This is a genomic window from Rhodococcus sp. PSBB066 (genome assembly GCF_017068255.1).
GTDB classification, from domain to species: Bacteria; Actinomycetota; Actinomycetes; order Mycobacteriales; family Mycobacteriaceae; genus Rhodococcus; species Rhodococcus aetherivorans.
The window spans coordinates 5,433,839-5,887,630 of sequence record NZ_CP070859.1 but is presented as its reverse complement, the minus strand read 5'-3'; the positions used below and the strand labels follow the sequence as shown (position 1 = coordinate 5,887,630).

Annotated in this window: 436 protein-coding genes, 7 tRNA genes, 3 pseudogenes and 1 riboswitch (2 of these 447 only partly in view); of the genes and pseudogenes, 262 read left to right on the top strand and 184 right to left on the bottom strand. The window is 70.6% G+C overall.

Going from position 1 to position 453,792, the window contains the following annotated elements; genetic code table 11:
* The 9 genes from JYA75_RS26880 to JYA75_RS26840 form a co-directional block, all read left to right on the top strand.
* Positions 1-744, top strand: the 3' portion of a protein-coding gene (locus JYA75_RS26880) for a hypothetical protein (RefSeq protein ID WP_065922984.1). The gene continues 570 nt to the left of window position 1, outside the view; 744 of the gene's 1,314 nt are visible here — the last part of the coding sequence; the start codon falls outside the window, past its left edge; the stop codon is at positions 742-744.
* The gene (locus JYA75_RS26875) at positions 741-2,354 is read left to right on the top strand and encodes a multicopper oxidase family protein (protein ID WP_203329538.1); all 1,614 of its coding nucleotides are present in this window, start codon (positions 741-743) and stop codon (positions 2,352-2,354) included. Before JYA75_RS26880 ends, JYA75_RS26875 begins: the two co-directional genes overlap by 4 nt.
* Positions 2,355-2,365: 11 nt before the next feature.
* A complete protein-coding gene (locus JYA75_RS26870) occupies positions 2,366-2,710 on the top strand; it encodes a plastocyanin/azurin family copper-binding protein (RefSeq protein WP_043801555.1) in 345 nt (114 codons plus the stop codon).
* Entirely contained in the window at positions 2,707-3,033 is a 327-nt protein-coding gene (locus JYA75_RS26865) for a cupredoxin domain-containing protein (protein ID WP_006940361.1), read from the top strand. The genes JYA75_RS26870 and JYA75_RS26865 overlap by 4 nt, the downstream gene beginning before the upstream one ends.
* Positions 3,034-3,079: 46 nt before the next feature.
* Positions 3,080-3,916 (top strand): hypothetical protein, encoded by an 837-nt coding sequence (locus JYA75_RS26860; protein WP_006940359.1) that lies wholly within the window; start codon positions 3,080-3,082, stop codon positions 3,914-3,916.
* A 69-nt stretch (positions 3,917-3,985) separates the two neighbouring features.
* Positions 3,986-4,480 carry a glutathione peroxidase gene (locus JYA75_RS26855; RefSeq protein WP_006940357.1) on the top strand — a complete coding sequence of 165 codons (495 nt, stop codon included), beginning with the start codon at positions 3,986-3,988 and terminating at the stop codon, positions 4,478-4,480.
* Positions 4,481-4,485: 5 nt separating this feature from the next.
* On the top strand, positions 4,486-5,139 hold the full coding sequence (bluB, locus tag JYA75_RS26850; protein ID WP_050034634.1) for a 5,6-dimethylbenzimidazole synthase: 654 nt from the start codon (positions 4,486-4,488) through the stop codon (positions 5,137-5,139).
* Between the two features lie 30 nt (positions 5,140-5,169).
* Positions 5,170-5,874 (top strand): DUF2334 domain-containing protein, encoded by a 705-nt coding sequence (locus tag JYA75_RS26845; RefSeq protein WP_029541421.1) that lies wholly within the window; start codon positions 5,170-5,172, stop codon positions 5,872-5,874.
* A 48-nt stretch (positions 5,875-5,922) separates the two neighbouring features.
* Positions 5,923-7,566, top strand: coding sequence for an FAD-binding dehydrogenase (locus tag JYA75_RS26840; RefSeq protein ID WP_203329537.1), 1,644 nt, complete (start codon positions 5,923-5,925; stop codon positions 7,564-7,566).
* A gap of 54 nt (positions 7,567-7,620) precedes the next feature.
* Here the strand turns inward: JYA75_RS26840 and JYA75_RS26835 are convergent, their stop codons facing one another.
* Both JYA75_RS26835 and JYA75_RS26830 read right to left on the bottom strand, forming a co-directional pair.
* On the bottom strand, positions 7,621-8,265 hold the full coding sequence (locus JYA75_RS26835) for an MBL fold metallo-hydrolase (protein WP_203329536.1): 645 nt from the start codon (positions 8,263-8,265) through the stop codon (positions 7,621-7,623).
* A gap of 128 nt (positions 8,266-8,393) precedes the next feature.
* Positions 8,394-8,936 carry a flavodoxin domain-containing protein gene (locus JYA75_RS26830; RefSeq protein WP_029541426.1) on the bottom strand — a complete coding sequence of 181 codons (543 nt, stop codon included), beginning with the start codon at positions 8,934-8,936 and terminating at the stop codon, positions 8,394-8,396.
* Positions 8,937-9,095: 159 nt separating this feature from the next.
* Between JYA75_RS26830 and JYA75_RS26825 the strand changes: the two genes are divergently transcribed.
* Together JYA75_RS26825 and JYA75_RS26820 are read left to right on the top strand one after the other, a co-directional pair.
* On the top strand, positions 9,096-10,574 hold the full coding sequence (locus tag JYA75_RS26825) for a carboxylesterase family protein (RefSeq protein WP_065922983.1): 1,479 nt from the start codon (positions 9,096-9,098) through the stop codon (positions 10,572-10,574).
* Between the two features lie 231 nt (positions 10,575-10,805).
* Complete coding sequence (locus JYA75_RS26820; protein WP_231771966.1) at positions 10,806-11,300, top strand: hypothetical protein; 495 nt, start codon at positions 10,806-10,808, stop codon at positions 11,298-11,300.
* Positions 11,301-11,310: 10 nt separating this feature from the next.
* Here the strand turns inward: JYA75_RS26820 and JYA75_RS26815 are convergent, their stop codons facing one another.
* The 3 genes from JYA75_RS26815 to JYA75_RS26805 form a co-directional block, all read right to left on the bottom strand.
* Positions 11,311-12,027, bottom strand: a complete 717-nt coding sequence (locus JYA75_RS26815; RefSeq protein ID WP_006940340.1) for a hypothetical protein — start codon at positions 12,025-12,027, stop codon at positions 11,311-11,313.
* Positions 12,028-12,108: 81 nt separating this feature from the next.
* Positions 12,109-14,349 carry a heavy metal translocating P-type ATPase gene (locus JYA75_RS26810; protein WP_203329535.1) on the bottom strand — a complete coding sequence of 747 codons (2,241 nt, stop codon included), beginning with the start codon at positions 14,347-14,349 and terminating at the stop codon, positions 12,109-12,111.
* A 27-nt stretch (positions 14,350-14,376) separates the two neighbouring features.
* On the bottom strand, positions 14,377-14,694 hold the full coding sequence (locus JYA75_RS26805) for a heavy-metal-associated domain-containing protein (protein WP_006940337.1): 318 nt from the start codon (positions 14,692-14,694) through the stop codon (positions 14,377-14,379).
* Positions 14,695-14,896: 202 nt separating this feature from the next.
* Here JYA75_RS26805 and JYA75_RS26800 point away from each other — a divergent pair, with 202 nt between their 5' ends.
* The 3 genes from JYA75_RS26800 (at position 14,897) to purQ (ending at position 18,312) form a co-directional block, all read left to right on the top strand.
* Positions 14,897-17,278 carry a PAS domain-containing hybrid sensor histidine kinase/response regulator gene (locus JYA75_RS26800; RefSeq protein WP_203329534.1) on the top strand — a complete coding sequence of 794 codons (2,382 nt, stop codon included), beginning with the start codon at positions 14,897-14,899 and terminating at the stop codon, positions 17,276-17,278.
* Between the two features lie 114 nt (positions 17,279-17,392).
* Positions 17,393-17,638, top strand: a complete 246-nt coding sequence (gene purS, locus JYA75_RS26795; protein WP_006940332.1) for a phosphoribosylformylglycinamidine synthase subunit PurS — start codon at positions 17,393-17,395, stop codon at positions 17,636-17,638.
* Complete coding sequence (purQ, locus tag JYA75_RS26790; protein ID WP_006940330.1) at positions 17,635-18,312, top strand: phosphoribosylformylglycinamidine synthase subunit PurQ; 678 nt, start codon at positions 17,635-17,637, stop codon at positions 18,310-18,312. The genes purS and purQ overlap by 4 nt, the downstream gene beginning before the upstream one ends.
* Here purQ and JYA75_RS26785 read toward each other — a convergent pair.
* Both JYA75_RS26785 and JYA75_RS26780 read right to left on the bottom strand, forming a co-directional pair.
* Complete coding sequence (locus tag JYA75_RS26785) at positions 18,279-19,400, bottom strand: ATP-binding protein (protein ID WP_006940328.1); 1,122 nt, start codon at positions 19,398-19,400, stop codon at positions 18,279-18,281. The genes purQ and JYA75_RS26785 overlap by 34 nt on opposite strands.
* The gene (locus JYA75_RS26780) at positions 19,397-20,092 is read right to left on the bottom strand and encodes a response regulator transcription factor (RefSeq protein WP_006940326.1); all 696 of its coding nucleotides are present in this window, start codon (positions 20,090-20,092) and stop codon (positions 19,397-19,399) included. The genes JYA75_RS26785 and JYA75_RS26780 overlap by 4 nt, the downstream gene beginning before the upstream one ends.
* Positions 20,093-20,185: 93 nt before the next feature.
* On the opposite strand from JYA75_RS26780, the gene JYA75_RS26775 reads away from it, so the two are divergent.
* Complete coding sequence (locus tag JYA75_RS26775) at positions 20,186-20,545, top strand: MmcQ/YjbR family DNA-binding protein (RefSeq protein ID WP_006940324.1); 360 nt, start codon at positions 20,186-20,188, stop codon at positions 20,543-20,545.
* A gap of 182 nt (positions 20,546-20,727) precedes the next feature.
* Here the strand turns inward: JYA75_RS26775 and JYA75_RS26770 are convergent, their stop codons facing one another.
* The gene (locus JYA75_RS26770; RefSeq protein WP_029541442.1) at positions 20,728-20,967 is read right to left on the bottom strand and encodes a hypothetical protein; all 240 of its coding nucleotides are present in this window, start codon (positions 20,965-20,967) and stop codon (positions 20,728-20,730) included.
* Between the two features lie 134 nt (positions 20,968-21,101).
* On the opposite strand from JYA75_RS26770, the gene JYA75_RS26765 reads away from it, so the two are divergent.
* The 12 genes from JYA75_RS26765 to purM all read left to right on the top strand — a co-directional run bounded on the left by JYA75_RS26765 (position 21,102) and on the right by purM (position 35,312).
* Complete coding sequence (locus JYA75_RS26765; protein ID WP_203329533.1) at positions 21,102-21,722, top strand: DUF305 domain-containing protein; 621 nt, start codon at positions 21,102-21,104, stop codon at positions 21,720-21,722.
* A 105-nt stretch (positions 21,723-21,827) separates the two neighbouring features.
* Positions 21,828-23,897, top strand: a complete 2,070-nt coding sequence (locus JYA75_RS26760) for a copper-translocating P-type ATPase (protein WP_029541448.1) — start codon at positions 21,828-21,830, stop codon at positions 23,895-23,897.
* 325 nt (positions 23,898-24,222) lie between these two features.
* Positions 24,223-24,588, top strand: a complete 366-nt coding sequence (locus JYA75_RS26755; RefSeq protein ID WP_065922979.1) for a hypothetical protein — start codon at positions 24,223-24,225, stop codon at positions 24,586-24,588.
* 60 nt (positions 24,589-24,648) lie between these two features.
* The gene (locus tag JYA75_RS26750) at positions 24,649-24,999 is read left to right on the top strand and encodes a VOC family protein (RefSeq protein ID WP_029541452.1); all 351 of its coding nucleotides are present in this window, start codon (positions 24,649-24,651) and stop codon (positions 24,997-24,999) included.
* 173 nt (positions 25,000-25,172) lie between these two features.
* Complete coding sequence (locus tag JYA75_RS26745) at positions 25,173-26,471, top strand: M18 family aminopeptidase (RefSeq protein ID WP_065922978.1); 1,299 nt, start codon at positions 25,173-25,175, stop codon at positions 26,469-26,471.
* A gap of 69 nt (positions 26,472-26,540) precedes the next feature.
* Positions 26,541-27,152, top strand: a complete 612-nt coding sequence (locus JYA75_RS26740; RefSeq protein ID WP_029541454.1) for a Uma2 family endonuclease — start codon at positions 26,541-26,543, stop codon at positions 27,150-27,152.
* A gap of 65 nt (positions 27,153-27,217) precedes the next feature.
* Complete coding sequence (purL, locus tag JYA75_RS26735; RefSeq protein WP_050034640.1) at positions 27,218-29,500, top strand: phosphoribosylformylglycinamidine synthase subunit PurL; 2,283 nt, start codon at positions 27,218-27,220, stop codon at positions 29,498-29,500.
* A 3-nt stretch (positions 29,501-29,503) separates the two neighbouring features.
* Complete coding sequence (locus tag JYA75_RS26730; protein ID WP_065922977.1) at positions 29,504-31,279, top strand: alpha/beta hydrolase; 1,776 nt, start codon at positions 29,504-29,506, stop codon at positions 31,277-31,279.
* Complete coding sequence (locus JYA75_RS26725) at positions 31,276-31,962, top strand: CPBP family glutamic-type intramembrane protease (RefSeq protein WP_043801589.1); 687 nt, start codon at positions 31,276-31,278, stop codon at positions 31,960-31,962. The genes JYA75_RS26730 and JYA75_RS26725 overlap by 4 nt, the downstream gene beginning before the upstream one ends.
* An 11-nt stretch (positions 31,963-31,973) precedes the next feature.
* Positions 31,974-32,360, top strand: coding sequence for a sterol carrier family protein (locus tag JYA75_RS26720; protein WP_065922976.1), 387 nt, complete (start codon positions 31,974-31,976; stop codon positions 32,358-32,360).
* Between the two features lie 116 nt (positions 32,361-32,476).
* Positions 32,477-34,063 (top strand): amidophosphoribosyltransferase, encoded by a 1,587-nt coding sequence (gene purF, locus JYA75_RS26715; RefSeq protein ID WP_006930220.1) that lies wholly within the window; start codon positions 32,477-32,479, stop codon positions 34,061-34,063.
* 175 nt (positions 34,064-34,238) lie between these two features.
* Complete coding sequence (gene purM / locus JYA75_RS26710; RefSeq protein ID WP_006930215.1) at positions 34,239-35,312, top strand: phosphoribosylformylglycinamidine cyclo-ligase; 1,074 nt, start codon at positions 34,239-34,241, stop codon at positions 35,310-35,312.
* 252 nt (positions 35,313-35,564) lie between these two features.
* On the opposite strand, the gene JYA75_RS26705 is transcribed toward purM, so the two are convergent.
* From JYA75_RS26705 to JYA75_RS26690, 4 genes are all read right to left on the bottom strand, one after another.
* Entirely contained in the window at positions 35,565-35,774 is a 210-nt protein-coding gene (locus tag JYA75_RS26705) for a DUF3073 domain-containing protein (protein WP_006930206.1), read from the bottom strand.
* Positions 35,775-35,956: 182 nt separating this feature from the next.
* Positions 35,957-36,931: an asparaginase gene (locus tag JYA75_RS26700; protein ID WP_043801593.1), complete on the bottom strand. Its 975-nt coding sequence runs from the start codon at positions 36,929-36,931 to the stop codon at positions 35,957-35,959.
* Positions 36,928-37,602, bottom strand: coding sequence for an MOSC domain-containing protein (locus tag JYA75_RS26695; protein WP_006930202.1), 675 nt, complete (start codon positions 37,600-37,602; stop codon positions 36,928-36,930). The genes JYA75_RS26700 and JYA75_RS26695 overlap by 4 nt, the downstream gene beginning before the upstream one ends.
* Positions 37,599-38,729, bottom strand: a complete 1,131-nt coding sequence (locus JYA75_RS26690; RefSeq protein WP_043801598.1) for a folate-binding protein YgfZ — start codon at positions 38,727-38,729, stop codon at positions 37,599-37,601. The genes JYA75_RS26695 and JYA75_RS26690 overlap by 4 nt, the downstream gene beginning before the upstream one ends.
* 54 nt (positions 38,730-38,783) lie before the next feature.
* Here JYA75_RS26690 and JYA75_RS26685 point away from each other — a divergent pair, with 54 nt between their 5' ends.
* The 5 genes from JYA75_RS26685 (at position 38,784) to cydC (ending at position 45,783) form a co-directional block, all read left to right on the top strand.
* A complete protein-coding gene (locus tag JYA75_RS26685; protein ID WP_029541472.1) occupies positions 38,784-39,629 on the top strand; it encodes an aminodeoxychorismate lyase in 846 nt (281 codons plus the stop codon).
* Between the two features lie 212 nt (positions 39,630-39,841).
* Positions 39,842-41,338 (top strand): cytochrome ubiquinol oxidase subunit I, encoded by a 1,497-nt coding sequence (locus JYA75_RS26680; protein WP_161995140.1) that lies wholly within the window; start codon positions 39,842-39,844, stop codon positions 41,336-41,338.
* Between the two features lie 10 nt (positions 41,339-41,348).
* Positions 41,349-42,386 (top strand): cytochrome d ubiquinol oxidase subunit II, encoded by a 1,038-nt coding sequence (cydB, locus tag JYA75_RS26675; RefSeq protein WP_006930194.1) that lies wholly within the window; start codon positions 41,349-41,351, stop codon positions 42,384-42,386.
* Positions 42,383-44,122: a thiol reductant ABC exporter subunit CydD gene (gene cydD / locus JYA75_RS26670; protein ID WP_203329532.1), complete on the top strand. Its 1,740-nt coding sequence runs from the start codon at positions 42,383-42,385 to the stop codon at positions 44,120-44,122. Before cydB ends, cydD begins: the two co-directional genes overlap by 4 nt.
* Positions 44,122-45,783 carry a thiol reductant ABC exporter subunit CydC gene (cydC, locus tag JYA75_RS26665; RefSeq protein ID WP_203329531.1) on the top strand — a complete coding sequence of 554 codons (1,662 nt, stop codon included), beginning with the start codon at positions 44,122-44,124 and terminating at the stop codon, positions 45,781-45,783. The genes cydD and cydC overlap by 1 nt, the downstream gene beginning before the upstream one ends.
* Positions 45,784-46,139: 356 nt before the next feature.
* Here the strand turns inward: cydC and JYA75_RS26660 are convergent, their stop codons facing one another.
* A complete protein-coding gene (locus tag JYA75_RS26660; RefSeq protein WP_029541483.1) occupies positions 46,140-46,811 on the bottom strand; it encodes an FABP family protein in 672 nt (223 codons plus the stop codon).
* 229 nt (positions 46,812-47,040) lie between these two features.
* Between JYA75_RS26660 and JYA75_RS26655 the strand changes: the two genes are divergently transcribed.
* Positions 47,041-48,276, top strand: a complete 1,236-nt coding sequence (locus JYA75_RS26655; RefSeq protein WP_185713822.1) for a cutinase family protein — start codon at positions 47,041-47,043, stop codon at positions 48,274-48,276.
* Between the two features lie 53 nt (positions 48,277-48,329).
* Here the strand turns inward: JYA75_RS26655 and JYA75_RS26650 are convergent, their stop codons facing one another.
* From JYA75_RS26650 to JYA75_RS26630, 5 genes are all read right to left on the bottom strand, one after another.
* Positions 48,330-48,635, bottom strand: a complete 306-nt coding sequence (locus JYA75_RS26650; protein ID WP_029541490.1) for a DUF1416 domain-containing protein — start codon at positions 48,633-48,635, stop codon at positions 48,330-48,332.
* A gap of 2 nt (positions 48,636-48,637) precedes the next feature.
* Positions 48,638-49,474, bottom strand: a complete 837-nt coding sequence (locus JYA75_RS26645; RefSeq protein ID WP_006936411.1) for a sulfurtransferase — start codon at positions 49,472-49,474, stop codon at positions 48,638-48,640.
* A gap of 60 nt (positions 49,475-49,534) precedes the next feature.
* On the bottom strand, positions 49,535-50,002 hold the full coding sequence (locus tag JYA75_RS26640; RefSeq protein WP_029541494.1) for a DUF4395 domain-containing protein: 468 nt from the start codon (positions 50,000-50,002) through the stop codon (positions 49,535-49,537).
* A 218-nt stretch (positions 50,003-50,220) separates the two neighbouring features.
* Positions 50,221-50,694 carry a thioredoxin family protein gene (locus JYA75_RS26635; protein WP_185713820.1) on the bottom strand — a complete coding sequence of 158 codons (474 nt, stop codon included), beginning with the start codon at positions 50,692-50,694 and terminating at the stop codon, positions 50,221-50,223.
* Positions 50,691-51,470 (bottom strand): LmeA family phospholipid-binding protein, encoded by a 780-nt coding sequence (locus JYA75_RS26630; protein ID WP_006936408.1) that lies wholly within the window; start codon positions 51,468-51,470, stop codon positions 50,691-50,693. The genes JYA75_RS26635 and JYA75_RS26630 overlap by 4 nt, the downstream gene beginning before the upstream one ends.
* A gap of 127 nt (positions 51,471-51,597) precedes the next feature.
* Here JYA75_RS26630 and JYA75_RS26625 point away from each other — a divergent pair, with 127 nt between their 5' ends.
* From JYA75_RS26625 to pstB, 6 genes are all read left to right on the top strand, one after another.
* Positions 51,598-52,326, top strand: a complete 729-nt coding sequence (locus JYA75_RS26625) for a response regulator transcription factor (protein WP_006936407.1) — start codon at positions 51,598-51,600, stop codon at positions 52,324-52,326.
* A 10-nt stretch (positions 52,327-52,336) separates the two neighbouring features.
* Positions 52,337-53,233 carry a mycothiol synthase gene (mshD, locus tag JYA75_RS26620; RefSeq protein ID WP_185713819.1) on the top strand — a complete coding sequence of 299 codons (897 nt, stop codon included), beginning with the start codon at positions 52,337-52,339 and terminating at the stop codon, positions 53,231-53,233.
* A gap of 238 nt (positions 53,234-53,471) precedes the next feature.
* A complete protein-coding gene (gene pstS / locus JYA75_RS26615) occupies positions 53,472-54,590 on the top strand; it encodes a phosphate ABC transporter substrate-binding protein PstS (RefSeq protein ID WP_029541508.1) in 1,119 nt (372 codons plus the stop codon).
* 58 nt (positions 54,591-54,648) lie between these two features.
* Positions 54,649-55,704: a phosphate ABC transporter permease subunit PstC gene (pstC, locus tag JYA75_RS26610; protein WP_006936404.1), complete on the top strand. Its 1,056-nt coding sequence runs from the start codon at positions 54,649-54,651 to the stop codon at positions 55,702-55,704.
* Positions 55,705-55,708: 4 nt separating this feature from the next.
* Positions 55,709-56,617 (top strand): phosphate ABC transporter permease PstA, encoded by a 909-nt coding sequence (gene pstA, locus JYA75_RS26605; RefSeq protein ID WP_072634423.1) that lies wholly within the window; start codon positions 55,709-55,711, stop codon positions 56,615-56,617.
* Between the two features lie 52 nt (positions 56,618-56,669).
* Complete coding sequence (gene pstB, locus JYA75_RS26600) at positions 56,670-57,446, top strand: phosphate ABC transporter ATP-binding protein PstB (protein ID WP_006936402.1); 777 nt, start codon at positions 56,670-56,672, stop codon at positions 57,444-57,446.
* 77 nt (positions 57,447-57,523) lie between these two features.
* Here pstB and phoU read toward each other — a convergent pair whose 3' ends face one another.
* The 6 genes from phoU to JYA75_RS26570 form a co-directional block, all read right to left on the bottom strand.
* Positions 57,524-58,231, bottom strand: coding sequence for a phosphate signaling complex protein PhoU (gene phoU / locus JYA75_RS26595; RefSeq protein ID WP_010593878.1), 708 nt, complete (start codon positions 58,229-58,231; stop codon positions 57,524-57,526).
* Between the two features lie 83 nt (positions 58,232-58,314).
* A complete protein-coding gene (locus JYA75_RS26590; RefSeq protein ID WP_185713818.1) occupies positions 58,315-60,315 on the bottom strand; it encodes an LCP family protein in 2,001 nt (666 codons plus the stop codon).
* 147 nt (positions 60,316-60,462) lie between these two features.
* Positions 60,463-61,605, bottom strand: a complete 1,143-nt coding sequence (gene dusB, locus JYA75_RS26585; protein ID WP_044475953.1) for a tRNA dihydrouridine synthase DusB — start codon at positions 61,603-61,605, stop codon at positions 60,463-60,465.
* Between the two features lie 121 nt (positions 61,606-61,726).
* Positions 61,727-62,683, bottom strand: a complete 957-nt coding sequence (locus JYA75_RS26580; RefSeq protein ID WP_006936396.1) for an acyl-ACP desaturase — start codon at positions 62,681-62,683, stop codon at positions 61,727-61,729.
* A 216-nt stretch (positions 62,684-62,899) separates the two neighbouring features.
* Positions 62,900-63,475, bottom strand: coding sequence for a DUF937 domain-containing protein (locus JYA75_RS26575; protein WP_203329530.1), 576 nt, complete (start codon positions 63,473-63,475; stop codon positions 62,900-62,902).
* 58 nt (positions 63,476-63,533) lie between these two features.
* Positions 63,534-63,977 (bottom strand): hypothetical protein, encoded by a 444-nt coding sequence (locus JYA75_RS26570; protein WP_185713817.1) that lies wholly within the window; start codon positions 63,975-63,977, stop codon positions 63,534-63,536.
* 163 nt (positions 63,978-64,140) lie between these two features.
* Here JYA75_RS26570 and JYA75_RS26565 point away from each other — a divergent pair, with 163 nt between their 5' ends.
* Complete coding sequence (locus tag JYA75_RS26565; protein ID WP_029541522.1) at positions 64,141-64,728, top strand: hypothetical protein; 588 nt, start codon at positions 64,141-64,143, stop codon at positions 64,726-64,728.
* Positions 64,729-64,788: 60 nt separating this feature from the next.
* Here the strand turns inward: JYA75_RS26565 and JYA75_RS26560 are convergent.
* Positions 64,789-64,864: transfer RNA gene (locus JYA75_RS26560), tRNA-Lys, on the bottom strand.
* A gap of 230 nt (positions 64,865-65,094) precedes the next feature.
* Between JYA75_RS26560 and JYA75_RS26555 the strand changes: the two genes are divergently transcribed.
* The 5 genes from JYA75_RS26555 to JYA75_RS26535 all read left to right on the top strand — a co-directional run bounded on the left by JYA75_RS26555 (position 65,095) and on the right by JYA75_RS26535 (position 66,308).
* The gene (locus tag JYA75_RS26555; RefSeq protein ID WP_006936388.1) at positions 65,095-65,748 is read left to right on the top strand and encodes a TetR/AcrR family transcriptional regulator; all 654 of its coding nucleotides are present in this window, start codon (positions 65,095-65,097) and stop codon (positions 65,746-65,748) included.
* Positions 65,749-65,846: 98 nt separating this feature from the next.
* Positions 65,847-65,919, top strand: a tRNA-Glu gene (locus tag JYA75_RS26550).
* A 57-nt stretch (positions 65,920-65,976) separates the two neighbouring features.
* A tRNA-Asp gene (locus JYA75_RS26545) sits at positions 65,977-66,050 on the top strand.
* A 37-nt stretch (positions 66,051-66,087) separates the two neighbouring features.
* Positions 66,088-66,164: transfer RNA gene (locus JYA75_RS26540), tRNA-Phe, on the top strand.
* A 70-nt stretch (positions 66,165-66,234) separates the two neighbouring features.
* Positions 66,235-66,308: transfer RNA gene (locus tag JYA75_RS26535), tRNA-Asp, on the top strand.
* A 56-nt stretch (positions 66,309-66,364) separates the two neighbouring features.
* Here the strand turns inward: JYA75_RS26535 and JYA75_RS26530 are convergent.
* A complete protein-coding gene (locus JYA75_RS26530) occupies positions 66,365-68,050 on the bottom strand; it encodes an AMP-binding protein (RefSeq protein ID WP_203329529.1) in 1,686 nt (561 codons plus the stop codon).
* Complete coding sequence (locus JYA75_RS26525; protein ID WP_203329528.1) at positions 68,047-69,015, bottom strand: cyclase family protein; 969 nt, start codon at positions 69,013-69,015, stop codon at positions 68,047-68,049. Before JYA75_RS26525 ends, JYA75_RS26530 begins: the two co-directional genes overlap by 4 nt.
* Positions 69,016-69,360: 345 nt before the next feature.
* Between JYA75_RS26525 and JYA75_RS26520 the strand changes: the two genes are divergently transcribed.
* Genes JYA75_RS26520 through JYA75_RS26510 form a run of 3 tightly spaced genes read left to right on the top strand, consistent with a single transcriptional unit; the run spans position 69,361 to position 72,417 of the window.
* Positions 69,361-70,599, top strand: coding sequence for a glycosyltransferase family 4 protein (locus JYA75_RS26520; protein WP_006936381.1), 1,239 nt, complete (start codon positions 69,361-69,363; stop codon positions 70,597-70,599).
* On the top strand, positions 70,599-71,330 hold the full coding sequence (locus tag JYA75_RS26515; protein WP_168579221.1) for a methyltransferase domain-containing protein: 732 nt from the start codon (positions 70,599-70,601) through the stop codon (positions 71,328-71,330). The genes JYA75_RS26520 and JYA75_RS26515 overlap by 1 nt, the downstream gene beginning before the upstream one ends.
* Positions 71,317-72,417 carry a prenyltransferase gene (locus JYA75_RS26510; RefSeq protein WP_037200535.1) on the top strand — a complete coding sequence of 367 codons (1,101 nt, stop codon included), beginning with the start codon at positions 71,317-71,319 and terminating at the stop codon, positions 72,415-72,417. Before JYA75_RS26515 ends, JYA75_RS26510 begins: the two co-directional genes overlap by 14 nt.
* Positions 72,418-72,421: 4 nt before the next feature.
* On the opposite strand, the gene JYA75_RS26505 is transcribed toward JYA75_RS26510, so the two are convergent.
* The 7 genes from JYA75_RS26505 to JYA75_RS26475 form a co-directional block, all read right to left on the bottom strand.
* On the bottom strand, positions 72,422-73,081 hold the full coding sequence (locus JYA75_RS26505) for a class I SAM-dependent methyltransferase (protein WP_168579222.1): 660 nt from the start codon (positions 73,079-73,081) through the stop codon (positions 72,422-72,424).
* A gap of 114 nt (positions 73,082-73,195) precedes the next feature.
* Positions 73,196-73,966, bottom strand: coding sequence for an SDR family oxidoreductase (locus JYA75_RS26500; RefSeq protein ID WP_161995846.1), 771 nt, complete (start codon positions 73,964-73,966; stop codon positions 73,196-73,198).
* Between the two features lie 47 nt (positions 73,967-74,013).
* Positions 74,014-74,379, bottom strand: coding sequence for a carboxymuconolactone decarboxylase family protein (locus JYA75_RS26495; RefSeq protein WP_006936371.1), 366 nt, complete (start codon positions 74,377-74,379; stop codon positions 74,014-74,016).
* Positions 74,376-75,251 carry an NAD(P)-dependent oxidoreductase gene (locus JYA75_RS26490; RefSeq protein ID WP_029541571.1) on the bottom strand — a complete coding sequence of 292 codons (876 nt, stop codon included), beginning with the start codon at positions 75,249-75,251 and terminating at the stop codon, positions 74,376-74,378. The genes JYA75_RS26495 and JYA75_RS26490 overlap by 4 nt, the downstream gene beginning before the upstream one ends.
* On the bottom strand, positions 75,248-76,009 hold the full coding sequence (locus tag JYA75_RS26485; protein ID WP_029541573.1) for an SDR family oxidoreductase: 762 nt from the start codon (positions 76,007-76,009) through the stop codon (positions 75,248-75,250). The genes JYA75_RS26490 and JYA75_RS26485 overlap by 4 nt, the downstream gene beginning before the upstream one ends.
* Positions 76,010-76,014: 5 nt before the next feature.
* A complete protein-coding gene (locus tag JYA75_RS26480; RefSeq protein ID WP_168579224.1) occupies positions 76,015-77,496 on the bottom strand; it encodes an aldehyde dehydrogenase in 1,482 nt (493 codons plus the stop codon).
* A 398-nt stretch (positions 77,497-77,894) separates the two neighbouring features.
* A complete protein-coding gene (locus JYA75_RS26475) occupies positions 77,895-78,491 on the bottom strand; it encodes a TetR/AcrR family transcriptional regulator (RefSeq protein ID WP_029541579.1) in 597 nt (198 codons plus the stop codon).
* Between the two features lie 72 nt (positions 78,492-78,563).
* On the opposite strand from JYA75_RS26475, the gene JYA75_RS26470 reads away from it, so the two are divergent.
* From JYA75_RS26470 to JYA75_RS26415, 13 genes are all read left to right on the top strand, one after another.
* Positions 78,564-79,748 (top strand): Rieske 2Fe-2S domain-containing protein, encoded by a 1,185-nt coding sequence (locus JYA75_RS26470; protein ID WP_168579225.1) that lies wholly within the window; start codon positions 78,564-78,566, stop codon positions 79,746-79,748.
* Entirely contained in the window at positions 79,745-80,512 is a 768-nt protein-coding gene (locus tag JYA75_RS26465; RefSeq protein WP_050034657.1) for an enoyl-CoA hydratase/isomerase family protein, read from the top strand. The genes JYA75_RS26470 and JYA75_RS26465 overlap by 4 nt, the downstream gene beginning before the upstream one ends.
* 10 nt (positions 80,513-80,522) lie before the next feature.
* Positions 80,523-81,185, top strand: coding sequence for a PaaI family thioesterase (locus JYA75_RS26460; RefSeq protein ID WP_043799783.1), 663 nt, complete (start codon positions 80,523-80,525; stop codon positions 81,183-81,185).
* Positions 81,182-82,411, top strand: coding sequence for a CoA transferase (locus JYA75_RS26455; protein ID WP_168579226.1), 1,230 nt, complete (start codon positions 81,182-81,184; stop codon positions 82,409-82,411). Before JYA75_RS26460 ends, JYA75_RS26455 begins: the two co-directional genes overlap by 4 nt.
* 278 nt (positions 82,412-82,689) lie before the next feature.
* A complete protein-coding gene (locus JYA75_RS26450) occupies positions 82,690-84,255 on the top strand; it encodes an AMP-binding protein (protein WP_203329527.1) in 1,566 nt (521 codons plus the stop codon).
* A gap of 34 nt (positions 84,256-84,289) precedes the next feature.
* Positions 84,290-85,669, top strand: a complete 1,380-nt coding sequence (locus tag JYA75_RS26445; protein WP_029541596.1) for an MFS transporter — start codon at positions 84,290-84,292, stop codon at positions 85,667-85,669.
* Between the two features lie 188 nt (positions 85,670-85,857).
* Complete coding sequence (locus tag JYA75_RS26440; protein WP_239010503.1) at positions 85,858-87,816, top strand: molybdopterin-dependent oxidoreductase; 1,959 nt, start codon at positions 85,858-85,860, stop codon at positions 87,814-87,816.
* Positions 87,813-87,980, top strand: coding sequence for a hypothetical protein (locus JYA75_RS28985; RefSeq protein ID WP_239010502.1), 168 nt, complete (start codon positions 87,813-87,815; stop codon positions 87,978-87,980). The genes JYA75_RS26440 and JYA75_RS28985 overlap by 4 nt, the downstream gene beginning before the upstream one ends.
* Positions 87,970-90,207 carry a molybdopterin-dependent oxidoreductase gene (locus JYA75_RS26435; protein ID WP_043799793.1) on the top strand — a complete coding sequence of 746 codons (2,238 nt, stop codon included), beginning with the start codon at positions 87,970-87,972 and terminating at the stop codon, positions 90,205-90,207. Before JYA75_RS28985 ends, JYA75_RS26435 begins: the two co-directional genes overlap by 11 nt.
* Positions 90,204-91,436 carry a 3-hydroxyacyl-CoA dehydrogenase family protein gene (locus JYA75_RS26430; protein WP_050034660.1) on the top strand — a complete coding sequence of 411 codons (1,233 nt, stop codon included), beginning with the start codon at positions 90,204-90,206 and terminating at the stop codon, positions 91,434-91,436. The genes JYA75_RS26435 and JYA75_RS26430 overlap by 4 nt, the downstream gene beginning before the upstream one ends.
* Entirely contained in the window at positions 91,433-93,067 is a 1,635-nt protein-coding gene (locus tag JYA75_RS26425) for an FAD-dependent oxidoreductase (protein ID WP_043799798.1), read from the top strand. Before JYA75_RS26430 ends, JYA75_RS26425 begins: the two co-directional genes overlap by 4 nt.
* Positions 93,068-93,155: 88 nt before the next feature.
* On the top strand, positions 93,156-94,679 hold the full coding sequence (locus JYA75_RS26420) for an AMP-binding protein (protein WP_185713816.1): 1,524 nt from the start codon (positions 93,156-93,158) through the stop codon (positions 94,677-94,679).
* 4 nt (positions 94,680-94,683) lie between these two features.
* Positions 94,684-95,427: an SDR family NAD(P)-dependent oxidoreductase gene (locus JYA75_RS26415; RefSeq protein WP_006936333.1), complete on the top strand. Its 744-nt coding sequence runs from the start codon at positions 94,684-94,686 to the stop codon at positions 95,425-95,427.
* 128 nt (positions 95,428-95,555) lie between these two features.
* Here the strand turns inward: JYA75_RS26415 and JYA75_RS26410 are convergent, their stop codons facing one another.
* From JYA75_RS26410 to JYA75_RS26400, 3 genes are all read right to left on the bottom strand, one after another.
* A complete protein-coding gene (locus JYA75_RS26410; protein WP_029541610.1) occupies positions 95,556-96,917 on the bottom strand; it encodes an MFS transporter in 1,362 nt (453 codons plus the stop codon).
* Between the two features lie 84 nt (positions 96,918-97,001).
* Positions 97,002-99,143, bottom strand: a complete 2,142-nt coding sequence (locus tag JYA75_RS26405) for a molybdopterin-dependent oxidoreductase (protein WP_102799947.1) — start codon at positions 99,141-99,143, stop codon at positions 97,002-97,004.
* A complete protein-coding gene (locus tag JYA75_RS26400) occupies positions 99,140-100,018 on the bottom strand; it encodes a glucose 1-dehydrogenase (RefSeq protein WP_050034663.1) in 879 nt (292 codons plus the stop codon). Before JYA75_RS26400 ends, JYA75_RS26405 begins: the two co-directional genes overlap by 4 nt.
* Before the next feature lie 96 nt (positions 100,019-100,114).
* On the opposite strand from JYA75_RS26400, the gene JYA75_RS26395 reads away from it, so the two are divergent.
* The 8 genes from JYA75_RS26395 to JYA75_RS26360 all read left to right on the top strand — a co-directional run bounded on the left by JYA75_RS26395 (position 100,115) and on the right by JYA75_RS26360 (position 109,492).
* Positions 100,115-100,930, top strand: coding sequence for an enoyl-CoA hydratase-related protein (locus JYA75_RS26395; protein WP_006936325.1), 816 nt, complete (start codon positions 100,115-100,117; stop codon positions 100,928-100,930).
* A 48-nt stretch (positions 100,931-100,978) separates the two neighbouring features.
* The gene (locus tag JYA75_RS26390; protein ID WP_050034664.1) at positions 100,979-102,016 is read left to right on the top strand and encodes an LLM class F420-dependent oxidoreductase; all 1,038 of its coding nucleotides are present in this window, start codon (positions 100,979-100,981) and stop codon (positions 102,014-102,016) included.
* Positions 102,013-103,500, top strand: coding sequence for an acetyl-CoA acetyltransferase (locus tag JYA75_RS26385; RefSeq protein ID WP_006936321.1), 1,488 nt, complete (start codon positions 102,013-102,015; stop codon positions 103,498-103,500). Before JYA75_RS26390 ends, JYA75_RS26385 begins: the two co-directional genes overlap by 4 nt.
* A gap of 77 nt (positions 103,501-103,577) precedes the next feature.
* A complete protein-coding gene (locus JYA75_RS26380; protein ID WP_029541620.1) occupies positions 103,578-103,895 on the top strand; it encodes a hypothetical protein in 318 nt (105 codons plus the stop codon).
* Positions 103,892-104,347, top strand: a complete 456-nt coding sequence (locus JYA75_RS26375) for a zinc ribbon domain-containing protein (RefSeq protein WP_006936317.1) — start codon at positions 103,892-103,894, stop codon at positions 104,345-104,347. The genes JYA75_RS26380 and JYA75_RS26375 overlap by 4 nt, the downstream gene beginning before the upstream one ends.
* The gene (locus JYA75_RS26370) at positions 104,344-105,537 is read left to right on the top strand and encodes a hypothetical protein (RefSeq protein WP_006936315.1); all 1,194 of its coding nucleotides are present in this window, start codon (positions 104,344-104,346) and stop codon (positions 105,535-105,537) included. Before JYA75_RS26375 ends, JYA75_RS26370 begins: the two co-directional genes overlap by 4 nt.
* 23 nt (positions 105,538-105,560) lie before the next feature.
* Positions 105,561-107,021, top strand: a complete 1,461-nt coding sequence (locus JYA75_RS26365; RefSeq protein ID WP_185713815.1) for an aldehyde dehydrogenase — start codon at positions 105,561-105,563, stop codon at positions 107,019-107,021.
* A gap of 44 nt (positions 107,022-107,065) precedes the next feature.
* Positions 107,066-109,492: a CoA transferase gene (locus JYA75_RS26360; RefSeq protein ID WP_185713814.1), complete on the top strand. Its 2,427-nt coding sequence runs from the start codon at positions 107,066-107,068 to the stop codon at positions 109,490-109,492.
* Between the two features lie 82 nt (positions 109,493-109,574).
* On the opposite strand, the gene JYA75_RS26355 is transcribed toward JYA75_RS26360, so the two are convergent.
* Entirely contained in the window at positions 109,575-110,813 is a 1,239-nt protein-coding gene (locus JYA75_RS26355; RefSeq protein ID WP_203329526.1) for a cytochrome P450, read from the bottom strand.
* Positions 110,814-111,231: 418 nt separating this feature from the next.
* On the opposite strand from JYA75_RS26355, the gene JYA75_RS26350 reads away from it, so the two are divergent.
* From JYA75_RS26350 to JYA75_RS26280, 17 genes are all read left to right on the top strand, one after another.
* Positions 111,232-111,708, top strand: a complete 477-nt coding sequence (locus JYA75_RS26350; RefSeq protein WP_006936304.1) for a cupin domain-containing protein — start codon at positions 111,232-111,234, stop codon at positions 111,706-111,708.
* A 1-nt stretch (position 111,709) separates the two neighbouring features.
* Positions 111,710-112,933, top strand: coding sequence for an LLM class flavin-dependent oxidoreductase (locus JYA75_RS26345; RefSeq protein WP_006936303.1), 1,224 nt, complete (start codon positions 111,710-111,712; stop codon positions 112,931-112,933).
* Positions 112,934-112,984: 51 nt separating this feature from the next.
* Positions 112,985-113,797 (top strand): mycofactocin-coupled SDR family oxidoreductase, encoded by an 813-nt coding sequence (locus JYA75_RS26340; protein WP_006936302.1) that lies wholly within the window; start codon positions 112,985-112,987, stop codon positions 113,795-113,797.
* Positions 113,798-113,872: 75 nt separating this feature from the next.
* Complete coding sequence (locus tag JYA75_RS26335; RefSeq protein WP_029541633.1) at positions 113,873-114,355, top strand: OB-fold domain-containing protein; 483 nt, start codon at positions 113,873-113,875, stop codon at positions 114,353-114,355.
* Positions 114,352-115,527 carry a transporter gene (locus JYA75_RS26330; RefSeq protein ID WP_072634448.1) on the top strand — a complete coding sequence of 392 codons (1,176 nt, stop codon included), beginning with the start codon at positions 114,352-114,354 and terminating at the stop codon, positions 115,525-115,527. The genes JYA75_RS26335 and JYA75_RS26330 overlap by 4 nt, the downstream gene beginning before the upstream one ends.
* Positions 115,528-115,545: 18 nt before the next feature.
* Positions 115,546-116,040 carry a lipocalin-like domain-containing protein gene (locus JYA75_RS26325; protein WP_072634449.1) on the top strand — a complete coding sequence of 165 codons (495 nt, stop codon included), beginning with the start codon at positions 115,546-115,548 and terminating at the stop codon, positions 116,038-116,040.
* A 70-nt stretch (positions 116,041-116,110) separates the two neighbouring features.
* Positions 116,111-116,647 (top strand): flavin reductase family protein, encoded by a 537-nt coding sequence (locus JYA75_RS26320; protein WP_161996746.1) that lies wholly within the window; start codon positions 116,111-116,113, stop codon positions 116,645-116,647.
* The gene (locus JYA75_RS26315) at positions 116,647-117,309 is read left to right on the top strand and encodes a TetR/AcrR family transcriptional regulator (protein ID WP_043799821.1); all 663 of its coding nucleotides are present in this window, start codon (positions 116,647-116,649) and stop codon (positions 117,307-117,309) included. Before JYA75_RS26320 ends, JYA75_RS26315 begins: the two co-directional genes overlap by 1 nt.
* A gap of 93 nt (positions 117,310-117,402) precedes the next feature.
* On the top strand, positions 117,403-118,818 hold the full coding sequence (locus JYA75_RS26310) for an aldehyde dehydrogenase family protein (RefSeq protein ID WP_185713813.1): 1,416 nt from the start codon (positions 117,403-117,405) through the stop codon (positions 118,816-118,818).
* A gap of 47 nt (positions 118,819-118,865) precedes the next feature.
* The gene (locus JYA75_RS26305; protein ID WP_185713812.1) at positions 118,866-120,056 is read left to right on the top strand and encodes an SRPBCC family protein; all 1,191 of its coding nucleotides are present in this window, start codon (positions 118,866-118,868) and stop codon (positions 120,054-120,056) included.
* Positions 120,057-120,299: 243 nt separating this feature from the next.
* The gene (locus JYA75_RS28980; protein ID WP_239010501.1) at positions 120,300-121,118 is read left to right on the top strand and encodes an MFS transporter; all 819 of its coding nucleotides are present in this window, start codon (positions 120,300-120,302) and stop codon (positions 121,116-121,118) included.
* Entirely contained in the window at positions 121,115-121,648 is a 534-nt protein-coding gene (locus JYA75_RS28975; protein WP_338109671.1) for an MFS transporter, read from the top strand. Before JYA75_RS28980 ends, JYA75_RS28975 begins: the two co-directional genes overlap by 4 nt.
* 280 nt (positions 121,649-121,928) lie before the next feature.
* Positions 121,929-122,075 carry a DUF1059 domain-containing protein gene (locus JYA75_RS28970; protein ID WP_239010608.1) on the top strand — a complete coding sequence of 49 codons (147 nt, stop codon included), beginning with the start codon at positions 121,929-121,931 and terminating at the stop codon, positions 122,073-122,075.
* Positions 122,076-122,345: 270 nt separating this feature from the next.
* Positions 122,346-123,227 carry an SDR family NAD(P)-dependent oxidoreductase gene (locus JYA75_RS26295; RefSeq protein WP_029541648.1) on the top strand — a complete coding sequence of 294 codons (882 nt, stop codon included), beginning with the start codon at positions 122,346-122,348 and terminating at the stop codon, positions 123,225-123,227.
* 2 nt (positions 123,228-123,229) lie between these two features.
* Positions 123,230-123,463: a ferredoxin gene (locus JYA75_RS26290; RefSeq protein WP_006936280.1), complete on the top strand. Its 234-nt coding sequence runs from the start codon at positions 123,230-123,232 to the stop codon at positions 123,461-123,463.
* 40 nt (positions 123,464-123,503) lie between these two features.
* On the top strand, positions 123,504-124,727 hold the full coding sequence (locus JYA75_RS26285; protein WP_006936278.1) for a cytochrome P450: 1,224 nt from the start codon (positions 123,504-123,506) through the stop codon (positions 124,725-124,727).
* 20 nt (positions 124,728-124,747) lie between these two features.
* A complete protein-coding gene (locus JYA75_RS26280) occupies positions 124,748-126,007 on the top strand; it encodes a cytochrome P450 (protein WP_050034670.1) in 1,260 nt (419 codons plus the stop codon).
* A 52-nt stretch (positions 126,008-126,059) separates the two neighbouring features.
* Here the strand turns inward: JYA75_RS26280 and JYA75_RS26275 are convergent, their stop codons facing one another.
* Both JYA75_RS26275 and JYA75_RS26270 read right to left on the bottom strand, forming a co-directional pair.
* The gene (locus JYA75_RS26275) at positions 126,060-127,211 is read right to left on the bottom strand and encodes an acyl-CoA dehydrogenase family protein (RefSeq protein ID WP_029541658.1); all 1,152 of its coding nucleotides are present in this window, start codon (positions 127,209-127,211) and stop codon (positions 126,060-126,062) included.
* A 52-nt stretch (positions 127,212-127,263) separates the two neighbouring features.
* Positions 127,264-128,433, bottom strand: a complete 1,170-nt coding sequence (locus JYA75_RS26270; protein WP_006936272.1) for an aromatic-ring-hydroxylating dioxygenase subunit alpha — start codon at positions 128,431-128,433, stop codon at positions 127,264-127,266.
* Between the two features lie 164 nt (positions 128,434-128,597).
* Here JYA75_RS26270 and JYA75_RS26265 point away from each other — a divergent pair, with 164 nt between their 5' ends.
* The 3 genes from JYA75_RS26265 to JYA75_RS26255 all read left to right on the top strand — a co-directional run bounded on the left by JYA75_RS26265 (position 128,598) and on the right by JYA75_RS26255 (position 132,099).
* Entirely contained in the window at positions 128,598-129,632 is a 1,035-nt protein-coding gene (locus JYA75_RS26265) for a GNAT family N-acetyltransferase (RefSeq protein ID WP_185713809.1), read from the top strand.
* Positions 129,633-129,758: 126 nt separating this feature from the next.
* Positions 129,759-130,583 (top strand): mycofactocin-coupled SDR family oxidoreductase, encoded by an 825-nt coding sequence (locus JYA75_RS26260; protein WP_203329525.1) that lies wholly within the window; start codon positions 129,759-129,761, stop codon positions 130,581-130,583.
* A 19-nt stretch (positions 130,584-130,602) separates the two neighbouring features.
* Positions 130,603-132,099, top strand: a complete 1,497-nt coding sequence (locus tag JYA75_RS26255; protein ID WP_185713807.1) for an aldehyde dehydrogenase — start codon at positions 130,603-130,605, stop codon at positions 132,097-132,099.
* Between the two features lie 113 nt (positions 132,100-132,212).
* Here the strand turns inward: JYA75_RS26255 and JYA75_RS26250 are convergent, their stop codons facing one another.
* The 3 genes from JYA75_RS26250 to JYA75_RS26240 all read right to left on the bottom strand — a co-directional run bounded on the left by JYA75_RS26250 (position 132,213) and on the right by JYA75_RS26240 (position 134,640).
* Positions 132,213-132,875 (bottom strand): TetR family transcriptional regulator, encoded by a 663-nt coding sequence (locus tag JYA75_RS26250; protein WP_029541668.1) that lies wholly within the window; start codon positions 132,873-132,875, stop codon positions 132,213-132,215.
* A gap of 86 nt (positions 132,876-132,961) precedes the next feature.
* Positions 132,962-133,825, bottom strand: a complete 864-nt coding sequence (locus JYA75_RS26245; RefSeq protein ID WP_050034672.1) for an alpha/beta hydrolase — start codon at positions 133,823-133,825, stop codon at positions 132,962-132,964.
* A gap of 23 nt (positions 133,826-133,848) precedes the next feature.
* Positions 133,849-134,640, bottom strand: a complete 792-nt coding sequence (locus JYA75_RS26240; protein WP_203329524.1) for an SDR family NAD(P)-dependent oxidoreductase — start codon at positions 134,638-134,640, stop codon at positions 133,849-133,851.
* A 112-nt stretch (positions 134,641-134,752) separates the two neighbouring features.
* On the opposite strand from JYA75_RS26240, the gene JYA75_RS26235 reads away from it, so the two are divergent.
* The 5 genes from JYA75_RS26235 to JYA75_RS26215 all read left to right on the top strand — a co-directional run bounded on the left by JYA75_RS26235 (position 134,753) and on the right by JYA75_RS26215 (position 140,447).
* Entirely contained in the window at positions 134,753-135,715 is a 963-nt protein-coding gene (locus tag JYA75_RS26235; RefSeq protein ID WP_185713806.1) for a PDR/VanB family oxidoreductase, read from the top strand.
* A 71-nt stretch (positions 135,716-135,786) separates the two neighbouring features.
* Positions 135,787-137,163: an MFS transporter gene (locus JYA75_RS26230; RefSeq protein WP_239010500.1), complete on the top strand. Its 1,377-nt coding sequence runs from the start codon at positions 135,787-135,789 to the stop codon at positions 137,161-137,163.
* 124 nt (positions 137,164-137,287) lie between these two features.
* A complete protein-coding gene (locus tag JYA75_RS26225) occupies positions 137,288-138,805 on the top strand; it encodes an AMP-binding protein (protein WP_029541679.1) in 1,518 nt (505 codons plus the stop codon).
* Between the two features lie 28 nt (positions 138,806-138,833).
* Positions 138,834-139,676, top strand: coding sequence for an enoyl-CoA hydratase-related protein (locus JYA75_RS26220; RefSeq protein ID WP_029541682.1), 843 nt, complete (start codon positions 138,834-138,836; stop codon positions 139,674-139,676).
* A gap of 114 nt (positions 139,677-139,790) precedes the next feature.
* The gene (locus JYA75_RS26215; protein ID WP_006936256.1) at positions 139,791-140,447 is read left to right on the top strand and encodes a TetR/AcrR family transcriptional regulator; all 657 of its coding nucleotides are present in this window, start codon (positions 139,791-139,793) and stop codon (positions 140,445-140,447) included.
* A gap of 50 nt (positions 140,448-140,497) precedes the next feature.
* Here the strand turns inward: JYA75_RS26215 and JYA75_RS26210 are convergent, their stop codons facing one another.
* A complete protein-coding gene (locus tag JYA75_RS26210; RefSeq protein ID WP_050034675.1) occupies positions 140,498-141,091 on the bottom strand; it encodes a TetR-like C-terminal domain-containing protein in 594 nt (197 codons plus the stop codon).
* Positions 141,092-141,177: 86 nt separating this feature from the next.
* Between JYA75_RS26210 and JYA75_RS26205 the strand changes: the two genes are divergently transcribed.
* The 9 genes from JYA75_RS26205 to JYA75_RS26165 all read left to right on the top strand — a co-directional run bounded on the left by JYA75_RS26205 (position 141,178) and on the right by JYA75_RS26165 (position 149,371).
* Positions 141,178-142,401, top strand: coding sequence for a cytochrome P450 (locus JYA75_RS26205; RefSeq protein WP_185713805.1), 1,224 nt, complete (start codon positions 141,178-141,180; stop codon positions 142,399-142,401).
* Positions 142,402-142,474: 73 nt separating this feature from the next.
* Positions 142,475-143,035, top strand: coding sequence for a TetR/AcrR family transcriptional regulator (locus JYA75_RS26200; RefSeq protein ID WP_006936248.1), 561 nt, complete (start codon positions 142,475-142,477; stop codon positions 143,033-143,035).
* 3 nt (positions 143,036-143,038) lie between these two features.
* Positions 143,039-144,250 (top strand): cytochrome P450, encoded by a 1,212-nt coding sequence (locus tag JYA75_RS26195; protein ID WP_006936246.1) that lies wholly within the window; start codon positions 143,039-143,041, stop codon positions 144,248-144,250.
* Positions 144,243-145,043 (top strand): SDR family oxidoreductase, encoded by an 801-nt coding sequence (locus JYA75_RS26190; RefSeq protein ID WP_185713804.1) that lies wholly within the window; start codon positions 144,243-144,245, stop codon positions 145,041-145,043. The genes JYA75_RS26195 and JYA75_RS26190 overlap by 8 nt, the downstream gene beginning before the upstream one ends.
* Positions 145,040-146,398 (top strand): cytochrome P450, encoded by a 1,359-nt coding sequence (locus tag JYA75_RS26185; RefSeq protein ID WP_203329523.1) that lies wholly within the window; start codon positions 145,040-145,042, stop codon positions 146,396-146,398. Before JYA75_RS26190 ends, JYA75_RS26185 begins: the two co-directional genes overlap by 4 nt.
* 11 nt (positions 146,399-146,409) lie before the next feature.
* On the top strand, positions 146,410-146,604 hold the full coding sequence (locus JYA75_RS26180) for a ferredoxin (protein ID WP_006936239.1): 195 nt from the start codon (positions 146,410-146,412) through the stop codon (positions 146,602-146,604).
* Between the two features lie 17 nt (positions 146,605-146,621).
* Entirely contained in the window at positions 146,622-147,173 is a 552-nt protein-coding gene (locus tag JYA75_RS26175) for a nuclear transport factor 2 family protein (protein ID WP_050034678.1), read from the top strand.
* Complete coding sequence (locus JYA75_RS26170; protein ID WP_029541692.1) at positions 147,167-148,426, top strand: hypothetical protein; 1,260 nt, start codon at positions 147,167-147,169, stop codon at positions 148,424-148,426. Before JYA75_RS26175 ends, JYA75_RS26170 begins: the two co-directional genes overlap by 7 nt.
* A 144-nt stretch (positions 148,427-148,570) precedes the next feature.
* Positions 148,571-149,371: a hypothetical protein gene (locus JYA75_RS26165; protein WP_235431169.1), complete on the top strand. Its 801-nt coding sequence runs from the start codon at positions 148,571-148,573 to the stop codon at positions 149,369-149,371.
* 41 nt (positions 149,372-149,412) lie between these two features.
* On the opposite strand, the gene JYA75_RS26160 is transcribed toward JYA75_RS26165, so the two are convergent.
* Together JYA75_RS26160 and JYA75_RS26155 are read right to left on the bottom strand one after the other, a co-directional pair.
* A complete protein-coding gene (locus JYA75_RS26160) occupies positions 149,413-150,882 on the bottom strand; it encodes an FAD-dependent oxidoreductase (RefSeq protein ID WP_006936231.1) in 1,470 nt (489 codons plus the stop codon).
* Positions 150,883-150,910: 28 nt separating this feature from the next.
* The gene (locus tag JYA75_RS26155; protein ID WP_203329522.1) at positions 150,911-151,762 is read right to left on the bottom strand and encodes an LLM class F420-dependent oxidoreductase; all 852 of its coding nucleotides are present in this window, start codon (positions 151,760-151,762) and stop codon (positions 150,911-150,913) included.
* Between the two features lie 160 nt (positions 151,763-151,922).
* Between JYA75_RS26155 and JYA75_RS26150 the strand changes: the two genes are divergently transcribed.
* Positions 151,923-152,570 carry a TetR family transcriptional regulator gene (locus JYA75_RS26150; protein ID WP_006936229.1) on the top strand — a complete coding sequence of 216 codons (648 nt, stop codon included), beginning with the start codon at positions 151,923-151,925 and terminating at the stop codon, positions 152,568-152,570.
* A 48-nt stretch (positions 152,571-152,618) separates the two neighbouring features.
* Here JYA75_RS26150 and JYA75_RS26145 read toward each other — a convergent pair whose 3' ends face one another.
* The 6 genes from JYA75_RS26145 to JYA75_RS26120 all read right to left on the bottom strand — a co-directional run bounded on the left by JYA75_RS26145 (position 152,619) and on the right by JYA75_RS26120 (position 160,351).
* Positions 152,619-153,443 carry a hypothetical protein gene (locus tag JYA75_RS26145; protein ID WP_006946975.1) on the bottom strand — a complete coding sequence of 275 codons (825 nt, stop codon included), beginning with the start codon at positions 153,441-153,443 and terminating at the stop codon, positions 152,619-152,621.
* Between the two features lie 212 nt (positions 153,444-153,655).
* Positions 153,656-153,793 (bottom strand): methionine/alanine import family NSS transporter small subunit, encoded by a 138-nt coding sequence (locus tag JYA75_RS26140; RefSeq protein ID WP_072634473.1) that lies wholly within the window; start codon positions 153,791-153,793, stop codon positions 153,656-153,658.
* The gene (locus tag JYA75_RS26135) at positions 153,790-155,313 is read right to left on the bottom strand and encodes a sodium-dependent transporter (RefSeq protein ID WP_152103895.1); all 1,524 of its coding nucleotides are present in this window, start codon (positions 155,311-155,313) and stop codon (positions 153,790-153,792) included. The genes JYA75_RS26140 and JYA75_RS26135 overlap by 4 nt, the downstream gene beginning before the upstream one ends.
* A 117-nt stretch (positions 155,314-155,430) precedes the next feature.
* Positions 155,431-156,582: a YbhN family protein gene (locus JYA75_RS26130; RefSeq protein ID WP_203329521.1), complete on the bottom strand. Its 1,152-nt coding sequence runs from the start codon at positions 156,580-156,582 to the stop codon at positions 155,431-155,433.
* Positions 156,579-158,012: an HAD-IB family hydrolase gene (locus JYA75_RS26125; RefSeq protein ID WP_006946961.1), complete on the bottom strand. Its 1,434-nt coding sequence runs from the start codon at positions 158,010-158,012 to the stop codon at positions 156,579-156,581. The genes JYA75_RS26130 and JYA75_RS26125 overlap by 4 nt, the downstream gene beginning before the upstream one ends.
* On the bottom strand, positions 158,009-160,351 hold the full coding sequence (locus tag JYA75_RS26120) for a glycerol-3-phosphate 1-O-acyltransferase (RefSeq protein WP_185713802.1): 2,343 nt from the start codon (positions 160,349-160,351) through the stop codon (positions 158,009-158,011). The genes JYA75_RS26125 and JYA75_RS26120 overlap by 4 nt, the downstream gene beginning before the upstream one ends.
* A gap of 170 nt (positions 160,352-160,521) precedes the next feature.
* Between JYA75_RS26120 and JYA75_RS26115 the strand changes: the two genes are divergently transcribed.
* Positions 160,522-162,003 carry an AAA family ATPase gene (locus JYA75_RS26115; RefSeq protein WP_029541706.1) on the top strand — a complete coding sequence of 494 codons (1,482 nt, stop codon included), beginning with the start codon at positions 160,522-160,524 and terminating at the stop codon, positions 162,001-162,003.
* Between the two features lie 52 nt (positions 162,004-162,055).
* Entirely contained in the window at positions 162,056-162,781 is a 726-nt protein-coding gene (locus tag JYA75_RS26110) for a VIT family protein (RefSeq protein WP_006946958.1), read from the top strand.
* A 38-nt stretch (positions 162,782-162,819) separates the two neighbouring features.
* On the opposite strand, the gene JYA75_RS26105 is transcribed toward JYA75_RS26110, so the two are convergent.
* From JYA75_RS26105 to JYA75_RS26095, 3 genes are all read right to left on the bottom strand, one after another.
* Positions 162,820-163,713 carry a universal stress protein gene (locus JYA75_RS26105; protein WP_044476559.1) on the bottom strand — a complete coding sequence of 298 codons (894 nt, stop codon included), beginning with the start codon at positions 163,711-163,713 and terminating at the stop codon, positions 162,820-162,822.
* A 51-nt stretch (positions 163,714-163,764) separates the two neighbouring features.
* Positions 163,765-164,757, bottom strand: a complete 993-nt coding sequence (locus JYA75_RS26100) for a zinc-binding alcohol dehydrogenase family protein (RefSeq protein WP_037200556.1) — start codon at positions 164,755-164,757, stop codon at positions 163,765-163,767.
* Between the two features lie 102 nt (positions 164,758-164,859).
* On the bottom strand, positions 164,860-166,386 hold the full coding sequence (locus tag JYA75_RS26095; RefSeq protein ID WP_006946955.1) for a CYTH and CHAD domain-containing protein: 1,527 nt from the start codon (positions 166,384-166,386) through the stop codon (positions 164,860-164,862).
* 221 nt (positions 166,387-166,607) lie between these two features.
* Here JYA75_RS26095 and JYA75_RS26090 point away from each other — a divergent pair, with 221 nt between their 5' ends.
* Both JYA75_RS26090 and JYA75_RS26085 read left to right on the top strand, forming a co-directional pair.
* Entirely contained in the window at positions 166,608-167,141 is a 534-nt protein-coding gene (locus tag JYA75_RS26090; RefSeq protein ID WP_006946953.1) for a flavodoxin domain-containing protein, read from the top strand.
* On the top strand, positions 167,131-168,138 hold the full coding sequence (locus JYA75_RS26085; RefSeq protein WP_044476558.1) for a nitroreductase family protein: 1,008 nt from the start codon (positions 167,131-167,133) through the stop codon (positions 168,136-168,138). The genes JYA75_RS26090 and JYA75_RS26085 overlap by 11 nt, the downstream gene beginning before the upstream one ends.
* A gap of 24 nt (positions 168,139-168,162) precedes the next feature.
* On the opposite strand, the gene JYA75_RS26080 is transcribed toward JYA75_RS26085, so the two are convergent.
* Positions 168,163-168,669 carry an SRPBCC domain-containing protein gene (locus tag JYA75_RS26080; RefSeq protein WP_006946948.1) on the bottom strand — a complete coding sequence of 169 codons (507 nt, stop codon included), beginning with the start codon at positions 168,667-168,669 and terminating at the stop codon, positions 168,163-168,165.
* Positions 168,670-168,698: 29 nt separating this feature from the next.
* Positions 168,699-169,619 carry a pseudouridine synthase gene (locus tag JYA75_RS26075; protein WP_203329520.1) on the bottom strand — a complete coding sequence of 307 codons (921 nt, stop codon included), beginning with the start codon at positions 169,617-169,619 and terminating at the stop codon, positions 168,699-168,701.
* A 100-nt stretch (positions 169,620-169,719) separates the two neighbouring features.
* Here JYA75_RS26075 and JYA75_RS26070 point away from each other — a divergent pair, with 100 nt between their 5' ends.
* A complete protein-coding gene (locus tag JYA75_RS26070) occupies positions 169,720-170,580 on the top strand; it encodes a universal stress protein (protein WP_006946942.1) in 861 nt (286 codons plus the stop codon).
* Here the strand turns inward: JYA75_RS26070 and JYA75_RS26065 are convergent.
* Together JYA75_RS26065 and JYA75_RS26060 are read right to left on the bottom strand one after the other, a co-directional pair.
* On the bottom strand, positions 170,577-171,755 hold the full coding sequence (locus JYA75_RS26065; RefSeq protein WP_006946940.1) for a site-2 protease family protein: 1,179 nt from the start codon (positions 171,753-171,755) through the stop codon (positions 170,577-170,579). The two genes, JYA75_RS26070 and JYA75_RS26065, sit on opposite strands and share 4 nt — an antisense overlap.
* 2 nt (positions 171,756-171,757) lie before the next feature.
* Entirely contained in the window at positions 171,758-172,657 is a 900-nt protein-coding gene (locus JYA75_RS26060) for a universal stress protein (protein WP_006946938.1), read from the bottom strand.
* Positions 172,658-172,798: 141 nt separating this feature from the next.
* Between JYA75_RS26060 and JYA75_RS26055 the strand changes: the two genes are divergently transcribed.
* Together JYA75_RS26055 and JYA75_RS26050 are read left to right on the top strand one after the other, a co-directional pair.
* Positions 172,799-173,788, top strand: coding sequence for an alpha/beta hydrolase family protein (locus tag JYA75_RS26055; RefSeq protein WP_006946930.1), 990 nt, complete (start codon positions 172,799-172,801; stop codon positions 173,786-173,788).
* Entirely contained in the window at positions 173,781-174,659 is an 879-nt protein-coding gene (locus JYA75_RS26050; RefSeq protein ID WP_006946928.1) for an oxidoreductase, read from the top strand. Before JYA75_RS26055 ends, JYA75_RS26050 begins: the two co-directional genes overlap by 8 nt.
* On the opposite strand, the gene JYA75_RS26045 is transcribed toward JYA75_RS26050, so the two are convergent.
* The 3 genes from JYA75_RS26045 to JYA75_RS26035 all read right to left on the bottom strand — a co-directional run bounded on the left by JYA75_RS26045 (position 174,634) and on the right by JYA75_RS26035 (position 177,825).
* Positions 174,634-175,380 carry an aspartate/glutamate racemase family protein gene (locus JYA75_RS26045; protein ID WP_029541727.1) on the bottom strand — a complete coding sequence of 249 codons (747 nt, stop codon included), beginning with the start codon at positions 175,378-175,380 and terminating at the stop codon, positions 174,634-174,636. The genes JYA75_RS26050 and JYA75_RS26045 overlap by 26 nt on opposite strands.
* Positions 175,381-175,385: 5 nt before the next feature.
* Complete coding sequence (locus JYA75_RS26040; RefSeq protein ID WP_006946924.1) at positions 175,386-176,957, bottom strand: NCS1 family nucleobase:cation symporter-1; 1,572 nt, start codon at positions 176,955-176,957, stop codon at positions 175,386-175,388.
* Positions 176,958-177,084: 127 nt separating this feature from the next.
* The gene (locus JYA75_RS26035) at positions 177,085-177,825 is read right to left on the bottom strand and encodes a GntR family transcriptional regulator (protein ID WP_006946919.1); all 741 of its coding nucleotides are present in this window, start codon (positions 177,823-177,825) and stop codon (positions 177,085-177,087) included.
* A 167-nt stretch (positions 177,826-177,992) separates the two neighbouring features.
* Between JYA75_RS26035 and JYA75_RS26030 the strand changes: the two genes are divergently transcribed.
* A complete protein-coding gene (locus JYA75_RS26030) occupies positions 177,993-178,862 on the top strand; it encodes an oxidoreductase (protein WP_006946917.1) in 870 nt (289 codons plus the stop codon).
* Positions 178,863-178,926: 64 nt separating this feature from the next.
* Here JYA75_RS26030 and JYA75_RS26025 read toward each other — a convergent pair whose 3' ends face one another.
* The 4 genes from JYA75_RS26025 to gvpJ form a co-directional block, all read right to left on the bottom strand.
* On the bottom strand, positions 178,927-179,997 hold the full coding sequence (locus JYA75_RS26025) for a potassium channel family protein (RefSeq protein ID WP_006946916.1): 1,071 nt from the start codon (positions 179,995-179,997) through the stop codon (positions 178,927-178,929).
* A gap of 96 nt (positions 179,998-180,093) precedes the next feature.
* Positions 180,094-180,732 (bottom strand): TrkA family potassium uptake protein, encoded by a 639-nt coding sequence (locus JYA75_RS26020; protein WP_044476564.1) that lies wholly within the window; start codon positions 180,730-180,732, stop codon positions 180,094-180,096.
* Positions 180,733-180,751: 19 nt separating this feature from the next.
* The gene (locus JYA75_RS26015; protein ID WP_044476563.1) at positions 180,752-182,083 is read right to left on the bottom strand and encodes a potassium transporter TrkG; all 1,332 of its coding nucleotides are present in this window, start codon (positions 182,081-182,083) and stop codon (positions 180,752-180,754) included.
* A 159-nt stretch (positions 182,084-182,242) separates the two neighbouring features.
* Positions 182,243-182,662: a gas vesicle protein GvpJ gene (gvpJ, locus tag JYA75_RS26010; RefSeq protein ID WP_006946912.1), complete on the bottom strand. Its 420-nt coding sequence runs from the start codon at positions 182,660-182,662 to the stop codon at positions 182,243-182,245.
* Positions 182,663-183,057: 395 nt separating this feature from the next.
* Between gvpJ and JYA75_RS26005 the strand changes: the two genes are divergently transcribed.
* Positions 183,058-184,443, top strand: coding sequence for a wax ester/triacylglycerol synthase family O-acyltransferase (locus JYA75_RS26005; RefSeq protein WP_185713801.1), 1,386 nt, complete (start codon positions 183,058-183,060; stop codon positions 184,441-184,443).
* Here the strand turns inward: JYA75_RS26005 and JYA75_RS26000 are convergent.
* From JYA75_RS26000 to JYA75_RS25990, 3 genes are all read right to left on the bottom strand, one after another.
* On the bottom strand, positions 184,403-186,718 hold the full coding sequence (locus JYA75_RS26000; RefSeq protein ID WP_006946907.1) for a DEAD/DEAH box helicase: 2,316 nt from the start codon (positions 186,716-186,718) through the stop codon (positions 184,403-184,405). The two genes, JYA75_RS26005 and JYA75_RS26000, sit on opposite strands and share 41 nt — an antisense overlap.
* A 122-nt stretch (positions 186,719-186,840) precedes the next feature.
* Positions 186,841-187,263: an organic hydroperoxide resistance protein gene (locus JYA75_RS25995; protein WP_050034692.1), complete on the bottom strand. Its 423-nt coding sequence runs from the start codon at positions 187,261-187,263 to the stop codon at positions 186,841-186,843.
* Entirely contained in the window at positions 187,260-187,751 is a 492-nt protein-coding gene (locus tag JYA75_RS25990; RefSeq protein ID WP_029541744.1) for a MarR family transcriptional regulator, read from the bottom strand. Before JYA75_RS25990 ends, JYA75_RS25995 begins: the two co-directional genes overlap by 4 nt.
* Positions 187,752-187,900: 149 nt before the next feature.
* Between JYA75_RS25990 and JYA75_RS25985 the strand changes: the two genes are divergently transcribed.
* The 6 genes from JYA75_RS25985 (at position 187,901) to JYA75_RS25960 (ending at position 197,105) form a co-directional block, all read left to right on the top strand.
* Complete coding sequence (locus JYA75_RS25985; protein ID WP_185713800.1) at positions 187,901-190,327, top strand: ATP-dependent Clp protease ATP-binding subunit; 2,427 nt, start codon at positions 187,901-187,903, stop codon at positions 190,325-190,327.
* Positions 190,328-190,653: 326 nt separating this feature from the next.
* Positions 190,654-191,649, top strand: coding sequence for an MCE family protein (locus tag JYA75_RS25980; RefSeq protein WP_006946898.1), 996 nt, complete (start codon positions 190,654-190,656; stop codon positions 191,647-191,649).
* A gap of 365 nt (positions 191,650-192,014) precedes the next feature.
* Positions 192,015-193,154: a 3-oxoacyl-[acyl-carrier-protein] synthase III C-terminal domain-containing protein gene (locus JYA75_RS25975; RefSeq protein ID WP_239010498.1), complete on the top strand. Its 1,140-nt coding sequence runs from the start codon at positions 192,015-192,017 to the stop codon at positions 193,152-193,154.
* Positions 193,155-193,164: 10 nt separating this feature from the next.
* Positions 193,165-193,680 (top strand): isoprenylcysteine carboxylmethyltransferase family protein, encoded by a 516-nt coding sequence (locus JYA75_RS25970; protein WP_006946895.1) that lies wholly within the window; start codon positions 193,165-193,167, stop codon positions 193,678-193,680.
* Positions 193,673-194,689: an NAD(P)/FAD-dependent oxidoreductase gene (locus JYA75_RS25965; protein WP_168579256.1), complete on the top strand. Its 1,017-nt coding sequence runs from the start codon at positions 193,673-193,675 to the stop codon at positions 194,687-194,689. Before JYA75_RS25970 ends, JYA75_RS25965 begins: the two co-directional genes overlap by 8 nt.
* Before the next feature lie 37 nt (positions 194,690-194,726).
* Complete coding sequence (locus JYA75_RS25960) at positions 194,727-197,105, top strand: MMPL family transporter (protein WP_203329519.1); 2,379 nt, start codon at positions 194,727-194,729, stop codon at positions 197,103-197,105.
* On the opposite strand, the gene JYA75_RS25955 is transcribed toward JYA75_RS25960, so the two are convergent.
* Positions 197,071-198,468, bottom strand: a complete 1,398-nt coding sequence (locus JYA75_RS25955; protein ID WP_029541761.1) for a hypothetical protein — start codon at positions 198,466-198,468, stop codon at positions 197,071-197,073. The two genes, JYA75_RS25960 and JYA75_RS25955, sit on opposite strands and share 35 nt — an antisense overlap.
* On the bottom strand, positions 198,465-200,303 hold the full coding sequence (gene treS, locus JYA75_RS25950; protein WP_006946891.1) for a maltose alpha-D-glucosyltransferase: 1,839 nt from the start codon (positions 200,301-200,303) through the stop codon (positions 198,465-198,467). The genes JYA75_RS25955 and treS overlap by 4 nt, the downstream gene beginning before the upstream one ends.
* A gap of 305 nt (positions 200,304-200,608) precedes the next feature.
* Between treS and JYA75_RS25945 the strand changes: the two genes are divergently transcribed.
* A complete protein-coding gene (locus JYA75_RS25945; protein WP_029541763.1) occupies positions 200,609-201,691 on the top strand; it encodes a 3-deoxy-7-phosphoheptulonate synthase in 1,083 nt (360 codons plus the stop codon).
* Between the two features lie 112 nt (positions 201,692-201,803).
* Positions 201,804-202,685 carry a glycosyltransferase family 2 protein gene (locus tag JYA75_RS25940; RefSeq protein WP_029541766.1) on the top strand — a complete coding sequence of 294 codons (882 nt, stop codon included), beginning with the start codon at positions 201,804-201,806 and terminating at the stop codon, positions 202,683-202,685.
* A 75-nt stretch (positions 202,686-202,760) separates the two neighbouring features.
* Here JYA75_RS25940 and thpD read toward each other — a convergent pair whose 3' ends face one another.
* Positions 202,761-203,648 (bottom strand): ectoine hydroxylase, encoded by an 888-nt coding sequence (gene thpD / locus JYA75_RS25935; protein WP_043799864.1) that lies wholly within the window; start codon positions 203,646-203,648, stop codon positions 202,761-202,763.
* Positions 203,649-203,816: 168 nt separating this feature from the next.
* Here thpD and JYA75_RS25930 point away from each other — a divergent pair, with 168 nt between their 5' ends.
* Both JYA75_RS25930 and JYA75_RS25925 read left to right on the top strand, forming a co-directional pair.
* Positions 203,817-204,860: a zinc-binding dehydrogenase gene (locus tag JYA75_RS25930; RefSeq protein WP_006931096.1), complete on the top strand. Its 1,044-nt coding sequence runs from the start codon at positions 203,817-203,819 to the stop codon at positions 204,858-204,860.
* Positions 204,861-204,890: 30 nt separating this feature from the next.
* A complete protein-coding gene (locus JYA75_RS25925; protein WP_029541773.1) occupies positions 204,891-205,316 on the top strand; it encodes a VOC family protein in 426 nt (141 codons plus the stop codon).
* A 10-nt stretch (positions 205,317-205,326) separates the two neighbouring features.
* Here JYA75_RS25925 and JYA75_RS25920 read toward each other — a convergent pair whose 3' ends face one another.
* Positions 205,327-206,325 (bottom strand): AraC family transcriptional regulator, encoded by a 999-nt coding sequence (locus JYA75_RS25920; RefSeq protein WP_006931106.1) that lies wholly within the window; start codon positions 206,323-206,325, stop codon positions 205,327-205,329.
* Positions 206,326-206,327: 2 nt separating this feature from the next.
* A complete protein-coding gene (locus JYA75_RS25915) occupies positions 206,328-207,521 on the bottom strand; it encodes a pyridoxal phosphate-dependent aminotransferase (RefSeq protein WP_203329518.1) in 1,194 nt (397 codons plus the stop codon).
* 117 nt (positions 207,522-207,638) lie between these two features.
* Here JYA75_RS25915 and JYA75_RS25910 point away from each other — a divergent pair, with 117 nt between their 5' ends.
* Positions 207,639-208,241: a carboxymuconolactone decarboxylase family protein gene (locus tag JYA75_RS25910; RefSeq protein WP_006931110.1), complete on the top strand. Its 603-nt coding sequence runs from the start codon at positions 207,639-207,641 to the stop codon at positions 208,239-208,241.
* Here JYA75_RS25910 and JYA75_RS25905 read toward each other — a convergent pair.
* Positions 208,223-208,636: a VOC family protein gene (locus JYA75_RS25905; RefSeq protein ID WP_006931112.1), complete on the bottom strand. Its 414-nt coding sequence runs from the start codon at positions 208,634-208,636 to the stop codon at positions 208,223-208,225. The two genes, JYA75_RS25910 and JYA75_RS25905, sit on opposite strands and share 19 nt — an antisense overlap.
* Positions 208,637-208,749: 113 nt before the next feature.
* Here JYA75_RS25905 and JYA75_RS25900 point away from each other — a divergent pair, with 113 nt between their 5' ends.
* Positions 208,750-211,095 (top strand): galactose oxidase-like domain-containing protein, encoded by a 2,346-nt coding sequence (locus JYA75_RS25900; RefSeq protein WP_185713797.1) that lies wholly within the window; start codon positions 208,750-208,752, stop codon positions 211,093-211,095.
* Between the two features lie 41 nt (positions 211,096-211,136).
* On the opposite strand, the gene JYA75_RS25895 is transcribed toward JYA75_RS25900, so the two are convergent.
* Positions 211,137-212,066 (bottom strand): sigma-70 family RNA polymerase sigma factor, encoded by a 930-nt coding sequence (locus tag JYA75_RS25895; RefSeq protein ID WP_065922946.1) that lies wholly within the window; start codon positions 212,064-212,066, stop codon positions 211,137-211,139.
* A 358-nt stretch (positions 212,067-212,424) separates the two neighbouring features.
* Between JYA75_RS25895 and JYA75_RS25890 the strand changes: the two genes are divergently transcribed.
* The 6 genes and pseudogenes from JYA75_RS25890 (at position 212,425) to JYA75_RS25865 (ending at position 218,195) form a co-directional block, all read left to right on the top strand.
* Entirely contained in the window at positions 212,425-213,513 is a 1,089-nt protein-coding gene (locus tag JYA75_RS25890) for an ABC transporter substrate-binding protein (protein ID WP_006931123.1), read from the top strand.
* Entirely contained in the window at positions 213,510-214,334 is an 825-nt protein-coding gene (locus tag JYA75_RS25885; RefSeq protein WP_006931125.1) for an ABC transporter ATP-binding protein, read from the top strand. Before JYA75_RS25890 ends, JYA75_RS25885 begins: the two co-directional genes overlap by 4 nt.
* Positions 214,327-215,199: an ABC transporter permease gene (locus tag JYA75_RS25880; protein ID WP_006931126.1), complete on the top strand. Its 873-nt coding sequence runs from the start codon at positions 214,327-214,329 to the stop codon at positions 215,197-215,199. Before JYA75_RS25885 ends, JYA75_RS25880 begins: the two co-directional genes overlap by 8 nt.
* Positions 215,200-215,232: 33 nt before the next feature.
* Positions 215,233-216,585, top strand: coding sequence for an LLM class flavin-dependent oxidoreductase (locus tag JYA75_RS25875; protein WP_168579260.1), 1,353 nt, complete (start codon positions 215,233-215,235; stop codon positions 216,583-216,585).
* 148 nt (positions 216,586-216,733) lie between these two features.
* Positions 216,734-217,201: pseudogene (locus JYA75_RS25870) on the top strand (MFS transporter); the annotation flags it as partial.
* 7 nt (positions 217,202-217,208) lie between these two features.
* Positions 217,209-218,195 (top strand): LLM class F420-dependent oxidoreductase, encoded by a 987-nt coding sequence (locus tag JYA75_RS25865; protein ID WP_006931130.1) that lies wholly within the window; start codon positions 217,209-217,211, stop codon positions 218,193-218,195.
* A 25-nt stretch (positions 218,196-218,220) separates the two neighbouring features.
* Here the strand turns inward: JYA75_RS25865 and JYA75_RS25860 are convergent, their stop codons facing one another.
* The 3 genes from JYA75_RS25860 to JYA75_RS25850 form a co-directional block, all read right to left on the bottom strand.
* Positions 218,221-218,784, bottom strand: a complete 564-nt coding sequence (locus tag JYA75_RS25860) for a GNAT family N-acetyltransferase (RefSeq protein ID WP_006931131.1) — start codon at positions 218,782-218,784, stop codon at positions 218,221-218,223.
* A 2-nt stretch (positions 218,785-218,786) separates the two neighbouring features.
* Complete coding sequence (locus tag JYA75_RS25855) at positions 218,787-219,455, bottom strand: DUF3239 domain-containing protein (RefSeq protein ID WP_006931132.1); 669 nt, start codon at positions 219,453-219,455, stop codon at positions 218,787-218,789.
* Between the two features lie 137 nt (positions 219,456-219,592).
* Positions 219,593-219,877 carry a hypothetical protein gene (locus tag JYA75_RS25850; RefSeq protein WP_206530884.1) on the bottom strand — a complete coding sequence of 95 codons (285 nt, stop codon included), beginning with the start codon at positions 219,875-219,877 and terminating at the stop codon, positions 219,593-219,595.
* Positions 219,878-220,884: 1,007 nt separating this feature from the next.
* On the opposite strand from JYA75_RS25850, the gene JYA75_RS25845 reads away from it, so the two are divergent.
* From JYA75_RS25845 to JYA75_RS25835, 3 genes are all read left to right on the top strand, one after another.
* Positions 220,885-222,285 (top strand): citrate:proton symporter, encoded by a 1,401-nt coding sequence (locus JYA75_RS25845; RefSeq protein ID WP_065922944.1) that lies wholly within the window; start codon positions 220,885-220,887, stop codon positions 222,283-222,285.
* A 67-nt stretch (positions 222,286-222,352) separates the two neighbouring features.
* Complete coding sequence (locus JYA75_RS25840) at positions 222,353-224,026, top strand: sensor histidine kinase (protein WP_006936181.1); 1,674 nt, start codon at positions 222,353-222,355, stop codon at positions 224,024-224,026.
* Positions 224,008-224,676 (top strand): response regulator, encoded by a 669-nt coding sequence (locus JYA75_RS25835; protein ID WP_029541800.1) that lies wholly within the window; start codon positions 224,008-224,010, stop codon positions 224,674-224,676. Before JYA75_RS25840 ends, JYA75_RS25835 begins: the two co-directional genes overlap by 19 nt.
* A gap of 12 nt (positions 224,677-224,688) precedes the next feature.
* On the opposite strand, the gene JYA75_RS25830 is transcribed toward JYA75_RS25835, so the two are convergent.
* Both JYA75_RS25830 and JYA75_RS25825 read right to left on the bottom strand, forming a co-directional pair.
* A complete protein-coding gene (locus tag JYA75_RS25830; protein WP_006936177.1) occupies positions 224,689-226,347 on the bottom strand; it encodes a DNA repair helicase XPB in 1,659 nt (552 codons plus the stop codon).
* Between the two features lie 76 nt (positions 226,348-226,423).
* On the bottom strand, positions 226,424-228,712 hold the full coding sequence (locus JYA75_RS25825) for a helicase-associated domain-containing protein (protein ID WP_185713793.1): 2,289 nt from the start codon (positions 228,710-228,712) through the stop codon (positions 226,424-226,426).
* A gap of 59 nt (positions 228,713-228,771) precedes the next feature.
* Between JYA75_RS25825 and JYA75_RS25820 the strand changes: the two genes are divergently transcribed.
* Entirely contained in the window at positions 228,772-228,960 is a 189-nt protein-coding gene (locus JYA75_RS25820) for a hypothetical protein (protein ID WP_006936172.1), read from the top strand.
* A 64-nt stretch (positions 228,961-229,024) separates the two neighbouring features.
* Here the strand turns inward: JYA75_RS25820 and JYA75_RS25815 are convergent, their stop codons facing one another.
* The 3 genes from JYA75_RS25815 to JYA75_RS25805 form a co-directional block, all read right to left on the bottom strand.
* Positions 229,025-229,609 (bottom strand): resuscitation-promoting factor Rpf1 domain-containing protein, encoded by a 585-nt coding sequence (locus JYA75_RS25815; protein WP_006936171.1) that lies wholly within the window; start codon positions 229,607-229,609, stop codon positions 229,025-229,027.
* Positions 229,610-229,618: 9 nt separating this feature from the next.
* Positions 229,619-229,844, bottom strand: a riboswitch (cyclic di-AMP (ydaO/yuaA leader).
* A gap of 211 nt (positions 229,845-230,055) precedes the next feature.
* The gene (locus JYA75_RS25810) at positions 230,056-230,448 is read right to left on the bottom strand and encodes a YccF domain-containing protein (RefSeq protein ID WP_006936165.1); all 393 of its coding nucleotides are present in this window, start codon (positions 230,446-230,448) and stop codon (positions 230,056-230,058) included.
* A complete protein-coding gene (locus JYA75_RS25805) occupies positions 230,445-230,687 on the bottom strand; it encodes a hypothetical protein (protein WP_006936164.1) in 243 nt (80 codons plus the stop codon). The genes JYA75_RS25810 and JYA75_RS25805 overlap by 4 nt, the downstream gene beginning before the upstream one ends.
* 167 nt (positions 230,688-230,854) lie before the next feature.
* Between JYA75_RS25805 and JYA75_RS25800 the strand changes: the two genes are divergently transcribed.
* Entirely contained in the window at positions 230,855-231,265 is a 411-nt protein-coding gene (locus JYA75_RS25800; protein ID WP_029541805.1) for a cold-shock protein, read from the top strand.
* 82 nt (positions 231,266-231,347) lie between these two features.
* On the opposite strand, the gene JYA75_RS25795 is transcribed toward JYA75_RS25800, so the two are convergent.
* The 3 genes from JYA75_RS25795 to JYA75_RS25785 all read right to left on the bottom strand — a co-directional run bounded on the left by JYA75_RS25795 (position 231,348) and on the right by JYA75_RS25785 (position 234,377).
* The gene (locus tag JYA75_RS25795) at positions 231,348-231,815 is read right to left on the bottom strand and encodes a DUF2771 family protein (protein ID WP_006936161.1); all 468 of its coding nucleotides are present in this window, start codon (positions 231,813-231,815) and stop codon (positions 231,348-231,350) included.
* Entirely contained in the window at positions 231,815-233,515 is a 1,701-nt protein-coding gene (locus JYA75_RS25790; RefSeq protein WP_006936158.1) for an MFS transporter, read from the bottom strand. The genes JYA75_RS25795 and JYA75_RS25790 overlap by 1 nt, the downstream gene beginning before the upstream one ends.
* 61 nt (positions 233,516-233,576) lie before the next feature.
* Positions 233,577-234,377 carry a glutaminyl-peptide cyclotransferase gene (locus JYA75_RS25785; RefSeq protein WP_102800642.1) on the bottom strand — a complete coding sequence of 267 codons (801 nt, stop codon included), beginning with the start codon at positions 234,375-234,377 and terminating at the stop codon, positions 233,577-233,579.
* A 43-nt stretch (positions 234,378-234,420) separates the two neighbouring features.
* On the opposite strand from JYA75_RS25785, the gene JYA75_RS25780 reads away from it, so the two are divergent.
* The 3 genes from JYA75_RS25780 to JYA75_RS25770 are packed head-to-tail and all read left to right on the top strand — an operon-like array spanning position 234,421 to position 238,738.
* Positions 234,421-235,431 (top strand): DUF3027 domain-containing protein, encoded by a 1,011-nt coding sequence (locus tag JYA75_RS25780; RefSeq protein ID WP_185713792.1) that lies wholly within the window; start codon positions 234,421-234,423, stop codon positions 235,429-235,431.
* Between the two features lie 2 nt (positions 235,432-235,433).
* Positions 235,434-238,202 (top strand): hypothetical protein, encoded by a 2,769-nt coding sequence (locus tag JYA75_RS25775; RefSeq protein ID WP_050034708.1) that lies wholly within the window; start codon positions 235,434-235,436, stop codon positions 238,200-238,202.
* On the top strand, positions 238,199-238,738 hold the full coding sequence (locus JYA75_RS25770) for a phosphatase PAP2 family protein (RefSeq protein ID WP_006936149.1): 540 nt from the start codon (positions 238,199-238,201) through the stop codon (positions 238,736-238,738). Before JYA75_RS25775 ends, JYA75_RS25770 begins: the two co-directional genes overlap by 4 nt.
* Before the next feature lie 37 nt (positions 238,739-238,775).
* Here the strand turns inward: JYA75_RS25770 and JYA75_RS25765 are convergent, their stop codons facing one another.
* Positions 238,776-239,024: a DUF2530 domain-containing protein gene (locus JYA75_RS25765; RefSeq protein ID WP_006936145.1), complete on the bottom strand. Its 249-nt coding sequence runs from the start codon at positions 239,022-239,024 to the stop codon at positions 238,776-238,778.
* A 75-nt stretch (positions 239,025-239,099) separates the two neighbouring features.
* Here JYA75_RS25765 and JYA75_RS25760 point away from each other — a divergent pair, with 75 nt between their 5' ends.
* From JYA75_RS25760 to JYA75_RS25745, 4 genes are all read left to right on the top strand, one after another.
* A complete protein-coding gene (locus JYA75_RS25760) occupies positions 239,100-240,584 on the top strand; it encodes an NCS2 family permease (RefSeq protein WP_006936143.1) in 1,485 nt (494 codons plus the stop codon).
* Between the two features lie 43 nt (positions 240,585-240,627).
* Positions 240,628-241,059: a MarR family transcriptional regulator gene (locus JYA75_RS25755; RefSeq protein ID WP_029541818.1), complete on the top strand. Its 432-nt coding sequence runs from the start codon at positions 240,628-240,630 to the stop codon at positions 241,057-241,059.
* 105 nt (positions 241,060-241,164) lie between these two features.
* Positions 241,165-241,971, top strand: coding sequence for an RNA methyltransferase (locus JYA75_RS25750; protein ID WP_168579269.1), 807 nt, complete (start codon positions 241,165-241,167; stop codon positions 241,969-241,971).
* The gene (locus tag JYA75_RS25745) at positions 241,968-242,249 is read left to right on the top strand and encodes a DUF2537 domain-containing protein (RefSeq protein WP_203329517.1); all 282 of its coding nucleotides are present in this window, start codon (positions 241,968-241,970) and stop codon (positions 242,247-242,249) included. The genes JYA75_RS25750 and JYA75_RS25745 overlap by 4 nt, the downstream gene beginning before the upstream one ends.
* A gap of 41 nt (positions 242,250-242,290) precedes the next feature.
* On the opposite strand, the gene JYA75_RS25740 is transcribed toward JYA75_RS25745, so the two are convergent.
* The 4 genes from JYA75_RS25740 to JYA75_RS25725 all read right to left on the bottom strand — a co-directional run bounded on the left by JYA75_RS25740 (position 242,291) and on the right by JYA75_RS25725 (position 246,552).
* Positions 242,291-243,025, bottom strand: a complete 735-nt coding sequence (locus JYA75_RS25740) for a hypothetical protein (RefSeq protein WP_239010497.1) — start codon at positions 243,023-243,025, stop codon at positions 242,291-242,293.
* Positions 243,026-243,055: 30 nt separating this feature from the next.
* Entirely contained in the window at positions 243,056-243,943 is an 888-nt protein-coding gene (sepH, locus tag JYA75_RS25735) for a septation protein SepH (protein WP_006936128.1), read from the bottom strand.
* A 245-nt stretch (positions 243,944-244,188) separates the two neighbouring features.
* Positions 244,189-245,310 carry a phosphoserine transaminase gene (gene serC / locus JYA75_RS25730; RefSeq protein ID WP_006936126.1) on the bottom strand — a complete coding sequence of 374 codons (1,122 nt, stop codon included), beginning with the start codon at positions 245,308-245,310 and terminating at the stop codon, positions 244,189-244,191.
* A 114-nt stretch (positions 245,311-245,424) separates the two neighbouring features.
* A complete protein-coding gene (locus JYA75_RS25725; RefSeq protein WP_006936122.1) occupies positions 245,425-246,552 on the bottom strand; it encodes a citrate synthase 2 in 1,128 nt (375 codons plus the stop codon).
* Between the two features lie 245 nt (positions 246,553-246,797).
* Here JYA75_RS25725 and pdxH point away from each other — a divergent pair, with 245 nt between their 5' ends.
* A complete protein-coding gene (gene pdxH, locus JYA75_RS25720) occupies positions 246,798-247,451 on the top strand; it encodes a pyridoxamine 5'-phosphate oxidase (protein ID WP_029541828.1) in 654 nt (217 codons plus the stop codon).
* Complete coding sequence (locus JYA75_RS25715) at positions 247,448-248,716, top strand: MFS transporter (protein ID WP_006936119.1); 1,269 nt, start codon at positions 247,448-247,450, stop codon at positions 248,714-248,716. Before pdxH ends, JYA75_RS25715 begins: the two co-directional genes overlap by 4 nt.
* Positions 248,717-248,720: 4 nt before the next feature.
* Here JYA75_RS25715 and JYA75_RS25710 read toward each other — a convergent pair whose 3' ends face one another.
* Genes JYA75_RS25710 through JYA75_RS25700 form a run of 3 tightly spaced genes read right to left on the bottom strand, consistent with a single transcriptional unit; the run spans position 248,721 to position 251,432 of the window.
* Positions 248,721-249,638, bottom strand: coding sequence for an MBL fold metallo-hydrolase (locus JYA75_RS25710; protein ID WP_050034710.1), 918 nt, complete (start codon positions 249,636-249,638; stop codon positions 248,721-248,723).
* A 22-nt stretch (positions 249,639-249,660) separates the two neighbouring features.
* Positions 249,661-250,560, bottom strand: a complete 900-nt coding sequence (locus tag JYA75_RS25705; RefSeq protein ID WP_006936115.1) for a serine hydrolase — start codon at positions 250,558-250,560, stop codon at positions 249,661-249,663.
* Positions 250,557-251,432 (bottom strand): LysR family transcriptional regulator, encoded by an 876-nt coding sequence (locus JYA75_RS25700; protein ID WP_185713790.1) that lies wholly within the window; start codon positions 251,430-251,432, stop codon positions 250,557-250,559. The genes JYA75_RS25705 and JYA75_RS25700 overlap by 4 nt, the downstream gene beginning before the upstream one ends.
* 165 nt (positions 251,433-251,597) lie before the next feature.
* On the opposite strand from JYA75_RS25700, the gene bla reads away from it, so the two are divergent.
* The 5 genes and pseudogenes from bla (at position 251,598) to JYA75_RS28960 (ending at position 255,838) form a co-directional block, all read left to right on the top strand.
* Complete coding sequence (gene bla / locus JYA75_RS25695; protein WP_185713789.1) at positions 251,598-252,551, top strand: class A beta-lactamase; 954 nt, start codon at positions 251,598-251,600, stop codon at positions 252,549-252,551.
* Between the two features lie 24 nt (positions 252,552-252,575).
* Complete coding sequence (locus tag JYA75_RS25690) at positions 252,576-253,514, top strand: aldose 1-epimerase family protein (protein WP_185713788.1); 939 nt, start codon at positions 252,576-252,578, stop codon at positions 253,512-253,514.
* Between the two features lie 273 nt (positions 253,515-253,787).
* Complete coding sequence (locus JYA75_RS25685) at positions 253,788-255,086, top strand: citrate synthase (protein WP_037200579.1); 1,299 nt, start codon at positions 253,788-253,790, stop codon at positions 255,084-255,086.
* Between the two features lie 26 nt (positions 255,087-255,112).
* A pseudogene (locus JYA75_RS28965) lies at positions 255,113-255,463 on the top strand (FKBP-type peptidyl-prolyl cis-trans isomerase); the annotation flags it as partial.
* Between the two features lie 3 nt (positions 255,464-255,466).
* Positions 255,467-255,838, top strand: a complete 372-nt coding sequence (locus JYA75_RS28960) for an FKBP-type peptidyl-prolyl cis-trans isomerase (RefSeq protein WP_231772932.1) — start codon at positions 255,467-255,469, stop codon at positions 255,836-255,838.
* A gap of 77 nt (positions 255,839-255,915) precedes the next feature.
* Here the strand turns inward: JYA75_RS28960 and JYA75_RS25675 are convergent, their stop codons facing one another.
* The 4 genes from JYA75_RS25675 to JYA75_RS25660 form a co-directional block, all read right to left on the bottom strand.
* Positions 255,916-256,203, bottom strand: a complete 288-nt coding sequence (locus tag JYA75_RS25675; RefSeq protein WP_065922932.1) for a hypothetical protein — start codon at positions 256,201-256,203, stop codon at positions 255,916-255,918.
* 88 nt (positions 256,204-256,291) lie between these two features.
* Positions 256,292-257,620 (bottom strand): HAMP domain-containing sensor histidine kinase, encoded by a 1,329-nt coding sequence (locus JYA75_RS25670; RefSeq protein WP_029541838.1) that lies wholly within the window; start codon positions 257,618-257,620, stop codon positions 256,292-256,294.
* Entirely contained in the window at positions 257,617-258,312 is a 696-nt protein-coding gene (locus JYA75_RS25665) for a response regulator transcription factor (protein ID WP_006936087.1), read from the bottom strand. Before JYA75_RS25665 ends, JYA75_RS25670 begins: the two co-directional genes overlap by 4 nt.
* Complete coding sequence (locus tag JYA75_RS25660; RefSeq protein ID WP_006936086.1) at positions 258,309-258,944, bottom strand: TetR/AcrR family transcriptional regulator; 636 nt, start codon at positions 258,942-258,944, stop codon at positions 258,309-258,311. The genes JYA75_RS25665 and JYA75_RS25660 overlap by 4 nt, the downstream gene beginning before the upstream one ends.
* Positions 258,945-259,067: 123 nt before the next feature.
* Here JYA75_RS25660 and JYA75_RS25655 point away from each other — a divergent pair, with 123 nt between their 5' ends.
* Entirely contained in the window at positions 259,068-260,867 is a 1,800-nt protein-coding gene (locus JYA75_RS25655) for an acyl-CoA dehydrogenase (protein WP_065922930.1), read from the top strand.
* A gap of 32 nt (positions 260,868-260,899) precedes the next feature.
* On the opposite strand, the gene JYA75_RS25650 is transcribed toward JYA75_RS25655, so the two are convergent.
* On the bottom strand, positions 260,900-261,487 hold the full coding sequence (locus JYA75_RS25650; RefSeq protein ID WP_161996940.1) for a dihydrofolate reductase family protein: 588 nt from the start codon (positions 261,485-261,487) through the stop codon (positions 260,900-260,902).
* Between the two features lie 82 nt (positions 261,488-261,569).
* Between JYA75_RS25650 and JYA75_RS25645 the strand changes: the two genes are divergently transcribed.
* The gene (locus JYA75_RS25645; protein WP_185713787.1) at positions 261,570-262,184 is read left to right on the top strand and encodes a TetR/AcrR family transcriptional regulator; all 615 of its coding nucleotides are present in this window, start codon (positions 261,570-261,572) and stop codon (positions 262,182-262,184) included.
* Here JYA75_RS25645 and JYA75_RS25640 read toward each other — a convergent pair.
* Positions 262,153-262,641: a CinA family protein gene (locus tag JYA75_RS25640; RefSeq protein ID WP_006936080.1), complete on the bottom strand. Its 489-nt coding sequence runs from the start codon at positions 262,639-262,641 to the stop codon at positions 262,153-262,155. The two genes, JYA75_RS25645 and JYA75_RS25640, sit on opposite strands and share 32 nt — an antisense overlap.
* A gap of 80 nt (positions 262,642-262,721) precedes the next feature.
* On the opposite strand from JYA75_RS25640, the gene JYA75_RS25635 reads away from it, so the two are divergent.
* Positions 262,722-263,777, top strand: coding sequence for a YbdK family carboxylate-amine ligase (locus JYA75_RS25635; RefSeq protein ID WP_185713786.1), 1,056 nt, complete (start codon positions 262,722-262,724; stop codon positions 263,775-263,777).
* Here the strand turns inward: JYA75_RS25635 and JYA75_RS25630 are convergent.
* Positions 263,749-264,504, bottom strand: a complete 756-nt coding sequence (locus JYA75_RS25630) for a pyrimidine reductase family protein (protein ID WP_185713785.1) — start codon at positions 264,502-264,504, stop codon at positions 263,749-263,751. The two genes, JYA75_RS25635 and JYA75_RS25630, sit on opposite strands and share 29 nt — an antisense overlap.
* Before the next feature lie 37 nt (positions 264,505-264,541).
* Positions 264,542-265,036: a flavin reductase family protein gene (locus JYA75_RS25625; RefSeq protein ID WP_185713784.1), complete on the bottom strand. Its 495-nt coding sequence runs from the start codon at positions 265,034-265,036 to the stop codon at positions 264,542-264,544.
* A gap of 83 nt (positions 265,037-265,119) precedes the next feature.
* Here JYA75_RS25625 and JYA75_RS25620 point away from each other — a divergent pair, with 83 nt between their 5' ends.
* The gene (locus tag JYA75_RS25620; RefSeq protein ID WP_006936072.1) at positions 265,120-266,673 is read left to right on the top strand and encodes a YhjD/YihY/BrkB family envelope integrity protein; all 1,554 of its coding nucleotides are present in this window, start codon (positions 265,120-265,122) and stop codon (positions 266,671-266,673) included.
* Positions 266,670-266,975: a DUF3618 domain-containing protein gene (locus JYA75_RS25615; RefSeq protein WP_006936071.1), complete on the top strand. Its 306-nt coding sequence runs from the start codon at positions 266,670-266,672 to the stop codon at positions 266,973-266,975. The genes JYA75_RS25620 and JYA75_RS25615 overlap by 4 nt, the downstream gene beginning before the upstream one ends.
* 91 nt (positions 266,976-267,066) lie before the next feature.
* On the opposite strand, the gene JYA75_RS25610 is transcribed toward JYA75_RS25615, so the two are convergent.
* The 8 genes from JYA75_RS25610 to JYA75_RS25575 form a co-directional block, all read right to left on the bottom strand.
* Positions 267,067-268,959 carry a propionyl-CoA synthetase gene (locus tag JYA75_RS25610; RefSeq protein WP_168579277.1) on the bottom strand — a complete coding sequence of 631 codons (1,893 nt, stop codon included), beginning with the start codon at positions 268,957-268,959 and terminating at the stop codon, positions 267,067-267,069.
* Positions 268,960-269,086: 127 nt separating this feature from the next.
* Complete coding sequence (locus JYA75_RS25605) at positions 269,087-270,589, bottom strand: carboxyl transferase domain-containing protein (protein ID WP_203329516.1); 1,503 nt, start codon at positions 270,587-270,589, stop codon at positions 269,087-269,089.
* Positions 270,590-270,650: 61 nt separating this feature from the next.
* Positions 270,651-271,841, bottom strand: coding sequence for an ABC transporter permease (locus JYA75_RS25600; protein WP_006936068.1), 1,191 nt, complete (start codon positions 271,839-271,841; stop codon positions 270,651-270,653).
* Complete coding sequence (locus JYA75_RS25595) at positions 271,838-272,728, bottom strand: ATP-binding cassette domain-containing protein (protein ID WP_029541864.1); 891 nt, start codon at positions 272,726-272,728, stop codon at positions 271,838-271,840. The genes JYA75_RS25600 and JYA75_RS25595 overlap by 4 nt, the downstream gene beginning before the upstream one ends.
* Positions 272,729-272,760: 32 nt before the next feature.
* The gene (locus tag JYA75_RS25590; protein ID WP_065923525.1) at positions 272,761-273,297 is read right to left on the bottom strand and encodes a hypothetical protein; all 537 of its coding nucleotides are present in this window, start codon (positions 273,295-273,297) and stop codon (positions 272,761-272,763) included.
* Positions 273,298-273,302: 5 nt separating this feature from the next.
* Complete coding sequence (locus JYA75_RS25585; RefSeq protein ID WP_029541869.1) at positions 273,303-273,593, bottom strand: helix-turn-helix transcriptional regulator; 291 nt, start codon at positions 273,591-273,593, stop codon at positions 273,303-273,305.
* A gap of 101 nt (positions 273,594-273,694) precedes the next feature.
* Positions 273,695-274,069, bottom strand: coding sequence for an RNA-binding S4 domain-containing protein (locus JYA75_RS25580; protein ID WP_006936062.1), 375 nt, complete (start codon positions 274,067-274,069; stop codon positions 273,695-273,697).
* The gene (locus tag JYA75_RS25575) at positions 274,066-275,703 is read right to left on the bottom strand and encodes an ABC-F family ATP-binding cassette domain-containing protein (protein WP_065922927.1); all 1,638 of its coding nucleotides are present in this window, start codon (positions 275,701-275,703) and stop codon (positions 274,066-274,068) included. Before JYA75_RS25575 ends, JYA75_RS25580 begins: the two co-directional genes overlap by 4 nt.
* A gap of 86 nt (positions 275,704-275,789) precedes the next feature.
* Between JYA75_RS25575 and JYA75_RS25570 the strand changes: the two genes are divergently transcribed.
* Together JYA75_RS25570 and JYA75_RS25565 are read left to right on the top strand one after the other, a co-directional pair.
* On the top strand, positions 275,790-276,614 hold the full coding sequence (locus JYA75_RS25570) for an aldo/keto reductase (protein WP_203329515.1): 825 nt from the start codon (positions 275,790-275,792) through the stop codon (positions 276,612-276,614).
* A 148-nt stretch (positions 276,615-276,762) separates the two neighbouring features.
* Positions 276,763-277,269 (top strand): pyridoxamine 5'-phosphate oxidase family protein, encoded by a 507-nt coding sequence (locus tag JYA75_RS25565; protein ID WP_006936055.1) that lies wholly within the window; start codon positions 276,763-276,765, stop codon positions 277,267-277,269.
* 109 nt (positions 277,270-277,378) lie between these two features.
* On the opposite strand, the gene JYA75_RS25560 is transcribed toward JYA75_RS25565, so the two are convergent.
* Both JYA75_RS25560 and JYA75_RS25555 read right to left on the bottom strand, forming a co-directional pair.
* The gene (locus JYA75_RS25560) at positions 277,379-278,440 is read right to left on the bottom strand and encodes a trypsin-like peptidase domain-containing protein (protein WP_029541879.1); all 1,062 of its coding nucleotides are present in this window, start codon (positions 278,438-278,440) and stop codon (positions 277,379-277,381) included.
* A complete protein-coding gene (locus JYA75_RS25555) occupies positions 278,437-279,537 on the bottom strand; it encodes an NAD(P)-binding domain-containing protein (RefSeq protein WP_185713783.1) in 1,101 nt (366 codons plus the stop codon). The genes JYA75_RS25560 and JYA75_RS25555 overlap by 4 nt, the downstream gene beginning before the upstream one ends.
* A 229-nt stretch (positions 279,538-279,766) precedes the next feature.
* On the opposite strand from JYA75_RS25555, the gene JYA75_RS25550 reads away from it, so the two are divergent.
* The 5 genes and pseudogenes from JYA75_RS25550 (at position 279,767) to JYA75_RS25530 (ending at position 283,694) form a co-directional block, all read left to right on the top strand.
* Complete coding sequence (locus tag JYA75_RS25550; RefSeq protein WP_029541883.1) at positions 279,767-280,654, top strand: SPFH domain-containing protein; 888 nt, start codon at positions 279,767-279,769, stop codon at positions 280,652-280,654.
* Positions 280,655-280,669: 15 nt separating this feature from the next.
* Positions 280,670-280,870, top strand: a complete 201-nt coding sequence (locus JYA75_RS25545; RefSeq protein ID WP_050034723.1) for a hypothetical protein — start codon at positions 280,670-280,672, stop codon at positions 280,868-280,870.
* 70 nt (positions 280,871-280,940) lie between these two features.
* Positions 280,941-281,672 (top strand): enoyl-CoA hydratase, encoded by a 732-nt coding sequence (locus tag JYA75_RS25540; protein WP_029541887.1) that lies wholly within the window; start codon positions 280,941-280,943, stop codon positions 281,670-281,672.
* Positions 281,673-281,701: 29 nt separating this feature from the next.
* Positions 281,702-282,818, top strand: a pseudogene (locus JYA75_RS25535) (MBL fold metallo-hydrolase).
* 111 nt (positions 282,819-282,929) lie between these two features.
* Positions 282,930-283,694, top strand: a complete 765-nt coding sequence (locus JYA75_RS25530) for a hypothetical protein (protein ID WP_006941093.1) — start codon at positions 282,930-282,932, stop codon at positions 283,692-283,694.
* A gap of 6 nt (positions 283,695-283,700) precedes the next feature.
* On the opposite strand, the gene JYA75_RS25525 is transcribed toward JYA75_RS25530, so the two are convergent.
* Together JYA75_RS25525 and JYA75_RS25520 are read right to left on the bottom strand one after the other, a co-directional pair.
* A complete protein-coding gene (locus tag JYA75_RS25525) occupies positions 283,701-284,045 on the bottom strand; it encodes a hypothetical protein (RefSeq protein WP_006941091.1) in 345 nt (114 codons plus the stop codon).
* Positions 284,046-284,133: 88 nt separating this feature from the next.
* Positions 284,134-285,021 carry a LysR family transcriptional regulator gene (locus JYA75_RS25520; protein ID WP_043797769.1) on the bottom strand — a complete coding sequence of 296 codons (888 nt, stop codon included), beginning with the start codon at positions 285,019-285,021 and terminating at the stop codon, positions 284,134-284,136.
* Between the two features lie 100 nt (positions 285,022-285,121).
* On the opposite strand from JYA75_RS25520, the gene JYA75_RS25515 reads away from it, so the two are divergent.
* From JYA75_RS25515 to JYA75_RS25490, 6 genes are all read left to right on the top strand, one after another.
* Positions 285,122-285,487: a nuclear transport factor 2 family protein gene (locus JYA75_RS25515; protein ID WP_006941088.1), complete on the top strand. Its 366-nt coding sequence runs from the start codon at positions 285,122-285,124 to the stop codon at positions 285,485-285,487.
* Positions 285,488-285,550: 63 nt separating this feature from the next.
* Positions 285,551-288,028: an HAD-IC family P-type ATPase gene (locus JYA75_RS25510; protein ID WP_065922925.1), complete on the top strand. Its 2,478-nt coding sequence runs from the start codon at positions 285,551-285,553 to the stop codon at positions 288,026-288,028.
* 210 nt (positions 288,029-288,238) lie between these two features.
* Positions 288,239-288,523: an antitoxin gene (locus JYA75_RS25505; RefSeq protein ID WP_185713782.1), complete on the top strand. Its 285-nt coding sequence runs from the start codon at positions 288,239-288,241 to the stop codon at positions 288,521-288,523.
* Between the two features lie 106 nt (positions 288,524-288,629).
* Positions 288,630-288,875 (top strand): antitoxin, encoded by a 246-nt coding sequence (locus JYA75_RS25500; RefSeq protein ID WP_161996925.1) that lies wholly within the window; start codon positions 288,630-288,632, stop codon positions 288,873-288,875.
* Between the two features lie 86 nt (positions 288,876-288,961).
* On the top strand, positions 288,962-289,150 hold the full coding sequence (locus JYA75_RS25495; protein ID WP_006941081.1) for an Rv0909 family putative TA system antitoxin: 189 nt from the start codon (positions 288,962-288,964) through the stop codon (positions 289,148-289,150).
* A gap of 252 nt (positions 289,151-289,402) precedes the next feature.
* Entirely contained in the window at positions 289,403-290,071 is a 669-nt protein-coding gene (locus JYA75_RS25490) for a ScbR family autoregulator-binding transcription factor (RefSeq protein WP_185713781.1), read from the top strand.
* Here JYA75_RS25490 and JYA75_RS25485 read toward each other — a convergent pair.
* The 8 genes from JYA75_RS25485 to JYA75_RS25450 form a co-directional block, all read right to left on the bottom strand.
* Entirely contained in the window at positions 290,064-290,726 is a 663-nt protein-coding gene (locus tag JYA75_RS25485; protein WP_029541912.1) for a TetR/AcrR family transcriptional regulator, read from the bottom strand. The two genes, JYA75_RS25490 and JYA75_RS25485, sit on opposite strands and share 8 nt — an antisense overlap.
* A 110-nt stretch (positions 290,727-290,836) precedes the next feature.
* Positions 290,837-291,589: an enoyl-CoA hydratase/isomerase family protein gene (locus JYA75_RS25480; protein WP_185713780.1), complete on the bottom strand. Its 753-nt coding sequence runs from the start codon at positions 291,587-291,589 to the stop codon at positions 290,837-290,839.
* Positions 291,590-291,591: 2 nt separating this feature from the next.
* A complete protein-coding gene (locus JYA75_RS25475) occupies positions 291,592-292,254 on the bottom strand; it encodes a TetR/AcrR family transcriptional regulator (protein ID WP_050034726.1) in 663 nt (220 codons plus the stop codon).
* A gap of 31 nt (positions 292,255-292,285) precedes the next feature.
* Positions 292,286-293,434, bottom strand: coding sequence for an acyl-CoA dehydrogenase family protein (locus JYA75_RS25470; RefSeq protein WP_006941064.1), 1,149 nt, complete (start codon positions 293,432-293,434; stop codon positions 292,286-292,288).
* A gap of 13 nt (positions 293,435-293,447) precedes the next feature.
* Complete coding sequence (locus JYA75_RS25465; RefSeq protein WP_043797761.1) at positions 293,448-294,638, bottom strand: acyl-CoA dehydrogenase family protein; 1,191 nt, start codon at positions 294,636-294,638, stop codon at positions 293,448-293,450.
* Complete coding sequence (locus JYA75_RS25460) at positions 294,635-296,305, bottom strand: AMP-binding protein (RefSeq protein WP_006941062.1); 1,671 nt, start codon at positions 296,303-296,305, stop codon at positions 294,635-294,637. Before JYA75_RS25460 ends, JYA75_RS25465 begins: the two co-directional genes overlap by 4 nt.
* A 29-nt stretch (positions 296,306-296,334) precedes the next feature.
* On the bottom strand, positions 296,335-297,066 hold the full coding sequence (locus tag JYA75_RS25455) for an SDR family oxidoreductase (RefSeq protein WP_006941061.1): 732 nt from the start codon (positions 297,064-297,066) through the stop codon (positions 296,335-296,337).
* 36 nt (positions 297,067-297,102) lie between these two features.
* A complete protein-coding gene (locus JYA75_RS25450; RefSeq protein WP_006941059.1) occupies positions 297,103-297,897 on the bottom strand; it encodes an enoyl-CoA hydratase-related protein in 795 nt (264 codons plus the stop codon).
* Between the two features lie 147 nt (positions 297,898-298,044).
* Between JYA75_RS25450 and JYA75_RS25445 the strand changes: the two genes are divergently transcribed.
* A complete protein-coding gene (locus JYA75_RS25445; RefSeq protein ID WP_043797757.1) occupies positions 298,045-299,223 on the top strand; it encodes a thiolase family protein in 1,179 nt (392 codons plus the stop codon).
* A 99-nt stretch (positions 299,224-299,322) separates the two neighbouring features.
* The gene (locus JYA75_RS25440; protein ID WP_029541920.1) at positions 299,323-300,171 is read left to right on the top strand and encodes a 3-hydroxyacyl-CoA dehydrogenase family protein; all 849 of its coding nucleotides are present in this window, start codon (positions 299,323-299,325) and stop codon (positions 300,169-300,171) included.
* A 77-nt stretch (positions 300,172-300,248) separates the two neighbouring features.
* Here JYA75_RS25440 and JYA75_RS25435 read toward each other — a convergent pair whose 3' ends face one another.
* Complete coding sequence (locus JYA75_RS25435; protein WP_044476512.1) at positions 300,249-301,613, bottom strand: aromatic acid/H+ symport family MFS transporter; 1,365 nt, start codon at positions 301,611-301,613, stop codon at positions 300,249-300,251.
* Between the two features lie 338 nt (positions 301,614-301,951).
* Complete coding sequence (locus JYA75_RS25430) at positions 301,952-303,103, bottom strand: acyl-CoA dehydrogenase family protein (RefSeq protein WP_050034730.1); 1,152 nt, start codon at positions 303,101-303,103, stop codon at positions 301,952-301,954.
* 232 nt (positions 303,104-303,335) lie between these two features.
* On the opposite strand from JYA75_RS25430, the gene JYA75_RS25425 reads away from it, so the two are divergent.
* The 14 genes from JYA75_RS25425 to JYA75_RS25360 all read left to right on the top strand — a co-directional run bounded on the left by JYA75_RS25425 (position 303,336) and on the right by JYA75_RS25360 (position 318,839).
* Complete coding sequence (locus JYA75_RS25425; RefSeq protein ID WP_050034731.1) at positions 303,336-304,973, top strand: Na+/H+ antiporter; 1,638 nt, start codon at positions 303,336-303,338, stop codon at positions 304,971-304,973.
* A 68-nt stretch (positions 304,974-305,041) separates the two neighbouring features.
* On the top strand, positions 305,042-307,369 hold the full coding sequence (locus JYA75_RS25420; RefSeq protein ID WP_203329514.1) for a carbon starvation CstA family protein: 2,328 nt from the start codon (positions 305,042-305,044) through the stop codon (positions 307,367-307,369).
* Complete coding sequence (locus tag JYA75_RS25415) at positions 307,362-307,565, top strand: YbdD/YjiX family protein (RefSeq protein WP_044476511.1); 204 nt, start codon at positions 307,362-307,364, stop codon at positions 307,563-307,565. The genes JYA75_RS25420 and JYA75_RS25415 overlap by 8 nt, the downstream gene beginning before the upstream one ends.
* A 100-nt stretch (positions 307,566-307,665) precedes the next feature.
* Positions 307,666-308,055 carry an MmcQ/YjbR family DNA-binding protein gene (locus JYA75_RS25410; protein ID WP_139310981.1) on the top strand — a complete coding sequence of 130 codons (390 nt, stop codon included), beginning with the start codon at positions 307,666-307,668 and terminating at the stop codon, positions 308,053-308,055.
* A complete protein-coding gene (locus JYA75_RS25405; protein ID WP_203329513.1) occupies positions 308,052-309,269 on the top strand; it encodes a histidine kinase in 1,218 nt (405 codons plus the stop codon). The genes JYA75_RS25410 and JYA75_RS25405 overlap by 4 nt, the downstream gene beginning before the upstream one ends.
* A gap of 88 nt (positions 309,270-309,357) precedes the next feature.
* On the top strand, positions 309,358-310,146 hold the full coding sequence (locus JYA75_RS25400) for a LytTR family DNA-binding domain-containing protein (protein WP_006946359.1): 789 nt from the start codon (positions 309,358-309,360) through the stop codon (positions 310,144-310,146).
* Between the two features lie 182 nt (positions 310,147-310,328).
* Positions 310,329-310,634, top strand: coding sequence for a hypothetical protein (locus JYA75_RS25395; RefSeq protein ID WP_202917667.1), 306 nt, complete (start codon positions 310,329-310,331; stop codon positions 310,632-310,634).
* Positions 310,635-310,641: 7 nt separating this feature from the next.
* Positions 310,642-312,453, top strand: coding sequence for a cation acetate symporter (locus JYA75_RS25390; RefSeq protein WP_203329512.1), 1,812 nt, complete (start codon positions 310,642-310,644; stop codon positions 312,451-312,453).
* A 160-nt stretch (positions 312,454-312,613) separates the two neighbouring features.
* Positions 312,614-312,976 (top strand): DUF485 domain-containing protein, encoded by a 363-nt coding sequence (locus tag JYA75_RS25385; protein ID WP_006930250.1) that lies wholly within the window; start codon positions 312,614-312,616, stop codon positions 312,974-312,976.
* Positions 312,973-314,607 carry a cation acetate symporter gene (locus tag JYA75_RS25380; protein ID WP_006930252.1) on the top strand — a complete coding sequence of 545 codons (1,635 nt, stop codon included), beginning with the start codon at positions 312,973-312,975 and terminating at the stop codon, positions 314,605-314,607. Before JYA75_RS25385 ends, JYA75_RS25380 begins: the two co-directional genes overlap by 4 nt.
* A gap of 71 nt (positions 314,608-314,678) precedes the next feature.
* Complete coding sequence (locus JYA75_RS25375) at positions 314,679-315,110, top strand: SRPBCC family protein (RefSeq protein WP_006930253.1); 432 nt, start codon at positions 314,679-314,681, stop codon at positions 315,108-315,110.
* Positions 315,111-315,278: 168 nt separating this feature from the next.
* Complete coding sequence (locus tag JYA75_RS25370; protein WP_065922923.1) at positions 315,279-317,540, top strand: ATP-dependent DNA ligase; 2,262 nt, start codon at positions 315,279-315,281, stop codon at positions 317,538-317,540.
* A 134-nt stretch (positions 317,541-317,674) separates the two neighbouring features.
* Positions 317,675-318,442, top strand: a complete 768-nt coding sequence (gene mddA, locus JYA75_RS25365; RefSeq protein WP_006930258.1) for a methanethiol S-methyltransferase — start codon at positions 317,675-317,677, stop codon at positions 318,440-318,442.
* A gap of 67 nt (positions 318,443-318,509) precedes the next feature.
* The gene (locus JYA75_RS25360) at positions 318,510-318,839 is read left to right on the top strand and encodes a YnfA family protein (RefSeq protein ID WP_029541928.1); all 330 of its coding nucleotides are present in this window, start codon (positions 318,510-318,512) and stop codon (positions 318,837-318,839) included.
* A gap of 12 nt (positions 318,840-318,851) precedes the next feature.
* Here JYA75_RS25360 and JYA75_RS25355 read toward each other — a convergent pair whose 3' ends face one another.
* From JYA75_RS25355 to JYA75_RS25345, 3 genes are all read right to left on the bottom strand, one after another.
* A complete protein-coding gene (locus tag JYA75_RS25355; protein ID WP_043797747.1) occupies positions 318,852-319,310 on the bottom strand; it encodes a hypothetical protein in 459 nt (152 codons plus the stop codon).
* 149 nt (positions 319,311-319,459) lie between these two features.
* The gene (locus tag JYA75_RS25350) at positions 319,460-320,206 is read right to left on the bottom strand and encodes an amidohydrolase family protein (protein WP_037201466.1); all 747 of its coding nucleotides are present in this window, start codon (positions 320,204-320,206) and stop codon (positions 319,460-319,462) included.
* 17 nt (positions 320,207-320,223) lie between these two features.
* Positions 320,224-321,519: a lactate 2-monooxygenase gene (locus tag JYA75_RS25345; protein ID WP_006930265.1), complete on the bottom strand. Its 1,296-nt coding sequence runs from the start codon at positions 321,517-321,519 to the stop codon at positions 320,224-320,226.
* Positions 321,520-321,718: 199 nt separating this feature from the next.
* Between JYA75_RS25345 and JYA75_RS25340 the strand changes: the two genes are divergently transcribed.
* From JYA75_RS25340 to JYA75_RS25325, 4 genes are all read left to right on the top strand, one after another.
* Positions 321,719-322,033 carry a rhodanese-like domain-containing protein gene (locus tag JYA75_RS25340; RefSeq protein ID WP_006930266.1) on the top strand — a complete coding sequence of 105 codons (315 nt, stop codon included), beginning with the start codon at positions 321,719-321,721 and terminating at the stop codon, positions 322,031-322,033.
* Positions 322,030-322,389 carry a rhodanese-like domain-containing protein gene (locus JYA75_RS25335; protein WP_006930269.1) on the top strand — a complete coding sequence of 120 codons (360 nt, stop codon included), beginning with the start codon at positions 322,030-322,032 and terminating at the stop codon, positions 322,387-322,389. The genes JYA75_RS25340 and JYA75_RS25335 overlap by 4 nt, the downstream gene beginning before the upstream one ends.
* Positions 322,390-322,504: 115 nt before the next feature.
* Complete coding sequence (locus tag JYA75_RS25330) at positions 322,505-322,789, top strand: metal-sensitive transcriptional regulator (protein WP_037201469.1); 285 nt, start codon at positions 322,505-322,507, stop codon at positions 322,787-322,789.
* 25 nt (positions 322,790-322,814) lie between these two features.
* Positions 322,815-323,213 carry a DUF302 domain-containing protein gene (locus JYA75_RS25325; RefSeq protein WP_029541934.1) on the top strand — a complete coding sequence of 133 codons (399 nt, stop codon included), beginning with the start codon at positions 322,815-322,817 and terminating at the stop codon, positions 323,211-323,213.
* 87 nt (positions 323,214-323,300) lie between these two features.
* On the opposite strand, the gene rpe is transcribed toward JYA75_RS25325, so the two are convergent.
* Positions 323,301-324,032 carry a ribulose-phosphate 3-epimerase gene (gene rpe, locus JYA75_RS25320; RefSeq protein WP_029541935.1) on the bottom strand — a complete coding sequence of 244 codons (732 nt, stop codon included), beginning with the start codon at positions 324,030-324,032 and terminating at the stop codon, positions 323,301-323,303.
* 98 nt (positions 324,033-324,130) lie between these two features.
* On the opposite strand from rpe, the gene JYA75_RS25315 reads away from it, so the two are divergent.
* The 3 genes from JYA75_RS25315 (at position 324,131) to JYA75_RS25305 (ending at position 326,276) form a co-directional block, all read left to right on the top strand.
* Positions 324,131-324,874, top strand: coding sequence for a Clp protease N-terminal domain-containing protein (locus tag JYA75_RS25315; protein ID WP_029541936.1), 744 nt, complete (start codon positions 324,131-324,133; stop codon positions 324,872-324,874).
* A gap of 423 nt (positions 324,875-325,297) precedes the next feature.
* Entirely contained in the window at positions 325,298-325,753 is a 456-nt protein-coding gene (locus JYA75_RS28955) for a hypothetical protein (protein WP_231385869.1), read from the top strand.
* A gap of 16 nt (positions 325,754-325,769) precedes the next feature.
* The gene (locus JYA75_RS25305; protein ID WP_239010495.1) at positions 325,770-326,276 is read left to right on the top strand and encodes a nitroreductase family deazaflavin-dependent oxidoreductase; all 507 of its coding nucleotides are present in this window, start codon (positions 325,770-325,772) and stop codon (positions 326,274-326,276) included.
* Between the two features lie 100 nt (positions 326,277-326,376).
* Here JYA75_RS25305 and JYA75_RS25300 read toward each other — a convergent pair.
* A tRNA-Arg gene (locus JYA75_RS25300) sits at positions 326,377-326,449 on the bottom strand.
* A 476-nt stretch (positions 326,450-326,925) separates the two neighbouring features.
* On the opposite strand from JYA75_RS25300, the gene JYA75_RS25295 reads away from it, so the two are divergent.
* The 3 genes from JYA75_RS25295 to JYA75_RS25285 all read left to right on the top strand — a co-directional run bounded on the left by JYA75_RS25295 (position 326,926) and on the right by JYA75_RS25285 (position 330,445).
* The gene (locus tag JYA75_RS25295; protein WP_203329511.1) at positions 326,926-327,699 is read left to right on the top strand and encodes a neutral zinc metallopeptidase; all 774 of its coding nucleotides are present in this window, start codon (positions 326,926-326,928) and stop codon (positions 327,697-327,699) included.
* Between the two features lie 324 nt (positions 327,700-328,023).
* Positions 328,024-328,848 carry a M23 family metallopeptidase gene (locus tag JYA75_RS25290; protein WP_029541940.1) on the top strand — a complete coding sequence of 275 codons (825 nt, stop codon included), beginning with the start codon at positions 328,024-328,026 and terminating at the stop codon, positions 328,846-328,848.
* 76 nt (positions 328,849-328,924) lie between these two features.
* Positions 328,925-330,445 carry a glutamate-cysteine ligase family protein gene (locus JYA75_RS25285; RefSeq protein WP_006933285.1) on the top strand — a complete coding sequence of 507 codons (1,521 nt, stop codon included), beginning with the start codon at positions 328,925-328,927 and terminating at the stop codon, positions 330,443-330,445.
* Here the strand turns inward: JYA75_RS25285 and JYA75_RS25280 are convergent, their stop codons facing one another.
* The 4 genes from JYA75_RS25280 to JYA75_RS25265 all read right to left on the bottom strand — a co-directional run bounded on the left by JYA75_RS25280 (position 330,446) and on the right by JYA75_RS25265 (position 335,038).
* Positions 330,446-332,731 carry a M28 family peptidase gene (locus JYA75_RS25280; RefSeq protein ID WP_185713774.1) on the bottom strand — a complete coding sequence of 762 codons (2,286 nt, stop codon included), beginning with the start codon at positions 332,729-332,731 and terminating at the stop codon, positions 330,446-330,448.
* Between the two features lie 75 nt (positions 332,732-332,806).
* Positions 332,807-334,030: a globin domain-containing protein gene (locus JYA75_RS25275; protein WP_006933281.1), complete on the bottom strand. Its 1,224-nt coding sequence runs from the start codon at positions 334,028-334,030 to the stop codon at positions 332,807-332,809.
* 55 nt (positions 334,031-334,085) lie between these two features.
* Positions 334,086-334,526, bottom strand: coding sequence for an Rrf2 family transcriptional regulator (locus JYA75_RS25270; RefSeq protein WP_006933279.1), 441 nt, complete (start codon positions 334,524-334,526; stop codon positions 334,086-334,088).
* A 65-nt stretch (positions 334,527-334,591) separates the two neighbouring features.
* Complete coding sequence (locus JYA75_RS25265; protein ID WP_006933276.1) at positions 334,592-335,038, bottom strand: CBS domain-containing protein; 447 nt, start codon at positions 335,036-335,038, stop codon at positions 334,592-334,594.
* 147 nt (positions 335,039-335,185) lie between these two features.
* Here JYA75_RS25265 and JYA75_RS25260 point away from each other — a divergent pair, with 147 nt between their 5' ends.
* From JYA75_RS25260 to JYA75_RS25250, 3 genes are all read left to right on the top strand, one after another.
* On the top strand, positions 335,186-336,136 hold the full coding sequence (locus JYA75_RS25260) for a universal stress protein (protein ID WP_029541943.1): 951 nt from the start codon (positions 335,186-335,188) through the stop codon (positions 336,134-336,136).
* Positions 336,137-336,228: 92 nt separating this feature from the next.
* Positions 336,229-337,269, top strand: coding sequence for an LLM class F420-dependent oxidoreductase (locus JYA75_RS25255; RefSeq protein ID WP_029541944.1), 1,041 nt, complete (start codon positions 336,229-336,231; stop codon positions 337,267-337,269).
* Between the two features lie 56 nt (positions 337,270-337,325).
* A complete protein-coding gene (locus tag JYA75_RS25250) occupies positions 337,326-338,228 on the top strand; it encodes a universal stress protein (protein WP_006933272.1) in 903 nt (300 codons plus the stop codon).
* A 180-nt stretch (positions 338,229-338,408) separates the two neighbouring features.
* Here JYA75_RS25250 and JYA75_RS25245 read toward each other — a convergent pair whose 3' ends face one another.
* From JYA75_RS25245 to JYA75_RS25235, 3 genes are all read right to left on the bottom strand, one after another.
* Entirely contained in the window at positions 338,409-338,684 is a 276-nt protein-coding gene (locus JYA75_RS25245) for a hypothetical protein (RefSeq protein WP_006933270.1), read from the bottom strand.
* Positions 338,681-339,634: an acyl-ACP desaturase gene (locus tag JYA75_RS25240; protein ID WP_043797719.1), complete on the bottom strand. Its 954-nt coding sequence runs from the start codon at positions 339,632-339,634 to the stop codon at positions 338,681-338,683. The genes JYA75_RS25245 and JYA75_RS25240 overlap by 4 nt, the downstream gene beginning before the upstream one ends.
* A 70-nt stretch (positions 339,635-339,704) precedes the next feature.
* Complete coding sequence (locus JYA75_RS25235; RefSeq protein WP_050036289.1) at positions 339,705-340,625, bottom strand: nitroreductase family protein; 921 nt, start codon at positions 340,623-340,625, stop codon at positions 339,705-339,707.
* Between the two features lie 193 nt (positions 340,626-340,818).
* Between JYA75_RS25235 and JYA75_RS25230 the strand changes: the two genes are divergently transcribed.
* Positions 340,819-341,457, top strand: a complete 639-nt coding sequence (locus JYA75_RS25230) for a response regulator transcription factor (protein ID WP_029541947.1) — start codon at positions 340,819-340,821, stop codon at positions 341,455-341,457.
* 13 nt (positions 341,458-341,470) lie between these two features.
* Here the strand turns inward: JYA75_RS25230 and JYA75_RS25225 are convergent, their stop codons facing one another.
* Positions 341,471-343,153 carry a GAF domain-containing protein gene (locus JYA75_RS25225; RefSeq protein WP_050034739.1) on the bottom strand — a complete coding sequence of 561 codons (1,683 nt, stop codon included), beginning with the start codon at positions 343,151-343,153 and terminating at the stop codon, positions 341,471-341,473.
* A 151-nt stretch (positions 343,154-343,304) separates the two neighbouring features.
* On the opposite strand from JYA75_RS25225, the gene JYA75_RS25220 reads away from it, so the two are divergent.
* Positions 343,305-344,651 (top strand): nicotinate phosphoribosyltransferase, encoded by a 1,347-nt coding sequence (locus tag JYA75_RS25220; protein ID WP_203330224.1) that lies wholly within the window; start codon positions 343,305-343,307, stop codon positions 344,649-344,651.
* 181 nt (positions 344,652-344,832) lie between these two features.
* The gene (locus JYA75_RS25215; RefSeq protein ID WP_050034741.1) at positions 344,833-345,579 is read left to right on the top strand and encodes a 2OG-Fe dioxygenase family protein; all 747 of its coding nucleotides are present in this window, start codon (positions 344,833-344,835) and stop codon (positions 345,577-345,579) included.
* Here JYA75_RS25215 and JYA75_RS25210 read toward each other — a convergent pair.
* The 4 genes from JYA75_RS25210 to JYA75_RS25195 all read right to left on the bottom strand — a co-directional run bounded on the left by JYA75_RS25210 (position 345,560) and on the right by JYA75_RS25195 (position 349,993).
* Positions 345,560-347,092 carry an MFS transporter gene (locus tag JYA75_RS25210; RefSeq protein WP_029541955.1) on the bottom strand — a complete coding sequence of 511 codons (1,533 nt, stop codon included), beginning with the start codon at positions 347,090-347,092 and terminating at the stop codon, positions 345,560-345,562. The genes JYA75_RS25215 and JYA75_RS25210 overlap by 20 nt on opposite strands.
* A gap of 269 nt (positions 347,093-347,361) precedes the next feature.
* The gene (locus JYA75_RS25205; protein ID WP_050034742.1) at positions 347,362-348,015 is read right to left on the bottom strand and encodes an alpha/beta family hydrolase; all 654 of its coding nucleotides are present in this window, start codon (positions 348,013-348,015) and stop codon (positions 347,362-347,364) included.
* Positions 348,012-349,067, bottom strand: coding sequence for a tellurite resistance/C4-dicarboxylate transporter family protein (locus tag JYA75_RS25200; protein WP_050034743.1), 1,056 nt, complete (start codon positions 349,065-349,067; stop codon positions 348,012-348,014). The genes JYA75_RS25205 and JYA75_RS25200 overlap by 4 nt, the downstream gene beginning before the upstream one ends.
* Positions 349,068-349,126: 59 nt before the next feature.
* On the bottom strand, positions 349,127-349,993 hold the full coding sequence (locus JYA75_RS25195; protein ID WP_203329510.1) for a DNA-formamidopyrimidine glycosylase family protein: 867 nt from the start codon (positions 349,991-349,993) through the stop codon (positions 349,127-349,129).
* 85 nt (positions 349,994-350,078) lie between these two features.
* On the opposite strand from JYA75_RS25195, the gene JYA75_RS25190 reads away from it, so the two are divergent.
* Genes JYA75_RS25190 through JYA75_RS25180 form a run of 3 tightly spaced genes read left to right on the top strand, consistent with a single transcriptional unit; the run spans position 350,079 to position 351,753 of the window.
* Positions 350,079-350,873, top strand: a complete 795-nt coding sequence (locus tag JYA75_RS25190; protein ID WP_006933254.1) for a thymidylate synthase — start codon at positions 350,079-350,081, stop codon at positions 350,871-350,873.
* Entirely contained in the window at positions 350,870-351,367 is a 498-nt protein-coding gene (locus tag JYA75_RS25185; protein ID WP_029541961.1) for a dihydrofolate reductase, read from the top strand. The genes JYA75_RS25190 and JYA75_RS25185 overlap by 4 nt, the downstream gene beginning before the upstream one ends.
* Positions 351,368-351,426: 59 nt before the next feature.
* Complete coding sequence (locus JYA75_RS25180; protein ID WP_006933250.1) at positions 351,427-351,753, top strand: cupin domain-containing protein; 327 nt, start codon at positions 351,427-351,429, stop codon at positions 351,751-351,753.
* Here JYA75_RS25180 and JYA75_RS25175 read toward each other — a convergent pair.
* Together JYA75_RS25175 and JYA75_RS25170 are read right to left on the bottom strand one after the other, a co-directional pair.
* Complete coding sequence (locus JYA75_RS25175; RefSeq protein ID WP_203329509.1) at positions 351,746-353,284, bottom strand: carboxylesterase/lipase family protein; 1,539 nt, start codon at positions 353,282-353,284, stop codon at positions 351,746-351,748. The genes JYA75_RS25180 and JYA75_RS25175 overlap by 8 nt on opposite strands.
* 39 nt (positions 353,285-353,323) lie before the next feature.
* Positions 353,324-354,565, bottom strand: a complete 1,242-nt coding sequence (locus JYA75_RS25170; RefSeq protein WP_072634555.1) for a hypothetical protein — start codon at positions 354,563-354,565, stop codon at positions 353,324-353,326.
* Positions 354,566-354,623: 58 nt separating this feature from the next.
* Here JYA75_RS25170 and JYA75_RS25165 point away from each other — a divergent pair, with 58 nt between their 5' ends.
* The 3 genes from JYA75_RS25165 to JYA75_RS25155 all read left to right on the top strand — a co-directional run bounded on the left by JYA75_RS25165 (position 354,624) and on the right by JYA75_RS25155 (position 357,815).
* Positions 354,624-355,229, top strand: coding sequence for a TetR/AcrR family transcriptional regulator (locus tag JYA75_RS25165; RefSeq protein ID WP_029541968.1), 606 nt, complete (start codon positions 354,624-354,626; stop codon positions 355,227-355,229).
* Between the two features lie 44 nt (positions 355,230-355,273).
* Entirely contained in the window at positions 355,274-356,896 is a 1,623-nt protein-coding gene (locus JYA75_RS25160; protein WP_044475732.1) for an acyl-CoA dehydrogenase family protein, read from the top strand.
* Positions 356,897-356,990: 94 nt separating this feature from the next.
* Positions 356,991-357,815: an FAD:protein FMN transferase gene (locus JYA75_RS25155; RefSeq protein ID WP_203329508.1), complete on the top strand. Its 825-nt coding sequence runs from the start codon at positions 356,991-356,993 to the stop codon at positions 357,813-357,815.
* Positions 357,816-357,902: 87 nt separating this feature from the next.
* Here the strand turns inward: JYA75_RS25155 and pgi are convergent, their stop codons facing one another.
* Positions 357,903-359,537: a glucose-6-phosphate isomerase gene (gene pgi, locus JYA75_RS25150; RefSeq protein WP_203329507.1), complete on the bottom strand. Its 1,635-nt coding sequence runs from the start codon at positions 359,535-359,537 to the stop codon at positions 357,903-357,905.
* Between the two features lie 79 nt (positions 359,538-359,616).
* On the opposite strand from pgi, the gene JYA75_RS25145 reads away from it, so the two are divergent.
* Positions 359,617-361,068 carry an NAD-dependent succinate-semialdehyde dehydrogenase gene (locus JYA75_RS25145; RefSeq protein ID WP_029541981.1) on the top strand — a complete coding sequence of 484 codons (1,452 nt, stop codon included), beginning with the start codon at positions 359,617-359,619 and terminating at the stop codon, positions 361,066-361,068.
* Positions 361,069-361,347: 279 nt separating this feature from the next.
* On the opposite strand, the gene JYA75_RS25140 is transcribed toward JYA75_RS25145, so the two are convergent.
* Entirely contained in the window at positions 361,348-361,656 is a 309-nt protein-coding gene (locus JYA75_RS25140) for a chorismate mutase (protein ID WP_029541984.1), read from the bottom strand.
* A gap of 349 nt (positions 361,657-362,005) precedes the next feature.
* Here JYA75_RS25140 and pcrA point away from each other — a divergent pair, with 349 nt between their 5' ends.
* Positions 362,006-364,390, top strand: a complete 2,385-nt coding sequence (pcrA, locus tag JYA75_RS25135; RefSeq protein WP_170914053.1) for a DNA helicase PcrA — start codon at positions 362,006-362,008, stop codon at positions 364,388-364,390.
* 77 nt (positions 364,391-364,467) lie between these two features.
* Here pcrA and JYA75_RS25130 read toward each other — a convergent pair whose 3' ends face one another.
* Positions 364,468-365,511: a M23 family metallopeptidase gene (locus tag JYA75_RS25130; RefSeq protein ID WP_065922906.1), complete on the bottom strand. Its 1,044-nt coding sequence runs from the start codon at positions 365,509-365,511 to the stop codon at positions 364,468-364,470.
* 226 nt (positions 365,512-365,737) lie between these two features.
* On the opposite strand from JYA75_RS25130, the gene JYA75_RS25125 reads away from it, so the two are divergent.
* From JYA75_RS25125 to sucD, 3 genes are all read left to right on the top strand, one after another.
* On the top strand, positions 365,738-367,453 hold the full coding sequence (locus tag JYA75_RS25125) for a hypothetical protein (protein ID WP_203329506.1): 1,716 nt from the start codon (positions 365,738-365,740) through the stop codon (positions 367,451-367,453).
* Between the two features lie 144 nt (positions 367,454-367,597).
* Positions 367,598-368,767 (top strand): ADP-forming succinate--CoA ligase subunit beta, encoded by a 1,170-nt coding sequence (sucC, locus tag JYA75_RS25120; RefSeq protein WP_006945023.1) that lies wholly within the window; start codon positions 367,598-367,600, stop codon positions 368,765-368,767.
* Positions 368,768-368,782: 15 nt separating this feature from the next.
* Positions 368,783-369,685, top strand: a complete 903-nt coding sequence (sucD, locus tag JYA75_RS25115) for a succinate--CoA ligase subunit alpha (protein WP_003937757.1) — start codon at positions 368,783-368,785, stop codon at positions 369,683-369,685.
* Positions 369,686-369,755: 70 nt separating this feature from the next.
* Here the strand turns inward: sucD and JYA75_RS25110 are convergent, their stop codons facing one another.
* On the bottom strand, positions 369,756-370,379 hold the full coding sequence (locus tag JYA75_RS25110) for a YigZ family protein (RefSeq protein ID WP_029541994.1): 624 nt from the start codon (positions 370,377-370,379) through the stop codon (positions 369,756-369,758).
* Between the two features lie 107 nt (positions 370,380-370,486).
* Here JYA75_RS25110 and JYA75_RS25105 point away from each other — a divergent pair, with 107 nt between their 5' ends.
* The 4 genes from JYA75_RS25105 (at position 370,487) to purH (ending at position 375,671) form a co-directional block, all read left to right on the top strand.
* Positions 370,487-371,716 carry a DUF5336 domain-containing protein gene (locus tag JYA75_RS25105; protein ID WP_185713770.1) on the top strand — a complete coding sequence of 410 codons (1,230 nt, stop codon included), beginning with the start codon at positions 370,487-370,489 and terminating at the stop codon, positions 371,714-371,716.
* Positions 371,717-371,782: 66 nt separating this feature from the next.
* On the top strand, positions 371,783-373,417 hold the full coding sequence (locus JYA75_RS25100; RefSeq protein WP_203329505.1) for a DUF6350 family protein: 1,635 nt from the start codon (positions 371,783-371,785) through the stop codon (positions 373,415-373,417).
* 54 nt (positions 373,418-373,471) lie between these two features.
* A complete protein-coding gene (gene purN, locus JYA75_RS25095) occupies positions 373,472-374,119 on the top strand; it encodes a phosphoribosylglycinamide formyltransferase (protein ID WP_072634590.1) in 648 nt (215 codons plus the stop codon).
* Positions 374,106-375,671: a bifunctional phosphoribosylaminoimidazolecarboxamide formyltransferase/IMP cyclohydrolase gene (gene purH, locus JYA75_RS25090; RefSeq protein ID WP_029542004.1), complete on the top strand. Its 1,566-nt coding sequence runs from the start codon at positions 374,106-374,108 to the stop codon at positions 375,669-375,671. Before purN ends, purH begins: the two co-directional genes overlap by 14 nt.
* Before the next feature lie 49 nt (positions 375,672-375,720).
* Here the strand turns inward: purH and JYA75_RS25085 are convergent, their stop codons facing one another.
* The 3 genes from JYA75_RS25085 to JYA75_RS25075 all read right to left on the bottom strand — a co-directional run bounded on the left by JYA75_RS25085 (position 375,721) and on the right by JYA75_RS25075 (position 377,825).
* Entirely contained in the window at positions 375,721-375,957 is a 237-nt protein-coding gene (locus JYA75_RS25085) for a hypothetical protein (RefSeq protein WP_006945013.1), read from the bottom strand.
* Positions 375,958-376,269: 312 nt separating this feature from the next.
* The gene (locus JYA75_RS25080) at positions 376,270-377,229 is read right to left on the bottom strand and encodes an alpha/beta fold hydrolase (protein ID WP_006945011.1); all 960 of its coding nucleotides are present in this window, start codon (positions 377,227-377,229) and stop codon (positions 376,270-376,272) included.
* Positions 377,230-377,252: 23 nt separating this feature from the next.
* A complete protein-coding gene (locus JYA75_RS25075) occupies positions 377,253-377,825 on the bottom strand; it encodes a DUF4126 domain-containing protein (RefSeq protein ID WP_029542006.1) in 573 nt (190 codons plus the stop codon).
* Between the two features lie 136 nt (positions 377,826-377,961).
* On the opposite strand from JYA75_RS25075, the gene JYA75_RS25070 reads away from it, so the two are divergent.
* Together JYA75_RS25070 and JYA75_RS25065 are read left to right on the top strand one after the other, a co-directional pair.
* Positions 377,962-379,347: a sigma 54-interacting transcriptional regulator gene (locus JYA75_RS25070; protein WP_029542008.1), complete on the top strand. Its 1,386-nt coding sequence runs from the start codon at positions 377,962-377,964 to the stop codon at positions 379,345-379,347.
* Complete coding sequence (locus JYA75_RS25065) at positions 379,347-381,284, top strand: VWA domain-containing protein (protein WP_006945008.1); 1,938 nt, start codon at positions 379,347-379,349, stop codon at positions 381,282-381,284. The genes JYA75_RS25070 and JYA75_RS25065 overlap by 1 nt, the downstream gene beginning before the upstream one ends.
* A 106-nt stretch (positions 381,285-381,390) precedes the next feature.
* Here the strand turns inward: JYA75_RS25065 and JYA75_RS25060 are convergent, their stop codons facing one another.
* The 3 genes from JYA75_RS25060 to JYA75_RS25050 are packed head-to-tail and all read right to left on the bottom strand — an operon-like array spanning position 381,391 to position 383,903.
* Positions 381,391-382,557, bottom strand: coding sequence for an MFS transporter (locus JYA75_RS25060; protein ID WP_029542013.1), 1,167 nt, complete (start codon positions 382,555-382,557; stop codon positions 381,391-381,393).
* Positions 382,558-382,560: 3 nt separating this feature from the next.
* Positions 382,561-382,953 carry a hypothetical protein gene (locus JYA75_RS25055; protein ID WP_203329504.1) on the bottom strand — a complete coding sequence of 131 codons (393 nt, stop codon included), beginning with the start codon at positions 382,951-382,953 and terminating at the stop codon, positions 382,561-382,563.
* Positions 382,954-382,976: 23 nt separating this feature from the next.
* Positions 382,977-383,903 carry an AEC family transporter gene (locus JYA75_RS25050; protein WP_006945002.1) on the bottom strand — a complete coding sequence of 309 codons (927 nt, stop codon included), beginning with the start codon at positions 383,901-383,903 and terminating at the stop codon, positions 382,977-382,979.
* On the opposite strand from JYA75_RS25050, the gene JYA75_RS25045 reads away from it, so the two are divergent.
* The gene (locus JYA75_RS25045; RefSeq protein ID WP_203330233.1) at positions 383,872-384,231 is read left to right on the top strand and encodes a hypothetical protein; all 360 of its coding nucleotides are present in this window, start codon (positions 383,872-383,874) and stop codon (positions 384,229-384,231) included. The genes JYA75_RS25050 and JYA75_RS25045 overlap by 32 nt on opposite strands.
* Positions 384,232-384,283: 52 nt before the next feature.
* Here JYA75_RS25045 and JYA75_RS25040 read toward each other — a convergent pair whose 3' ends face one another.
* Complete coding sequence (locus JYA75_RS25040; protein ID WP_203329503.1) at positions 384,284-385,000, bottom strand: GntR family transcriptional regulator; 717 nt, start codon at positions 384,998-385,000, stop codon at positions 384,284-384,286.
* Positions 385,001-385,097: 97 nt separating this feature from the next.
* Here JYA75_RS25040 and JYA75_RS25035 point away from each other — a divergent pair, with 97 nt between their 5' ends.
* The 6 genes from JYA75_RS25035 to JYA75_RS25010 are packed head-to-tail and all read left to right on the top strand — an operon-like array spanning position 385,098 to position 391,428.
* Complete coding sequence (locus JYA75_RS25035) at positions 385,098-386,228, top strand: TIGR03364 family FAD-dependent oxidoreductase (RefSeq protein ID WP_203329502.1); 1,131 nt, start codon at positions 385,098-385,100, stop codon at positions 386,226-386,228.
* Between the two features lie 32 nt (positions 386,229-386,260).
* Positions 386,261-386,938, top strand: a complete 678-nt coding sequence (locus tag JYA75_RS25030; protein WP_203329501.1) for a phosphonatase-like hydrolase — start codon at positions 386,261-386,263, stop codon at positions 386,936-386,938.
* 30 nt (positions 386,939-386,968) lie between these two features.
* Complete coding sequence (locus JYA75_RS25025; RefSeq protein WP_203329500.1) at positions 386,969-387,931, top strand: phosphate/phosphite/phosphonate ABC transporter substrate-binding protein; 963 nt, start codon at positions 386,969-386,971, stop codon at positions 387,929-387,931.
* 1 nt (position 387,932) lies between these two features.
* The gene (gene phnC / locus JYA75_RS25020; protein WP_203329499.1) at positions 387,933-388,841 is read left to right on the top strand and encodes a phosphonate ABC transporter ATP-binding protein; all 909 of its coding nucleotides are present in this window, start codon (positions 387,933-387,935) and stop codon (positions 388,839-388,841) included.
* Positions 388,838-390,439 carry a phosphonate ABC transporter, permease protein PhnE gene (gene phnE, locus JYA75_RS25015; protein ID WP_203329498.1) on the top strand — a complete coding sequence of 534 codons (1,602 nt, stop codon included), beginning with the start codon at positions 388,838-388,840 and terminating at the stop codon, positions 390,437-390,439. The genes phnC and phnE overlap by 4 nt, the downstream gene beginning before the upstream one ends.
* Entirely contained in the window at positions 390,415-391,428 is a 1,014-nt protein-coding gene (locus JYA75_RS25010) for a zinc-binding dehydrogenase (RefSeq protein ID WP_203329497.1), read from the top strand. Before phnE ends, JYA75_RS25010 begins: the two co-directional genes overlap by 25 nt.
* Positions 391,429-391,457: 29 nt before the next feature.
* Here JYA75_RS25010 and JYA75_RS25005 read toward each other — a convergent pair whose 3' ends face one another.
* From JYA75_RS25005 to rpmB, 5 genes are all read right to left on the bottom strand, one after another.
* Complete coding sequence (locus JYA75_RS25005) at positions 391,458-392,351, bottom strand: DUF559 domain-containing protein (RefSeq protein ID WP_203329496.1); 894 nt, start codon at positions 392,349-392,351, stop codon at positions 391,458-391,460.
* 193 nt (positions 392,352-392,544) lie between these two features.
* Complete coding sequence (gene rpsR, locus JYA75_RS25000) at positions 392,545-392,805, bottom strand: 30S ribosomal protein S18 (RefSeq protein ID WP_006944985.1); 261 nt, start codon at positions 392,803-392,805, stop codon at positions 392,545-392,547.
* A 10-nt stretch (positions 392,806-392,815) separates the two neighbouring features.
* The gene (gene rpsN / locus JYA75_RS24995; RefSeq protein ID WP_006944984.1) at positions 392,816-393,121 is read right to left on the bottom strand and encodes a 30S ribosomal protein S14; all 306 of its coding nucleotides are present in this window, start codon (positions 393,119-393,121) and stop codon (positions 392,816-392,818) included.
* A gap of 3 nt (positions 393,122-393,124) precedes the next feature.
* Complete coding sequence (rpmG, locus tag JYA75_RS24990) at positions 393,125-393,289, bottom strand: 50S ribosomal protein L33 (RefSeq protein WP_003937781.1); 165 nt, start codon at positions 393,287-393,289, stop codon at positions 393,125-393,127.
* Entirely contained in the window at positions 393,289-393,525 is a 237-nt protein-coding gene (gene rpmB, locus JYA75_RS24985) for a 50S ribosomal protein L28 (protein WP_006944981.1), read from the bottom strand. Before rpmB ends, rpmG begins: the two co-directional genes overlap by 1 nt.
* A gap of 117 nt (positions 393,526-393,642) precedes the next feature.
* Between rpmB and JYA75_RS24980 the strand changes: the two genes are divergently transcribed.
* The 10 genes from JYA75_RS24980 to JYA75_RS24940 all read left to right on the top strand — a co-directional run bounded on the left by JYA75_RS24980 (position 393,643) and on the right by JYA75_RS24940 (position 401,738).
* A complete protein-coding gene (locus JYA75_RS24980) occupies positions 393,643-394,857 on the top strand; it encodes a GTP-binding protein (RefSeq protein ID WP_203329495.1) in 1,215 nt (404 codons plus the stop codon).
* Positions 394,854-395,108, top strand: coding sequence for a type B 50S ribosomal protein L31 (locus JYA75_RS24975; RefSeq protein ID WP_006944978.1), 255 nt, complete (start codon positions 394,854-394,856; stop codon positions 395,106-395,108). The genes JYA75_RS24980 and JYA75_RS24975 overlap by 4 nt, the downstream gene beginning before the upstream one ends.
* Positions 395,109-395,138: 30 nt before the next feature.
* Entirely contained in the window at positions 395,139-395,312 is a 174-nt protein-coding gene (rpmF, locus tag JYA75_RS24970; protein WP_006944977.1) for a 50S ribosomal protein L32, read from the top strand.
* 101 nt (positions 395,313-395,413) lie between these two features.
* Positions 395,414-396,103, top strand: coding sequence for a response regulator transcription factor (locus JYA75_RS24965; RefSeq protein ID WP_006944976.1), 690 nt, complete (start codon positions 395,414-395,416; stop codon positions 396,101-396,103).
* A gap of 38 nt (positions 396,104-396,141) precedes the next feature.
* A complete protein-coding gene (locus tag JYA75_RS24960; RefSeq protein ID WP_202916546.1) occupies positions 396,142-397,530 on the top strand; it encodes a HAMP domain-containing sensor histidine kinase in 1,389 nt (462 codons plus the stop codon).
* A 107-nt stretch (positions 397,531-397,637) separates the two neighbouring features.
* Positions 397,638-398,906: a trypsin-like peptidase domain-containing protein gene (locus tag JYA75_RS24955; protein WP_203329494.1), complete on the top strand. Its 1,269-nt coding sequence runs from the start codon at positions 397,638-397,640 to the stop codon at positions 398,904-398,906.
* A gap of 71 nt (positions 398,907-398,977) precedes the next feature.
* On the top strand, positions 398,978-399,475 hold the full coding sequence (locus JYA75_RS24950; RefSeq protein ID WP_029542037.1) for a MogA/MoaB family molybdenum cofactor biosynthesis protein: 498 nt from the start codon (positions 398,978-398,980) through the stop codon (positions 399,473-399,475).
* A 2-nt stretch (positions 399,476-399,477) separates the two neighbouring features.
* Positions 399,478-399,696 (top strand): hypothetical protein, encoded by a 219-nt coding sequence (locus JYA75_RS28950; RefSeq protein ID WP_102800659.1) that lies wholly within the window; start codon positions 399,478-399,480, stop codon positions 399,694-399,696.
* A 563-nt stretch (positions 399,697-400,259) separates the two neighbouring features.
* A complete protein-coding gene (locus tag JYA75_RS24945; protein ID WP_203329493.1) occupies positions 400,260-401,045 on the top strand; it encodes an MspA family porin in 786 nt (261 codons plus the stop codon).
* A gap of 51 nt (positions 401,046-401,096) precedes the next feature.
* Entirely contained in the window at positions 401,097-401,738 is a 642-nt protein-coding gene (locus tag JYA75_RS24940; RefSeq protein ID WP_203329492.1) for an MspA family porin, read from the top strand.
* Positions 401,739-401,828: 90 nt separating this feature from the next.
* Here JYA75_RS24940 and mscL (JYA75_RS24935) read toward each other — a convergent pair whose 3' ends face one another.
* The 4 genes from mscL (JYA75_RS24935) to JYA75_RS24920 form a co-directional block, all read right to left on the bottom strand.
* Positions 401,829-402,260, bottom strand: a complete 432-nt coding sequence (gene mscL / locus JYA75_RS24935; RefSeq protein ID WP_203329491.1) for a large conductance mechanosensitive channel protein MscL — start codon at positions 402,258-402,260, stop codon at positions 401,829-401,831.
* 98 nt (positions 402,261-402,358) lie between these two features.
* Positions 402,359-403,057: an RcpC/CpaB family pilus assembly protein gene (locus JYA75_RS24930; RefSeq protein ID WP_203329490.1), complete on the bottom strand. Its 699-nt coding sequence runs from the start codon at positions 403,055-403,057 to the stop codon at positions 402,359-402,361.
* Between the two features lie 98 nt (positions 403,058-403,155).
* Positions 403,156-403,455 carry an FmdB family zinc ribbon protein gene (locus tag JYA75_RS24925; protein ID WP_006944967.1) on the bottom strand — a complete coding sequence of 100 codons (300 nt, stop codon included), beginning with the start codon at positions 403,453-403,455 and terminating at the stop codon, positions 403,156-403,158.
* Between the two features lie 69 nt (positions 403,456-403,524).
* The gene (locus JYA75_RS24920) at positions 403,525-404,130 is read right to left on the bottom strand and encodes a 5-formyltetrahydrofolate cyclo-ligase (protein WP_185713760.1); all 606 of its coding nucleotides are present in this window, start codon (positions 404,128-404,130) and stop codon (positions 403,525-403,527) included.
* Between the two features lie 62 nt (positions 404,131-404,192).
* Between JYA75_RS24920 and JYA75_RS24915 the strand changes: the two genes are divergently transcribed.
* From JYA75_RS24915 to glpR, 4 genes are all read left to right on the top strand, one after another.
* Entirely contained in the window at positions 404,193-405,104 is a 912-nt protein-coding gene (locus JYA75_RS24915) for a UTP--glucose-1-phosphate uridylyltransferase (RefSeq protein ID WP_006944965.1), read from the top strand.
* A gap of 32 nt (positions 405,105-405,136) precedes the next feature.
* Positions 405,137-406,396, top strand: coding sequence for a gephyrin-like molybdotransferase Glp (glp, locus tag JYA75_RS24910; RefSeq protein ID WP_006944964.1), 1,260 nt, complete (start codon positions 405,137-405,139; stop codon positions 406,394-406,396).
* Entirely contained in the window at positions 406,396-407,031 is a 636-nt protein-coding gene (locus tag JYA75_RS24905) for a GNAT family protein (RefSeq protein WP_006944963.1), read from the top strand. The genes glp and JYA75_RS24905 overlap by 1 nt, the downstream gene beginning before the upstream one ends.
* A gap of 225 nt (positions 407,032-407,256) precedes the next feature.
* On the top strand, positions 407,257-408,111 hold the full coding sequence (glpR, locus tag JYA75_RS24900) for a gephyrin-like molybdotransferase receptor GlpR (RefSeq protein ID WP_006944962.1): 855 nt from the start codon (positions 407,257-407,259) through the stop codon (positions 408,109-408,111).
* 84 nt (positions 408,112-408,195) lie between these two features.
* Here glpR and JYA75_RS24895 read toward each other — a convergent pair whose 3' ends face one another.
* Entirely contained in the window at positions 408,196-408,987 is a 792-nt protein-coding gene (locus JYA75_RS24895) for a methyltransferase domain-containing protein (RefSeq protein WP_006944958.1), read from the bottom strand.
* The gene (locus JYA75_RS29155) at positions 408,984-410,633 is read right to left on the bottom strand and encodes a helix-turn-helix transcriptional regulator (RefSeq protein ID WP_275408342.1); all 1,650 of its coding nucleotides are present in this window, start codon (positions 410,631-410,633) and stop codon (positions 408,984-408,986) included. Before JYA75_RS29155 ends, JYA75_RS24895 begins: the two co-directional genes overlap by 4 nt.
* A 99-nt stretch (positions 410,634-410,732) precedes the next feature.
* On the opposite strand from JYA75_RS29155, the gene JYA75_RS24885 reads away from it, so the two are divergent.
* From JYA75_RS24885 to JYA75_RS24875, 3 genes are all read left to right on the top strand, one after another.
* Positions 410,733-410,808, top strand: a tRNA-Ala gene (locus tag JYA75_RS24885).
* Positions 410,809-410,918: 110 nt separating this feature from the next.
* On the top strand, positions 410,919-411,062 hold the full coding sequence (locus tag JYA75_RS24880; RefSeq protein ID WP_006944955.1) for a hypothetical protein: 144 nt from the start codon (positions 410,919-410,921) through the stop codon (positions 411,060-411,062).
* Positions 411,063-411,240: 178 nt separating this feature from the next.
* Positions 411,241-412,101, top strand: coding sequence for an SDR family oxidoreductase (locus JYA75_RS24875; protein ID WP_006944952.1), 861 nt, complete (start codon positions 411,241-411,243; stop codon positions 412,099-412,101).
* Between the two features lie 3 nt (positions 412,102-412,104).
* On the opposite strand, the gene JYA75_RS24870 is transcribed toward JYA75_RS24875, so the two are convergent.
* Positions 412,105-412,767 carry an ABC transporter ATP-binding protein gene (locus JYA75_RS24870; RefSeq protein WP_006944950.1) on the bottom strand — a complete coding sequence of 221 codons (663 nt, stop codon included), beginning with the start codon at positions 412,765-412,767 and terminating at the stop codon, positions 412,105-412,107.
* Between the two features lie 95 nt (positions 412,768-412,862).
* The gene (locus JYA75_RS24865) at positions 412,863-413,933 is read right to left on the bottom strand and encodes an ABC transporter permease (RefSeq protein WP_050036292.1); all 1,071 of its coding nucleotides are present in this window, start codon (positions 413,931-413,933) and stop codon (positions 412,863-412,865) included.
* Between the two features lie 112 nt (positions 413,934-414,045).
* On the opposite strand from JYA75_RS24865, the gene JYA75_RS24860 reads away from it, so the two are divergent.
* Both JYA75_RS24860 and JYA75_RS24855 read left to right on the top strand, forming a co-directional pair.
* Complete coding sequence (locus JYA75_RS24860; protein WP_050034767.1) at positions 414,046-415,227, top strand: sensor histidine kinase; 1,182 nt, start codon at positions 414,046-414,048, stop codon at positions 415,225-415,227.
* Positions 415,224-415,841, top strand: coding sequence for a response regulator transcription factor (locus JYA75_RS24855; RefSeq protein WP_203329489.1), 618 nt, complete (start codon positions 415,224-415,226; stop codon positions 415,839-415,841). Before JYA75_RS24860 ends, JYA75_RS24855 begins: the two co-directional genes overlap by 4 nt.
* Before the next feature lie 4 nt (positions 415,842-415,845).
* On the opposite strand, the gene JYA75_RS24850 is transcribed toward JYA75_RS24855, so the two are convergent.
* Positions 415,846-416,313, bottom strand: coding sequence for an FABP family protein (locus JYA75_RS24850; protein WP_006944943.1), 468 nt, complete (start codon positions 416,311-416,313; stop codon positions 415,846-415,848).
* 116 nt (positions 416,314-416,429) lie between these two features.
* On the opposite strand from JYA75_RS24850, the gene arcA reads away from it, so the two are divergent.
* Positions 416,430-417,635: an arginine deiminase gene (gene arcA / locus JYA75_RS24845; RefSeq protein WP_006944942.1), complete on the top strand. Its 1,206-nt coding sequence runs from the start codon at positions 416,430-416,432 to the stop codon at positions 417,633-417,635.
* A gap of 34 nt (positions 417,636-417,669) precedes the next feature.
* Here arcA and arsC read toward each other — a convergent pair whose 3' ends face one another.
* A complete protein-coding gene (gene arsC / locus JYA75_RS24840; RefSeq protein WP_006944940.1) occupies positions 417,670-418,017 on the bottom strand; it encodes an arsenate reductase (glutaredoxin) in 348 nt (115 codons plus the stop codon).
* Positions 418,018-418,111: 94 nt separating this feature from the next.
* On the opposite strand from arsC, the gene mscL (JYA75_RS24835) reads away from it, so the two are divergent.
* The 4 genes from mscL (JYA75_RS24835) to JYA75_RS24820 all read left to right on the top strand — a co-directional run bounded on the left by mscL (JYA75_RS24835) (position 418,112) and on the right by JYA75_RS24820 (position 421,253).
* Positions 418,112-418,537 carry a large conductance mechanosensitive channel protein MscL gene (gene mscL, locus JYA75_RS24835; protein ID WP_203329488.1) on the top strand — a complete coding sequence of 142 codons (426 nt, stop codon included), beginning with the start codon at positions 418,112-418,114 and terminating at the stop codon, positions 418,535-418,537.
* An 82-nt stretch (positions 418,538-418,619) separates the two neighbouring features.
* On the top strand, positions 418,620-418,982 hold the full coding sequence (locus JYA75_RS24830) for a GntR family transcriptional regulator (protein WP_006944937.1): 363 nt from the start codon (positions 418,620-418,622) through the stop codon (positions 418,980-418,982).
* A 65-nt stretch (positions 418,983-419,047) separates the two neighbouring features.
* Entirely contained in the window at positions 419,048-420,700 is a 1,653-nt protein-coding gene (locus JYA75_RS24825; RefSeq protein ID WP_203329487.1) for a BCCT family transporter, read from the top strand.
* Positions 420,693-421,253 carry a methyltransferase domain-containing protein gene (locus JYA75_RS24820; protein ID WP_239010494.1) on the top strand — a complete coding sequence of 187 codons (561 nt, stop codon included), beginning with the start codon at positions 420,693-420,695 and terminating at the stop codon, positions 421,251-421,253. The genes JYA75_RS24825 and JYA75_RS24820 overlap by 8 nt, the downstream gene beginning before the upstream one ends.
* On the opposite strand, the gene JYA75_RS24815 is transcribed toward JYA75_RS24820, so the two are convergent.
* Complete coding sequence (locus tag JYA75_RS24815) at positions 421,204-422,712, bottom strand: phospholipid carrier-dependent glycosyltransferase (RefSeq protein WP_170914054.1); 1,509 nt, start codon at positions 422,710-422,712, stop codon at positions 421,204-421,206. The genes JYA75_RS24820 and JYA75_RS24815 overlap by 50 nt on opposite strands.
* Before the next feature lie 71 nt (positions 422,713-422,783).
* Between JYA75_RS24815 and rsmI the strand changes: the two genes are divergently transcribed.
* The 3 genes from rsmI (at position 422,784) to JYA75_RS24800 (ending at position 429,439) form a co-directional block, all read left to right on the top strand.
* Entirely contained in the window at positions 422,784-423,644 is an 861-nt protein-coding gene (rsmI, locus tag JYA75_RS24810; protein ID WP_006944930.1) for a 16S rRNA (cytidine(1402)-2'-O)-methyltransferase, read from the top strand.
* Positions 423,645-423,677: 33 nt separating this feature from the next.
* Positions 423,678-425,072 (top strand): sodium:alanine symporter family protein, encoded by a 1,395-nt coding sequence (locus tag JYA75_RS24805; protein WP_006944928.1) that lies wholly within the window; start codon positions 423,678-423,680, stop codon positions 425,070-425,072.
* A gap of 386 nt (positions 425,073-425,458) precedes the next feature.
* Positions 425,459-429,439, top strand: a complete 3,981-nt coding sequence (locus JYA75_RS24800; RefSeq protein WP_203329486.1) for an AAA family ATPase — start codon at positions 425,459-425,461, stop codon at positions 429,437-429,439.
* Here the strand turns inward: JYA75_RS24800 and JYA75_RS24795 are convergent.
* The 5 genes from JYA75_RS24795 to metG all read right to left on the bottom strand — a co-directional run bounded on the left by JYA75_RS24795 (position 429,378) and on the right by metG (position 435,626).
* Complete coding sequence (locus JYA75_RS24795; RefSeq protein ID WP_203329485.1) at positions 429,378-430,682, bottom strand: aminodeoxychorismate synthase component I; 1,305 nt, start codon at positions 430,680-430,682, stop codon at positions 429,378-429,380. The two genes, JYA75_RS24800 and JYA75_RS24795, sit on opposite strands and share 62 nt — an antisense overlap.
* Positions 430,683-430,732: 50 nt before the next feature.
* A complete protein-coding gene (locus tag JYA75_RS24790; protein WP_203329484.1) occupies positions 430,733-431,608 on the bottom strand; it encodes an RNA polymerase sigma-70 factor in 876 nt (291 codons plus the stop codon).
* A complete protein-coding gene (locus JYA75_RS24785) occupies positions 431,605-432,750 on the bottom strand; it encodes an FAD-dependent oxidoreductase (RefSeq protein WP_239010493.1) in 1,146 nt (381 codons plus the stop codon). Before JYA75_RS24785 ends, JYA75_RS24790 begins: the two co-directional genes overlap by 4 nt.
* Positions 432,751-432,857: 107 nt before the next feature.
* Complete coding sequence (locus JYA75_RS24780) at positions 432,858-434,036, bottom strand: DUF2786 domain-containing protein (RefSeq protein WP_185713756.1); 1,179 nt, start codon at positions 434,034-434,036, stop codon at positions 432,858-432,860.
* 42 nt (positions 434,037-434,078) lie between these two features.
* The gene (gene metG, locus JYA75_RS24775; RefSeq protein WP_050034773.1) at positions 434,079-435,626 is read right to left on the bottom strand and encodes a methionine--tRNA ligase; all 1,548 of its coding nucleotides are present in this window, start codon (positions 435,624-435,626) and stop codon (positions 434,079-434,081) included.
* A 36-nt stretch (positions 435,627-435,662) separates the two neighbouring features.
* Between metG and JYA75_RS24770 the strand changes: the two genes are divergently transcribed.
* Positions 435,663-436,493 (top strand): TatD family hydrolase, encoded by an 831-nt coding sequence (locus JYA75_RS24770; protein WP_006944914.1) that lies wholly within the window; start codon positions 435,663-435,665, stop codon positions 436,491-436,493.
* A 43-nt stretch (positions 436,494-436,536) separates the two neighbouring features.
* A complete protein-coding gene (locus tag JYA75_RS24765) occupies positions 436,537-437,604 on the top strand; it encodes a maleylacetate reductase (RefSeq protein ID WP_050034774.1) in 1,068 nt (355 codons plus the stop codon).
* Between the two features lie 53 nt (positions 437,605-437,657).
* On the opposite strand, the gene JYA75_RS24760 is transcribed toward JYA75_RS24765, so the two are convergent.
* Entirely contained in the window at positions 437,658-438,638 is a 981-nt protein-coding gene (locus JYA75_RS24760; RefSeq protein WP_203329483.1) for a pirin family protein, read from the bottom strand.
* Positions 438,639-439,148 carry a VOC family protein gene (locus tag JYA75_RS24755; RefSeq protein WP_006944908.1) on the bottom strand — a complete coding sequence of 170 codons (510 nt, stop codon included), beginning with the start codon at positions 439,146-439,148 and terminating at the stop codon, positions 438,639-438,641.
* Between the two features lie 208 nt (positions 439,149-439,356).
* On the opposite strand from JYA75_RS24755, the gene JYA75_RS24750 reads away from it, so the two are divergent.
* Positions 439,357-439,782 (top strand): DoxX family protein, encoded by a 426-nt coding sequence (locus JYA75_RS24750; protein ID WP_006944906.1) that lies wholly within the window; start codon positions 439,357-439,359, stop codon positions 439,780-439,782.
* 40 nt (positions 439,783-439,822) lie between these two features.
* On the opposite strand, the gene JYA75_RS24745 is transcribed toward JYA75_RS24750, so the two are convergent.
* Together JYA75_RS24745 and JYA75_RS24740 are read right to left on the bottom strand one after the other, a co-directional pair.
* On the bottom strand, positions 439,823-440,593 hold the full coding sequence (locus JYA75_RS24745; protein WP_006944900.1) for an amino acid ABC transporter ATP-binding protein: 771 nt from the start codon (positions 440,591-440,593) through the stop codon (positions 439,823-439,825).
* Positions 440,590-441,990, bottom strand: a complete 1,401-nt coding sequence (locus JYA75_RS24740) for an amino acid ABC transporter substrate-binding protein/permease (RefSeq protein WP_231386008.1) — start codon at positions 441,988-441,990, stop codon at positions 440,590-440,592. Before JYA75_RS24740 ends, JYA75_RS24745 begins: the two co-directional genes overlap by 4 nt.
* Positions 441,991-442,276: 286 nt before the next feature.
* On the opposite strand from JYA75_RS24740, the gene JYA75_RS24735 reads away from it, so the two are divergent.
* The 5 genes from JYA75_RS24735 (at position 442,277) to JYA75_RS24715 (ending at position 446,674) form a co-directional block, all read left to right on the top strand.
* Complete coding sequence (locus JYA75_RS24735; protein WP_029542085.1) at positions 442,277-443,404, top strand: resuscitation-promoting factor; 1,128 nt, start codon at positions 442,277-442,279, stop codon at positions 443,402-443,404.
* A 12-nt stretch (positions 443,405-443,416) separates the two neighbouring features.
* A complete protein-coding gene (locus JYA75_RS24730; protein ID WP_065922883.1) occupies positions 443,417-444,544 on the top strand; it encodes a resuscitation-promoting factor in 1,128 nt (375 codons plus the stop codon).
* 87 nt (positions 444,545-444,631) lie between these two features.
* On the top strand, positions 444,632-445,522 hold the full coding sequence (gene rsmA / locus JYA75_RS24725) for a 16S rRNA (adenine(1518)-N(6)/adenine(1519)-N(6))-dimethyltransferase RsmA (RefSeq protein WP_037201475.1): 891 nt from the start codon (positions 444,632-444,634) through the stop codon (positions 445,520-445,522).
* Between the two features lie 296 nt (positions 445,523-445,818).
* Positions 445,819-446,025, top strand: a complete 207-nt coding sequence (locus JYA75_RS24720; protein ID WP_003937832.1) for a cold-shock protein — start codon at positions 445,819-445,821, stop codon at positions 446,023-446,025.
* A gap of 442 nt (positions 446,026-446,467) precedes the next feature.
* Positions 446,468-446,674 carry a cold-shock protein gene (locus JYA75_RS24715; RefSeq protein WP_003937833.1) on the top strand — a complete coding sequence of 69 codons (207 nt, stop codon included), beginning with the start codon at positions 446,468-446,470 and terminating at the stop codon, positions 446,672-446,674.
* An 81-nt stretch (positions 446,675-446,755) separates the two neighbouring features.
* Here JYA75_RS24715 and JYA75_RS24710 read toward each other — a convergent pair whose 3' ends face one another.
* Entirely contained in the window at positions 446,756-447,745 is a 990-nt protein-coding gene (locus tag JYA75_RS24710; RefSeq protein ID WP_065922882.1) for a YafY family protein, read from the bottom strand.
* A 75-nt stretch (positions 447,746-447,820) separates the two neighbouring features.
* Here JYA75_RS24710 and JYA75_RS24705 point away from each other — a divergent pair, with 75 nt between their 5' ends.
* Both JYA75_RS24705 and JYA75_RS24700 read left to right on the top strand, forming a co-directional pair.
* Positions 447,821-448,747 (top strand): 4-(cytidine 5'-diphospho)-2-C-methyl-D-erythritol kinase, encoded by a 927-nt coding sequence (locus tag JYA75_RS24705; protein ID WP_006938943.1) that lies wholly within the window; start codon positions 447,821-447,823, stop codon positions 448,745-448,747.
* Positions 448,748-448,770: 23 nt separating this feature from the next.
* A complete protein-coding gene (locus tag JYA75_RS24700) occupies positions 448,771-450,570 on the top strand; it encodes an ABC-F family ATP-binding cassette domain-containing protein (RefSeq protein ID WP_043800361.1) in 1,800 nt (599 codons plus the stop codon).
* A gap of 7 nt (positions 450,571-450,577) precedes the next feature.
* On the opposite strand, the gene JYA75_RS24695 is transcribed toward JYA75_RS24700, so the two are convergent.
* Positions 450,578-451,759 carry an NAD(P)/FAD-dependent oxidoreductase gene (locus tag JYA75_RS24695; protein WP_239010492.1) on the bottom strand — a complete coding sequence of 394 codons (1,182 nt, stop codon included), beginning with the start codon at positions 451,757-451,759 and terminating at the stop codon, positions 450,578-450,580.
* A gap of 52 nt (positions 451,760-451,811) precedes the next feature.
* On the opposite strand from JYA75_RS24695, the gene JYA75_RS24690 reads away from it, so the two are divergent.
* Positions 451,812-452,372, top strand: coding sequence for a PadR family transcriptional regulator (locus JYA75_RS24690; RefSeq protein ID WP_029542097.1), 561 nt, complete (start codon positions 451,812-451,814; stop codon positions 452,370-452,372).
* A 27-nt stretch (positions 452,373-452,399) separates the two neighbouring features.
* Here JYA75_RS24690 and JYA75_RS24685 read toward each other — a convergent pair whose 3' ends face one another.
* Both JYA75_RS24685 and JYA75_RS24680 read right to left on the bottom strand, forming a co-directional pair.
* A complete protein-coding gene (locus tag JYA75_RS24685) occupies positions 452,400-453,557 on the bottom strand; it encodes an acyl-CoA dehydrogenase family protein (protein WP_203329482.1) in 1,158 nt (385 codons plus the stop codon).
* Positions 453,554-453,792, bottom strand: partial view of an enoyl-CoA hydratase-related protein gene (locus JYA75_RS24680; protein WP_050034779.1) — the final stretch only. The gene runs 556 nt beyond the window's last position; 239 of the gene's 795 nt are visible here — the last part of the coding sequence; the start codon falls outside the window, past its right edge — the gene reads right to left on this strand; it ends in the stop codon at positions 453,554-453,556. The genes JYA75_RS24685 and JYA75_RS24680 overlap by 4 nt, the downstream gene beginning before the upstream one ends.

Genomic DNA, 453,792 nt, shown 5'->3' with positions numbered 1-453,792 from the left:
TACTTCGTCACGTGGGACGACGGGCTCTACGGCGTCCGCGTCGTGGACCTCGAGACGAAGCAGCAGAGCGGGGCCGTGCAGATCGTCGGCTGCGGACCGTTCACCTGGACCGTGGACCACGAGATCTACAGCGTGTGCGAGGAGACCGGCGAGCTGATCCGGATCTCCGTCGGCGACGACGGCGTGCCGGCCGAGACCGCCCGGGCGAAGGTGCTGCCGGAGGACTTCGTCAGCGCCCGGAAGGTCGGGTGGGCCGCCGAGGCGCGCAAGGCCCTGCTGGTCGGGGAGAACGGCGACGTGTACGTCTTCGACTTCTCGAACGGCCTGCCGCAGGGCGCGGTGACGCCGATCGGCAACGCCGGTCAGCCCGACGGGCGGTTCGCGAGCGACGTCATCGACAACACCGGCACCCGGATCGCGATCGCCTACACCGACTCACCGATCCATCCCAGTTCCGCGCGCGGCGGCGACCTGGCCCGCATCGTGCTGTCCGACGCCGCGAACCTCGCCCCGATCCGGTCGCTGAGCCTGCAGGACCTGGGGCTGACCGACATCGCGAGCATGGCGTTCTCCGTCGACGGCGCGACGTTCTACGTCCTCGGTGGCAATCCGGAGGGTCAGGGCGAGGCGGCACAGCGCATCGTCGGGTTCGACGCCGCGACCGGGCAACAGGTCTCCTCGGCGGAGATCAGCGGCAACGTCGAGGATTTCACCGACCTGCTCACCCCCGAGGTGATCGGATGAGACAACCCGACAACGGGTTGGGCCGGCGCCGATTCCTCGCCCTGGGCTCCCTCGGAGCCGGGGCGCTGGGAATGAGCGCGCTCGGGTTCGGTGCCGCCGGCTGCGCTACCGCATCGTCCGGTACGCAGCCGGCGGCCGCCGGCTCGGACACACGATCGGCGGCGTCCGATCTCGACTACATTTCCCCGGCCGATCCGGAGATCGCCGCCGCCGAGGCCGCCCGCGGGTGGAACGGCACCGTGGCGTCGTTCGCGCTCGCCGCCGGATTCTCCACCGTCGACCTGGGCGGACGCCTGGTCGACACCTGGACCTACGGCGGGCACGCCGTCGCCCCGGAACTGCGGGTACGCAAGGGCGACCGGCTCGACGCCGTGGTGCGCAACGACCTGGACGCCGACACCACGCTCCACTGGCACGGCATCCGGATCCGCAACGACATGGACGGCGCAGCGCCCGTCACCCAGGCGGCGATCGCACCGGGCACGACGTTCGACTACAGCTTCGTCGTCCCGGACCCCGGCACCCACTGGTACCACTCGCACAGCGGCCTGCAGGCCGACCGCGGCCTGTTCGGGGCCCTGATCGTGGAGGACCCCGACGACCGCACCGGCGCCGACGCCGACGCCGTCCTGGTCCTCGACGACTGGGTCGACGGCCTGGGCACCACGCCCGACGCCGTGCTCACGGCGCTCAACCCCGCGATCTCCGGCGGTCACGGCGGCCACGGCGGTGGTGCGGCACCCGGCGCACACCCGGCCGGCGACACGGACGTCGCCCGGCGGCTGGTGAGCGCCGGGCACGGCGATTCCGCGCCCCTCGGCGGGATGACCCAGCACATCGCGTATCCGTTGCACCTGATCAACGGTCGTCCCCCGAATGATCCCGCCCCGGTCGTCGCCGCGGCGGGACAGCGGTTGCGGCTGCGGATCGTCAACGCGGCGGCGGAGACCCCGTACCGGTTCGCGGTGGCCGGGCACGAACTCACGATCGTCGCGGCGGACGGCTTCGACGTGCAGCCCACCGTCGCCGATACGATCGTCGTCGGAATGGCGCAACGCTACGACGTCCTCGTCACCGTGAAGTCGGGCGTGTGGCCGATCGTCGCGAAGGTCGAAGGGCGGCAAGGGTATGCCTCGACGGTGCTGCGCACCCCGGATGCGGTGCCGATGACCGACGCCGACGTGGGCGATGCGATCCCCGAACTCGGCGGCCGGCTCGTCGCGGAGAGCGCGTTGCGGCCTGCCGACACCGTGCGGCTCGACCCGCGCGAACCCGACCGGGACTACCGGATCGAGCTGATCCAGGCAGGGGACCGCTACGTGTGGGGCATGGCCGGCGCCGACGCCGGCCGCCTCGTCATGAAACAGGGTGAACGCGTACGGATCACGATGAAGAACTCGTCCACCATGTGGCACCCCATGCACACGCACGGACACACCTTCGCGATCGGCGCGTACGGCGGGTTGCGCCGCGACACGGTCAACGTGCTGCCCGGCACCGAACTTGCGATCGAATTCGATGCCGACAATCCGGGCGAATGGATGTTCCACTGCCACAACGCCTACCACTTCGAAGCCGGCATGACCGCGAACCTGCGGTACATCCGATGAGAGGAATCGCCATGAGAAGGTCCGTCACCCTGCTCGCCGGCCTGCTGACCGCGGCGAGCCTGTCCGCGTGCGGCAGCGCCGGAGGTTCGGCCGAACCGGCCGTCGTCGTGGAGGTGAGGAACATGGCCTACAACCCGGAGTCGGTGACGATCGAGAAGGGGCAGACCGTCGAATGGCGATTCGACGACGGCGGACTGCCGCACGACGTCGTGGGCGAGGGCCCCCTCGAGGGGGAGCTGAAGAGTGAACTCCTCACCGAGGGAACGTATTCCTACACCTTCGACGAAGCCGGCACGTTCACCTATCACTGCACGCCGCACCCGATGATGGTCGGCACCGTGATCGTCCGGGAATGACCCGGCGGCCGGGGTGGGCTGCGGCCCTGCTGCTTCCGCTCGTCACGGCCTGCGGCCCGTCCGAGCGGCCCCCGGACGCGGTGGTGGTCGTCAGCAACGTCCACTTCGCTCCGCCCGACGTGACCGTGCCGGCCGGCGGCACCGTCGAATGGCGGTTCGAGGACGGCGGGGTGCTGCACCAGGTCACGTCGGAGGGGCGGTTCGACAGCGGGATCACCGGGGGAGGCACGTACTCCCACACCTTCGACGAACCGGGAACCTACGAGTACACCTGCTCGGTCCACCGGTACATGACCGGCACCGTCACCGTCACCGAATCCTGAACCAGTCGTCCGAATCCGGAGAACACCGACCCCCTTGGAGGAAGTCATGACAGCAGTACTCACGCACGAGCCGCTGACGACGGACGTGCCGGACATCCGTCCCACCCTGCAGAAGGCCGTGCCGTCGCGCACCCGGGCGGCGCTGATCGCCGCCGCCGGCGTCGCCGGTGCCGGGGCGGCGGCGCTCCTCACGCCGTCGGGACCCGCCGCGACGACCGCCGCGGTCGTGGGTGCCGGCGCCGTCACCGCCCTGGCCGCGAACTGGTCGACGTGCGGCATGTCGGTCGCCGGCGTCGTCGCGGCTCCGAAGCAGCCCGACCGCGCGGGCTCGTCGACGCCGGTGCGCCGGCTGGGCTGGCACGCGCTCGGGTCGGTCGCGACCGGCGCCCCCACCGGTGCGCTCGTCGGCGCGCTCGGTGCGCTCGTCGCCGGATCCGTCCCGGTGACGTGGGCGCTCGTCGCGTGGGGCGTCGTCGCGTTCGCCTACGGTCTGCACGAGCTGGGTCTGGTGACGCTGCCGACGCCGATGCGCCGCCGGCAGCTGCCGCGGCACCTGCGCCGGTCGATGGCCCCGTGGAAGGTCTCGCTGCTCTTCGGCGCCATGATCGGACCCGGCTTCGTGATCTTCATCCGGTCGAGCGCGTACTACCTGCTGGTGCTCGGCGTCGCCGTGGTCGGCTCCCCGGCGCTCGGCGCCGCCCTGTTCACGCTCGTCTCGCTCGGCCGGTGCCTGCCGAGCCTGCTGGCGATCCTGCACACCCGCGGCGGCGGGTCGATGCCGGGCTTCCTGTCGGCGATGTGCGTGGTCGACCGCCGCGTGCAGACGCTGACCGGCGCCGTGCTCGTCGCCCTCGGCGCGTTCGCGGTCGTCGCCGCACTCTGACGTGCCGGTTCGCGGCGGGTTCCGGGCGCACTACCGCACCCGGGACCGCCGCGACTAACGTCGGGCGGCATGACGACTTCTCTGCAGAACATCGGCATCAACACCCTCGGCGGGGTGCCCACCTCCCTCGCCGAGTTCGACGGCCGCGCGGTCCTCGTGGTCAACGTCGCCTCCAAGTGCGGCCTGACCCCGCAGTACACGGCGCTCGAGAAGCTCGCCGTCGAGTACGCGGACCGGGGCCTGACCGTGGTCGGTGTGCCGTGCAACCAGTTCATGGGCCAGGAGCCGGGCACCGCCGAGGAGATCCGGACCTTCTGCTCCACCAACTACGGCGTCACGTTCCCGCTGATGGAGAAGATCGACGTCAACGGCGAGAGCCGGCACCCCCTCTACACCGAGCTCACCCAGCACCCCGACGCGAACGGGGAGGCCGGCGACGTGCAGTGGAACTTCGAGAAGTTCCTCGTCGCGCCGGACGGGAACGTCGTCGCCCGGTTCCGGCCGCGCACCGAGCCCGACGCCCCCGAGGTGATCGCGGCCATCGAAGCCGCGCTGCCCCGCTGACCGCGATGACCGACACCATCGATGCGCGGGCGGCCCTGTACGACGTGATCCGTGCGCGCCGCGACGTCCGCGCGGAGTTCACCGGCGAGCGCGTCGACGAGCAGGTCCTGTGGCGGGTGCTGGGTGCGGCGCACGCCGCGCCCAGCGTCGGCAACACCCAGCCGTGGGACTTCGTGGTGGTCCGCGACCCGCAGCGGCTCGCCGAGTTCGCCGACCACGTCGCCGGATGCCGTCGCGCGTTCGCGGACTCGCTGCCGGAGGAGCGGCGGCGCACCTTCGACCCCATCAAGGTCGAGGGCATCGCCGAGTCCGGCACCGGGATCGTGGTCACCTACGACCCGTCGCGGGGCGGGCAGCACATCCTCGGCCGGCACACGATCGACGACGTGGGCGTGTTCTCGGCGGTGCTGTCGATCCAGAACCTGTGGCTCGCGGCGACCGTCGAAGGACTCGGTGTCGGCTGGGTCTCGTTCTACGACGAGGCGTTCCTCGCCGACTTCGTCGGGGCGCGGACCCCGGTGCGGCCGATCGCGTGGCTGTGCGTCGGCCCCGTGACGCGGTTGCAGGAGGTGCCGGACCTCGAACGGTTCGGGTGGCGGACCGGCCGGCCCCTCGCCGACGCCGTGCATGCCGAAACCCTTCAGGTCCGCGACGCCTGACGTTCACCCGGCCCTGGCACCGTGGAGCCCATGAGCGGCCAGCTGATCGTGTCGGTGTCGGGCATCAGGGACGAAACCCGCCCGGCGGTGGACGACTTCGCCCGGGAGATGGACGCCCGCGGCGTGCCGCTGTCGCTGCTCGTCGCGCCGCGACTGAAGGATCACTACCGGCTGGCGCGCGACCCGCACACCCAGGAGTGGCTGCTCGAGCGTCGCGAGGGCGGCGACGCCATCGTGCTCCACGGCTACGATCAGGCCGCGACCAAGCGGCGGCGCGCCGAGTTCGCGGTCCTGCCCGAACACGAGGCGCGGCTGCGGTTGCTCGCCGCCGACCGGGTGCTCGAGGAGACGGGGCTGCGGACCCGGCTGTTCGCGCCGCCGCGCTGGCTCGCCTCGCCCGGGGCCGTCGCGGCGCTGCCCGCCACCGGTTTCCGGCTCCTGGCCGGCGCCGCCGGAATCCACGACCTCGACCGCGATACCGTCACCCATGCACGGGTGTTCGGCATCGGCGAGGGCGCCAAGGCCGAACCGTGGTGGTGCCGGGCGATGGTCATCGGCGCCGCCCGGGTCGCACGGCGCGGCGGGCTGCTGCGGCTGTCGATCTCCGGCAAGCAACTCGACCGGCCGGGGCCGCGGCAGGCGATGCTCGACGCGATCGACCTCGCCCTGCACCTCGAGGCGCAGCCCTCCGTCTACCGCTGGCCGCCGCGCCTGCGCACACTCGGCGCGGCCTGAGCCCGAAGATCCGCCCACACGAACCTACCCTGCAGTAGGTTGGCGGGCATGGACGCAGACGTGATCGTGGTGGGCGCCGGCCTGGCCGGGCTCGTCGCCACGGCCGAACTCATCGACGCCGGGCGCACCGTGGTGCTCGTCGACCAGGAGAACTCGCACAACCTCGGGGGACAAGCCTTCTGGTCGTTCGGCGGGCTGTTCTTCGTGGATTCCCCCGAGCAGCGCCGGCTCGGCATCCGCGACTCGTACGACCTGGCCCTGCAGGACTGGATGGGCAGCGCCGCCTTCGACCGGGAGGACGAGGACTATTGGCCGCGCCGCTGGGCGCAGGCCTACGTCGAGTTCGCGGCCGGAGAAAAGCACGCGTGGCTGAAGGAACGCGGGCTGAAGCTGTTCCCCATGGTCGGCTGGGCCGAACGCGGCGGCTACGACGCCGGCGGTCACGGCAACTCCGTGCCGCGCTTCCACATCACGTGGGGCACCGGACCGGCCCTCGTCGAGATCTTCGCCCGCAGGGTGCTCGACGGCGTCGAGCGCGGCCGGGTGATCCTGCGGAACCGGCACCGCGTCGACGACCTCGTCGTCACCGGCAACGCCGTCACCGAGGTGCGCGGAACCGTGCTCGAGCCGTCGTCGGCGGCGCGGGGCGTGGCGTCGTCGCGCGTGGCGACCGGCGAGTTCGAACTCTCGGCCGGCGCGGTGATCGTCACGTCGGGCGGCATCGGCGGCAACTACGACCTGGTGAAGAAGAACTGGCCGAAGCGGCTGGGAGACCCGCCGAAGCACATGCTCACCGGCGTGCCGGCGCACGTCGACGGGCGGATGCTCGAGATCACCGAACGCGCCGGCGGGCGCGTCGTCAACCGCGACCGGATGTGGCACTACACCGAGGGCATCACCAACTACGACCCCGTCTGGCCCAACCACGGCATCCGCATCCTGCCCGGCCCGTCGTCGCTGTGGCTCGACGCCACCGGCAAGCGACTGCCGGTGCCGCTGTTCCCGGGCTTCGACACCCTCGGCACCCTCGAGCACATCGTGCGCAGCGGCCACGACCACACCTGGTTCGTGCTCGACCAGAAGATCATCGAGAAGGAGTTCGCGCTCTCCGGCCAGGAACAGAACCCGGACCTGACCGGACGCGACATCCGCAAGGTGCTGCAGCGGGTCAAGCCCGGCGCACCCGGACCGGTGGAGGCGTTCAAGCGCCGCGGCGTCGACTTCGTCGTCCGCGACACCCTCGCCGAACTGGTGGCAGGAATGAACGAGATCACCCCGGATGCGCCGCTGGATTACGCGACGGTCAAGCAGGTCGTCGAGTCCTGCGATCGCGAGATCGCGAACAAGTACACCAAGGATCTGCAGGTCGCGGCGATGCGCGCGGCCCGCGCCTACCTGCCGGACCGGATCACCCGCATCGCCGCCCCCCACCGGCTGCTCGATCCCAAGGCCGGACCGCTGATCGCGGTCAAGCTGCACCTGCTGACGCGCAAGACGTTGGGCGGGCTCGAAACCGACCTGTCGGGCCGGGTGCTGAAGGCCGACGGCTCGGTGTTCGAGGGCCTGTTCGCCGCCGGTGAGGTCGCCGGATTCGGCGGCGGCGGGGTACACGGCTACCGCTCGCTCGAGGGCACGTTCCTCGGCGGCTGCATCTTCTCCGGCCGCGCCGCCGGGAGGGCCGCAGGCCGCTGACGCGGCCGGTGCGTCCTTTGGGCGGCTACTGCAGCCCAAAGGACGCACCGGCGGTTACGCCTCGACCGAATCCTCGGCGGGCAGCACCCGGAACTCGGTGCCCTCCGGCGCCATCTCGGAGTAACGGCCGTAGAAGATGCCGGTGGCCTGCTCCGCGACGATGCCCTGGTGGATCGGCACGGCCACCCGCGGATTGACCGCGCGCAGATAGTCCACCGACTCCCAGATCTTCAGCCACGGTGCCGCGGCGGGCAGCGCGAGCACGTCGACCTCTTCGTTCGGGATGTACAGCGAATCGCCCGGATGCAGCAGCCGCGCCGGGTTCTCGGCGTCGCCGAGCAGATAGGCGGTGTTGTCGATGACCGGCAGTTCCGGGTGGATGACGGCGTGCCGGCCTCCGGTGCCGCGCACGCGCACGTCGCCGACGGTGAATGCGTCGCCCGGGAGCACGGCCTTCCAGCCGCCGCCCAGCTGAGCGGCGGTCTGCGGGTCCGCGTACAGGGCGGCCCCCGGGTTGGCCTCCACCAGCGCCGGCAGTCGCGCCGGGTCGGCGTGGTCCGGGTGCTGATGGGTGACCAGGATCGCGTCGAGCCCCGTGATGCCCTCGAAGCCGTGCGAGAAATTCCCCGGGTCGAACAGGATCGTCGCGCCCAGGTGCTCCACGAGCAGGCAGGAATGTCTGAAGTGGGTCAGTCGCATGCACCCGAGGATGGACCGTCGCGTGCGGCGGCGCGCCGAGCGATCTCGCGTCCGGGTTGCGCCGAGCGAATGTATCGTTCCGTCGGCCTACGGAGATGAGCGATACATTCGCTCGGCCCGCGGGCGGGTCAGCGCAGCTCCTCGGACCCGCTCGCTGCCTGCTGGGCGAGCGAGCGGCCCCACTGCTCGGCCCGATCCTCCTCGCCGGGCTCGAGCTTCGACTGCTTGTCGACGAGGAAGCTCTCCGGATCGGCGACGAGTTCGAACCCGTGCTTGCGCAGCTTCTTGGCGATGCCCTTGCCGGCGCGCCCGGTCAGGACGGCCGCCATGTCGATGCGCGTGTCGAACGATGCGGCCTTCCCGCCGCCGGCGGGCAGCGAATCGAGCCACTCGCGGACGCCCTCGCTCTCGGCGTCCGGCTCGAGCGTCAGCCCGCTGTCGGGTTTCTCGGCCTGCTCGACCGCGCCGTGGCGCGTCGACTCCCGGCTCATGCCGTGCGCATGCGTCGGGCCGCCGACGACCACCAGGTCGTATTCGGACAGGTTCTCCTCATGCGCCTGCGTCACGGGGACCGTGCGCACCGCGTCCGCCGGTCCCAGCCCGCGCGCGACGGCTTCCGCCACGTGACGGGTGTTCCCGAACATCGATTCGTACACCACCAGTGCTCGCATGCCGCGCCTCCTCGGCTGGGCGGAAAGTCGACGACCGTCCAACTCAGCATAGGAGCCGTCGGACCGAGCGAATGTGACTTTCCGTCGGCCTACGGAGATCAGCGATACATTCGCTCGGGTGGGTGGCGTTGTGAGGAGCTGCGAGGAGAGGATCGGGGCATGACGGATACGGTGCAGACGACCGGGGGAACGGTTCGGGGCACGCCGACCGACGGAGTGTGGGCCTTTCTGGGCATTCCGTACGCGGCCGCCCCGGTGGGGGCGGTGCGGTTCGCGGCCCCGGGCCCGGCGCCGCGTTGGGACGGTGTCCGCGACGCCACCGCGCCCGGCCCCACCTGCCCTCAGGCGCCGTACGCCGCTCCGGCGGCCGCATTGCTCGGCAACGTCATCGCACCCGGCGACGAGTGCCTGAATCTGTCCGTGTGGACACCCGATCCGGGCGCCTCCGGGTTGCCGGTGATGGTGTGGATCCACGGTGGCGCGTTCACCCGCGGCTCGAACCGGATCGACAGTTACGACGGACGCGCCTTCGCGCGCGACGGTGTGGTGCTGGTCGGCATCAACTACCGGCTCGGCGTCACCGGGTTCCTGTCGCTCGACGGCGCGCCGGACAATCGTGGCCTGCTGGATCAGCTCGCCGCGCTGCGCTGGGTGCAGGACAACATCCGGGCCTTCGGCGGCAACCCGGACAACGTGACGGTGTTCGGCGAGTCGGCGGGCGGGATGAGCGTGGCCACGTTGCTGGCCTCGCCCGCCGCGAGCGGACTGTTCCACCGCGCCGTCGTGCAGAGCGGCAACGCCACGGCCGCCTCGGACCTCGAGGACGCGCGCCGGGTGGGGGCTGTCCTCGCCGACCGCCTGGGTGTGCCGGCCACGGCCGAGGCGTTCGGGGCCCTCGCCCCGGACGTCCTGCAGGCGGCCCAGGACGCTCTCGGGCTCGACCTCGCCCAGAATCCGGACCCGGCCCGGTGGGGCGGGTCGGTGGTGCAGCGCGGCTTGGGCGTGATGAGCATGTTCCCGACGATCGACGGGGAGATTCTGCCGTCGTTGCCGATCGACGCGATCGCCGCCGGAGCGGGCACGGGTGTGCCGGTGCTGGCCGGCACGACCACGGACGAGTTCCGCTTCTTCCTGGTGCCGACCGGTATCGCCGCGGCGATCACCGACGACAACCTGCCGTTCGTCCTGCAGCGGTACGGGATCGATCCCGCGCTCGCCGACCTGTACGCGGCCCACCGGCCGGGCGCGACTCCCGGCGACGTGCTCGCCGCCGTCCTCACCGATTACGCCTTCCGGTCGGGCACGGTCACCCTGGCCGACGCGGTCGCCCGCCGCGGTGGCACGGCGTGGTTGTACGAGTTCGCCTGGCCGAGCCCGGTGCAGGATCTGCGGGCGTGCCATGCCCTCGAGATCGCGTTCGTCTTCGACCGCCTCGACGTCTCCCACCGGCTCACCGGCGATCGGCCCCCGCAGGCCCTCGCCGACGAGATGCACCGCGCCTGGGTGCAGTTCGCGACCACGGGAGGTCCGGGATGGGCGCCGATCGGTGCCTCGCGGCCGGTCCGGGTGTTCGGCGGTGAGGGTGATCCGGTGGTGGCCGATCCGCGCGCCGACGAGCTGGCGTGCTGGATCGGGTGACGTCGCAGCGGAATCCGTGACGGCAGCGCCCGCGGCGGGTAGGGCGGCCGCACGGTATCCCGGTGCCCGGAGGCGTCGCCCTCCGGGCCTTCGTCGAGTGCACCGGGCTGTGATGATGCATCGTTTCACCGAGCCGACTCCGATCGGTGCCCGGGTCGGTAACGACGGGAACACTGCTGCGCCCTCGGGTCCGCTCGCTCGGGTGCCGGCCGGTCGGCGAGGGTGGCGGGCGTGAGGATCTGGATGCTCGTCGACCTCGAACCCGGCTACGAACGGCTGCACGTCGGGGACACGATCGAGGGCACGACCGAGTGGTGCCTGCCGCACATGCTGCCGCCGGAACTGATCAGCCGGAACCTGCCCGCTCACGTCGAGCGGGTCCCGGCGAGCACGCCGGGTGGGTTCGACCGGGTCGCGCACCTCGGCGACGGGGTGTCGGCGCTGCTCCCGCCCGGATATCCGGAGGACGGGCGGGACACGGTCTCCGGCTGCCTGCTCTACGACCGCTACCTCGGTGTGTTCCACCGCACGGTGCCGACCGCGCGGGGCCGGATCGTGCGCCGGGGCTGGATCACCCAGCTCGCGAATCGCACGCCGACCCGGTATCCGGGCTGGTATTCGGTGCACCCGTCCGGGCCGCCGACGCTGTGGGAGGGCGGTGGCCGCATCCCGGCGGAGCGGACCGTCACGTGGGACTGTGTCCTCCTCGACACGCAGGGGTGCTGAGCGGCCGGTGCTACGGCTCCGGGCCGGCGACGATCTGCTCGACCCGATCGTGGAAGATCCGCCAGCGCCGCTCGTTCTCGTGCGTGAGCACCGCGCTCTGCGCCGCGAGATCGGCGGCGTGGTCGATCATTTCCGCGGCCGAGAAGACGTAACGTGGCGCGATGCGGTCCCCGGCGAGGTCCGCGCGCAGGGCGGCTGCGGTGAAGTCGATGCGTCCCAGGATCGCGACCGCCCGGTCGAGGTTGCGGGCGACGAGTTGGGCCGTCGTCGCGCACTGCCAGTCGTTGGTGACGATGCGGTGCCGTTCGGCGAGCAGGTCCGCCAGGCCCGGGTAGGCCAGCAGCGCCTCGAGCACGTCCCAGGCGGTCGCCATGGCGTCGGCGAGCCACTGCCCGGTCGTCCGGTTCGCCTCGGCGAGCGCCCCGAGGTCGGCCTTCAGTCTGGTGATCTCGGCGGGTTCGTCGCCGCTCTCCATGAACAGGATGCCGAGCGTCTCGGTGGCCCGATCGTCGTTGAGGTCGGGCGCGCCGGCGAACGGGCTCGGCGACGTCCGTTCGAGTGGTGCGACGACCGACCACCGCTCGGCGAGCGCCTTCAGGGCACGTGAGCTGCGGTGCAGCCGGATCACGTCGTGGAACGGCGATTCGGAATAGAACTTCTCGTGCTCGCGGTGGAACCGGGCGAGGTTACGCACCGTGAGCAGCAGCTGGTCCCGCTCCGCCTCCATGGCACGAGCGTGACACAGCACGACGACGCGCTGCCGGCGAATCGGAGACCTTCCGCCGGCAGCGCGTCGTGGGTGCGGGCCTCAGCGGGGGCTGAACCGCCGCAGCCGCAGGCTGTTGCTGACCACGAACACCGAGCTGAACGCCATCGCCGCGCCGGCGATCAGCGGGTTGAGCAACCCGAGCGCCGCGAGCGGCAGGGCCGCGACGTTGTAGGCGAACGCCCAGAACAGGTTGCCCTTGATGGTGCGCAGGGTCGCGCGGGCGAGCCGGATCGCGTCGGGAGCGGCCCGCAGGTCGCCGCGCACGAGCGTCAGGTCGGAGGCCTCGATCGCGACGTCGGTGCCGGTGCCCATCGCCAGTCCGAGGTCTGCCTGGGCGAGGGCGGCCGCGTCGTTGACGCCGTCGCCGATCATGGCGACGACCCGGCCCTCTTCCTGCAGCCTCTTGACCACGTCGACCTTGTCGGCGGGCAGGACCTCGGCGATGACCTCGTCGATGCCGACCTGCTTCGCGACGGTCTCGGCGGCGCTGCGGTTGTCGCCGGTGAGCAGCACCGGCCGCAGGCCGAGTTCGCGCAGATCGGCGATCGCCGACGCGGAGGTGTCCTTGATGGTGTCGGAGACGACGACGATCGCCCGGATGCGCCCGTCCCAGGCGATCCACACCGGTGTGCGGCCCTCGGCCTCGGCGGCCCCGGCGCTCCGTCGCAGCGATTCGGGCGCGGTCAGCGACCACTCGTCGCGCAGCCAGGACAGCCGGCCCGCGAGCACGGCGTGTCCGTCGACGACACCGGAAACCCCTCGTCCACCGTGGTTTTCGAAGCTTTCCACCGGTGAGAGAGCCCCGGTGGCCGCGGCCCGGTCGGCGACGGCGCGCCCGATGGGGTGCTCGGAGGCGTGCTCGAGCGACCCCGCCAGGTGCAGCGCCTCGTCCTCGGAGCCGCCGTCCGCCGCGTGCACCGCGGCCACGGCCATGCGGCCGGTGGTGACGGTGCCCGTCTTGTCGAGCACGACGGTGTCGACGCGGCGGGTGGATTCGAGGATCTGCGGTCCCTTGATCAGGATGCCGAGCTGGGCGCCGCGGCCGGTGCCGACGAGCAGTGCGGTCGGGGTCGCGAGGCCCAGCGCGCAGGGGCAGGCGATGATCAGTACTGCGACGGCAGCGGTGAACGCCGCGGTCACCGAGTTGCCCGTGAGGAGCCAGCCGGCGAGGGTGAGCAGCGACAGCCCGATGACGATCGGGACGAACACCGCCGACACCCGGTCGGCGAGCCGCTGCACCTCGGCCTTGCCGTTCTGCGCCTCCGTCACCAGCCGCGCCATCTGAGCGAGCTGGGTGTCGGCGCCGACGCGGGTCGCGCGGACCACGAGCCGGCCGCCGGCGTTGACGGTCGCGCCGACGACGGGGTCCGCGGGCCCGACCTCGACGGGCACGGGTTCGCCGGTGAGCATCGACGCGTCGACGGCGGAGGTGCCGGAGACGACGACGCCGTCGGTGGCGATCTTCTCGCCGGGACGCACGACGAACCGGTCGCCGACGGTGAGCCGGCCGATCGGGATCCGGGTTTCGGTGTCACCGTCGCCCAGCACGGCGACGTCCTTGGCGCCCATGTCGAGCAGTGCCCGCAGGGCCGCGCCCGACTGCCGCTTGGCGCGGGCCTCGAAATAGCGCCCCGCGAGAATGAAGGTGGTGACGGCGGCGGCGACCTCGAGATAGATGTGCGGCTCGGAGCTTCCGGTGGGGAGCAGGTCGAACGTCATCCGCATCCCGGTCATGCCGGCGTGGGTGAAGAACAACGCCCACAGCGACCAGAGGTACGCGGCCGTGACGCCGACGGAGATGAGGGTGTCCATCGTGGCGGCGCCGTGGCGGGCGTTGGTCCAGGCGGCGCGGTGGAACGGCAGTGCCCCCCACACCACGACGGGGGAGGCGAGGGTCAGGGTCAGCCACTGCCAGTTGTCGAACTGCAGCGCCGGGATCATCGACAGCAGTACCACCGGCACGGTGAGGACCGCGGAGACGGTCAGGCGCTGACGCCAGGCGGCGGCCTCGTCCGGTTCGGGGGCGGCCTCGGTGGCCTCCTCGGCCCGGGGCGGGGCGGGGAGCGCGGCGGTGTAGCCGGTCGCCTCGACCGTCGCGACGAGGTCGTCGTGGGCGACCCCGTGCGCATAGGTGACCTTCGCCTTCTCCGTCGCGTAGTTGACGGTGGCGGTCACGCCGTCCATCCGGTTGAGCTTCTTCTCGATGCGCGCCGCGCAGGAGGCGCAGGTCATGCCGCCGATCGAGAGTTCTACCTCGTGCACCATCTCACCCGTGGTCATGGGCGGGTCCCTTCTCGGGTCGGCGGGTCACTGCGGGGCGAGGCGGTAGTCGCCGGCCTCGTCGAGCGCGGTGGCGACGGCCTCGTCGTCGATTCCGTCGACGCTGGTCACCGTGACGGTGGAGACGCCGCCCGCGACCAGTTCGACGTGTACGTCCTCGACGCCGGGCAGGGCGCGCAGTTCCTCGGTGACGGCGCCGGCGCAGTGGCCGCAGGTCATGCCGACGACGGGGAAGGCCTGGGTGTTCATTCGGGGGTCCTCACTGCTCGGTCCGGTCGGTTCGGTGGGGTGGCTGCCGCAGCGGCAGCCGCTGGCCGTGTCGGTCAGGGGCAGGAGCCGGGTCATCGCGATTCTCCTCTGCGTGGGTGCACCCCATTTATACCCCCTAGGGGTATTGAACCGCCAGGGCGGGACGTGCTCTTCATCGAATCTTCAGGAATGCCGCGTGCCGTCGGGGCGGGACAAGGCCCGGAAAGCGGCGGGCCGGCCCGCTTTATCCTGAGAACCTCCGACAGGACCGACGGCAAGGATGTGAGGCGACACCGAGGTGAACGACGAGACTTCGGCCCGCGCCCTGTTCCCGGAATCGGATCCCACCGCGACCGCCCACCGCGCCGCCGACTGGGCGTCGACCGCGCTGGGGCCGATCGACACCTGGCCTCCCGAACTGACGGCGGCCGTGCGGACCGTCGTTCCGTCGCGGGTGCCCATGCTGCTGTGCTGGGGCCCCGAACTGGTGCAGATCTTCAACGACGCCTTCCGGCCCCTCCTCGGCGAGAAGTTTCCGGCGGCGGTCGCCCAGCGGGCCTCCGAGTGCTGGGGCGAGATCTGGGACTTCGTCGGCGCCCTCTTCGCCCAGGCGCAACGCGGGGAGCCGACCCTGTCGGAGCGGATGCAGTTGTTCATGCACCGATTCGGCTACACGGAAGAGACGTACTGGACGTTCTCCTACAGCCCCGTCCGGGCCGCCGACGGCACCGTCGCGGGCATCTTCGTCGCCACCACGGACGTCACCGAGCAGGTGCTCGCCGAGCGCCGGGCCGCCGTCCTGCGGGAACTCGGCCAGCTCTCGATGACGGAGACCGATACCGCCGACGATGCCTGCCGGGCTGCGCTCGGCCTGCTCGCCGGCCACGAGGACGATCTGCCGTTCGGCAGTGCCCACCTGTGCCGCGACGAGGTGACGGTGACGGTCGCCGAGTTCGGCACCGCTCCCGGCGCCGCGTCGGACCTGCCGGAGGTGATCGCCCGGGTCGCCGAGTCCGGCAAGGCCGAGACCATCGCGGACCTCGGCCGCGACGGCGACACCGCGGTGGTCCTGCCGCTCCCGGTCTCCGCTGGTGGCCCGGCCGGCTCCCTCGTGCTCGGCATCAGCCGGTTCCGCGAGCTGAACGAGCAGTACCGGGTGTTCCTCGATATGGTCGCGGTCCGCGTGTCCACGGCCCTGTCCGATGCGCAGGCCTACGAGGCCGAACGCCGGCGTGCGGCCGAACTCGCCGAGCTCGACGCCGCCAAGAGCCGGTTCTTCGAGAACGTCAGCCACGAGTTCCGCACCCCGCTGACGCTGCTCCTCGGGCCGCTGCAGACCCTGCTCGACGAGCACGCCGCCGCGCTGCCACCCGCCCAGGTCGACGCCGTCGCGGCGGCGCGGCGGGCCGCCCTGCGCCTGCAGCGGCTCGTCGACATGCTGCTCGACGTTGCGCGTGGGGACGCCTGCCGGCTCGACGCCCACACCGAGCCCACCGACATCGTCGCGGTGACGCGCGAGGCCGCCGAACTGTTCCGCGACGCCGCGGACCGCGCGGGGCTCGCGCTCCTCGTCGACGTCGACAATGTGCCGACCCGGTACGTGGCGACCGACCGGGCGATGTGGACGCACATCGTGCTGAACCTGCTGTCCAACGCGATGAAGTTCACGCCGGAGGGATCGGTCGCCGTGTCCCTGCGGGGTGACGGGGCGAACCTGGTGCTGCGTGTCGCCGACACCGGCACAGGCATCGCGGAGGCCGAGCGGGGCAAGATCTTCGACCGCTTCTACCAGATCGGCGACCGGTCCGGCCGCAGCCGCGAGGGCTCGGGCATCGGGCTGTCTCTTGTCGCGCAATTCGTTGCCGCCCTGGGTGGTTCGGTGTCCGTCGACGCCGTCGCCCCGCACGGCTCGGTGTTCACGGTGACGGTGCCCGCGGTGCCGAGCGCGCAGCCGGCACCACGCGCCGCGGACGACGTCGTGGCGTCCGCCGGCGCGGCGTATCTGGGGGAGGCCGAGGCGTGGCGGCCCGTCGCGACCCCCGGCGCCGGACCGCGCGAGGGGCAACCGCGCCTGCTCCTCGTCGAGGACAACGCGGACATGCGTGACCATCTCGTCGACCTGCTCGCCGCGCAGGGTTGGCACGTCGACGTCACCGCCGACGCCGAGTCCGCGCTCGAGCGGATCCGGACGGAGGTTCCCGACCTGCTCCTCAGCGACGTCATGCTGCCCGGACGTAGCGGGTTGTCGCTGCTGCAGGACGTGCGGGGCGACGAACGGCTGGTGCGGCTGCCGGTGATCCTGCTCACGGCCCGGGCCGGATCGGAGTCCGCCGTCGAGGGGCTGCGGGCCGGTGCCGACGACTACGTCGTCAAGCCGTTCCATCCCAGCGAGCTGATCGCCCGGGTCCGCGTGCACCTGGAGATGTCGCGGCTGCGGGAGGCGTTGCTCGCCGCCGGCGAGCGCGAGGCCGCCTCGCTCCGGACCGCCTTGGACACACGGAGTGTCACGAGCCGGGCCGTGGGCCTGCTCATGGCAGCGCACCGGGTCGACGCGGACACCGCGTTCGCGCAGCTGTCGGCGATGTCGCAGGCGACGAACGTCAAGGTCCGCACCCTCGCGGCCGAGATCGTCGAGAACTTCACGGCGTCGCTCGCCGAGCCGGGGCCGCCACAGCCGTGACGGGGCCGCCGGCGTCGGGCCCTGCCGATTCCGGACCGGCTCGGGTCGGCCGGTAAACTGCGGGCTGTCCGGTGTCCGTCCCCGGGCGCCAGCACTACTACCGAGGAGCAGCACGTGGCTCGTGTCGTCGTCGAAGTCATGCCCAAGGCCGAGATTCTCGATCCTCAGGGCCAGGCCATTGTCGGGGCGCTGTCGCGACTGGGCTTCGCGGGCGTGTCCGACGTCCGTCAGGGAAAGCGCTTCGAGCTCGAGGTCGACGGCAGCGTCGACGACGCCGAGGTCGAGAAGATCGCCGAGGCTCTGCTCGCCAACACGGTCATCGAGGACTGGACCGTGCGGCGGATCGACGGTGACGCATGAGTGCCCGCGTCGGAGTCATCACCTTCCCGGGCACGCTCGACGACATCGATGCGGCCCGCGCCGTCGAACTCGCCGGCGGTGAGGCCGTCAGCCTCTGGCACGGCGACGCCGACCTGAGGGGAGTCGACGCGGTCATCGTGCCGGGTGGCTTCTCCTACGGCGACTACCTGCGCTGCGGCGCCATCGCGCGGTTCGCCCCGGTCATGGGCAAGGTCGTCGAGGCCGCTCGGGGCGGGATGCCGGTGCTCGGCATCTGCAACGGCTTCCAGGTGCTGTGCGAGGCGGGTCTGCTGCCGGGGGCCCTCACCCGCAACGAGGGCCTGCACTTCATCTGCCGCGACCAGTGGCTGAAGGTGGAGTCGAACACCACCGCGTGGACCACCCGCTACGAGGCCGGGGCCGAGATCCTGGTGCCCCTCAAGTCGGGTGAGGGCCGGTTCCAGGCCTCGGAGAAGGTGCTGGACGAACTCGAGGGTGAGGGCCGCGTGGTGTTCCGCTACGCCGGCGACAACCCGAACGGCTCCCAGCGCGGCATCGCGGGCATCTCGTCGGCGAACGGCCGCGTCGTCGGCCTGATGCCGCACCCCGAGCACGCCACCGAAGCGCTCACCGGTCCCAGCGACGACGGGCTCGGCATGTTCTACAGCGTTCTCGACGCGGTCGTCTCCGCCTGATTCCCGTTCGTGGGCAGGGTCAGGTCGAAGCGGGCACCGCGCCCCGGCCCGTCGCTCGCGGCCGTGAGATTGCCGCCGTGGGCGCGGGCGAGACTGCGCGCGATGGTCAGGCCCAGGCCGCTGCCGCCGGGGCTGCGGGCCGGATCGATCCGGTGGAACCGCTCGAACACCGCGTCGAGCTGATCCGCGGGGATGCCGTCGCCCGTGTCGCGGACCCGCACCCGCACGGCCGCCCGGTCCGCGCGCTCGCACGTGACGACCACCCGGCCCCCGGCCGGCGTGTGACGCAGGGCGTTCTCGAGCAGGTTCGCCAGGATCTGCGCCACTCGCTGCGAATCGAACCGGACCGGCGGCAGCGCCTCGGGCAGCTCCGTCCCGAGCCCGACCTGCTTGTCGGCGAACCGCGGTGCCGCGGCCGAGACCGATGCCGTCACCGCCGCGGCGAGGTCGCCCTCCTCGGGGTGCAGGGCGAGCGCGTGCTCGTCCGCCGCGGAGAGGTCGGACAGGTCCGACACGAGACGCCGCAGCCGGTCGAGCTGGTGGTGCATCACCTGCCACGAGGTGGCGTCGGCGGGCAGTACGTCGTCCTCGATGCCCTCGAGGTAGGCCTCGAGCGTGGCCACGGGTGTGCGCAGTTCGTGGGCGAGATCGTCGAGCAGCCGGCGTCGTGAGAGCTCCGTGCTGTGCAGGCGGCCCGCCATGTCGGCGAAGGCGTTCTCGAGCCGGGCGAAGTCCGCGTCGCCGGACCGGGTGATCGGCACGTCGTAGCGGCCGCGGGCGACGTGGCCCGCGGCCTCCACCAGCCGGCCCACCGGCGCGGTGATGCGGCGCACCAGGACCACGGACGTGATCGCCGCGGCACCGAGCGCGACGGCTGCCCCGGCGGCGAGCGCGACCGCCCCGGCCTGCGCGAACGCCTCCTCGGTGTGAAGGCGGACCTGCGTGTCCTCCACGCCCGCGTGGGCGAGGTGGTAGTGGAACAGCGGGGCGGCCACCAGCGTCGCGACGACGGTGAGCGTCGCGGCCCCGACGAACAGCACGAGCAGTTGCGCGATCAGCAGCCGCCCGCGCAGTCCCAGCCGGTTCACCGCGCGGCCTCCATCGCATACCCGACCCCGCGCACGGTCCGGACGAAGCGCGGGGCGGCGGCATCGTCGCCGAGCTTGCGGCGCAGGGCGCGGATGTGGACGTCGACGATGTGCTCGTCGCCGAACCAGTTCGGCCCCCACACCTCGTCGATGATCTGCCGGCGTGAGAGCGCCGCCGAAGGTCGATCCGAAAGTGCCAGCAGCACATCGAATTCCGTGCGTGTCAGCTCCACCGGCGCGTCGTCGACCGAGACGGTGCGCGACACCGGATCGACGACGAGCCCGCCGATCCGGCGCGGTGCCTCCGCCGCGGTGCCACTGCGGGGCCGGCGCAGCATGGCACGCACCCGGGCGACGAGCTCCCGTGGCCCGAAAGGCTTCACGACGTAGTCGTCGGCGCCCACCGACAGGCCGATCACCTTGTCCACCTCGTCGCCACGGGCGGTGAGCATGAGCACGTACGCGTCCGAGAAGGTCCGCAGCTGCCGGCACACCTCGATGCCGTCGAATCCCGGCAGCATCAGGTCGAGCACCACGAGCACCGGGTCCGTCTGCCGAGCCAGCGCGACGGCCGTCGGTCCGTCGTAGGCGAGCGCGACCTCGAAGCCCTCCCGTTCGAGATAGCTGGCCACCACCTTCGCCAGGGCGGCTTCGTCGTCGACTACGAGGATGCGGGGGCCGGGGGTGTGCACGCGGCCAGGGTACCCAGCACTCGCGGCCGTCCGTTCCCTGTCGCGGGTCGGGTGTACAACTGGGTGGCCCTGTCCGCCGACCGAGGAGATCCCATGCCCAGCGCGGACAGTGTGCGCGCGATGATGCTGGCGCTGCCCGAGGCACGTGAAGTGGTGGTGGACAGCTGGGGTGACCAACCCACGTACCGGGTGCGGAACAAGATGTTCGGCCTCCTGGGTTACGGTGCGGCCACGGTCTGCCTCAAAGCCACCGTGGACACCCAGGCGGCCCTGCTCCACGAGGATCCGGACGTGTTCCGCGCGGCCCCGTTCTTCGGGCGCTACGGCTGGATCGACGTGGTTTTCGCCGCGGTCGACACGGTCGAGTTGGCGGAACTGATCGAGGATGCGTGGCGGCTGACCGCGCCGAAGCGGGTCGTCGCGGCGTTCGATGCCCGCCGGGAACATCGCTGACGAGCGAGTGCCGCAGGGTGCCGACCATGCCTCGGGTGACCATGCCGCGGGGGACGAGGGCCGGGCGCCCCCGGCTGCCCGCCACTCGGGTTGCGGCAGAGAATTGTTCGGCGACCCGTCGACGACGGATCGGATCGCGGTGACCCCGTGAACGTGCTGCATCGCGTATCGAGCAGGCGGATCTATCGACGCGTCCGTCGTCGGGGCCGCGCGTCCAGTTCGTCGCGCAGAGTCCGGTAGGTTGCGACGTCGATCTCGCCGGAGGCGAGCCGCCGGTCCAGGATCCGGCGGGCGTCGTCGCCGGGATCCGGTGGCGCCGCCGCCCGGACCACCGCCCACACCACCACCCCGGCGAGCAACAGCCAGAACACACCCATTGCGAGGGCGGCGGCCCAGCCTGCGCCGCCGTACCAACCCATCATCGCGCACCTCCTACGACGAGTGTGCGCGCCGCCGCGTGTGGGCGGGCGTTGCGGCCGATGAAGTTTCGATGAAGGACCGGCCGGGGCGGGGCTGCGGCCCCGGACTCGGCCGATACGGCGGGTACCGTCGAATCATGTTGTGGAACAAGAGAGTAGTAGCGGCAGCGGCGGCGGTTCCGCTCGCCCTGGTGATCGTGGCGTGTGGCAGCGACGAGCCGCAGCAGCAGTCGGGGACGGCGACTCCGGGCACGTCCCAGACCTCGGTGCCGGCCGGGCAGGCGCAGTTCGTCGACGCGGACGTCGAGTTCCTGCAGGAGATGTATCCCCATCACGCGCAGGCCGTGCAGATGGCCCAGGCCGTGCCCGAACGCAGCGAGGATCCGCAGCTCATCGACCTCGCCGCCCGCATCGAGGCCGCGCAGGAACCCGAGATGGAGCAGATGGTGTCGCTGCTCGACAGCTGGGGGCAGGAGGCGCCGGACGAGGACGGGATGGGTCACGGCGGCATGGGCATGCCCGGCGGGATGCCGGGAATGATGTCCGACGACGAGTGGGACTCCATGATGGGGGCCCGCGGCATGGACTTCGACCGCATGTGGCTGACCATGATGATCGTCCACCACGAGGGCGCGATCGAGATGTCGCAGACCGAGCTGGCCGAGGGCGTGAACCCGGAGGCGCGGCAACTCGCCGAGTCGATCATCGCGACGCAGCAGGCGGAGATCGACGAGATGCGCGCCATGCTCGAGCGGTAGTCGGTGCCGTGACCGGATCGTGACCGTCCCACCCCTTCCATTTATACCCCCAGGGGGTATCAATGGAGGGGTCCACGGAAACGGAAACGGATCGAGGCGGGAGCCATGACAGAGCTCGCACACCACGGACACGCTGCCCACACCGCGCCGCCCGGAGCGCGCGACGCCCACCGCGCCCGGGACCGGCACGCCGGGCACGGGCCGCACGGTGAGATCTTCCGTCGCAGATTCTGGGTGAGCCTGGTCCTCGCGGTTCCGATCGTGGCGTTCAGCGCCATGTTCGCCGACCTGCTCGGCTACGCGCTGCCCGACGCCGCGTGGGCCGGATGGGTCTCGCCCGTCCTCGGCACGGTCGTGTTCGCCTACGGCGGCAGCCCCTTCCTCGTCGGCGGGTGGAACGAGCTGCGGGACCGCCGGCCCGGAATGATGCTGCTCATCGCCATGGCCATCAGCGTCGCGTTCGCGGCGTCCTGGGTGACCACGCTCGGGCTGGGCGGGTTCGACCTCGATTTCTGGTGGGAACTGGCGCTGCTGATCGTGATCATGCTGCTCGGGCACTGGCTCGAGATGCGGGCGCTGGGCTCGGCGTCGCGCGCGCTCGACGCCCTGGCCGCGATGCTGCCCGACACCGCCGAGAAGGTGACCGCGGACGGCGTCGTGCAGGTCGCCCTCGCCGACCTGGCCGTCGGCGACGTCGCGCTGGTGCGCGCCGGTGCGCGCGTCCCGGCCGACGGCACGGTCGTCGACGGGCGCGCCGACGTGGACGAGTCGATGATCACCGGCGAGTCCCGCGCCGTGCCCCGCGCCGTGGGCGACACCGTCGTCGCCGGCACGGTCGCCACCGACAGTGCACTGCGCGTCCGCATCTCCGCGGTGGGGGAGGACACCGCGCTCGCCGGCATCCAGCGCATGGTCGCCGACGCGCAGGCCTCGTCCTCGCGAGCCCAGGCGCTCGCGGACCGGGCCGCCGCCTTCCTCTTCTACTTCGCCACCGTCGCCGGCGTCCTCACCTTCGCCGTGTGGACGCTGCTCGGCAACGTCGACGAGGCCGTCGTCCGTACCGTCACGGTCCTGGTCATCGCGTGCCCGCACGCGCTGGGCCTGGCCATCCCACTCGTCATCGCCATCTCGACCGAGCGCGCCGCCCGCGCCGGCGTGCTCGTCAAGGACCGGCTGTCGCTGGAGCGGATGCGCGGCGTGGACGTCGTCCTGTTCGACAAGACCGGGACCCTGACCCAGGGGCGGCACGTCGTCACCGACGTCGTCGCCACCGCCGGCACCACCGAGGACGACCTGTTGACCCTGGCCGCCGCGGTCGAATCCGACAGCGAGCACCCCGTCGCCCGCGCCGTCGTCGCCGCCGCGGGAGGGCGAGTCATGTTGCCGACGAAGGATTTCCGCTCCCTGCCCGGCCGCGGGGTGCGGGCCGTGGTGGACGGGGCGACCGTGTTCGTCGGCGGTCCGGCCGTGCTCGCGGACCTGCGGGCGCACGTGCCCGCCGACGTCGCGGCCGCGACCGACCGCTGGGTCGCCCGCGGGGCGTCGGTGCTGCACGTCGTGCGCGACGGCACGGTGCTGGGAGCCGTCGCCCTCGAGGACGCGGTGCGCGAGGAGTCGCGGCAGGCGATCGACGCCCTGCACGCGCGCGGGGTGAAGGTCGCCATGATCACCGGGGACGCGCGGCAGGTGGCCGACGCCGTCGCCGCCGACCTCGGTATCGACGAGGTGTTCGCGAACGTGCTGCCCGAACACAAGGACGCGAAGGTCGCCGAGCTGCAGGCCCGCGGGCACCGCGTCGCGATGGTCGGTGACGGGGTCAACGACGCGCCGGCGCTGGCGCGGGCCGACGTCGGCATCGCGATCGGCGCGGGCACCGACGTCGCCGTCGAGTCGGCCGGCGTGGTCCTGGCCGCAGACGATCCGCGCGCCGTGCTGTCGGTGATCGCACTGTCGCGGGCGAGCTACCGCAAGATGTGGCAGAACCTGGCCTGGGCCACCGGGTACAACGTCGTCGCGGTGCCCCTCGCGGCCGGTGCGTTGGCCTTCGCCGGGGTGGTCCTGCCGCCTGCGGTGGCTGCCGTGCTCATGTCGGTCTCCACGATCGTCGTGGCACTGAACGCGCAGTTGCTGCGCCGGCTGGAGCTGGATCCGGCGAAGGTCGCAGCCCGGAGCTGAGACGACCGTCGCCCGACGCGACGAAAGGGGCCCCGCCGCCGTCCCGATCGGCGGCGGGGCCCCTTCTCCTGCGGTCCGGAGCGCGGCCCCCAACCGGCTCCGGCGGGCACCGCCGAATCCCCCGATCGGCCGTGCCGGGCACCACTATGCCGCACGTCGTCGCCGTTGTCTCGAGTAGCATTACGCATCTTTGCCGGGGCCGTTCGGCCGTCCCCTTCCCGGGCCGGGAAGCGCGTGAGCGCGACGGCTCACCGTGAATTCCGCCTTTCACCGGCGCGGGCGCGTCCCGGCGTGTCACGCTCGAACGATGAAGACCAAGACTGCTGTGGTGGCGGCGGTCGCCGCCCTCTTCCTGCTCACCGCCTGCGGATCCGACGACGAGACGTCCGCGCCCGAGAGCACGACCCGCCCGGCCGGCAGCGTCGCCTCCAGCGTCGTCCAACGTGCCGTCGACGCAGCGAAGTTGGGGACCTTCGTCGCAACCTTCCGGACGGGCTACCCGAACCTGGCCGACGGTCGGGACGACGCCTCCATCGAGGCGATCGTCACCGAAACCTGTCCCCTGATCGACGACGGGGCGAGCGACGAGGAGATCAACAGCCAAGTCGCGGAGCTGTCCGCCAACGGGGCGGTCACCCCCACCGATCAGCAGGTGGACCGCATCACCCAGCTCGTCCGCGCCGCCTGCTGACGGCGAACTCGGTGCCGTGGCGGCACACTCGTGTCGGTCCCGTCCGCTACCGTCCCGGCCATGGCACTGAACATCGGCATGATCACCTTCGACAGCGCCGACCCCGGCCCGCTTGCCACGTGGTGGGCCGAGCAGATCGGCGGCCGGATCGAGCAGGACAACGACGGCTGGTTCTACATCGTCGGAATGCCCGGCACCGCACAGAAACTCGGTTTCCAGAAGGTTCCGGATCCGACCCCGGGCAAGAACCGGGTCCACCTCGACCTGGTGGCGCCCGATCTCGACGCCGAGGTGCGCCGGCTCGTCGAGGCGGGCGCGGGTGAGGTGCACCGCCAGGACATGGGCGGGTTCCGGTGGGTGACGCTCACCGACCCGGACGGCAACCAGTTCTGCGTGGCGGGAGGGCACTGAGCGACGGCGGCAGCGCGGCCCCGGGGGCGGGATTCGATCCCGCCCCGTCGGCGCGGTCGCCGGCGACGCGGTGCGCTCGCGGAGACACTCCCGGTCGTGCATCACGGACGTGCCGGGGTGCGGGGTGGCGCGGCCGGGGTGTGTCGAGGCGGGTGCGGTGCGAGGATGCAGCCATGCCTACGACCACGCCCGCCGACGCACAGGGCCTGTGCAACTTCGTCGATCTGTCGCCGTCGCCGTTCCACGTGTGCGCGACCGTCGCGGCCACCCTCACCGACGCCGGCTTCACGCAGCTCACCGAGACCCAGGTGTGGCCGAGCGAGCCCGGCCGCTACTACCTGCTGCGGGGCGGCTCGTTGATCGCGTGGAGCACCGAAGGCGCCGACGGCGACCCCGCCCGCCCGTTCCGGATCGTCGGCGGCCACACCGACAGCCCCAACCTGCGGGTCAAGCAGCACCCCGACCTCGCCTCGGCAGGCTGGCAACTGGTCGGTCTCGAACCGTACGGGGGAGCATGGCTGAACTCGTGGCTGGACCGCGATCTCGGCGTCTCCGGCCGGCTCACGGTACGGGCCGGCAACGGTGCCGAGGACGTGCTCGTGCGCGTCGACCGGCCGATCCTGCGTGTCCCCCAGCTCGCCATCCACCTCTCGGAGGACCGCAAGGGCGTGCAACTGGATCCGCAGCGCCACGTCAACGCCGTGTGGGGGGTGGGCACCGCGCCGCGGTCCTTCCTCGCCTTCCTCGCCGAGGCGGTCGAGGTCGAGGCCGACGCGATCCTGGGCTGGGAGCTGATGACCCACGACCTGGCCCCGTCCACCCTGGTCGGGGCGGACGCGGACCTCGTCAGCGCGCCACGGTTGGACAACCAGGGCACCTGCTACGCCGGGACCGCGGCGCTGCTCGCCGCCGTCGGCCACGTCGCCGAGCACGGCGGCCCGGTGCCGCTGCTCGCCCTGTTCGACCACGAGGAGGTCGGCAGCATGTCCGACCGCGGCGCGTTCTCGGACCTGCTGAACACCGTGCTCGAACGGGTCGTGCTGGCCCGCGGCGGGAGCCGCGAGGACTTTCTGCGGACCATGGCCGGCTCGGTGGTGGCCTCCGGCGACATGGCTCACGCCACCCACCCGAACTACCCGGACCGCCACGAGCCCGCCCACCGCATCGCGGTGAACGGCGGCCCCGTGCTCAAGGTCAACCAGAACCTGCGCTACGCCACAGACGCCGCCGGCGCCGCCGCGTTCGCGCTCGCCTGCGATCAGGCCGGGGTGCCGCTGCAGCGCTACGTGCATCGCGCCGACCTGCCGTGCGGCTCGACGATCGGCCCCATCACCGCCTCCCGGACCGGGCTGACGACCGTCGACGTCGGGGCTCCGCAGCTCGCGATGCACTCGGCGCGCGAGCTCATGGGAGCGAAGGACGTCACCGCGTACGCCCGCGCTCTCCGGGCGTTTCTCACTCCGGCGAACTGACCGGCACGGCCCGGCATCCGGTGCCAGACTGAGGGGACAATTCGCCCGACCGCGAACGGTGGTGATCCTGTGACCGGCCCGTCGTTCCCCGACCATCTGCTCACGCTCGCCGAATGGACGGAACTGCCCGAATACGAGCAGTTCCACGTCGAGGTCTGCGAAGGGGTGCTGTCGGCGTCGCCGCGGCCCGGATACCTGCACCAGCACGTCGCGTTCGGGCTCGTCGCTCAGCTCGCCGATCAGCTGCCGAAGGAACTGGCCGTGCTCGGCGACGTGGAGGTGCTGCTCACCGAGTCCCCGCTGACGGTGCGCTGCCCGGACGGCATCGTCGTCGACCGGGCGCTGGTCGACGCCGACCCCGACCGCGCGACGGCCGCCGACGTGCGGTTGGTGGTGGAGGTCATGGCCGAGGGCAGCGTCCGCACCGATCGCGTCACGAAGTTCTCCGAGTACGCCGAGGCGCGCATCCCCGCCTACTGGATGATCGACCTCGTCGAACCCGCGACGCTGGGGGTGTTCGTGCTCGACGACGGGTGGTACCGCTACGAGGGGGAGTACACGGGCAAGGTGCTGCTTCCGGCCGCGGGTCACCGGGTGAGCGTGGATCTCGACGCGTTGACGGCGGTGCGGCCGCCGCGGGGCGTCGCACCGGTGGACGGCGCCGGGCGTGCACCCGGATAGACTGGCCGCGGCAGCGCGCGCCCGGCCTGCCGTTTCGATCCCAGAGTGAAGGGACCCGACGCCCAGTGTCACCGCAGGTGGATACCGTCACCCACGCCGCCGAAACCCCCGATGTCGCCCAGCCCTCCCGCGAGCTGGGGCTGAAGGACGACGAGTACGCCCGCATCCGCGAGATCCTGGGCCGTCGTCCCACGGACGCCGAGCTGGCCATGTACTCGGTGATGTGGTCCGAGCACTGCTCCTACAAGTCCTCCAAGGTGCACCTGCGGTACTTCGGGGAGACCACCACCGACGAGATGCGGGCGTCGATGCTCGCGGGTATCGGTGAGAACGCCGGCGTCGTCGACATCGGCGACGGCTGGGCGGTCACCTTCAAGGTCGAATCCCACAACCATCCGTCCTACGTCGAGCCGTACCAGGGCGCCGCGACCGGTGTCGGCGGCATCGTCCGCGACATCATGGCGATGGGCGCCCGCCCGATCGCGGTCATGGACCAGCTGCGCTTCGGCGCCGCCGACGCGCCCGACACCCGTCGCGTCGTCGACGGCGTGGTCCGCGGCATCGGCGGCTACGGCAACTCCCTCGGCCTGCCCAACGTCGGCGGCGAGACCGTCTTCGACGCCTCCTACGCCGGCAACCCGCTCGTCAACGCGCTGTGCGCCGGCGCGATGCGCAAGGAGGACCTGCACCTGGCGTTCGCGTCGGGCACGGGCAACAAGGTCATCCTGTTCGGTGCGCGCACCGGTCTGGACGGCATCGGCGGCGTGTCCGTCCTGGCGTCGGAGACCTTCGAGGGCGACGAATCTTCTTCCGGCCGGAAGAAGCTGCCGGCCGTGCAGGTGGGGGACCCGTTCACCGAGAAGGTGCTCATCGAGTGCTGCCTCGACCTCTACCGCGAGAAGCTCGTCGTCGGCATCCAGGACCTCGGCGGCGCCGGCCTCGCCTGCGCGACCTCCGAGCTGGCCGCCGCCGGCGACGGCGGCATGCACGTCGCACTGGAGCGGGTCCCGATGCGCGCGAAGGGAATGACGCCCGCCGAGGTGCTCTCGAGCGAGTCCCAGGAGCGCATGTGCGCCGTCGTGACCCCGGAGAACGTCGACGCCTTCATGGCCGTGTGCAAGAAGTGGGACGTGCTCGCCACCGTGATCGGCGAGGTCACCGACGGCGACCGGCTCGTCATCACCTGGCACGGTGAGACCGTCGTCGACGTGCCGCCGCGCACCGTCGCGCACGAGGGCCCGGTGTACCACCGTCCGGTGCAGCGCCCGGAGTCCCAGGACGCGCTCGTCGCGGACACCACCGCCGGACTGCAGCGCCCGCAGACTCCCGAGGAGCTGAAGGCGACCCTGCTGAAGATGATCGGCTCGCCGCAGCTGTGCAGCCGCAGGTGGATCACCGAGCAGTACGACCGCTACGTCCGCGGCAACACGGTGCTCGCCGAGAACGCCGACGCGGGCGTGGTCCGCGTGGACGAGAAGACCGGCCGCGGCATCGCGCTGGCCACCGACGCGTCGGGCCGCTACACCCAGCTGGACCCGTACGCCGGCGCGCAGCTCGCCCTCGCGGAGGCCTACCGCAACGTCGCCGTCACCGGTGCCACCCCCAAGGCCGTGTCCAACTGCCTCAACTTCGGCTCGCCCGAGGATCCGGGCGTGATGTGGCAGTTCCAGCAGGCCGTGCGTGGTCTCGCCGACGGATGCGCGCAGCTCGGCATCCCCGTCACCGGCGGCAACGTCAGCTTCTACAACCAGACCGGGGCCACCCCGATCCTGCCGACCCCGGTCGTCGCCGTGCTCGGCGTGATCGACGACGTGCACCGGCGCATCCCCACCGGCCTCGGCCTCGAGCCGGGCGAGACCCTGATCCTGCTGGGGGAGACCCGCGACGAGTTCGACGGCTCGATCTGGGCGCAGGTCGAGCACGACCACCTCGGCGGCGTGCCGCCGAAGGTCGACCTCGAGCGGGAGCGGCTGCTCGCCGAGATCCTCACCGCCGGTTCGCGCGACGGCCTGATCTCCGCCGCCCACGACCTGTCCGAGGGCGGCCTCGCACAGGCGGTCGTGGAGGCCGCGCTGGCCGGCGAGACCGGCTGCCGGATCCTGCTGCCGGAGGACGCGGATCCGTTCGTGACCCTGTTCTCCGAGTCCGCCGGCCGGGTGCTGGTGGCGGTGCCGCGCACCGAGGAGACCCGCTTCACCGGCATGTGCACGGCGCGCAACATGCCGTGGGTGCGGATCGGGGTCGTCGACGAGGGCTCCGACTCCGTCGAGGTGCAGGGCCGGTTCTCGGTCTCGATGGCCGAACTGCGAGAGGTCTACGAGGGCACACTGCCGGCATTGTTCGGGTGAGCGATGGTCGGATCCCAGGTCGATCGGCTGGCGTTGATCGAGGCCCGGCAGGGCCGGATCATCGACGCGGTCACCGAATTCGGTGACCGTCATCCCCACACCGCTCAGGCGTGGGGACTGCTGAGCCTGGATTTCACCGGCATCGCCTTCGCGGCCCTGTTCTTCTGCTGGTCGCTGACCCCGTCGCTGCTGCCCCGCGACTGGTTGTTCCAGGGCATCATCGGCGGCATCAACGTCGCCATCGGCTACGGCGTGGGGTGTGCCGTCGGCTGGGCCGGGTACCGGCTGCTGCTGGCGAACCGACCGTGGTGGCCGCCGCCGCTGCCCGTGCTGCGGGCGATCAAGGTCGCGGTCCCCGTCGCGGCCGTGCTCGCGTCGCTGGTGGCCCTGGTGTTCGCCTCGCGGCAGCAGCGTCAGCTCGCCGCGCTGATGAATGCCGAGGGCACCACCACCAGCGGGTATCTGCGGACCCTGGTGCTTGCCGCCGCCGTCGCGATCACCCTGATCGCGACCTGGCGGGGGCTGCGCGAACTCGCGGGAATCGTCGCGTGGCAACTCGTGCGGCGCCTGCGCATGCCGCCGGGTGCGGCTCGCTCGCTCGGTGCGCTGCTGGTGGTGCTGGTGGTCTTCATGCTGATCGACGGTGTGCTGGCCCGGGGTGCGTACGCGGGACTCAACGTGGTGTTCGGTCTCCAGAACAGCGAGACCCGCCCCGGGATCACCCAGCCGCTCGTGCCCGAGAAGTCCGGGAGCCCGGAGTCGTTCGCGGCGTGGGACACGCTCGGTTACCAGGGCCGCGACTTCGTCGGCCGGGGACTGAGCGCCGCGGAGCTGACCGCGATCAACGGCGCCCCGGCGAGGGAACCGATCCGGGTCTACGCCGGGCTCGAGACCGCCGACACCCCCGAGGCGCGTGCCGACCTGGTGATCGACGAGCTCGAACGCACCGACGCGTTCGACCGCGAGGTGCTCGTCGTCATCCCGACCACCGGCACCGGATGGGTCAATCCGACCGCGGCGATGATGATGGAACTGGTCCACAACGGCGACGTCGCCCTCGTCGCGTGGCAGTACTCGTACATGCCGAGCTGGATCTCGTTCCTCGCCGACCGCGAGAAGGCCGCCGCCGCCGGCGACATGCTGATCGACCGGGTGCACAACCGGTGGCTCGCCCAGGCCGCTGAGCATCGCCCGAAGCTGTACCTGTACGGGGAGAGCCTCGGAACCCAGTCGGGGGAGGGCGCTTTCGACACGCTCGCCGAGATCCGCGACACCGTCGACGGTGTCCTGTGGGTCGGTCCGCCCAACTCGAACCGCCTGTGGCGTCAGCTCGTCACCCGGCGCGACCCGGGCACCACCGAGGTCGAGCCGGTGTACGCGGACGGTCTGGTGGTGCGCTTCGCCGACAACCGCGCGTCGATCGGCGAACCCGACACTCAATGGTTGTTCCCCCGGATCCTGTACCTGCAGCACGCCTCCGATCCGGTGGTGTGGTGGTCCCCGGACCTGATCTTCAGCCGGCCGGACTGGCTGTCCGAACCGCCCGGACCCGATCGGCTGCCGCAGATGCGGTGGTTCCCGTTCGTGACGTTCTGGCAGGTCTCGGCGGATCTGACCAACGCCGCGGGGGTACCCGACGGTCACGGCCACAACTACGGCACCACGGTGCTCGACGGGTGGCTCGCGATCGCCCGGCCCGAAGGCTGGGCGGAGACCGACACCGAGCGGGTGCGGTTCGCGCTGAGCGTCATCGACGACCTGCAGGGACCGGAGAAGTGAGCCGGCCGGGACGGGCTCGCCGCCGGCCGTGGCTCGGTCCGGTCGTCGCCGCGGCGGTCGTCGGCTGGGGTGCGGTGCTGCCGGCCACGCGCCTCGGGCCGCGGGGGCGGGCCGTGCTGTCCGCAGCGGTCGGCGCCGCGGCGGTGGGTGCGGCGCGGGCCTCGGGCCTGGAACGGGCGACGCTGGGACTGGACCCGGTGCACCTGGTGTCCGGCGCCCGCTGGGGTGCGGCCGCCGCGACCGTCCCGCTCGCCGCCTACGGGGTGATGCTGGCCGTCCCGTCGCTGCGTGCCCGGCTCGTCGACGAGGCCCGTGCCGAACGTGAGGACTTCTACGAATGGGTGGGCCTGCACATTCCCTTCGGCACCGTCGCCGCCGAGGAACTCCTGTTCCGCAGCGTGCTCGCGGCGCTGCTCGGTCCGGGTGGGGCGGGGTCCGGCCTGCACGCGGCGGCCTTCGGGCTGTGGCACGTGCGGCCCGCGAGGGACGCCGGTCACCACGTGCTCGGAACCGTGCTGGTCACCGGACTCTCGGCGGTGGTCTTCGACGGGCTGCGCCGGCGCAGCGGCAGCGTCCTCGCGCCGGCACTGCTGCACCTGGCCCTCAACGCCGGCGGCGCGGTGGCCGTCCGCCTGGCCGGCCTGCCGCCCGAGGAGGACGCCGCCGCGCCGCGGCGGCGTTAGGCTGGCTCGCCGTGGCACCGCGCAGACCCGTCGACCCCGCCGAACTCCGCGCCGCCCTGCTCCGGGTCGGTCCGTGGCTGCGGGCGGAGACCGACGACGCGCCCGCCCGCACCGACCTCGCGACGGCCGTGCGCCTGAGCGCCCGTGCCCTCGAACAGGTGGCGCCCGGATCCGGCGTCGAGGTCCGGGTGCCGCCGTTCGTGGCGGTGCAGTGCATCGAGGGACCCCGCCACACCCGGGGCACCCCGCCCAACGTGGTCGAGACCGACCCGCGGACGTGGCTGCGGCTGGCCACCGGTCTCGTCGGCTTCGCCGACGCGGCCGCCGAGGGATCGCTGGACGCGTCCGGCAGCCGGGCGGGGGAAATCGCGCACTGGATGCCGCTGCTGCGGTTGTGAGTGGGGGGCTACGGGACGCCGGATGGGGCCCCGGCGGCCCGTCGGGGCGGGGCACCGTCGCGCGACCCGTAGAATGGTGTTGCCTCTCTTCTGTCCAGCCCCCAGGGAGCACCCCGGTGACCAGTGCCGATCTGTCGGTCCACACACGTAATCTCCTCGCAGCCGAGGAACCTGAGAACGAACCTCGCGAGGAGTGCGGAGTCTTCGGAGTGTGGGCTCCGGGCGAGGATGTGTCCAAGCTCACGTACTACGGCCTCTATGCGCTGCAGCACCGCGGCCAGGAGGCGGCCGGCATCGCCGTCGCCGACGGCTCGCAGGTTCTCGTCTTCAAGGATCTCGGGCTGGTGAGCCAGGTCTTCGACGAGCAGACGCTCGCCGCCATGTCCGGTCACATCGCGATCGGGCACTGCCGCTACTCGACCACCGGGTCGACCACCTGGGAGAACGCCCAGCCGATCTTCCGCACCACCGCGGCCGGCACCGGCGTCGCGCTCGGCCACAACGGCAACCTGGTCAACACCGCCGAACTCGCCCAGCGCGCCCGCGAGCTGGGCCTCGGCGAGGACCGGCGGGCGGTCACGGCGACCACCGACTCGGACATCGTCGGCGCGCTGCTCGCGCACGCCGCCGCCGACAGCACCGTCGAGCAGGCGGCCCTCGAGCTGCTGCCGACCCTGCGTGGTGCCTTCTGCCTCACCTTCATGGACGAGCACACGCTCTACGCCGCCCGCGATCCGTGGGGAATCCGGCCGTTGTGCCTGGGTCGCCTGGACCGTGGCTGGGTGGTGGCCAGCGAGACCGCCGCGCTCGACATCGTCGGTGCGTCCTTCGTGCGCGACATCGAGCCCGGCGAGCTGCTCGCCATCGACGCCGACGGCGTCCGCTCGACCCGCTTCGCGAACCCCGAGCCCAAGGGCTGCGTGTTCGAGTACGTCTACCTCGCGCGTCCGGACTCGACGATCGCGGGCCGCTCGGTGCACGCGACCCGCGTCGAGATCGGCCGGCGCCTGGCCAAGGAACACCCGGTCGACGCGGACTTGGTCATCCCGGTCCCCGAGTCGGGCACCCCGGCCGCCGTCGGCTACGCCCAGGGCTCCGGCATCCCCTACGGTCAGGGCCTGATGAAGAACGCCTACGTGGGCCGCACCTTCATCCAGCCGAGCCAGACCATCCGGCAGCTCGGCATCCGGCTCAAGCTCAATCCGCTGCGCGAGGTGATCCGCGGAAAGCGGCTCGTCGTCGTCGACGACTCGATCGTGCGTGGCAACACTCAGCGCGCCCTGATCCGCATGCTCCGCGAGGCCGGTGCGCTCGAGATCCACGTGCGGATCGCGTCGCCGCCGGTGAAGTGGCCCTGCTTCTACGGCATCGACTTCGCGTCCCCGGCCGAGCTGATCGCCAACGGCGGCGGCACCCGCGACGCCTCCGAGCTGACCGGGCACGACTTCGACGAGATGGTGGAGATGGTGCGCCGTTCGATCGGTGCGGACTCCCTCGGGTACATCTCGATCGACGGGATGATCGGCGCCACCGAGCAGCCCGCATCGCGCCTGTGCGCCGCGTGCTTCGACGGGCACTACCCGATCGCGCTGCCGAAGGAGCACGCCGTCGGAAAGAACGTGCTCGAAGGCATGCTCGGCGGGGCCGCGGGCACCGCGCCGGTGCTCGACAACGACAACGCGGACGCGTTGAGCCGCCCCTAGACCCACCCGCCGCCGCGATGGCGGCGGCCACGGTTTCGCGTCGTCGCGCGTCGGCGGTCCGACCCGGTCAGGTACCTTGAGGTGCGCGATCGGCGGGCTTCGGCGTGCGTGCGCGCGCCCGGCAGCGATGCCGACACACCTGTTCACCACAACTCGAGGCTGGAGCCGACAACCCATGACCGAGGACACAACCCCCGGAGCTTCCTACGCAGCGGCGGGCGTGGACATCGAGGCCGGCGATCGAGCCGTCGAACTGTTCGCACCGCACGCGAAGAAGGCGACCCGCCCGGAGGTGCTCGGCGGCCTCGGCGGATTCGCGGGTCTGTTCGCGCTCAAGGGTGACTACAAGGAACCGCTGCTCGCGGCGTCCACCGACGGCGTCGGCACCAAGCTCGCCGTCGCGCAGGCCCTCGACAAGCACGACACGGTCGGTCTCGACCTCGTCGCGATGGTCGTCGACGACCTCGTGGTCTGCGGCGCCGAACCGCTCTTCCTGCAGGACTACATCGCGGTCGGTCGCGTGGTGCCCGAGCGGGTGGCCGAGATCGTCGGCGGCATCGCGGCCGGCTGCGTCCAGGCCGGTTGCGCGCTGCTCGGCGGCGAGACCGCCGAGCACCCCGGCGTGATGGCCGACGGGGACTACGACCTGTCCGCCACCGGTGTCGGCGTCGTCGAGGCCGACAGGCTGCTCGGACCCGACCGGGTGCGCCCGGGCGACGTGGTCATCGCCATGGGCTCGTCGGGCCTGCACTCCAACGGATACTCGCTGGCGCGCAAGGTCCTTCTCGACATCGGCAAGATGAGCCTGACGGCACACGTCGACGAGTTCAGCCGCACCCTCGGCGAGGAACTGCTCGAGCCGACCCGGATCTACGCGAAGGACTGCCTCGCGCTGGCCGCCGAGACCGAGGTCCGTACCTTCTGCCACGTCACCGGCGGGGGACTCGCGGGGAACCTGGCCCGCGTGATGCCGAAGGGACTCGTCGCCGAACTCGACCGCACCACGTGGAGCCCGGCTCCGGTGTTCGGGCTCATCGCCCAGCGCGGCCGCGTCGAGCGGGCCGAGATGGAGAAGACCTTCAACATGGGCGTCGGCATGGTCGCGATCGTCGCGCCCGAGGACGTCGACCGGGCCCTCGCGGTGCTCACCGCGCGGCACATCGACTGCTGGACCCTGGGCACCGTGCGCAAGTCGCAGGACCAGGACGACGTGCGGGCCGTGCTGGTGGGCGACCACCCGCGGTTCTGACCCGGCGCCGGCCCGAGTCCGGCATCCGGGAACGCCCCACCCCGGAACCTCTCCATACCCGAAACACGCAGCGCCCGGGCCGTTCAGGACGGCCCGGGCGCTGCGCGTCGTGGTGATGAAGAAGTTTTCGGGATCGCCTCACCGCCCGACCGGGTCCGCAGAGCTGTGCGGGATCCGGGCGGAGGGGAGGGGTGCCCAGCGGGAGGGGGGAGTCGGTGGTCCGACTCCCCCCTCCCGTGCGTGAGGCTCGGGTCAGCGACGCCAGTCGTCGTCGTAGTCGTCGTCCCAGGCGGAACGACCGTCCGGGCCGGAACGCTGGTCCGCGAAGACCTCGTCCCGGTGCGAGTTGGGTGTACCGCCAGACAATTCCCGCTGGAGGCTCTCGAAGTCGGTGGCCGGTGAGCTGTACTTGAGCTCCCGTGCAACCTTGGTCTGCTTTGCCTTAGCCCGGCCGCGGCCCATGGCTAACCCCCTCGCGCCTTGACGGGGCGGCCTGGGGAATTTGGCGGCCCCGGTTAATTGAGTATTTTCCTGGCCACCACTCTAGCGTGCAAAAGTCGGTTCCGCCTCCACACACCTGGTTGCGGCAGTGTCCGATTGGTCTCACCCACAGGCGACCTGGGCAAATGCGGTGCCGGTGGCGCTCAGAGCACCCCGGGGATCGCCCGCACCGTGCCGACCCGGATGCCGCCGCCGAGCACCGGCTGCGAGGCGAGCTCCGCGTGGTCCTCGGACCATGTCACGCCGAGGTGGTGCAGCAGGGCGGCCGTGAGGGGGAGCCGGGCCCGCTCGTGGCCGTCGTCGATCTTGAGGGCGAACGCGGTGCCGTCCGGCAGGGCGCCCGCGTGCACGCCGTCCGCGCCGGCCTTGCACAGCAGCCCCGGCACCGCGGGCATCAGCCGGGCGTCGTCCTTGCCGCTGCCCGAGACGAGGCGCGGATGACGCCGGATCGCGTCGGCGACGGCCCGTTCCGGCGTCCCGGGCGCGGCCGTCGCCAGCCGCGAATAGGCGCGGGCGAGGTTGAACAGCGGTAGCGGCACGATCGGCAGTCCGCACCCGTCGATTCCGAGATCGGTGTCCTCCACGTCCCCGGCGAGCTCGAGGATCGTCTCGAGCACGGCCTGCTGCAGCGGATGGGCGGAGTCGAGGTAGCCCGGCTCGTCCTGCTCGGCGCGGACGGGCCAGCCGTTCGCGGCGCACGTCGCGAGCATCGCCGCGTGCTTGCCGGAGCAGTTCATGTACACCGTCCGCCGTGGGCGGCCGGCCGCGACGATCGTCGCGCGGGCCGGTTCGTTGCCCGGCAGGTCCGGCGGGCACTGCAGGTCGTCCTCGGTGAACCCGTGCCCGGCGAGCAGCGCGTGCACGAGCCGGACGTGATCCTCCTCGCCCTCGTGGGAGGCCGTCGCGATGGCCAGTTCCTCCGTCGAGCTGGGCACGAATCCGTGGCGCAGCAGGGCCACCGCCTGCAGCGGCTTGTTCGACGAACGCGGGTAGACGGGCGTGTGGATCTCTCCGAGGGCGATCCGCACCTCACCGTCCGGCCCGACCACGACGAGCGAGCCGCGGTGCACGCATTCGCGGAATCCGGACCGCACCACTTCCACGAGTTCGACGCTCAATACTCCACCTGCACCTCTCGTCCGGCGACTCGTCTGCGAGCCTTGTCGGCGACACTAGGGGACAAGTCGGCCTGCCGTTCGAGCATCACCGCGATCCGCGCCGGGTCCCGGCCGGTGAACAGCTCCCGCACGGTCACCCCGTGCTCGGGCACGTGCACGACGGTGATCCCGTCGCCCGCCTCGACCGGGCCCTCGACGATCACCTTCAGGTACGCGCCGGTGTCGCCGCGGGCCGCGAACCGCTTCACCCAGCCCGGTTCCTGCGCCCACACCCCGAACGTGCCGCACGGGGTGCGCGGTCCGGTGACCTCGAGGAGCAGGCCGGCGGAGCCGATCCGCCAGCGCTCGCCGATCACGGCATCCGACGTGGCGATCCCGCTCACGCGCAGGTTCTCGCCGAACCAACCCGCGGGCAGTTCGCGGCCGAGCTCGTCGGCCCAGCGGCGCACCTCGTCCTCGGCGTACGCGTAGACGGCCTTGTGGCGGCCGCCGTGGTGGGCGGTGTCGCACTGCCGGTCGCCGTGCAGGCCGAGCTGCCGGACCGGCACGGGCCCGGGCACGGGCCGCTTGTCGATGGCGGTGTACGGAACGCGGCGGGTGCCGCTGTGGCGGACGGCGTGCACCACGCAGACCGCCTCGACCCGGCCGGTCGGGACGTACGGGTGGCTCACCGCCCGCGGAGCCGTTCCACGGCGAGCCGGCCGGCCTGCACGGCGGCGTCGTCGGGCACCGAGTCCGGATCGATCGCCGCGGCGCAGGGTCCGGCGACGAGCGCCGTACCGACGGGAACGTTCCGCTTGACGAGGGCCAGCGCGACGGGACCGAGCTCGAAGTGGTCGACGACGGTGCCCACCCGGCCGACGGCGCGACCGTCGGCGGTCACCGGGTCGCCGGGTTCGGGCCGGCCCTCGGCGGAACCGTCGAGGTGCAGCAGGACGAGGTGCCGGGGCGGCTTGCCGAGGTTGTGCACCCGCGCGACGGTCTCCTGCCCCCGGTAGCAGCCCTTGTCGAGATGGACGGCGCCGCGCTCGGCCGGGCCGCCGATCCAGCGGGCCTCGTGCGGGATGGTGCGCTCGTCGGTGTCGAGGCCGATGCGCGGGCGCAGCGAGACGACCCGCAGCGCCTCGAACGCCCAGGTGCCCGCCGGGCGGGCACCGGCGTCGACGAGGGCGGTGAACACGTCGGCGAGCCGTTCCCGGGGTACGAGAAGGTCCCAGGCGTCGTCGGTGGGCCAGGGCATGCGCCGGACGAGCCCGCCCCCGGGCAGCGCGGCCGCGGCGTAGACGTCGGCGGGCAGGGCGTCGATGCCCAGCGCGGCCAGGACGGCGGCATCGCCGGCGTGCGGACCGAGCAGGGTGAGCACGGCCAGTTCGTTGCCGTCCCGCGGCTCGGCCTTGGACCAGAACACCATCTTGGTGAGGAACGCGAGCAGGTCCGGTCCACGCTGCGGCTCGGTGTCGATCCAGGTGACGCCGTCGAGATCGGTCTGCACGAAGTGGTGCTCGACGCGGCCCTGCGCATCGAGGCTGAGGTTCTCCGCCGAGGTGCCGTCGCGCAGCTGCGCGACGTGCTGGCTCGAGATGGTGTGCAGCCAGCTCAGGCGCTCCTCGCCGGGAACGGCGACGACGAACCGGGTCGAGCGGTCGACGACGGCCACGCCGGTGAGGGCGGCGCGCTGTTCACCGAACGGGTCGCCGTAGTGCCACGGCAGTCCCGCGTCGGGGGTGCCGGCCGGCGCAGGGACGGCGCCGGGGCGGGCAAGGAGTGGGCTGTCGGTCACGGAGGGAGTGTCGGCCACGACACCAGTCTAGGAGCGCGGGTCTGTACCGGGAGGAATGGATAGGGTGTGCGCATGGCTGAGCGGGTGCTGGTGACGCTGGACGGCGAGGTTCGGGACGCGGATGTGCCGCTGCTGCACGCGGACGACATCGGGGTGCTGCGCGGCGACGGGGTGTTCGAGACGCTCCTCGTGCGTGGCGGGCGGGCACGCACCGTCGAACAGCACCTGAGCCGGCTCGTGTCGTCCGCCGCGGCGGCGGGACTGCCGGCCCCCGAGCGCGACGACTGGCGGCTGGCGATCGAGGTCGCGATCGAGCAGTGGGACGCGGAGCGGGAGGGGGCGTTGCGCCTGGTGTACACCCGCGGCCGGGAGGGCGGGAGTGAACCGACCGCGTTCCTGTTGCTGACGCCGGTGGCCGAACGGGTGTACAAGGCCCGCAAGGACGGGGTGTCCGTGGTGACGCTCGAGCGCGGATACTCGGTGGATCTCGCGTCGAAGGCGCCGTGGCAGCTGCTCGGGGCCAAGACCCTGTCCTACGCGACGAACATGGCGGCGCTGCGGCACGCCGAGTCGCTCGGCGCCGACGATGTGATCTACATCAGCAGCGAGGGGTACGTGTTGGAGGGGCCACGTTCGTCGGTCCTCATTGCGCGCGGCCGCACGCTCATCACTCCGCCGCCGGAGCAGGGGATCCTGCCCGGCACCACGCAGCAGGCGCTGTTCGACGTCGCGGGCGACCACAATTTCGTGGTGCGGTACGAGCCGGTCCGTCCTGCGGATCTTGTTGTGGCGGAAGGTGTTTGGCTCGTCTCGAGCGTCGCTCTGGCGGCGCGGGTGCACACCCTCGACGGGCACGCCCTGTCCCGCCGTGCCCTGGTCGGTGAGGTAGAGGCGTTGGTGGACGCCGCGGTCGAGTGAGCGCCGCCGCGGCCCGGCCGGGGGCGTGCCGCTCGCGCGATCGGAAGCATGTGTCGGTCGACACCGTCGACGCTTCTGTCCACTTCTACTACTGTTAGTAGTAACAAGGTCTCCGGCGCGTGCGGCGGATGGTCCCTTGTGCACAGAGTCCGAGGCCCCGAGCCCGCGCCCCGGATTCGGAACCTGTCCCTGGGCGTCACCTCGGAGTAGCCATGGATGTGTTGGACCTGTCCCGGTGGCAGTTCGGCATCACCACCGTCTATCACTTCATCCTCGTCCCGCTGACCATCGGTCTCGCCCCGCTCATCGCGATCATGCAGACCATGTGGGTGGTCACGAAGAAGGACCACTGGTACCGCCTGACGAAGTTCTTCGGCAAGCTCTTCCTCATCAACTTCGCTCTCGGCGTGGCCACCGGCATCGTCCAGGAGTTCCAGTTCGGCATGAACTGGAGCGAATACTCCCGCTTCGTCGGGGACGTCTTCGGCGCCCCGCTGGCGCTCGAGGGCCTGGTGGCGTTCTTCCTCGAGTCGACCTTCCTGGGCCTGTGGATCTTCGGATGGGGCCGGCTGCCGAAACTGCTCCACCTGGCGACGATCTGGCTGGTCGCGATCGGCGTGAACGCCTCCGCGTACTTCATCATCTCTGCCAACTCGTTCATGCAGCACCCCGTCGGTGCGACGTACAACCCCGAGACCGGGCGTGCGGAGCTGACGAGCATCTGGGAACTGCTGACCAACAACACCGCGCTCGCGGCGTTCCCCCACACCGTCGCCGGGGCGTTCCTCACCGCCGGCACCTTCGTCGCGGGCATCGCCGGCTGGTGGATGGTGCGCAACATGCGGCGCGCCGCGCAGGCCGAGCCGGTCGAGGCCGACCGGCTCGAGGGTGAGGCCCGCGGGATGTTCCGCCCCGCCGCCCGCCTCGGCATGCTGGTCATGATCGTCTCCGGTGTCGCGCTCTTCGTCAGTGGCGACATCCAGGCGAAGCTCATGTTCGAACAGCAGCCGATGAAGATGGCGTCGGCGGAGTCGTTGTGCCACACCGAGACGGACCCCAAGTTCTCGGTCCTGACGATCGGCACGCACAACAACTGCGACGGTGTCATCCACGTCCTCGAGGTGCCGTTCGTGCTGCCGTACCTCGCGCAGGGCGAGTTCACCGGCGTCACCCTGCAGGGCGTCGAAGACCTGCAGGACCAGTACGAGGAGCAGTTCGGCCCCGGCAACTACCGGCCCAACCTGTTCGTCACCTACTGGTCGTTCCGCGCCATGATCGGCCTGGCCGCCGGCTCGGCCGCGCTGGCCCTGGCCGGGCTGTGGGTCACCCGCCGCGGCCGCGTCCCCGACCAGAAGTGGTTCGGCTGGTTGAGCATCCTCGCCATCCCCACGCCGTTCCTGGCCAACAGCGCCGGCTGGATCTTCACGGAGATGGGACGCCAGCCGTGGGTCGTGCACCCCAACCCGACGGGCGTGGACATGATCCGGCTCACCGTCGACCAGGGCGTGTCGAACAGCTCGTCCGGCGCCGTGATCGCCTCGCTGGTGGCCTTCACCGTCGTCTACGGCGCGCTCGGCGTCGTGTGGTTCTGGCTGATCCGCCGCTACACCATCGAGGGCCCGTTGCCGCACGACGCCCACCCGCCGGGTGAGCACGACGACGAACCCGACGACACCGGCCGGCCCAAGCAGCTGTCCTTCGCGTACTAGGAGATCGGTCATGGGACTTCAAGAGGTCTGGTTCGTCCTGATCGCGGTGCTGTTCACCGGGTACTTCGTGCTCGAGGGTTTCGACTTCGGTGTCGGCATGCTGATGCCGGTGCTCGGCCGGGGCCGCACCGAGACGGCCGACACCCGCCGCCGGGTGTTGCTCAACACCATCGGACCGGTGTGGGACGGCAACGAGGTGTGGCTGCTCACCGCGGGCGGCGCGATGTTCGCCGCGTTCCCCGAGTGGTACGCGACCCTGTTCTCCGGGTTCTACCTGCCGCTGCTGCTGATCCTGCTCGGCCTCATCGTCCGGGTCGTGGCGATCGAGTACCGCGGCAAGATCGACGACCCCACCTGGCGGCGGCGCTGCGACTGGGGCATCGTCTTCGGCTCCTGGGTGCCGGCCGTGCTGTGGGGCGTGGCGTTCGCGAACATCGTCCGCGGCGTCGCCATCGACGAGAACAAGCAGTACATCGGTGGCTTCTTCGACCTGCTGAACCCGTACGCGCTGCTCGGCGGCGCGACCACCGCACTGGTGTTCGCGCTGCACGGCGCGGTCTTCATCGCCCTGAAGTCCGCCGACGAGGTGCGCGAGGACGCCGTGAAACTCGCCGCCCGGCTCGCCGTTCCGGCGGTCGTCGTGGCCGGTGTCTTCGTGGTGTGGACGCAACTCGCCTACGGCAAGACCTGGACGTGGCTCGTCGTCGGCGCCGCGGCGGCCGCGCTGCTCGCCGTCGTCGCCCTCACCCGCGCGGAGCGCGAGGGCTGGGCGTTCGTGTTCACCACCGTCGCGATCGTCGGCACCGTCGTCCTGTTGTTCGGCTCGCTGTTCCCGAACGTCATGCCGTCCACGCTCGGCGACACCCTGTCGCTGACGATCGAGAACGCGTCGTCGAGCCCGTACACGCTGAAGGTCATGACGTGGGCCGCGGTGATCGTCACCCCGGTGGTCCTGATCTACCAGGGGTGGACGTACTGGGTGTTCCGCCAGCGCATCTCCACCAAGCACATCCCGAAGTCCATCGGCCTGTCGCTCGGGACGAAATGACCGCGCCCGCCGACGCCCCGGTGCGTCCGTTCGGCTCCGCCCCCGGAGCGTCGGACGCGCCGCGGCGTCGCGGGCCGATCGACCCACGGTTGTGGCGTTACTCCGCCACCGCCCGCGGCTATCTGGCGCTCGCCGTCGTCACGGCCTCGATCAACGTCGCGATGATCGTCGTGTCCGCACTCGCGATCGGTGCGGTCCTCGCCGGGGTGCTCACCACCGGCTCCACCGACCTCGGCGCATGGCGGACCGAACTGCTGACGCTGGCCGCGGCCGTCACCGTCCGGACCCTCGTCACGTGGGTGCAGTCCCGGTTCGCGCACCGCTCGGCGAGCCGGGTCGTCGCCGAACTCGAGCACGAGGTGCTCGCGGCGGCGACCCGGTTGCCGCCGCGCGAACTCGAACCACGCCGCGACGAGATCGCCACCGTCCTCACCCGCGGGCTCGGCGGGCTCTCCGAGTACCTCACCGGGTACGTGCCGGCCCTGCTGCTCGCCGTCACGCTCACCCCGATCACCGTGGTGGTCATCGCCTTCCAGGACCTCACCTCGGCGATCATCGTCGTCGTGACGCTGCCGCTCATCCCGGCGTTCATGATCCTCATCGGGCTGCTGACCAAGGGCAAGGCCGACCGCACGCTGCGCACCATGACGACGCTGTCGGCCCAGCTGCTCGACCTGATCGCCGGTCTGCCCACGCTGCGCGCGCTCGGCCGCGAGCAGGGGCCGGCGCAGAAGGTGCGCGAACTCGGCGACGACCACCGCCGCACGACCATGTCGGCGCTGCGCGTGGCCTTCCTGTCCGGCACCGTGCTCGAATGGCTCGCCACCCTGTCCGTCGCGCTGATCGCGGTGAGCATCGGCCTGCGCCTCGTCTACGGCGACATGGCCCTCGAGGCGGGCATCGTCGCGCTGATCCTCGCCCCCGAGGCGTATCTGCCGCTGCGCACGGTGGGCGCGAAGTTCCACGCTGCCGAGGACGGCAAGGCCGCCGCCGAGCGCGCCTTCACGATCCTCGACCGTGCCCCCGCGACCACCGAGGTGTCGGAGAGCGCCGAATTCGATGCCACCGCAGCCGAACTGACGTTGACCGGCCTCAGCGTCGCGAGCCGCGACGGCTACGCCCCGTTCCGGCTCGACGCCGTGTGCCGGCCGGGCGCCGTGACCGTGCTGACCGGAGCGAACGGCTCGGGCAAGTCGACGGCGCTGCTCGCCGTCCTCGGCCTCGCCGCGCCGGTGGAGGGCCGCGTCGAGGTCGGTGGCCGTCCCGTGGTGGCCGACGACGCGTGGTGGGGGCAGGTGGCGTGGCTGCCCCAGCGGCCCGTGCTGCTCCCCGGTACGCTGGCCGACAACCTGCGCCTCACCGGCGTGGACCTCACCACCGCCGGGATCGACGACATCTGTGCGGCAACGGGATTCGACGAGGTGCTCGAGGAGCTCCCGGACGGCTGGGACACCGTCGTCGGCGCCGGCGGCAGCGGGCTGTCGCTCGGGCAGCGGCAACGGCTCGCCCTCGTCCGCACCCTCGCCGCGGACCGGCCCGTGCTGCTGCTGGACGAGCCGACCGCCCACCTCGACGACGCGACGGAAACCACGGTCCTGGCGACGGTGCGGGACCTGGCCCGTCGCGGACGCACCGTGGTGATCGTCGCGCACCGCCCGAGCATCCTGGCGATCGCCGACACCGTCGTCCGGGTCTGCTCCCACAGCGACGCGACCTCCGGCACGGGGGAGCGGTGATGAACGATCTGCGTCGCGCGATGGCGCTGCTCGAACTGCGCCCCGGCCGGGTCGCCGCCGCCGTCGCCGCCGGCGTCGCCACCCTGGGCAGCGCCCTGGCGCTGGCGGGCCTGTCGGCCTGGCTGATCATCCGTGCGTGGCAGATGCCGCCGGTGCTGGACCTGACGGTCGCCGTCGTCGCGGTGCGGGCCCTGGGCATCTCCCGCGGCCTGTTCCGCTATCTCGAGCGGCTCGCCGGCCACGACACCGCGCTGCGCGGCACCACCGCCGCTCGCACCCGGCTCTACCGGCGCCTCGCCGACGGCGACCCGGTCGCCTCCGCCGGCCTGCGCCGCGGGGACCTGCTCGCCCGCACCGGCGCCGACGTCGACGCCCTCGGGGACGTGGTGGTCCGGGCGCTGGTGCCCATCGCCGTCGCCGCGGTCCTCGCCCTCGCCGCCGTCGGCTGGCTCGCCCTGATCTCCCCGGCCGCGGCGGCGGTCCTCGCCGTCGCGCTGCTCGTCACCGGCGTCGCGGCCCCGTGGCTGTCCGCCCGCGCCGCGGCCCGCGCCGAGGCCGACAGCGCCGCCGCCCGCGTCCGGTTCTCCCGCGACGCGGTCACCGCGCTCGACCACGCCGCCGAGCTGCGGGTCGCGGGCCTGCTCCCGCAGGCCGTCGGCCGGGCGCACCGCGCGGGCGTGGACGCGGTGCGGGCCACCGACCGCGCGGCCGTCCCCGCCGCGTACGCGGAGGCCGCCACCCCCCTCGCGGTCGGGGCGAGCGTCCTGGGGTCGCTGCTCGTCGGCATCGCGGTCTTCGCCGAGGGCGGGATGAGCCGGATGTCCCTCGGGATCCTCGTGTTGCTGCCCCTGTCCGCGTTCGAAGCCGGCGCGGCGCTGCCCGGCGCGGCCGTCACCCTCACCCGCGCCCGGATCGCGGCGCGCCGCGTCGTCGACCTGCTCGACCGCGCCGACCGGCCGGTGCCGCACGGCACCCGGCCCGTCGCGGAACCGTGCCACCTGCGTGCCGTCGATCTGCGCAGCGGCTGGCCCGGCGGACGGGACGCCGGGCCCCTCACGCTCGACCTGCCACCCGGCGCGCGCGTCGCCCTCGTCGGGAGCAGCGGCAGCGGCAAGACCAGCACACTGATGACCCTCGCGGGGTTGCTCGAGCCCGTCGCCGGGACGGTCACCCTCGGCGGCGTGCCGCTCGCCGAGCTCGAACCGGCTGCCCTGCGGCAGAAGGCCGGATTCTTCGCCGAGGACGCCCACCTGTTCGAGACGTCCGTGCTGGAGAACCTGCGGGTGGCCCGCGGAGACCTCACCGAGGCCGAGGCGCTGGACGTGCTCGGCGACGTCGGGCTGGGGGAGTGGGTGGCCGGGCTTCCCGACGGACTGCACAGCACCCTGGCCGGCGGTGCGCGGGCTGTCTCCGGGGGCCAGCGGCGCCGGTTGCTGCTCGCGCGGGCCCTCGTGTCCCCCGCACGGGTGCTGCTGCTCGACGAGCCGACCGAGCATCTCGACGCCGTCGACGGTGCGCAGTTGCAGCGGCTGCTGCTGGACCGGGACGCCGGATTCGTCGCGCCCGAGCGCACCGTCGTCGTCGTCACGCACCAACTGCCCGGCGACACCGCGGCCGACCTCGTCGTTCGCCTGGGGAAAAACTCGTTGCCCGCGGTCTGAGCGGGGCGTACTTTCGGGCGTACACGAGAAAGGAGGTGGTCTGAATTGAAGTATCGGACACGTGAGGTGGCTGCGCGCTAGCCGCTGTCATCGACGACGGGATTGTCGACCGCTGCAGCGGCCGGCGAATACCACGCAGTCACCCGGCCCCCGAGCCTCCCGGTCCGTCCGACCGGGAATCGCCGAGACGATCCGTCCCGGCGTAGCGCTCGGGGGCCGTTCGCGTCCGTCGCTCGGGGGCCGTTCGCGTCCGTGGGCGGAGGCCGTGCGCGGGCCGCGCGACCACGTCCCTCGGCTCGGGGACCGGCGGAACGGGCCGCGTGCCCGGAGGGCGGTTCCGAAGGAGTGCCGGGCGGTCAGCCGATGTAGCGTGCCAGCCGCGCGGACATGTGCGGCTGCAGTTCCCCGTCCGCGGTGACGCGTTCCTCGACGTAGGCGAGATCGCCGCCCTCGACGATGCCGTACAGGCGCTTGGCGCCGCCGACCACCTCGCCGGACTGGCTTCGGATCACCACGTCGGTCGCCAGCTCCCAGGACGACTGGGTCAGGGCGGTGCCGTAGTACAGCTCGACGACGCCGGAGCTGTGATTGAGGAGCAGCTCGAGGGTTTCCGGATCCTCGCTGCCGGGCGCGCCGGTGCCGGAGACCCGCCAGAATCCGCTCTCCCGCCGGTCCGGGCCGCGGTAACCGCCCTCCTCGTCGAGGCGCCACGAACGGGCCTCCCACACGAGGTAGTTGCCGCCGTCGTGGGTGACCACGATCTGCTGGCCGAAGCGGTAGTCGCCGGTGCGGGGATCGTTGCCCTCGCCCTCGCCGCGCCACACGCCCACCATGGGCAGCAGCGCCAACAGCTCCGGATGCATGTCCGGGCCGAGGCGCAGGTTTGCGGTGTCGTCGGGGACGGGCAGGCCGCTCAGGATCGGGACGTTCTTGTCGGCAGTCGCCTTGGCCCGTTCGAGGGCGTCCGCGACCGCCTTGTCGCCGCTCCCGCGGACGACCTCCCGTTCCTCACCGGACTCGGCACTCACGGCTGATCGGTCACCAGACGGTAGAGGACGTACACCGCGAACCACGTGATGAGCACGGCCGCCAGGACAAGGAGAGCTTCGAAGAAGATGACCACGGCCATATCCTAGACGGCGCCCGGAGAGCGCGAAAACCGACGTCCCCACCGGGCGCGCAGTGCGGCGCGCGGGATAGTACCGTGCAGTGGGCCGTGTGGGCCCTTTCGTCCGGAAAGTCCGACTCGGAGGTCGTGTGCGCCCCATCCGTCTGCTGCTGCCGGCTGTTGCGGCGCTCGCGACCCTGTCCCTGACCGTGCCCGTCGCGGTCGCCGCCCCCGGGACGGGGTCGAGCAGCGGTTCGTCCGGGCCCGCCGTCCACCCCGACAACTACGCCCTGGAGTGCCCCGACCTGCTGATCGTCGCGGTCTCCGGCGCCACCGACTCCGAGGCCGGCCGCGATCCCGTGGTCGAGGAGTCGCGACAGCTGTGGTCGAACTGGGTGGGCAACGTGACGGTCCCGGCCGGCGAGGCCACCGCGGACCGTCCGGGCTCGATCGGCTGGATGTACGTGCCGTACCCGGCCACCTACGGCCTGGGCCTGTTCGAGGACGTGCCGACCTATCAGGACTCGGTGGCGGCGGGCGTCGCGTCGACCAACCGCATCCTCGACGAACGCAAGAGCGCCTGCGGGGAGCGCACCCGGTTCGCGCTCGTCGGCTACAGCGTCGGCGCCGAGGTGATCGAACGGGTGAGCCGCGAACTCGGGCACCGGCCCGCCGACGCCCATGTCGCACCGGACGACATCGCCGGGGTCGTCCTCGTCGGTGACCCGTACCGGCCGGCGGGGGTCGACTCGATGGGCGAGCCCGGTCCGCCCGGTGGCGGGTTCATGTCCTCGGAACCCGCCGACTACGGGGCGCTGGCCGACCGGGTCGTGTACTCGTGCCGGCGTTACGACGTCGCGTGCGACGCACCCGAGGACATCGCGGTGCTCGAACTGGTCCTCGGCGTGCTCGGACAGATGCGGTTCACGCTGCTGAACCCGTTGCAGACCGTCGGCGACCTGGGCGGTGCGCTGGCGGTGACGGCGGCCCGCGCGGCCGCCCACATCGTCACCCGCGACGACTGGTGGGAGTCCGACGAATCCCTCCTCGACGTGCTGCGCAAGGTCGTCGACACGACGTACCCGGTGGACCCGAGCGCCGATGTGAGCCCCGAACGGATGCGGGAGATTCTCGACTGGGCCTTGGGACCGGGCCGGCCGGTCGTGGTGGAGAAGCTGCGCGCCGAGGGAGCCGGCTTCGCCGACGACAACAGCGGCATCGTCGACCTGTTCCTCGAGCCGTACCTCCTGCTGGGCTTCATCCAGCACATCGGCTACTGGAACACGAACCCGCACGATCCCTGGTACTCGGACAGTGAGCGGATCGTCGACTGGATCGTCGCGCTCGCCGACGCCGAACGGACGGACCGGCAGCCGCAGAACTGACCACGGACGACGGCGGGCCCGTTCCCGGAGGAACGGGCCCGCCGAACGGTCTGCTACTTCGCGACCGTGACCTCGACGTGGTGGACGCCGGGGGCGGCCGGGCTCACGGCGACGTCACCGTTGCCACGGCCGGACAACGCGCGGACCTTCCAGTCGCCGGGCGCGGCGAAGAAGCGGAAGTCACCGGTGCCGGAGGCGACGACCTCGGCGGTGAACTCACCGGTGCCGTCGAGCAGGCGCACGAAGGCACCGCCGACCGGCTGGCCGTCGGCGTCGACGACACGGCCGGTCAGGACCGTCTCCTTCTCGACGTCCACGCCCGCGGGCAGGGTCTGGGACTGAACGGGTGCACCACACATGGTCAGCGAACCTCCAACTCGATCGGGGCTCCGACGAGCGAGCCGTATTCGACCCAGCTGCCGTCGTAGTTCTTGACGTTCTTCTTGCCGAGGATCTCCTGCAGCACGAACCAGGTGTGGCTCGAGCGCTCACCGATCCGGCAGTAGGCGATGGTCTCGCGGCTGTCGTCGAAGCCCTTCGCCCGGTAGAGGGCCTCGAGGTCGTCGTCCGACTTGAAGGTGCCGTCCTCGTTGGCGGTGGTGCTCCACGGAATGTTGATCGCACCCGGGACGTGGCCGCGCTGCTGGGCCTGCTCCTGCGGCAGGTGGGCCGGGGCGAGGATCCGGCCGGAGAACTCGTCGGGGGAGCGGACGTCGATGATGTTCTTGGTGCCGATCGCGTCGATCACCTCGTCGCGGAAGGCGCGGATCGAGTAGTCCGGCTCCTGCGCCTTGTACTCGGTGGCCGGGCGGGTGACCTCGTCCTTGGACAGCGGGCGTCCGTCGAGCTCCCACTTCTTGCGGCCACCGTCGATGAGCTTGACGTCCCGGTGCCCGTAGAACTTGAAGTACCAGTACGCGTAGGCGGCGAACCAGTTGTTGTTGCCGCCGTAGAGCACGACGGTGTCGTCGTCGGCGACGCCCTTCGCGGACAACAGGGCGGAGAACTGCTCCCGGTTCAGGAAGTCGCGACGGACGCCGTCCTGCAGGTCCTTACGCCAGTCGAGCTTGATCGCGCCCTCGATGTGCCCGCCGTCGTAGGCTGCGGTGTCCTCGTCGACCTCGATGAACACGGTCTTCGGTGCGTGAAGGTTCTGCTCTGCCCAGTCTGCTGAGACCAGGACGTCGGAGCGAGCCATGGGGTTTCCTTTCGGTGTTGACACTCTCGGTCGAGTGGAACGGTGCGGAGGGAACGGTGGTCAGGCGGCGACGGCCCGGAACCTGGCCACGAGCGGGTAGATCGCGCAACCGAGGCACACCCCGAACGCGGCGTTGAGCAGCGCGGCGAACAGCGCGAACCCGGTGGCGACGAGACCTGCGAGGTCGGCGCCGAGGAGGAATCCGAAGGTGCCCACGGCGGCGAACACGAACCCGACGAGCTGCGCGAACCGCAGCGGGGCGACCGGTTCCTTCTCGGTGGGCGCGCCCAGCCGGGGCGCGACGAGCCGCGCGAAGAGCAGGCCGTAGGGGCTGCGGCGCGGGCCGAGGGCTGCACCGGCCGCGAACACCGCGGTCTGGACGGCGAGCAGTACGCCGGCCACCGTCGTCGAGACCGTCGCGACGGCCAGGACGACGACGAGGACGGCGGTGGTGATCCACGCCGCGAACCGGGGGCCGCGGACGTCTACCTGCTGACCCTGGCGGGCGGCGGGGGCGGTGGTGGACATGAGGGGTGCTCCTGCTGGGAGGGGACGCATGGGGGCGAACCGTCGCGGTGGCAACCGCGGGGATCACACCGGTGACGGCAGCGGATGCCGCGGAGACGGTCGGGCGTCTCGGCCGGGGTGATCAGCAGCAGGTACAGCAGAAGCCGCCGAGGCGGCACAGATCGACTGTGCGGCGTCGGGTGAGCATGAGCTCTCGGCAGGTCGACACGGCAGGCAGCTTAGCCGACGTCTCGACGGATCGGGGCACAGGGGGTGCGCAGCGGCACCAGCGCGGCCCGCAGGTCCGCCGCGGCCGGCACCCCCGAAACCCGGTACCTTTCGGTGCCGGCGGCGTCGAACAGGAACGTCGTCGGCAGCGACAGCACGCCGAGTTCCCTTGCCAACTGCGGGTTCTCGTCGATGTCCAGTTCGAGGTCGCGGGGTGCCGGCAGCCCGTCGCCGGTGGCCGCGAGGTCGGCGACCACCTGAGCGACGACCCGGCGCACCGCGGCGCACGGTCCGCACCAGTCGGCGGAGAAGTGCAGCACCACCGGCGCACTGCCGGTGCCCACGCCCACCGCGGCCAGCAGGGGGCCGGGCCCCGGCGCGGGGGCGGCCGCGACGGCGCGGACCTTGCCCGCGCGGGCCCGCAGGACGGTCCCGGTGATCAGGGCGGCAGCCACCACCACCAGCAGTACGACGACGGCGGTCACAGGCGCTGAACCTCCTCGAGGTCGATCGTGGTCTGGTGCGCCTCGCCCTCGATCACGATCGTCGAGCCGCGGGCCTCGACCGCGGTCGGGCGCACCCCGAACGGCAGGTTCTGGGGTTCGATCGTGGTGGTGAACAGGCCCAGCACCGCCGGCTTCAGCGGATCCGGCACGGTGAAGTCCGCCTGTCCCTCCGGGCCGAAGTACAGGTCCGACGCGACGATGCGCACCGTGTCGCCCTCGAGCAGCAGGTCCGCCTGGACGCTGACCTCCGCGGAGACCGGGCCGACCGGAACCGTGCCGGTGAGGACGACCCCGCCCGCGGTGGTGCGTCCGGAGCCGCCGGACCCGCCGGTGCCGTCGGACTTGTCGGCCGGGGGAGCGGACACCTGCAGGTCGGGAATGCCGTAGAGCTGACCGAGCTCGGTCGCGTCGATCATCACGCGCCCGTACAGCAGGTCCACCGGCACCGAGCGGATCGAACCGTCGAGCAGCTCGCCCGCGGCCGCATGGGCACCGATCAGGTTGGCCTCGATCGTGATGTCGCCGAGCGTCCCGCTGGGCACGCCCTGCGCCCGGATCTCCACGTTCTCGTAGCGGCCCGCCCGGGCCTGGGTCAGGAACGGGAATCCGTGGATGGTCACCGCCGGGTCCGCCGTCAGCGCCCCACCCTCCCGCAGCGCCCGCGAGACCCGGTACTCGGACCACGCCGCGGCGCCGAAATCGATCAGGAGCGCGACTCCGACGAGCGTCACGAGAGCGAGGATGAGTTTGCGCACCGCACCATTGTGACGGACGGCTCGCGCCGCTTCCCGAGTGCGGTTGCCCGGTGAACGCCGTCGTGGCGTTAATCTGTAGCGCGTCGTTTACACGAGTTTCGCGCAGCCCGCGAAGAATGGAGGCACGGTGGAGCTGTTGCTGCTGACCTCCGACCCCAACCCGGACGCGGTCCTGCCCTCGCTGTCGTTGCTCGCGCACTCGGTGCGCCCGGCACCGACCGAGGTGTCCTCGCTCCTCGAGGCCGGTTCCGCGGACATCGCCATTGTCGACGCCCGCACGGACCTGGCCGCGGCCCGCGGCCTGTGCCGGCTGCTCGGCAGCACCGGGTCGGCAATACCGGTCGTCGCCGTGCTCACCGAGGGCGGCCTGGTGGCGGTGAACCCGGAGTGGGGGCTGGACGACATCCTGCTGACCACCACCGGCCCCGCCGAGCTGGACGCGCGGCTGCGATTGCTGGTCGGCCGGTCCGGCGGTGCGGCGGGCCCCGAGAACACCGGCAAGATCACCCTCGGGGAGCTCTCGATCGACGAGGGCACCTACACCGCTCGCCTGCGTGGCCGCCCCCTCGACCTGACGTACAAGGAGTTCGAGCTCCTCAAGTACCTCGCGCAGCACGCCGGCCGGGTGTTCACCCGCGCGCAACTGCTGCAGGAGGTCTGGGGTTACGACTTCTTCGGCGGCACCCGCACCGTCGATGTGCACGTGCGGCGCCTGCGCGCCAAGCTCGGCCCCGAGTACGAGTCCCTGATCGGCACGGTCCGCAATGTCGGCTACAAGGCGGTGCGGCCCACCACCAAGACCGGGAAGGGCGGCTCCACCACCATCGAGTTCGAGGACGCCGAACTAGCGGACTAGGCTCGCCGTCGTGGAATTCGTCAGCCGACTGTCCGCCGAGCAGGCCGCCGAGGTGCGGGCGCTCGTCGCCCGCGCCCACGCCGCCGACGGAACGGCCCCCGTGTCCGAGCAGGTGCTGCACTCCCTCACCGGCGACGGCGACGTCCGGCACCTGGTGGCCGTCGATGCCGCCGCGATCGTCGGCTACGCCAATCTGGTCCCCGGTCACGGGGAGCACCCGGCGATGGCCGAGGTGGTCGTCGATCCGCCGCACCGCCGCCGCGGCGTGGGGTCGCGGCTCGTCGCCGCGGCCCTCGACGCCGGTGGTGCCGGCACCCGGGTGTGGGCACACGGCGACCTCGAGTCCGCGCGGGCGCTCGCGGCGCGGCTCGGCCTGACCCCGGTCCGGGAACTCCTGCAGCTGCGGCGCCCCCTCGGGGAGCCCGAGCTGCCGGCCCTGCAGGTCCCCGACGGGCTGATCCTGCGGACCTACCGCGGACCCGAGGACGACGCGGAACTGCTGCGGGTCAATGCCGCCGCCTTCGCGTGGCACCCCGAGCAGGGCCGCTGGACCGAGCGCGACGTCGCGCAGCGCCGCAGCGAGTCCTGGTTCGACCCGGCCGGGGTGTTCCTCGCCTTCGACGAGCAGGACCCGGACCGGCTCCTCGGCTTCCACTGGACGAAGGTGCACGCCGCCACGGCGGACCAGCCGGCGATCGGGGAGGTGTACGTGGTGGGCATCGATCCCGGGGCGCAGGGGCGCGGTCTCGGCCGGCTGCTCACGCTCGCCGGGTTGCGGTATCTGCGGGAACGCAGGCTCGGCGCGGTGCTGCTGTACGTCGAAGGCGACAACGACGCCGCGCTGCGCACCTACGGCCGGCTCGGATTCGAGCGATTCCACGTGGACCTCGCATACGCGAGAGCGTGAGCGGAGCACGTACCGAACGAGTCCGGCCCGTGAATGTCGTGTGACGTCGACCATACGGACTGCAGGTGTACTTTTCGCGTTCACGTCGCGTTCACCTTCGGGCGCCCAACCGTCAACCCGTCCTCATTAACTTTCCATTACGGGCCGCAGCATGCCGGTCCGGCGCCGGGATCACCCCGCGCCTGATGCCGCCGCCCGTGTCGCGGGCGTGCCGGTCGCGAATTCCGGAGGAGTACGAGTGAACCTCAAGCGCAATGGCGCCCTGCTCGGTGTGGTGGCTGCAGGTGCCCTCACCCTGGCCGCATGCGGCAGCGACAACAATGCCGCCTCGACGGACGTGGACGCGTCCGCATCGGCCGCGACGTGTGAGGGCAAGGAGACGCTGTCCGCCGCCGGGTCGTCCGCGCAGAAGAACGCGATGGACCAGTTCGTGTCCACCTACATCGCGGTCTGCCAGGAGAAGGGCAAGAACGTCAACGTCGCCTACAACCCGTCGGGTTCCGGTGACGGCCGCACCCAGTTCATCGCGAAGCAGATCGACTTCGCCGGCTCCGACTCCGCCATCAAGAGCGAGCAGGCCGCCCAGGCCGCCGAGCGCTGCGCCGGCAACCCCGCCTGGAACCTGCCGCTGGTCTTCGGTCCGGTCGCCGTCGCGTACAACGTCGAGGGCGTCGACAACCTCGTGCTCAACGGCGAGACCGTCGCCAAGATCTTCAACGGCACCATCAAGCAGTGGAACGACCCGGCCATCGCGGCTCTCAACGAGGGTGTGAGCCTTCCGGATTCGGCCATCACCCCGATCGTCCGCTCGGATTCGTCGGGCACCACCGACAACTTCCAGAAGTACCTCGAGGCCGCCTCGAACGGTGCCTGGACCACCGGCGCCGGCTCCGACTTCACCGGCGGTGTCGGTGAAGGCGCCAAGGGATCGGCCGGTGTCGCCCAGGCCGTCGCCAGCGCCCCCGGCGCGATCACCTACGTCGAGAAGTCCTTCGCCGACCAGAACAACCTGAACGTCGCACAGATCGACAACGGATCCGGCGCGGTGGAGCTGACCGACGAGACCGCGTCGAAGGCCATCGAGGCGGCGACCTTCGCTCCGACCGGTGAGGGCGACCTGACGCTCGACCTGACCTCGATCTTCGGTACGAAGCAGGAGGGGGCTTACCCGATCATGCTCGCGACCTACGAGATCGTGTGCTCCGCCGGTTACGATGCCGACACCTCCGCGGCCGTGAAGTCGTTCCTCGTCAGCGCCGCCAACGAGGGCCAGGAAGGCCTCGCCGAGCAGGGCTACGTGCCGCTGCCCGAGTCCTTCAAGGCGAAGCTCACCGAGTCGATCAACGCCATCGCCTAGCCGATGAGCGCCGCGGACCGTACCGTCAATCCCCAGCAGAGAGAGATCGCGAGCGCAGATGAGTGACGCGCCCACCAAATCCGCACCTCGCACTCCCGGGTCCGGCAGCGATGCCGGGCCCGGGGCGGGCGGTCCGCACGGCAACACCCCGGAGGCCACGATTACCACTCCAGCGCGCGGCGACAGCAAGCCGCTGACCAGGCCGGGCGACCGGATCTTCCGTTCACTGGCCTCCGGGTCCGCCGTTCTCATCTCGGTGATCATCGCGGCCATCGGCGTGTTCCTCGTCTGGCGTGCGGTGCCGGCGCTGCAGCGCAACACCGTCAACTTCCTCACCAGCCGCGAGTGGGTCACCCAGGACATCGCCGCGATGGCGTTCGGCGTCCTCGACCTGTTCCAGGTGACCGTGCTGGTGTCGTTCTTCGCGCTGGTGCTCGCGATGCCGGTCGCACTCGGCATCGCGATCTTCCTCACCTCGTACTGCCCCGAGCGCATCAAGAAGCCCCTGGCGTACGTCATCGACCTGCTCGCCGCCGTGCCGTCCATCGTCTACGGCCTGTGGGGCCTGCTGGTCCTGGCCCCCGCGATCCGGCCGCTGGCGACGTGGCTCAACGAAAGTCTCGGCTGGTTCCCGCTGTTCGCGTCCGGATCGGGTTCCATCCTCGGCGGCGGCACCATCTTCACCGCGGGCATCGTGCTCGCCGTGATGATCCTGCCGACCATCGCCGCGGTGAGCCGGGAGGTGTTCGTGCAGACGCCGACGTCCCATATCGAGGCGGCGCTCGCTCTCGGTGCGACCCGCTGGGAGGTCGTTAAGACCACGGTGATCCCGTTCGGCAAGTCGGGCTACATCAGCGGCTCGATGCTCGGTCTCGGCCGCGCACTCGGCGAGACCATGGCGCTGTACCTGATCCTGCGCACCACGTCGCAGCCGTTCTCGTGGTCGCTGTTCGACGGCGGTGCCACCATCGCCTCGAAGATCGCCCTCGGTTACGCCGAGTTCAACAACGACATCCAGGCCGGCGCCTACATCGCCGCGGGTCTGGTGCTCTTCGTGCTGACCTTCGTGGTCAACGCCGCGGCGCGTGCGGTCGTCGCAGGAAAGAAGGACTGAAGCCATGACGACCACTCTCCTCGAGACGCCGGTCAAGGGCCCCACCTTCCGGGGCGTCGGCACCCGTCGGCGCGTCTCGGATCTCTCCGCCACCGTCCTGGTCACCGTGTCGGTGCTGATCGCTCTCGTGCCGCTGGCATGGGTGCTGATCACCGTGATCGTCAAGGGTCTTCCCGCCCTGACCAGCGCCACCTGGTTCACGAATTCCTTGAGCGGTCTGTCCGCGTCCGCGATGGGCGGTGGCATCTACCACGCCCTCGTCGGGACCCTGCTGCAGGGCCTGGTGTGCGCGGTGATCTCCATCCCGATCGGCATCTTCGTGGCGATCTTCCTCGTGGAGTACGGCGCCGGCACGCGACTGGGCAGGATCACCACCTTCATGGTGGACATCCTCAGTGGTGTCCCCTCCATCGTTGCCGCGCTCTTCATCTACGCACTGTGGATCGCCACCTTCGGCTTCCCGAAGTCCGCCTTCGCGGTGTCCCTGGCGCTGGTCCTGCTCATGGTTCCCGTGGTGGTGCGCAGCACCGAGGAGATGCTCCGGATCGTGCCGCAGGATCTGCGCGAGGCCTCCTACGCCCTCGGTGTGCCCAAGTGGAAGACCATCGCGCGCATCGTGATTCCGACCGCGCTGCCCGGCATCATCACCGGCGTCATGCTGGCCCTGGCCCGCGTCATGGGCGAGACCGCTCCGCTGCTGATCCTGGTCGGCTACGCGCCGTTCATCAACTTCAACCTTTTCGGCGGCGAGATGGGCAGCCTGCCCGGTGTCATGGTGGCGGAGATGAACAACCCGACCGACGCGGGCACGATGCGGATCTGGGGCGCTGCCCTGACCCTCATCCTCGTCATCGCCATCCTCAACATCGTTGCCAAGGTGGTCGGCCACTTCTCCCAGGTGCGCACCAAGTAGGTCACCTCATGTACACACCCTTCGATTTCGATACACCAGTAGGGAGCCGGTAATGGCCAAGCGTCTGGACCTCAAGGACGTCAACATCTTCTACGGCAAGTTCCACGCCGTCTCCGACGTGACGCTGTCCGTGCCGCCGCGGAACGTCACCGCGTTCATCGGACCGTCGGGCTGCGGCAAGTCGACCGTGCTGCGCTCGCTCAACCGCATGCACGAGGTGACCCCCGGTGCCCGCGTCGAGGGCTCCGTGCTGCTCGACGGCGAGGACATCTACGACTCGTCCGTCGACCCGGTCGGCGTCCGCAAGACGATCGGCATGGTGTTCCAGCGCCCCAATCCGTTCCCCACCATGTCGATCCGCGACAACGTCGTCGCCGGCCTGAAGTTGCAGGGCGTGCGCGAGAAGAACAGGCTCGACGAGATCGCCGAGCGGTCGCTGCGCGGCGCGAACCTGTGGAACGAGGTCAAGGACCGCCTCGACAAGCCCGGCGGCGGCCTGTCGGGTGGCCAGCAGCAGCGCCTGTGCATCGCCCGCGCCATCGCGGTGCAGCCGGAGGTGCTCCTGATGGACGAGCCGTGCTCCGCTCTCGACCCGATCTCCACCCTCGCCATCGAGGACCTGATCGCCGAGCTGAAGCAGGACTACACCATCGTGATCGTCACGCACAACATGCAGCAGGCCGCGCGCGTGAGCGATCAGACCGCGTTCTTCAACCTCGAGGCCACCGGCAAGCCGGGCCGGCTCGTCGAGATCGACGACACCGAGAAGATCTTCTCCAACCCCACCCAGAAGGCCACGGAGGACTACATCTCCGGCCGCTTCGGCTGAGCCGGCTGCGACTTCGGCACCGCGGACGCGGAAAGGCCCCGCCCGGAACTCCGGGCGGGGCCTTGTGCCGAGTCGGGTTACTGATCCTGCGGGTACACCGTGAGCTTGTCGACGCGCTCACGCATCGCCCGGAAATCCTCGTCGGTGGGGAGCTTGCCGGTGACCAGGAAGATCACGCGACGACCCACCTCGACGGCGTGGTCGGCGAACCGTTCGTAGAACCGGCCCAGCAGCGTCACATCCACAGCCGCGGCCACGCCGTGCTTCCACTCCCGGTCCATGAGCACGGTGAACAGGTGACGATGGAGATCGTCCATCGCCTCGTCCTCCTGGTGGAGCCGGGCCGCCCGCTCGGGGTCGCGCGTCTCGAGGATCTCCCTGGTCGCTGCGCCGAGCGAGACTGCGATGCGGCCCATCTCGGCGAAGTAGCCGTTGACCTCTTCGGGCAGAACATGATTGGGGTGCCGGCGTCGCGTCGCCTTGGCGACGTGCAGTGCCAGCGCACCCATCCGGTCGATGTCGGCGACGATCTGGATGCCACTGACCACGGAACGCAGATCACCGGCGACCGGCGCCTGGAGGGCGAGGAGCGAGAAGGCCTTCTCCTCGCACTGGGTACTCAGGTCGGTGATCTTGTCGTGCTCGCCGATGACGGTCTCGGCGAGCGCCAGATCCGCCTGGAGCAGCGCCTGGGTGGCCCGCTCCATCGCAAGGCCGGCAAGGCCCGCCATCTCTCCGAGGAGATCGGCGAGCTCGGTCATCTGTTCGTGGTATACGACGCGCATAATGGCACAGACTACGGCGCAGACAAAGCCGAGTCACGAGCAGCGGGTGAACGCCGGGTGAATGGACGGGCTCGAGGTGCTGCTCAGGCGCAGGAATCGTCGCCCGCGTTGGTGATCGACAGGTCGACCGGCAGCTCGTTCTCCTCGGCGGCCTGGATCGGCACCGTCGGCAGGACCGAACCCACCTCGGTCGGAGCCGCGATGCTGCCGACGAACCCGGTGCCGAGGACGAGTTCCACGATGCCGCCGAGGTCCTGGGACTCCTGCAGCACGGCCCCCGGAACTGCGGAGGCCAGCGTCAACGCCTCGGCCTCCTGCCCGGGCGAGAAGCGGACGACGGTCTCCTTGCTCGTCCCGGAGTAGTTGCCGACGCTGTAGATCGGGAAACCGTAGGCGCCGAGTTCTTCCGCGGTCCGGGCCGCGAGGCCGGATTCGCCGGAGGCGTTGGACACCTGCGCCGACACCGTCGAGGGGTCCACCGCGGTCTGTGCAGGCAGCGGGGCTGCCGGCGGCGCGGACGATTCCGGCTCGGGAACATCGCGCTTCTCGCCGGGGAGCGGTTCGTCGTCGATGATCGCGTTGAAGATCGCCTTGATGTCGTCGAGGCGCGGAATCTCGTTGCCCCACTCATTGGTTCCGGCCGTCGGCACGGTGAGGAAGGTGACGGCGCCGGCTTCGACCCGCTGCAGCGAGCGGCCGAGCCGGACGAGGGACTCGGTGTCGACGTTCTCGACGAACGTGGCGCGGGTGAACGCGTTGATGAACCCGTTCAGTTTGCCGGGGTCGAACAGGACCTTGTTCGACATGGCCGAGCGCAGCAGTGACGACAGGAACTTCTGCTGCCGGGTGATACGCCCGTAGTCGCCGTTGCCCTCCGACTCGACCTTGCGGGCCCGCACGTAGTCCAGGGCCCGGCGGCCGTCGAGGGTGTGGGTGCCCGCCGTCTCGATGATGGTGCCGAGTTCCCCGTCGACCAGGGGGGTGGGTGTGCACACCTCGACGCCGCCGACCTCGTTGACCATGCTCTCGAAGCCGGCGAAGTCGATTCCGACGAAATGCCCGATCTTCAGGCCGGACAGCTTCTGGATCACCTTCACCAGGCACTTGGGTCCGCCCAGCGCGTAGGTGGCATTGAGCTTGTCGCCCTCGGCGGCGGGGAACGTCTCCGACGTGTACTCGCCGGTGGTGCTGTCCCAGCCGCGGCACACGGGCCGCGTCACGTCCAGGTCGCGCGGAAAGGAGACGGCGACGACGCGACTGCGGTCGGCGGGGATGTTGACGAGGATGACGGTGTCGGCGCGTGCGCCCTCGGCGTCGGCGACGGTGCCGGCGCCGACCGCGCCGCTCGCCCCGGCGCGGGTGTCGGTGCCGATGATCAGGTAGGTCTCGTCGCCGGTCTGCCCGCCGGGGTCGACGATGTCGGTGGATTCGGTGTCCAGCGCCGCGATCTGGGCGAATCCGGCCTCGGTGGAACGCACGTAGCCCCACACCAGGCCGCTGCCGACGAGGGTCAGCACGGACAGCAGCGCCAGGACGGTGCGGCCCACGGTCGCGAGGCGCCGGCGTTTGCGGCGCTTGTTCAGAGCCAGCCTGCTCAGGCCGTCGCCCCCGACGGCCTGGGGCAGCGCGGGCGGCTGGTCGGGGTCGTCGCTCCGCCGTCCGGCACGGTCGTCGCGCGGGGGTGGGGGCGGCGGGCCGGTCGGCGGCGCCGCGGCCACGGGCGGGATCTTCTCGGTAGGGTCGTCGTCGACGGCCGGCGTCCGCCGCGGCCGGCCCGGCTGCGGGCCCGGCACGGCCGGTTCGGGTTCGGGGTGCCGCCCGGGCGGGCTGTCGCGCCCGACCTTGTTCATCAGCGCGGCGACGGTGACCTGATCGGGATTCTCGTCGGGGGCGGCCGAGCGGCGGGGGCGGCCGGTATCGGCGCCCCGGCCCGACGGCGCGGGTCCGGCGTCGGCGGGCGGCGCAAGACCCTCCGGACGTCGTCGCACCCGGCCGGAATGTGAGCTGCGATACCCGGAGTCGGCGATAGGACGTTCCCACGGAGCGCGACTGTCGGGCAGGCCCGACTCGTGCTCCTCACCCACCGATTCCCTCGCCTCTCCGCGGATGTTCCGCTCTCGTACGCATCCGCCACCACGGCGATTCCGTCATGATACTGGCGGCCTCGGTCCGGATCGAGCGTCCGCCGAGCACCGGTCCGGTTCGTCCGGCCCGCACAGCGGACCCTGCGGTCAGCCGCCCGAGTGCATGACGTCGGCGCCCGCCGGCACCATGCAGTCCTCCGGGTCGTCGAGCCAGCCGTCCGGCAGTGCGACGGTACCGGGGGAGCCCTGGCGCCCGCGCGGGCCCTCCGCGTCCTTCGGGAAGGGCACGGTCGGATCGAGCCGGCCGAGCAGGTCGTCCAGCTCGGCGAGACCGGACACGCGCGCCAGGGCGTTGCGCACATCGGATCCGGCCGGGAAGCCGCGCAGGTACCAGGCGATGTGCTTGCGAATCTCACGCATGCCGCGGTCCTCGCCGTGGTGGTCGGCGAGGAGTTCGGCGTGCCGGCGCATGATGGCCGCCACCTCGCCCAGGTTCGGCGGGGTGGGCATGGGGGTGCCGTTCAGTGCGGCGCTGAGTTCGGCGAACAGCCAGGGCCGGCCGAGGCATCCGCGTCCGACGACGACGCCGTCGCAGCCGGTCTGCTCCATCATCTTCTGGGCGTCCTCGGCGGCGAAGATGTCGCCGTTGCCCAGCACCGGCACGTCGGTGACGTGCTCCTTGAGGCGGGCGATCTCGTTCCAGTCGGCCTCACCCGAGTAACGCTGCGCGGCCGTGCGGGCGTGTAGCGCGACGGCGGCGGCGCCCTCGGCCGCCGCGATCCGGCCCGCGTCGAGGTGGGTGTGATGATCGGCGTCGATGCCGATGCGGAACTTCACGGTCACCGGGATGTCGGTGCCCTCGGTGGCGCGGACGGCGGCCGCGACGATGTTGCCGAACAGCCGCCGCTTGTACGGCAGCGCCGAGCCGCCGCCCTTGCGGGTGACCTTCGGCACGGGGCAGCCGAAGTTCATGTCGATGTGGTCGGCGAGGTTCTCGTCGACGATCATCTTCGCGGCCTGGTACGTGACGTCCGGGTCGACGGTGTACAGCTGCAACGACCGCGGCGTCTCGGTGGGACCGAACGTCGTCATGTGCATCGTGACGGGGTGGCGTTCCACGAGTGCCCGGGCGGTGACCATCTCGCACACGTACAGCCCCGACGTGCTCCCCGACCGCTCGAGTTCGAGTTCGCGGCACAGGGTGCGAAAGGCGACATTGGTGATTCCCGCCATCGGCGCGAGTACGACCGGGCTGTTCAACTCGAGCGAGCCGATGCGAAGGGGTGACATGAAAGAACCTCGAAGACGGCGTGAAGAAGAAGTGCGTGCAACTGTGCCCGGCACCGAATCCGGTACCGGGCACAGGATAGCTGTTCGGGGCCGCTGCTCCCGAATCACGGAACGGCCTGGATCAGGACGCGGCCTCGTTGCGCTCGCGGCGGGCGGCCTCGCGGGCGAGGGACCGATCGCGCATCTCCTCGAACTTCACCGCCTGCTTCTCGAGATCCTCGAGGAAGGTGCCGAGCTCGTCGAGGATGCGGGCGCCCTCGGCACCGAAGTCCTCACGCTCGAAGATGCGCCACTTGCGGAGCACCGGCATGACCACCTCGTCGAGGTGCTGACGCAGGTCGTAGATGCCGTGCTTGGCCATCAGCACGCCGTTGCGGCGGAAGTTGGGCATACCGGCGCCGGGCATCTGGAAGTTCTTCAACACGTCTGTGATCGCCGCGAGGGTCTGGTCCGGGGCGACGTCGAGGGCCGCTTCGCAGATGTTGCGGTAGAAGATCATGTGCAGGTTCTCGTCGGCGGCGATGCGCTGGAGCATCTTGTCGGCGATCGAGTCGTGGCACGCCCGGCCGGTGTTGCGGTGCGAGACGCGGGTGGCCAGCTCCTGGAAGGTGACGTACGACACCGAGTGCAGCATCCCGACCTCGTTGGGCGAGGCGAACCCGTTGGTCATGTGCTCCATGCGGGCGTTCTCGAGGGCGACGGGGTCGACACCGCGGGTGACGACGAGGTAGTCGCGCATCACGATGCCGTGGCGGTTCTCCTCGGCGGTCCAGCGGCCCACCCAGGTGCCCCAGGCGCCGTCGCGCGAGAAGCTCTCGGCGATCTCGCGGTGGTAGGACGGCAGGTTGTCCTCGGTGAGGAGATTGGTGATCATCGCGGCCTTGGCGACCTCGTCGAGCTTCGACTGCTCGGGCTCCCAGTCCACGCCACCCATGGCGGCGAAGTTGCGCCCCTCGTCCCAGGGCACGTAGTCGTGGGGGTGCCAGTCCTTGGCCATCGAAAGGTGGCGGTTGACGTTCGCCTCGGCGACGGGCTCCAGCTCGCGCAGAAGCTCCAGCTGAGTCAGAACTCGCGTCATTCCGTTTACCTCTCCATAACTGTGCGTGTCACGTACGAATTACAGCCTACGGCACCGTAGGTTCGGCACCCGTTTGTCTGTTACCTGTTCCAAGTTCGGCCGACCGGGGCCTACCCGCCGATGGGATCACTCACAGACGGCGACGTCGTTATCATACCGGGGCGCGAACGGCGTCCCGGGGCGACGCGCGGGGGCAATCCATATCCCGCCGTGACCTCAGCGCTTGCCGGCGCCGAGGAGTCCGCCGAGCAGCTCGCCCAGGCCACCCCCGTTGCCGCCGAGAACGCTGTCGAGCACTCCGCCGAGACCGCCGCCGCTTCCGGTGCCGTTCGTCGCGCTGCGCAGGAGCCCGCCCAGCAGCTCGCCCAGGCCGCCCTGGCCGCCGGAACTTCTGCCGACCTGCTCGGCCAGGTACGTCAGCACGATCGGGGCGAGGATGGGCAGCAGCCGTGCGACGAGGTCGTTGCCGCCCGCGCCGTCGGCTCGGCCCAGCGTCTGCACGACCCGGTCCTTGTGGTCGCCGAACACGTTCGCCACGATCCGGTCGCCGTCCGCGGTGTCCACGTCGGTCACGTCCACTCCACCGTCGAGCAGGGCCGGGTTCCGGTGCTGGTCGAGCGCGGACAGCAGGGACGAGGCGCCGTCCGGATGCCGTGTGTTCGCCTCGAGGCCGCCGACCAGCGTGGGCAGGGCGGCCCGCACCGCCGTCGCCGCCGTCTGCTCGTCCACGTCGAGCCGGCGGGCGATCTGGTCGACCGGAATCCGCGAGAGGAGATCGTCGAGGGAAGGCATGGGAACCGAGGGTAGCCACCGTGGTCGCCCGCTCCGGGATCCCGCGTCGGCGTTTCGGCTACGGGGACGCCCGCCGCCCCGCGATCACCGCGCACAGCAGGGCGACCCCCAACCCGCTGAGCAGTAGCACGAACCCCGTCTGGTTGGTCAGCGCGGTAGCGTGGTTGACCTGCACGTAGTCGCCGAACCGCTGATAGACCCGCACCGCGAAGGCGCCGGTCGCGACGAGGCCGATCACCACCCCGGCCCAGCCGGCCACCGCCGAGTCGAACAGGGCGGCCAGGAGCAGCAGCACGGCGGCGAGCACGAGCGGCGCCGCCAGTGTCTGATGGACGGGCAGGTCGGCTGCGCCGAGGGCGGAGACGTCGCCGGCCGCGATCCCGTCGCGCAACTCGGTCAGCGGGACGTCGGTCGGCCGGGTCCCGGCCAGCACCGGGAGAAACGAGCCGATCCCCAGGGCGACGGCGGACAGGAACAGACCCAGGTCCACGAAGCTGCGCACGCCACTCCCATCGATCGTCGGATCGGTTTTGTGAGCGACCACACCCTAACCGCAACTCGGGTGCGGCAGCAGCGCGGAACCGACGATTCGGGCGCCGTGTCGGGCTTGCGGGTACGTAATCTGAGGGGAGCGGCACACCCGGACCCGGAAGGGGAACAACGCAATGGTGGGCAACGAGACGGTGCAGCGGTCGGGGCTTCCGCCGTGGGCCAAGAAGGCCCTGTGGAGCGTCGGGGCCCTGCTCGCGCTGGTGGTCGCGTACTTCGTGCTGGCGGCATTCGTCCCCCGGTGGTGGGCGCAGCGTATCGCCGGGCTGGCCGATGCCGGCTTCGCCCGCGGGATAGCCTGGGGCCTGCTGTTCGGCCTCGTGTGCACGTTCGTGCCGTTGGCCCTGTTCGCCGCCGCATGGCGGATCAGGACGTGGCGCCGGCACCGCGTCCTGCAGGTGGTGTTCGCCGCCGCCGCCGTGGTGGTGGCGATCCCCAACCTGATGACGTTGAGCATCGTGCTGGGCAACGGGAACGCGGCCCATGCGGGGGAGCGGATCCTCGACGTCGACGCCCCCGGCTTCCGGGGCGCGACGCTTGTCGGTGCCGTCGTCGGCGTGATCGTGTTCCTGGTGTTCGCGGCCCTGAGTTACACGTACCGCAAACGCGGTCGCGACCTCGAGCGGGAGCGTGACGAGCGGGGCCGGCAGGAGCCGGAGCTACGAAGCGACCGGCCGGGCAAGGTGGCCGGCGCTCCGGAGTAACGGGCGACGACGAGCCGCCTCGTGCCGGGGCGCTCCCGTCCTTCCGGACGGACGAGGGTGTGGTGCCCCCACCAGGGCTCGAACCTGGGACCTGCGGATTAAAAGTCCGTAGCTCTACCAACTGAGCTATAGGGGCGTGGGCGCACAGTCTAGCTGCACCGCGCCGGACAACAGTATCGGACGCGCGGGCCGTTCGAAGGCTCGGGTGCGCACCCCCTGCGGCGCACCCGAGCCGCGCAAAAGCATACCACTTGGTGTGTTCTCTGCGAAGGCCGGAAAACGCCTGGTTGCGGGCGTGGGGGCCGGACGGCGGCTACAGTGGCGTCCGGGGGGACTGCCGGTCACGTACGGAGGCACGAACCCCCCATGTCACGTCAGCAAGAGCGGGCGCGGCGCACACGCGCGGCGATCGTCGAATCCGCGGCGATCGAATTCGCCCGGCGCGGATACGGCGCCGCCTCGGTCAACGCGATCCTCGAGCACTCCGGGGCCACCAAGGGTGCGATGTACTTCCACTTCGATTCGAAGGAAGCGCTCGCCCGGGCGGTGCTCGCGGAGGGCCTCGAGCGCTACCGGGTGATCGCCGACCGGTGGCTGGACGCGCCGGGGCTCGATCCGTTCGAGCGGCTGTACGGCCTCGTCGGAGATCTCGCCGATGCCCTGCACGGCGACGTCATCATCCAGGCGGAGTTCAAGCTCGTGACCGAGCCCGAGTTCGACGCGGAGGCCAAACTGCGCGGCAGCTCGGTGTGGGGGAAGGCCGGTCACCGGCTCGCCGTCGAGGCGCAGGAAGCGGGGCTGTTCCGTGCCGGGGTCGACCTCGAACGGTTCCTGGGTGTGCTCAGTGCGTGCCTGGCCGGGCAGCGCTACTTCCACGACCTCACCGCGGAGGACGTCGACGTCCGGGCCCGGTTCGCGGAATGCCTGGACGTCTGCCTCGAGGCGACGGCTGCGCCGCAGTGGCTCGAGCGGCGGCGTGGTGCGCCGGAGTTGCGCCTCGAAGGCGAACAACCGGCGTGACCTGCTGATTTGTGAATCCGGAAACCCGTGTCCTAAGCTATCCAAGCTCCCAACGGAACGCGAACCCGTTGAGGGTGCGGGTCGGAGTAATCCGGCGGGCCCCCTTCGTCTAGCGGCCTAGGACGCCGCCCTTTCAAGGCGGTAGCGCGGGTTCGAATCCCGTAGGGGGTACGCTTGCGGAAGCAGTATCACCGCATGCAGTACGGTTTGACCACAAGTGAAGAGCATGGCCCTGTGGCGCAGTTGGTTAGCGCGCCGCCCTGTCACGGCGGAGGTCGCGGGTTCGAGTCCCGTCAGGGTCGCAGAGTTGGCAATTGGCATTCGGTTCGGGTGCCGTCCGGCCAGGTAGCTCAGTTGGTACGAGCGTCCGCCTGAAAAGCGGAAGGTCGCCGGTTCGATCCCGGCCCTGGCCACCACACAATTTCATACGGTAGACCCACCGCTCGGCGGTGGGTTTTCTGTGGAAACCCCTTCGGGGGTGCACACGGCCCTGTGGCGCAGTTGGTTAGCGCGCCGCCCTGTCACGGCGGAGGTCGCGGGTTCGAGTCCCGTCAGGGTCGCTTCACGGCGAAGGCCCGGTCCCGAAACGGACCGGGCCTTCGCCGTCCCGACCGGTTCAGCCGCGGGCCCGGAGTTCCCGGCGAAGAAGCTTGCCGGACACGGTCTTCGGGATCTCGTCGATGATTTCCACCAGCCGCGGGTACTTGTACGCCGCCATTCTCTCCCTGGCGAAGGCGATCAGTTCCTCCGCGGTGACCGAATGCCCCGGACGGAGGCTGACGAATGCCTTGACCGTCTCGCCGCGGTAGCTGTCCACCACCCCCACCACCGCGGCCTCGCGCACCGCTTCGTGCTCGTAGAGCACGTCCTCGACCTCTCTCGGCCAGACCTTGTACCCACCGGCGTTGATCTGGTCCTTCTTGCGGTCGACGATGTAGAACCAGCCGTCGGCGTCCATGTACCCGACGTCCCCGGTGTGGAGGGCACCCCCGGGCAGTGCGGTCGCGGTCTCCTCGGGCTTGTTCCAGTAGCCGGCGACCACCTGCGGGCCCGACGTGACGAGCTCGCCCACCGCACCGACGGGAAGGTCGTTGCCGTCCTCGTCGACGATCCGCACGACGGTGTCGAAGGTCGGGACTCCGACCGACAGGGCGCCGGACGCCTCGTCCACCGGAGCCCGGGTGCCGAAGGGAACCGCATGCGAGGGGGAGGTGGTTTCGGTGAGGCCGTAGATGTTGTGGATGTACGTCCCGGAGAATCTCTCGAACGCCGCGACGGTGCTCGGTGGTATCGGCGCTCCGCCGGAGAAGATCTTGGTCAGCGTCTTCAGCGACTCCCCGCGGGCGCCGGGGGCGTTCATCAGCGCGATGAACACGGTGATCGAGCCGACCGTGAACGTCGCCCGCTCCACCGCCACCGTTTCGAGGGTCACGCCGGGGTCGAGCCGGTACATCAACACCAGCGGCGCACCTGTCAGCAGGGCGACAGCGATGTGCCCGACGAGCCCGGTGATGTGGAACAGCGGGGCGATTCCCAGCACGACGTCGTCCGCGCCGAGTCCCACCCATTCCCGGTAGGTGCGGGCGTTGAACACCACGTTGCGGTGAGTGGTCATCGCGCCCTTCGGTGGCCCGGTCGTACCGGACGTGTAGGTGAGGAACGCGATGTCGTCCGGGCCGAGAGTGTGCACGGGGACGGGCCGTCCCCGGAACTCGGCCAGGAGGGTCTGCAGGTCGAGGGTGTCGGGCAGTTCGAGGCGTTCGATGCCGGAGAAGATCCGCTCGTCTCCGCGGGTCTGGTATTCGAGTTCGGACGTGGTGATCACGATCCGGACGGCGGTGCCGGCGACGACGTGCTGTGCGACGTCCCGGTACAGCTCCTGGAGTGCGACGAGCACGGTAGCCCCCGAGTCCAGGAGGATTTCGCCGAGCTCGCGTTCCTTGTTCATGGGGTTGACGGAGACCGGGATGCCGCCGGCCTTCCAGACACCGAGCTGCGCCACGACGAACTGCGGGACGTTCTGCAGGAACAGCGCCGCCCGCTCACCCGGGCGGAAGCCGTGGGCCGTCAGTGCGGCCGCGAACGCGTCGGACTGCTCGTCGAGTTCGCGGCGGGTCAGGCGCCCGTCGAAGTAGCGGATGATGTCCGCGTCCGGATCGTGAGCGACGGTGGCGCGGAACATCTCCAGCGCGTCGGTGTACTCCGGCTCGATGTGGATCGGCAGGCCGGGCGCGTAGCGCGCGAGCCAAGGCTTGCTGTCGTAGACGCCCATGCGTGCGTCGCGGGGTCCGGCTGCGCTCATCGGATGACGACCGGATTGACCGGGGCGCCCGTGCCGCCCACGACCTTCAGTGGTGCCGCGGTGTACAGGAAGGTCCAGCGGTTGTCGGCGGCGCACGCGTCGGCGAGGTCCTCGAGCCAGGCGATCTCGGTGAGGGCGACACCGAGATTGCGCATGAGCGCGCAGTGCAGGGGAAGCGCCACGCCACTGGCCGGGTCGGTGGTCACCTCGTTGGCGATGGTGTCCGTGACCAGGTTGGGGATCTCCCGGCTCCGGAACCATTCGACCAGTTCGCGGCTGTAGGTCAGGCCGGGTTCGCAGAAGTCGGTGTAGAACTCGGTGGTGTCGTCGAGGCTGTACCAGTACTTCAGCCAGCCGGTCCGGATCACGAGGATGTCGTGCGGTTCGATGGTCACGCCCTGGGCGGCGGCGGCCGCCTCGAGGTCGTTGTGGTCGAAGGTCTCGCCGGCGCCGAGCCAGTCCTTGCCCCGGTGGCGCGCCATATCGATCAGGATCCCCCGGCCCACGACGCCCTTCTCGGCGATCGGCAGCACCGAGGCCTTGTCCATGCTGCCGACGGTGCTGCGCGCGTCGTATCCGTTCCAGAGTTTGCCGTCGTACCAGACGTGGCCGAGGGCGTCGTATTGGGTGGAGCCCTGCAGGAAGAGGGTGGCTGTGTCGTCGGCGTAGTGCAGTCCGCCGGGGAACTGCGGAGCGTCCTCGCCGTCCCACGACGATTCGTCGAGGGTGTTGCGGCGATCGATGCCGCTGCGGCTGGGCCACAGGGGATCGCCGGGGGCCTCCTTGCGGCCCATGTGGATCTGCAGGGTGAACACGTCGCCGGACTTGACCTCGCCGATTCCGCCGAGAACCTCCTTGGTGCCGAGGAAGTTCAGAGCTCCGAGCTCATCGTCGGCGCCCCAGCGTCCCCAGTTGCTGGGGGCGTCGTCGCCGAGCAGTTCGCGCATGGACGGGGCGTCGGACATACCGTCTCCTTTTCGGGTCGAGGTGCACTCGTCGCTCACCGAGCGTTCGTACGGTAAGCGTGCGCTTATGGTGTAGGTCACATCGCCGGGTGTCAACCCGCGGAGGACGAGGGCGCGCCGCCCGCTCGCAATGCGCACCGCAGGCCCGGTCCGGTGTCGTCCCGGCGGGTCTTCGACGGCGGAACGGCTCGCCACCCTGTACGTTCAGTTTGCACTGGACCTGGTGCGGTTCCGGCGCTGATCCGCAGGGCTGCGCCGGGTTGCACGTCGGACGAGAACATGTTCTAGAGTGAGTTCGATCTTCTGGACGGACCCGCTCCGGCGACACGACGAACGAGGTGATCTGTGCGAATAGCTCTGCTGTCGTACCGCAGCAAGCCGCACTGCGGTGGTCAGGGCGTGTACGTTCGACACCTCAGCCGCGAGCTCGCGGCGCTCGGCCACGACGTCGAGGTGTTCTCCGGCCAGCCGTACCCCGAGCTGGACGACGGGGTGACCCTGGTGAAGGTGCCCAGTCTCGACCTCTACCGCGAGGACGATCCGTTCCGCTTTCCGCACCCGCGCGAGATTCGCGACGCGATCGACCTCCTGGAGCTGGGCACGATGTGGACGGCGGGTTTTCCGGAGCCGCTGACCTTCAGCCTGCGCGCCGCCAGGCTGCTGCGGGCCCGGGCCGCCGAGTTCGACGTCGTGCACGACAATCAGTGCCTCGGCTACGGCCTGCTCCGCATCGCGGACGCGGGCCTGCCACTGGTCGCGACGATCCACCACCCGATCACCCGCGACCGGGAACTGGACCTCGCGAGCGCGCCGACGTTGCGCCGCAAGCTCACCCTGCGCCGTTGGTACGGGTTCCTGCGCATGCAGGCCCGGGTGGCGCGGCGCATCCCCACCCTGCTCACCGTCTCGAAGTCCTCCGAGGACGACATCCGTACCGCCTTCGAGATCCCCGAGGGGCGGCTGCGCACGATCCCGCTGGGCGTCGACACCGAGGTCTTCGCCCCGCCGACGGCCGAGCGCGTGCCCGGCCGCATCGTGTGCGTGGCCAGCGCGGACGCGCCGCTCAAGGGCGTCGCCAACCTGCTCGAGGCGGTGGCGAAGCTGCGCACCGAACGGCGGGTCGAGCTGGTGCTCGTCACCCGGCTCGCGCCCGGCGGGGTCACCGAGAAGCTGATCGAGCAGCTGGCCATCGGCGACGCGGTGCGCACCGTCTCCGGGATCGACGACCGCGAGCTGGCCGAGCTGCTCGGTTCGGCGCAGGTGGCTGTGGTCCCGTCGCTCTACGAGGGGTTCTCGCTGCCCGCGGTCGAGGCCATGGCCTGCGCCACCCCCTTGGTCGCGAGCCGCGCCGGCGCGATCCCCGAGGTGGTCGGCGACGCGGGCATCCTCGTGCCTCCGGGGGACAGCGAACAGCTGGCCGCGGCGCTGGCGCGGGTTCTCGACGATCCCGCCGAGCAGATCCGTCTCGGGTCGGTGGCACGGGCACGCGTGCTCGAGCGATTCAGCTGGGCGGCCGTGGCCGCCCGGACCGTCCGGGCCTACCAGGACACCGTGGCGGCGCAGGCAGGAAGGACGAACACCTGATGCTGACAGTCGATTTCGACCGGCTCGGGGTCAAGCCCGGCGACCGTGCCATCGACATCGGGGCGGGCGCGGGCCGGCACTCGTTCGAGCTCTACCGTCGGGGCGCCGACGTGGTGGCGTTCGACCGCAGCGCGGAGGACATGAAGGCCGTCGGCGACATGTTCGCGGCGATGGAACTCGAGGGCCAGGTCCCCGAGGGTGCCCTCGCCCGGGCCGAGGTGGGCGATGCCCTCGCCCTGCCCTACGACGACGAGACCTTCGACGTCGTGCTGATCTCCGAGGTGCTCGAGCACGTGCCCGAGGACGACCGTGCCATCGCCGAATTCGTGCGTGTGCTCAAGCCGGGCGGCGTCGCGGCCGTCACCGTGCCGCGGTGGCTGCCGGAGAAGATCTGCTGGGCGCTGTCCGACGCGTATCACGAGGTCGAGGGCGGGCACGTGCGGATCTACAAGGCCGACGAGCTCGCGGCCGGGCTGACCTCGGCAGGCCTGACGGTGCGCGGCCGGGAGCACGCGCACGCCCTGCACTCGCCGTACTGGTGGCTCAAATGCGCTGTGGGCGTCGACAACGACGACAACCCCCTGACGAAGGCGTATCACCGGCTCCTCGTGTGGGACCTGATGCAGGGGCCGTGGCTGACGCGCACCGCCGAGTCGTTGCTGAACCCGGTGCTCGGCAAGAGCGTCGTGTTCTACCTCGAGAAGCCGACGGTTCCCGTTGCCGGCCGCTGACTTCCGCCCCGGCGGGGCACGGCCGGCGGTTCCGGCCGTGCCGGGAGTGCTGTCCGAGGAACAGTGCCTGCACACCGCCCGCGCGATCGCCGACATGCAGGAGTCCTCCGGAGCGATCCCGTGGTTCCCCGGTGGTCACACGGATCCGTGGGACCACATCGAGTCCGCGATGGCTCTCACCGCCGCGGGGTTGCTCGAAGAGGCGGAGGCGGCCTTCGACTGGTCCCGTCGCACCCAGCGGCCGGACGGCTCGTGGCCCATGCAGTTCCGCGAGGATGCCGTCGAAAACCACGACGCCGACTCGAACTTCACCGCATACATCGCGGTGGGAGTGTGGCACCACTACCTCGTCACAGGCGACGTCGACCACGTGGAACGGCTGTGGCCGACGGTGCGGACGGCCCTCGACCATGTGCTCGAGTTGCAGGCGCCCGGCGGTGAGATCTACTGGGCACGAGGAGAACACGGCGCGGCCGACGAGGCCCTGCTGACGGGGTGCTCGAGCATCCACCACAGCCTGCAGTGCGGCCTGCGCCTCTCGGAGGTGGTCGGCGATCCCCACCCGGACTGGGAGGTCGCGTGGTATCGGCTCGGGCACGTGCTGCGCCGGCACCCGGAGGCGTTCGCGCCCAAACCGGAGTACTCGATGGACTGGTACTACCCGATCCTCGGCGGCGCGGTGCGCGGTGCGCCGGCCCGGCAACGGATCCGGGAACGCTGGGACGATTTCGTGGTCGGAGGTCTCGGAATCCGCTGCGTCGACCATCGGCCGTGGGTGACGGGGGCCGAGACCTGCGAACTCGTGCTCGCACTGGACGCGATCGGTGAGGCCACGACGGCCCGGGAACTGCTCGCGGCCATGCAGCATCTGCGCGATCCGGACGGGTCGTACTGGACCGGAATGGTTTTCACGGACGGTAAGCGCTGGCCCGTGGAGAAGAGCTCCTGGACCAGTGCCGCCGTGATCCTCGCCGCCGACGCGCTCTCACGCAGCACCGCGGGCAACGGTGTGTTCCGCGATGCCGCCGCACCCTCCGGATGGGTCGCGACCGAGAACTGCCACGAGGACTGCCGGGTGACGGTCTGAGCCGTCAGCCCGGCAGCACTCCGACGGTGCCACCGGTGCGTTCGAGCACCCGCAGCGACCCGGTCATCGACACCTCGGCGAACTCGCCGCTGCCGAGCGCGCGCAGGTAGACCTCGTACGGGGGTCGTCCGCCGTCCTTCGGGTCGGGGAACACGTCGTGGATGATCAGGGCCCCGCCGACACGCACCCAGGGAGCCCAGCCCGCGTAGTCCGCCTGCGCCGCCTCGCTGCTGTGACCGCCGTCGACGAACACGAACGCCGCCGGGGTCCGCCAGAACGCCGCGACCTGGCCCGACCGCCCCAGCACCGCCACGACGTGGGATTCGAGGTCCGCGTCGGCGAGGGTGTGGCGGAACCGGCCCACCGTGTCGAGCCGGCCGGTGTGCGCGTCGACGAGGGCCGGATCGTGGTACTCCCACCCGGGCTGGTGCTCCTCGGACCCGTGATGATGGTCGATCGTGACGATCGTGCCGCCGGTGGCCTTCGCGGCGGCACCGAGATAGACGGTCGAGCGCCCGCAGTAGGTGCCGATCTCGACACCGACACCGTCACCGAGATAGCGCACCGCGGCGTCGTGCAGGGCCGTGCCCTCGTCGATCGGCATGAAACCCGGTGTTGCCTCGGCGAGTTCGATCATCTCCCGGGGCAGGGTGGTACGGGTCATGACGGCGGTCTCCGTTCACTGCGGTCCGGTGGCGGGTGCTGAAGCGGCGTGTACTGACGAGCACATTACCCATCGCCGGTTCCGGTGCGGTACCCCGCGCACGGTGGGCGCCGGTCACGCGCCGTAACCGCCGTCGACGTCGAGTGTCTGCCCGGACACGAAATCCGCGCGGTCCGAGGCGAGGAACGCGACCGCCTCGGCGATGTCCTCGGCGTCGCCGAAGCGGCGCAGCGGAATGTTGTTCCGCGCGACCGACAGTGCGTGCTCGTCGAGATCGCCGGACCCGATCAGCCGGGCGGCCGTGCCGTCGGTGAGCATGCCCGGCCCCACCGCGTTCACGCGCACACCGAACCGTCCCTCCTCGGCCGCCAGGCCCCGCACGAGGGCCTCGATCGCACCCTTGGGCCCGGCCGACAGACCGTCCCGGACGGGGAACCGGCGGGTCGCGGCGGTGGTCACGGCGACGATGCTGCCCCGCGACTCCCGTAGCCGGGGCAGGGCGGGACGGACGAGGTTGAAGAACGCGCCCGCGTCGCCCACGAGCTGGTCGCGGAACTGCGCGGGCGTGACCCGGCTCAGGTGCAGCATCGGTACGTGCGGCCCCGCCGCGTAGACGAGAGTGTGCAGCGCACCGAAGGATTCGATCACCGCGTCCACGCCGCCGGCGGCCGCGGCACTGTCGCCCAGGTCCACCTGCAGCGACAGCACCTTCGCGCCGAGCGCGGACAGTTCGGTCGTCAGGGCTGCGGCGGCCGCCCCGCTGCGGCGGAACATGAACGCGACGTCGCTGCCGCGCTCGGCCAGCACCCGGCACACCGCTCGGCCGATCCCGCCGGTGCCGCCGGCCACGAGGGCCGCGCCCGGCCGGTCCGCGAAGTCCTGCACTCGTCACTCCCTGTGTTCTCGTGCCGCACGGTGAGCCGGTGGCAGGCTCACTTCGCCGCCTTGCGGCGCTCGGCGAGCACGCCGCCGATCATCGAGTCGAGCTTGGTGCCGAGCGGCCACCCCACGTAGTGGCACAGGAACAGGGCGATCTCCTTCAGCTGCTGTTCGTCGAGTTCCTCGTTGTGGAGGGCGGCGCCGACCTGGATCTCGGCCACGTCGATCAGTCCCTGTGCGGTGAGCGCACCGAGCAGCAGCAGCCGCCGGTCGCGGATACTGAGCCCGGGCCGGGACCAGATGTCGGCGAACAGGTGGTCCGCGGTGACGGCGAAGTGGTCGCCGGGCCCGTCCTGCATCTCCCAGCCGTACACCTTCGACATCATGTCCAGGCCGCGGCGGCGGCGATCGTCGGTCATATGCGTTCCTCCTGTCGGTTCCGGCTCTCGACGTCTCCGGTGCCGACGCCGAGTCCGGGTCCCAGACCGGTCAGTGCCCGCGTGGCCAGGGGCAGGTCGACGCCGAGACGGGCGCCGAGGCCGAGGGCCAGCGACAGGTCCTTCTCGCCCAGGGCGCGGACGTGGTCGAGGATCGGGAACCAGAAGTCGTCCGGCGGGATCGGTGCGGTGGTGTCCCGGAGCATGATCGCCCCGGCGCCACCGGTGATCGCGTCGGTGTGGCGGACCACCTTCCCGAGCGCGGTGATGTCCAGCCCGGCCGCCTCGGCGAGGCGCTGCGCCTCCGCGGCCGCGGTGAACGACACGAAGTGCAGTAGATTCCGGGCCAGCTTCATCCGGGTGCCCGCGCCGACCGGACCGGCGTGCACGACGAGGTCGGCGAACCGCGAGAACGGCTCGCGTACCGCGTCGAACGCCGCGTCGGAGGCGCCGACCATCACCGCGAGCCGGCCCTGCTCGGCGCCGGGGGCCCCGCCGCTGACGGGCGCGTCGACCAGTTCGACGCCGCGGTCGGCGCATTCGGCGGCGAGCTCGACGGCGGTGGTGTCGGCGATGGTCGAGTGGACCGCGATCACCGTGCCGGGCCGGGCCGTGTCGAGCAGCCCGGCGACGACGGTGCGGACCTGCGCGTCGTCGACCACGGTGACGCAGACGACGTCGCAGTCGCGCGCCAGGTCGGCGGGGTCGCCGGCGACCCGGGCGCCGGCCGCGGTGAACGGCTCGACGGCCTCGGGCCGGGCGTCGAGGACGGTGAGCCCACCCGGCCGGTCCAGCAGCCGCTTCGCCATCGGCGCGCCCATGTTGCCGAGGCCGATGTAGCCGAGCCTGGTCACGAGCGGATCACCTGGCCGCCGTCGACGTTGAAGATCTGCCCGGTGATCCAGTTCGCCTCGTCGGAGAGCAGGAACAGGCACATTCCCACCAGGTCCCCGGGCGTACCGATCCGCTTCAGCGGCAGTGTGGAGACCATGTCCGCCACCATGTTTCCCGGCGTGACGGTGCGGGTGGCCTCGGTGTCGATCGGACCCGGGGCGATCGCGTTGATGCGGATGTTCGAGCCGCCGAGTTCGACGGCCAGCTGCTGGGTCAGGCCGTTGACACCGACCTTGGCCAGGCCGTAGAAGCCGGAGTACACCCACGCGGCGGTCGAGGACTGGTTGACGACGGAACCGCCGCGGTCCGTCATGTGCGGCCACGCCGCGCGGGTGATGTTGAGCGCGCCGTCCATGTTCACGCTCATGAACTTCTTGTAGTAGTCCCACGGGACGGTGAGCAGCAGGTCGAGCTTCATGCCCCCGTAGATGGCGGCGTTGTTGACGACGTGGTCGATGCTGCCGAACGTCTCGACCGTGAAGGCGGCGAGCTCGGTGGCCGAGTCGGGATCGGAGACGTCGACGGTCTTGAAGACGGCGATGCCGCCGTCGGCGACGATCTGCTCGGCGACCTGCTCGCCGCGTTCGGTGTCGATGTCCGCGACGACGACGGAGGCGCCCTCGGCGGCAAGGGCTCTGGCGTACGCCTCGCCGATTCCCTGCGCCGACCCGGTGACGATCGCGGTGCGGTCGGCGAAACGCGTTGTGCTGCGAGTCATGTTCGTCAGCCTCTCTGCTTCGCCGCCGGTTCGGCGACGAGCTTGGTCTCCAGGTATTCCTCGAATCCGGCCACACCCATCTCGCGGCCGATTCCGGACTGCTTGTAGCCGCCGAAGGGAGCGTCGGCGGCGTACCAGATGCCTCCGTTGACGCCCAGGGTGCCGGTGCGGACCCCCTCGACGACCCGGCGGACCCGGTCCTCGTCGGTGCCCCAGACGGCCCCGGACAGGCCGTAGGGGGAGTCGTTGGCGATGCGGATCGCCTCGTCGTCGCCGTCGTAGGGGAGGATCACGAGGACCGGCCCGAAGATCTCCTCCCGGGCGACGCGAGCGGTGTTGTCGACCCCGGCGATCAGCGTCGGTTCGAGGAAGAAGCCACGCCGGTGCTCGGCGGGGCGGCCGCCGCCGACGACGATCGTCCCGCCCTCCTCGACGGCGAGCCGCAGGTAGCCCTCGACCCGTGCGCGCTGGTGCTCGGAGATCAGCGGACCGCACACCGTGCCGGGCTCGTTCGGGTCGCCGGGCCGGATGCCGCGCAGGGCGTCGGCGGTGACGCGGACCGCCTCGTCGTAGCGGTTCCGGGGGACGAGCAGACGGGTCGTGATGGCGCAGCCCTGCCCGGCGTGGGTACACACGGTGAAGGCGGCCATCGAGCATGCGGCTCCGAGGTCGGCGTCGTCGAGCACGATGAACGCCGACTTTCCGCCGAGTTCGAGGAACACCTTCTTCAGGGTCTCCGAGGCGGCGCGCATCACCGACCGGCCGGTGGCGGTCGAGCCGGTGAACGACACGAGGTCCACCCGCGGGTCGGTGGCGAGCAGGGCGCCGACGGCATGGTCGCTCGAGGTCACGATGTTCACGACGCCCGGCGGGATGTCGGTTTCCTCGGCGAGGATCCGGCCCACGACCGCGGCGCACCACGGGGTGTCGGGCGCGGGCTTGAGCACCACCGTATTGCCGGCGGCGAGCGCGGGACCCAGCTTGGCGAAGTTGATCTGGTGCGGGAAGTTCCACGGTGTGATCGCCCCGACGACACCGACCGCCTCGCGGAGCACGTAGCGGTGGATGGCGATGCCCATCGGCGCGGCATTGCCGAGATCCTGTTGCCACGGGTAGTTCTCGGCCAGGTCGGCGAAGTACCCGAGATCGTCGACGGGGCCTTCGAGATGGGCGGCGGAGGTGAGGAACCGGGGTGCGCCGACCTCGGCGATGGTGACCGCCCGCAGTTCCTCGATGTGGCCGCGCAGCGCATCGCGGAGCTGACGCAGGCAGCGGGCGCGGAAGGCGTGCTCGCGGGACCAGCCGGTGGTGTCGAAGGCGCGACGGGCCGCCTCGATCGCGGCGTCCATGTCGGCGGCGGTGCCGTCGGCGGCGGTGCCGAGCACCTCCGCGGTGGCCGGGTTCACGACCTCGAACGTGCCGCCGGAGCCGGGAACCAGCTTGCCGTCGACGAGCAGAGCCGAGCTGTCGCCGGGAATCAGGGACATCGGACGTTTCCGTTCTGGAGATTGGAAAGTGTCAGGTGTAGTAGGAGATTCGGATGCGCACATGGCGGGGACCGGTCGGTACGCGATGCTGACGCCTTCGCTGCGTGCCTCGGGTGCCCCTTGTCTGGACAGTTGTCTGGACTATAGTTCGGACAAGTGCGTGACGCAATGCCCCGCGTCGCCCGGCGAAGCGGCACGCGTGCGGAGGGGCCGGACGATGGGACTGGGCACGAGTCGGCGCACGGCACGACGGTCGGTCCCCGGCGTGGGTACGCCGCGGCCCCGAGCCTCGGCGGCTCCTCCGGGGCCGGCTCCCCACGGGGTCGAGTGATCGGCCCGGAGCGGGCGGGGAACGCCCGATCGCGCGGCGTCGATGGGGAGTGGTGGTCCCGCGGGGTCTACGGGCGGGCGAGTAGCGACGGCACGACGAACGCGTACAGCTTCGCCCGCAACCGGTCGAGCGAGCCCGCACTGGCGCCGAGCGCACTGATGTAGTTCATCTCGATCTCCGACAGCCATTCGTAGAGCAGGTCCAGATCGACATCGGCGCGAAGCTCTCCGGACTCCCGGGCCTCGAGCAGAATCGGCTCCCACAGTTCGCGGGTGAGTTGGACGGCACGGCCCGAGGTCGCGAGCAGGGTTGTGGCGAGTGTTGCCTCGGCGGGGGAAACGAGGAGATGGATCATCGGGTCGCGGAGGCCTCGGCGGATATTGGCGCACAAGCCCTCGACGATCCGTTCGCCGAATGTCGGGTAATTCCGGATGCGCACTCGCCACGGCTCCATGTTCATCCGTGCGCGGCGGACGATCGACGCCACAATGAGCGATTCGCGGTCCGAGAAGTAGCGGTAGACGGTCGCCCGGGACATGTTTGCAGCTCGCGCGACGTCGGCCATCGTGGTCTTCGTGATACCGAACTGTTCGAAGCATGATTCGGCGGCGACAAGGATCGCTGCGCCGACGTCCGTGGTCTCGGTGTCCGTCTTGTGTGCCACGCATGCACCATACCGCCGGGTAATCTGGATAAGACACTAGACGCCACATGTCTCATGTGCCACGCTGGAGTCATGCAGCGTGAAGACAAGATCGACCTCACTCGGCGCCTGATCGCGCACGTCGACAACAACAGCACCGACTACGCGGACGAGATGCTTCGTGTTCCGTTCTCCGTGTTCAACGACCCCGAACTGGCGAGCCTCGAACGTGACGCCGTGCGCCGATTTCCGCACATCGTGGCGCACATCGACGAGCTGAAGAAGACCGGCGACTTCGTCACCACCGAGCTCATCGGCGCGCCGCTGCTGGTGATCAGGCAGTCCGACGGCAGCGTCAAGGCGTTCTCCAACGTGTGCCGGCACCGAGGTTCCAAGGTCGAATTCGAGGAATCGGGATGCAAGCGCCTCTTCAGTTGCCCCTACCACAACTGGGCGTACGGCCGCGACGGTGCGCTGCGGGGAATGCCTCACGCCGAAGGGTTCGACGGCCTGGATCGATCGCAGTACGGGCTGGTCGAGTTCCCGTGCGAGGTGCGGCACGGGCTCGTCTGGGTCGTGCCGACGGTCGGTGCCGAACTGGACATCGCGAGGGTGCTCGGTGAGAAGCACGACGCCGAGGTCGCCGACACCGGTATTGCCACGTCGTTCCAGGTCCGCAAGGAGACCTGGAAGCTCGACATGAACTGGAAGATCGCGGTCGACGGCGTGCAGGACTCCTACCATCTGTGCCAGCTGCACACCAAGACCGTGTGCAACTTCCTCGAGGGCAACATCACGGCCTTCGATCTCGTCGACAGGTCGTGGCGAATCGTTGTGGCGCGCAAGGCGATCACGGAGGTTCGCGATGCGGATCCGGATTCCTTCGATGTCCGCGACTACTCGCTCGCGAACTACACGATCTATCCCGGCACGATGCTGGTCACCGAGCCGAATCACTTCGAGGTCTGGACCATCGTCCCCGACGTCGACGATCCCAACGTCTCGTACTGCACCATCCGGTTGCTGTCTCCGGCCGAACCCACGACTCCCCGGGAGAAGCGGGTACTCGAGAAGAACTGGGAACTCCTGATGGAGACTCTCCACGCGGAGGACTGGTTCGTCACGAAGACGATCACCGGCAACGTCGCGCACGGCCAGGTGGACGAACTCGTCTACGGACGGAACGAACTGCCTGGGCAGGTCTTCCACAAGATGATCTCGGGCGATGCCGCTGCGATCGCGGAGGAGCGGCGGAAGAAGGCCGGCGTGACGACATGACCTCGCGTGAGTTGCTCGAATCGTCTCCCGCACCGGGTGTACTGCAACTGACGTTGAATCGTCCGGAGGTACACAACGCGATCTCGCTGTCGCTGCAACGGGCACTCGACGAGACGCTGACCCGTGCAGCGTGCGACGACGCCGTCCGGGTCGTGGTGGTCGCCGGGTCCGGTGAGCGCGCCTTCTCGGCAGGGTACGACCTGCAGGAACTCGCGGCACTGTCGTCGGACGCGAACCTGGAGGCGATGCTCGAGCGCGAGGAACTGCTCTGGCGGTATCTCGAATTCGCCAAGCCCACGATCGCGGCAGTTCAGGGCGTGTCGTACGGCGCCGGGACACTGCTCGCTGTCTGCTCCGACCTACGGGTCGGCGGATCGTCGACACAATTCACCGTGACTGCGGCGAAGTACGGTGGTGCGAACCTGACCTGGGTGCTCGACACCTTGATCGGGGCCGGACAGACGCGAGATCTGCTCATGACCTCGCGTGCCGTCGCCGGCGACGAGGCATATCGGATGGGCCTGCTCACCCGATACGCAGGTGACGGTGACGTTCTCGGGACCGCGCTGGAGGCCGCGGCGCAGATCGCAGCGCAACCACCCGAGGCGGTCCGGGAGATCAAATCGCTTCTGCTCGCCGGGCATGGTAAGGATCTGCGCAGCCGCTACGACCGCGAGAACGCGGTCGCACGCACCACGCTGCGCCCTCGCCCCATCGGCGACATGTTCACGGAATTCTTCGGTGCCCGTGCGGGAACCGACTGAAAGGGGCATCATGGACGTCTCGCTACGCCCGAACGCACCGATCGATATCTGGAATCCGGACTGGAACGATCCGTTCGATCCGACCGTCGAGGCCGGCGACGAGTTCGCCGAGCTGGTCGCCGCAGTCCGTGCGGTACAGGAGGCTTTCACGCGGTCGCGTCCCGACCCTGCCGCCGCGGCGGGTATCGCCGGGACACTGCGTTCTGTTGCACAGCGATTGGAAGAACTCGAGGTAGGCGAGGACGATCAGATCGCGGGACATCGCTGGGATCTGGCCGGTCGGGGACAGGCCCTGGCGCCGCCGCTGCACATCGACGCGGTGACGGAAACGACCGCTCGTGGGCGGGTCACGGTCGGGCGCTTCCATGCCGGTCGTTACGCGATGAACGGTGGTGTCACACCGCTGATCTTCGACGAGATCATGGCCCGGCTGGCCAATGATTCCGGACGTCCCTGGGCGCGTACGGCTTATCTGAACGTGAACTTCCGGGCGCCTGCCCCACTCGACGTCGAACTCCGTGTGGAGGCGGAGTACCTGCGACAGGACGGACGCAAGCGGTTCATGCGCGGAACCATGTACCACGGCGATGTGCTCGTCGCCGATGCGGACGGACTCTGGGTGGAACTGAAACCCGAACAGACGCTCAATATTTCCGAAGGAGGAGACGTATGAGTGGTTACTCGTTGCTCGAGGGCATGCGCATCCTCGAGGTCGCACAACTGGCGCCCGCATCGGTCGGTGGGCACCTTGCCGACCTGGGTGCCGAAGTCATCAAGATCGAATCAGGGCCGCTCGGCGATCCGGTGCGCATCGGCGGCAGCCGCGCGATCGGCGACCAGGACGGTCCGTCGTTCATGCATCTGAGGTGGAACCGGGGTAAGAAGAGCGTTGCACTCGACCTGCGGTCCCCCGAAGGCGCGCAGGCTTTCCTCGATCTCGCCCGGACGTGTGACGCGGTCGTCGAGGGCATGCGCAGCGGTTACCTCGACTGGCTCGGTGTCGGCTACGACCAGCTGCGAGAGGTCAATCCGAAGATCGTCTTCTGCACGGTCTCGGGTATGGGATCCGATGGGCCCTACAGCCGGCTCGGGACCGGGGGCCCTGTGTTCGATGCGTACGCGGGGCTGCGCGACGTGCGCACACCGGAGGAACCACCGACCGACGGGATCGCGGGGTCCACGACTGCGCCGATCGCGATGTACGCGCTGGGTGCCTACGGCGCGATGGGCCTGCTCGCAGCGGTACATCGTGCCGGTCGCACCGGTCGCGGCTGCAAGCTCGAGGTGGCGGGCATCGACGTGGCCGCGTCGTGGATGCCGGACCTGGTCGATGCCGAACTCAACAAGGATCGATCCATCCATCGCCCCACGTGGCTGCCGGACGGACGGCTGCCCGATTGGCCGCGACTCGAGGCGTACCGCACGAAGGACGACGAGGCCGTGCTGTTCGGCTCGCACGTCGACAAGTTCTGGCGCAACTTCTGCATGGCCGTCGACCGGCCGGATCTGCTCGAGATCGATCTGGCGGGTACCGATCCGGAAGCGCCGGCGCGCGCCGACCGTGTATACCGCGAGCTTCGCGAGATCTTCCTGCAGCGCACCCGCGACGAGTGGGTCGCGCTGTTCCTCGCGCACGACATCGCGGGTGGACCGGTGAACAGCGTCCGGGACATGATCGCCGATCCACACTTCGCCGGTCGCGCGAACACGTACCGCGTCGAGTACGAGGGAGTGGGTGAGCTCGAATTCGTGGTGAGCCCGGTCCGGGTGCAGGATGAGAAGTTCGCGCCGTCGCTACCGCCGGAGCTCGGGGCGGACACGGAGGATGTCCTCCGAAAAGTGTTAACACGCAGTGTATCCGACCATTCCGACGCGATGGGACCGATCTCGCGCGGGTAGGGGCGGCAAGGTCGGAATCCCCGCAATCGGGTGTGCGGATTCGATGCCGCATTCTGTTGTGCCAACTATCTATAGATGTTAGATTAACTGCGACCTCGGTGACGGCGATCACACACCGCCTCGGTGGGTGATCCGGCCCGACGGTCGCGCAGCAACTCCAGACGCGCCGCCCGACGGAGGCGCGTCCGAATCGGGTGGACGGGCCCGGCGCGGGCCGCACCCCCACCGCCGTGAGCGAGAGCGGGGCACGCCGCCACGGCGAGCATGAGGAGACGACAATGAATCTGACCGATCTGGTTCGATACTGGGGCAAGACTCGTCCCGCCCAGCAGGCGATCGTGTTCGGCAACACCTCCCAGACGTGGTCCGAGGTGGACGCAGTCACCGACGCGCTGGCCCGTGGCCTCGCCGCCCGGGGCGTTCGTAAGGGTGACCGCGTCGGGGTGATGATGCTCAATCGACCGGAACTGGCGCACGTCATCCTCGCGACACTCAAGCTCGGTGCGATCAGCGTCCCGCTCAACTTCCGACTGCTCGGCAAGGAACTGGCTCCGATGCTCGTGGATTCGGCGCCGCGGGTCGTGATCGTGGAGAACGAGCTGGCTCCGTTGCTCGAGGAGGCAGCGGCCGAAACCGAGTTCGAGATCTTCGGGATCGGGGGAAGCGACCACCGTGCATACGAGACGCTGCTCGACCCCGGAAACGTGCCGGACGTTCACATCGAGGCGTCCGATCCGGCATTCATCTGCTACACCTCGGGCACCACGGGTATACAGAAGGGTGCGCTCGTCACACATCGCAGCGCACTCGCGCCCGGTATCGCGCAGGTGCTCAGCCACGGCATCTCCCGCCGCGACCGCGTGATGTGCTCGGCGCCCCTCGTCTACACCGGCTCGGTCCTGTCGATCTTCATGCAGCTCGTGGTGCTGCCGGGATCGACGATGGTGCTGCTGCGCGAGTTCGATCCGGCGATCGCCCTGGACACGTTCGAGCGTGAGCAGGTCACCGCGACCACAACGGTGCCGGTGATCTGGGAGCGCATGGCCCAGCTCCCGGACTTCGGAACCCGCAAGCTCGCGAAGTTCACGTTCGCCGGCGCCGGTGGCGCACCCGTGAGCCTGGACCTGCTCGACTTCTACAACAGCCGCGGCGTGCCGCTCACCCAGGCGTACGGACTGACCGAGGCGTCGGGAATGGTCTCGACGCTGTACTACGAGGACGCTCGTACCCGGCCGGGCTTCGCCGGCCTGGCCCTGGCCGGCACCCAGGTGCGCATCGGCAGCATCGCCGGTGGCTTCGCCGCACCGAACGAGGTCGGCGAGATTCTGGTGCGCGGCGAGCACGTCATGCGGGAGTACTGGAACAAGCCCGAGGCGACGGCGGACACGCTTGTCGACGGCTGGTTGCGCACCGGCGATCTGGGCCTGCAGGACGAAGGCGGCTTCCTCAAGGTCATCGACCGCCGCAAGGACATGCTCATCTCCGGTGGACTCAACGTATACCCGGCCGAGATCGAGAAGGCGCTGCACGGCATCGACGGCTTGGTCGACCTCGCGGTGATCGGAGTCAAGGACGACCGATGGGGTGAGGTCCCGATGGTGGTGTTCCACAGTCAACGGCCGGCGGACGACATCGTCACCGACATCGCGTGCGTCGCGAGCGGGAACCTGGCCAGATTCAAGCGCCCCGCGGTGGCGCTCGCGCTCGACGAACCGCTGCCGCGCACCTTCTCGGGCAAGCTTGCGAAGGCTGTTCTCCGAGAGCGCTTTCAGACGCCGCCGGCCCATGCGATCCCGGTACCCCGAGAGGCGCAGTCGGCGGATGCCGCGACGTCCCGGTCCTGAGGTTCATTTCCCCTTCTCCGAGAGGACACGCACCGTGAGCAGTACCCGCGATGTGGACATCACCAAGATCATCGACGACTCGCCCCTGTCATCCCTGCAGAAGCGTGTCCTCGCCCTGTGCCTCGGTCTCGCGATCCTCGATGGCATCGACGCACAACTCATCGGGTTCGTCATTCCTGCCATGTCGGCGGACTGGGGACTGTCGCCCGCGTCCTTCGGCTTCGCGCTCGCGCTGAGTACCGGCGCGATGGTCGTGGGCAGCCTGCTCTTCGGGCCGCTGGCCGACCGCTACGGCCGCCGCAGGATCATCATGGTGTGCACTGTCATCTTCGCGGTGTTCACGCTCGCCACCGCGCTGGTGACCTCCATGACGGCGCTGATCGTGCTGCGCGTGATCGCGGGTCTCGGCCTCGGCGGTGTGACACCGAATCTCATCGCGATGGTGAGCGAATACAGTCCTGCCCGGATGAGGGCGACGATGGTGACCGTGACGGTCGCGGGCATGTCGCTGGGTGGCTTCGTCGGTGGTTTCGCGGCCGCGTTCCTCATCCCGAAGTTCGGGTGGCAGGCGCTGTTCGTCGTCGGTGGCGTGTTACCGCTGATCTTGATGGCTGTGGCGATGCGGTGGCTGCCGGAATCCGTGAAGTTCCTCGTTGCCCGAGGCCGCAACGAGGAGGCCGCGCACATCGTCGACGAGATCGCGCCCCACGCACGCGTCACCGCCACGGCCAGGTTCGTGCAGGACACGTCGACCGTGACGAAGTCGCCGGTGAGCGTCCTGTTCCAGGGCGGCCGCGCGGTCGACACGGTCCTGTTGTGGGGCGTGTTCGTCATCAACTTCCTGGTCATCTATTTTCTGCTCAGCTGGATGCCGACGCTGTTCGGCGAAGGCGGTCGGAGTGCATCGACCGCGTTGCTCGCCGCGTCGCTGTTCAACCTCGGCGGGATGACGGGTGCGCTGACATTCGGCCGGATCACCGACCGGATCGGCAACGGCTTCGTCGTGGTGATGGCGGGCTACACGCTCGGAGCCGTGTTCACTGCGCTGGTCGCGATGCTTCTCGGCAGCGGATGGTTGCTGCTGCTGGCGGTCTTCTTCGTCGGATTCGGCATGTCCGGTAGCTCGGCCGGCATCATCGCGATCGCAGCCACGGTGTATCCGGTTGCGGTCCGCGCGACGGGTGTCGGCTGGGCAATGGGCATCGGGCGAATCGGCTCGATCGCGGGTCCGGCGGTCGGCGCGCTTCTGATCGCGGCGGGGTTGGGTGCGCAGAGCATCTTCCTCCTCACGATCGTGCCGACGCTGCTCGCTGTCGTGACTCTCGGGGTCATGTCCATCCGGAATCGCCGAGCGCAGAGCAACCGCCGTTCCGAGACCGCTACGACACCCCACACCATGGCTGCAGCCGAATAGCCCTACGCGGTTGACGGTTGTTCACCGCATGGAGTTCTGCTGGTGAATAACCGTTTGCCGTTCGTGGCCGCCGCAACAGGCTCATGTTGTGCCATTTACCTACAGATGTTAGATTGCGATGACGTCGGTGACGATCATCACATCCTGCAGAGCCCATCGCCTCTGCCGAACAGCGGACGGAGCGGACAGTGCCGGTGAAGTTGTCCTATTGCCGCCTGTGCCCCGCCTCGTGCGGGGTGCGGGTGGAGGTCGACGGCGATCGGATCCTCGGCATCGTCGGCGACGGACTGCACCCGTTGTCGGGCGGCTACTCGTGTCCGAAAGGACGTCGTGGTGGCGACTTCCATCAGGGGCCGGATCGGCTCACCACCTCGATGCGCCGCACCCCCGGCGGCAACTTCGAGCCCATCCCGGTGGAGGTGGCGATCGCGGAGATTGCCGAGCGCCTCGAAGCGATCACGGGGGAGCACGGTCCGGACGCACTGGCATTGTTCATGGGAACCCAGCAGAACTTCGCGGCGCTGACCGGCCCGATGGCGCGGGCGTGGTTCCGCACCACCGGATCCCGGAAACTGTTCTCGACCATGACGATCGATCAGTCCGCCAAGTGGATCGTGCAGTCGCGGATGGGGGAGTATCTCGGCGGGCGCCAGCGCTTCGACACCGCGGACGTGTGGCTGCTGGCCGGCACGAACCCGATGGTGTCGCTCAACGGCGGTGACGGGGACGGCGCGATCACTCAGAACCCGTCCGTGACGATCCGCAGGGCGCGCGAGCGAGGGCTGAAGCTCATCGTCGTCGATCCTCGGCGCACCGAAACTGCGGTTCGTGCGGACCTGCACCTGCAGCTCCGCCCCGGCACCGATGCCGCACTGTTCGCGGGACTGCTGCACGTGATCCTGTCCGAGGGTTGTCACGATCACGGGTTCTGCGAGCGCTTCGCAGACGGCCTCGAGGAGCTCGGCGCGGCGGTCGCACCGGCGACACCGGCGCACACCGAAGCGGTGACGGGCGTGCCGGCCGCCGATGTCATCCGCGCGGCCCGGATGTTCGCGGCGGGGCGGCGGGGCATGGCGACAACGGGCACCGGGGTGTGCATGGGCCCGCATTCCAATGTCGCCGAACACCTGGCCGCGTGCCTGAACGTCGTCTGCGGTCGGTACCTCCGCGAAGGCGAGGTGACACCCAACCGCAACGTTCTCGCACGGACGACCCCGTTGAAGGCAGAGGTTCGTCCGCCGTACCGGACCTGGGAATCCGGGTTCCGCAGCCGCATCGGCGGGATCGGCACGATGAACGGCGAGCTGCCGTCGGGCATTCTTGCCGACGAGATCCTCGAGCCGGGCGCCGACCGGGTGCGGGCACTGGTGGTCTCGGGCGGGAACCCGGCGCGGGCCCTGCCGGATCGGGAGAAGGTCGAACGTGCACTGAGCGAGCTGGAGCTCTTGGTGTGCGTCGACACGCGAATGTCCGACACCGCCCGGCTGGCCGACTATGTGATCGCGCCGACGATGGCGTACGAGCGACCCGACCACACCTTGCTGATGGAGTTCTTCTTCGCCCGGCCCTTCGCGCAATACACACCACGACTCGTGGCTCCGCCCGCAGGCGTGATCGAGGACTGGGAGTTCTTCTTCCGCCTTGCCTCTGCGGCCGGGCACACGGTGAAGTTCGCCGGGCGGGTGCTCGATCCGGACGCGCCGCCCACCTCGGACGAAATGCTCGCGATGTTCGCAGAACGCGGGCGCGTATCCATGGACGAAGTGATGTCGGCACGACGCGGCACGCTCGCGCCTCCGGAGGAGAAGGTGGTCGGTCCGCCCGCAGAAGGAGCGTCCGAACATCGCCTCGCCCTGTGCCCGGACGATGTGAGCGCAGAAATCGCTGCTGCACTGGGTGAGTCGACGCCACAACGCGGGCTCACCATGCGGCTGACGGTGCGCCGCATGCGGGAGCTGATGAATTCGGTGGGCCGGGATGTCAGCGGGCTCGCACGCTTCGGCTACAACCCCGCACACGTGAATCCGCAGGACCTGCGGCAGCTCGGCATCGAACACGGCGACATCGTGCGCATCCGCTCGGCCCACGGCCGCATCCGGGCTGTCGCACACACCGACCCACCGTCCGACAGGGCACGGTCTCGATGACCCACTGCTGGGGTGCGTCCGACGCCGACGCGGACCCCCGCGGAGTCGGCAGCAATGTCAACGACCTGACCGGCTACGACCGAGTCCAGAACATCAACGCGATGCCGGTGATGACTGCGGTGCCGGTGGCCGTCGAATCGGAGGTCCCCGCCGGTGCTCACTGACACTTCCGCCACGACGGTCGGCGCACGCATCTGTCCGCTGTGCGAAGCGACGTGCGGTCTGCTCTTCGAACTCGGCGGACGCACGGTGACGTCGGTGAGGCCGAACCCCGACGACGTGTTCACCGCAGGGCACAGTTGCGCGAAGGGGCTGGGCCTCGGGCAACTGGAGAACGACCCCGACGTCATCCGCACTCCGTTGATCCGCGACGGGGACGATTTCCGTGAGGCAACGTGGGACGAGGCGTTTGCCGAGATCGGTCGGCGACTGCCTCCGATCATCGCGGCGGACCCCAACAGTTGCGCTGTCTACTCGGGCAACCCGGCCGCGCACCACCTGGACCCGTCGTTCTACACGTTGCCGCTGATCTCGGCGATCGGCACCCGCAATGTCTACTCGCCCGCCAGCATCGACACTCTTCCGAAGAACTACGCGAACGCATTGCTCTACGGAACCGGGCTCGGAATGGCGGTCCCCGATATCGACCGCACGTCGTATCTGCTGATCCTGGGGTCGAATCCGCTCGTGTCGAACGGCAGCACCGTCACCGCGCCGGGAATCGGGAGGCGTTTGGAAGCGCTGCGAGAGCGCGGTGGCACCCTGGTGGTGGTCGACCCGGCGCGCACCCGGACGGCGGAGGTCGCCGACCTCCATCTCGCCATCCGGCCCGGTACCGATGCGTTTCTCCTGCTCGCACTCGTCTCGGTGATCGCGACCGAGGGGCTTGCTGCGCCCGGGCGCCTGACCGGGTACGTCGACGGATTGGACGACGTCCTTCGGCTCACAGAACAGTTCACCCCGGACGCGGTCGCGGAGATCTGCGGTATCGACGCCGACGTGATCCGCCGGATCGCACGGGATTTCGCCGCTGCCGACTCGGCCGTTGCCCATTCCCGGATGGGTTCGTGCACACAGGAGTTCGGTTCGGTCGCCAACTGGATGGTCGAGATCCTCAACATCGTGACCGGCAACCTCGATCGGCCGGGGGGCGCGATGTTCCCCGTGCCACCGGCAGGCGGTCCGACCACCTGGCCCGCCAACCCGAAGGCTCCGCTCGTGTTCGACCGATGGCGGTCGCGGGTCCGGAACATGCCGGAGGCGATGGGAGAGATCCCCGCGGTCTGTTTCGCCGAGGAAGTCCTGACCCCGGGCCCGGGACAGGTGCGGAGCCTGATCACGATCTCCGGCAACCTGGCACGGTCGTTTCCGAACAGCCACGCTGTCGAGGCCGCCCTGGCCGATCTCGAATTCATGGTGTGCATCGACGGGTACCTCAACGAGACGACCCGCTATGCCGATGTCATCCTGCCACCTCCACCGCTGACGACGCGGGGCCACCACGACCTCGCGCTCACCCACTTCCAGGTGCGCAATGTGGCCCGGTACACGGCCCCGTTGCTCGAGCCGAGTCCGGGCCAGGTCCCCGAGTGGCAGATTTTGCTGCGCCTCGCGGCAATCGTCCGTGGCGAACCGGAGCGGCCGGTCACCGAGCTCGACGACGAGGTCGCCACCACAGCGATCCGTCGCGCAGCGAAGCTCGCGGGCTGCGAACTCGACGACGTCGTACGGGCGACCGCGGGCCGCACCGGCCCGCAGCGGCTGCTGGACCTGCGGTTGCGCAGCGGCCCGTACGGCGACCGGTTCGGTGCCGTTCCCGGCGGACTGACCCTCGAACTGCTCGAACGCAATCCCAACGGCATCGACTACGGGCCGTTGCAACCGCGAATCCCCGAGGTGCTGCGGACCCCGAATGGACGGATCAACCTCGTCCCCGATGCGTTGATCGCCGACCTGCCGCGCCTGCGTGACACGCTGGCACAACCCGTGCCGGAGCTGGTCCTCGTCAACCGGCGACAGCGTCGCGGTATGAACTCCTGGCTGCACAATGCGCTGCCACAGCCCGACACAGGTCAGTGTGCGCTGTTCATGAATCCGTTCGACGCTGCCGCACGCAACCTCGTGGACGGCGACACGGTGCGTATCGCATCGAAGACCAGCGCTGTCGTCGCCGAACTGCGCATCACCGACGCGATGCGTCAGGGCGTGGTGAGCCTGCCGCACGGGTGGGGTCACGACGGCCGTGGTCTCCGCACCACTCGCTCGGCCGCTGCACCCGGTGCGAACGTCAATGCCCTGGTCGACGACACCGTGGTCGAGCCGCTGACAGGCGCCCCGATCTTCAACGGTTTCCCCGTCGACGTCACCCGCGTGGAAAGGCCGCAGTCATGACCGGGGAGTCGGGTGCTCTGACCGGCACCACGATCGGTGTCGTCGGCGCCGGGATGATGGGATCGGCCCTCGCGTACACGTGCGCACGGGCCGGCGCCGACGTCGTGCTCGTTGCGCGGACCCTCGAGGGTGCGCGCCGCGGAAGGGCGTACGCCGACCGGCGCGAAATGCGTGCACTGCAGGCCGGGACGACGGATACGGCGGTCTCACAGGCGTTGCTCGCCCGCATCACGCCTACCGAACGGGTTTCGGACCTCGCGCCGGCCTCGTTGGTGGTCGAGGCCGTGGCGGAGAACGTCGCCGCCAAACAACAGGTCCTGCAGTCGGTCGAGGCCGTCACCGACCCGGGCACCTTCCTCGCGTCGACGACGTCGACCCTGCCGATCACAACGCTCGCATCCACGCTGGCACGTCCGGAGAACTTCGTCGGGATGCACTTCTTCTCGCCCGTCGACCGGATGGCGTTGGTGGAGACGATCACCGGTACGCGCACGTCGGAGACCACTCTCGCGGCATCCTTGACGTACTCACGGAAGCTCGGGAAGACGCCCATCGTGGTGCGCGACAGCCGGGGGTTCTTCACCAGCCGGGTGATGCAGCCCTATCTGGACGAGGCGATGGTCGCGGTCGGGGAAGGAATCGATCCGGTCCTCGTCGAGCGTGCGGCGCTCGAAGCGGGATACCCGGTGCCGCCATTGCAATTGCTCGACGAGATCACGTTGACCCTCAACCGCGCGGTGCAGCGAGAGAACCGAGCCGCTGTCGGGACCGCCGGCGGCGCGTGGCGGGCGACTGGTGCGGACCGTGTCCGCGACCGGATGATCGACGAGCACGGTCGAGTCGGTCGATCGGTGGGACGCGGATTCTACGAGTACGACACCGACGGCACGCGAATCGGGTTGTGGCCCGGCCTTCGCGACGTGTTCGGGACGACCCGGAGTATCCCGGTCGACGACATGCGCGACCGGTTGCTCTTCGTCGAGGTGATCGAAGCGCTGCGTTGTCTCGACGAAGGTGTGATCGGTTCCGAGGCCGACGCAGACACCGGATCCGTTCTCGGCATCGGATTCCCCGCGCACACCGGTGGGGTCGTGTCGTTCAGGCGGTCCTATACCGGTGGTGCGGAGGGATTCACGGCTCGCGCCCGCGAACTTGCCGACCGCTACGGCCACCGCTTCCTCCCGCCGGAACAGAGTTCGGAAGCACACGATCAACCGGAGTATCCATGACATACGTAGTCACCCAAGCCTGCTGCAACGACGCGACGTGTGTCGCGGTGTGTCCGGTGAACTGCATTCACCCGACTCCCGACGAAGCGCAGTACGCGCGCACCGAGATGCTCTACATCGATCCGGACACCTGCATCGATTGCGGGGCGTGCGCCGACGTGTGTCCGGTGGAGGCGATCGCGCCCGACAGCGATCTCACAGCCGAGACCGAGATCTACAAGGATCTCAATGCCGCATACTTCCTGGGGAACCCGACCGTGTCCGGCCCGACGGAGGTGCCGAAGGAGCCCGTCGTCGTCGCCGAGCGGCCCGGTCCGCTGCGGGTGGCGATCGTGGGTTCCGGTCCGTCCGCCTTCTACGCTGCCGAGGAATTGCTGAAACGGCGTGACATCGACGTGGAGGTCTCCATGTTCGAGCGGCTCCCCGTCGTCGGTGGGCTCGTCCGCTTCGGTGTGGCACCGGATCATCAGACGACGAAGGCCGTCGAGCGGGTCTTCGCCCGTACCGCCGGCCGCAACGGCTTCCGCGCATTTCTCGGTGTGGAGGTCGGACGTGACCTCAGCGTCGACGAACTGCTCGACCACCACCATGCGGTGATCCACGCAGGCGGCGCTTCCGACGACCGGAAGCTCGGTATCCCGGGCGAAGACCTGCCGGGCAGCTTTGCCGCACGTGAATTCGTGGCCTGGTACAACGGGCATCCGGACTACGCCGACCGTACGTTCGATCTGTCGGGGCGTCGCGCCGTGGTGATCGGCAACGGCAATGTCGCGTTGGATGTAGCGCGGGTCCTGGCACGCGATCCCGAGCGGCTCGTGCCCGGCGACATCGCGGAGCATGCTCTGGATGTACTGCGCCGCAGCGCGATCGAGGAGGTGGTGGTGCTCGGGCGCCGCGGCCCCGAGCACGGGGCGTTCACGACACCGGAACTGCTGGCGCTGGGCTCGTTGCCCGAGCTGGACGTGACCGTCCACGGCGGTTACGACGCGCCGGAGGGCGCCTCGATCAAGCTGCAGACGATCGCCGAGTACGCGCACCGGCGTCCGCAACCGGGCAGGCGGAGGATCACGCTACGCTTCCAGGCCGCGCCGGTCGAGATTCTCGGCGGCACTCGCGTCGAGGGTCTGCGGATCGCACCGTACGGCCAGGCGGGGCCCGGCGAGGACCTCGACGCGTCTCTGGTGTTGCGGTCTGTGGGGTATCGCGGCCGTCCGGTGTCGGGTCTGCCGTTCGACGCGGTCCGCGGAACGATACCCAACGTCGCAGGTCGCGTCGTCGATCCGGCCGGCAACCGTCCGATATCCGGTGTCTACGTAGCAGGCTGGATCAAGCGGGGGCCGACCGGCGTGATCGGGACCAATCGATATTGCGCAGCCGAGACCGTCGAAGCGATCGTTGCTGACCACGAACGCGCCCTCCTGTCGCGGCCGAGCCGCACGGGCGACGATCTGGCGGCGATCGTCGAGACGCGCTGTCCGGACGCGTTCGGCTTCGACGGCTGGCGGCGCATCGACCGGTACGAACGTACCGAGGGGCGTCGTCAAGGCCGCGCCCGTCGGAAACTGGTCGAGGTCGATGCGATGCGCGCCGTCGCCCATGGTGCGGACGCCCATTCGTACTTGCCTCAATAAACAACAACCTTTAGATTTAACAGGCGGGTGTGATCTGCGCCTCACCGAGGTGGGCCCGCATCGACGACACACATTCATGGAGGGCTACATGAGCGGCACCGTTGTAGACGCTTTGACCTACTGGTCTCGGTCGAAGCCGGATCTGCCCGCGATCGATTTCGACGGCGATGTCGTCAGCTACGCAGAGCTGTCGAGCTGGGCAGACGGTGTTGCGCACGACCTCGCCTCCCGTGGCGTCGCGCCGGGTGATCGAGTGGGCTTCCTCGGTGCCAACAGCCTGGAATGGGCCGTGGCCTCGCTCGGCGCCATGAAGGTCGGCGCCATCGCCGTGGGTTTCAACCAGCGCATGCTCACCGGCGAGCTCACCACCCTCGTCGACGACTGTGAACCCTCCGTGGTCTACTGCGAAGAGGCACTGCTGCCGCGACTCGAAGAGGTCCAGCAGGCACGCAACACCTTCTCGGTCGCCGTGTTCGAGAAGGATGTGCGCCCGCTGCGCGGCCGCGAACACGCGAAGTACCGCTCGCCGGTCGTCGATCTCGACACTCCCACTGCCATCGTGTTCACCAGCGGCACCACCGGGAAGCCGAAGGGTGTGATCTTCACGCACGCCACGATTGCCGGTGAGATGCACGAGTGGTCGCTGATGGAACCGATTCAGCCGAACGGTCTGCGCCCGGTACTGGTGCTTCCGCTGTTCACCGCCGCCGGCATCGTCTGGGGCATCTCGCGTGTCGTGCTGCACGGCGGAACCTTGTTCCTGCAGCCGGGATTCGACCCGTCGTCGGCGCTGCGCATCCTCTCCGAGGACAAGGCCAACACCCTGACCGGGCCCCCGATTCTCTTCGAACAGATCGCGAAGGTGCCCGGATTTGCCGACACGGATCTGAGCCACATGATCACCGCACACGTCGGCGGTGCCCGCGTGCCTGTCGACCTGCTGCACAAGTGGCAGGCCCAAGGGGTGTCCCTGAGGCAGATCTACGGTCAGACCGAGATCGGCGGATCGGCCACCGCAATGCCGCGGGACGAAGCCGCGGAACACCCCGACAAGTGCGGGTGGGGCGGCATCTTCACGAAGATCCGGGTGGTCGACCCCGAAGGAAACGACCTCCCGCCCAACGAAACCGGTCAGATCCTGCTGCGCGGACCGGGCATGATGCCGGGATACTGGCGCAACGAGGAGGCCACCCGTGCGACTCTGATCGACGGCTGGCTCCAGACCGGCGACCTCGGCAAGCTCGACGAGAACGGCTACCTCACGTACGTCGACCGCCTCAAGGACATGATCATCTCCGGTGGCCTGAACATCTCGCCCGCCGAGATCGAGACCGTCATCAACCAGATCCCAGGGGTCGAGGAGGTCGCGGTGATCAGCGTCCCCGACGCCAAGTTCGGCGAGACCCCGGCAGCGCTGGTCAGGACGAGCGCGCAGATGAAGGAATCCGAGGTCGTCGCCTTCTGCAACGAGCGCCTCGCCGACTACAAGGTGCCGCGCTACGTCGTCTTCATGGACGAGCCGCTGCCCCGGATGCCCAGCGGGAAGATCGCGAAGCGCCAGTTGCGCGACGCCTTCGCGGATGTGCCCGACAACTACGAGAAGGTCCGGTAATCCAGTGGTGAACCCGCAGAAAGTTGCTGTCGTTACCGGCGGGGGGCGCGGCATCGGCGCGGCCATCTCGCAGCGGCTCGCCGCCGATGGATTCGCCGTCGCGGTCAACTATTCACGTAGTGCGCGCGATGCCGAGGACGTAGTCGCGAAGATCGTCGCGGACGGCGGACAGGCCGTGGCAATCCGGGCCGACATCTCGAAAGCCGCCGACGCGGAACGGCTCATCGCCGACACGACGGCCCGACTGGGTGCTCCCACCGTGCTCGTCAACAATGCGGGCATGAACAAGGCCGGTGCGGCCCGTAAGCAGTCCCCCGACGAGTTCGACGAAGTCATCGCGGTCAATCTCAACGGCGCGTTCTACTGTACACACTTCGCATTGCCCGCAATGTACGACGCAGGTTGGGGCCGTGTGGTGTTCGTGAACAGCCCGTCGGGCGGGCGCCGGCCGTCGCCCGGCATGAGTGCCTATTCCGCAGCCAAGGCCGGTCTCGTAGCCATGACCAAGACGATGGCGGTGGAGGTGGCCCGTCGCGGCATCACGGTCAACTCTGTGATGCCCGGCTTCGTCGCCACGGACATCGTGTCGTCGGGAGGCGAAGCCGGCGTGGAGGCCCTGACCAGGCACTGGCCGTCGATTCCGCCCGAGTCGATCGCCTCGACGGTGTCGTTCCTGGTGAGCGACAACGCCGCCGACGTCTCCGGTGAGGAGATCGGTGTGTGGCGGGGTGGTCCGGTCGGCGTCTGAGATGCGACCACGATGCGACCCGTGCCGATTCGATCGGCACGGGTCGCATCGTTGTTGCGTGCCCCCTGCACCCGTGCGCGTTTCTGGTAGCTCTCGCTACCAGAAACGCGCACGGTGTTGGGTAGGTGTTACACCGACACCGGGGCTCGGTCGTCGTCCTGCTTCAGGACGGACGACGACCGGGTACGGGACAGGACGGTTGCTGCGAAACCGAGCAGCGAGACGACGCAGACCAGGAGGCTGAGCCACACCGTCGTGTCGTCGAACGCCAAGGCGACTGCGATGACCGGGACGATTGCCGCGCCGAGCGCGTTGCCGGCCTCACGACCGAGACCGAGGCCACTGTAGGCGTGCTGCGTGTGGAACAACTCGATGACGTACGCGCCCATCGGACCGAAGATGGCGGCGACTCCGACCCCGTTGCCCAGTGCCATGACCACCCAGTACAGCAACGGAGGAGTTGCTGCCCCCGACAGGAGTGAAATGCCCACCCACGCGAATACGGCGCTGTAGAGGAAGCCGAACATGATCACAGGCTGTCGTCCGACACGATCCGACAGTGCTCCGAAGAGCGGGATCAGAACGGTATTCGTGAGTTGCGCAGCGATCAGACCGACCAGTACTTCGGTTCTACCGAAACCGAGCTGGTTGGTGCCGAAGGTGCCCATGAACACGATGTAGAAGTAGCCGATACCGGTCTGTCCGATGGTCATCACAAGGACGGTCAGAAGGGCGCGCGGCTGCTGTCGGATCACATCGAGAATGGGACTCTTCGACAGGGCGTCGGATTCCTTGATCTCGCGGAACGCGGGCGTCTCGGGCAGGGCACGACGGAGCCACAGGCCGTAGGCGAGGATCACGACGCTGAGCAGGAACGGAATGCGCCAGCCCCACGCGAGGAAGGCCTCTTGGGACATCAGGGCGGACACCAGGAGGAGCGACAAGGTTCCGAGCACGCCACCGAGTGCCGCGCCCATGCCGGGGAGGGAGCCGAGCAACCCACGCTTCTTCTCGGGTGCGAACTCGACGGCGACGAGGGCGGCACCGCCGTACTCACCGCTGGCCCCGATACCCTGGAGAATGCGCAGGAAGACCAGCAGAGCCGGTGCAGCCCATCCGATCTGCGCGTAACTGGGCAGAAGCCCGACGAGGAGGGTTGCCCCTCCCATCAGCAGCATCGTGAAGACCAGGATCTTCTTGCGTCCGATGCGGTCACCGAGGCTGCCGAGAATCACGCCACCTACCGGGCGGACGAGGAAGCCGACCGCGAACGTGGCGACCGCCTGTAGTGTTCCCAGGAACGGGCTCGAGCCGGTGAAGAACACGCTGGCGAAGACAATCGACGCCGCCGAGGCGTAGAGGCTGAAGTCGTAGTACTCGAGCAGGGTTCCTACGAAGGCGGCACGGCTTGCGCGTCGTGAGTCCGCGCGGGAGGGCCCGGAGGTCGTGTTCGGGGGAGGGCCTGCAGCCGCGGTCGTACGTTCGGTCATGCGAAACCTCGATGTGAGTGATGGGCGATCTGCCCGAATGATGCAGTGACGGAAACCACATTAAGCTATAGGCATTAGATTTGTCTATCGGGGTCCGTTGTGCCCGCGCCGTGTGACATCGACGTTGATGCCGGTGAGGTGCGACTGATTGCTGAGGACGTCGTATCCGTCTTTCCCGATGGGGGAGAGTCTGTTCACGTTCGCACCGGGCTGGCGCCGCGCCACCTCGAGGCTGCGAGCGGAGCTCTGACCCCATCCGTGTGTCATCGCGACTACGCCCGGCTTGAGGGCCTCGTCGTATGCCAGTACCGCGTCGACCGACCCGTAACGGTTGTGGACGGTGACGTCGTCACCGGCGACCAGTCCGCGCCGCTCCGCGTCGGCCGGGTTCATCCACAGGGGATTATTCTGGTGCACTCCTTGTTTCAGTACCGGAAGGTTGTGCAGCCAGCTGTTCACCATGTACAGGGTGCGGCGTGTGATGAGCTTGAGCTGGTCGGCACTCTCGGTGGACAACTCCTCGAGAATGTCCTCGGCGGTGCGGTATGCGCGCCGGAAAACTGCCGGGCAGCAGTCGATCAGGCCGTCGTCGTGCTGCACTGCGATGGTGAACACGTGCGACGGGTCCGCCTCGGGCAACACCGCGGTCTGGCAAGGCATTTCCTTCAGCCGCTCGATACTCAGGCCCGAGTCGCGCATGGCGGCATCCGCGTTGGCGAGGGGGTCGGGATCGGGACTGTCGAGCAGCGTCTCCACGCCCATCTCCTGCTGGATTCGTGACAGGATCCACCAGTCGTCGCGCCGGTCGCCCCTCGGCGGTACCACCGCGGGGGTGTACTGCACGTAGGGCTCCATCGCGACGCCCATCGTGTTCAGGAAGTTGAGGTCCTCGTGTTCGAGCCAATCCGTGGCGGGGAGAACGTAATCCGCCATCTCGCCGGTGACCGTGCGGTACAGGTCGATCGTCACGATCAGTTCCAGGTCTTTCAGGGCGCGGCGCAGGCGCTCTTCTCCGCCTACCGACAACAGCGGGTTACCGGAGATGACGATCAACGCTCTGATCGGATCATCCCGAGTCTCGATGTACTCCGACAGCATTGCTGCGGGCAGATCCCCACTGACAGTGCGGACCTCGCCCACGCTGTTATGGAAGAACGGATTCTCGCGCTTGCGCTTCGAATTCTGCACGACGTCGGTCATGCCGCGGGAGTAGATGTTGCCGCCTCGGCGGCCGAGGTTGCCGGTGAAGAGACTGATCATGTTGAGCATCCAGTACGCCAGCGTGCCCTGGCGTCCCTGGTTCACGCCGGTCGCCATGTAGATGCTGGCGGTGGGGGCGGTGCAGAAGTCCTCGGCGACCTTCCTGATGACGTCGGCCTCGATGCCGGTCGCCGCCGTTACTCGCTCGACGGGATACGCCCGGAGGAAATCGAGCAGCCCGTCGATGTTGCGTGCATGCTTCTCCACCGCGGTGCGGTCGTACCCGATCCGGAACACGATCTCGTGCAGGATCGCCGCGAGGAAGTAGAAGTCGGAATCGGGTTTGATCAGCAGCACGTCACCGGTGTCCGGTCCCGACGACTCGATCCGCCGCGGGTTGACGAACAGGACGGTCCCTCCGCGCTGCTTGACCGCCTTGATCTTGGCCATCGGGTTCGAGATGTGCATGAGGGTCATGTGCGAGACGAGGGGGTTGCTGCCGAGACACAGGAAATAGTCGGTGTGCAGCAGATCCGGGATCGGATGCGCCATCGACGCCCCGTAGATCGCCTCGCTTGCAGCGTATTTTGCAGAGGTATCCTGGGTGCCGGCGCTGAAACGCATCCTGGTGTCGAAACCACGCGCGAGTGCCGCCGCGTTGGCGTAGTAGGTGCCGTTGAACGCCGACGGGTTGCCTTGGTAGACGGCGAGCGCGTTGCGCCCGTACCGCCGGCGGATGTCCCCGAGCTTGTCGGCGATCTCGCGTACCGCATCGTCCCAGTCGATCGGTACGAAGTCGCCGACCTCCTCGTGGCGAGGATTCGTGCGCTTGAGCGGGCGGTCGAGGCGGTTCGGATCGTCGTGGACCTGGAGGAAGTGCACACCCTTGTGGCAGGCGAATCCCTGGTGGATCGGGTGATCCTTGTCCGGCTGCAGTGAGACTACCTGGTCGTCCCGGACGTCTGCGACGAGACCGCACCCCGGTTCGCAGATGCGGCAGAACGTGTGGACCCGGCGCGTCGTCACCTGGTCAACCGCCCACGGCGGCTGCGCAAGTCGATGCCGCCCACGGCGGCTGCGCGAGTCGATGCCGCCTGCGCCTCGTCCCGATAGTTGGACGGCCACTTCTTGCCCAGGGTCAGTCCCCCGTCGACTCCGAGGGCCTGGCCCGTGACGAACTCGGAGTCGTCCGAGGCGAGGAACGCCGCGGCGTGCGCAAGGTCCTCGGGTTCGCCGGCTCGCGGGATGGGCTGGAACGTCGTCAGGCTGCCCCGTACGGCGTCGACGCTGCGGTCGAGTGCTTCGTCCTCGAGTCCCGCACCGTGGCCGACGATGCGGGTGGCGACTCCTCCGGGGATCAGTGCATTGACGCGGATCCGGAATTCGGCCAGCTCCACGGCCGCGGTCCGGGTCAGTTGGAGCACGGCGGCCTTCGCGGCGCTGTAGGGATGCGGTCCGAATCCGGTGCGCACGCCCGCGACGCTCGAGACGTTGACGATGCTGCCGGAGCCCTGGTCGCGCATCACGCGCGCGGCATGCTTGGTTCCGAGGAACACGCTGCGTGCGAGCACGGCGAACCCGTCTTCCCATTCCTCGAGGGAGGTGTCCTCGAGGAATGTCCAGGCACCGACGCGGCCCGCGTTGTTGACCATGCAGTCGAGCCGTCCGAACCGGTCGACCGCCAGCGCGACGGCGGCCTCGACCTCGGATTCGGTGCGTACATCGGTGTGCAGGTAGGCACCGCGGGGACCGAGGGCGGCAGCAACGGTCTCCCCGCGAGCGTCGTCGATATCCGCGACGATCACACGCGCCCCGCGCTCGACGAACACGTGAGCAGTGGCTGCGCCGATTCCGCTCGCGGCTCCCGTCACCACGGCAACCTTGCCGTCGAGGTTCGTCATGGTGGACTCCTTCGGTTGTGCTCGCCGGTTCCTCGAGCTTTAATCTAAAGCCATTAGTCTTCTTCTGTCGAATCCTTCGTCCCTGGGGAGAGCCATATGTCCGATGCGACACCGATCCTGACCGAGCGGCCGCGGCCGGGCATTCTCCTGATTCGCCTCAATCGCCCGGACGAGCTCAATGCCATGAACGTCGACCTCATCGACGCGCTGCACGAGGTGCTCGCCGAGGTGCGGGACGATTCGACCACCCGCGCGATTGTGCTCACCGGTGAAGGACGTGCCTTCTGCGCAGGTCTGGATCTGCGCGGATACGGAATCCCGCAGGGTGCGACCGAGGGGGAGGGTCGCGCGCAACTCGGACTGCGGGTGCAGAAGCACATCGCGGGTCTCGTCGATGCATTCCGCGGTGCGCGGCCACCGATCATCGCGGCCGTCAACGGGGCCGCGGCGGGCGGCGGAATGTCGCTCGCCCTCATGTCCGACATACGCATCGTGTCCGAATCCGCGGTGTTCCATGCCGCGTTCATTCGCCGCGGCCTGTCCAACTGCGACATCGGAATGAGCTGGCTCCTGCCCCGCATGATCGGCTTCTCCCGGGCTGCGCAGATCATGCTCACCGGCAGGTCCATCGACGCCGCCGAAGCCGAACGGATCGGGCTCGTCTCGTCCGTCGAACCCGCCGACAAGCTGCTCGACGTCGCGCTGGACACCGCCGGGGCCATCGCGCAGAACAGCCCGTTCGGCGTCTGGATGACCAAGGAAGTGATGTGGTCGAACCTGGAGGCGCCCAGCATGCGCGCTGCAATCGACCTCGAGAACCGTACGCAGATCCTCAGCTCGTTGACGCGCGATCACAAGGAAGCCGTCGTCTCGTTCCTCGAGAAGCGGCCGCCGGCGTTCCAGAATCACTGACCGGCACCGATTGATCCGACGACACACCGAAGAGGCAGTGAAAGCAGCATGAGAGTTGGAATCGCCGCAGGGTATTGGGGTTCGGGCCCGCCGCGCAATGTCGAACGGATGCTCGCCGAGGCCGAAGCGCTCGGGGTCGACAGCTTCTGGACCGCCGAGACCTACGGGTCCGACGCGCTGACACCTCTCGCGTGGTGGGGTGCGCAGACGTCGAGGATCAAGCTGGGGACGTCGGTGTGCCAGATGTCGGCGCGCACACCGACGGCGCTGGCGATGGCCGCGCAGACCCTCGATCACCTCAGCGGTGGTCGCGTGATCATCGGCATCGGCGCGTCCGGGCCGCAGGTCGTCGAGGGCTGGTACGGGCAGCCCTACCCGCGACCTCTCGAACGCACCCGCGAGTACATCGAGATCATGCGGCAGGTGTGGGCGCGTGAGGAGCCGGTGACCTACTCGGGACGGCACTACCAGCTGCCGCTCCAGGGCGGCTCCGGACTGGGGAAGCCGCTCAAGTCGATCGTCCACCCCCTGCGTGACGACGTCCCCGTCTACATGGGCGCCGAGGGCCCGAAGAACGTGGCGCTCGCCGCCGAGATCGCCGACGGCTGGACGCCGCTGTGGTTCTCGCCCAAGAGCGACGAGTTCTACCGCACGGCACTCGCCGAAGGCTTTTCGCGTGAGGGAGCGCGCCGCACCGCCGATGACTTCGAGGTTGCGAACGTGTGCTGGCTCCTCGAGAACGACGACGTGGAGAAGGCCGCCGCCCGGCTCAAGCCGACGGTCGCGCTCTACGCCGGCGGTATGGGGGCCAAGGGTGCCAACTTCCACAACGACGTGTTCGCCCGCATGGGGTGGGGCGAGGTGTGCGCCGAGATCCAGGAGCTGTACCTGAGCGGGCGGCCCGAGCTCGCCGCACAGGCCGTGCCCACCGAGATGGTCGAGGACGTCGCCCTGGTCGGTCCCGCGGACAAGATCATCGAAGAGATCGAAACCAAGTGGAAGTCCACGTGCCTGACCACCCTCATCCTCGGTGGGTGGCCGAAGCCGGAGAACCGCGAGCGCATTCTGGAGGCAGTGCAGTCGTGACCCTCGATCCGAGAACCCCGATCCTGGTCGGCACCGGCCAGGTCGACGAACGCGGCGGCGGCGTGGAGCCCGTCGATCTCATGGTGCGCGCGGCGCGCGAGGCCGCTGCCGATGCCGGGTCCGCGCGCCTGCTCGAACTGGTCGACTCCGTCCGCGTGGTCGGGCTCCTGTCCTGGCGTTACCGCGACCCGGGCGCACTCGTCGGCGAGCGCATCGGCGCGACCGTACGGCACACCGGTTACTCCGGAAACGGTGGGAGCACGCCGCAGGTGCTGGTCAACGGTGCCGCCGAGGACATCGCCGCTGGCCGCGCCGACGTCGTGCTCATCGGTGGCGCCGAATCCTGGCGGACCCGCATGAAGCTGCGGGCGCAGAAGCAGCGACCCGAGTGGAGCGTGCAGGACGAGTCGGTGCCCGCCGCCGAGATCATGGTCACCGATGTGCCGATGGCGGACGAGAGCGAACGCCGGATCGGTCTGGACCGGCCCTCGTACGTCTATCCGCTGTTCGAGCAGGCGCTGCGGGTCTCGGCGGGACGCTCCCTCGAGGAGCACCGCGAGTTCATCGGGGGCCTGTGGTCGCGGTTCAGCAAGATCGCGGCAACGAACCCGAATGCGTGGGTGCAACGGGAGTACACCGCGGCGGAGATCGCGACACCGTCGCCCGAGAACCGGATGATCTCCACGCCCTACACCAAGCTGCTGAACTCGAACAACATGGTCGATCAGGGCGCGGTGCTGCTGATGTGCTCGGTCGAGACGGCCGCCCGGCTCGGTATCCCGCGGGAGAACTGGGTCTTTCCGCAGTCCGGCACCGAATCGCACGATACGTATGCGATCGCCGAACGGGGTGCCCTCGACGGGTCACCGGCGATTCGCATTGCGGGGGCGCGGGCTCTCGAGCTCGCGGGTATCGGGCTGGACGATGTCGCGCACGTCGATGTGTACTCGTGTTTTCCGTCGGCGGTACAGGTTGCGGCGAACGAGCTGGGGTTGGCGCTGGATGATCCGGGTCGGCCGCTGACCGTGACCGGTGGTCTGACGTTCGGGGGTGGCCCGTGGAACAACTACGTGAGCCATTCGATCGCGACCATGGCGAAACGGGTGCGTGAGTCCCCGGGTTCGTACGGTCTGGTGACCGCCAACAGCGGCTATCTCACGAAGCACGCCATGGGCGTGTACCGGACGGAACCTCCCGCCGGAGGATTCCGGCGGCTGGACGTGCAGGCCGAGGTGGCGGGGCAGCCCACGACCGCCGCGCTCATGTCCTACGCGGGCACGGCGTCGGCGGAGTCGTGGACCGTGGTGTACGGCCGCGACGGTTCGCCGGAGCGTGGTTTCCTCGCGGCACGCACTGCCGCAGGGGAGCGAACCCTCGCGGCGACCACGGACGCCGAGGATCTCGCGCGCCTCACGGAGGGCGATGTTGCAGGTCAGCACGTTTCGATCACGGAGGACGGGCAGTTCCACTTCGCGCGACGTTGACGGCATTTATCTAACGACATAAGGTTATTGCACTGACGGACACGACAGGCTCGTGTCACGAATCGAGGAGTTCACAGATGTCTGTCGAAGACTTTCGTGCACTGTACGAACAGCATGTCGGCTACGTTGTCGCCGGAAACATGAAGGCCGCTCTCGCCGACATGGTGCGAGAGAACATTCCGCAGGTCTTCGACGGAATCGACACCCCCCGCGAGGCCACGAAAGGCTTCGAGATCAAGGACGTGCGCGCCGAGGGCGACCGGATGGTGGGCGAGACCGTCTACGACATGGGCGACCGTTCGATCGGGCTGCGCTCCATCTGGGAGCTCCACGACGGACGCTGGCTCGCGGCGAAGCTCGAGAACTTCCCCGCCGGAACGGAGGCGAACGCATGACCGCAACAGAACTCGCGACCGAACCCTGGGGACCCGCGCCGGACGGACTCGATCAGCCGTACTGGGACGGTCTCCTTGCCGGTGAGCTGCGCCTTCAGCGCTGCAGCGATTGCCGCACGTGGATCTGGGGGCCGCAGGCCATTTGCGGTCACTGCCACAGCTTCGACCTCGGATGGGAAACCGTCGAGCCGGCCGGCACCGTCTACAGCTGGAATCGCAGCTGGTACCCGTACATGGACGAATATGCCGAGCGGTTGCCGTACGTGACGGTGCTCGTCGAACTGCCGCACGCCGGTGGCCGACGGGTGCTGGGCATTCTCGCAGACGACATCGACGCGAACCCCGAGATCGGCGACCGGGTCGTCGGAGTCTTCGAGCGGACCGAGGGCGCCGCCTGGCCGTTGCTGCGTTGGCGCCGGGCCGATTCGATCGTAGAGGGAGAAATGCGATGAGCGCCAACATCATGCGCGGCGCGACGGCCGTCGTCGGCGTCGCCGAACAGCATTACAAGCGCGGCGAAGCCCCGCACAGCGAGAAGCGCATGACTCTCGAGGTCATCCTCCGGGCGTGTGCCGACGCGGGCATCAACCCCCGCGAGATCGACGGCTTCGTCTCCTACGCGGGCGGCGCCAACGACGGCGCCATCATCGGCGGCGCACTGCTGATCGACGAACTGCGTTGGTCGAACATGATGTGGGGTGGGGGCGGCGGCAGCGTCGCAGCGGCCATCACGAATGCGGCCACTGCGATCGCCACCGGTCAAGCCGAGTGTGTTGTGGTCTATCGCGCGATGACGCAGGCGGATACGGGTCGGCTCGGATACGCGAAGTACCACTACGGCAGTCACTTCCTCGCGCACGGCATCGGCTCGCCCGCGCAGATCTGCGCGATGCGCACCCAGCGGATGCTCGAGCACGGCGGGGTGCCGCGGTCGGCCATGCGATCCCTGGTCCTCGCGTCGTACCAGCACGCGCAGAGCAACCCGACGGCGCAGGGTTACGGACGCCCACTCGACGAGGAGACCTACGAGGATTCGCGGTTGATCGCAGAGCCGTTCCACCTGTTCGACTGCTCCCGTGAAAGCGACGGTGCGGTCGCGCTGGTGCTCGTCTCGGCCGAGCGGGCGAAGACCTTGCGTCCCGACCCGGCGTATCTACTGGCAGGCGCGCAAGGTGCACCGGGCGGATACTCGGAACTGATCGACAACGATCTCGGCGAGCAGTACATGACCGCCGGATTCGGCCCGGCCAACAACGGAAAACCCGGTGTCGCCGAAAGGCTTTGGTCTGCAGCCGGTCTCGGACCGGATGATGTCGACGTGGTCCAGGTCTACGAGAACTTCAGTGGTCCTGCTGTCGCGGCACTGATCGATCACGGCCTCTGTCCGCCGGGGGAAGCTGCCGGCACCTTCATGACCGTCGAGAACCTCACCGCGCCGAACGGCAAACTGCCCATCAACACCAGCGGCGGCAACCTCGCCGATTCGTTCATCAACGGTCTGAACCTCGCGGTCGAAGCGGTCCGGCAGATCCGCGGCACCTCGACCAACCCGGTGGAGGGCGCGAAGACCTCCCTGTTCATCGGCGGCCCGATGGCGCCGTTGGTGAGCTCGGTGCTGTTCGGCCACGAAGACACCCTCTGACCGCCACGTCCGAAAGGCACGACATGAACGACCGTGACACCAATAGTCTGGACCGGAGCGAGCTGTTCATCGGCGGACGGTGGGTAGCGCCGAAGTCCGGTGGCGGCGTGGACGTCATCGAGGCGGCCACCGAGAAGGTGCTGGGTACCTCCGCTCTCGCGTCCGACGCCGACATCGATGCGGCCGTCGCGGCCGCGCGTACCGCCCTGACGGGTCCGTGGAGCAGGCTGTCCAACGTCGAACGGGCCGACCTGCTCGACACGTTCGCGGCCGCCCTCAAGTCACGTGGTCGCGACACGTCCCGGCTGGTGAGCCGCGAGAACGGCATGCCGATCGCGCTGTCGGGCGGTGTGAACGGTTTCGGCCCCGCGGCGATGCTCTCGTACTACGCAGGTCTGATCCGCGAAGCGTCCAACGAGGACGTGCGGCCGAGTGCATTCGGCGGTCGCACCGTCGTGCGCCGCGAGCCCGTGGGCGTGGTCGCGGCAATCACGCCGTGGAACTACCCGCAGCCGCTCGCTGCGATGAAGCTCGCTCCCGCGCTCGCGGCGGGATGCACGGTGGTGCTCAAGCCCGCCCCCGAGACCGCACTCGATGCGTTCGCCTTCGCCGACGCCGCGCTCGAGGCGGGCCTGCCCGACGGTGTGGTCAACGTCGTCCCCGCCGACCGCGACGCCGGTGCCTACCTGGTTTCGCACCCGGGCGTCGACAAGGTGGCGTTCACCGGGTCCACCGCGGCAGGTCGCGCGATCGGGGCGGTCTGCGGTCGGCTGCTGCGGCCGGTCACGCTCGAGCTCGGCGGCAAGTCCGCGGCGATCGTCACCGAGCACGCCGATCTCGACGTCTTCGCGAAGAACCTGCTCGAGGTGTCGCTGGTCAACAACGGCCAGACCTGCCACGCGAGCACCCGGATCCTCGCCCCGCGCTCGCGGTACGACGAGGTCGTGGACGCGGTCACCGAGACCGTGCGGGCACTGACCGTCGGTGATCCGCTCGACAAGGCCACCAAAGTGGGTCCGCTGGTCTCGGCCGCGCAGCGCGACCGCGTCCTCGGCTACATCGCTTCGGGCCGCGCCGACGGCTACCGCATCACCACCGGCGGCGGCGTCCCTGCCGACCAACCGCTGGGGTGGTTCGTCGAGCCGACCGTGTTCGCCGACGTCGACAACTCCGCGCGCATCGCGCAGGAGGAGATCTTCGGTCCGGTGCTGACCATCACCGCGTACGACGGTGAGAACGAGGCAGTTGCCATCGCCAACGACTCGGAGTACGGACTCGGCGGCACGGTCTGGACCACAGACGAACAGCACGGCCTCGACCTCGCGGCGCGGATTCACAGCGGCACAGTCGGAGTGAACTATTACGCCCTCGATCTGGACGCGCCGTTCGGCGGCGTCAAGTCGTCGGGGCTGGGCCGCGAGCTCGGCCCGGAGGGACTGGCACCGTACTTCACCGCGAAGTCGGTGTACTTCGGAACTCGCTGACCAGAGCCAGGTCTCGCGGCGAGCACACACTATTGGAGCACAAGATGGCACTACCTCTGCATGGTGTCCGGGTACTGGAACTGACGGACGGATTCGGCGACACCGCGGGCCGGTTCCTCGCCGACCTCGGGGCCGAGGTCGTCCGAGTCGAACTGCCCGGAGGCTCGCCTTCGCGCTCGGCGCACCCGGTCCGGAACGGCGTGAGCGTTCCGTTCGCGCTGCGCAACGCGAACAAGCTCGGCGTCACGCTCGATCTCGAGGAGGACGAAGGCCGGGACCGGTTGCGCGCCCTCGCGCGGCGCTCGGACATTCTGCTGGAGTCGTTCCCCCCGGGCTTCCTCGCTGCGCGCGGCGTGGGTACTGCGGACCTGTGCCGGGCCAATCCCGCGCTCGTGGCCGTGTCGATCACCGGTTTCGGTCAGGACGGTCCGTATCGCGACTGGGCGGCGACAGAGCCGGTCCTGTATGCGCTCAGCGGTGTATTGTCGCGTTCCGGTGAGCCGGGGGAGCAGCCTCTGCTGCCGCCCGACGGGCTGATCGACGAGTCGGTAGGCGTGCACACGGCGTGGTCGGCGCTACTCGCCTACTTCGACCGGTTGCACACCGGACGTGGCCAGACCGTCGACATCTCGGCGTTCGAGGTCGTCGTGCACGGCTTCGATCCCGGATTCGGTGTGCAGGGCTCCGCTGCCGCCGGCCGTTCCGAGGACTTCCCGCGGGGCCGGCCCGACGCCGCCAACTTCTACCCGGTCTATCGCTGCGGCGACGGGCAGGTGCGCATCTGCCTGCTCGCGAAGCGGCAGTGGCGGGCGATGTTCGAATGGCTCGGTGAGCCGGAGGAATTCGCGGATCCGACATACGACACCATTCCCGCGCGATTCGCTGCGTCCGCTCGCCTCAATCCGCTCATCGAACAGCTGTTCAGCACCTATACCCGCGACGAACTCGTCGTCGAAGGTGCGGCCCGGGGCATCCCGATCGGTGGTCTCAACACCGTGTCGGAGGTCTTGACGACCGAGCATTTCGATGCGGCCGGTACGTTCGTCGATACCGAGATCTCACCCGGCGTCACCGCGCGAGTCCCGTCCGGGTACGCGAAGGTCGACGGGCAGCGAGCCGGAGTGCGCATGCGTGCGCCAGAACTCGGTGAGCACAACGACACGGTGTTCGGGTCCGACATCGACGGGGCTCACGATCCGATTCCCGCACTGCAGCGCGAACCGGGTGGGCGGCCGTTCGAGGGTCTTCGGGTCCTCGATATGGGTGTCGTGGTGTTCGGTGCTGAACTCGGGCGCCAGTTCGCGGACAACGGCGCCGACGTCATCAAGATCGAGAACTCGAACTTCCCGGACGGATTGCGCCAGTCGAAGCGGGGTGCGGCCCTCGCCGCGTCCGTGGCGTGGGGCCACCGTAACCGCCGCAGCCTCGGACTGAACCTGCGCAGTCCCGAAGGCATCCGCATCTTCAAGCGGCTGGCCGCCGAAGCGGACATCGTGCTCGCCAACTTCAAGCCCGGCACTCTCGCCTCGATGGGGCTCTCGTACGACGAGCTCGCCGCGATCAATCCGCGCATCATCGTGTCCGAGAGCAGCGCCTTCGGCAGTGTCGGCCCGTGGAACAAGCGGCTCGGCTACGGACCGCTGGTACGGGCAGCCTGTGGTGTCTCGGCGCTCTGGCGGTACTCGGACACCACTGATGCACTGTGCGACGGCTCGACTGTCTACCCCGATCACATCGCCGGACAGGTCACCGCAACCACGATTCTCGCCACGCTGATCCACCGGCTGCGGACCGGGCGTGGCGCCGCGATCGAGGTCGCTCAGGCCGACACCGCGATCGTGCAACTGGGTAGCCAGCTCGTCGCGGAACATCTCGACCCTGGGTCGATCGGCGCCCCGGGAAATTCCGATCCGTACTCGGCGCCCTCCGGGGTGTACCCGTGTGGAGGTGACGACGAGTGGTGTGTCGTCACCGTCCGCGACGACACGGACTGGGCGAGGCTGTGCGGTGTAGTCGGCCGGCCCGACCTCGCCGACGACCCTCGTTTCGCCACCGCCGAGCTCAGGATCGACCACCGCGCCGAGGCCGACGAGGTGTTGACGGAGTGGCTGCTGCGGCACACGCCGACCGAGGCGATGGAGACTCTGCAGGCGGCTGGAATACCGGCCGGGGCCATGATCCGGTTGCCGGAGCTGCTCACCAACCCTCAGCTGATCGCGCGCGGTGCGTACACCGAGCTCGAACACGAGCTGCTTCCGGCGCCGCTCCCGACCGCGAAGCAGGTGGCGCACTTCGCGACGTTGCCGGACTGGCCGCTGCGGCAGGCGCCCCTGGCCGGTCAGCAGACACGTGAGATCTGCGAGAGAGTGCTCGGGCTGAGCACAGTCGAGATCGATTCGCTCGTGCGCGACGGCGTGCTGCAACCGCCCGCCGACGATCCGGCGCTGTCGCCGGTTCCCTCCACTGTGTGACACAGCCGAGAAGGTCCCCCGGAGCTTCCTCCGGGGACCTTCTACTGTTCGGGCCGACTTCCTGCGACCGGGTCGAGCGGGATCAGCGCGTCGACGGCGTGAACGTGATCGGCAGCTTCTCGCATCCACGGACCTGGGACGAATGGAAGACCGCGGGATTGTCCGGAACGAGCGCGTAGTCGGGAATCCGCTTGTGAATCTCCTCCATGGCGAGCCTCAGCTCGAGCCGCGCGAGATGGGAGCCGAGGCAGCGATGCGGGCCGGCGCCGAACCCGATGTGGCGGTTGGGGTGCCGTTCGATCTGCAGCTCGTCAGGGTTGTCGAACTCGTCGTCGTCCCGGTTGGCGGAGGTCATCAACACCAAGAGTTGGTCGCCGGCCTTGATCGAGACACCACCGATCTCGGTGTCTCGGGTCGCACGCCGGCCGCCGCTCGTGGCAGTCTCGATCCGCAGGATCTCTTCCACCGCCGACGGAATCAGCGTCGGGTCGACAAGGAGCGCCTCGCGCTGCTCGAGATTACGAGACAGGTGGATGAGTCCCCAGGCGAGAGCGCCTTGGACGGTGTGGAGTCCCGCGACGAGAAGCAGGAAGAACATCCGGCACAGTTCCTCGTCGGTGAGCTGCCTGGGTGTTCCTTCGATGTCGAGTGGGGTGTTGATGATCTGCGCCGTGAGGCTCCCGGAGTTGTCGTCGCCGGAGCGGACCCGGGCGACCACCTGCCCGAAGTACTCGTAGATCTCGCCGGCGGCCTTCGCGCGGGCCTCGGCCGATTCCTCCTCGCTCGCGCCGGGGATGCCCTGGAGCGTGATGTCGGTCCACTCCGTGAATTGCGGTGCGTCACTCAGTGGCCACCCCATGAGCGCAAGGAAGATCCGCGTCGGCAGTTCGTGTGCGAACTCGGAGATGAACTCGCACTCGCCCTTTTCTGCGAAGTCGTCGATCAGCGCGGTGATGATGCCCCGGATCTCGGGCTCGAGCGCCTTCATTTGCTTGGGACTGAACAGCGGCTGAAGTGCCTGCCGATAGTAGCTGTGTTCGGGCGGGTCGAGTTCGAGTGGAAGGAATTTGCCCTGCGCGGCATTGAGCAGGTTGTTCGGGAAGCTCGAGAACGTCTCCGGATCCTGGAGCACCTGGAGTGCCTCGCTGTATCGGGTGACGACCCAGTGTCCGCCGTGATGTGGGGAGTAGAGGACCGGCCCTTGCTTGCGTAACGCAGCGACACGCTCCTGGAACACATCGGCCGGCACGGCCAGGGACGGGTCGTACACATCGAAGTCGGTGATCAGATGTGCGGGAATTTCGATCTGTGTCGTGATCATCGGCGATCCTTCGCGAGGGGAGTGATCCGGAGAGCGCCTCGGCGGGGAGGGGTCCTCCGGGGAGTCAGGTGATGTGGCGCTGTGACGAGCGCGGGCTGACGTGGGGAGGGGCGATTGCCTTGGGACGACGGTAGATCAGTCGTTTCCGACCGGTCAACAGCGTATGTGCTCATGTCTGCGTTTCGCAGGGGAATTGCTGTCGCGCAGTCGGTGCCCGCTTGACCGATTAACCGATAGCATTTAGATTGATCGGTGTGATGCGCAGCACTCGCGTGCTGCGGGTGGGGCGCGTATCACACGTAGCACGCGGTGCTTCCCTGTTCGTGTCCGTGAACTGAAATCTGTTGTGGGACAGAACGTACTGTCTGCAATCCCGGCGCCGTTCGTCGTCACAGAATTGTCTCCCGGAGGGGCAAACATGGGCTTTCGTCGCGTAATCGCAGTCGAACGCAAGGGCGCGGCCGTGCTCGTCGCCGACGAGCAGATCGAGAGGCTGGACGCCGCCGGAATCGACCCCATCTGGCGAACCGACTCCGATCCCGAGGTCCCCAATTCCGGTGAAGTACCGGACGCCGTCGGATTTCCGGATCCGGGCGGAGTGTGGGTGATCGGCTGGGTGCTCGAGCCTGGTCGCATCGGCGACAGCGACAACGGAATCGTCGTCATGGACGACGAGGATCCGGGGTTTCATCGGACGGATTCCGTGGACGTGCACGTCCTTCTCGAGGGTTCGCTCGTGCTCGAACTCGACGACGGTGTGGAGATCGAACTGAATCCCGGCGACACGGTGGTGATCAACGGGAACAGGCACCGATGGCACAACCGAGGAGAACGGACCGCTCGGGCCATCGTCACCATCTGCGGCGCGTCACGCAATGACCGACAGGAGAACTGAAATGGAATCGGCAACCGAGAACACCGGGTCGAACGTGAACTATGCGCCGGCTGCGAGGAAGGCTCCGCTCCGGTGCGGAGTGTTCCTTCCGCCGTACCACAATCCCCGCCGTAACCCCACGATGGCGATCGAACAGGATCTCCGCCATGTCGAGGATCTCGATCGGCTCGGTTTCCACCAGGTGTGGTTCGGCGAGCATCACAGCGGTGGATACGAGGTCGGTCCGTCACCGGAACTGATGATCGCGGCAGCTGCACAGCGCACCGAGCGCATCGAGCTGTGCAGCGGTGTCATCTCTCTCCCGTACCACCATCCGTTGATGGTGGCCGACCGAATCACGTTCTTGGATCACATGACTAGAGGACGCATCAGGATCGGTGTCGGGCCGGGCGCGCTCGTGGCCGACTCGCAGATGATGGGCATGGACTACAACCTTCTGCGGCCGCGGATGGAGGAATCCCTCGACGCCATCCTGGAACTGCTCGAGACACCGGGGCCGGTCGACCGGAAGACCGAATGGTTCTCCCTCGAGGATGCCCGAGTGCAGCTGGGCCCCTATTCGTACCCCGGCGTGCCGATCACCGTCGCGGCGGCGATGTCCCCGTCCGGACCCAAGCTGGCCGGCAAGTACGGACTCGGTCTGCTGTCCATCGGTGGCACCAGTGACAAGTCGTTCGAATTGCTCGAGCAGACGTGGGGTATCACGACCCACGAGGCGAACGAGCACGGTCGGACGGTCGACCGCGGTGACTGGGCGATCGTCGGCAACATCCACATCGCCGACACCTTCGAGCAGGCCGTCGAGGACACCCGGTACGGGCTGCGCGACTTCATGGATTACCGCCACGTCGTCACCCCGATGAAAATGATCGAACCCGGCGAAGAAGTCGCGCACGAGGAACTGGTTCGGCGCGTCAACGAGTCCGGATACGGCTGCATCGGCGATGCGAACGACGCCATCGACTACATCCAGAAGATCATCGACCGCACCGGCGGCTTCGGCACCTTCCTCGCGACAGCACACGACTGGGCCGACACCGAGGCCACCTCACGCATGTACCGCATCCTCATGCGCGACGTCATGCCGCGCTTCACGGGCGCCTGCGAACCGCTGCTGAACTCCTATCACTGGACCCAAGCGCGCAAGGACGGCTTCAGTGAGCGATTCGCGACCGGCATCAGCCAAGCGACGCAGGACTACGAGCGTGTGAAGAGCGCGCGGTAGTCGATCCGGCAAGACCCCGCTCAACACCGTTATCCGACAGCAGGAGAATCGATGACCTCACTCGACGGAAAAGTAGCAATCATCACCGGCGGAGCTCGCGGCCAGGGTCGCGCCCACGCGCTCACGCTTGCCGCTGCCGGCGCCAGGATCGTGGTGTGTGACGTCGCCGCACCGATCAAGAATGTGCAGTATGCACTCGCGACACCAGGGGACCTCGAGGAGACGATCCAGCTGGTCAAGGAAGCCGGGGGTGAGATTGCCGGCATGCAGGCGGATGTGCGAAGCAGTGCGGACATGAAGGCTGTCGCAGATCTTGCGGTATCGCAATTCGGAAGGATCGACATCCTGCTGGCGAACGCCGGAATCCACGATCACTGCGAGTCGACGATCGAGATCGAAGACGACGCGTGGCAGACGATGCTCGACGTCAACCTCACCGGAGCGTGGAAGGCGTGCAAGGCTGTCGTACCGGTGATGATCGAGGGTGGTCGAGGCGGATCGATCGTGATCACCTCGTCGGTCGACGGACTCGGCGCTTCTCCCTCGTGGGGGCACTACGGCGCCGCGAAGCACGGACTCCAAGGCTTGAAGGACACACTCGCGTTCGAGCTCGCCGATCACAACATCCGCGTCAACACGGTCAACCCCACAGGGGTCAATTCGCCCATGGCGGAGGGACTGTCGAAGGTGTTGCCACACGTGGTGCGGAAGTGGAAGCACAACGACCGCACGAATCTGCTCGACGTGATGATGCTCGAACCACAGGATATCTCCGACGCCGTGCTGTGGCTCGTGTCCGACGGCGCGAAGTACGTGACCGGGATCGACCTGCCGATCGACGCGGGCTACCTGACCAAGCACTGACCGACCGGACTTTCTGCGACACCCGCCCGTAGGGCGAAGGAGCGATATGCCGATTCACGAAAGCGGTGCGATCCGATGACACCGGGTCCCGGGGTGGCCCGCGAGTTCCCGGCCACCGTCCTGGCCGGTCCGTACGCGGACGGCCTGGACCTGCCGTATTGGGAAGGTCTGCGGGCGGGTGAGCTGCGGCTGCAGAGATGCGGCCGGTGTGGACTGTGGATCTGGGGACCACGCTGGATGTGCGGACAGTGCCGGGCGTTCGACCCGGCATGGGTCGCCGTGGAACCGGTCGGACGGGTCTTCTCGTGGTCGCGGACCTGGCACCCCTTCATCCCGGAGCTGGCCGGCGAACTGCCGTACGTCACGGTTCTCGTCGAGCTCCCGCACGCCGGGGGGCGACGAGTGCTCGGTCTGCTGGCGGAGAACGACGATGCGGACATCGCCATCGGTGACTCGGCTGCGGGAATCATCCAGCAACCTGCCGACTCGCCCTGGCCGGTGCTCCGCTGGCGCCTCGCGAGCACTGCGAACGGGACCGAACGGGGAGACGAGCGATGACCGGCTCATTTCTCCGCGGTGCCGCAGCCGTCGTGGGCGTCAGCGAATTCCACTACAAACGAGGCGAATCGCCCGACAGCGAACTTCGGATGACGTTGCGCGCCATCGTCGAGGCTGCTGCCGAGGCCGGGGTGCCGCCCCGCGAGATCGACGGCTTCGTCTCGTACGGCGGCGGTGACAACGACGGGACCGTCGTGGGTGCGTCACTGATGTCGCACCGGATCCGCTGGTCCACCATGATCTGGGGTGGTGGCGGTGGTGGTGCCGCCGCGGCGATCACCAACGCGGCGGTCGCTATCGCAGCGGGCCAAGCACAGTGCGTGGTCGTGTACCGCGCCATGGCACAGCGGGATTCCGGCCGCCTCGGATATGCCAAGCACCATTTCGACGGTCACATGCTCCCGCACGGAGTCGGATCCCCCGCCCAGGCCTGCGCACTGCGCACCCAGCGGATGCTCGAGCACGACGGGGTCCCGGAATCCGCGATGAGGTCCCTGGTTCTCGCCGACTACGTACATGCGCAGCAGAATCCGGGTGCCGCGGCGTTCGGGCGTCCTCTCGACGAGTCGACCTACGAAGCCTCGCGGATGATAGTCGAGCCGTACCGGCTCTACGATTGTTCTCGTGAGAACGACGGAGCCGTTGCTCTCATCCTGGTCGCTGCCGAGCGCGCCGAGAAGCTCCATCCGAATCCGGCCTACGTGCTGGCCGGCAGTCAGGGCGCGGTAGGGGGCTACGCCGTCGACACGGAGAACGATCTCGACTACACCTCGGCGGGATTCTCCGGGGCGGCGGGGGTCGCGGAGAGTCTGTGGGCAGATGCCGACCTCGGTCCCGACCAGGTCGATGTCGTCCAGGTCTACGAGAACTTCAGTGGTTCCGGGGTGGCCGCGCTGATCGATCACGGGCTGTGCCCACCCGGCGCCGAAGCCGGCAAGGTCATGACCCTCGAGAATCTGACGGCTCCGCACGGACTGCTCCCAGTGAATACCAGCGGGGGCAATCTCGCAGATTCGTTCGTCAACGGGATGGGGCTGGCAGTCGAGGCCGTGCGCCAGGTGCGCGGAAGCTCGGCAAACCAGGTGCCCGGCGCGAAGGTGTCCCTGTTCATCGGCGGGCCCATGGCCGCACTCTCGAGTTCGGTCCTTCTCTGCACGCGCGACGTGTTGTGAGCTGAAAGGAAGCAGGACATGAGCACCGACACCGACACCGACATCGATGGCGTCTCGATCGCCCAGCGGATCGTCGGGGCCTGGGAACTCGTCGAGTACTCGACAACCTCCGATACGGGAAAGGTCGACTACCCGCTGGGTCCCGAGGCTCGCGGACTGATCATCTACTCGGCGGACGGGTACATGTCGGCACAGATCATGCGTTCCGGCCGAACCCTCTACCGGACCCGCAACGTGCACAGCGGCGAGATGGGCGAACGAAGCGAGGCCGCCGGGGGGTACCTCGCCTATTCGGGTCCCTACCGTGTCGACGAGGACAACTCCGCTGTCTGGCACGAGATGGCGGTATCGCTGTATCCGAACTGGATCGGCGACGACCAGAAGCGGTACGTGCGCTTCGAGGGTGACGTGATGACCCTGTCGTCGGATCCGCTCGTGTTCCGCACCACCACGCTGTCTCCGGCACTGGTCTGGCGACGGATCACTCCCCGCGCGGTACGGACGGCGCCATGAGCCCGATGCAGCTCGTTCCTGCAGGCGAGATCCGGGTGCACATCGCACCGGCCAGATGAGAGGACGACACGTGTCGACGCGAGTGGACAGCAGCACCGGCCCGGCAACGGACACTCGGGCGCTCCGCGACGTCTTGGGACATTTCTGCTCCGGTGTGACGGTGGTGACGGCGATGGTGGGCGACGAACCGGCCGGATTCACCTGTCAGTCGTTCTCGGCGCTGTCGCTGGATCCGCCCCAGGTCCTGCTGTGCCCGAGCCGGCGTTCGACGAGCTGGCCGGCGATTCGTACCGTCGAGACGTTCTGTGTCAACGTACTTTCCTCGGGCCAACACGCTCTCAGTGACCGCTTTGCGAAATCGGGGGGCCGGAAATTCGACGGAGTGCGGTGGCGCCCGGCCGAGGGCGGCGCGCCGATCATCGGCGGGGTGGCAGCGTGGTTCGAGGTGGCGCTGGCTGCGGAGCACGACGGTGGCGATCACCTCATCGCGGTTGCCGACCTCCTCGGCTTCGGGTCCGATCCGACCACGCAGCCACTGGTTTTCCATCGGAGTCGATACGGCGGGGTTGTGGAACTGAGTCTCGGGTCGATCGAAAGGGGGACGTGATGGGACGACCGGCAAAGCCTCTGATCAGCCGGAGTTCGACGATCGCGGCAAGCATCGAGATCATCGACACCGAAGGTATGGCTGCGTTCAGCCTGCCGCGCGTGGCCAAACACCTGAACGTGAAAACCTCCTCGCTGTATCACCACTTCGCCGATCGCCGTGAGCTCATGACAGAGGTGGCGAAGGAGCTCATGACCGGGGCCACGGTGCCCGAGTATTCGTCGGATACCGACTGGGTGGAATGGTTCGTCGAACTCAGCCTCAACTACCGCGACGCGATTCTCCGCCATCCCAATGCCGCTCTCGTGCTGGTGCAGTTTCTTCCGCGCGACGTCCTCACGAGAACGTACGAAATGTGTGCCCGAATCCTCGAGGACGGGGGCGTACCGGCGCGCCTGCACGTGGTGATCCTGGACGGACTGGAGAAACTGGCACTCGCCACCACTCTGAGCGATCTCATGCGCGACCCGGTCGGCAGCACGGAGGTCTTCCCGAATGTCGACGAGCGGAGACACCCGACGCTCACCCGCGCGCTGGCAGCCAACCGATGGTCGTCGCGCGAGCTCTTCGTGGTAGCGATCCGAGGATTCCTCGCCGGTGTGATGGGTGTGGCCACCGCACCGGTGAGCGACGAAGGTCTGCGGGACCTCGTCGGATCGTAAGCGGTAAGCCGTTGCTTCTTATGCCTTCTCGGTGATCGAGCAGCTCGGTGTACCGGTGAATTCTGTCAACTCGATGATACGGAGTAAGCCATCGTGACCCTTGATCTGTACGTGGACGGCACGTGGAGTGCCTCCACGAGCGCGGAGCGTATCGACGTCGTCAACCCGACCACCGAGGAACGCATAGGGGATGTCCCCGCCGGGGCTGCCGCAGATGTCGATGTGGCGGTGGCTGCTGCGCGGCGGGCCTTGGAGCAGTGGTCACAGACCGCGCCGCACACGCGGGCGGAGTTCGTCTCGCGTCTGGCCGACGAACTGGAGCGGCGACAGGAGGAGATCACCGATATCGTCGTCGCCGAGGTCGGCACCCCACGCAGGGTGGCGCGTTGGGCCCAGGTCGGACTGGGTATCGTCGACCTGCGTGAGGCCGTGACCGCGGCGAAGAACTTCCCGTGGGAAGAACAGCTCCGCAACTCCCTGATCGTGCGTGAGCCTGTCGGGGTGATCGGGTGTATCACGCCCTGGAACTACCCGTTGCACCAGATCACCGCCAAGATCGGGGCTGCGCTCGTGACCGGGTGCACGGTGGTCGTCAAGGCCAGCGAGGTTGCCCCGTTCACCGCCCACGCCCTGGCGGAAGCGGTCGACGCTGCCGGAGTTCCGGCCGGCGTATTCAATCTGGTTCACGGGCACGGTCCGATCGTCGGCGAGGCCATCGCCATTCATCCGGACATCGATATGGTCAGCTTCACGGGATCGAACTCGGTCGGCAAGCGAGTCCTCGAGCTGGCCGCCGGGACAGTGAAGCGGGTGTCGGTCGAACTGGGTGGAAAGAGCGCCGCTGTGCTGCTCGACGACCTCAGCGACGAGGAGTTCGGTAAGGCCGTGCCGCACACCGTGCGTGCCTGCTACATGAACGGCGGACAGTCCTGCAATGCGCAGACTCGTTTGGTCGTACCGCGCTCCCGCCTGGCCGAGGCGGAGAAGCTCGCCGCGAAGGCGGCCGCGGCATATGCGCCCGGCGATCCCGCCGACGGCGACACGAAGCTCGGACCCATGGTTACCGCATCTCAGCGTGAGCGGGTCCTCGACTACATCCGTGCCGGCGTCAAGGAGGGCGCAAAGCTCGTCGCCGGGTCGGTCGACGCACCGGCCCGTACCGGATTCTTCGTCGAACCGACCGTGTTCTCGGAGGTGGACCCGGACAGCACGATCGCTCAGGAGGAGATCTTCGGTCCGGTGCTGTCGATCATCGCGTACGACACACCCGAGCAAGCGATCGAGATCGCGAACGGCACGATCTTCGGTATCGCCGGCGCTGTGTGGTCCGGCGACCCCGAGCGCGCGAAGTCGGTTGCGCGCAGGATGCGTGCGACGCAGATCGAGGTCAACGGTGGAAAATTCAACGGCGCTGCGCCTTTCGGCGGATTCAAGCAATCCGGCCATGGGCGCGAGGGCGGGGCATTCGGCCTCGAGGAGTTTGTCGAAATCAAGAGTCTGCAGCTCTAGCGACGTTCTTGCGGGGACCGCCGCGGTCCCGCGAAGGAGTGAGCACGATGGTCTACACCGATCTTCCGTACGACGAGGCGACGAAAGCGGGTTTTGCCCGGGCGTTGTTCGATCACCTCGACCACGACACCACCGATATGGCGCCGGAGATCCTCGAGGTCGATCCGCGCGTCTACACGGATCCGGAACTGGCGGCCCGCGAGCGCAGAGAGCTGTTCGGATATGTGCCGATCATCGCGGCGCACAGCACCGAATTGCCCGGCAACCACGACTTTGCGACGGTCCAGTTGCCGAACAACGAGATTGTTCTCGTTCGGCAGGCGGACGGTGGGGTTCGTGGGTTCGTGAACACCTGCCGGCATCGAGGCGCCCGGCTCGTTCCCGAGGAGAGGGGTTCGAAGCGCATCTTTTCGTGCCGCTACCACGGGTGGGCGTATGGGAGCGATGGCAGTCTGCGGTCGATCGCGGACGAGCCGACGTTCGGGAGGGTCGATCGTCGCTGCATGAGCCTGCTGGAGGTTCCGGTCGAGGAGCGACATGGTTTCGTCTGGGTCGTCGACTCCGCCGCGGGTGATCGAACGATCGACATCGCGGAGTGGCTCGGCCGGGAGTTCGACGAGTCCCTCGCCGCCATGGAGATGGACAAGTACCACTGCCATATCGCCCAGAACTTCGATGTGGACATCAACTGGAAGGTCTTGATGGATGCCTTCCTCGACGGCTACCACATCACCTCGACCCACGCCGGAACTGTTGCGCCGTACTTCTACAACAACGCGCAATCCTGGGAACCCATGGGCAGGCACGGACGAATGATCACGGCACGCAAGAGCATCGACACGGTGCGAGGTGTCGCGCCCGCGGACGCCCCGATCGACCGGCACATCACCGTTGCGCACTTTCTGATGCCCAATATGTCGGTGCTGCGTCAACCGGATCATCTGGAGGTGCTCAACTTCGTCCCTGCTCCGGGCACGCCCGTCGGGACTCGGATGCAGATGCGTCTTCTCACTCGGGAACCTGCCGTGACGGACGAGCAGAAGGCGCGGTGGGACAAGAACTGGAACATTCTGATTGCGGTACTTCGAGAGGAGGACCTCGTCGTCAACGAGGGTCTGCAGAAGGCCGTTACGAACACGGACATCGGACCGATCTACTTCGGGCGAAACGAGATTGCCAATCAGCATTTTCATCAGTGGATGGCGCGTGCGTTCGAGGATTCGAGGAAGTGGGGCTGAGCTCCGAAGTGCTCATTCCGGGCTTGTCGCCAGTACCGATAGACATTAGATTATTGCCCGTGTGATGCAGGGCATACCGCGGTGGTAAAGAGCGTCTCCCGCAGCCCCGCAGCCCCGCACCTCGACGGTCGCGATGGGCTTGCAATCGAACGATTCTGCCCCGTTGTCGACACACGTCGACAACCGCCACTCGCGCGTTCGTCGGCATCGAACCCAGATACCCCACAACCCGAAGGAACCAACATGTCGCAGATCTCCGGCCCGGGGAAGGAAAGGGCCGTCTCGGGTGCCCGATCCGTGGTCCTCACCTGCTTGGCCATCACCATCCTCGATGGTGTCGACCTCATCATGTTCGGCGCGGTGCTTCCGACGTTGCTGGAAATCGAACAGTGGGGGATCACCACCGCCTCGGCAGGGTTGATCGGCAGCTTGTCGCTGTTCGGAATGATGGCCGGCGCAATGCTGGCCGGCTACCTCACAGACCTCGTCGGCCGGCGACCGATCGTGCTCGCCTGCATTGTGAGCTTCAGTCTGTTCACCGGGTTATGTGCCATTGCGCCGAATCTCGAGACCTTCGGCCTCTTCCGGTTGCTTGCCGGCCTCGGCTTCGGCGGAGCCCTCCCCACCCTGATTGCGCTCACCCAGGAATACGTCAAGGTAGACCGACGGCAGTTCTACAACGGCGTCATCCAAACCGGTTTTCCCATCGGCGGGTGCGTGGTCGCCATCGCCGCCATCTTCATGATCCCTGCCTTCGGCTGGGAATCGATGTTCGCAGTGGGTGGCCTCCTTGGGGTCGTGTTGTTCGTCATCGCATACCGAAGCCTGCCCGAATCGATCGCTTTCCTCGTGAGCAAGGGCCGGCACGATGAGGCCCGCGCGTTGACGCAGCGTTACTCGGTTGATCACGGTGCCGAATCCGGCCTGGCCCTGGAGGAGTCGAGAACCGCGAATGCCGGTTCCAAGTCGGGTCTCAAGCTCCTGTTCGCACCCGGATACAGGATCGCGACGATCATGTTTCCGCTCATCCCTTCTTCGGCCTTCTCGTCTCGTACGGCATGAACACCTGGATTCCTCAGATGCTGAGGGCCTCCGGCTACGATCTCGGGTCCGCGTTGACGTTCCTGCTCGCCTTCAACATCGGTAGCGGGTTCGGCATGGTGGTCATCACCGGTCTGGCGGATCGATTGGGATCGCGTCCGGTGATCTCGGTGAGCTTTGTCGGGGGAGCGATCGCAGTGTCCGCCCTGACCCTGCAGCCGGCACAGGCACTCGTGTTCGGGTTGGTTCTGCTGATCGGCTTCTGTGCGTCCTCCACGACGGGTGTTTACGGATTCGTCGGGGTCTTCTACCCGGCCGCCGCGCGTGGCACAGCGCTCGGACTGGCGGTGGGGCTGGGCCGGTTGGGTGGTGTCTGCGGGCCCATTCTCACCGGAATGATCATGAGCTCTGCGCTCGGAGCGGACTGGGCCTACTACGCCTTCGCGTTCGCTGGAGTGGCTGCCGCAGTGCTGGTGTCGTTGGTTCCCCGAAGGACCAATGCCATGCATCGGACGGACGCGCCTGTCGAAAAGGCCGCGGAGCCTGCCTGATCGATTCCGAAACGTGAGGGGGCTGGGGGACGGAGGCGCGCACGTAGCCTTCGTCTGCGACCCGAACTTCGCGACGTTCCTGCTGTGTCGCACTGGGCGGCTCTATCGACAGCAGGCGACCGGCATCAGGGCTCCGGCGGTTGTGTAACCTACGTACGTTAGATATTGTGGTGTGATGTCGCCCACATCCGGCCGGCGCTCCCGAGTCTCTCGGTCGACGAGGGCGGACAGGGGTGTCACCGACCGTACCGATGGCGCAGAAGGGCCGACCGCTATGAGAATGAAGACGAGATTGACCTGCCCGTGTGGAACCGTGGTCACGGGCACGGATGAAGGCGACCTCGTTGCGAAGGCCCGGTCGCACCTGAGCGAGTCACATCCCGGAATGGAGTACTCGCGCGATGAGATTCTCTTCATCGCGTACTAGCAGTGTCGCGTACTAGCAGTGTCGCGTACCGGCAGTGTTTCGCGAATGGTCAAGCGGCTGTTCATCAGCGACCTCCATGCGGTGAGGAGTCGATTCCCGCGCAAGGGTCCTCGACACGTCGATCCGGCTCGGCTGATTTACAAAGAACGATTGACGTATCACTTCTCATGTATGTAAGCTGAATCACATGACGGTGCGAACCCTGTAGGGAAGTCGCCGTCCTCCAGCATCTTCCATCCCTCTGTTACATGTTCGAGCTGAGGAGCTTTGATGAAACTCGAAGGTAAGGTCGCGCTGATCACCGGTGCCGGGTCCGGGTTGGGACGCGAGGCGTCGCAGTTGTTCGCGTCGGAGGGCGCGAAGATCGCGGTGGTCGATATCGATCCGGAGCGTGCGAAGGGCACGGTCGAGTTGGTCGAGCAGCAGGGTGGTTCGGCGATCGCGGTCACCGCCGATGTACGCGTCGAGCAGCAGGTGGTCGATGCGGTGGCGGCGACGGTGGCGGCGTTCGGCAAGCTCGACATCGCGTGGGCCAATGCCGGGATCGTCTCGCGCGGTGGTGTGCCGTCCGTTGCGGGCGGTGAGCAGGTCGAGTTCCAGGATCTGACGGACGCGGACTGGCAGGACGTCATCGGGGTGAACCTGTCCGGCGTGTTCTACACCGCGAAGGCGGCGGTGCCGGCGTTGCGGGCCAATGGTGGCGGTGTCATCCTGGCGACCTCGTCGGCGGCGTCGTTCGTGGCGTACCACAGCATCGCAGCGTATTCGGCGACGAAGGCCGGTGTGAACGGGATGGTTCGCGGTCTGAGCCTGGATCTGGGCAAGTACGGGATCCGGGTGAATGCGATCGCCCCGACGCACGGGATGTCGCCGAACTTCCTGGCGCCGGCCGGTGCTCCGGTGGTGGGGCAGTCGTACGAGGAGGTCGCCGGTCCGTGGGACCCGAGTGTCTCGCCGATTCCGCTCAAGCTCAATCGTCCGCCGTCGCTGAAGGACAATGCGCGGGCTGCGTTGTTCCTCGTGTCGGACGAGTCGGCATACATCTCCGGTGTCACCCTGCCGACCACCGACGGCGGCACCTTGTCTCGTGTGGCGATGATGTTCCCCGAAGACGGGAACAACCCGCCGCCGATGGTCACCGGCGAGGAATGACGATGACTGCCCACGACACGGAAGCGCAGTCAGGCACGCGCCGACTCGTCGTGGATCGGTCGGCGTGCGCCGGGCACGGCCTCTGTTACGGCCGCGCCCCCGAAATCATCGACTGCGACGATGCCGGATACCCGGTGCTCGTGCAGGAAACGCTCAGGACCGAGGAGCACATCGTGGCGGCCGAGGAGGCCGTCGCGATGTGCCCCGAACGAGCCCTGAGCCTCGAAACACTCTGACTTCTCGAGCAACACAGACCCTTCGAACGGGGCGATCAGCATGACCATCACCGACGAAATGTCGACACCTGTCGTCGACTTCGACATCTACGACCCGTCGCTCACGGACCCGGTGGACACCGTGCAGGAGAAGGTCGCCGAACTCGCGGCCAAAGGCCCTGTCGTCTACTCGACCGCGCACGGCGGCCACTGGATCGTCACCCGGTACAAGGAGCTCCACGAGGTCCTCCGCGACCCGGAAACCTTCTCGAGTTACCCGAACAACCTGGTCAATGCCGGGGACGGCAAGTTTCTGCCGCTCGAGCTCGACCCGCCGGAGCACACCGGATATCGGGTGGCCCTGCAGCCGCTGTTCTCCCCGAACCGGATGAAGGCGCTGTCCGAGCAGATCCGGGGCGTGGTCAACGAACTGATCGACAGTTTCGCGGGCAAGGGTGAGGCGGAGTTCATCGCCGACTTCGCGCACGAGCTGCCCACCCGCGTCTTCCTCGCGTTGATGGACTGGCCACTCGAGGACGCCCCGATACTCACCGAGGCCACCGACACCGCCCTGATGGGCAAGCCCGGCGCCAGCGAGGACGAGTCGGCGAAGGCACGCGCCGAGGCAGCCCAGCAGATGTTCGCCTACTTCCAGAAGATCGTCGACGAGCGTCGCGCGAACCCCGGTGAGGATGTCACCTCCGCACTCATCCGCACCGAGGTCGACCTCGAGGACGGCAAGCGACTGCTCACCGACGAAGAGCTGACCCGCATGTTCTTCCTCCTGCTCATCGCAGGTCTGCACACCGTTCAGGGATCGCTGGCCTGGGCCGTGATCCACCTGGTGAACAATCCTCGTCAGCGCGCCGCGCTCATCGAGGACGACTCGCTGATCCCGAACGCCGTCGAGGAGGTCCTGCGGATCGAGGCTGCAGTGAGTATGGGCCGCCGTGCGACCCGCGACGTCGAACTCGGCGGGGCGAAGATCAAGGCCGGCGACCAGTTGCTGCTGGTGCTCTGTTCGGCCAACCGCGACGGAAGCGAATTCGAGGATCCCGACGAGTTCGTGATCGACCGGTCACCGAACCGGCACCTGACATTCGGTGCCGGTCCGCACCGGTGCCTGGGCTCACATCTGGCCCGCATCGAACTGTCGATCGCGCTCGAGGAATTGCACCGCCGGATTCCGGACTACGAACTCGTCGAATCCGATCCGCCGATCCTGCACGCAACGCAGGTGCGGGGCTGCTTGCGGCTTCCGATCAGGTTCACACCGACGACCTGAGCGTCGGATCGGTAGGTTCCATGGATTCAGAAGGGTGCAACGCGTTGACTGCCAGTAACGTATCCGAGGATCTGCTCGTCGACTTCGACGTGTACGACCCAGCTCTCGCCGCTCCGGTCGATGTCTTCCAGGAAAAGGCCGCCGAACTCCGTGCCCGCGGACCGATCGTCTACTCCCCGCACCACGGTGGGCACTGGATCGTCACGCGGTACGCGGACATCTTCCGCATCCTGCGCGATGCCGAGACGTTTTCCAGCTATCCGAACAACCTGGTCGATGCCGGCCAGGGCAAGTTCATCCCGGTCGAGATCGATCCGCCCGAGCACACGCAGTATCGTCAGGCGCTCCAGCCACTGTTCGGTCCGGCGCGGATGAAAGAGCTCGAGCCGAGGATCCGCGAGATCATCAACCAACTGATCGACGGCTTCGCGGACTCCGGCCGGTGCGAATTCGTGGCCGAGTTCGCGCATGCGCTGCCGACTCGTGTCTTCCTCAGTCTCATGGGCTGGCCTCTCGACGATGCCGAACAGTTCACGGAGTGGACGGATATTGCGCTCCAGGGGATTCCGGGAGCCGGCGAGGAGGAATCCGCCCGTGCCCGGGCAGAAGCGGCAACGAACGTGTTCGAGTACTTCGGTGCATTCGTGGATCGGGTGCGTTCCGGGCAGGAGGACTCGGAGAGCGTCACCGCACAGATCATCGATACCCCGATCCGGATGGACGGAGTCGAGCGGCACCTCACTGACGAGGAACTGCGCCGCATGTTCTTCCTGCTGCTCATTGCCGGACTGCACACGGTGCAGGGTTCACTCGGTTGGGCCATGGTGCACCTTGCGAACAACCCGGTGCAACGGCAGGCGCTCATCGACGACAGCAGCCTGGTGCCGGACGCAGTCGAGGAGATCCTCCGCATCGAAGCCGCCGTCAGCATGGGCCGCCGTGCGACCCGCGATGTCGAGATCGCCGGCGTCAACATCAAGGCCGACGATCAATTGTTGCTCCTGCTGTGTGCGGCCAACCGCGACGAAGCCGAGTTCGACAATCCGGACGCGTTCGTGATCGATCGTGGCCCGAACAGGCATCTGTCGTTCGGCGCAGGGCCGCATCGGTGCCTCGGGTCTCACCTCGCCCGCCTCGAGCTCACCTTGGCGATGGAGGAGATACATCGGAGAATCCCCGACTACGCGCTGGTCGACAGTGATCCGCCGTTGATGCACGGCACGTCGGTGCGTGGTTGCGTGCGGCTACCGCTCACATTCACACCGGAATCGCGAAGCTGACACGAGGAAGGGGACCCGATTCGATCGGGTCCCCTTCCTCGTGTGCCGGGGTTCAGGCCTTCAGCAGATCACGGTGGATGATTTCCTTCATGATCTCGTTGGTGCCACCATAGATCCGCTGGATGCGGGCGTCGATGAAGGCCTTCGCGACCGGGTATTCCATCATGTAGCCGTAGCCGCCGTGGAACTGCACACCGGCGTCGATCACACGGCCCTGCAACTCGGTGGCCCACAGCTTCGCCTTGGACGCGTCGACCGCGGTGAGCGTGCCCTTGTTGTGTTCCCGGACGCAGCGATCGAGGTAACTGCGTGAGACCTCCACCGCCGTCTGCAGTTCCGCGAGAGTGAAGCCCATTCCCTGGAACTCGCCGATGCGCTTGCCGAACGCGGTGCGTTCCTTGACGTAGTCGAGTGTCCAGCTCATGACGGCCTCGGCGGACACCTGCGCGGCGATGCCGATACCGAGCCGCTCCAGCGGAAGGCTCTGCATGAGGTAGCCGAAGCCCTGCCCCAGCTCGCCGAGCACGTTCTCCTTGGGAACGCGGACATCCTCGAAGAACAACTCGGCCGTGTCCTGGGCGTGCAGACCGACCTTGTCGAGCTTGCGGCCGCGGGAGAACCCGGGCGTTCCGTCTTCGACCACGAAGAGGCTGAACCCTCGCGAACCGGCTGCGGGGTCGGTCTTGGCGAAGACGATGACGAGGTCGGCCAGGATGCCGCTCGTGATGAACGTCTTGGACCCGTTGAGGACCCAATGGTCGCCGTCGCGCACTGCGGTGGTGGTAATGCCCCGCAGGTCGCTGCCGGCGGCCGGTTCGCTCATCGCGATCGCGCCGATCGTCTCGCCCGTGACGAATCCGGGCAACCACCGCTGCTTCTGCTCATCGGTAGCATGGCGGAGCAGGTAGTTGAGGACGATGTCGTCGTTGGTCGAGAAGCCGGACTGCAGCGCGGACGCGCCCACCCGCGCAATCTCGGACTGGATCACGACGCGAAAGCGGTAATCGAGCTCGCCGGGCCCGCCGTACTGCTCAGGGACGCTCAGGCCCAGCAGTCCTTGCTTACCCGCGGCGAGCCAGGTTTCCCGGTCGATGAGCCGGTCGGCGTCCCACTTCTCGAGATTTGGGACGACGTGCTTGTCGACGAAGCTCCGCACGGAGTCGCGAAACAGTTCGTGGTCGTGTTCGAAGAGATCGCTCTCCATGTAATCCTCCTGATGCGGGGCGCCCGCAGGCGCCCCGCTGTGGTGTTCGGTGTCAGTTCTCGCCGACGAGTTTCTGGATCTCGCGGCGGAAGACCTGGTTGGCAACCTCGTTGCGGCCCAGGAGCATGTTGCCGGCGTTCGCGCTGTCCATGGCGACCTGCGAACCACGCAGGATCGGGAAGTCCTCGTTGTGGAGGACCGCGATCAGGATCTCGACGTTCTTGTCCCAGATCCGATTCCAGCGCTCCTCGGTCATGCCGCTGTCTTCGAGCGTCGGTGCGATCAGACGGATCTCCATGTGGCAGCGCTGCGGATCGCTCCGGTGGGGGCGGAAGGTGAGCAGCTGGAAATGGTCGGGCTGCTTGAGCAGGGTGCTGTTGGGACCCACCAGGTGGCTTTCCGTCACGTGCTCGGCGAGGCTGCGATCGCCGGGGTCTTCCTCGATCCACCGGTCGATGGTCTTGCGGAGATTGAGGAACCGGCAGTGATGTCCGAAGTCCTCGAAGGCCATGACGTTGGTGTGGATGTGCTTGGCGGCGGTGTTCGGGTGCGCGTACTGGATGTGGTAGCCGTCGAGGAACGCGTCCTGCATCAGCTTCCAGTTGACGGGCTCGTCGAAGCGCTGAACTCGGGTAGTCACCATTTTGTCCATGCCGTATGACCCCATGATCGAGTCCATCTCGGGGCCGAGCCAGTCTGCGACATCGATGGTGGCGTCGGCGTCGTCGACAACCCAGACGAATCCGTGACGTTCCTCGGTCGGGAGTTGCACGAGGTTCCGTTCGGAACGGTCGGCGTCGCCGAACGTGTTGTCGCGGGTGATGGTGCGCAGCGCGCCGTCGGTGTCGTAGGACCAGCGATGGTACGGGCAGGAGAACAGGCGGCAACGGCCCTTCTCCTCCTTCTCGACCATCGCGCCGCGGTGACGACATTGGTTCACGAGGGTTTTGACGCTGCCGTCGCGCTGACGGACGACGATGACATTGTTCCGCGGCAACTGGAGGGTGACGAAATCGCCCGCGCGGGGGATCTCGGAGCCGTGGATGATGATCGACGGAACCCGGCCGAAGACACGCTCGCGTTCGAGCTTGGCGATCTCCGGATCGGTGAACTCGACGGGTTCGAACCACGTGACGTGCTCGAATTCGTCGGTGGTGTCGTTGCGCAGATGGTCGAGAGCGCGGCGAATGCGTTCCTCGCGGGGAATTCCGACCTCTGTCATGGCTGCCCTCCAGGCGGTGGTTCGGATCGATGACGCTAAATCTAACTTAAGTAGTTTTAAGTGTAAACCCCGGACCGGTTGCGGGTGGCGCTTCGGCCGTTGCGGCCCTATACCGATCGGCATTAGATTTATGAGAACTGACCCGCAGATGAGGAGCGAACAGGATGATCTCGTATCAGTGGTGTTCGGAACTGGATTCCGGCGATCGGGACGAGGTGCTGGCTCTTGTCGCCGCGGCCGCCGAGTACGACGAGGAAGCCGGGTTCTCGCGGATCCACCCCGGTGATGTGACCTCGACGAGTCGCGACGGCGTCCGCGTCTCCCATCTGCCGATCAAGGCGCGCAAGGACCTGAGCGCGCGCGACGACGCGCCGCTGGTGATTGTGGCGTACCTGCACCTGCAGGTGGACGGCGAGGGGCTGGGTACCGTGCAATTCGTCGTCCATCCGGACTACCGGTCGCGCGGTGTGGCCACGATGCTGGTCGAGGAGATCGGCCTGGGCACGACAGCGGACGGCGGCTGGGAGCGCACCGGTGCGGTGGCTCTGCGCTGCTGGGCGTACAGCACGCACCCAGCGTCCGAACGTCTCGCGCGACGGTTCGGCATCCCGGCGGTGGGCAGGCTGTGGACGTTGTTCCGCCACCTGTCCGGCCCGTTCGCGATCCCGCTCGACGAGGTCGCGCCGCCCGAGGGCATCACGACGGGCGACGCGCGCCCGCTCGGTGATCCGGCGGTGTCGCGGGCGATCGACGAGGTGCTGGACGCGGCGTCGCTCGTACCCGCGCAACGCGAGCGCCTCGCCGACGAGATCCGCCTCGGTTCCGGCAATGTGCTGGTCGCAACCGACTCTTCGGGAGCGAAGGTGGGGTTCGTGTGGTCCGATCCGGCGCTGTCCACCCACCTCGAGTTGGATGCGGCGTCGGTCCGGGCGCTCGTGCTCACGGAGACCGCCCGCGGGGCGGGCCTCGGGATGACGCTCCTCACGATGGCACTCGGGGCGCTGCGCGACGCGGGGGCCCAGATCGCCCTGATTCGTATCGACCCGGACGACGCGGGGGCGGTGCGCATGTGCCGGTTGATGGCATTCGAGCAGGAGGGGGAACATTCCTGCTACCAGGTCGGCGAGTGGGCCGAGGCGCCCAGCTTCCGAGTCCGCCCGGGTGAGACGAGCGACGAATCTTGTCCGACGTTGACCTAAAGGGTTTAGGCAACTACCGTCTGTGGTGCGCCTCACACTGATGTGTGGGTCCCCAACTTCACTACGTTCCCACGCACGGGCGCTTGCCCGCCCGGAGCTGGGGCGTGCAATCGGAGGAGAACACTCATGGGTCGACTCGAAGGCAAGGTCGCTTTCATCACCGGTGCGGCGCGAGGCCGGGGGCGCTCGCACGCCGTCCGGCTCGCCGAAGAGGGGGCATCCGTCATCGCGATGGACATCTGCGACCAGATCCCCACGGTCTTCTATCCGATGGCGACCAGCGACGACCTTGCCGAGACCGAGCGGCTGGTCAAGGAGGCCGGAGGCTCGATCGTCGCGTCCATTGGAGACGTCCGCAACATCGAGGATGTCCAGCGGGCCTACGACGCGGGCATCGCACAGTTCGGCAAGGTCGACATCGTGCTGCCGAACGCCGGCATCATGCCGGTGATCGGTCCCGGTGAACAGCGCCAGGCATGGCACGACGCAATCGACACCATGCTCACCGGGGTATGGCACGTGCTCGAGGTGACGGTGCCGCACCTCGTCGAACGGGGGGAGGGCGGGTCGATCATCATCACGAGTTCTGCGGCCGGCCTGACGAGCATCGGGCTGAACACCCTCCCCGGTCAGGTCGGGTACAGCGCCGCCAAGCACGGTGTTGTCGGTCTCATGCGAATCTATGCGAAACAGCTTGCCCCGCACAGCATTCGGGTGAACACTGTGCACCCGACCGGCGTGAACACGCCTATGGTGGCAAACGCGGAGTACGGCGAGTTCGTCAACTCCCATCCCGAGGTTGCCGCCGACGAGTCGTACAAGAACCCGATGCCGGTCGAATTGATCGAGGCCGTCGACATCAGCAACGCGATCGTCTACCTCGCCTCCGACGAGGCTCGTTACGTCACCGGTGTCACGTTCCCGGTCGACGCCGGCTACACCATCCGCTGAAGCGAAGGAGCTTTCACATATGACCACCACCGAAGCCTCGACGGGTACCAGCCCGTCGATCGCCGACCGCGAACAGGTTTTCATCGGCGGCCGCTGGGTCGATTCGACCGGCGGCGAATGGGTCGACGTCGTCGACTCGTTCACCGAGGAGAAGGTCGCGCGGGTGCGCACCGCCACGGTCGAAGACGTCGCCAAAGCGGTTGCCGCAGCGCGTGAATCGTTCGACAAGGGCGAGTGGTCGTCTCGCAGCATGGCAGAGCGCGCCGATGTCGTCGACGCCATCGCCGACCGCCTCGAACGGCGGGTGGACGAGCTCACCCCGATCGGGGTCATCGAGGTCGGCGTGCCCGTGAGCGTCAGCCGGCCGACCCAGGAGATGGTCGGCGGGTTGTTCCGTGCGGTGGCCGCGGTGGCCCGCACGTTCGAGACCACCGAGGAGCGTCCGCGCGCAGCGGGCGGTGTCTCGCGCATCGTGAAGGAACCGACGGGCGTCGTTGCCGCGATCATCCCGTGGAACGGCCCGGTCGGCACGATCGCGTTCAAACTCGCCCCGGCGCTGGCCGCGGGCTGCTCGGTCGTGCTCAAGACCGCACCGGAGGCACCGCTCTCGCCGTCGGTGTTCGCGGACATCATCGCCGAGCTGGTCGCCGAAGGTCGCATTCCCGAGGGGGTCGTCAGCGTGCTGTGCGCCGACCGCGAGGTGTCGGAGACGCTCGTGACCAACCCCGACGTCGACCACGTCACCTTCACCGGCAGCACCGCGGCGGGCCGGCGCATCATGTCGCTGGCCGGCGAGCGCATCGCGCGTGTCTCGCTCGAACTCGGCGGCAAGTCCGCGGCGATCATCCTCGACGACGCCGACATCAACCATGTGGTGCAGACGCTCCCCATGGGGGGCTGCATGCAGTCCGGTCAGGCGTGCATCGCCCTCTCGCGCGTGCTCGTCTCCCGCAAGCGTCACGACGAGGTGCTCGAGGTCCTGAAGGCCGCGTACGGCGCGTTGCCGATCGGCAACCCGTGGGAGCCGACCAATTTCCTCGGCCCACTCGCGTCGAAGCGACAGCAGGATCGCGTCCTGGGATACATCGACATCGCGAAGGAGGACGGCGCGAAGGTCGTGCTCGGCGGCGGTCGACCGGAGGGATTCGACAAGGGCTTCTTCGTCGCACCGACACTGCTCGACAACGTCGACCCCGACTCCCGGATCGCGCAGGAAGAGGTCTTCGGTCCGGTCATCTCGGTGATCACCTACGAAGACGAAGAGGACGCCATCGCGATCGCCAACAACTCGATGTACGGGCTGTCGGGTGCGGTGTACACGGAGGACATCGACCACGGGTTCGAGGTTGCGCGGCGCATCCGCACCGGCACCATCAGCGTGAACACCGCGACGATGGACTTCACCCTGCCGTTCGGCGGCTATAAGCAGTCCGGCGTGGGCCGTGAGGGCGGCCTCGAAGGTCTCGAGGAGTTCTTCGAGATCAAGACCGTCCACATGCCCGCTCCGGCCCGGTAGGACCGACGACGACGCCCCGCGATTCGATCCGCGGGGCGTCGTCGTTGCGTCGTGGGTGGTCGTACGACTGCCGATCAGGTCAGTGGGCCGACACGCTCGGTGGGCCGACACGCTCAGTGGGCCGACACGCTCAGTTGGCTCTTGTCCGCGATCTCTACCTGAGCGTTGCGCACCACGCCGTGGAGGAAGCTGCGGATCATTTCCTCGAACAACTGCCGGGAGGTCATCTCGTTCTCGGCGAGAGCCCGCGCCAGCAGCGGCTGCGACTCCGGGTCGACGTTCGGGAAGATCGTGTTCTTCGTACTCGGCTTGCGCATCGCCTCGGTGAGCACTGCGCCCAGCGTCAAACGCTCCATGCCGTCGAGAATCTGGACGTGCAGGCGGGCCGGCACGCCGGACTCCTCCAGGAATCGGGCAGTGTCCTCGTAGGTGCCGATCAGCAGATCACGCGGAAGATACTGGAGCAGGATCGGCGCGGCATTGCGGTGCTTGAGGATCGACTGACGCAGATTCATGCTCAGCGTCACGAAGTACTCGGGCCAGTCCGGGCCGGGCCTGCGGCGTGGCAGGGTGCCGGCGCCGGCAATCTGTCGCGCGACAGCCTGGAGGATCTCCGACTTGTCGGCGAAGTGGTGGTAGAGGGAGGGCGCCCGTACCCCGAGGTGCTTCGCCAGCCGCGGCAGGCTGAAGGCATCGAGTCCCTCGGAGTCGATGATCTCGATGGAAGCCGCCACCGCGGACGCGCGACTGATGAGAGGCTTCGACGGTCGGGCCATCATCTACTTTCAGCTCGTGCGGTCCACCGGGCGGGTCTGCCCGGCGGGTGACCTATAGATGCTATCTGTTCCGGTCCGGCCGGTGGTTACGCCGTGAGGACGGCCTCGTCGAGGAACTCGACCAGGCCGCGGCTCAACACGTCGTTGTCGTCGCCGCCCACCATGTGCCCGGCACCGCCCACGTCGATGTACCGCGCCCCGGGGATCAGTTCCAGGAGTTCGCGCGCACCTTCGATGCTGACGACGTCGGACTGGGCACCACGAATCAGGAGGGTCGGAACCGCGACGGCGCGCGCCGCGGCCCGGGCCCGCTCCTCGCGCTCCGCGGCAGCATCCGGAAGGTTCGTCCGATGCGACAGCATCCGCGGATCCCAGTGCCAGTACCAGCGACCGTCTCGCTCGCGCATGTTCTTACGCAACCCCTCCACCCGCGGCGGACGGCTCCGGTGCGGGTTGTACGCGATCACGGCGTCGAGCGCGTCGTGCAGGCTGTCGAAGCCCGCCAGTCCCGCGCGCATGAATCCGGTGATCTTGGCCAACCCCTCGGGTTCGGCCTTCGGGGTGATATCCACCAGCACCAGCGCGCGGGAGAGCCCCGGATTGTCTCCTTCGGCGACGAGTGAGGCCATACCGCCCATCGACGCTCCCACGAGCACCGGTGGCTCACCGAGTTCGTCGACGATCGTGCAGATGTCGCGCGCGTGTGCGTCGGAGCTGTAGTCGCCGTCGTCGGCCCATCCGCTGTGGCCGTGCCCGCGCGCGTCGATCGCGTATGAGCGCCATCCTTGTTCCGAGAGGCGGATTCCGGTGCGCTGCCACGAGTGCCTCGTCTGCCCGCCGCCGTGCAACAGCAGGACGGTCCCCTTCCGCTCGGACGGGGGCTCCCAGACATCGGCGACCAGGGAAACGCCGTCGCCCCGAAGTGTGGTCACGGTGCTGGAGATCGTCATCGTTTCGCCCTTCGTCGTCGGAGTCAGTGTCCGGAAGTCCCACCGTCGACGGCGAGCGTCGACCCGGTGATGTAGCCGGAAGCACGGCTGGCGAGGAACACGACGGCGGCGTCGATCTCGCGCTGCGTGGCGGTGCGACCGAGCGAGCAGCCGCGCAGGAACTCCTCGAGGGTATCCGACGACATCTCGGCGATCAGGTCGGTCTCGACGAAACCCGGCGCGATCGCGTTCACGCGGATCCCTTTTCGCTGCGACCACTGATGGGACAGATCGCGGGTGAGGCCGACGAGACCGGCCTTGCTCGCGGCGTAGGCGGCCTGGGGGAGCACCGACTTGACCAGCCCGAGCATGCTCGCGATGTTGACGATGCTCGAGCCCGGCTTCATCACGCGTCCGCATGCTTGCGCTGCCCAATACGCGCCGAGCAGATTCACGTCCAGCACGGAACGGAAATCCTCGGGTCGCTCGCGCGTCGCGGGTGCGGAATGGGTGACGCCGGCGTTGTTGATCAGGATGTCGAGCCGACCGAACTCGGCGACCGTGGCCCGGGCGAGGGCGTCGCACTGCTCGGGGTCGGTGACGTCGGTGGGGACGATGAGGCAGCGTCGGCCGGTGGCCTCGATCGTGGGGCCGACGGCGTCGAGCTTCTCGCGACGGCGTGCGGCGATCACCACGTCCGCCCCGGCCTCCGCGAGGGCGCGGGCGAACCCTGCTCCGAGGCCGCTGCCGGCGGCCGTGACGACGGCGACGGACCCGTCGAGCCTGAAGAGGTCGAGGATCGAGCCGGTGTCGTGTGCGGTATCTGTCGAGGTCATGTGGCTGCTCCCGGTGCTGCGTGTCATGAGGTTCGTCTGCGGGCCTTGCGTCCCTTAAAACTAATTACTTAAGATTAGAGCGTAGGTGATGTCCAGGGGAACGGAAACGCTGATGGCCGGAAGCACCGATGTGGAGCAGGGCAAGATGCAGGTGATCGGCAAGGACGCACTTGCAGACGGCGTCGTGGCGGTGCGGTTCGCCGATCCCGACGGGGGGACCGTCCCCGCATGGGAACCCGGATCGCACATCGACGTCATCATCGACGAGTCGACGGTCCGGCAGTACTCGCTGTGCGGCGACCCGGCCGACGACACCTGCCTGACTGTGGCGGTCCTCCGTGAGGAGAACGGACGCGGCGGATCGCGGTGGATCCACGACTCGCTGCAGGTCGGCGACCTCGTCAGCATCGCCGGCCCCCGCAACAACTTCAGCCTCGAGCCCGCGCAGTCGTATCTCTTCGTCGCGGGCGGAATCGGCATCACGCCGATACTTCCGATGGTGCGGGCGGCCGACGCGGCCGGCGCCGACTGGAGGCTCCTGTACGGCGGACGTACCCGCGCGAGCATGGCTTTCGCGGACGACCTCGTCGCCCGGTATCCCGGCCGAGTCGAGCTCCGGCCTCAGGACGAATGCGGGCTCCTCGACCTGGCGGCAGCGCTCGACGCCCTCGGGGACGGCACCGGTGTCTACTGCTGCGGGCCGGAACCACTGCTGCACGCCATCGAGAACGAGTGCCGCAACCGCTCGGGTGTCACCTTGCACGTCGAACGGTTCGCCGCGAAGGAGCGGCCGGCCGACGCCGTCGACGGGGCATTCGAGGTGGAACTCCGGCAATCGGGCAAGACGATCACTGTCGACTCGGGCGAAACACTGCTCGACGCAGTGCTCCGCTCGGGCGTCGATTCGCCGTTCTCGTGCCGCGAGGGAACCTGCGGTACATGCGAAGCCACTGTGCTGGAAGGAATTCCGGATCATCGCGACTCCGTCCTCACCGAGGACGAGCAGGCGGAGAACGACTGCATGATGATCTGCGTATCCCGCAGCTGCACCCCCAAGCTCACTCTGGATCTGTAGATCGGCCCATGGTGACCCTCCGTCTCGCCACTGCGCGAACGCGTGTGCGCACACCTGCCGTCTCGCCCGGTGTGCTGATCCCGGCGCTCTGCTTCGTCGTGATGATCACCTCGGTCATGCAGACCGCCGTCGTGCCGCTGATGCCCGATATCGCGGCGCAGCTCGGGGTGGGTACGAATGCGGTGGGATGGATCGTCACCGGGAATCTTCTGACGGCCACAGTCTGTACGCCGCTGCTGGGCAGGCTCGCCGACCGACGTGGACCACGAAAAGTGCTGCTGGGCATCCTGGGAGTGGTGCTCGTCGGTTCGTTGCTGTGTGTCGCGTGGGACTCGTTGCCGGTACTCATCGCCGGGCGAGCGCTGCAGGGGACGTCGTTCGCGCTGTTTCCGATCGGCGTCGCTGTGCTGCGCAGCGCTCTCGGGCCGTATCGGCTCACGGCGGCGCTCGGCATCATGTCGGGAACGATGAGCGTCGGCGGCGGTGCGGGAATGATCGCCGCCGGACTGCTGTACAGCGACGGCGACGACTATCGTCGCGTGTTCTGGCTGCTGGTGGCGCTCGCGGTGATTGCAGCTGCACTTGCGTGGGCGGTCGTTCCCGGTTCGCCCGGTTCCGGGACCGGATCCGGATCCGATCTCTGGGGTGCGGTCGGGCTCGCGGTCGGCCTGTCCGCACTGCTTCTGGCGCTCGCGCAGGGCGGGACGTGGGGCTGGGTGTCCGTGCCGACGATCGGTTGTGTCGTCGCGGGTGTGCTCGTGCTTGCCGCCTGGTACCGGCACGAGCGGCGATCCGATGCGCCGCTGGTGGCCCCAGCCCTCCTGACCGCACGTGCGGTGGCGCCCGCCCACCTTGCCGCGTTCCTCGTGGGAATCGCGATGTTCGTACAGTTCCTGGCCACAGCCGTGTTCGTGCAGGCCGCCCCGGAGGAAGCGGGGTACGGGTTCGGTGCTTCGGTGCTCGAGACGAGCCTGCTGTACCTGCTGCCCGGGCAGGTTGTCGGCATCTCCGCGGCTGCGGTGAGCGGGTTCCTGGTGCGGAGGTTCCGCGCCGAGCGGGTGCTGATGGTGGCGTGCGCTATCGGCGTGTGTGGGTTCGCATTTGTCGGGTTCGCCCACGACCGCCCGTGGCAGGTGATCGTTGCGGTGGCGGTCCTCAATGTTTTCGTCAGCGTTGCCTACGGCGCCCTGCCGGCAATGCTCGTCGAGCATGTGTCGCTGCACGACACCGGTGTTGCGAACGGCATCAACGCCATCGCACGGACATTCGGCAGTTCGCTGGCGAGCGCGCTGGTGGGGATGCTCCTCGCGACGATCACGATCGCGGGTGCCGACATTCCCTCCGAGCGTGCGTTTGTGGCCGCATTCGTGATCGGCGGTGTGGCCGCGCTTGCCGCCGGGTTCGTCGCCGGTGCGAGCCGCCCTTTGCAATTTACAAAATTTGATTGACGTCTCATGAGTGAGCCTATAGCCTGAGGTGTACGCGATATGAGGACCCGCGCTCCTCTCGCGCTGAAAATTCTTGTACACAAAACGGATTCGTATTCTCTCGGTCAAGGAAGGCAAGGGACACATGGCTGCCACCGTCGGCTCGGCCCTGTATTGGTGGGCGAAGACCAAGGGGGAACAGAACGCGATCATCGTTGCCGGTGAGGCTCTGACCTACCGTGAACTCCAGGACTGGTCCAGCCGCGTCGCTCGTGAGATCGTCGACCGGGGCATCAAGCCGGGTGAGCGTGTCGGAGTGCTCGGCCCGAATTCGGTGACGTGGCCCGTGGTGGCACTCGGCGTACTCAAGGCCGGTGCGGTGCTCGTCCCGCTGAATCCCCGGTTCAAGCCGGCGGAACTCCGCAAGGTCGTCGATGACGCGGGTGCCGTCCTGGTCATCGCGCCGGAACAGTTCTCCGCAACGGTCGCCCAGGCGCGTGACCTCGGCGATCCCTTCGACACGTTCGGGTTCACCGACATCGCGGCGCTGCGGGAAGGGGAGCGCGACGACTTCCGCGTCGACCTCGCGCCCGACGACCCCACAGCACTTCTGTTCACCAGTGGCTCCACGGGGTTGTCGAAGGGCGTCATCTGCACCAATCGGACTCTGCTCAACATCGTGTTCGAGGCCACCCTCACCGAGGAAGGCTTCCGTCCGGGTTCCACGTCGCTGCTGGTGTTGCCGCTCGTGTTCACCCCGGGCCTCGTGTGGGGGCTGGTCATGTCCACGGTGCTCGGTGGCACGCTCATCATCGAGAAGGAACTCGATCCCGGTCGTGCCGCGGCACTGCTCGGTGAGCACAAGGTGCAGGCTCTGTTCGGGGTTCCGCTGATCTTCGAAGCGATCTCGCGGTCGCCCGAATTCGAGAAGGCCGACCTGTCGTCGCTGCGCACCGCGATCGTCGGCGGCGCGGCAGTCGCACCGGCCCTGTTGAAGCGGTGGGCCGACAAGGGCGTCGCGCTGCGTCAGATCTACGGCATGACCGAAGCCGGCGGGGTCGCGACTGCGACTCTCGTCTCCGAAGCCTTCGACCACCCCGACACCTGCGGGTCCGGCTCGATCTTCACCGAGACGAAGGTGGTCCGCACCGACGGCACCGACGCAGAGCCCGGCGAAGAGGGGGAGATCCTGCTGCGGGGACCCGGCGTGACCCCCGGCTACTGGAACGATCCGGAGTCGACGGCGTCCGCGTTGCGCGACGGCTGGCTGCACAGCGGGGACCTGGGCACCCTCGACGAGGGCGGGCGCGTCAAGTTCGTCGACCGCCTCAAGGACCTCATCATCACCGGCGGCATCAACGTCTCGCCCGTCGAGATCGAGCGTGTCATCAGTGGGATCCCGGGTGTCGAGGAGGTCGCGGTCATTGCCGCGTCCGACGAGCGTTTCGGCGAGACGCCCGCGGCGATCGTCACTGTGAAGGACGGGGTCGACGCGGCAACGATCGTGGAATACTGCGACCGTTTGGTCGCCGACTACAAGGTTCCGCGCTACGTCGTGATCCGGGACGAGCCGCTGCCCCGGCTCCCCAGTGGCAAGCTGTCGAAGACGGCGATCCGGTCCGAGTACCGGGACGTCTCCGAACGATTCGACAAGGTGCGCTGACGCACCCGTCGCGCAGAAAGGAGCCCTCGTGGCTCGGACCGGAACCGACGACGCGGTGATCCTCGAGCGGCACGGAGAGATCGCCGTCGTGCGCTTGAACCGTCCCGATCGGCTCAACGCGTTCACCAATGCGATGTGCTACCGGCTCATCGAGATCTTCGACGAGACCGACACCGACGACGAAGTACGCGCGGTTGTGCTCACCGGAACCGGCCGCGCGTTCTGCGCGGGCGCCGATCTCGCCGCAGGCGGCGACACGTTCGTCCTCGGCGACGATCCGGAGACCGGTGGAGCCCCCGCCGACACGGGTGGTCAGGTGACGCTGCGGATCTACCGTTCCCTGAAGCCGGTGATCGCGGCGATCAACGGGCCTGCAGCAGGCGTCGGCGTCACGATGACGCTTCCGGCCGACATCCGCATCGCCTCGGATACGGCCAAGTTCGGTTTCGTGTTCACTCGCCGCGGCTTGGTGCCGGAGGCATGCTCGACGTGGTTCCTCCCGCGGGCGGTCGGAATCTCCACCGCCGTCGAATGGACGGTCGGCGGCAAGATGGTGCCGGTCACCGAAGCTCTCGACCGGGGTCTGGTACGTGAGGTCGTGCCCGCCGATCAGGTACTGGATCGCGCACTCGAGGTCGCCCGGGAACTGGTTTCGGGCACGTCGCCGGTATCGGCGGCACTGACCCGTCAGCTGATGTGGCGGATGCTCGGCGCGTCGGAACCCGAGGTTGCGCACCGCGCCGAGTCGATCGGCATCTATGTCCGGGGCTCCTCCGACGACGTGCGCGAAGGTGTCGACGCCTTCCTCGAAAAACGTGATCCGAAGTTTCCTGATCGCGTCTCGGATGGACTGCCGGATCTGTTCGAGTGACACTGGTGCCGCGTCGGACGCTCCGTGCCACAGTCGCGGGCCCGATGCTTGACAATGGTCATTACTTGTATCATTGCCCGTAGGAGTCGGTGAGGACGAGTTCGGGGGTGCGACATGGCGCGACGGCGGGCGAACGTCCTCAGTGAGAACGCAGAGGTGGCGCGAGGGCAGATACTGAAGGCTGCCGAGTCGATGTTCCAGCGGTACGGGCTCTCGAAGACCACGATGGACGACATCGCCAAGGAGGCCGGCGTTTCGCGGCCGACCGTCTACCGCTACTTCGGTGACCGTGACACGCTGATCACGGCCTTGATCGAGTTGCGGTCGCGCCGGCTGTTCGACAAGGCTCGTGCGTTCCTGAGGGAACGGACGACGTTCGCGGAGCAGATCGTCGACGGCCTGATCTTTCTCGTCGACCGTGGTCGCCACGATCCGATCGTCCGCTTGATCGTCAGTCCCGAACACATGGACATGGCGACGGCTCTGATCGGCAGCACCGGACTGGCGGTCCGGCTGACCCAGGAGATGTGGGCGCCGCTGCTCGACGAGGCCCGCGAACGAGGTGAGATCCGCGAAGGCCTCACCGACGAGGAGATCTGCCAGTGGATCGCGCTGGTGCAGCTCATCCTGGTCGGGCGGATGGATTTCGGCTCCGAGGGGGACCCGGAAAACAGACGGATGCTCACCAACTTCCTGCTTCCGGGAATCGTGACGGAGGAGGCGGCGGAACAGCTGCGGTCCGGTGGGGCAGCTGCTACTCCGACCCACTGAAGATCGCGGGTACGGAGTGGTAGACCCCGGACGCCGAACCGGGTAATGGCTCAGCGCGGCAGCGGAGTCACCCCCGCCGCCGCGAAGGCTCCCGCGACCACGTTCTCGTAGATGCGGTCGAGGTCGAGTTCGTCGCCGAGGAAGCCGCTGCGCACGATCGTGGCGAACCCGTGCATCGCGGTGAACAGGCTCACCGCGGCCTCGAGCGTGTCCTCCTCCGGCACCCCGCAGGAGGCGAGCATCGAGCGGAGCGCCCTGTTCGCGTCGAGGGCCGCCGCGATCAGGGCGCTGCGCTCGATCGGTTCCGTCGTCAGCGTCTGGTAGCGGTGCGGATGCTCGGCGGCCCACGCACGATGCGCATCGATCAGGGTGCGCAGGCCCTCCGGCCCGCTGCGCCCCATCGCCACCTCGCGCAGCCGCTCACCGAGGTCGGCCATCGTCCGCACCTGGATCTCGCCGCGGACGTCGTCGAGACCACGGACGTGGTTGTAGAGCGAGGCGGTGACGATGCCGAGGCGGCCGGCGAGGGTGCTCATTGTCAGCTGCTCCCAGCCCGACTCGTCCACCGCCTCCAGTGCCGCCTCGATCACCTTCTCGCGGCTGAGGTTTCGACGGCGCATCGGCCTCTTCTTCTCGGTTTCCATCCGCCCATCCTACGGGTCTTCCATTTCAAACGAATATGTGTAGCTTATAAACGACGATCATTCGTAAACAAGTGCGAGGTGGTCCCGTGACGGCATCACGTATCGACCTGAAGAACCCCGATCTCTACACCGAGGGGGTACCCCACGACTTCTTCGCCGAGCTGCGGCACGGCTGCCCGGTCTACCGGCAGGACGAGGAGGACGGACCCGGCTACTGGGCGGTGACGCGCCATGCGGACGTCACCGCGGTCTCCCGCGACAGCGCGACGTTCTCGTCGGCGCTCGGCACGACCCAGATCGACGAGTTCGACGACGAGACCCGCCTCAAGCAGGCGGCGATGCTCGTCAACCTCGATCCGCCCGCGCACACCCGGCTGCGCCAGCTCGTCAGCCGCGGCTTCACGCCCCGGATGGTCCGGACGCTCGAAGGGCACATCCGGGACATCTGCAACCGCATCGTCGACGATCTGATCGAGCGGGGCCGCAACGGCGCGGTCGTCGACTTCGTGCCGGTGGCCGCCGCCCCGCTTCCGCTCGAGGTGATCGCCGCCCTGCTCGGCGCACCCACGGAGGACGTCGGCAGGCTCTACGACTGGTCCAACCGGATGATCGGGTTCGACGACCCGGAGTACGGCAACACCCAGGCCGACGGGGAACTCGCCGCCGCGGAGATCTTCTTGTACGCCAACGAGATCGCCGCGGCGCGCAGGGTGGAGCCACGCGACGACATCGTCTCCCGGCTCGTCCAACCGGACGAGAACGGTGACACGCTGACCGAGATGGAGTTCGACATGTTCTTCGTGCTGCTGGTGGTGGCCGGGAACGAGACGACGCGCAACGCCACCGCCGGCGGCATGCAGGCCTTCATCGACCATCCGGATCAGTGGCGCCGCCTGCAGGCCGAGCCGGAACTCGCCGCCGGCGCGGTCGAGGAGATCCTCCGCTGGGTCACCCCGGTGATCGGGTTCCGCCGCACGCCGACGTGTCCGGCGACGATCGGTGACCAGCCCGTCGAGGCGGGGGACAAGGTGGTGGTCTACTACCCGAGCGCGAACCGGGACGAGGACGTCTTCGAGGACCCGCACGTCTTCGACATCGGCCGGACCCACAACCCGCACGTGGCGTTCGGGGGCACCGGGGTGCACTTCTGCCTGGGCGCCCACCTGGCGCGCCTGGAACTGCGCATCCTGTTCGAGACCCTGGCGCGCCGGATCGAGCGCATCGAGCCCGCAGGGCCGGTCCGGCGGCTGCGCTCGAACTTCATCAACGGCATCAAATCCATGCCCGTACGGGTGTATCCGAAGGTCTGAAGCGAATTCGGGTGGGTGGGACCATTGCCTCGGACAGGCGACCGTAGTAATGTCCAGACACGTGTCCAGAAATGTGAATCTCGAATCCACCCGCCGCCGTCTCACCGAGAAGCAGGCCGACACCGTGGACCGTCTGACGCGCGCTGCCGTCGAGGTCCTGCGGGAAGAGGGGTTCGCAGGACTGACCGTACGCAACGTCGCCGCTCGGGCCGGTGTCGCACCGGCCACCGCCTACACCTACTTCTCGTCCAAGGAGCACCTCGTCGCCGAGGTGTTCTGGCGCCGGCTCGCCGCCTCGCCCGAACCCGAGGCGGCCACGACCGACCGGGTCGACCGCGTGGTCGCGGTGCTGCGCAACGTCGCGCTGATGATGGCCGACGAGCCCGAACTCGCCGGCGCGGTCACCAGCGCGCTGCTCGGCCGTGACCCCGACGTCGAACACCTGCGCGCCCGCATCGGCCTCGACATCCGGGACCGGCTCGCCACGGCCCTCGGCCCCGACGCCGATCCCGACGAGATCGAAGCGTTGGAAATGCTCTACGCCGGCGCCCTAGTCCGGGCGGGCATGGGGTACGAGACCTACGAGAAGATCGCCGATCGGCTGGAGACCTCCGCCAAACTTCTATTGGAGTAGCGCATGACCCAGGCTTCGCTCGAACCGCTCCTGTTCGATCCCTACGACTACGGCTTCCACGAGGACCCGTATCCGATCTACCGGCGCCTGCGCGAGGAGGCGCCGCTCTACCGCAACGACGACCTCGGCTTCTGGGCCCTGTCCCGGCACGCCGACGTCGTCGCGGGCTTCCGCGACCACACCCGGCTCTCCAGCGCGAACGGGGTGTCCCTCGACCCGGCGGCCTACGGCCCCCACGCCCACAAGGTCATGTCGTTCCTCGCGATGGACGACCCCCGCCACATGCGCATGCGCCGGCTCGTCTCCAAGGGCTTCACCCCGCGCCGGGTCGCCGACCTGCGCGGCCGCATCCTCGAGCTGACTCTCCACTACCTCGACACCGCCTTGGACAAGGACGAATTCGACTGGATCGCGGACTTTGCGGGCAAGCTCCCGATGGACGTCATCTCCGAACTGATGGGCGTGCCCGAGGCCGACCGCGCCGAACTGCGCCGGCTGGCGGATCTGGTGGTCCACCGGGAGCGGGGCGTACTCGACGTGCCCGTCGCGGCGATGGAGGCGTCGCTGAACCTCGTCGGCTACTACGCGGACATGCTGGCGCAGCGCCGCGCCCACCGGAGCGAGGACCTCACCTCGGCCCTGCTCGACGCCGAGGTCGACGGAGACCGCCTCGAGGACGACGAGATCATCGGCTTCATGTTCCTGATGGTCGTCGCGGGCAACGAGACCACCACCAAACTGCTCGGCAACGCACTGTACTGGGGCGCGAAGAACAAGACCGAGGTGGCCCGCGTCCTCGGCAACCCGGACGCAGCCCCGGGCTGGGTGGAGGAGACGCTGCGCTACGACACCTCCAGCCAGATCGTCGCGCGCACTGCCGCCACCGACATCGACGTGCACGACAGCACCATCCGCGCGGGCGACAAGGTGCTGCTGCTCATCGGTTCGGCCAACCGCGACGCCGAGGTGTTCGAGGATCCCGACACCTTCCGCATCGGCCGCGACAGCGCGTCCAAGATCGCCAGTTTCGGTGGCGGCGTGCACTTCTGCCTCGGTGCCCACCTTGCGCGCCTCGAGGCGAACATCGCGCTCGAACAGTTCGCCGCGCGCGTCGCCGACTACGACGTCGACTTCGACCGCTGTGAACGCGTCCACTCCACCAACGTCCGAGGCCTCGCGGCCCTGCCCGTAGAGGTGACCCGGCGACATGCCTAGATTCGAACCCAATCCGCCGCGCCGGCCCGCGATCGTCAGCGGCGCCTCCTCCGGCATCGGTACGGCCACCGCCTTCGCGCTCGCCGCCCTCGGTCACCCGGTCGCCCTCGGTGCGCGGCGCGTCGAACAGTGCGAGGCCCTCGCGGAGAAGATCCGCGGCGAGGGCGGCGAGGCCTTCGCGCACTTCCTCGACGTGGCGTCCACCGAATCGGTCGACGAGTTCGTCGACGCCGCCGAGAAGGCCCTGGGTCCCACCGAGATCGTCCTGTCCGGCGCCGGTGACATGGATTTCCGGCTCGTGCACGAGATGGATCCGGACCGGTTCGAGTTCCAGGTGAACGTCCATCTCGTCGGCACGCAGCGTCTTGCCCATCGCGTGCTGCCGGGGATGATCGAACGGCGCCGCGGCGACTTCGTCGTCATCGGTTCGGACTGCGCCGACGTCGCGCGGCCCCGCATGGGCGCCTACGTCGCCGCCAAGACGGGCCTCGAGGCGCTCGTGCGTCAGATGCGGATGGAACTCGAGGGCACGGGGGTTCGCGCGTCGGTGGTGCGTCCCGGCCCGACACAGACCGGGATGGGACTCGATGCCCCCGCGGAGATCATCGAGCCGCTGATCGCCGACTGGACCAGATGGGGCTTCGCCCGGCACTCCTACTTCCTCCGCGCCTCCGAGATCGCGAACGCCGTCGTCGCCGTCGTCTCGGCCCCGCGCGGAACCCACCTGGTGCTGACCGAAGTGCAGCCGGAAGCGCCTCTGCAGAAGGATTCTCGGGGAAAGGACCCTGAATGACCACGATCACCACCCCCACGCGCGTCTCGGGGGGCGAGCACGAACACGGCCACCTCGAGGAACTGCGCACCGACCCGATCGGCCTGATGCAGCGAGTCCGCGAGGAGTGCGGCGACGTCGGCGCCTTCCAGCTCGCCGACCGCAACGTCGTGCTGCTCTCCGGGGCTCGGGCCAACGAGTTCTTCTTCCGCTCCGCCGATGAGGACCTCGACCAGCAGGCCGCGTACCTGTTCATGAAGCCGGTCTTCGGGGAGGGCGTGGTCTTCGATGCCAGCCCCGAGCGCCGCAAGGAGATGCTGCACAACTCCGCGTTGCGCGGCGAGCAGATGAAGGGCCATGCCGCCACGATCGAACGCGAGGTCCGTGACATCGTCGCCGGGTGGGGTGACGAGGGTGAGATCGACCTGTTGGAGTTCTTCGCGGAGCTGACCATCTACACGTCCTCGGCCTGCCTGATCGGCAAGAAGTTCCGCGACCAGCTCGACAGCCGGTTCGCGAGCCTCTACCACGACCTGGAGAAGGGCACCGACGCCCTCGCCTTCGTCGACCCCTACGCGCCCATCGAGAGCTTCCGTCGCCGCGACGAGGCCCGCCGCGGGCTGGTCGCCCTCGTCGAGGAGATCATGGTCGACCGCATCGCGAACCCGCCCCAGGGCAAGGAGGATCGCGACATGCTCGACGTCCTCGTCTCCATCAAGGACGAGAACGGCAAGGAGCGGTTCAGCGCGGACGAGATCACCGGCATCTTCATCTCGATGATGTTCGCCGGCCACCACACCACGTCGGGGACGGCGGCATGGGCGTTGATCGAGTTGCTGCGCAATCCGGAGTACCTGCGCGGGGTCACCGACGAACTCGACGTCCTCTACGCCGACGGTGAGGGCGTGAGTTTCCATGCGCTGCGGCAGATCCCGATGCTCGAGTCGGTACTCAAGGAGACGCTGCGGTTGCACCCGCCGCTGATCCTGCTGCTGCGCGTCGCGCGCGGCGAGTTCGAGGTCGAGGGGTACCGGATCGGCGAGGGCGACCTCGTCGGCGCTACCCCGGCGATCTCCAACCGCATCCCGGAGGACTTCCCCGAGCCCGATGCCTTCGATCCGGGCCGTTACCTCGATCCGCGGCAGGAGGACATCGTCAACCGCTGGACCTGGATCCCGTTCGGGGCCGGCCGGCACCGGTGCGTGGGAGCGGCGTTCGCTCTCATGCAGCTCAAGGCGATCTTCTCGGTCCTGCTGCGCGACTACGAATTCGAGATGGCTCAGCCGGCCGACACCTACCGCAACGACCATTCCAAGATGGTGGTGCAGCTCGCGCAGCCGTGCGCCGTGCGCTATCGCCGTCGCACCCGGATGTAAGGACTCGCGCCGTGAAAGTGGAAGCAGACCTCGATCTGTGCCAGGGCCACGCGATGTGCTCGCTGGAGGCACCGGACGTCTTCGACGTTCCCAAGCACGGCAAGGTCCGGATCCTGATGGACGACATACCCGAAAAACTTTGCGGCGACGTCCGATCCGCCGTACGGTACTGCCCCACCCGAGCCCTCCGCATCGTCGAGGACTGATCCAGAGGAGACAAGTCATGGCACCCTTCGACCGAGCAGAACTCGACGAGATGATCGAGCGCTGGATCGAGGCCAACAAGAAGGCCGAGGCAGCCGGTGACTGGAAGCCCTTGGCCGACATGTACACCGAGGACGCGACCTACGGCTGGAACTACGGTCCCACGGACGACTTCATGGCCGTCGGGCGCGAGGAGATCCGCGAGCTCGCGCTCGGCCAGGAGATGGCCGGCCTGGAGGGCTGGCAGTATCCCTATCAGCGGTTCGTCGTGGACGAGCGGACCGGCGACGTCATCGGCTTCTGGAAACAGGTCGCCGACGCCACCCGCGACGACGGGTCGCACTACGAGGTGCACGGCTTCGGCGGCAGCTGGTTCCGCTACGGCGGGAACTTCCGATGGTCCTGGCAGCGTGACTTCTTCGACTTCGGGAACGTCTCCCACCTCTTCCTGGAGATGATCACGGGCAACGCCCTGTCCGACGGCATGAACAAGCGGATCGAACGGTCGACCTCGACGAAACGTCTTCCCGGCTGGTATCCGGCCGGACAGGCGCCGGTTCCGCTGTGGTGAGCCCGGTGAACGTCCGCGACTCCTTCGCGGCGCTCTCCCGGGCCGACCTCGCCGTCCTCGTCCCCGAACTGCTCCTGTGCGGTCAGCTCATCGACCGCTCCGGGATGGCGCACCTGATCTCGGCGTTCGGACGGGAGGGAATGACCGAGGTCGCCGTCGAGGAGTGGCAGGCGTCGAGCCCGTGGTACACCCGGCGCATGCAGCGGGCCCTGCGGTACGAGGGCGACGGTGTCGAGACGATCTTCAAGGGGCTGCAACTCGACATCGGCGCGCCCCCGCAGTTCATGGACTTCCGGTTCCGCGTCGACGACCACGACCACGGTGAGTTCCGGCTCGACCACTGCGGCGCGCTCATGGACGTCGAACCGATGGGCGACGCGTACGTGAAGGCCATGTGCCACGACATCGAGGACCCCACGTTCGACGCGACCGCCCTTGCCACCAACCCGCACGCCCGGGTGCGGCCGATCCACCGGCCGCCGCGCCGGCCGGCCGGCCGCCATCCGCACTGCGCGTGGACGGTGACGATCGACCCGTCGCACGTTCCGCCGCAGGCCGCGCCCCACACCGAGGCGATCGGGCGTACCGCGGCCGTCGCAGTGGAACTCAGCGCGATCGACCCGGCGGACGAGGGACTCGGCGACTATTCCGGGCCCCTGCTCTCCGACCTGCGGTTCGCGGACTTCTCGCACTCGGCCCTGGTGCGGATCGCGGAGGAGGTGTGCCTGCAGCAGCATCTGCTCACACTGGGTTTTCTCATCGGCGTGCGCAAACGCACGGACGAGGACGCCGCGCTGGCCCTCACCCGCAAGCAGTTGACCGGCATCGCCGGGCTGGCGTCCGAGCGGATACGCGACGCCCTCGGCCTGCCGCGCGACTTCGAGGGACTGGCGACGGTGCTGTCGGTCCACCCCGTGTTCGCGCCGAGGCAGTACGTCCAGCGCGACATCCGGTGGGAGCCGGACAGGCTGCGCCTGCGCCTCGGGCGAGCCGGGGGTGCCGACGCGGACGGGTCGTGGCCGACTCTGGTCGACGGGCACCACCTCGAGCCGCTGCAGGCGCTGGTGCGCGGCGTCGACCCGCACTTCACCGCGCACGTGGTGTCCGAGGACGCACACGCGCTCACCGTCGAGGTGATCCGCCACGCCGAACCCGCGAAGGAATGCGGCGAGGTGGCGATCACCCGCTTCAGCACCGGTGCGAACTTCACGTTCGCCGACCGCGGAATCCCCCTGCCGCTCACCGTCGTCTGAGCGTCCCGTCCATTCCCACCCCACCCCCACGCGCCCCCACGCGAGCGAATGTATCGTTCTGTCGGCCTGAAGAGGTGAGCGATACATTCGCTCGGGTGGCTGCGTGCAGTCAGGGTGGGCGGCAGTTCCCTTCTCTACCAAGGGATGACGCTGCAGCCCGACGGTGAGCGTTTCGCGCAGAGTGTGTCGTCGCGCATCGACTACGACCTGCTCGCCACCGAACACTTTCCCCGCGTGGCGCGGACGCTGCGCCTGCAGACCATCCCCGACGATCTGCTGAACCACGAGCGCTACCGCTCGTCGAGGCAATTCCTCGACCGGGTCGCCGAGGAGGGCTTCGGGCCACTCCGTGTGCCGATGCCCATCGACTGGGAGTTCGCCCGGCGGGAGCTGGCCGGCGAACTGGCGCCGTCGTACACCAACGGCGACCTGATCTACGGCGTGAACAACGGCGGCAAGTTCTCCGTCGACGTGACGTACCTGGCGGAGGCCGAGGCGACGGGTTACGTCCGCATCGAGACGCTGCACCGGGTCAACGACATCGAGCGCGGACGGGACGGCACGTGGATCGCGCATACGGACCGGATCTCCACGGACGGTGTGGTACTCGAACGCAAGCGCATCGTCGCCGACGCGCTGTTTCTCGGTGCCGGATCGCCGGGTACCACAAGGCTTCTCGTCAAGGCGCTCGCGAAGGATCTGATCCCGGATCTGCCCGACGCCGTGGGAACGGGATGGGGCAACAACGGAGACCGCGTGTTCTCGGTGACGACCACGCTGCTCGGTCCGGGTGCATGGCAGGGCGGTCCCGCGTGCGTCGGCTTCAAGGACCTCGGGAATCCGGCCGGTCCGCTCATGATCGTCACCGGCCCGGTGCCGTTCCCGGCCGACCTGCTTCTGAGCACCCCGAACCGGCCGAATGTCACATGGGTTCGATTCGATTGAACCCATGTGACATTCGGCCACACAACGGGATTCGGGAACGCTCAGTTCTCGGCGGCGGCGGCGACGCCGGCGCGACGGCCGAAGAAGCTGCTGTCCCCGAGCGACGTGCCGCTCGCGTAGCCCCCCGCACACACGCCGGAGGTGCACCGGCCCGCGGCGAACAGGCCCGGGATCGGTTCGCCCGAGACGTGCAGGACCTCCGAGTTCACGGTGGTGCGCAGGCCGCCGAGGGTGAAGCCCGCGGTGCAGTTGCGCAGGTCCAGGGCCGCGACGGGGGTGCCGATCGGCGTGACCCACTCCGGCTTCTTCCCGAGGACGGGATCGGTGCCGGCCGCGGCGTGCCGGTTGTACACCTCGACGGTGGCCTGCAGCGTGCCCTCCGGCAGGCCCATGTCGGATTCGAGTTCGGCGACGGTCTCCGCCGCCCACTTCGGCGGGAACCGGAAGTACGGGGTGGAACTCGTCGTCGTGCAACCTTCCTCGTATGCCGCCTCGTCGATGATCAGGTACGCCTGGTTGTCGTTCTCGAGGAGGGTGAGCTGCCCGATGCGTCCCGGGTAGGTGTCCTCGGGAACGTACCGCTGGCCGCGGCCGTTGACGAGGATGCCGCGCGCCATCAGCTGCGGGTCGGCGAAGAACGCCACCTCGGTGGCGTTCATGTGCGCGAGGTCGGCGCCGAGGGCCTGGGCCATCCGGATGGAGCAGCCGTCGTGCTCCTCGATCGCGGCGCCCGGGCGGCCGATCAGCTGCGGGGCGAACGAGGTGACCATGGCCTCGTTGTAGGCGAAGCTGCCGGTGGTGAGCACGACGCCGCGCCGCGCCCGCACGAAGACCTCGTTCCCGTACTTCTTGGCGGCGATCCCGACGACCCGGTCCGTGTCGTCGACGATCAGCCGCTGCGCCCGGATGTCGAAGACGGATGTCACGCCGAGGGATTCTGCCGTCTCGGCGAGCGGCTTCATCAGCATGTACCCGCCGCCCTGCTCACCGGTGCGCTTGTTGCTCATCTGCGGCACATGGCCGCGCGGGGCGGGTGTGGCGATCTCGTTGAACGGCGCGGAGTTCTCGCCCCCCGAGTACATCAGACCGTCGTCACCGGGGATCTCCCATCCGGGTTCGCCCCAGAACGCCGGTTTGAAGACCACTCCGTTGTCGGTGAGCCAGTGGTAGTGCTCGACGCTGCCGTCGCAGTATTCCGAGATCTTGGCCTCGTCGGCGCCGGGGCCGAGAGCGGCGAGCATGAATCTCTTCATGTTCTCCGGGGTGTCCTCGAACCCGAGCTCGCGCTGCAGCGGGGTGCCGCCGCCGAGGTAGACGATTCCCCCGGACAGGGAGGCGGCACCGCCCCAGCCGCCGGTGCGTTCGAGGATCAGCACGTCGGTGCCGGCCCGCGCGGCCTCGATGGCGGCCGAGACGCCGGCGATTCCGTAGCCGGCGACGACGACGTCGGCTTCGTGGTCCCAGGCGGTGACCTCTGCGGCACGGAGCGGGCGGAAGGGAGCTGTGGTCATGGAGGTGTTTCCTTCTCGGTCGTGACCGTCAGCGGGTCGGTTCCAGCGTGGCGGCGAGCTTGTCCAGGTAGGCGAGGATCTCGTCCTCCGAGCGGTCGGGCAGGCCGAACATCACTTCGGTCACGCCGAGGTCGCGCCACTGCTGGAGCTTGGCGGGGTCGGGCCGGCCGGCGAGGACGACGATCTCCGGGGCGCCGGCGCGGCCGGCCTCGGCCCAGGTGGCGCACAGCCGCTCGACGTTGTCGTCGATGTCGCGTTCGATCGGGGTGGTGATCCAGCCGTCGGCGGAGCGGGCGATCCACGCGAAGGTGCGCTCGGTGCCGCCCGCGCCGATCAGCACCGGTGGGCGGGGCTGCTGGATCGGCTTGGGCCAGGCCCAGCTCGGGCCGAACGAGACGAACTGCCCGTCGTAGGAGGCTTCCTCCTCGTTCCACAGCGCCTGCATCGCCTCGAGGTATTCGCGCAGGGCGGTACGCCGCTTGCCGGGAGGTACGCCGTGGTCGGCGAGTTCCTCGGCGTTCCAGCCGAAGCCCGCGCCGAGGACGACGCGCCCGCCGGAGAGGTGGTCGAGGGTCGCGACGGTCTTGGCCAGCGTGATGGGGTCGTGCTCGAGGGGCAGGGCGACCGAGGTGCCCAGCCTGATGGTCGAGGTGACGGCCGCGGCGAGTCCGAGGGCGACCCACGGGTCGAGCGTGCGGCGGTACCGGTCGTCGGGCAGCGTCGCGTTGCCGGTGGCGGGGTGTGCGGATTCGCGGCGCACGGGGATGTGGGTGTGTTCGGGGACGTAGAACGCGTCGAAGCCGCGTTCCTCGGCCGCTCGGGCGGCCGTCTCGGGCCGGATACCGCGATCGCTGGTGAACAGGGTGATGCCGTGACGCACGGAAGCTGCCTCCCTACTTGTCGGGTCCCCGCAACTGTAACGCGTTCTAGTGATTGGTGGAACCCGTTCCAGACACCTGTCCATTTTTTCGGTCAGGTCCCGGCGCCGGCCCGGGGAAGGCGCACTACGCTGGCGGGCAGGCGTACGAAAGGTGAGGACGATGGCGGAGCCGAGTGCAGCATCCCGAACGAAGGCGCGGTCCGCTTCGCTTCTCGGCGCGGACCTGAAGCCGGCCCAGCGCGCCCGCTACCTGAGGATCATCGAGGCCGCGAAGGAACTGGCCTCCGAGGGCGGATACGACGCGGTCCAGATGCGTGCCGTCGCCGAACGGTCGGGCGTGGCGCTGGGCACCGTGTACCGCTACTTTCCGTCCAAGAACCACCTGCTGGTGGTGGCGATGGTGCTGCTGTTCGAAGATCTGAGCAACAGGTTCGGCGACACCGACATCCCCGGCGACTCGGCTCACGAACGGATCATGTCGGTGCTGCACGGCTACATCGGCCGGCTCGAGAGCGACCACAACCTCTACGACGCGCTCGTGCGTGCGGCGATGTTCGCGGACGCCTCGTCGTCGGCCGAGCTCGACCGGCTCGGAGCGATCATCACCGGGATGTACGCCCGGGCGGCCGGGGTCGAGGTGGTCAGCGAGCAGCTCCTCAACGCGGTGCACGTGATCGCGGACGTGTGGATGTCGAACCTGGTGAGCTGGGCCGCCGGTCGGGCCACGGCGGATCAGGTGATGGCGCACATGGACAGCGTGGTGCGGCTCGTGTTCGACCGGCTGGAGAAGCTGCAGGCGATCGGCTGACGCGGCCGTCGCGTCCGGGGCGCGCATGCGCGCCCCGGACACGACGGATCAGGCGGGAACCTCCACGATGCCCACGGTCGGGAGGAAGAAGCACGACGTCTCGCCGTTCTGCACCGTGCCGAACACGGCGGCCAGGACGGTTCCCGAGCCGGTCGCGACCGGTGCCGCGCGGACTCCGCCGAGCGGGACCGCGCCGGCGAAGAAGTTCTGCACCGCGGCGGCGACGAGGGGCTTGGCGAACTCGGGCAGGCCGCCGGGAACGGCGAGGGCTGCGGCCTCGGCGATGGTGCCCATGGGCACGAATCCGCCCTGGAAGGTGTTGACGTTGAACCAGGCGACCTGCATGCCGGTGGTGTTCCCGCTGTCCTTCTCGACGCCCATGGGCACGAAGGCGAACAGGGTTTCGCCGGGATCGACGGCATTGACGGGACCGACCATCGGGATGTTCAGGTTGGGCCAGGGGCCGGGAGCCGCGCCGGCGACGGCGGGGGCGATACCGAGCGGCAGGCTGCCGCCCTCGGTGCAGAAGGGCGCACCGGTGGGGTAGAGGAACGGTTCGATGCCGAGGCCGCGCAGGAACTCCACGGCGTCCTCGTAGGCGGAGAGCGGGGAGTTCTCGGCGACGTCGGTGGCACCGCCGCGGGCGGAGCCGATGGCCTCGGCGGCGGCGAGCGCGAGCGCATCGGCGCCCGGCTGGGCCCGGAGCGTCTCGAGGGCGCCGAGGAGCGGGTCGGGCGCCGGCGCAGCGGCGACTGCGGGGTCCGCGGGGGGTTCGGCGGCCGCGACGGTCGGCAGCGCCAGAGCAGCGGCCACGGTGAGGGAGGCTGCGGCGGTGAGCCGGCGCAGCCTGCGCCGGGTGGTCCTGGTGGTCATGCTTCGCTCCTGTACGTGGTCGGAACCGGAACACCCCCCGCCCCGGAGTCGTGCGACGGCTCCGGGGCGGAGACCCATGGGTCTGGTGTTACTCGTGTGACTCATGGTGTTGGTGGGATCTAGCAGACCACAGGAAGAACAGACCGGCCAGTCCGGCGCGGCGTGGCGTTATTCAAACGAAACGAGTTGTGGCCGGTTCGAGACCGGACATTTCAGTCGTGGTGGGGTTCAACCGGCGTCTGCCCCGAAGTCTCGTCCGGATTCCGGCGCAGATGCAGCAGGCTGACGGTGAGACCGCCCCACACCAGCCCCAGCGCGACGAGCATCATCCCGATCGCAGATCCACTCACAGTCTCTCTCCCGCTTCCGTCGATTCGGTATGCGCCAGCTCGGCGTCGGTCAGGCCCCACGGTGCGAAGGACAATGCCACCGCGATCACGATCACCAGCGCCTGCACGCCCCACCCGAACGTCATGACGAGTGCATCCGGCAGGTCGTTGTAGCCCTCCCGGCTCCGATCCACGATCTCGCTGATCAGCATGTAGCCGAGCACGATGGGGGTGAGGACGCCGGCGAAGACCCGCCAGAGCAGGCCTACCCGGAACGACGACACCGAGTTGAGATGGTCCTGCAGTTCGGGCAGCCGGCGCAGCCCCCACGCGAGCACCACGAGCGTCGCGAAGGCGACCCCGACGATGCCGAACTGGTTGGCGAAGCGGTCGACCACGTCGAGGGTGTTCAGGCCGGTGGTGGTCGGGAACAGCAGCAGCGAGGTGACGCTTGCGACGCCACCGACGATCAGGACCGCCGGCACGCGGGTGAGGCCGGTCTTGTCCTCGACGGCCGACACGCACACCTGGATGATGCTGATCAGCGACGTGAAACCCGCGAAGACGAGCGAGCCGAAGAACAGCAGGCCGAACAGGGAACCGCCCGGCATCTCCGAGACGATCGTCGGGAACGCGATGAACGCCAGCCCGATACCGCCGCTGACCACCTCGTCGACGGCGACGCCCTGCGCCTGTGCCATGAAGCCGAGCGCCGAGAACACGCCGATTCCGGCGAGGATCTCGAAGCTCGAGTTCGAGAAGCCGACGACGAGACCGGAGCCCGTGAGGTTGGTCCGGTGCTTGAGGTACGACGAGTAGGTGACCATGATGCCGAACGCGACGGACAGCGAGAAGAAGATCTGCGCGTAGGCGGAGATCCACACCCCGGTGTCGGTCAGCGCCGACCAGTCCGGCCGGAAGAACGCGTCGAGACCGGTGGCGGCGCCGTCGAGGGTCAGCGCCCGCACCACCATGCCGGCGAACAGCACCAGCAGCAACGGCACGAAGAACCGGTTCGCCGCGCCGATGCCGCGCTGCACGCCCAGACCCAGGATGACGAGCACCACGAGCCAGATCCCGAGCAGCGGCCACGCCACGCCCGGGACGAAGTCGAGGCCGAACGTGGCGTCCGCGTTCATCTGCAGGAAGTCCTGCAGGAAGAAGGTCTCCGCGTCGTCGCCCCATGCCTGCGTGGCCGAGAAGAACGTGTAGCGCAGCGCCCACGCGATGATCACCGCGTAGTACACGCCGATGACGAAGCAGATGCCCACCTGCCACCAGCCGAGGCTCTCGGTCGCGCGCTTGAGGCGGTGGAACGCCAGCGGCGGCGACCCGCGGAACTTGTGACCGATCGCGTAGTCGACGAACAGCAACGGGATGCCCGCGGTCAGCAGGGCCACCAGATACGGCACGATGAACGCACCGCCGCCGTTCTCGTACGCGATGTACGGGAAACGCCAGATGTTGCCCAGCCCGACCGCCGAGCCGATGGCGGCGAGAATGAACACCGACCGGCCGGACCAGACCTCTCTCTTGCGCACCGCTGCGTCCTCTGTCACTGACGTACCTTTCCTCGGTTACAGACTGTCGACGCTAGCGCCCCCGCGGCTGCCTCGCGGCTGATCCGGGAGGGCGGACGCGGTGTGTCGGAGCGGAGCTCAGTCCCGCCACAGTTTGTCGAGTTCCGGACCCGGTTCCTCGTCCGGCGGGGCGCCGCGGTAGCGCAGGGCGAAGATCACCCAGCCGATCGACGCGATCATCAGGAAGCTCACGAGCCGGTATACGACGACGGCGGCCAGGGCCTGCGCGCCGGTCATCCCGCTGGCCGTCAGGGCGGGCACGAGCACGGCGTCCATCACCCCGAGCCCGGCCGGCAGGAGGGGGATTGCGCGGCTGGCGGCGGTACCGGCGGCGTACGCGACGGCGATACCGGCCAGGCTGGGCTTGCCGCCGATCGCGTACGCGGCGAAGGCGAGGCACGCACCGTCGCACAGCCAGTTGAACAACGACCAGCCGAACGCGCGCGCGGCGTGGGTGCGGTCGAGCTGGACCGCCTGGAGCTGCGCCACGATCCGCTTCCAGGCGCGGGCGCCGGCCCGCGCGGGCTTCTTGCGCAGGCGGTTCACGCCGCGCAGCGCGATGATGCCGATCGACTCGAACGCATCCGGCCGGCTTGCCGCGTACTGCACGAGCACCACGAACGCCGCGAATCCGCCGAGGGAAAAGATGAGCGAGAACGGGTTGGTGGTGGCACCGACGAGCAGCGCGCCGACCAGACCGAGCAGCGCCAGGCCCGCGGCCTGCAGCAGACCGGCCATCACCAGCTGCCAGGTGGAGACGACGGGGCTGGCCCCCCACTTGCGCATCTGCCGGTAGGTGAAGGTGGTGGCCACCACGGGTCCGCCGGGCAGGGTCACGCTCATCGAGTTCGCCGCGTACGCCACCGACAGGGACTGGCGCTGCGTCACGGTGACCCCGGCCGCGGACAGCAGGGTGCGCTGTACCCGGGCAAAGCTCGACATCTCGGTCAGCGCGGCCAGGATCGCCGCGCCCACCCACCACCAGCGCAGGTCGCCGAGGCTGCCGACGCTGGTCTTCAGTTCCGGCCAGACGAGAACGACCTCCACGGTGAGGACGACGACGAGCACGAGGCCGAGCAGCCACTTGAGGCGCCGGCGCCGGGTCGGCGACATTCCGCCGTTGCCGTTGCCGTTGCCGTTGCCGTTGCCGTTGCCGTTGTCTCTTCCGTGGCTCGGGGTGTGGTCGTGTTCGCCCACGGACGCGCCCCCGTTCTCACCCGCATCGGTCATGTGGTCGTGGGCCAGTTCGCCAGCGTCTTCCGGTACAGGTCCTCGACCTCCGCGACCCGTGTGCCGAGCTCCTCGAGGGTCCAGTCGCTCACGTCGATGGGATCGAGGACCACCACGTCGACGGTTCCCGGCCGCAGCACCGTGGAGTGCTTCCACAGCACCTCCCCGGCGTTGCGGATCACCACCGGCACGATCGGCACGCCCGCCTGCATCGCGATGTGGAACGCGCCCTTCTTGAACCGGCCGATCTCCGGGGTCAGGGAGCGGGTGCCCTCCGGCGCGATGATCACCGAGGTGCCCTCGCGCAGCGTGTCGACCACAGGACCGAGTGCGGCCTTCGCCTGCTCGGTGTTGGCCCGGTCCACGAACGCCGCACCGACGAAGCGGAGCACCAGCCCGAACAGCGGGTCGCTGGCCATCTCCTTCTTCGTGACCCCCGTGAAGCTGTGCCGCAGCACCCGCGCCATGATCACCGGATCGAGCTGGCTCTGATGGTTGAAGATGAATACCGCGGGGCGATGTGACCAGGCGTTGGCCTCGTTCCGAATGTTCACGTCGATGCCGGCGAGCGCGAGGGGCACCTCGCCGGTGAGGGTGGCGATCGAGTCGAGCGCCACCTTCTTGTTGCGGTTGAGCAGGCCGAGGCCGACGCCCGTCCACACCGAGCCGAACAGTCCGCCGTACGCCGCGAGGGTGCGGATCACCTCCTTGGTGCCCGGCGTTCCGCGCGGCCTGAATCGCAGGATCGGCCAGCCTTGCTCGGCGGCGGTGCGCTCGAGGTTCCGGTCCGGATTGGTCGGCGTCGGATTGCCCATCGTGGCGAGGAAGTCGGCGTCCTCGCCCCCGTTGGAATACGTGTAGCTCTGCTCGCGATCGATGTTGTTCGCCTCCGCGAACGCCACCACGGCCTGCGCTTTACCGCTGCGCCACAACGACTTCCCGTCCACACGGCCCGTGAGCACCCCGTCGCGCACCTCGAGGGGGCTGAACAGGACGTGCTCGACGCCGAGCGCATCCGCCGTCGCCTGGATCTGGTAGCGCGACGCCGAGGACGCGATCACCACCGTGTGCCCCGCCGCCTGATGCGCCCGGATGAGCTGCCACGCCTCGGGATAGATGTGGCCGGCGATCGTGGAGGCGAACAGCCGGCGCCCGATCTCGTACAGCTCCTCCTCGGTGTGCCCGCCCCACGCCTTGAACGCCACCGCGACGAACCGCTCGAAGTCCGCCTCGGTGTCGTGGCCGCGCAGGCCGTTGAGCATGGTTGCGGCGAGTTCGGCGGCGCCGACCTTCCCGGCGAGCAACCGGTCGCGGAAGAAGTGCAGACCGGAGAAGCCGTGGACGATGGTGCCGTCGAAGTCGAAGAATGCCGCGATCTCCGGACCCTTCGGCCCGGTACGCACGCGCTCGAGCGCTTCCTCGAGGATCACCGCTCCGCCTTTCTGTTGGATACGTCGAGAGACTCGGCGAGCCGGACCCGCTCACCCACCGCCAGCAGCTGTGCCGCGAACTCCTCCCGCTTCTGCCGAATCTCCTCGCCCCCACGTTCCAGCAGCCCGCGGTTGGCGGCAAGCTGTAACGCCGTCGTGAACAGTTCCGACGAGACCGATTCGGGTCCGAACAGCCGGCCCTGCAGCAGCATCTGCCGGCCGACCGCGACGCACTCGTCCAGGAACGCCTTGCGGTCGACCTGCAGGGACGGGTCGCGCCGCGCGAGCCGCTCGGCGACGACGAGCTGCGCGTCGAAGAAGGACCGCAGAGCTCGGTGCACCATGAAGAACCCGGTTTCGAGGAGCGCGGCCAGCGCGAGTTCCACGTCCGGCAAGGCGTTGCGCCAGGACGGCATCAGCAGGGCGATCTCGTCGCGCATGTCGGCCTCGAACCGGTCCCGGTCGGGGAAGAAGAACTCGAACTTGAGCAGGTCGCGCGCCGCCTTGGCCTCCTCCCACGCCGCCCGCACCGGGTCGAGGCCCGGATTGGCGTGCGCGTGGAGGATGGCCAGCTCCATCAGGGCACGGTTGACGAACCAGTGCACGCCGCTGTTGCGATAGAACGCCGCGACCAGGTGCTGCCCGGGCTGGATCGCGTAGACCGGCTCGTCCCCGCCGGCGTAGGTGGTGACCACACCGGCATCGCTCAGCGAGGCGAGGACGTTCGCGAGGCCGCCCTCGATGTCGAGGACGCCGAGTTCGCCCTGGGGTATCCCGCGGGCGTCGATGTACCGGCGCACCGGCGCGATCACCGCCCGCACCTCGTCCAGGGTCAGCGCCCGGTCCCGGACGCCGAGCAGAGCGAGGGTGACCAGGCAGTTCACCGTGACCGGGGTGTGGCAGTTGATGCCCACGGCCACCTCGAACGCGACCTTCTGCAGCGCCTTGCGGCTGCGCTCGCTCCCGGGCTCGGCCGGCTCCCCGGACAGCTCGGGATCCCCGCTCGTGGCGAGCTGCGAACGCATCGACAGCGGTTCGCCGAACCGCACGTACACGTTGCCCGCACGGCGCCGCTGATTGCGCGCGTACCGGGCCAGCCAGGCCAGGCCCTCGGGCTTCTTCTGGGCGCCCGTCTGTTCGGCCGCGACGGCCGCGACCTCGGCGAGCCCCTCGTAGGTGATGGACACCGGCACGAGCATCGCGTCCTCGACCCGGCCGCTCCGGATGGCGTTGGCCACATAGTTGAGCAGGCCGTAGCGGGGCGCGCGGAGTTTGCCGGTGCGGGTGCGGCCACCCTCGAAATACCATTCGAGGTTGAACCGCTTGGTCAGCAGATACGCGAAGTACTCCTCGAGCGCCGCCTTGTAGACGGCGTCGTCGCCGAAGCTACGGCGGATGAAGACGGTGCCGGTGCGCCGGGCGATCGGGCCGATCGGCCAGAACGTCAGGTTGGCGCCACCCATGAGGTGATTCCGCGGAAAATCGTTCCGGGCCAGCACGTCGCCGAGCACGAACGCGTCCGCGTAGGACCGGTGCGACGGCAGGAACACCAGCGGATACCGCCGGTTGACGTCGCGCAGGCTCCGCAGCCCGGACTCGTCGGCGTGCACGGTCCACGCCGCGGAGTGCAGCGGGCGCATCATCTCGGTGAACAGGTCGGTCACCAGCCGGGACTGGACGGCGACGAGTTCCCCGAGGGCGGACGTCGCTCGTACCCGGACCTCCTCGGGCGCGATGTTGTGCTCGGTGCTGATCGCGTCGAGCCGCCGCCGGAACGACGCCGAATCCATGATCTGCTCCGCCACCAGCCTCGGTACCTTGTACCGGTCGCCGATGACGGCACGCTCGGCCCGGTCGAGGCCCACCACCGCGCGGTGCGTCACGAACCGGGCGAACGACTCGGGTGCCGGGTCGCCGTCCTCGGCCAGGTGCCGGGCCCGCAGCTCGCTCAGCCGCGCCGGCTCGGCGAGAACGATCCGATACCGGTCGGGGGACCGCCCGACCAGCCACTTCTGCAGGAGCCGGTTCGGACTGCGCGGGTTGGTCAGCGCCACGACATCGGAGAACCGGACCCGGCGCTCGCCGTCCCGGGCCTCCGGCAGCCACACCACCCCGACGGGGAGCACGAGGGGATCGTCGTCCCGGTTCACGAGATCGCGCGCGAGCCGGCGCGGGTCGAGTTCCATCTCCTCGACCGGTCCGTCGGCGCGGTACTCCTTCGGCACCCGGTCCGACCGCAGCCAGCTCGCGATCAGCTTGCGCTCGATCGGTGTCGTCGTCTCGGCGACGACCACCGTCGGTTGTCTCCCGGATTCCGAGCCTCGCCCGTTCGTGCTCATGTCACCCCATTCCCGGATAGCCCGAGTGAAACGTACCGCGTCTCCGGCACCGGCTCCGGTGCAACCACACGAGAGACCTTCGGCACTTCTGCCGGCGCGCGATCCGGTCCACCCTGAGGCAAGGTGGGCAGCGTACCGACGTTCGACAAGCCTCATCGGGGAGGAACTCCGTGACCGGCACCGACCGATCCGAACCCGCATACGCGGCGATCCGCGAGACCCACACCTCGGTGGTGTTCTTCGTCGGGGGCCGCGTGCACAAGCTCAAGAAGCCACTCGATCTCGGGTTCCTCGACAACCGGACCCGGCAGGCGCGGGAGCGGGCCTGCCACCGTGAGGTCGAACTCAACCGGCGTCTCGCCCCGGACGTCTACCTCGGCGTCGCCGACGTGCACGGGCCCGACGGGCAGGTGTGCGAGCACCTCGTCGAGATGCGCCGGCTGCCCGACGACCGGCGGCTCGCCGCGCTGGTGCAGCGGGGCGAGCCCGTCGCCGGGGTCGTCACCGCCGTCGCGCGGCAGGTCGCGGCCCTGCACGCCGCGTCGCCGCGCGATCCGGCCATCGACCGGTGTGCCACGGCGCAGTTCCTCGACGGATTGTGGCGCGAGAGCCTCGACCACCTCGACCGCCTGCCCGTCGGGGCCGAGGCCGGCGACGCGCTCACCGCGATCCGGGACATGGCCGGCCGCTATCTCGCGGGCCGCGGACGGGTGCTCGACGAGCGGATCGCCGCCGGGCGGGCCGTCGACGGCCACGGTGATCTGCTCGCCGACGACATCTTCTGCCTCGACGACGGCCCCCGGATCATCGACTGCCTCGAGTTCGACGACCGGCTGCGCTACGGCGACGCCGCACTCGACATCGCCTTCCTCGCGATGGATCTCGAACGGCTCGGCGGCGAGGCGGCGGCGCGGCAGCTGCTGCCCGCCTATGCCGAGTTCTCCGCCGACGCGTTCCCGCCGTCGCTGATGCACCATTACATCGCGTACCGGGCCGTGGTCCGGGCCAAGGTCGCCGCGCTGCGGCACGAACAGGGTGACGAGCACTCGCGCGCCGGCGCGCTCGCGTTCCTGGACCAGACGCGGCGCAACCTCGACCGGGGCCGGGTCCGCCTCGTCGTCGTCGGAGGTCTGTCCGCCACCGGCAAGACCACCGTGGCCCATCTCGCCGGGCAGCACCTGGGTGCGACCGTGCTGCGCAGCGACGTGGTCCGCAAGGAACTGGCCGGTCTCGCCCCGACCGCCGATGCGACCGCCGCCGTCGGTGCCGGGCTCTACAGTGCCGCCCACACCGACGAGACCTACGGGGAGGTGCTGCGCCGCGCCGCCGTCGCGCTCACCCACGGCGAGTCGGTCGTGCTGGACGCGACGTGGCTCACCGAGGCTCGTCGCGCGGCGGCGCGTGCGGTTGCGGCCGCCGCGACCGCCGACCTCGTCGAGATCGAGTGCCGGGCGGACCCGGCGGTGCTGGTCCGCCGCATCGTGGCCCGGCGCGAGCGGGGCGACGACGCGTCCGACGCCACGCCCGCCGTCCTGGACGAGCAGCTGCACGTGCGCGACGAGTGGCCCACGGCTCGCGTCGTGGACACGAGCGACGGCGCCCTCCCCGATGCCGCGTGGCTGGAGCGGGAACTCGGTCCGGGACCGTGGTGAGGACAGGCTCGCATTGCTACCGCGGCGCGCGGAATCGCCCTAGCCTGGCGGCATGTCGACCGATCCTTCCCTCAATCACGCCGACGTCGAGCCGCACTCCGGAGGCATCTCGGCGAAACTGAACTGGCTGCGCGCCGGCGTGATGGGCGCGAACGACGGAATCGTCTCCACGGCCGGCCTCGTCGTCGGTGTGGCCGCCGCCACCACCGACGAATCGACGATCCTCACAGCGGGTTTCGCCGGGCTCGCGGCCGGCGCGGTGTCGATGGCCCTGGGGGAGTACGTGTCGGTCAGCACGCAGCGTGACACCGAGCGGGCGCTGCTGCACAAGGAACGTCGCGAGCTCGAGGAGATGCCGGACGCCGAACTCGAGGAGCTGACCGCGCTGCTCGAGGGCAAGGGGATGTCGAGGGCGACGGCGCGCTCCGCGGCGAAGGAGATGACCAAGCGCGACGCGCTGGCCGCGCACGCCGAGGTCGAACTCGGCATCGATCCCGAGGCGCTGGCCAATCCGTGGGCCGCGGCGTTGTCGTCGGCGGTCTCGTTCACCGTCGGCGCCCTCGTGCCGCTGCTCGTGATCGTGCTGCCCCCGGCGAGCCTGCGGATCCCCGTCACGTTCGTGTCGGTGCTCGTGGCGCTGGCCCTGACGGGTTCGGTCAGCGCGTGGCTCGGCGGCGCGCGCCGCGGCCGGGCGACGTCCCGCGTGGTGATCGGCGGTGCGCTCGCGATGATCGTGACGTACGCGGTGGGTATGGCGTTCGGGACCGTGACGGCCTGAGCCGGTGCCGCCCGGCGACGGGCGGCACCGGCCGGTCGTCATTTCTTGCGGCTGATCATGATCGGGCAGGGCGCGTTGTGCAGCAGGTTCTGGCTCACCGACCCGAGCAGTGCGCCGGTGAACTGGCTGCGGCCGTGGCTGCCCACCACGACGAGCTGTGCGTCCTCGAGCTGGCGCAGGATCACCTTCGCGATGGGGCCCCGGTCCACGACGCGGCGGACTTCCACGTCGGGGAACTTCTCGTGCCAGCCGGCGAGAGTCTCGGACAGGACCGCGGATTCGGACTCACCCACCGCCTCCCAGTCCACCAGCGTCGCGACCGTGCCGACGCCGAGGGCGGCGTCCCCGATCCAGGAGTGCACCGCGACCAGCGGCACACCGAACAGCGAGGCGTACTCGAAGGCGTGCCCGACCGCGGCCGTCGACAGCTCGCTGCCGTCGACGCCGACGACGATGGGCCGGGTGTCCGGCAGCGGTCGTGCTGTGTCGCCGCGCCACACCACCACCGGGCACGGGGCGTGGTTGGCCACGCGCAGCACGGTCGAGCCGAGCAGGAAGTTCTCCACGGCGTTGGCACCGGTGGCGCCCATCACCACGAGGCGGGCGTCCTCGGCGGCCTCGAGCAGCGAGTTGGCGGCGGGGCCCGGACCGATGAAGCTCTGCACCTCGAGATCCGGATGGTCGGAGCGGACCACGTCGGTGACGTTCGACAGGATCGCTTCGCCGTCCTCCCGGAGCTGGTCGACCATCTGCGCCTGGATGAGCACCGCGGCCTCGCTGTAGAAGATGCCCTCGCTGGGCAGCGAGTGCACCAGGTGCAGGGGCGCTCCGAGACGAGCGGCGAGGGCGGCCGCCCACCGGGCCGCACTCGTGGCGACGGCGGAACCGTCCACGCCCGCTACGACGGCATTCCGGTTGGCAAGTGTGCTCATTCGATCTCCTTCTCGGTGCATTCTCCGCGCTCGGGGCGCATGTCGAGTGTTTCACGGAACCAGGACCGCCGCGCCGCCGAAACGCCCCGCGGACAGGTCCTCGAGCGCGCGGTCGGCACGGTCGAGCCCGTACGCGGTGGTGGTGACGCGCAGGCGGTGTTCGTTCGCGAAGCCGAGGAACTCGTGGGCGTCGGAGCGGGTGTTGGCCGTGACGCTGCGCACCTGGCGTTCGCGGAACAGGTGCTGCTGGTAGTTCAGCGGGGGCACGTCGCTGAGGTGGATGCCGGCGACGGCGAGCGTGCCGCCGGCGTCCAGTGCGGCGAGGGCGGTGGGCACCAGTTCCCCGGCGGGGGCGAACAGGATCGCCGAGTTCAGCGGCTCGGGCGGCTCGTCGTAGGCGCCCTGCGCGGAGGCCGCGCCGAGTTCGAGGGCGAGCCGCCGGGCGGTCTCGCCGCGGGTCATGACGTGCACGCGGGCACCCCGGGCGAGGGCGACCTGCGCGGCGAGGTGGGCGCTGCCGCCGAAGCCGTACAGGCCGAGCACGCCGCCGTCCGGAACCTCGGCGCGCAGCAGCGCCCGATAGCCGATGATGCCGGCGCACAGCAGGGGGGCGAGTTCCGCGTCGGCGTACCCGGACGGCAGTGGCAGTGCGAAAGCGGAAGGGACGGTGGCATATTCGGCGTAACCGCCGTCCGCGTCCCAGCCCGTGTAGGTGGAGTTCGGGCACAGGTTCTCGTCCCCGCGCAGGCAGTACCGGCACCGGCCGCACGTGCTGCGCAGCCACGGGATGCCCACCCGGTCGCCTACCCGGTGCTCGCCGAGGTCGCCACCGACCACCTCGCCGACGACCTCGTGGCCGGGGACGACGTGCGGCCGGTGCACCGGCAGGTCGCCCTCGCTCACGTGCAGGTCGGTACGGCACACCCCGCACGCGAGGACACGCACCAGCAGTTCCCCGGGCGCCGGTTCGGGAATCGGTTCCCGGACCGGCCGCAGCGGATGCTCCGCCGCGGGGCGTGGGATGTCGACACGCCATGCTCGCATCTCTCCAGGGGTGCTCATGCGCGCCTCCTTCCGTCGTCCGGGCTCAGCATGCCCTTTCTCGGCGGTGGTCGGCCAGGGGACAAGGACCCGGTCGGCAGTGGTTCACTTCCACAGCGGTTTCGCCGCCCGCCGCGCTCGCTTCCACGCGCGTTCGAGCTGCGCGACCTGCGCTTCACCGATCTCGAGTTCGCGCTGGTAGGCGATCCCGAGGCCGAAGCTCGACTCGGCGGTGTGGTCCTGCTCGGAGACCATGTCGAGCAGGTGCTCGCGGGCGACCACCGAGTCCTGGAATTCGCCGAGCAGATCCTGGAAGTCGTCGAAGTGATCGAGGGCGCGCTGGGCGCGCTTGCGATGCAGCGGCCGCAGCACCTCGATGGCGTAGCGCATCCGCTTGGCGCCCTTGCGGGCCCGATGGACGAGTTCGTCCCGCTCGGCGTGCGTGGCTGCCTCCCCGGCGCTGCGGACCCGGCGCGAGACCTTCTTCGCGAGGCGGGCGAGGGCGCGGTCGAGGTCCTTCGGGCGAACCTGTCGTCGCTGCTCGCCGGGACCGGATCCGACTGCCCCCCTCGCCAGCCCGTCGATCAGTGCGTCGAGCGAACCCAGCAGGGCCGCGTAGCGGTCCGAGTCGAGGGTGCCGACGGCCTCGAGCCGGGCCGCGTCCGACCGGGCGGAGAAGTACTCGTCGATGCGGGCGCGGATGGCCTCGCGCTGCGCTTCCACGGGCACCTCCGCGACGCGGTCCACGATGCGCTCCCACTGCACCTCGAGGTCGCGCGAGGGGCTGAGTTTCCTTCCCGTCCAACGTAGTTCGTCGACCAGGCTGTCGTCGATCGCGAAGGTTCCCGCATACGTCTGCAGGGCACTGCGGATCCGGCGCAGGGCCTTGCGCATGCTGTGGACGGCGTCCGGGGCGTCCCGGCGCACGCCGATCTCGGCGAGCTCGAGGGTGCGCAACTCGCCGCGCAGGTAGTCGCGCAGGTGCCCGGCCGGGCCGGGCACCGGCTCCTCGGTGGGCAGCAGATCGGCGAGCGCCCGATGCAGCTTGGAGGGATTCGGGGCCCGCTCGATTCCGGCGGCGGTCAGCCGATCCTCGACGGCATCGAGCAGATCGGTTCCGGCCGAGGCGAGCTCGACCTCGATCTCGCGCCACCGCTGCGGCTCGCTGCCCTCCCCTCGGGTCGCGACGACGTCGTCGACGACGATCTCGGCGAGGGCCCGCCCCTCGTCGTCGATCAGGCGGTGGCGCCACCGCTGCGTGTTCAGCACCGCCGCGAGCGCGACGGGACGCGCACGGCGCACCCCGTGCAGGAGGGCGAGCAGTTCGGCCGGTGGCCGGGCGGTGTCGTCGCCGAGGGGGAAGCGCACCTCGGTCCGGGTGTCCGTGCCGGCCGGGAGCTTCACGTGCCAGCCGGCGTCGTGACCCCCCTCGCGGCGGCGCAGGGTGATCCCGGCGCGCAGCAGTCGCAGATCGTCGGTGTCGTAGTACCGCGCCGACAGCTGCTGAAGGTCGGGTTCGGGGTGTGCGGCGACGCCGGGCAGGCCCGACAGGTCCGGCAGCTGCTGCGCGTGCCCGACCGCGTACTTGCGTTCCGATTCCTGAACCGCGTCGATCCTGGGCGGCGTGGTCATGCGATCCGACTCCTGTTCCGGCGGTTGCCCTGCGTGTCCTCGTCGCGCTCGTCGGCGGCGTTCGTCAGACCACTCTGCCACCCCGGCACCGACCTGTGCCCGTCGCACGTGATCGCCGCATCGGCCCGGCTGCGGCCGGCCCGGGAGCGGGGCCCTTCGACTCTGTCCGACCGCGTGCCCGTCGGGCGATCATCGAATAACCTGGGCCGGGGAGGACGCAGATGAGGATTCTGGTGACGGCGGCGAGCAGGCACGGCTCCACCACGGAGATCGCCACGGCGCTCGCGGCCGCCCTGCGCGACAAGGGAGCGCACGTCGACGTCGTCGCGCCCGAGCAGGTCGACGCCGTGGACGGCTACGACGCGGTGGTCCTCGGCAGCGCCGTCTACCTCGGGCACTGGTTGCATCCCGCCAAGACCTTCGTCGATCGGCACGCCGGCGCGCTGCGGGAGCGCGCCGTGTTCCTGTTCTCCTCGGGCCCGATCGGCGACCAGGACCGCCCCGTGAACAGGCCGTACGACGCCTCCCTGGCGACGGAGCGCACGGGCGCGCGCGAGCACCGGATGTTCGCGGGGAAACTGGATCCGGAGGTGCTCGGCGCCGGCGAACGCGTGGTTGCCCGCATGACCGGAGGACGCACCGGAGACTTCCGGGACTGGGACGCGATCGGGACCTGGGCCGCGCAGATCGTCGAGTCCGTGGAGCGGCATGCGGTCGAGTCGAGCGGCTGGGGGAGAGACAACGATGGTTACTGAGATCCGGCCGGACACCGCGGCGATCCGGGATGCGGTCGAGTCGGCGTGCCGGGCGCCGTCCCTGCACAACAGCCAGCCGTGGCGTTGGGAGTGGACGGGCGAACGGCTCGAACTGTATGCCGTCGCCGAGCGCATGCTCGGCCACACCGATCCGAGCGGCCGGCAGCTGGTTCTCGGCTGCGGGGCGGCGCTGCACCACGCCCGCGTCGCGCTGTCCGCCGCGTCGTGGATCCCCACCGTGACCCGGCTTCCGGATCCGTCGCGACCGGACCTGCTGGCCGTTCTCGACTTCGACCGGCCCCACACGGTCGACGCCCGTGACGCCGCCCTCGCCCTCGCGATCGGCGCCCGGCACACCGACCGGCGGCCGTTCGCGGCGCCCACGACCCTGCGCGAGAGCCTGGTGGATCTGGAGAACGCCGCCCGCCGGGAGGGGGCGTCGCTGTCGATCCTCGACGCCGAGGCCCGCTCGGACCTCGCGCGGGCGTCGGAACTGAGCGCGGCGATCCGCGAGGGCGACGAGGCCTACCGGCAGGAGCTGGCCTGGTGGACCGGTCGCGCGGAGCCCGGCGACACGGGCGTGCCGGCGTCCGCGCTGCTCGACGACGAGGCCGCCGGGGACATCGATGTGGGACGGCGGTTCCCCACGGGCGCAGGAACTCTGGACACTGCGCAGCCGAAGGCGGACGCGTCGGCGCTGGCGGTGCTCAGCACCCGGGCCGACGAGCGGATCGACTGGCTGCGGGCGGGGGAGGCGATGTCCGCGGTACTGCTCGAGGCCACCGCGGCGCATCTGGCGACGTGCCCGCTCACCCACGTGACGGAGATCGAGGCCAGCCGCGGCATCGTGCGCACGGCGACGGCGCGGACCGGGGAGGTCGCGGGATTTCCCCAGGTGGTGATCCGGTTGGGGGCCCGCAGCGCGCGGGGACTGCCCACCACGTCGCGACGTCCGGTCGACGAGGTCTTCGTCGACCGGAGCGGACGGGACGGATAGCCGCCGGCAACCGGCCGAGTGGGATCAGTCGGACGGGTTGCGGTACTTGTCGGCGAGTTCCCGGGCGCGTTCCCACGGCGACCAGTTCACGTCCCGGCCCTCCAGCTGGGCCTCGAGCACCTCGAACCCGGCGTGCCAGTCGGCGCCGTGCGCGTAGGCCGAGTCCTCGTCCTCGACGGTGTGCGTGAGCGTCAGCCAGCAGCCCCCGGACCCGTCCGGCACCAGTTCCCAGTGCAGGACCTCGGCGTCCCACATGTACTCGAGGATGCGCCCGGGATGCACGGAGATGACGGTCCCCGTGGCGGTGTGGTCGGCGGGCAGCCCGAGGCGCTCGGCCTGCTGCTCGGTGGCATGGAAGACGAGCTGGGCACCGGGGGTGAGGTCCAGTTCTACGCGGGCCGGGAACCAGGCGCGTAGGTACTCGGGGTCGGTGATGACCCGCCATACGCGGTCCGGGGGATGGGCGAAGGCGTGCTGGAAGCGCAGGGCGACGCGGCCGTCGTAGGTGCGCGAGACGGTGCCGTTATCCATGGGGTCCTCCAAGACGTGAGCCCGTGCGATCAACGGGGTCCTGGTGTGCTGTGCCTCCATGCTGCCAGGTTTCGGGCGCTGGCGAAGCGGGTCCGTCGACCTGTATACGGATCGTCGAACTCCACCGCGCGGGCCAGCAACTGCAGTGGTCGTGAATAGTCTTGGGGCGCAACGTCATATACATCGGGATACAGGTTGTCCCCGAGGATCGGCAGGCCGAGCGAATTCATGTGCACGCGCAACTGGTGCGTCTTGCCGGTGCGGGGCAGCAACCGGTAACGGCCCAGCCCGGCGTCCGTTTCGAGCAGTTCGACGCGGCTGAGGGCGTTGATCTCACCCCGCACCTCCCGCGCCTGCAACGCGCCGCGCTCCTTGACGATGCGGCTGCGCACCTCGCGCGGAAACCGCATCCCGGGCACGTGCCGGGCCACGGCCTCGTACTCCTTGTCGACCCGGCGGGCATCGAAGAGCGACTGGTAGGCCCGGCGCGCACCGGCGTGGACGGTGAAGACCAGCACGCCCGCCGTGAGCCGATCGAGCCGATGGGCCGGGCTCAGCTCCGGCAGGTCGAGTTCCCGGCGCAGCCGCACCAGCGCCGTCTCGGCCACCCACGACCCACGCGGTGTCGTCGCCAGGAAGTGCGGCTTGTCCACCACCAGCAGATGCTCGTCGCGATGCAGGACAGCGATCTCGAACGGCACCCGCTCCTCGACCGGCGGATCGCGGTACAAGTACACGAATCGGCCTGCCGCGTACGGGGTGTTCCCGGTGATCGCCGCGCCGGCACCGTCGACGACCTCACCGGCCGCGACCTTCTCCTGCACGCGCGCCGCGTCGGCGGGGAAGCGCGCCAGCAGAAACTCCGCCACCGTCGCCCAGGAGCCGCCGTCGGGCAGGCGCAGGCGGGTCGGATTCAGGCCGTCGCGGACGGGCAGCGGGGCACGGCGCACACCCGCACGGTAACTGTTTCCGCCAACCGACCGCGCGGCGACCGCAGGATGGCGACACTGGTGGCGGAAGAACCGGACGGAACGGGACAAGGAGCGGGCGATGAATGATGCGCCGATCGTGGTCGGGGTCGACGGATCGGCGCCGGCGCGCGCCGCGCTGCGGTGGGCGGCCGGCGAGGCCGTCTCCACGGGGGCGCCGCTGCTGCTCGTCTCCAGCGCGAACGCCGGCGGGATCGGCGCCTCGTCGCCGTTCGTCGACGAACTGCGATTCACCGCGCGACGGAACCTGGCGTCCGCCGCGGAGACCGTGGAACGCGAGCACCCCGAGCTGTCCGTACGCACCGAACAGTCGAGCCTGGTGGCCGCACAGGCGCTGCTCGGGTATTCCGGTCGGGCACGGATGCTCGTCCTCGGCCGGCGCGGTCTCGGCGAGTTCACCGGCGGACTGGTCGGATCGGTGACCTCCGCGGTGGTCGCGCACGCGCACTGTCCCGTCGCGGTGATCCCCGGGCCCGACGAGAGCGGACGGGGCGCGGACGGCCCCGTCGTGGTCGGTGTCGACGGCTCGCCGGCGAGCCTGCACGCCCTCGACGTCGCGTTCGAGGCCGCAGACCGCTACAAGGCGCCGCTGGTGGCGGTGCACGCATGGTCCGACCGAGACCTCGTCGACGTCGTCGCCGGCACGCCCGGAGCCACCTGGGAGGACGTCGACCAGCAGGAGAGCGTCGTGCTCGCCGAGTCCCTCGCCGGCCGCACGCAGGACTATCCGAACGTCGACATGGAACGGGTCGTCGTGCGGGACCGCCCGGTGCGCCACCTGCTCGAGCGGGCGGAGAACGCCCGGCTGCTCGTCGTCGGCAGCCGCGGCCGCGGCGGTTTCGAGGGCATGCTGCTCGGCTCGACGAGCCGGGCGCTGCTGCACACGACGCCGTGTCCGCTGCTCGTGGTCCGGCGCGACTAGGGAGACCCGGGTCGGGTCTGCTCGTCCGGCGGCGGTGTGCGGCGGATGGGCAGGCCCAGCGCGCTGCGATCGCAAGCCCGCACCAGGTCCGTCGCCGTGACGATGCCGACCAGTCGTTCGCCCGACACGACGGCCACGAGGTCGAGCCCCGGCCGCAGCAGCACCCGGCTCGCGACCTCGGCGAGCGACGCGTCGGCGGGCACCCGCGCCGCCGCGGGCAGCGGCCGGGCCCGGTCCGCGACGGCGACGACCGTGCGCTCGCCCTCCGGGACGGGCGTCAGGTCGGACAGCGACACCACGCCGGTGGGCCGGTGGCCGTCGTCGACGACGGGGAAGACCCGGTGGTGCGAGCCGCGGGCCGCGACGGCGAGGAGCTGCGCCACGCTCCAGCGCGCGGGGGCGGCCACCGGCGACGGCGTCATGACGTCGCCGACCCGGGTGTCGCCGAGCTGATGCCGCAGCGACGCGTTCGCGAGCTCGGCGTTGGCCGCGGTCCGCAGGAACCAGCCGAGGAGCATCAGCCACAGCCCGCCCGCGCTGCCGAGGGCGAGCGTCTCGGCGGCGCCGAGCAGGATCAGCGCCAGCCCGACCGCGCGGCCGGAGCGCGCGGCGCCGCTCGCGGCCGCGAGGCGGTCGCCGGTGCGGCGCCACAGCACCGCCCGCACGACCCGTCCGCCGTCCAGCGGCGCACCCGGCAACAGGTTGAACACGGCCAGCACCAGGTTGGTCGCGCCGAGCCAGCCGATCGTCGCGGTCACCAGCTCCGGGACGGGCGGGCCGAGGAACGAGGCCGCCGCCAGCGCGACGACGCCGATCCCGACGCTCGTGAGCGGTCCGGCCAGCGCGATACGCAGATCGGCTTTCGGGTTCGGGGGTTCGTCGCGCAGCTCGGAGACGCCGCCGAGCAGCCACAGCGTGATCCCGTCCACCCCGACTCCGTAGCGGCCCGCCACCACCGAGTGCGCAAGTTCGTGGGCGAGCAGCGACACCAGCAGGCCCACCGCCGCGGCGACGCCCGCGATCCAGAACTGTGCGGGGCTCGGACCGCTGATCCGGGCGGGCAGGATCGCCCCGGCAAGCAGCCACGACAGCAGCCCGAGCGTCGCGAGCAGCGACCAGTGGGCCCGGATCTCTATCCCCGCGACCCGGCCGAGCCGGATCGATCCGCGCAGCATCGTCACACCCCCGGACGGCAGATCATGGTCGGGCACGGCGCGTGGTGCAGCAGCGCCTGACTCGTCGAGCCCAGGAGCAGGCCGCCGAGCAGTCCCCGGCCGTGGCTGCCGACGACGCTCAACTGAGCGTGCGTCGCCAGCCGCAGCAGCAGGTGCCGGGCGCCGATCTGCTCGACGATCTCGGTGACCGGCACGTCCGGGTACCGCTCGCGCTGCCCGGCGATGCACTCGGACAGCAACGCCGTCTCCTCGGCCTCGACGACTGCCCAGTCGATCAGTTCGAGCGCCGAGGTGCGGCCCGCCACCTCCCCGGCACCCCACGCGTGCGCGGCGAGGACGCCGACCCCGAGCGCCGCGGCCATGTCGAACGCGGCGGTGACCACCGGGCCCGCGTCCTCGCTGCCGTCGATGCCGACCAGCACCGGCCGGCGGTCCGTGCCCGGTTCGGGGACCGGATCACCCCGCCAGACCACGACCGGGCAGGTGGACCGGTTGGCGACCCGCAGCGCGGTGGAGCCGGTGAGCAGCGAACCGAGCGCACCCGTGCCGGTGGCTCCGAGCACGAGCATCCGGCTGCGGTCGCCGTGTTCGAGCAGCGCCAGGTCGGGTGGGCCGTCATGGACGGTTGTGACCACCTCGAGATCCGGGTGCCGCCGGTGCAGCGCCGCCGCGGTGTCGTCGAGCAGTTCACGGCCGATTTCGGCGAGGCGCTGGGTGTATTCGGTCCGCGCGCGCAGCGCGGCGTCACTGAAATAATTCCGGGGGCCCGGCAGCGAATGGACGAGCTGCAGGTTCGTGCCGAGCCGCGCGGCGACGGCTGCGGACCAGGTCGCGGCCTGTTTCGCGGCGTCGGAGCCGTCGATTCCGACGGTGACCGGCCGCCTGCCGAGGTCGCTGCTCATTGCGCCTGCCTTTCGGTTCGGCTTTGCTCGATAACGATTATGTGCAAGCCTCGTACAGGCCGACGTGGACCTCTACCGTGTTGTTGCGTAACTGTCGGGGCCACAGTTGTTGTTGCTACAGATGTGCTGATGGAGCCGGGTGTGACTCATACTTCCAGAACCAAGGCCGGACGCCGGGGGGTTCGGGCGCTCGTCCGATTCCTGATCGCGGCGCTCGTGCTGCCGCTCGCAGTGGCCTTCGCCGGCGCGGGCACCGCCTCGGCGGACCCCTACTCCCGCCTGCGGGAGCACTGGGTGCCGGCGCCGGGCGGGGTCGGCCAGATCAAGGTCCGCATCTGGCTGGCGAACAACGGCAGCAACAAGGCCATGTACCTGCTCGACGGCCTGCGCGCCACCAACGACGTGAGCGGCTGGGAGCACGAGACGAACGCCGCGTGGCTGTCGGATCACGGCGTCAACGTGGTGATGCCGGTCGGCGGCCAGTCGAGCTTCTACACGGACTGGTACGCGCCGAGCAACCTCAACGGCCAGCGCTACACCTACAAGTGGGAGTCCTTCCTCACCCAGAACCTGCCGGACTTCCTGGCCGGTACGTACGGCATCGACCGTTCCAGCAACGCGATCGTGGGCCTGTCGATGGGAGGCAACGCGGCGCTGATCCTCGCGGCCTACCACCGCGACCAGTTCCGCTTCGCCGGTTCCATGTCCGGTTACCTGAACCTGTCCGCGCCCGGTATGCGGGAGGCGATCCGCCTCGCGATGATCGACTCCGGCGGCTACAACGCCGACTCGATGTGGGGCCCGCCGTGGAACTCGGCGTGGCTGCGCAACGACCCGTTCGTCGCCGCGCCCAGCATGCGGGGGCTGCCGATGTGGATCTCCGCGGGCAGCGGCCTGCCCGGCCAGCACGACCGGCCGAACTCCGCGATCGGGGTGTTCAACACGGGTAACGCGATGGGACTCGAGGCGCTCGCCCTGGCGCAGAACCGCGCGTTCCAGGTGCGGTTGGCGACCCTGGGCATCAACTCCGCCCACTTCGACTTCCCGGCCGCCGGCACCCACACGTGGGGTTACTGGCAGGACCAGCTGTGGGCGATGCTGCCCATGATGAAGTCCTCCATCGGTGCCTGAACGGTTCTCCCCGCCGGCACCCGGCACCCTGCGGGGCCGCACCTTCGTGGTGACCGGCGCGAACAGCGGCCTCGGTGCGGCCACCGCCCGGGCGCTCGGTGCCGCCGGTGCCGACGTGGTGCTCGCGTGCCGGAACGTGGCCAGGGGCGAGGCGGTCGCGCGGGATATCGGCCCGCACGCGCAGGTGCGCCGGCTCGATCTCGCCGACCTGGCGTCGGTGCGGGAGTTCGCGTCGGGCATCGAGACCGTCGACGTGCTCGTCAACAACGCCGGCGTGATGGGTGTGCCGCTGAGCCGCACGGTGGACGGCTTCGAGATGCAGATGGGCACCAACCACCTCGGGCACTTCGCGCTGACCGGGCTGCTGCTCGATCGGCTCACCGACCGCGTGGTCACCGTCTCGAGCATGAGTCACCGGTTCGGGCGCATCCATCTCGACGACCTGAACTGGGAGCGCCGCCGGCACTACAGCCGCTCGCTGGCCTACGCGGAATCCAAGCTGGCGAACCTGATGTTCAGCCTCGAGCTCGGGCGCCGGCTGGCGGCCGCCGGATCGCCGCTGCGGGCGGTGGCCGCGCATCCGGGCTACGCGGCCACCGACGTCGGCACGCACACCGGAACGTGGTTCGACCAGTTGTTCCGCCTCGGGAAGAGAGTGCTCGAGCGCACCCCGGCCCAGGGCGCCGAATCCGTGGTGGTGGCCGCCGCCGATCCCGAGGTGACCGGCGGCTACATCGGGCCGGACCGCTTCTTCGAGCTGTACGGCCCGCCGACCGTGGCCGCCTACAGCCGCCGCGCCGGAGATCCGGACACCGCCCGGCAACTGTGGGAGCTGTCGGAGAAGCTCACGGGCGTGCGGTTCGAGCTCTAGCGAACGGCGCCAGCAGGCCCGCGTACGGCTTCGCCGGCGGGACGGCGAACTCGCCCCGTTTGCCGGTGCGCAGACCCAGCGTGACCAGGGACTGGACGAACAACGTCGCCGCGGCCACCCCGTCCACGACCGGGGCGCCGAGCTCCTCGGAGATGTGTGCGCACAGGTCGGCCATGCCGGCACACCCGAGCACGACGGCGTCGGAGCCGTCCGAGTCGAGCGCCTCGAAACAGGCCTCCGTGACGATCTTGCGGGCGTCGGGATCGGTCTCGAGGTCCAGCACCGGCAGCTCGCACGCGTGCACGCCGAGGCAGGACCGGCGCAGGCCGTACCGTTCGGCCAGATCCCACGTCCGGCCGGTGGTCCGGCCCAGCGTCGTGACGACGGAGAAGCCACGACCCAGGAGCGCGGCCGCGTGCATGGCGGCCTCCGCGATGCCGACGACGGGCCCGGCGGCGATCTCCCGCGCTGCGTCGAGCCCCGGGTCGCCGAAACAGGCGATGACGTATCCGTCGACGCCGGCCTCCTCGCCCGCGGCGATCTCGGCGAGCACACCCGGTACGGCGAGCGCCTCGTCGTAGTGGCTCTCGATCGAGGCGGGACCCATCGTGGGGCTGACCGCCTCGACATCGGTGCCCGGGCCGGCGACGGTCCGGGCACACGCCTCGATGGTGGCGGTCATCGACCGGGTGGTGTTCGGGTTGACGACCTTGATGCGCATTCCGATCAGCCCACGCTCACCGGTTCGGCGGAACCGTCGCCGACGCGGACCGCGAGGGCGGTGCGGGTGGCGAGGACGTAGTAGACGGCCAGGCCGAGGCCGCACCCGATGAACCAGCTGTACTGCGCGGCGGTGTGCATGCCGGGCGCGGACTTGACCAGCACCGGGATCACCGCGACGGCGGCGCCGACGACGGTGGCGATCACCGCGGCGGGGTTGTAGCCCTTGCGGTACCAGTACGCGCCGCGCTCGGACATGGTGAACAGATCGTCGACGATCACCTTCTGCCTCCGCACCAGGTAGTAGTCCGCGATCAGGATGCCGAACAGCGGACCGATGAACGCGCCGAGCGTCTCGAGGGTGTAGTGGATGACATCGGGGTTGTTGTACAGGTTCCACGGGGTGATCAGCACCGAGCCGACGGCGGCGATCATTCCGCCGGCGCGCCAGCTGATCCGCTGGGGGCTGACGTTGGAGAAGTCGAAGGCGGGGGAGATGAAGTTGGCGACGATGTTGATGCCGATGGTGGCGACGGTGAACGTCAGGGCACCGAGCACGATCGCGAAGGTCGAGTCGATGCGGGCGACCGTTTCGACGGGATCGGTGATCAGCTCGCCGTACACGGGCAGGGTCAGCGACGCGGTGATCACCACGAGCAGCGAGAACACCAGGAAGTTGACCGGCAGGCCGAGGAGGTTGCCCTTCTTCACCGCGGCGAAGGACTTTCCGTAGCGGGAGAAATCGCCGAAGTTCAGCATCGGTCCGGAGAAGTAGGACACCACCAGCGCAATCGCGCCCAGCATCACCGGAATCGCATCCAGGCCCGTGTAGGTCACCGAGCCGAGATTCAGATCGATTGCGCTCCAACCGGCCTGGGAGATCAGGTAGCCGCACAGCAGGAACATCACGACATAGACTGCGGGACCGCAGAAGTCGATGAACCTACGGATCGACTCCATGCCGCGCCAGAATACGCAGGCCTGCACGACCCACAGGGTCAGGAAGCTGCCCCAGCCCAGGGCGGAGAGTCCGGCGAAGCCGTAGTCCTCCACCACCGCGTACGGGGCCAGCGACGGGAACAGCTTGATCAGCACCACATCGAGCGCCGCCGAGGCGAGGAACGTCTGGATTCCGTACCAGGCCACCGCGATCAGGCCGCGGATGATCGCGGGTATGTTCGCGCCGAGCACCCCGAAGACGCTGCGGCAGATCACCGGATAGGGCACGCCGGTCACCTGACTGGGCTTGGCGACGAGGTTGCAGAAGAAGTAGACGATCGTGATGCCGGCGAGCAGGGCCACCAGCACCTGCCAGCTGGCCAGGCCGAGGGCGAAGAGGCTGCCGGCGGTGACGTAGCCCCCGACGCTGTGCACGTCGGACATCCAGAACGCGAAGATGTTGTACGAGCCCCAGCTCTGCTTCTTCAGCGGGGCGAGGTCCTCGTTGGTGAGCCGCGGGTCGTAGTCCGGCTCGACCAGCCCGCCGCCGACGGGGTGGCCCGCCGCTTCGACGAGGTCGTCGGCGCCGAGCACGGCGCCGCGCGGCAGATCACGGCGGGGAGAGATCAATTCGGTCATGGGTACTCCTGGACGTCGACGACCGGCGGGGCGCCGATCGGTTCGGCACGGCGCAGGTCCGCGAGGAAGGCAGTGGACCCGGAATCTCAGCGACGGTGGTGAATTCCGATGAGGAGAACGGTAACGATCAGGTGTTGCCGGTGGGTTTCCCGATCGGTATATCTTCCGGGGTCAGCAACCCGGCGTCGGCGGGCAGCGTCGCGATCACGGAATCGAGCCGATGGTTGTGGGCGTCGGCGGCGGCGAGGAGCCCCGGCGTGTCCCGGGCCAGGAACGCGGTCAGCATCCGCTCGTGCTCGGCATGCAGAACCGTCCGCTGCGCCGCGGACACGTGCACCATAGATTGCACGGGTTCGGTGATGTTCCAAGCCGATTCGAGCATGTGCAGCAGCCGGTGCATGCGCGACGGGCCGGCCAGCGCCAGGTGGAACTCGCGGCTCTCGCGGTGGTAGGTGTGCGGATCGTCGTCGGCGACGGCGCGTTCGAGGCGTGCGTGGACCCATGCGGCGTGGGCGTGATCGGCTTCGGTGGCCAGCGCCACCGCCGCCGTCAGTGCTGCCGTCTCGAGGGTTTCCCGCACGAGATACATCTCGCGGAGTTCGGCGGCGGTCAGCCGGGCGACGGTGTATCCGTGGTTCCGCCGGTGGTCGACGAGTCCCTCGCCGATGAGGGTTTTCAGCGATTCCCGGATCGGGATGCGGCTGACGCCGAACAGTTCCGCCACCTCGGGTACCGGGATGGGGGTTCCCGGCGGGACGGCGCCGGAGAGGATGACGCGGCGCAGTTCGTCGAGGATGGCCTGCTGGGGACGGCCGGGGGTCCCGGATTCGAGCCGGTCGAGCAGTATCGACCTGCGACGTGGCGGCACGGGACCCCTCCTACTGCTCCCTTCGGAATTCCGGCGCGACGGGCGACGGAAGCGAGGCGACCCTATCGCCGGCCTGTTTCGGGAACGTGTCGGCGACGTGTCGGCGCCGGGCGGGTGGCCGAGCGGGTTCCTTTCCCGGATGTCCCGTTCCCCGTAGGGTGGCCGACATGACGGCTTGGACCACACGCGACATCCCGAAGCAGGACGGCCGCACCTTCGTGGTGACGGGCGCCAACAGCGGCCTGGGCGAGGTGGCGGCCCGCGCACTCGGGGCCGCGGGGGCGCGGGTGGTGCTGGCGTGCCGGAACGTGGCCAAGGGCGAGGCCGTGGCCCGGGAGATCGGGCCCAACGCGCGGGTGCGGCGCCTCGATCTGGCCGACCTGGCATCGGTGCGTGAATTCGCCGGGGGCGTCGACGAGGTCGACGTGCTGGTCAACAACGCCGGCGTGATGGCAGTACCGCTGCGCCGCACCGTCGACGGATTCGAGATGCAGATCGGAACCAATCACCTCGGCCACTTCGCCCTCACCGCCCTGCTGGGCGAGCGCGTCACCGACCGCGTGGTGACGATGTCGAGCGGCATGCACCGGATCGGCCGCATCGATCTCGACGACCTGAACTGGGAGCACCGTCGCTACGACCGGTGGCTGGCGTACGGGCAGTCGAAGCTGGCCAACCTGCTGTTCACCCACGAGCTGCAGCGCCGGCTCACCGAGCAGCAGTCCCCGGTCGTGGCGGTGGCCGCGCACCCGGGATACTCCTCGACGAACCTGCAGTCACACACCGAGTCGATCCAGGACGTGTTCCTGGGCGTGGCGAACCGGCTGGTGGGGCAGTCCCCGCAGACCGGAGCGCTGCCGCTGCTGTACGCGGCCACCGCGCCCGGCGTCGAGCCCGGCGGGTACTACGGTCCCGGTGGCCTGTTCGAGCTGCGGGGCGCCCCCGAGCGTGTCGAATCCAATTCGCGCTCGCACGACGAGGCTGTCGCCCGCGGACTCTGGGAGCTGTCGGCGCGGCTGTGCGCCCCGGCCGGATAGCGGAACCCGGGACGGCAACCGCACGGTCGGTCCGAGACGCCCCGGCCGGTCCGGGACGTTCCGATCAGTCCGAGACGCGCCGGAGGTAGAGCAGCCGGTCGCCGGCCTCCACCGCCTCGACCTCCGGGGACCCGACACGCAGCAGGCGGCCGTTGCGTTCGACGCCCAGGACGATGTCGGGGAGGTGCCGCGGTGAGCCGCCGACCTCGCCGGGTTCGACCTCGCGTTCGGCGATCGCGAAGCCTTCCTCCGGGGTGAGCAGGTCCTCGATCATTTCCACGACGTTCGGGGTGATGGTGGCGGCTCCGAGCAACCGGCCCGCCGTCTCGGAGGAGATCACCACCGTGTCGGCGCCCGACTGGCGGAGCAGATGGGTGTTCTCCGATTCGCGGATGGCCACGACGATCTTGGCGGCGGGGGCGAGTTCACGGGCGGTGAGGGTGACGAGCACCGCGGTGTCGTCGCGGTTGGCGGCGACGACGATCGAGTCGCAGTGCGGCACCCCGGCCAGGCGCAGCACGTCGGACTTGGTCGCCGAGCCCTGGACGGTGACCAAGCCCTGGCCGCTGGCGGCGTCGAGCACCACGGGGTCGGTGTCGACGACGACGATGTCCGAGGGCGCGGCGCCGTCGCCGAGCATCGCCTCGACCGCGGTGCGGCCCTTGGTGCCGTAGCCGGCGACGACGGTGTGGTTGCGCACGCGGTGTCGCCAGCGTTGGATGCGGAAGGTTTGGCGGGAGCTCTCGGTCAGGGCGGAGAGGGTGGTGCCGACCAGGATGATGAGGAAGAAGATCCGCAGCGGGGTGATGACCAGGACGTTGACGAGGCGGGCCTGCGGTGTGATGGGGGTGATGTCGCCGTAGCCGGTGGTCGAGAGCGACACCGTCGCGTAGTAGAGGCAGTCCAGCAACGACAGTTCGTTGTCCTGGGCGTCGGAGTAGCCGTCGCGGTCGAGGTAGACGACGAGCACCACCAGGGCCAGGGCGATCAGGGCGTACCCGATCCGGCGCACGATCGCCCGGCCCGGGCTGGTCTGTAGCTGCGGCACCCGCAGGATGCCCACCAGCGCGAAGTCGGGTCGCTCGGTCAGGGCGTCGGAACGGCTGAACCGGGTCCTCAGCGTGCTACCGGGCACGACCGGTGCCGTTCGGTGCCGCGGCCGGGTGGGGGTCCGGTCGCTCCTGGTGCGCTGTCGGTGACATCGTCTGCAGCCTACGTCGTTCCGGTGCTGTCAGGTGAGTTCGCTGAATCGTTCGGTGTTCCGGACCCGCCCGGAGACGATGATGGTGTCCCCGGGGGCGAGGACGGTGTCGGCGGTGGCGTAGGTGAAGTCCTCGCCGGGACGTTTGATCGCCACGACGGTCACGCCGAAGTCGGAGCGGACGGCGGTGTCGCCGAGGCGCCGGCCGATCGCGAACGCCGGCGGGGTCGTCTTGACCATCGCGAAGCCGTCGTCGAACTCGATGTAGTCGATCATCCGGCCGCGCACCAGGTGGGCGACCCGCTTGCCCATGTCGTGCTCCGGCCGGACGACGTGGTGCACCCCGATCTGGGTGAGGATCTTCGCGTGCGCGTTGCTGATCGCCTTGGCCCAGATGTTGTGCACGCCCAGGTTGATCAGGGCGGAGGCGGTGAGCAGGCTGGCCTCGAGATCGGAACCGATTCCCACGACGGCGCGGCCGTACTCGTGCACCGACAGTTGCCGCAGCGATTCCTCGTCGGTGGTGTCGGCGACCACGGCGTGGGTCAGGCGGTGGGCGACCTTCTGCACCACGGTGTCGCTGGAGTCGATGCCGAGGACCTCGGTGCCCTGGCTCATCAGCTCGAGCGCGAGCGACTTGCCGAACCGCCCGAGCCCGAGTACGACCACCACGTCGGAGGCGGATTTCCTAGCCAATGAAGGGCCTTTCTTCCGGGAGTTCGTAGCGCCGGCCGCGATCGCGGGCGGCGAGAGCGCTCACGAGGGTGATCGATCCGATGCGGCCCAGATACATCAGGAGCACCAGGATCAGCTGCCCCCAGACGGGCAGCTGCGCCGTGATCCCGGTGGACAGGCCGACGGTGGCGAACGCGGAGGTGACCTCGAACAACAGGACGTTGAGGTCGAACGAGGTCCCCGCCAACAGGGCGATGGTCGGCACCATCACCAGGGCGACACCGATCAGGGCCACCGACAACGCCTGACGCTGGACCCGGGTGTCGATGCGCCGGTCGAAGACGCTCACCGAGCGCTCGCCGCGGGCCTCGGCGAGGATGACGAACAGCAGAAGGACGAAGGTGGTGACCTTGATTCCGCCGGCGGTGCCGCCGCTGCCGCCGCCGATGAACATGAGCACGTCCGTCACCAGGAGGGTGGCCGGGTCCATCTGGGCGTAGTCGACGCTGTTGAAGCCGGCGGTGCGGGGCATCACGCCCTGGAACGCGGCGACGAGCAGCTTCTGGCCGAAGTGGTAGTGCTGCAGGGTGCGGGTCCACTCGAGCACCAGCACCAGCATCGGTCCCACCACCAACAGCACCGCGGTGACGGTCACGGTCAGGCGGGTGTGCAGGCTCCAGCGGTGGCTGCGGCCGCGCAGGTGCCGGGTCACTTCGAACAGGACCGGGAACCCGATGCCGCCCAGGATCACCGCGAGCATCAGCGGCACGCAGATCCACGGATCGTCGGCGAAGCCGATGATGTTGTCGCTGTAGAGCGCGAAGCCGGCGTTGTTGAACGCCGAGACGGAATGGAACACTCCCAGCCACACCGCACGCAGGGGCGGCTCCTCGTAGCCGAGCGCAAACCGCAGGGCGAGCGCCACCGCGGTGACCGACTCGATGAACACGCTCATCCGCACGACGCCGACGACGACCGAGCGGACGTCGCCGAGCCCCGACGCACGCACCTCGGCCGCGGTATTCAATCGGGCCTTGAGGCCGATCCGGTTCGCGAGCAGCAGGCCGACGAGCGAGGCCATGGTCATGATCCCGAACCCGCCGGCCTGGATCAGGGCCAGGATGATGCCCTGGCCGAAGCCGGACCAGTGCGTGGGCGTGTCGACGACGACCAGGCCCGTCAGGCACATCGCCGAGGTAGCGGTGAACAGGGCGTCGACGAGGGAAGTCGCGGTACCGGGCAGGCTCGCCGCGGGCGTGAGGAGCAGGAGCGTGCCGACGGCGATCGCGGCGGCGAAGCTCAGCGCCACGACCCGGACAGGAGTGAGCGTCGCCCGCGCCGCCATGCGCCGCAGCAGGGACGGCGCGAACGCACCGGTGCGTGTCCTCACCCGGAGGAGACTAGACCCGCTCCGGGCCGCCGGGGAACCGGACGGCGGTGGCCGGAGTTCGGACCCATGCCATGACGGCGGCGGGTGCGGGCCGCCGATCGGCGGAGGTGAACGTCACCGGTCTCTGCTGCGGGATCGGCGTGGCGCCGGCTCCCGTTCGTCCTCGTTGCCGGCGAGCAGGCCACGGACCCGTTCGCCGGCGGAGTCCAGTGCGCCCTTCGTCTTGTGCTCGGCGGCCTTCTCGACGACGTTCCCGGCCACGCCGCCGACGACGTCCGTCAGGCCCTTCGGCTCGGTCGTGGAGATCTCGAGCCTGTTGACTGCCTCGGCGAAACGCAGGTAGGTGTCGACGCTCGCCACCACGACTCGTGCGTCGATCGTGATGATCTCGATGCCCACGAGCGAGACGCGCACGAATGCGTCGATGACGAGTCCCTTGTCGAGGATGGTGTCGATGACGTCGGCGAGGCCGGACGAGTTCGGCCGTGCCATCGTGCCGCCGCCCCCACCTCCGCCTGCGGATTGGATGGTCATGGTCCGCGCTCCTGTCGCTCCAACGGTCCGCGAGCCGCCGCGCCGCGCGGGAGACCTCTCGTGGGGCGGTGCCCGTGTAAGGGCTATAGCCACGCGCTCCCGAGTCGAAACACGCCCGCGCGGAGAAATACGGGCGGGACCAGCTCCAAAGACATACCGTGCGACCGGTTTGTTGCTATCGTCGCTTCGGGCCGCGATCCCGGCAGGGAGGTCACTCCGCCTGGCATGCGAGCGGGGAGTCCCGGCCCCCTACGTCTCCGCGTCGTCCGGGACTGGACGAGGGGTAGTCCCCGCGGCGCGGAGACGTCACACCATTTCCGCGCGTCGCGGGCACGTCCCTGCGGAGATGGCCGGGTTACCGCACGCGCGGGCTGTTTCGGCGCCACGATGGGGGAATGCAGGTGATGAGCCTTCCCGAGGCGCTGTTCGTGCTGCTCGAAACCTCGTCGCGTCCACTGCACCTCGGGGCTCTCGCGTTGTTCGAGCCCCCGCCGGATGCCGGGGACGACCATGCCCGTCGCATGTACGAGACCCTGCTCGCCCACGACGAGGTGGCGGATCCGCTGCGCCGGCGTCCGGTGCGGACGCTGCGCGGGGCCGGCTACCCGTGGTGGTCGCGTCCCGAGGACGTCGACCTGCGGTTTCACGTACGTCACACCGCCGTGCCCGGATCCGGTTCGATGGCCGACCTGCTGGCCCTCGTCTCCCGGATCCACGGCTCCCCGCTCGACCCGCTCCACCCGATGTGGGAGGTGTACGTCATCGAGGGACTCGAGGACGGGCGCACCGCGATGTACGCGAAGATCCACCTGTCCCTCGCCGACGGCCCGGCCGGCCTGCGCCTGCTGCACCGGAGCATGTCCACCGACCCCGGCGCCCGCGACTGCCCCGCGCCGTGGAGCCCGGAGGTGGTGGCCCCCCGGGCTCGGCTGTCGCCCCTTCCCACCTCGTGGCTGCGCGCCGGGCTCCGGGTCGGCGCGGAGGTGTTCGCGATGACCCCGGAGATCGGCAGGCTGGTCACGGAGGGCGTGCGCCGGCACCAGGTGGCGCTGCCGTGGCAGACGCCGCCCACGATGTTCAACGTCGCGGTGGGCCGGGGCCGGACCCTCGCGGCGCGCTCCTGGCCGATCGAGCGGCTCCACTCGGTTGCGACGTCGGCGGACACCACGATCGACGCGGTCGTGCTGACGATGTGCGCCGGCGGCCTGCGCGCGTATCTGTCCGAGCGGTACGCGCTCCCGGAGGCACCGCTGACCGCGATGCTCCCGGTGCCGATGAACCTCGGTGGCGCCGCGGTCGGTCCCGGCGGCCGCGAACCCGGCGTCGGAGCGATGGTGATCGGCCTGGCCACCGACGAACCCGATCCCGCGGTGCGGCTCGCCCGGATCGCCGACTCGCTCGTCCACACCGACCGGGTGGTCACCGCGCTGAGCGGAACCCAGTTCCTGATGCTCAGCGCGTTGTCGCTGAGCCCGCTCGCGCTCGAGCCGGTGCGGCGGTTCGTCGACGAGATCCCGCCGCCGTTCAACGTGCTGATCTCCTACCTGCCGGGACCTTCCCGCACCCGGTACTGGAACGGTGCGCGGCTGACCGGCATCTACCCCGTGCCGGCCGTGCTGAACGGGCAGGCACTGAGCATCACCCTCACCGGGAACGACGGCCGGCTCGATCTCGGGGTGGTCGGCGACCGCCACGCGGTGCCCGCCCTCGACCGGCTGGTCGAGCTCCTCGAGGGCGCGCTCACCGAACTGGAGAGCGCTGTGGGTACCCGGCCGCGGTGAAGCCGGCCGGCTCCACCGGGCACTCGCCCCTGCCGATCTGCCCGAGCAGGTCGAGGGTGCGCAGGTAGCGCCGGACGAGATCGCCCGCCGACAGATCCGACTCCGCCGCCTCGCGCAGGGCCGCGGACACGCCGTCGCCACGGGCCCACCGGTGGATCGCGCGCATCGCCACCGGATCCGGTTCGGGGCCCGCGGGCAGGCCGTGCCGGCGCTCCGCGTCGGACAGTTCCCGCCACAGCCGGACCGTCGCGCGGTACGCGGCGTCGACACCGGCCGTGGGGGCTCCGCCGCCGGGCGCCGGCCGTCGCGATTCGCCGAGCACACTCGACACGACGGCGGCCAGCTCGGCCGGATCGAGGCCCGCCCACACGCCGGTTCTCAGGCACTCGGCAACGAGAAGGTCGCTGCCGCAATAAATCCGGCCCAGCATCCGGCCGTGGTCGGTGGCCACCGCCTCGCCGGTGTACGGGTCGGACAGGATGTACCCGCGTTCGTCGAGCAGCCCGAGGACACGGTCGAACGTCTCCACGAGCCGGCCGGTGGCGGCGGCGACCTGCCCGCGCAGCACCTCGGTGTCGGCGGCCAGCGCGCGACGGCGCTCGGCGACGGTGATCAGGCGTTCCCGATCGGCGTGCCGGTGCCCGGGGTGCGAACGCACGGCCCGCGCGAGAGCGGTCACCGCGTCGGCGGTGCCGCTGGTGCGCGCCGCGGCCAGCCGCTCGCGCAACTGCTGGTACTCGGCGAAACCCTCGGCGTCCCCGAGTTCGTCGTCGAGCCGGTGGAGCGTCGCCGCGTTCGTCGTCGCCGCGGTGGCCAGCGCGGCCACCGAATGCTCCGCCTGGAACTGGGCGAAGGACCGGCCGAGCAGGTCCCGGGCTCCGGCGACGCCGAGCCGGTCGACGAGGTTGACAGCGGTGTTGTAGCCCACCCGCAGGGAGCTGTTCAGCGGGTAGGTGCGGGTGGAGGCGAGCCCCGCGACGGTGGCCGGCTGCACCTCCGGACTCCACAGCACGACCGCGTGGCCCTCCCGATCGATGCCGCGACGGCCGGCCCGTCCCGTCAACTGGGTGTACTCGCCGGCGGTGAGGCGGACCGGCCCGGCGGTGGTGTGCTTGACGAGGCGTTCGAGCACGACTGTCCGTGCGGGCATGTTGACGCCCACGGCGAGAGTCTCCGTGGCGAAGACGATCCGGACGAGGCCGAGGCCGAACAGCTCCTCCACGGCGTGCCGGAATACCGGCACCATGCCCGCGTGATGGGCGGCGAAGCCGCGTTCGAGTCCGTCGAGCCAGTCGGCGAATCCGAGCGCGTCGAGGTCGGCGGGGGAGAGGCCGGCGGTGTGCCGGTCGACGATGCGGCGGATGCGGGTGACGTCGGCGGCCTCGGTGAGCCGCAGCGACGAGCGCAGGCATTCGGCGACGGCCTCGTCGCAGCCGCTGCGGCTGAAGCGGAACCAGATCGCCGGCAGCAGCGACTCGGCCTCGAGCCGCGCGACGAGCTCGGGCCGGTCGACGCCGGCCGGGCCGGGCGTGGCCGTGCGGCGGCGCCGGCGACGCGACGGGACGGCGGGGGCGGCGTCGACGAGCTGGCGATGCGCGACGTACCGCACGAGGTTCTCGTCGATCGCACCGGTGGTGGGGGAGAACAGGTCGAACAGCCGACCACCGGCGAGCACGTGCTGGTGCAGCGGAACCGGCCGCGTCTCTTCGACGACGACGGTGGTCGCGCCGCGGACCCGGCCCAGCCAGGCACCGAACTCCTCGGCGTTGCTGACCGTCGCGGACAGGCTCACCAGGCGCACGGTGCCGGGTAGATAGAGGATGGCCTCCTCCCACACCGCGCCGCGCTCGCGGTCGGCGAGGTAGTGGACCTCGTCCATCACGACGTGGGTGAGCCCGTCGAGGAGGGGCGAGCGGCCGTGCAGCATGCTGCGCAGCACCTCGGTCGTCATGACGACCACGGGTGCGTGCGGGTCGACCGAGACGTCTCCGGTGAGCAGGCCGACCCGCTCGTCCCCGAGTTGCGCGGCGAGGTCGGCGTGCTTCTGGTTGCTCAGGGCCTTGATGGGCGTCGTGTAGAAGCACTTGCCGCCGGCGGCGAGCGCCAGGTGCACCGCGAACTCGCCGACGATCGTCTTGCCGGCGCCGGTGGGGGCACAGACGAGCACGTCCCGGCCCTCGTCGAGAGCGCGACAGGCGCGGACCTGGAAGTCGTCGAGCGTGAAGCCGAGTCCCGCGGTGAACTGCGCGAGCCGCGGCCCGTCCTGCCTGCACACGCAATCCACGCTACGCGTGCCTGGGGACGGACCGCGGCGAGCCGCGCGAGAGTGACCGCGGCGAGCCGCGCAGGTGTGACCGCGGCGAGCCGCGCAGGTGTGACCGCGGCGAGCCGCGCGGGTCAGTCCTCGGTGACCTCGAGGTCGACCTCGATGTTGCCGCGGGTGGCGTTCGAGTACGGGCACACCTGGTGGGCCTTCTCGGTCAGTTCGAGGGCCTGGGCGCGCGGCACGTGGGGCAGCGACACCTCGAGCGTGACCTTCAGGCCGAAGCCGCCGCCGTCGGTGCGGCCGATGCCGACGCGTGCTCCGACCGCCGAGTCGGCGACGTCGGCCTTGTCCTGCCGGGCGACGAGCTGCAGCGCCGAGTGGAAGCAGGCGGCGTATCCCGCGGCGAAGAGCTGCTCGGGATTGGTGCCCTCGCCGGTGCCGCCCATTTCGGTGGGGATGGCGAGGCCCAGGTCGAGCTTGCCGTCGGAGGTCCGGGCGCGGCCGTTGCGACCCTCTCCGGTGGCGAGTGCTTCGGCGGTGTAGAGCACGTTCATGGCTTCTCCTGTGGGGTGGCGGGATGGGGATCGGGTGTTTCGGGGCGGTGCAGCGCCTCGGTCATGCGGTGGAGCGTGTCGCGAAGGGCGGCCAGCTCGTCGGCCGCGAGGCCGCTCGCGCGGGCCATGCGCGCGGGGATGTCCTCGGCGCGGGCGCGCAGCTCGCGCCCGGCCTCGGTGAGGTGGATCTGCACGCGGCGCTCGTCGCTGCTCTGCCGCCGGCGTTCGAGCAGTCCGGCGCTCTCGAGCCGCTTGAGGAGCGGGGAGAGGGTGCCGGTGTCGAGGTCGAGGGCGTCGCACAGGTCGCGGACGCCGCGGCCGCCGTGGTCCCCGCGGCTTTCCTGTTCCCACAGGGCCAGGAGTACGAGGTACTGCGGGTAGGTGACGCCGAGCCGGTCGAGCATGCCGCGGTAGGCGGCGGTGGTGGCCCGGGAGGCGGAGTAGAGCGCGAAGCAGACCTGCCGGTCGAGCGCGAGATCGTCGGACACGAGAAATAAAGTAGCGCACCGCTATGTTGTGCACAACTGAAATTCGGGCCCCTGGGGTATGGCGCACATCACATCATCTGTGGAATTGACAGGGGACTCGACACGTTAGTTGAGTGAGAAAGACTCAAGTCCGAGAGAGAGGCTTCGGAATGCCGGCATTCTTCGGGCCTGGTGGCCCTGGGCGTATCGACATCACCCGCTACCTGAGCCGTGGCACCCAGGAACTCATGGCCGCTGCGGCCCGATTCGCCGCCGAACGCGGCGACACGGACCTCGACGCGCTCCACGTCCTGCACGTGATGGCGGAGCAGGACCCGGTCCGGTCGGTCATGACCCGCGCCGGGGCCGATCCCGCCGAGGTCCTGGCCGCGGTGGAGCAACGGCTCCCGCAGGAACAGACCCGCACCGCGGTCACCGCTCCCGCCCTCACCGGCGCGATCAAGACGGTGCTGCTCGAGGCGCACCAGCTCACGCGCGCCCTCGGCGCGACCTACATCGAACCCCAGCACCTGTTCGTGGCCCTCGCCGCCGACCAGGAACACGGGGTCGGAGGGCTGCTCGTCTCGGCCGGGATCACCGCTCAGTCGCTCCAGGCCGCCCTGCAGCCCGCCGCGCCCGCCGAGGCGGCGCAGGAGCAGTCCGCCACCCCCACCCTGGACAAGTACGGCGTAGACCTGACCGAGCGTGCCCGCGGCGGCGGCATCGACCCCGTCATCGGCCGTGCCGACGAGATCGAGCAGACCGTCGAGATCCTCTCCCGCCGCACCAAGAACAACCCGGTTCTGGTCGGTGAGGCCGGTGTCGGCAAGACCGCGATCGTCGAGGGTCTGGCCCAGCGCGTCGTCGACGGCGACGTCCCGGACAGCCTGCGCGGCAAACGGATCGTGCAGCTCGACCTGACCGGTATGGTCGCCGGCACCCGGTACCGCGGCGACTTCGAGGAGCGGCTGACCAAGGTGCTCGACGAGATCGCCGCGCACTCGGACGAGCTGATCGTCTTCGTCGACGAGATCCACACCGTCGTCGGCGCGGGCGGCGGCAACGAAGGCGCGATGGATGCCGGCAACATTCTCAAGCCCAAGCTCGCCCGCGGGGAACTGCACATCGTCGGCGCCACCACGCTCGACGAGTACCGCAAGCACATCGAGAAGGATCCGGCGCTCGAGCGCCGCTTCCAGCCGGTCACCGTCGGCGAACCCGGCCACGACGACGCGGTCGCGATCCTGCGCGGCCTGCGGGACCGCTACGCCGAACACCACGGTGTGCGGTATACCGACGACGCGCTCGACGCCGCGGTGGACCTGTCGGTGCGGTACCTGCCGGACCGGCACCTGCCGGACAAGGCGATCGACCTGATCGACCAGGCCGGTGCCCGGCTGCGGCTGCGCTCACCGCGCGTCGATGAGACGGCGTTGCGCGAGCAGCTGGCCCGGCTCGAGGCCGACAAGGACCGGGCCGTCGCGGCGGAACGCTACGAGCAGGCCTCGCGACTGCGCGACCAGATCACCGAGGTGCAGGCCCGTCTCGATGCCGGCGCCCCCGCCGGTGCCGAGGTGCCCGAGGTGACCGCGGAACTGATCGCCGAGGTCGTCTCCCGCGCCACCGGCATCCCGGCGACGCGGATGACCCAGGCGGAGAAGGAGCGGCTGCGCGGCCTCGAGGACGAACTGCACCGGCGCGTCGTCGGGCAGGACGAGGCCGTCCGGGCCGTGGCCCGGGCCGTGCGTCGCAGCCGCGCCGGCATGAGCGATCCGCATCGGCCGGTCGGCAGCTTCCTGTTCCTGGGTCCCACCGGCGTCGGCAAGACCGAGCTGGCGAAGGCGCTGGCGGAGGTGCTGTTCGGCGACGAGCGCAAGATGCTGCGGGTGGACATGAGCGAGTTCGGCGAGCGGCACACGGTCAGCCGTCTCGTGGGGGCGCCCCCGGGCTACGTCGGCTACGGCGAGGCGGGTCAGCTCACCGAGCAGGTGCGGCGCAACCCGTACTCGGTCGTGCTGCTCGACGAGATCGAGAAGGCGCACCCGGACGTGTTCAACACCCTGCTGCAGGTGCTCGACGACGGCCGGCTCACCGACGGCCAGGGCCGCACGGTCGACTTCACCAACACCGTGGTGATCATGACCAGCAACCTCGGCTCGGACATCATCTCGAGCCGCGGCGGGGCGCTGGGCTTCAGCACCGGGGACGCCGAGGCGGCCGAGAAGCCGCTGCGGGACCGGGTGATGGGCCGTCTGCGCGAGTCGATGCGGCCGGAGTTCCTCAATCGCATCGACGAGATCGTGATCTTCCGCAAGCTCGACACCGAGCAGCTGCACCGGATCACCGACCTGCTGTTGGACGACAGCCGCAAGCGACTGCACGCCAAGGGAATCGAGATCGAGTTCACCGAGGCCGCCGTCGACTGGATTGCCGAGCACGGCCACCAGCCGGAGTTCGGGGCGCGGCCGTTGCGCCGGTCCATCCAGCGCGCCGTGGACGACCGCATCGCCGACCTGCTGCTCGACGACGTGCTCGTCGAGGGTGGGCAGGTCCGAGTCGACGTCGCCGACGACGAACTGGACCTGATGGTGCGCTGACGCTGCCACCGACGCGCAAGGACGCGGGGCGGTGACCGGAACCGGTCACCGCCCCGCGCTCTGCGCAACGGGTCCACCGTCCGCGGCTCGTCGTCGAGCCCGGCTCCGACCGGGCGTCGGCGACGCGGCCCTGTTTCGCCGGCCCCTGCGGCATTTGTCCGTTGTCCGGGCGCGCAACTTGTCACCCGCAGTGACAGTGATCACACTGACTGGGCAGCGGTCTGCGATCCCGTGCGGGCCCAGGGTCGCAACGAAGGAGCCGCCCAGGTGGATGTGCAGCAGGGGGAGACGCGGATCGCGGTCGACGAGGAGGAGTTGCAGACGCCATGGCCGAACCTCGCAGCCCGGCCGCGGTGGGGGCCCTCGCCATCCTCGTGATGCTGCTGGCGACGCTGGCGGTCTTCTCCTTCGATTCGCTACCGCTCCTGGGAGCCGGCGCCCTCTACCGTGCCGAGTTCACCGAAGCAGCGGGCCTGAGACCCGGCAACGAAGTCCGGATCGCCGGTGTCAAGGTCGGCAAGGTCATGTCGGTCGAACTCGAAGGCGACCACGTCGAGGTGACGTTCGGAGCCAAGGACGCGTGGATCGGTGACAACACCTCCGCCTCCATACAGATCAAGACGATCCTGGGGCAGAAGTACCTGGCCCTCGACCCCCGTGGCTCCGAGGTCCTGAATCCGCGGGAGGTGATCCCACGCGACCGCACCACGTCTCCCTACGACGTGCTCGAGGCCTTCTCGGCGGCGGCACAGACCATCGGGGAGATCGACTCCACCCAACTCGCCCAGAGCCTGACGGTGTTGTCCCAGGCATTCGACAACACCTCCGACGACATCCGCGCCTCCCTCGACGGCGTCACCCGACTCTCACAGACCATCGCGAGCCGCGACCGAGAATTGCGCAGACTGCTCGACGCGACCGAGCACACCACAGGGGTGCTGGCCGACCGCAATGCCGAATTCACTCAACTGATCACCGACGCCGGACTGCTCATCGGGGAACTGAACAGCCGGCAGCAGGCGATCTCCCAGCTGCTCACCGGAACCCAGCGCCTGTCCCGGCAACTGACCGGACTCGTGCGCGACAACGAAGCCACCATCGGACCGGCACTCGAACAACTCCGCGGCGTCGTGCAGATCCTCGACGCCCGCAACGACGACCTGAACCGGGCGCTGGAGCTGTACTACCCCTTCATCCGCATGTACACGAACATCATCGGCAACGGGCGCTGGTTCGAGGGAGTCATCGTGAATCTCACCCCGCCCGGGTTGCCGGATATTTCGGCGCCGCGCAGTCCCATTCGCACGATGGAAGGCAATTGACCGGCAGACGTCGCATGAGGCCGCAGCGCAGACAGGTCACGCCGCTTCGCCCGCACCGCCACCGGCCCACCTCCGCTCGCCGACACGGGACTTGCACATCCGAGCAGTTGCACCGGCATCCCCAACCGAGAGATGATCGTTCGGTCCGGCGCCCACGTCCCATAGCGGCCGCACGCTCCGAAGACGTGGCCCCGGCGGCGGGACGCCGTTCCGGGTTCCGAACCGGACGTCCCCGCGCTCCCGGCTCTCACCCCAGGGTCACACTTCTCACCCCTAGGGTGGCTATCGAGGCTCCCGATCCCGGACAAGTGTCGAGCTGGGTAAGTGGCGCGGCGCCACAAGCCGCGCGATGCGAGGAGTCACTCATGAGCATCGTCAACCTGCAGGCAGACCCCCGGGCCGGTCCGGGGCAGCGCTCCACACCGAAACCCCTCGTCGAGGGGACGACGCTGGCGGGGGTGTGCGGCGTCGTACCACCGCACCGTTACGCTCAGGCCGAGCTCACCAAGATGTTCGCCGACTACTGCCTCGGCGAGGACGGCGACATCAGGTTGCTGCAGCGGCTGCACGCCAATGCCGAGGTCCGGACGCGACACCTGGTGCGCCCGCTCGAGCGCTATCCGGAGCTGCACGACTTCGACGATTGCAACAACACGTTCATCGAAGGTGCGATCGAGTTGGGTGCGGCCGCCGTGACCGGCGCGCTCGCCCAGTCCGGGATTCGACCCGACGAGGTGGACTTGATCATGTCCACCACGGTCACCGGTGTCGCCGCCCCGTCGATGGAGGCCCGGATCGCGTATCGGGTCGGGCTGCGACCCGACGTCAAACGGGTGCCGATCTTCGGGCTCGGGTGCGTTGCCGGTGCGGCGGGAACAGCGCGTCTGTACGACTATCTGCTCGGGCACCCCGACGACGTGGCCGTCCTGCTGTCCGTGGAACTGTGTTCGCTGACGGTGCAGCGCAACGATCACTCCATCGCCAATCTCGTGGCGACCGGGCTGTTCGGCGACGGTGCGGCAGCGGTGGCCGCCGTCGGCGCCCGGCGCGCCGAACGGACCCGGGCGCGCGGGCCCCGGGTGATCGCGTCGCGCAGCCACCTGTACCCGGACACCGAGCGGACCATGGGGTGGGATGTGGGGTCGAGCGGCCTGAAGATCGTCCTCGATGCCCAGGTGCCCGCCGTGATCGAAAAGTACCTCGGTGCGGACGTCCGCTCGTTCCTGGCCGAACACGGATTGCGGACGGACGACATCACCGCATGGGTCTGCCATCCGGGAGGGCCGAGGGTGATCCGCGCGGTCGAGTCCGAGCTCGGTCTGTCGTCGCAGGCGTTGGAGATGACCCGCCGGTCGCTGGCCGCGGTGGGGAACCTGTCCTCGTCGTCGGTCCTGCACGTGCTGCGGGACACGCTCGAACAGCGCCCCCCGGAACCGGGAACTCCGGGGCTCATGATGGCCATGGGGCCGGGGTTCTGCTCCGAACTCGTCCTCCTCGAGTGGTAGCGCGGACGCCATGTTCTATCTCCTGCTCGTCGCCGCGGTCGCCACGGAGCGGCTTGCCGAGCTGGTGGTGTCCCGGCGGAACCTGGCGTGGAGCATGGAGCGCGGGGGCCGGGAGAGCGGCCGCGGACACTATCCGGTGATGGCGTCACTGCACGCGGGGCTGCTGGCCGGATGCCTGATCGAGACGTTCGGCGTCGGCCGCCGGTACGTGCCGGCTCTCGGCCGGCCGATGCTGGCACTCGTCCTGGCGTCGCAGTGCCTGAGATGGTGGTGCATCCTCACCCTCGGACACCGCTGGAACACCCGCATCGTGATCGTGCCCGGATTGCCCCTGATCCGCCGTGGGCCGTACCGCCGGCTCCGGCACCCCAACTACGTGGCCGTCGTCGTCGAGGGTGCGGCACTGCCGCTCGTCCACTCCGCGTGGGTGACCGCGGTGACCTTCACTGCGCTCGATGCCGTGGTACTTCGGGTGCGGATCCGCGCCGAGAACGCCGCCCTGCGCGAACTGGTGCGCGATGCATGACCTGATCGTCGTCGGCGCCGGCCCCGCGGGGCTGGCCACGGCCCTGTATTCCGCCCGGGCCGGCCTCGATACGGTCGTGATCGAGTCGAGGCCGTCGCCGATCGACAAGGCCTGCGGGGAGGGTCTGATGCCGGGCGCGGTCGCCTGCCTGCGCGAACTCGGTGTGCCGGTCGACGGACATCCCCTCCGGGGGATCCGGTACACGGACGGGCACTGCCGGGCCGAGGCCGGCTTCCGCGACGGCCACGGCTTGGGGGTGCGCCGCACCGATCTGCAGGCAGCATTGCAGTCCGAGGTCGTGACACGAGGTGTTCCGGTGCTGCAGCGCCGGGTCTCCGAGATCACGCAGGATGCCCGGTGCGTGACGGCCGCAGGCGCCACGGCGCGGTACCTCGTCGCGGCCGACGGGCTGCACTCCGCCATCCGACGGCAGCTGGGCCTGGACCGCCCACCGTCCGGTCACCACAGGTGGGGGCTACGCCGGCACTTCGAGGTGGCCCCATGGACCGACTTCGTGGAAGTGCATTGGGCCCGCGACCGCGAGGCCTACGTCACCCCGGTCGGTCCCCGCCTCGTCGGCGTGGCGCTGCTCTCCGCTACCCGCGGGTCGTTCGCCCGGCAGCTGGCCGAATTCCCCGCCCTTGCCCAGCGGCTCCCCGACACCGCGGCGACCGCCGTCCGGGGGGCGGGACCGATGCGTCAGGACGCCAGGGCCCGCGTCGCGGGCCGTGTGCTGCTCGTCGGTGACGCGGCCGGATACGTGGACGCGATCACCGGCGAAGGCATCGACGTCGCTCTGAAATGCGCACGCGCCCTTGTGCAGTGCCTCGAATGCGGGCAACCGGCACGCTACGAACGGGCATGGTCGCGGGCGTCGCGGCGCTCACGCCTGCTGACCTCCTCCCTGCTGTGGGCGCGTCGGCAACCCCGCCTCGGCCCTGTCATCGTGCCGCTGGCTGCGCGGTCACCACGCCTGTTCGCTGCCGCCGTCCATCAGGTCGCACGATGACGATGTCGACGTCCCCGACCCGGCCTCCGCCACGGCCATGACCCGCTGGGCCGCATTTCTTCTCGCACGCCGGTGGCTCGTGCTGATCGTGACCGTCACCGCGCTGGTGCTCGGCGGCGCATGGGGGCTGGGGGTCTTCCCCCATCTGAGGTTCGAGGGCTTCCTCGACGACGGGAGCGAAGCCGCGCACGTCACGCACCAGGTGGAGGAGCACCTCGGCCGCCGGGAGCCGGACATCGTCGCCATCTACACCGCCCCACCCGGGCAGAGCATCGACGACATCGGACCCGAGGTGGCCGGGCACCTCGCCGCTCTCGATCGCACCCGGGTCGAGCGCGTCGACACCTACTGGACGGTGCCCGTGGTCGAGAAACCGTACTTGCGCTCCGCCGATGGCACCCGAGCGCTCGCGACGGTGACCCTGCAGCATTCCGGGTCGGGTGATCGGCCGCCGTACCACGATCTGCTGTCCGTGCTGCAGGTTCCCGGAGTCGACACCCAGCTGACCGGCAAGACCGTGGTCGACGATTCGTTCAACACACAACTGAAGACCGACCTCGTCGTCGCCGAGTCGGTGTCGCTTCCGCTGACCCTGATTCTGCTGGTGATGATCTTCGGCGGACTGACCGCCGCGGCGGTGCCGGTTCTCGTCGCCGCGCTGTCGGTGCTCAGCGCGCTCGGGACGCTTCGGCTGCTGACCATGTTCACCGAGGTCAATGCCTTTGCCCTCAACGTCACCTCTCTTCTGTGTCTCGGTCTGGCCATCGATTACGGACTGTTCATCGTCAGCCGGTTCCGGGAAGAACTCCGCTCCGGCGCCTCGCCGAACGACGCGGTTCGGCGGACCGTTCTCACCGCGGGCCGCACCGTGTGCTTTTCCGCGCTGCTGCTCGTATGTGCCTTCGCCGGAATGCTCGTCTTTCCCCAGGAGGTGATCCGGTCGCTGGGTTTGGGCGCCATCTCGGCCGCCCTCAGCGCGGCCCTGCTGTCCTTGACCGCCGTGCCCGCGGCCCTGGCCGTTCTGGGTGCCCGGATCAACAGTCTGACCTGGCGCCGCGGGGCGGTCGAGCGCGGCGAGGTGCGAGCCCACCGATTCTGGGGAGCCGTCGCCGACCGGGTGATGCGCCATCCGCTGCGCGTCGCAGTCCCGATCACCCTCGTGCTGGTGGTGTTCGCGGCCCCGGTCCTTCTGACGCGGTTCGGCTCGATCAGCTACACCTCGCTGCCGCCCGGCAATCCGGTTCGCGCGGCCACCGAACAGCTGGTCCAGGAATTTCGGTCACCTGGTGGCGACATCACCGTCCTGGTGCACGGAACAGCCGGCTCGCCCCCGCCCCTGCATGCGAGCCTCGGGTTCGTGGCACAGGCCGATGCCGTCGACGGGGTCACCGGGGCGCAGCCCATCGCCACGACCTCGGATTTCACCGTCATCTCCGCGGCGGTGACCGACCGATCGGACGTCGAGCGCGCGAACGCGGCCGTCGCAGCACTGCGCGAGCTGGCGCCGCCGGCAGGAACCCGGATCGAGGTCGGCGGACCGTTCGCCCTCGAGGCCGACAACAATCACGCGATCACCGAGGCGCTGCCCACCATGATCGCCGTCATGGTGGGCGCGACACTGCTGCTGCTGTTCCTGGCCTTCGGCACGGTGGTGCTGCCGGTCAAGGCGGTCGCCATGGCGGGACTGAGCCTCGGGGCGACCTTCGGGCTGCTGACCTGGATCTTCCAGGAAGGACACGGCGCCGGTCTCATCGGCGTGGCTCCGGAGCCCGTCCAGCCCACCCTGGTCGTGTTGATCCTCGCCGTCGTGTTCGGCCTGTCGACCGATTACGAGATCTTCCTGATGTCGCGGATGGTCGAAGCGCATGCTGCGGGGGCGTCGACCGAGACGGCGGTGCACACCGGTACCGCCCTCACCGGTCGTGTCGTCACCTGCGCCGCGCTGATACTCGGTACGGTCACCGCGGCCTTCGCGCTCTCCCCGATGACGATCATGCGGTTCATCGGACTGGGAATGATCTTCGCCCTCGTCATCGACGCCACGCTGGTCCGCATGCTGCTGGTTCCCTCACTGATCAAGCTGATGGGCGACGCGAACTGGTGGGCGCCGGCACCCCTGGCACGCCTGCACCGACGCATCGTGCACGGATGGTCCGAGGGCCCGGGCCCGCGCCACCGGGCCACCGCGAGAGGCCGGTCGACACCCGCCGCGGGCCGGCACCGGTCCTCCGTGGACCTGCGCCGACCACGCCGGAAAGGGTCCTCCCCGGACCGGGGGGCGGCCGCGATCGACCCGGTCCACCGGCCGCATCGGGGCGGACTCGACGACCCGGCACCCTCGGGTGAGGATCCCCTGGCGGATACCACCGACGGCCACAGCCCTACGTCGCCTGCACCAGCCGACGGATCGCGTTGAGCGGCAGCCGGATCCACTGTGGCCGGTGGCGGGCCTCGTAGACCACCTCGTAAACGGCCTTGTCCAGTTCGTACGCGCGCAGCAGCGCGGCCGACTCGCGCGGATCCGCGCCGGACGCGCCCGCATAGCCGTCGCAGAACGCGGCGGAGTTGCGCTGCGCCCATTCCTGCGCCCGGAACTCGCGTTGCGCGGCGGCAGCCTCCGACGTCGCATCGTGCAGGGAGTGGTGGGCCGCGTAGTCGAACGAGCGGAGCATCCCCGCCACGTCGCGCAGGGCGCTGTCCGGTTCCCGCCGTTCGTCGAGGGACTTGGCGGGCTCGCCCTCGAAATCGATGAGCAGCCAGTGTTCCGGGGTGCGCAGCACCTGCCCGAGGTGCAGGTCCCCGTGGACCCGCTGCACCGTGGTCGTGCCGGTGGCCGCCGCCTCCGCCAACCGCTCCCGCACCGCCGGGGCGAATTCCGCCAGTTCCGGTACGACGGCACCGGCCGCGTCCAGGCGGCGCAGCATGCCGTCGACGATCTCGCCGACGGGTCGCTGCGACGTCCCGAGGGACTGCGCCAGCAGCGCGTGCACCTCGGCCACGGCCGCGCCCATCCGCTGCGATTCGCCGGCGAAGTCCGTGCCCACCTCGTCCGCCCGCAGGTCGGCCTCGAGCAGCAGGTCCCGCACGCTGCCCAGAGCCATCGACCAGCCGTCGGCGGAGTTGGCCGCGAAGTCCTGCACCATCGCCAGCGTCGTGCGCACGCCGCCGATCTCGGCGTCGATCCACGCGCGCACGGGGGCGACCGACCGGCAGCCCGCCTCGCCGAGCGCGAGGTGCAGTTCCACGTCGGGGTTGACGCCCGGAGTGATCCGGCGGAAGAGCTTGAGCAGCAACTGCTCGCCCAGCACGACGGAGGTGTTGGACTGCTCGGCGCTGAGCGCCCGCCCGCGCAGTCCCTCCTCGATGACCGTGCCGGGCACGGTGTGCAGCTCGACCGGGCCATACACCTGCCCGGTAGCGATCGAGTGCGCGTACAGGTCGATGATCTCCTGGTCGCGCAGGCCGTCGTAGGCGTGGGGGCGGTCGTCGCCGCTCCCGTCGGGCCGCGGCAGCGCCCAGGGTGCCAGCTCGTCGGGCAGGTGCGGGCGATACCCGAGCGGCACCTGGTAGATCTGCTCGGCGCCGGATTCGAACTCGACGGTCACCAGCAGGTGGTCCGCTCCGAACGCGGGGGTGTCGGTGAGCGGTTCCCGCAGCATGATCCGGACGGCGGCGACGGTTCTGCCCTTGGCGGCGAACCAACGCTGGTGGGGAAGCCACTCGGCCAGCAGGGCCTCGAGCTCCGCATCGGAGTAGTGCTGCACGTTCGGATCCCTCATGGCTGCACCGCCGCCTCGGCTTCGCTGCTCACCGGATGTTCGCCGACGCCTTCCCTCGTCGGATCGGGCTGCAGCGCGAACCAATAGAAACCGTGACCGGGCAGGGTGATCATGTACCCCTCCTCCGTGATCGGTGGGAACGGGACGGAACCGGTGAGCTCCACCGGAATCCACCCTGCGAACCGGGACAGGTCCAGGATGACGGCCTGGGGATACCGGGATAGGTTGTTCACACACAGGATGACGTCGCTGTAGTTGCGGTCCGGGCCGAGCGGCATCTCCCGCAGGTACGACAGGACGGCCGGGTTGGCGCTGCCCAATTCGGTGAAGGCGGCCTTGCCGAACGCCGGATGCTGCTTGCGGACCTGGATCATCCGGCGCGTCCAGTGCAGCAGCGTGTTCGTCGAGTTCATCTGCCGCTCGACGTTCACGGACTGGTAGCCGTAGGTCGGATCCATGATCGTCGGCAGGTACAGCCGCGCGGGGTCCGCCCGCGAGAAGCCCGCGTTGCGGTCGGGTGTCCACTGCATCGGCGTGCGCACGGCGTCGCGGTCGCCGAGCCAGATGTTGTCGCCCATCCCGATCTCGTCGCCGTAGTAGAGCACCGGCGAGCCGGGCAGGCTCAACAGCAGAGCCGTGAACAGCTCGAGCTGGTTGCGGTCGTTCTCGAGCAGCGGGGCCAGCCGGCGCCGGATGCCGATGTTCGCCCGCATCCGCGGGTCGGTGACGTACTCGGCATACATGTAGTCACGTTCTTCGTCCGTGACCATCTCGAGGGTCAGCTCGTCGTGGTTGCGCAGGAAGATGCCCCACTGCGCACTGCTCGGAATCGGCGGTGTCTGGGCGAGGATCTCGGAGATGGGGAACCGGTTCTGGCGCCGCACCGCCATGAAGATGCGCGGCATGAGCGGGAAGTGGAACGCCATGTGGCACTCGTCGCCGACCTCCGGCTCGCCGAAGTACTCCACCACGTCGCTGGGCCACTGGTTCGCCTCCGCCAGCAGCACCCGGCCCGGATACTCCGCGTCGATCACCGCGCGGCACTTCTTCAGGAACGCGTGTGTCTCGGGCAGGTTCTCGCAGTTGGTGCCCTCGCGCTCGAACAGGTAGGGCACCGCGTCCAGCCGGAACCCGTCGATCCCCAGGTCGAGCCAGAAGCGCAGGACGTCGATCATCGCGTCCTGCACCTCGGGATTGTCGTAGTTCAGGTCCGGCTGGTGCGAGAAGAACCGGTGCCAGTAGTACTGCTTGCGCACCGGATCCCACGTCCAGTTGGAGGATTCGGTGTCGACGAAGATGATGCGCGCATCCGGGTAGCGCTCGTCGGTGTCGGACCACACGTAGAAGTCGCCGTACGGGCCGTCCGGGTCCGTACGCGACTCCTGGAACCACGCGTGCGTGTCGGACGTGTGGTTCATGACCAGGTCGGTGATCACGCGGATACCGCGCTTGTGCGCCTCGTCGAGGAACGTGACGAAGTCGTCGACGGTGCCGAACTCCGGGAGCACCGCCCGGAAGTCCCGGATGTCGTACCCGCCGTCGCGCAGCGGGGAGTCGTAGAACGGTGGCAGCCAGATACAGTCGGCGCCCAGCCAGGCGATGTAGTCGAGCTTCTCGGTCAGCCCGCGCAGATCACCCGTCCCGTCGTGGTTCGAGTCGTTGAAGGCGCGCACCAGGACCTCGTAGAACACCGCGGTCTTGAACCAGTCGGGATCCACCGCGAGGTTTCTGGCATGGGAGAAGTCCTCGGACTGGGCCTCGACGAGATGGCCGTCGGCTGTGTGTTCCGGTTCGTTCGACCGGTCCCTGGACTCGTGTGAACCTTCGAGCGGCATAACACCTCGGCGATCGTCTCGGCGGTACGGGCAGTGTTCTCGGTTCGTTCCGATCGTAGGGGGGTCGGCGCCGTCGCGCTGGCAATGCGGACTCGCCCCGGGCCCCCGATGTGCACCCCCGCGGGGGCTCGGGTAGGGTGTCCGTCATGCAGCGTGCATATTTCTGGTTTAGCAGGCCGGCCCGGGGTGGGTCGGTCGGCGTAACCGCGCGCTGACTTCTTCCACCTACGAGCCGGACACGGACCGGCTCGCTGGGATCTTTCAGGTTCAGCCAGGGTCGGCCCGGGAACAGGAACCGAACCCCGATGACCACCAGCACCTCCATCTCCACCGCGAATCTCGACGAACAGCGGACCGTGCGGATCAGCCCGCTCGTCGCCCCGGCCGTCGTCCGCGGCGAGCACGCCCCCGACGAGGTGGCCGCCGCCACTGTGCGCTCGGGCCGCGCCGACACCGTGGCGATCCTCGACGGCACCGACGACCGGCTGCTCGTCGTGGTCGGGCCGTGCTCGGTGCACGACCCCGCCGCCGCGATGGACTACGCGCGCCGCCTCGCCGCCAAGGCCGACGATCTGCGCGACGACCTGCACGTGGTGATGCGGGTGTACTTCGAGAAGCCGCGCACCACCCTCGGGTGGAAGGGCCTGCTCAACGACCCGCACCTCGACGGCACCTACGACATCAACACCGGTCTGCGCATCGGCCGCAAGCTGCTGCTCGACGTGTCCGGCCTCGGACTGCCGGTCGGGTGCGAGTTCCTCGACCCGATCCTGCCGCAGTACTACGCGGATCTGGTCACCTACGGCGCGATCGGGGCCCGCACCGCGGCCAGCCAGGTGCACCGGCAACTGTGCAGCGCACTGTCCATGCCGGTCGGCATCAAGAACTCCACCGAGGGTGACGTGCAGGTGGCCGTCGACGGCACCCGCGCCGCCGCCGCGAGCCACGTGTTCCCCGGCACCGATCTCGACGGGCAGGCCGCGCTCATCGAGACCGTCGGCAACCCCGACTGCCACGTCATCCTGCGCGGCGGTTCCGCCGGCCCCAACTACGACGCCGGGACGGTCGCCGACACCATGGCCCGCCTGCGCAAGGCCGGTCTGCCCGAGCGCGTCGTGATCGACGCGAGCCACGGCAACAGCAGCAAGAACCACGAGAAGCAGGTCGACGTCGTCACCGACATCGCCGAGCGGCTCGTCGCGGGCGAGAAGGGCATCGTCGGTGTGATGCTGGAGAGCTTCCTCGCGGCGGGCCGTCAGGACCTGACCCTGGGCCGGTCCGACGAGCTCGAGTACGGCAAGTCGATCACCGACGCGTGCCTCGACTGGGCCACCACGGCCGACCAGCTCGACCGGCTGGCCGACGCGGTGCGCCGCCGGCGCGCCTGAGGCCCGCGGCGCCCCTGACGCCGGTGCCGGGAACCGTTTCGGGGGATGTCCCGGAACGGTTCCCGCCCGCGGCGCCCCGCGGCGCGCGGCCGGTCGCGGTAGCGTCGGAGGCATGCATCAGCACACGCTGTCGGTGGTCGTGCCGGCGTACAACGAGGAACGCTACATCGGTCCGTGTCTGGCGGCGCTGTTGGAGCAGGAAGCGGACATCCGCGAAATCGTGGTAGTGGACAACAATTCGACGGACAGGACGGGCGAGATCGTCGACGCGATCGCCGAGCGGTCTCCGATCGTCCGCCGGATCGTCGAGCCCCGCCCCGGCGTCGCATTCGCCCGCAATGCCGGATTCGACTCGGCGACAGGAGATCTCCTCGGCCGGATCGACGCCGACACGCGGGTGCGGCCCGGATGGGCCCGCGCGATCCTCGACTTCTTCGCGCGTGCAGACACCGAGAGCGTCGGTGCCGTCAGCGGACTCAGCAACTCCTACGACTCGCCGTACCGGGAGCTCAAGCGCCGGTATATCGAGCAGCGCGTGCGCAAGGGCTTCTTCGGCGGTGAGCGCCGCATCGACAACCTGCACGGTGCCAACATGGCCGTGCGCCGGTCGGCCTGGCAGCGCGTCCGCGACGCGGTCAGCACGGATGCCGGGATCCACGAAGACCTCGACCTGGCCCTGTGCCTGCGCGAGGCCGACATCGAGATCGCCCAGCTCTCCGAGCTGTTCGTCGACATCTCCCCACGGCGTGCGCTGACGCCGCCGCGGGAGTACACCAAGTACATCCGCTCCGGAACCGCCACGTTCGAACTGCATGGCCGGATGAATCCGGTGCTTCGCCGAATCCTGCGGGCGCACTGGGCGTTCCACGTGCTCGTGTATCTGGCCTACCGGCCCTACGATCCGGAGCTGGGCCGGTTCACGCTCACCCGGCTGCTGCGCACACCGCGTGCCCGCACGCTGCCGATCGACGTGGCGGACACCGCCCGCGTGTGAGCGCCGCGATGCGGGGTGCGCCCGGCCCGCGCCGGTCGCACCCCGCGTCCGTTCGTGTCAGCACGTCCGTTCGGGTCAGTGCAGGGGAGTGAAGTCCCGGCTGCCGAGGTAGTCCGGCCGCCGGCGCGGCGCCGAGAACGGCTCGACGAGCGCGTTCTCGACACTGTTGAACACCACGAACAGATTCGACCGGGGGAACGGGGTGATGTTGCCGTTCGAGCCGTGCATGCAGTTCGCGTCGAACACCGTGGCCGAACCGGCCGAGCCGGTGAACGTGGCGATGCCGTGCTCGGCGGCCATCGAGGTCAGCGTGTCCTCGTCGGGCGAACCGGTGGGGGGCACGTGCGTGACGAGGGACTGCCGGTAGTAGTCGTCGGGGGTGGTACCGGCGCACGAGACGAAGGTCCGGTGCGAACCGGGCATGATCATCAAACCGCCGTTGTAACCGTAGTTCTCGGTCAGCGCGACGGAGATGCTCAGCGCCCGCGGACGCGGCATCCCGTCCTCGGCGTGCCAGGTCTCGAAATCGGAGTGCCAGTAGAACGGTCCGCCGCGGAATCCCGGCTTGACGTTCAGCCTCGATTGGTGGATGTAGACCGCCGAGCCGAGGAGTTGGCGGGCGATTCCGGCGATCTCCGGTCGCCGGACGATCTCGGCGACCGTGCCGGAGAGGCGGTGCACGTCGAACACGGAGCGCACGTCCCCGCTTCCCGCCTCCCGCACGACCCGCTCGTCGTCGGCCAGATCCCGGCCCAGACGTGCCGTCTCGTCGAGCAGATTTCCGACGTCGTGCGCCGGCAGGAGCGCGTCGACGGTGTGGAACCCGCGCCGGTCGTACTCGGCGACGGCCGGGGCGTCCAGCGGCCCCGTTGCCGATCCCCACACCACCGGATCCGGCCGGGACACGCTCACGCAGTTCGTGCGGTTCCGGGTCGGGTAGTCGTCGATGACGGCCGTCTGCATTGTTGCGAATCACCCTCTCGAAGTCGATGACGGTTCCTTCCGACGCTCTCACCCACCGTGGGCGGATGCAACCCGTCGCGGAGATCCGCGGCACAAACATGCGCAACGCCGCATGCGCCGGGAGTAGGGTCGCCCCTGGCTGCCGCCGCACAACAGGATGAGGGGATCATGACCGAGACGATGCGCGCCGCGCGTTTTCATGCGGACACCAGAACCAATGTGCTGGAAGATGTTCCGATTCCGTCGCCGGGCCCCGGCGAGGTGCTCGTCAAGGTCGCCTTCTGCGGCATCTGCCACTCGGACCTGAGCCTGCTCGACGGCACCTTCCCGGCCCTGCTGCCGGTGGTCACCCAGGGCCACGAAGCCGCCGGGATCATCGCGGCCGTCGGGGACGGCGTGACCGGGTGGGAGGTCGGGGACCGCGTCGTGCCCTCGGCCGGACGACCGTGCATGCAGTGCCGCAAGTGCCGGCGCGGCGACCTGACCAACTGCCTGAACATCCAGTTGATGGCCTTCGCGTACGACGGCGCCTGGGCCGAGTACACCGTCGCACAGGCGGGCGGTCTCACCCTCGTGCCCGACAACGTCCCGCTCGAGCAGGCGGCGATCCTCGCCGACGCGGTGTCCACGCCGTTCGGCGCCGTCGTGCGCACCGGGCAGGTGCAGGTGGGCGAGGCCGTCGGCGTGTGGGGGGTCGGCGGAGTGGGCACCCACATCGTGCAGCTCGCCCGGCTGATCGGTGCCGTGCCGGTCCTCGCGTTCGACATCAACCCCGCGGTGCGGGAGCGGGCCCTCGAACTCGGCGCCGACTATGCGTTCGACTCCCGCGACCCGGACCTGGTGCAGAGGGTCGCCGAGGCGACCGGCGGGAAGATGCTCGACGTGGCCTTCGACTCGGCGGGCGTGAAGGCCACCTTCGACCAGGCCCTGCAGTGCGTGATGACGGGTGGCCGCGTCGTGGTCGTCGGGCTGAGCGGGCAGGAGGCCTCCCTGGGCCCCACCGCCACGTTCGGACTGTCGCGCAAGCACGTGATGGGCCACCTCGGCTACAAGAATGTCGACATCGAAACGCTCGCCGCGCTCGTCTCCCGCGGCCGCCTGGACATCTCCCGCTCGATCAGCGAGATCGTGCCGCTGGAGAACATCGCCGAGGGCATCGAGAAGCTGCACAACCACATCGGGGATCCGATCCGGATCCTCGTTCAGCCCTGACCTGTCGGAGTCTCGTCGTACCGTCGCCGCATGGGTTACGAATTCCAGGTGACGGTCGATTCCGACAGCCCGCACACGCTGGCGAAATGGTGGGCGGCCGCGCTGGGCTGGCGGGTGGAGCCGAGCAACGAGGACTTCATCCGCGGCCTGGTCGCGGCCGGCCACGCCCGCGAGGACGACACCGAGATCTTCGAGGGCGTCCTGGTCTGGAAGGCGGGCGCCGCGATCTCCGATCCCGAGGTGCCCGCGCGTCCGCGCGTGCTCTTCCAGCGGGTGCCCGAGGGCAAGACGGTGAAGAACCGGCTGCACTTCGACATCCGGGCCGGGGAGGAACGTGAGGCGCTCGCCGGGCGGCTCGTCGAGGCGGGCGCGACCGTCCTGCACCGGGGCCGGCAGGGGCCGAGCGAGTGGATCACCATGACCGACCCGGAGGGCAACGAGTTCTGCGTCGGGTGAACCGGCGGACCTACCGATACGCGCGCGGGGTCTTGCCCGTCCATCGCTTGAAGGCACGCCGGAACGCGCTCGGCTCGGAGAAGCCGAGGCGGGCCGACAGCGCGTCCACCGGTTCGCCGCGGCGCAGACCGGCGATCGCCGTGTCGCGCAGCACCTCCTCGCGCAACTGCCCGAGCGAGGTGCCCTCCTGCCGGAGCAGGCGCCGCAGATGCGGTGCGCTCACCGACAGCATCTCCGCGACTTCCTCGGCGGTCGCCGTGCGTCCCTCGATGCCCGACTCGAAGATCCGCCGCACCTGCGACGCGGCGGTGGAGTCGTAGTCGCGTTCCGACATCATCAGATTCGGCGATTCGCGCAGATAGTCCTCGAGCGTCTCCTCGGTCTGGACGATGGGCGACCGCAGTGCCGCGTTGTCGATTTCGAGCGCTGCCCCGTCGGCGTCGAAGGTGACCGGCACCCCGAAGATCGCGTCGTAGTTCTTCGCGAGCACCGGATCGGGCTCGCCGTAGGGAACCGTGACCGACGCCAGCCGTACTCGTCCGCCGACGAGCCAGGCCGCGAAGCGGTGCAGCAGGATGAGCAGGAAATCGATGATGACGCGGGTCTTGTCGTCGCACGGCTCCGGCAGCACCACCTCGAGCCGGGTCGTCTGCGGGCCCGGCGTCAGCCGCAGTCTCGGCAGCGTCGGCAGCACGCGGTTGACCTCGATCATCCGTTCGAGGGCCTGGGCGAGGTCCCGGCAGTGGATCAGCGTCAGGCACATCACGCGGAAGGTGCCGCGGGGCACCGGCCCCGGCCCGAGGCCGAACAACTCGTCACCGGTGAGCTCCCAGGTCTTCTGCGTGAACCGGGTGACCTGTTCGGGGGTGAGGCGCGCGTGCGGGTGCGCGAGCACCGCGCGACTGATCCGGGCCGCGTCCAGGGCCGGGGCCAGATCCACGCCGTTCGCCGCGGCGAGAACCACCGAGCGGCGCACGAAGTCGGAGGGAATGGTGGCGGGGGCGGTCATGTTCAGCCGTGCTCCCGCAGGCTGCGCAGCCGCCGGACGCCCTCGAGGAGGACGTCGTCGCGCTTGCAGAACGCGAAGCGCACCAGATGGTTCCACTGCTGGGGGTCGTCGACGAAGGCGCTGACCGGGACCGCGGCCACCCCGATGCGTTCGGGCAGGGTCCGGCAGAAGGCGACACCGTCCGTCGCGCCGAACGGGGTGATGTCCGCGCACACGAAATACGTGCCGGCCGAGTCCAACACACCGAATCCGGCGTCGGCGAGGGCGCCGGAGAGCAGGTCGCGCCTGCGCTGCAGATCGTCGCGCTGGGCGGCGATCCACGGCTGCTCGTGGGTCAGCGCGTACGCGACGGCGGGCTGGAACGGCGCCCCGGCGACGAACGACATGAACTGTTTCGCCGCGCGCACCCCGTCGATCAGTTCGCGGGGGCCGAGCGCCCATCCGATCTTCCAGCCGGTGACGTTGAACGTCTTCGCGGCGCTGGACACGGTGACGGTGCGTTCGGCCATGCCGGGCAGCGACGCGAGCGGGCGGTGCCGGCGGCCGTCGAACACCAGGTGCTCGTACACCTCGTCGGACAGCACCAGCAGGTCCCGCTCGCAGGCCAGTGCCGCGACCGCGGCGAGCGCCGCGTCGTCGTAGACCGTGCCCGTCGGGTTGTGCGGGGTGTTGACCACGAGCATGCGGGTGCGCTCGGTGACCGCGGCGCGCAGCGCGTCCACGTCCAGGACGAACCCGGACCCCGCGCGGGCGAGCGGCACCGTGCGGCGGCTCGCCCCCGCCAGCGCCACGGACGCGGCGTAGGAGTCGTAGTAGGGCTCGGTGAGCAGCACCTCGTCGCTGGGTTCGACGAGACCGAGGATGGCGGCGCTGATCGCCTCGGTGGCGCCGACGGTGACGAGGACCTCGGTGTCGGGGTCGTGCTCGAGCCCGTACCGGGCGGCGCGGTCCGCCGCGATCGCCCGGCGCAACTCGGGTGTGCCCGGCCCGGGCGGGTACTGGTTGACGCCGTCGGCGATGGCCTGGCGCGCGACGTCCAGCATCGCGCGGGGGCCGTCCGTGTCGGGAAAACCCTGGCCGAGGTTCACGGCGTCGTGCGTAACGGCCAGGGCGGTCATCTCGGCGAAGATCGTGGACGCGAACGGGCGCAGCCTGCGGACGGTGCGGACCCGATGTGAGGACGCGATTTCTGCCATTTCTGCAGCTTAGCCGCGCCCTTCCCGGCCTCCGGCAGCGGTCGTGTCACATCCGGCGGGGCTGTCTCGTCCAAAGGATGAACGGTCCCGCTCGGGACCCGAGGAACGGAGAAGGTCATGGCGCGCATTCCCGCGGTGACACCGGCCGAGGCCGGCGTCACGACGAAGATCGCCTACCGGGTGGCCCGGCGCCGCTTCGGGGAGGTGCCCGAGCCGTTCGCCGTCTACGCCCACCATCCGGCGTTGATGCGGGCGAGCGCCGTGCACGAGATGCTCGTCGAGCGCGCCTCGACGGTGCTGCCGGCGCACGTCCGCGAGCTCGCGGTGTACCGGGTGGCCTGGAGCGTCGGGTGCTCCTGGTGCGTCGACTTCGGCGCGATGCTGCAGCGGCTCGACGGACTCGACGTGGACCGCCTCGAGCACATCGCCGACTACGCGACCTCCGACGCCTACAGCGACGACGAGCGTGCGGCGATCGCGTACGCCGACGCGATGACGGGAGCCGGCGGTGCGGCCGTCGCGGTGACGGACGAGCAGGTCGCCGACCTCGAGCGTCGCTTCGGGCGGGCCGGGGTGGTGGAACTGACGTACCAGATCGCGCTCGAGAACATGCGGGCCCGGATGAACTCGGCCCTGGGCATCCACGAGCAGGGTTTCAGCACCGACGCGTGCCGGGTGCCGTGGCTGCAGGACGACGCGGCTCAGGGCAGCACGAGCTGACCGATGGGACCCGGATTCCAGGCGATCTCCCACCGGAATCCGTCGGGGTCCGCGAAATACCCTGTGTAGCCGCCCCACTCACGTTCGACCGCGTCGGAGACCGGATCGGCTCCGGCGCGGCGGGCGGTGTCCAGCACCCGGTCGACGTCCGCTCGGTCGGCGACGTTGTGGGCGAGCGTCACGGGCGGGACGCCGCCCCGCTGCACGGGGCCGACCTCGGCCGCGAACTGCCGTTCGTCCCACAGGGACAGGACGAGGTGCGGGCCGACCTGGATCATCACCACCTCGCCGGGGACGTCGACGACCGGGGTCCAGCCGAGTCCGTCGACGTAGAAGCGCCGGGTGCGCTCGAGGTCGGCGACGGCGAGAGTGACGAAGCTCAGTCGTTGCTCCATGGCCGAAGCCTAGGCGTGTCCGTCCCGGACACGCGAGTGCGGATGGGCGACACTGTTCGTGGTGTCTCGTTCGCGGACCCGACCGCGGCCGGACCCGGATACTGGGAGGCGCCATGGCCGGTGGTTTCGTGCCTGTTCCGGACTGGTTCAGCTGGGAGAATCACGACTGCGGCGTCGCCGTCGCCGACATCGACGGTGACGGCGCACCGGACGTCGTCGCTCTCATGATCGACAACCCGCGAGAGCAGAACACCGGCTGGTACCGGGTCGGACACGGGCTGGCCGCCGACGGAACGGTGCGCAACTGGGAGTCCTGGATCCCCGTTCCCGATTGGTGGGGCTGGGAGAACCAGGGCGCCGGTATCGCCGTCGCGGACCTCGGCGGTACCGGCACGCTCGACCTCGTCGTCTTCGTCGTCGACAACCCGCCCGGTCAGAACTCCGGATACTTCCGCATCGGCCGCGACCTGGCCGCCGACGGAACGGTCACGGGAGGGTGGACGCCGTGGATCGCGGTCCCGGACTGGTACGGGTGGGAGAACCAGGGCGCCGACATCGCGATCGCCGACCTCGACGGCCTGCCCACCCTCGTGGTCTTCGTCGTCGACAACCCGCCCGGCCAGAACAGCGGACAGTTCCGGCTGGGCCGGGGGTTGACTCCCGAGGGAACGCTGACCGCCGGCTGGACGCCCTGGGTGCCCGTACCGGACTGGTACGGCTGGGAGAACCAGGGTGCGGGCATCGCCGTCACCGACCTCGACGGCGACGGCCGGCCCGAACTGATCGTGCTCGCCGTCGACAATCCGCCGGGGGAGAACGGTGGTCACTACACGATCGGCTGGGGTCTGGACGGATCCGGTCACGCCCTCGACGGCTGGAGCGTGTGGTCCACCATCCCGGCGTGGGGCTTCTGGGAGAACCAGGGTGCGGCAGCCGCAGTGCTGGATCGCGGCGACGGTTCCCGGCCCGAACTGGTCGTGCTCGCGACGGACAACCCACCGCAGCGCAACACCGGATACCTCCGCGTGGTCGAACTCGTCACGGACGTCGACGAGGCGCCCGACATGGGTCTCTGGCGGCTGCTCGACTTCGGCACCGAGATCAATCCCGTGCACGCGGCGCTGCTGCACACCGGGGACGTGCTCTTCTTCGCAGGCTCCGGGAACGATCCCGACCACCATGCAGCCCATCGATTCCGCACCAGAGTCTGGCACTATCCCGCTCCCGAACTCGACGCTCCGGCCACACCGATCGACCTGTTCTGCGTCGGGCAGGCGTTTCTTCCCGACGGGCGCCTTCTCGCGGCCGGGGGCACCGAACGGTACGACCCGTTCTACGGTCTGAAGGACGCGCTCGTCTTCGATCCGGTCACGGGGGAGTGGTCGGCCACCGCCGACATGACGTACGGGCGGTGGTACCCGACGCTGCTCACCCTCGGCGACGGGAACGTGGTCGCGGTGTCCGGACTCGGCGCCGACAACCATCTTTCGGTCGTCCCCGAGCGGTACACCGCGGCGACCGCGACGTGGTCGGAACTGCCGTCGCCGGGCCCGATCCCGATGTATGCGCACCTGTTCCTGCTCGCGGACGGCCGGATCTTCTATTCCGGAGGTCAATACGGCGGGAACAACGGCATGCGGCCGTCCGTGTGGGATCCCGATACGGGTCACGTCACCGCCGTGGCCGGCCTGGCCGTGCCCGGTTCCCGCAATCAGGCGGCGAGCGTGCTGCTGCCGCCGGCCCAGCAGCAGAGGGTCATGATCCTCGGCGGCGGAGGATTCGACCTGCACAGTCCCGCACCTGCACTCGCCGACACGCGGATCGTCGACCTCACCGACCCGGAGCCCGCCTATCGGCCCGGTCCCCCGATGGCCCATGCCCGCATGCATCTGAGCGCGGTGCTGCTCCCGGACCGCACGGTGCTCGCCACGGGCGGTTCGGCGGTGGAGGAGACGGCGCACGGCGCACCGCCCCATGCGGAGATCTACCGGCCCGCCACCGGCGTGTGGACGCACACCGCGCCCTCTCGGGTGCCCCGGCTCTACCACTCGGTCGCCTTGCTGACCCCCGACGGGAAAGTGGTCACCGCCGGCTCGAATCCGGCCCGCAAGACGGAGGACCTGCGCATCGAGATCTACTGGCCCCCGTATCTGTTCCACGGCGACCGGCCGACCCTCGAGCTGGCCGCCGCCGAGGGCGGATACGGGGGAGCCGTTGCCGCGACCGTGCACCCGCGCGGCGCCGTACAGACCGTCGGCCTCGTCCGTCCGGGCGCCTGCACCCACTCGTGCGACAGCGAGCAACGCCTGGTCGACGTCGCGTTCACCGCCGGGGCGGGTGGATCGGTCACGCTGCATCTGCCCACCGACCCCGACCTCGCGCCGCCGGGGTGGTACCTCGTGTTCGCGGTCGACGAGCACGAGGTGCCGTCGATCGGCCGATGGCTGCACCTGGGGTGAAACCGATCGCACCGTATGGTCGGCGGATTCGGCCCGGTTCGCTACGCTCGGTGGTCGTCCCCGCGGGCGAGCAGGACGCCGCGGAGCTTGTCGGGATTGGCCATGTCGTAGGCCGCCCAGACCCGCCCGTTGCGGACCGTGCAGCCGACGACCCGGCCGGCGAAGGCCCGGTGGGTCTCGTCGCCGGGGCCGCCCCCGCTGACGAACCCGAGTTCGCCGTTGACGAGCGCCGGTGTGCCGGCCAGGAACGCCTCGGCGCCGTAGCGCTGCATCAGGCCCAGGAAGAACCGGGCGAACCGCTCCGCGCCGACGACGACGTTGACGGCCGTGCGGGTCACCCCGTTGGCGTCTCCGATCACCCGGGCATCGGGATCGAGCGCCGCGACCACCGCCGCGAGGTCCCCGGAGGCGAGGGCGGTCATCAGCCGCTGCACCGCCTCGACGTGCTCGGCGGCCGGCACGGGGGGCGGCGCGGCCGCGACGGCCCGCCTACCGCGGGAGGCGAGCTGGCGCGCGGACGCCGGCGTGACGTCGAGAATGCCGGCGATCTCGTCGAACGGCACGGCGAACCCGTCGTGCAGGACGAAGGCGACGCGCTGGGCGGGGGTGAGCGTGTCCAGCACGACCATCGCCGCCATCCTGCTGTCCTCCTGCCGCACCACGGCTTCCAGTGGATCCGGGGCCGGCGATCCGCCGAGCGGGGTGACGATCGGCTCGGGCAGCCACTGGCCGACATAGTTCTCCCGGCGCGCCGTCGCCGACCGCAGCCGGTCGAGGCACAGGCGTCCGACGACGGTGGTCAGCCACGCCCGCAGATCGTCGATCCGGTCGGTGTCGGCGCCGTCGAGGCGCAGCCACGCGTCCTGGACCGCGTCCTCGGCGTCGGCGACGCTGCCCGTCAGCCGGTAGGCGACGGAGAGCAGGTGCGGCCGATGCTGCTCGAAGGCGTCGGCGAGCACGGCGGTGCGCATGGGGCGATCGTACCGACCGACGGCGCGATCGCGACCGGTACGGCACCGGACCGAACATGTCAAGGGATCCGCACACGGATGCGCCGAAGCGTTGACCCGTCGCGGCGGCCCGGGACAGACTTCCGGAGTCCGATCGCCGCAGAAGGAGTCCACCGTGTACGAGTGTCCGGACTGTTGTCGCTGACCCTCCCGGTGTAGCCCGGCGTGCCGGCCCGTCCGGCCGGCCGCCGTCGCGCGATCTTCCGTTGCCGCACCGCGAATCCCGGTGTCGCGTACGCCTTCACTGTCGCCGCGCGCCGCATTTCTCCGTGCCCGCCGTGCCGGGCCTCTTCGTCGAACGTAAGGGACAACTCTCGCGATGTCGTATTCCACGCTGCGCAGCCGACTGGTCCGGTCGGCTGCGGTCGCAGCCACCCTCGTCACCCTCGCCGCGGGGGTCGCGGCCTGCTCCTCGGGGTCGGAGACCACCACCACCGAGGACGGTCGCACCGTCCTGCGCTACCAGGGCTCGGCCGGCCAGGTCACCTATCCCGAACTCGCGGAGAACCTCGGTTACTACGAGAACGTCGCGCTGGACTGGGTGGGCGACACCACCAGCGGTCCGCAGGACATCCAGTCCGCGGCCACCGGCCAGACCGAGTTCGGCGGCGCATTCAACGGCGCCGTCATCAAGCTCGCCGCCGCCAACTCGCCGATCACGTCGGTCATCAGCTACTACGGCTCCGACGAGGAGTCGTTCAACGGCTACTTCGTGCTCGAGGACAGCCCGATCCGCACCGCCCGGGATCTGATCGGCAAGAAGGTGGGGATGAACACGCTCGGTGCCCACCACGAGTTCCTCGTCCGCGAATGGCTCGCCCAGCAGGGACTGACCCCGGACGAGATCAAGCAGGTCGAACTGATCGTGGTGCCCCCGGTGAACACCGAGCAGGCGCTGCGGGAAGGGCAGATCGACGTCGGCACCCTCGGCAGCGTGTTCCGCGAGACCGCGGTCTCGCGCGGCGGGATCCGTCCGCTGTTCACCGACGAGTCCCTGTTCGGGGCGTTCAGCTACGGCACGTACGTCTTCCGAGACGACTTCATCGCCGAGAACCGGGACGCGGTGGCGGATTTCGTGCAGGGCACGGCGCGGGCCATTCGCTGGGCGCAGACCACCCCACGCGACGAGGTCATCGCCGAGTACAAGGAGATCATCAACGGCCGCGGCCGCAACGAGAACACCAACCTCGTCGAGTTCTACAAGAGCCCCGGCGTCGCCGGCCCGGGCGGGACGATCACCGAACAGGAGATCCAGACCTGGCTCGACTGGCTCGCCCGGAACGGCGAACTGCCCGAGGGCACGTTCACCCCGGCCGACATCTACACCAACGAATTCAACCCCTACGCCAACGGCACCTACGAACCGTCGAGCGGTCCGAACGGTGAACCCGTCGAGGAGGCGAAATGACCACCACCCCGAAGCTCCGTCTCGAGCACGTGACCAAGCAGTTCCCGGTCCGCGGTACGGACACCGCGTTCACTGCCCTCGACGATGTCAGCCTCGACCTGGCCGACGGTGAGTTCCTCGTCCTCGTCGGCCCCAGCGGCTGCGGCAAGTCCACGCTGCTCGACCTTCTCGGCGGGCTGAGCAGCCCGACGTCGGGACGGATCCTGCTCGACGGACAGCCGATCTCCGGGCCGGGCCTGGATCGGGGCATCGTCTTCCAGCAGTACGCGCTCCTGCCGTGGCGCACCGCGCGGCACAACATCGAATTCGGCCTCGAGGCGAAGGGCCTGCCCCGGCGTCAGCGCCGCGCGCTGGCCGAGCACTACCTCGAGCTGGTGGGGCTGCGCGGGTTCGGCGATCGCTATCCGCACGAGCTGTCCGGCGGCATGAAACAGCGCGTCGCGATCGCCCGGAGCCTGGCGTTCGACCCCGAGGTGCTCCTCATGGACGAGCCGTTCGCCGCCCTCGACGCGCAGACCCGGGAGTCGTTGCAGGACGAGCTGTTGCGGATCCGACACGAGACCGGCAAGACCATCCTGTTCATCACCCACGGCATCGACGAGGCGATCTACCTCGGACAGCGCGTCGCCGTGCTCACGTCCCGGCCCGGGCGGATCAAGACCGTCGTGGACATCGACATCGATCGCACCGTCGACGACGTCCGGTCCGGCGAGGCGTTCCGACACTATCGACACCGGATCTGGTCATTGCTGCACTCGGAGGTCGAGCGCGCGCAGCACCACGAGTTCGGTGCCGCAACCCAGGAGGTGCAGCATGTCTAGTCCGAGCGCCACGCTGATCGACCCCGTCGAGCTCGACGGGGCCCTCGCGGAGCAGCGACCCGCGCCGGCCGTGCCCGCCCCGGGCGCCGGGACCGGACGCCGGGTCGGTGCCGTCGTATGGCGCGGTGTGAAGCCGGCCCTCGCGATCCTCGCCTTCCTCGCGGTCTGGGAGACCGCGCCCCGGCTCGGGCTCGTCGACGAGGTGTTCCTGCCGCCCTTCACCGTGGTCGCGGAGGCCTTCACCCAGCTGATCGGTAGTGGCCAGCTCGCCGAACACCTCGGCGCCAGCCTGTCCCGGGCCGTCACCGGATTCGTGATCGCAGTGCTCGTCGCGATCCCGCTCGGGGTGGCGATCGGCTGGTACCGGCCGGTGGCCGAGTTCCTCAATCCGATCCTCGAGCTGTTCCGCAACACCGCCGCGCTCGCACTGCTGCCCGTGTTCATCCTGATCCTGGGCATCGGCGAGACCTCGAAGGTGGCGCTGGTGATCTACGCGAGCACCTTCCCGATCCTGCTCAACACCATCTCCGGCGTGCGCACCGTGGATCCGCTGCTGGTCAAATCGGCCCGTTCCCTCGGTCTGCCTTCCTACCGCCTGTTCCAGAAGGTCATCCTGCCGGCTGCCGTGCCGACGATCTTCACCGGCATCCGGATGGCTGCGGCTTCGTCGATCCTCGTGCTCATTGCGGCCGAGATGGTCGGCGCCAAAGCAGGTCTCGGCTATCTCATCACCGCCTCGCAGCTCAACTTCCAGATCCCGAACATGTATGCCGGCATCGTCGCCATCTCCCTCGTCGGTCTGACCTTCAACGGGATCCTCGTCGCAGTCGAGCGCCGACTGTCCCGCTGGCGCGCAGACCAGTAGTCCCTCCGTTCCCACGTACTCGGATAGGTTGTCATGTCCCAGTCTCCGAAGCAGTTCCACCTCAACGCCTTCCTGATGGGGGTCGGCCACCACGAGGCCGCCTGGCGGCACCCGCGCACCGACGAGCGCCGCGTCCTCGACGTCGCACACTTCCAGGAGCTCGCGCAGATCGCCGAACGCGGCAAGCTCGACTCGGTGTTCTTCGCCGACGGCCTCGCGACCGGTCCCCGCGTGGAACACAACATCCAGGCGGTCTTCGAGCCGATCACCCTGCTGTCCGCGATGGCCGTCGTCACCGAGCGGGTGGGCCTGATCGCCACCGCGTCGACCGGCTACAACGAGCCGTTCAACCTCGCCCGCAAGCTCGCCTCGCTCGACCACATCAGCCACGGCCGCGCCGGCTGGAACATCGTGACCTCGGGTGGCGCCGACGAAGCGGCCAACTTCGGCTACGACGAGACACCGGACCACGCCGGCCGTTACGACCGCGCCGCCGAGTTCGTCGACGTCGCCGTCGCCCTGTGGGACAGCTGGGACGACGATGCCGTCGAGCTGGACGTCGACAGCGGCCGCTTCGCCGACCCGGCCAAGGTACACACCATCGACCACGCCGGCGCGCGGTTCACGGTGCGCGGCCCACTGAACTCCCCGCGCTCACCTCAGGGCCGTCCCGTGCTGGTACAGGCCGGATCCTCGGAGAGCGGAAAGGATTTCGCCGCCCTGTACGCCGAGGCGGTCTTCACCGCGCAGCGCACCCTGGCCGAGGGGCAGGCGTTCTACCGCGACCTGAAGGCCCGCGTGGCCGAGGCGGGGCGGGATCCGCACTCCCTGAAGGTGCTCCCCGGGATCGTGCCGTTCATCGGCGACACCGAGGCCGAGGCCAAGGCGCTCGAGCAGGAGTTCACCGACCTGATCTCACCGGCGTACTCGTTGCGCCAGCTCTCCGGGATGGTGGGAGTTGATCTCACCGAGCATGCCCTGGACGCGCCCCTGCCTCCGCTGCCGCCGATCGACCGGATCCAGGGCAACAAGAGCCGCTACGAACTGGTGAAGAACCTCGCCGAGAGCGAGGGCCTGACCGTGCGCCAGCTCATCGGGAAGCTCGGCGGCGGCCGCGGGCACCGCACCTTCGCCGGCACCCCCGAACAGATCGCCGACGAACTGCAGCTGTGGTTCGACAGCGAGGCCGCCGACGGCTTCAACGTCATGCCGCCGTATCTGCCCGGCGGACTCGAGGACTTCACCACCCGCGTGGTGCCGATCCTGCAGGAGCGCGGGCTGTTCCGCACCGAGTACACGGCGACGACGTTGCGCGGCCACTACGGGCTCGACCGCCCGGCCGGTCGCCTCGCGGCCACCGCATACGCGGGTGCCGCGACGGCGTGAGTCCGCCCCTCGAACCGACGTCGCTCGTCCGGTCGGTGTTCGTCCCGTCCGCGATCTTCGGGATCGGGCAGGGTGCCGGGGCCCCGGTGGTTGCGCTTCTCGCGCGCGACCTCGGGGCCCCGGTGTCCGTGGCCGGGTTGATCGTGGCGTCGACCTGCTCTGTTCGTATCCGGTGGGACAGATGATGGACCGCTTCGGCCGCCGCGTCGTGGCGGTGCCGTCGCTGCTCGTGATCGGTGTGGCGTTTCTGGCGCTCCCGATCGCGGACGATCTCGTCTCCCTCGTGGCGGTGGCCGTGCTCCTCGGAATCGGCAACGGCCTGGGCAACGGCGTCAGCATGACGCTCGGGGCCGACACCGCCCCGCCGCGGACGCGTGCGGAGTTTCTCGCGGCCTGGCGACTGATGCACGACAGCGGTATGTTCGCCGGCCCGTTCGCGGTCGGGGCCGTCGCCGCGCTGTCGCTGGCGGCCGGCGCACTGACCGTCGGAGGACTCGCGATGCTCGGTGCCGCCGTCATGTACCGGTACATTCCGCGATACTCGGCTTGGCCGCGTCGCACGCTGCAACCGGCGTCGGCGTCCGAGAAGGCAGCACACACCACGACACCGAGTTAGGACCCACATGCGTTTCGGATTCTTCGTCCCCCAGGGCTGGCGGCTCGACCTCGTCGGCATCGATCCCGCCGAGCAGTGGCGGGTGATGCGCGACCTGGCGCAGCGCGCCGACGCCGGCCCGTGGGAATCGATCTGGGTGTACGACCACTTCCACACCGTGCCTCTGCCCACCGAGGAGGCCACCCACGAGGCCTGGTCGCTGGTGTCGGCATTCGCCGCGGTCACCGAGAACGTGCGCATCGGACAGATGTGCACCGCCATGAGCTACCGCAACCCCGCCTACCTGGCGAAGGTCGCCGCGACCGCGGACATCATCTCCGGCGGCCGCATCGAGATGGGCATCGGCGGCGGATGGTACGAGCACGAGTGGCGCGCGTACGGATACGGCTTCCCGCCCGCCGCCGAGCGGCTGCGCCGGCTCGACGAGGGCGTGCAGATCTTCCGGCAGGCCTGGACCACCGGCACCGCGACCCTGCACGGCAGGCACTACCAGGTGGACGGCGCCGTCGTGCGCCCCCTGCCGCTGCAGGACGGCGGCATCCCGCTGTGGATCGCCGGCGGCGGGGAGAAGGTGACCCTGAAGATCGCGGCCAAGTACGCGCAGTACACCAACTTCGACGGCACCCCGGAGGGCTTCGCCCACAAGTCGGAGATCCTGCGCGGGCACTGCGCCGACGTGGGCACCGACTTCGACGCCATCGTCCGCTCGGCGAACTACAACGTCGCGATCGGCCGGACCGAGGCCGAGGTGCAGGAGCGCCTCGATGCGCTGCGCGCGCGGCTCGAACCGTACGTCGGGCCGGAGAAGGCCGACAGCGCGCTCGACGCGTTCCGGGGGCTGCCCGCCGTCGGCACTCCCGAGCAGATCGTGGAGAACTTCACCGCGCTGAAGAAGCAGGGCATGACCTACGCGATCCTCTATTTCCCCGAGGCCGCGTACGACACCTCGGGCATCGAGTTGTTCGAGAGGGAAGTCCTGCCCGAACTGCGCTGACCGGGGTCGCCGGCGGCCGTGCCGATCACATCGGCCACCCGTCGGCCGGCACGCGTGGGTCGTCGGGCAGCAGACCCGCGACCCACGCGTCGTGCCGCACCCCGCGCTGCAGCACGCCGCGCCGTTGCACCCCCTCGAAGCGGAAGCCGACGCGCCGCGCCACCGCCGCCGACGCGAGATTGGCGGCCAGCGCCCGCCATTCGATACGGCCCAGTTTCAGACCGTCCGCGCGGAAGGCGAAGTCGCACAACACGTTCACCGCGGCCGTCGCGAGCCCGCGGGTGCGTGCGGCCGGAGCGATCCAGTACCCGATCTCCGCGGCCGACGGGTCGCGCGCGATCAGCCCGATCGTGCCCAGCAGCGGGCCGTCGGCGGTGGTCCGCACCGCCCACACCGGACTGTGTCCCTCCCAGCCGGCGGGCACCACGTCGCCGACGAACCGTTGCGCGTCGGCGCGGGTGTAGGGGTCGGGGACCGTCGTCCACCGGACGATCGACCGGTCCCGGCAGGCGGCCGTGATCGCGTCGACGTCGTCCGGGCCCGGCACCGTGAGAACGACGGTGCTTCCGGCGAGGACGACGGGTCGCATGGTCAGCGGAGGTCGGGGGGCAGGTCCTTCGGGTCCAGCACGAGCCGGCGCTCGTCGCTGGCCGCGACCTCGTCCGAGAGGGACAGCTTGCCTTCGACCACCTTCCACTCGGTCTCGTCGATGGCGGCCGCGGCCTCCCGCAGCACCGAGGCGTCGCGGGTGCCCCACGCGATCGGCATCGGGCTGACCATCTGCCACGCGCCGCTCGTGTTGCGGGTGGTGCGGTCCGACAGCACCGCGACGCACGGCACGCGCTCGCCGACCTGCACCCGGTGCCCCGGTACGGCCGTGACGTCCCGGGCGACCAGCGCATAGCGGTGGACGCCGGTCTCCGGCTTGGCGATGTCGACGAGCGCGAGCAGCGTCATCCCGCGCGGCCGGAGCTCGGAGACCACGGCCGGCACCAGGGGACTGTCCCGGTACAGGTGCTGGATCGTGCCCACCTTGCGCGGCGCCCATACCGCAACCCACGCAGCGGTGAGTGCGGCGACGATCACCACCGCCGCGACGACGAAGGACCACGCCTGGCCGATCAGGAGCAGCCACACCGCGGCCGCCGCGAACAGCACCGCCAGCACGATCCCCGAGACCCGCAGCCGCCGCACCTCGGCGACGGTCTGATTGACGGCCTTGGCGTGGGGCAGGTCCACGGGGAAGTCGAAACGGCGCACGCCGTCAGCTTATGCGACCGGCTGGTCGGCGGTGGAGCCCTGTAGGGGTGGCCGCAGCGGTGGTGAGGGGGGCGTTGCTGTGGAGCCCTCTCGCGCGATGGCGCAGGATCCACCCCTTCGACACGAGGACCTTCGGATCACTGCGTAGCGGCCCGTACCGCCGCGATCACCCCGGCGACGAGCAGGGCCAGCAGGGCGACCACGAGCAGGACCGGAGCCAGCAGCGCCACCAGGACGACGGCGAGAGCAAGGAGGATCTTGGCCTTGATGCTCAGTCCGGACAGCAGGCCCTTGAACGCTGCCCACACGACGTTCTTGCCGGTCAGGAAGGCCCGGATCCCCTCCAGGACGGCACTTTTGATCGGGTGGCCCTCGGTGACGGAGTCGGTGAGCTGATCCGTCCACCCGGGGATCTTGCGCATCACCGCGGCTCCTTGCCTCCGCGCCGCGCGCGCAAGTCGGCGAACGCGGATCTTCAGCCACTCGACGAGGGCCGCGAAGGGTCCGGGCTTGCGGCTCGGAAGAGGCTCGCCGCGACCGGTGGGTCCGGGGCGTTGCGAGGTCGAGGCCGGCCGGCGGGGCGTGCGCTCCGGCGACGAGGGCCGGGATGCCGACGAGGGCCGGGATGTCGTGGAGGTGCGGGACTGCTCGCGGGGCCGCTGCCGTGCCTCCCCCGCGGCGGCGGTCCGCGTCCGCGGACGGGCCGGGCGCGTGGCGGCTTCCTGCCCCGGGCGGCGGGGGGTCTCCGACGTCGATCGGCGGGGGGCCGTTGCCCGTTCGGTGCGCGGCTTCGACGCCGTCCGCCGCGGTGCCGCCGTGGTGGTCGATTTCGTGGCGGCCTCCTGCCCCGGGCGGCGCCGGGGGGCATCCGACGTCGATCGGCGGGGTGTCTCCGGCGCCGATCGGCGGGGGGCCGTTGCCCGTTCGGTGCGCGGCTTCGACGCCGTCCGCCGCGGTGCCGCCGTGGTCGATTCCGTGGTGGCCTTCGTGGCGGCCGACTTCGCGGCGGTCGGTTTCGTGGCGGACGAGCGTCTGCGGGGCGCTCGTTCCCGGCCGGCGGTGGCCGACGCCGTCGGCCTTTTCGCCGTCCCGGACGACGGGGCCGCACGACGCGGCCGCTCGGTCGTCCTGGTCGAGCTGCCCCGGTCCGCGGCCTTGGTAGCCGTTCGGCCCGGGCTGCCGGATGCGGTCCGGCCACCCTTGTCGCCCCGTGCGCCCATGCGGAAGGCGTACCCCTCATGCGGTCCCGGTAAACCCGCCGACCGGGGCGAATGCACTCGAGCAGAATGCGCACAACGGCGCTATCGCACGCAACGGTGACCACCCGCAGTGGCCTGCCCCACACTTCCGTGTAGCAGAGATCACACCGGGCGACGACCCGGATTCTCGAACCTCCTCCGCACCGTCCACCGACGAAAGCGAGCAGATCGTGCTTGTCTTCCTCGGCTTCCTCATGGTCGCCGTCTTCATGTATCTGATCCTGTCCAAGAGGGCCACTCCCGTCGTCGGGCTGATCCTCGTTCCGGTCGCCTTCGGCCTGTTCGCCGGTGCGGGCGCCGATCTCGGCGACATGATCGTCGACGGGGTCACCGACCTCGCCCCGACGGCCGCGCTGCTGTTCTTCGCGATCATCTTCTTCGGGATCATGATCGACGTGGGGCTGTTCGACCCCCTGGTGCGGCTCGTCCTGCGGCTCGTCCGGGACGACCCGGCGCGGCTCGTCGTGGGGACGGCAGTGCTGGCGATGGTCGTCTCCCTCGACGGCGACGGCTCGACCACCTTCATCATCACCACGTCCGCGATGCTGCCGCTGTACCTGAAGCTGCGGGTGAGCCCGGTGGTGCTGACGGTTGTCGCGGGCCTGTCGAACGCGACGATGAACATCATCCCGTGGGGCGGCCCGACGGTCCGCGCCGCCAGCGCGCTCGGCCTGTCCCCGTCGGATGTGTTCGTCCCGATGATCCCGTCGCTGCTCGTCGGCCTGGTCGTCGTGCTCGGGTTCGCGCTGCACCTCGGTGTCATGGAGCGCCGGCGCCTCGGCAAGCTGGTGTGGACCGCTGAGCCGGTCCTGGCCGGCGCCGGCCGCGGCGGCTCCACGGGAGCGGGTCGTTCGGGTTCGCGTGGCGCCGGCAGCGGATCCGGCCCGGACGCGCCCGGCGACGACGAGACCGGCGGTTTCGTCGCAGGTCTCGACCCGACCCGCGCGACCCTGCGACCGAGGCTGCTGCCGTTCAACGCGCTGCTCACCGTCGCCCTGCTCGTCGTCCTCGGGCTCGACATCCTGCCCATCCCCGTCCTGTTCATGATCGCCGCAGGTCTGGCGCTGGCCGTGAACTTCCCGCGCGTGTCGGAGCAGTCCGAGGCGATCGTCCGGCACTCGTCGAGCATCGTGTCGGTCGTGGCCATGGTGTTCGCGGCCGCCGTCCTGACCGGTGTGTTCCAGGGCACCGGCATGGTCGAGGAGATGGCGCAGTGGCTGACCGGCGCGATCCCGGACGCGCTCGGCCCCTACCTGGCGGTGATCACGGGCGTGCTCAGCATCCCGTTCACCTTCTTCATGACCAACGACGCGTTCTACTTCGGCGTGCTGCCGGTCCTGGCCGAGACGGCCGCCCAGTACGGGATCGAACCGGTCGAGATGGCCCGCGCCTCGATCACCGGCCAGCCCGTGCACATGCAGAGCCCGCTGGTGCCCGCGATCCTGCTGCTCGTCACCCTCGCCGGCGTCCAGCTCGCCGACCACCACCGCAAGGTGCTGTGGCGTGCGACGCTCGTGTCGCTCACCATGCTGGCCGTCGGCATCCTCCTGGGCCAGATCCCGCTCGGCTGAGCTCCGCACCGACGTACCGTCGCGAGAAACGGATCAACGTGTCGGACCCCGAACTGCCGGAGGCGTCGTGAGGCTGCGCACCCAGGTGCTGCTGTTGCAGTCCGCCGTGGTGGCGGTGGCGCTCGGCCTCGGGTTCGCGGCGTTCGTCACCACCACCGAGGACCGCGTCACCGACGAATACGGACAACGCGCCCTCGCCGTCGCCCGGACCGTCGCAGCCGATGCCACGGTCCGGGCCGAGGTGGCCCGGCTCGCGGCCGCCGACGACGGAGTCGTCGCACCCGGCAACCCGGAGCTCGCGACCGGCACGGTCCAGCAGGCCGCCGAGGCGGTGCGCGCGGCCACCGGCGCGTTGTTCGTGGTGGTCACCGACGAGCAGGGACTGCGGCTGGCTCACCCCGACGCGCGGCTGCTCGGTCTGCGGGTCAGCACCGACCCGGACGAGGCCCTGGCCGGACGGGAGGTGGTGCGCAGCGAGCGCGGCACCCTCGGCGACTCCGTCCGGGCCAAGGTGCCCGTCGTCGCCCCCGGCTCGGAGCGGGTCGTCGGCGAGGTCAGCGTCGGCATCGCCACCGACCGCGTCCGGTCGGAGCTGCGCGAGGACGTCGCGCAGGCGGCGCTCGTCGCGGCCGGCGCCCTGGCGTGCGGCGCCGCGGGATCGGCGCTGCTGGCCCGCCGGTGGAAGCGGCTGACCCTCGGCCTCGAGCCCGAGCAGCTCGCCGAGCTGGTCCGGGAGCAGGAGGTCGTGCTGCACGGCATCGGGGAAGGGGTGATCGGCGCCGACACCGAGGGGGTGGTCACCGTCGTCAACGCCGAGGCCCGGCGGCTGCTCGACCTGCGCGGCGGAGTGGGGGACCGGCTCGAGGACGTCGGGCTCACCCCGCGCCTGCTCGACGTCGCGCGCCGCCCCCGCGACGAGCCGGTGGCCGCCGCCGCGGGCGACCGGATCGTGCTGGCCGTCGCGCGCCGGGTCCTGCGCGACGGCCGCGACCTGGGCACCGTGATGTCGGTGCGCGACCGCACCGACGTCGAGAAGCTCACCCGCGAACTCGACGCCGTGCAGTCGCTGACCACCGCCCTGCGGGCCCAGCGGCACGAGACCGCGAACCGCCTGCACCTGCTCTACGGCCTGCTGCAGCAAGGCCGCAGCGCTCAGGCCACCGAGTACCTCGAGCAGCTCCTCGGATCCGGGCCCACCGGCCGGCCCCTCGACGGGCTCGACGCCGTCGCCGACCCGTACCTGCACGCCTTCCTCACCGCCAAGGCCGCCCACGCGCGGGAGAGCGGGGTGACGCTGGTCCTCGGCGAGAACACCTGGGTGCGCGGCACCGTCCGCTGCCCCGTGGACGTCACGACCGTGCTGGGCAACCTGCTCGACAACGCGATCGAGGCGGCCCGCGAGCACGGGCACGACCCCGCCGAGGTGGAGGTCGAACTCGTCGAGGCCGGCCGCGACCTGCACCTGGCCGTCGCGGACACCGGTGCCGGCATCGCCGCCGGCCGCGCCGGGGAGGTCTTCGGGGAGGGTGTCACCACCCACGCCGACGGTGCCGTCCCGGGCGGTCGCGGAATGGGCCTGGCGCTGGCGCGGCAGGTGGCCCGGCAGCACGGCGGCGACGTGATCCTCGCCGATCCCGGCGGGCGGCGCACCCCGGACAATCCCACCGGGGGCGCGGTGTTCGTCGCCACGCTGATCGACGTACTCGACGAAGGAGACACCGCGTGGGCGGATCCGATCTGACGGTGCTCGTCGTCGACGACGACTTCCGCGTCGCGGAACTGCACGCGAGCGTGGTCGCCGCGGTGGCCGGGTTCCGCGTGGCGGCGGTCGCCGGTACCGTCGCGGCCGCGCGCGCCGCGGTCCGCGAGGCCCCGGTCGACCTCGCGCTCGTGGACGTGTACCTGCCCGACGGCTCCGGCATCGACCTGATCCGTGAACTCGACTGCGACGCATTCGTACTCGGCGCAGCCGCCGAGGGCACGACGGTGCGGGCCGCGCTGGCCGCCGGCGCCTCGGGGTATCTGGTCAAGCCGTTTCCCAACACCGAACTCGCGCGGCGGTTGTCGGCGTACGCGCAGTACCGGCGTCTCGTCGCCGGCGCCGAACTCACCCAGGCCGAGATCGACTCGGCGCTCGCCGCGCTGCGCCCGGCGCCGTCGGGCGCCGGCGACAGGGCGCCCCGATCGGTGACCAAAGAACTTGTCCTGCAAGCTCTCTCGTCCTCGAACACGCCCATGTCGGCGGGGGAGGTGGCGGCCACGATCGGGGTGTCCCGCGCGACCGCCCAGCGTTATCTCGCCGCGCTCGTCACCAAGGGGCAGCTGCGGATGCAGCTCCGGTACGGCAGCACGGGACGACCGGAACAGGAGTACCGCCTCCCGCCCGGCTGAACCGGCCGGCGGTCAGCCGATGGTGGGGCCGAGCAGATCGTCCGCGTCGGTGATCCGGTACGCGTAACCCTGTTCGGCGAGGAACCGCTGCCGGTGCGCGGCGTACTCGGCGTCGAGGGTGTCGCGCGCGACGACCGAGTAGAAGTGCGCCTGCCCGCCGTCGTGCTTGGGGCGCAGCAACCGGCCGAGGCGCTGCGCCTCCTCCTGGCGCGAGCCGAACGTGCCCGACACCTGCACCGCCACCGACGCCTCGGGCAGGTCGATCGAGAAGTTCGCGACCTTCGATACGACGAGCACCTTCAGCTCACCGGCGCGGAAGCGGTCGAACAGCTCCTCGCGCTCCTTGTTCCGGGTCGAGCCCTTGATCACCGGGGCGTCCAGCGCCTCGCCGAGCTCGTCGAGCTGATCGAGGTACGCCCCGATGATCAGGGTGGGGGAGTCGCGGTGCCGGTCCAGGATCGACTTCACCACCGCGATCTTCGTGTGCGCGGTCGAGCACAGCTTGTACCGCTCCTCGGGCTCGGCCACCGCGTACGTCATCCGTTCCGCGTCGGTCAGGGTCACCCGCACCTCGACGCACTCCGCGGGCGCGATCCAGCCCTGCGCCTCGATGTCCTTCCACGGTGCGTCGTAGCGCTTGGGGCCGATGAGCGAGAATACGTCGCCCTCGCGGCCGTCCTCGCGCACGAGGGTCGCGGTGAGGCCGAGCCGGCGCCGGGACTGCAGGTCGGCCGTCATCCGGAACACCGGGGCGGGCAGCAGATGCACCTCGTCGTAGATCATCAGCCCCCAGTCGCGGGAGTCGAACAGCTCGAGGTTGCGGTACTCGCCCTTCGACTTGCGGGTGATGACCTGGTAGGTGGCGATGGTGACCGGGCGGATCTCCTTCTTCTCCCCGGAGTACTCGCCGATCTCGTCCTCGGTGAGCGACGTGCGGGCGATCAGCTCGCGCTTCCACTGCCGGCCCGCGACGGTGTTGGTCACCAGGATCAGGGTGGTGGCGCCCGCCTTGGCCATCGCGGCCGCACCCACCATCGTCTTCCCCGCCCCGCACGGCAGCACCACCACGCCGGAGCCGCCGGCCCAGAACGAGTCCGCGGCCATCTCCTGGTAGTCCCGCAGGTGCCAGGGGTTGGTCTCGAAGTCGAGGTTGATCGCGTGTGCCTCACCGTCGACGTAGCCGGCGAGGTCCTCGGCCGGCCAGCCGACCTTGAGCAACATCTGCTTGAGCCGGCCGCGCTCGCTCGGATGCACGATCACGGTGTCGTCGTCGAGCCGGGCGCCGAGCATCGGCGCGATCTTCTTGTTGCGCATCACCTCCTCGAGCACCGCCCGGTCGAGGCTGACCAGGGTCAGGCCGTGCGCGGGGTTCTTCACCAGCTGCAGCCGGCCGTAGCGGGCCATGGTGTCGACGATGTCGACGAGCAGCGGCTGCGGGACCGCGAACCGGGAGTGGGTGACCAGGGCGTCGACGACCTGCTCGGCGTCGTGTCCCGCGGCGCGGGCGTTCCACAACGCCAGCGGGGTGACCCGGTAGGTGTGCACGTGCTCGGGGGCGCGTTCGAGCTCGGCGAACGGCGCGATGGCCTGCCGGGCCTCGTTCGCGAGGGCGTGGTCGACCTCGAGGAGCAGGGTCTTGTCGGACTGGACGATCAACGGTCCGTCGGCCACGGACGCCTCCTAGCACGGGAACAGGCAGAACCTCCCCATTCTCCAGGTGCGGCGGCAGGCCCGCCACCGGCCGCCGTCACTCCACGAGCGCGACCGTGGTGATGCGGTGCAGCACGAAGCTGCGGACCGTGCCCGCGGCGGGGTCGAACGCCTCGAGCTGCCCCCCGCCGACGGCGACGGGATCGACGATGCGGTGGGTGGCGACGCCCTGCGCGTCGACGTAGCCGATCCGGACGCTGCGCTTGCCGTGCGCGGCGAGCTGCAGCAGCGCCATCGTCGCGGCACCGCCCGTGCGGGTGCCGTCGCCGCGGACGGTGGTGCCGCGCGGGGCGGCCGCGGCCCGGTCCCCGGCGCGCAGCGTGCGGATCAGGGTGTCGAGTTGCTCCCCGGTGGGCGGCGTCGGTCCGATGTAGCGGGGCCGTGCCCGCGGCACCGACACCCGGGCGCCTCGTGGCCGCAGGTCCAGCACCGCGCCGGTGGCGTCCTCGCCCGCGGGCGCGAAGCCCGCACCGCGCAGCTCGGCGAGCACCTCCGCCAGCGGCGCCTGCGACACCGCGACCGTCGGCGCGACGGCCCGCAGGGCGAGGTGGCCGGCGACGGGGTGACCGAGCACCTCGGCCAGCAGCGCCGGGTCGTCGGAGCGGACGAACGAGGCGGCGAGCCCGGCGCGGAGCCGGCCGTGGCGGCGGGCGACGTCGTCGATCAGGTAGGTCAGCGCCTGGGGAACGGGAGTGCGCGAATGCGTGGCGAACAGGGCGTGCAGCTCGGCGGCGCCGGTGCCCGCGTCCAGAGCGCGGCGCACGCCGGTCTCGCTCACCCGGTACACCGTGGCCGCGCCCGCCGACTCGACGTCGGCGACGAGGGCGATGCGGTCCGCGAGTTCGGGCACCAGGGGGCCGGGCGCCACCACCGTCAGGTCGGCCTGGACCAGCACGTAGTCGACCGGTTCCGGCAGAACCGCGGCCATCTCCGCCTCGGGGTCGCCGCCGTGCAGCAGCGCCTTGCCGGGCGAGGCGAGAGCCCCGTGCGCGACGACGGCCAGCGCCGTCGCCTCCCGCAGCGTCTCGGCCACCGTGTCGGCGCCGAGCCGGGCCGCCCACCGCGGCCGCCGCCAGGCCAGCACGGCTCGCGCCGCATCCGCGCCGGGCGCCGACCCGGGCACCTCGGCGAGCAGCTCGAGCAGCAGGCGCCGCTCGCGCGGTGCGGCGGTGGACTGGCACTCGTCGGACAGTGCGGCGATCGGCTTGTCCGTCGCGTCGCGGCGCCCGACGAGCCACGGACGTCGCGGCGCGTCGAGCCACGCGCCCGCGAGCACGGCCCAGCGCTGCGCGGGCGGCGCGTTCGACCAGCCGTCGGCGGCGGTGGTCGGCGCCCAGTAGTCGTCGATGTCCGTCGGGGGCGGCGGCTGGGGCACACCCCGCGAGATCAGGCCGGCCGCGGCGAGCACCTCGACGAGCAGCGCGGCGAGTTGCTCGTCGACGTCGACGGTCTTGGCGAGGCGGCGCAGTTCGCGCACTCCGAGTCCCCCGGACTTGAGCGCGGGGGCGGGCAGCGCGGCGAGCGCGTCGATCAGGTTCTCGCAGTGCCGCAGCAGTTCGAGGGCGGCGCCCGCAGCGGTGGCGTTGACCTCGGCGACGACGTGCGTCGCGGGCAGCGGCCGGGGCGGGGTGAGGGCGGCGGGGTCGAAGGGGGCCTCGCCGCGCAGCGCCTGACCGACCCGGTGCGGCAGCTCGACGGTCTCGTCGTCGAGCCGGATCAGCAGCCCGGCGGTGAGCAGGCGCTGCACGGGCCGGTCGGCGGGTGTGCCCGCCGCGGCGTCGCGGGTACGCCCGACGGGCGAGGTGCGCGCGAGGGTGTCGAGCAGGCTGCGCTGCGCCGGATCGAGGTCGGCGAGCAGGGCGCCGACCTCGGCCGGGGCCGGCAGCTGCTCGGGGTCGGGACTGCGGCCGATTCGCCACGGCACCGCCTCGGCCGCGGCCTTGACCAGCCGCAGCCCGTCGGCGGGACCCCACACGAGCGACAGGCGGCGCAGGCGGTCGAGGGACCGGTCGACGTTCTTGGCGGTGACGCGGCCGGACACGGAGTCGAGCAGCGCCCGGCGGGTCACCGGCTCCCGGTCGGCGCCCAGCCGGGTCAGCGCGTCGACCACACCGAAGTCGAGGACGGTGAGTTCGTCGGCGGCGCGGAACACCGAGGCACGTTGCTGCGCGCGGCCGGCCAGGACGGCCATCGTCGCGGGTGGCGGGACCACCAGGTCGGGGCGCGCGCGCAGCAGCTCGGCGAGGTCGGCGTCGCGGCGGTCGCTCAGCCAGCGCGCGAGCGACTCCGGCCCGGTCTCCGGCGCGGCGGGGTCGGTGGCGGTCATCGAGACCAGATTAGAGACCTGAAGTAGCTGTCCGTGAACCTGCCTGCCAAAATGAGCGCATGGCTGACAATTCGAAGAAGCAGTATGTCGATCCGGGGTGGCCCAAGGTGGCGGACGGGGACCACGCCGTCACCGAGTTGTCCTCGACTCGTTCCGGCCCGTTGTCCCCGTACGGCGAGGAGATGGAGTTCCCGTTGCCGGTCGACTCCCTGCCGTACACCCACCCCCGCACCGTCATCAACCGCTGATCGAAGCACGAAAGAGCCCCGCACCGGAACGGTGCGGGGCTCTTTCGTGCGTCTGTGCCGGGTATCAGTTCGGCAGGGCGGCGTTGACCGCGTCGACGAGGTTCTGGTCGACGGCGATGCCGGCCTGGCGCAGGGCGTCGAGGCCCTGTTCGAAGCCGGCCCGCAGGCCCTGGGCCTCCGCGGGCAGAGCGGGAAGCTCGGGCACCTCGGGGGCGGCCTCGACGACCGGGGTGTTCTGGACGGTGCCGGCGCTCGTGGACGGGGCGCTGCGCTGCGTCGGAGCGCTGCTCAGGCCGAGGCTCGAGGAGCAGGACGGCCACGCGCCCCAGCCCTGGCCGGCGAGCACGCGCTCGGCGACGGTGATCTGCTGCTCGCGGGTGGCCTGGTTGGCGGTCGCCGCGTACTCGCCGCCGCCGTAGGCGTTCCACGTGCTGGGGGAGAACTGCAGGCCACCCTGGTAGCCGTTGCCGGTGTTGATGCCCCAGTTGCCGCCGGACTCGCACTGCGCGAGGCGGTCCCAGTCGGAGTCGGGAGCGGCGTTGGCGGTGCCGCTGAAGGCGACGCCCGTGACGCCGAGAACCGCGCTGGTCAGCGCGAACTTGGCGACGGTGCGGCCGGTGTTGGTGGGTTTGCGATGGCGTCCGCTCATGTCGGTTCCGGTTCCTCTCCGTACGCGCCTACGAGGTCAGCTGTCGGGTTCGGGCTGAAGAGGTAGCCCGGCCTCCTCGCCGGTGGGCGATTCGGCTTCACCCCAAGGACCGTCGCCGTGGGCGGCGATCCGGGTGCCTCCTGGGAATCGGTGTTCCCTGGGAGACCGTTGGGTCCCCCGCTTCCTGCTCCCGTGGATCGTTCGTCGGGACACCCGGAATCCGCGGAGCAGGATTTGGCGCGACGGACCCGGGGTGGCCGAACCAACCGGCCGGAGACGACGGTAACGGCTCGAGGCGGGGATTGTCACCAATTGATAACGCCGAGCGCGGCGAGGGCGGCGCGTGAGTGGCGCGTGTGGCGGGATGAAGTCGCAGGTAGGGACCAAAGTCCATCGCCGGTGCCGGTTCGCGACCTCGCCGTTATGCCCGTGTTATGTGAGGAACGTCACATGTAACTCGGGCGGTTGTCCACCGGGACGATGTCCTTCCCGAGCGGCAGCAGCGAGATCGGCACCATCTTCAGGTTCGCGAGCGCCAGGGGGATGCCGATGATCGTGATCGCCATCGCGATCGCCGTCACGACGTGACCGAGGGCCAGCCAGATGCCGGCGACGACGACCCAGATCACGTTGCCGATCAGCGACCCGGCCCCCGCCGTGGGCTTGTCCACCACCGTCTTGCCGAACGGCCACAGCGCGTACATGCCGATGCGGAACGAGGCGATGCCGAACGGGATGGTGATGATCAGCACGAAGCAGATCAGGCCTGCCAGGAAGTACCCCAGCGCCAGCCACAGGCCGCCGAAGACCAGCCAGATGATGTTGAGCAGAATCCTCACGTGCGATCCCTTCCGCGGGAGCGCCGGCCGGAGCGCAGCGCGAAGGTCAATGCCAGCACGAAGCCGAGCGGCCAGGCGAGAGTCAGCAGATACAGCACCAGGCCCGGCCGGCCGTCGGTGACGGCGGGGGTCAGGAAGATCGCCACCACGGCGACGATCCCGACCAGGAAACATGCCAGCGCGGCCTTGAGCAGGCCGTTGCCCGGTGCGGAAGAACTGGAGGTGCCCACGGGTTCCACCGTAGTGCTTCCCCACCCGCCCGCGCCGCCGCCGGACTTTCGAAGGTGGACTCCGCCGCGGGTACACTGACGCATGTCTGCGCGTCCCGCACTCGAAGCGGGGCGCGTTGTTTTGCATATCCACTCGTGCCCACCGGGGCACGGCTGTCGAGGAGCGGGTGAACGCAGTGCCTACCGGCAAGGTGAAGTGGTACGACATGGAGAAGGGCTTCGGCTTCCTGTCCCAGGAGGAGGGCGAGGACGTCTATGTGCGTGCCTCCGCGCTCCCGGCCGGGGTCGAGGGCCTCAAGCCGGGTCAGCGGGTGGAGTTCGGCATGGCCGCGGGCCGTCGCGGACCGCAGGCGCTCAGCCTGAAACTGCTCGATCCGCTGCCGTCGGTGCGCCAAGGAGGGCGGCGTGAGGCGGCCCCCCAGAAGCGGCACACGCCCGACGAGCTGCACGGCATGGTCGAGGACATGATCAAGCTGCTCGAGGCCACCGTGCAGCCGGAGCTGCGCAAGGGCCGCCATCCCGAGCGCAAGACCGCCCAGCGGATCTCCGAGGTGATGCGGGCCGTCGCCCGCGAGCTCGACTCCTGACGCCCGGCGTCGGGCCGACCCGACGCGAGAGGGGCCTTCCGGGACAGCACCCGGAAGGCCCCTCTCGCATGCCGGACGGGGGTCAGAACGTCTGGATCGCCCACACCGGCGCCTGCTCCCCGGTGGCGGGAAGCTGCAGCACCACATTCAGCAACTGCGCGCCGGGGTCGGACGGCACCGTCACGGCCCGGGCCTGACCGGGCGTGTAGTCGCGGAACCCCTCGAAGATCTCGCCGGTGCGGGGATCACCGTAGGTGACGTTCAGCCGCCAGTCCGAGTCGGTGATCTCCGACGGCAACGACAGCTGCAGCGGCCGGCCCGCCGGCACCTCGAGCATCACGGCCTCGAGGCCGGCGCACGTGCCGTCGGCGCTGCACAGGCCGGGCTCGACCGTGACCGTACGGCCCTGCGCGTACGCCGTCACCGTGGGCACGCTCGGCGGTGCGGAACGGACGAGGGAGACCACGACCGCGGTGAGCCCGCCGATCGCGACCAGCGCCACGATCACCAGGATCGCGATCGTCTTCTTCGTCCGGGGCTGCAGTCTCATCACGTTCCGTTTCTCGTCGTACGTCCGCCTGGCCGCGGGATGCGACCGGTGGTCTCCTGGGTGGCGTGTTCCGGGCGTTTGCCACCGAAGCCCGGAACGACGGTGCCTCCACGGTAGGTGAGGATCGTCTGCGTCAGACCGAGGGCCAGCACGACGGTGACCACGGTGAACCCGAGCCAGTACTCGGTCGGCAGCAGGACCCCCAGGGCCCCGCCGAACACCCAGCTCAGCTGCAGCACCGTCTCCGAGCGACCGAACCCGGACGCGATGGACTCCTCCGGCAGGTCCTGCTGCAGTGACGCGTCCAGCGACACCTTCGCCAGCGCGCTCGCGCAGGATCCCACCAGCGCCACGAGGGCCGCCGTGATCAGGTTGCCGGTCGCGGCGGCCAGCGCCGCCATCACCGTCACGGCCGCGGTGCACCGCACCACGATCAGCGCGGGACGGCCCAGCGTGAGCCGCGCGCCGGTCGCGTTGCCGGTGAAGTTGCCGATGGCGGCGGCCGCGCCGACCAGACCCAGCATCCCCGCCTGGACCAGGGGCTCGTGCTCGGTCTTCGACTTGGCGACGAACGCGATGAACAAGGTCAGGAAGCCGGTCAGCACCCGGATCGTGCCGTTGCCCCACAAACCGGTGAGCACGGCCCGCCCCAGCGGCTGCCGGCGGCTCTTCGCGCCGCCGGCGGCGCGCGCGGGCGTCGCAATCACTTCGGTGCGGGTCCCGGTGACCTCGGTGCGGGCCTCGGCGCCGTGATACGACAGCGTGGCCGGCACCTCGCCCTCGGTGACCTCGACCCACGACGGGATCCGCATGCTCAGGTACGCGCCGAACGCCGTGATGACGGCGCACAGCCACAGTGCGCCGGACGATCCGAACAGCCAGGCCGCGGCGGCGGCGACGGCCCCGGCGCCCATCGTGCCGCCCACCAGGCCGAACACCGTGAGCCGGGAGTTCACCCGGACCAGATCGATCTCGGGCGGCAGCACCCGCGGCGTCACCGCCGATTTGAGCACCGCGAACGATTTGGACAGCACCATCATCGCCAGCGCGGCGGGATACAGCCCCCAGCTGTCGAAGTTGAACACCAGCACCACGGCGAGCACGGTGCGCGCGGCGAACGACGTGGCCAGCGCCAGCCGGCGACCGTGCTGCAACCGGTCGAGCAACGGACCGATCAGCGGGGCGATCACCGCGAACGGGGCGATCGTGATGAGCAGATACAGGGCGACCTTGGTCTTGTCCTCGCCCGTGGCCGCCGAGAAGAACAGGGTGTTGGCCAGGGCCACGGCGACCGCCGCGTCGCTCGCGAAGTTCGCCATCGTCGCGTAGGTCAGGGCCGTCAGGCCCGAGCGGTCCGCACCGTCCGCGGTGGCGGCCCGGCGGAACGTCGCGATGCCCTTGCTCGTGAGCTCACGGCTGCGCAGCGCCGCGACGCGGGTGACCGTCAGTTTCCGCGGCATCCGTGGGGCCCGCGGGGCGCCGGCGCGCTCCTCGCGGGAGAAGTCGTCGCCCCGGTACCTGCGGGCGTCCTCGACCGGGTGCAGCGGCGGCAGGGGGGTACGTCGCGCAGACGTGCGCCGCGGCGGCGGATAGTTGCCGTTGCCGGGGTGCGGGGCCCGGGCCGACCGGCGGGGACGACCGCCGACGTCGGCGCCTCGGCCCGCGTCGTCGTGTGCGCGTTCCTCGTCCGAATCGGTCACGGCACAATTCTGTCGCACCGGGCGGATCGGTGTTCGGTGGCGTGCCCCACCTGCGGCGCGATCACGGCACGAACCGCACCTCGAACACCGACGGCCAGTACTTGCCGGTGACGAGGAAGCGATCGGTACCGGGCAGGTGCGCGATTCCGTTGAGCACGTCGATGCGCTCGCGCTGCCCGTCGGTGAGCCGCTCGCGCAGCGCCCCGGCGTCCACCACGGCGGTCACCCGGCCCTCGTCCGGGTCGATGCGCAGGATCTCGTCGGTCTTCCACACGTTGGCGTATACGGCACCGTCGTCGGTGCATTCGAGTTCGTTGAGGCGGGTGACGGCGCGGCCCTCGCGCAGGACCGTCACCCGGCCCGTCTCCGCGAAGGTCCCGGGGTGCCGGAACGTCAGCTCCGCGGTGCCGTCGCTCATCACCAGCCGGTCGTCCTGGGCGCACAACCCCCAGCCCTCCCCGTCGTAGCCGGCGCGGCCGCGTTCGGCCAGGGTGTCCCGGTCGCGGGCGACCGCGACCCCGTCACGCCACGTCAGCTGCCACACCGTGGTGCCGGCGACGGTGATGCCCTCGCCGAACATGCCGTCCGGCACCGGCACCCGGACCCGTTCGGCGCCGGTGGCCAGCGACCGCGCCGCGATCCACGACCGGCCGGACAGGCCGGTGCCCTCGAGCAACTCGTCGCCGGACACCTCGAGGCCCTGCGTGAACGCGGCGGGATCGTGCGGATGCACGGCCACGAGCTCGGCCCGCAGGCGCTCAGGCGGCGGACCCGGATCCGCCGGGGCGGAGTCGCACGCGGCTGCCGCGACGCAGGCGGCGACCGCGGCCGCGACGGAGAGCGGACGGCGGCGCATGCCCACATGATGGCAGCCGAGGGTCGCGGTGGCGGTTCCGTGCGGCAGAATGGGGTCCGTGAGTGGTGTGCCTTCCTCAGTTGCGTCCGGCTCCGCGTCCGCCTCTACCGAACAGCTCGTGCAGCCTCTGCTGGCCGACGCCGTCGACGTCGCGCGGGCCGCGCTGCTGGACGCGGGAGAGACCGGCGTCGGCGCGTACCTCGGCGTCGCGGCCGAGGACGACTGCGCTGCCACCCACCGGTTCGCCGCGGAACTGCCCGGGTACCGGGGCTGGCAGTGGGCCGTCGTCGTCGCCGCCGCACCCGGCTCGGACCGGGTGACGGTGAGCGAGCTGGCGCTGCTGCCCGGACCGGACGCGCTCGTCGCGCCGCGGTGGGTGCCGTGGAACGAGCGGATCCGGCCCGGCGACCTCGGTCCCGGCGACCTGCTCGCGCCCCCGGCGGGGGATCCGCGCCTCGTGCCCGGCTACGTCGCCACCGGCGACCCCGAGATCGACGAGACGGCCCTCGAGATCGGCCTCGGCCGCACGCAGGTCATGAGCCTCGAGGGCCGCCTCGAGGCAGCCCAGCGCTGGTACGACGGCGACTACGGCCCCGACTCGGACATGGCCAAGGCCGCGCCCTCGACGTGTCGGCTGTGCGGGTTCTACCTTCCCCTCGCGGGTTCCCTGCGGGCAGCGTTCGGGGTGTGCGGCAACGAGTTCGCCGCCGACGGCCACGTGGTGCACTCGGCGTACGGGTGCGGCGCCCACTCGGACACCACCCTGCCGACCGGCGCGGGCTCCCCGGTCCACGAGGCGTACGACGACTCCGCTGTGGAGGTCGTCGCCCTGCCGCCGGCCGAGGCGGGTGCGGAGGCGCACGCCCAGGCCGGCGCCGACGCGGACGGTCGCGACGCCGCCCCGGCGGACGCGGAAGGCACGGTCCCGGAGGCCTCGGAGGAGACCGGGTCCGGGAGCGCCGGGGACACGGAGAGCGCCGAGAACACCGAGAGCACCGAGAGCACCGAGGACACGACTGCCGAGCCGGCCGCGGTCGCGCCGCCGGAACAGACCGACTGAGGATGCCGCGCCCCGACCCCGCCGACCCCTTCGGGACCGCGGCGCTGCGCGAGGGCACCCTGCTGGCCTGGGCGTCGTCCCCGACGCGGCTGCGGGAGGATGCCGCCACCGAGGCCGATCTCGTCCGGGCCGGCTACCGGGACCGGGTGCTCACCGAACTCGCGCAGAACGCCGCCGACGCGGCCGCGCGCGCGGGCGTGCCGGGCGCGCTGTGCCTGTGGCGCGACGGCGACGACCTGCACGTCGCGAACACCGGCGCGCCGCTCGACGAAGCCGGCGTGCAGGCGCTGACGGCGCTGCGGGCGTCGAGCAAGACCGGCGGGGTCGGCCGGTTCGGGGTCGGCTTCACCGCCGCGGCCGCGGTGAGCGAGGACATCGAGATCCGTTCGCGGTCCGGCTCGATCCGCTTCTCCGCCGCGCACACCCGGGACGCGCTGGCCGACCGCGGCGTGCCCGCCCCGGAGTCCGGCATCCCGGTGCTGCGTCTCGCGTGGCCCGCGTCCATGCCGCCGGCGCCCGGCTGGGACACCGAGGTGGTGCTGCGGCTGCGTCCCGGGATCGACGCGGAGACGCTGCTCGACGGGTTCGCCGCGGAGGCCGTCGACCTGCTCCTCGAGCTGCCCGCACTGGCCGCCGTCACGGTGGGCGGCCGCGAGCTCACCCGCACCTGCACCGAAGCCGAGTCCGGACTGCGCGTCGTCGCCGTCGGCGAGCGGACCTGGTGGGAGTACGCCGGGCCCCACGCCCGCTGGCTCGTTCCCGTCGTGGACGGGGTGGCGGTGCCGGTGCCGCAGGACGTGCTGCGGGCTCCCACCCGCTCCGACGAGGAACTCTCGTTGCCCGCGCTGGTGATCGCCGACGTGCCGATGCAGCCCGACCGGCGCCGCCTGCTCCCCGGCGCCCCGGTGGCCGGCCTCGCGCGCGGCTACGCCGGCTTCGTCGCGGCGCTGCCGCCGCGGCAGCGGCCGTCGATGGTTCCGGTTCCCGGCTTCGCGCGCAGCGAGGTCGACGCGCTGCTGCGTGAGGCCGTGCTGCAGGAGTTGCGCGCGCATCCGTGGCTGCCCCCGGCCGGCGGTGGCGACGATCTGGTCCCGGACCGGGCCACCGCGCTGACCGGTCTCACCGACGAGCTCGCCGCCGTCCTCGCCGACGTCGTGCCCGGCCTGATCCGGCCCGATCTGTGCGGGCCGCGGTACGCTGCGGCGCTCGGCGCCGTCGACGTGCACCGCCTCGGGCCGGCACGGATCGCCGAGCTGCTCGCCGGGGTCGAGCGCGAGCCTGCGTGGTGGTACCGGCTGTACGAGGCGCTCACCCCGCTGGTCGTCGACTCGGTGGTGGCCGAGGAACTCGCCGCGATCCCGGTGCCGCTGTCGGACGGCCGCACCGTCACCGGGCCGCGGACCGCCGTGCTGGGCACGGACGTCGGGCATCTGCGCATGCCGTGGGTGCGCCTCGTGCACCCCGACGCCGCGCATCCCCTGCTGACCCGGCTCGGCGCCGGCACGGTCACGGCGGTGGATCTGCTCGCGGACCCGGCGCTGCTCGCGGCGGTCGAGGACGTCGACGTCGACGACCACGAGGCGACGGCCGAGCTCGCCGAGGTCGTGCTCCGGCTGGCGGCGCAGGTACCGGCCGAAGCGGTGCCCCGGGAGCTGGGGGCGCTGCTCCTGCCCGATGCCGACGGCGAACTCGTGCCCGCCGACGAGCTGTTGCTGCCGGGGGCGCCCCTCGCGGATGTGCTGGTCGAGGACGCGCCCTTCGCCATCCTCGATCCGCAGGTGGCGGAGCAGTACGACGCCGAGGCGCTGCGGGCCGTCGGCGTCGGATGGGGTTTCACGGTGCTGCGTGCCGAGCTGCCCACCGGTCCCGATCACGACCTGCCCGACGAGGAGCAGTGGTGGGGAACCCTCGACGAGGACCCCGAGTCGCTCGTGGCGGTGCGCGACCTCGACCTCGTCGACGACGCCCGCTGGGATCGGGCCCTGTCGCTCCTCGTCGCCGAACCCGGCACGGCTGCGGCCCTCGGCGACCGGCGCGGCTACACCGCCTGGTGGCTGCGCACCTACGCGTCGCTGGGCGGCCGGACCCTCGGGCACCTGCGCGCCCCCGACGACGAGGCATTCGCCGGTCTGCTCGACCCCTGCCCGCACCCGGACGCGGACCGTCTGCGGCCGTGCCTGGCCGCGACGGGCGTCGAGAGCACGGAGACGGCCGCGCTGCTTCTCGACCGCCTCGCCGATCCCGACCGCACCCCCGCCCCGGCCGTCACCGCCCGCGCCCACGCCGCCCTGGCCGCGGCGAGTGCCGCCGGCATGCTCGACCTCGACGCCCTGCACCTGCCCGACGCCGTCCGCAGCCTCGCCGGGTCGATCGTCGACGCGGCGGACGCGCTGGTGCTGGACCGGCCGTGGCTCGCCGCCGTGGTGCCCGCCGACCGGCTCGTGCTCGGCGCCCTGCCGACCGCAGCGGTCCTCGCCGACCTCCTCGACGTCGCCCTCGCCTCGGCCGAGGTGTCCGGGCGCGTGTCCGGCCCGGGCCGCGCGACCGGATGGCGGAACGAGCCCGCCGCGGTGCTCGCGGCGGCCGTCGCGCAGCGGCCGTTGCCGCGCGGACCCCTCGTCGTGCACGAGCGGCTGACCGTGCGCTGCTCCGGCGCGGTCACCGGCGAGCGCGACGTCTCGTGGTGGGTCGACGAGAGCGGTACGACGCACTGCACCGGCCCGGGACTGGCCGCCGCCGTCGCGGCGCTCTCGCCGCCGGAGCCACGATGAGCATCGACACGACGACCCTCGACGGCGTGGTGGAGCTCCGCGAACCCGCGCTGACCGCCGTCGTCACCGCCGTCACCCACACCGGCGGTACCGTCGCCGTCGCCGTGGTCACGACGGCGCTGACGATGCTCATGCTGCGCGCGGGCCGTCGCGACGATGCGCTGCTCCTGTCCGCGACGATCCTGACGGGCTGGCCGCTGATGAGCCTGCTCAAGCTGCAGTTCGGGCGGGAGCGCCCGCCGCAGCCCGCGCGCCTCGTCGAGCTGACCACCCACTCGTTCCCGTCCGGCCACGCCATGATGACCGCGATGCTGGCGACGGTGCTCGCCGTCGTGATCGCCCGGCAGTCGCCGCCCGGCAGCCGCCGGGCGCTCGTGGCGTACTGCGCCCTGGGCGCCTACACGCTCGCGGTCGGGCTCTCGCGGGTCTATCTCGCGGCCCACTGGCTGACCGACGTCGTCGCCGGGTGGCTGCTGGGGTCGTTGTGGGCGCTGCTGTGGGTGGGGTTGATCACGCGGGTGCGGGCCCGGCTGTGACCGCGGCCGTGGGGCCGGGCGGCGTGGGACCCGCTCGTCAGTCCAGTCCGACCTGCGCGCCGCGCCGACCCAGCCGGGCGGCCCGGCGCTGCACGAGGTAGACGGCGAATCCCAAGAGCCCCACGATGATTCCCGCTACGCACACGGGCAGGGCGGCCGGCCACCGGTCGCCCGTGGCAAGTACGACGATCGTCGCCACCGTCCACAGTGCCGTGCCGATCGCCAGCGCGGGACGGGGATCGGCGAGGCGCCGTGTCCGCTCGGCAACCGTTTGCGCGTCGTTCACGATTTCAGGCTAGTCCAGCCCGATTGCAATAATCTCCCGTTGCGACGCAGCCCCCATCCCAGAGCGGAAGTCGATATGGCCCAATCCTCAGAGCGGAAGTCCGGCACGGCGGTCGGCACCTCGTTCCTCGACACCTACTTCAAGATCACCGAACGGGGATCGACGGTCTCGCGGGAGGTGCGCGGCGGCGTCGTCACGTTCGTCGCGATGGCCTACATCGTGGTGCTCAATCCGCTGATCCTGGGCAGCTTCTCCCCGGACGACGCCTCGGCCAAGGTCGACGTGCTCGGCAACATTCTGCCCATCAACCAGGTCGCCGCCGTCACCGCGCTGGTGGCCGGACTGATGAGCATCGTCTTCGGCGTCGTCGCCAACTATCCGTTCGCCATCGCGGCCGGCCTGGGTATCAACACCCTGCTGGCGGTCACCATCGCACCCCAGGTCACCTGGCCCGAAGCGATGGGCCTCGTGGTGATCGACGGCATCATCATCGTGGTCCTCGCCCTCACCGGCTTCCGCACCGCCGTGTTCAACGCGATCCCGCCCGAGCTGAAGGCGGCCATCGCGGCCGGCATCGGCGCGTTCATCGCCCTGATCGGCATGGTCGACGCCGGATTCGTGCGCCGCCTGCCGGACGCGGCCGGCACCACCGTCCCCGTCGGGCTGGGCATCGACGGCTCGATCGCGTCGTGGCCGACCGCCGTGTTCGTGTTCGGTGTGCTGCTCATGGGTGTGCTCATCGTGCGCCGGGTGCCCGGCGGGCTGCTGATCGGCATCGTCGTGACCACGGTGGTCGCCGCGATCGTCGAGGCGGTCGCCGGGGTCGGGCCGTCGCAGGGCACCAACCCGAAGGGCTGGAATCTGAGCACGCCGGAGGTGCCGGACACGGTGGCCGGCGTGCCGGATCTGAGCCTGGTGGGCAACGTCGACCTCTTCGGCGCGTTCACCCGGATCGGCGTGATCGCCGCGACGCTGCTCGTGTTCACCCTCGTCCTCGCCAACTTCTTCGACGCGATGGGCACGATGACCGGTCTCGGTAAGGAGGCCGGTCTCGCCGACAAGGACGGCAACCTGCCCGGTATCGGCCGTGCCCTCGTCGTCGAAGGCACCGGGGCCATCGCCGGCGGCGTGGGATCCGCATCGTCGAACACGGTGTTCGTCGAGTCCGCCTCCGGCATCGCCGAGGGTGCGCGCACCGGCCTGGCGAACGTGGTGACCGGCGTGCTGTTCCTCGCCGCGATGTTCCTCACCCCGCTCTACGAGATGGTGCCCGTCGAGGCCGCCGCCCCGGCCCTCGTGGTGGTGGGTGCCCTGATGATCGGGCAGGTCCGCGACATCGACTTCACGCAGTTCGCCGTCGCGTTGCCGGCGTTCCTCACGATCGTCGTCATGCCGTTCACGTACTCGATCGCCAACGGGATCGGCGTCGGCTTCATCACGTGGGTGGTCCTGCACGCGGCGGCCGGGAAGGCGCGGGCGGTGCACCCGCTGCTGTGGGTGGTGGCGGGCTTGTTCGTCGCCTACTTCGCGGTGGACCCGATCACCGAACTGCTCACCTGACACACGGCGCGATGTGTCCGGTCGGTCCCGTATTGTGCACGCCATGACATCGGAACATCGCACGCTCGCCGGCGACCTCTCGTTGGCAGTTGTGCGCCTGACGCGCCATTTGCGGGGGCGGCGCTCCGATTCCCGGGTTTCCCTGACTCAGCTGTCGGCAATGACCACGCTGAGGCAGGAGGGAGCGATGACCCCCGGCGCGCTGGCCGCGCGCGAGAAGGTTCAGCCGCCGTCCATGACGCGGGTGATCGCATCGCTCGACGAGCTCGGGCTCGTCGAGCGGACTCCGCATCCCACGGACGGCCGGCAGGTCATCGTCTCGCTCTCGGATGCGGGCCTGGCACTGCTGGTCGACGAGCAGCAGGCCCGCGAGGCGTGGCTGACCGAACGGCTGGCCACGCTGGACGAGGACCACCTCGCCACCTTGCAGGACGCCGTGGGCATCATCAACAAGCTGGTCAGCGAGGCGGAGTGAGCCGGTCCGGGCCCGTAGGGCCGAGTCTGCGCCCGGACGGCACGGGGTAGCACGGAGCGAGAACCCGCCGACGAGACTCCGGTGCGACCTGGGAGAATCGACGCCGTGGTTCACGTCATCGACATCGAGGATCCCGCCGACCCCCGGCTGGGCGACTTCCGAGACCTCAACTCGTCGGATCGCCGGCCGGACCTGCCCGCGGGCAAGGGCCTGGTGATCGCGGAGGGCGTGCTCGTCGTGCAGCGGATGCTCGATTCGCGGTTCGCGCCGGGCGGCCTGCTCGGGGTGGATCGCCGTCTCGGTGAACTCGCCGATGACCTGCGCGACGTCGACGTGCCGTTCTACCGCACCTCGGCCGAGGTGATGGCCGAGGTCGTCGGCTTCCATCTCAACCGCGGGGTGCTCGCCGCGGCGCACCGGCCGCCGGCGCTCGACCTCGACGACGTCCTCGAGAAGGCCACCACCGTCGCGGTGCTCGAGGGCGTGAACGACCACGAGAACCTCGGCTCGATGTTCCGCAACGCCGCCGGCCTGGGCGTCGATGCCGTCCTGTTCGGCAAGGGCTGCGCCGACCCGCTGTACCGGCGGGCGGTGCGGGTGTCGATGGGGCACGTGCTGCGGGTTCCGTTCGCGCACGTCGAGCGGTGGCCGTACGACCTGGACCGGTTGCGGGCGCGGGACTTCCAGCTCATCTCGCTCACGCCGAATCCCGAGGCCGTGCCGCTGGCCGAGGCCATGACGGGGGAGAAGGTCGCCCTGCTCCTCGGCGCCGAGGGCCCGGGGCTGACCGAGCACGCGATGCGCGCGACGGACGTGCGGGCACGCATTCCGATGGCGCCGGGCACCGACTCGCTCAACGTCGCCACGGCCGCGGCGATGGCGTTCTACGAGCGGGTACGGCTCCCGCGGTGACCGCACCCCTGCGCGCCCGGTCGACGCCGTGGTCGACGGGGCTGACGCTGACGGGCTTCGCCCTCGTCGTCACCGTCGTCACGATCGTCGCGTTCGGGCTCGAGCTCGGGCGTGTGCACCCCCTGCTCGCGGTGATCGTCAACCTCGTCGCCGCGGCCGGGATCGCCCCGACCCTGTGGTGGTGGCGGCGGGTGCCGCTGTGGCGGTGGATCGTCGCAGGTGTCGCGGCCGGAGTTCCGGTCGGCTGGATCGTGCTGCTCGGCGTGACGACGTTCTGAGCGGCTCCGCAGCCGCGCGCGACAGCGGACGGACCCGCCGGCTATTCGGCGTGCGGGTGACCGGACAGCGCGCGACCGCGTGCGGAGGTTCGTCGCGGCCACCACCACCGTCGCGCGGGCGGGCGGGCCGGCTCGTCGCGTGCGGTGGGCGGTCGCTCGCCCTCGCGGTACAACTCGAAGCCCCACACCTCGATCTCGTGGGGGTCGAGCTCGCCGCCGGCGCGGCCCGTGTAGCGGAACCCGAGCCACGCGGAGTTGGCGGCCTCGGCGAACCGGCGGGGGTGGAACGGCAGCGCCTGCGGATCGGGCAGCACGTCCAGCGGCCAGCGGATGGGGAACTCCCCACCCCAGAACGGCCGCTCCCACACGAACGGCAGGCCGTCGTCCTCGGCGATGTCGACGGGCGTGGCGTCGAACGCCCGTCGCAGCATGCCGCGCCGCCAGGCCCCGACGGCGCCGCGGGCCCCGGTGGGGTCCGACACGACGAGGTAGGTGTTCTCGGAAGCGACGGTGCGCCTCCAGCTTTCGGGTAGCTGCGACGGACGCGTGGCCGCGAGGTCCGGGCTGCACACCACCGTCACCCCGGGGAAGCTGCCCACGTAGACCCGGCCGGGGTCACCGGCCGCGGCCTGCGCGAGCGGCACCCGGTCCAGCGGCTCGGACGACATCCCGGGGTGCAGCCGCCCGACGAGTGCGTGGGCCGTCTTCCGGTCGGCCCGCGCGGCGCGCAGCACCGCACCGGGGTCGGGGGCGTCGACGTACCAGATGGTCGACACGGCCGCCGCCACCATCGGTGGGCCCGAACCTCAGACGCGCCCGTTGCTGCGCACGCCGAGCAGCACGTCGTCCCACGAGGGGAGGGCGGGCTTGCCCCGCTTGTCCTTGCCCGGGCTCTGCTGCGGCGCCAGCTTCGGCCGGTCCTCCTCCGCGTCGGGCTCGGGCAGGCTCGACGCCATGGGCCGGACCTCCTCGACCTCCGCGTCGATCACCGCGGGTGGCGGATCGAGGGTGATCGCCTCGGCGACGACGTCCTCCCGGTCGGGCCCGTCGTTGTCTCCGCTGTCGTCGACGTCGCGCGCCGTGTACACCGGCGTGAGGCAGCGCAGCGGCCGCCCGCAGTCCGGGTCGATCAGCTCGGTGGCGGTGTCGTCGAGCGGGAGGATCGTGCCGCCGTGCGCATCGGGCTGGTAGCGCCAGTGCGCGGTGTTGGTGGACCGGCCGGCGGCCCACTGCAGCTGAGCCACCCAGTGGCCCTCGTCGTCGCGCCACGCGTCCCACGTGGCGGCGTCGATGCTGTGCCCTCGCGCCCGGAACGCCTGGGCGACGATCTCGGCGAGGGTGTGCACGGCCGGGCCGTCCGGGCGCACCGGATGTCCCTGCTGGGCCATCTCGGCCGCGCGGGAGCGTTCGAGCAGCACCGGGTAGGCGAACCGCTCCACCTTCGCGAGCGGGATCCCGGCCTCCTCGGCGACCTGCTCGACGGACGCGCCGGAGCGGATGCGGGCCTGGATCTCGCGGGGGCGCAGCTGGCTGGTGGTCTCGATCTGGATCTGCCCGAGGCGGGCGAGGTCACCGCGGGAGGCGGCGCGGAGCGTGTCGTCGATCGGGATGCGGAATCTGTCGCCGTTTTCGGGATCGGCAAGCACGACGTGCGTTCCGTCGGGCTCGAGGCCGACCACTCGAAGCTCTCGCACCATGACCTCCTCGCGGGGAATCGCGATTGACCCGCCCGACTGTAACGGACTCGTGACCCCTGCGGAGCAGGACACGCCGACACGCCGGGGGACCCTGTGGCACGAATCCGTCGACGTGGCGCTATTGTCCAAGGTTTCCCCGAAAGTCTCTACTACTCGTCGAGAGTTTGGGAGGTGTGCGAGACGGCGAGCGGGGCCGGACCCGACCCGGATCCGACCCCGCCCCGAACGGTTGCGCTACCGCCCTACATCTGCGAGACCACCCAGTCGACGCACTTGGTCAGCTGGGTGACGTCCTCGGGGTCGATGGCCGGGAACATGCCGATGCGCAGCTGGTTGCGGCCCAGCTTGCGGTACGGCTCGGTGTCGACGATCCCGTTGGCGCGCAGGATCTTTGCGACCTTCGCGGCATCCACCGAGTCGGCGAAGTCGACGGTGCCGACCACCTGCGAGCGCAGCGCCGGATCGGCGACGAACGGGGTGGCGTACTCGGAGGCCTCGGCCCACTCGTACAGCCGCGACGACGAGTCCTTGGTGCGGGCGGTGGTCCACTCCAGGCCGCCGTTGCCGTTCATCCATTCGATCTGGTCGGCCAGCAGCAGCAGCGTGCCCACCGCCGGGGTGTTGTACGTCTGATCCTTGGCGCTGTTGTCGACGGCGATGGGCAGCGACAGGAACTCGGGGGTGAAGCGGCCCGAGGCCTTGATCTCGTCCACCCGCTCGAGCGCGGCCGGGCTCATCAGCGCGATCCACAGGCCGCCGTCGGCGGCGAAGCACTTCTGCGGCGCGAAGTAGTAGACGTCGAAGTCCTCCGCGGCGACGGGCAGACCGCCGGCACCGGACGTCGCGTCGATGGCGATGAGGGCGTTCCCGGAGCCGGCCGGGCGGGTGACGGGCACCGCGACACCGGTCGAGGTCTCGTTGTGGGCCCAGCCGATGAGGTCGGCCGAGCCGTCGGCGACGATCTCCGGTGCGGTGCCCGGCGCGCTGTCCACGACGATCGGGTCACCGATCAACGGGTTCTTCTTGGCGACCGTGGCGAACTTCGACGAGAACTCGCCGTAGGTGAAGTGCTGCGACTTCTCGCGGATCAGGCCGAACGCGGCCGCGTCCCAGAACGCGGTGGTGCCGCCGTTGCCCAGCACCACCTCGTAACCGTCGGGCAGGGAGAACAGCTCGCGCAGACCCGAGCGGATGCGGGCGACGACGTCCTTGACGGGCTTCTGCCGGTGGCTGGTACCGAACACCGAGGCACCGACCTCGACCAGGGACTGCAGCTGCTCGGGGCGAACCTTGGAGGGGCCGCAGCCGAAGCGGCCGTCTGCGGGCTTGAGGTCGGCGGGAATGATCGGTGTAGCGTCAGCCATCGGTATGCGTGTCCTAAACGTCGAGGAACGAGTGCACCGGTAGTCTAGACGGCCCCCGTCGGGCGGCCGGACGGACGGGCGCCCGGCGCAGGGGCCGTCCGCCCGGCTCGCGGGTCAGTTGTGGGTGATGGAGTCCCAGCCCTCGACGCTCTCGGGGCTGCGCGGGTCCGGGCCGGTGTAGATCGCGGCCGGGCGCACCAGCTTGCCCAGGCGCTTCTGCTCGAGGATGTGCGCGCACCAGCCGGCGGTGCGGCCGCAGGTGAACATCGCCGGCATCATTGCGGCCGGGACCTCGGCGAAGTCGAGGATCACCGCGGCCCAGAACTCGACGTTGGTCTCGATGGCGCGATCGGGGCGACGCTCGCGCAGCTCGGCGAGGGCGGCCTGTTCGAGCGCCGCGGCGACCTCGTAGCGCGGGGCGTTCAGCCGCTTGGCGGTGTCGCGCAGCACCCGCGCCCGCGGGTCCTCGGCGCGGTAGACGCGGTGGCCGAAGCCCATCAGCTTGTCCTTGCGGTCGAGGATGCCCTTGACCAGCGCGCGGGCATCGCCGGTGCGCTCGGTCTCCTCGATCATCGGCAGCACGCGGGCGGGGGCGCCGCCGTGCAGCGGGCCGGACATCGCGCCGACCGCACCGGACAGCGCGGCGGCGACGTCGGCGCCGGTGGAGGCGATGACGCGGGCGGTGAAGGTGGAGGCGTTCATGCCGTGCTCGGCCGCCGAGACCCAGTACGCGTCGATCGCGGCGACGTGCGCCGGGTCGGGCTCACCCTTCCACCGCACCATGAACCGCTCGGTGACGGTCGCGGCCTCGTCGATGCGCTTCTGCGGCACGGCGGGCTGGTAGATGCCGCGCGCGGACTGCGCGACGTAGGACAGTGCCATCACGGCGGCGCGGGCGAGATTCTCGCGGGCGGTGGCGTCGTCGATGTCGAGGAGCGGCTCGAAGCCCCAGATCGGGGCGAGCATCGCCAGGCCGGCCTGGACGTCGACGCGGACGTCGCCGGTGTGGATCGGCAGCGGGAACGGCTCGGCCGGGGGCAGGCCCTGGCCGAACTTCCCGTCGACCAGCAGCGCCCACACGTCCCCGAACGTCACCCCGCGCGTGACGAGGTCCTCGATGTCGACGCCGCGGTAGCGCAGCGAACCGCCGTCCTTGTCGGGTTCGGCGATATCACTGGTGAAGGCGACCACGCCTTCGAGGCCGGCGACGAAATCCTCGGGTACAGACGCGCGCGATGCCATGACGGTTGGGCTCTCCTCGTTCGGTGCAACCCGGTCCGGGCAGCACTGCCGGTGAAGCGGGACTCGGCGGATGTGATCGGCGCCCCACTCCGTTCGTCGGTGCGACTGTAGTCCCCCGGACTGGACGCTCAGCGATGGGATACCCAGGAGTAGCGTCGAGCATCGTGTCCACCGATCCACAGCCCGGCGCCGAGAGCGCCGAGGGACTGCCTCCGGGTGCGGCCGAGCACGCCGACCTGGCCTCGATGCGTGTCGACTACACCCCCGCCGGCCCGCAGGGCGCCTCTGCCGCCGACGAGGATCTCGAGCCCGAGTGGCTCGCCGACGGGTGGCTGCCGCTGCTGCGCCGCTGGCTCGTCGACGCCGCCGCGGCCGGGCTGCCCGAGCCGAACGCGATGGTGCTCGGCACCGTCGACGAGCACGGGCGGCCCGTCACCCGCACCGTGCTGTGCAAGGGCGTCGACGCGGACGGGGTCACCTTCTTCACCAACTACGACTCCGACAAGGGCCGGCAGCTCGCCGCGACGCCCTACGCGTCGGCCACGTTCACCTGGATCCCGATCTTCCGCCAGGTCACCGTGCGCGGACCCGTCGAGCGGGTCGGCGAGCACGAGACCACCGAGTACTGGCACTCCCGGCCCCGCGGCTCCCGACTCGGCGCGTGGGCGTCGCAGCAGTCCCGGCCGATCGAGTCGCGGGCCGCGCTCGAGCACGCCCTCATCGAGGTCGCGGAGCGCTACGGCATGGACGCCGAGATCCCGGTGCCGCCGCACTGGGGTGGGCTGCGGATCCGTCCCGAGTCGGCCGAGTTCTGGCAGGGCCGCCCCAACCGCCTGCACAACCGGGTCCGGACCCGGCTGGTCGACGGGCGGTGGATCACCGAGCGTCTGCAGCCGTGAGGCGACTGCTCGCCGACACCACACCGCTCGAGAATCGCGACTACCGCCGGTTGTGGACCGCCGGCATCGTCACGGTCATCGGTGCCCAGCTCAGCGTGGTCGCCGTGCCGCAACAGATCTACGAGATCACCCGCAACTCCGCGTACGTGGGCCTGACCGGCGTGTTCGCCCTCGTGCCGCTCGTGGTGTTCGGGCTGTGGGGCGGGGCCCTGGCCGACGTGATGGACCGGCGCCGGTTGCTCACGCTCACCACCGTGGGCATGGGGGTGACGTCGCTGCTGCTGTGGGCGCAGGCCGCCGCGGGCCTCGGGAACGTGTGGCTGGTGCTGGTGCTGCTGTCGCTGCAGCAGGCCTGCTTCGCGGTCAACCAGCCGACGCGCGGCGCCGTGATCCCGCGACTCATCCCGAAGGGCCAACTGGCGGCGGCCAATTCGTTGAACATGACGGTGATGCAGTTCGGCGCCATCGCCGGGCCGCTGCTCGCGGGCGCCCTGATCCCCGTGCTCGGCCTGCCCACCCTGTACCTGATCGACACCGTCGCGCTGCTCGCGACGCTGTGGGCGGTGCTCGCGCTGCCGCCGATCCCGCCGACCGGGCAGGCCCGGCGGGCGGGCCTGCGCGAGGTGCTCGACGGGTTCCGCTACCTGTCCACACAGAAGATCCTGCTCGCCTCGTTCGTCGTCGACATCGTCGCGATGGTGTTCGGCATGCCGCGGGCACTGTTCCCGCAGATCGCCCACGATTCGTTCGGGGATCCCGCGCAGGGCGGGCTCGCGCTCGGCCTGCTGTTCGCGGCGATGTCGGTCGGCGCGGTGCTCGGCGGCGTGTTCTCGGGGTGGTTGCCGCGGGTGCGCCGGCAGGGCCTGGCGGTGATCGTGTGCATCGTCGCCTGGGGCCTGGCGATGATCGGCTTCGGCGTCGCGGTGGGCGCGGCCGAACCGGGCGGCACCGCGGTGTGGCTGTGGATCGCGCTGGCGTTCCTGGCGTTCGGCGGCGCGGTCGACATGGTCTCGGCGGCGTTCCGCTCGACGATGCTGCAGTCCGTCGCCACCGACGAGATGCGCGGCCGGCTGCAGGGCGTGTTCATCGTCGTCGTCGCCGGCGGACCCCGCATCGGCGACGTCCTGCACGGCGGCGCGGCCGCGCTGGTGGGCACCGCGATCGCCGCGGCGGGCGGGGGAGTGCTCGTCGTGGTCGGTGTGCTGGTGTGCGTGCTCGCCTTCCCCGCGTTCGTGCGGTACCGGGTCGACCGCACGATCCGCTGATCGGTTACCTCCAGGGATCCTCGCGCCGCCACACCTGCGGCAGGTGCAGGCGTACGCCGTCGCGTTCGGCGAGCCCGCCGAGGACCCGCATGGTGACGTCGAGATCGTCGCCGGCGTAGGGCAGCGCGCGCAGCGGCCGGTCGAGCGGGCGGAAGAAGTCGTCCCAGTGCACGAGCACCGCCCGCCGCGCGCCGACCGTGCCGACGGTCTCCGCCCAGTAGGTGCGGATGTACTCCTCGCTCTGCACGCCGAGTTGACCGACGCCGAGATAGACGACGTCGGCGCGCCGGCCGGCCAGCGCCCGGGGCCGGAATCCAGCACTGCCCTGGATCAGCAGGGTACGGCCGTCGGCGTGCGCGACGAACGTCGACCACGCCTCGCCGCACCGATACGCCGCAGCCCGTGCGGGCGGGACCACGGGCGCGTCGATCGTGCCCGGGTACCGGTCGGGCGGACAGTGCTCCGACGCGACGAGCGTGACGGTGAACCCGCCGAACCGCAGCGGCTCACCGGGGGTGGCGACGACGATCCGCTCCGGTGGAAGGCCGTGCCCGCGCCCGACGTTCGCGGTGGACTCGCCGCCGACGAGCACCGCACCCGTCCGCTCGGCGACGACCGCGGAATCGAGCACGTGATCGAAGTGGCTGTGGACGGGCAGCACGGCCGCGAGCCGGGTCGCGCCGGCGCGGGCCAGGCACGCGTCGATCCGGGCCGGGTCGGGTGCGAGCCGGCCCAGCGCGACGGCGCCGAGGCCCGGCCGGGTGAAGAAGCCGTCGGTGAGCAGCGCGTCGGTGCCGTCGTCGACGAGCAGGGTGGAAACGCCGAGGAACGTCACGGCCGGGCGGGACGCCGCCGTCGCTGCGGGGACGTCGAACCGGTCGGCGTAGGCGGCGAGGTCCGGGCGGCCGAGGCGCAGTCGCATCCGGTCATCGTAGGCGCGGGAATCACTCGTGCGGCGCCGGACGACGCAGCTCGGTGACCGCGATGCGGGCGGCCTCGGCGATCGCGGCGTCGACGACCGGCAGTACCGGGTCCACGCGCGCGGCCCGGGTGAAGACCGCCACCGCGACGGGCTGTTCGTGCGGGAACTCGACGACGGCGACCTCGTTGCGGATCACGCCGACGGTGCCGGTCTTGCCCGCCACCGACACGCCGCGGTGTGGGAACGCGGACGCGATGCGGTGCGGCCAGATCTGCCGGCGCATGACGGCGCGGACGAACTCGGTCTGCTCCGCGGACAGCACCCGCCCCGCCCACACCTCCCGCAGGAACCGGGTCATCTCCTCGGGCGTGGTCGCGCTCGTGTACGCCGGGTCGTACGCGGACACCGTCCACGCCTCGTCGTTGTCCGCGAGCGCCGCGAACGCCTCGGCGGTGGTGTGGGTGTCGGTGTCGCACACCAGACTCCGGTGCAGGTCGGCGGTGCCGCCGACGATCTTCGTCTGTGTCAGTCCCAGGTGGTCGAGCAGGCCGTCGAGCGGGCCCATACCGATCTCGCCGAGCAGCACGTCGGCGGCGGCGTTGTCGGACACCGTCATCATCGATGTCGCCAGGTCGCGCCGGCTCATGGTCACCGGGTCGTGCAGCACGGCGATGCCCGTCGGGCCGGGGGTGCACTCGGCGGGTGTCACGGTCAGCGGCGCGGTGGGATCGACCAGCCCGGCGTCGACGCATCGGCAGAACGCGACGAACAGCGGCAGCTTGTACACCGACGCGGTGACCACCCGCTCGCGACCGCCCACCGTCACCTCGTCGGCCGAGTCGTCGCACCGGCGGGCGTGCACCCAGCCGGTGCAGCCGGCGTCGGCGAACACGTCGCGGATCCTGTCCTCGGCGCTCCTCATCTCAGCCGCTCCCGGTACAGGACCCGGTCCAGCGCGTCCGCGTGCGCGTCGGCCCCCGGGCGACGGACGACTCGGACCCGTAGCGCGACCGCCTCCGGCGCCATCCGCAGCCACGCCACCCCGGGCGTCGCGGTGGGGGGCGTGGTGGTGAGCCCGAAGCTCGCGCCGGCGGCGACGGCGGCGAGCAGCGCGCGATCGTCGCGGGCGGTCGTGATCGTCGCGTCCAGGCCGCGCTCGCGCAGCAGGTCGCGGACGGCGTCGAACGCGGGCAGGTTGGCGGCACGGGGCGGGGCGGCGAACGTCAGCCCGGCAAGCATCGGGAAGGTGGGGCGCTCGGCGCCGGCGCTGCGATGATCCGACGGCACGACCACCCAGCGCGGCAGCCTGACGACGGGTCCCGGCTCGACACCGTCGACGAGGGCCGGATGCTCGATCACCGCGACGTCGCACAGGCCCGACCGCACGTCCGCGACGAGGTCGACGGTCGTGCCGACGGTGGTGGATACGGCGCCGTCCGCACCGACCGCCCCGCGCAGCGCCGTCACACACGCGGTCACCAGCCGGTCCGGGAGGGCCGCGGCCGCGCCCCAGTGCACGGTGCCGCGCGTGTGCGCGATCCGCTCCGACTCGGCGAGGAAGCGCTCGGCGTCGTCGACGAGCAGACGGGCGCGCGGCAGGAGTTGCACGCCGGCGGGGGTGAGCATCGCACCGTGGCGGGCGCGGTGGATCAGCTCGACGCCGAGGTGCTGCTCGAGCCGCCGCAGTCCCTGGGACAGCGGCGGCTGGGTCATGTCGAGTGCGGCCGCCGCCCTGCCGAAATGCCGCTCGTCCGCCACGGAGACGAAGAAGCGGAGATGGCGGATCAGGTCCATGGCGTCATTGAACCAGCGGGATCCGGGCCGGCAGTCGCGACGGCGAACCGGCCCCCGTCTCGCCGTCGAATCCGGCCCGGCCACCTGCGGCGATAGCGCAGCCGACTCGATGGTGGCGGCGTTCGGTATTGGCGTCCGCCACGGCCGCGATGCTGTTGTGCGGCGGTGACTCCACTTCGACGCGACCATTCCTCTCCGCTGACCCGCCGCCGGTTCCTCGTCTCCGCGCTGGCGGCCTCGGCGCTCTCCGCCGCCGCGGCGTGCGGGGCGCGCACCGAGGCGACGGTGCCGCCGCCGGGGCCGGAGGCCGGCGCTCGGTTCGCCCGGCTCGACGCGGTGCTCGCCGACCTCGAGGAGCGTCGCCGGGTCCGGCTCGGCGTGCTCGCCCACGATCCGGGGCGCGGGCTGACGTACGCCCGCCGGGCCGACGACCGGTTCGCGATGTGCTCGACGTTCAAGGTGTACGCGGCCGCCGCGATCCTGCGGCTCGAATCGCAGGGCAGTCTGCGGCTCGACGACACGGTTCCGGTCGATCCTGCGGACATCGTCGAGAACTCGCCCGTCACCTCCGAGGCGCAGGGCAGGACTCTGACGCTGGCGCAACTGTGCGACGCCGCCCTGACCCGCAGCGACAACACCGCCGGCAACCTCCTGCTGCGGCGGCTGGGCGGGCCCACCGCCGTGACCGCCTTCGCCCGGTCGCTCGGCGACACCGCCACGACCCTCGACCGCTGGGAGCCCGAGCTCAACAGCGCCGAGCCCGGCGACGTGCGCGACACCTCCACCGCGTCCGGTCTCGCGCGCGGCTACCGGGAGCTGCTGCTCGGGTCCGGCCTGCCCGCGGCGGGACAGCAGACCCTGACGGGCTGGATGCGGGCGAGTGTCACCTCCGGGCAGCGCATCCGGGCGGGGCTGCCGGCCGGCTGGACCGCGGCCGACAAATCCGGGGCCGGCCGGTACGGCACCGTGAACGACGCCGGGGTGCTGTGGTCCCCGGACGGTTCGCCGCTCGTGCTCGTGCTCCTCAGCGACTCGGTCACCGGGTTGCCGGACGCCGCGCACGACAACGCCGCGATCGCCGAGGCCACAGCCGTGATCGTCGAATCCCTGACCCGCTGAGTCCGTCCGCGGGACACTGGGCCCATGTCCGATCCGAAGAACTACCGGATCCGAGGGGGCGGGTACCGCGCGGAGGTCTCCAGCTCGGGGGCGGCCCTGCGGGTGCTCGAGCACGAATCGGCGACCGGGCCGTACCGGCTGACGGAGAGCTGGCCGGAGAACGAGCGGCCCCCGCTGCGCTCCGGCACGGTGCTCGCCCCGTGGCCGAACCGCATCCGGGACGGGCACTTCTACTTCGACGGCATCGAGCATCAGCTCGCGCTCACCGAACCCGAACGCGGCAACGCGGTGCACGGGTTCGCCTGGCATCGAGACTGGGTTCTGGTTTCCCACAACGATTCTCGCATCGAGCAGGCGCTGGATGTGGGGCTGCACAAGGGGTGGCCGTACCAGCTGCGGCTCACCGCGATCCACGAGGTGGGCGACGACGGGCTCACCGTCACGCACACCGCCACCAACGTGGGCGGCTACCACTCGCCGTTCGGGCTCGGGGTGCATCCCTACGTGCGTGCGGGCGACGCCCCGCTCGACGAGTGCACGCTGCGCCTGGCCGCCGGCACCCGGCTGCCGCTCGACCCCGGGCGCGGACTGCCGAACGCGTACTCCCAGCCGGTCGAGGGCACCGAGTTCGACTTCACCGCGCCGCGGCCGCTGCGCGGGGTCGAGCTCGAGGCCCCCTACAGCGCGCTGGACGTGGACGTGGACGGCCGGGCCCGGCACGACCTGCGGGGCCCGGACGGCAGGGGCGTGCAACTGTGGGCCGGGCGCGAGTTCGCCTGGCTGCAGGTGTTCACCGCCGGTGCCGTCCCCGAGCTCGAATATCCGGGGCGGGGGCGGGCCCTGGCGCTCGAGCCGATGACGTGTCCGCCGGACGCCTTCAATCTCGGCATCGATCTCGTCGTGCTGCAGCCCGGGGAGACGTGGACGGGCCGGTGGGGCCTGACCGCCCTGCCGGCCGCCTGACCGGTTCCCGCACCGCCGGTGCACCGGCGGTGCGGACACGCCGACGGGCGCTCACCGCGACGGCGCAGGGAACGTGATATGCAATATCGACGCAGGTGAGCGCCGTTGCGGGGGGCACGACCGACGGTTTCGGTGCCGTCGTGGCACACCGCCGATCCGGCGCGATCCGGGACCTTCGACGGACCCTCCCTGGGCACATGGCCTGCGCAAGGGCTAGGTTCTACGTGAATGTTCGGAAGAATCGCGTTGATCTGAGCTTGAGAGGGATCCTTCGTGCCCGCTGAGAATGACACCCGACCCACCCTCAGCTACCCCGGTGGCGAGCACACAATGTCTATCGCCAAGGCGACGGAAGGCAACGACGGCATCGAGCTGGGCAAGCTCCTTGCGGAGACCGGGTACACCACCCTTGACCCCGGTTTCGTCAACACCGCCTCCACCACGTCGGCCATCACCTTCATCGACGGGGAGAAGGGCATCCTGCGGTACCGCGGATACCCCATCGAGCAGCTGGCGGAAAAGTCCACGTTCATCGAGGTCAGCTACCTGCTGATCTACGGTGAGCTGCCCACCGCGGAGCAGCTCGAGGTCTTCACCGACAAGATCCGCCGGCACACGCTGCTGCACGAGGATCTCAAGCGCTTCTTCGACGGCTTCCCGCGCAACGCGCACCCGATGCCCGTCGTCTCCAGCGCCGTCAACGCCCTGTCGGCGTACTACCAGGACGCGCTCGATCCCGACGACCCGGAGCAGGTGGAGCTGTCCACCATCCGGCTGATGGCCAAGCTGCCGACCATCGCGGCCTACGCCTACAAGAAGTCCGTCGGTCAGCCGTTCCTGTACCCGGACAACTCGCTGAACCTGGTCGAGAACTTCCTGCGCATGACCTTCGGCTTCCCGGCGGAGCCGTACCAGGTCGATCCCGAGATCGCCCAGGCCCTCGACATGCTGCTGATCCTGCATGCCGACCACGAGCAGAACTGCTCGACCTCCACGGTGCGGCTCGTCGGTTCCTCCGACGCCAACCTGTTCACCTCGATCTCCGGCGGCATCAACGCGCTGTGGGGCCCGCTGCACGGTGGCGCCAACCAGGCCGTGCTCGAGATGCTCAACGAGATCAAGACCAGCGGGGGCGACGTCAAGGAGTTCGTCCGCAAGGTCAAGAACAAGGAAGACGGCGTCAAGCTCATGGGCTTCGGACACCGCGTCTACCGCAACTACGATCCGCGGGCGGCGATCGTGAAGAAGACCGCCGACAGCCTGCTCGCCAAGCTGGGCGGCGACGACGACCTGCTGCAGATCGCGCAGGCCCTCGAGGATGCCGCGCTCACCGACGACTACTTCATCGAGCGCAAGCTGTACCCGAACGTCGACTTCTACACCGGTCTGATCTACCGGGCGATGGGCTTCCCGACCCGCATGTTCACGGTGCTGTTCGCACTCGGCCGCCTGCCGGGCTGGATCGCGCACTGGCGCGAGATGCACTCCGACCCGACGCTGAAGATCGGCCGCCCGCGGCAGATCTACACCGGTTACACCGAGCGCGACTACAACAGCATCGACGCACGCTGACCCGTCCCCTACCGGAAGACCGATACATGAGCAGCAAGCCCGAGATCGAGTTCCAGGAGGGTCCCGCCCCGACCGGCCTGGTGGTCAAGGACCTCACCGTCGGCGAGGGCGCCGAGGCGACGCCCGGAGCCAAGGTCGAGGTCCACTACGTCGGCGTCGAGTTCGACTCCGGCGAGGAGTTCGATTCGTCGTGGAGCCGCGGCGAATCCATCACCTTCCCGCTCAGCGGCCTGATCGCCGGCTGGCAGGAGGGCATCCCCGGCATGCGCGTCGGTGGCCGCCGGCAGCTGACGATCCCGCCGGAGATGGCGTACGGCCCGGCCGGCTCGGGTCACCGTCTCGCCGGCAAGACCCTGGTCTTCGTCATCGATCTGCTCGGGGTGGAGGCCAAGCCCGAGGTGCCGGAGATCGAGCCGGCGACCGGCCCGGCTCCCGCCGAGCTCGTGATCGAGGACATCACCGTCGGGGACGGGCCCGAGGCGCAGCCCGGGTCGGTCGTCGACGTGCACTACCACGGCGTCGAGTACGACACGAACGAGGTGTTCGACTCCTCGTTCGCCCGCGGCGAGTCCGTCAAGTTCCCGCTCGGCCGGCTCATCCCCGGCTGGCAGGAGGGCATCCCCGGCATGAAGATCGGCGGTCGCCGCAAGCTGACGGTGCCCCCGCAGCTCGCCTACGGCCCGGCCGGGTCCGGGCACCCGCTCGGCGGCAAGACCCTGGTCTTCGTCATCGACCTCCTCGGCACCGAGTAGGTCCCGCCCACGGCCGGAGCCCCGCATCGCCTGTCGCGATGCGGGGCTCCGTCGCATGCGGGGGATTCCCGCGGGAGTCAGTGCCGGACGAAGGGGGTGGGGGCGATGTCGCCGCTGTCGAGGAAGTGCCACTGGTCGTCGCTGCGGCAGATCCGCCCGTCGAACCGGGAGCCGTGGTTGCGGAACTCGGTGCGCTGGAAGTTGCCGTTCCTGTCGAAATGCGTGATGGCGCAACCGCGGTCGTGACGGTCGCGGCGGTCGTGGTCGTCGCGGTGGTCCGAGGACGCGGCTGCGGTCCCGGCACCGCCGAGGACCGGCAGGACGATCAGCGCGGCGGTGACGATCAGCTTGCGGCTCTTCGACATTCGGATCTCCTGGGATCGGTGGAGGGGCTGCCTACGATCCTGCGCCCGCCCCGTCCCGCGTCGTAGTGACCCGAGGGGTGGAAAACGTTCACCCCGCCGATCCGGCGAGCCGCACCGTCAGCCGGGCCCCGCCGAGCGGGCTCGCCTCCAGCCGCGCCGCGCCGCCGTGCAGCGCCGCCTGCTGCGCCACCAGCGCCAGCCCCAGCCCGGAGCCGCCCCTGGCGGCGCCGCTGCCCCGGCGGAACCGCTCGAACACCACGCCGCGCTCGTCGGCGGGCACCCCGCGGCCGTCGTCGTCGACGGTGAGCACGGTGTCGGTGCCGTCGGCGGTGACCGCCAGCCGGATCCGGCGGGCGTGGCCGTGCCGCACCGAGTTGGCCACGGCGTTGTCGACGACGAGCCGCAGTCCGCTCGGCAGCGCCCGGATCTCGCGTCCCGTCTCGCCGACCACCTCGATCTGCACGCCGGGATGCCGGCTCATCGCATCGGCGGCCGCGGCGTCACAGATCTCCACCGGGTCGGTGGGCACGAAGTCCCGGGAGGTGGACAGGTCGCCGCGGGCGAGCCGCTCGAGGTCGGCGAGAGTGGACTCGACGCGGCTCTGCGTCCGGGTGAGGTCGGCGAGGATCTGGGTGCGCTCCTCGACGCTCAGGACGTCGCCGGTCGCGTCCAGGGTGGAGAGCACCTCGAGGTCGGTGCGCATGGCGGTCAGCGGGGTCCGCAGCTCGTGGGCGGCGGCAGCCGCGAAGTCCCGCGCCGTGGCGAGGGCGGCGTCGGTGGCGGCCTGGGCGCGGGCGACGTCGCTGAGCATGTCGCCGGCCGCGGCGGCGAGCTCGTCGGCCTCGCGGATGCCGGAGCGCCGCGGCGCGAGCGTCGGTTCGCGGGCCACGATCCGGCGCGTGAGGTCCACCAGGGGACGCACGGCCCGCCCGCCGAACACCCAGCCGAGGGCCGTGGCGACCGCGACGGCGATCGCACCGGCGACGGCGAGCTGCCGGTGCTGCTCGGTCGTGATGTCCTGCGCCTCGGCGTAGGGCACGGCGACGGACAGGAGCGAGGGCACCCGGTCGGTCGGCGCGGTGTACGTCCGGTAGGCGGTGCCGCCGAGGTCGACGGTGTGGGCGCCGGGGGAGAGGACCGGCAGTTCGGTCGGGGTGCTGCTGAGCAACCGCCCGGACTCGGTGCGGATGGTGACGGCGAAGGCGCCGGCGTCGCCCAGGGCGGGCAGGAACAGACCGGCGGTGCCGGCGTTGGCGACCAGCACCTGTGTCGCCGTCTCGAGGCGGCGGTCGAGCTGCGCGAGGTTGTTCCGGGTGATCGCCAGCGCGACGAGCACGCCCAGGACCGCGACGACGAGCGTGGTGCCGAGCGCCGTGGCCGCGGCGACCCGTGCACGCAGCGAGAAACGGTGTGTCACGCCTGATCCCGCAACACGAAGCCCACCCCGCGCACGGTGTGCACCAGCCGTGGCCGCCCGCCGGCCTCGAGCTTGCGGCGCAGGTAGCCGACGAACACGTCGACGACGTTGGTGTCTGCGTCGAAGTCGTAGCCCCACACCAGGGTCAGCAGGCGGTCGCGGCTCAGGACGATGCCCGCGTTGCGGGCGAGCACCTCGAGCAGTTCGAACTCGCGCTTGGTCAGCTCCACGTCGCTGCCGTCGATGCGCACCCGGCGGCCCGCGGTGTCGAGTTCGAGCCCGCCGACCCGGACGACGGAGCCGGCGCCGGGAGCGCCCGGCACGCTGCGCCGCAGCATCGCCCGGATCCGCGCGACGAGCTCGGCGAGCACGAACGGCTTCGTCAGGTAGTCGTCGGCGCCGCACTCGAGCCCGGCGATGCGGTCGTCGACGGTGCTGCGCGCGCTGAGCACGCAGATCGGGATGTCGTGACCGCCGGCGCGCAGGGCGGTGACCACGCCGGTGCCGTCGAGGACCGGCATGTTCATGTCGAGCACCATCGCATCGGGGCGGTGCCGGGCGACGACGTCGAGCGCCTGGGTGCCGCTCGCGGCGGTGAGCACGTCGAACCCCGACAGGCGCAGCCCGCGCTGCAGGGAGGCGAGGACGTCCTCGTCGTCGTCGACGACGAGGACGGTGGCTGGCTCGGTCACCCCTGCATTGTGCCCGCGCCGAGCATGCCGAGGACGAGCTCGACGTAGTTGCCCGCGAGCGTGTCGACGTCGATACGGCCCGGCTGGTACCAGCGAGCGACGTCGATGCCGAGGGACAGGATCGCGAGGGCGGTGGTCGGCACGTCGCGGACGGTGAACACCCCGGCCGCGATGCCGTTCTCGATCTCGGCGCGGATCACGGCGTCGGTGTCGCGGCGGATCGCGGCGATCGTCCGGTAGTGCTCCGGGGTGAGGGCGTGCAGTTCGTACTGCGCCACCCGGCAGACGGTGTGGTGCACGGCGTGGGTGCGCACGAAGCCGTCCACGATCGCGCGCATCCGGTCGGCCGGCTCGGTGGCGGAGGCGGCCGCGGCGACGACGGCGTCGAGGACGTGCTGGTGCCCGATGCGGCTGGCCTCGAACAGCACCTCCTCCTTGGACTTGAAGTGCACGTACAGTGCGGCCGGGCTCAGGCCTGCGCCGACGGAGATGTCACGGGTGGTGGTGGCGTGGTAGCCGCGACGGGCGAAGGACTCCACGGCCGAGCCGATGAGACGACGCGCGACGTCGGATTCGACCTCGGTGAAGATGCCGGTGAGGTCGTCCCGGTCGGTGATGGGCGTGTCGATCATGCTGGGGTCTCTCCGTCGCCGTGCTGGTCCGTTGACATCATGCACCGTCGTTGCTGTACTAAGTGAGCGCTTAGTGAATCTATGGCCGCTGAGTGAATCCGTGGCACTGTGAAAGGAACCTCCATGCCCGCTCCCGTCCTGTCCCGGCGTGACCTCGACTTCCTGCTCTACGAGTGGCTGAACGTCGAGTCCCTCACCGCGCGGACGCGGTTCGCCGAGCACTCACGGGAGACGTTCGACGCCGTCCTCGACCTCAGTGCGGACATGGCCACCAAGCACTTCGCGCCGCACAACAAGAAGGCGGATGCCCAGGAGCCGCGGATCGGCGACGACGGCAAGGTCGAGATCATCCCCGAGGTCAAGGCGGCGCTGGAGCTGTTCGCCAAGGCCGGGCTCATCGGGTCCTCGTTCGACGAGGAACTCGGCGGCATGCAGCTGCCGGTCACCGTGCTGCGTGCGGCGATGGCCTGGTTCCAGGCCGCGAACGCCGGCACCTCGTCCTACCCGTTCCTCACCGTCGGCAACGCGAACCTCATCGCCACCCACGGCAGCGAGGAGCAGATCGCCACCTACGTGCCGTCCCTGCTCGAGGGCCGGTTCTTCGGCACCATGTGCCTGTCCGAGCCGCAGGCCGGATCGTCGCTGGCGGACATCACCACCAAGGCCGTGCCGCAGGACGACGGCAGCTACCGGCTCACCGGCACCAAGATGTGGATCTCCGGCGGCGACCACGAGCTGTCCGAGAACATCGTCCATCTCGTGCTGGCGAAGATTCCCGGTGGTCCGGCGGGGGTCAAGGGCATCTCGCTGTTCATCGTCCCGAAGATCCTCGTCGGCGGGGACGGGCAGCTCGGCGAGCGCAACGACGTCGCCCTCGTCGGTCTCAACCACAAGATGGGCAACCGCGGCACCACCAACACGCTGCTGAACTTCGGCGACGGCACCTTCACCCCCGGCGGTCGCGCCGGCGCCGTCGGCTACCTGCTCGGCGAGCCGCACAAGGGCCTGGCGTACATGTTCCACATGATGAACGAGGCCCGCATCGGCGTCGGGTTCCTCGCCACGTCGCTCGGCTACGCCGGCTACCTGCAGTCCCTCGAGTACGCCCGCACCCGCACCCAGGGCCGCCCCCTCGGGGACAAGGACCCGTCGTCGCCGCCCGTGCCGCTGATCGAGCATGCCGACGTGCGCCGGATGCTGCTCGCGCAGAAGGCCTACGTCGAGGGCGCGCTGGCGCTGGGGCTGTACTGCTCGACGCTCGTCGACGAGCAGCAGACCGCCGAGGACGAGGAGGCCCGCACCCGCGCCGGGCTGCTGCTCGACATGCTCACCCCCGTCGCGAAGTCCTGGCCGTCGCAGTGGTGCCTCGAGGCGAACAGCCTGGCGATCCAGGTGCACGGGGGCTACGGCTACACCCGCGAATTCGACGTCGAGCAGTTCTACCGGGACAACCGCCTCAACCCCATTCACGAGGGTACGCACGGCATCCAGGGGCTGGACCTGCTCGGGCGCAAGGTGGTCATGCAGGGCGGGGCGGGGCTGGCGCTGCTCGGCGAGACGATCGGGCGGACCGTCGCGCGGGCCGTCGACGCCGGGGGCGACGCGGCCCGCTACGCCGGGCAGCTGCAGGCGGCGGTGACGCGTGTCGCGGCGACCACCGCCCGGCTGTGGTCGACCGGCGATCCCGAGGTGGCGCTGGCGAATTCGTCGGTCTACCTCGAGGCCGTCGGGCATGTGATCGTCTCGTGGATGTGGCTCGAACAGCTCCTCGCGGCCGGGACCCGGGAGGGCGGCTTCTACGACGGCAAGCGTGCCGCCGCCCGGTACTTCTTCGCGTTCGAACTGCCGAAGACGGGTCCGCAGTTCGACCTGCTCGACAGCCTGGACCGGACCACGCTCGACACCGATCCCGCCTGGCTCTAGGCGGCTGCGCCGCCGGTGTGTCCTTTGGGCGGTCAGGGCCGCCCAAAGGACACACCGGACGCGAAGCGGCACACCGTGACGCCGCTGTCGAAGGTCTTCGTCTCGAGCCGGGTGAAGCGGTGCGGCTCGAACCCGCGGCGGAACAACGGGATTCCGTCGCCGACGACGATCGGGTTCACCTTCAGCACCAGTTCGTCGATCTCGGGCAACAGCGCCCCGGCGAGCGAGCCCCCGCCGCACAGCCAGATTCCCAGTCCCTCCTGGCGTTTGAGGTCGCGCACGTACTCGAGCGGATCGGTGGCCACGAGCGTGACCGTCTCGTCCGGCGCCTGGGTCATCGTCGTGGTGAACACGTACTGCCGCAGGTGCGGGTACGCGCTCGTCAGCCCGGCGTCGCGGGCGGGCTCCCACGTGCGCCGGCCCATCACGACGGCGTCGAAGTGCTTCGGTGGTCCCTCGATTCCGAGGGGTCCGCGGGCGTGGACCGGAAACGTCTCCGGAAACTCCCGCAGGAGGTATCCCATGTGGTCGCCCTCGACCGGGAAGAAGTCGAACCCGCCGGCCGGGTCGGCGACGAAGCCGTCGAGCGTGGTCGCGACGTAATAGGTCAGTTTTCGCACGAAGGGCTCCTCGGATCGTCGACTACAACACCTGTGGTGGTCAAACTACAACAGGTGTTGTGGTCGATGCTAGAGTTTTTTCATGGCAGCGAATCCCGAGCGCCGAGCACAGCTCGCGGATGCCGGCCTGCGCGTGCTCGGCGCGGACGGCGCCCGCAGGCTGACCCACCGCGCCGTCGACCGGGAGGCAGGAGTGCCCCTCGGCACCTGCGCGAACTACTTTCCGACGCGGGACGAGCTGCTCGGCGCCCTCGGTGCGCGCATCTTCGAGCGGCTCGCCCCCGATCCGGACCGGCTCGAGGCGCTCGCCGGCCGGACCCCGAGCGTCGACCTCTACATCGACTACATGCGATACCTCGTCGAGCGCACCACCGCCCAGCCGGACCTGACCGTCGCCCTGATGGAACTGCGCCTCGAGTCCCGCAGAAGCCCGGGACTCGCCGAGGTGCTCGGCGCGACGCTCTCCCGCAACTACCGGCTCGACGTCGAATTCAACGACGCCGCACAGTTGCCCGCCACCGTGCTCGAGGTCGCCCTGCTGCACTACGCGATCGACGGGCTGCTGCTGGACCTGCTCACCACCTCCATCGGTGCCGACGCCACACCCGACGAACTCGTCACCGAACTCGTCACCCGGCTGCTCGGCCGGGCGGGCACCGGCCCGCTCAGCTCGCCGCGCGGTCCGCGAGCAGAGTGAGCGCGTGAAAGACCGTCTCGGCCAGCACGTCCTCGGGCTCGCCCGGGAAGAACTTCTCCTCGGCGTGCGTCGGCCCGCGCCCGGCCACGGCGAACCACACCGTGCCCGGCTCCTGCCCGTCCTGGCTGTCCGGGCCGCCCGCCCCGGTCACCGCCACCGCGAGGTCGGCGCCGAGCAGTTCGACCGTCGACTCGGCCATGGCGCGCGCCGCCGCCTCGCAGACCACCGGGCCCTCCGGCACCCGCAGCAGCGAGTGCTTCACGGCCCGGGAATAGGCGACGATGCCGCCCCGGAACCACCCTGCGCTGCCCGGCGCGGCGCCCAGCCGGGCGGCCAGGGCGCCGGAGGTGAGCGACTCCGCGCACGCGACGGTCAGATCGCGGTCGGCGGCGAGCTCGCCGATCCGCTCGGCCGTCGCGCTGGACCGTGCGGATCCTTCGGGAACGTCGTCGGGCATGGGGAACTCCTTCCGCCGGATGCTGTCCGGACTCTACCGGCCGGCGTGTCGCCGCCGGCGGCAACGGGTAGCCCGCAACCATGAACCCCGAAACCTCCGGCGCGGCGCCGGGCGACGGCGTCACCATGGGTGTGGAGGAGGAATTCCTCCTCGTCGACCCGGCGACGGGTCACCCCGCGCCGGGGTTCGACGCGGTGTGCGGCCGGCTTCCGGGGGTACCCGGGGTGACGTTCGTCGGCGAACTGCACCCGACCCAGATCGAGGCCGTGGGCGGGGTGTGCCGGACCCTCGCGGAGCTGCGGACCCGGCTGACCTCGTCCCGCTCCGCCCTCGACGCCGCAGCCCGCCGATGCGGGCTGCGGGTCGCCGCCGTCGGGGTCCCCGAGTCCGACGCCGGACCCGGCACCCTCGTCGCGGCGGGTCGGCGGGCCGCCATTGCCGAGCGGTACCGCGCGCTGGTCGACGACTACCACGCCTGCGGCTGCCACGTGCACGTCGGCGTCGCCGACCGCGACACCGCGGCCGCCGTGGTGAATCATCTGACCCCGTGGCTGCCCACGCTCGTCGCGCTCGGCGCCAACTCCCCGCGGCACGGCGGCCGCGACACGGGCTACGCGAGCTGGCGCATCGTGCAGCAGAGCCGGTTTCCCGGCTTCGGTCTGCCCCCGTACCTGCGTTCGGCGCAGCACGCCGCCGCTCTCGTCGCCCGCCTGGTCGACGCCGGGGTGCTGCTCGACTCCCGGATGACGTTCTGGCTCGCCCGGCCGTCGGTCCACGTGCCGACGGTGGAGATCCGCGCGGCCGACACCGCCCCAACGGTCGACGGCACGGTCCTGCAGGCGGCCCTGGGCCGGGGCCTGGTCGGCGCCGCTCTCGACGATCTGCGCCGTGGCGTCGAGGTGCGGCCGGTCGAGCCGGACCTCGGTGCGGCGGCGGTGTGGAGCGCCGCCCGGTACGGTCTCGACGGCCCGGCGGTGGACGTGCACACCGGCACCCGGATCCCGGCCCGGGACATGCTCGCCCGCCTGCTGGACCGCGTCGCGCCGACGCTGCGGGCGCACGGCGATCTCGGCGTGGTGCAGAAGCTCCTGGCGGGGCCCCGCCCCGTCACCGCTCCCCGCGTATCCACCGGGTGAGGACCGTGCCGTCGTCGTCGGCGAGGACGTGGGCGGGCCGCATCGACGTCACCGCCGTCTGCGGGGCGGTGGCGATGCGTCCCTCCGGACCTGCGGCGAGCAGCGGCGCCAGCGTGAGGCACAGGTCGTCGACCACGCCGTCGGCGATCAGCTGACCGAACAGCCGCGGCCCGCCCTCGCACAGCGCGCGGGTCCAGCCCGCCGCGGCCAGCGCGTCGCGCACCGCGTGCCCGTCGATCGAATGCTCGGCGATCACCCGCACGTCCGCGCCGGCGGCGGCGAGAGAGCGACGACGGGTCCCGGGCGCGGTCTCGCACGTGAGGACGACCGGCGCGACGGTGGTGTCGGTGAACAACCGGCACCCGGGGTCCAGGTGGCATGTGGCGGTGACGACCGCGACGGGCGGCACCTCGCTCAGGCCCGCCTCGAGGCGCCGCTCGCGCAGCGCCGCGCTGGTGCGGGCACCGCCGTAGTTCTCGCCGCGTGCCGTGCCCGCGCCCACGACGATCACGTCGGCCAGGCCCCGCAGCAGCCCGAACACCTTCTTGTCCGACGGTGTGCCGAGCCCACCCGAGCGTCCGTCCACGGCGACGGCCCCGTCGAGAGAGGAGACGAAGTTGACCCGGATCCACGGCGACCGCAGATCGGCCGGATACGCGTAGAGGGCCCGCAGTTCGTCGTCGTCGAGCGGGCGGGCCGGGCAGGTCGGATCGTCGAGGCGCCGCATCGCTCGATCACACCACGCGTCGCGGCGCCGTGGGGAATCAGGGCGCGTGCCCGGCGTCGAGGTCACGGACGTCGCCGTGCCGGATCACGTCGTTCAGTTCGCCGTGGCACTCCCCGCCGTCCGGGTCGAGCAGGAATCCGACGTGGTCGCCCAGCGCGGCCCGGCCGACGACGCGTCCGCTGAACCACGCCGGGACGCCGTCGAGGACGGGCAGGCCGTGCGGCCCGTCGTGCCACGCGCATCGCGAGAACTTGTCCACCTCGTCGCCCGTCTCGCCGCCGAACAGGCGCGCCAGGGGGAGCTGGTCCCGTCCCAGTACGTGGACGGCGAGATGCTCGGCGGCGGTGGCCACCCGGAAGGTGCGGTTCGAGGTGGACAGCCCCACCAGGAACCGGGGTGGGTCGATGCTGGCCTGGGTGGCGAACCCCACCAGGCACCCGGTGCGCTCCTCGAGGACCCGGGTGGTGACGACGAACACCGGTTGATCCAGGCGGCCGACGATCGAATGGAACACCGTGTGTGCACTCGTCATGCCTTCATTCCTACGCCGCTCGGCCTCCTGTTCCGGCCGGTCGCGGCGTTTGGTCCCCACCGTGTACGGGTAATCGCGGCAACATGACGGCCAAACACGGCGACCCCGACGTGGCGGAGGACTTCCCGCGACCGGACGATTCTCGCAAACCCGACTCGCCGACCGACCTGACGAAACCGTCGTGGAAGTTCGTGCTGCGCAAGACCGCTCGCGAGTTCAGTCATGATCAGTGCACCGACCTCGCCGCCGCGCTGACGTACTACGCCGTGCTGTCCCTGTTTCCGGCGCTGCTCGTCGTCGTGTCCCTGCTCGGCGTGTTCGGCCAGGGCCAGAGCACCGTGGACGCGGTGATGCAGATCGTCGAGGATCTCGGCCCGGCCACCGCCGTGGACACGCTCCGCGGCCCGGTCGAACAACTCGTGCAGGCGCCGGCGGCCGGGTTCGCGCTCGTCGTCGGTATCGCCGGTGCGCTGTGGTCGGCGTCGGGTTACGTCGGCGCGTTCGGCCGCGCCATGAACCGCATCTACGAGGTCGACGAGGGACGCCCCATCTGGAAGCTGCGGCCGTGGATGCTGCTCATCACCGCCCTCGCGCTGATCGCGATGGGCGCGACGGCCCTCATGCTCGTCGTGAGCGGTCCCGTGGCCCGGGCGATGGGGGACGTGATCGGGCTCGGCGAGACTGCGGTGACGGTCTGGAACATCGCGAAGTGGCCCGTGATCCTGATCCTGGTGATCATGATCGTCGCGGTGCTGTACTACGCGACGCCGAACGTGACGCAGCCGAAGTTCCGCTGGATCAGTGCGGGTGCCGCCATCGCGATCCTCGCGTGGATCGTGGCGTCGGTCGCGTTCGCGTTCTACGTCTCCAACTTCGGCAGTTACAACGAGACCTACGGCTCCCTCGCCGGCGCGATCGTGTTTCTCCTGTGGTTGTGGATCACCAACCTCGCGCTGCTGTTCGGCGCGGAGTTCGACGCCGAGCTCGAGCGTGGACGTCAGCTGCAGGCCGGCATCGAGGCGGAGGAGACGCTGCAGCTGCCGCCGCGGGACACCCGCAACATCGAGAAGAACGAGGAGAAGCGGCAAGAGGACATCGACCGCGGCCGTGAACTCCGCCTTGCGCACACCGCGTCGGCCCGCGAGGGCGCCGACGACGATGCGGAGGGCGACAGATCGGACCGAGACGTCGCACCACACCGAAAGGACTCGACGATGACCGCGTCCCCCGGCGGCACGCACAGTGCCACGGACCCCAGCGAACTGTCCACCGCGCAACTGATCGAGCGGCTCACCACCCAGGTGCCGACCCTGGTGCGCACCGAGGTCACCCACGCCCTCGACGAGGTGAAGGCCAAGGGCACCCGGATGGGCGTCGGCGTCGGCATCGCCGGTGCCGGGCTGATGCTGATCTACCTCGGCGTCGGCGCCCTCATCGCGACCGCGATCCTGGGGCTCGCCACCGTGCTCTCCCCGTGGCTGGCCGCGCTGATCGTCTCGTTGATCGTCCTGGCTGTCGGCGGCACCCTGGCCGCCGTCGGCAGGTCGCGGGCCAAGAACTCGGCCCCACCGGTACCCAGCGAGACGGCGGAAAGTATCCGCAAGGACGTGAACACCGTGAAGGAGCATGTGCGATGACCGGTCCCGACCCCGCACGCAACACCGAGGCCGCCGACGCGGTGCCCAGCGTCGAGCAGCAACGCGCCGAGCTCGCCGAGACGGTGGAGGCCCTCGCCCACAAGGTCGACGTCCCGGCCCGCGCGAAGTCGGCCGCCCAGGAGAAGGTGCACGAAGTCCAGGTGAAAGCGCAGGAACGTCCCCAGATCGTCGCGGCCGTCGTCGGCGGCATCGTCGCGGCGCTCGTCGTGGGCCGGGTGGCGCGCCGGCGCGGCAAGCGCAACGGCAAGCGCAAGGTGGTGCGCCGCCGCCGCAAGCACTGAGCGGGAGGTCTCCTTGTCGAGAGGGAGGTTGTTGCGGCATCGCCCGAAAGGGCTCCGCAACAACCTCCCTCTCGACGTTGCGAGCGGCGAGCTATCCGCGCAGTTGCTGCTCGAGCGCCTCGAGCACCGACGGGTCCTCGATCGTCGACGGCACGGTGTACTGCTCGTGGTCGGCGATCTGCCGCATCGTCTTGCGGAGGATCTTGCCGGAGCGGGTCTTCGGCAGCGCCTGCACCACGGTCACGTCACGGAATGTGGCGACCGCGCCGATCTGCTCGCGCACCATCGCCACGAGTTCCTGCCGCAGCGTCTCCGGGTCGATCTCGACGCCGGACTTGAGCACCACGTACCCGGACGGCCGCTGGCCCTTGAGCTCGTCGCGGATGCCGACGACCGCGCACTCGGCGACGGCCGGGTGCGACGCCACCACGGCCTCCATGCTTCCGGTCGAAAGCCGATGGCCGGCAACGTTGATGACGTCGTCGGACCGGCCGAGGACGAACACGTAGCCGTCCTCGTCGACGTAGCCGGAATCGCCGGTGAGGTAGTAGCCCGGGAATGTCTCCAGGTACGACCGCCGGTAGCGGTCCTCGTCCTGCCACAGCCCGGTCAGGGTGCCCGGGGGCAGCGGCAGAGCGATCACGATGTTGCCCTCGGTGCCGGCTTCGACGGGCTTGCCCTCGGCATCGACGATGTCGACGCGGTAGCCCGGTACCGGCACGGTGGGCGAGCCCGCCTTGATCGGCATGGGGTCCAGGCCGCGCAGGTTCGCGGCGATCGCCCAGCCGGTCTCGGTCTGCCACCAGTGGTCGACGACGGGCCGGTCGAGTACCTTCGTCGCCCACTCGTAGGTGTCCGGGTCGAGCCGCTCGCCCGCGGCGAAGAGCGTACGGAGGGAGGAGATGTCGTAGTTCTCCAGCTCCTTCGCCTCGGGGTCGGCCTTGCGGACGGCGCGGATCGCGGTGGGCGCGGTGAACAACGCGACGACGCTGTTCTCGTTGATGATCCGCCAGAACGCGCCGGCATCCGGTGTGCCCACCGGCTTGCCCTCGTACATGACGGTGGTCGCGCCGATCAGCAGCGGGCCGTAGACGATGTAGGAGTGGCCGACGACCCAGCCCACGTCGGACGCGGTCCACCACACGTCGCCGGGGGAGATGTCGTAGATGTTGCGCATCGACCAGGTCAGCGCCACCGCGTGCCCGCCGTTGTCGCGCACCACGCCCTTCGGCTTCCCCGTGGTGCCGGAGGTGTAGAGGATGTACAGCGGGTCGGTGGCCGCGACGGTGACCGGCCCGGCCGGGTCCGCGTCGGCGGTGAGCTCGTCCCAGTCGAACCACGTGGCGACGGAGGCCTTGTAGTCGGCGGCCGAGCCCGGGATCATCTCCCGGTTCTTGACGATCACGGTGTGCGGCGGGGTCTGCGACAGTGACAGTGCCTGCTCGACCATGGGCAGGTACTCGACGGTGCGGCCCGGCTCGAGGCCGCCGGAGGCGGTGACGAGCAGCACCGGCCGGGCGTCGTCGATGCGGGTGGCGAGTTCCTTGGCGGCGAAACCGCCGAACACCACCGAGTGCACGGCGCCGATGCGGGCACACGCGAGCATCGCGATCGCGGCCTCCGGGATCATCGGCATGTAGATCACGACGCGGTCGCCGGCGACGACGCCCTGATCGCGCAGCACCCCGGCGAAGGCCGCGACCTCGTCCAGCAGCTCGGCGTAGGTGTAGGTGCGCTTGGCGGGGACCATCGCCGAATCCCAGATCAGGGCGGGCCGGTCGCCGTGCCCGGCCTGCACGTGCCGGTCGAGGGCGTTGAAGCTGGTGTTGAGCGTGCCGTCGGGGAACCAGCGGAACGACGGGGCCTGCGAGCCGTCGAGGGCGCGCGTCGGCGCGTTCACCCAGTCCACGGCGCGGGCCGCCTCGAGCCAGAACCCCTCGGGGTCCTCCACGCTCTGCCGGAAGGCCTCCGCGTACGAGCTCATCGATTCGCATCCTCTCTGACCACAGACTGTGACGCTGACCACCCTATTCGAGAGCCCCCGGGGTGAGGCACTGCCCGTTCGGCCGGTGCGCCGGGCGGCGCCTCGGCGTCGGTGAGCGGGCACGCGACTACCGGGGCAGCCCCAGCTTCCGATAGCGCTCGAGCCGCCGCCGGTATCGCAGCGTCGGGTCCTGGCTGACGAGCACGCCGAGTTCGCGGGCGACGGCGGCACCGACACGCTTGGCGAACTCGGTGGGCTCCTCCGCGGCATCGGGGAACTCGGGGATCACACCGTCGACGACACCGTCGCGCAGCAGGTCGCGGGAGCGGATGCCCTGAGCCGCCGCCATCTGCGGGGCGTGGGTGGTGTCGCGGTGCACGATCGCGCTGGCGCCCTCGGGCGGCAGCGGGGCGAGCCAGCCGTTCTGCGCGCACAGCACCCGGTCGGCGGGCAGCAGCGCCAGCGCGCCACCGCCGGTGCCCTGCCCGAGGAGCACCGACACCGTGGGCGTCGGCAGGGTCACCAGGTCGGCCAGGCAGCGGGCGATCTCCGGCGCGAGTCCGCGTTCCTCGGCCTCCTTGGACAGCGAGGCGCCGAGCGTGTCGATCACCAGCACGAGGGGAAGGCGGAGTTCGTCGGCCAGCCGCATCGCGCGCCGCGCCTCGCGCAGCGCGCCCGGACCCATCGTCCGCGCTGCGGACTGCCCGCTGCGGTCCTGGCCGAACAGCACGCACGACGCGCCGCGGAACCGGGCGAGCGAGACCAGCACGGTGCGGTCGGACTCGCCCTGCCCGGTGCCGGACAGCGGGACCTGCGCGGCCGCGGCATGCCGCAGCAACTGCCGGATGCCGGGACGCTCCGTCCGGCGGGAGAGCATTACCGACTGCCACGCCGGCACGTCGGGCACGTCGTCGGCGGAGGTGACCGCGGGACCTGCGGACGCATCGATGACCGTCGGCTCGGTGAGCACGCGGAGCATCCGGTGCACGAGCTGGCGGACCCCGGCGAGCGGCACCACCCCGTCGATCACGCCCTTCTGGGACAGGTTCTCGGCGGTCTGTACGCCCTCCGGGAAGGCCTCGTGGTAGAGCGCCTGGTAGACGCGGGGGCCGAGAAAGCCGACGAGCGCGCCGGGTTCGGCGGCGGTGACGTGCCCGAGCGAACCCCACGACGCGAACACCCCGCCGGTGGTGGGGTTGCGCAGGTACACCAGATAGCCGAGGTGCGCGGCCTTGTGAGCGGTGACGGCCGCCGCGATCTTGACCATCTGCACGAACGCGAGGGTGCCCTCCTGCATCCGGGTGCCGCCGGACGTGGGGGAGGCCAGCAGCGGCAGCTGCTCGCGGGTGGCGCGTTCCACGGCGAGGACGATGCGCTCGGCCGCGGCCACCCCGATCGACCCGGCGAGAAAAGCGAACTCGCAGGCGATCACCGCGACGTGCCGGCCGTGCACGGTTCCGACGCCGGTGATCACGGACTCGTCGACGCCGGACTTCGCCGCCGCGGCCTCGAGCTCGGCGCGGTACTGCTCGTCGGGGTGCACGTCGACGGGGGCGGTGTCCCAGGAGTGGAAGCTGCCCGCATCGAGCACGCTGTCGATGAACTCCTGCGCCGAGATCCTGAGGGCCATGGCACGACCCTAGCCGTGCGTCCTTCGGGCGCCTCCAGGCTCCCGAAGGACGCACCGGCGCCTACCGGCCGATCGCCTCCTTCCAGGTGACCACGCGGCCGATGCGCAGGATGGACCGGCGGTAGATCCGCGCCCCGACCACGCTCAGGGCGCCGGTCACGAGCAGCATCAGCACGATCGTGCCGACGATCTGCAGCGGGGTCGCCACGCCGGAGGCGATGCGCAGCGGCATCAGGATCGCCGAGAACGGCGGGATCCAGCTCAGCACGGTGCTCCACGTCGACTCGGGGTCGTCCACGGACGAGAAGGCCGCGAAGAACATCGCGACGATGAGCACCATCAGCGGGGACGCGGTGGCGTTCACGTCCTCCTGGCGCGACACCATCGAGCCGGCCGCGGCGTAGAGGACCGCGAAGAACGCGAACCCGAGGACGAACCAGCCCAGTGTGCCGGCGAGCGTGCCCAGGGCCGCGCCGGTGACGGTGAGTGTGCCGGTGGCGAGACCGGCCCCCACCCCGGCCACCCCGTATGCGGTGAGCTGCAGCAGACCCACCGCACCGATGCCGAGGATCTTGCCCCACAGCAACTGCAGCGGGCGCAGCGTCGACAGCAGCAGCTCCACCACGCGCGACGACTTCTCCTCGACCACGCCCATCGCCACGTACATCCCGAACATCATGATCTGCATGTAGAGCAACACGACCGCCGCGATCGCCAGGGTGGTGCGCTGCGCCTGCTCCGGGTCCGGCGGGTCGAGGGCCTCGACGGTCACGGTCGCGCGGGCGGTGTCCGCCGCCAGCGCGGACGGGTCGACGCCGCGCGCGGTGAGGGCCTCGACCTGCGCCTGCTGCGCGACGGCCGTGTCGATCGTCGCGCGCAGGGCCGGATCGATCTCCGATTCGGCGACGGCGGTGACGGAACCCGCCGGGCCCGGGACCAGCGCGACGTCGAGCTCGCCGTCGCGTACCCGGTCGCGGCCGGTGCCGGCGTCCGGGATCTCCGTGACGTCGACCGGGCTGCCCGTGGCTTCTCCGACGGCGGTGACGGCGGCGCCGAGGGCCGGGTCGCCGACGACGCCGACGGTGGCGGGTTCGTCGTCGCCGGAGAACAGCGACACGGCGACGATGCCGCCGACGATTGCGAGCAGGATGATCGCGTTGCTGATCAGGAAGCTCTTCTTGCGGATCTGGGTGAGGAACTCACGGCGGGCCACCAGCGCGACGGCGCGGGCGGGACTCAACGGGGCGCTCACGCGGCGACCACCTCTCGGAACAGGTCGGTCAATGTCGGCCGACGAACGGAGAACTCGTGCACCGGGCCGGTGGCGAGCGCGGCCCGGAGGATCTGCTGGTCGTCGGCGCCGTTGCCGAGGACGAGGACGGTGCGCCCGCCGCCGTGCGCGACGGTGGTGACGCCGGGCAGCCCGGCGGCCCAGCCCTCGGGGGCCTGTGGGGCGTGCACCTCGAGCCGGGCCTCACCGTGGCCGCGCAGTTCGTCGACGGTGCCGACGGCGCGCATCGTTCCCTTGGAAATGATCCCGACACGGTGGCAGAGCCGTTGCACGAGATCGAGCTGGTGGCTCGAGAAGATCACCGGGACACCGGTTTCGGCCTTCTCCATCAGCACGTCGCTCATGACGTCGACGGCGACGGGGTCCAGGCCCGAGAACGGCTCGTCGAGGACCAGCACCCTCGGGTCGTGCACCAGGGCGGCCGCGAGCTGGACCCGCTGCTGGTTACCGAGGGAGAGCGCGTCGACGGCGTCGTCCACCCGCTCGGCGATGCCCAGCCGGCTCGTCCAGCGCGTCACGGCGGCATCGGCCTCGGAACGGGAGAGTCCGTGCAGCCGAGCGAGGTACGACAGTTGCGCGCCGACCTGCATCTTGGGGTACAGCCCCCGTTCCTCCGGCATGTACCCGATGGTGCGGCGCACCTGGAGGTCGACGGGCCGGCCGTCGAGCCGGACCTCACCGGAGTCGGCGGCGAGCACCCCGAGGACGATCCGCATGGTGGTGGTCTTCCCGGCGCCGTTGCTGCCGACGAAGCCGAACAGCTCACCGGGCCGCACGTCGAAGGTGACGTCGTCGAGCGCGACGACGTCACCGTATCGTTTCGAGACACCGTTGATCGTGAGCGTCACGTTTCCTCCGTCTTCTCGGGTTGTTCTCTGCGTCAGTCGGTTTCGTCGTGATCGGGGTTGTTCCAGGCGAGGATCATCGCGGGCAGGCAACCGCCGATCAGCGTCGCGGTCAGCGTCATGAGCCCGCCCGCATAGGCCATCCTGGGATGCATGCCGTCGGTCAGCACGCTGCCGACGACGAGGTAGAGCACCGGAATCATCACCAGGGACTGGGTCACGGTCAGGGCGATCGAGCGAGCGCTGTTGCGTTCCTGGATCTCCCGCTCGTCGAGGGCCGCGCGCGGTGCGTCGCCCTGCCGGCCCGAGACGATCTGCAGCGAGATCCAGAGGGGGAAGAACGCCAGGCACGCCGGCAGCCACAGCAGTGGTCCCCGTTCGAAGAAGTGGCACAGCACGCCCACGGTGAACATGAGAACGAACGTCGCGGCGAGAGCTACGACCAGGATTCGGCGGCGTCGACGAGTGCGCCAGCGCGGCAACATGTTCCGGAACTTTTCTTCGTTCCTCAGGAAGCGCCGGGTGCGGAAGGCCTCGTACCGTTCGAGGAGGGTGGCGTCGTGCACGGGCATCTCGGTCACTGTGCGTCACGTCCTTCGGTTGCGGTGCGGATCCGGTACACCTCGGTGGACAGCGGCCCGAACTCGGTGCGGGAGAACACGGCCTCGACCGGGAGGCCGAAGACGTCGCAGATGCGGAAGGCGAGGTCGAGGCTCGGGTAGTGGTCGCCACGCTCGAGGGCGCCGACGGTCTGGGGATTGACCTCGACGAGCTGCGCGAGCTGCGCGCGGCTCATCCCGCGTTCCGCGCGCAGGACGCGGATGCGGTTGTGAATCGGCAGGGTTTCCCCCCGACGTACCGGACTCATACAACGAAGTATTGTAAAAACCCAACGAACGGTCAAGCGGTGTCGACGCGTCCGCGCGGCAGGCAGCACCCCGGCGCGCCGCCGAAAGACCCGCGGGAGTCCTACTCGAGCAGCCCGCGGAGCCGGTCGAGCTCGCGCCGGTCCCGCTTGGTGGGCCGGCCCGTGCCGCGGTCGCGGCGGGGAATCGAGGCGAGGATCTCCTTCGGTGGGGGAGGGGGACTGTGGTCCTCGTACGCCTGGGCGGCGACCGGCGCCCCCACCCGCTTGGCCAGCAGCTGCGTCACCCGCACGATCCGTTCCGCCCCGGCCACGCGCACCCGCACCTCGTCGCCGACCTTCACGGGCTGCGACGGCTTCGCGGGGGCGTCGTTGACCCGCACGTGCCCGCCGCGGCACGCGGCCGCGGCGGCGGACCGCGTCTTGAACAGGCGCACCGCCCAGGTCCAGCTGTCCACCCGGACGCTGCCCGCCGTCATGCCGGCTCCTCCGTCAGCCGCCCCCCGTCGAGGTGCCACCGGCGGGTCGAACGGGTGTTGGCGAGCATCCGGCGATCGTGGGTGACCAGCAGCAGCGTGCCCTCGAAGCTGTCGACGGCCTGCTCGAGCTGCTCGATCGCGGGCAGGTCCAGGTGGTTCGTCGGTTCGTCGAGCACCAGCAGGTTCACCCCGCGGGCCTGCAGCAGGGCCAGTCCGGCCCGGGTGCGTTCGCCCGGTGACAGCGACGACGCGGACCGCAGCACGTGGTGGCCCCTGAGCCCGAACTTGGCGAGCAGCGTCCGCACCTCCGCGTCCGGCCAATCCGGCACCTGCGCGGCGAAGGCGTCCACGAGCGGCTCGTCGCCCTCGAACAGCGCACGTGCCTGGTCGATCTCGCCGATCCTCACGCCCGACCCGAGGGCCGCGGTGCCGGTGTCGGGCCGGATCCGGCCCAGCAGCAGGCGCAGCAGCGTCGTCTTCCCGGCGCCGTTCGGGCCGGTGACGACGATCCGGTCGCCCCACTGCACCTGCGTCGTGACGGGGCCGAGCACGAAGTCGCCGCGGTCGACGCGTGCGCCGTTCAGGGTGGCCACCACCGCACCGCTGCGCGGCGCCGCCGCGATCGACATGCGCAGCTCCCACTCCTTGCGCGGCTCCTCGACGACGTCGAGCCGCTCGATGCGGCGCTGCGTCTGCCGCGCCTTCGCCGCCTGCTTCTCGGTGGCCTCGGCGCGGAACTTCTTGCCGAGCTTGTCGTTGTCCTTGGACTTGCGGCGGGCGTTGCGGACCCCGTGCTCGAGCCAGTTGCGCTGCATCCGGGCGCGATCCTCGAGCTCCTGCTTGGTGTCCGCGTACTCCTCGTAGGTCTCGCGGGCGTGCCGCCGAGCCACCTCGCGTTCGACGAGGTAGGCCTCGTAACCGCCGTCGTACACCGCGATCTGTTGCTGCGTCAGATCCAGTTCGACGATCCCGGTGACCGTGCGGGCCAGGAACTCGCGGTCGTGGCTGATCACCATCAGCGCGGTGCGGGTCTCGGCGACGAATCGCTCGAGCTGATCGAGGCCGGCCAGATCGAGGTCGTTCGTGGGTTCGTCGAGCAGCAGCACGTCGTACCGGGACAGCAGCAGGGCCGCCAGCCCGGCCCGCGCCGCCTGTCCCCCGGAGAGCCCCGTCATGGGCGCGTCCAGCCCGACCTCGAGGCCCAGGTCGGCGACGACCTTCTCGGCGCGTTCGGCGAGATCCGCGCCGCCGAGCGCGAGCCACCGTTCCAGGGCGGGGGTGTAGTCGTCGACATCGGTGGTCCCCAGCGCCTCGGCCGCGGCGTTCATCGCGTGCTCGGCGTCGGTGACACCGGTCCGTCGGCCGAGGAAGCCGAGGATCGTCTCGCCCGGGACGCGCTCGGGTTCCTGGGCGAGATACCCGACGGTGGCGTCGGGCGGGCTGAGGACGACCGTGCCGGTGACGTCGGCGGTGCCGACCCCGGCGAGCGTCGTGAGCAGGGTGGACTTGCCTGCGCCGTTGGCGCCGACCAGGCCGATCACGTCGCCGGGCGCGACGGTCAGGCTCAGGTCGGTGAACAGGGTGCGTTCGCCCCGGGAGGCGGACAGGCCGCTGATGCGCAGTGTTGCAGTCACCTCTCGATTATCCCCACGCGCGTCGCGGGGTTTCCGGATGGTGGGATGCGGGGAACACCGGGCGGCCGGAACGGGTTGGGCCGATCATGACCGTTCCCACGATCACCCTCAACGACGGCAACACGATTCCGCAGCTCGGCTTCGGCCTGTGGCAGGTCGAGGACGAGCAGAGCTACGACGCGGTGACCGAGGCGCTGCGGGTGGGCTACCGCAGCATCGACACCGCGGCCCTCTACGGCAACGAGGCCGGCACCGGCCGCGCGCTGCGCGACTCGGGCGTCCCCCGCGACGAGCTGTTCGTCACCACCAAGCTGTGGAACAGCGACCAGGGCTACGACTCGGCGCTGCGCGCCTTCGACACGAGCCTGGGCAGGCTCGGCCTCGACTACGTCGACCTGTACCTGATCCACTGGCCGGCGCCGGCCCAGGACCGCTACATCGCTACCTTCCGCGCCTTCCAGAAGATCAAGGCGGAGGGCCGCGCCCGCTCGATCGGCGTCTCCAACTTCCGGATCGAGGATCTCGACCGGCTGATCGACGCCGTCGGCGAGGTCCCGGCCGTCAACCAGATCGAGCTGCATCCGCGGTTCAACCAGGCCGAGCTGCGGGCGTATCACACCGGCAAGGGCATCGCCACCGAGGCCTGGAGCCCCCTCGGCCAGGGCACCGTGCTCGAGGACCCGACGCTGACGTCGATCGCGCAGGCGCACGGCCGCACCGTCGCGCAGGTGATCCTGCGCTGGCACATCCAGCTCGGCACCATCGTCATCCCGAAGTCCGTCACGCCCGAGCGCATCGCGAGCAACTTCGACGTCTTCGGTTTCGAGCTGACCGCGGACGACCTCGACCGCATCCGCGGGCTGCACGACGACGGCGGCCGCATCGGCGGCGATCCCGCCACGTTCTCCTGATCCGCGGGGCCGGGGCGGTGGCCGAATGTGACACGCGTTCGATCTGATCGACGCAGTGTGACATTCGGCCCGCGCGGGCGATGAGTTCTCCCGGTCCGACCGGTCCGTATCGATACGGGCTCCGGCCGGAGCCGGGAGAGGAGTCGTCGTGAGCACACCTGTCACCACCACCGTCGATGCCCGCTTCGGGGACGAGGGGGAGCCGCCCCTGCCGTGGACCGACACGGAGGAGCTTCTCGAGTCCGCGCAGCTGTACTGGCTCAGCACGGTCCGGCGCGACGGCGTACCGCATGTGACACCGCTGATCGGACTGTGGCACGCGGGCGGATTTGTCTTCTGCACGGGCCCGGGCGAGCAGAAGACGCACAACCTCCGGCACAACGATGCGGTGGCTGTCACCACGGGCGTCGCGACGTGGGCGGCCGGCACGGACGTCGTGGTCGAGGGGCGGGCCCGGCGCGTCACCGACGGCGACGCGCTGCGCGACGTCGCCGAGGCGTACTACGTCAAGTACGGCCAGCAGTGGCGGTTCGAGGTCCACGGCGACGCCGTCGGGCCGGTGGACGACCCGGGCTGGGTCTTCCGCGTCGAGCCGAGCAAGGTGCTCGTCTTCGCCAAGGGGCCGTTCGGGCAGACCACGCACCGGTTCGCCTGACCGCCCGTGCCGACGGCCCGTTCCCGGCCGGATGTCACATTGCTTCGATCCGATCGAACGCATGTCACATTCGGCCACACAGCCGCGCGAGCATCGCGCCGGTCGCCTGTCAGCGGGGCGGGCCGGCGTCCAGCGTGAGCGTGGCGGTGCGTCGCTGCCCGGCGGCGTCGAGCCAGCCGATCTCCACGCTGTCGCCCGGCCGTCGCGCCATCAGCATTTCCTCGAGGTCCGCCGTGGACGAGACCGGGCGCCGGTCGAACGCGACGATGACGTCGCCGATCTCGAGGTCGGTGCCGGCGGCCGGGGTGCCGTAGCCGACCCACAGCACTTCGGCGCCGGTCTCCTGGCCGCCGGTCCGGCCGGTGGTGACGCTCACGCCGAGCAGCGGGGTCGGGCCGACGTGCACCGTCCCGGCGCTCGTGCCGGTACGGACCTGGTCCACCACGTCGAGGGCGATCCCGATGGGCACCGCGTACGCCTCGGGTGGGTCGGGGACGACGGCCGGATCCGGTTCCAGGGCCCCGGCGGTGTTCACCCCCACGACGGTGCCGAACGCGTCGACGAGCGGACCCCCGGAGTCCCCGGGCCGGATCGCCGCGTCGACCTGCAGCATTCCGCTGAGCCGGCGCAGGGATCCGTCCATCGAATCGCGCACCGACACCGTCTTGTCGACGGCGACGACCGTGCCGGGCGCAGGCACGACGACCCCGCCGCCGTCCGCGTTGCCGAAGGCGGTCACCGGCGCTCCCGGTTGCGGAAGGGGGCTCTCGGTGACGGCCGCGACCGGCAGGCCGGCGGCGGAGCCGAGTTGCAGTACGGCGATGTCGAGGGTGGTGTCGTAGCCGAGCACCGCGACGTCGTAACTCGCACCCGTGTGGGGGCTGACCGCGCTGATGTCGGTGGCGCCGGTGACGACGTGGTGGTTCGTGAGCACCGTGCCGTCGGCGGTGAGGACGATGCCGGTGCCCGAGATGCCGCGCCAGCCGCGGTTGGCGGAGAGGGTGACGACGGCCGGCGTGATCCGTGCCGCCACCTCCTCGGTGGTAGGCACGACGGGCGGGGCGGGTGCCGGGGGTGGCGGCGGCAGCACGACGATCTCGACCGTCGCCGGCGCGGTGAGCACCAGTCCGGCGGACACCATCGCCAGGACGGCGCCGATGCGGCGGATCACGGCCCCGGCGCGGTGGCCGCGAGATGGTCGACGAGTTCGCGGGCGGCGGCGCGACCGGCGCGGTTCGCGCCGATGGTCGACGCCGACGGCCCGTACCCGACGAGGTGGACCCGCGGGTCCGCGGAGACCTGCGTCGCCAGCTTCCCCGTCATGGTGATGCCGCCGCCGGGATTGCGCAGGCCGAGGGGCGCGAGATGGTCGAGGGAACTGCGGAAACCGGTGCACCACAGGATGACATCGACATCGAGCGTGGTGCCGTCGGGCCACCGGACGCCGGTCTCGGTGATCTCGTCGAACATCGGGAGGCGGTCGAGTGCGCCGCGTTCGCGGGCCGCACGGATAGCGGGCGTGACCGGCAGTCCGGTCACCGACACCACCGACCCGGGCGGCAGGCCCCGCCGTACCCGGTCCTCGACCAGCGCGACGGCGGCCCGGCCGAGTTCCGGGGTGAAATCCTCGTTGCGCCAGGCGGGTTCGCGGCGGGTCACCCAGGTGGTTTCGGTGACGCGGGAGATCTCGTCGAGCAGCTGCACCGCCGAGATGCCGCCGCCGACGACGAGGACGTGGCGGCCGGTGAACTCGTCGGCGCTGCGGTAGTCCCGGGTGTGCAGCTGGCGTCCGCGGAAGCGGGTGGCGCCCGGGTACCAGGGCACGAAGGGGTGTTCCCACGTGCCGGTGGCGTTGACCAGTCCGCGGGCGGAATACACGCCGCGGTCGGTCTCCACGCGCAGTCGCTCGCCGCGGGCGCACACCACGTCGACCTGGACGGGGCGGTGCACCGGCAGGTGGAAGCGGGCCTCGTAGGCGCGGTAGTACTCGGGAACCGCGGCGGCCGCCGGCACCTGCCCGGCGGTGGTGTCGACCGCTTCGGAGAACGGCCACCCCGGCAGGTCGTGTACTCCGTTGACGGTGCTCAGCGTCAACGACGGCCACCGCTCCTGCCAGGCGCCGCCGGGGCCGAACGACCGGTCCAGCACGACGAACCCGGACTCCGGTTCGACGCCGAACCGCTGCAGGAAGTAGGCGGTGGACAGCCCGGCCTGTCCCGCGCCGATCACCACGACGTCGACGGGGGTCGCCGGTGCGTCCGTCGTCATCACCGCCCTCCCTTCCGTGGGTCCGCACCCATGATGCACCGGCGTCCCCGTCGCCGCCGTGCCGTCGGCACGATCGGGGCCGTGCCGTCGGCACGATCGGGGCCGTGCCGTCGGCACGATCGGGGCCGGCGCGACCACCGGCGGAGGGACTCACGGGCTTTCCCACACGACCAAAAATGTGATATCACTTTAATATCGCATTGCAATGACCGGGAAGGGAGTCACCGCCATGTCCGCCACGCCCTCCGTAACCATCGAGCGGCCCGGACGATCCGCGAGCGGCTGGTCCGTCCTCGCGATCGCGCTCGCCGTGGACGTCGTGGCAGCGGCGCTCGCCGTGTTCGGCGCGGTGAACCACAACGTCGCGCTCGTCGTGGCCGGCGCGGTGCTGTTCGTCCCCGCCACCGTGGCGCTCGCCGGCCTGGTCCTCGTCGAACCCAACGAGGCCCGCGTGCTGCAGTTGCTCGGCAGCTCGTACTCGGGCACCCTCCGGCAGGACGGGCTGCGCTGGATGAACCCGCTCAACACCCGGCGCAAGATCTCCACCCGCATCCGCAACCACGAGACCGGGATCGCCAAGGTCAACGACGCCGACGGCAACCCCATCGAGATCTCCGCCGTCATCGTGTGGCAGGTCGAGGACACCGCCCGGGCCGTGTTCGACGTCGACGACTTCGAGGAGTTCGTCGCCGTGCAGACCGAGGCGGCCGTCCGCCACATCGCCGGCAGCTACCCGTACGACGCGGGCCCGGAGACGTTGTCGCTGCGGCAGAACGCCGACGAGATCACCTCGAGGCTCTCCGCGGAAGTCGACGAGCGGGTCGGATCCGCCGGCGTGCGCGTTGTCGAATCCCGGATCAACCGGCTCGCGTACGCGCCCGAGATCGCGCAGGCCATGCTGCGCCGCCAGCAGGCGGGTGCCGTCATCGCCGCGCGCGAGCAGATCGTCAGGGGCGCGGTCGGCATGGTCGGAACCGCCCTCGAACAGCTCGAGAAGGAGCACACCATCGAGCTCGACGAGGAGCGCAGGGCCGCGATGGTGAGCAATCTGCTCGTGGTCCTGTGTGGTGACCAGAGCGCGCAACCGGTGCTCAACACCGGATCGCTCTACGCCTGAGGGCTCGTCGACGCCATGGCGGAACGCAAGAAGCTCCTGCTCCGGCTCGACCCGGCGGTCCACGACGCGCTCGCGCGGTGGGCCGCCGACGAGTTGCGCAGCACCAACGCGCAGATCGAGTTCCTGCTCCGGCGCGCGCTGAGCGAGGCGGGACGCATGCCGCGCGACGCCGGGCGCATCCGCAAGCCCGGCCGGCCGCGCGCGGACGAGGGCTGACGCGGAGCGACGTCGCGCCCGTGCGCGGCGGGTGCGATGATGCGTGCCGGCGACGAAAGGTGAAGCACACATGATGGGGATCAGCCGCGACGGCGACGTGGTCACGCTCGAACTGCGGCGCGAGGAGCGCCGCAACGCGCTCAACACCGAGCTGTGCGTCCAGGTCCGGGAGGGACTCGAGGAGGCGCTCGACGGGGGTGCGCGTGCGGTCGTGATCACCGGCCGGGGCTCGAGCTTCTGCGCCGGCGCCGACCTGTCGGGGGACGTCTACGCGGAGGGATTCCTCGACAGCCTGGGCGAGATGCTGCGTGCCATCCAGGAGGCGCCCGTGCCGGTGATCGCCGCGATCAACGGCCCCGCCATCGGCGCGGGCACCCAGCTCGCTCTCGCCGCGGACCTGCGGGTCGTCGCGCCGGGTGCTCGCTTTGCGATTCCCGCGGCGCGCCTTGGTATCTCGGTGGACCGGTGGACGGTACGACGGCTGGCCTCCCTGCTCGGCGGCGGCCCCTCGCGGGCCGTGCTGCTCGCCGCCGAGCCGGTCGACGCCCACGAGGCCGTGGACCGCGGCCTGGCCAACCGGATCGGCGACCTCGTCGCCGCGCAGTCCTGGGCACACGAGATCGCCAAGCTCGCACCGCTGTCGCTGCACGCGATGAAGCTGTTCCTCAACGACGACGGCACCCGCGACGAGCCGTCGCCCGAGCAGACGGCCGCGCTGGCCGCGGCGTGGCTCAGCGAGGACGTCCAGGAGGCCCGGCTCGCCCGCGCGGAACGCCGGGAGCCGGTCTTCCGCGGCCGCTGAGCGCGCCCGCGCCCCTCTACAGTGGTGGGGTGAGCGTCAAGCAGACCGCCTCGTCCGCCCTCGCCGGCGCCGGCTTGCTGTGGGTGGCGCGCGCCGCCCGCGGCGTCCCCGGCTCGATCGGCGCGACTCCGGCGGACATCCGCCCGTACGCCGCCGGCTCACCCCGGTATCGGAACGGCCGGTTCCACAACTCGGAGCCGAGCAGCACGGTGCTGCCCGAGGCCGGCGGCAGCCTCGTCAAGGACATGCTCACCCGACGGTCTTCCGGCACGCCGCGCGACGCGGTGCCGCTCGCGCCGCAGCTCGCGCCGGTGCAGGCCGCGGAACTGGCGGTCACCTGGTACGGGCACTCGAGCGTCCTCCTCGAGATCGACGGCCACCGGATCCTCGCCGACCCGGTGTGGAGCGAGCGGGTCTCGCCGTCGCCGGCCGTGGGTCCGGCCCGGTTGCACCCGTCGCCGGTCGAACTGGCGGAACTGCCGCCGATCGACGCCGTCGTGATTTCCCACGACCACTACGACCACCTGGACCGCGAGACCGTGGAGGCGCTCGCGGCCACGCAGCGCGAGGCCCGGTTCCTGGTGCCGCTCGGCGTGGGCGCGCACCTGCGCCGGTGGCGGATCCCGGCCGACCGGATCGTCGAGCTGGACTGGGACCAGCACACCGAGGTGGGCGCGCTCACCGTCACGTGCACCGAGGCGCGGCACTTCTCCGGACGCGGCCTGATCCGCAACATCACACTGTGGTCGTCGTGGGTGATCGCGGGGCCGACGCGAACCGCGTTCTTCGGCGGCGACAGCGGCTACACGCCCCGCTTCGCCGGCATCGGGGACCGCTACGGCCCGTTCGATCTGACGTTGCTGCCGGTGGGGGGCGTACGACCCGCGGTGGCCCGACGTGCACATGAACCCGGAGGAGGCGGTGCGCACCCACCTCGATCTCGGGGGCGGCGACCACCCCGGCCTGCTCGTCCCCGTGCACTGGGGCACCTTCAACCTGGCCTTCCACGCGTGGTCGGAGCCGATCGCGCGGCTCCTGCCGGCCGCTCGGGAGGAGGGGGTGCCCACGGCCGTGCCGATGCCGGGGCAGCGGGTCGACGCACTGCGGCCGGGCTCGCAGGATCCGTGGTGGGTTCCGCTCGGCTGACCCCGGGCCGGTAGGGGTTTCCAGGCCGGTAGGGGTTTCCGGGCCGCCGCAGCGGGTATCCCGCCGTCCGTCGGGGAGCGTCGGAGGGAGGGCGGGGCCATCGTCGAATCGTTGCTCTTCGGGATCATCGCCTCGAGCGCGCTGGTGCTCGGTGCCCTGGTGGGCGGATGGGTGGAGATCCCCAAACGCGTTCTCGCGGCGATGCTGGCGTTCGCCGCCGGCGCGCTCATCACCGCCCTGTCGTTCGAGTTGTTCGAGGATTCGTACGAGAAGGGCGGCATCTGGCGCGCGGCGATCGGACTCGTCGTCGGCGCGCTCGTGTTCACCGTGCTCAGCGCGTGGCTGGACCGGGTGGCCGAGGGCCGGCGGGAGAAGGACCACGGCAGCGAGAAACTCGACGTCGACGCGGCCGCCGAGGAAACCGCGCCGTCGTCGTCCTCGGTGAGCGGGGCGGCCGGGCTGGCGCTGCTGGCGGCGGTCACGCTCGATGGGGTGCCCGAGAACGTGGCGCTCGGTGTGTCCCTGGGGGAGGGCACCGGCGGCCTCGCCCTGCTGGTCGCGATCTTCGTGTCCAACTTCCCGGAGTCGCTCGTCGGCAGCGCCTCCATGCGCGCTCAGGGCCGGTCCCGGGGGTACATCCTCGGGATGTGGGTCGCGTGCGCCACGCTGCTGACCGTCGCCGTCGTCGTCGGGGCCGGGCCGCTCGCGGTGACCCCGCCGGAGACGATCTCCCTGCCGTTGGCGTTCGCGGCGGGCGCGGTGCTGGCGTCGCTGGCCGACACGCTCATGCCGGAGGCCTACGAGAAGGGCGGTCCCACGGTCGCGCTGAGCACCGCCGCGGGATTCGTGCTGTCGTTCGTCCTCGCGACGCTGTGAGCGGTGTCAGCGCGTCGTAGCGGCACGCTTGCGTTCGACGAGCGCCCGCGTGACGAGGAAGGCGATCGCCACACTCGCGACGGTACGCACCAGGCGGTTGACGTCCACCGCCGGCTGCCACGACAGCTTGCCGCCGCTGATGACGTACGCGCCCACCGGGCGAGCCCCGACGCCGAAGCCGCCGCCCTCGCCGTTCTCCCCGTCGGGCGAGTACCCCCCGCCTCCGCCGGCACCGCCGGAGACCACGGCCGCGGTGATGACCGTCAGGCCGTCCTTCTCGACCGGCTCCGAGTACACGCGCTTGACCGTGACCGTGTCGCGTGCCTTGGCCATCAGGTCCTCGAGATTCATGTCCGCCCCCTGTCGTCGTGGATTCGACTCCGGCCGGTTCGCCGGCCCGTGCCCATTCTCGGCCGCGGGCCGCCGCCGGGGAAGTGTCCTAGGTCCCTGCGACGGCGAAGGCGCGACGGCTGTGCCGGACGAGTTCGCGCAGGGCCGGAGCGTCCGTATCGGACCAGATCAGCGACAGCACCGCGGGCCCGGTGGCGTCGTCCAGGGTGAGCCCGCACAACCGGCCCTCGAAGTGCGCGGTCATCGAGCGGCTGAGGATCGCCACGCCCAGCCCGCGGAGGGCGAGGTCGGCGACGGTGTCCGGGGAACTGGCCTGCAGGGCGATGTCGGGGCGCAGGCCGGCGGCGGCACACGCCCGGTCGAACACGGTCCGGATCCCGGTGCCCTCGGGCATGGACACGACGGGGTGCGCGCACACGTCCGCGAGCGTGAGGCGGGCGCGGCCGGTCAGCGGGTGACCGGGCGGCACGGCCGCGACGATCGGTTCGCTGACGAGGGTGAGCGCCTCGAGGCCCGGGGGCGGGCTGCCGGCGGAGCCGACGAGGGCGAGGTCCACGGTGGCGCAGCGGACCCGCTCGACGAGCCGGTCGGAGGCGTCCTCGACGAGGGTGATCTCGACCCCCGGGTGCGCGCGGTGGAACGCGGCGAGCGCGTCGAACAGCCCGGTGACGGTGCAGGCGGTGACCATGCCGACCACCAGCCGTCCGCGGATCAGTGCCGTCACCTCCTCGACCGCCTGCCGGGCGGCCGCGGCGGACGCCAGCGCGGCCCGGGCGTGCGGCAGGGCCGCCTCCCCGGCCGTGGTCAGGGTGGCGGTGCGGGTGGAGCGGTCGAACAGGGCGGCGCCGAGGTCGTGCTCGAGCCGGCGGACCTGGGCGCTGATCCCGGACTGGCTGATGTGGACGCGGTGGGCCGCCCGGGTGAAGTTCGCCTCCTCGGCCACCGCGACGAAGTACTCGAGCTGCCGCAGTTCCATAACCCCGGATTCTAGTTCCGATCAGAACAATCTGTTGGACTTCTGACTCTGCGGGTCGGAGGCTGGAGGTGTCCCGCTTCCGTTCCTGGAGAGGATGACCGTGTCCGACGCAGAGAAGGCTTGGCAGCCAGAGGATCTCACCCGCCTGTTCGTCGAGCGCTCCAACGCCGGCGACGCGGCGGGTGTCGCCGCACTGTACGAGGAGGACGCCGTGATGGCCTACCCGCCGGGCGGTCGCACGGTGGGCCGCGAGGCCATCCGCCGCTTGTGGGAGCAGGTGCTGGAACACGCGCCCCACTTCGAACCCGAGCCGCCGCTGCCGACACTGATCAGCGGCGACCTCGCGCTGACCGCCACCCCGCCGAAGGACGGCGCCGGCGCCCGGGCCCAGGTGGCCCGCCGCCAGCCTGACGGCAGCTGGCTGCGCGTGCTCGACCAGCCCGAGTTCGTCCGCCCGGACAGCTGAGCCCGGCGCGAGGCGCGTCACGGCACGGCGGCGGAGCGCAGCGGGTGGCTTAGCCTGATTCCCATGGCAGCAGAGGAGCCCACCGCCGTCGCCGACCAGGCGGCCGCGCCCCCGACCGACGCGCGGCACATCGAGCTGGGCCTGACCACCGAGCAGGTCGCCGAACGCGTGGCCCGGGGCGCCACCAACGACGTGCCGGACCGGGCGTCGCGGTCGGTCGGCGAGATCGTCCGCGCCAACGTCTTCACCCGCATCAACGCGATCCTGGCCGTCCTGCTGGCCATCGTCCTGGCCACCGGCTCGATCATCGACGGCATGTTCGGCCTGCTGATCATCCTCAACAGCGCCGTCGGAATCGTGCAGGAGATCCGCGCCAAGTGGACCCTCGACAGGCTCGCGATCGTCAGCCAGGCCAAGCCTCTCGTGCGCCGGGACGGGGCGGTGGCCGAGCTCCCGCCGCGCGAGGTGGTGCTCGACGACATCATCGAACTCGGCCCCGGCGACCAGGCGGTGGTGGACGGGTTCGTCGTCGAGGCCGAGGGGCTCGAACTCGACGAGTCGCTGCTCACCGGCGAGGCCGATCCTGTGCACAAGGAGCTCGGCGCACACGTCCTCTCGGGCAGCTTCGTCGCGGCGGGCAGCGGCGCCTACCGGGCCACGAAGGTCGGCCGTGACGCGTACGCAGCCCGGCTCGCCGAGGAAGCCAGCAAGTTCACGCTCGTGCACTCGGAACTGCGCGCCGGCATCGACAAGATCCTGAAATTCATCACCTACCTGATGATCCCGGCGGGCCTGCTCATCATCTACAACCAGCTGTTCTCGAGCGGCGAGGCGCTCGGCCCGGCACTCAGCGGCATGGTCGCCGCGCTCGTTCCGATGGTCCCCGAGGGCCTGGTGCTGATGACGTCGATCGCGTTCGCGGTGGGCGTGATCCGTCTCGGTCGCCGGCAGTGCCTCGTGCAGGAACTGCCGGCCATCGAGGGCCTCGCCCGCGTCGACGTGGTCTGCGCCGACAAGACCGGCACGCTCACCGAGAACGGCATGCGCCTGGCGGACGTCGTGTGCGTCGACGGCAGCGACGAGACGGCCGCCCGTGCCGCGCTCGCGGCGATGGCCGCGGACGACCCGCGTCCCAACGCCAGCGTCCTCGCCGTCCGCGAGGCGATGCCGGACGACCCCGGCTGGGGAGAGGCCACCGCCGTCGCCCCGTTCTCGTCGGCGAAGAAGTGGAGCGGCCAGTCGTACGGCGACCACGGCGACTGGGTGCTCGGCGCACCGGACGTGCTGCTCGATCCCGGCTCGGAGGCGGCCCGGCGCGCCGAGGCGCTCGGGGCGCAGGGGCTGCGGGTGCTGCTGCTCGGCCGGTGCGACCGTCCCGTCGACGACCCGCACGCCCCCGGCACGGTCACCGCGCAGGCCCTCGTCGTGCTCGAGCAGCGGGTCCGGCCCGACGCCAAGCCGACCCTCGAGTACTTCGCGAGCCAGCAGGTCGAGGTCAAGGTCATCTCCGGCGACAACGCCGTGTCGGTCGGCGCGGTCGCGACGTCGCTCGGCCTGCCGCACGCCGATCACCCCGTCGATGCCCGCACCCTGCCGGAGGACCGCGACCGGCTCGCCGACACCCTCGACTCGGCCACCACCTTCGGTCGCGTGCGGCCCGACCAGAAACGGGCGATGGTCGGAGCCCTCCAGTCGCGCGGGCACACCGTCGCCATGACCGGCGACGGGGTCAACGACGTGCTGGCGCTCAAGGACGCCGACATCGGGGTCGCGATGGGCTCCGGCAGCCCGGCTACCCGTGCGGTCGCGCAGATCGTGTTGCTGGACAACAAGTTCGCCACCCTGCCCTACGTCGTCGCCGAGGGCCGGCGGGTGATCGGCAACATCGAGCGGGTCTCGAACCTGTTCCTCACCAAGACCGTGTACTCCGTACTGCTGGCGTTCCTCGTGGGGCTCTCGGGCGCGTTGTCCCAGGTGTTCGGCTACGAGCCGATGCCGTATCCGTTCCTGCCGCGGCACGTGACGATCGCGGCGTGGTTCACCATCGGAGTCCCCGCGTTCATCCTGTCGCTCGCCCCCAACAACGAGCGGGCCCGCTCCGGCTTCGTGTCGCGGGTGATGCGCCTGGCGATCCCGTCGGGGGTGATCATCGGGATCAGCACGTACGTCTGCTACATCCTGGTGTACGCCGGGCCCGAGCAGACCGAGGCGCAGAAGATGCAGGCCGGCACCGCGGCGCTGATCACCTTGATCATGATCGCGCTGTGGGTGCTCGCCGTGGTGGCGCGGCCGTACGTGATGTGGAAACTGGTGCTGCTGGCCGGTTCGGTGCTCGGGTACCTGGTCCTGTTCGCCTTCCCCTTCGCCCGCGAGTTCTTCGCCCTCGACATCTCCAACGTCGGCGCAATGGTCACGGCGTTCACGTGCGGGGCGATCGGCGTGGTCCTCGTGGAGGTCTCGTGGTGGGTGACCGGGCGAGTCCACGGTGAGCACCGCCGGCTGTTCGCCGCCAGTGAGGACCTGTTGCCGGGCGTGCACTGACGGGGACGAGGGCACTGCGCCGGCCCGGCCAGGGACGAGGGCACTGCCCCGGCCCGGCCGGGGACGAGGACACTGCCCCGGCACTGACGGGGACGAGGGCACTGCCCCGGCCCGGCCGGGGACGGGGACACTGCGCCGCCGCGGCAGGTTTGGGAACCGGCCCGCGGTGGCACGCTGAGGCATCGATCCCTCGAACGGAAGGAGCGGCAGATGGGTTTGAAGGATTCGATCAAGGGCCTGGTCGACAAGGGCAGGGCGTACGCGGAGAAGAACCCCGACAAGGCCGGCGGGTTCGTCGACAAGGCAGGCGACGCCGCCGATGCCCGGACGGGCGGCAAGTACGCCCAGCACGTGGACAAGGTGCAGGACGCCGCGAAGAAGCACCTCGGTACCGCGGACCATCCCGTTCCCGGTGCGACTCCGGGTCCCGCGGGACGGCCCGGCCCGGAGTCCGATCCCGGTCCGCAGGCGCAGCCGGGCCCGCGCAGCTCGTAGCAGTGCAGGTCTTCGGCGGGAGGTCCCGACAGGGATCTCCCGCTCTGCGTCCACCGGTGGCACGCTGGTGACGGTCCGACCATTGCACAGAGAAGGGATGGACCCGATGCGATTCATGGATTCGCTCAAGGGCCTGGTCGACAAGGGCAAGGACTATGCCCGGAAGAACCCGGACACGGTGAACAACGCCATCGACAAGGCCGGCGATCTCGCCCGGACGAAGGGGCCCCGAAAGTACTCCCGGCACGTCGGCAAGGCGCAGGAAGCGGTGAAGAAGACTCTCGGCACCGAAGGTCGCGGACCGGGTCCGGCTGCCGGACCCGGCCCGGCTCCCGGACCCGACGTCCGATAGCGCGGCGTCGGACCCGGCCCCACGTCCGGTCGCGACCTGCTGTGGCAGGCTTGGCCCGCTCGATCATTCGGACGAAAGGACGCGACGTGGGTTTCATGGATTCGGTCAAGGGGCTGGTCGACAAGGGCAAGGAGTTCGCGGCGCAGAACCCCGACAAGGTCGACGAGGCGATCGAGAAGGCCGGTGATCTCGCGGACCGCAAGACCGGCGGAAAGTACGCCGAGCAGGTCGACAAGGCGCAGGACGCGGCGAAGAAGGCCCTCGGCGCCGGATAGGCCGGGGCCGCCGATCGGCCCGTGCTGCCGAGGGGGAGCGGGGCGGGCACGCCGGTGCCGTCCACCCTTCGTTGAACGGTCGATCGGTCTTGTTAAGGTGGCTGGTGCCTTCCGCCGGGATCGACGCAGATCCCGGCGGGCCGCCCAGGGGGAGTCGGCGGTGTGTCGGTCGGGGGTTGTCGAGGGGATGTACGTCGGATGCCTCGGGCCGAGGTGTCTCGTCGGAATCCGCCTCGCGAGAAAGGTGAGTGAGTGGCCAAGCAAGTCCGCGCCGCAGTGACCCGGCAGCAGATCGTGCGCGCCGCCGCCGCGATGTTCGACGAACGAGGGTTCCACGGCGCCAGCTTCGCCGACATTCTCCGCGACACGGGACTGTCCAAGGGGGCGGTGTACTTCCATTTCGCGTCGAAGATCGACCTTGCCGGCGCCATCGTCGCCGAGCAGCACCGCCGCTCGATCGCGCTCGTCGATGCGATCGCCGGCACCGAGGCGTCGACCCTCGAACAGATCGTGATGCTGTGCCACGGCATCGGCCGGCAGATGATCGAGGACCCCGTCGTGCGCGCCGGGATCCGGCTCACCCTCGAACTCGGCAGTCTCGACAAGCCCGCCGGGCCGTACCTGGACTGGATCACGGCCTGCGAGGCGTTCGGCCGTCGTGCCGTCGAGGAAGGCGACCTGGATGCCCACCTCGATCCGTCGATGCTGGCGCACTTCGTGATCTCCGCGTTCACGGGCGTGCAGCTCCTGTCCGACGTCCTCGCCGGGCGCGTCGACCTCGAGGAGCGGATCGACCAGATGTGGACGCTGCTGCTGCCCGGCATCATGCCGACCTCCCGCCACGACGCGATCGAGACGGTGCGCGGGGCGCGCTGGTCGCTACCTCTCGGCGGCGACCTGCTTCCCGTGTCGGCTACGTGAGCAACTGCGCGTAGTCGTCGCGGCGCTCGGCCGGGAGGAGCGTGTTCAGCACGAAGCGGGTCTGGAGCCGGATGTACTCGTCGAGCGTGTAGATGGCCCCGAAGTGCCAGTGCTTGAGCGCCCAGCCGTGCGCCAGCAGCATGATGTCGAAGACCATCAGGTCGACATCGACCGGGTTCATCACGCCCGCATCGATCCCCGCGTCGAGCGCGGCGCGCAGCGGCGCCGAGGACTCCACCTCGAGTTCCTTGATCCGGGCGCGTCCGGCGTCGTCGAGGGTGCGGCTCTCCCGGTAGGTGAGCACCGTGGCGTGGAGGTTCTCGTCCACGATCTCGATGTAGCGGCGCATCCCGGCGGCGAGCCGCTCGACGGGGTCGTCGCCGACGGCGTCCATGGCCGGTTCGAGCTGGTCGCGGAAGGCGTCGAGGATCGCGAGGATGGTCGCGAGGAGGACGTCCTCCTTGCCACCGAAGTACTTGTAGATCAGCCCCACGCTCACCCCGGCCTCGTCGGCCAGCGCCTGCATGGACATCTGGTGGAACCCGGTCCGCTGCATGACCGTCACCGCGGCGTCGAGCACCTGTTTGCGGCGGGAGCTGGTGCGCACGGCTCGCACGGCCTCGTCCACGGGTAGCGCGTCGTGGTCGGTGGTCATGGTGGTGCTCCTCGTCGCCGCTGGGTCGGATCCACAGTACCGAGTGATCCGGGCGGGTCGTCCGGCGCAGCCCCGGGCGGCGGACATCCCGCGACGGCCCGCACGCCGGGCTACCGGGCGCGCGCGACGAATCCTTCCAGCAAGCGGACGGTGTCCGGCGTCTCGATCAACCGGCTGATCTCGTCGAGCTCTCGGGCGAACCCCTCATCGCCCCGAGCTGCGACGATGCAGCGTTTGGCGGACGCGTAGGCGGCCGGCGGCAGCTGCGCGAGTCGATCGGCCAAGGCTCGGGCCTCGGTCTCGACGTCGGCGTCGGTGGCCCACTGCACGATTCCGAGCCGTTCGGCCGCACGGCCGGTGACCAGTTCGGCGCCGAGAACGAGCCGGTGCGCCACCGACGGACCGGCCAGCCGGGTGAGCCGTTGCGTGCCCCCCGCACCGGGGAGGAGCCCGATTCCCACCTCGGGAAGCCCGAGCTTCACCGAGGCGCCCGCGACGCGGAAGTCGCACGCGAGGGCCAACTCGAGGCCGCCTCCCGTGGCGGCACCGGCGAGGGCGGCCACCGAGGGCTTCGGCAGCGCCTCGATGCGGGCGAACACGTCCTGGAGCCGTGCGGTGAAGCGGCGCAGGCGTGCACCCCGATCGGGCTTCGTGCTCCAGGACTCCATCATCGCGATGTCCGCGCCTCCGCAGAAGATCCGCCGGGCACTGCGGATCAGGACGGCCCGTACGGCGGGGTCCTCGCCCAGCGTCGTGACCGCCTCGGCCAGGGCCTCCGCCTGCGCCTCGTCGAAGGCGTTGGCGGGGGGACGGTCGAGGGTGATGATCCCGACGCGGTCTTCGCGTGTGGTGACGACGCTCACGGTTACTCCAGCAGGTGTCGGTAGCGGGTTCGGTGTTCTTGTGGCAGAACGGTGTTGAGCACGAACCGGGTCTGCAGCCGGATGTAGTCGTCGAGGCTGTAGAGCCGGCCGAAATGCCAGTGCTTGAGCGCCCAGCCGTGGGCGAGCAGCACCAGGTCGAAGACCATCAGGTCGACGTCGACCGGGTTCATGATGCCGGCGTCGATGCCGTCGGTCAGCACCGCACGCAGCGGGGCGGAGGTGGCGATCTCGAGCCGCTTGAGCATCTCCCGCCCGGCCGGGTCGAGCGTGCGGCTCTCGCGGTAGGTCAGGGCCACGGCGTCGAGGTTCTCGTCGACGATCTCGACGAACCGGCCGATCCCCGCGGCCAGGCGCTCCACGGGGTCCGTGCCGGCCGCCGCCATCGCGGGCTCGAGCTGATCCCGGAACGCGTCCAGGATGGCGGTGATGGTGGCGAGGAGGATCTCCTCCTTGTTGCCGAAGTACTTGTAGAGCAGGCCCACGCTGACGTTCGCCTCGTCGGCCAGCGCCTGCATGGACATCTGATGGAACCCTGTGCGCTGCATCACCTTCGCGGCAGCGATCAGGATCTGCCTGCGCCGGGAGTTCGCACGGACCGCGCGCACGGCCTCGTCGATCGGCAGCTCGCTCGGATCGGCCGACATGGGCGTCCTCCTCGTCGCTCGGGACGGCCGCTCAGATCCCGAGATCCTTGGCGACGATCGTCTTCATGATCTCGGTGGTGCCACCGTAGATGGTCTGGATGCGGGCGTCGACGAACGCGCGTGCCACCGCGTACTCGCGCATGTACCCGTAGCCGCCGTGCAACTGCAGGCACCGGTCCGCGACCCGCACCTGCAGTTCGGTGGCCCACCACTTCAGCCGCGCCGCGCGGGCGGCGGTGAGCTCGCCGGCAACGTGCTCGGCGATGCAGTCGTCGAGGAACGTGCGGGCCAGATCCAGCTCGGTGGCCAGTTCGGCCAGCACGAACTGGGTGTTCTGGAAGCTCGAGACCGGCTTGCCGAAGGCCTTGCGCTCCCTGACGTAGGTGAGGGTCTCGGCGAACACGCCCTCCGCCGCGGCGACCGCGCCGATCGCGAGCGACAACCGTTCCTGCGGCAGGTTGTGCACGAGCTGGTAGAAGCCCTGTCCCTCCTCGCCGAGCCGGTTCGCGACCGGGACCCGCATGTCCGTGAAGGCCAGCTCGCTGGTGTCCTGCGCGTGCAGGCCGATCTTCTCCAGATTGCGCCCGCGGGAGAAGCCGGCGGTGTCGGCCTCGACGACGAGCAGGGTCAGGCCCTTGTGCGGGTCGTCGGAGGTGCGGGTGGCGACGACGAACAGGTCGCCGTTCTGCCCGTTGGAGATGAACGTCTTGGCGCCGTTGACCACGTAGTGGTCGCCGTCGCGCACCGCCGAGGTGCGGATGCCGGTCAGGTCGCTGCCGGTGCCGGGTTCGGTCATCGCGATGCCGAGGACGGTCTCGCCGGTGACGGCGCCGGGCAGCCAGCGCGCCTTCTGCTCGTCGGTGGTCATGTCGGTCAGGTACGGCAGCACGACGTCGTTCTGCAGCGAGAACGCGATCCCGGCGGCCGCGTTGCCCGCCCGGTTGACCTCCTCGATCAGGATGGCGTTGTAGCGGAAGTCGTCGACGCCGGGACCGCCGTACTCCTCCGGGACCGGGAAGCCGAGCAGGCCCAGCTTGCCGGCCTCGGTGAACAGGGACCGGTCGAGGCAGCTCGCCCGTTCCCAGTCCTCGTGCACCGGGGTGATCTTGTCCCGGACGAAGTCACGGACGACCTCGCGGAACTGCAGGTGCTCGGAGTCGTGGATCAATCGTGCGTTCATGGTGGGATTCCTGTCAGCGGAAGGCGTTTTCGCCGGTGAAGGCCTGGCCGAGCACCAGCTGGTGCATCTCGGGGGTGCCCTCGTAGGTGAGCACGGACTCGAGGTTGACCATGTGCCGGATGACGGGGTACTCGAGGGAGATGCCGTTGCCGCCGAGAATGGTTCGCGCGGTGCGGCAGATCTCGATGGCCTCGCGGGTGTTGTTGAGCTTGCCGAAGCTCACCTGCTCGGGCCGCAGCCCGACGCTGTCCTTGAGCCGGCCGAGGTGCAGCGACAGCAACTGGCCCTTGTGCAGTTCGACGGCCATGTCGGCGAGCTTGGCCTGGGTGAGCTGGAATCCGCCGATGGGGCGGCCGAACTGGGTGCGCTGCATCGAGTAGTCGCGGGCGGCCTCCCACGCCGAGCGCGCGGCGCCCATCGCGCCCCAGATGATGCCGTACCGCGCCTCGGACAGGCTCTGCAGCGGCGCCTTGACGCCCTTGGCCTCGGGCAGCAGCGCGTCGGCGGGCAGGCGCACGTTGTCCAGGACGAGTTCGCCGGTGACCGAGGCGCGCAGCGACAGCTTGTGCTTGATGGTGTGGGCGCTGAAACCGGGTGTGTCGGTGGGCACGACGAAGCCACGGACGCCCTCGTCGGTGTTCGCCCAGACCACGGCGACGTCGGCGATGGAGCCGTTGGTGATCCACATCTTGCGACCGTCGAGAACCCAGTCGGATCCGTCCCGGCGGGCGCGGGTCTTCATCGCCCCCGGGTCGGAGCCGACGTCGGGTTCGGTCAGGCCGAAGCAGCCGATGATCTCGCCCGCCGCCATGCCCGGCAGCCAGCGCTGCTTCTGCTCCTCGGAACCGTTGTTCCAGATCGAGAACATCGCGAGCGAGCCCTGCACCGAGACCAGGGAGCGGATGCCGGAGTCGGCGGCTTCCAACTCGAGGCAGGCGAGGCCGTAGTGCACGGCGGACGAGCCACCGCACCCGTAGCCCTCGAGGTGCATACCGAGGAGGCCGAGCTTGCCGAATTCGCGGGCGAGGTCGCGCACGCCGGGCAGGTCGCCGGCCTCGAACCACTCCGCGATGTGCGGAGTGACGTGCTCGGCGCAGAACTTGCGAACGGTGTCGCGGACGGCGAGCTCGTCGTCGGAGTAGAGCGAGTCGATGGCGAGCGGGTCGAGGGCGTCGAACTTGGGGAGGGTGGTGGCGGTGCTCATCGGGTCATCCTCGAGTCGGAGGGAGCGGAGAAGAGGCCGGCGGCGAACTCGGCCGCGGCGGCTTCGGTGGCCTTGTAATGCAGCTTCTTGCCGGTGGGGGAGACGGGCAGGGTCTCGACGAACCGGTAGGCGCGCGGCCGCTTGAACGACGAGAGCATCGGGTGGGAGCGGCAGTGGGCGTCGAGGTGATCGACCGTCAGCGAGGGATCCTCGGCGACGATGTAGGCGACGACGATGCGTCCCCACTTCTCGTCCGGGACGCCGACGACGAGCGAGTCCTGCACCTGCGCATGGGCGTTGAGTGCCTCTTCCACCTGCACCGGGTGGACGTTCTCGCCGCCGGAGATGAGCATGTCGTCCTTGCGTCCGACGATGGTGACGAACTCGTCGGCGTCCCAGGTGGCGAGGTCGCCGATGTGCAGCCAACCCTGGTGGAACTTGGCCCTCTCCTGGTCGGGGGTGTCGAAGTAGGCGTTGGCGCACTTGGGGGAGCGGACGATGACCTCACCGACGTCGTGGCCGTCGTGGGCGACGACGTCGTCGGGGTCGGCGAGCCGGTCGGGGTAGACGTGGACGACGCGGACCTCGTCGTCGGTGCAGGCGCGGCCGGCGCTGCCGGCGCGGTCGGGCAGGTCGGCCGGCCGCAGGAAGGTGTTCCAGAAGGCCTCGGTGGTGCCGTAGCCGTTGAAGATCCGGGGGTTGAGCACCTTCTGGTAGCGCAGCGCCGCCTCCTTCTCGAGCGGCGCGCCCATCGTGACGATGCCGCGCAGGCTGGACAGGTCGCGCGGGCGCGCCTCCTGGGCGGCGGCGAGCATGGCGAGATTGGTCGGTGCGCCGATGAGGAAGGTCAGTCCGTACGCGGCGACGAGGTCGAGGACCCGGTCGGCGTCGAACGACCGCAGCGGCACCACTTCACCGCCGACGTAGAACGTCGGGTTGGGCCCGCCCGCGTGCAGGCCGCCGCGGTGGAACCACGGGGTCATGTTGAGCGTCTTGTCGTCGGGGCCGAGCGGGAAGTGCATGATCACGTCGTGGGCGCTGAAGATCTCGATCATGCTGTTGAGCGGCACGCCCTTCGGCATGCCCGTCGTGCCGGAGGTGTAGAGACGGGTGGTCTCGTCCCACACCGTGCGATGCAGCGGCGGTAGCGCGATGCGGTCGGCGGCCAGGTGCCGGTACCGCATCACCGTGACGCCGGTGACTTCGACGGTGTCGCCGTCGCCGACGGCCACGATCACCCTCGGAGTGTGCGCTGCGAGCCGCAACGCCTCCTGCACCATGTCGGTGAGTTCGGTGTCGTAGACGAATACCGCAGGGGTGCACTTGTCGAGGACGAACGCCGTCTCGCCGGCCGCCAGGCGGAAGTTCACCGGCGAGCCGACCGCCCCGACGGCCTGCGTGGCGAGGTAGAGCTCGGCGAATTCGACGCCGTTGAACAGCTGGTAGGCGACGACGTCCCCGGTCTGCACCCCCGCGTCCGCCAGGCCCGTCGCGATCCGGTCGACGCGCTCCCCGAGCTGCGCGTAGGTCCACTGCCGCCCGGTGCCGGGGTCGCTCAGGGCGACCTGGTGTGCGTAACGCTTGGTGTTGCGCCGGAATCCGTTGAGGTACGTGAAGTCGTTCTCGAAGTACTCCCGGTAGGCCCGGGCGTTGTACGACGCGGTCATGGTGTCCGTCCTCCCTCGCGTGTCCGCGGTCAGCCGGCCATCGTGAGGCCGCCGCTGACGCTGATCACCTGACCGGTGACGAACGACGCGGCCTCCGACGCGAAGAACAGCACGGGGGCGGCGACTTCGTCGGGCCGGGCGAGCCGGCGGAACGGGATGGCCTTGATCAGTGCGGCCTTGAGCTTCTCGTCCTGCGCCTGGAACAGCGGGGTGTCGGTGGGGCCGGGGCACACGCAGTTGACGTTGATGCCGTGCCGCGCCATCTCGCGGGCGAGGGACTTGGTCAGCGCGATGACGCCGCCCTTCGCCCCGGCGTAGATCGACTCGCCGGAGCTGCCGACGCGGCCGGCGTCGGAGGCGAGGTTGATCACGCGGCCGCCGTTGCCGGCTTCGATGATGCCGGGCAGGAAGGCGCTGCACACGTGCACCGGGCCGAGGTAGTTGATCGCCACGACCTTCTGCGCGAATTCGGGTGTGGCGTTGAGGAACTGATCGGTGCGGTCCCAGCCGGCGGCGTTGACGAGCACGTTCGGCACGCCGACCTCGGCGTGGGTGCGCTCGCGCAGCTCGTCGACCTGGGCCCGGTCGGCGATGTCCACCGGCAGGGCGGTGATCAGCTCGGGGTACTCCTTGGCGGTGGCCTCGGCGGCGGCGAGGTCGAGGTCGGCGGCGACCACGCGGTCGCCCTGTGCGGCGAAGGCCAGTGCGATGGCCTTGCCGATGCCGGAGCCGGCGCCGGTGACCAGTGCGATGTTGCTCATGAGGGGTCCTCTCGGGGAATCCGAAATGGGGAGGGATCAGGCCTTGACGAACTTGGCGAAGTCGGCGGGCCGCTTCTCGGCGAACGCGTTGGCGCCCTCGAGGCCCTCGTCGGACTTGCCGAACAGGTCGAGCGCCGACATCGCGAGGTTGCTCAGGCCGGCCTGGTGGTCGGTGTCCGCGTTGAACGACTGCTTGAGGAACTTGATGGCGGTGGGGCTCTTCTCGGCGATCTCGGCGGCGATCGCCTTGGCCTCGTCGAGCAGCTTGTCCTGCGGCACGACCCAGTTGACCAGGCCCCAGCGCTCGGCGGTGGCGGCGTCGTACTGGCGGCACAGGTACCAGATCTCGCGGGCGCGCTTCTCGCCGACCACGCGGGCGAGGAAGGCCGAGCCGAAACCGGCGTCGAACGATCCGACCTTCGGGCCGGCCTGGCCGAACTTGGCGTTCTCCGAGGCGATCGTGAGGTCGCACAGCACGTGCAGCACGTGTCCGCCGCCGACGGCGACTCCGTTGACCGCGGCGATGACCGGCTTCGGGATGTCGCGAATCAGCTTGTGCAGGTAGCCGATCTCGAACATGCCGCTCTCGGTGGGGCCGTAGTCGCCGGTCTCGGCGCGCTGCTTGACGTCGCCGCCGGTGCAGAACGCCTTCTCGCCGGCGCCGGTGAGGATGATCGCCGAGACCCGGCTGTCGGCCCACGCGGCGCGGAACGCCTTGATGAGCTCCTCGACGGTCTTGCCGCGGAACGCGTTGTAGCGGTGCGGGCGGTCGATCGTGATGATCGCCGCGGGGCCGTCGATCTCGTAGGTGATGTCCTCGAACACGGTCATGATGACTCCTCGTCAGCGCAGGTCGGGTCAGGAATTGAAGTTCTGTTCATGAGTGATGAATTGTGCTTCACTAACTATGAACGTACATTCACCACCGGAGGGTGTCAAGGGTCACACGGCCCCCGGTTTCGGAAGGGAGATCTACGGATGATCGACGTCTACGTCGTCGACGGAGTCCGCACACCGCAGGGCCGCTACGGCGGCGCGCTCGCCCCGGTGCGGCCCGACGACCTGGCCGCACTCGTCGTCGGCGAGGCCGTCGCGCGCAGCGGCGTCCCGGCCGACGCGATCGACGAGGTGATCCTCGGCGCCACCAACCAGGCCGGCGAGGACAACCGCAACGTCGCCCGCATGGCGGTGCTGCTCGCCGGCCTGCCGCAGACCGTCCCCGGGTACACCGTCAACCGCCTGTGCGCGAGCGGGCTCACCGCTGTCGCCTCCGGGGCCCAGGCCATCCGGTCCGGGGAGGCCGACATCGTCGTCGCCGGCGGGGTCGAGTCGATGACCCGGGCGCCGTGGGTGATGAGCAAGCCCGGCACACCCTGGGCCAAGCCCGGCGCCGTCTTCGACACCGCCATCGGCTGGCGGTTCACCAACCCGCGCTTCGACGACACGACCACCCTGTCGATGGGCGAGACGGCCGAGGAGGTCGCGGCCCTGCACGGCATCACCCGGGAGGCGAGCGACGCGTTCGCGGTCCGCAGCCACCGGCGCGCCCTCGCCGCCATCGACGCCGGCCGGTTCGAGAAGGAGATCGTCCCGGTGCCGGTGCGCGACGGCGTCGTCGACGTGGACGAGGGCCCGCGGCGCGGGACCGACGAGGAGAAACTCGCCCGCCTGAAGCCGGTGTTCCGGGCCGGCGGCATCGTCACCGCCGGCTCGTCGTCGTCGCTGTCCGACGGCGCGTCCGCGCTGGTGCTCGCCGGCGCCGACGCGGTGCGCCGGCACGGGCTGACGCCGCGCGCCCGGATCGTCGGCAGCGCCTCGGCGGCGCTCGCCCCGCACATCATGGGCCTCGGCCCGGTCCCCGCCACCCGCAAGCTGCTCGACCGCACCGGCTGGACCCTCGACGGCATCGGCGCGATCGAGCTCAACGAGGCCTTCGCCGCCCAGTCGCTCGGCGTCATCCGCGAACTCGGCCTGGACGAGGACCTCGTCAACGCGGACGGCGGCGCCATCGCGCTCGGTCACCCGCTCGGCTCGTCCGGGGCGCGCATCCTCGTCACCCTGCTCGGCCGCATGGAACGCGAGGGCGCGGCGCGGGGCCTGGCCACCCTGTGCGTCGGTGTCGGCCAGGGCGTGTCGCTGGCGGTGGAGGCGCTGTGAGCGACCACATCATCTCGACGATCCCGCCCGGGCGGTGCGGTACGGGGCCGTGGACAGGTAGAAACGCATGACCCGATTCCTGGAGAAGAGGACCAGCAGATGACAGGACTTCCCGACCGTGTTGCCGTGATCGGCGGAGGCCGCATGGGCGTCGGCATCGCCCATGCCTTCGCCGCGCTCGGCGCGACCGTGACCGTGTCCGAGACCGGCGACCTGGATGCCGCGCGAAAGCGGCTGACGGACAGCCTCTCCCGCGCGGCCGAGCGCGGCAAGCTCGTCGATCCGCTCGACGTGGTGGCCGGCCGGGTCGCGTTCGTCGCGTCGGTGGCCGAGCTGCCCGGCGACACCCGGCTGCTCGTCGAGGCGGTGCCCGAGGAGCCCGGCCTGAAGAGGCGCGTGCTCGCCGACGCCGAGCGCGTCGTGCCCGACGACGCGGTGATCGCCACCAACACCAGCTCGCTGTCGCCGACGGAGCTGGGCGCCGCCCTGAGGAACCCGTCCCGGTTCCTGGGCATGCACTTCTTCAACCCGGTGCCCGCGTCGGAGCTGGTGGAGATCGTGCGCGCCGAGACGACCTCCGACGCGCTGGTGCGCGACGTCGCGGGTTGGGTAGAGCTGCTCGGCAAGACGCCCGTGGTGGTGCGCGATTCGCCGGGCTTCGCCACCAGCCGCCTCGGCGTGCTGCTCGGCCTGGAGGCGATCCGGATGCTCGAGGAGGGCGTGGCCGACGCCGAGTCGATCGACCGGGCAATGGAATTGGGGTACAAGCATCCGATGGGCCCGCTGCGCTCGACGGATCTCGTGGGCCTGGACATCCGGCTGGCCGTCGCGGAGTACCTGCACGGCACCCTGGGGGAGCGGTTCGCGCCGCCGCAGTTGCTGCGCGACAAGGTGGCCCGCGGCGAGCTCGGCCGCAAGTCCGGCCGCGGCTTCTACGACTGGAGCTGAGCGGGCAAGGATCCGACGTCCACGCACGAACGGGGGCGGGTCCGTAACCACGGACCCGCCCCCCGTTCCGGGTGCGGTCAGTCGACGGTCACCATGGCGGGCTCGGCCGCCCGGTGCGTCCCGCTCGGGCTTGTCGCGACGCTCTCGTGGCGGGTGGGCACCAGCACGGTGAGGCCCGCGCCGAGCAGCGCAATGCCCGCGAAGATGTAGAAGGCGATGTTGCTGCTCAGTCCGGCGCCGAGGATCAGCCCACCGACGAGCGGCCCGAAGATCCCGCCGAGACGGCCGAATCCGGCGCACCACGCGACGCCGGCGGCGCGTGCCGTGGTCGAGTAGTAGTTGGCGACGAAGCCGTAGATGAGGATCTGGGTGCCGATCCCGCCGATACCGGCCGCCGCGACCGCGCCGAGCAGCACCGCCAGCGGCAGGTCGAGGGTGAGCACGATGAGCGACAGCACCGCGAGCAGGAACGTCCCGACGATGACCCGCTGCGGGCCGGTGCGATCCGCCGTCCGGGAGGCGAGCACAACGCCGGCGATCGCGCCGCCGTTGAGCACCAACAGGAATGCCAGCGAGTTCTTCGCGTCGAATCCGGCGTTCTCCATGATCTTCGGCAACCAGGTGTTGAGCCCGTACGTGAGCATGATGCCGCCGAAGCTCATCAGGCCGAGCAGTGCGGTGCCGAGCGCGTACCGGCGGGTGGCCAGCGCGGCGAATCCGACCTTCTGGGCGCCCGCCCGCTCGACGACGAGTTCTTCGGCTGTCGGAGAAGGGATGCCGGTGCGTGCGGTGATCGCGTGGGCCTCGTCGATCCGGCCACGGGCGACGAGCCAGCGGGGCGACTCGGGAAGCCTCAGCAGCACGAGCGGCAGCAGGATCACGAGGGGCAGCGCTCCGATCCAGAACAGGCCGCGCCAGCCGATGGCGTCACGCAGCAGCAGGGCGAGCAGCGACGCCATGACACCGCCGAGGGGGACGCCGCAGTAGACGATCGCGTTGTACATGTTCTTCTTGCTGGGCGGCGCGAACTCGGCGACCACCGCGCCGGTGGTGGCGATGAGTCCACCCACGCCGATGCCGGTGAGCAGTCGCATGGCGCCGAACATCGTCACGGAGTGGGTCATCGCCGCGGCAGCCATGCCCACCGAGAACCACGTGATGCTGATCAGTGTCAGCTTTCGGCGGCCGACCCGGTCGCCGAAGGCGCCGGCGAGCAGGGCGCCGATCAGGACCCCGACCAGGGCGTACGAGCCGAGCACCCCGGCCTGTTCGGCAGAGACGGCACCGAGCTGGGTCGGATCCTTCATGAGGATCGGGAGGATGGTTCCGTACACGACCAGGTCGTATCCGTCGAAGACGAGCGCTGCCGTCGCGAGGGCGACGATCCACGTCACCGAGCGTCGATGCTGCGTACTGGTCCAGTCGGCCGAGACAGGGGGCATGAGAACTCCGTGTGTGTCAGGGGGCGAGTTTTCGCCGGGGCGGGTCGGCCCCGTCGGAGCGACAACGATGAGTGAATAAAAATTCGTAGTGGATGAATGCTCATTCATTGTGTTCGACCAGAACGGTAGTGTGGCGCGCGTCACTCTGTCAAGGGTGCGCGTCGAGGCCCTGCCCGGGGTTCCCGGCCGGGGCCTCTACGGCCGATCACGCACAACGCTCGACTGGGAGACCCCAGCCGAGCGTTGTGCGTGATCTACTACCGCCTGACTACCCGCCGGTGTGGCGACGACCCCCCTCCGGCTCCGCCGGCGATCCCGGGCCCGCCGTCCTGGACGGTCTACAGGAAGGCGCTGATGCCGGTCTCGGCGCGGCCGATGAGCAGCTTCTGGATCTGGCTGGTGCCCTCGTACAGGGTCATCACGCGGGCGTCGCGCATGTACTTGGCGACGGGGTACTCGTCGACGTAGCCGTACCCGCCGAAGAGCTGGATCGCGTTGTTGGCGGCTCGCACCGCAGCCTCGCTGCAGAAGTACTTCGCCTTGGATGCGGCGGTGCCGAACGGTTCTCCGCGCTCGATGAGGTCGGCTGCCCGCCAGGTCAGCAGGCGGCCGGCGTCGGCGTCGACGGACATGTCCGCGATCAGGTCCTGGATCAGCTGGTACGAGGCGATGGGCCGGTCGAACTGCTTGCGGTTCGTCGCGTAGTCGACGGCGGCCTCGAGGCAGCCCTGGATGATGCCGACGCAGCCGGCGCCGACCGAGACCCGGCCCTTGTCCAGCGAGTGCATGGCGATCGAGAAGCCTTGGCCCTCCTCGCCGAGCAGCGCGCTCGCGGGCACCTTCATGTCGGTGAAGTACAGCTCGGCGGTGGCTTGGCCGCGCAGGCCGAGCTTGCCGTGGATCTCCCGGGCTTCGAAGCCCGGGGTGTCGGTGGGAACGAGGAAGGCGGACACGCCCTTCGGGCCGGGACCGCCGGTGCGGGCGAAGACCAGGCACAGGTTCGCCCAGGTTCCGTTGGTGATGAAGATCTTCGACCCGTTGATGATGTAGTGGTCGCCGTCGCGCACCGCGCGGGTCTTCAGGTGTCCGGGGTCGGAGCCGTTGTCGGGTTCGGTGAGGCCGAAGCATGCGAGCACCTCACCCGAAGCGATGCGTGGCAGCCACTCGTGCTTCTGCTTCTCGGTGCCGTGGGACAGAATCACCTTGCCCACCAAGCCCATCGAGACGGACACGATGCCGCGCACAGCCGAATCGGCGCGGCCGAGTTCCTCCATGCCGAGGCAGTAGGTGATGTAGTCGCCGCCGAGGCCGCCGTACTCCTCGGGGATGGTCAGCCCGAAGAACCCGATCTCGGCGAGCTTGGGCACGATCGAGATGTCCACCGATTCGGCGCGGTCCCATGCGGCCCGGTGCGGGACCACCTCCTTGTCGAGGAACTCGCGTGCGAGTTGCCGGAAACTCTGCTGCTCCTCCGTCAACGCCAGATCCATGTCGACTCCTTGCTGGGGCACCACCGGGGCCTTCGGGGCGGGGTGCGTCGGATTTCGAAAAGCACACGAGCAAAATGAATGCTCATTCACTTGAGGTGAATATACGTTCGTTTCTCGGGGGGTGTCAAGGGTGCGGTGCAGGGCACGCGAGTATCGGTGCCCGGTGGGCTCGGACACCGGGCACTCGGATCGTGCGGCGGCGCCCACCGCCCGTCCGGGTCACAATCGACGGGTGAACGGGACCTGGATCCTCCTCGTCGTCATCGCGGCCGTCGCCGTCACCGGACTCGCGAACCGCGGAAACCTCCAGGCCCCGCTGGTCCTCGTCACCATCGGCTCGATCGCCTCGTTCCTGCCCGGCATGCCGCGGCTCGAGCTGCATCCGGACATCATCCTCGGGGTGGTGCTGCCGCCGCTGCTGTACTCGGCGGCGCTGCGCTTCTCCGTGGCGACCTTCCGCCGGCACCTCGCGCCGATCCTGCGGCTGGGCATCTTCACCGTCCTGGTCACGGCCTTCGCCGTCGCGTTCTCCGCCTCGGCGCTGGTGCCGGATCTGACCCTCGGCGCCGCACTCGTGCTCGGGGCCGTGGTCGCGCCGACCGACGCGGTCAGCGCCGTCGCCGTCGGACAGCGACTCGGACTGCCCAAACGCGTCATCGCGGTCCTCACCGGTGAGGGTCTGGTCAACGACGCGACTGCGCTGACCCTGTTCACCGTCGCGGTCTCCGCCGTCGCCGGCACCCGGGTGCTGGTGGACTCGCCCGTGGTGTTCTTCGGGTACGAGGTGGCCGGCGGCGTGACGATCGGATTGCTGCTCGCCGTCGTGGTGCACCGGGTGCGCGGCCGCATGTACGACTCGCCGCTGGAAACGGTGCTGGGACTGGTGCTCCCGTTCACCGCCTACCTGGCCGCCGAGGAGATCGAGGCGTCCGGTGTGCTGGCCGTGGTCGCAGCCGGCCTGTACATGGGGCACCGGGCCACCGACGCGTCCGTGGCGACGCGCATCCAGGAACGGGCGGTGTGGGAGAGCCTCGACGTGCTGCTCGAGATGTTCGTCTTCGCCTACATGGGGCTGCAGCTGAAGTTCGTGATCGACGAGGTCCGCGAGAGCGGTCTCGACGTGCACCGCGCGTTCCTCTACGCGTTCGCGGTGCTCGGTGTGGTGATCGCGGTGCGGCCGCTGTGGGTGCTGCTGCACTGGGCGCGTCGCCGCCTCACGCGGGAGGTCGGGCTCGACCGGCTGGGGCGCGACCAGTTCACCGGCCGTGAGTACCTGGTGATCTCGTGGGCCGGGATGCGCGGTGTGGTGACCCTCGCGGCCGCCGGGGGCGTGCCGCTCGTCCTGGCCTCCGGCGAGCCGTTCCCCGGTCGCGAGACGATCCAGGTGATCGCCTTCGTGGTCGCGGTCGGCACCCTGCTGATCCAGGGGGCGACGATGCCGGCCCTCATCCGGGTGCTGAACGTCGCCGATCCCTACGAACGGCTGTATGCCCAGGAGCAGATGGAACGTGCGCGGACCATCTCCGGCACTGCCGCCGAACAGCACCTCGCGCTGCTCGCGAAGAACCCGCCCGACGGCGTCGACGCCGAGGCGCTGCAACGCATCCTCGCCCGGGTGAACCGGTCCATGAAGGCCCGCCTCGAAGCGCAGCAGGCCGAGGAGGCCGGTGAGCACGAACCGGCCGTGCCCGACTCGGGCACCCTGTTCGAGAAGCTCCGGCGCTCCGTGCTGCGCGCCCAGCGGCAGGCCCTGATCGCGGCACGCGACAACGGCGACCTCGACGACGAGACGCTCCGCACGGTGCTCGAGGGACTCGACGTCGAGGAGGCGGCCGCGGAGGAACGGCTCAACCGGCGCACCCGGTACTGACCGGGCCCCGGACTGCCGACATCCGCGTTTTCCCGCCGGGGCGGGAGCAGACGATTCTAGGATTCCTTATGGCCGTCGAATCGGTTCCCGAGTCCCCGCCCCGGATCGAATACCTGCGCACGGATCCCGACCTCCCGCCGGTCGGCATCGTCGACCGTTCCCCGATGCCTTCGTCGGCCCGCGTCGTGTTCGTCGTGCTGGCGCTGCTCGGTGGTGTCGCCTGGACGATGATCGCGGTGGTCCGCGGGGAGAACGTCAACGCGGTCTGGTTCGTGATCGCCGCGGTGTGCACGTATCTGATCGCCTACCGCTTCTACGCCAGGCTGGTCGAGAGCAAGATCGTCCAACCGCGCGACGACCGGGCCACCACGGCGGAGATCCTCGAGAACGGAAAGGACTACATCCCGACGGACCGGCGGGTGCTGTTCGGACACCACTTCGCCGCGATCGCCGGCGCCGGTCCTCTCGTCGGTCCGGTGCTCGCCGCGCAGATGGGGTACCTGCCGGGCACCCTGTGGATCATCCTCGGCGTCGTGTTCGCCGGTGCGGTGCAGGATTTCCTGGTGCTGTCGATCTCGTCGCGGCGCCGCGGGCGCAGCCTCGGTCAGATGGCGCGGGAGGAACTGGGCGTCGTCGGCGGAATCGCCGCCATGGTCGCGGTCTTCGTCATCATGATCATCCTCATCGCGGTTCTCGCTCTGGTCGTGGTCAATGCGCTCGCCGAGAGCCCGTGGGGTCTGTTCTCCATCGCGATGACCATCCCCATCGCCCTCTTCATGGGGGTGTACCTGCGTTACCTGCGGCCGGGCCGGGTCTCGGAGGTCTCGCTCATCGGCGTCGCACTGCTCCTGCTGGCCATCGTCGCCGGCGGCTGGGTGGCCGAAACGGACTGGGGAGCCGAGTGGTTCACCCTGTCCAAGGTCACCATCACGTGGCTGATGATCGCGTACGGATTCGCCGCCTCGGTGCTACCGGTGTGGCTGCTGCTGGCGCCGCGAGACTACCTGTCCACGTTCATGAAGGTCGGGACGATCGCGCTGCTCGCCGTGGGTATTCTCATCGTCCGCCCGACCCTGCAGATGCCGGACGTCACCTCCTTCGCTCTCGAGGGCAACGGCCCGGCCTTCGCCGGATCGCTGTTCCCGTTCCTGTTCATCACCATCGCCTGCGGCGCACTGTCCGGCTTCCACGCGCTCATCTCCTCAGGCACGACCCCGAAGCTGCTCGAGAAGGAGAAGCAGACCCGGCTGATCGGGTACGGGGGCATGCTCACCGAATCCTTCGTGGCGATCATGGCGCTGATCACCGCCTGTGTGATCGATCAGCATCTGTACTTCGTGCTCAACGCCCCGGCCGGCGTGACCGGAGGCACTCCCGCCACTGCGGCGGACTACGTCAACGGCCTCGGACTGGGTGCTCCGGACATCACCCCGGAGGCCATCTCCCAGGCCGCCGCCGACGTCGGGGAGGACTCGATCATCTCGCGCACCGGCGGCGCCCCGACCCTCGCGTTCGGGATGTCCAGCGTGCTGAGCGACCTGTTCGGTGGCGACGCGCTGAAGTCGTTCTGGTACCACTTCGCGATCATGTTCGAGGCCCTGTTCATCCTCACGACCGTCGACGCCGGCACCCGCGTCGCCCGCTTCATGCTCTCGGATTCGCTCGGCAACTTCGGGGGAGCGGCACGCCGGTTCAAGGACCCGTCGTGGCGTCCGGGCGCGTGGCTGTGCTCTCTGCTGGTCGTGGCCGCGTGGGGCGCGATCCTGCTGATGGGCGTCACCGATCCGCTCGGGGGCATCAACACCCTCTTCCCGCTGTTCGGCATCGCCAACCAGCTGCTCGCCGCGATCGCCCTGACGGTCGTGCTCACCGTGGTGATGAAGAAGGGCCTGTTCAAATGGGCATGGATCCCGGGCGTTCCGCTCGTGTGGGACCTGATCGTGACGATGACCGCCTCGTGGCAGAAGATCTTCTCGGGGGATCCCGCGATCGGGTACTGGACCCAGCACTTCGACTTCCAGGCCGCCAAGGACGCAGGGGAGACCAGTTTCCGGTCCGCGACGAGCCCCGCCGCGATCGACGCGGTGATCCGCAACACCTTCATCCAGGGCACACTGTCGATCGTGTTCGCGAGTCTCGTGCTGATCGTCGCCGTCGCGGGAGCCATCGTGTGCGTCAAGGCGTTCCGGGCCGGAGGGCTGCCCACCACCGAGGCTCCCGACGTTCCGTCGAAGATCTTCGCCCCGGCCGGGTTCGTACCCACGGCCGCCGAGAAACGAATACAGCACCAGTGGGACGTGCTCATCGCGTCCGGACGCGTGCGCGCCCCGGGCGCCGCGCACATCCGTCCCGCTCGCGGCCCCCGCTCGGAGCCGACCGGAGCGCACCATGAGTAGGGTGCTCGCCGCGCTCGCCGCGCGGGGACGAACGGTGCGCTGGTGGATCGGAGCGCTGATGGGCGACCACGACTACGCGCGTTACGTCGCCCACCTGGAACGGCTGCACCCCGGAGCCGAGATCCCCACCGAACGCGAGTACTGGCGCACCCGTTACGCCGCCGCGGACGCGAACCCGGGGGCACGTTGCTGCTGAGGCCTGTGCGGGCACCGGCCGGCGCCGCGCCGATCCGCGTGCACCCGGCCACCGTGTACCCCGCAACGGCGTCGCTGCGGTGGCCTAGCGTGAACCCATGATGAGTCCGCTCGACCGCCTGCGTGCCCTGTGCACCGCGCTTCCGGACGTCACCGAACGCGTCAGCCACGGCGAACCGGCCTGGTTCGTCCGCCGCTCCCCGCAGTTCGCCACCTTCGCCGACCACCACCACGACGACCGTGTCGCGTTCTGGGCGGCCGCACCCGCGGGCGCACAACAGGATTGGATCGAGCGGGACCCGGATCGCTTCTTCCGGCCGCCGTACGTCGGCACCCGTGGCTGGATCGGGGTCCGCCTCGACGGCCCCGGCGCCACCGGCGACGCCTTCTGGGACGACGTCGCGGACATCGTCGAGGACGCGTACCGCACCGTCGCGCCGAAGACCCTCGTCGCGCGGCTCGACGCCGAGCCGGGACCGGACCCGCGGTGAGCGCAACCCTCGCCGCACTCCTGGCCGTCGCGTTGCTCGTCGTCGCCGGCGTCACCGTGCTGTGGCTGCGCACCCGGCGCGGCCTGACCACACCGGCCGAACGTGCCGTGCACGCCACCCTGCACACCGCGTCGCTGGCCGCGCGGCCGCTGCGCCGGGGCCTCGACGCGACGTCCGCGCAGGAGGCCGCCCCGCACCTGCGCTCGCTCACCGGCACGTCGTCCGTCGCGCTCGTCGACGCGGACGGCACCCGCCTGGCGTGGAGCGGCCCCTTCGAAGGGCTGTCCGCCCAGTTGCTCACCGCCGCGAAGCGCGCGATCGCCGACGACCGGCGCGTCCTCGTCGGGCACGGCGACCTCCAGCGCGGTCCCGACGAGCAGGCCGCGCGCGCCGTGATCGTGCAGCCGCTCGTCATCGACAACGTCGGGGTCGTCGGTGCGCTCGGCGTCGTGACCACCACCGAGCCCGGCCCGGCTCTGCTCGGCGTGCTCACCGAGGTCGCCCGCTACGCCTGCAGCCAGATCGAACTCGCCGAACTCGACGCCTCCCGCGCCCGCCTCGACCGCGCCGAGATGCTGGCGCTGCGCGCTCAGATCAGCCCGCACTTCATCTACAACGCCCTGGGCACCGTCGCGTCGTTCGTGCGCACCGACCCCGAACGCGCCCGCGAACTGCTCCTCGAATTCGCCGACTTCACCCGGTACTCGTTCCGCGCGGCCGGGGAGTACACGCTGCTCGCCGACGAACTGCGCAACATCGACCGGTATCTCACGCTCGAGCGGGCCCGGTTCGGCAACGCCCTCGAGGTGCGGCTGCAGGTCGCGCCGGAGGTGCTCAACGTGGTGCTGCCGTTCCTCGCCCTGCAGCCCCTCGTCGAGAACGCCGTGCGGCACGGCATCGCGGGCAAGAGCACCCGCACCGGCACCATCAGCATCGTCGCCGCGGACGAGGGCACCGACTGCGTCATCAGCGTCGAGGACGACGGCGTCGGCATGGACCCCGAACTCCTGCGCTCCGGCGATCTCGACGCCGTCGCCGAGGGACAGGGGCGCACCAGCGCCAAGGAGGCGGCGCACGTGGGACTGGCCAACGTCGACGATCGCCTGCGCGCAGCGTTCGGCAACGACTACGGCCTCGTCGTCGAGACGGCGCCGGGGGCCGGAACGAAGGTCAGCATGCGGGTGCCGAAGTTCCGGCCCGGGATACGGGCATGACGCGACCCTTCCGCCACCCGGCCCCGCTCCGCGCGAGTGGACCGGTCCGCTCCGCGCGGACGGTCCGGCATGGCACGATGGACCGGCTGTGAACGACACCACCGACACCCTCACCGTGCTGGCCGTCGACGACGAACCGCCGGCCCTCGACGAGCTCGCGTACCTGCTGCGGCGACGCGAGGAGATCGGCCATGTCCACACCGCGGGCGAGGCGACCACCGCCCTGCGGCTGCTGCGCGACGGCGGGATCGATGCGGTGTTCCTCGACATCAACATGCCCGGCCTCGACGGCCTGGAGCTCGCCGGCATCCTGCGCAACTTCGCGAACCCGCCCGCCGTTGTGTTCGTGACCGCGCACGACGACCGTGCGGTGGCGGCCTTCGACCTCGGCGCGGTCGACTACCTGCTCAAACCCCTGCGCGAGGAACGTCTCGCCGAGGCGGTGCGCCGCATCGCCGAGCGCCGCCGCACCCGCGAAACCGAATCCGCCGCCGCGGGCGCGGCCGCGGCGGACGAGGTGATCCCCGTCGAACTCGGCGGCGTGACCACACTGGTGCCGCGGTCGTCGGTGCAGTGGGTCGAGGCCGACGGCGACTACGCACGCCTGCACACCGGCACCGGCTCCCACCTGGTGCGCATCCCCATCTCCACCCTCGAGAGCCGCTGGGCAGACGCCGGGTTCCTGCGGGTGCACCGCTCCTACCTCGTGTCGCTGCCCCTGGTGACCGGCATTCGCAGCGTCGGCTCCGGCCTCGTCGTGTGCCTGCGGGCCGAGGAGGGCAAGCCGCCCGTCGAACTGCCGGTGAGCCGTCGCCACACCCGCGAGCTCAAGGACCGCCTGATCCGCGGACCGATGCAGACCTGGACGACCAGATGAGTCCGTCCGGCAACCCGCCGCCGCATGGTTCGGGCGGCCCGCCGCCGCGTGGTTCGGGCGGCCCGCCGCCGCGTGGTTCGGGCGGCCCGCCGCCGCGTGGTTCGGGCGGCCCGCCGCCGCGTGGTTCGGGCGGCCCGCCGCCGCGCGAACGGGTGGTGCTCGCCCAGCGCCGCGGCGCCCGCATGGTGCGCACCCGCGTAGAGGTCCAGGAACAGACCGAGGTCGGGGAGGCCATGGTGCGCGGCCTGGTCCGAGCCCAGCTCGGCCTCGCCGCGCGGCTCTCGCTCGTGGCGGTGTGCCTGCTGTGTGCCCTGCCGCTGCTGTTCCACTTCGTGCCGCGCCTGACGGACCTGACGGTGCTCGGCATCCGGTTGCCGTGGCTGCTGCTCGGATTCGTCGGATACCCGCTGCTGCTCGGCATCGGCGGGCTCTACGTCCGCCTGGCCGAACGCAACGAGCAGGACTTCACCGACCTGGTCGACGACTGAGCGGCTCATGGATACCGGTTCGATCCCCGTCGTCACCGTCATCGGGCTCGTCGTCGCAGCCGCCGCCACCGTCGCGATCGGCATCTACGGAGTCCGGCTGGCCCGCACCACCTCCGACTTCCTCATCGCCTCCCGCAGCGTCGGCCCCCGCTGGAACGCCGCCGCCATATCCGGTGAATACCTCTCCGCCGCCTCGTTTCTCGGAGTGGCCGGGCTGATCGCCAAGTACGGTGCCGACGCCCTGTGGTATCCGGTGGGCTTCACGGCGGGCTACCTGGGCCTGCTGCTGTTCGTCGCCGCGCCGCTGCGCCGGTCCGGCGCCTATACGGTGCCCGACTTCGCGGAGTTCCGGCTCGGCGCGCGATGGCTGCGCACCCTGGCGATGGTGATCGTCGCCGTCGTCTGCGTGCTCTACCTCGTCCCCCAGTTCCAGGGCGCGGGACTGACCCTGAACATCCTGCTCGGCGTCCCCGACTGGGTCGGCGTCGTCGCGGTCGGCTTGATCGTCGTCGGCAACGTCGTCGGTGGCGGCATGCGCTCGATCACCTTCGTCCAGGCGTTCCAGTACTGGCTCAAGCTCACCGCCGTCGCGGTGCCGGCCCTCGTGCTCGCCGTCCACTTCCTCGACGACGACCGCGCCGTCGGGCAGCCGGCGCCGCCGACGGTCACCGAGCGCACCACCGTCGACGTCACCACCGACGTCGTCGTCCAGGTCGGCGAGCCCCTCGAGGTCGCCGCCACCGGACGGGTCGACGGACGGACCGTGGACGGCACCGTGCTGCTCGCGCCCGGCGAGCACGAGGTGGCCGCCGGCACAGCGCTGGTGCTCGAGCCCGGCGCAGCCGTGCCGGTGGTGGCCGGGGCACCCGCCACCAACGACGACTGGGCCGCGCCCGGCGGCGGGATCGGCGGCGCGCACCCGATGTTCCAGGTGTATTCGCTGATCCTCGCCACCTTCCTCGGCACCATGGGGCTGCCGCACGTGCTGGTGCGCTTCTACACCAACCCCGACGGGCGTGCGGCCCGCATGACGTCGCTCGCGGTGATCGCCCTGCTCGGCGTGTTCTATCTGTTCCCGACGCTGCTCGGGGTGTTCGCGCGCCTGTACGTGCCGCAACTGCTCATCACCGGCCGCTCCGACGCGGCCGTGCTGCTGCTGCCGGGGTCGGTCCTGTCCGGCTGGGGCGGCCAGCTGCTCGCCGCGCTCGTCGCCGCCGGCGCGATCGCGGCGTTCCTGTCCACGTCCTCGGGGTTGCTGGTCAGCGTCGCCGGCGTGCTGTCCACCGACGTGCTGCGGGGGCGGGTGCGGGACTTCCGGATCGCGGCCGTCCTCGCCGGCCTGGTGCCGCTCGGCCTGTCGCTGGCGGTGACGTCGCTGGACCTGTCGCGGGCGGTGGGTCTGGTGTTCGCGGTGGCCGCCTCCACGCTGTGTCCGCTGCTGATGCTCGGCATCTGGTGGCGCGGGCTCACCGCGGCCGGGGCGGCCGCGGGCATGGTGGTCGGCGCGGTGGTGGCCGGCGGCGCGGCCCTGGTGGTCGTGCTGGTGCGCATCGACCCCGGGACGGGCGGAGGCTGGCTCGCCGCCGTCATCGGCTACCCGGCCGCCGTGAGCGTGCCACTCGCGTTCGTCACCATGGTCGTCGTCAGCCTCGCCACCCGATCCCGCGTCCCGGCGGACATCGGTCGCGTCTTCTCCCGCATGCACGTGCCCGAGCGGCTGGGGATGGGCCGGGACCGGGAGCTCGGGGCGTTCGAGGACACCGGCGACCCCGCGGACCGGCGCGGACCCGGAAAGTCGCCCCGGCCGCGAGGCCACTGAGCCGCCACTCGTCGCGCCCGGGGGACCGTTCGCCGCACCGGTCGACAGCTCGGCGTGTGACCGGTGCCACCATCTTCTCGTGTGACTCTCGTCTCATTACGGTCTACTGGTAGTACGTCTCACAGGGGCGATCCCTGAAGCCACGACCAAGGAGTCGGCAGTGACCACAGCTCACCTCGGCAAGGGCGGGGCGCTCGAGCGCCGCACGCCCGATGCGCAGGACTTCGTCGACATGCAGGCGAGTCCGGAGTTCCAGGACTTGCGCCGCCGGCTCCGGCGGTTCGTCTTCCCGATGACGGGGCTCTTCCTCACCTGGTACTTCGTGTACGTCCTGCTGGCCACCTACGCCGCCGACTTCATGGCGACCAAGGTGCTCGGCAACATCAACCTCGGCCTGATCCTCGGACTCGCGCAGTTCGTATCGACCTTCGTCATCACCGCGCTCTACGTGCGGTTCGCCAACCGTGACCTGGATCCGCGGTCCGCCGCGATCCGTGAAGAGCTGGAAGGACCGGCCCAGTGACAGTTCTGGCCCAGGGTGCCACCGACGTCGGCAACCCCTTGTTCAACATCGCGATTTTCGTCGCATTCGTCGTCGTGACGATGAGCCTGGTCATCCGGGCCAGCCGCTCCACCAAGAAGGCCTCGGACTTCTACACCGGCGGCGGGCAGTTCTCCGGCCCGCAGAACGGCTTCGCGATCGCCGGCGACTACCTGTCGGCCGCGTCGTTCCTCGGCATCGCCGGCGCCATCGCCGTCTACGGCTACGACGGATTCCTGTACTCCATCGGCTTCCTCGTCGCCTGGCTCGTCGCCCTGCTGCTCGTCGCCGAACTGCTGCGCAACACCGGCCGGTTCACCATGGCCGATGTCCTGAGCTTCCGGCTCAAGCAGCGTCCGGTGCGTATGGCCGCCGCGCTGTCCACCCTCGCGGTGTCGCTGTTCTACCTGCTCGCCCAGATGGCCGGTGCGGGTGGCCTCGTCGCGCTGCTGCTCAACATCGACGGCAAGCTCGGCCAGGGCATCGTCGTCGCCGTGGTCGGCGTCCTGATGATCGTGTACGTGCTCATCGGCGGCATGAAGGGCACCACCTACGTGCAGATGGTCAAGGCCGTGCTGCTCGTCGCCGGTGCCGGCATCATGTTCGTGCTCGTGCTGCTCGCGGTCCGCGGCAACTTCTCGCAGCTGCTGGCCGACGCGCAGGCCATGGTGAACAGCTCCACCAACGAGGCCGTCGCCGGCCGCGACGTGCTCGCCCCCGGCGCCAAGTACGGCATCAGCGACATGACCCGGCTCGACTTCGTCTCGCTCGGCATCGCCCTGGTGCTCGGCACCGCCGGCCTGCCGCACGTGCTGATGCGCTTCTACACCGTGCCCACCGCCAAGGAGGCCCGGCGCTCGGTGACCTGGGCCATCGCCCTGATCGGCGGGTTCTACCTGTTCACCCTGGTGCTCGGCTACGGTGCCGCCAAGATGGTCGGACCGGACGTCATCCTCGGCGCCCCCGGCAAGGAGAACTCGGCCGCGCCGCTGCTCGCCTTCGAACTCGGCGGCACCATCTTCCTCGGCATCATCTCCGCCGTCGCGTTCGCCACGATCCTCGCGGTCGTCGCCGGCCTCGCGATCACCGCGTCCGCGTCCTTCGCCCACGACATCTACGCCAGCGTGATCAAGCGCGGCAACGCCTCCGAGGAGGATCAGGTGCGGGTCTCCCGCATCACCGTCGTAGTGATCGGCGTGGTCTCGATCGTGCTGGGCATCCTCGCGATGGGCCAGAACATCGCCTTCCTGGTGGCCCTGGCCTTCGCAGTCGCCGCGTCCGCCAACCTGCCGACGCTGCTGTACTCGCTGTTCTGGAAGAAGTTCAACACCACCGGCGCCCTGTTCAGCATCTACGGCGGCCTGGTCAGCTGCCTGCTGCTCATCGCCTTCTCCCCGGCGGTGTCCGGCAAGCCGTCCTCGATGTTCCCGAACGCGGACTTCGCCCTCTTCCCGCTCGCCAACCCCGGCATCGTGTCGATCCCGCTGGCCTTCGTCCTCGGCATCGTCGGTACCTACATCGGCCGGCGCAAGCTGGAGGACCCGGCCAAGCAGGCCGAGATGGAGGTCCGCTCCCTCACCGGTGTCGGTGTCGAAAAGGCTGTCGCCCACTAGGCAACACCCACGAAGCGCGGACGCAGGGTCGATCACCCTGCGTCCGCGCTTCGGCGTCTACGCTGCGGGGCATGGCCAAACTCGAGGTATCGACCGACCTTCCGCTCGAACCGCACGTGACCTGGGTGCGGGCGTCGGACCTGCACGGATTCGACGAATGGCTGACCATCCACGACGGGTGGCGCAGCGACCTGCCGAGCGAACTCGTCGTCGGCACCACCGCCGAGTCCGTCGTCTCGGTCAAGGGCATGCGTAACCGGGTCGCGTGGACCGTCCGGGAGATCGACTCGCCGCACCACCTCGTGCTCCACGGTTCCGGCAAGGGCGGCACCCGGTTCAAGCTGCGGATGACCGTCCGGGCCGCCGGGATCGGCTCCGTGCTCAGCCTGAACATCGACCTCGGCGGGGCACCGCTGTTCGGGCCGATCGGCTCCGGCGTCGCGCGGGCCCTGCACGGCGACATCGAGGCCTCGCTGCGCCGGTTCGCCGAACTCTACAGCTGAGCCGCAGCGCCGAAGGCGCCCATGGGTCCCAGCACCGAAGGCGCTCATGTGTCCCAGCGCCGAAGGTGCTCGTGAGCGCAGCACCGAAAGCGCCCTCCGCGCGGGCGACACGCCGGGGACCGGCGCGAGAAGTGCGCGCCCGCGGGCCGCGCTCGGCAGAATGAGGCGATGACGACCCGCACGTTCGAAGGCCGTCGTCTGAACCTGACGAACCTCGACAAGGTGCTGTACCCGAGCACGGGCACGACGAAGGCCGACGTGGTCGACTACTACGTCGCCGTCGCCCCGGTGCTGCTACCTCACGTCGCGGGCCGGCCCGGCACCCGCAAACGCTGGCCCGAGGGTGTCGGCGGCGAGTCGTTCTTCGAGAAGAACCTCGCCTCCCACGCGCCGAAGTGGCTCACCCGCAAGACTGTTCACCACAAGCAGCGGTCGGTGACGTATCCGGTCTTCGACTCCGTGGCGTCGCTGGCCTGGCTGGGGCAGCAGGCGGCACTCGAGCTGCACGTGCCGCAGTGGCGGTTCTCGGGTTCCGTTCCGGGTCCCGCGACGCGGATCGTGTTCGACCTCGACCCGGGGGAGGGGGTCACGCTGGCGCAGTGCGCCGAGGTTGCCCGCCTGGTGCGCGACATGGTCGGCGGGCTGGGCTGGCCGGCCTACCCGGTCACCAGCGGCAGCAAGGGGATACACCTGTATGTGCCGCTCGACCGCGAGCTTGCACCGGGCGGGGCGTCGACCGTGGCGAAGCAGGTGGCGATCAACCTCGAGACGCTGCATCCCGACCTGGTCACCGCCACCATGGCGAAGGCCGTGCGCGGTGGCCGGGTGTTCCTCGACTGGAGCCAGAACAACCAGGCCAAGACGACCATCGCGCCGTATTCCCTGCGCGGTCGGGAGCAGCCGTGGGTCGCCGCGCCCCGCACCTGGGACGAACTCGACGACCCCGGGTTGCACCAATTGCGGTTCGACGAGGTGCTCGCGCGCCTCGAGGCCGGACCCGACCCGCTCGCCGCGCTCGACCCGCCGCTGCCCGAGTCCGACGCCCTGACCGAGTACCGGCACAAGCGCGACCCGTCCCGCACCCCCGAACCCGTCCCCGCCACCGTGGGATCCGGACCGGGCAATTCCTTCGTCATCCAGGAGCACCACGCCCGCCGCCTGCACTACGACCTGAGGCTCGAGCGCGACGGGGTGCTCGCGTCGTGGGCGGTGCCGAAGAATCTGCCGGACGATCCCGGCCGCAACAACCTCGCGGTGCGCACCGAGGACCATCCGCTCGAGTACCTCACCTTCCACGGCGTGATTCCCAAGGGGGAGTACGGCGCCGGCGGCATGACGATCTGGGACACCGGCACCTACGACACCGAGAAATGGCGCGACGACGAGGTGATCGTGCGCCTGCACGGCGCGCGGGTGCAGGGCCGGTACGCGCTGATCCGCACGGCCGGCAACCAGTGGCTCGCGCACCGCATGAAGGACCAGAGCGCGCCGCCGGGCCCGCCGACGAGCTTCCCGCGCGACCTCGAGCCCATGCTCGCGACACCGGGTGAGGTGACCGGTCTCGACGCCGGCGAATGGGCGTTCGAGGGCAAGTGGGACGGCTACCGCGCCGTCGCCGAGATCGAGAACGGGCAGCTGCGGCTGCATTCGCGTTCCGGCCGCGACATCACCGGCGACTACCCCGCTCTCGCCGATCTCACCCGCATCCTCGACGGGCACGAGGTGGTCCTCGACGGCGAGGTGGTCGCGTGCGACACCCTCGGCGTCACAAGCTTCCGGCGGCTGCGGACCGGGGGCACCCCGCAGTACTTCGTGTTCGACGTCCTCTTCCTCGACGGGGTGACCCTGTACCGGAAGCCGTATTCCGACCGGCGGCGCGTGCTCGACGCGCTCGCCGCCGCGGCCGACGGGCTGGTCGTTCCGGACCTGTTGCACGGCAACGGATCCGAAGCGCTGGAGGAGAGCACCCGGCGGGGCTGGGAGGGGGTGGTGGCCAAGCGGCGGAACTCGGTGTACGTGCCGGGTCGGCGCAGCCCCGACTGGGTGAAGTCGAAGAACTGGCTCACCCAGGACGTCGTCATCGGGGGCTGGCGCCTCGGCAAGGGGGCCCGCGCCGGCACCTTCGGCTCGCTGCTGGTCGGCGTGCAGGGCGAGGCCGGGCTGGAGTACGTCGGCCGCGTCGGCACCGGCTTCGACGAACCCCAGCTCGCCGAACTGTCGGCCGCCATGGCGGGTCTGCGGCGCCGCACCACCCCCTTCGCCGGCGACGTCCCGCGCGAGGACGCGCGGGACGCGGTGTGGGTGAGCCCGAAGCTGGTGGGGGAGGTGCGGTTCCGGGAGTGGACCGACGCCGGCAAGCTCTGGCATCCGAGCTGGCGCGGGTTGCGCGACGACATCGACCCGCAGGACGTGGCCCGCGGCAGCGGATGACCGCCCGCCCCGGGTGCCGAAAACCTCACCCCGGGGTGCCTGTCGTCCTCCGGCGCGTTGGCGCACCGTGGTCACACGGCACATCCGCCGACTGTGGCACGGGCCGGCGCGCCCGGAGGAGGGAAGGTTCGACGATGTTGCAGACGACCGACAGGGGCCGCCTCGGCCGCACCCTGATGACCGCGTACGGCGCGGCCGCCTACGCCGTGTTCTTCGCGGTGTTCCTGTACTCGATCGGGTGGGTCGAAGGTCTCGTGGTGCCCCGCACCATCGACGAGGGGCCGCAGACGCCGATCGTCGTCGCCGTGATGGTGAACCTGGCCCTGTTGTCCGTGTTCGCCGTTCAGCATTCGGTCATGGCCCGGCCCTGGTTCAAGGACCGATGGACCCGCATCGTCCCACAGCCGATCGAACGCTCCACGTTCGTCCTGTTCGCCACCGCCGCCCTGGCGCTGGTGATGTGGCAGTGGCATCCACTGCCACAGGAGATCTGGGACGTGGACGCGACACCGGTGCGCGTGGTGCTCTATGCGGTGTCCTTCGCAGGATGGGGCCTCGTGCTCGCATCGACGTTCGCGATCGACCACTTCGACCTGTTCGGCCTGCGGCAGGTGCTGCGGAACTTCGCCGGAAAACCCCCGGCCGAAGTCGTATTCCGCACCCCGATGCTGTACCGCGTGGTGCGTCACCCGTTGTATCTCGGCTTCCTGATCGCGTTCTGGGTGGCGCCGACGATGAGCGTGGGCCACCTGCTGTTCGCCGCGGTCACCACCGGATACATCCTCGTCGCGCTGCGGTTCGAGGAACACGATCTGACCGACACGTTCGGCGACCGGTACCGCGACTACAGTGCCCGCGTGCCCCGGCTGGTGCCCCGCCCGCGCGCGGCGAGCCGAACCTGACCATGTTCCGGCCGGCTCCGGTGCGGGCACCCGCACCGGAGCCGTGCAGCGCCGTAGGGTACTTCGCGTGAGCATCGCGAAGTCCCTCGTCCTGTTCGTCGTCGCGGCCCTGTTCGAGATCGGCGGTGCCTGGCTCGTGTGGCAGGGAATCCGGGAACAGCGCGGCTGGATCTGGGTGGGCGCCGGTGTGATTGCGCTCGGCGGGTACGGAATGGTGGCAACGCTGCAGCCGGATGCGAATTTCGGTCGCATCCTCGCCGCCTACGGCGGAGTGTTCGTCGCCGGATCGCTCGTGTGGGCGATGATCGTCGACGGCTTCCGCCCCGACCGGTGGGATGTGGCCGGCGCCCTGGTGTGCCTGCTCGGCGTGGCGCTGATCATGTACAGCCCGCGCTGAACTCCGGCACCGTCAGCCGACGGTCACCGTCCCCGCGGCCGGTGTCGAATTGCAGATCGGGCCGCTGCTCAGGTTCACCGAACCGAATACGGTGGTGAGCACGGTGCCCGGGCCGGTGTTCACCACCTTCGCCAGGTTCGGGTACGTCCCCTCGAGGTCGACGATCCCCGCCTGGCCGGTGCTCTGATTGAGCCATGCGACCGACACCTGCCCCGCAGCGGGCATGGGGCCCATTCCCGGTGCGGTGGAGAACAGTACGTGACCGGGGGCGATCGCGGGGTTCGCCTCCGGGCCGGCCTGCGCGGTGACCGCCGTGATCGAGGCCAGGCTGCCCTGGTTGAGGCACCCGAAGGTCAGTGCCGTGCCGAGGGATTGGGGCGGTGCGGCGCCGGCGCTGCCGGCGAACAGGACGGCGGCCGCGATCGGTGCGGCGGTGGCGAGGATTGCTCGGGTGGTTCGGGCGGCGCTCATGCTGATGCTCCTGTGATCGGAATGTCACGTCCGGGTGCCGACCGCCGCGCCCCGCCGGCGGCGCGCCCCGCGCACCGAATGACGCCCCCGAGTCTAGATCGCGAACGGCGGAGCATACGACGTTTCGGAGATCTTGCTTGCCGGGGATGTCAACGCACGCGGTAGAACTGCGCGGCATTGTCGTGCAGCGCCCGCGCGGCGAGGTCCGGGCCCAGTGCATCGGTGACCACTGCGACGTCCGTGTCGGTGAACGGCCGCGGCGCCCGGGTGGACGGCAGGTCGGTGCCGAACATCAGGGCGTGCGGGTTCCGGTCGGCGACGGCGCGCAGAACGGCGGCGACGTCGAAGTCGGCGCGGCCGAACCCGGTCGCCTTGACCCGGACCCCGCGGTCGACCAGGTCCAGCAGGTGCGGCAGTCCGGCCGCGGACAGGCCCAGATGGTCGATGCTCACCGCGGGCAGGGCGGCGACGGTCCCGGTGAGCGCGGGCAGTTCGCGGGCGTCGACGTACAACTCGGTGTGCCAGCCGGCGACGTCGTGGACCCGCCGCGCGAGCGAGTCGAGGTGGGCGGCGGATTCCGAACCGCCGCGGCGCAGGTTGAACCGGATCCCGCGCACGCCGGCCTCGTCGAGCCGGGCGATCTCGGTGTCGGTCACGGTCGCCGGCAGTTGGGTGACGCCCACGAAGCGGGGGCCGAGGAGGGCCAGCGCGTCCAGCAGGTAGCCCTGATCGAAGCCGTGGAAGGAGCCGGACACGACGGCGCCACCCGTGACGCCGAGCCCGCGGACCCGCTCGAGATAGTCGGCGACCGTGAAGGCCGGCGGCACGTATCCCTCGTTCGGGGTCACGGGGAAGCGGGGGTCGACGATATGGAAGTGGGCGTCGAAGATCGGCATCACGCGTCGCCCGTCGGTCACGTGCGCGTAAGCGCGTCCGCGGTGATCTCCTTCACCGACGTCAGCCCGCTGAGCCCGAGCGTCAGATCGAACTCGGCGATGATGTTCGCGACGGCGTCGCGGGCCCCCTCGCGGCCGCCCACCGCCAGCCCGTACAGGTGCGGGCGGCCGACGGTGACCGCGTCGGCGCCGAGGGCGAGCGCCTTGAACACGTCCGATCCGGTGCGGATTCCGCTGTCGAGCAGCACCGGTACCCGGCCGTCGACGGCGGGTGCGATGCCGACCAGGGCGTCGAGCGAGGCGATCGCGCCGTCCACCTGGCGGCCACCGTGGTTGGAGACGATGATGCCGTCGGCCCCGGCGTCGAGGGCGCGCCGGGCGTCGTCCGGATGGAGGATGCCCTTGAGCAGCACGGGAAGATCGGTGCGCTCGCGCAGCGACTCGATCTCCGTCCACGTCAGGGAGGGCCGGGAGTAGATGTCGAGGAAGGTCTCGACGGCGGCCCGGGGCTCGGGGGAGCGGAGGTTGTCGAGGAGGCGGCCGGGGTAGCGCCGGCTCATCGAGAGCAGTGTCCTGATCGCGCCTAGGGTCACCTCCACCTCGGGTCGTGCGCCGGCGGCGGCCGCGATGCGCTCGCGGACGATGCGCACGAACGTCGGGTCCGAGGTGTACTGGGCGATGCCCTCGCCGCGAGCGAACGGCAAGGATCCGAGGTTGAGGTCCTGGGGCCGCCAGCCCAGCAGGGTGGTGTCCAGGGTGACGACCACGGCGTCCGCGCCGATCGTCTTCGCGCGGGCGAGCAGGCTGTCGACGAGGTCGTCGTCGCTGCTCCAGTACAACTGGAACCAGCGCGGGGAGTCTCCCATCGCCGCGGCGCTCTCCTCCATCGGGGCGCAGCCCTGGTTGGAGAAGATGTAGGGCACGCCGAGTTCGGCCGCCGCGCCAGCGATCGCGACGTCGGCGTCGGGGTGCGCGAGCTCGGCGGCGCCGACCGGCGCCAGCAGGACCGGGGCGGGCAGGGTGCGGCCGAACAGCTCGACGCTCAGGTCCCGGCGGGAGACGTCGCGCAGCACGCGGGGGACGATCTTCCAGCGGTCGAAGGCCTCGCGGTTGGCGCGCATCGTCGCGCCCTCGCCGGCGCCCCCGGCGATGTAGGCCCAGCCGCGCCGGCTCGTCTTCCGTCGCGCCAGGCGTTCCAGGCCGGCGAAGTCGGTCGGCACCGCGGGGGTGCGCCCGAGCACTCCTGCCCGGTAGATGACGTTCTGGCGGGCACGGCCCGCGCCGGGCTGCGGCGCCACGGGTCCGTCGCTCATCGGCGATTCCTCACTGGTGCGTCGGGCGGGATCGTCTCGGACGCTACACGGAAGCGCCCACGCGCCGGGCCGAAGCGCCGGTCGTCCGGCGGAGACGGTGGACAGATTCCGATATACCCCCTAGGGTATGCAGTACCCCATGGGGTATGAACCTCGAACGACGGCACGATGCCCACCGGTGTGGGCCGAGGAGTGGACAATGAGGGAAATCGACATCGCTGCATTCGCCGACGAGTGGAAGTCCGGCGCGACCGTCGTGGACGTGCGCGAGGACTACGAATACGAGCAGGCGCACGTGCCCGGTGCCCAGTGGATCCCGCTCGGCGAACTCGCTTCCCGTCTCGCCGAGATCCCGGGGACCGACCTCGTCTACGTCATCTGCGCCTCCGGCAATCGCAGCCTGCGCGGCGCGGACATCGTGTCCGCGTCGGGGCGGTCCGCGGTCTCGGTCGCCGGCGGCACCAAGGGCTGGCTGCGCGCCGGTCACCCGGCCGAACAGGGCGGAACCCGATGAGCCTGCTCGAGAAGATCAAGGCGCGCTTCGCCAAGCCCTACGAGTCCGTCGGCGTCGGCCGGGCGCGCGAGTTGCTGGACGGCGGGGCGGTCCTCGTCGACGTGCGCTCCGCCGCCGAGTACCGGTCCGGGCACGCGCCCGTCGCGCAGCACTGCGAACTCTCCCAGGTTCCGACGAAGGCGGCGCGGATCGTGCGCAACCGGCCGGTGGTGTTCGTGTGCCACTCGGGCATGCGCTCCGCGAGCGCCGCGCGGATGTTCGCCCCGGCGGCGCAGGCGCCCGTCGCCTCGCTGCGCGGCGGCATGATCGCCTGGGAGCGGGCCGGCGAGCGGGTGGTCAAGGGCGGTCGCCGCTGAAGGAATCGCCGGGTCGACCGGCCCGAGGTCCGGGAATCGGCGCCGAGCCGGAATGTGGGCACGGGAATACCCCACCGGGTATGATGGGTTCATCTTCAGTATGAAGGGGCCGACCATGACAGTTAACACCGTGAATGCCGCAGAATCCACCACCCAGGTGCTCAACCGGCTGCGCCGCGCACAGGGCCAGCTCGCCGGCGTGATCTCCATGATCGAGAACGGGCGCGAATGCCGCGAGGTGGTCACCCAGCTCGCCGCGGTCTCGCGCGCCCTCGACCGGGCCGGATTCAAGATCGTCGCCACCCGGTTGCGGCAGTGTGTCCTCGACGAGCAGGACGACACCTGCGTCGACAAGCTGACCGAGGAGGAACTCGAGAAGCTCTTCCTCGCGCTCGCCTGACAACAGCGAACCACGAAGGAGCAGCATGACACTCGCTCTCGCCACCACGCTGCGCGCCCCGCTCGGCGACACCGTCGAGCGCACCCGCAAGGCGCTGAAGGACCAGGGCTTCGGGGTGCTCACCGAGATCGACATGCAGGCCACCCTGAAGACCAAGATCGACGTCGACATGGAGCCGTACGTCATCCTCGGGGCGTGCAACCCGCCGCTCGCACACCAGGCCGTATCGGTCAATCGGCAGATCGGGCTGCTGTTGCCGTGCAACGTCGTCGTCCGGCGCGATCCGGAGGACGCCGGCCTGGTGCACGTCGAGGCCATGAACCCGCAACTGATGGTGCAGGTGGCCGAGGATCCCGGGCTGCAGCCCGTCGCCGACGAGGCCGCCCGGCGGTTGCAGGCAGCGATCGACGCGCTGGGGAGCTGAGCCGTCACTCGAGAACGGGCGCCGAGATGTCTCTCGGCGCCTGTTCCCGTGTTCGTCCTGTCGCCCGTTCGTCCTGTCTCCCGCTCGTCACGGTCTCCCGTACGCCGCCCGGGCCTTCTCGCGCAGCAGGCGCACGGCGCGGGCCGGGTCGTCCGTGCCGTAGACGGCCGTGCCGGCCACGAAGCAGTCGGCGCCGGCCGCCGCGGCAGCCCCGATGGTGTCGAGGTTCACCCCGCCGTCGACCTCGATGAGCACGTCGAGTTCCCCCGCGTCGACCAGGCGTCGCGCCGCGCGCACCTTGTCGAGCATCTCGGGGATGAACCGTTGGCCGTTGAATCCCGGAGGCACGCTCATCACCAGGAGCGTGTCGAAGTGCGCGAGCGTGCCGATGTGCGGCTCGAGCGGGATCTGCGGCGCGAGCGCGAGACCGGCGCGGGCGCCGGCGTCGCGCAGGCGGCCGGCGAGAGCGACCGGGTCGCGGACGGCCTCGACGTGCACGGAGACGTTGTGCGCGCCCGCCTCCGCGTAGTCGACCGCCCACCGGTCGGGATCCTCGATCATCAGGTGGCAGTCGAGCGGCAGCGGGGTGTGCCGGGCGAGGGACCGCACGACCGGCACCCCGAAGGTGATGTTGGGGACGAAGTGTCCGTCCATCACGTCGACGTGCAGCCAGTCCGCGCCCCGATCGGATCCACCGGCCACGGCCCGCGCCTCGTCGGCCAGGCGCGCCAGGTCGCCCGAGGCCAGGCTGGGCGCGATCATCGGCTCGCGCCGCGGGCGGCGATCGGCCCGGTGACCAGCGCGGACGTCGGGGTCCATGCGACGACAGTACCCGCCTCGCGGTGCCGGCGAGGTGCACCGGATCGATCGTCAACCGGGCATTGACGACCATGAGTGCGTCAACCTATGGTTGACGAATGACGAACCCGGTACCCATGAGCAATCCCGTCCGGCTCGACGACCTCATCGATGCCATCAAGAAGGTGCATACCGACGCCCTGGAACAACTGACCGACGCGGTCCTCGCCGCCGAGCATCTCGGGGAGGTCGCCGACCATCTGATCGGCCACTTCGTCGACCAGGCCCGCCGCTCCGGCGCGTCCTGGACCGACATCGGGCGCAGCATGGGCGTCTCCAAGCAGGCGGCCCAGAAGCGCTTCGTGCCCAAGGGTTCTGCCGATCTCGATCCCGAACAAGGATTCAGCCGATTCACCGAACGCGCCCGTAACGTCGTCATGGCATCACAGAACGAGGCCCGGGCGGCCGGCAACGCCGAGATCACCTGCGAACATCTCGTCCTCGGTCTGCTGAGCGAGCCCGACGCCCTCGCGGTCCGCGCGCTCGTCGCGCAGGACGTCTCGCCGGACGCGGTCCGTCGCGCCGTGGTGGAGAAGCTCCCGCCGGCGGCCGGGGACGTGCCCGACCTGATCCCCTACGACGCGCGTGCGCGCAAGGCCCTGGAGCTGACGTTCCGGCAGGCACTTCGTCTCGGGCACAACTACATCGGCACCGAGCACATCCTCCTCGCCCTCCTCGAATACGAGGACGGAAACGGCGTCCTCACCGGTCTCGGCGTGGACAAGACGGCCGCCGAAGCGCACGTCGCCGCGGCCGTGGCCGCGGAGCAGGCCGCACACGCGGAGCGCGGAGACGCGGAATGAGCAGGCAGCGATCCGCTGTCCAGCCGACCCGTCGCTGAGAGGGCCTCATCCCGCAGGGCGAAACCGCCTCCCCGGTCCGCTCCTCGATCTACCGTTGAGTCGAGGCAGCCGAGAGGGGGAACGATGACCTACCCGCTCGTCGAGAAGTCCCGGGAACGTTCGGAAGCCGGGCGGCATTTCGTGATCGAGGACTACACGAAGACGCCGTCGCTCTGTCGTCGCGGTGTCTGGGTGGGGCGTCGGGTCGATTTTTCCGAAACCGTGCTGATGTCCTTCGAGCACGGCCAGGACGACCTGTCCGTCGGCTGGATCGTGAACGGCGCGGCGATATCGCCGGCAGGCTACTATGCGCCGTGCCAAGGAGCGCCGACGATCCGATACCGGTGTCCCGGAGACGGTAGGAACCTGCACACCATTTCGCTGATGAGCACGCCCGGCAGCGATCAGGACTGTGTGGACCTGCAGGTCGTGTTCACGCGTCCGCCGCAGTGGAATCCGCTCGAGTACGGTCCCTCGAAGAAGGTGTGCCTCCAGGGCCGGATCGTCGAATGGCCGTGGTTCCTTCTGCAGCAGGAACAGCAATGCTGGGAGCGGTTCCGGAACGTATTCGAGAAGTACGTGGTGGTACCCCGTCCGGTTCCCGCACCGCCCGGCCCGGTGGAACGGTGGATCGCGAGCCTTCGGGGCGACGAGGCCGCGACGGTACGGGCTGAACTGGACACTGTCGAGCAGTTGGATCACGCCCGGGACGGCGATTTTCTCGCAGAGATCCGTGCCGACCTCGCGGCGAGGTTCCTCCGGTGGGCGAACTCCGAGGACGGGCCGGGTGCCGTGGACCGCTCGCCGCCACGCAGCGATCCGGGTCGAGATTCCTCCTGAGCGAGAGGGCGGACCCGTGACCGAAAAGGCAACGCTCCGGCGACTGGCGGAGTGGGTGTTCGGCGGCGTCGTGCTCGTCGTCGACACGGTCTTCACGGTGATCCGTGTCGTCGTGTGGCGCTCGCGCTGGAAGCCGGCATTGACTGCCCTGCGCCGGTACAACAAGGTCGTCCTCAACCCGGTGATCTTGAAGAGGGGAGGGAAGACGGTCACAGCGGTGCATCACGTGGGTCGCACATCCGGATGGCCATACGTGACCCCGGTGTGGGCGGAACGATCCGGACAGTCGTTTTTCATCCATCTGCCCTACGGCACCGACGTCGACTGGTGCCGCAACGTTCTGGCGGGCGGGGGCTGCGTCCTCGAGCGCGAGGGCGTGCGCTACGACGCCGTCGCTCCCGTGATCGTGCCGGCGGCGGAGGCGGAACCGCATGTGTCGTCGGCATCGAGGAGGATGCACCGACTGTTCGGCGTCGAGTCGTATCTACGGCTGGACATCGCCCCTGGCGTGCAGGCGGACTGATCGAGCGGCTGGAGCAGGGGCATCGCGCTGGTTCGCCCGCTTCCCGCGAGTGGCGGTCCGTAGAGAGCGGCTGCGGGTGAGCTCGACCAGCGGTCTCTTGTGCCCCCGGCAGGATTCGAACCTGCGACACCGGCTTTAGGAGAGCCGTGCTCTATCCCCTGAGCTACGAGGGCGGCGCGCGGTGGACCGGCGGTGCCGATTCGATGCGCGGTGTGAGTGTAGCCGGGATCGCGGCGCCGGTGTGAAACGGTCGCGGAACCAGCGGCACGGCGAGCGCCGCCGCCGCGCCGACGGCGATCCACGTGACGGTCCAGGCCTGGTCGGAGGCGTGCGAGGCGGACAGCAGGGGCCGGGGTGCGGAAGCTCGACCCGTAGATCGCGGCGCCCGTGAGGGCGATCGCCGTTCCCGCCCGGTCGTGCACCCGAATGTCACACGCCGTCAATCCAACCGAACGCATGTGACATTCGGCCGGAGGTGCGGCAGGTGACCTGCGGCCGGTGACATTCGGCCGGAGGTGCGGCCAGTGACCCCGGGGGTGGGGAACCGTCCCCCTCGGGGTGCGGTGTGCAGCCCGAAGAGCCCTGGAGTGCGGCGGTGGCGTGCCGGAGGGTGGATCCGCACGCCGAATCCTCGTCCCCGGGAGTACTCATGCCTCGCTCGATCTCGCGCACGATCCGCTTCGCCGCCGTGGCCGTCGCCGCCGTGGTGCCCGCCCTGGGTGCCGTCGCTCCGGCCGCCGCGGAGGACGAGTCTGCCCTGCAACAGCTTTCGCCCACAGCGGAGTGTCCGTTCGCCGCCGGGAGCACCGGGCAGTACACGACGGACGCGATGGGACCGTATGTGCAGTGCTTCCTTCCGTCGATCGAGTCGTGGATCGATGCCACGTACCAGGACATGCCGCATCCCGCCGCCTACTACTCGGTGGCGGCGGGGAAGTCGGGGGAGGCGGCGCCCGGCTGCGCCTACGACGAGAACTCGCTGATGTACTGCGCGGCCGACCGCAGCCTCTACATCGGCGAGAAGGCGGCGATGGACCTCGTGAACGGCTACGGGGAGATCGCCATTGCCGCGGTGCTGAGCCACGAGGTGACGCATCACTTCCAGACGATGCTGGCACTGCCGGAGCCCGACCCGGCCGAACCCAACAGTGCCATCCCCTACGAGAACCAGGCCGATTGTGGATCGGGCGCCTTCGTCGCGTACTCCGAACGCGACCTCGGCGTCACGGTCGAGCAGACCGACCTGGCGTCGCTGGGCCGGGCGTTCGCCGCGGTGGGGGAGGACAAGGGGCCGGAGCGCACCCACGGCACCGCCGAGCAGCGCATCCAGGCATTCGACACCGGCTACCTCAGCCCGTCGCCCACCCCGTTGCTCTCGTGCGTCGACTACATCCCCGAGGCGCCCATCGCGTACATAGGCTGACGCGCCGGGCGCTTCGCTGTGATCACAATCACATAACTGCCGACGTCTCCTCGCGGTTCTGTATGCGCGCGAGGCGGCGCCGGGAGCCGCCGGACCCGGCGGACGTCCCGACCCGCCCGCGCGCACCAGGAGGGTGTTTCCGCAGTTCACGCGGGTGGGGCAGGGCTGCATCCGGCCGGGCTGCCGCCGGGTCGCCGTCGGTACCCACCGCAGAAGTGTCCGAAACGTAACGTTGGCGCTGCCCTATATCGTTTTGTTACTTTGAGTCGCCAGAAACGGCCGGGCACACCCGGCGCGCAACGGACGACGGATGAGGTAGCAACTGTGGGACGGCACCAGCGGGCAGGCGACGAGGCGACCACCTTCGAGATGGATCTGTCCGGTGCGTCCTCCGGCCGCGGCCGGCACCGCGTCGAGCCCACCGGTCCGTCGGCACCCGTGAAGGCCGCCACCGTGGCCGCCGCCACCGGCGCCTTCTTCGCCGTGGGTGCCCAGCTCGCCGCCGGCACGGCCAGTGCCGCGCCCGCCCCCGCCCAGACCGGCACCCTGCCGTTCGAGGTGCCGCAGGGCCTGCTGCCCGAGGGCTTCGAGCTCCCGCAGCTGCCCGGTGCGCCCGCCCCGGCCGACGAGCACGGCCACGAGCACGCCGCCGCTCCCGCCCTGCCGCCGGAGCTCGACACCCTGGTCGACCAGTTCGCCGCGGGCCAGGGCTGGCTGAACAACCTCAACCCCGCCAAGCCTGCCACCGTGCAGCCCGTCTCGGGCACGCTCACCTCGGACTTCGGCCCCCGCTGGGGCAGCCACCACGGCGGCATCGACATCGCCGCCCCGATCGGCACGCCGATCAAGTCCGCCGCCGACGGCACCGTCCTCGACGCGGGCGCCGCCTCCGGCTACGGCCAGTGGGTGCGCGTCCTCAACGACGACGGCACCACCGCCGTCTACGGCCACGTCGACACCTACCAGGTCAGTGCCGGTCAGCGGGTGACCGCCGGTCAGCAGATCGCCACCGTCGGCAACCGCGGCTGGTCCACCGGCCCGCACCTGCACTTCGAGGTGTGGGACCAGGCCGGCGGCAAGACCGACCCCAACGCCTGGCTCAGCACCCGCGGCGTCGTCGCCGACTGGGGCAGCTACCGCGCCGTCTGACGCTCGCCCCCAACTGCGGTCGCTCGGCCGCTAGGCTGACGAATCATCACCTAGCGGGGGAGAGGGACACGGCTCCATGGGCACGCAGATCAAGGCTCGCTCCTTCACCCGCGCCGACCGGCGCGAGTTCCGCACCAAGGTGCAGGCCTGCCTCGCCGCCCTGGACCGGATGCTGCGCGACGGCGCCTTCACCGACGCGCGCGAACGGCCGGAGCCGCTGCTCGGCATGGAGATCGAGTTCAACCTCGTCCAGGACGACATGGAACCGGCCATGTGCAACCTCGAGGTCCTGCAGGCGATCGACGATCACGCCGTGTTCCAGACCGAGCTGGGCCAGTTCAACGTCGAGATGAACGTCGACCCCGGGCCGTTCGCCGGTGACGCCACCCTCGACATCGAGAACACCCTGCGCGAGTCGCTGCGCCGCGCCGACACGCGGATGCACCGGCAGGACGCCCAGCTCGTCATGATCGGCATGCTGCCCACGCTCGAGCTCGCCCACCTCGACCGGGAGCGCATCACCGCCAACCCGCGCTACGAGGCCCTCAACGAGCAGATCTTCGCCGCACGCGGGGAGGACATCGAGCTCGATCTCGACGGCGTGCCCCTCCCCGGCCGCGACGACGCCGAACAGCTGCGGGCCGACGCCAACTCGGTCGTGCCGGAGGCGGCCTGCACGTCGCTGCAACTGCACCTGCGGGTGGCGCCGGAGGACTTCGCCGACCACTGGAACGCCGCTCAGTGCCTGGCCGGGGTGCAGGTGGCGCTCGCCGCGAACTCCCCGTTCCTCGCCGGCAAGGCGCTGTGGCACGAGAGCCGGATCCCGCTGTTCGCGCAGGCCACCGACACCCGCACCCAGGAGCTGAAGAATCAGGGGGTGCGGCCGCGGGTGTGGTTCGGCGAGCGCTGGATCGACTCGGTGACGGACCTGTTCGAGGAGAACTCGCGGTACTTCCCGGCGCTGCTGCCCGAGGTGTCCGACGTCGATCCGATCGCCGAGTTCGATGCCGGCCGGATTCCGCGGCTGCGCGAGCTGCAGATGCACAACGGCACCATCTACCGCTGGAACCGGCCCGTCTACGACGTCGCCGACGAGCACCCGCACCTGCGGCTCGAGAACCGGGTGCTGCCGGCGGGCCCAACGGTGCTCGACATCATGGCCAACGCCGCGTTCTACTACGGGGCGCTGCGCGCCCTCGTCGACGCCGACGTGCCGCTGTGCCGGTTCATGAGCTTCGACGCGGCCCGCGAGAACCTCGGGATCGGGGCCAAGTACGGCCTCGACGCGCGGCTGTACTGGCCCGGCCTGGGCTGGGTGGGCGCCGACGAACTCGTGCTGCGCCGGCTGCTGCCCATGGCGGACGCGGGCCTGACCGCCTTCGGGCTGTCGCAGCAGGCGCGGGACCGGTACCTGGGCATCATCCAAGGCCGGTGCCTGAACCGACAGACCGGGGCGGCGTGGCAGCGGGCGCAGGTCGTCGAACGGGAGGACGCCGGCGCCGACCGGCGCACCGCCCTGCACGGAATGATGCGTGACTACATCCGGAACATGCTGGGCGGCAAGCCCGTTCACGAGTGGCCGCTCGGCACGGCATGATCACAACCGGACGGTGCGGGTCACCGCGACCGCGGGGGTGACCACGGCCCGGTCGTCCGGAGCGGTGTAGCCCGGGACGACGGTGAGGTCGTCGGTGACGTCGGCGACGTGCAGTACCACCGCGCCGTCGCGCGGGGCGACGGTCAGCCGCACCTCGATGCCCTCGGCCGGGGTCCCGGAGAACAGGAACCCGAACGGCGCGGCAGGCGCGGCGCTCCGCCCGGCCACCACCGCCTCCCGCACCGCCGCGGACGTCCCGTCCACCCACAGCCCGATCGTCGGCGCCCCGCGCGGCGACGTCAGCCGCAGGGTCAGCGTCCGTTCGTCGCCGTCGGTGACGTCCGCGACGACGGCGAGCCCGGGCGCGGGCAGCGGCGCGACCGGCGCGGGCCCGTGGGCGAACCTGGTCTCGCTGCGCCACGGGAACGCGTCCGGCAGCGTGGCCGGCTCCTCGGTCAGCAGGGCGCGGCTCCAGGCCGAGGCGGGGGCGCGCGGCGACGCCCACACGGCGGCACCGGTGTCCGCGTTCAGCGCGTAGAGCAGTTGTTCCTGCCGCGGCGGGGTGGCGCCGTCGCGGTTGACCCAGCCGCCGACCGGCGCGGCCACGAGCACGACCCCCGCGGCGGCGATCGCGGCGAGCCGCAGCTGCGACGGCGCGCCGGCGGCGTCGACGAGCGGCAGCGCCAGCGCGAACAGCACCGCGACGAACACCCCCGCGAGCGGCGCTCCGGTGAGCAGACCGGCGTCGAACGACGCCACCGCGGCGGGCACGAGCACCACGACCGCCGGAACTGTCCCGGCCAGCGTCACCGGCGTCCGCCACCCGCGCCGATCGGTGGGCAGCAGGTCCACGACGAGCGCGGCGATCGCCGCGGGCAGCGCCGGCAGCACCAGGACGGTCGCGACGCCGAGGAAGGGCAGCGCGGCCAGGGCGGTGACCGTCACGGCGAGCAGCGCGCCCGTCGCGAACGCGGCAGGGCCGACACGGCGGCGCACAGGCGGATACGCCGCGAGCAGGACGGCGACGGCCGCGGCCGCCGCGGCGACCTGATAGGGCACCGGCAGGTACGGCTCGCGCAGGACCGCCGAGGCCTGACCGGGAGCGATCCGCAGCGCGAGCCACCACGGCACGAACGCCGCGCCCGCCGCCGCGGCCGCCACGGCGATCGAGATCCCGCCCGACGCCGCGAGACGGCCCGCCGAGGCGGCACCGTCCCGGATCCGCCGGGCCGCGAGGGCGCCGGTGACGGCGGCGAGCAGCGCGGTCAGGGCGATCTCGAGCGGGCGCGGGTAGTGCACCGGCCCCCAGGGCAGCGTGACGACGACGTCGTCGCCCCCCGAGCCGAGCACTGCCAGGTCGGCGGACGAGAACCGCTGTGCCGCAGCAAGGGTGGTTTCTCCCATGCGCTGCAGCGACGCGGTGTCGAGCCGGTCCGGGGTGTCGAGGGGACTGTGATAGTAGGCGCCGCCGCCGGCGATCGCGGTGTCCGCGACGTGCATGCCGGCCTCGGTGAGGCGGCGGAAGTCGGTGTCGTTGGGCAGCAACTCGAACGCCGTCTGGGTGAACGAGTCCGCGGTTGTGCCGGGCACGCCGGACAGCACACCCACGAGACCCGCGTTGGGGGAGGAGATCCGGAAGGTGACGGGGATCCCGCCGTTGCCGCGGGCCTCGTGGTTGAGCACCACCGTCGGCCTCGCGTCGGCCGGTTGCCGCCGCGTGTACTCCTCGGCGCCGAGCAGGCCGCGTTCCTCGCCGTCGGTCACGAGCACCGTGACGTCGTTCCGGGGGCGGGGGCCGGCGGTCAGGGCGCGGGCCGCCTCGAGCATCGTGGCGATCCCGATCCCGTCGTCGCCCGCGCCGGGGGAGCCGGCGACGGTGTCGTAGTGCGCGGCGAGCACGACGGTGCCGGTGGGGTCGGTGCCGGGCAGGGTGGCGACGACGTTCGCGACCCGGCCGCCCCGCTGGGTGCCCTGCACGGCGGTGGCCGACCAGCCGACGCCGTCGTCGACGCGGACGGACCAGCCGAGGTCGTCGAGGATGCGGACCAGGTACTCCCGGGCCTCGGCATGGCCGGCCGAACCCGGGGTGCGCGGCCGCGCGGCCACCGCCTCGACGTGGGTCGTCGCGCGGACGGCGCTGAACGCGGTGGGGGGAGCGTCGGCCGGTGCGGGTGACGCCGGGGTCCGCAGCGTGGCCGCGAGCCCGACGAGGAGCAGCACGAGCAGTCCGATCCGGCCGGCCCGGCGGGTGCGGCCCGCGCCGGCGGGGGCCGGAGCATCGTCCATGCGAGCGAGCCTAGCGCCGGATCGTGGAGACGACCGTGCCCCGGCCGCGGGGGCCGGGGCACGGTCGGAGGCGACTCAGGCGTTCGGGGCCCAGCTGTCGGGACCGAACACCTCGTAGTGGATGTTCTCGGCGGGCACGTTGCGCTCGATGAGGGCCTCGCGCAGCGAGAGCATGAACGGCAGCGGACCGCACAGGTACGCCTTGGTGTTCGGGTCGAGCGGCAGGTCCGACACGTCGGCCCGGCCCACGCGCACGGTCTCGAGCGGCTCGCGGGCGCCGAGGTCCTCGTACCACCGGTGCACCTCGGCGGACGGGATGCGCTCGACGAGGGTGGCCAGCTCGTGCCGGTGCGCGTGGTTGGCGACGGAGCGGTCGGCGTGCAGCACCGAAACCTTGCGCTCGTCACCGGTTTCCGCGAGGTGCGCGAGCATGCCGATCATCGGGGTGCAGCCGATGCCGGCGGAGGCCAGCAGCAGCGGGGCGCCGTCGTCGGGCAGCACCAGGTCGCCGAACGGGGTGGTGACCTGCAACTCGTCACCCTCGAAGACGTTGTCGTACAGGAAGTTCGACACTTCACCGGCCGGCGCGACGGTGCCGTCGGGGGTGGTGGTCGCCACGATCCGCTTGACCGTGATGCGCCAGTCGCCCTGGGCCGGCGCGTTGGTCAGGCTGTACTGGCGGATCTGACGGGCCCCGTCGGGCAGCTTCACGCCCACCGAAAGGTACTGTCCCGGACGGAAAGCGGGCAGCGGAGCGCCGTCGAGCGAGGTCAGGACGAACGAGACGGTGTCGGCGGACTGGTGCCGGCGCTCGGCGACCCGGACGGTGCGCCACACGTCGCCCGGCGCGACGCCCGCGGCCTTGTACAGGTCGTCCTCGAGCTTGATGAGCGTGTTGGCCATCAGCCAGTACAGCTCGTCCCAGGCCGCGGCGACCTCGGGGGTGACGGCCTCGCCGAGGACCTCCACGATCGCCTCGAACAGGTGCTTGTGGACGATCCAGTACTCGTCGGGCTTGATGCCGAGGGAGGCGTGCTTGTGCGCGATGCGGGACAGGATCGCCTCGACCCGGGCCGGGTCGGGATCGAGCTGCAGGGTCGCGAAGGCGGCGATGGAGCCGGCCAGGGCCTTCTGCTGTTCGCCCTGCTTCTGGTTGCCGCGGTTGAACAGGTCGCGCTCGAGTTCGGGGTGCGCGGCGAACATCTTCTTGTAGAACAGCGGGGTGATGTCGCCGATGGCGGCACCCACGGCGGGGAGGGTGGCGCGGACAACTTCCTTGGACTCGGCTGAGAGCGGCATCGTGAACTCCGTTTCGGGTAGGGCTGGGCCGGTTCCGGGCTGTGGAACCGTGCGGTCAGACGGCGGGGCGGGTGAGATCGAGCAGGACGGTGCGGGTGGGGGCCCGGGTGAGATCGGCGACGGTGACGGAGTCGAGCGCCGCGTAGAAGGACTCCTGGGCTCGGCGCAGTGCGCCGCGGAGGCTGCATCCTTCCCGCAGCGGGCACGGTTTGTCGCCCTCGCAGGCGACGACCTCGCCGTCGCCTTCGAGTTGCCGGGTGAGCCATCCGACGGACGCGCCCCGGCCGAGCTCGGTGATGGTCAGTCCGCCGCCGCGGCCGCGGCGGGTCGTGACGACGCCGAGTTCGCTCAATCGTGCGACCACCTTGGTGGTGTGTGCGTACGACAGCTGCAGCTGCTCGGCGACGCGCTTGGTGCTGGGGGAGCTGTCGGGCGCGGCGGCCGCCAGGTACATGACAACTCTCAGTCCGAGATCGGTGAACTGGGTGAGTTGCATGACCTGAGACTAGATAATTGGTATCTGAAATGACAATTTAATGTGACGTAGATCGCTTCCGTGCGTCAGCGTTCGAGCACGGGAAGGATATTGCGCCAGCTGACGATTCCGATCGGCCTGCCGTCGCGCACCACCGGCACGGACCGCAGCCGCATCTGCAGCATCGCCCGCGCGATGTCGAACAGCTCGGCGTCCGCGTCGAGGGCCACCGGCGGCAACGCCACCGCCCGCACCGTCAGCGGCCGGCGGATCGCGGTGACGAGCGGCAGGTCTGCGTACATCGACAGGCGCGCCAGATGCGCCCCCGCCAGCGCCTCCTCGGTGATCAGTCCGCAGAGCCGGCCGTGCTCGTCGACCACCGGGAGGGTGGTGAAGCCGTTGCGGGCCAGCACCTCCCCGGCCCGCTCCAGGGTGGCGTCGACCGTCACGGCCAGCACCGGCGTGCTCATCACGTCCGCCGCGCGGACCTTGTGGGCCGCGGGCCCCGCCATGCGGATCGGTCCACCGGACATGATGCGCCTCCTCTGCCTACGATTGTGGCCGCATCCCCGCTACCGGGCCAGTGGCTCCGGACTTCCCGGAGAGGGACCAAAGACCATTCCTGCCCCCAGGGGAGCGGATTAACCTCGACCCCGAGGACGATCCCTGCGACGAGAGCGGTGACCGACGTGAAGTTCCCAGGCAGCAAGGCGCACCACGAGCCCACGCACGACGAGGCGGTGCGCTCGAACACCGTGGTGGTCGGGATCGACGGATCCCCGGCCTCCGACGACGCCGTCCGGTGGGCCGCCGCGACGGCCGCCGACCGCGGGCTGCCGCTGCACATCGTGCACGCTCTCGACTTCGCCCCCAGCGGCTACAGCGGGGCGCCGTTCATCCAGACCGCACAGGTCTTCGAATGGGTCGAGGACGAGGGCAAGACGCTGCTGCAGCGCGCCGAGGAGGTCGCCCGCACCGTCGCGCCGGCACTCGAGATCACCACCCGGCTCGCCGCCACCGGCAGCGCGCGCTGGCTCATCGACCTGTCCGCCCGCGCGCGGATGCTCGTGCTCGGCTCCTCCGGCACCGGCCGGGTGGGCGAGGCACTGCTCGGCTCCACCCCGGTGTCCGTCGCCAGCCACGGTCGCTGCCCGGTCGTCGTCGTCCGCGGCAAGGCTCCGGAGACCCTGCCCGACACCCGGCCCGTCGTCGTCGGGGTCGACGGCAGCCCCCTCAGCGAGAAGGCCGTCCGCGCGGCGTTCGAGGAGGCCGGCCTGCGCGGCGTCGACCTCGTCGCGGTGCACGTGTGGAGCGACATGCGGCGGGGCACCTTCGACGAGGCCGTGGAGGTTTCGATCGATCCGAACGCGTTCGCGGAATCCGAGCAGGCCCTGCTCGCCGAGCGCCTCGCCGGGTTCCACGACCGCTACCCTGACGTGAACGTGCGTCGCGAGGTGTACGTCGACGGGCCGCGCGCCCACCTGCTGGCCTGGTCGGAGAAGGCGCAGCTGCTGGTGCTCGGCAGCCGCGGCCGCGGCGGCTTCACCGGCATGCTGCTCGGCTCCACCAGCAACTCGCTGATCCGCGACGCGCAGTGCCCCGTCATGGTGGTGCGCCCCGACGAGTCCTGAAGGTCGCGCCACACCCCGGCGGTAGGGTACCTGGCACACGGGTACGAGCGTGCCCGGCAGGACCACGCACCAACGAATCACGGGGTATGCGGATGCGCATCGGGATGGGATTGAACTACAGCGGCGGATTCGCCGAGACGGCGGCGGAGGTGGCCGATCTCGAACGGGCCGGCCTCGACATCGTCTTCGTACCGGAGGCGTACTCGTTCGACGCGGTCAGTCAGCTCGGCTACCTCGCGGCCAAGACCGAACGACTCGAGCTGGCCTCGGGCATCTTCCAGATCTACACCCGCACGCCGAGCCTGACGGCGATGACCGCCGCAGGTCTCGACTACGTCTCCGACGGCCGCTTCGTCCTGGGTATCGGTGCGTCCGGCCCGCAGGTCATCGAGGGATTCCACGGCGTCAAATACGACGCGCCGCTCGGCCGGACCCGTGAACTCGTCGACATCTGCCGCCAGGTGTGGCGCCGGGAGAAGGTCGAGTACCAGGGCAAGTACTACCAGATCCCGCTGCCGCCGGAGAAGGGCACCGGACTCGGCAAGCCGCTCAAGCTGATCAATCACCCGGTGCGCGAACGCATCCCCGTCCTGATCGCCGCGATCGGCCCCAAGAACGTCGAGATGACCGCCGAGATCGCCGAGGGCTGGGAACCGATCTTCTTCTATCCCGAGAAGGCCGCCGACGTGTGGGGCGAGTCCCTCGCGCGCGGCAAGGCCAAGCGCGATCCCGCGCTCGGGGACCTGCAGGTCTACGTCGGCGCGGCGCTCGCGATCGGCGACGACGTCGACTTCCTGCTCGACTTCGTACGCCCGCACCTCGCGCTGTACATCGGCGGCATGGGGGCGAAGGGCAAGAACTTCTACAACGACCTCGCCGTCCGCTACGGGTACGCGAAGGAGGCGGAGACCATCCAGGACCTGTACCTCGCAGGCCGGAAGGAGGAGGCCGCCGCCGCGGTGCCCGACGACCTGGTGCGGGCGGTCTCGCTCATCGGGCCCGAGAGTTACGTCCGGGAACGCGTCGCCGCGTTCGCCGAAGCCGGCGTCACCACCCTCAACGTCAACCCGATCGCGGAGAACACCGCCGGCCGGGTCCGACTGATCGAACAGCTGCGGGAGATCTGCAACTGACACCCGCGCCGATGTGAGAACCCGGGCCCACCGGCCCGCCGACAGAGGGGATTTTCATGACCGAAACCCAACCGATCGTCGTCGCGGTCGACGGATCCGACGCGGCGGCGACCGCGGTGATCTGGGCGGCCCGCGCTGCCGCGGCCCGCGCGCTGCCGCTGCACATCGTCACCGTCGTGCACATCCCCGCGTTCTACTACTCCGAGCCCTACCTCGCGGAGAGCTTCCACGAGGAGATGAAGGAGACGGCGCGGGCGCGGCTCGACAGTGCCAAGGTGCTCGCCAAGCGCATCGCCGACGAGCAGGGCCCGGTCGAGATCACCACGGAGCAGATCGAGGGCAAGGTCGTCCCCACCCTCGTCGACCTCTCGAACCGTGCCGACACCATCGTGCTCGGCTCGCGCGGGCTCGGGGAGGTGAAGGGGCTGCTCGTCGGCTCCGTCACCCTCGGTCTCGCCTCGCACGCCCACTGCCCGGTCGCGATCGTGCGCGGCCGCACCCTCGACGGGGCACCGCCCTCCGACGGCCCGGTCGTGGTCGGCGTCGACGGTTCCGAGGCCTCCGTGCGCGCCGTCGAGGTGGCGTTCGCCGAGGCGGCCGCCCGCAAGGCGACGCTCGTCGCGGTGAACGTGTGGAGCGACGTGAGCGTGCAGCCGTCCCTGGGCGCGGTGCCCGAGGATCCGCAGTGGAGCAGGATCCAGACGGGGGAGGAGGTCGTGCTCGCCGAGAACCTCGCCGGGTTCCAGGAGCGCTACCCGGACGTCGTCGTCGAGCGCGTCGTCGCGCGGGACCGGCCGGTGCGGGTGCTGAGCGAGTACGCCGAACGCGCCCAGCTGATCGTCGTGGGCTCCCGCGGCCGCGGCGGCTTCAAGGGCCTGCTGCTCGGATCGACCAGCAACGCGCTGATGCAGACGGCCGACTGCCCCGTGCTGATCGTCCGGCCGGACGGTGAGAAGTAGCCGTCCCGTCGCGGCCTGCGCCGCATGTGTTTGCGCGGCATGGTGCTTCCCGCGCGCGTCCCTACGCGTGCGGGAAGCATCGCAGCGCGCGACCGCCGGGAACGTACCCGGACGCTCGATGCCCGGCACCCTGAGCGGGTGCCGGGCATCGTCGCCGGGTGGTTCCGGGTCGCCGCGTGGTCAGCCGAAGTCGTCGAGGCCGCGCCGGCGCAGCTCGCTCCACACGTCGGCGGGATGCACCCCGCGACGGACGGCGTCGTTCTCGATCAGCACGCCGAGCATCTGCGAACTGAGGAAGGCGACGTCCTCCGGGCGGTGCGTGCCGCTCTTGACGGTCAGCCATCCGGACACGTCGCCCCGCTTCGCGGCGCGGGCCATGTCGAGCACCGAGCCGAACAGCTCTGCCGACCCGGTGTCGCGGTCCTCCCGGGATCCGGGCTCGCGCACGCTGGTCATGCGCTCGCCCCTGCGTGTTCGTCGCGCCGGGCCTGACGGGCCAGCGCCCGGTCCCGGGCTTCCTCGAACCGCTCGGCCTTCGTCTGCAGGTCGGTGAGGAAGGCGTCGAGGTCCTCGCGCAGCTGCTCGCCGCGGCCGCCGAAGTCGGTGCGGTCGAACACGCGCCACTTGCGGAGCACCGGCAGCACCACGTCGTCGAGATGCTGCCGCAGGTCGTAGATGCCGCCCTTGGCGATCAGCACGGCGTTGCGCCGGAAGTTCGCCATCGACGCGCCCGGCATCCGAAAGCGGGTCAGCACGCTCATGATCGCGGCGAGCGCCTGGTCGGGGGCGATGTCGAGGGCGCCCTCGACGATGTTGCGATAGAACATCATGTGCAGGTTCTCGTCCGCGGCGACGCGGGCGAGCATGCGGTCCGCGATCGGATCCCCGCAGGCCTTACCGGTGTTGCGGTGCGAGACCCGGGTCGCCAGTTCCTGGAAGGTCACGTACGACACGGACTCGAGCATCGACGTCGAGCCCGGGTCGAATCCGGTGGTCATGTGCGCCATGCGTGCGTTCTCGAGCGCGACGGGGTCCACACCGCGGGTGACCACCAGGTAGTCCCGCATGACGACGGAGTGCTTGTTCTCCTCGGCCGTCCAGCGGCCCACCCACGTGCCCCAGGCGCCGTCGAGGCTGAAGTGCTCGGCGATCTCGCGGTGGTAGGAGGGCAGGTTGTCCTCGGTGAGCAGATTGGTGATCATCGCTGCCTGCGCGGTTTCGGACAGCGCGGACTGGTCGGGGTCCCAGTCGATGCCGCCGAGGGCGGCGAAGTTGCGGCCCGCGTCCCACGGAACGTAGTCGTGCGGATGCCAGTCCTTCGCCATCGCCAGGTGGCGGTGGACGTTGTCCTCGGCGATCGGCTCGAGCTCTCGGAGCAGTTCGAGATCCGTGAGTTCCCTGGTCACAGTGATGTATTCCCTCTCTGGTGGGACCCCGGGCGCCCCCCTGCGGCGCCCGGCGGTCGGTTCGGTCGGGTCAGAACCCGATGCGCATGATCAGTTGCGGCAGGCCGTCGATGTCCATCCGCTCGGCGAGCCGGTCAGCCGAATCCTCCACGCGCAGTGGATAGGTGAGTACGGACGCCGACAACCGGGCGTCGACCGCCGCCAGCCACGCCCGCTCGGAGGCGATGCCCACCCGGACCAGGTCGATCGGATCGCCGGAGTGCACCGAGAACACCAGCACGGTCTCCCGGTCGATGGCCGCCGCGAGTTCGGTGGTGTCCGGCACGCCGGTGGTGATCAGCGCGCGCCCGGCGGGGCCGCCGGCGTCGAGATCGGCGCCCCAGTCGGTCACCACCTCGGCGTTGCCCTCGGGGTGCCAGTGCGACGTCCACCGGAACATCTCGCGCTGGTAGTACGGATTGCGGCGCATCGCGTCGGCCGAGTAGGTGAGCATGTCGGCGAGCGCCGGGGCCTCGTCCGACGCCAGCAGGCGAACCTGGACCCCGGGGAGGTCGGCGGCGGCCATCACGTCGGCGATGGTGGTCGCCGGCACCGGGATCCGGGCGAACGACTCGCGGTGGCTGCGCCGGTGCGAGATGGCGGCGAAGAACCCCAGGTCGGTGCTCGAAGGAGTGGCCGGCGCCGCTGCCTCGATCCGTGCGATCAGCTCGGGCCGCTCCGGCTCGGGCAGCAGCAGGGTCCGGGTGCTCCAGCCGAGCACCCGGATGCCGAGTTCGAGGTTGGCGACGGCGGCTCCGCACGAGATCAGCCGATCCGGGCGCAGGGGGTCCTGGCCGGGGGCGGCGAACTCGACCCGCTCCTCGAGTTCGGCCGTGCGGGCCGGGAGGCGCAGGCTCCACGGCTGAGTGTCGTGGATCGAGGGGGCCTCGATCACGGCACGCGCGATCACCTCGGTGTCGCTCGTGGACCAGGTGTCGGGCACCGTGGACATCGCAGCCTCCTCGTCCTGGTCGGTCACCTCGCACGGCTCATCGAGGATGACTGTCCGAGCATCGCCCGCGGGCTGCACCGGGCGCATGTGCCGAAGGTCCCGAAACTGCCGTCGAACGGCCCGGGGTCGGCGGCGCGCGAGCGAGCTGAGACGATGGTCACCGCAATGCCGGTGTCAGGAAAGGTGAGGGACGATGCCTCGGGTATTTCTCGTCGACGACCATGAGATCGTGCGGCGCGGGTTGGTCGACCTGCTCGACAGCGTGCCCGACTTCACGGTTGTCGGGGAGGCCGCGTCGGTCGGTGAGGCGCTGGCCCGCATCCCGGGCAGCGGAGCCGAAGTCGCGGTGCTCGACGTGCGCCTGCCCGACGGCAACGGCGTCGAACTGTGCCGCGAGCTGCGGGCCCGCATGCCGGAGCTGCGCGCGCTCATGCTCACCTCCTACGCCGACGACGAGGCCCTGTTCGACGCGATCATGGCGGGCGCGTCCGGATTCGTCCTCAAGCAGATCCTCGGCACCGACCTGGTCTCGGCGATCCGGACCGTCGCGGCCGGCGGCTCGCTGCTCGACAGCCGGGCGACGGCCGCGCTCATGGAACGCATCCGCGCGTCCCGCACGGCGGACCCGCTCGCCGAGCTGTCGGAGCAGGAGCGGGCCGTGTTCGAGCTGATCGGGGAGGGCCTGACCAACCGGGAGATCGCCGAGCGGCTGTTCCTGGCGGAGAAGACGATCAAGAACTACGTCTCGCGGCTGCTGGCCAAGCTCGGGATGCAGCGCCGCACGCAGGCCGCGGTGCTCGCCACCGAGCTGCGCAAGCAGCGCGAGGTCTGACGGGGACCCCGGGTCACAGGGGGACCTGCCACAGCACGCGCGTCCCGCCCCTGTCGCCGGGTCCGGTGCTGCAGCGGCCGCCGCACTGCTGGGCGCGCCGCTCGAGGTTCGCGAGGCCGCTGCGGCGCGGGGTGTCCGGCAGCCCGATGCCGTCGTCGACGATCTCGATCGTGAACTCGTCGCCCGCGGTGACGGATACGGAGATCTTCTCCGACTGCGAGTGGCGCAGCGCGTTGCTCAGTCCCTCCCGCAGCACCGCCTCGGCATGCGGATGGATGCGTGCGGGTACGAGAGTGTCGATGGCGCCGGCGAATTGGACGTTCGGCGCCACGGGGGACTGAGTGGTCAGGTCGCCGACCACATCCAGCAGCCGCCGCCGCAGGCTGGTCGACGCCGCGGCGCCGGTGGTGTGCAGATCGAAGATGGTGGTGCGGATCTCGCGGACCGTGCGGTCGAGCTGCTCGACGGCGTGCTGGACGATGTCCGCGACCCGGTCCGGATCGGTGCCGGGCACCAGGGTGCTCTGCAGGCTCATCCCGGTGGCGAAGAGGCGCTGGATCACGTTGTCGTGCAGATCCTGTGCGATCCGGTCCCGGTCGGCGAGCACGTCGAGCAGCCGCTTCTTGCGTTGTTGCGCCGCGAATTCGAGTGCCACCGTGACCAGGTCGGCCATGGACTTAAGGCGCGTGACCTCCGCGTCGTCCCACGCATCGGAACGGGCCGACCGGGTGGCGATCAGTACGCCGGTGACCCCCGACGTGGCGGACAGCGGCAGGATCGCGGCGCGGCCCGCGCCGGCTGCCGGAAGCCCCTCGAGGTTGTCGGTGATCAGTGTGCGCCTGGTGCGGATCGCCTGCAGCGCAGGAGAATCGGTGAGGTCGAGACGCGAGCCCGTCGCCGGCGGGTCGGGCGCGGCGGCGGCCCGGACGGTCCCCTCGGTGCCGTCGACCAGCAGGACGTAGGTGCCCACGGTGTGGGCGAGGTCCCGGACCCGGTCGACCAGGAGCGCCAGGGTCTCGTCGACGGAACCGCCCACCAGCAACCGTGAGTTGATCGCGGCCACCGCCTCGAGCCAGCGTTCGCGGGTGAGGGACCCCTCGAACAGGCGGGCGTTGTCGATCGCGACGCCCGCGGAGGTGGCGAGGACCTTCAGGATCACCTCGTCCTCTTCGGTGAAGGCGGGACCGTCGATCTTCTCGGTGAGATAGATGCTTCCGAAAACCCTGCCGCGCACCATGATCGGCGTGCCGAGGAAGCTCTTCATCGGTGGGTGGCCGGGTGGGAAGCCGATCGAGGCGGGATGCTCCGACAGGTCCGCGATCCGCACCGGCCGCGGGTCGTTGATGAGCAGGCCGAGCAGGCCCCGACCCTCGGGCAGGTGCCCCATGCGGCTGCGCTCGGCCGGGTCGATGCCGACATACACGAACTCCGACAGCCCGCCGTCGGGCGCCCGCACGCCGAGCGCACCGTAGCGGGCGCCGAGCAGCGCGACGGCCGCGGAGACGATGCGCTGCAGCATGGAGTCGAGTTCGAGGCCCGACCCGACGACGAGCACCGCCTCGAGCAGGCTCTGCATGCTCGCCGGGGTGGTAACGGTGTCGGTGAGCCGTTCACGGATCTCGGCGAGCAGTCCGTCGATGTCGGCGGTGTCGTCGATCGTGCCGTTGTCACCGGGAGCGCTCACACCCGTCAGCATAGGTGCACTCCTCGCGCGGCCCCGAGTGCCGGTCCGTGCACCGCGGCAAAAGGGGGCAACACGGCCGCAGCCCGTCGCCGGCGTGTGAGAATCCGCATATGGAGAACGGGCCCGGACGGGCCGGGTTCGACGGAGACGGGTGACGGCTGCCATGGGAGTTCCGCCGCGCGGTGCCGCGCTGTTCACCGACCTGTACGAGGTCACTATGGCGCAGGCCTATCTGGCTCTGGGAATGTCGGACACGGCCGTGTTCGAGACGTTCTTCCGCAAGCTTCCGCCGGGACGGTCCTATGTGCTGGCCGCCGGCCTGCCCGACGTGCTCGATTTCCTCGAGGCGTTCCGGTTCGAGGAGGACGACCTGCAGTACCTGCGCGGCCTCGGCCTGTTCTCCGACGAGTTCCTCGAGCGGCTCGCCGGGGTGCGTTTCACCGGCGACGTGTGGGCCGTGCCGGAGGGCACCGTCGTCTTTCCGAACGAGCCGATCGTCCAGGTCGTCGCGCCGATCCTGGAGGCGCAGCTCGTCGAGACCTTCGTTCTGAACCGGATCCACCTGCAGTGTGTCCTCGCGAGCAAGGCCGCGCGGGTGGTCGAGGCCGCCCGCGGGCGGCTGGTGGTGGATTTCGGGGCGCGCCGGGCCCACGGCACCGACGCCGCCCTCGAGGTCGCCCGGACCAGCTACCTCGCGGGTGCGGCGGGAACCTCCAACCTGCGCGCGGCCAAGGAATACGGAATACCCGCGTTCGGCACGATGGCCCACAGCTTCGTCCAGGCGTTCGACGACGAGTTCGACGCCTTCGAGGCGTTCGCCCGGCTCAATCCCGGCACGACGTTGCTCGTCGACACCTACGACACACTCCGCGGCGTCGACCTGGTCGTCGAACTGGCCGAGCGACTGGGCGACCGGTTCGACGTGCGGGCGGTCCGGCTGGATTCCGGGGATCTCGGGGCGCTGTCGAAGGCGGCGCGCGCCCGGCTCGACGCGGCGGGTCTGCACGACGTCCGGATCTTCGCCTCGTCGGGCCTCGACGAGTACAGCGTGGCGGCACTGCTGGCCGACGGCTGTCCCATCGACGGCTTCGGGGTGGGCACCCAGCTCTCCGTCGCCCAGGACGCGCCCACGCTCGATATGGCGTACAAGCTCGTCGAGTACGCCGGCGTCGGGCGGACGAAGCTGTCGAGCGGCAAGGTCCTCCCTCCCGGGCGCAAACAGGTGTACCGCCGGGTCGACGACGGCGTCTTCACAGGCGACATCATCGGCCGGCCCGACGAGAACCTCCCGGGTGAGCCGCTGCTGGTGCCCGTGATGCGGGGCGGCCGGCGGCTGTCGCAGTACGACGCCGGACTCGACGCGGCGCGACGGCGTGCACGGCAGCAGATCGACGCTCTTCCGCCGGCGCTTCGTTCCCTCGACGAGGCGGGGTCGCCGTATCCGGTGGCCGTGAGCGCACGGGTGCAGGACGATCTCGACCGGTTACGCCGGGCGCGGCAGACTCCCTGACCGGGGCCTGCCGCGTCGGGCGGGCGGAGGCCGCTTCGGGGCAACTCGCCGTGCCGACGGTGGTGTTCGCGCTCTTCGACCCAATGGATTTCGTTCGGCGCCTTTTCGGTGGGCAGCTGCGTTCATCCGTCTGCACCGGCGATGGTTGCGCGTCGGGACCGTCCTTGCTACCTCTGAGCAGATGACGGAAGAAGCCGCGGGAGGTACGGAGGCCGGCACGGATCCGGTCGAAGCCGCCCGGCGAGCACTCGCCTCCGTGGGCACGTTCTTGATGTCGGCGGCAGACCTGTGGCGATCCATCGGTGCCGACGCCGATGCGTGGGTTCGGTTCTCCGCGCATTGGGAGGAGCTTGCGCCCGACCCGTACGCGGCAGAACAGGGCGTTCACCGGCTGCGGCGCTACGGCCGGTTCCGGTACCGGGCGGCCGACGGCGCGCTGGCGCCGACGGCGCACCGTGAATTCGTACAGCCTGACGACTCCAACGCTCTCTACCTCGCACGAGACCGCCATTTCGAACCGCTGACAGCCGCGTTCCTCGAAGATCCGCTGTTCGAGCGCACGGTGAAGCTGGTGGGCCGGATCGCGCCGGTCCTCGACGAGGCTCCCGAATGGACGGTCTGGGTGCATCCGTTCCGCGTGGTCGCAACGGCGGATGACGAGGGCCGGCCCACGCCCGAGGGCTTGCACCGCGACGGTGTCACGCTGGTCAGTTCCCTGTTGATCGGCGTCGACAATGCCGTCGGCGGCGAAAGTTCGGTGTTCGGCCCGGAGGGCGATCGCCTTCTGACGACGACCCTGCGCGAACCCGGCACCTTCCTCCTGGGCGACGACCGTTGCACCCGGCACGGTGTTTCGCCGATCCGAGCGGTCGACCGCGGCAAGCCGGCACGTAGGGACGTGCTGGTGGTCACCTGCGTACCGTCCTGATCGGCCTCTTGCGGCGGGACATGAGCACAAAGGCCGCCACCGCCACAGCGATCGGCAGGGCGCTGACAGTCAGCATGGTGAGTCGCACCGCGTCGGCCAAGTCCGCTCCGAGATCGAGACCGCCCACCTGCCGAAGCAAGTTCGGGTCGTACCCGGCGCCGCCGGGGCTCTGCGCCACCGCGCTACGCGCGGCATCCACGGCCTGCTCGCCCTGGGTCGCCGTCAGCCCGCGTGCCTCGGTGTCGGCCAGCCATTCTCGCTGGAAGAATACGTTGAGAAGCAGCAGGTACACGGTGGGCCCGAACGCATAGCCGGTCATCCCGAAGGCCAACTGCACGGAAGCCACCGTTCCGGACTGCCCGCTCGGCGCCTGGGAGAGCACCGTCTCGGACACCGATGTGGAGGTCACCATCGAGCCCAGGTTGTACAGCCATACGGCCGCCACGAGCAACCACAGCGCCATTGCCGGGTTGACCGTGCCCGCCATCAGCAGTCCGCCGGCTGCCATGAGCAGGAGGCCGACGACCATCACCGGTCTCGGCGAGAACTTCCCCACCAGGCTCCCGGACAAGACCACGAAACCGGCGATCAGCAGTGTGCCGGGGAGGAACAACAGGCCGATGGTCTCCGGTGACAGCGCGAGCACCACACTGCCGAACTGCCCCAGGACGATGCCGAGCCCTGCCATGAGGAAATTCAGCGTGAAGGCCGCCGCCAGAGCCACGCTGAAGGGCCGGCTTCCGAACAGAGCCAGGTCCAGTGCCGGTTCGGGGGTGCGGTGTTCGTGGCGAACGAAAAGCACGGCGGCGACCACGCTGACGGCCAGCGGCAGCCATGTCTCGGGCCGGAAGACGCCGTTCTGCGCGGCTGCCAGTCCGATGACGAGTGCCAGGAGGGCCATACCGACCAGGATGACGCCGGCCACGTCCAGCCGAGCGCGATGCTGAACGGGCGTCTCCGGGACGTACCTCGCCGTCAGCAGAAGCGAGATCATGGCAAGCAGCGGTGCGACCAGGAACACAACTCGCCAGCCGACGGCCGCCACCGCCCAGCCCGTCAACGCGGGGAGTACCCCGCAGAGAACCATCTCGATGGCCACGAAAACGCCGATGGCCGTCGGCCGCTGCTTGTCCGTCACGGACGTCTTGAGCAGGGCCAGCGGCACTCCGAGCAGCGCCGTCATTCCCAATCCGTCCAACACGCGCATCGCAAGCAGAAAAGCGTAGTTGGGCGAGAGCATGGAGAGCAGATTGGCGACCGTGACGACGACCAGTCCCGACCTCAGCAAGCGTCGAAGCCCGAACGCGTCGCCAAGGTTGCCCGCGGCGAGGACGGCTGCGGCCATCACCAGCGTCGCCATACCGCCCAGCAATCCGACGACCTGCGGTGGCACGTCGAGGGCCCGGCTCACCTGCGGCAGATTCAGGCTCAGCACCAGCGGGTCGACGACCGTGATCGTGAAGGCGAGGGACAGGGCCAGGATGATCGGCAGGGTCCTCGCGTTGGTCCGCAACCGAGACGTAGGCACCGCCCACCTCCCCTGCTCCCACGTCCGACTTGATCGACTCTAGCCCCGGCTTCCGCGTCCCGTCGGAGGTTGGAGGGGCGAACCGACGGCCTGACACCGGCCACAACGGCGGGTCGGCTCGTGGAGGATGCGACAGACCGCCCCGGCCGCCGTCGTCGAGGATCTACACGAGACCAGGCCCGGCTGGAGGGCAGCGGTCGCCGCCCTCCGGCCGGGCCCACGCCACCGACGCGTGACACCCGCGGCCGCGGGTGTCACGGCCGGGACGCCGTGTCCGAGAGCAGTCCGGACACGGCGTGCACGATCGGCGGTGCCGGATCGGTCTTCGCCTTGCCGAGGTCGTGCGCCGCGCCGGTCACCGGGACCAGCACGACGGGCGCCGGAATCAAGGTCAGCGCGGCGCGCATCTCGTCCAGGCTGCCGAACGGGTCCCGGTCGCCGTGCGCGAAGACCGTCGGCACCGTCAGGGACGGCAGGTGCTCGGTGCGGGCCTTCCCGGGCTTGCCCGGCGGGTGCAGCGGGTAGGACAGCAGTACGAGCGCGTCCGCGACGTCGGGCTGCTCGGCGGCAAGTATCGACGTCTGCCGGCCGCCGTACGAGACGCCGCCGAGCACGAGTGGGCCGCTCGCGCGGGCCCGCATCGATTCGGCCGCCGCCGCGATCCCGGCCCGGTCCTCCGCCGCCCGCGACGGCTGCGGCGGCCCCTTCGGCCGCCGGCGCCGGAACGGCAGGTCGAACCGCAACGCGAGGAACCCGGCGTCGGCGAACGCGTTGCACACCTGCCGCAGGATCGCCGCGTCGCAGTTGCCGCCGGCCCCGTGGGTCAGCGCCACCGCGCCGCGCGGGACACCGGCCGGGTGGTGCAGCACGCCGTGCACGGAATCGTCGTCGAGGTCCTCGGTCGTCACCGGCCCACGGTAGCCGGACGCGGACGCAGCACCGTGCGCCCCAGGTGCACGAGCATCGCCGCGAACACCGCCGCCCACACCGTCACGGCCGCCCACAGTTCCGTCCTGCCTACCACCCCGACCCACGGCAACTCGTCGGCCTCGGCGAGGTAGACCCCGGCGACGCCGTACATCCCGAGCGGGAAGACCACCGACCACAGGCCCGGCTCGTAGCGCAGCCGGATGCGGTGGGTGCGGTGCCGCCACCACCCGGCGGCGACGAGGGCGGGCAGCAGCCACGTCGCGAACGCCCAGAACACCACCACCAGCCCGGCGACGAGTCCACGGGTGGCGTCGACCATCGGGGCCGACTCCATCGCCACGATGCGTGAGCCGGCCACCACGGTGATCGCCGCGGCGCCCATCGACACCCAGTACGACGGCGTGAGGTCCACCGGCCGGAGCGGATACTGCATCATCCGGGCCGCGACGAACACGCCCGCCGCGGCGTAGAGGAACAGGCCGACCGACCACGCGAACACGGCCACCAGCGACAGCGGACGCCGCAGGTCGTCGTAGATCGGCTCGAGGGTGGCTGCGGCGAGCGCGACCGACTGGGCCGCGACCACCCACACGAACCAGCTGCCGTTGGCCTTGGCGATCACCGGGCGTCTGCGAGTGCCGAGCACCGCCGTCCAGGGAATCACGTAGCCGAGCACGAGCCACGTCGCGCCCGCGCCGACGAGCAGGACCGCCGCCGTCGAATGCCACCCGTCCATGGTCAGGCGGATCCCCAGCACGTTGCTGCCCGCGACGAACGTGAAGAACCCGAACGCGCGGCTCGCGTCGGTGAGGTCGGCGCGGACCTCGCCGCGGAACCGCACGAGCCGCCACCCGGTCAACACCAGCAGGACGGCGTAGGCGGCGACGGACACCAGCAGTAACGCGGCCGACACCGTGACCAGGCCCTGCAGGTGCATGCCGATCGACACGATGCCGGTCGCCATCACGAGCGCGAAGTAGCCGGGGTCGAGCGTGCGGGCACCCCCGCGGAGACCGTCGAGAACCGTCACAGCCGCACGCTACCGCCGTGGTGTCCTTCCGGATCTGCGCGGGTCCCGAACGACACCACTCACTTGACCAGCCGCGACAGCCGCCGGTCCGCGAGGATCTTCCCGCCGGTCTGGCACGCGGGGCAGTACTGGAAGGAACGTTCGGCGTAGGCGACCTCGCGGACGGTGTCGCCGCACTCCGGGCACGGCAGGCCCGTGCGGGCGTGTACCCGCATCCCGGACCGCTTCTCACCCTTGAGCCGCGCGGCATCCTGGCCCACGGAACGGCTCACGGCGTCGAGGAGCACCGTGCGCAGCGCGTCGTACAGCGCCTGCCGCTGCTCGTCGGTGAGCCGGCCCGCCGGCGCGAACGGCGACAGCCGGGCGACGTGCAGGATCTCGTCGGAGTAGGCGTTGCCGATCCCGGCGAGCACCTGCTGGTCGGTGAGGGCGGTCTTCAGGCGTGCGGTGCTGCCCGCCAGCCGCGCGGCCAGCTCGTCGGCGGTGACGGCCAGGGCGTCGGGACCGAGCCGGGCGATGCCGGGCACCTGCTGCGGACGGTCGGCGATCCACACGGCGAGGCGCTTGCGGGTGCCGGCCTCGGTGAGGTCGAAGGCGGGGGTGGCGGCGTCGGGGGTGAACAGGTGTACCCGCAGCGCGAGCGGCCCCCGGCCCAGCTTCGGCGGTGCCGGCGACGGGTTGTCCTGCCAGCGCAGCCACCCCGCCCGCGACAGGTGCGTGACGAGCCACAGACCGGCGCAGTCGACGGCCAGGAACTTTCCGAAGCGGGACACGCCGGTGACGTCGCGGCCCTGCAGCACGGTGATCGGCGGGTCGGCGGTCTGCAGGACGCTGAGCGCCGCCACGTCGACCCGGCCGACGACGGCACCGACGGCGTGCTCGCGCAGGAACACCGCCAGGGCCTCCACCTCGGGCAGCTCGGGCATGGAGTCAGGCTATCGCCCGTGCGTGCTTCGGGCTGCCCCAACGACCACAACCACGCACGGGCGATAGCCTGTCGTGGTGACTGCCGTGCCGACCCCGTACGAAGACCTCCTCCGCCTGGTGCTCGACACCGGCACGCCCAAGGCCGACCGCACGGGCACCGGGACGCGCAGCCTGTTCGGGCACCAGATGCGCTTCGACCTCTCGCAGGGCTTTCCGCTGATCACCACCAAGAAGGTGCACCTGAAGTCCATCGTGTACGAGCTGCTGTGGTTCCTGCGCGGCGACTCGAACGTCAAGTGGCTGCAGGAGCACGGCGTCACGATCTGGGACGAGTGGGCCGACGCCGACGGCGAGCTCGGTCCCGTCTACGGGGTGCAGTGGCGCTCCTGGCCCGCCCCCGACGGCGGGCACATCGATCAGATCACCAAGGCGATCGACACGATCCGAACCGACCCCGACTCGCGGCGCATCGTGGTCTCCGCGTGGAACGTCGGCGAGATCGACCGGATGGCGCTCGCGCCGTGCCACGCGTTCTTCCAGTTCCACGTCGCCGACGGCAAGCTCAGCTGCCAGCTGTACCAGCGCAGCGCCGACCTGTTCCTCGGCGTGCCGTTCAACATCGCCAGCTATGCGCTGCTGACCCACATGGTGGCCCAGCAGACCGACCTCGAGCCGGGCGAGTTCGTGTGGACGGGCGGGGACTGCCACATCTACGACAACCACGTCGAGCAGGTCACCGAGCAGCTCTCCCGCGCGCCCTACCCGTATCCCACCCTGGAGCTGAACCGGCGCGGGTCGATCTTCGACTACGAGTACGAGGACGTGCAGATCACCGGGTACCGGCACCACCCGCCGATCAAGGCGCCGGTCGCGGTATGACGGAGACGGGCGACATCGTCCTGATCTGGGCGCAGGACCGCGACGGCGGCATCGGCCGTGACGGCGCGATCCCGTGGCGCATCCCCGAGGACATGGCGCACTTCCGGGCCGCGACGACGGGTAAACCGGTGATCATGGGCCGGCTGACGTGGGAGTCGCTGCCGCCGCGGTTCCGGCCGCTGCCCGGCCGGCGCAACATCGTCGTCACCCGTGACCCGGCCTGGTCGGACGCGGGCGCCGAGGTGGCCCACGGCGTGCCGGAGGCCCTGGCGCTCGCCGGCGGCGGTGACGTCTGCGTCATCGGCGGCGGCCAGATCTACGCGCAGGCCATGCCGCATGCGACGCGGCTGCTCGTCACGGAGGTGGACCTCGAGGTCGGCGCGGACGCCTTCGCCCCGCGGATCGGTCCCGGGTGGACGGCCGTGGACGTCGGCGCGCGGCAGGAATCCGGCGACGGAATCGGGTTCCGCTTCGTCCGGTACGCGCGAACCTGACCGGTGGCGCGCCCGGTGGGCCATACTGCGAGGGCGTACCCCGACCAGGAAGGGCTGCCATGGACAAGCTTTCCCTCACGGCTCTGGCGCGACAGCAACTGAAGCTGGCGGCGGCATCGAGCAGCGGCCGCAGCTCGCAGACGATCTTGGGCGGGCACGCCAAGCATCTGCGGCAGACGATGGTGGCACTGCTGGCCGGCCACGAACTCGCCGAGCACGACGGCCCCGGCGAGGGGTCGCTGCAGGTGCTCGGCGGGCGGCTGTCCCTGATCGCCGGCGACGACTCCTGGAAGGGCTCAACCGGCGACTACCTGGTGCTGCCCACCGTCCGGCACAGCGTCACCGCGCTCGAGGACGTCGTGTTCCTGCTGACCGTGGTCAAGTGACCGCTCCCGCCTGCGGCAGCGCGAGACCGCGGTAGCCGCGGTACCCGGCCCAGGCCAGCCGCCGCTCCCGCCACGGGTCGTACTCCACGCGCGTCGGGTCGTCGAAGATGACGGTGGCGCGGTCGCGCTCGTCGTAGCGCGGCCACGACGGCAGCGGCTCGCCCTCCTGCGCGAAGTGCAGCCACTGACGCTGCACCGTGTCGCTCACCGTGCGCAGCGCGCGCCGGCCCCCGGCGACCGTGACCACCCGGCCGAGCGCGGTGTCGGCCTGGCCGAACACGGCGAGCAGCTCGAACGCGTGGGTGGCGTGGAAGCCGGTCCAGCGCAGCAGCGGCGGCGCGTAGTCGAACCGGTAGCTGTAGGTGGGGGCGTGGCGGGCGTGGGCCTGGGCGATCTCGATCGAGGGATGCCAGAACGTGAGATCGCCGCCGAGATCGACGGCCGCGCGGGCCTCCGGGTAGCCGGGATAGGCCGCGACGACGCGCTCCTGGGCCGTGGGATCGGTGAGCCCGAACATCTGCTCGATGCGGAGCTGATTGGTGGGCAGCGCGTCGAGGACCCGCGGGAACAGCGTGCCCTCCCGCGCGTTGGTGCCGATGATCAGCGGAACCCGATGTGCGGCACCGGTTTCGTAGGCTTCGATCGGGGCGGTGGGTAGGTAGTCGCCGTCGATGACGGGACCGAACGCGTGCAGTCCGGGCGTCTGGTGCAGGATGCGCCCGCTGAGCCGCTGGGCGGCGCGGCCGAGCTCCGCCGGGGTCGCGGACTCGAGCGCCGCGACCGCGGAATCTCGTTCTGCGCCGAGCAGTTCGACGAAACGTCGCGCCCACTCGGCCGCGTGGTCGGCGTCGACGACGAGGTTCGGTGCCGAGCTCTGGGCGATGGCGCGGGCGAACAGTCCCGCGGCGGCGGGTGTGGCGAGCAGGGTGGTGACGGCGTTGCCGCCGGCGGATTCGCCGAAGATCGTGATGTTGTCGGGGTCCCCGCCGAAGGCGGCGATGTTGCGGCGCACCCATGCCAGCGCGGCGACCTGGTCGCGCAGCCCCAGGTTCGAGTCGAAAGGCCTTTCCGCCGTGGAGAACTGGGTGAAGTCGAGATAGCCGAGGCTGCCGAGCCGGTAGTTGATCGACACGTAGATGACGTCACCGCGGCGCACCAGCGATTCCCCGCCGTAGAGCGGCATCGCCGTGGTGCCCAGCGTGTAGGCGCCGCCGTGGATGAACACCAGCACCGCCCGCGGCATCGCGGCGGGCGCCGCGGGCGCCAGCACGTTGAGCGTCAGGCAGTCCTCGCTCGCGGGCTGCTGCTTCCGGAAACCGATCGTCAGGCCGCGCGGGTGCTGGCTCGCCGCGGCGCCGAAGCGGGTGGCATCGCGTTCACCGGTCCACGGTTGCACCGGCTGCGGGGCGCGCAGCCGCAGCGGTCCCACCGGGGGTGCCGCGTAGGGGACGCCGCGCCAGGCGAGGAGGTCGCCGATGCGGGTGCCGCGCAGGGCGCCGTCGGGAACAGTGACAAGGGTCTCAGCCGCCATGCTCGAACTGTACGTGACGCCGAGTCATAGGTGCCGCGGTTACCAGTGCCGGCCGTGCAGCCCGTGGGCGGCGAGCTCGGCGTCCGTGTCCGCGCGCAGGGCGGCCCGGGTGGGGAAGTGCTCGTCGTCGAGCGCGACGAGGGCCAGGGTGTAGCGGTCGCCCTGCCGGCACAGGTACGCGGCGAGCCGGGTGGACGTCGAGGCCCGGGCGGTCGCGAGGCCCGGGTGGACGGCGCGGGTGGCGACGCCGGTGGTGCGGTGCGGGCCGAATCCGTCGAGCACCGGGGGCAGCGGCCCGATGTTGGAGCACAGCAGGTCCCGCTCGCCGGCCCCCGCGGCGAGGCGCGCGGCGAGCCGGTCGGGCAGCAGTTGCAGCACCTCGTCCGGCAGACCGTGCGGCGCCCCCTCCCGGCGGCGGGTGTACGCCGCACGGGCGCGGTGGCGGATCGAGGCCGGGGTGTCGGACGCGTCGACCACCACCTCGGTCATCGTCACTCCGTTGCCGGCGCCGTCGTCGGGGAGGCCGGGGGCGGCGGTGCGGCCGTCGACGGGCACCGCGATCCGCAGCGGCCAGTCGAGCCCGGCGCGGTGGGCGATGCCCGCGGCGAGCGCGAGGAAGAGGGAGTTGGGGGTGCCGCCGGCCGCGTCCGCCGCGGTGTCCCACGCGGTCGCGTCGACGTCGAGCAGTGCCGTGCGGGCGGGGGAGCGGATCGGGCGGGGCCGCGGGGGCTTCTCGGTGGCGGGGGACCAGCGGGCCCGGCGCATGCCCCGGGCGACACGCCGGACCAGGCGCGCGGCGTCGCGCACGTCGGAGACACGCGCCGGGTCGGACGGGCGGATCCGCTCGGCCAGCGCGTCGGCGACGGCGTCGATCAGGCCGCGCGCGTCGGCGAGCACGTGCGAGCACACCAGCGAGACGACGGTCCCGCCGCCCTCGACCCGGGTGGCGGTCAGCGCCCATCCCGGTCCGAGTTCGGGGTTGACGTCCACCTCCGCCTGCTGGTCCGCCCAGGCGAGGACGTCGGCGGCGGGGATCGGCTCGGGCGGGTAGCGCAGCGGGTAGCTGTGGTGACCCGGTTCGAGCCGGGGGCGCGCGCCGGGGACGTGCGGGCGCACGACGCGCCGGCCGAGGGGGCTGCGGCCGAGCGCGTCGTGCAGCGAGATCAGCAGGGGGGCGCCGACGGTGTCGCCGGTGCGCCACAGTCCCTGCAGGGCGACGGGCATGCCGAGGCCACGGTGTCTGTGCAGGAAGATCTCGTCCACCACGCTGAGCCGGTTCACCTCCCCGACGGTAGCCGCGATCCTTGACCCAAGCTATGAATCGAGGTTCAATCCTTTCGTGGCCTACCGCCGGACCCCCGCCGTGCAGCAACGGCTCGACGCGCAACGCGACGCGATCGCCGACGCCGCGGTGAGCCTGCTGTCCGAACGGGGCTACCAGGGCCTGTCCATCGCGGCCGTCGCCGAGCGGGCCGGCGTCGCCACCGGCAGCGTCTACCGGCACTACGTGGACAAGTCCGAGCTGATGGTGCGCATCTTCCGCAGCCTGTGCGGGCGGGAGGTCGACGCCGTGGTCGCCGCCGCCGAGACGGCACGGCCGGACGGCGCCGCCGCGCAGGTCGCCGCCGTCGTCGAGACCTTCGCCCGTCGCGCCATGCGCAACCCCACCCTGGCCTACGCCCTGCTCGCCGAACCCGTCGACGCGGCCGTCGACGCCGAGCGCCTGGTGCTGCGACGCGCCTTCGCGGCCGCGTTCGAAGGGGCCGTCCGCCGGGGCATCGACTCGGGCGATCTCGCCCCCCGGAACGCGGCCCTCGCCGCCGCCGCCCTCGTCGGCGCTGTCGGCGAGGTCCTCACCGGTCCGCTGCAGTCCGGTGCGGCCGCCGCCGACACCGTTCCCGAACTCGTCGCATTCGCCCTACGCGCAATAGGAGCCCGACAGTGAATTCGCCCGCCCCCCACCCGGTGACCTCGCCCGCCCCCCACCCGGTGAACTTTCCCGCCACTCACGAGGTGTTCAACCAGGTCCCGGATCTGGTGCCCTACCAGGCGGCGGCGGACCCGGCGCTGCTCGAGGGCCTGCGCCGCGAGGGCGCGGCCTGGGCCGAGGACGAGGTCCGGGAGATCGGCGCGCTCGCCGGCGGTGTGCGCGCGCAGGACTGGGGCAGGCTCGTCAACGAGTACCCGCCCGTGCTGCGCACCCACGACCGCTACGGGCACCGCATCGACGAGGTCGAGTTCCATCCGCACTGGCACGACCTCATGACGGTGGCCGTCGAACACGGCATGCACGCGGCGCCGTGGCGCGACCCCCGGGCCGGTGCGCACGTCGCCCGGGCCGCCAAGTTCTACGTGTGGGGCCAGGCGGAGGCGGGACACATGTGCCCGATCTCCATGACGTACGCCGTGATCCCGGCGCTGCGGCACAACCCGGAACTCGCCGCGACGTACGAGCCGCTGCTCGCCGCCCCGCACTACGACTTCGGGCTACGCGAACCGTCCACCAAGCGCGGCCTGATCGCCGGCATGTCCATGACCGAGAAGCAGGGCGGATCGGACGTGCGGGCCAACACGACGACGGCGACCCCCCAGGCGGACGGCAGCTATCGCATCGTCGGGCACAAGTGGTTCACCTCCGCCCCGATGTCGGACCTGTTCCTCACCCTGGCGCAGACCGGGAGCGGCGTCTCGTGCTTCCTGCTGCCGCGGGTGCTTCCCGACGGCAGCCGCAACCGCATCCACATCCAGCGGCTCAAGGACAAGCTCGGGAACAAGTCCAACGCCTCCTCCGAGATCGAATACGAGGGCGCAACCGGCTGGCTCGTCGGTGCGGAGGGCCGCGGCGTCAACACCATCATCGAGATGGTGAACATGACGCGCCTCGACTGCGTCATCGGCTCGGCGACCGGGATGCGCGCGGCGACATTGCGCGCGGTGCATCATGCCCGGCACCGGAAGGCGTTCGGCGCCCTGCTCGTCGACCAGCCGCTCATGCGGAACGTGCTCGCCGACCTGATCGTCGAGTCGGAGGCCGCGACGACCATGATGATGCGGCTCGCCGGCGCGACGGACCGCGCGTCGACCGATCCGCAGGAGGCGGCGCTACGCCGCATCGCCCTCGCGGTCACCAAGTACTGGGTGTGCAAGCGCGCCCCCGCGCATGCCGCGGAGGCTCTCGAATGCCTCGGCGGCAACGGCTACGCCGAGGAATCCGGGATGCCGCGGCTGTACCGCGAGGCACCGCTCATGTCGATCTGGGAGGGCTCCGGCAACGTCGCCGCCCTCGACGCGTTGCGGGCGATGGTCAAGCAGCCCGAGACCGTGGACGCGTTCTTCGCCGAGCTGCGCCTCGCCGAGGGCGCCGACCCCCGGCTCGACGACGCCGTGGCCCGGGTCGGCAAGGAACTCGCCGACCTCGAGAACGTCGAATACCGGGCCCGCCGGATCGTGGAGCTGATGGCGCTGGTGCTGCAGGGGGCACAGCTCGTGCGCCACGGGCATCCCGCAGTCGCGGACGCCTTCTGCGCCACGCGGCTGGGCGACGACTGGGGCATCGCCCTGGGGACCATGCCGACCGGCGTGGACACCGCGGCGATTCTCGCGCGCATCTGAACAGTGGCGATTCTCGCGCGCATCCGACCGGCGACGATCCGCAGGGGCATACTGGGGTAACGACAACGATCGTCGAGCGAGGCCGGAGCCCCTCATGATCAGCAGCAGCGAATGGCGGGAGTGGGGGGTCCCGGTCGAGGTGGCCGTCACCGAGTGCGCCGCACTGGTGGAGGCCGAAACGCTGGTGCGCGCCGCGATCGCAGAATCCGAGGCGGCCTGCAACCCCCTGCGCGGCGACGCGGAGATCCACGAGGTCAATCTCGCCCAGGGCATTCCCGTGCAGGTCAGTCCGCGGCTGTCGGCGCTGCTGCGCTCGGCGCTCTGGGTCGCCCGGATGACCGACGGGGCGGTGAGCCCCCTGTCGGCCGACGACGCGGGAATCGACGAGGAGGCCACCCCGCCCATCCATCCGCTTCCGGACTACAGCGACATCCACCTCGACGGCGAGACCGTGCTGGCCCCGTTCGGCGTCAACCTCGACATCACCGAAACGGCCAGGGCCGACACGGCCGATCGGGCCGCCGCGACCGTCGCACGCAGTCTCGAATGCGGTGTCCTGGTGCGCATGGGCGACGTGACGGCCACCGCCGGTCACAGCCCCGCCGGGGGCTGGCAGGTGGCCATCCCCGGAGCCGGCACGGTCGAACTTCCGGCGGGCAGCGCGATGGCGACGCGCGTGCGCGCCGCCGAACCCGACGAGGTGGAAGAGAACGGCGGTAACGACGTCTCCGGGCGGTGGGCGCAGGTGACCGTCATCGCCGGGGACGCGCTGTGGGCCGACGCCGCGGCCGCGGCGGCGCTGCGCCGCGGGGCGCCGGCGGTGCGGTGGCTCGAGCAGTACGATCTCGCCGCCCGGCTCGTGGACGGCGGCGGCCGGGTGCACACGACGCGCCGCTGGTCCCGCCCGCACGCCGCCTGAGCGGCGGAGCTTGCGCCCGAATCGGTGAGCTTGCCCCCGTTTCCGCAGTCGGAAACCGGTGCAAGCCCGCCGTGACGGGTGCCTGCTCTACTGCTGACGCCACCGCCGGATGGTGCGGACGAGGGTGTCGGTGGAGGTGTCGCCGGTGTCGGGGTCCGCCGCGCCGGTCAGGGCCGGTGCCAGGGCCAGGGCCTGGGTCTTGCCGAGTTCGACGCCCCACTGGTCGAACGAGTCGATGCCCCAGATCACGCCCTGGACGAAGGTCTGATGCTCGTACAACGCGATCAACTGCCCCAGCGTCGCCGGGGTCAACGCCGGGGCGAGCAGGGTGGTCGAGGGCCGGTTGCCGGGCATCACCTTGTGCGCCACCAACCCCGGGCCGGTGCCGTCGGCGGCGACCTCGGCCGCGGTGCGCCCGAACGCGAGCACCTTGGCCTGGGCGAGCATGTTCGCCAGCATGATCTGGTGCATGCTGCCGGTCCCGTCCCGGGTGGGCAGGTCCTCGCACGCGGCGGCGAACCCGACGAAATCCGCCGGGATAAGCCGGGTGCCCTGGTGCAGCAACTGGTAGAACGCGTGCTGCCCGTTGGTGCCCGGCTCGCCCCAGAAGATCTCCCCGGTGTCGTGGTCCACCGCGGTGCCGTCCCGCCGCACGCTCTTGCCGTTCGACTCCATGGTCAGCTGCTGCAGATACGCCGGCAGCCGGGCCAGGTCCTGACTGTAGGGCAGCACCGCCCGGGACTGGGCGCCGAGCACCGACGCGTACCACACCCCCAGCAGCCCGAGCAGCACCGGCGCGTTCGCCTCCAGCGGCGCGGTGGCGAAGTGCTCGTCCACGGTGTGCATCCCGGCGAGGAACTCGGCGAAGCGCACCGGGCCGATCGCGCACATCACCGCCAGCCCGATCGCCGAGCCCACCGAGTACCGCCCGCCCACCCAGTCCCAGAACCCGAACATGTTCGCCGGGTCGATGCCGAACTCGGCGACCTTGCTCGCGTGGGTGGACACCGCCACGAAATGCGCCGCGACGGCGTCCTCGCCGAGCGCGGCGACCAGCCAGCGCCGCGCGGCGGTGGCGTTGGTGAGGGTTTCGACGGTGGTGAACGTCTTCGACGCCACCACGAACAGCGTGGTGGCCGGGTCCAGGCCGGTCAGCTGCGCGGTCAGATCCGCCGGGTCGATGTTGGCGACGAACCGCACCGCCGGGCCGTCGGCGTAGTGCCGCAACGCCCGCGCCACCATCGCCGGGCCCAGATCCGAGCCGCCGATCCCGATGTTCACCACCGTGGCGATCGGCTCGCCGGTGGCGCCGCGCCAGGTGCCCGAGCGGACCTTCTCGGCGAAGCCGGCCATCGCGTCGAGCACCGCGTGCACCTCGGCGACCACGTCGGTGCCGTCCACGGTCAGCGTCGCCGACCGCGGCAACCGCAGCGCGGTGTGCAGCACCGCCCGGTCCTCGGTGGTGTTGATCCGGTCCCCGGCGAACATCGCATCGCGGCGGGCCTCGAGCCCACACGCCCGGGCCAGATCCAGCAGCAACCCCACCGTGGTGTCGGTGATCCGATGCTTGCTGTAGTCGATGTACCACTCCCCGACGGTCAGCGAGAACCGCTGCGCCCGACCCGGATCCGCCGCGAACAACCCCCGCAGATCCACCGCCTCGAGCTCCGAACGGTGCTGGGACAGCTGCTGCCACGGTGCGGTTCGAGTCACGTCGCTCATGAATTCAGAGCCTAGTGCGGGGCCGCAGTTACCGGCGGGTTCGGAATCCGCTCGGGTCGTGGAGCGCATGATGTGGGTCATGGACACCGAAGAACTGATCCGGACCGTACCGACAGAACTGTTCCTCGGCGGGGAGTGGGTGGCCGCAGAGAACGGCGCCACCTTCCCCGTCCACGATCCCGCCACCGGCGACACGCTCACCGACGTCGCCGACGCGAGTCCGGCGGACGCCGTCCGCGCCCTCGACGCCGCGGTGGCCGTCCAGCACGAGTGGGCTGCGACCCCGCCGCGCGAACGTGGCGAACTGCTGCGTTCGGTGTTCGCGCGGATCACCGAACGTGCCGAGGACTTCGCGCTCCTGATGACCCTGGAGATGGGCAAGGCCCTGCCGGAGAGCCGGGCCGAGGCCAAGTACGGTGCCGAGTTCTTCCGCTGGTTCGCCGAGGAGGCGGTGCGGATCGCGGGCCGCTACACCCACGCGCCCGCGGGCAACGGACGGATCCTGGTGACGAAGCAGCCGGTGGGACCGTGCCTGGCGATCACGCCGTGGAACTTCCCGCTCGCGATGGGCACCCGCAAGATCGGTCCTGCCCTCGCTGCGGGCTGCACGATCCTGATGAAGCCCGCGTCGGAGACCCCGCTGACGATGCTGCTGCTCGCCCAGCTGTTCGCCGAGGCCGGCCTGCCGAAGGGGGTGCTGTCCGTGCTGCCGACGTCGCGCGCCGGGGCGGTCACCGGTCCGCTGATCGACGATCCCCGCCTGCGCAAGCTGACCTTCACCGGTTCCACCGGGGTCGGCCGGGCACTGTCCGAGCGGGCCGGGAAGGCGATGCTGCGCACGTCGATGGAGCTGGGCGGCAACGCGCCGTTCCTGGTGTTCGACGACGCCGACCTCGACGCCGCGGTCGAGGGCGCGCTGGCCGCGAAGCTACGCAACGGCGGCGAGGCGTGCACGGCCGCGAACCGCTTCCACGTCGCCAACTCGGTGCGAGAGGAGTTCGTGAAGAAGCTGACCGAGCGGATGGCGCAGTACCGGCTCGGGCGCGGCACCGACCCCGGCACCACACTCGGGCCGCTGATCAACGCCGGCCAGCGGGAGACCGTCGGCGCGCTGGTGCAGGACGCGGTGGGGGCCGGGGCGAGCCTCCGGCTCGGCGGATCCGTCCCCGACGGCCCGGGGTGGTACTACCCGGCGACCGTGCTCGACGGGGTGACGGCCGAGGCCCGGATCCTGCGGGAGGAGGTGTTCGGCCCCGTCGCCGCCGTGGCCGGGTTCGACACCGAGCAGGAGGCGATCGATGCGGCCAACGCCACCGAATACGGACTGGCCGCGTACATCTACACGCAGAGCCTGGACCGGGCGCTGCGGGTGGCCGAGGCCGTCGAGTCCGGCATGGTGGGCGTCAACCGGGGCGTGATCTCCGACGTGGCGGCGCCGTTCGGCGGTGTCAAGGCCTCCGGGCTGGGCCGCGAGGGCGGCAGTGAAGGCATCGAGGAGTACCTCGAGACGAAGTACATCGCGCTGCAGTGACCTGCGCGACGGTGACGCCCCCGAGCGTCGGGACCGACGGGCTCGGGGGCGTACCGGCGGGACTCGGTGACCGAATCGGCCGTGGCCTCGGTGACCCGGACGGCCGTGGCCTCGGTGACCCGGACGGCCGTGGCCTCGGTGACCCGGACGGCCGTGGCCTCGGTGACCCGGACGGCCGTGGCCTCGGTGACCCGGACGGCCGTGGCCTCGGTGACCCGGACGGCCGTGGCCTCGGTGACCCGGACGGCCGTGGCCTCGGTGACCCGGACGGCCGTGGCGTCAGTGACCGAGACGGCCGCGGCCGAGCCGCAGCAGCAGCATGGCCAGGGTGTGACCCTCCTGGCCCAGCTCGCTGAAGCGCTCGAGAACCTTCATCTCGCGGCTGTGCACCAGGCGGGTACCGCCGGAGGCCATGCGGGTCTGGCCGATGATGCGCGAGACCTCGGTACGGCGTTTGACCGCCGCCAGGATCTCGGAGTCGAGCCGGTCGATCTCTTTACGGAGCTCGTCGATCTCCGCCTCGGTGGTGGGCAGGGCAGCGTCGGATGCGCTGGCTCCGGAACCGGCGGCCTCGGTGTTGGTGCTCATGTCGTCTCCTCGCGTCAGCTCTGGGATCGCTTCGGATACTGCGGGCGTTACCGGTCCGGCCGTCGGCTCGGGACTTCGGTGGCGCAGCAGCCGAAGCCTCGGGTGTGGTCAGGCCTCGGTCATCGGCTCTCACACCGATGGAAGTGTCGCCGATAGTGGCGACGTGGAGCGCATGACATGACGTTCAGTTTGCCACCCGTCCCCGAACCGGCCAAGTAAGGCATACCTGCCGAATCGCCCCGGCCCGGCCGGCACGGCTGTCGGCGATCGCCGGTAGTTTGGTACCACGATGAACACACCCGTTGCCTCCGGCCGTCCCGTCCCCGCGTCGAACTCGGGGGTGCGGGCGATGACCCCCGACGCGCTGCTCGAGGGGCTCAATCCCCAGCAACGGGAGGCCGTGACCCACACGGGGTCTCCGCTGCTCATCGTCGCGGGGGCCGGCTCCGGCAAGACGGCGGTGCTGACCCGGCGCATCGCGTACCTGCTGGGTGAGCGTGGGGTGGCGCCGGGCCAGATCCTGGCGATCACGTTCACCAACAAGGCGGCCGCCGAGATGCGCGAGCGCGTCGCCCACCTCGTCGGTCCGCGCGCGAACAGCATGTGGGTGTCGACGTTCCATTCGAGCTGCGTGCGGATCCTGCGGGCGCAGTCGGCGCTGCTGTCGGGGATGAACTCGAACTTCACCATCTACGACGCGGACGACTCCCGGCGGCTGCTCACCATGATCGCCAAGGATCTCGACCTCGACGTCAAGCGGTATTCCGCGCGGCTGCTGGCGACGCACATCTCCAATCTCAAGAACGAGCTGATCGGCCCCGAGGAGGCCGCGGCCGACGCGGACCGCGAGGCGGCGGAACTGCCGCGGATCGTCGCGCGGGTCTACGCGCACTACCAGCAGCGGCTGCGCGCGGCCAACGCCTTCGACTTCGACGACCTGATCGGCGAGACGGTGGCACTGTTGCAGGCGCATCCGCAGGTGGCGGAGTACTACCGCCGACGGTTCCGCCACGTTCTCGTCGACGAATACCAGGACACCAACCACGCGCAGTACGTGCTCGTGCGCACGCTCGTGGGCGGTGCGGACGACACCGTGACGGACGATGCGGTCGCGCCGGGGGAGCTGTGTGTCGTCGGCGATGCCGACCAGTCCATCTACGCGTTCCGCGGCGCGACGATCCGCAACATCGAGGAGTTCGAACGCGACTATCCCGACGCTCGCACGATCCTGCTCGAGCAGAACTACCGTTCCACCCAGAACATCCTCTCGGCGGCCAACGCGGTGATCGCGCGCAACACCGGACGACGGGAGAAGCGGTTGTGGACGGACTCCGGCGCGGGGGAACCGATCACCGGGTACGTCGCCGACAACGAGCACGACGAGGCGCAGTTCGTGGCCGCGGAGATCGACCGGCTCGTCGACGCCGGTGAGGCCAGGTTCGCCGACGTCGCGGTGTTCTACCGCACCAACAACTCCTCCCGTGCCCTCGAGGACGTGTTCATCCGGCACGGCGTGCCCTACCGGGTGGTCGGCGGCGTGCGCTTCTACGAGCGCAAGGAGGTTCGCGACCTCGTCGCGTACCTGCGGGTGCTCGCCAACCCGGACGACACGGTCAGCCTGCGCCGTATCCTCAACACCCCCCGTCGCGGCATCGGCGACCGCGCGGAGGCCTGCGTGGCGGTGCACGCCGAACGCACGGCGGTCGGGTTCGGCCGGGCCCTGCGCGACGCGGCCGAGGGCACCGTCCCCCTGCTGAACACCCGCTCGCAGAAGGCCATCGCCGCGTTCGTCGACCTCATGGACGAGCTGCGGGGGATGCTCACCGAGACCGACGCCGACGGCAACGACCTCGTCGACATCGGCGACGTCGTCGAGGCGGTCCTCGACCGCACCGGTTACCGCGCCGAGCTCGAGGCCAGCGACGACCCGCAGGACGGCACGCGGCTCGACAATCTCAACGAGTTGGTCAGCGTGGCAAGGGAATTCAGTTCGGATGCCCGCAATGCCGCGGGTCTCGAGGAGGAACGGGAGGGCGCGGAGGGGGAGCCCGAGCCCGGCTCGCTCGCCGCGTTCCTCGAACGGGTGTCGCTGGTGGCCGACGCCGACCAGATCCCCGAGGAGGGCGACGGGGTCGTCACCCTGATGACGCTGCACACCGCCAAGGGTCTCGAGTTCCCGGTGGTGTTCGTGACCGGGTGGGAGGACGGGCAGTTCCCGCACATGCGAGCGCTCGGCGACCCGGCCGAGCTGTCGGAGGAACGGCGCCTGGCCTATGTCGGGCTCACCCGCGCGCGGCAGCGCCTCTACCTGAGCCGGGCGGTGCTGCGCTCGGCCTGGGGGCAGCCGGTGACCAATCCGGAATCGCGCTTCCTGCAAGAGATTCCGCAGGAACTCGTGGAGTGGCGCCGGGAGGATCCGGGGGTGGCCGGTGGTCACGCCATCGGAGCCGGCCGGGGCCGGGGCGGCTACGGCGGAGTCGGCTCCGGCTTCGGGGGTGGAGCGTCCCGGTTCGGCGACGACCGGCAGTCGACACCGAGTTTCGGGGCCGCGCGCTCGCGCAACAACCATCTCGTGCTCGCCGTCGGCGACCGGGTCAGCCACGACAAGTACGGCCTCGGCACGGTCCTCGAGACCCGCGGCTCCGGGCCGACGGCGACGGTGGTCATCGACTTCGGCAGCGCCGGGAAGGTGCGGCTGATGCTCGTCGGCGGCGTGCCGATGGTCAAGCTCTGACCCCGGGTTCCCGGCCGGACGCGAAACGGGCCCCGCACCAGCCGGTGCGGGGCCCGTTTCGCGAGAAACGCCGGAGGTCAGTCGTTCCGGATGCCGAGGGAGATGCCGCGGGTCGCGAGCCAGGGCAGCGGGTCGATCTTGTCGATGCCGTTGAGGTGCACCTCGAAGTGCAGGTGCGGGCCGGTCGACTGGCCGCGGTTGCCCATGGTGGCGATCTGGTCGCCGGCCATGACCTGCTGACCGACCGTCACCATGGACTGGTCGATGTGGCCGTAGACGGTCACGGTGCCGTCCGCGTGGCGCAGGCGCACCCACATGCCGAAGCCGGACGCCGGACCGGAGTCGATGACGGTGCCGTCGGCGACCGCGAGGATCGGGGTCCCGATCGGACCGGCGATGTCCACCCCGGCGTGGAGGGTGCCCCAGCGGGCACCGTAGCTGGAGGTGAAGACGCCGGCGGCCGGAAGGACGAACAGCGGGCGGCGGGCGGCGGCCTCGCGGGCGGCGCGCTCCTCGCTGAACCGCTGGCCCTTGGCGAGCAGGTTCGAGAACTGGGAGAGGTCGTTCGGGTCCGCGATGTTGAGGACCTGCGGGGCCTGGGACGGGGCGGCGCCCTCGGACTCGGTCTCCGGGGCGAACTGCGCGGCCTGCGGCACCGCGGTGGCGGTGATGACGTGCGAGTCGGTGGCGTCCGCGGCGAGGGCGACCTCGGAGTGCTCGGACTCCTGGGCGGGGCCGCTGGCGGCGGCCTGGCCCGCGGCGACGACGGCGCCGGCGGCGACCGCGAGAACCGCGGCGCGGCCCTTGAGGGCGGCGGGGGGAGTGGGAACCCGGTGGGCGCCGCCGCGACGAGTGGGGGCGGCCAGATCGCCGTCGGGTGATCCGGGGGCGGTGAGCGGCTCGGCCGGCTCGGTGCCATAGAATTCGTACTGCTCGGTGGTACTGGTGTTGCGGAAGTTCACAATGCTCGAGACGTCTAGATCGTCCGCCGGGCCCTCGTCGAGGTAACGCTCGTGCGGCTGCCAGTGGCCCGGATAGAGATGGTCGGTGGCCTCCGTGGACTCGAAGTCACCGAACCCGCTGCCGGGACGGCTGTCGGCGCGTGGAGTGCAAGTGTGCATCGACTGCCGTCCTCCGTTCGTGACCTGACCGTTATTCGGACCGAAGCGACGGTAACGAAACGATCGCAAGCGTGGCAACTCAAACGGGCTGGAAATCGGGCCTTGTGACTGGCATCACAGTTTGAGCTGGGCGTATATGGAAACGTTCCTTCGGTTACGGCGCGATACCGAATATTCACGGTGTGTCACGCCGCGATGAATCGGAACGTCGCCGTAGCGTCGGGGCGTGCCGAGCCGCCCGCCCGTCCTCGTCGCCGCGTTCGTCCTGTCCGTGCTCGGCGCCATCGCCGTGGCGGTCGCGCCGTTCCTGCCGGCGGTCCGCGCCGACGCCGGGCCCGTCGGCGCCGCCCTCGGCGCCGCGACGCTCGTCGCCGTCGCCGCCGCGCTCGCGGTGCCCGTCGGCGCGGTGAGTCTCGCCCGTCGGCCCGGGCCCCTCGCCGGAATCCGGGCCGGCGCGCTGCTTGCGGGGGCCGGGTTCGTCGCACTCGGCGCGGCCCTGCTCGACGTCGCGCTGTTCACCGACGCCCTCGACGCCGACCGGCTCGAGCTCTTCCGGCCCCTCACAGCCGCCGGCCTCACGGCGGGCCCGGGCGCGGGCGTCGTCCTCGCCGGCCATCTCGCCGCGGTCGGCGCCGGAGTCCTCGGGGCCGTCGCGGTCCGGCGGCTCGGGGCCGACCCCGCACACGTGCCCGGCGAGGACGGCCCGGTGGGTGTGCGCGTCGGGGCCCCGGCGGCGACCGCGGTGGCGGTGGCGGCCCTGGTCGCGGCCGGTGCGCTCCTCGCCCCGCCCTTCGTCTCGGACGACCCGGTGCTGCTCGGCCCCGGCGTCCTCGACGCCACCACGGCCACCGCGATCGGTTCCCTGGCCGCCGCGGTCGCGGTGGTGCTGACGGCGACGTGGGCGCTGGTGACCGGTTCGCCGGCTGCCGCGACGGGCCTGGTGGCGGGTGCGGGGCTCGGTGCGCTCGGCATCCTGGGCCCGCGCCTGGCGGCGGGCCTCACCGGTGAGCGGCTCGCGCCGTCGCCCGGTGCCGCCGTCGGGGTGGTCGCCGCCGTCGCCCTCGTCGCGGCCGCGGTCGCACTGCCCCGGCTCGTCGCCCGGTCCGCCCGCGCCGCAGGGCCGGTGCCCAGGGCGGTCACGTCCGTCCCGGCGATGCTGCGCCGGCACGTCACCGCGGGCGTCGCGGGGATTGCCACCGGCGTCGTCGCGACGGCGGGTGCGCTGCTGCCCACCCTGTCGTTCCCGGCCGGGGCGCCGGCGCCCGACCTGCCGGCCACTCGCCTGCTGCTCGCCGCAGGCCTGCTCGTGCTGGCGCTGAGCGTGTGGCTGCTGCTCTCCGAATTCGCCGCCCCGCTGCGGCCCGCCGTCGCGGTGCCGGTCGTCGCGGTGGTCACCGCCGCCGGGGCGGTGCTGCAGTCCTGGGTGCTCGCCGCGGACCTGCCCGGCGTCGGTGCCGGGCCGGGCGCGTGGCTGGCCGGCGCCGCGATCCTGGGGGCGGCGGCGACGGGGGTGCTCGTCGTGCTGGCCGGGGGTGCGGAACGCGACGGCATCGACACCTCCGTCGAACGGATCGCCGGGCCGGTCGTGCGCGCGGTGGGCGCGGCTGCGGCTCTCGTCGCCGGTGCCGGTGTGCTGTTGCCGGTGCAGCCCGGGGCCGGTTCGGTCCTGGGCTATCCGTGGGGCTACGACGTGTGGGGGCGGGTGCTGCTCGCCGTCGCGGTGGTCGCAGCGGTGCTGGTCGCAGCGCGGTCGCGGCCGGCCCGGGGCGGTGTGCTGCTGCTCGGCGCGGCGGCGTCGGTGGCCCTGTATGCGGCGTCGTGGTTGCTCGTGCGGAGCCCGGAGCAGGAGCCGGTGAACGGCGTCCTCACACTGCCTGCAATCCTTGGGGTGGTGTTCCTCCTGGCTGCGGCGTGGCTCACAATCCGGGAGGAAAATCCGTGAGGTACCCCTCGGGCCCCTCGCTCCGGTGACATGCGACACATACCAGGAGTGCGGGCGTTTGGTGGGACTTCCGACTAGTTACAGTCCGAACGGACCCGCTCATACCCCTCGAGCGGGCGTCAACGCAGACGAGACGGTGAGCAGATGGATCTCTTCGAATACCAGGCGAAGGAACTCTTCGCCAAGCATGGTGTGCCGACGTCGCTGGGTCGTGTGACCGACACGGCCGACGATGCCAAGGCGATCGCCGAGGAAATCGGTAAGCCTGTGATGGTCAAGGCCCAGGTCAAGACCGGTGGTCGTGGCAAGGCCGGTGGCGTGAAGTACGCCGCCACCCCCGAGGATGCGAAGACCCACGCCGAGAACATCCTCGGCCTCGACATCAAGGGTCACATCGTCAAGAAGCTGCTGGTCGCCGAGGCCAGCGACATCGCCGAGGAGTACTACATCTCCTTCCTGCTCGACCGGGCCAACCGCACCTACCTGGCCATGTGCTCGGTCGAGGGCGGCATGGAGATCGAGGAGGTCGCGGCCACCAAGCCCGAGCGTCTCGCCAAGGTTCCCGTGGACGCCGTCAAGGGCGTCGACCTCGCGTTCGCGCGCAGCATCGCCGAGCAGGGCCACCTGCCCGCCGACGTGCTCGACGCCGCGGCCGTGACCATCCAGAAGCTGTGGGAGGTCTTCGTCGCCGAGGACGCCACCCTGGTCGAGGTCAACCCGCTCGTGCGCACCCCCGACGATCAGATCCTCGCCCTCGACGGCAAGGTCACCATCGACGAGAACGCGGGCTTCCGCCACCCCGAGCACGCCGAGCTCGAGGACAAGGACTCCACCGATCCGCTCGAGGCCAAGGCCAAGGAGCACGACCTGAACTACGTCAAGCTCGACGGCCAGGTCGGCATCATCGGCAACGGCGCGGGCCTGGTCATGTCGACCCTCGACGTCGTCGCGTACGCCGGTGAGAAGCACGGCGGCGTCAAGCCCGCCAACTTCCTCGACATCGGTGGCGGCGCGTCCGCCGAGGTCATGGCCGCCGGCCTGGACGTCATCCTGAACGACGGCCAGGTCGAGAGCGTGTTCGTCAACGTCTTCGGTGGCATCACCGCGTGCGACGCGGTCGCCAACGGCATCGTCAAGGCGCTGGAGATCCTCGGCGACGAGGCCAACAAGCCGCTGGTCGTCCGCCTGGACGGCAACAACGTCGAGGCGGGCCGCAAGATCCTGGCCGACGCCAACCACCCGCTGGTCACGCTGGTCGGAACCATGGACGAGGCCGCTGACAAGGCCGCCGAGCTGGCGCACGCCGCGAAGTAAGGACACACGGAGAACATGTCTATCTTCCTCAACAAGGACTCGAAGGTCATCGTCCAGGGCATCACCGGCGGCGAGGGCACCAAGCACACCGCCCTGATGCTCAAGGCCGGTACCCAGGTCGTCGGCGGCGTCAACGCCCGCAAGGCCGGCACCACTGTGTCCCACACCGCCGCCGACGGCTCGGCCGTCGAGCTGCCCGTCTTCGGTACCGTCGCCGAGGCGATGAAGGAGACCGGCGCGGACGTCTCGATCGCGTTCGTCCCCCCGAAGTTCGCCAAGGACGCCATCATCGAGGCCATCGACGCGGAGATCCCGCTGCTCGTGGTCATCACCGAGGGCATCCCGGTGCAGGACACCGCGTACGCGTGGGCCTACAACGTCGAGAAGGGCAACAAGACCCGGATCATCGGCCCCAACTGCCCCGGCATCATCACCCCGGGCGAGTCGCTGGTCGGCATCACCCCGGCCAACATCTCCGGCAAGGGCCCGGTGGGCCTGGTGTCCAAGTCCGGCACCCTGACCTACCAGATGATGTTCGAGCTGCGTGACTTCGGCTTCTCCACCGCCATCGGCATCGGCGGCGACCCGGTCATCGGCACCACCCACATCGACGCCATCGAGGCGTTCGAGAAGGACCCCGAGACCAAGCTCATCGTCATGATCGGCGAGATCGGCGGCGACGCCGAGGAGCGCGCGGCCGACTACATCAAGGCCAACGTGACCAAGCCGGTCGTCGGCTACGTCGCCGGGTTCACCGCTCCGGAGGGCAAGACCATGGGCCACGCCGGCGCCATCGTCTCCGGCTCCTCGGGCACCGCGCAGGCCAAGAAGGACGCCCTCGAGGCGGCCGGCGTGAAGGTCGGCAAGACGCCGTCCGAGACCGCCGCTCTCGCGCGCGAGATCCTGCAGTCGCTGTAGGCGGCTCCGCCGCCGGTGCGTCCTTTGGGCGGTCCTGACCGCCCAAAGGACGCACCGGCAGCTCCGCTGCCTACCCGTCCACCCATTCGGTGCCGACGGGCTCGAGCTCGCCGGCGCCGGCCGTCGCCGACGCCACCACGCTCCGCAACCCGGCCGCATCCCGGGCCGCGACCGTGAAGACGACACGCTCCGTGTAGGACACGTCGAGCACGCTCACCCCGCGGCCCCGTAGTTCCGACTCCAGCCGGCCGGCGTCACCGTGCCCCACCGCCAGGGTGAACACCGCCCGTCGCTCCCGCGGCACCAGCGTCGCCGCGTCGACCGCGACGGCCACCGCACCCGAATACGCCCGGACCAGTCCCCCCGCGCCGAGCTTGATGCCGCCGAACCAGCGGGTGACCACCACCGCGACGTTCACCAGATCGCGATGGTGCAGCACCTGCAGCATCGGCACCCCGGCCGTGCCACCCGGTTCCCCGTCGTCGCTCGACCGTTCCGCCCGGTGCGCCGGCTCGTCGCCCACCACGAAGGCCCAGCAATGGTGCCGCGCATCGGGATACAGCCTCCGCTGTTCCTCGACGAAGGCGAGCGCGGCGGTATCCGAGTCGACGCGACGCAGCGCGGCGAGAAAGCGGGAATGCTTGATCTCCGTCTCGGCGACGACGTCCGCTCCGGGCTCGAGGGTGCTGGGCATGCGCACATTCTCGCCGGTGGGGATTCGCCGGATTCGCGGGACTCCTGCCGCCCACGGTGATCGTGCCTAGGCTGGTCACAGAGCAGCCGACGACATCAGGAGGAGCGATGACCTACCCAGCAGGCTCGGGAACGGGCCGGTCCGACACCCCGTCAGGTCCCACGGGGTCGTCGACCGGGGGCGGATCCAGCCTCGCCTCCCGTGGCTCCGACAAGGTGGTGCCGCTGCTCCTGCCGATCGCCGTCGCGGTGCTGGCGGTGCTGAACTTCCTGCTCGGCCTGGCCCCGTACGTGCGGATCTCCTTCGGCACCCAGGTTGCGCTGTCGTCGTTCGACTTCGGCTTCGCGGTCGTGCCGCTGGCCTTCCTGCTCTTCGGTGGCGCGGCTGCGGCACTGTCGCTGCTACCGGGTCAGGACCTGCGCTCCGTTGCGGTGGCGGCCTCCGCGGTCGGCTTCGTGGTGTCGCTGTTCCAGCTCTTCCACCTGCCCGACGACACCGGCATCTCGTGGGGTGGGGTGTCGATCCTCGTCCTCGGCTTCCTGCAGACCGCGCTCGCGCTGATGGCGCTGCTCTTCGGGATCGGCATCCTGGTGCCCGGCCAGCGCCGCGCGCCCGCGCAGTCGTTCGGCGGCCAGGGAGGCGGCGGGCAGGGCGTGGGCCAGGGGTTCAGCGGCGGCCAGGGCTACAGCGGTCAGGGGTACGGCGGCCAGGGCTACGGAGCGCAGGGTGCCGGCGCGGGGCAGGGCTATCCGTCCGGTCAGGGCTACGCTCCCGGCGCGGCGTCGAGCGGATACGGAACGCAGGGCTCCGGCTACCCCTCGGGGTCCTCGGCCTACCCCTCGGGGTCCTCGGCCCAGTACCCCGGCTACCAGCAGCCGCAGTACTCCACCGGGCAGTACCCGTCGGGGCAGTACTCCACCGGCCAGTATCCGTCCGGGCAGCACCCGTCCGGACAGTACCCGGGATCCCAGTACCCGGGCACCCAGTACTCGGGCGCGCAGCCGCGCGAGCACTACCCCAGCCCGGACTACGGCGCCCAGACCGAGCACCTGAGCCAGCCGCTGCGCGTCGACCGGCCGCAATCCGAGGGGCAGCACCCCGGCCAGCAGGCCTACACCCCGACGGGAGCCCAGGCCCCGTACGGCGCCGGGTCGCCCGGTCCTTCGGGCCGGCCGGGGGAGCCCGCCGGTGGCGGCGCGGACGAGCCGACCGTGCTCGCCCCCCGGCACGCCGATTCCGAGCAGGATGCCGCGGGGCGTCCGTCGGAGGACGACGCCGAGCGGACGTCGGACCCGGCGCCGACGCAGGCGTTCCGCCCCGGTGACGAGCCGCGGTGACGGCTCCCGCACGTGCTGCGGCGCGCCTGACCGTCACGACCGTCGCCGGGTGACACTCTCGACACGATGACCTCGACGCTAGGCCGGTCCGACCGGCGCACCACCCCGGAAGGCAACCCGGTCGAACCGGAGCAGCTGCGGATCCTGCTCGGCACGGCGGCCAGGGTGCCGGCAGTGACCCTCGCGTTGATCGCCACGCTGGTGGTGACCACGATGGTGGCCGCGAGCAGCGACCTGACCGGAATCTACGCGGCGATCGCGGGAAGCTGGCTGGCCCTGCATCAGGTGACGCTGACGATCGACGGGGTAGCGCTCGGCGTGCTGCCGTTGCTGCCGACGGCGGTGCTGGTGTGGCTGACCGCCCGGGCCGCGCGTTCGGCCACCGACGCCTTCGTCGCGCTCGGCGGCCGTCCGCTCGATCGTCGGAACGCCTCACGCATTGCCGTGGCCACCCTCGCCGGTCCGACGGTGATCACGATCGTGGCACTGATCGTGATCCAGGATGCGGCGAGTGTCCTGCCCGTCGTCACCCCCAATCCGGCGGCCGCGCTGGCCTGGGTGACGGCCCTCTACCTGCTCGGGGCCGGGCTCGGCATCGGTGCCCGGACGTGGCGGCCGCTGTCCGTCCGCTACGGCGTGCCGAACTGGCTGGTCGCCGCCGTGCGCCCCGCGGCCCGCGCGGTGCTGGGGATGTTCGCCGCGGCCGGGGTGGTGACCGTACTCGGGCTGCTGTGGTCGTGGACCGTGGTCGGTGACCTGATCGGCCGCGGCGGGGGAGTGACCGGGGCACTCGGGTTGACGGTGCTGTCGGTGCTGTACCTGCCCAACGTGCTGATCGGGGCCGCCGCCGTGGTGGCCGGCAGCACGGTGCAGTTCGGCGACGTGACCCTGAGCCTGTTCGAGGCGACCGGCGGTGACCTGCCCGCACTGCCGGTGCTCGCCGTGATCCCACCGGGACCGGCCGCGCCGTTCTGGCCGGTGCTGCTGGCCGTTCCCGCGACGGTGGGTGCGCTGCTCGGACGGTACGTCGCCCAGCGCCACCTCGAGGCGCGGGCCCGGGGGGAGTACGTGTCGTCCACCGACGCCGCGCTCACGGTGGTCGCTGCGGCGGCGCTCGCGGGCGCGACGAGCGCGCTGGCCACGTGGGTCGCCGGTGGCCCCCTGGGGATCTTCGGCGTGGTCGGCGGAAACTGGTGGCTTGCCGGGGTTCTGGTATTCGCGTGGTCGGGGCTGCTGGGCCTCGTCACGTCGCAGCTGCTGCTGTGGCGCGAGCACCGCCTGGCCGCGGCGGAGGCCGCCCGAGCGTCGGCCGCCGCGGAGGAGTCCGCCACGGAGACCGCCGCCGCCGAGAATCCCGACGACGACGAGCCGGTCGAGGAGGCCGACGCCACCCCGCTCGACGAGGCGAAGGCGCTCGAGGCGGGCCCGGCGACGCCGACCGCCGACGTGCTCGAGGCCGAGATCGTCGAGGACGGCCCCGAGGGGCAGCAGGACGCCGCCGACGCCGGGGGCGACGCAGACGCCGCAGGCGACGCCGGGGCGCCCGCCGTCGCCGGCACCGAGGGCGAGGACCCCGCCGACGACGAGCGTGTGGACGTCGCCGACGAGCCGGGCGGGTCCGGCGTCACCGAGCAGGATGCCGGCACGCCGCCGGAGCGCAACGGTGACCTGCCGGAGGGGGCCGCACCCCCCAAGGGCTAGGCTCTACTCGGCCGAGCATCCGGCCGACCCCTCTCGAGTTCCAGGAGTAGAGCGCTGACTGCCTCGCGTGACCAGCTGCCGCCGACTGCGCCGGCACGGGTCGTCGTCCTCGCCTCGGGCACCGGAAGCCTGCTGCGGTCGCTGATCGACGCGACGCACACGGACGGGTACCCCGCCCGGATCGTCGCCGTCGGAGTGGACCGCGAGTGCGCCGCCGAGGGGCATGCCGAGGCCGCCGGCATCCCGCATCTCCGCGTCGTGCTGCGTGAGCACCCGGACCGCGCCGCGTGGGACCGCGCCCTCACCGACGCCGTCGCCGCGCACGAGCCGGACCTGGTGGTCTCCGCCGGTTTTATGAAGATCCTGGGGCCGACCTTCCTGCACCGGTTCGGCGGCCGCATCGTCAACACCCACCCTGCGCTGCTGCCGGCGTTCCCCGGCGCGCACGCAGTCCCCGACGCCCTCGCCTACGGGGTGAAGGTCACCGGGTCGACCGTGCACCTGGTCGATTCCGGTGTCGACACCGGCCCCATCCTGGCGCAGGAACCCGTGCCGGTCCTCGACGACGATGACGAGGCCACCCTGCACGAACGCATCAAGGTTGTGGAGCGACGGTTGCTGGCCGACGTGGTCGCCGCCGTCGCCACCCGTGGAGTTGTATCCGATGGACGAAAGGCCGTGATCCCCAGTGACCGAACGTAAGGCTGTGCGACGTGCACTCGTCAGCGTCTACGACAAGACCGGTTTGGTCGAACTGGCGACGGGTCTGCACGAGGCGGGTGTCGCGCTGGTCTCCACCGGCTCCACGGCCGCGACCATCGCCGGCGCCGGCATCCCCGTCACCAAGGTGGAGGACCTGACCGGCTTCCCCGAGTGCCTCGAGGGCCGGGTCAAGACGCTGCACCCGCGAGTGCACGCCGGCATCCTCGCCGACACGCGCAAGCAGGACCACCTCGACCAGCTCGCCGAGCTCGGTGTCGAGGCGTTCGAGTTGGTCGTGGTGAACCTGTACCCGTTCACGCAGACCGTCGCCTCGGGGGCCACCCCCGACGAGTGCGTCGAGCAGATCGACATCGGCGGCCCGTCCATGGTGCGTGCCGCCGCGAAGAACCATCCGTCGGTCGCCGTCGTCGTCGACCCGGCCCGGTACGACGACGTGCTCGACGCCGTCAAGGCGGGCGGCTTCACCCTGCCGCAGCGCAAAGCCCTTGCCGCCCAGGCGTTCCAGCACACCGCCGCCTACGACGTGGCGGTGGCGAGCTGGATGAACGCCGGTTATGCAGTCCCGGAGGCGGACGCCGCCGAGCAGTTCCCGGCCTGGGCCGGTGCGACGTGGCAGCGTGCGGCCGTGCTGCGGTACGGCGAGAACCCGCACCAGGCGGCGGCGCTGTACGTGAACGAGGCCGGCGAGCCGGGCCTGGCCCGCGCCGAGCAGTTCCACGGCAAGGAGATGTCCTACAACAACTACCAGGACGCCGACGCGGCCTGGCGCGCCGCGCACGACCACGACCGGCCGTGCGTCGCGATCATCAAGCACGCCAACCCGTGCGGCATCGCGGTGGCCGACACCGTCGCCGAGGCGCACCGTAAGGCGCACGAGTGCGATCCGGTGAGCGCGTTCGGCGGCGTGATCGCCGTCAACCGCGAGGTGAGCGTGGCGATGGCCGAACAGGTCGCCGAGATCTTCACCGAGGTGATCATCGCCCCGGCGTACGCGGCCGGCGCGGTCGAGGTGCTCAGCCGCAAGAAGAACATCCGCATCCTGCGGGCCGACTCGCCGCAGGCGGCGCAGATCGAGCTGCGTCAGATCTCCGGCGGCATGCTGCTGCAGGAGCGCGACACCCTCACGGCGCCGGGTGATTCGGCCGGGAACTGGGAGCTGGCCTGCGGCGAGGCCGCCGACGCCGAGACCCTCGCGGATCTCGAGTTCGCCTGGCGCGCCTGCCGGGCCGTGAAGTCCAACGCGATCCTGCTCGCTGCGGGCGGCGCCACCGTCGGCGTCGGCATGGGCCAGGTCAACCGCGTGGACTCCGCCCGGCTCGCGGTCTCACGCGCCGGGGACCGTGTCACCGGATCCGTCGCCGCATCGGACGCGTTCTTCCCGTTCGCGGACGGCCTGCAGGTGCTCACCGAGGCCGGCGTCAAGGCCATCGTGCAGCCGGGTGGTTCGGTGCGCGACAACGAGGTGATCGAGGCCGCTCGCGAGGCCGGCGTGACCCTGTACCTCACCGGCGCACGGCACTTCGCGCACTGAGCGCCGCCCGGCCGCCCGCGCCGCCCGGCCGCCCGCGCCGCCCGCGCCGTCAGGCCGCGTGCGGGTGGCCGGTCGCCGGGCGGGTCACGGTCCGCGGCGCGGCGTCGCGGGCGTCGGAGATGACCAGCCGGGCGGCACCGCGGTCGAGCAGTTCGCGGATGAGGTCCGCAGCGGCCGCGGCCTGTTCGGTGCCGACGTGGCTCAGGTCGATCGTGATCGCGTGACCGGTGAGATCGTCGGGCAGGTCCTTGGGGACGGCGCCGGTGGCGCCGAGTCGCAGTTTCATCGTGTTCTCCTCTTACTGGACAAGATCGGTACGGGATAAAGAAGGGCACCCGAGGCGATGTGCCCGGGTGCCCGAGAAGGAGTCTTTCGAGTCGTCGACTCATTCCCGGGGTTGCCACTTGGCGAAGTGGAAGTACGCGTAGGTGTGTCGGCACCAGGTGGGTACGGCAATGCGCATCGACTTCGCCGCGATGACCTTGTCGTCTCGCATCGGACCGTACCTTTCTCGTGTGTTCCTACGGGTTAACCGGACACCATACCCGAGTAACGCGAATCTGACATCTCTTGTTTTCCGCCCATCTCGGGCGGCGGGTCAGAGCTTGGCGAGCCACGCCTCGAAACCGCGGGTGAACTCGTCCGAGAAGGGCAGATCGGCGATGTAGTCGGCGCCGGTGGACTGCTGGTCGCCGATGTCCTTGAGCACGTGGTTGGCCCGGTGCAGGCGCAGCGAGGTCAGGCTCGTGTGCACGAGTGCCGAGTCGAGGGCGTCGACGTCCTCGACCCGCACCTGGATGTCCTTCGCGGAGACGCTGGTGAGTACCGGCAGCGCCCCGTCGAGCTGGGCCGCGAGCATCCGCGGATCGAGGGCGTCCTCCTCGGCGAGGGCCTTTGCGTTGGCCGAGACCAGTCCGGCGTTGCGGAGCGGCTCGGGCAGGGTGTCGCTGAGGGTGCCGTCGGCCCGCAGCGATTCGACGGCGTCCGCGAGGGCGAGGCGCAGTTCGTCGGCCACCTGGATCGGGAGCTGACCGGCGTCGACGACGGCGTCGAGCTGGGCGTCGATCTGGGCGGTGAGCAGGTCCAGCAGCCGCACCGCCAGCGGCTCGAGCAGGGCGATGCCCGCGACGGGCGCGCCGGCGTGGGCGAGGGAGAGGGCGATGAGCGCGCCCTCGCTGTGCCCGACGACGTAGAGCCGCTCGGCGTCGACGCCCGGCTGTCCGGCGAGGAACCGCAGGCCGTCGGTGGCGGCATCGATGAAGGTGGAGAATCCGAGGTCGGCGACGTCGGAGACGTCGTACGGACCGAGGCCGGTGACGCCACTGCCGAGCTTGTCGTAGCGCAGGCTGGCGAAGCCGTTGCGTTCGAGCACGTCGGCGAGGTGACGCAGGGTGCCGATCGGGCCGGGCAGCAGCGCGCTGTCGCCGTTGCGGTCGGTGGGACCGCTGCCGGCGAGCAGCAGCACGGCGGGGACGTCCCCGTCGCCCGCGGCGGGCACGCGCAGGCTGCCGTGCAGGGTCACGTCGCCGCTGGAGAAGGAGATGTCGGTGTCCGCCATGGCGTCGTGTCTATCAGAACCGGTCAGCCCGTCCGCAGGCGGCTCAGCCCTCGGTACCCGCGGTGGACGGCCCACGCGAAGCCGGCGAGCAGGGGCACGACGAGCAGCGGGACGACGAGCGCGATCAACGACGTGACGAAGGAGAGCAGGTCGTCGAGCAGTGACAGCGCCGGGTTGCCGAGTCCCGCGGTCGTGACCGTGCTCGCCGCGCGGGTGCCGGTCTGCACCGTGCTCACCGCCATCGCGGTCGGGGCGCCGACGACGATGCCGGCGAGGGCCGCCATCGCCGGGTCGAGATCGGCGAACGCGGCCCAGGCGGCGAGCGCGCCGGCGACGGGCCGCACGACGGTGGCGACGGCCGAGAGGACGTTGTCGACGAGGGGGACCAGGTCGGCGCCGATCTCGACGACGGTGGCGATCGCCAGGGCGGCGAGCGCGCCCGTCGACCCGACCCACTGCATCGACTCGTTGAGCGCGATCCCGAACAGGCCGAAGTGCACCGCGGTGCCGAGCATCAGCAGCGGGAGAAAGGTGCGCAGGCCGGTGGCGGCGGCCAGCCCGAGGCCCAGCAGTGCCGCGAGGAGCCAGGTGTCCATGGCGGGAGTGTAGGGATCGCCGCCGACATCGGGTACCGAACCGGGCCGGGCAGGCGCTCCCGCGCGGCGTTCCCGCCGCGGCGACGCGCCGCGGCTGCAGGTGCCGAAATCACCGAACGCTCGTACCTTGGGAGGGGTGACGTCACCCACAGTCAGGCCGTCCACCCTCGGCGAGCTGCGCGCCTCGGGCCATGTGCACCGCTCCGTCAAGGACGAGATCCGGCAGAACCTGCTCGCCGCCCTGCGCGACGGCATCGACCCGTGGCCGGGCATCGTCGGATTCGACGACACCGTCGTTCCGCAACTCGAACGCGCCCTCCTCGCGGGCCACGACGTGGTGCTGCTGGGCGAACGCGGTCAGGGCAAGACCCGGTTGCTGCGCACCCTGCCCCTGCTGCTCGACGAGTGGACGCCGGTGATCGCCGGCTCCGAGCTCGGGGAGCATCCCTACGACCCGATCACCCCCGCCTCGATCCGCCGCGCCGCCGAGCTCGGCGACGACCTACCGGTCGCCTGGCGGCACCGCAGCGAGCGCTACGCCGAGAAGCTCGCCACCCCCGACACCTCCGTCGCCGACCTGGTCGGCGACGTCGACCCCGTCAAGGTCGCCGAGGGCCGCAGCCTCGGCGACCCCGAGACCATCCACTTCGGTCTCGTACCCCGCGCTCACCGCGGCATCGTCGCGGTCAACGAGCTGCCCGACCTCGCCGAGCGCATCCAGGTCTCGCTGCTCAACGTGATGGAGGAGCGCGACATCCAGGTGCGCGGGTATACGCTGCGGCTCCCGCTCGACGTCCTGCTCGTCGCCAGCGCCAACCCGGAGGACTACACCAACCGGGGCCGGATCATCACCCCGCTCAAGGACCGGTTCGGCGCCGAGATCCGTACCCACTACCCGACGCAGCTCGACGACGAGATCGCCGTCATCGAGCAGGAGGCGCAGCTGCAGTCGCGGGTCCCGGACTTCCTGCTCGAGATCCTGGCCCGCTTCACCCGCCTGCTGCGCGAATCCACGTCGGTGGACCAGCGTTCCGGCGTGTCCGCGCGCTTCGCCGTCGCCGGCGCCGAGACCGTCGCGGCCGCCGCGATGCGTCGCGGGGCCGTGCTCGGCGAGGCCGACCCCGTCGCACGGCCCGTCGACCTCGGCACCGTCGTGGAGGTGCTGCGCGGCAAGGTCGAGTTCGAATCCGGCGAGGAGGGACGGGAATTCGAGGTGCTCGACCACCTGCTCCGGCGGGCCACGGCGGACGCCGCCCGAACCCGGCTGGCCGGGGTGGACCTCGGTCCGCTCGTCGCGGCCGTCGAGCAGGGCCGGCCGGTGGTGACCGGCGACCGGATCACCGCCAAGGCGCTGCTCGACGAGCTGCCCGACCTGCCCGTCCTCGACGTCGTCGCCGAACGGCTCGGCGCGGACGGCATCGGAACCCGGGCTGCCGCCGTCGAACTCGCCCTCGAGGGCCTCTATCTGGCGCGGCGCATCGCCAAGCACGCCGACGACGACGGTGCCGCGGTGTACTCCTGATGAGCCGGGGCGCGAGGTACGGACCTTACGACGGCGGCGACCCGCTCGCCCCGCCGGTGGATCTGCGTGAGGCCCTCGCCGCCATCGGCGAGGACGTGCTGTCCGGCAGTTCGCCGCGACGGGCGCTGCGGGAGCTGCTGCGCCGCGGGCACGGGTCCATGCGCGGCCTGGACCGGCTTGCCGCGCAGGCGAATCGGCGTCGCAGGGACCTGCTGGACCGCACGAATCTCGACGGCACGCTGCGTGAGGTGCGCGAGCTGCTCGACCGGGCCGTGCTCGAGGAGCGCAAGGCGCTCGCGCGCGCTCTCGACGACGAGGCCCGGTTCGCGGAGATGCGGATCGAGGAACTGCCCGCCTCCGCCGCCCAGGCTGTGCAGGAACTCGCCGACTACGACTGGCGCAGTTCGCAAGCCCGGGAGGACTACGAGAAGATCCGCGATCTGCTGGGGCGGGAGATGCTCGACCAGCGGTTCGCCGGGATGAAGCAGGCCCTCGAAGGCGCGACCGACGAGGACCGCGAACGTGTGAACCGGATGCTCGAGGATCTGAACGATCTGCTGGACAAGCATTCCCGCGGGGAGGACACCCAGGAGGACTTCGAGCAGTTCATGGCCGAGCACGGCGACTTCTTCCCGGAGAACCCCCGCAACGTGGAGGAACTGCTCGACTCGCTCGCCCAGCGCGCGGCGGCGGCGCAGCGACTGCGCAACTCGCTCAGCCAGGAACAGCGGGACGAGCTCGACGCTCTCGCCCAGCAGGCGTTCGGCTCGCCGAGCCTGATGTCGCAGCTCGACCGCCTCGACTCGCACCTGCGCGCCGCCCGTCCCGGCGAGGACTGGACCGGGTCGGAGCGGTTCCGCGGCGACCAGGGCATGGGCCTCGGCGAAGCGACCGGGGCGCTGCAGGAGGTTGCCGAACTCGACGCGCTCGCCGAGCAGCTCTCCCAGCAGTACGCCGGGGCCTCCCTCGACGACATCGACCTCGACGCGCTGGCTCGCCAGCTCGGCGACGAGGCCGCGGCCGACGCGCGCATGCTCGCCCAGCTCGAGAAGGAACTGCAGCGGCAGGGGTTCTTCGACCGCGGCGCCGACGGGCAGTGGCGACTGTCGCCCAAGGCGATGCGTGAACTCGGCCGGACCGCGCTGCGCGACGTCATGGACCAGCTGTCCACCCGCGGCGGGCAGCGCGAGACCCGCCGTGCGGGGGCCACGGGCGAGCCCACCGGGGCGTCGCGTCCGTGGGAGTTCGGAGACACCGAGCCGTGGGACGTCGTGCGCACCCTCACCAACGCCACCCTGCGCGCCCCCGCGCGAATCCCGGTGCGGATGGACGTCACCGACGTCGAGGTCGTCGAGACCGAGCAGCGCACCCAGGCCGCCGTGGCACTGCTGGTGGACACCTCGTTCTCGATGGTGATGGACGGTCGATGGGTGCCGATGAAGCGCACGGCACTGGCCCTCAACCATCTGGTCTCGACCCGGTTCCGCGGTGACGCGCTGCAGCTGATCGCGTTCGGCCGGCACGCTCGGGTCGTCACCGCCACCGAACTCGCCGGGCTGGACGGGGTCTACGAGCAGGGCACCAACCTGCATCATGCGCTGATGCTGGCCGGCCGGCACCTGCGCCGGCATTCCAACGCCCAGCCGGTGGTGCTGGTGGTCACCGACGGCGAACCCACCGCGCACCTCGAGGCGGACGGCTACGCGGCGTTCGACTATCCACCCAGCGCCCGCACCCTGGGGATGACGGTCCGCGAATTCGATCATCTCGCCCGCGCCGGTGCGCACGTGACGATCTTCCGGCTCGGCGACGATCCCGGGCTGGCACGGATCGTCGACCGTATGGCCCGCCGGGTCGGAGGGCGGGTCGTCGCGCCCGACGTCGACGGACTCGGCGCCGCCGTCGTCGGTGACTACGTGCGGCTGCGCCGCCGGTGACTACGTGCGGCTGCGCCGCCGGTGACTATGCGCGGCTGCGCCGCCGCTGACGCGGCCGTGCGCGGTTCCGGTAGTGGGAGCTACCGAAAGCGCGCACGGGTGGCGTCTACCTGCGCAGCGCCCGCCACGTGCTCACCGCGGCAGCCGACAGCAGTCCCGCGGTCACCAGGAACACCGAGGCGGTGCCGGCGACCCCGGCGATCGCGCCGGCTGCCAACGGCACCGACACCTGGCCGAGACGGTTGCCGGTGAGGCGTACCGCCAGCGCCGACGCCCGGTCCGCCGGTGCCACCAGTTCGACCACCCACGTCATGGTCAGCGGCTGCCCGAAACCCCAGAAGGCGCCGCAGAGCGCCAGGAGCGCGCCCAGCGCCCACGGGTTGGGCAGAAACGGCAGGGCCGCGACGGGCAGCGCAGTGCACGCCGTCGCCGACAGCAGCAGACGTCGCCGCGGGATCGTCCGCAGCGCCCACGGCAGCACCGCGCGCGAGACGATCGACGCGACGGTGCGGGCGGTGAGCAGAGCCGACACGAGCAGCACCCCGAATCCGAACTCCTCACCGAGCAGCGGCAGGTACGCGACGACGATGTCCACGGACGCCAGCACCACGAGGCTCGAGAACATCGCGGGCTTCATCCCGCGCGTGCGCAGCATCGACAGCACCGACTGCGGGGGCGCGTCGTCCGGGGTGCGTCCGGAACCGGGTGGTTCGCGCAAGCCGACGACGAACGGCAGGGCCATCGCGGCCAGAACCGTCATCACGAGCAGCGCCGGCGTGGTCTCGACGGTCTCGCCGTTGCTCGCCGCAGCGATCACGCCGGCGAGCGGCACCCCGATCGCCTGACCGACCGACACCCCGAGGGTGATGCCCGCGAAGCCGCGATCGAGCTCGCCCGGCGGCGACAGGATCGACACGAACGCCTGCCCCGACACCGTCACCAGGAGCTGACCGAGACCCAGGACGGCGTTGCCGAGACCGAGCACCAGCAGGTCCGGGCTGAGGGCGATGATCAGCGCACCGGCCACCGACACGACCACCCCGGCCCGGAGGATTCCGGCCGCGTGCCGGCGGTCGACGGCCCGGCCGAGTGGCACCGCGAGCACCAGCGGAACGAGGGCGAACAGGGCCGTCACCACGCCGATCACGGCCGCGTCGCCGCCGAGGGCGAGAACGCGGTAGGAGACGAGGACGCGCACCGACTGGAACGTCGCGTGCAGCAGCGCCGTCGCCGTGCACAGGAGCAGCAGCCAGTGCCGGGGGGTGCGGGCCATCGATCAGCCGGCCGTCACGATCCGGTCGGCGAGCGGCGCCCGCAGCGTCAGTTCGAGCACACCGGTGACGGCGATCATGATGCACGCCCGGTCCACCGCCTCGGGCAGCGTGCCGCCGCGCAGCGCCACCGTCACGGTGGTGCCGGACTCGGTGACGGTGGCGTCGACCCCGAAACACTCGGGTGTGCCGGTCTCGAAGTGGACGGCGATGCGGTCGCCGTCGACGCGGGTCCACGACTGTATCGGGATCGGGTGCGGGTCGACGAGATCGTCGTGGGCCGTGAAGACCGTTGCCCCCTCCGGCGTCGGCGCCTCGGGCAGGGCGGGGACGCCGGCGCCGCCCGGACCGCACGCGACGGCCAGGACGCAGCAGGCGGCGAGCAGCAGCAATCGCATGGGTCTCAACCTAGCCGTGCCCGTCATGCCAGCAGCGCGGCGACGACGCCGATCGCGGGTATCGAGGCGAGCGTGGTGACCAGCGCGGCGTCGCGGGCGAGCACCATGCCGCGGCCGTAGCGGCTGGCGTAGACGAACACGTTCTGTGCGGTCGGCAGCGTCGCCACCACGACGATCGCGAAGAGCTCGTGCCCGTCGAGGCCCATCAGGTGGCGGGCCATGACGTAGGCGAGGACGGGCTGCACCACGATCTTGAGTACCGAGGCGAGCGCGACGTCGCGGCGTGGGCTCGTGCCCTTTTCGAGCACCCGCACGCCCTGGAGCGACAGGCCGAACGCGAGCAGGGCACCCGGCACCGAGGCGCCCCCGAGGAGGTGGAACGGCTGCATCAGCGCGGTGGGCAGCGTCCAGCCGGCGACGGCGACGGTGAGCCCGGCCGCACCGGCCAGCACGATGGGGTTCTTGAACGGGGCGGTGATCGTCTCCATCCGGGACGCCCCGGCGCGCATCGTGGACAGGTCCAGCATCGTCAACGCGATGGGGGAGAACAGCACGATCTGGAACAGCAGCAGCGGCGCGACGAAGGAGGCGTCGCCGAGGACGAACACCGCGATCGGGATGCCGAGGTTGGCGGAGTTGACGTAGGAGGCGGCGAGCGCGCCGATCGTCAGTTCCGGCAGGGGCCGGCGCAGCCACAGCTTCGCGACGACGAGGTAGAGCGCGGCGACGGCGAACGCCGTGGCCGCGGCGACGTACAGGGTGGGGGAGAAGATCACCGACAGGTCGGAGGTGGCCAGCGAGTCGAACAGCAGCGCGGGGGTGGCGACGAAGAACACCATCCGGCTGAGCACAAACTGGCCCTCGGGTCCGAGCGTGCCGGTGCGGCCGAGCGCGAATCCGATCGCGATGATCACGAAGATGACGCTGAATCCCGCGATCACGCCCGACACCGACCGTTACAACCCTTCGTCACCACCCGACACTCAGGCGCTGCACGCCAGGCCGAGAACCTTACCGGCGGTAACGGCACCGCGGCTCACCGGGCGTGCCGGGCAGCAGGAACGATGCGGGTGGGAGCCCGGCCGGGCATCGCGGGCGAAAGTCTGCGATGCTGAAAAAATGCCGACCGACCCGATTGTTTACCCTCCGGCCAACGTCATCGCGCTGGCTCAGCATCCGCGCTACCAGCACGCCGACTGGACGATCTCGGAGCGGCTGGTGCGACGGCAGGAACTGGTCCTGCAGCATCTCGGCGTGTGCGGCGACGACGGTTCCTGAGGGGCTCCGGGCCCGGGACCGGCGCACCTCGCCGCCGTGCTCCGGGGCGGACTCAGGGCGTCACCGTGGCGACGAACGTCATCCGGTCCCCGCGGTAGAGCGACCGCCGCTGCTCGATCGGCGCGTCGTGCTGATCGTAGGAAACGCGGTTGAGCAGGAGCATGGGCGTGCGGATGTCGGCGTCGAGGAGTGCCGCCTCGCGGGCGTCGGGCAGGGTGGTCTCGATGTACTCGACCGCGCGCGCGAAGGTGATCCCGCGCGCGCGGATCGCCGCGTACAGCGACGACGTGGAGTCGAAGCTGTCGACGAGTCCCGGATAGCGATCGGCGGGCAGGCGCGTCCGTTCGAGTCCGACGCGGACGCCGTCGGTGAGCAGGACGCGTTCGAGTTCGAGGACGGGGTCGCCGACGGCGATCGAGAGTACCTCGGCGAGGTCGGGGTCGGCGGCGAGGTCGGTCCAGCCGACGAGAATGCGTCCCGCGCTGCGGCCCTCCGCGAGGGCGGCTTCGGTGTAGGAGCCGATGATCAGCGGTTGCAGGATCTTGGGCTTCGCGACGACGGTGCCCCGGCCGCGGCGTTCGATGCGGCCGTCGACGAGGAGTTCGCGCAGCGCCTGGCGCACGGTCTCCCGGGCCACGTCGAACCGGGTGGCGAGGTCGCGCTCGGAAGGCACCGGGTCGCCGACGGAGAGCTCGTCGAGCAGGGCGTCGACCTGATGCCGCACGATCTGGTGCTTGGGGACCCGGGCCTCGCGAGCGGTTGCTGTCACGCTCGAAGCGTACCGGATTTTGGTCTATACCAATTGTTCACCGCGCGTTCGCCTGCCGTCCCCTCATTGGTCTAGACCATCGCTCAGGCTCGGGGCCATGCGAATCCTGATCATCGGCGGCGGCATTCTGGGCACCGCCCACGCCGACGCCGCCGTCCGCCGCGGACACGACGTCGTTCACCTCGAACGCGAACCGGAGGCCCGGGGCGCCACCGTCCGCAACTTCGGCCTCGTGTGGGTCTCCGGGCGTACCGAGGGCGAACTGGCTGCCACCCTGCGCTCCCGCGAGTTGTGGGCCGACCTCGGCGCCCGCGTCCCCGGCATCGGTTTCCGGGCGAACGGATCGATCACCCTTCTTCGCACCGACGCCGAGGTGGCCGTCGTTCGGGAGGCCGCGGACCGCGCCGACGCGCGTGACCGGGGCTTCACCCTGCTCGAGCCCGAGGCGGTCCGGCGGCTCAATCCCGCCCTGCGCGGCAAGTTCGTCGCCGGTCTGCACTGCAGCACCGACGCCGCCGTCGAATCCCGCGTCGCCCTGCCCGCGATCCGGTGGCACCTCGCCACCTCCGGGCGGTATCGATTCCGGCCGGAGACCGAGGCGCGCACCGTGACCCGCACCGCCCACGGCACCGTGCAGGTGCGCGACGACCACGGCGCCGTCCACGAGGCCGACCTCGTGCTCGTGTGCCCCGGAGCGACCCTGTCCGGTCTCGCCCGCGAACTCGGCGGCGACCTGCCCCTGCGCCGCGTGCGATTGCAGATGATGCAGACCGCGCCGCTGGGGGAGAAGCTCACCACGTCCGTCGCCGACGGCGACAGTCTGCGCTACTACCCGGGATTCGCCGGGGCCGCGCTGGAGGAGCTGAAGGCGCGCGAACCGCAGGCGCTCACCGCCGAGCGGCACCGCATGCAGCTGCTGTGCGTGCAGCGCCTGGACGGCGGGCTCACTCTCGGCGACACCCACGAGTACGACGAACCGTTCGCCTTCGACGTCGACGAGGCCCCGTACGAGCACCTCGTCACCGTCGCGGAGGACCTGCTCGGACGCCGGCTCCCGCCGGTGATGCGGCGCTGGGCCGGGGTCTACAGCCAGTGCCTCGATCCCACCGAACTCGTCCACCGTGCCCGCGTCGACGACGACATCTGGATCATCGCCGGGCCGGGCGGCCGCGGCATGACCCTCGGCCCCTACCTCGGCGAGCGGACCGCCGATCTCCTCGAGCTCTGAACATCCTCTCCCGCAACGATTCCGGAGTAGCAATGACTGTCATCCGACTGGCCGTGCTCGACATGGCCGGCACCACCGTCGCCGACGGCGGCCTCGTCCTCCGCGCCTTCGACGCGGCCGCCACCAGCGTCGGACTGCCCACCGACGGGCCCGAACGCGACGCCGCCCGGGGCTACGTCCTCGACACGATGGGCCGGTCCAAGATCGTCGTCTTCCGGTCCCTGTTCGGCTCCGAGGAACGGGCCCGCGCCGCGAACGCCGCCTTCGAACGGGCCTACGACGAATTCGTCGACGCCGGCGAGGTCGAGCCGATCCCCGGGGCCGCCGAGGCGATCACCCGGTTGCGCGACGCCGGCCTCGCCGTGGCCCTCACCACCGGCTTCAGCCGCGCCACCCAGGACCGGCTGCTCGCCGCCCTCGGCTGGGAGGACCTCGCCGATCTCACCCTCGCGCCGTCCGACGCCGGTCGCGGCCGGCCGTACCCCGACCTGGTGCTCACCGCGCTGCTGCGCGCCGAGATCGACGACGTTCGCGAGGTCGCCGTGGTCGGCGACACCGTGGGCGACATGCTCTCCGGCCGCCGCGCCGGTGCCTCCGTCGTCGCCGGCACCCGCACCGGCGCCCACGACGAACAGGCGCTGCGCGACGCCGGGGCCACCCACATCGTCGATTCCGTCGCCGACCTGCCCGATCTGCTCCTGCAGTCCTGACAGACACCCCGACCCCGAGGACTTCCCGACATGCACTGCTCCAGCCGAACGGTCGCCGCGACCGCGCTCGCGACCGGCCTCGCTCTCGCCCTCACCGCCTGCGGTGGCTCCGATCCCGACGCCGTCAACGCCCAGGGCTTCCCCGAGAAGCTCACCCTGGCCGCGATTCCCGCCGAGAACTCGGCGGACCTGCAGGCCGGTTACGACCCGCTCATCGCGCTCCTCGAGCGCGAGACCGGCGCCGAGGTCGAGTTCGTGCAGGCCTCCGACTACGCCGGCGTGGTCGAGGGCATCATCGCCGACAACGTCGACCTCGCCTTCTTCGGCCCGTTCGCCTACGTCGTGGCCGGCGTCAACGGCGCCGATGTCAGCCCGCTCGGCGCCGTCGTCCAGGCCGCCGGCGGCGAGCCGGGTTACCGGTCCTACGGCCTCACCCGCTCCGACAACACCGAGATCGACGGCATCGACGACTTCGCCGGCAAGGACGTGTGCTTCGTGGACCCGGGATCCACGTCCGGATTCCTCTACCCCTCCGCGGGACTCATCGAGGCCGGCGTCGTCGAATCCGGCACCGAGCAGGCCGTCGCCGCCGGTGTGAACCCGACCTACGCGGGCGGCCACGACGCCTCGGCCCTCGCGATCGCCGCCGGCGACTGCGATGCCGGATTCGCCTTCGACACCATGGTCGACGAGACCATGATCGCCAGCGGCGACCTGAAGGAAGGCGAACTGAAGAAGGTCTGGGAGTCCGAGACGATCGCCGGCTCGCTGTTCGTGGCGAGCAACTCGCTCGGTGCCGACACCGTCGACCGGCTCCGCACGATCTTCGTCGACAAGGCCAATGCCGATCACATGCGCGCCGCGGGACTGTGCGACGGCGAGTGCCGCATCACCGACGAACGGGCGTGGGGCGTCGTCGCCGCGACCGACGCCGACTACGAGGGCGTGCGCGAGGTGTGTGCCCTGACCGAGTCCGACAAGTGCAAGGGCTGAGTTGAACAGCGATCACACCGTTGCGGGCGACGGCGACCACACCGTCGCGGGCGACGGCGACCTCACCGTCGCGGGCGACGAAGACCTCACCGTCGCGGGCGACGAAGACCTCACCGTCGCGGGCGACGACGTCGTCGTCTCCGCCCGTCGCGTCACGAAGAAGTTCGGCCACACCGTGGCTCTCGACGGTGTCGACCTCGAGGTGCATCGCAGCGAACTCGTCGTGCTGCTGGGCCTGTCCGGCTCCGGTAAGTCGACGCTGCTGCGCTGCCTCAACGGTCTGCACAGCGTCACCGACGGGGCCGTGGAGGTGGCCGGCACCCGCGTCGATCTGGCGTCCCGCGCCGAGCTGCGCATGCTGCGGCGGGAGGTCGGCTTCGTCTTCCAGCACTTCAACCTCGTCGGACGGCTCAGCTGCCTCGAGAACGTCCTCGTCGGCGGGCTCGGGCGCCTGCGCCTGCCCCGCTACGGCGCCGCGACGTACCCGAAGCGGATGCGCGCCGAGGCCCTCACCCACCTCGACCGCGTGGGGCTGGCCGACCTCGCGGATCGTCGCGCCGACACCCTCTCCGGTGGGCAGCAGCAACGGGTCGCGATCGCGCGGACGCTGATGCAGCGTCCCACCGTCCTGCTCGCCGACGAACCGGTCGCGTCCCTCGACCCCGAGAACGCCGGGGTGGTGATGGACCTGCTCTTCCGTGTGTGCATGGAGGACAAGCTCACCGTCGTGTGCACCCTGCACCAGGTGGACCTCGCGCTGGGCTGGGCCCACCGGATCGTCGGCCTGCGCGGCGGACGGAAGGTGCTCGACCGGCCGGCCGCGGAGCTGAGCAGGGGTGAGGCCATGGACATCTACCGGCGGGTCGACCCGGCCGCCCGGCCGGCCTCGGCGCCGACGGGACCGTCGTGAGCACCGCCCTCGCGCCGTCGCCGCCCGACCGTGTCGGGCGGCGCCCGCCGCGGCCGTCCGTCCGCCGCCGGCGTCTGCTGGGAACGTGCGCGGCTGTCGCGCTCCTCGTCGTTCTGGCCTCCGCCCGCTACATCGACTTCGCCCCTGCGGCACTGCTCGACGGGCTCGACGACGTCGCCGGCCTGCTCGGCCGCATGTTTCCACCCACCCTCGACGATCCGGGCCGGATCTGGAAACTCGCCCTCGACACGCTGCTGATGGCGGTGCTCGGGACGGTGCTCGCGACCGTCGCGTCGGTGCCGCTGGCCTTCCTGGCCGCCCGCAACACCACCCCGCACCCCGCCGTGTACACGGTGGCGCGCGCGGTGATCACCTTCTGCCGGGCGGTGCCGGACCTGCTGTTCGCGGTGCTGTTCGTCCGCGCCCTCGGCATCGGTGTCCTGCCCGGCGTGCTCGCGCTCGCGCTGCATTCCATCGGCATGCTCGGCAAGCTGTTCGCCGACGCCGTCGAGCAGACCGATCCCGGACCACGGGAGGCGGTACGCAGCACGGGTGCCGGCTATGTCCGCGAGATGCTCAATGCCGTGGTGCCCCAGGTGGTTCCGTCCTGGATGGGTACCTTCGTCTACCGAATCGACATCAACCTGCGCACCTCCGTCGTGCTCGGTTTCGTCGGTGCCGGCGGCATCGGGTTCGCGCTCCAGGACGCCCTGCGCGGCCTGGTGTATCCGCGCGCGTTGGGCATCGTGTGCGTGATCCTCGCGATCATCGCCGCGATGGAGGTGCTCGCGGTCGTCGTCCGGCGGGTTCTGCTGGCACCCTCCGTTCCGGATCCGCGCCGGGAAAGAGCCGCGCGACTCATCTTCTCCGGCACGGTCGCCGCCGCCACGATCGGTGCACTGATCAGCCTGCGTATCGACCCGCGTGCGCTGGTCACGTGGATCGGTCCGTCACTCGAGGTGTTCACCCGGCTGCTCCCGCCGGACTTCACCGCCGTCGGCGGCAGGCTGCTCGACGCCGTCCTGCAAACCCTCGCGATCGGTGCGGTCGCCACGGCCGCCGGGATCGTGCTCTCCCTGCCGTTCGGGATACTCGCCGCCCGCAACGTGTCCCCGAACTCGGCTGTGTACTGGTCGGCTCGCTCGGTGATCCTGTTCGTCCGCGCGGTGCCCGAGCTGATCCTCGCGGTGATCTTCGTCGCCGCGATCGGCCTCGGTCCCGTCGCGGGGGCGTGCGCACTCGCTCTCGGATCCGTGGGATTCCTCGGCAAACTCGTGGCGGACGCCGTCGAGGAGATCGATCCCGGGCCGGTCGAGGCGGTGTGGGCCGTCGGCGGGGGCTGGTGGAAGACGTTGTTCGCGGCGGTGATTCCGCAGGCGGTGCCGTCCGTCATCGGCTCGAGCCTCTACCTGCTCGACGTCAACATTCGCACCTCGACGGTGCTCGGCATCGTCGGCGCCGGCGGCGTCGGCTTCCTGCTGTTCGAGGCGATCCGAACCCTGAACTTCGAGTTCGCCGGAGCGATCGTGATCATCGTGTTCGCCGTCGTCTACCTGATCGAAAGGATGTCGGGATGGATCCGGTCGCTGGTGGTCTGACGCGCGCGGCGGTGTGGACCGGCGACGGCGTCGACGTGCGCGACGTCCCCGTCCCGCGGCTCGGTGACGGGGAACTGCTGGTGCGTGTCCGGCTCGCAACCGTGTGCGGGAGCGACCTGCACACCGTCGCCGGACGGCGGCCCGGGCCGCGGCCGTCGGTGCTGGGGCACGAAGCCGTCGGTGACGTCGTCGCGGCCGGTCCCGGTGCCGGGACCGTCGTCGGCGCGCGCGTCGTGTGGACTGTCACGGCATCGTGCGGCGCGTGCGACAGGTGCGTGTCCGGGCGGACCGCCAAGTGCCGGGCCGTGCGCAAGGTGGGGCACGAACCGTTCGACGGCGACTGGGCGTTGTCGGGCGGCTACGCCCACCACATCGTGCTGCCGGCCGGGGTGGGCGTGGTCCGGGTGCCGGACTCGGTGCCGGACGTCGTCGCGGCCCCGGCGGCATGTGCGACGGCGACGGCGGTCGCCGCTGTCGAGGCGGCCGGTGACGTCGCCGGACGGCGGGTGCTGGTGTGCGGCGCCGGCCTGCTCGGGGTCACCGCGATCGCGCTGTGCGCGGCGGCCGGTGCCGATGTGCGCGTCGCCGACCCGGATGCGGAACGGATCGCGGTGGCCGAGCGGTTCGGGGCCCTCGGCGACGAGGGCGGCCCCGTCGACGTCGCGCTCGACTTCTCCGGATCCGTCGCGGCGGTGGGGGAGTGCCTGCGCCGGCTCGACGTCGGGGGCCGCCTCGTGCTGGCCGGGTCCGTGACACCGGGCCCTTCGGTGCCCCTCGACCCCGAGGCCGTCGTGCGGGGGTGGCTCAGCGTCACCGGAGTCCACAACTACGAGCCCGCCCACCTCCGTCGTGCCGTGGCGTTCCTGACCCGCACGGCCGGTACCTACCCGTGGGACGAACTCGTCGCCGAACCGGTCCGGCTGGACGATCTCGCCGACGCCCTGCGTCGGCCCGCCGCACCCGCCCTGCGCGCGTCCGTCGCCCCGTGAGCGCACTTCTCGTGACGACACGCCGTGACTCAGCGCGAATTGTGCGCACTCGGCGGTCGGACGGGAGCGCCTGCCGCTCGAAGCCGTATCCGCACGCGCTCCACGACCGATGCGGGGCGCAGGCGCAGTTGTTCGGAGTTGACGCGGACCACGGACCAGCCCAGCGCCGCGAATGCCTCGTATCGTTCGATGTCCTTGGTGCGCTGTCGCTCGTCCGTCCAGTGATGGATGCCGTCGTACTCGACGAGGGTGCGCCATTGCTTCCAGCCCAGGTCGGCCCACCCGAGGACGCGTCCGTCCACGCCGGCGACCGGGACCTGGGTGCTGGGGCGGGGTAGGCCGCCACGCACGAGAAGCAGCCGTACCCGCGTCTCCGGGAGCGACTCGGCTCCGGGGTCGACCAGTGGGAGCGCCTGCCTCAGCCGCCGCACGCCGCGGGCGCCGCTGTGCCGATCGGCCAGTTCGGCGACATGCGCAGGGTCCAAGCGGGTGGCACGGCACAGCGCGTCGAGCTGTTCGACCGCGGTATCCAGGACGAGACGACGGCCGAGATCGAACGCGGTCCGGGCCGGAGACGTCACCCGCATGTCTGCCAGCGTGCACACTTCGTCGTCGAGGATCGTCTCGGCGTGCACGACGACCCCGTCCGTACCCCGGCGGCTACCGCGTCGGATCAGTTCGGCGGGCGCGGTCGCGTCGATCCATCGGCTGCCGAACAGGGCAGCGGCCGAGTAGCCGGCCAGCACGCCGTCGCCTCCCGCCCAGAGCCATGCGGCCCGTGCGCGGCCGTACGGTGTGACGGCCGCGTCCCGGTGGATGTACACGTCCCGGTGTACGCGCCGGAATCGCCGAAGTTGGTGCGGCGTGAGAAGGCCCGCCCGTACGGCCTGCGTCCCCAGGAACGGTTCGTCGAATTCCCCCATGATCGCCGAGGATGCCCGGTGACCGTGCGGGAGGGAACCGCGGTCGCGACGGCCTGTGGACAACTCGCGCGAGTGTGCACATCTCGGGACGACACACCGTGAGCCAGCGCGAATTGTGCACACTCGACGGTCCACAGATACGACGAGGGCCGCGCGGGCACGTGCCCGCGCGACCCTCGTCGCAAGTGGAGCTCTACTTGCTGGTGGTGGTGAAGGGCAGCAGCGCCATCTCGCGGGCGTTCTTGACCGCGACGGCGACCTGCCGCTGCTGCTGCGGGGTCAGGCCGGTCACGCGACGGCTGCGGATCTTGCCGCGATCGGAGATGAACGTGCGGAGCAGGTTCACGTCCTTGTAGTCGACGTACTCGATCTTCGCCGCGAACAGCGGGTTCTTCTTGGGCTTGCGGCCTTCCACGGCACGCGACTTCTTCGACGGGCCCCTCTTGACTGCCATGACTCGCTCCTCACCAGCTCGACTTGTGGACGCCGGGCAGCTCGCCGCGGTGCGCGAGTTCCCTCACGCGCACGCGTGAAAGCCCGAACTTCCGCAGGTGGCCGCGCGGACGTCCATCCGCAGCGTCTCGATTGCGCAATCGTACCGGACTGGCGTCGCGCGGCAGACGCTGCAGGGCGGTCCGGGCGGCGAGGCGTTCCGCGTCGGTGCTCGACGGGCGCCGCACGATCTCCTTCAGTTCCGCGCGACGTGCGGCGTAGCGGGCGACGACGAGCTTGCGCTGCTCGTTGCGGGCGATCTTCGATTTCTTGGCCATGGCCTACTTTTCCTCGCGGAAGTCGATGTGGCGGCGCAGCACGGGATCGTATTTGCGCAGGACCAGCCGGTCGGGATCGTTGCGCCGGTTCTTGCGGGTGACGTAGGTGTACCCGGTGCCGCCGGTGGAGCGGAGCTTGACGATGGGTCGGATCTCGTTGCGGGCCACTAGAGCTTTTCTCCTCGGGCGCGGAGGCGGGCGACGACGGCTTCGATGCCGTCGCGGTCGATGGTCTTGATGCCCTTGGCGGAGAGCGTCAGGGTGACCCGGCGCCCCTCGGAGGGCAGGTAGTAGGTCTTGCGCTGGATGTTCGGGTCCCAGCGGCGGTTGCTGCGGACGTGCGAATGGGAGACGGATTTCCCGAAGCCGGGCTTGCGTCCGGTCACCTGGCAGTGCGCCGACACGGCGGGCTCCCTTCTGTCGGCGCCCCGAGGGCGTAACGACAATCGTTTTCGACAAATGGCCCGAGCGACTGTACGCTTCCTTTGAGCTAATGACAATCGTTACCGAAAGGGGTTCCGGTGGACACCAGAACGCCGCTGATCGTCGTCTCGGGCCGGCGCGGACCCACCGAACGCACCGCGCGGGCCCTGCTGCGTCCGGGAACCGTCGTCGTGCACCACGACCTCGACCACGTCGGTGAGGGGGTCGTGCGCCGCAGCCTCACCACCGTGCACGACCACCGCCTCGACGTGCTCGAACTGGCCCACGGCTGCGTATCCTGCACCCTCCGCGAGGATCTGCTCCCACTGCTGCGGCGCCTGCACGCCCGCAGCAACGTCGACCGCATCGTCCTGCTCCTCGACCCGCGGCTCGAACCCGAGGCGCTGTGCTGGGCCGTCGAGCACGTCGTCGTCTCCGGCGTGGTCGGGCAGATCGACGGACCCGCCGCCCACGACGTGCGGATCGAGGCCACCGTCACCTGCATCGACGCCGCCACCTGGCTCACCGATGCCACCGGCGACGAGGAACTCGACGACGACCGCACCGTCGCCCAGGTCGTCGTCGGCCAGGTCGAGTTCGCCGACGCCCTCGTCGTCCGGCCCGGAGCCGACGGCTGGCAGCAGGCCAAGCTGCACGCGGTGCTCTCGCGGCTCGCGCCCGACGCACCCGTGGCGTGGGGCGAGGACGTCGACGTCGAACACCTGCTCCGGCAGATCCCGCCCGGCGCGCGGCGCGGGACGGTGTCCGACGCGCACTCTCCGCTGCTGCGCGGTCAACCACCGCTCGGCGAGGACTGCGGCGTGCGGCTGCTCGAGTTCGGTGCCCGCCGGCCCTTCCACCCGCAGCGCCTGCACGAGGCGATCGACGTCCTCCTCGACGGCGTGGTCCGCGCCCGCGGCCGGGCCTGGGTCGCGACGCAACCGGACAACGCGCTGCTGATCGAGTCCGCCGGTGAGGGCCTGCGCGTCGCCCACGCCGGGCCGTGGCTCGCCGCGATGACTCCCGAGCAACAGCAACGCGTCTCCGGCGAACGGCGGGCCATGGCGGCACTGCGCTGGGACGACACCCACGGAGACCGCGACACCTCGATGGTGATCCTCACCCACGACGCGGACCCCGACGAGATCCACCGCGCCCTGGAGTGGGCGCTGCTCACCGACGAGGAGTTCGCCGACCCGGCGGCCTGGCCGACGTGGGACGACCCGTTCGGCGAGTACCACGAAGACCCGTGCGACGACCTGTCGGCACCCACCGCCGGCACCGCACCGACAGAAGGAGAAGGACGAGCATGAAGCCCGGCATCCACCCCGACTACCACCCCGTGGTGTTCCAGGACGCCAACACCGGATCGGCGTTCCTGACCCGCTCCACCGTCACCGCCGACCGCACGGTCGAATGGTCCGACGGCAACACCTACCCGCTGATCGTCGTGGACGTCACCAGCGAATCCCACCCCTTCTGGACGGGAACTGCCCGCGTGCTCGACGCCGCCGGCCGGGTCGAGAAGTTCGAACGCAAGTACGGCAAGCGTCGCCGTCCCTGACCCCCACCCGGACACCCGAGGAGAACCACCATGGCAGTACCCAAGCGCCGGATGTCCCGGTCCAACACCCGCAGCCGCCGCTCGCAGTGGCACGCGCAGGTCCCGGCCCTGGTGCCGGTCACCGTCGCCGGTGTCACGCACCACGTCCCGCGACGGCTCGTGAAGGCCGTGCGGCTCGGGGTGATCGACCCGAACGAGGTGTGACGACCCGCGAGGGGGAACCGCGGCGCCGGGCGGGTCCCCCTCGCCGGACACGCCGCCGCCCTCTCAGACACCTCTCAGCGGTCGGGTCCACACTGGAGGCCATGCGCATTCTGGTGGTCGACGACGACCGGGCGGTGCGGGAGTCCCTGCGCCGATCACTGAGCTTCAACGGATACACCGTCGAACTCGCCACGGACGGGCAGGACGCCCTCGAACAGGTCGCGGCCGAGCGGCCCGACGCGATGGTCCTCGACGTGATGATGCCGCGGGTCGACGGCCTCGAGGTGTGCCGCCGACTCCGCAGCACCGGCGACGACCTGCCCATCCTCGTCCTGACCGCCCGTGACTCCGTCTCCGAGCGCGTCGCCGGCCTGGACGCCGGCGCCGACGACTACCTCCCCAAGCCGTTCGCGCTCGAGGAACTGCTCGCCCGGCTGCGCGCGCTGCTCCGCCGCGCCTCGCCCGACCCGGCCACCGAGTCGGAGGAGACGCTGCGTTTCGCAGACCTGACGCTGAACCCCTCCACCCGCGAGGTGACCCGCGGCACCCGGTCGATCAGCCTCACCCGCACCGAGTTCGCGCTCATGGAAATGCTCATGGCGAACCCCCGCCGGGTCCTCAGCCGCAGCCGCATCCTCGAGGAGGTGTGGGGCTACGACTTCCCCACCTCCGGCAACGCCCTCGAGGTGTACGTCGGCTACCTGCGCCGCAAGACCGAGGCCGACGGGGAGCCGCGCCTGATCCACACGGTGCGCGGCGTCGGCTACGTCCTGCGGGAAACCCCGCCGTGACCCGGCTCGACGGCGCCGACCCGGATTCGAAGCGCCCCATGCGCCCCCCGCTGCTGCTGACCCGGTCGGTGCCGCTGCGCCGGCGTGTCACGTTGCTGGCCGCCGGCGCGGTGGCGATCGCCGTCGCGGTGACCTCCATCGCGGCGTACGCGGTGGTGGCCCGCGCCCTCTACGCCGACGTCGACAAGCAGTTGCGGGCGCGGGCTGCCGCGCTCGTCGAGAGCAGCACCCTGATCACCTACGACCCCCGCTACATCGGTGGCGCCCAGCTCTACAGCTCCGACATCAGCGTGGCGCTCATCTACTCCAACCTGGGGCAGTACGTGCCGCCCGGGTCGTCCGTCCCGATCGGCGGCGCCGAACTCGCCGTCGCGAAGGGCGAACGGGAGTCGTCGCTGCGCACCGTCGGCCATCAGCGGGTGCTCGCGCAGCGCATCCCCGACGGCAGCACCATCGTCATCGCCCAGCGCCTGCAGCCGACGGCGGACATCCTCAAACGGCTCGCGAGCGTGCTGTTCGTCGTCGGGGGGTGCGGCGTGGTGCTCGCCGCCGCTGCCGGCGCGACGGTGGGACGCACCGGTCTGCGCCCCGTCGCGCGCCTCACCGCGGCGGCCGAGCGGGTCGCCCGCACCGACGACCTGCGGCCGATCCGCGTGACCGGGCACGACGAGCTGGCCCGGCTCACCGAGAGCTTCAACACGATGCTGCGCGCCCTCGCCGAGTCGCGGGAGCGGCAGAGCCGGCTTGTCGCCGACGCCGGCCACGAGCTGCGCACCCCGCTGACGTCGCTGCGCACGAACATGGAGCTGCTCATCGCGGCGAGCCGGCCCGACGCGCCGAACCTGCCCGAGGAGGACATGGCGGAGCTGCGCGCCGACGTGGTGGCGCAGATCGAGGAGCTGTCCACCCTGGTGGGCGACCTCGTCGACCTCGCCCGCGAGGACGCCCCCGAGACGGTGTTCGAACCCGTCGACATCTCGGAGGTCGTCGAGCGCAGCCTCGAACGCGCCCGGCGCCGCCGCTCCGACATCGACTTCACGGCGCACACGGAACCGTGGTTCGTCTACGGCGACCACGCCGCGCTCTCCCGGGCGGTGCTCAACGTCCTCGACAACGCTGCCAAGTGGAGTCCCGCCGACGCCGAGGTGCTGGTGTCGATGCGCCAGCTCGGCACCGGCCTGATGGAGCTGACCGTCGACGACGCCGGGCCCGGCATCCCCGAGGAGGACCGCGAGCTGGTGTTCGAGCGGTTCTACCGCTCCACCGCGTCGAGGTCGATGCCCGGATCCGGCCTCGGCCTCGCGATCGTGCGGCAGGTGGTGATGAAGCACGGCGGCACCATCGCGGTCGACATCTCGTCGCGTGGGGGTGCCCTCGTCCGGATCGTGCTGCCCGGCACCCCGCAGCTCGAACACCCGGCGGATTGACAGGAAAATCGCCGTCGGATCTAAGCGGACTCTCAGCCGCCGCGGGCATGCTGGAAGCCGAACGACGAGCCGCCGACCCGGCGGCCGTGTAGACCGAAAGCGATGAGATGAGCGAGGACCCCACACCGGGTGGCGGCCGCCCCGAGCCGCACCAGCCGACACCGCAGCAGCCGACACCGCACCAGCCGAATCCCTACCAGGCTCCCTCCGGTTCCTATGCCGGGTACGGGCACACCGCGCCGTTCGGCGCCCAGCCCCAGCCCGCGCCGGGGCCCCAGGGCTCACCCCGATCGGCGCGGGGCCTGCTCGCCCTCGGCGCCGTCGCGCTGGCGCTGGTCAGCGGCGGGATCGGCGGCGCCGTCGGCGCGTGGACCACGCAGCAGTCGACCGGCGGCACGGCCGTCACCAACGCCCTCGACGCGCCGCGGCCGTCCACGACGACCGTCGCCGCCGCCCCCGCCGGTTCGGTGCAGGCCGTCGCGCAGAAGGTCGTACCGAGCGTCGTGCGCATCGAGGTGGTCGGCCGCACCGCGCAGGGCGAGGGCTCGGGCGTGATCCTGTCCTCCGACGGCCTGATCCTCACCAACAACCACGTCGTCGCCGGGGGCGGCGCCGGCGCGCAGCTCACGGTGTACTTCTCCGACGGCAGCTCGGTCCCCGCGACCATCGTGGGCGCCGACCCGATCTCCGACATCGCCGTGATCCGCGCGGAGGGCCGCACCGACCTCACCCCGATCGAGCTCGGCGACTCGAACGCCGTGCAGGTGGGCCAGCAGGTGGTGGCGGTCGGCTCGCCGCTCGGTCTCGAGAGCACGGTGACCACCGGTATCGTCTCGGCCCTGGACCGGCCCGTGTCGACCAGCGGGGAGACCGGCAACCAGAACACCGTCATCGATGCGCTGCAGACCGACGCCGCGATCAACCCCGGCAACTCCGGCGGCGCGCTGGTGAACATGGACGGCCAGCTGATCGGCGTCAACACGGCGATCGCCACGGCCGGCGGACAGTCCGGATCCATCGGCCTCGGCTTCGCCATCCCGGTCGATCAGGCACGCCGCATCGCCGACGAACTCGTCGACACCGGCAAGGCGACCCACGCCGTCATCGGCGTCCAGGTGCCGTCGCAGAGCGACGTGCGCGGCGCTCGGGTCATGGAGGTCACCGGCGGCGGGCCGGCGGAACGGGCCGGTATTCCGAGCGGCGTGATCATCACCAAGGTCGACGACCGGCTCGTCACCGACGGGGACTCGCTGATCGCGGCGGTCCGCTCGTACGCGCCCGGCGACACCGTGCGCATCACCTACACCGACGCACAGGGTGGCAGCGAGAAGACCGTCGACGTGCAGCTCGCGGCGGCCGAGGCGGGTGGCCGATGAGAAGAGACGCCGCCGGAATCATTCTCGGACATACAGCTCGTTCGACGGACAGGGCAACTACGGTGGGCATCATGGAATTCGAAACCCCCAGGACCGGGCGAGCCCTCGTGGTGATCGTGGACGACCGGGTAGCGCACGGCGACAACCCGGACTCCGCCGGGCCCCTGGTCACCGAGCTCCTCGCAGAGGAGGGATTCGCCGTGGACGGTGTCGTCACGGTGTCGGCCGACGAGGTGGAGATCCGCAACGCCCTCAACACCGCCGTCATCGGCGGCGTGGACCTGGTCATCTCCGTCGGCGGCACCGGGGTGTCGCCGCGCGACGTGACGCCCGACGCCACCTCCGATGTGCTCGACCGGGAACTCCCGGGGATCGGCGAGGCCCTGCGCTCGTCCGGCTTCTCCGCCGGCGCGATGGACGCCGGTCTGTCCCGCGGTCTGGTCGGCCTGTCCGGCTCCACGTTGGTCGCGAACCTCGCCTCCTCGCGCGCGGCGATCCGCGACGGCATGGCCACGCTCCTGCCGCTCGCCTCGCACGTGATCGAGGAACTGTCGCGGGTGGAGGGATAGCCATCACCGGCACGGACGAGAGCGCGTCCGGCGCGTCGTCGGACGACGCACCACGGCGCGACGACGCGAGCCGGGCCCGGATCGACCGGGCCCGGCTCCGCCGCATCTTCGGCGACGTCCTCCCCGAGACGACCCGCGACGAGCGCTCGCCGGCAGACGATTCGTCCGACTCGGAAGAATGGCTGCGCCGGCAGGTACCGCCGCACCACGGCCACATGTGATCTACCCCACTTGTAGAAGTCGGCCGATGCCGAATCGTTAATTCCAGCGGTGGGATTCCGCAACCTTCTCGTAACCCTGCAACTCGGCGAGTCGCGGTCGACGCGCGCCCGGCTTTCGGTGGCGCGCATCACGGAAGTACCGGCGGTATGCATTCGGCCACAGCGGCGCATGAACCCGCCACCAGGGGGTATGCGGCTCTATTCATGGGTGAGAGACGGTTTTCGGCGCCTCCGCAACCCCTTCGGGGCGTCCGTTGAAATGGCACCGATTGTTTCATCGGGCCGAAACAATTTCGGGTTCGACGACGCCTCGCCCCGGGACGTAGCCGTTGCTGGCTTCAGAGGTCACGGTCTAGTCTCTGTCCTGGTTCGCTCAGGTCAAGATCGGTAGCTAATGCGACGATCTTCATCACGAATCGGAAACGCAACCGTGCGGATGACGCACACGTCGGCACCGGTGAGCACGCTCGCCGGTGTCTCAGGTGTGGCATGCCTCGCGGGCGACAGGGCAGTTGTCGGACGCGTGTGCGTGACCCGGCACGCAGAGAATGGATGAGGCATTCATGAAGATGCAGACGCGACGCGGTGTGAAGGCCGCCCGCAACGTCACGGTGGCCGCCGCCGCCGTGTTCGGCCTGGTTCTGGGATCGACCGGGACCGCCGGCGCTGTGGTCGACGACCAGAACCGGATCGTGTCGGACGGCCACGAGGTCATCGTGACCCAGGAGGACACCTTCATCCAGGGTGTTCCACCGATCGGCGGCAGCCCGCTCAGCCGCGAGTGGTTCCACAACGGCCGTGGCATCGCCAACATCGTCGGCCCCGACGCCGCTGACTTCGAGGGCTCGACCTTCCAGTTCGGCTACCAGTTCGCGTGGTCCGCCGCGGTCGACGGCTCGATCGGCATCGCGTGGTCCAGCCCGCAGGCGGAGCTCGAGGTCGCAGCCTCGCCCGGTGACGTGTACGTCCCCGTCGACGAAGTGGATCCTGAAACCGGAGAGCCGGTGCTCGATGAGGACGGCAACCCGGTTCAGGCGGAAGACGAGAACGGCAACCCGCTCTACACGATCGATCCCGAGGCTTCCGCTGTCGACGTCGAGAACACCCTCACCGTCGACAGCATCCTTCCGCAGTTCACCGCGGGCATCGAGCTGACCCCGGCTCCGGGCATCGAGGAGCTCGTCGTCGCCGAGGGCGAGTTCGACGGCGACTTCAAGTCCGTCCAGTTCGCCAACGTCCATGGTGCCGCCACCGGCGTCCTCGGCGCGGTCTCGGTCCGCCCGTTCGTCCGTGTGATCACCGCGAACGGCGACAACGTCACCACCTACGGCAAGGTCTGGACGATCTAGTCCTGCTCGCCCCACCCCGCAGTAATCCCCACCAAGAAATACGGAGAAATCATGGGAATCAAGTCGCGTGGCTTCAAGGCCGCACGTAACGCCGCGGTGTCCGGTGCCGCTGTCCTGGGCCTGGTCCTCGGTGCGACCGGCTCCGCGCAGGCTGCGGTCGACGATCAGAACCGGATCGTCTCCACGGACGGCTACGAGGTCGTGGTGACCCAGGAGGACACCTTCATCCAGGGTGTTCCGGCCCTGGGTGGCAGCCCGTTCAACCGCGAGTTCTTCCACAACGGCCGCGGCACCGCGAACCTGATCGGCGAGGACGCTGCCGACGCCGAGGGCACCACGTTCCAGTTCGGCTACCAGTTTGCGTGGGCCGGCAGCATCGACGGCGCCATCGGCGTCACCTACTCCACCCCGGGTCTCGAACTGGAGCTCTCGGCTGCGGACGGTCCGACCGCCACCATTACCGACATCCTCCCGCAGGCCTACGCCGAGCTCGAGCTGACCCCGGCTCCGGGCATCGAGGAGCTCGTCGTCGCCGAGGGCGAGTTCGACGGTGACTTCAAGTCCGTGCAGTTCTCGAACGTTCACGGCACCGCCTCCGGCGTCATCGGCGCCGTTCAGGTCCGTCCGTTCGTTCGCGCCATCACCGCGAACGGCGACAACGTGACCACCTACGGCAAGCCCTGGACCGTCTGACACGACGTCCTGCCGACAGGCTGAACACGGGTTGGGCCCGCTCGGAATTCCGAGCGGGCCCAACCTTTTTCGTCGGTGGCACGGTTGCGCCTACTGTTCCCTCTCCTCGAGGCTCAGCTTGGCGTGTGCGCCGGTCTGGCCGGACTGCACCTGGAGGAGGTCGCGGATCTGGATGAGCAGATCCTCGGCGCTCGCCTTGGTGTCGTCCCTCTCGGTGGCGAACCGCTTCTTGGCCGCGTTCGCCGGGAGGATCAGCACGAAGTAGACGACGGCGGCGATGATGACGAAATTGATGATCGCCGACACCACCGCGCCGATGTTGACGAAGGTGGCGGGATTGTCCGCGAGGATCTGGACACCCCAGCCCGCCTCGTTGTCGCCGCCGAGCGCGGCAATCAGGGGTTCGATGACGTAGGTGGTGAACGCCGTGACGATGGCCGTGAACGCGGTACCCACGACGACCGCGACAGCGAGGTCGAGCACGTTTCCGCGGAGCAGGAAGTCCCTGAACCCTTTCAGCATGGCGCTTCTCCTAGGGGTGTGGTAGTCGTCACGCTCGCAGTCGCACCATAGACCAGCCGGTACGCCCTCGCGGCGGGATTGCGGCACTGGGTCCCGGATCAGTGCAGGGTCACCGTCAACGCGCTCACAAGCGACGCAGCAGCCACAGCCGTCGCGGGCTCGGGCGGCAGGGCGAGCAGGACCACCTTCTCGCCGCGGTCGCTCGTCCGGTCCGTGCCCTGGGCCAGCACGACGGTCGCCTCCGTGGCCAGCACCCGCACCTCCGGCGCCGCACCCGACGACGGGGAGCCGTCCTCGGCGACGGTGAGGACGTCGACGAGGTCGCCTTCGCGCAGCAGATCCCCGACGCCGGGATCGGCCAGGCGCACCGGGACCACCCGGGCCGCCGCGTCGCCGGTGGCGGACGCCGCCAGCCGCGGCCCGAGCATCCGCACCCCGACGAGGGCTTCGCCGGCGGGCACCGGTCCTGCCAGGGTGTGGCCGATCGCCTCGGCGGGGTCGGTGAGTGCCCCGGACGGGAGTTGGGACGAGTTGCGCTCGACGACGGTGACGTCGTCGGCGGTGAGGGTCTGCCCGGGCCGCAGGTCGCGGGCGGCGACGACCGTGGGGGTCCGGTCGCCCGACGGGCCGCCGGTGACGGCGGAGACCGCCGCGACCCCGACGAGACCGGCCGCGATCGCGCGGCGGACGGCGACGGTGCGCGCCCAGCCCGGCCGTGTCAGTGCCGTGAGGCGGTCTGGCAGGGTGGGATCGAGCGGATTCCGCAGGGGCGGGAACGAGAACGGACCGGCGGGCATGGTCCGAACCCTACGAGTTCGGCCGTGCCCGCCGGCCCGGTGAAGTGCCGGTCACGGGCGGACTGTGGATGAACCGTCCGCCTGTGGATGAAACCGTGTCAGCTCGCGGCTGCGGCCGGTGCCGACGAGGTGCTCGACGACGAGGAGTCCGACGACGAGGTGCTCGACGAACTGCCGGACGACGAGTCGGACTTGGCCGGCTCGCTGGCGGTGCTGCCTCCGCCGCGGGAGTCGGTGCGGTAGAAGCCGCTGCCCTTGAAGACGATGCCGACCGAATTGAACAGCTTGCGCAGCTTGCCCGAGCACTCGTTGCATTCCGTCAGGGCGTCGTCGGTGAACGACTGCACGATGTCGAATCGGTTGTCGCAGGACGTACAGGCATAGGAGTAAGTGGGCACCGGTGGATCCTCCGCGAATTGGTTGGCGACCGCAGCATTAGCACTCTACAGCCGACAGTGCCAACGTGGCTACCTGGGTGCTCTATTCCCGGTGTCGCGCGACCCGTTCAGCGGCACCAGGCCGCGGCCGGGGGTCAGGGCCCAGCCCATCCGGATGTCGTGGGGATCCTCCGGCAGCTCCGGCACGAGTTCGTCGTCCCGGACCACCGCGACCAGGACGGCGTCGGCGGCGGCGAGGTGCAGGGTCCGGTCGTAGAAGCCGGCCCCGCGACCGAGCCGCACGCCGCGCTCGTCCACTGCGAGCGCCGGCACCACCACGGTGTGCGCCCGCCGCACCTCCTCCGGGCCCAGCGCCGGCCCGGTGGGTTCGAGCAGGCCGTACCAGGCGGGGGCGAGGGCGCCGGGGCCGGTGTACTGCGCCCAGTCCAGGGTGCTGTCCGGGCGGGTGAGCGGGAGCAGCACCCGGTTTCCGGCCTCGCGCAGGGCGTCGAGCAGGGACAACGCCCCGGGTTCCGAACCGACCGGCACGTACGCGCAGACCGTCGCCCGGGCGGGGGCCAGCGACCGTGCTGCCGCGGCGAGGGCGTCGTCCTCGCCGCGGCGCTCCCCGTCGCTGCGGGCCCGTCGCGCAGCAACGATTCGGGCCCGCCATTCCGACTTGGAGAGTGCGCTCATATCCGCCACCTTAGGATCTGACGTATCTACCGGGTGGTAGCCGAAAGTTAGGGTGGGTGTTTATGACGAACAGAGCGACCGGTGAAGCCGGCCACTTCCGGACGGCGGTGGTTCCCGCAGCCGGTCTCGGTACGCGCTTTCTGCCCGCGACCAAGACCGTGCCGAAGGAACTTCTCCCGGTGGTGGACACGCCCGGAATCGAGCTCGTGGCGGGGGAGGCCGCGGACTCGGGTGCCGAGCGCCTGGTGATCGTGACGGCTCCGGGTAAGGACGGCGTCGTCGCGCATTTCGTCGAGGACCTCGTCCTCGAGTCGAAGCTGAAGGAGAGCGGCAAGTACCACCTGCTCGAGAAGGTCCGCAAGGCGCCGGGCCTGCTCGAGGTGGAGTCGGTGGTGCAGGAGAAGCCGCTCGGGCTCGGGCACGCCGTCGCGTGTGCCGAGGTCGCCCTCGATCCGGACGAGGACTCCATCGCGGTGCTGCTCCCGGACGACCTCGTGCTGCCGCGCGGCGTCCTCGAGACCATGCAGCGGGTGCGTGCCAAGCGCGGCGGCACGGTGCTGTGCGCGATCGACGTGCCCAAGGACCAGGTGAGCGCCTACGGCGTCTTCGACGTCGAGGAGGTGCCCGACGCCGTCAATCCGGACGTGCTGAAGGTCGTCGGCATGGTCGAGAAGCCGGCGCCCGAGGATGCGCCGTCCACCTTCGCCGCTGCCGGCCGCTATCTGCTCGATCGGGCGATCTTCGACGCGCTGCGCCGGATCACCCCCGGTGCGGGCGGCGAACTGCAGCTCACCGATGCGATCGCCCTGCTCATCGAGGAGGGTCACCCCGTGCACGTGGTGGTGCATCGCGGCACTCGACACGACCTCGGAAATCCCGGCGGCTATCTGCGCGCTGCGGTTGACTCTGCGTTGAACAGCGAGGAGTACGGCCCCTCCCTGCGGGAGTGGCTGGTCGAGCGCCTGAAGCACTGACGGCGCGACAGGTCGGGAGGACGAGAAGCGGTATGCGGTCGGTCGAGGATCAACAGGCCAGGGTCACGGCGGCGGCGGTGGCACCACGGCCGGTCCGGGTCGCCATCTCCGAGGCCCAGGGGCTGCTCTGCGCGGAGGAAGTGGTCACCGAACGGCCACTGCCCGGCTTCGACCAGGCCGCGATCGACGGTTACGCGGTCCGCAGCGTCGACGTCCAGGGCGCGGGCACCGACCGGACCGGCGAGGACGGCGAGCCGATCGAGCTGACTCTGCCCGTGGTGGGGGAGGTCTCGGCCGGCTCGCGTCAACCGATCCGGCTGCAGCCACGGCAGGCCGTGCGGGTGGACACCGGGGCGCCGCTGCCGACCCTCGCCGACGCCGTCCTCCCGCTCGACCGCACCGACGGTGGCCGCGCGCGCATCAAGGTCCTGCGTCCCGTCCGGACCGGCGACTACGTGCGCCGCGCCGGCGACGACGTCCAGCCCGGTGACGTGGCGGTCCGGGCCGGCACCATCATCGGGGCCGCCCAGGTCGGGCTGCTCGCGGCGGTCGGCCGCGACAAAGTGCTGGTCCATCCGCGTCCTCGGCTCTCGGTGATCTCCATCGGCGGCGAACTCGTGGACGTGGACCGCACCCCGGGCCCCGGCCAGGTGTACGACGTCAACTCGTATGCGCTCGCGGCGGCCGCCCGCGACGCCGGCGCGGACGTCAACCGCGTGGGGATCGCCAGCACCGACCCGAAGCGCCTGCGGGAGGTCGTCGAGGGCCAGCTGATCCGCTCCGAGATCGTCGTCGTCGCGGGAGCCGTCGGTGGCGGCGCGCTCGAGGACGTGCGCGAGGCGTTGTCGGACCTCGGCAAGCTCGAAGTGGAGCGGGTGGCGATGCACCCCGGTTCGGTGCAGGGGTTCGGCCAGCTCGGCCGCGACGAGGTGCCCACCTTCCTGCTGCCGGGCAACCCGGTCAGCGCGCTGGTCGTGTTCGAGGTGATGGTGCGGCCGCTGATCCGTATCGCGCTCGGCCGCCGGCAGCCGATGCGCCGCGTCGTCACCGCCCGCACCGTCACCCCGATCACCTCGATCCCGGACCGCAAGGGATTCCTGCGGGGGCAGCTGATGCGCGACGAGGCGACCGGCGAGTACATGGTCCAGGCGCTCGGTGGGGCGGCGGGCGCGTCGTCGCACCTGCTGGCAACCCTGGCCGAGGCGAACTGCCTGGTGCTGATCGAGCCGGAGGTGACCGAGGTGCGCACCGGGGATCCGGTGGACGTCGCCTTCCTCGGACAGCGCGGCTGATGACCCGTCATCCGGGATGGCCGGCGGAGCTGGGCCCGCTGCGGGTGGCCGGCGGCCTGGTCACGGTGCGGCCGATCCGGCTGCGGGACGCGGCGGCGTGGAGCCGGTTGCGGATCCGGGACCGGGCGCATCTCGAGCCGTGGGAACCCACCGGCGACGTGCCGTGGGAGATGCGCCATCACATCACCGTGTGGCCGGGGCTGTACCGCAGCCTGCGGGCGGAGGCCCGCCGGGGCCACATGCTGCCGATGGCGATCGAGCTCGACGGCGAGTTCTGCGGGCAGATCACCGTGGGCAACGTGGTGCGCGGCGCGCTGCGGTCGGCGTGGATCGGGTATTGGGTGGCCAAGCACGTCAACGGCCTGGGCGTGGCGACAGCGGCGGTGGCGCTGGGGCTCGACCACTGCTTCGGGCCGGCCGGACTGCACCGGGTGGAGGCCACGGTGCGGCCGGAGAACGTTGCGAGCCGCGCGGTCCTGCGCAACGTCGGCTTCCGGGAGGAGGGCCTGCTGCAGCGCTACCTCGACGTCGACGGGCGGTTCCGCGACCATCTGCTGGTCGCGATGACGGTCGAGGAGGTCCCCGGAAGCGTGTCCGATGTGCTGATCCGGGGCGGCCGGGCCACCTGGGCCTGATCTTGTAACGCAGATTACGTGCATCGCTGCGTAGTAATACCCACACGGTCCTATATCTCTGTGACTAGAGTGAAGAGAGTGTCACATGATTCGCGTGACTCGTGTGACAGCTGTAGTCATCTGAGTCGGCGTTTCTGTCCGGGTGACGGCTTCGGGGCCGCTAACCTGACGGGGTCAGTGGCGTCGACGGACTGGTAGGCGACAACTGGGAGGAGGGCCGCCGAAATGCCGAACTCGCTCCTGTGGATCGGGCTGGTTGCCGTGTGGTTGTTCGTTCTGGTGCCCATGCTGGTCACGAAGCGCCCCCGTATTCGCCAGACGACCGACGCCGCACTCGCAACCCGGGTCCTGCACCGAGGTGACGACGAGCCACTCGCCCCGCGCGGGCCGGCCGCCGGTCATCGCACCGACCCCCACTGGCGTCCGAGTCGGGATTCCGCCCGTCCCACAGCCGGCGACGACTCCGGTCGCGCCCGCACGGTGGACGACCGCAGACACCGCCACCCAGCGGAGGACCGCATGGACACACAGCTCGACACCGACCACGACACCGACATCGACTTCGAGGAGCGTCCCGACCGGGCTCCCGCCCGGGAGTTCGTGCCCCAGCGTCGCGGACGCGGCGGATTCGACCCGCAGGCCGACGCCATGGCCCGGGCCGCGCGCTACGAGTTCCGGCAGCGCACCGTGCTCGGCCTGCTGTTCGCCGCGATCATCACCGCCGCCCTCGCCCTCATCGTCTCGTCGGCCCTGTGGTGGCTGTGCACGGTGGCGACGGCTGCCCTCGCCGGCTACCTGATCTACCTCCGTCGCCAGGTGCGTGTCGAGCAGGAGATCCGCCGCCGTCGCATGGCGCGCCTGAACCGTTCGCGGCTCGGCGTCGAGTCACACAGTGATGACGAGCTGCGGCTGGTCCCGGCCCGGCTGCGACGCCCCGGCGCGGTGGTGCTCGAGGTGGACGACGAGGACCCGGTGTTCGAGCACCTGGACCACTACACGGACGACGAGCCCGCCTACGAGACGTACGAACCCCGTTACGACGCCGACGACTACCCGGTGCGTCGGGCCTCCGGGGAGTAGTCACCGATCCGTTCGGGCCGAGCGAATGTATCGTTCATCTCCTCAGCGGTAGCGGGCGATACATTCGCTCGGAGCGGGGCGTATTCAGCGCGCGGTGACGATGTGTGCCACGAGAGGCGCCGACACCGAGCCGTCCGGGTCGGTGAACCGGGCCAGCACCGTTCGGGCCTCCGAGGTGATCGCCTCGTACGTTCCGGCGTCGAGCCGTTCGATCAACGGGCTGCCCTCGACCTCGGTCGCCACCATCGCATCCACGGACGGGAACCGCGCGCTTCCGGTGTGCGTGGTGAACCGATCGACGGTGAGTCCGGCGTCGCGGAACCATCCCCGTAGTTCGTCGCGGTCCCCACAACTCCAGTAGGTGCCCAGGAGGGATGCCGCGGGCGGGCCGGCGTGCCGCACCGCGACGTCGACGAAGTCTCGGTATGCCGGCTGCTCGTCCAACGCGGCCGGCACACACACGGCGACCATCTCCGTCGCCACGCGGCGCATCTCGCGCAGCGCCCGTGCACGATCGGGAAAGAACATCAGCGCCATCTGGCACAGCGCCGCATCGAACGAACCGTCCGCGAACGGCAGCGCGCCGGCGTCACCCCGGTGCCATTCGAGGTCGGGACGCAACCGACGTGCCACCGCCAGCATGGCCTCACTGGCATCGACACCGACCACCCGTCCCGACGGGCCTACCCGGTCGGCGGCTACGCGCGCGACGATCCCGGTTCCGCATGCCACGTCCAGCACCCGCGTGCCCGTCGTGATCGCAGCCTGGTCCAGCAGCCGTGGCGCCCACTGCGCGAAGATCGCGGGTACGAAGCGTGACTCGTACACCTCCGCGGCCGCCGGTGAAATCCCGAAGTTCTCGCTTGTGTTCGTCATACACCGAGGATGGCGCCGCGCCCGGGTGCCGCGCATCGGGCAGGTGACCCATCTTCCGGGTGGGCGGCGGCATACGCGGCGGCCTCCGAGCGGTTCCGCACGCCGAGCTTGCGGAGGATGTGGCTCACGTGGTGCGCCACCGTCTTGCGGGAGACGAACAGCCGGCCGGCGATCTCCGGATTCGTCAAACCCCTCGCGAGCAGGTCCAGTACTTCGCGTTCGCGGGGGGTGAGGCCGCTGTCGAGATCCGGGCCGGCGCGAGTGGTGGCGCGGATGCCGGGGCCGCGCACCCCGAGACGCCGCAACAGGGCCGCGGAACGGTCCGCGGCGGCGACGGCTCCGAGTTCCCGGAAGATCGTCACCGCCGTTCGCCCGCGTGCGGTCGCGAGGACAGGATCGTCGTTCATCGCCGACTCGGCCAATTCGAGCAGGCATCGGGCCTCCTCGAACGGCGCCGAGCGGTCCGCCCAGCGAGCGGCGGCCGTCTCGAAGGCATCGACGGCGGCCGCCACGCAGCCCTGCGCCGCGGCAGTCAGCGCCGACGCCTCCACCGCCTCGGGACCGTCGGGATCGAGCGCCGCCGCGGTGGTCGTCGCCGCGTTCAGGTCGCCTGTGGCCGCCTGGGCCCGGGCACACAGCAGGGACGTGGTGCCGTGACGTTCGAGCAGCCGCCGGGCGGTTGCGGGATCGCCGTCGGCGAGGGCGACCTCGGCGCGGGCGGTGTCCAATTCCGTGGTCGGGCGGCGGGATCGGTCCAGCATCGCCCGGGCCTCGTCGAGCCGCCCCTGCCGGACCCGGAGCGTGGCGAGGGCCGCGACGGCGCGCGCGTGGACGGCGGGGCAGACCTTCTCGTCGAGCGTGAGAACCGCCGTCAGGAGCCGGTCCGCCTCCCCCCAACGGCCCGCGGTGAGCAGCAATGCCCCGTAGAGGGTGCGGCACTCGACGTACAGGAAGGGACACCCCCAGCGGGAGGTGAAGTCCTCGGCGACGCGGCACCATTCGTCGGCGCGACGGGTGTCGCCGGCGAGCGCACACGCGCCCAGCATGTCGCAGCAGACGAACACGACGGTGTCGAATCGGCGGTCCGCATCGCCCAGAGCGGCCGCCGCGGCCTCGTCCAGCAGCGCGAATCCGGGTTCCAGGTCGCCCCGGGCGACAGCCACGTGACCGGACTGGGCGAGTGCCACCAGTTCGAGATCCCGGTCGCCGCATCGGTGTGCGGCGTCCAGGGCGCGCGCCGCCCACGGTCCGGCCGCTGCGGCGTCCGGGAGCAGGCGGTGGGCGTGTGCCACCCACACCAGGGCGTGCAACGCGCCCGGTGCACCCTCGGGCAGCAGTCGCTGCGCGCGGCGGACCCAACCGTGGGCCACCGACCGATTGCCGAAATCGGACGTGTAGCTGATGCTCAGCCACGCCGCGCAGCGAACCGCACTCTCTCGGTCGCCGCTCCGGAGAGCCGTCGTGTAGGCCCTGCGATAGGCGGCGACGCTGTCGTCGAGGCGCCCGAGCCACCACGACGCCTCGCCGACGCCGAGCCACGCCGCCGGATCGTCGGTCGCGGCCGCCACCGACGTCAGGTCGGCCAGCGCGGCGGCCCACCGACCCTCCCGCAGGGCCTGGTCCCCGCGGAGGCGCACTGCATCCACATGTCGATTGTCCGCCGCCGTGACCTGTGCCGATACCGCAATTTCGTCTCCGGCTCGCACGTTTGCTACAGTTTGCGAGCGGTTCCGAACGGAACCTGCGGGGCTGTGGCGCAGTTGGTAGCGCGCTTCGTTCGCATCGAAGAGGTCAGGGGTTCGATTCCCCTCAGCTCCACCACCGAAGGGCGTCTCCCGGACAGGGAGGCGCCCTTCGTCGTCGATGCCGTGCCGCCGATTGCCGGCCGAACCGGCCCGCGGTCGGGGAGACTGTGTGACATGGAACACAGAATGAGTGACGACGAACTGCGGCGCGCTATTCGAGTGCTCCGCGAACGTGCCGACAGCGCCCGCAGCGAAGGGCGCGAGGCCGACGCCGACGGCATCGAGGAGACGATCCGCAAGTACCAGGAGGAGATGGCCCAGCGCCTCTGAGCCGTCCGCGCGCATCGGTGCCGCCCGCGCGCATTCGTCGCGCACACGCACTGTCGAGCGCGCGGCCGGCGGTCCCATACGCCCTCAGCCCCCCTCTCTCTCACCGCGGCGCCCGCGCGGCGCCGCGGCGGATCGCGCCGCGCTAAGGTGACCCGCACACGACGAATCGGGGGCGGAGATGGCGATCAAGGACCTGCGGGGCCGGAAGTTCCTCGTGACCGGGGCGGCCAGCGGCATCGGCCGGGCGCTGGCCCTGGCCGCCGCCGCGGAGGGTGCCGAACTGGTGCTCACCGACCTCGCCGCCGACGGTCTCGACGACACGGTGCGGACGGTGCGCGAAGGGGGTGGGTCGGTGCTGCACGCCGCCGCCCTCGACATCTCCGACTACGACGCGGTCACCGCCTTCGCCGCCGACGTCCACGACCGCGCCGGCGCCCTCGACGTGGTCGCCAACGTCGCCGGAACGTCGGTGTGGGGCACGGTCGACGCCCTCGAGCACCGCCACTGGAAGCAGATGGTCGACGTCAACCTGATGGGCCCGATCCACGTCATCGAGAACTTCGTGCCCCCCATGATCGAGGCCGGCCGCGGCGGGCACCTCGTCAACGTCTCCTCCGCGGCGGGCCTGCTGGCCCTGCCGTGGCACGCGGCGTACAGCGCGAGCAAGTTCGGCCTGCGCGGAGTCTCCGAGGTGCTGCGCTTCGACCTGCACCGGCACCGCATCGGGGTCTCGCTCGTCGTGCCCGGCGCCGTGCGTACCCCGCTGGTGAACTCGGTGCAGATCGTCGGCGTGGACCGCGACCATCCGGCCGCCCGAAAGCTCACCTCGCGGTTCGAGCGGCACGCCGCGTCGCCGGAGAAGGTCGCCGGGTGCATCCTCGCCGGGATCCGGAAGAACCGTTTCCTGGTGTACACGTCGTTCGACGTGCGCTTCGGTTACTGGTGGGCCCGCAAGTTCGCGCCTCCGTACAACGTGGTGATGCAGCTCGCCAACAACTACTTCTCCCGCACGCTCGAGGCGGTGCGTACCCGCCGGTGACGCTCAGGCGGGCGTCTTGTCGAGGGCGAACTCGCGCAGCCGTGTTCCCGCCCGCAGCGCCTCCCGATCGTGCGTGACCATCACGACGGCGACGTCGCGTTCGCGTGCCATCCGTTCGAGCAGCTCGACGATCTCCCGGCTGCGCTCGGCGTCCAGCGCCGAGGTCGGCTCGTCGACCAGCAGCACCGCCGGATCGTTGACCAGGCTCCGGGCGATCGCGACCCGCTGCCGCTGCCCGCCGGAGAGCTGGTGCGGGCGGCGGTCGGCCTGCTGCGTCAGGCCCACCGCGGCGAGCAGGTCGCGGGCGCGGGCCCGGTCGAGCCGGCGCCCGCTCAGGTGCGCGATCAGCGAGAGCTGTTCGGTGGCGGTCAGCGAGGGAAGCAGATTCGCCTGCTGGAACACGAAGCCGATCCGTTCGCGCCGCAGCCGCGTGCGGGCCGCCGCGTCGAGGCCCGTGGTGTCCACGCCGTCGAGGACGACCCGCCCGGAGTCGGGCACGGTGAGCAGCCCCGCGACGGCCAGCAGGCTCGACTTGCCGGATCCGGACGGACCGGTGACGGCGACCGTCTCGCCGGGCTCGGCGTGGAAGTCCAGGCCGTCGAGGACGCGCAGCGTGGCGTCGCCGTCGGGATAGGTGAGGACGATGTCGGTGAGCCGCACGCTCATGGTGGTGCCTTTCTCGAACGGGTCGGTGTCTTTCGAACAGCGTCGGTGTCTCGAACAGCGTCGGTGTCTCGAACAGCGTCGGTGTCTCGAACAGCTCAGTGGGCCGCGGCGAGCGCGGTGAGCGGGTCGACGGAGCCGATGCGTGCGACGGCCGCCGCGGCCCCGAGGAGGCCGACCCCGACCAGCGCGACGAACGGCAGCACGGTCGTGGCCGCGCTCAGCGTGAACGGCACGACGGTGGCTGCGGCCGCTCCCGCGGCTGTCGCGGCGACGGTGCCCAGGCCGGTGCCGAGCACGAGCACCACCGCGGCCTGTCCGAGGGCGTCGCGCAGGAGGTAGGAGGTGGAGGCGCCGACCGCGCGCAGCACCGCGATGTCCCGGCTGCGCTGGACCGTCCACACCGTGAAGAACGCACCCACGACGAGGGCGCCGACGACGAGCAGCATGCCCTGCATCAGCAGCAGCGACCCGCGTTCGGAGGTGTACGAGCCGACGGTGTTCAGGGTCGCGGACGTGTCGAGGACGCTCGTGCCGGTCGCGGCCGCGGCCGCCGCCGTGTCGAACCCGGGACCGGTCCGCAGCGCGATCACCGTCCCGTCGGCGCCGGCCGTCGCGGGGAGTTCGCGCCAGGTCCCGAGGTCGAGCCACACCACGGGCTGATGGCTGTAGTAGGAGTCCTCGACGAGAGCGGTGAGGGTGACCTCCCGCCCGCCGACGGTCAGGACGGTGCCCGGCGTCCAGCCGTTGTCGGCGGCGAGTTGCGCGTCGACCGCCGCCGTCGCCGGGCGCAGGGCCGCCGGTGCCGCGAAGGAACCGGGAGCGACCCCGAACAGGGCCGCCATCACCTCGCGCCCGCCCGCACCGACGCGTCCGGGGGCAACGCCGAGCACGGCGGTGTCGGTCACGCCGGGTTGCGCGGCGAGGGCGGTGCGCTGCGCGTCCGTGACGGTGGACTCCCCGAACGACAGGTCGGACGGATCGGTGTCACCGCCGTCGAGGGCGAAGTGATCGGCACCGATGCCGCGGATCGCGGCGATCGACTGGTTGCCCAGGCCCGCGGTGAGGCCGGAGAGCATGACGACGAGAAACGAGACCAGGACGAGCACCGCCGACATGACGGCGAAGCGCCCCGTGGCGAAGCGCAGATCGCGCAGTGCGAGGAACATGAGTTCCACGGTGCCCGGTGCGGTGATGCCGGCGCATCGCTCGGTGGATGGGTTCCCGGATCAATCGAAAGTGGGAGGCGGCGGCGTGCGCGGCGGTGTTAGCGTCGGTGAAATGCAGACCGCCCGACAGCACCGCCCCGAGGGGACGGTCCCGGTGCTGCGTGCGATGCAGCTGGGCCAGCACGCGCTGTTCGTACTGCTGCTGCTCGTCGGGGTGCTGCGCGGCGGCGGCACCCCGGGGGTGCTGGTCCTCGCGGGCGCCGAATTCGCCTGGTACATCTCGGGGCTGTGGTTCGCCCGGCGCGGGTCCCGCGGCGGGATCTGGCTGGCGGTGCTGCTGGCCGGCTGGCTGGCGCTGGTGGTGCTCGCACCGGATTTCGTGTGGCTCGCCTTCGCGCTGTTCTTCCTGTGCTTCCACCTGCTGCCCACGATCGCCGCGTTCGCCGCGACGGCGGCTCTGACGGCGGTCGCGATCGCCGCGAGCCTGGGCCACGGCACGGCCAACGCCACGGCCGCCGTCGTCGGCCCGTTGTTCGGGGCGCTCGTCGCGTCCGGCACGGCCCTGATCTACCGGCAGCTCGTGCGCGACGCCGAGCAGCGCGACGCGCTGCTCGCCGAGCTCACCGAGGCACACCGCGAACTGCTCGACGCCCAGGACGAGCTGGTGCGGTTGCAGCGGGAGACCGGTGCCACCGCCGAGCGGGCCCGGCTGGCCCGCGACATCCACGACACCCTCGCCCAGGGCTTCTCGTCGATCCTGCTGCTCGCCCGCGCCGGGCTGCGGGCCGGCGACGACACCGCGGCGCTGCTCGGCCGGATCGAGGAGACGGCACGGCGCAATCTCGTCGAGGCCCGCCGGGTCGTCGACAAGCTGCGACCGTCCGATCTCGACGATGCGCCGCTCGCGGCGGCCCTCGGCCGCATCCTGGACCGGTTGCGTGCCGACACCGGCATCGACGCGGAACTGCGCGTGGACGGCGAACCGTTGCCGCTGCCCACGGGATTCGACGTCGCGCTGCTGCGGGTGGCGCAGAGCGCGCTGGCGAACGTCCGGCTGCACGCCCACGCGCGCCGCGTGCGGGTCACCCTCGCCTACACCCCGGACGAGGTCCGGCTCGACGTGGTCGACGACGGCGTCGGCTTCGACGTCCGCGACGCGGGCTCGGGCGGTGGGTTCGGGCTCACCGCCATGCGGGAGCGGCTCGCCGAGCTGGGCGGCACGGTGTTCCTCGAGTCGGCGCCGGGCGACGGAACCGCCGTGGCGGCAACGCTTCCCGTGCGGGTGCTGCCGTGATCCGGATACTGCTCGTCGACGACCATCCCGTCGTGCGGGCGGGGCTGCGTGCCCTCCTCGCGTCGGAGCCCGGGCTCGAGGTGGTGGCCGAGGCTGCGTCCGGTCGGGAGGCCGTCGCGCAGAACGCGGCGCACCGCCCGGACGTGGTGCTGATGGACCTGCGGCTCGGGCCCGGGATGGACGGGGCGCAGGCGACGGCCGAACTGGCTTCCGCGCCGGATCCGCCGAAGGTGCTGGTGCTGACCACCTACGACACCGACTCCGACATCCTGCGCGCGGTCGAGGCGGGGGCGGCCGGGTATCTGCTCAAGGACGCCGGCCCGGCCGTGCTCGTCGACGCGGTGGCGCGGGCCGCCCGGGGCGAAACCGTGCTGGATCCCGGTGTGGCGCAACGGCTCTACCGCAGCATGCAGACGCCGCGGGTGGAGCTGAGCGCCCGCGAGATCGAGGTGCTCGGCGCGGTGGCGCGGGGGCTCTCCAACCGGGCCGTCGCCAAGGAACTGTTCGTGAGCGAGGCCACCGTCAAGTCCCATCTGGTGCATGCCTTCTCGAAGCTGGGCGTGGACTCGCGCACCGCGGCGGTCGCGGCGGCGCGCGAGCGCGGCCTGCTGTGAACGGTTATCCGGCGCGTCGCAGCCGGGCGTGCAGGTGGTGGGTGAGCGGGGTCTGGGCGTGCGCCATCCACAGGTCGTAGGACAGTTCGTCGCCGTCGAGGACGAACCGCCGCCGCAGCTCGTGCACCGGCTTCGCGTGGGGAGAGCGCTCGAGGTGCACGGTGGTGAAGTCGAGGACGCCGTGGGTGAGCCGCGACCGCTGGATCTCCACGAACCCGGTCGGCTGGGAGACGAGCAGCTCCACCTCGTGATCGGCGAGACGGAGGTATCCGTTCTCGGTGTGCATCGGCTGACCGGTGCCCGGGTTCTTCGTGCGGCTGACGTACATCAGGAACGGCTTGCCCGGAGTGGGGGTGAACTCGATGGTCTCGTTGTAGGTGAAGTCCTCGATGGTGGGGTAGTGGCCTTCGCCGCCGCCCACCCAGCGGCCGGCGAAGGCGGCGAGATCACCGAGCGGGCCGGTGTCGGTCATGTGGGTCTCCTCGGTCGTCGGGCACCGTCGATCCTGCCATCGCCGGGCGGGCGCCCGGCCGGCTTCGCGGAGTTTCGGCGCGCCGCGCGGCGGGCCGCGGCATTACGGTCTTATTCATGAACGCTCAGCTGGGTGTGGATTCCGAGGTGGGGTCGCTGCGGGCGGTGCTGATGCACCGGCCGGGCGCGGAGCTCGAACGCCTGACTCCCCGCAACAACGACCAGCTGCTGTTCGACGCGCTGCCGTGGGTGGCGCGGGCGCAGGAGGAACACGACGCGTTCGTCGACCTGCTGCGCGGGCGGGGGGTGGAGGTGCTGCTCCTGTCCGACCTGCTCACCGAGACCCTCGAGGTCAGCGGGGCCGCCCGCGTCCAGGGGGTGTCGTCCGCGGTGGATCCGCGCCGGCTCGGGCACGGGCTGGCGCAGGAACTCGCCGCGCACCTGCGCGCGATGTCCGCCGCGGATCTCACCCGCGTCCTCGTCGCCGGCATGACGTTCGACGAACTGCCCGTCGCGGGCCTCGGAGCCGCGCCGTCGCTGGTGCGGTTGATGCATCACGGAGCCGACTTCGTGATCGAGCCGCTGCCGAACCTGCTGTTCACCCGCGACTCGTCGTTCTGGATCGGCCCGCGGGTCGCGATCCCCACCCTGGCACTGCCGGCCCGGCGCCGGGAGGCCTCGATCACCGATCTGATCTACGCGTTCCACCCGCGGTTCCTGGGGGTGCGCCGCGCCTACGAATCGCACACGGCGCCGGTCGAGGGCGGCGACGTGCTGCTGCTCGGCCCGGGAGTCGTGGCCGTGGGCGTGGGGGAGCGCACGACACCGGCGGGTGCGGAAGCGTTGGCGCGCAGCGTCTTCGAGGACGGTCTCGCGCACACCGTGCTGGCGGTGCCGATCGCGCAGCAGCGGGCCTCGATGCATCTGGACACCGTGTGCACCATGGTGGACGTCGACGCCGTGGTGATGTACCCCGCGGTGCGGGAAACGTTGCAGGCCTTCACTCTGCGCCGGGAGAACGGCGACGTCCGGATCGGCGGGCCGCGCGGGTTCCTCGAGGCGGCCGCCGACGCGATGGGCATCGAGAAGCTCCGCGTCATCGACACCGGCCTCGATCCGGTCGTCGCCGAGCGTGAACAGTGGGACGACGGCAACAACACCCTCGCCCTCGCGCCCGGCGTGGTGGTCGCCTACGAACGCAACATCGAGACCAACACCCGCCTCGAGGACGCGGGCATCGAGGTGCTGCGGATCGCCGGATCCGAACTGGGCTCCGGACGCGGCGGGCCGCGCTGCATGTCCTGCCCGCTCGCCCGCGGCTGACCGGCGCGTCCGGCGCGGTCGAGCGGGCAGGACCCTAGAGGATCTCGCGCACCTTCTCCACCGGGCGGGCGAGCACGGTGCCCTTGTCGGTGACCACGATCGGCCGCTCGATGAGGATCGGGTGCTTCACCATCGCGTCGAGCAGCTCGTCCTCGGAGGCGTCCGCCAGGTTCAGCTCCGCGAACAGTGCCTCCTTCCGCCGGATCGCCTGGCTCGGCACGAGTCCGGCGTCGTCGAGCAGCTTGCGCAGCCCGTCGCGCGACGGCGGGGTCTCGAGGTACTTGACGACGGTCGGCTCGAGGCCCGCCTCCTGCAGCACCTTCAGGGTGTTGCGGGACGTGCTGCACCGGGGGTTGTGGTAGATCGTCGCGGTCGTTGCCATGGCCACATTCTGCCGTGCCGCACCCGCTCCGGTTGAGTGCGGCGCGGCCGGTCTCTACCATCGTCCGGCGTCGGTGAAGGACAGGAGAGGTGTCGTGCTGAAGGGATTCCGGGATTTTCTGCTGCGCGGGAACGTGGTCGAGCTCGCCGTCGCGGTGGTCGTCGGGGCCGCGTTCACGGCCATCGTCACCGCCTTCACCAACCACATCGTCAACCCGCTCGTGGCCTCGGTGGGCGGCGCGAACGAGTACGGCTGGGGATTCCAGATCACCTCGAGCCCGGAGACGTTCGTCAACATCGGTGCCGTGGTGTCGGCGGTGATCAACTTCCTGTTGATCCCCGCGGTCGTCTACTTCGTGCTGATCCTGCCGGTGAACACCGCCAAAGCCCGGTTCGCCCCCAAGGAGGAGGGCGACAAGCCGCTGAGCGAGACCGACCTGCTGATCCAGATCCGCGACCTGCTCGAGACCGGCAGCTACCCCCGCGCCGCGGACGCCGACGAGGACAGGGCGCGGGTCTGAGGCGGCCCCCGCGGCGCAGTCGGGGACGGTCGGCCCGCACTGTTAGCCTCGACGCACCACCTGCCCACCTGAGGACGCCCCGATGCTCGACATCGTCATCGACCCCGACTCGCCGGTCCCGCCGTACGAGCAGCTGCGCCAGCGGATCGTCACGATGGTGCGGCGCGACGAGCTGATCGCCGGCACCAAGCTTCCCACCGTCCGCGGGCTGGCCGAACACCTCGGCATCGCCCCGAACACCGTGGCCAAGACCTACCGGGAGCTCGAGCATCTCGGCATCATCGAGACTCGGGGCCGGGCGGGCACGTTCGTCGCCGAGTCCGGTGACCCCACCCGCACGCTCGCCCAGCGCGCCGCCACCGGCTACGTCCGCGAACTGCGCACCCTCGGCATGTCCGACGACGAGGTGCTCGAATTCGTCGTCGCGGCGCTGCGGGGCGCGTGACTCGTCCGACTTCCCCCGGAGCGGTGACGGTTGCGCTCCGCAGAGAAGTGGACGAGGTTTACATCATGGGCCTTTCGGACAAACCGACGGATCCGCACGACGCTCAGCGTGGCCGGCTCGTTTCGGTTCGCCCGGGAGGGCTGCGCCGACGGACCGCACCGGTGATCGATCCGGCCGTGTTCGTCCCGACGGCCCTGATCGTGGTGTCGATCGTCGTCTGGGGGCTGCTCGCACCGGACAATTTCGCCGCCGTGACGGGGGCGGTACTGGACTGGCTGGTGGTCAACCTGGGGTGGCTGTTCGTGCTCACCGCGTCGGGTTTCGTGGTCTTCTCGCTCTGGCTGGCCCTGAGCCGGTTCGGACGGATCCCGCTCGGCAAGGACGACGAGGTGCCGGAGTTCCGCACCGTCAGCTGGATTGCCATGATGTTCAGCGCCGGTATGGGCATCGGCCTGATGTTCTTCGGTGTCGCCGAGCCCCTGGCCCATTTCGTGACCCCGCCGCCGGGCACAGCCGGGGGCGTGGGACCGGCGATGGCGACGACGATGTTCCACTGGAGCCTGCACCCGTGGTCGATCTATGCCGTGGTGGGTCTGGCCATCGCCTACGGCACCTACCGCAAGGGGCGTAAGCAGCTGATCAGTTCCGCCTTCCTGCCGCTGCTCGGCCGCCGCGCCGAGGGACCCGCCGGGAAGGTCATCGACATCCTCGCCCTGTTCGCCACGCTGTTCGGCACTGCTGCCTCGCTCGGCCTCGGGGCCCTGCAGATCGGGTCCGGCTTCGCGGTGACCGGTTGGCTCGAGGAGACGGGGGTGCTGCTGCTCGTGGCGATCATCGCGCTGCTCACAGCAGCCTTCGTCGCCTCCGCGGTGTCCGGTGTGGCTCGTGGCATCCAGTGGCTGTCCAACATCAACATGGTGCTCGCGCTCGCGCTCGCCGCGTTCGTCTTCGTGGTCGGTCCCACCGTGCTGATCCTGAATCTCGTACCCACCACTCTCGGCGCCTATGCCGCCGATCTGGCCCGCATGTCCGCTCGTACCGCGGCGTCGAGCCCCGAGGTCGCCGAGTGGCTCTCCGCGTGGACCGTCTTCTACTGGGCATGGTGGATCTCGTGGACGCCGTTCGTCGGGATGTTCCTGGCCCGCATCAGCCGTGGCCGCACGGTCCGCCAGTTCGTCGTAGGGGTCATCGTCGTTCCCAGCACGGTGAGCCTGGTGTGGTTCGCGGTGTTCGGTGGTGCGGCCATCGGCGAGCAGCGCGACGGCCTCGGCCTGGCCGACGTCGGCACGACCGAGGCGCAGTTGTTCGGCATGCTCGACAATCTGCCGCTGTTCACGATCTCGGCCGCCGTCGTGATGGTGCTCGTGGCCATCTTCTTCGTCTCGGGGGCCGACGCCGCATCGATCGTGATGGGCACCCTGTCCCAGCGCGGCACACTCTCCCCGCACCGTCGGGTCGTGGTGTTCTGGGGCGTGCTCACCGGCGGCGTCGCCGCCCTGCTCCTGTGGACGGGCGGTGCCGATGCCCTCACCGCCTTGCAGACCATGACGATCATCGCGGCGGCGCCGTTCGTGCTCGTCATGGTGGGTCTGTGCGTGTCCTTGTACCGGGACCTGTCGCGGGACCCACTGGTGTCCCCACGCGGTCGGCGGTTGCTGCGCCGCGCCGAGTACCGGTCCCCGGCGCGGCGCGGAGAAGAACGGACGTCGAATGAGTAGTGCCGTGCCGGCGCGGATCGCGTTCGCGGTCGAGGCCATGGACCCGCAGCCGGGCAGCGACGTGCTCGAGATCGGCTGCGGTGGGGGTGTCGCCGTCGCGCTCGTGTGCGAGCGGCTGCGCCGCCGCGGCCGGGTCGTCGGGGTGGACCGCTCGGCCACGCAGATCGATCGGGCTCGTCGCCGCAACCGGGACGGAGTCGACGCCGGGCTCGCCGAACTGCACGTCGGCGAATTCCCCGGCGTCGACCTGCCGGGATCGTTCGACCTGGTCTTCGCCGTCAACGTCCCCGGTTTCCGCAGCGACGACCCGGCCGCGCCGACGGCCGTCGCATCGCTGCTGCGACCCGCCGGCGAGTTGTGGGTGTTCGACGAACCGCCGCCCGGCCTCGCCCTCGGACCGGTGTCCATGCGGATCAGCGCGCTGCTCTCGCGCTGCGGCTACGCGATCGTCGACATCGTCGAGCGCGAGCGGACCGTCGGCGTGCGGGCCGCGCCGCCGGACGTCACCGCCAGCTCGGCAGCCACAACTGCTGCTGCCACGTCTCCACGGTGATCGGCGCCGCGGTGAGGATCGGCCACAGCCACACGAAGTTCGCCACCACCAGGCCGACGTAGAGGCACACGACCAGCAGGCCGGTCGAGCGTCGCTCGGCCGAGGCCCGCGGCGAGCCGAGGACGTCGCCGAGCACCAGCGCCAGCCCCATGACCAGGAAGGGCGCGAGCGGGACCGCGTAGAAGTAGTACATCTGCCGGTCGAGCGTCGCGAACCACGGCAGCAACGTCGCCGTGTAACCGGTGAGCACCGCGGCCCACCGCCAGTCCCGCCGCACCAGCAGCTGCCACCCACCCCACGCGAGCATCGGCAGCGCCAGCCACCACATCGCCGGGGTGCCCACCAGCATGACCGCCTTGACGCACTGCTCGCCGCCGCACCCACGGATCTGCTCGCCGTCGGCGAAGTAGTACAGCATCGGGCGCAACCCCATCGGCCACGTCCACGGCTTGGACTCCCAGGGATGCAGGTTGCCGGCCGAGTTCGTCAGCCCCGAGTGGAACTCGAGCACGGAGGCGCTGTAATACCACAGCGACCGCAGGGCGTCCGGCACGAATGCGAACGCCCCGTCCGTGCCGATCTGACGACCCACCGCGTGCCGGTACACCCCGGTCTCGCCGGCGAACCACGCCCAGAACGTCGCCAGGTACACCCCGAGCGGCACCACCACCAGCGCGTACAGCGCCGGACCGACGTCGCGCAGCCCGGTGCCGAGCCACGGCCGTTGCACGCCGTAGGCCCGGCGGGCGGCGACGTCGAACGCCACCGACATCAGCCCGAAGAAGGCGATCAGATACAGCCCCGACCACTTGGTGCCCACCGCCAGACCCAGCAGCACGCCGGCCCCGAACCGCCACCACCGCACGCCCAGCCGGGGACCCCACACCGTGTCGGCGATGCGTCCCTCGGCATGCACGCGCGCCATGCGTTCCCGCATCTCGTCCCGGTCGACGATCAGGCACCCGAACGCGGCGACCGCGAACAGCGCCAGGAAGATGTCCAGCATCCCGAGGCGCGACGAGACGAACGTGACGCCGTCGGCGATCAGCAGGATCCCCGCCAGGCCGCCGAGCAGGGTCGAGCGGGTCAGCCGCCGCACAATCCGCACCACCAGCAGGACCAGCAGCGTCCCGGCGACGGCGGCGGAGAACCGCCACCCCCACCCGTTGTAACCGAACAGCGCCTCGCCGAGCGCGATGAGCTGCTTGCCCACGGGCGGGTGCACGACGAGGCCGTACCCGGGGTTGTCCTCGATCCCGCCGCCGGTGAGCACCTGCCAGCCCTGCGGGGCGTAGTGCTTCTCGTCGAACACCGGCGTCTTCGCGTCGGTGGGGTAGTGCAGCATCGTGAACCGGGTGATCGCCGCGATCGCGGTGACGAACAGCGTCACCACCCAGCCCCGGCCGCGGTCGACCGGACCGAAATCCGGTGCGGGCACCGTCGGGCCCGGGCTGTTCATCCGGCGGCGGTCCGATGCCACGGCAGGGCGCTCGTCCGTCACGGTCACGCCCCGATCGTAGGCTGAGACGCATGCAGGCAGACAATCCGGGACAGGGCCGGCTCGTGCTCGCCGCCACCCCCATGGGCGACATCGGCGACGCCTCGAAACGGCTCCGCGACGCGCTCGGCAGCGCCGACGTCGTCGCGGCCGAGGACACCCGTCGTACCAGGGCGCTCGCCGCCGCGCTGGGGGTCACCGTCACCGGACGGGTGGTCAGCTTCTACGACCAGGTGGAGGCCGCCCGGACGCCGGCGTTGGTCGCCGACGTCGAGGCCGGCAAGACGGTGCTGCTGGTCACCGACGCCGGCATGCCGTCCGTCAGCGACCCCGGCTACCGCCTGGTGTCGGCGTGCGTCGCGGCCGGGCTGCCCGTCACGTGCCTGCCCGGCCCGTCCGCGGTGACCACCGCACTCGCGCTGTCCGCGCTGCCGGTCGAGCGGTTCTGCTTCGAAGGCTTCCCACCGCGCAAGGCCGGCGCCCGTCGCGCCTGGCTGCAGACCCTCGCCGCCGAGCCGCGCGCGGTGGTGTTCTTCGAGGCCCCGCATCGCCTCGCCGCGTGCCTCGCCGACGCCGTCGACGTGCTCGGCGGGCAGCGGCGCGCCGCGGTGTGCCGGGAGCTGACCAAGACCTACGAGGAGGTGCGTCGCGGCACGCTCGCCGAGCTGGCGCGGTGGGCGGCCGACGGTGCGCGCGGCGAGATCACCGTCGTGCTCGAGGGCGCGTCGGCGCAGATCGCGGAGCCGGCCGAGCTGGTCGACGAGGTGGAACGGCTGGTGTCGGACGGAGTGCGGCTGAAGGACGCGTGCGCGCAGGTGGCGACGTCCGGGGTGTCCAAACGCGAGCTGTACGACGCGGTACTGGCCGCGCGGCAGGACGAGCCGTCGTCGTAGACTCTGCCCCTTACCGCGCAGCAGGAGGTACGGATGGAGTCGGTGAACGAATTCCTCGTCGAGGTCGCGTCGGTGGTGTGGGGGCCGTACTTGCTCATACCGCTGCTGCTGGGCACCGGCGTGATCCTGACGGTGCGGCTGCGGGGCGTGCAGTTCCGCAAGCTGTGGCCGGCCCTGCGGCTCGGGCTGATCATCCGCAAGGACCCGGACGCCACCGAGGGTGACATCTCCCAGTACCAGGCGCTGACGACCGCGCTGGCCGCCACCGTGGGCGTCGGCAACATCGCCGGTGTCGCCACTGCCATCTACTTCGGCGGCCCGGGCGCCCTGTTCTGGATGTGGGTCACCGGTCTCGTCGGCATGGCCAGCAAGTACTCGGAGGCGTTCCTCGGCGTCAAGTACCGCGTCACCGACGCCAAGGGCGAGCAGTCCGGCGGCCCGCAGTACTACCTGGCCCGCGCCATCCCCAACAAGTTCGGCCTGGCGCTGAGCCTGATGTTCGCGGTGTTCGCCGTACTCGCCAGCTTCGGCATCGGCAACATGACGCAGGCCAACACCGTCGCCACCCAGATGGACTCCACCTTCGGGGTGCCCACCTGGTTGTCCGGCATCGTCATGACGGTGCTCGCCGCCGCGGTGCTGCTCGGCGGCATCAAGTCCATCGGCAAGGTCACCGCCGGGTTCGTGCCCGCGATGATCCTGCTGTACGTCGGCGCCGGGATCATCGTCCTCGCGGTCAACATCACCGACATCCCGCAGGCGTTCGCCCTGGTGTTCTCCGACGCATTCACCGGAACCGCCGCGACCGGCGGCTTCATCGGCTCGGTGTTCATGATCGCCCTGCGCTACGGCGTGGCCCGCGGCATCTTCTCCAACGAGTCCGGCATGGGCAGCGCCGCAATCGCCGCCGCCGCGGCGCAGACCACCCATCCGGTGCGGCAAGGCCTCGTGTCGATGACCCAGACGTTCATCGACACGATCATCGTCGTGACCTTCACGGGCATGGTCATCATCACCACCGGCGCCTGGAAGTCCGGCGAGCAGGGCGCGGCGATGACCTCGCTCGCCTTCTCGGACGGCCTCGGCGGCGACTGGGGCAGCTGGATCGTCACGATCTCCGTGGTGTTCTTCGCCTTCTCGACGATCCTCGGGTGGTCGTACTACGGCGACCGCTGCGTCGAACGCCTCGTCGGCCGGGGCGGCGTCCTCCCGTACCGGGCGATCTTCGTGCTCGTCGTCTACGTCGGCGCCACCACCGAGCTCGAGGTGGTGTGGAACTTCTCCGATGTGATGAACGGGCTGATGGCACTGCCCAACCTGGTGGGCCTGCTCGTCCTCTCGGGTCTCATCGCCCGCGAGACGAAGGAGTACCTCGCCCGCGATCCGTACCTGCTCGGCGAGAAGGGCAGCAGCACGCCGGCCCGGTAGGCGCGGCCGGCCGTCGCTACGGCGCGGCCGAGGAGAGCGCGACGATCAGCAACACGGCGACGGCCACGATCAGGGCCGCGACCAACGTGGGCGGAACGCCGTTGACGATCCGGTCGACGAGCTTGTACACGATCCCTCGGTTCGGGTCGCGCGCTGCCTTCCCTCCGCCTCGGGCGGAACCACCCCTCGTCGGGTTCCGGCCGGTGCGGAGGTGCAGCGCGTCGCGGGGTCTTCCCGCTCGGGAACAACTCTGTCGGGTATATCCGGGGCGACCAACCGGTTCGCGTGCCGCTCGCGATATCATCCCAGGTCAGGGCTGGTGAGGAGTTTTTCCGCAGCGGACGATCCGGGCCCTCGAGGGGTGCGGAGCAGGGAGGATGCGGGAGATGGAACCGCCGGACGAGCGAACCGAGGCTGAGCCGCGGCAGGTGTTCGCCGACCAGCTCCGGATTCTGTTCGCGGCGGCGGGGCGTCCCGCACTCAAGAAGGTCTCCTCCGAGGCGGCGGCCGTCGCCCGCGCCGTGGGCAGCGATCGCACCGTGTCGGTGCAGCGGCTCAGCGACTGGCGATCCGGCGCCCGGGTGCCCGCCACCTTCGAGGCGATCCGTCCGGTCCTGGTCGTCCTGATCCGCGCCGCCCGGGCCCTGCACGCCCAGCCGCCGGCACCCGGCCTCTACTCGATGAAGCAGTGGGAACGGTGGTGGGAACTCGCCCGGGGACCAGCCGGTCGGGCCCGGGCGGAGACGTCCGAGGCGCCCGCCGCGACGCCGCCCACCGGTGTGCGGCCCTACCGGGGACTCGAGGCGTACCGCGAGCGCGACGCGCAGCTGTTCTTCGGCCGGAGCCGGAGTGTGCGCGAGCTCGTCGAGACCGTCGTCGCCGCCCACGGGCACGGCATCGTCGTGGTGACCGGCGCCTCCGGCGTCGGTAAGTCCTCGCTCGTGCAGGCCGGCCTCATCCCGGAACTGTGCCGCGACGGCCGCTGGCGGCCGGTGGTCCTGACTCCGGGGCGGCACCCCGTGGCGCAGCTCGTCGAGTGCATACCCGAACTCGCCGACATCTCGGACGCGGACGAGCCCTCCGCCGTCGCGCGGCTGCGCGCCGCCGCCGGCCGTCAGGGCAGCTCGGGCCTGCTGATCGTCGTCGACCAGATCGAGGAGCTGTTCACCCACTGCGAGGACCCGGCCGAACGCTCGGCGTTCCTGGCGCTCCTCGAGCGGGCCGCGACCGTGGGCGACGGCGACACCCCGATCGCGGTGGTGGCCACGCTGCGGTCGGACTTCTACGACCGGGCCGTGACGTATCCCGTGCTGGCGCGGGCGCTGGAGCGGCACAGCAAGACGGTCCAGCCCCTGACCCGCGACGATCTGGTGGAGGTGATCTCCGCACCGGCGCGGCTGCTCGGCCTGCGGTTCGAGCCGGGACTGGTGGAGCTGATCCTGCACGACCTCGGCGTGCTGACCGCCGACGACGTCGGCGGGGCGGAGCTGCCGCTGCTGTCCCACCTGCTCGACACCCTGTGGGAACGCCGGCGCGGCGGCCACCTGACCGTGGCCGGCTACGGCGCCACCGGTGGGGTGCGCGGATCGATCGCCGCCAGCGCGGAACGCGCGTGGGAGGAGCTCGACGCCCGTGGCCGCCGCCTCGCTCGCGCGATGCTCGTGCACCTGGTCTACGTGACCGACACCGGCACCGACGTGAAGATCCGGCGTCCGCTGGACCGGCTGCTCGCCGTCGCCGGAGACGACGTCGACGCGGGGCGCCGGGTGGTCGACCACTTCGTCACCGCGCGGGTGCTCGTCGTCGACGCGGGCAGCGTCGAGCTGCTGCACGACGCCGTGATCGACGCCTGGCCGCGCTTGAAGTCCTGGATCCAGGCGGACCGCTCGTACGCGGCGCTGCGCCAGCAGATCGAGGCGGACGCCGCCGGATGGGTCGCGGGACGCCGGCACGCGGACCTGCTCTACCAGCGCGGCCGGATGGACCTTGTCGCCGAGCACGAGGCCGGGGACCTCGCGGGGCGGACACACGCTGTCGGCGTCGAGGCCGCGCTGAGCCCGACCGCGGTGGCCTTCCTCCGGGAATCGCGGCGGCAGATCCGCCGGCGGACCCGGGCCCGCAACGGCGCGATCGCCGCCCTCGTGCTGTCCACGATCGTCGCGGTGGTGATGGGGACGCTGGCCTGGGCCGGCAAGAACCGCGCGGAGGCCGAGCGCAGTGCCGCCCAGTTCCAGCAGGTCGTCGCGCTCGCCGACTCCATGCGCGAGAAGGACCCGTCGACCGCGGCCCAGCTGGCGCTCGCGGCGTGGCAGCTGAAGCCGGACAGCGAGGTCGCGTACTCGCGGCTCGTCGCGACCGAGCAGATGCCGCTGGCGCTGCCCCTCGAAGGCCACAGCGGTCCCGTCTACGGGGTGGCGATCGCGCCGGACGGCACGACCCTCGCCTCGGCCAGCGACGACGGCAGCGTTCGCTTGTGGGACCTGTCGGACCGGACCGCCCCGCGGCCGCTCGGAGCGCTGGTGTCGGGCGATCCCGAGTATCTGGCATCGGTTTCGTTCAGCCCGGACGGCACCCTGCTCGCGGCGGGTGGGGCGACGGGCGCGGTGTGGATCTGGGACGTCACGGATCGCGACCGGCCCGTCGCCCTGCTCACCGCCGAGGTGCTCGTGCCGGAGGTCATCCACAACGTGCGGTTCAGCCCGGACGGCCGGTTGCTCGCCGTGCCGTACGACAACGGGTCGGTGGTGCTCGTCGACACGAGCGAACCCCGGACGCGGGGATTTCCCCGCACCGTCCTGCCCGCGCACGGGGCGGCCGTGCGGACCGTGGCGTTCCACCCCGGCGGCACCGTGCTGGCCACGTCGAGCGACGATCGCTCGGTGCGGTTGTGGGACCTGACCGACCAGGCCGCCGCGCCGCTCGGCGAGCCGCTGACCGGTTTCCGCGACGTGGCGCATTCCGTCGCGTTCGCCCCCGACGGCCGGACCCTCGCGGTCAGCAGCGACGACGGCGTCCTCACGCTGTTCGACACCGCCGAGCCCGGGGCGGTACGGCCGACCGGCCCGCCCGTGCAGGCGCACACCGGTGGGGTGTGGACCGTGGCGTTCGCGCCCGACGGCCGCACCCTGGCGAGCGCGTCGTGGGACGGGACCGCGAAGCTGTGGTCGATCGACCCGGCGACGCGAGCGGTCGACGAGATGCGGCCGGCCCTCGCCGGCAACGGCGGCGGCGTCCCGGCGCTCGCGTTCACCCCCGACGGTGCCGCGCTGGTCACCGGCGGTCACGACGGCACCATCCGGGTCTGGACGCTGCCGCGCGGACGCGTCCCGGTCGCGGATTCCGCCCTGACCCTCCCGGCGATCGACCGCACGGGCTCGCTCGTCGCGACCGGGGGCTACAACGCCACCGTGCCACTGTGGCGGATCGGCTCCGACGGGCGCTGGTCACCGCTCGGTGCCGTGAACCGTCCGCGACCGCTGGGGGGTGCGGTGACGACCGCCCTGTCTCCCTCCGCCAGCACACTGGCCACGGCCTCGACGACGGACGGCGAGATCCACCTGTGGGACGTCCGGGACCCCACCGTTCCGCGGCTCTGGGCGAACCCGATCGTCACCGAGACCCGGTTCACGTCCGAACTCGCATTCGGTCCCGACGGCACCACCCTCGTCACGGGAGACGACGACCACTCCCTCGTGCTGTGGGACGTGTCGGATCCGGCGCGTCCGGCGCCGTGGGGCGCCCCGCTCGGGGGCCCCACCAACCTGATCCGGGCGGCGGCGTTCGCACCGGACGGCCGGCACCTGGTGGTGGCGAGCGCGGACGGCTCGCTCTACGCCTGGAACGTCGCCGATCCCGCGGCCCCGGTCCCGGTGCCGGTGTCGGACGGCCATGCCACCGGCGTCAACGCCCTCGCGTTCAGCGCCGACGGCAACGTCCTCGCCACCGGCGGCGACGACCACACGGTCCGCGTGTGGGACCGCGGACCCGACGGGTCGTTCACCGTCCGCCCCGAGGCGCTGCGCGGGCACACCGGCACCGTCTATTCGGTGTCGGTGACGCCGAACGGCCACGAGGTGGTCAGCGGCAGCGACGACGGCACGGTGCGCCTGTGGCACGTCGGCGACCCGGAGGACATGCACCCGGTGGGCGGCCCGATCACCGACATCGGCGTCGGCCGGTGGCAGGTGGGCTTCCTGCCGGGCAGCAACGCCGTGATCGCGGCGGGTGGCGACGGGATGGTGCGCACGTGGGGCCTGGACGTCGAGTCGATCATCGCGCGGATCTGCGCGGCGACGACGGGCCGGATCACCGCATCGCTGCCGCAGTCCGATCTGCCGGTGGCCGGCCGGACGGTGTGCGGGGGCTGAGCGCCAGGATGCTGGCGGCCTTGTCGAGGCACTCCTGCCATTCGGCGTCCGGATCGGAATCGATGGTGATGCCACCGCCGACGCCGAGACCACACGACCCCGGCGTGCCCGCGTCCCCGCCGCCGAACTCGACGGTGCGGATCGCCACGTTGAGCTCCAGCCCGGCGAGCGGGCTGGCCATGCCCACGGTGCCGCAGTACACGCCCCGCGGCTGCGGCTCCCAGACCCGCAGGAACTCCCGCGCCCGGAGCTTGGGACAGCCGGTCACCGAGGCCGGCGGGAACGCGGCCCCGAGCAACCGCGCGGTGTCCACACCGGCCCGCAGCGTGGCCGCGACGGTGGACACCAGGTGCCAGACTCCGGGGGCCGGATGCACCCCGAGCAGATCCGGCACGGTGACGGTTCCGGTCTCGGCCACGCGTCCGAGGTCGTTGCGCACGAGGTCCACGATCATCACGTTCTCCGCGACGTCCTTGACGGACGCGCGCAGCCGGGCCGGATCCGCGCCGATCGGGAGCGTGCCCTTGATCGGGCTCGACGTCACCCGGTCGTCGTGGCGGGCGAGGAACAACTCCGGCGACAGCGACGCGACCGCCCCCCACCCGCCTGCGACGTAGGCGGCCCGGGCCGGCGCGGTGCGCTCGATCCCGTCGGCGAAGAAGTGCAGCGGGCTGCCCGACCAGGCGCCGGTGAAGCGAGTGCACACGCACGCCTGATAGACCTCGCCGGCCCGGATCGCGTCGAGGCACTGCCGCACGCCGCGGCGATGGGCGCCGCGGTCCGGCGCGGTCCAGTCGATACGCCACGGCGCCCGCCCGGAGGCCTCGGGCGCCTCGCGGACGGCGGCGGCGAGCCCGGCCGGGCACGGCGCGTCGGTGAGGCTCTCGTACCACCAGCAGCCGTCGTGGTCGAGTCGCAGCACGGTGTCCGCCCACCCCCCGGCCGCGCGAGGCAACGCCGGGTGGGCGGGGGCTCGGTCCGGGTACGCCACGTAGCCGATCCACCCCCCGCCGACGACCGGCCCGTCGTCGCGGGTGCGCAGGGACGGGCCCTCGCGCAGGACGAACGCGTCGGAAGGCGGGGTGGCGACGGCCTCGACGTGGGGCGCGAGGACCGCCGCCGCGCCGAACCACGTGCCGGTCAGTGCGGCCGGCGGGGGCGCTCCCGCCGCCTCGGCGCGGGCGCCCAGCACCCGCAGCACCTGCGCCGGGCCACCCCCGGCGCCGAGCCGTTCCATCCGCATGAGCACAGCCTCCCACGGGATGCCGGAACGGGCCGAATCACACCGGGCGTTCAGTGGACCGGCGGCATCACCCTGTCCGCCGCGCCGAGCTTGTCCGGGTTCCGCACCACATACAGGCCCGTGACCAGGCCCGCGTCCGTCTCGATCATCATCACGAGGTCGAGCCGCTCGGCCGAGTACACCGCCAGCGCGGGCAGACCGTTGAACGACGCGAACTCGAAGCGCATGTCGGGCAGGGGCCTGCGCCCCAGGTTCCGCAACAGCCGCGCGACCTTCTTCGCTCCGGACACCGGAACCCGTGCGGCCGTCGCCTTGCCCCCGCCGTCGGCGACGTAGACCACCTCCGGGGACAGCACCTTCATCAGCGCCTCCACGTCGCCGGTGCCGGCGGCGGCGAGCAGTTCCTCGACCACCCGGCGGGTCTCCGCGCCGGACGCCGTGTACCGCTTGCGCCGCGCGTGCACGTGGCTTCGGGCGCGGTGGGCGATCTGCCGCACCGTCGCCTCCGGCCTGCCGACCGCCGCCGCGATCTGGGCGTGGTCGAATCCGAACACCTCGCGCAGCACGAACACCGCCCGTTCGAGCGGGCCGAGTGTCTCGAGCACCAGCATCATCGCCATCGACACCGACTCCGCGAGCAGGACGTCCTCGGCGGCATCCGGCGCCGTGCGTACCGGCTCGGGCAGCCACGGCCCGACGTAGTCCTCCCGGCGACGCTGCGCGGTGCGCAGCGCGTTCAGCGCCTGCCGGGTGACCACGCGGCTCAGATACGCCCGGGGGTTGGCGACCTCGTCGAGGTTCACCTCGGCCCACCGCAGGTAGCTGTCCTGCAGGATGTCCTCGCTGTCGGCGACGCTGCCGGTGATCTCGTACGCGATGCCGAACAGCAGGCCGCGGTGCCGGGTGAACAGCTCGTCGTGCGTCATCGCGGCGCCGCGATCGGATCGTGCGCAGCGGCCGGTCCCTTCGGGAAGGGATAGCCGTGCCCCCGTGCCTGCCGGCGCAGTGTCCACACCGTTCCGCGCACCACCATCTCCTTGCCGAATGCGCCCAACGTACCGCGCAGGGCGCCGCCGCGGGACGTGTCGTCCGGGCGGGTGCGCTGCACGACGCCGGAGGCCCGGCCCAGCGAGATGCACTGCGCCACGAAACCGAGCGACAGCGGCTGCGGCTCCTGGCCCGCCAGCAGCGCCCATGCCGTGTCGGCGCCGTGCGCGCCGAGCGGCAGCGCCGCCTGGCAGCTCATCCGGATGTGATCCTGGCCGTCGACGGTCACGGCGTCGCCCACCCCCACGACGTTGGCTGCGCCCGTGCTCCGCAGGGTGGCGTCGACGCGGAGCCGACCGGTCCCGTCGACCGGCAACCCGCTCCGCCGGGCCAGGTCGGGCACCGCGAAGCCGCCCGCCCAGATCGTGAGTTCCGCGGGCACCGCTTCGCCGCCGGCGAGCAGCACCTCCCGCCCGGTGACCGCGACGACCCGGCCCGGCCGCACCCGGACACCGAGCTGTCGCAGCCGTGCGGCGACGAACCGCCGGGTGGCGCCGGGCAGGTGCGCGACGGGGTCCCCGACGAGGGTGCAGGTCAGGTGGGGATGCGCCTCGGCGATCTCGGCGGCCGATTCGACGCCGGTGAGCCCGCCGCCGACGACCACCACGCCGGCACCGTCGCCGAGCCCGTCGAGCGCGGCGGCGGTGTCCATGGCGCGTTCGAACTCGGCCGGCGAGTGCAGCCGGTCGGCACCCGGGATCGCGGGCACGCCGGCGTCGCTGCCGACGGCGTAGATCGCCACGTCGAACGGCAGCGCCGTCCCGTCGGCGAGCAGCACCCGATCCGCACCGATCTGCACCGCGGTGCCGAGGTGCACGACCGCCGCCGGGTGCAGCACCTCGGCGAGGTCGTGCGCGGCCGCACCGGATCCGGCCGCGAGCTGGTGCAGCCGCACCCTCTCGACGAACACCGGTCGCGGGTTGACGACCGTCACCGATACCTCCGGATGCGCGGCGAGCATGCGGTTCGCTGCCATCACGCCCGCGTACCCGGCCCCGAGCACCACCACGTCGGTTGCCATCCTGACCACCCCTTCTGCTGTCGACGATTTCGCGGTCGTGCATGGGACACCGGCCGGCCCATGAATGTGACAGGGTGCGGCGTGGCAGTGCTCACACGGCCGGCCCGCTACGGGGAACCGGGGGTGAGGAAGGCCGACTCGGCCGCGTCCCGGCCCGCGAACCACCCCTCGGCGTCGACGCTGCGTGTGCGCGTCGACCGGGTCGTCGGGAACAACCGGCGGAACTCCGAGTCCACGGCCTCGGAGCGACGGGCCAGCAACGGGGCGAGCTGCGTGACGGCCATGCTCGCGTCGGCCGCGGCGGCCGCGGTGGCGCGCACGTCGGCCTGCCGCAGCCGCTCGCCGATCCGGTATGCGAACCCCGCCAGGAAGGCGCGACGGAACGCCGTCGCCGCGCCGCCGGTGCGGCCCCCGGTCCCGGCCGCGCGCACGGCCCGGCTCGCCTGCACCGACAGGGACGTGAACAGCACCTCGACCTGCTGCAGATCCACGTCGGCGCCGACGACCGTGGCGATCCCGACCTTGGTGAACCACACCGTGCGGGTGCGGTTCGCGTTCCCGATCGCGGTGAGCAGCAGCACCTTCTCCTTCGCGTACGGGTTGTCGACGTGCACCCGGCGCCCCCGCGCGGCGCCCGTCTCGGCGCCGGTGAGCAGGGCCGCGCCGATCGCGTACCGGGTCATCAGTTCCTGCGCCTTGGCGGTGAGGGTCTCGGCCTCCTCCGGATAGTCCGTGGACTCGGCCTTCGCCAGGAGGCCGCGGATCCGTGCGAGCACCCTCGGGTCCGGGCACAGGGATTCGCCGGCCGCGGGGACCGGGCGCACCGGCGGCCACTGCGACGGCGGCGGCAGGAGAGGGGCGAACCGCGGCAGGTACTTCCAGGCGAACGCCAGACCCATCACCTGGAAGCGGGACAGGCCGGGCAGCTCGCGCAGCAGTTCGACGCCGAGGTGGCGCACCGGTGCGTCGGGCGGAACCCGCTCGGCGATCCGCGCGGCACCGGGACAGCGCTCCGCGATCACACCGAGCTGCTGCACCCAGTCCATGGGCGCCCGGTCGGCCGCGTGGCTGCGCCGGGCGTCGTACAGCACCGCGGCGGCCGCCAGCGGGACGTCCGTGGCGTCGCCGGACCGGGCCGTCACGTGCAGCACGTCGGCGGGCTGCCAGCCGCGTTCGTAGGCGGCGCACAGTTCGTCGAGAAGTGGCCGGGTGCCGAGGTGGAAGACCTCGTCGGATGCCCCGGACCCCGCCGGCGCCTGTCGAAAGTATGTTCTATCTCGCCCCATGCGCGGGAGTGTGCACGAGGCCACCGACAGGCGGCGGGATGCCTATTCGTACCGCGGGAACACCGGGGCCGGGGCCGGCAGCGGGGTGCCCGGGGCGAGGCGTGTGGCGATGTCCGCGAACTGCCGCGCCTGCGGGTCCTGGCCCACCAGGTCGAGGATCTTCGCGGCCGAATCGGGCATCACCGGCTGCACGAGCAGGCCGACGATCCGCACGACCTCGAGCGTCACGTACAGCACCGTCGCCATCCGGGCCGGATCCGTCTTGCGCAGCACCCACGGTGCCTGCGCGGAGAAGTACCGGTTCGTCTCGCCGAGCACGTGCCAGATCGTCTCCAGTGCGAGGTGCAGTGCCTGCACGTCGAACTCGGCCCGGACCTTCTCGAGCAGGGCGTCGGCCTGCGCGAGCAGCGCGCGGTCGTCCTCGGTGAAGTCGCCGGGGGTCGGCACCACGCCGTCGAGATTCTTGGCGACCATCGTCAGCGAGCGCTGCGCCAGGTTGCCGAGTTCGTTCGCCAGGTCCGCGTTGACGCGGGTCACGATCGCCTCGTGGCTGTAGCTGCCGTCCTGACCGTAGGAGATCTCCCGCAGCAGGAAGAAGCGCAGCGGATCGAGACCGTACTGTTCGACCATCTCGAGCGGGTCGACGACGTTGCCGACCGACTTGGACATCTTCTCGCCCTTGTTGAACAGGAAGCCGTGCACGAACACCCGCTCGGGCAGCTCGATTCCGGCCGACATCAGGAACGCCGGCCAGTACACGGTGTGGAACCGGGTGATGTCCTTGCCGATGATGTGCAGGTTCGCGGGCCAGTAGCGGCGGAACGACTCCGCCTCGGTGTCGGGGAAGCCCGCGCCCGTCAGGTAGTTGGTGAGCGCGTCCACCCACACGTACATCACGTGCTCGGGGTGGTCCGGCACCGGCACGCCCCAGTCGAAGGTGGTGCGGGAGATCGACAGATCCTTCAGCCCGCCGGAGACGAAGCTGACGATCTCGTTGCGCCGGGTGGCGGGGGCGATGAAGTCCGGTCGCTCCTCGTACAGCTTCAGCAGCTTGTCCTGATACGCCGAGAGCCGGAAGAAGTACGTCGACTCCTCCGTCCACTCCACCGGGGTGCCCGACTCGGTGGCGATGCGCGTACCGTCCTCGAGCACCGTCGTCTCGGCTTCGGCGTAGAACGCCTCGTCGCGCACCGAGTACCAGCCCGAGTAGGTGTCGAGGTAGATGTCGCCGTTGTCGGCCATGCGCTGCCAGATGGCCTTGCTCGCCTCGCGGTGATCGGCGTCCGTGGTACGGATGAACCGGTCGAAGGAGATGTTCAGCGACTTGTCCATGGCCTCGAACACCCCGGAGTTGCGGGCCGCGAGGTCCCGCACGTCCAGGCCTTCCTTCGCCGCCGTCTGCTGCATCTTCAGGCCGTGCTCGTCGGTGCCGGTCAGGAAGAACACGTCGAAGCCGTCGAGGCGCTTGAACCGGGCGATCGCGTCCGAGGAGATGTACTCGTAGGCGTGGCCGATGTGCGGGGCGCCGTTCGGGTAAGCGATCGCGGTCGTCAGGTAGAACGGCGGGCGGGAGGCGGCAGGAACAGTCATGGTGCGTCCACTTTATAGGTAGATAGTGTATGGGCCGTGAGCCGAACCCGCCCCGCGCCCGAGCCTCCGCAGCCGCTCTCGCCTCTCGTCGATGCCCACACGCACCTCGACGCGTGCGGCGCGCACGACGCCGAGTCGGTGGCGGCGATCCTCGACCGGGCGGCCGCGGTCGGGGTCGGACGGGTCGTCACCGTCGCCGACGACATCGTCGCCGCCCGCTTCGCCGTGGACGCCGCGCACTGGGACGAGCGGGTCTACGCCGCCGTGGCGATCCACCCCACCCGGGCGAACGCGCTCGACGACGCCACCCGGGCCGAGATCGAGAAGCTCGCCGCCGACCCGCGCGTGGTCGCGGTGGGGGAGACCGGCCTGGACCTGTACTGGCCCGGCAAGCTCGACGGCTGCGCCGACCCGATCGAGCAGGAGGACGCCTTCCGCTGGCACATCGACCTGGCCAAACGGCTCGGCAAGACCCTCATGGTCCACAACCGCGACGCCGACGCCGAGTTGCTGCGCGTGCTGCACGACGAGGGTGCGCCGGAGACGGTGATCTTCCACTGCTTCTCGTCGGACGCGGACATGGCGCGGGCCTGCGTCGACGCCGGTTACCTGCTCAGCTTCTCCGGGACGGTGAGTTTCAAGAACGCCGCGGCGCTGCGTGCCGCGGCCCCGCTGGTGCCGCTCGAGCAGGTGCTGGTGGAGACGGACGCTCCGTTCCTGACGCCCCATCCGTTCCGCGGCGCGCCCAACGAGTCGTACTGCCTGCCGTACACGGTGCGGGCGCTGGCGGAGGTGCGCGGCGCGGACCCGGCCGAGCTGGCCGCCGCGACCACCGCGAACGCCGAACGGGTGTACGGACTTTCGTAACGGTGTCGCCGTTCCGAGGCGGCCGGCCCGTGCGGCCGGGACAATGGACGGCATGCACAGCTTCGTCTACAACGCTCAGCCGTCACGGGTGGTGTTCGGGCCGGGAACCGCGGCGCGGGTCGCCGACGAGGTGCGCCGCCTCGACCGCTCCCGGGTTCTCCTGCTCGGTGGTGAGCACGTCCGTCCGCAGGTGGAACTCGTCGAGAAGGCCCTCGGTGGGCTGCAGGTCGCCCGGTTCGACGGCGCCGTCATGCACACGCCGGTGGCGGTCACCGAGAAGGTGCTGGGCCTGGTCTCCGAACACGACATCGATGCCGTCGTCGCCGTGGGCGGGGGGTCGACGACGGGACTGTCGAAGGCGATCGCGGTGCGCACCGGCGTGGACCAGGTGATCCTGCCGACCACCTACGCCGGATCCGAGGTCACTCCCGTCCTCGGGGAAACCGCGGACGGTGTGAAGACCACGCACTCGTCGCCGGCCATCCTGCCCGAGACCGTCATCTACGACGTCGAGTTCACCCTGTCGATGCCGATCCCGATGGCGGTGACCAGTGCGATCAACGCGATGGCGCATGCCGTGGAGGCGTTGTACGCCGAGCATGCCAACCCGATCGTCGACACGCTGGCGCTCGAGGCCATCCGCGCGATCGCCCGGGGCGTGCCGGTCCTCGGCGCCGACGCCGCGGACCGGGAGGGCCGCTCGGATCTGCTGCTCGCGGCGTGGCTGGCCGGTACGTGCCTGAGCGCGGTGGGAATGGGCTTGCACCACAAGCTGTGTCATGTCCTGGGCGGCAGTTTCGACCTGCCGCACGCGCCGACGCACACCGTGGTGCTACCGCATGTGATGGCGTTCAACGCGCCGTCGGTGCCGACCGTGATGAGCCGCATTGCCGACGCCCTCGGCACCCCCACGGCCCCGGCCGGGGTCTTCGACCTGGTGGCGGCGGCGGGCGGCCCGACGACGCTGGCCGAACTGGGGATGTCCGAGGGCGACCTCGACGAGGCGGCGCACCTGGCCACCGAGCGGCAGTACCCCAACCCGCGGGAGGTGACCCGGGTCGGGGTGCGGCGCCTGCTCGGGGACGCCTATGCCGGAGTCCGCCCCGAGTGACGGTGCGCGCGGTGTGTGCTCACTCGGTGTGTGCGCACTCGGTGTGTGCTCACTCAGGGGGCGGTCGGGGGGTTGCGGCGCGGCCGGATCTGCGCGTTCGGCAGCGTCGGCGCGGGTAGCCGCGTCACCTTCCCGGTGTAGCCCTCGACCCGCCCGAAGCGTTCCCCCTCGCGCTGCCACTCGTCCCGGAACGCGACGATCTCGTCGTGGCTACGGCCCACGAAGTTCCACCACATGACGATCTCCTCGCCGAACGGCGTACCGCCGAGCAGGACGGCCCGCGCGGGTTCGTCGGTGAGATTGGTCAGGGGGAGCGTGGGGATTCCGGTGCCGACGTAGCCGAGCGCGGAGCGGGCGAGGACGGTGCCGGCGAGGCGGACGCTGCCGGTGTCGACGAGCAGACCGTGCTCGAACTCGGGATCGACGGCCAGTTCGACGGTCGCGCCCGGGTCGAGGGTGATCTCGGCGCCGAGCAGCGGGGTGAAGGTGTGCACGGGCGACGCGGACCCGGCGAGGGAGCCGAGGAACACGCTCACGGTCGCGCCCTCGATCCGGACGGGTTCGGGGGCATAGTGCTGGAAGTCGCGGGGTGCGCCGCGGTGCGCGTCGGGCAGGGCCACCCACAATTGGACGCCGTGCAGGACCGTCGTGGCCGGCGTGGAGACCTCCGAGTGGGCGATGCCGTGGCCGCCGGTCATGAGGTTCAGTTCGCCGGGGCGGACGAACGCGTGCTTGCCGAGGCTGTCGCGGTGCTCGATCTCGCCGGCGAACAGCCAGCTCACCGTCTGCAGGCCGGTGTGCGGGTGCGGCGCGACGTCCATTCCGCCGGTGGCGGCGACGTCGTCGGGCCCGTAGTGGTCGGCGAAGCACCAGGCCCCGATGAGGGACCGGGCGCGCTGCGGCAGGGTGCGGCGGACCGGCATCGCGCGCGGGCCGCCGAGCGGCACCTCGCGGGAGGTGATGATCTGCACACGGGTGGGGGCGGGCTCGGTTTCGCAGCGGATCTCGGTGGGCTCGGCGTCGACGTTGCTCATCTAGAGGACCTTGTTTCCGTACATCTCGCCGAGGGGGTCGGCGATGAGTTCGATGCGGGCGCCGTCGGGGTCGCGGAAGTACAGCGATACCTCGCTGTGCTCGACGAGCTCGACGCCGGCGTCGGTCAGCTTGGTGCGCAGGCGTTCCCACCTGCCGGGCTCGACGCTGATCGCGATGTGGTGCAGGCCGCCGAGGACCTCCCGGTAGGGCCCGACGTCGAGTCCGGGGAAGTCGAAGAACGCCAGCAGGTTTCCGTTGCCGATGTCGAAGAAGAAGTGCGAGGAACCGGGGTAGTCACGGTTCTCGATCAGTTCGGTGAGAGGGAATTCGAGCACGTCCTGGTAGAAGCGCACGGTGCGTTCGACGTCGCTGCTGACGAGCGCGGTGTGGTGCAGCCCGCGGGCCGACGACGCGGGTCGCTCGTCGACCGGCCGGAGGTAACGGCTGCGCAGTTCCTCCCGCAGCGTCGCGGATCGGCGGCTGCGCTCCTCTTCCACGCTGATTGCCACGATAGTGCTCCTTCGGCCGGTGATTGCCCCTTCGACGAGGAGCATACTCCACATTGTTGATTAATCAACTACTTTTCGGCCCCCGACCTTCCGGCAGCCGGGGCGCTCGGGCACCCCAAGGTTGAACCTTCAACCTTGCGCAGCTACCGTGGACGCGGCTTCGATCGAAGGACGAGCCCCCCACCGCCCGCACCGAAAGGTCATCTCCATGAACAACCCCGTCCTGCGCAACGTCGGGCTGCTCGTCGCCCGAGTGGTCATCGGCATCGTCTTCCTGGCCCACGGCCTGCAGAAGATCAACCAGGGATACTCCGCCACCAAGGCCGGATTCGAGGGCATGGACGTGCCCGTGCCCGCGCTGTCCGCCTTCTACGCCACCTGGGTGGAAACGCTCGGTGGCATCGCTCTCATCATCGGCCTGCTCGTGCCGATCTTCGGCGTCCTGCTGCTGATCAACATGCTCGGCGCGTTCTTCGTCGTCCACATCGGCAACGGCATCTACGTCACCGACGGCGGATGGGAACTCGTCGGGGCCCTCGGCGCGGGTGCGCTGGTGCTCGCCGTCGTCGGCGCCGGCGCCTACAGCGTCGACGCCCTGCTCGCCCGCCGGGTGCGGTTCCTGCAGACCGCGTAGCCGTGGGTGAGGACCGGCGCCCGGGAACCGGGCGCCGGCCTCAGAGCACCTTCGCGAGGAAGTCGCGGGTCCGTTCCTGGCGGGGGCTCCCGAACAGTTCCTTCGGCGTGCCCTCCTCGAGGACGTACCCGTCGGCCATGAACAGCACCCGGTCGGCGACCTCCCGGGCGAAGCCCATCTCGTGCGTGACCACGACCATGGTCATGCCCTCGGCCGCCAGGTCGCGCAGCACCTGCAGCACCTCGCCCACCATCTCCGGGTCGAGGGCGCTGGTCGCCTCGTCGAACAGCATGATGTCCGGATTCATGGCCAGCGCCCGGGCGATCGCGACGCGCTGCTTCTGCCCGCCGGACAGGTTGGCCGGCTTCGCGTCGGCCTTCTCGCTCAGCCCCACCCGGTCGAGCAGGGCGAGCCCCCGCGTCCGTGCCTCCTCCTTGGTCGCCCGCTTCGTCAGCACCGGCGCGAGCACGATGTTCTCGAGGGCCGTCATGTGCGGGAAGAGATTGAAGTGCTGGAACACCATCCCGATGTGGCGGCGCACCCGGTCGATGTCGATCTTCCGGTCGGCGAGGTCGAACCCGTGCACCACCACCGAACCGGCGCTGATGTCCTCGAGCCGGTTCAGGCATCGCAGGAACGTCGACTTGCCCGAACCGGAGGGGCCGATCACGCACACCACCTCGCCGGCGAGGATGTCCACATCGATGCCCTTGAGCACCTCGTTCTCGCCGAACGACTTCTTCAGGCCGCGCACGCGGATCTTCACCTCGCGACCGTCCTCGAGCGGCTGGGCCGCGGCTGCCTCGGTCAACGGTTGATCCTCTTCTCGAGTCGGTCCGACAATTTGGTCAGCGCCATGATGACGACGAAGTAGATCACCCCGATGATCAGCCACATCTGGAACGACTGGAAGTTGCGGGCGATGATGATCCGCCCGGTCTGGGTGAGCTCGGCGATGCCGATCACCGACAGGATCGAGGTGTCCTTCAGCGTGATCACGAACTGATTGATGTACGACGGGATCATGGTGCGCACCGCCTGGGGCATGACCACCTTGCGCATCGCGGGCAGGTAGCCGATGCCGAGGCTGCGGGCGGCCTCCATCTGCCCCTTGTCGACGGACAGGATGCCGCCACGCACGATCTCGGCCATGTACGCGCCCGCGTTGAGCGAGAGCGTGATGATGCCCGCGGTGAACGCCGACATCTGGAATCCGGCCGCGGCCGGGATGCCGAAGTAGATGAAGAAGGCCTGCACCAGCAGCGGGGTGCCGCGGAAGACGTCGACGTAGGCGGTGCCGATCCCGCGCAGGACGATGTTGCGTGAGACCCGCATGAGGCCGAACAGCGCACCGAGCACCAGCGCGATCGCGATCGAGACGACCGACAGCACGAGGGTCAGCCACAGCCCCTCGAGCAGCAGTTGCCAGGTGCTGCGGAGCAGGCCGGGGATGGAGTTGTCGGCCTGCACGGCGCCCTCGCCGAGGTAACTCTCCACGATCTCGTCGTAGCGGCCGTTGTCCCGCAGATTCTGCAGGCCCGCGTTGAACGCGGTGAGCAGCTCGGGATTGCGGCCCTTGTTCACCGCGAACCCGTAGTTCGCACCGGCCTCCTTCTCCGTGACCGTCTTCAGCCCGTTGCCCTGGGCGATGCCGTACGCCAGCACCGGGTAGTCGTCGAAGACCGCGACCGAGTTCCCGGTGCGGACCTCGTCGTACATGCTCGCCGAGTCGGCGAAGTAGACCGTGGTGAACCCGTACTCGCCCTTGATGGACTCGGCGAACGCGGCGCCCTCGGTGCCGTTCTTGACCGCGACGCGCTTGCCTGCCAGATCGGCGTACGACGCGACCTCGTCGTTGCCGGCGAGTACCGCCATCTGCACGCCGGACTCGAAGTAGGGATCCGAGAAGTCGAAGACCTGCTTGCGCTCCTCCGTGATCGACATGCCCGCGATCACGCCGTCGGCCTGGTCCGCCTGCACCGCCTGCAGGGCGGCATCGAAGCCCAGCGGACGAACCTCCACGGTGAAGCCCTGGTCCTCCGCGATCTCCCGGATCAGGTCCATGTCGATGCCGACGAAGTCGCCCTGCTCGTTCTGGAATTCGAAGGGTGCAAAGGTCACGTCGGTGGCGATGACGTAGGTGCGGCCGGCGGCGGGGGACTGCGCCAGGGCCGCCGGGGTGGCAGCGAGCAGCAGCGCGCCGAGCATGCCGAGCAGAGTCAGCAGCGCCGCACTCCGCCGCGCCGGAGGACGGTGAATTCGGTCACCCAAAGTAATCCCACCTCTGTAATTCGCGCGTCGTGCGGCACGTTTTCCCGAGCGTCGAATCGACGCTAGCCCGCACCTTCGGTCGCGGCCCGGCTATTGATCGAAAATTACGAATCGTCACCTGTCTCGTTACCGAGAAACTGCAGGTAGAAATGGTGCAGTTGCCGTATCAATGCCGATTCGTTACCGTGCCGTGATCGAAGTTGTCGACAGTGCAGGAATAGCCGTGTCACCTTTCACCAAGATCAACCGAGCGAAATCGCCCACGCTGTACGTGGTCGTCGCCGCACTCTTCCTCACCCTTGCGGCCGGCGGCGTCGCCGCCCTGATTCAGCACAAGGAACTCACCCTCGACGTGGACGGTGAGCGGATCGCGCTCAGCACCATGAGCTCCGAGGTCGGCGACGTTCTCGCCGGCGCCGGCTACCCCGTCGGCGAGCACGACGTGGTGGCCCCGGCCGTCGATGCCGAGGTGTCGGACGGGGACACGGTGGTGCTGCGACGGGCGCGTGAGGTGCAGCTGAGCGTCGACGGTGCCGAGCGCACGGTGTGGACGACGGCGACGACGGTGGACGAGGCGCTGGCGCAGTTCGAGCTGGCGGCGGATGTGTACACCTCGGCGTCGCGGTCGCACCGGTTGCCGCTCGAGGGTGCCGAGCTCGACGTGGTGAGCCCGAAGACGGTGCGGTTGCTCGACGGCGGTGCGCCGGCGGTTCAGGTGCGGATGGCGGCGCCGACGGTCGGGGAGTTCCTGGCCGCGCACGGGGTGGCGCTCGAGCAGGCCGATTCGGTGGTGCCGGCGGTCGATGCGGCGCTGACCGACGGCCTCGAGATCCGCATCACCCGCGACCGCATCGAAACCCGCATCGAGAACCAGCCGGTCCCCGCGCCCGAGCAGCGCGTCGACGACCCGAACATGACCGAGGGTGAGACCGCGCTCGACAACCCGGGCGCTCCCGGTGAGCGCACCGTGACCCTCGACGTGCACACGATCGACGGCGTCGAGGTCGGCCGCACCGAGAAGGCCTCGACCACCGTCCGGGAGCCGGCTCCTGCGATCGTCCGCGTCGGCACCAAGCCGAAGCCGGCCGTGCCCGCCTCCGGACGCTCCTCCACCTGGGACGCCCTCGCGCAGTGCGAGGCCACCGGTAACTGGGCCATCAACACCGGCAACGGCTTCTACGGCGGTCTGCAGTTCACCCAGCAGACCTGGGCCGCGTTCGGCGGCACCCAGTACGCGCCGCGCGCCGACCTGGCCAGCCGCGAGCAGCAGATCGCCGTCGCCGAGAAGGTCCAGGCCGCGCAGGGCTGGGGAGCCTGGCCGGCGTGCACCAGCAAGATGGGCCTGCGGTAAGAAGTACGGCTTGTGTCCCCACTGACGAAGATCAACAACTCGCGCTCCGTGCTGTTGTACGCCGTCGTCGCGGCGCTCCTGGCCACCCTGGTGGCCGGCGCCGCGACGGCGCTCGCCCGGCACAAGACCGTGACGATCGACGTCGACGGGGACCGGCTCACCCTGGGCACCATGGGCACCGACGTCCGAGCCGTCCTCGCCCACGCCGGCTACCCCGTCGGCGAGCGCGACGTGGTGGCCCCGGCCGTCGATGCCGAGGTGTCGGACGGGGACACGGTGGTGCTGCGGCGGGCGCGTGAGGTGCAGCTGAGCGTCGACGGTGCCGAGCGCACGGTGTGGACGACGGCGACGACGGTGGACGAGGCGCTGGCGCAGTTCGAGCTGGCGGCGGATGTGTACACCTCGGCGTCGCGGTCGCACCGGTTGCCGCTCGAGGGTGCCGAGCTCGACGTGGTGAGCCCGAAGACGGTGCGGTTGCTCGACGGCGGTGCGCCGGCGGTTCAGGTGCGGATGGCGGCGCCGACGGTCGGGGAGTTCCTGGCCGCGCACGGGGTGGCGCTCGAGCAGGCCGATTCGGTGGTGCCGGCGGTCGATGCGGCGCTGACCGACGGCCTCGAGATCCGCGTCACCCGCCAGCGCACGGTCCGGGTCACCGAGACTCAGCCGCTCGCGCCTCCGGAGCAGCGCATCGAGGATCCCACCATGAACATGAGCCGGACGGTCGTCGAGAACCCCGGCGTGCCCGGCGTGCACGACGTCACCTTCGCCGTCACCACCGTCGACGGCGTCGAGACCACCCGCGAACAGATCGACGCCGTCGTCACCACCCCGGCGCAGCCGCGCATCGTGCGCGTGGGCGCCAAGCCGGGAACCGAGGTGCCGCCCGTCGAGAACGGCGACGCCTGGGACGCCCTCGCGCAGTGCGAAGCCACCGGCGACTGGGCCGTCAACACCGGCAACGGCTACTACGGCGGCCTGCAGTTCGACCAGAGCACCTGGGAGCGCCAGGGCGGCCTGAAGTATGCGCCCCGTGCCGACCTCGCCACCCGGGAAGAACAGATCGCCGTCGCGAGCCGGATGCAGCGCGCCCAGGGCTGGGGAGCGTGGCCGTCCTGCTCGTCCCGCATCGGCGTGCGTTAGGTTCGGCACGTGCCAGACCACTCACCCGGCGACCCCGGCTCGACCCCCCGCGACGGTTCCGACGTGACCGCCCGCGACGGTTCCGACGTGACCGCCCGCGACGGTTCCGACGTGACCGCTCGCGGTCGTGCCGCCCTGCTCGGTCCCGCCGAGGTGCGCGCCCTCGCGGAGGAGTTCGGGGTCCGGCCGACCAAACAACTCGGCCAGAACTTCGTGCACGACGCCAACACGGTGCGCCGCATCGTCTCGGTCGCCGGCGTGGGCCGCGACGACGTGGTGCTCGAGGTGGGCCCGGGCCTCGGCTCGCTGACGCTCGCCCTGCTCGACGTCGTCGACCGCGTCGTCGCCGTGGAGATCGATCCCAGGCTCGCCGAGCGCCTGCCCGCGACGGTCGCCGACCGCGCGCCCGACCTCGCCGGGCGGCTCGACGTCGTCCTGAAGGACGCCATGCGGGTGTATCCGGCCGACCTGCCGGCCACTCCGACGGCGCTCGTCGCGAACCTGCCCTACAACGTCGCGGTGCCCGTGCTGCTGCACCTGTTCGCCGAATTCGACTCGCTGCGCACGGCTCTGGTGATGGTGCAGGCCGAGGTGGCCGATCGGCTCGCCGCCGAACCCGGGAGCCGCGTGTACGGCGTGCCCAGTGTCAAGGCCGGCTTCTTCGGCCACGTCCGTCGCGCCGGGTCGGTGGGCCGGGCCGTCTTCTGGCCGGTGCCCCAGGTGGAATCCGGGCTGGTGCGCATCGACCGCTACGCCGAGCCGCCGTGGCCCACGGACGAGGGGCACCGCCGCAGGGTATTCGCCGTCGTCGATGCCGCATTCGCGCAGCGCCGCAAGACGCTGCGGGCAGCGCTGAGCGGCTGGGCCGGTTCGGCCGCGGAGGCCGAGCGACGCCTGCTCGCCGCCGGGATCGATCCGTCGACGCGGGGGGAGAAGCTGGACGCCGCTGCCTTCGTGCGGATCGCCGCCGCGCAGTGACGGCGCCGGGCAGGGCCGGTACGCAGTGACGGCGCCGGGAAGGGCCGGTACGCAGTGACGGCGCCGGGCAGGTCGGTTCCGTCGCAGCGCTTGGCAGGCGGGCGGATCTGTGCTCTACTGGTACACGGTCGTTAGGTAGTGTGTTCGTGGTTTACCCCTCGCACATTTCTAGTTGCGAGCGGATGCGAAATTCCCACGGAATCCTTCTCAGCCGTCGAGTGACAGGCCCGGACGACGTCGTGTCGTTCGACGAAAGATGAAGGCCGCACGGCTTTCCGAGATGTATGAGGTTGAAAATGGTTGAAGGTACCGTGAAGTGGTTCAACGGCGAAAAGGGCTTCGGCTTCATTGCCCCCGCCGACGGCTCCGCGGACGTCTTCGTGCACTTCTCCGAGATCCAGGGTCGCGGCTTCCGCACCCTCGAGGAGAACCAGCGCGTGAGCTTCGAGGTCGGCCAGGGTCAGAAGGGCCCGCAGGCCACCGGCGTCACCGTCATCGGCTGACGTAGGTCGAACGCTCGCTGCGCGTTCCCCGGGCAGGTGCCTTCTCCGACGGCCTCGTGAGGTCGTCGTGGAAGTGCCGCCGTGAAAGGTGCATCCGAGCAGTGAAGAGGGGCCGGTCCGCAGGGACCGGCCCCTCTTCGTGTCGGTGGGCCGGCGTCGTCGTGTCCGGGCGTCGGCGTCGTATCCTGCGAAAACGTTTCGGCACAACGCTGTTTCGTGGCAGTTCCGGCGATATCGCTGGCGGTGCGGGCGCCGATGTGATCTACTTGCACTCGGTCGTTAGGTAGTGTTCGTGGTTCACCCCTCGCGCATTTCTGGTCGCGAGCGGATGCGATAGCCCACACGGAATCGTTTTCTACCGTCGAGTGACAGACCCGAGCGGCGATGTGTCGCTCGACGAGTGGGGAAGCCTGGTGCTTCCCGAATCTTCTTAGGAATGAACATGGTTGAAGGTACCGTGAAGTGGTTCAACGGCGAAAAGGGCTTCGGCTTCATTGCCCCCGCCGACGGCTCCGCGGACGTCTTCGTGCACTTCTCCGAGATCCAGGGCGGCGGCTTCCGCACCCTCGAGGAGAACCAGCGCGTGAGCTTCGAGGTCGGCCAGGGTCAGAAGGGCCCGCAGGCCACCGGCGTCACCGTCATCGGCTGACACACCCGCCTCACCGGCCGGATGTCACACGAGTTCGGTTCGATCGAATACGTGTGACATCCGGTCACCGCACGCGCCGGCTCAGTCGCTCACAGCGACGGAGCCGGCGCGTTCGTATCGCCGGGCCAGCAGCTCGTGGCGCCGTCCCGCGTGCAGGCACGCGTCCCGCAGTTCCGGCGGATCCAGCACGGTGAAGTCGACGTCGAACGCCGCGAGCCAGCCCGCGATCGACCCGAGCGACGTGCCGCCGAGCGCCACCGCGCAATGGTCGTCGTCGACCGGTTCGAGGGTGCCCCACTGCTCGTCGACCATGGGCGCGATCGACTCGAACGGCGCGTGCAGCAGCACCCGGGCCCGGACCCGGACCGACCCGCGCGCGATGCCCCGGGCCACGAACTCCGCGGCCCCGCCGGGCGGCAGCCCGCGTGTGGTGAACCGCGGACCGGTGGGGATCTTCGGTTCCATCCGGTCGACGCGGAACGACCGCCAGTCCTGCCGGTGCAGATCCCACGCCACCAGATACCACCGTGCCCCGGAGCGCACCAGCCGGTACGGCTCCACCTCCCGCCGCGAGAATCCGCCGTCGTGCGTGCGGTAGTCGAAGCGCAGCCGCTCGTGTGCGTGGCACACCGAGGCGACGGCGGACAGCAGGCCCGCGTCGACCGCGGACGCGGCCGGAGCCTGCTCGACCACGTCCACCCGCAGCGCCTCGAGCCGGTGCCGCAACCGCGACGGCATCACCTGCCGCAGCTTGGCCAGGGCGCGGCCCGAGGCCTCCCCGATGCCCGTCACCGAGCCGGTCGCGCCGGACTGCAGCGCGACCGCCACCGCGACGACCTCCTCGTCGTCGAGCAGCAGCGGCGGCATCTCCGCACCCGCGCCGAGGCGGTACCCGCCGCCGACCCCGACGGTCGCGTCCACCGGGTAGCCGAGGTCGCGAAGCCTGTCGACGTCGCGGCGCACCGTGCGGGTGGTGATCTGCAGGCGCTCGGCGAGCTCGGTGCCGGACCAGTCCCGCCGGGTCTGGAGCAGCGACAGCAGGCGCAGCAGGCGAGCGGACGTTTCGCGCATGGCCCGAGCATGCCAGTGAACGAGGACAGCCGTCGTCCGCAATCGGTTCCGCGCGGGTGCGTAAGCTGTATATCCGTGCTGTCCGTCGTTCCGAGCCCCGTCACCGTGCGGGCGCCGTCCAAGGTGAATCTGCACCTCGCCGTCGGTGACCTGCGCGACGACGGATACCACGAGCTGCGCACGGTCTTCCACGCGCTGTCGCTGAGCGACGAGGTGTCCGTCGCCCGCGCCGACACGCTGAGCCTGCGGGTACGCGGTGCCGACGCCGCGGCCGTCCCCACCGACGCCGGCAACCTTGCGTGGCGGGCGGCGGCCCTGCTCGCCGAGCGCGCCGGACGCGCACCCGAGGTCGCCATCACGATCGACAAGGGCATTCCCGTCGCGGGTGGCATGGCCGGCGGCAGCACCGATGCCGCCGCCACGCTCGTCGCCCTCGACGCCCTGTGGGGGCTCGGTCTCACCCGCGACGACCTCGACGAGTTCGCCGCCGAACTGGGCAGCGACGTCCCGTTCTGCCTGCACGGCGGTACCGCCATCGGCACCGGGCGCGGCGAGCGCCTGGTGCCCGTGCTCTCCCGCGGCACGTTCCACTGGGTGCTGGCCCTCGCCAAGGGCGGCCTGTCCACCCCGGTGGTGTTCCGCGAGCTGGACCGGCTCCGGGCCGAGGGCTCCCCGCCCCGGGTCGGCGGACTCGACAGTCTGCTGCAGGCGCTTGCCGCCGGCGATCCACACGCGCTGGCGCCGCTGCTGGGCAACGACCTGCAGGCCGCTGCCCTGTCGCTCGAGCCCGCGCTGCGGCGCACCCTGCGCGCGGGCGTGGAGGCCGGGGCCCTGGCGGGCATCGTCTCCGGGTCCGGACCCACATGCGCGTTCCTGTGCGCCGACGCCGCCGCGGCGGTGACGGTGAGCGCCGAGCTGGCCGGAGCCGGCGTGTGCCGGACGGTGCGCGTGGCCTCCGGGCCGGTCCCGGGCGCGCGCGTCGTCGACAACTCCCACCACTGATCTCTCGGAAGGCATTGCTCCGCGTGGCGAATCTGATCAACCTCGAACAGGTCTCGAAGTCCTTCGGCATCAAGCCGCTGCTGGACTCGGTGTCCCTCGGCGTGCAGGAAGGTGAACGCATCGGCGTCGTCGGCCTCAACGGCGGCGGCAAGACCACCCTGCTCGAGGTCCTCACCGGCCTCGAGGAGCCCGACTCGGGCCGGGTCAGCCGGGTGGGCGGGCTGCGCATGGCGGTCGTCACCCAGCGCGGTGTTCTGCCGCCCGGGTCCACGGTCGGGCAGGTCGTGCTCGGGCCGTTGGGTGTCGCCGAGCACGAGTGGGCCGGCGACGCCCGGATCCGTTCCGTCCTCGCGGGCATCGGCGTCGACCGGCTCGGCCTCGACGCGCTCGTCGACGGTCTCTCCGGCGGCGAGCGACGGCGCGTCGCGCTCGCGGCCGCGCTCGTGCAGGACCTCGACCTGCTCGTGCTGGACGAACCCACCAACCACCTCGACGTCGAGGGCGTGCAGTGGCTCGCCGAGCACCTGCTCGCCCGGCGCAGCGCCCTCGTCGTCGTCACCCACGACCGGTGGTTCCTCGACACCGTCGCGACCCGCACGTGGGAGGTCGTGAACGGGCAGGTGGAGAGCTACGAGGGCGGCTACAACGACTGGATCTTCGCCCGCGCCGAGCGGGCCCGGCAGGCCGATGCGATGGAGGAACGGCGCCGCAACCTCGCGCGCAAGGAACTGGCGTGGCTGCGGCGCGGGGCTCCGGCGCGCACCTCGAAGCCGCGCTACCGCATCGAGGCGGCGGAGTCGCTGATCGCGAACGTGCCGCCGCCGCGGGACACGGTGGCGCTGGCGTCGTTCGCCAAACGGCGCCTCGGCCGGGTCGTCATCGAACTCGAGGACGCGACGCTGACCACCCCCGACGGCCGGGAACTGGTGCACGACCTCACGTGGCGGCTCGGCCCGGGCGAGCGGATCGGCCTGGTCGGGGTCAACGGATCGGGGAAGACGACGCTGCTGCGCACCCTCGCCGGGGAACTCGAACCGGCGTCGGGTCGTCGCATCCAGGGCAAGACCGTCGAGATCGGTTGGCTGCGACAGGAACTCGACGACCTGCCCACCGACCTGCGGGTGCTCGACGCGGTCAAGGACGTGGCTGAGCGGATCACCCTGGGGGACAAGGAGATCTCGGCCGGCCAGCTCGCCGAACGGCTCGGCTTCACCCCGGCGCGGCAGCGCACCCCCGTCGGCGACCTCTCCGGCGGCGAGCGCCGACGGCTGCAGCTGACCCGGGTGCTCATGGCCGAGCCGAACGTGCTGCTGCTCGACGAGCCCACCAACGACCTGGACATCGACACCCTGCAGCAGCTCGAGGACCTGCTGGACGGCTGGGCGGGCACCATGGTGGTCATCTCCCACGACCGCTACCTGATCGAGCGGATCTGCGACTCGACGTGGGCGCTGTTCGGCGACGGCAGGCTCACCAACCTCCCGGGCGGGATCGACGAGTACCTGCGCCGGCGCGCGGCGCTGGGCGACGGGGACATCCCGTCGTCGGCCTCCACCGTGGCAAAGGCGTCGACTCCGGACCAGATTGCGGCGCAACCGAAGCGCGACGGTGCGGCCGAGCGCGCCGCCCGCAAGGAACTGGCACGGCTCGAGCGGAGCGTGGCGAAGCTGACCGAGCGCGAGGAGAAGCTGCACCACGACCTCGCCGACGCGGCCACCGACCCCGATCGCCTGCAGAAGCTCGACGCCGAGCTGCGCAGCGTGGTCGCGGAGAAGGAGGCCGCCGAGGAGCAGTGGATGGAGCTGGCGGGAGAACTGGAATAGGGATCGGTTACCGGACTGTCTCCGGGACGCGATAGTCGTAGATCCAGCGCTGGTTGTCCCGACGGGACGCAGCGCGCAGGATCACCGGCAGGGCCGCGTCGCGCAGCATCCGGCGGACCGGGCCCACGGACTTGTAGCTGCCGTTGCGCCTGCCCTGCTCCACGATTCGCTCGACCCGGCCGCGGCGCAGGCGCTCGTAGGCCGCGAGCGCGTCGGCGGTGCCGGGGATGTCGCGCAGGCACCGGGCGAGCACGAGGGCGTCCTCGACGGCCATGGATGCACCCTGTCCCGACGACGGCGAGGCGGCGTGCGCCGCGTCGCCGACGAGCACCATACGGTCGGTGCGCCAGGTGGGGACGGTGGGCAGGTCGTAGGTGCTCCATCCGCGGACGATCTCCTCGGTGGCATCGACGATCCGCAGCGCAGGACCGGCGTCGGCGGCGAAGAGGGTGCGCAGTTCGTCGCGCCACCGATCCGGGGTGAGCGCGGCGAGGTCCCCGGGGGCCGGTTCGGTGCGCCGGCCCGGGTTGGCGAACCACCACACGTCACCGTCGGGGTGGGCGAGGTACCCGAAGAAGCACCGCGCGCCGAAGACGAAGTGCGCCGTGCCCGGCTCCACGTCGAGCCGCAGGCCCTTCGCGAACCCGCCGGTGTTGAGGAGGCCGAGGTAGCGGGGCTCGGGGGCGTGGGGGTCGAGGACCGCGCGCGTGCGGGAGTGCAGCCCGTCCGCCCCGATCAGCAGGTGCGCTTCGGCCGACGTGCCGTCGGTGAAGTCGGCCCGCACACCGTCGCCGCAGGGGCGGGCGTCGGCCAGGCGTTTGCCGTATTCGATTCGCACGCCACGACGCAGAGCCTCGTCGCGGAGCACTCGATAGAGGTCGGCGCGCCGGAGGGTGCGGCTTGCCGCGCCGAACGAGGTCACGCCGCCGTTGTCGAACTCGGCCAGCAGTTTCCCGGTGCCACTGCAGATGCGCATCCGGCGGGTCTCCATGCCGAAGCCGGCAAGGTCGAGGTCGAGCAGGTGCAGCGCCTCGAGGCCGTTGGTGGCGACGGTGAGGAACGCGCCCACGCCGTCCGCCATCCGGTCGTGCCCTTCGTAGACGACGGGGTGGAGTCCCGCCTGCTGAAGCGCCATTGCCGTGACCGGTCCGGCGATGCCCGCTCCGATGATCGCTACGGTATTAGTCATACTTACACTATACATAAAATGACCATGACGGATGGGTGGATATGCTCCACCGATGGCCACACCGCGCAGATCGGTCCTCGCCATGGCGTTGTTGTCGATGCTCTCCGAGGAACCCATGCACGCCTACCGGATCCAGCAGCTGATCAAGGAGCGGCACAAGGACGACGTCGTCAACGTCGCGCAGCGCAACAGCGTCTATCAGACACTGGACAGGCTGCTGCGCGACGGCCTGATCGAAGTGCAGGCCACCGAGCGGGCCGAGAACCGCCCCGAGCGCACCACCTACCGGCTCACCGAGCCGGGGCGCATGATCCTGCGGCAATGGCTGACGACGATGCTCGCCGAACCGGCACGCGAATTCCCGGAATTCCCGGCCGCTCTGGCATTTCTGCCCAGTCTCACCCCCGACGAGGCGGCCGCAGCATTGCGGGCGCGCGTCGCGGCGCTCGAGCGGAACCTGGAGGCGCTGGCCGCCGGCCTGGCGGACGCGGCCGCGTTCCTGCCGCGGTTGTTCGTCGTCGAGGACGAGTACCGGCGGGCCGTGCTGGCAGCCGAGCTCGGCTACGTGCGCGCGCTCACCGACGACATCGCCGCGGGCCGCCTGCGCTGGTGAGCGCGCGGGCGACCCGCCCCGAGCCGCCTACAATCCCAGCAGCTTGCTGATGATCTCGTTCATGATCTCGGTGGTGCCGCCGCCGATGCCGAGAACGCGGGCATCGCGGAAGTGGCGTTCGACCTCGCTCTCGCGCATGCAGCCGAGGCCGCCGAAGAGCTGCACCGACTCCATCACCGCGTGGTCGCACACCCGGACGGCGAAGTTCTTCGCCATCGACGTCTCGAGCAGCATCGCCTCGCCGTTCACCCAGCGTTCGGCGACGGAGCGGCAGAAGGTGTGGGCCGCAGCGATCTCGGTTGCCGTCTCCGCGAGCCGGTGGCGCACCACCTGACGGCTCGACAGGGGCCGGCCGAACGTCTCGCGCGAACGGACCCACTCCACCGCCAGGTCGTAGCAACGCCGCGCGGTGGCGACGGCCTGGAACGCGAGCGAGAGCCGCTCGCCCTGGAACTGCTGCGCGATCTGTGCGAACCCGCTGTTCTCCTCGCCGATCAGGTTCGCGACGGGCACCCGCACGTCGTCGTAGAACAGCTCGGCGGTGTCCGAGCACAGCCAGCCCATCTTGTCGAGCTTGCGCGAGACCGTGAATCCCGGTGTGCCGGTGGGCACGACGATCAGCGAGATGCCCCCGGCTCCCGCCGCACCCGTGCGGACGGCGGTGGTGACGAAATCGGCACGCGTGCCGGAGGTGATGTACAGCTTGGCGCCGTTGATCACGTACTCGTCGCCGTCGCGACGGGCGGTGGTCCGGATGCCCGCGACGTCGGAACCCCCGCCCGGCTCGGTGATACCCAGCGAGCCGATCATCCGGCCCTCGAGGGCGGGCCGGGCGAACCGCTCGATCAGGTCCCGGTTCCCGGACGCGACGATGTGCGGGGTGGCGATGCCGTGGCTGAACAACGCGGAGATCAGGCCGGACGAGCCGCCCGCGAGGATGATCTCCTCGAGGATCGCGAGCATGTCGAGCGGGTTGCCGCCGGAACCGCCGTGCTCCTCGGCGACCGAGGCGCCGAGCAGCCCGGCGTCGGCCGCCGTGCGGTGCAGCTCGGGCGGGACGGCGCCCTCGCGCTCCCAGGTGTCGAGGTGCGGGAGGATCTCCCTGCGGGTGAAGTCGGCGGCGAGCCGGCGCAGCGCGGCCCGCTCGGGGGTGTCCCAGGTTTCCCTGTTCAACGTCGTGGTCATCGTCCGCTCCAGACGGGTGTGCGCTTCTCCATGAAGGCCATGACGCCCTCGAGGGTGTCGGCGCTGGTGGTCAGTCGGGCCAGGGCGGCGTCGGTCGCGGCCCACGCCTGTTCCTCGGACGGGACGATGCCGTCGACGATCCCGCGCGCGATCGTCTTGCTCGCCTGCACGGCCAGGGGTGCGCCGGCGGCGACGAGGTCGGCGAGTTCGAGCGCGGTGGTGAGGAGGTCGGTCC

Excerpts from the sequence above, each read along its gene's own strand:
- JYA75_RS26875 (WP_203329538.1), top strand. The coding sequence starts at position 741 with ATGAGACAACCCGACAACGGGTTGGGCCGGCGCCGATTCCTCGCCCTG.
- JYA75_RS26870 (WP_043801555.1), top strand. The coding sequence starts at position 2,366 with ATGAGAAGGTCCGTCACCCTGCTCGCCGGCCTGCTGACCGCGGCGAGC.
- JYA75_RS26865 (WP_006940361.1), top strand. The coding sequence starts at position 2,707 with ATGACCCGGCGGCCGGGGTGGGCTGCGGCCCTGCTGCTTCCGCTCGTC.
- JYA75_RS26860 (WP_006940359.1), top strand. The coding sequence starts at position 3,080 with ATGACAGCAGTACTCACGCACGAGCCGCTGACGACGGACGTGCCGGAC.
- JYA75_RS26855 (WP_006940357.1), top strand. The coding sequence starts at position 3,986 with ATGACGACTTCTCTGCAGAACATCGGCATCAACACCCTCGGCGGGGTG.
- bluB (WP_050034634.1), top strand. The coding sequence starts at position 4,486 with ATGACCGACACCATCGATGCGCGGGCGGCCCTGTACGACGTGATCCGT.
- JYA75_RS26845 (WP_029541421.1), top strand. The coding sequence starts at position 5,170 with ATGAGCGGCCAGCTGATCGTGTCGGTGTCGGGCATCAGGGACGAAACC.
- JYA75_RS26840 (WP_203329537.1), top strand. The coding sequence starts at position 5,923 with ATGGACGCAGACGTGATCGTGGTGGGCGCCGGCCTGGCCGGGCTCGTC.
- JYA75_RS26835 (WP_203329536.1), bottom strand. The coding sequence starts at position 8,265 with ATGCGACTGACCCACTTCAGACATTCCTGCCTGCTCGTGGAGCACCTG.
- JYA75_RS26830 (WP_029541426.1), bottom strand. The coding sequence starts at position 8,936 with ATGCGAGCACTGGTGGTGTACGAATCGATGTTCGGGAACACCCGTCAC.
- JYA75_RS26825 (WP_065922983.1), top strand. The coding sequence starts at position 9,096 with ATGACGGATACGGTGCAGACGACCGGGGGAACGGTTCGGGGCACGCCG.
- JYA75_RS26815 (WP_006940340.1), bottom strand. The coding sequence starts at position 12,027 with ATGGAGGCGGAGCGGGACCAGCTGCTGCTCACGGTGCGTAACCTCGCC.
- JYA75_RS26810 (WP_203329535.1), bottom strand. The coding sequence starts at position 14,349 with ATGACCACGGGTGAGATGGTGCACGAGGTAGAACTCTCGATCGGCGGC.
- JYA75_RS26805 (WP_006940337.1), bottom strand. The coding sequence starts at position 14,694 with ATGACCCGGCTCCTGCCCCTGACCGACACGGCCAGCGGCTGCCGCTGC.
- purQ (WP_006940330.1), top strand. The coding sequence starts at position 17,635 with ATGAGTGCCCGCGTCGGAGTCATCACCTTCCCGGGCACGCTCGACGAC.
- JYA75_RS26775 (WP_006940324.1), top strand. The coding sequence starts at position 20,186 with ATGCCCAGCGCGGACAGTGTGCGCGCGATGATGCTGGCGCTGCCCGAG.
- JYA75_RS26770 (WP_029541442.1), bottom strand. The coding sequence starts at position 20,967 with ATGATGGGTTGGTACGGCGGCGCAGGCTGGGCCGCCGCCCTCGCAATG.
- JYA75_RS26765 (WP_203329533.1), top strand. The coding sequence starts at position 21,102 with ATGTTGTGGAACAAGAGAGTAGTAGCGGCAGCGGCGGCGGTTCCGCTC.
- JYA75_RS26760 (WP_029541448.1), top strand. The coding sequence starts at position 21,828 with ATGACAGAGCTCGCACACCACGGACACGCTGCCCACACCGCGCCGCCC.
- JYA75_RS26750 (WP_029541452.1), top strand. The coding sequence starts at position 24,649 with ATGGCACTGAACATCGGCATGATCACCTTCGACAGCGCCGACCCCGGC.
- JYA75_RS26745 (WP_065922978.1), top strand. The coding sequence starts at position 25,173 with ATGCCTACGACCACGCCCGCCGACGCACAGGGCCTGTGCAACTTCGTC.
- JYA75_RS26730 (WP_065922977.1), top strand. The coding sequence starts at position 29,504 with ATGGTCGGATCCCAGGTCGATCGGCTGGCGTTGATCGAGGCCCGGCAG.
- purM (WP_006930215.1), top strand. The coding sequence starts at position 34,239 with ATGACCGAGGACACAACCCCCGGAGCTTCCTACGCAGCGGCGGGCGTG.
- JYA75_RS26705 (WP_006930206.1), bottom strand. The coding sequence starts at position 35,774 with ATGGGCCGCGGCCGGGCTAAGGCAAAGCAGACCAAGGTTGCACGGGAG.
- JYA75_RS26685 (WP_029541472.1), top strand. The coding sequence starts at position 38,784 with ATGGCTGAGCGGGTGCTGGTGACGCTGGACGGCGAGGTTCGGGACGCG.
- JYA75_RS26680 (WP_161995140.1), top strand. The coding sequence starts at position 39,842 with ATGGATGTGTTGGACCTGTCCCGGTGGCAGTTCGGCATCACCACCGTC.
- cydB (WP_006930194.1), top strand. The coding sequence starts at position 41,349 with ATGGGACTTCAAGAGGTCTGGTTCGTCCTGATCGCGGTGCTGTTCACC.
- cydD (WP_203329532.1), top strand. The coding sequence starts at position 42,383 with ATGACCGCGCCCGCCGACGCCCCGGTGCGTCCGTTCGGCTCCGCCCCC.
- cydC (WP_203329531.1), top strand. The coding sequence starts at position 44,122 with ATGAACGATCTGCGTCGCGCGATGGCGCTGCTCGAACTGCGCCCCGGC.
- JYA75_RS26650 (WP_029541490.1), bottom strand. The coding sequence starts at position 48,635 with ATGTGTGGTGCACCCGTTCAGTCCCAGACCCTGCCCGCGGGCGTGGAC.
- JYA75_RS26645 (WP_006936411.1), bottom strand. The coding sequence starts at position 49,474 with ATGGCTCGCTCCGACGTCCTGGTCTCAGCAGACTGGGCAGAGCAGAAC.
- JYA75_RS26640 (WP_029541494.1), bottom strand. The coding sequence starts at position 50,002 with ATGTCCACCACCGCCCCCGCCGCCCGCCAGGGTCAGCAGGTAGACGTC.
- pstC (WP_006936404.1), top strand. The coding sequence starts at position 54,649 with ATGAGTGACGCGCCCACCAAATCCGCACCTCGCACTCCCGGGTCCGGC.
- pstA (WP_072634423.1), top strand. The coding sequence starts at position 55,709 with ATGACGACCACTCTCCTCGAGACGCCGGTCAAGGGCCCCACCTTCCGG.
- pstB (WP_006936402.1), top strand. The coding sequence starts at position 56,670 with ATGGCCAAGCGTCTGGACCTCAAGGACGTCAACATCTTCTACGGCAAG.
- phoU (WP_010593878.1), bottom strand. The coding sequence starts at position 58,231 with ATGCGCGTCGTATACCACGAACAGATGACCGAGCTCGCCGATCTCCTC.
- dusB (WP_044475953.1), bottom strand. The coding sequence starts at position 61,605 with ATGTCACCCCTTCGCATCGGCTCGCTCGAGTTGAACAGCCCGGTCGTA.
- JYA75_RS26580 (WP_006936396.1), bottom strand. The coding sequence starts at position 62,683 with ATGACGCGAGTTCTGACTCAGCTGGAGCTTCTGCGCGAGCTGGAGCCC.
- JYA75_RS26575 (WP_203329530.1), bottom strand. The coding sequence starts at position 63,475 with ATGCCTTCCCTCGACGATCTCCTCTCGCGGATTCCGGTCGACCAGATC.
- JYA75_RS26565 (WP_029541522.1), top strand. The coding sequence starts at position 64,141 with ATGGTGGGCAACGAGACGGTGCAGCGGTCGGGGCTTCCGCCGTGGGCC.
- JYA75_RS26555 (WP_006936388.1), top strand. The coding sequence starts at position 65,095 with ATGTCACGTCAGCAAGAGCGGGCGCGGCGCACACGCGCGGCGATCGTC.
- JYA75_RS26530 (WP_203329529.1), bottom strand. The coding sequence starts at position 68,050 with ATGAGCGCAGCCGGACCCCGCGACGCACGCATGGGCGTCTACGACAGC.
- JYA75_RS26525 (WP_203329528.1), bottom strand. The coding sequence starts at position 69,015 with ATGTCCGACGCCCCGTCCATGCGCGAACTGCTCGGCGACGACGCCCCC.
- JYA75_RS26515 (WP_168579221.1), top strand. The coding sequence starts at position 70,599 with ATGCTGACAGTCGATTTCGACCGGCTCGGGGTCAAGCCCGGCGACCGT.
- JYA75_RS26505 (WP_168579222.1), bottom strand. The coding sequence starts at position 73,081 with ATGACCCGTACCACCCTGCCCCGGGAGATGATCGAACTCGCCGAGGCA.
- JYA75_RS26495 (WP_006936371.1), bottom strand. The coding sequence starts at position 74,379 with ATGACCGACGATCGCCGCCGCCGCGGCCTGGACATGATGTCGAAGGTG.
- JYA75_RS26485 (WP_029541573.1), bottom strand. The coding sequence starts at position 76,009 with ATGACTCGCAGCACAACGCGTTTCGCCGACCGCACCGCGATCGTCACC.
- JYA75_RS26480 (WP_168579224.1), bottom strand. The coding sequence starts at position 77,496 with ATGTCCCTGATTCCCGGCGACAGCTCGGCTCTGCTCGTCGACGGCAAG.
- JYA75_RS26470 (WP_168579225.1), top strand. The coding sequence starts at position 78,564 with ATGCAGCGTGAAGACAAGATCGACCTCACTCGGCGCCTGATCGCGCAC.
- JYA75_RS26465 (WP_050034657.1), top strand. The coding sequence starts at position 79,745 with ATGACCTCGCGTGAGTTGCTCGAATCGTCTCCCGCACCGGGTGTACTG.
- JYA75_RS26460 (WP_043799783.1), top strand. The coding sequence starts at position 80,523 with ATGGACGTCTCGCTACGCCCGAACGCACCGATCGATATCTGGAATCCG.
- JYA75_RS26455 (WP_168579226.1), top strand. The coding sequence starts at position 81,182 with ATGAGTGGTTACTCGTTGCTCGAGGGCATGCGCATCCTCGAGGTCGCA.
- JYA75_RS26450 (WP_203329527.1), top strand. The coding sequence starts at position 82,690 with ATGAATCTGACCGATCTGGTTCGATACTGGGGCAAGACTCGTCCCGCC.
- JYA75_RS28985 (WP_239010502.1), top strand. The coding sequence starts at position 87,813 with ATGACCCACTGCTGGGGTGCGTCCGACGCCGACGCGGACCCCCGCGGA.
- JYA75_RS26430 (WP_050034660.1), top strand. The coding sequence starts at position 90,204 with ATGACCGGGGAGTCGGGTGCTCTGACCGGCACCACGATCGGTGTCGTC.
- JYA75_RS26425 (WP_043799798.1), top strand. The coding sequence starts at position 91,433 with ATGACATACGTAGTCACCCAAGCCTGCTGCAACGACGCGACGTGTGTC.
- JYA75_RS26420 (WP_185713816.1), top strand. The coding sequence starts at position 93,156 with ATGAGCGGCACCGTTGTAGACGCTTTGACCTACTGGTCTCGGTCGAAG.
- JYA75_RS26410 (WP_029541610.1), bottom strand. The coding sequence starts at position 96,917 with ATGACCGAACGTACGACCGCGGCTGCAGGCCCTCCCCCGAACACGACC.
- JYA75_RS26400 (WP_050034663.1), bottom strand. The coding sequence starts at position 100,018 with ATGACGAACCTCGACGGCAAGGTTGCCGTGGTGACGGGAGCCGCGAGC.
- JYA75_RS26395 (WP_006936325.1), top strand. The coding sequence starts at position 100,115 with ATGTCCGATGCGACACCGATCCTGACCGAGCGGCCGCGGCCGGGCATT.
- JYA75_RS26390 (WP_050034664.1), top strand. The coding sequence starts at position 100,979 with ATGAGAGTTGGAATCGCCGCAGGGTATTGGGGTTCGGGCCCGCCGCGC.
- JYA75_RS26380 (WP_029541620.1), top strand. The coding sequence starts at position 103,578 with ATGTCTGTCGAAGACTTTCGTGCACTGTACGAACAGCATGTCGGCTAC.
- JYA75_RS26375 (WP_006936317.1), top strand. The coding sequence starts at position 103,892 with ATGACCGCAACAGAACTCGCGACCGAACCCTGGGGACCCGCGCCGGAC.
- JYA75_RS26370 (WP_006936315.1), top strand. The coding sequence starts at position 104,344 with ATGAGCGCCAACATCATGCGCGGCGCGACGGCCGTCGTCGGCGTCGCC.
- JYA75_RS26365 (WP_185713815.1), top strand. The coding sequence starts at position 105,561 with ATGAACGACCGTGACACCAATAGTCTGGACCGGAGCGAGCTGTTCATC.
- JYA75_RS26360 (WP_185713814.1), top strand. The coding sequence starts at position 107,066 with ATGGCACTACCTCTGCATGGTGTCCGGGTACTGGAACTGACGGACGGA.
- JYA75_RS26355 (WP_203329526.1), bottom strand. The coding sequence starts at position 110,813 with ATGATCACGACACAGATCGAAATTCCCGCACATCTGATCACCGACTTC.
- JYA75_RS26350 (WP_006936304.1), top strand. The coding sequence starts at position 111,232 with ATGGGCTTTCGTCGCGTAATCGCAGTCGAACGCAAGGGCGCGGCCGTG.
- JYA75_RS26345 (WP_006936303.1), top strand. The coding sequence starts at position 111,710 with ATGGAATCGGCAACCGAGAACACCGGGTCGAACGTGAACTATGCGCCG.
- JYA75_RS26340 (WP_006936302.1), top strand. The coding sequence starts at position 112,985 with ATGACCTCACTCGACGGAAAAGTAGCAATCATCACCGGCGGAGCTCGC.
- JYA75_RS26335 (WP_029541633.1), top strand. The coding sequence starts at position 113,873 with ATGACACCGGGTCCCGGGGTGGCCCGCGAGTTCCCGGCCACCGTCCTG.
- JYA75_RS26330 (WP_072634448.1), top strand. The coding sequence starts at position 114,352 with ATGACCGGCTCATTTCTCCGCGGTGCCGCAGCCGTCGTGGGCGTCAGC.
- JYA75_RS26325 (WP_072634449.1), top strand. The coding sequence starts at position 115,546 with ATGAGCACCGACACCGACACCGACATCGATGGCGTCTCGATCGCCCAG.
- JYA75_RS26315 (WP_043799821.1), top strand. The coding sequence starts at position 116,647 with ATGGGACGACCGGCAAAGCCTCTGATCAGCCGGAGTTCGACGATCGCG.
- JYA75_RS26305 (WP_185713812.1), top strand. The coding sequence starts at position 118,866 with ATGGTCTACACCGATCTTCCGTACGACGAGGCGACGAAAGCGGGTTTT.
- JYA75_RS28980 (WP_239010501.1), top strand. The coding sequence starts at position 120,300 with ATGTCGCAGATCTCCGGCCCGGGGAAGGAAAGGGCCGTCTCGGGTGCC.
- JYA75_RS28975 (WP_338109671.1), top strand. The coding sequence starts at position 121,115 with ATGAACACCTGGATTCCTCAGATGCTGAGGGCCTCCGGCTACGATCTC.
- JYA75_RS28970 (WP_239010608.1), top strand. The coding sequence starts at position 121,929 with ATGAAGACGAGATTGACCTGCCCGTGTGGAACCGTGGTCACGGGCACG.
- JYA75_RS26295 (WP_029541648.1), top strand. The coding sequence starts at position 122,346 with ATGAAACTCGAAGGTAAGGTCGCGCTGATCACCGGTGCCGGGTCCGGG.
- JYA75_RS26290 (WP_006936280.1), top strand. The coding sequence starts at position 123,230 with ATGACTGCCCACGACACGGAAGCGCAGTCAGGCACGCGCCGACTCGTC.
- JYA75_RS26285 (WP_006936278.1), top strand. The coding sequence starts at position 123,504 with ATGACCATCACCGACGAAATGTCGACACCTGTCGTCGACTTCGACATC.
- JYA75_RS26280 (WP_050034670.1), top strand. The coding sequence starts at position 124,748 with ATGGATTCAGAAGGGTGCAACGCGTTGACTGCCAGTAACGTATCCGAG.
- JYA75_RS26275 (WP_029541658.1), bottom strand. The coding sequence starts at position 127,211 with ATGGAGAGCGATCTCTTCGAACACGACCACGAACTGTTTCGCGACTCC.
- JYA75_RS26270 (WP_006936272.1), bottom strand. The coding sequence starts at position 128,433 with ATGACAGAGGTCGGAATTCCCCGCGAGGAACGCATTCGCCGCGCTCTC.
- JYA75_RS26265 (WP_185713809.1), top strand. The coding sequence starts at position 128,598 with ATGATCTCGTATCAGTGGTGTTCGGAACTGGATTCCGGCGATCGGGAC.
- JYA75_RS26260 (WP_203329525.1), top strand. The coding sequence starts at position 129,759 with ATGGGTCGACTCGAAGGCAAGGTCGCTTTCATCACCGGTGCGGCGCGA.
- JYA75_RS26255 (WP_185713807.1), top strand. The coding sequence starts at position 130,603 with ATGACCACCACCGAAGCCTCGACGGGTACCAGCCCGTCGATCGCCGAC.
- JYA75_RS26250 (WP_029541668.1), bottom strand. The coding sequence starts at position 132,875 with ATGGCCCGACCGTCGAAGCCTCTCATCAGTCGCGCGTCCGCGGTGGCG.
- JYA75_RS26245 (WP_050034672.1), bottom strand. The coding sequence starts at position 133,825 with ATGACGATCTCCAGCACCGTGACCACACTTCGGGGCGACGGCGTTTCC.
- JYA75_RS26240 (WP_203329524.1), bottom strand. The coding sequence starts at position 134,640 with ATGACCTCGACAGATACCGCACACGACACCGGCTCGATCCTCGACCTC.
- JYA75_RS26235 (WP_185713806.1), top strand. The coding sequence starts at position 134,753 with ATGGCCGGAAGCACCGATGTGGAGCAGGGCAAGATGCAGGTGATCGGC.
- JYA75_RS26225 (WP_029541679.1), top strand. The coding sequence starts at position 137,288 with ATGGCTGCCACCGTCGGCTCGGCCCTGTATTGGTGGGCGAAGACCAAG.
- JYA75_RS26215 (WP_006936256.1), top strand. The coding sequence starts at position 139,791 with ATGGCGCGACGGCGGGCGAACGTCCTCAGTGAGAACGCAGAGGTGGCG.
- JYA75_RS26210 (WP_050034675.1), bottom strand. The coding sequence starts at position 141,091 with ATGGAAACCGAGAAGAAGAGGCCGATGCGCCGTCGAAACCTCAGCCGC.
- JYA75_RS26195 (WP_006936246.1), top strand. The coding sequence starts at position 143,039 with ATGACCCAGGCTTCGCTCGAACCGCTCCTGTTCGATCCCTACGACTAC.
- JYA75_RS26190 (WP_185713804.1), top strand. The coding sequence starts at position 144,243 with ATGCCTAGATTCGAACCCAATCCGCCGCGCCGGCCCGCGATCGTCAGC.
- JYA75_RS26185 (WP_203329523.1), top strand. The coding sequence starts at position 145,040 with ATGACCACGATCACCACCCCCACGCGCGTCTCGGGGGGCGAGCACGAA.
- JYA75_RS26175 (WP_050034678.1), top strand. The coding sequence starts at position 146,622 with ATGGCACCCTTCGACCGAGCAGAACTCGACGAGATGATCGAGCGCTGG.
- JYA75_RS26165 (WP_235431169.1), top strand. The coding sequence starts at position 148,571 with ATGACGCTGCAGCCCGACGGTGAGCGTTTCGCGCAGAGTGTGTCGTCG.
- JYA75_RS26160 (WP_006936231.1), bottom strand. The coding sequence starts at position 150,882 with ATGACCACAGCTCCCTTCCGCCCGCTCCGTGCCGCAGAGGTCACCGCC.
- JYA75_RS26150 (WP_006936229.1), top strand. The coding sequence starts at position 151,923 with ATGGCGGAGCCGAGTGCAGCATCCCGAACGAAGGCGCGGTCCGCTTCG.
- JYA75_RS26145 (WP_006946975.1), bottom strand. The coding sequence starts at position 153,443 with ATGACCACCAGGACCACCCGGCGCAGGCTGCGCCGGCTCACCGCCGCA.
- JYA75_RS26130 (WP_203329521.1), bottom strand. The coding sequence starts at position 156,582 with ATGACCGATGCGGGTGAGAACGGGGGCGCGTCCGTGGGCGAACACGAC.
- JYA75_RS26120 (WP_185713802.1), bottom strand. The coding sequence starts at position 160,351 with ATGAGCACGAACGGGCGAGGCTCGGAATCCGGGAGACAACCGACGGTG.
- JYA75_RS26110 (WP_006946958.1), top strand. The coding sequence starts at position 162,056 with ATGTCGACCGATCCTTCCCTCAATCACGCCGACGTCGAGCCGCACTCC.
- JYA75_RS26105 (WP_044476559.1), bottom strand. The coding sequence starts at position 163,713 with ATGAGCACACTTGCCAACCGGAATGCCGTCGTAGCGGGCGTGGACGGT.
- JYA75_RS26100 (WP_037200556.1), bottom strand. The coding sequence starts at position 164,757 with ATGCGAGCATGGCGTGTCGACATCCCACGCCCCGCGGCGGAGCATCCG.
- JYA75_RS26095 (WP_006946955.1), bottom strand. The coding sequence starts at position 166,386 with ATGACCACGCCGCCCAGGATCGACGCGGTTCAGGAATCGGAACGCAAG.
- JYA75_RS26090 (WP_006946953.1), top strand. The coding sequence starts at position 166,608 with ATGAGGATTCTGGTGACGGCGGCGAGCAGGCACGGCTCCACCACGGAG.
- JYA75_RS26085 (WP_044476558.1), top strand. The coding sequence starts at position 167,131 with ATGGTTACTGAGATCCGGCCGGACACCGCGGCGATCCGGGATGCGGTC.
- JYA75_RS26080 (WP_006946948.1), bottom strand. The coding sequence starts at position 168,669 with ATGGATAACGGCACCGTCTCGCGCACCTACGACGGCCGCGTCGCCCTG.
- JYA75_RS26070 (WP_006946942.1), top strand. The coding sequence starts at position 169,720 with ATGAATGATGCGCCGATCGTGGTCGGGGTCGACGGATCGGCGCCGGCG.
- JYA75_RS26065 (WP_006946940.1), bottom strand. The coding sequence starts at position 171,755 with ATGCTGCGCGGATCGATCCGGCTCGGCCGGGTCGCGGGGATAGAGATC.
- JYA75_RS26060 (WP_006946938.1), bottom strand. The coding sequence starts at position 172,657 with ATGAGCAGCGACCTCGGCAGGCGGCCGGTCACCGTCGGAATCGACGGC.
- JYA75_RS26045 (WP_029541727.1), bottom strand. The coding sequence starts at position 175,380 with ATGCGCATCAAGGTCGTCAACCCGAACACCACCCGGTCGATGACCGCC.
- JYA75_RS26040 (WP_006946924.1), bottom strand. The coding sequence starts at position 176,957 with ATGACCGAATTGATCTCTCCCCGCCGTGATCTGCCGCGCGGCGCCGTG.
- JYA75_RS26030 (WP_006946917.1), top strand. The coding sequence starts at position 177,993 with ATGACGGCTTGGACCACACGCGACATCCCGAAGCAGGACGGCCGCACC.
- JYA75_RS26015 (WP_044476563.1), bottom strand. The coding sequence starts at position 182,083 with ATGGCGGCGCGGGCGACGCTCACTCCTGTCCGGGTCGTGGCGCTGAGC.
- gvpJ (WP_006946912.1), bottom strand. The coding sequence starts at position 182,662 with ATGACCATCCAATCCGCAGGCGGAGGTGGGGGCGGCGGCACGATGGCA.
- JYA75_RS26005 (WP_185713801.1), top strand. The coding sequence starts at position 183,058 with ATGCAGGTGATGAGCCTTCCCGAGGCGCTGTTCGTGCTGCTCGAAACC.
- JYA75_RS25995 (WP_050034692.1), bottom strand. The coding sequence starts at position 187,263 with ATGAACGTGCTCTACACCGCCGAAGCACTCGCCACCGGAGAGGGTCGC.
- JYA75_RS25985 (WP_185713800.1), top strand. The coding sequence starts at position 187,901 with ATGCCGGCATTCTTCGGGCCTGGTGGCCCTGGGCGTATCGACATCACC.
- JYA75_RS25980 (WP_006946898.1), top strand. The coding sequence starts at position 190,654 with ATGGCCGAACCTCGCAGCCCGGCCGCGGTGGGGGCCCTCGCCATCCTC.
- JYA75_RS25975 (WP_239010498.1), top strand. The coding sequence starts at position 192,015 with ATGAGCATCGTCAACCTGCAGGCAGACCCCCGGGCCGGTCCGGGGCAG.
- JYA75_RS25970 (WP_006946895.1), top strand. The coding sequence starts at position 193,165 with ATGTTCTATCTCCTGCTCGTCGCCGCGGTCGCCACGGAGCGGCTTGCC.
- JYA75_RS25965 (WP_168579256.1), top strand. The coding sequence starts at position 193,673 with ATGCATGACCTGATCGTCGTCGGCGCCGGCCCCGCGGGGCTGGCCACG.
- JYA75_RS25960 (WP_203329519.1), top strand. The coding sequence starts at position 194,727 with ATGACCCGCTGGGCCGCATTTCTTCTCGCACGCCGGTGGCTCGTGCTG.
- JYA75_RS25955 (WP_029541761.1), bottom strand. The coding sequence starts at position 198,468 with ATGAGGGATCCGAACGTGCAGCACTACTCCGATGCGGAGCTCGAGGCC.
- treS (WP_006946891.1), bottom strand. The coding sequence starts at position 200,303 with ATGCCGCTCGAAGGTTCACACGAGTCCAGGGACCGGTCGAACGAACCG.
- JYA75_RS25945 (WP_029541763.1), top strand. The coding sequence starts at position 200,609 with ATGACCACCAGCACCTCCATCTCCACCGCGAATCTCGACGAACAGCGG.
- JYA75_RS25940 (WP_029541766.1), top strand. The coding sequence starts at position 201,804 with ATGCATCAGCACACGCTGTCGGTGGTCGTGCCGGCGTACAACGAGGAA.
- thpD (WP_043799864.1), bottom strand. The coding sequence starts at position 203,648 with ATGCAGACGGCCGTCATCGACGACTACCCGACCCGGAACCGCACGAAC.
- JYA75_RS25930 (WP_006931096.1), top strand. The coding sequence starts at position 203,817 with ATGACCGAGACGATGCGCGCCGCGCGTTTTCATGCGGACACCAGAACC.
- JYA75_RS25925 (WP_029541773.1), top strand. The coding sequence starts at position 204,891 with ATGGGTTACGAATTCCAGGTGACGGTCGATTCCGACAGCCCGCACACG.
- JYA75_RS25920 (WP_006931106.1), bottom strand. The coding sequence starts at position 206,325 with ATGACCGCCCCCGCCACCATTCCCTCCGACTTCGTGCGCCGCTCGGTG.
- JYA75_RS25915 (WP_203329518.1), bottom strand. The coding sequence starts at position 207,521 with ATGGCAGAAATCGCGTCCTCACATCGGGTCCGCACCGTCCGCAGGCTG.
- JYA75_RS25910 (WP_006931110.1), top strand. The coding sequence starts at position 207,639 with ATGGCGCGCATTCCCGCGGTGACACCGGCCGAGGCCGGCGTCACGACG.
- JYA75_RS25905 (WP_006931112.1), bottom strand. The coding sequence starts at position 208,636 with ATGGAGCAACGACTGAGCTTCGTCACTCTCGCCGTCGCCGACCTCGAG.
- JYA75_RS25900 (WP_185713797.1), top strand. The coding sequence starts at position 208,750 with ATGGCCGGTGGTTTCGTGCCTGTTCCGGACTGGTTCAGCTGGGAGAAT.
- JYA75_RS25895 (WP_065922946.1), bottom strand. The coding sequence starts at position 212,066 with ATGCGCACCGCCGTGCTCGCCGACGCCTTCGAGCAGCATCGGCCGCAC.
- JYA75_RS25890 (WP_006931123.1), top strand. The coding sequence starts at position 212,425 with ATGTCGTATTCCACGCTGCGCAGCCGACTGGTCCGGTCGGCTGCGGTC.
- JYA75_RS25885 (WP_006931125.1), top strand. The coding sequence starts at position 213,510 with ATGACCACCACCCCGAAGCTCCGTCTCGAGCACGTGACCAAGCAGTTC.
- JYA75_RS25880 (WP_006931126.1), top strand. The coding sequence starts at position 214,327 with ATGTCTAGTCCGAGCGCCACGCTGATCGACCCCGTCGAGCTCGACGGG.
- JYA75_RS25875 (WP_168579260.1), top strand. The coding sequence starts at position 215,233 with ATGTCCCAGTCTCCGAAGCAGTTCCACCTCAACGCCTTCCTGATGGGG.
- JYA75_RS25865 (WP_006931130.1), top strand. The coding sequence starts at position 217,209 with ATGCGTTTCGGATTCTTCGTCCCCCAGGGCTGGCGGCTCGACCTCGTC.
- JYA75_RS25860 (WP_006931131.1), bottom strand. The coding sequence starts at position 218,784 with ATGCGACCCGTCGTCCTCGCCGGAAGCACCGTCGTTCTCACGGTGCCG.
- JYA75_RS25850 (WP_206530884.1), bottom strand. The coding sequence starts at position 219,877 with ATGCGCAAGATCCCCGGGTGGACGGATCAGCTCACCGACTCCGTCACC.
- JYA75_RS25825 (WP_185713793.1), bottom strand. The coding sequence starts at position 228,712 with ATGACCGCCACCGACCCCGCCGCGCCGGAGACCGGGCCGGAGTCGCTC.
- JYA75_RS25820 (WP_006936172.1), top strand. The coding sequence starts at position 228,772 with ATGGCTGACAATTCGAAGAAGCAGTATGTCGATCCGGGGTGGCCCAAG.
- JYA75_RS25815 (WP_006936171.1), bottom strand. The coding sequence starts at position 229,609 with ATGAGCGGACGCCATCGCAAACCCACCAACACCGGCCGCACCGTCGCC.
- JYA75_RS25795 (WP_006936161.1), bottom strand. The coding sequence starts at position 231,815 with ATGAGACTGCAGCCCCGGACGAAGAAGACGATCGCGATCCTGGTGATC.
- JYA75_RS25780 (WP_185713792.1), top strand. The coding sequence starts at position 234,421 with ATGGGGTCCGTGAGTGGTGTGCCTTCCTCAGTTGCGTCCGGCTCCGCG.
- JYA75_RS25775 (WP_050034708.1), top strand. The coding sequence starts at position 235,434 with ATGCCGCGCCCCGACCCCGCCGACCCCTTCGGGACCGCGGCGCTGCGC.
- JYA75_RS25770 (WP_006936149.1), top strand. The coding sequence starts at position 238,199 with ATGAGCATCGACACGACGACCCTCGACGGCGTGGTGGAGCTCCGCGAA.
- JYA75_RS25760 (WP_006936143.1), top strand. The coding sequence starts at position 239,100 with ATGGCCCAATCCTCAGAGCGGAAGTCCGGCACGGCGGTCGGCACCTCG.
- JYA75_RS25755 (WP_029541818.1), top strand. The coding sequence starts at position 240,628 with ATGACATCGGAACATCGCACGCTCGCCGGCGACCTCTCGTTGGCAGTT.
- serC (WP_006936126.1), bottom strand. The coding sequence starts at position 245,310 with ATGGCTGACGCTACACCGATCATTCCCGCCGACCTCAAGCCCGCAGAC.
- JYA75_RS25725 (WP_006936122.1), bottom strand. The coding sequence starts at position 246,552 with ATGGCATCGCGCGCGTCTGTACCCGAGGATTTCGTCGCCGGCCTCGAA.
- pdxH (WP_029541828.1), top strand. The coding sequence starts at position 246,798 with ATGCGTGTCGACTACACCCCCGCCGGCCCGCAGGGCGCCTCTGCCGCC.
- JYA75_RS25710 (WP_050034710.1), bottom strand. The coding sequence starts at position 249,638 with ATGCGACTGCGCCTCGGCCGCCCGGACCTCGCCGCCTACGCCGACCGG.
- JYA75_RS25705 (WP_006936115.1), bottom strand. The coding sequence starts at position 250,560 with ATGAGGAGCGCCGAGGACAGGATCCGCGACGTGTTCGCCGACGCCGGC.
- JYA75_RS25700 (WP_185713790.1), bottom strand. The coding sequence starts at position 251,432 with ATGGACCTGATCCGCCATCTCCGCTTCTTCGTCTCCGTGGCGGACGAG.
- JYA75_RS25690 (WP_185713788.1), top strand. The coding sequence starts at position 252,576 with ATGTCCGATCCGAAGAACTACCGGATCCGAGGGGGCGGGTACCGCGCG.
- JYA75_RS25675 (WP_065922932.1), bottom strand. The coding sequence starts at position 256,203 with ATGTCGAAGAGCCGCAAGCTGATCGTCACCGCCGCGCTGATCGTCCTG.
- JYA75_RS25660 (WP_006936086.1), bottom strand. The coding sequence starts at position 258,944 with ATGATCGACACGCCCATCACCGACCGGGACGACCTCACCGGCATCTTC.
- JYA75_RS25655 (WP_065922930.1), top strand. The coding sequence starts at position 259,068 with ATGCCCGCTCCCGTCCTGTCCCGGCGTGACCTCGACTTCCTGCTCTAC.
- JYA75_RS25645 (WP_185713787.1), top strand. The coding sequence starts at position 261,570 with ATGGCAGCGAATCCCGAGCGCCGAGCACAGCTCGCGGATGCCGGCCTG.
- JYA75_RS25640 (WP_006936080.1), bottom strand. The coding sequence starts at position 262,641 with ATGCCCGACGACGTTCCCGAAGGATCCGCACGGTCCAGCGCGACGGCC.
- JYA75_RS25635 (WP_185713786.1), top strand. The coding sequence starts at position 262,722 with ATGAACCCCGAAACCTCCGGCGCGGCGCCGGGCGACGGCGTCACCATG.
- JYA75_RS25630 (WP_185713785.1), bottom strand. The coding sequence starts at position 264,504 with ATGCGGCGCCTCGACGATCCGACCTGCCCGGCCCGCCCGCTCGACGAC.
- JYA75_RS25625 (WP_185713784.1), bottom strand. The coding sequence starts at position 265,036 with ATGACGAGTGCACACACGGTGTTCCATTCGATCGTCGGCCGCCTGGAT.
- JYA75_RS25620 (WP_006936072.1), top strand. The coding sequence starts at position 265,120 with ATGACGGCCAAACACGGCGACCCCGACGTGGCGGAGGACTTCCCGCGA.
- JYA75_RS25615 (WP_006936071.1), top strand. The coding sequence starts at position 266,670 with ATGACCGGTCCCGACCCCGCACGCAACACCGAGGCCGCCGACGCGGTG.
- JYA75_RS25610 (WP_168579277.1), bottom strand. The coding sequence starts at position 268,959 with ATGAGCTCGTACGCGGAGGCCTTCCGGCAGAGCGTGGAGGACCCCGAG.
- JYA75_RS25605 (WP_203329516.1), bottom strand. The coding sequence starts at position 270,589 with ATGGCCCTCAGGATCTCGGCGCAGGAGTTCATCGACAGCGTGCTCGAT.
- JYA75_RS25590 (WP_065923525.1), bottom strand. The coding sequence starts at position 273,297 with ATGCCCGTGCACGACGCCACCCTCCTCGAACGGTACGAGGCCTTCCGC.
- JYA75_RS25585 (WP_029541869.1), bottom strand. The coding sequence starts at position 273,593 with ATGAGTCCGGTACGTCGGGGGGAAACCCTGCCGATTCACAACCGCATC.
- JYA75_RS25580 (WP_006936062.1), bottom strand. The coding sequence starts at position 274,069 with ATGACGGCGGGCAGCGTCCGGGTGGACAGCTGGACCTGGGCGGTGCGC.
- JYA75_RS25570 (WP_203329515.1), top strand. The coding sequence starts at position 275,790 with ATGACCGTTCCCACGATCACCCTCAACGACGGCAACACGATTCCGCAG.
- JYA75_RS25555 (WP_185713783.1), bottom strand. The coding sequence starts at position 279,537 with ATGACGACGGACGCACCGGCGACCCCCGTCGACGTCGTGGTGATCGGC.
- JYA75_RS25550 (WP_029541883.1), top strand. The coding sequence starts at position 279,767 with ATGTCCGCCACGCCCTCCGTAACCATCGAGCGGCCCGGACGATCCGCG.
- JYA75_RS25545 (WP_050034723.1), top strand. The coding sequence starts at position 280,670 with ATGGCGGAACGCAAGAAGCTCCTGCTCCGGCTCGACCCGGCGGTCCAC.
- JYA75_RS25540 (WP_029541887.1), top strand. The coding sequence starts at position 280,941 with ATGATGGGGATCAGCCGCGACGGCGACGTGGTCACGCTCGAACTGCGG.
- JYA75_RS25525 (WP_006941091.1), bottom strand. The coding sequence starts at position 284,045 with ATGAATCTCGAGGACCTGATGGCCAAGGCACGCGACACGGTCACGGTC.
- JYA75_RS25520 (WP_043797769.1), bottom strand. The coding sequence starts at position 285,021 with ATGGAACTGCGGCAGCTCGAGTACTTCGTCGCGGTGGCCGAGGAGGCG.
- JYA75_RS25510 (WP_065922925.1), top strand. The coding sequence starts at position 285,551 with ATGGCAGCAGAGGAGCCCACCGCCGTCGCCGACCAGGCGGCCGCGCCC.
- JYA75_RS25505 (WP_185713782.1), top strand. The coding sequence starts at position 288,239 with ATGGGTTTGAAGGATTCGATCAAGGGCCTGGTCGACAAGGGCAGGGCG.
- JYA75_RS25500 (WP_161996925.1), top strand. The coding sequence starts at position 288,630 with ATGCGATTCATGGATTCGCTCAAGGGCCTGGTCGACAAGGGCAAGGAC.
- JYA75_RS25485 (WP_029541912.1), bottom strand. The coding sequence starts at position 290,726 with ATGACCACCGACCACGACGCGCTACCCGTGGACGAGGCCGTGCGAGCC.
- JYA75_RS25475 (WP_050034726.1), bottom strand. The coding sequence starts at position 292,254 with ATGTCGGCCGATCCGAGCGAGCTGCCGATCGACGAGGCCGTGCGCGCG.
- JYA75_RS25470 (WP_006941064.1), bottom strand. The coding sequence starts at position 293,434 with ATGAACGCACGATTGATCCACGACTCCGAGCACCTGCAGTTCCGCGAG.
- JYA75_RS25465 (WP_043797761.1), bottom strand. The coding sequence starts at position 294,638 with ATGAGCACCGCCACCACCCTCCCCAAGTTCGACGCCCTCGACCCGCTC.
- JYA75_RS25460 (WP_006941062.1), bottom strand. The coding sequence starts at position 296,305 with ATGACCGCGTCGTACAACGCCCGGGCCTACCGGGAGTACTTCGAGAAC.
- JYA75_RS25455 (WP_006941061.1), bottom strand. The coding sequence starts at position 297,066 with ATGAGCAACATCGCACTGGTCACCGGCGCCGGCTCCGGCATCGGCAAG.
- JYA75_RS25450 (WP_006941059.1), bottom strand. The coding sequence starts at position 297,897 with ATGACCGTGTTCGAGGACATCACCTACGAGATCGACGGCCCCGCGGCG.
- JYA75_RS25445 (WP_043797757.1), top strand. The coding sequence starts at position 298,045 with ATGATCGACGTCTACGTCGTCGACGGAGTCCGCACACCGCAGGGCCGC.
- JYA75_RS25440 (WP_029541920.1), top strand. The coding sequence starts at position 299,323 with ATGACAGGACTTCCCGACCGTGTTGCCGTGATCGGCGGAGGCCGCATG.
- JYA75_RS25435 (WP_044476512.1), bottom strand. The coding sequence starts at position 301,613 with ATGCCCCCTGTCTCGGCCGACTGGACCAGTACGCAGCATCGACGCTCG.
- JYA75_RS25430 (WP_050034730.1), bottom strand. The coding sequence starts at position 303,103 with ATGGATCTGGCGTTGACGGAGGAGCAGCAGAGTTTCCGGCAACTCGCA.
- JYA75_RS25420 (WP_203329514.1), top strand. The coding sequence starts at position 305,042 with ATGGCCGTCGAATCGGTTCCCGAGTCCCCGCCCCGGATCGAATACCTG.
- JYA75_RS25415 (WP_044476511.1), top strand. The coding sequence starts at position 307,362 with ATGAGTAGGGTGCTCGCCGCGCTCGCCGCGCGGGGACGAACGGTGCGC.
- JYA75_RS25410 (WP_139310981.1), top strand. The coding sequence starts at position 307,666 with ATGAGTCCGCTCGACCGCCTGCGTGCCCTGTGCACCGCGCTTCCGGAC.
- JYA75_RS25395 (WP_202917667.1), top strand. The coding sequence starts at position 310,329 with ATGGTGCGCACCCGCGTAGAGGTCCAGGAACAGACCGAGGTCGGGGAG.
- JYA75_RS25390 (WP_203329512.1), top strand. The coding sequence starts at position 310,642 with ATGGATACCGGTTCGATCCCCGTCGTCACCGTCATCGGGCTCGTCGTC.
- JYA75_RS25375 (WP_006930253.1), top strand. The coding sequence starts at position 314,679 with ATGGCCAAACTCGAGGTATCGACCGACCTTCCGCTCGAACCGCACGTG.
- JYA75_RS25370 (WP_065922923.1), top strand. The coding sequence starts at position 315,279 with ATGACGACCCGCACGTTCGAAGGCCGTCGTCTGAACCTGACGAACCTC.
- mddA (WP_006930258.1), top strand. The coding sequence starts at position 317,675 with ATGTTGCAGACGACCGACAGGGGCCGCCTCGGCCGCACCCTGATGACC.
- JYA75_RS25355 (WP_043797747.1), bottom strand. The coding sequence starts at position 319,310 with ATGAGCGCCGCCCGAACCACCCGAGCAATCCTCGCCACCGCCGCACCG.
- JYA75_RS25350 (WP_037201466.1), bottom strand. The coding sequence starts at position 320,206 with ATGCCGATCTTCGACGCCCACTTCCATATCGTCGACCCCCGCTTCCCC.
- JYA75_RS25345 (WP_006930265.1), bottom strand. The coding sequence starts at position 321,519 with ATGAGCGACGGACCCGTGGCGCCGCAGCCCGGCGCGGGCCGTGCCCGC.
- JYA75_RS25340 (WP_006930266.1), top strand. The coding sequence starts at position 321,719 with ATGAGGGAAATCGACATCGCTGCATTCGCCGACGAGTGGAAGTCCGGC.
- JYA75_RS25335 (WP_006930269.1), top strand. The coding sequence starts at position 322,030 with ATGAGCCTGCTCGAGAAGATCAAGGCGCGCTTCGCCAAGCCCTACGAG.
- JYA75_RS25330 (WP_037201469.1), top strand. The coding sequence starts at position 322,505 with ATGACAGTTAACACCGTGAATGCCGCAGAATCCACCACCCAGGTGCTC.
- JYA75_RS25325 (WP_029541934.1), top strand. The coding sequence starts at position 322,815 with ATGACACTCGCTCTCGCCACCACGCTGCGCGCCCCGCTCGGCGACACC.
- rpe (WP_029541935.1), bottom strand. The coding sequence starts at position 324,032 with ATGGACCCCGACGTCCGCGCTGGTCACCGGGCCGATCGCCGCCCGCGG.
- JYA75_RS25315 (WP_029541936.1), top strand. The coding sequence starts at position 324,131 with ATGACGAACCCGGTACCCATGAGCAATCCCGTCCGGCTCGACGACCTC.
- JYA75_RS28955 (WP_231385869.1), top strand. The coding sequence starts at position 325,298 with ATGAGCACGCCCGGCAGCGATCAGGACTGTGTGGACCTGCAGGTCGTG.
- JYA75_RS25295 (WP_203329511.1), top strand. The coding sequence starts at position 326,926 with ATGCCTCGCTCGATCTCGCGCACGATCCGCTTCGCCGCCGTGGCCGTC.
- JYA75_RS25285 (WP_006933285.1), top strand. The coding sequence starts at position 328,925 with ATGGGCACGCAGATCAAGGCTCGCTCCTTCACCCGCGCCGACCGGCGC.
- JYA75_RS25280 (WP_185713774.1), bottom strand. The coding sequence starts at position 332,731 with ATGGACGATGCTCCGGCCCCCGCCGGCGCGGGCCGCACCCGCCGGGCC.
- JYA75_RS25275 (WP_006933281.1), bottom strand. The coding sequence starts at position 334,030 with ATGCCGCTCTCAGCCGAGTCCAAGGAAGTTGTCCGCGCCACCCTCCCC.
- JYA75_RS25270 (WP_006933279.1), bottom strand. The coding sequence starts at position 334,526 with ATGCAACTCACCCAGTTCACCGATCTCGGACTGAGAGTTGTCATGTAC.
- JYA75_RS25265 (WP_006933276.1), bottom strand. The coding sequence starts at position 335,038 with ATGTCCGGTGGACCGATCCGCATGGCGGGGCCCGCGGCCCACAAGGTC.
- JYA75_RS25255 (WP_029541944.1), top strand. The coding sequence starts at position 336,229 with ATGCGCATCGGGATGGGATTGAACTACAGCGGCGGATTCGCCGAGACG.
- JYA75_RS25250 (WP_006933272.1), top strand. The coding sequence starts at position 337,326 with ATGACCGAAACCCAACCGATCGTCGTCGCGGTCGACGGATCCGACGCG.
- JYA75_RS25245 (WP_006933270.1), bottom strand. The coding sequence starts at position 338,684 with ATGACCAGCGTGCGCGAGCCCGGATCCCGGGAGGACCGCGACACCGGG.
- JYA75_RS25235 (WP_050036289.1), bottom strand. The coding sequence starts at position 340,625 with ATGTCCACGGTGCCCGACACCTGGTCCACGAGCGACACCGAGGTGATC.
- JYA75_RS25230 (WP_029541947.1), top strand. The coding sequence starts at position 340,819 with ATGCCTCGGGTATTTCTCGTCGACGACCATGAGATCGTGCGGCGCGGG.
- JYA75_RS25225 (WP_050034739.1), bottom strand. The coding sequence starts at position 343,153 with ATGCTGACGGGTGTGAGCGCTCCCGGTGACAACGGCACGATCGACGAC.
- JYA75_RS25220 (WP_203330224.1), top strand. The coding sequence starts at position 343,305 with ATGGGAGTTCCGCCGCGCGGTGCCGCGCTGTTCACCGACCTGTACGAG.
- JYA75_RS25215 (WP_050034741.1), top strand. The coding sequence starts at position 344,833 with ATGACGGAAGAAGCCGCGGGAGGTACGGAGGCCGGCACGGATCCGGTC.
- JYA75_RS25195 (WP_203329510.1), bottom strand. The coding sequence starts at position 349,993 with ATGCCCGAGCTGCCCGAGGTGGAGGCCCTGGCGGTGTTCCTGCGCGAG.
- JYA75_RS25185 (WP_029541961.1), top strand. The coding sequence starts at position 350,870 with ATGACGGAGACGGGCGACATCGTCCTGATCTGGGCGCAGGACCGCGAC.
- JYA75_RS25180 (WP_006933250.1), top strand. The coding sequence starts at position 351,427 with ATGGACAAGCTTTCCCTCACGGCTCTGGCGCGACAGCAACTGAAGCTG.
- JYA75_RS25175 (WP_203329509.1), bottom strand. The coding sequence starts at position 353,284 with ATGGCGGCTGAGACCCTTGTCACTGTTCCCGACGGCGCCCTGCGCGGC.
- JYA75_RS25155 (WP_203329508.1), top strand. The coding sequence starts at position 356,991 with ATGATCAGCAGCAGCGAATGGCGGGAGTGGGGGGTCCCGGTCGAGGTG.
- pgi (WP_203329507.1), bottom strand. The coding sequence starts at position 359,537 with ATGAGCGACGTGACTCGAACCGCACCGTGGCAGCAGCTGTCCCAGCAC.
- JYA75_RS25145 (WP_029541981.1), top strand. The coding sequence starts at position 359,617 with ATGGACACCGAAGAACTGATCCGGACCGTACCGACAGAACTGTTCCTC.
- JYA75_RS25140 (WP_029541984.1), bottom strand. The coding sequence starts at position 361,656 with ATGAGCACCAACACCGAGGCCGCCGGTTCCGGAGCCAGCGCATCCGAC.
- pcrA (WP_170914053.1), top strand. The coding sequence starts at position 362,006 with ATGACCCCCGACGCGCTGCTCGAGGGGCTCAATCCCCAGCAACGGGAG.
- JYA75_RS25130 (WP_065922906.1), bottom strand. The coding sequence starts at position 365,511 with ATGCACACTTGCACTCCACGCGCCGACAGCCGTCCCGGCAGCGGGTTC.
- sucC (WP_006945023.1), top strand. The coding sequence starts at position 367,598 with ATGGATCTCTTCGAATACCAGGCGAAGGAACTCTTCGCCAAGCATGGT.
- sucD (WP_003937757.1), top strand. The coding sequence starts at position 368,783 with ATGTCTATCTTCCTCAACAAGGACTCGAAGGTCATCGTCCAGGGCATC.
- JYA75_RS25110 (WP_029541994.1), bottom strand. The coding sequence starts at position 370,379 with ATGCCCAGCACCCTCGAGCCCGGAGCGGACGTCGTCGCCGAGACGGAG.
- JYA75_RS25105 (WP_185713770.1), top strand. The coding sequence starts at position 370,487 with ATGACCTACCCAGCAGGCTCGGGAACGGGCCGGTCCGACACCCCGTCA.
- JYA75_RS25100 (WP_203329505.1), top strand. The coding sequence starts at position 371,783 with ATGACCTCGACGCTAGGCCGGTCCGACCGGCGCACCACCCCGGAAGGC.
- JYA75_RS25085 (WP_006945013.1), bottom strand. The coding sequence starts at position 375,957 with ATGAAACTGCGACTCGGCGCCACCGGCGCCGTCCCCAAGGACCTGCCC.
- JYA75_RS25080 (WP_006945011.1), bottom strand. The coding sequence starts at position 377,229 with ATGGCGGACACCGACATCTCCTTCTCCAGCGGCGACGTGACCCTGCAC.
- JYA75_RS25075 (WP_029542006.1), bottom strand. The coding sequence starts at position 377,825 with ATGGACACCTGGCTCCTCGCGGCACTGCTGGGCCTCGGGCTGGCCGCC.
- JYA75_RS25065 (WP_006945008.1), top strand. The coding sequence starts at position 379,347 with ATGAGCCGGGGCGCGAGGTACGGACCTTACGACGGCGGCGACCCGCTC.
- JYA75_RS25060 (WP_029542013.1), bottom strand. The coding sequence starts at position 382,557 with ATGGCCCGCACCCCCCGGCACTGGCTGCTGCTCCTGTGCACGGCGACG.
- JYA75_RS25055 (WP_203329504.1), bottom strand. The coding sequence starts at position 382,953 with ATGCGATTGCTGCTGCTCGCCGCCTGCTGCGTCCTGGCCGTCGCGTGC.
- JYA75_RS25045 (WP_203330233.1), top strand. The coding sequence starts at position 383,872 with ATGACGCTGAATCCCGCGATCACGCCCGACACCGACCGTTACAACCCT.
- JYA75_RS25035 (WP_203329502.1), top strand. The coding sequence starts at position 385,098 with ATGCGAATCCTGATCATCGGCGGCGGCATTCTGGGCACCGCCCACGCC.
- JYA75_RS25030 (WP_203329501.1), top strand. The coding sequence starts at position 386,261 with ATGACTGTCATCCGACTGGCCGTGCTCGACATGGCCGGCACCACCGTC.
- JYA75_RS25025 (WP_203329500.1), top strand. The coding sequence starts at position 386,969 with ATGCACTGCTCCAGCCGAACGGTCGCCGCGACCGCGCTCGCGACCGGC.
- JYA75_RS25010 (WP_203329497.1), top strand. The coding sequence starts at position 390,415 with ATGGATCCGGTCGCTGGTGGTCTGACGCGCGCGGCGGTGTGGACCGGC.
- JYA75_RS25005 (WP_203329496.1), bottom strand. The coding sequence starts at position 392,351 with ATGGGGGAATTCGACGAACCGTTCCTGGGGACGCAGGCCGTACGGGCG.
- rpsR (WP_006944985.1), bottom strand. The coding sequence starts at position 392,805 with ATGGCAGTCAAGAGGGGCCCGTCGAAGAAGTCGCGTGCCGTGGAAGGC.
- rpsN (WP_006944984.1), bottom strand. The coding sequence starts at position 393,121 with ATGGCCAAGAAATCGAAGATCGCCCGCAACGAGCAGCGCAAGCTCGTC.
- JYA75_RS24975 (WP_006944978.1), top strand. The coding sequence starts at position 394,854 with ATGAAGCCCGGCATCCACCCCGACTACCACCCCGTGGTGTTCCAGGAC.
- rpmF (WP_006944977.1), top strand. The coding sequence starts at position 395,139 with ATGGCAGTACCCAAGCGCCGGATGTCCCGGTCCAACACCCGCAGCCGC.
- JYA75_RS24965 (WP_006944976.1), top strand. The coding sequence starts at position 395,414 with ATGCGCATTCTGGTGGTCGACGACGACCGGGCGGTGCGGGAGTCCCTG.
- JYA75_RS24960 (WP_202916546.1), top strand. The coding sequence starts at position 396,142 with ATGCGCCCCCCGCTGCTGCTGACCCGGTCGGTGCCGCTGCGCCGGCGT.
- JYA75_RS24955 (WP_203329494.1), top strand. The coding sequence starts at position 397,638 with ATGAGCGAGGACCCCACACCGGGTGGCGGCCGCCCCGAGCCGCACCAG.
- JYA75_RS24950 (WP_029542037.1), top strand. The coding sequence starts at position 398,978 with ATGGAATTCGAAACCCCCAGGACCGGGCGAGCCCTCGTGGTGATCGTG.
- JYA75_RS24945 (WP_203329493.1), top strand. The coding sequence starts at position 400,260 with ATGAAGATGCAGACGCGACGCGGTGTGAAGGCCGCCCGCAACGTCACG.
- JYA75_RS24940 (WP_203329492.1), top strand. The coding sequence starts at position 401,097 with ATGGGAATCAAGTCGCGTGGCTTCAAGGCCGCACGTAACGCCGCGGTG.
- mscL (WP_203329491.1), bottom strand. The coding sequence starts at position 402,260 with ATGCTGAAAGGGTTCAGGGACTTCCTGCTCCGCGGAAACGTGCTCGAC.
- JYA75_RS24930 (WP_203329490.1), bottom strand. The coding sequence starts at position 403,057 with ATGCCCGCCGGTCCGTTCTCGTTCCCGCCCCTGCGGAATCCGCTCGAT.
- JYA75_RS24920 (WP_185713760.1), bottom strand. The coding sequence starts at position 404,130 with ATGAGCGCACTCTCCAAGTCGGAATGGCGGGCCCGAATCGTTGCTGCG.
- JYA75_RS24915 (WP_006944965.1), top strand. The coding sequence starts at position 404,193 with ATGACGAACAGAGCGACCGGTGAAGCCGGCCACTTCCGGACGGCGGTG.
- glp (WP_006944964.1), top strand. The coding sequence starts at position 405,137 with ATGCGGTCGGTCGAGGATCAACAGGCCAGGGTCACGGCGGCGGCGGTG.
- JYA75_RS24905 (WP_006944963.1), top strand. The coding sequence starts at position 406,396 with ATGACCCGTCATCCGGGATGGCCGGCGGAGCTGGGCCCGCTGCGGGTG.
- glpR (WP_006944962.1), top strand. The coding sequence starts at position 407,257 with ATGCCGAACTCGCTCCTGTGGATCGGGCTGGTTGCCGTGTGGTTGTTC.
- JYA75_RS24895 (WP_006944958.1), bottom strand. The coding sequence starts at position 408,987 with ATGACGAACACAAGCGAGAACTTCGGGATTTCACCGGCGGCCGCGGAG.
- JYA75_RS24880 (WP_006944955.1), top strand. The coding sequence starts at position 410,919 with ATGAGTGACGACGAACTGCGGCGCGCTATTCGAGTGCTCCGCGAACGT.
- JYA75_RS24875 (WP_006944952.1), top strand. The coding sequence starts at position 411,241 with ATGGCGATCAAGGACCTGCGGGGCCGGAAGTTCCTCGTGACCGGGGCG.
- JYA75_RS24870 (WP_006944950.1), bottom strand. The coding sequence starts at position 412,767 with ATGAGCGTGCGGCTCACCGACATCGTCCTCACCTATCCCGACGGCGAC.
- JYA75_RS24865 (WP_050036292.1), bottom strand. The coding sequence starts at position 413,933 with ATGTTCCTCGCACTGCGCGATCTGCGCTTCGCCACGGGGCGCTTCGCC.
- JYA75_RS24860 (WP_050034767.1), top strand. The coding sequence starts at position 414,046 with ATGCAGACCGCCCGACAGCACCGCCCCGAGGGGACGGTCCCGGTGCTG.
- JYA75_RS24850 (WP_006944943.1), bottom strand. The coding sequence starts at position 416,313 with ATGACCGACACCGGCCCGCTCGGTGATCTCGCCGCCTTCGCCGGCCGC.
- arcA (WP_006944942.1), top strand. The coding sequence starts at position 416,430 with ATGAACGCTCAGCTGGGTGTGGATTCCGAGGTGGGGTCGCTGCGGGCG.
- arsC (WP_006944940.1), bottom strand. The coding sequence starts at position 418,017 with ATGGCAACGACCGCGACGATCTACCACAACCCCCGGTGCAGCACGTCC.
- JYA75_RS24830 (WP_006944937.1), top strand. The coding sequence starts at position 418,620 with ATGCTCGACATCGTCATCGACCCCGACTCGCCGGTCCCGCCGTACGAG.
- JYA75_RS24825 (WP_203329487.1), top strand. The coding sequence starts at position 419,048 with ATGGGCCTTTCGGACAAACCGACGGATCCGCACGACGCTCAGCGTGGC.
- JYA75_RS24820 (WP_239010494.1), top strand. The coding sequence starts at position 420,693 with ATGAGTAGTGCCGTGCCGGCGCGGATCGCGTTCGCGGTCGAGGCCATG.
- JYA75_RS24815 (WP_170914054.1), bottom strand. The coding sequence starts at position 422,712 with ATGAACAGCCCGGGCCCGACGGTGCCCGCACCGGATTTCGGTCCGGTC.
- rsmI (WP_006944930.1), top strand. The coding sequence starts at position 422,784 with ATGCAGGCAGACAATCCGGGACAGGGCCGGCTCGTGCTCGCCGCCACC.
- JYA75_RS24805 (WP_006944928.1), top strand. The coding sequence starts at position 423,678 with ATGGAGTCGGTGAACGAATTCCTCGTCGAGGTCGCGTCGGTGGTGTGG.
- JYA75_RS24800 (WP_203329486.1), top strand. The coding sequence starts at position 425,459 with ATGGAACCGCCGGACGAGCGAACCGAGGCTGAGCCGCGGCAGGTGTTC.
- JYA75_RS24795 (WP_203329485.1), bottom strand. The coding sequence starts at position 430,682 with ATGCGGATGGAACGGCTCGGCGCCGGGGGTGGCCCGGCGCAGGTGCTG.
- JYA75_RS24790 (WP_203329484.1), bottom strand. The coding sequence starts at position 431,608 with ATGACGCACGACGAGCTGTTCACCCGGCACCGCGGCCTGCTGTTCGGC.
- JYA75_RS24785 (WP_239010493.1), bottom strand. The coding sequence starts at position 432,750 with ATGGCAACCGACGTGGTGGTGCTCGGGGCCGGGTACGCGGGCGTGATG.
- JYA75_RS24780 (WP_185713756.1), bottom strand. The coding sequence starts at position 434,036 with ATGGGGCGAGATAGAACATACTTTCGACAGGCGCCGGCGGGGTCCGGG.
- metG (WP_050034773.1), bottom strand. The coding sequence starts at position 435,626 with ATGACTGTTCCTGCCGCCTCCCGCCCGCCGTTCTACCTGACGACCGCG.
- JYA75_RS24765 (WP_050034774.1), top strand. The coding sequence starts at position 436,537 with ATGGACGGCATGCACAGCTTCGTCTACAACGCTCAGCCGTCACGGGTG.
- JYA75_RS24760 (WP_203329483.1), bottom strand. The coding sequence starts at position 438,638 with ATGAGCAACGTCGACGCCGAGCCCACCGAGATCCGCTGCGAAACCGAG.
- JYA75_RS24750 (WP_006944906.1), top strand. The coding sequence starts at position 439,357 with ATGAACAACCCCGTCCTGCGCAACGTCGGGCTGCTCGTCGCCCGAGTG.
- JYA75_RS24740 (WP_231386008.1), bottom strand. The coding sequence starts at position 441,990 with ATGCTCGGCGCGCTGCTGCTCGCTGCCACCCCGGCGGCCCTGGCGCAG.
- JYA75_RS24720 (WP_003937832.1), top strand. The coding sequence starts at position 445,819 with ATGGTTGAAGGTACCGTGAAGTGGTTCAACGGCGAAAAGGGCTTCGGC.
- JYA75_RS24715 (WP_003937833.1), top strand. The coding sequence starts at position 446,468 with ATGGTTGAAGGTACCGTGAAGTGGTTCAACGGCGAAAAGGGCTTCGGC.
- JYA75_RS24710 (WP_065922882.1), bottom strand. The coding sequence starts at position 447,745 with ATGCGCGAAACGTCCGCTCGCCTGCTGCGCCTGCTGTCGCTGCTCCAG.
- JYA75_RS24695 (WP_239010492.1), bottom strand. The coding sequence starts at position 451,759 with ATGACTAATACCGTAGCGATCATCGGAGCGGGCATCGCCGGACCGGTC.
- JYA75_RS24690 (WP_029542097.1), top strand. The coding sequence starts at position 451,812 with ATGGCCACACCGCGCAGATCGGTCCTCGCCATGGCGTTGTTGTCGATG.
- JYA75_RS24685 (WP_203329482.1), bottom strand. The coding sequence starts at position 453,557 with ATGACCACGACGTTGAACAGGGAAACCTGGGACACCCCCGAGCGGGCC.